Genomic DNA, 461,373 nt, shown 5'->3' on the forward strand with positions numbered 1-461,373 from the left:
ATGAAAATCCAATATTGTTCTTTGATCACGACTTTGGGACAACCGAGACCATCTCTGCTTCGTTTTCTGAATGGTTGGCTGCCTATTGCAATTTGGTGGCTCAATAGATTGTCACTAAATTCATGTCCGCTTTTGCGCCCAGAGCGGACGTTAGCGCCCAAATAATACAGCTATTTAGCGGCTATTGGTCTTCTGGTTGCTGCTGTTGGGAGCAGCGGCTCTTGGCGATGCGGGCTATAAATTGTCAGTTCTTACCCAACCTGCTTGCAATGGGCCGGGTCTTCGCGTTACCGGTTAAACCAATTAAGGCCCAATTTATCTCTGAGGATTTGAGACCGCTGCCCATGTGGCGTCGTTCAGTTTTCACAGTTATTTGGTCGTAATGAGGGTTGCGGATGCGTATATTTTGGATGGCTTTGTTTTTTTTGGGTTGCGCCGCGGTGCTGCCCCAGGGGCTTCGGGCGGCCGACGGACAATTGGGCACCAGCCGTGCTGACAAAGGCCCTTTGGAAACGATCAACATCGCGCAGCCTTTGGCTGGTGAACAACAGCAGGCCGAGCGTCCAGTCCCTCCTTCATTCCCCGCGAACGGGAAGTCAGAAACGGAAACCATACCGGATACGGACGTGCGGAACCGTGCACACTTGGTTCAGATCAACTGGGAACGCACATATGGCAATACGGCTGCCGACCACCTCCATTCTTGGACAATAATGCCCGATGGCGGACTGCTCATGGCCGGCAAAACAAACGCCGTTCCGACCGGTCCATCCAATGCATGGTTGGTATGTACGGATGCGCAGGGCCAGTTACTATGGCAGAAAAATTTTGGTAACTCGGATACAGACTATGCACGCGATTTGCTTTCATTGACCGACGGCAATTTCCTGATGCTAGGCAATCAGTTTTCTGAGAATAACGGCCGATACAATTTGTGGCTGGTCAAGCTGGATCCTGCTGGAAATATTTTGTGGCAGAAAAACTATGGCGGTGAGCGGAACGAATATGCTCGCTCGATCATGGCCACGCCGGATGGTAACTTTTTGATAAGCGGAGCGACAGAGTCCAAAGGGGCAGGTAGTTTTGATGTGTGGCTCTTGAAAATCGATGGAGAGGGCAACCTTCTTTGGGACAAAACCTTTGGCGGCACGGAATATGAACGCGCACCGATTTTGGCCATGGCGGAAGACGGGCAGTTTTATCTAGCGGGAGCAACCCAATCCAAAGGTGCAGGTCAAAGCGACGCATGGCTTTTGAAGTTCAAAGCTAATGGAAAATTGCGCTGGGAAAAAACCTATGGCGGGGCCGGCTATGAGACCATTAACGACTTTATCTTTATGCCCAATGGCGATTTTCTCTTGGCTGGCACCACGTCCACTCCGGGTATTCAGGATTCTAATGGTTGGTTTCTGCGTGGCAGTTCCGACGGAAAATTATTGTGGGAAAAAAACGTGGGTGGGGCCGGCAAAGAAGCCGCAAATGCTCTGTTGGCGTTGCCAGATGGCGGAATTCTGGCTGGCGGTATCAAACATGCGGCTGGTGATCCTGAAAGCGATGCGTGGCTGTTGCGTATGGATGCGAAGGGAAAATTCTTGTGGGAAGTCACCATGGGGCAAAAGCCAAGTTCGGAGTCCATATCACATCTAGCCTTGTTACCCGATGGACAGGTCCTCGTGTTGGCGGAGATAACGGTTGGCGGCAATTCAAATTTAGATGCCAATCTCATGAAAATTGCATTGAGCGAAGATTGAATATTGCGCCTTTAAATTCTCGATCCGAGGAAACCGCGCCGATAATCTATCTGTGGCAAGGCGTTCCAATTAATGCCATATCTTTGATCAGCACGGTCTGGAGCCCCTGATTTGATCAATGACAATATCCTCATCACACTCACCAGCTGTGTGTTTTTCATGGGCTTGGTTGCTTGGATTTCATGGCGCAACACCCGCGGCGGTGTCGATAGCAAAGACGGCTATTTCCTGGCTGGACGCGGCCTCAGTTCAACATTTATTGCCGGATCCTTATTGCTGACCAATTTGTCTGCGGAACAGCTGATCGGGCTGAACGGTTCAGCTTATGGATATAATCTCAGCAGCATGGCATGGGAGGTCACGGCGGCGGTGGCGACCATCGCAATGGCTCTCATCTTTCTGCCCCGCTATCTTGCCGGGGCTTTCACTACATTACCGGAATTTCTCAACGACCGTTTTGATGCAGATGTTCGCCGCCTGTCGGTAATTTTGTTCATGCTTGGCTATGGATTGGTCACCATACCAGCGGTTTTATATTCCGGTTCGATCGCCGTGATGCAACTTTTTGATATTCAGGCGTTATTGGGACTGGACTATTTTCCAGCCCTTGCGACAACCGTTTTTGCCATTGGTCTGATTGGTTCAATTTATGCCATTTTTGGCGGCTTAAAGGCTGTGGCCGTGTCCGACACAATTAACGGCATTGGTTTGCTGATTATCGGCATATTGGTTCCCGTGCTGGGCTTGATTGCGTTGGGCGATGGCCAATTCGGTCAAGGCCTATCCAAATTGGTGCAAGACCATCCTGACAAACTCAATGCGATTGGCAAAGCCGATGATCCCACGCCCTTTGGGACTTTGTTTACTGGCATGCTGTTCGCCAATTTATTTTATTGGTGCACCAATCAATATGTCATTCAACGCACATTAGGCGCCGCCTCGCTTGCTGAGGGGCAGAAAGGTGTGCTGTTTTCCGGCTTCTTCAAAGTCTTGGTGCCATTTATGATGATGATCCCGGGCGTGATTGCTTTCCATCTCTATGGGCCATCGCTCGGTTCCATTGACCAAGCCTATCCCCGATTAATCCGGGATGTCATGCCCGTCTATCTGGCAGGTTTTTTCCTTGCTGTCCTTTTGGGTGCAGTTTTCAGTTCGTTTAACTCGCTGTTGAACAGCGCTGCCACGCTTTTCTGCCTCGACGTCTATCAACCTTGGCGCAAAGGAAAGGCCAGCGATCGAGACTTGGTCCGCACGGCAAAAATCGCCAGTGTGATTATTGCACTTTTCTCCTTTGTGGTCGCGCCGTTGCTCTATTTCGCCGAACAAGGGCTGTGGCAAATCATCCGAATTTTCACTGGTTTTTATAATATTCCGACGGTGGTGATTGTGATTGTTGGACTATTTACTCACCGTGTTCCGGCATTGGGTGCCAAAATTGTGATTATTTTTCATGTCATCACCTATGCGCTTTTGCGCTTCGTGTTTGACGAAGTCATCACGCTGCATTTCCTGCACCAATATGCGATCTTGTTCGTTATCGAAGTGGCGATCATGCTAGCATGCGGCATTTGGAAGCCGCGAGAAACCGCTTGGAAGTTCACCCCCAATGCCAAAGTCGATTTGACACCTTGGCACTTTGCCAGGCCCTTGGCGGCAACGCTCTTTTCCTGCGTTGTTGCGCTCTACCTGTTATTTTCATCGGTCGGACTGGCATCAAGCCATGGCCTCGGCGCGCTCTTTTATTCGCTGCTCTTCTCGCTCGTCCTAGCGAACATTATCTATTGGACATGGACGGCAAAAAGCCAGCCATCCGCGCGGCCTATTTGATCAAGGATGCCAATACTTTGCGCTTGCCTTTAAACGGTCGGCGGCCATGCATAACGAGAAAATTATCCACCAGAACAACATCACCGGCTTGCCATTTCAAGTCAAAGCTTAGCGCATCCGCAAGGCTGATAGCCGATTGCATTTGGGCGCTATCAATCGCGCTGCCATCGCCAAAACAAATGGATTTTGCAGGATCATTGCGGGCATCCGCCCACCCGCGATAGGCCGCTATAAGCTGATTGAAAAAAGTCCTGCGCCCGTCGCTCAGCGTGCGTACGGCATCCAGCCGAGGCGACGTCACGCGCAAGGCATCTTGACCCAACCATTGCCAGGCATATCCCAATTCCGACAACCGAATTTCTGCTTGTGATTTTTGGTCAACGCCTAAAGTGCTCCGCCAACTGCGGCCCTGCCCTGACTGCGCATCATCCTGTGCTGGCATGCTATGCGTGTAGCGCACCCCTTTTTCAGCAAATGCCTCTACCAGCTGCGGATTTTCTTCGGTCATTTTGGTAAGCAAAATATCAGATCGGCATAAAGGTGTCGCACCCCCTTCCTCCGCCGCAATATTGCAGTAAAAGAACAGCTTCGAGGGATAAATCGGCGTTTGCGCCATTTCATGATGCAGAAAAATACTGGTGTCGGGCGGTGCTTCGTTGGCGGTGAAGACACGAGGAGTCAGATTGATCCGGACCGCGTTGGATAAGGAATCGGCATAAGGAAAATTTTCAGCGCCATAAGCCTGGACGGCGACATCGAAATCCTCGATTGTTGGAACCGCAAAACCGCGAAACAAAACCGCTCCGCTTGCAGCCAATTGCGCGTCAACGACAGACCGTTGCTGTTCCAGAAAAGCGGACAAGTCTCCGGCAGCTTCCGCCTGTGTGATGGTAGGAAATGGTTCGTTATCCCAATTTTGCTGATCCATATCCATGTCCTTAATCATATATTGGATTGAACAATCCAAAGGCGCCTTCGCAAAATTCTCCCGGATCGTTAAATCGGCGATTGGCGTTGAGCGCAGAAATATCTGCCATCTCGCTTTCGGATAGCGCAAAATCGGTCAGCGCCAAATTCTCTCGCATGCGCTGCGGGTTGCTACTTTTCGGAATGATCGCGGTGCCGCGCTGTATCGCCCAGCGCAGGACAATCTGGGCGGGCGTTTTGCCATGGGCCGCAGCGGCTTGCGAAACCACCGCTTCGGTCAACACGCTGTCGGCCTGCCCTGCCATATCCAGTTCCACATAGGACAAGGCCGCCAAAGGAGAAAAGGCAGTGACCGGGATGCCATATTGTGTGGCCAGACGGATCAGCTTTTCCTGTGTCAAATAGGGATGGGCTTCAATTTGCAGCATTGCCGGTTTGATGCGGGCATAGCTCATCAAATCGTGCACGAGGCCGCTAATATAGTTGCACACTCCAATCTGCCGAACGAGACCTTTGTCGACCAGTTTTTCCAGAGCCGCCCAAGTCTCGTGCAAAGGCACAGACGCGCGTTGCATGACGGGATTTTCGGCCTCAGGATCGACTAACCATTCAGCCGGATAGCGCGTTTCAATCGGGACATAGGCGAGCGCGATCGGAAAATGGATGAGATACAGGTCGAGATAGTCCAATCCCAGATCGGTCATCGACTTTTGACAAGCCGCCTCCACATGATCGGGATGGTGATAGCTGTTCCACAATTTGGATGTGATCCACAGATCTTCGCGCGCGACCAAACCTTGGTCAAATGCGGCTTTCAATCCATCGCCCACTTGTTGTTCATTGCCATAGTCGGCGGCGCAATCAAAATGGCGATAGCCAGCCTTGATCGCTTCGATAACCACATCCCGGCAATCCTGTGGAGACACTTTCCACAGCCCAAAACCAATATCAGGAATCTTGTTCATTTATCGTCCTTCGCTGGAACCGGTGGGTCTAAAATAATCGGCAAACCCGTTTCGATGGATTGATGGGCCGCGGCGCCAATTTCGACCGAGCGCAATCCATCCCATGTCGTTATCTCGGCCTTTTCACCAGTCAGGAGGGCCGCGTGAAATTTGGTCAGCTGAAAGAAGGTTGCGCCATGATGATCGCCCGCTTCCAAAGCGCTAGTCGGAGTCTCAACAGTGCTGACGGTCCGCCCCTTGCGATCACGCGGCGACCAAGTGATTTGCGCGGACGGAATGCCGACGGACAGCTTCCCCTGATCACCGAGAGCATAAATTTCTTCCTGCTCTTGCGACCCTTCTGCAAACATACATAAATCCAAAATTGCGCGACTGCCTTTGGCAAAATCCAGAATCACATAGGCATTGTCCAGAATATCTGGCTGCCGGCCATCATAACGTTCATCCAAATGGTTCACATCCTGTCCGCCAGAAGCATAGATGCGCACGGGCTCATCTTGCAATATATGGCGCATCAGATCGAAAAAATGACAGCATTTTTCGACCAGTGTACCGCCGGTATTTTCGCTAAACCGATTCCAATCGCCAACTTTCTCGAGAAAGGGAAAGCGATGCTCCCGGATTGACAGCATTTTAACAGGGCCGGTTATGGCGCGATGCACCTGCTCCACAAATTGCGTGACCGGCGGCATATATCGATATTCGAGTCCGATCCAAATCATATGCTGATGATCTTGCGCCGCCCGGTGAAGCGCCGCTGCATCGTCAACAGAGGTGCACATTGGTTTTTCCAACAATATCGCCACGGGATATCGCATCACCTCTTGCATAATCGCATAATGGGTATGATTGGGCGCCGCTATAATCACCGCATCGAGGGATTCTTGCGCAAACATGGCAGAGATTTCATCATATGCTTGCGGCGAAAATCCGGCCTTTTCGGCATGCGCCATGGACTGGTTGCGGGAAGCTTCATCGGGATCGGTGAAAGCCACCAGCTCGGCCCCATCAACAAGCGCAATATTGCTAATATGCTCTCGCCCCATCATACCTGCGCCGATAATAGCATAGCGTTTCATGCGGTCATTCTTCTTTCATCGGAGCGTCGATATTCTGTGTAACACGGCCTGATAGGATATTGATGAAAATTGCAACACCGATATTCTATTGGCTCCCATTCTCAAAAATGTTTATGAAAAACCACGAAATTTGTGGGAAAGAAGCAACAATGTGCGGCCGTAAATATGCCAGCGAAGAACTCACTTGGGCGGAATATCATGACATGCTCAATATTGTTCAACCGACATCGAACCTGCAGCCCAATTATAATATCGCGCCCACGCATATGATGCCGGTCGCGATATGGGAAAGCGGACAAACTGTTTTAAAGCCGATGCAATGGGGTCTGATCCCAACCTGGGCGAAAGATAGCAGCCGGTCCTATGCCATGACCAATGCGCGTGCGGAGACATTGACCGAAAAGCCTTCGTTTAAAAATCTGCTGCGATCGTGCCGTTGTGCGGTGCTGGTGTCGGGGTTTTATGAATGGCAACGCGAAGGCAAGTCCAAACAAGCCCATAAGGTCCAACGCCGGGATGGAAAACCGATGATATTGGCAGGACTTTGGGCTGATAATCCCGTGCTCGAGACAACCACCTATACCATCATCACCACCGCCGCGACGCCGGAATTTGAACCGATCCATCACCGTTTGCCGGCGATGATCGAACCCGATCAACTGTCTCGCTGGTTGCTCGGATCATGGAATGATGCCAGCGCCATGGTGCAACCATATGAAGGCGCGATTGACGCCATTCCAGTGTCCAATGATGTGGGCAATGTCCGCAACAACCATCCCGAATTGCTCTCGCCCCTCACCTAATCTGCTATTTGGGTATCACTTTCAAAATCTTGCTATTGGCGGTTTCTTGATCCTCGGTCAGCAGAAAGAGATACCCATCTGGTCCGGTTCTCACATCGCGAAAGCGGCTTCCCAATTCGGTAAACAGCTCTTGCTGTTCACCTAAGGATCCATCGGCATTCATTTTAATATGGCGTACATGGCGTAACGCTAGTGCCGACAGGAAAAGATCGCCCTCCCAATCGGGAAATTTATCGCCCGAATATTGGGCAAAACCAGATGGCGCGATGGACGGTGTAAAATGAACCAGTGACTGTTCCGTGCCATCCAACGCCTCAAATGGCGACACCCGTCCGCCCGAATAATCCAAGGCGTAAGTTACACTCGGCCATCCGTAATTCGCACCGCGCTTGATATGATTAATTTCGTCGCCGCCCGCTGGGCCATGTTCATTTTCAAGTACACGGCCGTCGGCAGCAAGAATAATGCCCTGCGGATTGCGGTGACCATAGGACCATATTTCAGGCAGGGCATCTTTTTGACCGGCAAATGGATTGTCGCCAGGCACCGAGCCATCATCGTTCAAACGCACTATTTTGCCAAAATGATTGTCGAGCGTTTGCGCTTCTTCCCGAAAATGAAAAGCATCACCGATCGGCATCAACAATGTTCCGTCCTGCATGAATATGATCCGCGCACCATAGTGATTGCCTTGGATGCGGGCCGGTGCGGCGGAAAATAGTCGCTTGGCTTGACCCAGCTGTGGTCCATTTGCGCTATCCGAATAAGTGAAACGCATCAACACGAGCGTGTTTTTATCGTCCGCTTGTTTCGCAGCATAGGAAATATAAACCCAGCCATTATTGGCAAAATCGGGATGTAGAACCACGTCAAACAAACCCGCTTGCATTCCCGGTCCAGAATGAACCGCAGCCAATCCTTGAGCCGCGTTAAAGTCGATAAGCGTCTGCTTTTTTCCATCCTCTCCAATATACAGCAATTTTCCAGTACGTTGGGTAACCAGAAAGCCGCCATCAGGAAGAAAGGCCAATGACCAGGGATAATCCAATCCATCAGCAACGGTTTCCAATCGATAGTTTATCGGCGCAGCATCGACCCGGTCCGCAAGTTGACTGGTCTTCTCACCAGATGTCGAGGCCCCTTGATTGCTACAAGAAGTCATCAAAGCACTGAAAATCAATAGAAAAGTGATTGATAAACTTTTACGCATTTTTTGCCCCTTATGGCATTTGATCGTTCTGCCAACCTGACAAAATAGCCTGCCGGCTCTGCTTGGACTTGATCGATCTGACAATCTGGATAGGATTGAAGGCAAATGGAGAGAAAAGCAATGGCGGTGACATTTCGATTTTTGCTAGGCCTGCTGGGAGGCGGTGTCGCGGCTTATATTCTGGGTACAATATTCAATTCGCAATTTGTTATGAATGCCCATCCGGTTTCCATAAGTTTCGGTGACCGATTCAATATGACCATGTTTGATATCTCTAATATGGGTGCCTATTTGGTGATCATCCTAGTGGCTTTTCTTCTCGCTTTTCTGATCGCAGCGATATTGAAGCGGTTTTTACCGAAGCTGTCGCGTGCCGCTTATCCTATTGCAGGAGCCGCGGGCATCGGCGTGGCATTGGGTTTAATGTATATCATGTTTCAAACGGTTCCGATTAGTGGGGCACGTTCTGCGCTTGGGTTCCTATCCCAGATGCTGGCTGGGGGATTTGGTGGATGGGTGTTCGCCAAAATTCTCTACCGTGGCCAACCCAAAAAATCCGACGGTTTAACCGGCTGAAACGTCCATCATATAATCGCTTACCGCTTGCTTATTTCTGACCCGACCATCGCGCGGTGCGCTTTTCCAAATAGGCAGAAATGGCTTCCTTATAATCCGGTTGCCCGACCATAGTCTGAAGCAAATCCCCAGCCTCTCGGGTTGCCGTACCAACATCGCGGTGCCAATCCAGATAGATTTGCCTTTTGGTCTGACGCAGGCTTTCCGGTGAATTTCTGGTGATTAAATCTCTGGCATATGCTTGGGCCTCATCCATTAACGCCTCCGGTTCGACCAGCCGATGGACCAAGCCCAATTGATAAGCTTCGTCGGTTAGAAATTTTCGGCTCGATAGCAGCAATTCCGTTGCACGTGCGCTGCCAATCAGACGTGGCAACAACCAAGATAACCCGCATTCTGCAGGCAAGTTAAGCGGACCGTGGGCTGTGGTTAGCTTAGCACCGGGCACGGCGAAGCGGATATCGGTATAACAGGCGAGAACAAATCCAACACCAGCCGCAGGACCCGGCATTGCCGCGATAACCGGTTTGGACAAAGCGAAATGATAAACATATTCGTGCAAGAAGGTCGGAATTTCATCTGATCCCGGCATGACAAGATCAGGACCAGTTCCCGAGCTATACTCGCCAGACTCCGTAAATTCTGACAAGATATTGGTGTCCGCACCCACACAGAAAAACTTGCCAGCACCGGTGACAATAATCGCTCCGACATCGGGATCCTGATCGGCCTGCTGCAGCAAATAACGATATTCTGTGTGCATCCTGCCGTTCCAGCTATTGGCGCGATGCGGCCGATTAAGCGTAATCGTCGCCACACGATCACGGACTTCATATAAGGTGTCTTTCAATTTCATCGCTATTCCCAATCCTTATGGACGCTGCACAAAGGACAGCCTGACATCACCATAAGCAGATTGCACGTGGTCCGTCAGAATTATTGCACAAATTGCGCTGGGATATCGGGATCGGTTGTATTGAGAAGCGGAATCATATTTTCCGGCAAGTCAGCATAAGCAGTGGTCCAGCGGGACACCCAAATCGGGTCTTGCACCTTGCTCGGGTGATAGCCGGGAACCAGCGACCGAAACATGGCTGGAGACGCTTTGATCAGAAAACGCATAACCATCTGCCAGACTTTCAAACGGCTGCCCAACTTGTTCCACAACCCATCGCGCTTGAGCATCCGAATATAGCCTTTGCGGCTCGACCATGCGACATGGAAACTGCCGCGGATCAGGCCCCAACTGCGTGGCCAATAGCTTCCGTAAAGATCCTCATAAAGGTCATAGGCCACATTCTTATGCTCGGTTTCCTCAACCATATGCCAAAGGATCAACGATGAAACCGATGGATCTGCCTTGCCAAACAAATCCCGTCTTTCTTCGATCAACCATTCCGTCATGCCCATGGTCATGGTTTCGAAACCAGCGGAATAAGCCAGCCGCCACCGCAGGCTCTTTTTCTGAAACTTCCGATAATCCTCGGCCATCTCTTCTTCAACATCGGAGAGATCGGGATAATGGCGCTTCAAAATCTCATTATATCGCCGGTGATTTTGAAAGTGATTGCCTTCCTGAGCCATGAAGCCGTGCACATCTTCTTTCAATTGCTGGTTGCTGGCATTTTTCAAAGCTTCGCGGACGGTCTTGATCAAAAATGGTTCGAGATAAGGCATGGTAAGCGAAGCGCCATTGGCCATATGACTCCATTCGGGCCGCAGCGGATGCCAGACCGGATTGATATCTTCGTCAAAAGAAAAAGGAATGGCCCGCACGACGATGCCGCCCGATTCTGGATGATCTGTTTTTGTCTGCGCAGTCATGATTCTGTCCCCAGCGACACATATTTTCTCCATGCCCCCCATGCGAACAGACCAAAGCCAATATGGACGGCGATAATGGGCGGCCAGCCAAACAGATAGATAATATTATTGATGGTCACATCGCCGGGAAAGGGTCCGCCGCCAAATTCCAGTCCCCTAGTACTGAACATAGCATTGGCTATCGCAGGCAAAGTGAACAGCCAAGCATAAACCAAAGATGACCAGAAAAGCCAGGTTTGGGCCTTGGGTCCCAATTGCACAAAAGGTGCGGCCGCCGCGAGTGCGATAAGGATTAACCCGTTTGTTATCCCTTCCAAATGGGCCATATTCCAAGCCCGCCTGTCACCGCCTATTTCAACCGGTATGTCGGTGAATAACGGCCAAAGGTCGAGCGCACCAAGCAGGAAAAAGAAATAAAGCCATCCGCTCAATGCAGCCGAAATTAGCAGCCCGACGCCGTTCAGCACCAGCAATACCCTTCGTTTTTCGCTCAGCATTATCGGTCTCCTGCTTGTTCAAATGGAACAATATTTGTCATCTTGGCCACGGCTTCAGGCGAGAGGCGTTCCAATGCCTGCGTACACCAGTCGACCCATTCCCATTCCCAACGCATACCGACTTCTAAAGCCAGTTGCTTTCCCACATCAGATAGCGATTGGCTGTTCTCGAGCAACTTATGTTTCATGACATATTCGGCATGACGGTCCTGATGCCGTTCGATCCGGCGCAATAGATTTTGACGAACGCCCTCAATATCTATCGTTTCAATTCCATATAACTGAACCAAGAAATGGTCTTTTAACTCTGGTGGTTCAGAAGGTTCCAATGACCATTGCCGCAACGCTTGGCGCCCTGCATCGGAGATAGTGAACACGATGCGATTGGGTTTGCCCAATTGCGGAACCTCTTCAGCGCTGGCCAGTCCATTGTCGCGCAGCTTGCCCATTTCTCGATAAATTTGCGAATGACGTGCTCGCCAGAAAAAGCCGATGCTTTCGTCAAATTGCTTGGCCACGTCATAGCCGGATTTCGGCCCTTCGGACAAAGAAACCAAAATAGCATATTTCAGCGCCATCGCTCTCTCCCTTATTCCACTAGTTGCATATATATGACAATAGTGGAATATGAGTCAAGCGAGCGCACGGCCAGGTTGCCAATTGGCTATGGCGGAGTAGTGGCCTTGGCCCAGCCATTAGCCCATTGATCCAAAGGCGCCAACAAAGCCGAGAGCGCGAGACCATGTTCAGTAAGAACAAAACCGCGCTCGCCATTTTCGATCAGATTGAGATTGCGGAGATCCTTTAGGCGGTTGTTCAAGGATGTCGGCGAAACATCTTCGCATCGAGCCTGAAGTTCGCGAAACGTCCCGGGGCCCTGTCGGTTCAATTCCCAGAGCAGGCGAAGCGTCCAGCGTTTCCCGAGAACATCCATGATCACCATGACCGGACGCCCGGTGGTGGATCCCCGAACCGCTTGCCCCGGTAATTTTGTCATATTGTATACTCCGCTTGACGCTACACTATTTGTAGCGCATATCATTGCTACATAATTAGTAGCATAGGAGTCTCTCTTGTCCAACCCGTTGCAACCGCTTGATCCTCCATTTGATCCAGAAATCGCCAAACTATTGACCAACTATCCGCAGCAAAATGGCTATATTCTGACCCTGTTCCGTACATTTGCGAACAGTGAACGCTTTCTCCGAAAAGCTGTCCCCAACTTGTTGGATCGAGACAGTCCGCTGTCTTTAAGAACCAGAGAAATTGTAATTTTGCGCACAACAGCCAATCGCAATTGCGAATATGAATGGGGTGTCCATGTCGCGATTTTCGCTAAAGCGGCCAAGCTCAGCGCCGACCATATTGCCGCTACTCATGCGGAAAACTCAGATATCTGGTCCGCCAAAGAACACCGCCTTGTCACGGCTATTGATCAGCTTTGTGCTGCAGGTTCGCTAGAAGAAAAACCACTATGCGATTTTCAAAATGATTGGACCAAAGCGGAGCAATTGGAAATATTGGCGCTCATCGGAACGTACAGCACGATCAGCTTTGTGGCCAATGTTGCCGGGCTGGAACCCGAACCATTTGCCGCGCGCTTTGCGGGGTTTTCCGCGTAATTTTGGCGAGGAGGAAAACAAAGCCAGGGCGCAGAGCAAGCCTTGGCTGCTCCCTTCTTATCACCCCCGTTGCGGTGGGTTGAGACGCTGCTGAGATTCCCAGTTTTCATCAATCCAGCTCGGCGCGGTTGAAGGCGGCAATAATGGCTCTCCCAAAATCATGTCCGACACCCGCTCGGCGACCATGATCGTCGGCGCATTGATATTGCCGTTGGTAACCGTTGGAAATACTGATGCATCAACCACGCGTAGTCCATCCAATCCGATGACTTTGCAGCTATTGTCGACAACGGCCTGAGGATCATCGGCCGATCCCATTTTGCAGGTCCCACAAGGATGATAGGCGCTTTCGACATTGTCCTTCACCCATTGGTCTATCGCCAGATCCGATTCAATCTCTGCGCCTGGTTGCAGCTCGTCACCCCGAAAATCATCCATCGCCGACTGGTTGATAATTTCTCTTGTGAGACGAATAGATCGGCGCCAAATCGCAACATCGTCGGGATGTTCCATATAATTATAGAGGATACTCGGCGCGGCCAACGGATCAGCAGATGTGATATGAACATGGCCCCTGCTTTTCGGTTTGTTGGGACCAACATGCACTTGAAAGCCGTGGCCTTTGAGGGATGGCGTTCCGTCATAGCGCATCGCTGCGGGGAGAAAATGATATTGGATATCCGGCGACTTGCGCCCTGCTTCTGATCGGATAAAGGCACAGGATTCAAAATGGTTGGTTGCCCCCAGACCGGTTTTGAACAGGACCCATTCTATTCCGATGCGCAGCTTGCTAAACCAGCCCAGCTTGTTGTTGAGACTGACCGGTTGCTTGCAATGAAACTGAAAATAGACTTCCAGATGGTCTTGTAAATTCTCGCCGACGCCGGGCAGATCATGTGTCTGTTTTACCCCAGCCGCGTCCAACACCTTCTTGCCGCCGATACCGGAGCGCTGCAGCAAAGCCGGTGACGCAATCGCACCAGCCGAGAGTATAATTTCCTGATTTGCAAACAGTTCAACGGTACGGCCATTGCGTTCCACCCGGATTGCTGCCGCCCGCTGATCATCCATTAGCAATCGATCAACATGGGCACCCGTCCATATTGTCAGATTCGGCCTTTTCTTGACGGGATCGAGATAAGCCCGGGAGGTCGACTCACGAAAACCGCCGCGCACGGTCATGTGCATCGCACCAAAGCCTTCCTGGCAATAGCCATTATAGTCTTTGCTATGCGGGTAACCGGCTTCAACGCCCGCATCGATAAAGGCTTGATAGAGCGGATTGCCCGTCATGTTATTGCCGCCGCCAACACCTAAAGGCCCATCACCTCCGCGATAGGCATCCGCACCATATTGCCAAGTTTCCGCTTTCTGAAAATAGGGCAGACAATGGGCATAATTCCAACCCTCGGCACCCGATTCTTCCCACTCTTCGAAATCACAACTATGCCCGCGCACATAGACCATTCCGTTAATCGAAGACGTGCCTCCCAAACCCTTGCCGCGCGGGCAACTAATCTGGCGGCCATCCAAGGCCGGTTCCGGGTCGCTAAAATAGCCCCAATTATAGGTATCCGATGCCATCGGATAAGAAAGGGCGGTCGGCATTTGAACCAATATATTCTTATCACTTCCCCCCGCCTCCAAGAGCAACACTTGATATTGCCCATTGGCAGACAAGCGATTGGCCAGCACGCAGCCGGCAGACCCGGCACCGACAATGATAAAATCCCATTGGCTTGTTTTGTTACTCGTCATGAATGGGAGATCCTGTTTGCATGAGTCCGATCAGCGCTTCCTTGCGCCGGAAAACCAGATAATAGACGCTGCCGTACAGGCCGATAACGACCATACCAATCCATTCAATTTTCAAGGGTGTGAACTGGTAGAGCAAAATCAATCCGAACAGCAAAGTCCAATGCCCAGCCACATAAAGCGGTATCCCTAGTTTTTCGACGGTTAAATTCAAGTTTTCGGAATAAAGGCGGGTGAGAGAATCGAGCGAATTCAATACAAAAACAATACCGACAGCGACCATCGAAAATTGCAGAATGCTGGACAATATAATGTCCTGGCTGTGCACATAATAAAGAACAGAAAACCACATAGCAATCGGAAGCGACGGCAATATCAAGAGCGCAATGAGCAACTGCAAAGGTTTGATGCCGCCGAGAAACCGCGCAACAAATTGGCCGATCATGATGCTCCATGCGAACCACCAGAACAGGTAAAAGGCGTGATAGTCGGATAAGGGACTCACAAACTTATCGAGATGGCCAAAATAACCGCCAAGATTTTGACCGGTTGTGATCACCTCTGCGGGACCCATATTGGTCGCAATCATCATGCCCAGAATCAAAAACAGAAACAGGGCAAAAGATCCGAAACTGAGCCATTTCACATATCGGATATCCGTGCTCGACAAAACTGCACCAAGCACCACAAAAGCCACCAAGGAATAGCGCGCAAGAGGTGAAATGTCGGCAATATAGTCCGGCAAATAGCTGAGAAAAAGAAATCCGGTAAAAGCACATGTGGCAACGATGACAAAATTGTTGATCATCGCGACCCACCCAATTTCGAACAATTTTAGTCGCGGTTCTATGGCACTGAAATAAAATGTGGTGAGAAAGTAAAAACCCCAGACCAAAAATCCCCAAAACCCAAATTCTATCGCCAATGGATTGGTAAAGTTATAAGGTGCTTCATTGGCATAAACCGGAAATTCGGTAAGCGGAAACATGATCAGTCCGACGTCTAAGCCGGAGGTAAATAGGATCGCCGTAAACGCAACCAGATTGCTGGGTTGCGCGCCGTGCAATCGTATATGCCGATAGCGAAAAACCAGAAACAGCGATGTCGCCAGTGTGATCAGGATCGCAGCGGTCAGAATAATATGGGCTAAAGGCAAAAAGGATTTCCTGATTTTGGCGCAAAGGAAAAAGCTTAATGAGTTGCTCGAACAATGTCGAACAGCAAAACCGCATGATGGTGATCCACTGTCGCTCATCAACAGCGATTTTGGACTGCTCTATCTTTTTGCGAGCGAACTGCTAAATCCTTGTGGAATATTTGAAATTTTCTAATTTGCAGCTGTAAACCGACGGACTTTCTATGGCCTTTGATTTCAACACCGCTTTGCTGATCCATTTCGGAGCGGTCTTTTACATAGTCGCTTTTCTCATCCGCGATGAAATGAAACTGCGGCTCATGGTGCTAGCGGGATCCGCATTTTATCTGCTCTATTATTACCTGTTTCCCGATATTCCCTTATGGGATGCGATTTTTACAACATTCATTCTGGTCGCGGCCAATCTTGTCATATTATTCCGTATCGCAATGGAACGCACCGTTTTTGCATTGAGCGCAGAAGACAAGAAATTGTTTGAATCCTTTGACGGATTTTCACCCGGTCAGTTTCGCCAATTGCTCAAAATAGCACGTTGGTCGACCGCGGAAACGCTTTTGCCATTGGCGTCCGAAAACCAGCCTTTGACCAACTTATATTTTTTAATCGATGGCGCCGTTGTCATTAAAAAGGGTGATAAGACTTTTCAATTGGAGCCAGATAATTTTATCGGTGAAATAGCCTTTGTATTGGATCGCGCGCCTTCGGCCGATGTCACGGCCCTGCCTGGCGCGCGCCTTGTTCATTGGGAAGCAGCGCAAGTCACAAAATTGATGAAAAAATCGCCCGCCTTTCAAAATGCGATAATGGCGCTGCTTAGCCGTGACCTCGCCGAAAAACTCGCCAAAAGCGTTCAAGTGGAACAGTTGATGGACACCGTTCCCGCCGTTTAAAAAGACCGCAAATCATGGCGGCTAATTGGGTTGATAGATATCCGCATCGATATTTTTGAAACGCGCTTTGAGTTGCAGCGCGAGATAGTGAGAATAGAAGCGAGATTGCTGCAAATTGCCGCCATGAAACCATAGGCCAGTTTGTTTTGTTGGCTTCCACATATTGCGGATTTCCCCTTCCCAAGGGCCGGAATCGCCTTCCACACCCGAACCATAGCCCCAGCAGGGCCCGATTTTCTCTGCAACATCTTTCGAAATAAGACGCTCCACCCATTGTTCCATTGAACCAAAGCCAGTTGCATAGATAATCGCATCAGCATCAAGATGACTGCCATCCGACAAGATCAAGCCTTTTGAAGTCAACCGTTCAACGGCCACACCGGATTTGATTGCGATGCGCCCATCCGCCACCATCGCCGCGCCACCAACATCGATATAATATCCAGATGCTGTACGCAGATATTTCATAAATAAGCCGGTTCCATCTACACCAAAGTCAATTTGAAATCCGGCATCGGTTAGGGATTTATAAAAATCCGCGTCCGATATCGCGATTTGATTCCAGATTTGCTTTTGGTGCTGTTCGCTCATCCGCAGCGGCACCGAAGCGTTTAAATAATCCGCCTTTTCCGTTGTCAGTCCCTGCTCAACAGCTTCTTCAGAATATAATGGTCGCGCCATTTTGCTATTCGTTGAACCGCGCAGCACTAAGGTTGATGACCGCTGAATCATCGTGGGCTTTATGCCGTGATTGACAAGATCGGAGCATATATCATGCGCGCTGTTATTGGCGCCAATAACGACCACATTTTTGCCGGTAAACTGCTCTCCACTGGTAAAGGCGCTGGAATGATATTGATCACCCGTAAAATCGGCGGCACCAGGAAAATCTGGCTGAGCCGGAAAACCCGCATTACCAACAGCCATAACAATATGGACAGGATGCAACGCTATGGTCTCTCCATTGCGCACAACCGTCACGGTCCAACGCTGCGTGTCAGCATCGAAAGAGCCACCGGTAAATTCGGTTTCATTCCAAATATTCAGATCCATAATCTGAGCATAAGCTTCTAGAAAGTCGCCGAGTTGATCTTTTGGCGTAAAGACCGGCCAATTTTCTGGAAACGGAATATAAGGCATGTGATCATACCAGACCGGATCATGTAAGGTCAGAGACTTATAGCGAGAGCGCCACTCATCTCCGGAACGCTTATGGCGATCGACGATCAGCGCCGGTACGCCATTTACCTTTAGCCGGGCACCGAGAGCAAGGCCGCCCTGCCCGCCGCCAACAACCAGCACAAATGGCTGGTCTTGATGACCCAATACTGCCTGTTCCGCCTCGCGGCGATCCAGCCATGATTGTGTTTTATCATCGTCAAAAAGCCCAGATGGACGGCGCTTTCCTATGGGTTGTTCATGGCCGTGCAAATCTTCCAGCGTGGTAAAAAAGGTCAAGGCCTTCCCTTTGTTGAGACGAATATAGCCTTTGCAAGGTCCCAAATCTGTTTCAAAGCTCAACCCGCCTTCCGTTGCGTCCGGTTCTGCATCCACAGTCCATCCGCGCGGGTTCACTTGGGCTAATCGGTCCGTGAGCAATTTCTCAATCGCACCAGGGCCTTCAAAGGTTTGAATTGTCCAAGAAAATGCAAGAATATCGCGCCAGCCGCTATTGTCGTCAAACAGAGCGGATGCCACGGCTATTTCCTTTTTTTCCAATGCATTGGTATATGCATCCATCCATTGGTGGATCGTTTTATGATCTGCTTTTTCGTCTGTCATTTTATCCCGCTATGGCACTCGCCCATTGTCTATGGGTTATCATCCCTATCCTATCGTTCAGCAGAAAACTGCCTATTTCCTGCTTCCTCTTTGAGAGGATTGCGCCGCCAAACGCATCTATCACTATTGCCAATCGACGCTGTGCTGCTGATCATGGCATTTCCTTTAGGGAGGAGAGGCATCATGAACCCCGCATATGTGGCACAGATGAAACGTCTTATGGACTGGGAAGCGGACCGCTCAGCGCCGCCACAAGGTTTCCCGCATCTGCCTGATTTGCCCGCTGGCCGCTATACTTCGCCAGAATATTATGAGCTCGAGCAACAACATATCTGGAAAAAAAGCTGGCTATTTGCTGGGCATATCGATGAAATTCCTGACCGCGGGTGTTTTATGAAATGGGAGAATACCGGTAATCCATTGATCATTGTCCACGGCATGGATGGAAAAGTTCGCGCGTTTTACAACACGTGTCGCCATCGTGGGGCCCCGGTTGTCACGGAAGAAAAGGGGCAATCCCCGCGCTTGATGTGTGGCTATCACAACTGGACCTATAAAACCGATGGCGCGTTGGTCGGTGTTCCCGAGAAGCAGGATTTTGGTGATCTCGATTTATCATGTCGCAGCCTTATCCCTGTGCAATGCGAAATGTTGGGCAATATCATCTTTGTAAATTTTGACGATGAAGCCATGCCGCTCAAACAATGGCTGGGCCCAATGGCGGATGATTGGGAAGAATTTCAATTCGACAAAGTAAAATTGGCAGCACGATATAGTTTTGACCTCAACTGCAACTGGAAAGTCGCGATGGAGGCCAATATGGAAGTTTATCACGTGCCGTTCATACATCCCGACACCGTCGCGCCCTTGGTCGACAGCAAACGCAATGTGAACACCTTATTTCCCAACGGTCATGCCCGTATGCTGGCCCCTGCTCCACAAAATACCAACCGCGAACATGTTCGCGCGGTCGAATCGCCGCCAGAATGGCAAGAAATAGATACAGTGGGAGAATTGGGACGCACCTGCACACAAAGCTATACCATGTTTCCAAATTGGGTATCTCCGCTATCCAATTATTTTGTCCCTCCGTTGGTATTTTGGCCAACCGGTTTGAACACGACGCGATTGGAACTGGTCACCATGGCATTGGACTGGGGAGACGGCCCTGCACCAGATCTTTGGACCGTCCCGGATGAAACCAAAGCCAATGGACGTGACATGAGTCCGATCATTCTAGAAGATACGCAATTTGGCGAAATGATACAGAAATCGATGGAAAGCGATGGCTTTAAAAGCGTCCCGCTAAGCTATCAAGAAGCCCGCATATATAGTTTCCATCAGACCTGCGATAAAATGATCGGGTTGGACAAGATCCCCGAGCATCTTTCAGTTGAACAAGTGATCGGCGAAGAATGGGTCTTTCCGAACGATCCTCGTATATCGCAAATGGAGCAATTGCAGTACGCCGAATGAATCCCTAGCCTTTCGAGCGCGACATCCCTAAATGCACTGGGATGCATTTCTTAGATCAAGCCAAAATATATGTCAGCTCTGGCCAGGGCGGGCCGGGTGCTGTCAGTTTTCGGCGTGAAAAATATATTCAGTTTGGCGGCCCTGATGGCGGCAATGGCGGCAAGGGTGGCGATATAATATTCAAGGCTGTCGAAGGCCTGAACACTTTGATCGATTTTCGTTACACGCAGCATATCAAAGCGCCGCGCGGAAAAGGAGGCGCAGGCCGCAACCGAACCGGTGCCGGCGGAGAAGACCGGATTATCAAAATCCCGGTGGGCACCCAGATCTTGTCGGAAGATAAGGAGCATGTCCTGCTCGACTTTACCTTTGAGGGACAAGAAGAATTGTTTCTGCAAGGCGGCGTGGGGGGACGCGGTAACGCGAGCTACAAAAGTGCTACCAACCGCGCTCCGCGGCAACACCAACCAGGAGAACCGGGAGAAGAAGCCGCGATTTGGCTCAGACTCAAGCTGATAGCCGATGCCGGATTGGTTGGTTTACCCAATGCAGGAAAATCCACATTGATCAACTTCGTGAGCAATTCCAAGGCCAAGGTCGGCGCCTATCCGTTCACGACCATTCATCCCCAATTGGGCGTCGTTCAGCATCAAGGACGAGAATTTGTACTGGCCGATATTCCCGGACTAATTGACGGTGCCGCGCAAGGTGCTGGCATTGGAGACCGGTTTCTGGGGCATATTGAGCGGTGCAAAATCTTGTTGCATCTCATCGACGCCACCGGCGATGATCCCGTTGCAGCATGGAAAACCGTGACCAAGGAACTGGAACAATATGGCGGCGGACTGGCTGAGAAACCGCAAATATTAGCGCTGAACAAAGCTGATCTGCTAGACGATGAATTGATGGATGCCATTGGCGATGATCTGCGTTCCGCAGGAGCTAGTGACATACTGCCTTTATCCGGCGCCACCGGTAAAGGCATGGATGCGGTATTAAACAGTCTTCTCGAAGCAGTCGGTGGACATAGTTCCATTGAGAAAAAGGACCAAATGGCCGGTGATGAAAACGGCGATGAGGAGGAAAAGGCGGATTGGTCTCCGCTATGATGACGATTGCTAAGGAAGTAATTGTTGTAAAAATCGGATCATCGCTCCTCGTCGGCGATGATGACAATATTCGTCGGTCTTGGCTCGAAACACTGGTCGCAGATATCGCCAAAAGGCACGCGGAAGGCGTTTCGGTCATTATTGTTTCATCCGGTTCGATTGCACTGGGCGCACGGAAACTCGGTTTGGAGAAATCCGGTCGCGCAAACTTGGCCGATGCCCAAGCCGCCGCTTCGGTTGGCCAAATTGCGTTGGCCAGCTTGTGGTCCGCTTTGCTAGCCAATCACGATGTTACCGCTGCCCAGATGCTGCTGACCTTGGATGATTTGGAAGACCGCAAGCGCTATCTCAATGCGGCAGCAACGCTCGAAAAACTATTAGAAAATCGCGCCATTCCAGTCATTAATGAGAATGATAGCGTCGCCACTGATGAAATCCGTTTTGGTGATAATGATCGGCTTGCCGCTCGCGTTGCGCAAGCAGCTTCGGCTGATCATGTTTTTCTGTTGTCCGATGTTGATGGATTGTTTGATCGCCGTCCAACTGGCACCGAAAATGATCAAATCATCCCGCTGGTTGAACATGTGGATGCTCGCATCATGGCTATGGCAGATGGATCATCTTCTTCTGGATTGGGTTCAGGCGGCATGACTTCGAAATTGGAAGCAGCGCGGATCGCCAATCTCGCCGGCATTAAATTGTCGATATTATCAGGCAAACATGATCATCCTCTGGATCGCTACCAACAAAGTGGAATTGGAACCTTGTTCCAAGCAAGCGGTTCGACCAGTGCGCGCAAAAGTTGGTTGGGTGGCCGTCTCACATCCGCTGGCACCATCTCCGTGGATGACGGTGCGGCAGAAGCTCTGCAAGATGGAAATAGTCTATTGGCCGCGGGGATTACCGGGATTACCGGCCAATTTGATCGCAGTGATGTTGTCGATATTGCTCAGGCTGATGGACAGGTAATCGCCCGCGGACTGGTCGAATATAGTGCAGCTGATTGTGCAAAAATCATTGGGCGAAGAAGTAATGAACTAGAAGCTCTGTTAAGCCACGCACCACGCAGCGCCGTGGTCCATCGCAATCAGATGGTGCTGCTATGACCGCAAAAGCTGGCAAATAATCCGATGCGGACCAAACAAACTTTGGCCATTACCGGCGCCACCGGTTTTGTCGGCGGACATTTGCTAAATCTGGCGGTCCGTGCTGGCTTTCCGGTCCGCGCGCTTACCCGGCGAACACAGGATGACCGGCCCAATGTCTCTTGGGTCCGAGGTGCTTTGGACAATCCGGCCAGCCTGAGTGTGATGTGCACCGGTGCCGATGTGGTGATCCACATTGCTGGCGTCGTCAATGCACCCACGCGTGAAGGGTTTGAAGCGGGCAATGTTGCCGGAACACTCGCCGTGGTAGAAGCGGCCAAAAAAGCAGGATGCCGGCGCTTTATCCATGTGTCATCGCTAGCTGCAACATTACCGGATTTGTCCATTTATGGAGAGACAAAGGCCAAAGCGGAGAAAATTGTGAAGTCTAGCGGTTTGGATTGGACGATCATTCGGCCGCCGGCCATATTTGGTCCCGGTGATGGTGAAATGCTGGACCTGTTCAAAATGGCCAAATTCGGGTTTGTCACTTTGCCCCCCGATGCCGATGGCCGGCTTTCAGCCATTCATGTCGATGATCTGGCCAGGGCCTTGATGACTGTTATTCCGTCACATGAAGATCTTACCGCGGGCATATTTGAAATAGACGATGGCAAAACCGGAGGGTGGACGCAAACCAGTTTTGCGAAAGCCATTGGATGGGCGATTGGCAAACGCGTTCACCCCATGTCCACGCCGAAATTTATTCTCAAATGCGGCGCCAAGATAGATCGCGTGGTTCGCCGTGAACGGGCCAAATTAACAGAAGATCGGGTCAGCTATTTTTGCCATGATGACTGGACCGTCGATCCCGCCAAAAGGCTCCCGCCGGAATTGTGGACCGCTCAAATTGAAACCCGACAAGGTCTGAAAGACACCGCCCAATGGTATCGGCAGAATGACTGGCTGTAGCGCCTCCTAAAATCACTAGCTGCGAAACTATCCGCTTCTGCGCATAACATGGGTGGGAGATGACGCTATGACTACCAATGCTGCGATCCGCGAAGATGTGCCGGTGCATGATTTCGATATTTATGCAGAACCAGCGATTAAAATCGATGTCCACGAAGCTTTTCGTGCCCTTAAAGACGATGCACCGCCGCTCTTTTGGACACCTGCCAATGGCGGGCACTGGATTGTGACAGATGGCGATATGATGATCGAACTGCTGCGCAAACCAACGGTGTTTTCCAATGCCAATTTCTCTATTCCGCATATTGAAAACATACCCAAGACCATTCCTTTGTCGCTCGATCCCCCAGAACATCGTCCCTACCGCCAGTTAATGCGTCCGTTTTTCGAGAAAAAGGCCATTGCTCCGCTGCAGCAGCGCATTCAACAATGGGCTGACCGCCTGATCGGCTCCGTCAAAGACGATGGCAGCTGCGAGTTTATTGAAGCCGTGGGATCCCGTTTCCCAGTCTCAGTTTTTATGGAAATGCTCGGACTACCGCTCGACAGGTTCGAAGAGTTTCGGGATCTGGTGAGCCAGAATTTCGATTTGGCCGGCACACCGGAAGTCGCACAGGTTCAACAAAAAATTGTCGGAATTCTAGCCGAATTTGTGAAGCAGCGCCAAGCCGACCCCCAAGATGATATGATGAGCGATATTATCAAATCGGATATTGATGGACGCGCACTTTCCTTCGAAGAATTGCTCTCCATCGCACATCTTTTGTTTTTGGCCGGCCTCGACACCGTCGTGAACGCGCTTAGCTTCTGCATGAAACATCTGGCGGCCAATCCTGCATTGCAACAACGCATAATAGAAGATCCAGCGTGCATCGCCAATGTCACCGAGGAATTGCTCCGCCGCTATAGTTTCGTCAATTTGCCACGCCAGATCAGCGAAGATACCCAATTGGGCGGCCAGACTTTACGCCAAGGAGAAAAGATAATTTGTCCGCTTGCCATGATTGGGTGGGAAGATAAGCTTAACGACGATCCAATGACCGTTTCGGTAGACCGCAAGCATTTCCGTCATGGCGCTTTTGGTTCGGGCATTCATACTTGTTTGGGCCTGCATTTGGCGCGCCTGGAACTGCATATATTTTATGAGACCTGGTTCCGTGAAATTGGTCAGTTTGAAATGGACAGTAGCAAGCCAAAAGGCGCGATGCGCGGAGGTGTGGTTTGGGCGATTGAGCAACTCTGGCTGCGCTGGGATTAAGGTCAGGTTTTTAGAGCGGTCCAGCTACCTGCTCGATCAGATAGGTGATAAAGGTAGTCGATAAACCGAGCAAAAATACCCGGTAAGCGAGACCAAGATAACGATATTTTTTACGCTCGAGGACAACGCCCATTTGATAGATATCGCGCAGCATCGTGCGATAGACTGTTTCCTGATCAACAAAATTTTCAGCCAAGAGCTGATTTTGAAACTCTTCTTCCGAAATCTTTGAAAATGCACCAAAAAACAACATATTCGGATTGCTGCCGGCCCGGATTTTCGTTGCCGGCATAACGGCAATGGCGGCCAGTCCTGCGGCGCAAAATGCCGAAATGGCCAATATAAGCAAGGGTAAGGAAAAACTGCTGGCGTGGCTCTGCCCAATAGCGAGAGTGAAGACCACAAATGTCGCACCGATGAGCATATTCGCTTTGTGATCTGCCATTAAGCTGAGTTGTACGTGATGCTGCTGGGTCGTACGCAGCAATTGGATCACTTCATCCGGCCATTTTCGTTCTTCGGTCATAGGCTGACCCTCCGCAAAGGCGCGACCCGATGCTCTCGAAGAGTGACATAATAGGGGCATTTGGGCAAGTTGTGGCCGATATGCTCACGCTTGTGCCGCGTTTCGGCCTTATTCGCTTGCCAATGGGGGGCTCATCTTGGCAAAGGTTGGTCAGAACCAAACAGACTGGCAGAGTGAGGAATGGGAACATGGCAAGTCGCGAAGAAATTAAGGCTAAAGTTGAAGGGTTGATCGGACCGTTTAATAACAAAGGCGTTGAATTGAAGGACGCCACCACATTTGCAGGCGATTTGGAGTGGGATAGTCTTACGGTGATGGATTTTGTCGCAGCGGTTGAAGATGAGTTTGATATTATCATCACCATGAACATGCAGGCTGAAATCGAAACCGTTGGTCAATTGGCCGATGCCGTTGGCAAATTGATGGAAAACTAAGCAAATAGCTCCACTTGCCTGCCCGACCTTCGGTTTGGCTGACAAAAATATGAGAGATAAATGAACGACTTACTCAGCAAGTTTGACCCGCTTATCCAAGAGCGTGAAACCTTATTGGCGACTGGTGTCAAAGACCCGTTTTCATTGGTTATGGAAGAAGTAAAATCGCCAACTGTTGCCATATGCAATGGCAAGGAAACCATTTTGTTGGGCACCTATAATTATATGGGCATGACCTTCGATGATGACGTACAACAAGCCGGTCTCACGGCCCTGAAAGATTTTGGTTCGGGAACCACCGGAAGCCGGGTTTTAAACGGCACCTATAGTCCACACCGTGATTGCGAAGAAGCATTGAAAGAATTTTACGGCATGGACCATGCCATGGTGTTTTCCACCGGGTATCAAGCCAATTTGGGCATTATTTCGACGCTGGCTGGCAAAGGCGATTATGTCATTCTTGATATTGACAGCCATGCTTCCATTTACGACGGCTGCGCGATGGGCAATGCTGAGATTGTCGCCTTCCGGCATAATGATGTGGAAGCGCTGGAAAAGCGTCTGAAACGCTTGCCAGCAGAAGCAGGAAAACTTGTCGTCCTTGAAGGCGTTTATTCCATGCTCGGTGATGTCGCACCGCTGAAAGAGATGATCCGGGTCTGCAAGGAAAATGGCGCCATGACCCTAGTCGATGAAGCCCATAGCATGGGATTTATCGGCGAAAACGGCCGTGGAGTCTGTGAAGACCAAGGCGTGATTGACGATGTCGACTTTGTAATCGGGACATTCAGTAAATCCGTTGGTACGGTCGGCGGTTTCTGCGTTTCCAATCATCCGAAATTTGAGATCATGCGGCTGGTTTGCCGCCCCTATGTATTCACTGCATCGCTGCCTCCCAGCGTGATGGCCACTGCCAGCACGTCGATCCGCAAGCTGATGCACAGCGGCAACAAACGGGCTCATTTATGGGAAAATAGCAAAAAGCTCCATAAAGGCTTGCGCGACTTGGGTTTTGAACTTGGCACGCCGGAAGCTCAAAGCGCGATTATCGCGGTTATCATGCCCGATCTCGAACGCGGCGCTATGATGTGGCAAGCGCTCCTCGCCGAAGGGCTTTATGTGAATCTTGCACGCCCGCCGGCAACCCCAGCAAATATGACCTTGCTGCGCTGCTCACTTTGCGCCGAACATACTGCAGAACAAGTTGATCAAATTCTCGATATGTTTGCAGCGGCAGGCAAGGCGGTTGGCGCAATTTGAGTATCGGTTCGGGGAGAAGAAAATGACCAATAGCCTGCTGATTGAACAACGCGGTGCGATCGAAATTCTTTCGCTCAACCGACCCGACAAACTGAACAGCATGAACGAAGATATGATCTTTGCGCTGCAGGATTATTTTCGAGCCTTGCAAGATCGCCACGATATTCGTGTGATAATTTTTCGGGCGGAAGGTCGCGCATTTTGTGCCGGACTAGATATCGGCGCCTGGAAAAATGATGGAACGCGCGGGTCAGTCCAGCATATCTGGCACACACAACGCAGCATCGCTACGGTTATGCAGCTCATGCGACAATGTCCGCAACCGATTATCGCGCTGGGTCAAGGCGCGGCCTGCGGCGGCGGTTTTTCGCTTTTGCTTGCCAGCGATGTCCGCTTTGGCGCGCCCAATCTCAAAATGAATGCCGCTTATATCAAAATTGGTTTGGGCGGCTGCGATATGGGTTCCAGCTATTTTCTGCCGCGGCTGGTCGGATCATCATTGGCGTCAGAGCTGCTTTTAACCGGTCGCTTCATTCATGCAGAGCGAGCGGAAAAATTGGGGCTGATCAGCGAAACGGTCGATGAAGATAAATTGCTGCCAACCGGATTGGCGTTGGCCGAAGAAATGCTCGATACAGCGCCTATGGGATTGCGCCTGACGAAAGATGCGCTCAACCGCAATATTGATGCACAAAGCTTCGAAGCGGCGATGGCCATCGAAGATCGCCAACAGGCTATGCTAAGCTTCACCGAAGACAGCCGAGAAGCCGCCAAAGCTTTTTTCAGCAAACGCAAGCCAGATTATAAGGATCGCTAGTTCCGAGCTTATCGGTCGCGATTTTCGGTGCCCTGCCCTGCGGTGATAAACAAGGCCGTTGCCGCCTCTTCAACATCTGCGGTGTGCCAGACGCCTGGCGGATTGATAGCATATTCGTTTTCTTGCAAAATAATCTGTTTTTCAGATCCATCCGGTAATTGTTGAATCAAAGCTATTGTTCCACTGAGGCACATCACCACTTCTGCGCCAACCGGATGCATTTCCCAGACCGTCCAGGATTCTGTAAAATGGTGGAGAGACATTAATCGTCCCTCGGCGCCATCGGCCATATGCCGTTCTGCATAGCCTTGATACCAATCAACTTCACCGGTAAATTTGGGTTCACTAAATGCTGTCGCTCCCAGGCCAAAATGTATTGGATGTTCGGATAAATTTTTTACCATTGTGCAATCCTCCCCAAAACTGTGCTGATCACCTTAGCCTATTTTATCGCTCCACCGGCAAATAATCGCGGTAACATCGTCAAAGCTCCCAAAATTGGCCATTTTCGTTGCCAAGGTTTGATCTCATAATTGGTGCCAGCATGCCGATTAATCTTCCACGCCAGATAGTCTATCCCCCCAGCATAGGTTCCCGATGCCTTAGCCAATCGGGCCAATGTCAAGAATTTTCCGTTGCGGCGCAGGTCTTTCCATCGTTTTTGCGCCGCCCCATTGGATAACATTGGAAGATTGGACCGTTTAAAATCCCCCATTGCCGCTTGCCCGAAGCGTTCATAGCGCTGGGGATCGGCATCGACGACGGAATGCGCTCGGTTTTTCCGTTCAGCTCGCAATTCCGCCTCATAAGTCAATGAAAATCCCCGTTGGAAGACCGCCAATGGCGGTTGATCCGGCTGGTCTATCATCGGTAAAGCCAGGGAAAATAAGGTTATCGGTGCACAAATAATGGCAGCGACAATTTTCTCTTTGGCGTCATCATCGACACTCCATACCAGCCGCGATGGCTGGGCAAAACGCGCCCAGACGCTGACAGCGCTGGCCTGCGGTTGATTAAGGGCATGAAAATCCGCTTCACTTAAAACGGCAATTTTGGCCACCAGTCCATCATGTTCAGCGGGAAAGACATTGGGCGGTAACAGCTTGTTTGCGCGCACCAGCCAACTTTTGCCATAGGCTTCCTCATAGCTTGACACGATCAGATAAAAATCAAGCATCTGCCCGTCCAGTTCGGTGGTCCGCAAGCAAGATCCGTAAAACAGCACCGCCCGGGATGCCGAGCCATATTGGTCAGCGATCGCCGCCGCAAAGGCAGCCACACGCGGTTCAACCGGTTCGATCAGTTCCGCTTCAACAAGAGGTTTGAGATCACTCACTCGAGGAGTAATAGCCTATGCAGCGAGGCGAAGGAATGATACCGGCTTGGTCGATTGCAAAACAATCGGTTGTCCGGCCTGTGCCCGAAACAATTCCCCGTCCATGACCACATTGCTATTTTCACCTTCAATGCGGATCATATCGCCTTGTTCTAGGTGAATACCCTTTTGTGTGGTTTTGCCCAGTCGGCCAAAAAGCACTGAAAAAATAAACCGCATCAAGGCAGCCGGCTTTTGGTCAATCGCCATGAATTGCAATCGTCCCCGTTTTTCGCGTGCACGGCTGAACCGGCGCATTAATAGTAATTTTTCTAGAGTGGTCACGATCAAAATCGCAAAATTACCCTGATATTGACCCTTTTTGATCAATGAGATGCTGATCGGTGATGGCCGATTGGGCAGAAATTTGGCCCGGATACCAAATAAAACCGACGCCAATGCCGCAAAGACTGTCAATATATGCGAAGCGGCATTGGGGAGACCCAGAGGATAGATTTTGTGCCGGCAATATAGGATAAATTCCGATAGGCCCGCGCCGCCCAAAAACATGCCCAGCACCACTTTACTGTCTTTGCCGCCATCTGACAGGGCAATAAGCTCGCGGTCGACCAGATGTTCATGCAAATCATGCTTGGCCATTTCCACTATCCGCTCCAGCGCTTTGAGCGGATTGCCTTCCGCACCCAAATCCAGAGCAATTAAGTTGGTTTTGCCATTAGGCAGAACAGCCACAGGCGGTGGATTATCACCAAAATGACCACCCTGATATAATTCAGTCAAGGCCGCCTGCACCGTTCCATCCCCACCGTTAATCACAAGAACCTTGGGTTTGACCTTGGCGATGGTTTGCAGGGCTTTGGTAATTTCGTCTACGGCATCGACTTCATAGTGAAAAACGTCACAATTTTTGACGCAATAGGAGCGCACTTCCGGCAATATTGCACGGTTCCCCGTGGAATTTGGATTAGAAAGTAGCGCTACATTGGCCATCTGTTACTCGCCTATTTCCTCACAATATCTGCCCATCACAGATATTTCATTTTGATGCTGATCGATTTGACTTCATTGCCCACCGCAAATTTGGTTTTTTTGTAGCTGGGCTTACCCAGGTTAAAAATATTGATACTTGGATTGTTGGACATGCCGCCGCCATCAGACCGGATATCGGTCTTGCCATTGCCATTCACATCATGCCGAACGGCAATTCCATAAGTGCCGCTAGCAGGCACGGGCACGCAAATGGTCATGCTGTTGCTCTGCGCTGGCACTTCGATGCGATTAATCCAGGCACCTTTTTTCAGCCATTCCGCCTTGGTACCGCGATAGCTTTGTACACGCAATTTACCGGAAGCCGCCTTGACTCCGCTAATTTTAACCAAGACAGCCGGGCCATTACCAGCGCGGCATTTGCTCAAATCATTCGTAATTTTTTGGCCTGCGGAAACCGCAGACAGAGGAATTGCCACTAAAGCGGTTGAAAGCGCAAAAGACGCTGCAAATTTCAACATGACGAAAATACTCCTAGTCGTTATACCCGCGTTCAAACTGCGGCGGATAGAGAATCAGCCCCCTGATATAATGTGGTTATGAAAATGATTTGCGGCAGAAACATGGTGAGAGGGCGACGATAAGTTGAAATTTCTAACTTCCACCGACCGTTATATTGCTCGTTTGATCGCCGTACCGCTTTTTAGCACACTGGTAATCGCAGCAATGTTGCTGGTTCTTGAAAAAATGTTGCGTCTGTTTGATTTTGTAGCCGCTGAAGGTGGGCCTGTCAGCGTGGTCTGGCGCATGCTCGCAAACTTAATCCCAGAATATCTCTCTCTTGGGATCCCGATCGGCCTGTTATTGGGCATATTGTTGGCTTTTCGTAAATTGGCGCTCAGTTCGGAATTGGACGTTTTCCGGGCTGTTGGGCAAGGCTATGGGCGCTTGTTGAAAGTACCATATATGTTCGCGGTGGGACTCATGCTCGTCAATTTGGCATTGGTTGGCTTTATTCAACCACTCTCGCGATATTATTATGAAGAATTACGCTTTGAATTGCGTTCGGGCGCTTTGGGCGCATCGATAAAAGTCGGTGAATTCACAAAATTGGGCTCAAAAATGACCATGCGGATTGAGGAAAGCCGCGACAATGGGACAAAATTAAGCGGCATGTTTGTTCGCGCAGAGAATAAATCGGGCCAAATCGTGTCTGTAACCGCCGAAGGTGGCCAATTTCTAGCTACGGATGATCCCGACACCATCATTTTGCGATTGTCTCAAGGTGTGCTGATTCATGACGCGCCAGATTATGAGAAGCCCCGGATCTTGAGCTTTAGCAGCCATGATTTACCGATTGATTTGCCCGATATCGAAGCTTTCCGATCGCGCGGGGGCGCTGATCTGGAATATACGATTCCGGAACTGGTCCGCGTTGGCTTGGACAAAGATCGATCGGTGACCGAACGCAATCAAAGCCGCGCCAATTTTCATTTTCGCATAGTCGAAGTCGTGATGATGTTACTTATGCCCTTATTGGCGCTCGCGCTGGCCATTCCCCCGAAACGATCCAATTCCGCGCTCGGCGTATTCGTATCAATCGTGATGATCGTCACCTATCATAAAATCAATCAATATGGCGAAGATCTTGGTGCCCTCGGAATAGTGGATCCGATTATCGCTTTGTGGGTGCCCTTCCTGCTTTTCGGTGGCTTAATCATCTGGATGTATCACATGGTAGCCCATGTTCCAGGCGGACAGCCTATTGGGGCACTCGAAAAAGCATTTTCCAAATTTGGCGGTGTTTTCAAAAGCATACTCAACTTTAATCGAAAGCGTGCCAATGTTCGTGAATAAGTTATACAGCCACAGCATGACATATAGGGGCGCTTAGCCATGGACTTTTTTCCATCCCGAACATTGGCCTTCTACATGGCCAAAATGTTGATGGTGCGGACAATTGCCGTACTGGCCTTGCTTGTCCTGGTCTTACAAGCGCTGGATCTGCTTGGTGAAAGCGGCCGCATATTGGCGCAAGAAACCAACGGCCAAAGCCAGTTGTGGACCTATGTGACGTGGCGAGCGCCGCAACTTATCCAAAGGTTTCTGCCATTTGCGGTGCTCTTGGGCACGATTGTGACCGCTGCGACCTTGAATCAAAATAGTGAAGTGATTTCAATGAAAGCCGGTGGATTGTCAGCGCACCAAATTCTCGCGCCGCTGATCATTACCAGCATGTTCGTTGCTCTCATCTCCTTTATGTTCAACGAAATTGTCGTGGCGCCGGCAACAGCAAAATTGTCAGCTTGGGAGAAAGTTGACTATGGCCCTGTCCCAGCAGCCAGCAATGTGCGCACCAATGTTTGGGTGCGTGATGGTGACAATTTGATAAATGCCAAGACGGTCACTGGTCGCGGACAGCAAGTTGTTCTTGAAGATATTACAATTTACGACCGCACCAATAGCGGCCTGACCAGCCTCATGCAGAGCGAAGAAGGGCGATTTAGCGGATCCTCATGGGTACTCACCGGTGTCACCCAATTTAACGTACTGACCGGTACAGAAGAACAAAAGGCCAGTGTCACCATTGGCGAAAGCCTGCGGCCGGATCAGTTTACTTTGGCCGACGTCAAAGCAGACAGTCTGTCCTTCCCGCAACTGCGCTCTGCCATTGCTGAATTGAAAGAAGCGGGGCGACCTACCATGGGCCTAGAAGCCAGCCTCTGGCATAAGATATCCGGGCCCCTGTCGGCGACGCTAATGCCTTTACTGGGCGCGGTTGCCGCCTTTGGTTTGGCCCGATCGGGGCAACTTTTTGTCCGCGCCGTTTTAGGTATGGCCTTGGGTTTCGCCTATTTTGTAGCCGATAATTTCTCGCTCGCGATGGGGACAATCGGCGCCTATCCACCCATTTTGGCGGCTTGGGCACCATTTATCCTGTTCTTTCTGATCGGAGAAACAGTTCTCATCCGAACCGAAGAATAGCGCAAATTAACGCTTGTTGATCATTCGGCTGCCGGACGGCCAGAGCTACCGCGCATTAAACCCGCAACCAATGTCCATAGGCCGAGATGATTGGCGCGATAGAAGGTTGATTCCTGCGGCAAAGCCTCGGAAATTCGGCGGTGCGCTTGGCCGAGCGCATGGTAGGGCAGGCCCGGCAAAAGATGGTGCAAAGCATGATATCGCAAGCCCACAGGTGCCCATAATGCCGGCAATAGAGCGGGCGGCGGAACATTGACGCTATCCAGATATTGTTCCGTCACACTCATCACCTCGCCGTCATTTTCCCACAAATGCGCAACCAATGTCCGCACTTGATTGAGTACGACCGATCCGGCAGCAATGGCTACGGCGATGAGAAAAGCATCTAGCGGCAAAAAGCCCGTGGCTACAGCCGTCAATAGCCCAATTGCCCAGAGGCTGGCCGCTATTTCTTGCGCATACCATTGCTTTTTCAAATCACCTTCAGGCGGACGACGGCGAAATTCAGGATTGATCACGAGACCAGAATAGCGTTCCACCACCAATGTCCGCAAAGGCGGAATGAGAACAGATAGTGGAGCCAATAGGGCATAGCGGATGAACAACCCAATCGGTGCTAAGGCCGAAACCACCACAAATAGCGGAACGGTATATGGCTTCATCAGCGCCAAAGGAAGATATTCGGGATCTTCGGCCGTGCCATATCGTGTCCGCGCATGATGGAGATTGTGAACGCCTTCATACATGAAGGAGGGCAATAACAGCGGAATTCCAACAATAAGATTCCAAGCGAAATGGAAACCGGGCAATGCGTTCCGTCGAATATGGGTTAGTTCATGGATGAAGCTGCCCGCCCGGTAAAGTGCTAGCACTGAAACCATTGCCGCCACCAAAGTCCAAGTCCATCCTGACACTAAGATTGCTGCGATCATCGCTCCATAACCTATTCCGGCAGAAATCAGCAGGTCAGACCAATAAATTGCTGGGCGTACAGCATTGAGGTCTCGCGTCACTTTCGCCGCTGTTCGGATCAACTCATTGTCATCAAAAGTTGCCGCCTGAGCAGACACAGCAGCCTGATCATCGGATGATGACACAGATTTTGCAGCCTTGGGGAGAGAATGTTTCATAAGATCCTGTCTTCGCAATTCCGTGCATACAGCAGCATAACATGGCGAGATAATGGCATTGCTATGGCTTCTCTCGCTCATCTGCGCTTACCCGTTCCACCGTGCAAGTGCTTGACATAATACCCTCAATCGAGCCACAGCATCGTTTAATCCGCAGCTTGTATACGCTCAATAAGGGTCTAAATAATATCGTGACCAAGCATATAGACATTCATCCCGTATCCACCAAGGCACAGCTGAAGAATTTTGTCGATCTGGCTTATCGACTAAATGCAAATGACCCGCATTGGGTTCCGCCTCTTAAGTCCGAAGTTTATGCCCTGCTCACGCCCGGGAAAAACCCTTTTTTCGAACATGCAACCATCCAACTTTTCCTAGCTGAGCAAGATGGTGAAATCGTAGGACGGATTAGCGCGCATTTGGACCATTTGGCCTTAGTACAACCTGTGGAACAAGGTTTTGGGCCAGGCACAGGCCATTGGGGGTTGTTGGAGGCCAAGCATGAAGCCGCGACCAGCGCCCTGATCGATGCCGCTGAAAAATGGCTGAAGGAGCAAGGCATGCACCGGATTGTTGCCCCGCTCAGCTTGTCCGTTTGGGATGAACCAGGATTGCTGACAATGGGCCACGATCACAGCCCAACCGTTATGATGGGTCATCACAATTCAGAATATCAAAATTGGATAGAAAATCTGGATTATAAGAGCGTCAAAGAATTGGTCACTTATGATCTGGACATTATCGATGGGTTTCCGCCACTTATCGATCGCATCGTGAAATCAGGTGAACGCAACAGCAAGTTAAAATTGCGCAAAGTCGATAAATCCCATTTCGACAGAGATGCAAAAATCATCATGACCATTCTCAATGACGCTTGGTCAGACAATTGGGGCTTTGTCCCGCTGACGGATCATGAAATTGATCATGTCGGCGTAAAGCTCAAGCCAATTGTTTACCAAGACCTGATCATGATCGCAGAATTGGAAGGCAAACCGGTTGCCTTTATGATGACCTTGCCCGACCTGAATGACCGGACCAAGAATATGAATGGCAGTTTGCTACCATTCAATTGGGCGAAGCTACTGTGGTGGCTGAAATTTCCGAAATCACCGACGATGCGAGTGCCTTTAATGGGCGTGATCAAAGAGCTGCAAAACAGCCGGATCGCGAGCCAAATGGCCTTTATGATGATCGAATATATTCGCCGGGAAGCCATTGCCCATTATGGTGCGACACGCGGTGAAATCGGTTGGATCCTAGAGGATAATAAGGGGATGGTTGCGATTGCCGATGCGATTCAATCCAAAATCAACCGGATTTACACGGTATATGAAAAATCCATCTGACCCACCTCTTGCTGCTGCTGGTCCTCCGGAAATTTAGATTTGGATGATTAAAGACTCAACTCGGGTCGCTGGGCACCAGACGATCCGCTTCATTACGAATTATGGCGTCAATTCCCCGCATCCACAAATCATTATGGCCGCCATTTTTTATCGCTCTGGCGGTTTTTGGTTCCCGAGCGGCATCAAATAATTTCTGCCCCATTGCAAAGGGGATGAGACCATCATTGGTCCCATGAATCCAAATCAACGGCATATTTATCTGATCAATCCGAGAGAAGGACGGATAGCGGTCTTTGGTCAACCATTTGGCCGGCAATATTGGAAATTGCCGCTGCGCCATATCATCCATTGCGGTATAGGCGGCTTCCAAAATCAGGCCGGCTGCGTCCTTTTCCGTAGCCAGCCAAGTCGCAACGCCCGTACCCAAAGATTGTCCAACAATTATGATCTGCTCGGCTTTAAAGCCTTGCGCGATTAGCCAATCATAATTGGCCCGCGCTGTCTTATATAAAGCCTGTTCGTCTGGAGACCCGGGATTACCGCCATACCCGGGATAGCCAACGGCCAAAACGCCGGCTCCATCTGCTGCCATGGCCTGATAGATTGGCAATCGCACCGCCGTGGAACCTGCATTACCATGCAAATGAAGGAAAACCGGTTTCGCCTCCTCCACAGGCTTGCGCCATAAAGACTGTAATACATGCTCGTCGGCATTAATCGAGACGGATGAGAAGTCGGCCGCAGTCAAGTCCTGTTCCGAAGGTCCATTACGATCGGGTGCATATAATAATGCGCGTTGAAATGTATAAGCCATGGCGACGATTATCAAATAGAGGCCAGCGGCAATCACCAGACTCATGATGACAGCACGCATTAAAGGTCTAGCTCAATCCAAGTGGGCGCGTGATCGCTCGCTTTTTCACGGCCTCGATGTTCTTTGTCCACGCCGCAGCGCTGCAAGTTATCGGCGGCCTGCGGACTGAGCAAAAGATGATCGATCCGAAATCCTTGATCCCGCTGCCAGCCGCCGCTGCGATAATCCCAATAGGTCCAAATCTTTCCGCCCGGATAGCTAACCCCAAATGCATCGGTCCAGCCATCGTGCAATAGTCTTTGATAGGCATCCCGGCTTTCGGGTTGCATCAGCGCGTCTTTTTCCATCGCCTTGACCGAAAACACGTCATTATCCCGGGGGATAACATTATAATCTCCGGCCAAAACTGCCGGCATTTCTTCCTGCCAAATTTCTGTTGCGCGGTCGCGCAATCGCTTCATCCAACGCAGTTTGAAATCAAATTTAGGCCCTGGCAACGGATTCCCATTGGGTAAATAAATCGTGGCTATTCTAACGGTTTCCCCAGAAGGGCTGGTGACATTGGCTTCAAGATAGCGGCTGTGCAAATCCTCAGGCTCTCCATCAAGACCCCGTTTGGTCTCTTCCGGTTGCTGATCGCGGGTTAAGATTGCAACGCCGTTGAAACTTTTTTGCCCATGCCAGATTGCGCCATAACCGATTTTTTCAAATTCCGAGGCCGGAAACCCTTCATCTTGCGATTTGATTTCCTGCAAACACGCGACATCCGGTTTTGTTTCTTCGAGCCATTCCAGCAGACGCGGCAAGCGCGCTTTAATACCATTAATGTTATAACTGGCGATTTTCATGAATGGGCAGTCACACTGAGAAACTGGAGCCGCAACCGCAGCCGGACGCAGCATTGGGGTTGCTGACCTGAAAAGCATTACCGCCCAGAGATTCGACAAAATCTACTGCGCTGCCCCGAACGAGGTCGAGACTTATCTCATCGACCACCAAAGTCACGCCAGCTTCTTCAACGGCGATATCGTCGGATTCAATAGATTCCGCGAGCCCAAAGCGATATTGGAAACCCGAACATCCGCCGCCTTCTACAGCCAAGCGCAATATTGCGGGCTTATCTTGCTTTTCAGCAATCATAGCGACCCGTTTGGCAGCATTGGGCGTCAGAATAATATCTTGCCCGGTCAATTCAGATGTTTCGGTCATAACCACCAGATAGGGATTGCACCGCAAACTGTCAAAAGGAGCTGGCAGAAATATTGTTCCGCCACATTCGTCCAAAAGAAGAGGCGGCAATAAAAAGGGTCGGCGAGCGTTTCAGCTTCACCAACCCCTTACAGCACCCTCTCCCAAAGGTGTCTCGTAAATTTTTATTCAGCCGGTCCGCCCAGATCTACGCCGGGTTTGACGGTTTGCGCCAAAAGAAAATCATTGGACTGCATAAACGGTACCGGGTTCACCGCTTCGCCAGCGATGCGGACTTCATAATGCAAATGGCTGCCAGTAGAACGGCCGGTTGATCCCATGAAACCAATCAAATCACCACTTTTCACCCGCGCATTGGCCTTCACATTCAGCCGCGACATATGTCCATAGCGGGTTTGAATTTCATTACCGTGATTAATTTCGATATAATTGCCATAACCACGCACCCATTGAGACCGGCCGACAATACCGTCCGCTGTGGCATAAATGGGCGTGCCGACAGGTCCAGCCATATCAATGCCTTTGTGACGCGCGCGGCGACCTCGGAACGGATCAGAGCGGAAACCAAAGGAACTGGTGAGCCTGTAGGAATCAACTGGCTTGCGCGAAGGGATTGTCAATTTCACTGGCGTTTTTTTACCTTGACCCGACCAGTTGTTGAACAACAACCGGAAGGCTGGATCGGCTTCGCCGAGAATATTTTCAGTGGCAGAGGGTTTGGATTTCAAGGTATCTAGAGGAACGCTGGACTCTTCCGCTTCTGCGGCTGTTGCTGCTGATGAAAAGGTCATAGCAGACCCCAGGATCGCAATCGTTGTGATGTTTTTCACAATTTTATGAAACAAACCTACTACGCTATCGGTCATAAACTGATCGAGTCCTGCTACTGCGAACCAAAGAACATCTCGGTCCAAAAATTAACTGACAGAAAATCTGCCCCCTGTGTTGTTCTAACGAGTAAGTTTATTTTGGTTAATTATACAATACCAAGATAATAATCCTGGGTTAAACCGGCTGCTTGGCGCGCTGAGTCGTTAAATGGAGGCTTTAAACCGCCTCTGAAGTGCAATTTTACAAGATTTTTCCAGTGGCTGTGAGGGGCTATTTTCTGCCTTTCACAGTGCCATTCGAACCATTTTGTGCCAAAAGAGACGTGATTTATCTCGTCATGATAGATACGGTTTAGGACTCTGGCAGTCATCGAATCTCCCTGCTCCTGGAACCGCTTCACCGTATCCAAAGTGATGTCCAAACCCCGTGCTTCCAAAACCATGGGCACAATCGCCAATCGGGCAGATGGGTCATAAGCGGTCTCTTTTGCCGCATCCCACAATCCGTCATGGGCGGGCAGATCGCCGTAAAAACTCCCCATTTCCCGTAGCCGCCGGTCTAGCAAAACAAAATGCATGGCTTCCTCAGCTCCGACGCGGAACCAGTCATCGGCAAAAGCAGGTGGAAAAGCCGCCCCAAAGCGGCCGATCATGTCATAGGCCAAGTCAATCGCGACAAATTCTATATGGGCTAACGCATGGATCAAGGCGATGCGTTTGGCGATTGAAGTGCCCTTGCCGCGCCTCGGCATTTGCCCAGGACGCAATAGTTCAGGATGTGCAGGTCGGGCCGGAACATCCGGCATGACTGCCGAAAAATCCCCGGTTAGCTGTCCTTTTCGCCATTGCCTGGTAGCTTGCCTCGCTGCCATGACCTTTGCCGCTGGATCTGGCGTAAGCAAGATATCACGGATGACAGTGCCAGCTGCAAGCGGTATTTTAGCGATCTTGTTCAACAGACGATAACCTTAAGCCGCTTGTGCGGCAGCCAGTACTTCTTCGGCATGGCCTTTGACTTTCACTTTGGGCCAAGCGTGCAAAATCGTCCCATCAGCGCCGATCAAAAATGTCGAACGAATAATACCCATATAGGTTTTTCCGTACATTTTCTTTTCGGCCCAAACGCCGATATTTTCTAGGAATTCGGTACTTTCATCAGAGGCGATATCAACCGTTAGCTCTTGTTTGTTGATGAAATTTTGTTGCCGTTTTGGACTATCTGCGGACATGCCCAAAATTGCCGTTCCTGCTTTTTCAAATTCCGGCAATAGAGCCGAGAAATCCTTTGATTCCGTGGTGCACCCGGGCGTACTCGCCTTGGGATAGAAAAAAAGGACCAGCTTTTTGCCGTGATAATCGGACAATTTCACTGTCCTGCCATCGGGAGCAGTCAAGTCCATATCTGGCATTTTCTCGCCCACGTCGATCATATAATATCTCCTAAAATTTCATCCGGGTCCGGCCGTAAATGCCGATTCCATTCCTCAATAACGCATTGCCGCGCATTGTTATACCCGTTCAAAAGGGCATCCCAGCTCTCTTGCCCCGCCGATTTTGCGATAAGTTCGCGACTTGTTTCGGGCGGATAATCACAAGTGGGCGATATCAACCGCAGCGCCACCAATAAACGGGTCATCAACTCATGCGCGGCGACCATGTTTTCATCCAATTGATTGGTTTTTGATAGCCCGCGTGCCGCGTCGTCCAATTGAGGAAACAAAGCTTCGCCGGTTTTCAATTGCAGAAAATGGACAATAAACTCCCAATCGACCAAGCCGCCTTCCATCAATTTGGTATCCAATGGTCCTTGTGGCGGCTTGTGCTCGACAATATCGAGCCGCATTTTCCGCACCGACTTGCGCAATTTTTCTGGCTCGCGAGGCTTTTGCAAAATTGCTTTAATCTGTTCTTGTAACAATCGTGAAGCGTCTTCACTGCCATAAACCGGCCGCGCCCGAGTCAGTGCCATATGCTCCCAAGTCCAGGCGCTTTCATCTTGATATTTATAGAAACTTTCAACAGTTACCGCCATGGGGCCTTGGGTTCCAGACGGCCGCAAACGGGTATCGACCTCGTATAGGGGACCGGCTGCTGTCGGCACAGACAAGGCGGCGACAATGCGCTGCGCCAAGCGATTGAAATATTGCGTACCGCCCAAAGGCCGCGGCCCGTCAGAATCCGCGCTATGATCACCGGTAAACAGAAATACCAGATCGAGATCGGATGCGTGAGTCAACGCCTCGCCGCCCAGCCGCCCCAGCGCCAGAATCAAAATTTCAGAGCCCGCAACCTTCCCATGCACCTGTTCAAACTCAGATATCGTTGCGTCTGTGAGAACCCGAATGGCCGCTTCGGCAACCCGCGCGTAGCCGCCAGCAATGGCCAGCGGATCATGACGCGATTCCACCAGCTGCGTGCCGAGGGCAAATCGTTTTTCTCCGACACGGGCACGCACCCGGTCGAGCAACATTTGATAATCATCGCCTTCTTCGCATTGTGCAAATTGCTGCGCCAATTCATCAACCGATGGCATCAAGTCTAAGGCGCTGGTATCAATTAATCCTTCGAACAATTCTGTGCGCCGGGACAATTCATCCGCCAAAACCGGCGCATGGCTCAATATGCGGCTCAACATTTCCCTTAATCCGGGCCGGGCTTCCAGCATCCGGAAAAAATTTATGGCCGTCGGCAGCTTGTCGATCAAACTGTCAAGGCGCACCAATGCCTGTTCGGGATTTGGCGATCCAGACAAGGCGTCGATCATTTCAGGCAAAACCGCTTCGAAAGAATCAATCGCTGCTTCGCTCCGCAAAGCGGTGACCTTGCCGCTGCGCCATCTTTTGATTTTTTCCGCAAAGACTGCGATTTCGGATACCCCGCGCTTTTCGAGAGCATCTTCCAATCCTTGATCAGCAGGCGGAAGTTTTGCGCTTTCATCGGATCCGATAAGTTCATCATAAATGGCGCCCACCGCTTCGACGCGTGCCTCCAGCAAGCAAAGGAGATCTATTCCGCTGTCCAATCCATGCAGCATTGCGACCTTGTCCAATGCCTCATCATCGCTAGGAAGGCTGTGGGTTTGCTGGTCGTTGATCATCTGCAATCGATGTTCGATCACCCGATATAAAGAATAGGATTCAGATAAGATATTAGCTTTGGTCGGGTCAATTCGGCCGGCTGACGCTAATGCGGTCAGAGCCTGACGCGTATCTGCGACTCGCAAATTGGGCTCACGGCCACCAAATATCAATTGATGCATTTGCGCGTAAAACTCAGCTTCTCGAATGCCGCCGCGGCCGCGTTTTAAATCATATCCCAGGCCAAATTTCTGTCCTGCGGAAAAGTGATCGCGGATCTGCACCGATACCGCGCCGATATTCTTGATCGCGCCATAGTCCAAGGATCGTCGCCAGATAAAGGGGTTGATCGTTTCAAGAAAATTCCGCCCCAAATCGGCATCGCCCGCGGCAAAGCGGGATCGAATGAAAGCCGCTTGTTCCCAAGCTAAAGCGCTCGATTCATAATAGCTTATCGCGGCATCGACCGGCAAAGCCACCGGACTGACTTCCGGCGATGGACGCAGCCGCATGTCGACACGAAAAACATACCCATCTGCATCTCTGCTGTTGAGTGCATCGACTAGCTGCTGGCCGATGCGCCGGGCGGCGTCACTGGGTTCTTCTCGGCCACGGGTCGGTATTTTCTCCGGATCATATATGAAAATCGGGTCAATATCCGAAGAATAGTTGAGTTCGCGGCTACCATGTTTGCCCAAACCGATTACGGCAAACCCGGTGTGATCAGCATCCGGGTAACGAGCGGTGTAAATATCTACCAAGGCTTCATCTAGCGCGCGATCAGCAAAATCTGATAGATGCGACACCACCTCTGTGAGGCTCAGTTGTCCAGCCAAGTCGCCAATAGCCAATGTTAAAGCCAAAGATCGCTTTTCGCGCCTCAACTTTTGACGGACATTAATTGCGCCCTTGCCTGCCTCTTCCCCAAAAGCAAAAGCAGCTGACAAATTGTCCGCTTCCAACAACGCTGTCAGGTCTGGTTGCAGTTCCAGTGCTCGGCACAGATAGGGCGCGTGCAATCTGGCGCGCGCAATTGCATCTTGCAAAGAAGTTGATTGTGGCTGTCCAATCATCATGATCGTAAATATTTGCCCCGGAAATCGCGGGCAAAGGCAGCAAATTTCCTTTGGCCAATGGCGGCGCGCATGCCAGCCATCAGAGACTGGTAAAAAGCGATATTATGTTCGGTCATCAACATGGCGCCCAATATTTCTTTCGATCGTATGAGATGATGCAAATAAGCACGGCTATATGTTTGGCACACGGAACAGCCACAATCGGGATCCAATGGGTCAAGATCTTCGGCAAATTTCGCATTGCGAATATTGAGCGGTCCTGTCGATGTAAAGGCTTGGCCATTACGGCCGGACCGGCTGGGCAAAACACAATCGAACATGTCTACGCCGCGTTCTACCGCTCCGACAAGATCATCAGGCTTGCCAACGCCCATTAAATAGCGCGGCTTATCCTCCGGCAATTGTCCCGGCGCATAGTCGAGCACATCAAACATCGCCTCCTGTCCTTCGCCGACGGCAAGACCACCAATGGCATAACCGTCAAACCCGATATCCGTGAGCGCTTGCGCAGATGCCGCACGAATTTCTTTATCCAGTGATCCTTGTTGAATACCGAAAAGCGCGGCTTTGCTTGCATGTTCAGTCCCGCTATCGAAGCCATCGCGCGAGCGCTTGGCCCATCGCATGGATCGTTCCATAGATAATATTGCCTCTTCCCACGTCGCTCCATTTTTGGTGCACTCATCAAATGCCATGACAATATCGCTACCCAGCAATCGTTGGATCTCCATCGACCGCTCCGGTGTCAGCATATGGCGGGAACCATCCAAATGACTTTGAAATTCAACACCGTCTTCGCTCATCTTTGTCAAATCGGACAGGCTCATTACTTGATAGCCGCCGCTATCCGTGAGGATCGGCCGGTGCCAATTCATGAACTTGTGCAGCCCGCCAAGCTTCGCGACCCGCTCCGCCCCTGGTCGCAGCATCAGATGATAGGTATTGCCTAATATGATATCGGCTCCGGTAGATCGGACCGTATCAGGCTTCATTGCTTTTACGGTTGCCGCTGTCCCGACCGGCATGAATGCCGGCGTCCGTATTTCACCGCGCTGCATTGTTATTTTCCCGGTGCGCGCCTTGCCATCTGTGGCGGCGATGGAAAAAGAAAAACGGTTGGCCATGAAAATCTGTTCCAATCAACGAAGTAAGGTTCGAAAAAACAAAGAATTTTGTGTTTTATATCTGATGGTGTATCGAGTGTTCATCCTCGCGCGAATCCCTCAGTAACTGTGCAGGATGACAACAGTTTTTCAAAGACCAAAATCTGGAGAATATTATGAAGAAGACGATGAAACTGGGTTCTGCAGCTACTGCATTAATCGCAGCCGCAGCTCTTTCCGCCTGTTCCGGCGGTGCTAGCGAAGCAACCGAAGGCGCAGAAGCCACGGGTGAAGAAGCAACAGAAGTGGCTGCTGCTGAGAAAGAAAAATGTTTTGGTATCTCCAAAGCGGGCGAAAATGACTGCGCTGCTGGCGAAGGCACGAGTTGTGCTGGTACGTCCGTTGTCGACTATCAAGGCAATGCTTGGAAATATACCGAAGCAGGCGAATGCGAACCACAAGGTGGTTCTTTGACCGAAGTGGCTGACAATGATCCGCCGGTTCCTGTCGCTGCTGAAGGCTAAGCCTTTACTGATTTTTTTAAAAGAGGCGGTTCCGTTGGAGCCGCCTTTTTTTTGCATCCATGGCGCACAGGCCTGGGTTCAAGGAAGCAATAAGCTGGAATCGCCATAGCTGTAAAAGCGATAATCATTTTTGATCGCATGGGCATATGCAGACTGCATATTGTCCAATCCCATTAGCGCGCTCACCAGCATGAATAATGTTGATTTGGGCAAATGAAAATTGGTCATTAATCCATCGATCGCGCGAAACTTATAGCCTGGCGTAATGAATATATCCGTATCACCGGCAAAGGGCTGAATAATCCCATCTTCTCCGGTGGCACTTTCCAACAGACGTAAACTGGTTGTGCCCACGGCAATCACCCGGCCGCCCTCTGCACGCGTCTGATTGAGCCGATCAGCCGTTTCAGCGGTAATACGTCCCCATTCGCTATGCATTTGGTGATCGTCCGTTTCGTCGGTCTTGACCGGCAAGAAAGTTCCTGCGCCAACATGCAAGGTCAATATCTCGTGGCCCACTCCCCTCGCCCGCAACGATTGGATCAGATCGTCAGTGAAATGCAGGGCCGCCGTGGGCGCCGCGACTGCGCCTTTTTCTTGCGCAAACATGGTCTGATAATCTTCCGCATCGCGGGCATCAATTGCGCGCTTGCTCGCGATATAAGGCGGTAAAGGCATGGTTCCCGCTCGGGCCAGCAAGACTTCAACCGGCTCTTCGCCGAGAAAATGGAGCTGGAAGCTGCCATCTTCAAATTTGGCTTCCGCCTCAGCAAGAACGCCCACTCCGAAATCCACAATATCTTCGATTTTCAGCCGTTTCGCATTGCGGACAAACGCTTGCCAGCGCCGCAAATCAATGCGTTTGTGCAATGTTGCACCAATTTTGGCTTCACCGCGACGACCTTCCAGCTGCGCTGGGATCACCTTTGTATCATTGAAAACCAAAACATCTTTGTCTGACAATAGATCCGGCAGATCGGTGACTATATGATCAGATGACTGGCCCTTAGCCGTTAACAAAAGCAGTTTAGCGCTGTCCCGCGGGACAGCCGGTCGAAGCGCTATATTTTCTTGCGGCAGCGCAAAATCAAAGAGATCTACGCGCATGAACGGGCCTAGGGGTTAATCGGCGCGTTCAGATCATCGACTGAAATTTCTTGCTCGAGAACCGGTGCTGTGGATCGCGGTGCAGGAGGCGCCTTGCCATCTGCCGCTATCGAAGCCTGCAAAATGCGGCTTGGATTGGAAGGCGGTACCCCCCGATTAATCGCATCAACATATTGCATGCCGCCAGAAACACGGCCGAACACAGTATATTTTTTATCCAAGGCAAAGCGGGGGTAAAAAACAATGAAAAATTGGCTATTGGCACTATCTTCGGTTTCGGCTCGCGCCATCGAAACAACGCCGCGCAAATGCGGGAAATTGTGAAATTCCGCTTTCAAATCAGGTAATTCCGATCCGCCGGTTCCGGTTCCGGTGGGGTCTCCTGTTTGAGCCATAAAGCCTTCGATAACGCGGTGAAAAATGACGCCGTCATAAAAGCCTTCCCGGGTCAGCCTTTTGACGCGCTCAACATGATTGGGGGCCATTTGCGGATAAAGCTGGATCGTCACCCGGCCACCGGTGGACAAGTCCAAAATCAGCATATTTTCTTCCGCCGGTACGGACGCTTCGGCCGGCTCCGCAGCCGCTGCTTGTTCTTGGGCCGCCACGCTCGTGCTCATCAATGCAGCAGCACAGAAAGAAACGATAAACTTACTTAGCATAATATATACTCATCTCTTATTCTTCATCATCACGGTGCAAATGCGCCCGACAATAAGGATTATTTTCGCCTCTTGAACGAGTCATGCTTTCACCGCAATGAACTGGTTCCCAATCGCTGACTTTTTACAATTTATTGCTCACCCTTTAGTCCGGTTTCGGCTACCCGGGCAACCACTTGTTCACAGACTTTGGGCGAGACAAATTTGTGAATCTCGCCGCCATAAACCGCAATTTCCTTGACCAGACGCGATGCTATGGGTTGCAAAGAAACGTCAGCCATTAGAAAGACAGTTTCGATCTGGTCATTTAGCTGCTGGTTCATTCCGGCCATTTGATATTCATATTCAAAATCGGCAACGGCTCGGAGACCGCGGACAATGACGCTTGCGCCCTGCTTTTGGGCAAATTTCATAAGCAGGGCGTTGAATGCAACCACTTCGACAGCATCACCAAGGTCGGCGGTTTCCCGTCTTACCATTTCCAACCGTTCCTCGAGTGAAAACATGGGCGATTTAGAAGGATTGGTTGTTACACCAATGACCAACTTGTCGACTAGCCGGGTACCGCGTTGGATTATATCCATATGGCCAAGGGTTACCGGATCAAAGGTTCCAGGATAAACACCAACTCTCATAAATTCCTCCCCCGGGATCGCCCGGTCTCAATCGCCTCAGCGGTTTCGCTGGATCGTAAATTCAGCAATGGTTCGCAGCAAATCCGCTTCTTCACCATAACCACTCAAATGGGATTTGGCTTGATCAACCAGCATTTGTGCCTGCTCTTTTGCCCGTTCGACACCCATTAAGCTTAGGAATGTCTGCTTTCCCGCCTGTTCATCTTTATGCAGCGCCTTGCCGGCCAGGGCTTCATCGCCTTCAACATCCAAAATGTCATCGGCAATTTGGAAAGCCAGGCCCAGATCATGCGCGTATCCCCGTAATCCAGTGCGGCCTTCAATTGGAACTCGGCCCAATATCGCCCCAATTTCGACACAGGCGGTTATCAAAGCACCGGTTTTTAATTGCTGCAATCGGGTGACGGTTGGCAAATCAAAAGTGGTTGTCTCAGCGACAAGATCCATCATCTGCCCTCCGGCCATTCCCGACGGCCCCGCCGCTTTGGCAAGACAGGCGACCATTTCAGCGCGCACAAACGGATCGGTATGGGTATTTTGATCGGCGAGTAGCTCAAAGGCCAGAGCATGCAGCGCATCGCCGGCGAGGACCGCCTGCGCTTCACCGAATAATTTATGGGCGGTTGGCTTACCGCGCCGCATGTCATCATCATCCATGCAAGGCAAATCGTCATGAACCAGCGAATAGACATGCAACGCTTCCAAAGCGGTGGCGGCGCGTATTGCGCAATTCTCATCGACATTGAATAATCGCGATGTTGCCATCACCAACAATGGCCGGAGTCTCTTGCCACCGCCGATCGCGGCATGGCGCATGGTATTAAACAATTCCGCGCGAGCATCATCGGGAACGGTCAGCAACAAATCAAATTGTTTGTCCACCGCTTCGGCAACCCGGACCATTTCCTGCTGCAGGTTCATATTATTGTTCGCAGCCACGTCTAATCGGCATCAAATGGAGCCGTGCCCTGGGCCCTGCCTTCACGATCCAGCGTGATCTTCTCAATTTTGGCTTGCGCATCTTCCAGTCGCTTTTGACATAACCCGCGCAATTTCTCACCCTGTTCGTAAAGCGCGATAGACTGATCGAGCGGCACATCTCCGCTTTCCAACTTTCGGACAATTTCTTCAAGACGCCGCAGCGCTTCCTCAAAATTCAAGTCGGCCGAGTCTTCTGACATATTCTGATCGCTTTCGTTCATCGTCATTGCAATGACGGCGGTTTGAGCTTCGGTCAAGGCCTCCAAGCGGCAATTTGGCGAGTTTATTCCTGATAGCATTCTGGCATTTTTTGCAGGGCGGCAGTAAGCTTGTTTATCATAAGGGGAAAAATATCATGTTTATCGGGCATTTTGCACCAGCCATGGTCGCCGCCACCCATCCCAAAGCCCCCGGACTTGGGCTTTTGTTTGTCGCTGGACAATTGGTCGATTTCGGGTTTTTCGGACTGGCGATCTTGGGTATCGAGAATTTTCGTATCACGCCTGGCATGACCGTCATGAACCCGCTTGATCTCTATGACATGCCCTATACCCATAGCTTGCTAGGAACCGTCGCTTGGGCTTTGGGTTTTGCAGGGTTGATCTGGCTGTTCACGCGCAACAAATCAGCCGCGTTGATCGGTGGGTTGGTTGTTCTTTCGCATTGGTTGCTTGATCTGTTGGTGCACGCGCCAGATCTGACACTGGCCGGATCACCACCCAATTTGGGCTTTGGGCTTTGGAACCATCCCGCAATCGCCATGCCGCTGGAAATTTTATTGACCTTTGGCGCCCTCGCCTTTTTCATTGCGCGCACGCGTTCGACAACTCCCAAATCAAAAATCGCCATTGCCCTTTTGGTCCTATTGCTCCTCGCTTTTCAGGTGATTAACTGGTTTGGTCCAGAACCGGAAACAGCTGATCTGGGTATGATGATTTCAGCATTGCTCGCCTTCACTCTGGCAGCTGCGGCAGCGGCTTTTGTCGGCAAAACGCGAACATTGAAACAGGCCTGATTGACGCGGGCCCAGAAGAGGATGTTCCATGACACAATTTATCATCGCTTATATTATCGCTGCCATTATCTTTGGCATTCTCGATTTCCTCTGGCTCAGTAACATGGCGAACAGCCTGTACCGGCCAGTCATTGGCGACATCATGGCCGATGAGTTTCGAAAATTGCCTGCTATGGCTTTCTATTTAATCTATTTGTTCGGCATTGTCTGGTTCGGAGTTAAACCGGCATTGGCCAATGGCCAATGGACCACAGCATTGCTCAATGGCGCACTCTTCGGTGGCATTGCATATGCGACCTATGATTTGACCAGTCAGGCCGTTTTGAAAATATGGTCCACCAAAATCACGATAGTTGATATTGCATGGGGCACATTTGCAACCGGCGTCACTGCCGCTTTGACAGCCTATCTTGTGTTGCGATTTGTGAAAGCCTGAGCGTTCCGCAAAGCAATTATTGCCGCTTGCGCTCGTTCAACAGTTTCAACCGTTGCGGCAATATCGACAAAATTTCGCGTTTTCGCTCGCCATTTGCCGAAGCCCATTCCCCAATCTCATCCAGATTGCGGCCACAGCCTTCACAATATCCAGTGGGCGGGTCAATCATACAGATATTGTTGCAGGGTGAATCCATAGCGCCTGTTCACCATAAGCGATGAACCAGAGCAAGCGTGAACTGCGATGAACCGCGACAATTGAAATTTTCGACTAGCCTGCCAGCTGTTCTTCAATTTGACCGAGACGCTCTTTGCCAAAATACATTTCGCCTTCAATATAGATGGTCGGGATACCAAAAGCGCCGCGTTCAACCATTTTCTCAACATTGTCGATAAGCTGTTGCTTGATTTCAGGATCCTGTGTTTTCGCGACGAGGTCCTGCGGATCGAAACCATTGTCAGCGAGTATTTTTCCCAACCCTTCAACATCGGTCACATCAAATTGATTTTCCCAAATTGGCGGTAATAAAGTATCAATCAAAGCAATGCGTTGGTCCGGTTCGACAGCCAAAAGCATTCGTTGCAACGTGATTGTACTAAAAGGAAAATGCGGGTTCATTTGCCATTTGGTCAATTGGTGTTTTTTAACGAAACGCTGCAATTCGAGCATCGCATAGGCGTTTTTGCCTTTGACTTCGGCATCCCTAATGAAGGGCGGCGCATTCCCGGTCAATTTGTGCATACCGCCCAGAAATACGGGGATAATCTCAATATGCGCGTCATATTTCGCCGCTAAGGCTTTGAGCGGCTGCCAGATTAAATAGGCATTGGGGCTGACAAAATCGAACACAAGTTCAATGGCTTTACTCATCTAGATAGTCCTTCTTCAAATAGCGATGCGGGCATTGGCAAACGGGATTGCCTACCATTTTTCGATCCACGGCCGCACATCCATTTCAAATGTCCAGGCACTGCGCGGCTGTTCGTGGAGCATGACATAATTTTGCGCCAAATCATCGGGATTGACCACGCCATCATTGGCCTTGCGTTCCTCATAATCAGGCAACATGCCCTTTATCCAATCCGTGTCGACCGCGGCATCGATGACGACATGGGCAACATGGATATTTTGCGGACCCATTTCCCGCGCCAGGCTTTGCACCATATTGCGCAGCGCCCCTTTGGCACTGGCAAAGGCGCCGAAACCAGCGGCGCCGCGCATACTGGCGGTGGCACCAGTAAATATGATGGAACCATGGCCGCGCTTGGTCATCACCCGGGCCGATTCCCGGCCAGCAAGAAAACCAGCAAAAGTCGCCATTTCCCAAATTTTAGAAAATTTCTGAGTGTCGGTATCCAGGATCGTAATCGGCACATTGGCGCCGACATTGAACACCACGCAGTCAAGCGGCCCGATATTAGTCTCGATATTTTCAAAAAGCGCTGCGACCTGATCTTCTTTCCTGGCATCGCACGTGAAGCGGTGCGCCTGTTTCCCAGCGCTGCGCAATTCTTCAATCAACGGGTCTAGCTTTTCGCCGCCGCGCCGCGCGCCGCATACGATGTAATCCTTATCCGCAAATGCCTTCATGATCGCGCTGCCAATGGCGTCGCCAGCGCCGATGACCAATACCACTTTATCCATGTTGAATTTCCAGTCATCTGAAAGTTTGGTTGCATTATTAAACCATATTAAAATCGCTAATGCAATGGCGTGCGCAAATTTATCAATTCCCACTAGGCGGAATCACGAGCGCTCGTTAAAGGGTTGTCATGACACAATCATCCTCGCGCACCGCCTCGGAATCATCAGGCTCGATCACGCCGGAAATTGTCGCCGAACATGGCCTCAATACCGAAGAATATCAACGCATATTAAACGCGCTTGGCCGGGAACCCAATATCACTGAACTCGGAATTTTTTCGGTCATGTGGTCAGAGCATTGTTCCTACAAAAGCTCGCGGCTGCACCTCAAAAAGCTGCCCACTACGGGCCCTCAAGTCATTTGTGGCCCCGGCGAAAATGCCGGTGTGATTGACATTGGCGACGGTCAGGCTGCGATTTTCAAGATGGAAAGCCATAACCACCCGTCTTATATCGAACCCTATCAGGGCGCGGCAACGGGTGTCGGCGGGATCTTGCGCGATGTCTTCACCATGGGTGCGCGGCCTGTTGCCAATCTGAATGCCCTGCGCTTTGGACGTCCCGAGCATCCCAAGATGAAGCATCTGGTCAAAGGCGTCGTCGCGGGCATTGGCGGCTATGGCAATTGCGTTGGCGTGCCAACCGTGGGCGGCGAAACCAATTTTCACGAAGCCTATGACGGCAATATCATCGTAAACGCGATGACCGTGGGCGTCGCAGATGCAGACAAGATTTTTTATTCCGCCGCCAGCGGTGTCGGCAACCCGATAGTCTATGTCGGGTCGAAAACCGGCCGCGATGGTATTCATGGCGCAACCATGGCGAGCGCGGAATTTGATGATGACAGCGATGAGAAGCGTCCCACAGTCCAGGTTGGCGATCCGTTTACCGAGAAACTGCTGATCGAAGCCTGTCTGGAATTGATGGCGTCTGATGCAATTGTTGCGATTCAGGATATGGGCGCCGCAGGTCTGACATCATCGTCAGTCGAAATGGCCACCAATGGCGAAGTCGGCATCATTCTCGACATGGATAAAGTGCCATGCCGCGAAACCGAGATGACCGCCTATGAAATGATGCTATCCGAAAGTCAGGAACGCATGCTTATGGTCCTGAAACCCGGCCGCGAAGAAATGGCCGAAGCGATCTTCACCAAATGGGAATTGGACTTTGCGGTTATTGGCGAAGTCACCGACACCCGCCGCATGGTTCTGACGCATAAGGGCGAAACGGTTTGCGATATCCCGCTTGGCCCATTGGCCGACGACGCGCCGCTTTATGACCGTCCGCATCTGACCCAAGAAGAATATAAGGCACACGTCGCCACCAAGCCGTTGGGCGATATTCCCGAAAGCACCGACATTGGCGCGGACCTGCTCAAGATGATGGCAAGCCCTGCCCTCGCCTCGCGCCGCTGGATCTGGGAGCAATATGATAGCCAGGTCGGTGCGGATACCGCGCAGCGCTCTGGCGGTGACGCAGCGGTTGTGCGCGTCCATGGCACCAACAAAGGCCTCGCGATCACCACTGACTGCACCCCGCGCTATTGCAAGGCTGATCCGGTGGAAGGCGGCAAGCAGGCCATTGCCGAAGCCTATCGCAATCTTTGCGCGGTCGGTGCAAAACCGCTCGCGACAACCGATTGCATGAATTTCGGTAACCCGGAAAAGCCGCATATCATGGCGCAATTTGTCGGCTGTATCGAGGGCATGGCCGAAGCCTGCGAAGCGCTGGATATGCCGATCGTGTCGGGCAATGTAAGCCTGTATAACGAGACGACGGGCGCGGATGGTGTGAGCCATGCGATTTTGCCAACGCCGGCCATTGGGGCGGTAGGATTGATTGATGATCTCGACAAGATGATGACGATTGGGTTTAAGAATGAGGGGGAAGAAATTTTTTTAGTTGGCCAGCCTAAGGTTGAACTTGGTCAATCACTTTGGATGCGTGAGTGTCATGGTCAAGAAAACGGAATTCCCCCCGCTGTAAATCTGGAAGAGGAATTAGCAACCGGTGAGTCCATCCGAGAATTGATAAAACAGGGTCTTGTTACTGCAGTGCACGATATTTCGGATGGCGGACTATTGATTGCACTGACCGAGATGGCGCTTGCTGGCGGTATCGGTTGCAATCTTTGGTGCACAGATATCGATTGTTATGCAGAAGACTGGTTCAGCGAAAGCCAGTCGACTTACCTCGTGACGACAACGTCAAAAGAAGCTCTACGCACTATGTTGGACAATAAAAAAGTAATTTGCTCAAATATCGGTCATACCGAAGGCAATTCGGTCGTCATTGAGATGGACAATGTCACAAAAATTTCAACGCTGTGCGACATCCCCCTCGCCGACCTCCGCGATGCCAGTGACAGTTTCTTCCGCGACTGGATGCAAGACTAACCGCTCAGGCGTTCAACCCAACGCTATCCAGAAACGGTGACGAAAACGCATCGCGTTCCGCTGCATCCGGTAGCAGCAATTTTCGCACTTGGTTCCACCGATCAACGCTTCCTCCATAGCCGCGCTTTACGCGGGCTTTGGTGAGATCATGCATCTTGCCCCAATGCTGGGTAAAGGGCATGCCCGCAGCCTCTAACCGCTGACCGGCCAGCGTAATCAGCTTGCGTGTCGCGGGTGTATCGATGCCGTCAATGTCAATGACACAGCTGGGATCATAGCGGTTAAACGATAAAATACCCGGTGATTTTTGTGCATAGCGACAAGTGAATACAACCGGTGCGCTCTTATGGACCAGAAAGGCCTGACGCATAATGTCGAGCGCATTGGTGACCTGCGCTATCGGCACCGCAAAACCGGAACTCGCAATGCCTTCCCGTGCGCTGGTAAAGCTATAGGTCTCACCCGGCAAACGCCATTCATGCGGACGGTCAGAGCGTACTTTCAATTCGCTTTGAATGAGCAGACTTGTTGCCGTGTCCCGTAGGTCCGGGAACATTTTTATGGCGGATGCGATAAGCCGCGGCAAATCCGTTCCCGGCTCCGCTTCAGACTTAAGATTATAATTAGCGCGATAGCCGGGCGGGCACAGTTCTTTGTAGCGCACGGTTGTATAGCCTATATCCATTTTGCGCGGATCAAGAATGACTTGGAAAAAATAAGGTTTGCGAATTTGATCCGGCAGACCCGAGCCGCGAAAATCAAGCATGTTGAGCGCACCTTGCAGCTGCCCGAACGGAATATGGTGCAAGGAAGAATTGAGCAAATAGCGCCCGGTTGCGCGCAGCATGACACTATGGACGATCCCCAAAGCCCCTAGGCTGACAATGGCGGCATCAAATTTTGCATCGTCCCGCACCAAAGTCGCGCCCAGCTTTGCTGCAAATCTCGCGGTCATCACTGGCGCGCGCGCTGGTTCAATCCACAAATTTTGCGTTGCTGTCAGCAATTGTATGCCGGCCACTTCGCTTTCCATTGCCCCGACATTAATTGCCGATCCATGGACCCCGGTTCCGATCGCGCCGGCAATAGTCTGGCCATTGCTGGCGCCTGATGTTCGCAACGCGCGCCGGCGTGATGTTGTTTCCAACCGTTCGTTTATCTTGGAAATATTCGTCCCGCATTGCACCAGATAGAGATCATCTCGGGCCGTGGCGCTGGCCAAATCAACATCGGATGCTCCGACATTAAACGTCCAATCCAGATTGGCTGTTTCCACCACCCAACCATTTTCAACAACCGGAATATCAGAAAAAGACCAGCGCGAACCACAGGCCCGAAGCTGTACACCGGCCTGCAACCCATCAGCAATTATACCCTGCAATCGTGCCGCCGTCGCGCGCATACCCGACATGGTGGCACGGGTCGGGTTTTCATTATGGACCCTGAGACGCTTAGCCACCGGGACTTTGATATTGAAGTGGTGATTGACCCAATCAATATTGTTGCTGATGTGAATCGAATTGGGGGGCATGATGATTCTCCCGTCCGGTGATGAAATTACCGACTATTCGTCTGTGCTGCCTTCGTCCGAAGGGACTTTGGCGCAGAAATATTCAATCGTGGTGGGTTGATAAATGCCCAGCGTTAAAACCGTCACTAGGGATTGTCCAAAATTGGTCTTTACTCGGACTTCATCAATCAAATTGGTTTGACATTCCGCCACAGTGCGCGGCTGTCCTTTGGGCAATAGATAGGCTTTGCTATTCACGATCGCATGTTCGCCATCAGGATTGGGGCGCTGTACCACCAACCGATGTTCGGCGCAGCTTGATAGCAGCACCGCGCTGGTCAAAATCAGTCCAAATCGCTTCCGCATGATATTGCCCTCCTGCATGTTGCACCCGGTCCTTTTGGATCTCGGCACCTCAAATTTTGGGCGACCCTGCCACTTTATCACCGAAATACGGGATATTCGCAATGGGGAGTTTCTGCCAAATCATCGCTATGGCTTCACCGATGGATGACCTGACCTGATAGTGCTGCTATATACCTGCTATGGCTATGAAGCAAAATGCTGGATATTCGGGCACCCCGCTTGCGAAAAAACTGAGTTTGAAAGATGGCATGTCGGTTTGGTTCGATGCCATGCCGGATAGCGTCCGCGCTGAAATTGCGACCTATGGTCTCACCTTTGAAGAACATGATGCTCCCTTTCAGGGACTCAACGCGGCGCATATTTTTGTCAAGGAGCGCGCCCGGCTAGAGCTGCATCTCACCGCACTGCGCACTCTGATCGATCCCGCTGGTCAGGTCTGGGTAAGCTGGCCAAAAAAGGCATCAAAAGTCAAAACCGATATTACCGAGGACACTATTCGGACTGTCTGTCTGCCGATGGGTTTTGTCGACATTAAAGTCTGTGCGGTGGACGCGATCTGGTCGGGCTTAAAATTGACTATTCGCAAGGAATTGCGGCCCCAGAAATAATCGGCGCAAAAACCAATTTTAAGAAATTTCCGATTAAGCGGGTTGGCCCAAAAGATTATAAGGATCGATACCCTGCGCTTCATAAGCAGCATGTGCTTGCTTATAATATTTTGGTTCCCCTATATTCAAAAACGCCCGCGCTTCATCAATCGGCATGGCCAGAATTTTTTCAATATCATAATAGGCCAAACGCTTCGCCGCTTTGCCCAACCGTTGGCCTTCCCGAACCGCTTTCAATACCGGTGCATTAGAAGGTGACTGCTTTTTCATTTCCAATGCACCAGCATAAGCAATGAACAAAACGCCAAGATTAGGGTTTTGGCTATAGGTAAAACCGAGCACACATTGTTCGCCCAGCGCATCCCGGCCATAGCCGGTTAAAACATGCAGCAAATCATGGGTGTCACGCATCCGATCGCCATACCATTCGGTAATGTCGTGGCGCTTTTCAAATTCCGCCCCATAGCGATCAAACTCAGCTACCAAGCCAGCGGCGGTCAATCCTTCTTTCTCCATGAAACGGACATAGGCCTGTCCCAGGCTATCCGGTGATAATTTCCGCAGAGCGTCATGATCATCCAGCATTTCGGGAAGATCGACATTGCGCTCCATTATCGCGCGCGCGTTCGGAGCTTCGAGAAAGCGTTTCGCATTGCGGATAAATGCCTTACCCGCCAGCGCCTCGATTATGTGAAAGACCTCCGCCGTGTCTTCTTTATCTGCGATTAAATTGCGAAAGTGACGAAAAGCTTTGATCGGCCGAATGGAGGGGGCTTTGTGTTTCGCATTCAGCAATGGCATTTCAAGGGGAGAAGGGGTCATGAGAGAATCGCTTTTTTGTAGATGCAAACGCTCTAACTCTTACTTACATTAATGTCAATACTATTATCTTTCCTCGCTCACTTCGCTTGGCTATAGATTTGCGATACATGTTCAGCAGCCCATATTATCAAGGACTCTCGCAATGCAGCCGCATGAAACTTTGCCTTACACTCAGCTTCCCGACTATTCCGACGATGAACGCATTGCCCGGTCGCAAGCCTTTTATGATCAGCTGAAACTGCGCCGCACATGCCGCTATTTTACCGATGATCCCATTTCCCCGACCGTGATTGAAAATGCCATTCTCGCGGCCGGCACCGCACCCAATGGGGCCAATCATCAGCCTTGGCACTTTGCCGTGATCGAATCTCCCACAAAGAAAAAAGCCTTGCGCGAAGCCGCCGAAGCGGAAGAGCGGGAATTTTACGAAAATAAGGCCAGTGACGAATGGCTGGAAGCGCTTGGGCCGCTCGGAACCGATGCTGACAAACCGTTTCTCGAAACCGCGCCTTATTTGATTGTCATTTTTGGCCAACGCAAAGGCGGGATGTTGCCCGGAGAAATGAAGCAAAATTATTATGTCAATGAAAGCGTTGGCATTGCTACGGGAATGTTGATCACCGCTTTACATGACGCCGGACTGGCCACCCTCACCCACACGCCCAATCCGATGAAATTTCTCAATGAGCTGTGCGAGCGCCCAGCCAATGAAAAACCGATGATGGTTTTGGTGGTTGGGAAACCGGCGCCCAATGCGACCATCCCGGTTCACGCCACAATTAAGAAACCGCTGGACGCGATCACCAGTTGGCTTTAGAAGCTGTATTATAAATATAATACAGTTGAGGATTTCCTATGAACGCGACCACCACTCAGGCCCGCCATATATCGCTGGATGCACTGCGCGGATTTGCGGTCATGGGCATATTGTGGATGAATATCACCACCTTTGGCTTCCCCGAAATGACTTATATTAGCCCTATTGTTGGAACGCCGGGAACCCTATCTGATCTGTCGACTTGGACCGTTTCTTTCATCTTTTTTGATGGCAAAATGCGCGCAATATTTTCCCTGCTCTTCGGCGCCAGCATGATGCTGGTGATCGAGCGTGCGGCGGCCAATGGACAATCTCCCGGGCAGGTGCATTTTTCCCGCATGTTCTGGCTCGCCATTTTCGGCCTGGCCCATTTCTATTTTCTGTGGTGGGGTGATATTCTGTTTCTATACGCGGTGTCCGGCGCGACGGTCTTTCTGTTCCGCAATTGGTCTGGCACAAAGCTCATCAAAGGCGGCGTCATCGCCTATGTCGTCAGCTCGCTCACGATTGTTCTGGGCATGGCAACCATGTTCTACCTGCAGAATGAAGCCGCACAACCTGACGCCAGTCAAAGCGCAATAGATGAATTTTCAAAAATGATGAATGAATTGGGCACCTCGCCTCAAGCGATTAACGCAGAAACGGCCCTTTATAAGAGCGGTTATGGGGCTATTCTCGTCGACAAATTTACCGATCAAGTTCTGACCCCGGTGAAGAATCTGTTTCTGGGCCCATTTGAAACCATACCGCTGATGATGATTGGCATGGGGCTCTACAAAACAGGATTCCTGCTCGGACAAGCCGATAAGAAAACATATCGGAAATATGGGCTTTGGGGAACGCTTGTTGGTGGCCTTCTGTTTGCTGGCCTCGCTTGGTTGGCGGCGGCACAGGACTATGATCTACTGGTAATGCTGAATATCACCCAGGCATGGGCGGGTATTCCCCGCCTGATCATGGCCGCAGGTTATATCAGTCTGCTCATGCTGCTCATCCAACATTTTGCTAGCCATCCCTTGATGCACCGCGTCGCTGCAGCCGGGCGTGTCGCATTTACCAACTATCTCGGCACCAGCGTGGTCATGACCTTTGTCTTCTATGGATGGGGCCTTGGTCTGTTCGGATCTGTGAGTCGATCAGAAATGATCCTGTTTGTGCTCGGTAGCTGGGCCGCAATGCTGATCTGGTCGAAACCTTGGCTCTTGCGTTTTCGCTATGGGCCACTGGAATGGCTGTGGCGTTCCCTGGCGCGCAGAGAAGTGCAACCGATGAAAAGCAGCCGGCCGGCGTAAATTTGCTTTTTTGCTATTGCGATCAATTCTCATTAGCTATATACGAGTCGCATAAGGAGCTCATATGGTTGTTTGTGTGTGCAATGCGATTAAGGAAAAAGACTTGCGAGCTGCGGTTCGCAGCGGTTCCAAGGAGCCGTGTGAGGTCTATGCACAGCTCGGACGCAAACCAAAATGTGGACAATGCCTATCGTTTGCGCGAACCATTATCGAAAATGAAGTTGCGACCGCTTAGCATTCTCTTTATCAAACCATTGAAATAATTACTTTTTTTAGGGCTCAACCCCTTTCCTACTGTGGCAAGCTCGTGTATAGCTCTGAGCAACTTATCTCCCATAGTAAAGGATTGCACCATGAAGGGTGACGCAAAAGTAATTGATTATTTGAACGAAGCGCTGAAAAACGAACTGACAGCGATCAACCAATATTTCCTCCACAGCAAGATGCTCGACAATTGGGGCGTCAGCAAATTGGCGAAATTTGAATATGAAGAATCTATCGATGAGATGAAACATGCTGACAAGCTCGCAGAACGTATATTGTTTCTCGATGGCTTGCCCAATTTTCAGCTGCTTGGTCGATTGAAAATCGGAGAATCAGTCGAAGAAATCTTAAAGGCGGATCTGGAATTGGAGCATGAAGCTTTGCCGCCTTTGAAAGATGGTATCGAACATTGTGAAAAAGTTCGCGATTATGTCACTCGCGATTTGTTTGCAGAAATTCTCGAAAGCGAAGAAGAACATGTCGACACGCTGGAAAAGCAGTTTGATATGATTGACCGCATGGGCATCGAAAATTATGTCCAACTGCAATCGGAGTCAGCTGAATAAACGGCCTTATCGGCCTGACATATGATTGCCTAATAACGTTGAACGGCGCCCAAACCCCATGGGTTGGCGCTGCACAACAGGACTGGATTCATGCTCCAAAATAGGCAAAGTTTCTTCAAATAGCGGCCGCAAGCCAACAATTTGTTCCAAAATTTCGTCCGGCGCATGGTGATGTTCGACACATTTTCGAGCCGTCATTTCGATCAGCTCGGCGAGCGCGGCCAAACGGGTGGCGCCAAATTGCAGCGATCCACCTTTTAAACGATGCGCAGGTTCAATGATTTGCGCCGCATCTTTGGCTTTCATGGCCGCTTCAATCTTCGAAACTGATTGAGTCCCATCCTCGCGAAAATAGCCCAAAATCCGTACAAAATCAGGGCCGAGGGAAGACCGTGTTTCGCTATAAACAGCCCAATCTATCAGCTCATTATCAATTTCAGTCACAGGTCGCATCCCGACAAAAACAGCTGAGAACATACTCAGATGGCCGAAGATACCGGAAAATTCGTTAAAGAGCTGTTACCTTTACTGAAACGGCCAACCGATTGGCAGCGGGATCGCGTTTCGAACTATCAATCTTTATCGTGATAGGGATTTTTCGGCGCTCTTATGATCAAACGCACGGGTACGCCGCCAAATCCTAATTCCCGGCGAATGCCATTTATCAGATATCGGCGGTAGCTTTCCGGCAAATCATCTACGCGCGTTCCGAAAATAACAAAGGAGGGCGGCCGCGTCTTTGCCTGCGTAATATATCGCAACTTTATCCGTTTACCGCCGGGTGCCGGTGGCGGGTTTTCGGAAATAGCATCTTCAAACCAACGATTGAGCAATCCCGTAGCGACCCGCTGTGACCATATCCGACGCGCATTAAACGCCGCTTTCATCAGTTGATCAATACCCTTGCCGGTAAAGGCTGACACCGCGATCAGTGGCACGTCGCGAACCTGCGCCAGACCATCATCTAGCGCCGCGCGAATTCCATTGAACAATTTGCTGGGCTGTTCTGCTACATCCCATTTATTAATGGCGATGATTAAACACCGACCTTCTTGTATCGTTTGATCGGCAATTCTCAGATCTTGGGCTTCGAGCCCTTTTGTCGCATCCAATAACAAAACCACAACTTCCGCAAAATCAATGGCCCGCTTGGCATCCGCAACGGATAATTTTTCGAGCTTGTCATTCACTTTTGCCCGTTTGCGCATACCCGCTGTATCGATCAATCGGACCTTGCGCTCCGCTTCCACACCATCCAGCTTTTCATCTTCAGTAAGATTATCGTCATGCCAAACCCATTCCACTGCGATACTATCGCGCGTAATCCCTGCTTCTGGCCCCGTGATCAAGCGGTCTTCGTCCAGCATTTTGTTGATCAATGTGGATTTTCCGGCATTGGGACGACCGACAATGGCAAGTTTGAGGGGTGCGGTTTCATCCATCGGTTCATCCGCGGCCGCCGCTTCAAACGCTTCGATATAGGGACGCACGGCCTGGAACAGATCCGCCATTCCGTCACCATGTTCTGCACTTACCGGAATAGGATCGCCAAAGCCCAGCGCATAGCTTTCCAATATTCCGGATTCTGCGGCCTTGCCTTCTGCTTTGTTGACCAACAAAAGCACCGGCGTTTTTGAACCGCGCAGCCAGCGAGCTATTTCCTCATCCAACGGGGTTAAACCAGCGCGGCCATCCATAACAAACAAAGCGAGTTCAGCACCTTCGACGGCGCGTTCTGTTTGATGCCGCATCCGACCCGGCAGGCTTTTGGCGTCTTCGTCTTCATAGCCGGCTGTATCGATTATGTTAAAGTCCAGACCGAGCAGATGGGCTGCGCCTTCCCGGCGATCGCGAGTCACGCCCGGCCGATCATCGACCAGCGCCAGCTTCTTTCCAACCAGGCGGTTGAACAACGTGGACTTGCCTACATTGGGCCGCCCGATAATTGCTATATTGGGCAGCATGTTGCCGTTCCCGTTCCTTATCTAATGACCTTATCGGAACGCAGAAATGCGGCCGCTATTGTCGAGTACATAGAGCATTTCATCCGCTACAATCGGTGCCAGCGAAACCGGTTGCTTGATATCAAACAAAGTCGTGCTGCTGCCTTCGCCGAGAGAAACTGAAACCAAATCCCCTTCGGTGCTCGCCACGATCAATCGATTGCCCGCCAAAACAGGACCAGTCCAATTGATCGGATTTTTCTTTTTCGCTTCATTCCGATAAGCGGCCAATTGGCTGATCCAGCGTACTTTGCCGGTTGGCCTTGCGATGCAGAGCAACTTGGCATCATCGGTCAAGACAAATACCCATTCGCCAGACACAACCGGTGTTGCGATACCGGCGATATTCAGTTCCCAGATACGCTGTCCAGTGACCAGCTCATAAGCGGCCATCCGACCCCCTTGACCCAATGCAAAAACCCGGCCGCGATCAATAACCGGGTCGGCATCAATATCAGACAATGTCGCCACAGATGTCGAAATACTGGTCCGCGCTAGCGCATCATTCCAAAGGTTGCGGCCATTTTCATAGCGATAGGCGGTCAATTCACCAGAAGAATAGCCCGCAATGACGGTTCCTTGTGCCGCCGCAGGAGCAGCGACGCCAAATATCCCGGCCAAACCAACCGTCCCGGCTTCATTCCACTGCACAGATCCATCCGCCTGACTCAGCGCATAAATCTGATTATCTTGAGTCATCACATAGACATTACCATTGGAAATGGTGGGCGATCCGCGTAAAGGCCCAGCGGGTCGGACTTTCCACAATTGACTGCCGTCGCTCGCGTTAAGCGCGACGACATCGCCAACACCGTTGGTCGCATATACCATTGTTCCTGCGGCACTGACGCCGCCGCCAAAGCGCGATGGCTTGCCATCACTCTTCACTTCAATTTTCATCGACCAAGCTTTGGCTCCGGTTTTGGCATCAAAAGCATGCACGACCGCTTGCGTGTCGACGACAAAGAGCCGGCCGTTCGCAACCACCGGCGCGGCTGCCAAACGTTCCCGCTTATTGGTACCACTAATGTCGGCCGTCCACACACGGGTGGAGGCAGAACCCAGAGCGATATGGCCAACGGATTTGCCCGCATTACCGCCCGATTGGGCCCAGTCGCTATTGGTTCGAGGGGCGGGAACAATCACTGAAATCTCACTTAAAGCGGGATCCACTTCCGCACCGCTTTCGCCTGTGAGAATATTTGTTCGCTTGCCTAAGGTCGGCGTATCTTTCTTATCATCATCACCGCCGCCCAACACCGCGCAGCCGGACATTAAGGAAACAGTGAGCAAACCAGCACAAAGCCTAGCGAATTGCTTTTTCTTAACCGAATTCATTACTCTGTCTCTCCCTCACTCGCCGGAGATGCGGTCCCACTGGACGCATCGGTGGCGGGATTATTATCTGTTTCGGTATCGGTTTCAACTGCATCAATGCCTTGAACCCCGGCCATTTGCAAAGCCCGTGACCGGATTGTCGGCGGAACCGTTTCATCCTTTGCCAATTGCGCAAAAAGAGGCCCGGCCAAATCCGCTTTGTCCAAATTCAGATAGGATAAGGCGACCATTTCGCCAGCGCTGCCAAACCAAGGATTGCCCGGAACGGCCAGAGGCTTAAGGCGATCAACAATTGCCTGCGGTTCAAGATCATCAAATTCGGCGGTGGTTTGACGGATCAGCGCCAAGTCCCGGAAGGGTTGCGGCAATTCCGCATCGGCAACAATCGCCTTATAGCCGGTAATGGCGGCCTTGGGATCGTTTTTTTCGAGCGCGATATTCGCCTGCATCAACTTGGCAGCGGCCCGATAGCCTTCTTGCGGCGCTTCTTCCAATGGCTTTAATGCGGTGGTCGCACCATCGAGATTATTCCGTTTCACGCTGTCAATCGCTGCGACATATTCTTCGCTGCGCACGCCGGCTTCTTCTTCCAAATTGTTATTGTAAAATATCCAACCGGCCAAAGAAGCCAAGCCGACGACAATCATCGCCCCAATCCAAATGCCGTAACGGCTGCCAAAATTCTTCAGATCCGCTTCGCGAACAGCGTCATCAACTTCCCGCATGAACACCTGTTCTTGCCGGTCTGGCTGCTCTTCTGGTGTCTCTTTGTCGTCTTTGGCCAATTCGGCCTCCTTCAATATTTTACGTGTTTCAAGGCGCGTCAATATACGTCCCGAAAAACCATCGCTAGTCCTTTAGCGATGGCGCATCAAAAGTCCAAGGATATCGTCCATTTCCCAATGCTGAACAAGTGGCAGTGAAACGGATCAATGGCTTGCTATTTTTTGGGTTGATAAAGTTGATCAGGCCCCGGAAAACTGCGATCGCGAACCTCTTTTGCATATTCGGAAACCGCCTGTTCAATATTTTCCGAAATATTATAATATCGCTTCACAAATCGAGCAGTCCGCTCAAACATTCCGAGCATGTCCTCGGTGACCAAGACCTGACCGTCGCATTGCGGCGAGGCGCCAATGCCAATAACCGGGATATCAACCGTTTTTGTCACCGATATAGCAATAGGTTCCAGCACGCCTTCCGCAACCATTGCAAACGCTCCAGCATCGGCAACAGCCTTGGCATCAGATATTATTTTCTCATGCTCTTCCTGACTGCGGCCGCGAGCCGCATAGCCCCCAAGCGCATTTACCGCCTGAGGCGTCAATCCTATGTGACCCATTACCGGGATACCGCGTTGAGACAAGAAGCTGATGGTCGATGCCATGGACTGGCCACCTTCCAACTTCACCGCCGCGCAACCGGTTTCACTCATGATACGACTGGCCGATTCAAATGCTTGTTCGGGTGATTTTTCGTAGGAACCGAAAGGCATATCGACCACAACTAAACTGTGATAGCTGCCCCGGACAACAGCGGCGCCATGGTTGCACATCATATCCAGCGTCACCGGCAATGTTGAAGGCAAGCCGTAAATAACCTGACCGAGGGAGTCCCCAACCAATAGCATATCGCAATGCGTATCGAGCAATTGTGCCGTCCGCGCCGTATAGGCGGTCAACATAACCAAAGGCTCTTCGGTTTTGCCTTCAAATTTACGGCGTTGAATGGCCGGTACTGTCAAACGCTTTAGCGGTTTGGGTGTCGGATTGGCACGGCTTGTAGACGTGTCGAGTGTATAAGTTGTGGACATGGGATCCCTAATAACGCCCGAAACCGGTTATTGCCAGACTAAGATGGATTCAGGGCGATCCACCGCAAGCGAGACATGCCCAAAACGGCGCCGCTCTAGAAAAATCCGTCAATCTTTTGCCTTAAATTCATCCACCGCCACCATGCCTTCGCGAGGATTATCGGTGAAAATCCCATCAATGCCGGTCGCAAGATAGACCGCGATCTCTGCCTTGATATCTCCGATGGAAGACGCTGTATAACCGCCTTGAAAATCCGCGGGCAAAAAGACATTCTCTATCCGAAACGTCCAGGGATGCACCACAAGACCCGCTGCGTGTGCATCGGCCACTAGGCTTGTCGGCTCGACCAACCGGTTCTCCGAATCGCGGCCGATAATGAGCGACTTAGACGGCCCAAGACCGCTAGCATATTTGGCAATGTCAGCCAGACCCGCGGGCGTGATCATATCCGCATAGCGCATATCCTCTCGATCTGGTGGCCCTCCCTCTTCGGCCACCAATTGCACAAGCCTGATTTTGGTTTTCTCAGCCAGTTTCTGCAAATTGCCAACTTCAAACGACTGAATGAATACCGGATCCTGGGCATCGGAAAATCCGTATTTTTCTAGCAATTGCAACATTGGTTCGTCATGCGGCAAACCAATTGAAGCAAAATAAGACGGATGTTTCGTTTCCGGATAAACGCCCACACGATCTCCAGTTTTGGCTTCATGCTCTTGCAAAAACTGGAGAATTTCTTCGAACGTGGGGATTTCCCATTGACCATCCCAAGCGACATTTTGCGGCCGGACTTCCGGCAAGCGTTCTTTAGCCCGCAATGTTTTTAACTCAGCCAGCGTAAAATCTTCAGTAAACCAGCCAGTATATTCACGCCCATCTATGGTCTTCGTGGTTTTGCGATCGGCAAATTCTGGTTTCTCGGCTATATTGGTTGTTCCGCTTATCTCATTTTCATGACGCGCAACCAGAATTCCATCTTTTGTCAGAACCAGATCCGGTTCGATAAAAGTGACGCGATAATCCGTGCTTCTGCGATAGGCCGCGAGTGTGTGTTCAATCTCTTGCCCGCTATCTCCGCGATGAGCGATCACGATGGGGGGCTCGCCATTTAGAGTCGCCACTTTTTTGGTTGTCATCTGACCGTCCTCCGCTTGATTGCCGCATGCGCTGACCAGAAACAGCACCAGTAGCGACAGCCAGCCGCGCTTGACCTTCATTCTGTCACCTCGACGCCGCCCCAAAAGGCAATCCGGTCCTTGGTTTCCGCTGCGGCTTCGAGCGGCTCAGAATAAGTCCAAGCCGCGTCCTTATTGGTTTTGCCATTGACGACAAGATCAAAATAAGAGGCTGTGCCCTTCCATCCGCAATAGCTGGTTTTTTCGCTGGCATTGAAAAATGCGGAACCGATCGATTCCTTTGGGAAATAATGATTGCCTTCCACCATAATCGTATCATCGCTTTGCGCGACTATTGCGCCGTTCCATTTTGCCGTAACCATCTCAATCTCCATTTTTTCAGGCCCAAAATAGCGCCGACCAACACGCTAATTGGTACCCAAATCCATATTATTTCAGACAATAAGACACGCGCGCCGCGCTGGGAAATGAAATTTGAAATGCCAAGGGGTGATACCGCAATGGGGGTGATCGGCGCGAAATATCTTTGATCATTCCAAGGCCATAATATTGCTGCGCCCAAACCGCCATTTGTCAACATGTCGAGGAGCCCGTGAGACGCCATAGCGATGAACAGATAGACGCTGGCTATAATATAATGTCGCGGACGCAAGAGCGCGACCATGAACAGGGCCGAAGCCGCAGCGAAGAGCAACGAATGGGTGGCGCCGCGATGCCCCCACGTATCGGCATAATCAACGCCCAAAGGAAAACCGATAACATCAATGTCGGGCAACATAGCGAAAACGAGCCCGATGCCGATAACCGGCAATGACAGCCGGCGACGCCCCAGCAATATCGCTCCGGCAATCGGAACAGCAGCATGAGACATTATCGTCGGCACCGATCGATACTAGCTGTTGCGAGCAGCCAGTCCAGCCGCTTCATAGTCAGCGGCTTTGAACCCCACGACCAACTCTTCTCCATGCTCCAATACCGGCCGTTTTATCATGCTTGGATTTTCCACCATCAACATGATCGCCGTATTCTCATCGATATTTTCTTTCATCATATCAGGCAATTTTTTAAATGTTGTACCGCGCTTGTTGAGCAAGGGTTCCCACCCGACCTGCATCACCCAAAGTTCGAGCATATCTTTGGTCACACCCGACTTTTTATAGTCGTGAAAGACATAATTTATGCCATTGCGCTCCATCCAGTTGCGTGCCTTTTTGATCGTATCACAATTGGAAATACCATACATTTTCGTTTCGCTAGCCATGACTTTACTCATCCCGTTTTTTTGACATTGCTCCTGAAAAAAAGGGCAACGTGATCCTGAAAAGGGATTAGTCAGAAATTGCGTATGTGCAAGACCCAATTGCGTTGAGATCAGCCAGTCGGTTTCTCTCCCACGAATGAGACATATTCAAAACCGGCATGGATCAGTCGAGGCGGCGACCAATTGTCATCACATCCTGAACCTCATAGCCCAAGGCTTTATAAAAACCGGCGGCGTTATGATTATCGCTACGCACCATTAATTGAATTTTCGGGGCCGCGCGTTGTTGCAACCAATTTTCCGCCGCAGCCATTAATGTTCGCCCAAGACCGGTTTTCTGATTTTCAGGCGCAACCCCCAGATAATAGACCCATCCGCGATGGCCATCCTCGCCAACCATCACAGATGCAATGATCAGCCCTTTATCTTCAATATATAAAATATCCGAAGAAGCACCGCTGACGGCTCGATGAAAGTCGGCCTCGCTGTCATTCCAAGGCCGGGTCAGATTGCATTGCGCCCACAAGGATGTGATCTTTTGGCAATCTGCCGGTGTTGCCGTTCTGATGGAAAAAGGGTCAGCCATGATTATGATTGCATCATTTGCGGGGAGACTATGGATTAAATATCCACGATGATCTTTCCAAAATGAGCGCCGGATTCCTGATGGCGAAAGGCATCGGCCAAATCCGCTAGTGGAAAATGCTTGTCGAGCACGGGTTTAACCCCATTGGCTTCGATGGCAGCAATCATATCCAATTGTTGCGCGCGGCTGCCAACTGTCAGTCCCTGCACACGTAGGTTCTTTGCCATGAGCAATCCAGTCTGAACTGGTCCCGCAAATCCGGTCAGCACACCAATAAGCGCAATATGCCCCCCAATACGTGTCGCCATCATCGATTGATCCAGCGTACCCGGACCGCCAATTTCAACCACGCAATCGACACCCTTGCCACCGGTAAGCTCAAGCACTTTTGGCCCCCAAGCTTCAACCTCTTTATAATTGATCAGGTGATCCGCGCCCAACGTCTTGAGCCGCTCTAGCTTTTCGTCCGATGAAGAGGTTGCGATCACCATCGCGCCTGCCGCTTTGGCAAATTGCAGGGCAAAGATCGACACACCACCCGTACCCTGTACCAGCACAATATCACCGGGTTTGACGCAGCCATCAACAAACAGAGCGCGCCAAGCGGTTAGACCTGCACAGGTCAGTGTCGCCGCCTCTGCCGCGCTATATCCTTTGGGCGCACGGGTCCAAGATGTGGCCAGACCGACCGCTTGTTCGCATGCATAGCCGTCAATCCCGTCGCCGGGAACGCGCTGGAATCCGCCTTCGGGCGGCGCGCCGTCAATCCAATCCGGGAAGAAAGTCGACACCACCGCATCGCCGACTTTAAACTCAGTAACACCCTCTCCCACTGCCGTGACATCTCCAGCACCATCCGACATGGGAATACGCTCGTCCGCCGTTGGGAGCATCCCTTTGACCACTGCATAGTCATGATAGTTAAGCGACGACGCGCGCAGCCGCACTGCGATTTCACCCGGACCAGGCGCAGTCGGATCAGGACGCTCGACCAGTTTGAGATTGTCGAGCGATGCCGGCGCTTGGACTTGGATGGCTTTCATGGGTTCTCTCCTGCTCTCTTCTTGAGTTTGTCGTTCTGTATTCGTTTCATAGCTTTTTATGGTATGATCAACCGCAACGATGCTGGAACCAGTTCAGTATGATACGCTTTAAACTCTTATTTCTATTTGATAGTTTGACAACTCATATTGGCGAGATGCAAATGATTTTAACAATTTATTCGATAGCCATAAGCTCGGCAGCGGTGATCACCGGGATGGCTATTCATGCAAACTATAAATTGCAACATGGGGAACGCCTGCCCGTTCATTGGAATGCTCGTTTTGAGCCTGACAATTTTGGTCCCAGACGCTTCGCGCTGTTTTTTATGCCAATTCTATTTGGAATGATTCTGCTTAGTACAGCGTTGGCATTGCATCTCATTCCACCCGGCCCAATCAACAAAACAAGCTCTCCCGCAGAAAGTATCGCTGTCATAACCTTTGTGGCAATGGCTCTTTTGGCCGTTAAATATTTTTATCTAAGAGCAATTTTTCGATGGGCTGAGAAACATAAATAGAAAGCCCTGCCGACGGTATTCGATCGGATCACTCCCACTCAATCGTTCCCGGTGGCTTTGATGTATAATCATAAACCACCCGGTTTATCCCCTTCACTTCATTGACTATTCGTGTCGCAACACGGGTGAGGAAGCTGGCGTCAAAGGGATAGACATCGGCGGTCATGCCATCGGTGCTGGTCACGGCGCGCAAGCCGCAGACACTGTCATAGGTTCGGTGATCGCCCATCACGCCCACTGTCTTGACGGGAAGCAATACGGCAAAGGCCTGCCAGATCGCATCATATAGACCAGCATTTCTTATTTCTTCCAGATAGATAGCATCCGCTTTGCGCAATATGTCACACCTTTCCTTGGTCACTTCACCGGGTATCCTTATGGCTAGACCCGGACCGGGGAATGGATGTCGACCAACGAAAATCTCAGGCAGACCGAGCTCGCGGCCCAATGCGCGCACTTCGTCCTTGAACAGCTCACGCAAAGGTTCGACCAGCTGCATATTCATCCGTTCGGGAAGCCCGCCAACATTGTGGTGCGACTTGATGGTCACGCTCGGGCCACCCGTAAAAGATACGCTCTCGATCACATCGGGATAAAGCGTGCCTTGTGCAAGAAAATCCGCGCCACCGACTTTTTTTGCTTCAATTTCAAAAACATCAATGAAGGTCTTGCCAATAAATTTGCGCTTTTTCTCAGGGTCGGTTTCACCCTTTAACCCATTTAGAAACAAGGTCCCGACATCCAGGTGTACAAGCGGAATATTGTAATGGCCTTTGAACAGGCTCACCACTTGATCGGCCTCGCCTTGCCGCATCAGCCCGTGATCGACAAACACACAAGTCAGCTGTTCGCCAATGGCTTCATGGATAAGCACCGCGGCGACCGCGCTGTCAACGCCGCCTGACAATCCGCAAATCACTTTCCCATCACCCACTTGTTCGCGAATTTCCTTGATCTTGGCGGCTTTGAATTCCGCCATAGTCCAGTCCCCAGCACAGCCACAGACATGGCGGACAAAATTGGCAATTAGCTTTCCGCCATCGGGCGTATGCACAACCTCAGGATGAAATTGCATGCCGTAGAAACGCTTTTCATCATCCGCGATAATCGCAAAAGGTGCGCCTTCGGTGGTGGCAACAATCCGGAAGCCCGGTGCGAACTCCGTCACTTTGTCGCCGTGGCTCATCCACACCTGGTGTTTCTCACCAACTTTCCAAAGACCGTCAAACAGCACGCAGCTTTCCGAAATTTCGATGAAAGCCCGTCCAAATTCGCCGCTCTCTCCGCCTTCAACTTGTCCGCCTAGCTGGGTGGTCATGACCTGCTGGCCATAACATATTCCCAGCACCGGCACGCCGGCATCGAGAAACGATTGCGGAATGCGGGGACTGCCATCTTCGGTTACACTGGCGGGGCCGCCAGAAAGAATAATGCCTTTGGGTTTCATCCGCGCAAAGGCTTCTTCAGCATTGTTAAACGGCGCTATTTCTGAATAGACCCCCGCTTCGCGAACCCGGCGGGCAATAAGCTGCGTGACCTGAGAGCCAAAATCGACGATCAGAATGGTTTCTTCATGAGCAATAGACATTCCAAGCGCTTAATCGGGCACGAGGAAAGAGTCTATAGATTGTGATCCAGTTTGTGAAAATTCTGGTTCGGCTTACAGCCGTGCCAATAGCTGATCAATTTGCACTTGCTGTTCCTTACCCGCAAAATCCCTTAAACCGGCAATGAGTTGCTTGGCTTCGCTAGCCCGTCCATTGGCGGCCAGAGCATTGGCCAGATGCCAACGCACTTCGAGATTTCCAGGCGCCAGAGAAGCCGCGCGTCGCAGCAATTGCAAAGCTTCTGCCTTATCCTGTCCGGACTGCAATAATGTCCAACCCAAAGTATCGATCACATTGGGATCATCCGGCGTTAAATCCGCCGCAGCACGCGCAAAGTTAACGGCCTTTTGCTTCTCCCCCAAGGCCAATTGAACCAAGGCGCTATTGTTCATGATTATTACATTGCTGGTGAGACCTGAGGCGCGCAGTTCGGCATAGATTTTATCAGCTTTTTCCCATTGCTTGGCCGCTAGCGCTTGTCCGGCCTCGGTCATTTTCAAGGCAATATCATCACGCCCCTCCGGCGCTACAGCCCGTTCGGCAAAGCGCCCTGCCTTTGGGTCTTTTTGGAGCTTTCCAAGCTTTGCCGCGAGGTTCAGCAATTGCGGTGTCGCTGTGGCCCGGTTGGCCGCTGGTTTGACCAAAGCATAAGCTTCGGCGGCATTTCCGGTTGCCAATAGCGCGTGCCCCAGAACCGTTGTGGCTTGCACATGTCCGGGCATATCGAAAAGAAACCGGCGCAAATGGTCTATCGCCTGTTCGTTATTGCCGTTGAGATACGCAATTTCTCCGCGCAACAAATTGACACCAGCAACCTCATCCAGTGCTTCACCTGACCCTTGGATCAGTTCCCGCGCGCGGTCTATTTCACCGTCATCAAAAGCAATTCTGGCCATGAGAAACAGGGCTACGGGATGTCCTGGCGCAAGTTCCAAAACCCGCTTAAGACCGGCTTTTGCTTCTTTGACATTGCCCAGGTCCGCATTGACCGCAGCGGCAGAAAATAGCGGAGTAATACTGTCGGGATATAAGTTTAAAGCACTGTCAAAAAAAACTTTGGCTCCGGTCATGTCTTGTCGCATCAGCGCAAGCTGACCAGACAATAGCAGGGCATCAAGATTGTCAGGCCCATATTTCAGCGCCAATGTCGCTGTTTGGCGCGCTGCACTGATATTACGCGTATCTATCTCATAATTGCCACGCAAAGCCAATAAAGTGGGGTCTTGCGGTGCAGCGCGTAATCCTGCTGTCAAAGCCGCGACCGCTTCGTCTTTCCGATCCAGTTGCAACAATGCCTGCGCGCGCACCCAAAATGTCAAAGCCGCATGCGTGGAATCGGGATTTTCGGTCAATGCCAGAGCCCGTTCAGGCATGGCGCGCAGCAGCAGTGCATGCGCCATCAAACTCGGCAATTCTGCAGCATATATCTCGTTTTTTTCCAGTTTTTTCAACGCAGCTTCTGCCGCTACACCATCCCCAAGATGCAATTGGGTTTTTGCAAATAAAAGATTGGCTGCCGGATCTTTGCTATTTTCTTTCAACGCGCTCAGCAGATAAATACGGGCACCGCGAAAATCATTTTCCGCATAAGCAGCTTGCGCTTCGGATAAAGGATCTCCATCCCCAATCGAGCAGGCTCCAAGAGAGAGGGATCCGGCCAGCAATGCGGCATATACAAAGGATTTCGGCTTTAGAATCATCCGAATCTTTTAGCCGCAAAAGCCTTTAGAAAAGGCTAAATCAGAAAAGTTTCTTGCGCAGAATTTAGACAAAAAGAAACCGGGCCCTGATTGGAAAGCCCGGTTTCAGTATTCTGTTTGATTTTGGGCTTAGGCCGCAAGCTTCTTGCGACGACGCCGATTGCCTGCCCATAGGCCGCCAACCGCAACCGCGAGAAGACCAAGAGCGCCCGGCTCTGGCACTTCGGAAGCAATTTTATCCAAGTTGAAGTTAATGTCCCAATGTCTAATGGCATGCCCATTTGGATTGAGAATATTCAACCATGCTGATCCGCCAAATTTCTTGTTTTTGTCATTGGCGCCATCACCAATTTGCAAGGTCGTATTGCCAGCGAAAGGATCAGAAGGATTAACAGTGTAAACAGCACCATCAATGGTGATGGTACCGGAACCGCTGGTGAAAAAGTCAATATCCGGCGTATCGGTGACAGGATTGAAGTTACCACCGCCATTTTTATAGTCAAAAGCAGTACCATCGATTGTTTCCAGAAAATTGCTGAAATTTAAATCGAGCGTGGCAACTTGGCCCGCGCCGTTAATCGCCGTTCCGGTCAAAGTCGCCGTCTGTGCATCTGTATCGTGGCTGAAGGTGGTGCCATCTTGGAACGCATAGCGACGATTACAACCACTACCCACATTACCGGTGTACAGTCCGTGCTTACAAGAACCGCCCGTATAGTTGGTTGCAGCATATTCGATGACGCCGGCTGTTGCTGGCGTGGCATAAGCGGCTGCAAGGCCGATGGCGGTTAAAGTTGCTATGGAAATCTTACGCATGATTTGGTGCCCTGTTCTTCAATGTGTTTGTTTAGCGGGTAAATTGGATTATTTTGTTAACGACCAAAAACATCCATCCCTCTTGCCAAAAACTGAAGCAGGACATGTGCCAATTAAATATTTTATAAATATTACAATAGTTTAAATGATTAACATCTTGTTAACCATGAGCGGATTGTAATGATTATCGACAATAGAGCCTTTACAAATAGGGTTAATGAGCGGCCGCAACGCTCGCTTGCTCGGCCTTGTCTCGCAATTCGGTTTTCAAAATCTTACCGATATGGCTGCGCGGCAGTTCATCGATCAGATATAATCGGGACAAGCGCTGCGTTTTGCCCAGTTCTGCATTGGTTGATGCGGTCAATTGGTCCAGATCCAAGGAAACACCAGATTCTGCAACAACAAATCCAACCGGGGTTTCACCCCATTGCTGGGAGGAAATTCCGACAACCGCAGCGTCAGCCACATCAGGATTCGCCATAAGCGCCTCTTCCAGGTCGCGCGGATAGATGTTGAAGCCTCCCGAAATAATCATATCTTTCGATCGCCCCATCAAGGTAATGAACCCATCTTCATCCACTTGGCCGATATCCCCCATACGCTGCCAACGATCACCATTTTGATCGTACCAGCTGGCTTCTTCGGTCTTCTCCGGTTGATTTTGATATCCGCTCATCATGGTTTGAGATCGGCCCACCAATTCTCCCATCGCTCCCGGTGGCAATTTGTTAAGCTCCTCGTCGACAGTGATGACTTCACTGCCGCCCCAGGCAATACCCACCGTGTGCAATTTATCTGGATGGGCATGCGCCAGCAAAATACAGACCACGCCCCCTTCCGTCATTGAATAAATCTCGATCAAACCTCCGGGCATCCGGCCAAGGACCTCGGCCTTTAACTCCGCTGAAAATGGAGCGCTGGTACAATATTTATGCGTGAAGCTGGAAAGATCATAATCGTCAAATCCATCAAAATCCATCAAGCGTTGATATTGAACCGGAACCAGCATGGTGTGGGTCGCGCGATGCGATTGAGCCAGTTCCAGCCATTTTTGACAATTAAATTTCCGCATCAAAACGGAAGTCCCGCCATAAGCGACTGTGGCAACAAAAATACCAAGCGTGGTGTTGGAATAAAGGGGCGTAGAAAAAAGCGAGACTTGTCCCGGCTGACCATATCCTGAATTCTCACCTACGGCCATTTGGTACCACCGCATCTGACGGCTATGCACGATGCCTTTGGGAGTGCCGGTGGTGCCACTGGAATAGATAATGTTAAACGGATCAGACGGGCCCACGTCAACTGCTGCAGGCTGCGCCCCGTCTTCGGCCATCCAATCCCAAAGCTGCGGCGCTTGTGTCTCCACTTTGTCGATCATGATATGCTGGAGCGGTGGCAATTCGATACCGCTGTCCAAAAGTTCTGCCCGTTTGCCGCTATCAATGAAAAGGTGCATCGCACCGCTATCGGCCATCATATTAGCAAGCTGTTTGGGCGTGGCTGACGTCGTCAATGGCGCCGCGCATCCACCAGCGACAATGGCGGCCAAATAGCAAATTGCATAACGAATAGTGGTTGTGCCAAGGATCGAAACCGCCTGCCCTTTTTGCAGGCCGTCGGCTTGTAGTTGCGCGGCAACGCGATTGACCAATATCGCTGTCTCCGACCATGTGCGCTTTTCGATTCCATCGTCCAGCGCAATCCGATCCGGCTGATTGGCAGCATGAGCATTGATCAGCGCTGCTAAATCACCAAAAGGCTGTTCAAGATATACGATCGGATTGAGGGTCATGATATTACTTTCGGACTGTTTATAAGCCATGACCATCGCATTCACATGCGGTCCCGTCTAGAAGTTTTGACGACGAATTCGGTCCGTCATTCCCGAAAGAAAAAGCCGTGGAAAAGCGTTAGCCTGCAACCAGTTTCACAAAAGTGCTTTCGACCCAACCGCTCGCACAAGGGCCATCATAATTGCGCTTAGAGCGAACCGGCGAGGATACGCCGCAATCGGCGGAAGGCTCATTACCTCCCTCTTCATTGGCGGCATCGGCTTTGTCATATACAATGCCGAGCCATTGCTGGTCATGGCTGCGCGTACAAATAAATACCGATTGACCTTCCGCTATCGCGTCCTTCTGCTTTGCACTGTCAAATGGCGAGATCCGCACATCCAATTGCCCGCCGCGCAGTCCGGTTACGCGACCGACAGCCTGACAGGCGTCAAATCGCGGTCCACCTTCACCAATCCGCACCATCCTCTCCCCAGGATTGGAGCCGAGCCGTTCCGTCCGCCCAGTTGGGTTGGCGATATTGGTCTGACTATCTTCCAAATCATCACTGACTTGCGTGGTTTCCGAACAAGCGCTGATAGCGAAACAAATCAGCAGGGCGGGTGTCAAACTTTTCATCATAACTAGGGTCTAGCCCAACTTACGGGTCTTTGAAAAGATTCGAATGATCAATTGACTCACAATATAATTTGAGTCTGGCTGACTACGGCGACCAATGTGCCATCTTCTAAGGTTATACGGGTTTGCCAAACCGATTGTCTTTTCCCAACTTTAAAAGGCGTTGCCTCGCCGTAGACAGTCTGGCCTTCCGGTGCAGCACTGAGAAAATTCGTCTTGCTTTCCGAAGTCGTGGTTCCATTGGCGCCATCGGGTAGATTAGCAAAACCGCCAAACGCGCCCAAGACATCAGCAAAAGTCATCACCGCGCCGCCATGAATGGACGGCGTGCCTCGGCCGTTGCCCGCTGTACAAAATTCTGGCCGAACCAGCATTTCACCTAAAACTTTCTCTTTGCTCATTTCGGTAATTTTTATGCCCATTGTCTTCGCGAAAGGCACCATATCGGCAGGGTTGGTCATTGCTTATTTTCCTTCTTGATTCACCTGGTTGATGCGCATTTTGCCGACGATTTGCCATTCAACCAACTGACAATAGTGAAACCGGCTCAACTATCTGTAAAATAAGAGTTATAATATACAAATTTCTCACAAAACCCTTGGGTTTCACACCATATAGGTCTAAAAGGCTGATATGAGTGAAAACACAGAAAATAATGGCCCAGACGCGGCTGAAGACATGTCTAATCCAAATGAATATGGCGCAGACTCAATCAAAGTACTGAAAGGCCTTGATGCCGTCCGCAAACGGCCTGGTATGTATATTGGTGACACTGATGATGGATCGGGCCTTCACCATATGGTGTTTGAGGTATCCGACAATGCTATTGACGAGGCGCTAGCTGGCCATTGTGACTTGATTTTGATCACCTTAAATGCGGATGGCAGTGTTTCTGTTGAAGATAATGGACGCGGTATCCCCACCGGTATGCACGCCGAAGAAGGGGTCTCAGCGGCAGAGGTCATCATGACACAGCTGCACGCAGGTGGTAAGTTTGAAAACACATCCGATGACAATGCCTATAAAGTTTCGGGTGGACTCCATGGTGTCGGCGTGTCGGTTGTAAATGCTCTATCCGAATGGCTGGAACTAAATATTTGGCGCGACGGAAAAGAACATAATATGCGCTTTGAATTTGGTGAAGCTGTGCGAAGCCTAGAAGTGATTGGCGATGCCAATGGCAAGAAAGGCACCCGGGTTACTTTTTTCCCATCTCCGGAGACTTTTAAGATAACCGAATTTGATTTTGAGAAGCTCGAACATCGCTATCGTGAACTCGCTTTCCTCAATAGCGGTGTGCATATTTTATTGCGGGATGAACGCGGAGAAGAAGCCAAAGAAATTGATCTATTTTATGAAGGCGGGATCGCTGCCTTTGTGCAATATCTTGATCGCAACAAAACCGCTTTGGTGCCGGAACCGATTGCCATTCATGGGGACCGAGATGATGTCACCATAGATGTCGCACTGGAATGGAATGACAGCTATTATGAAAATGTTCTCTGCTTCACCAATAATATTCCCCAGCGCGATGGTGGCACTCATTTGGCGGCCTTTCGTTCGGCGCTAACTCGAACGCTCAACAATTATGCTGAGAATTCCGGCGCATTGAAAAAAGAGAAAGTCAAACTTACTGGTGACGACATGCGCGAAGGCCTTACCGCCATTGTGTCCGTCAAACTGCCTGATCCAAAATTTAGTTCTCAAACCAAAGACAAGCTAGTGTCATCGGAAGTGCGTCAGCCATTGGAAAGTTTAATGGCGGACAAACTGGCTGAATGGCTGGAAGAAAACCCCCAAAATGCAGCCATGATCGTGCAAAAGGTGATCGACGCTGCGGCGGCGCGGGAGGCCGCCAAAAAGGCCCGTGAATTGACACGGCGCAAAGGAGCGATGGATATCGCTTCCCTGCCAGGAAAGCTGGCCGATTGCCAAGAGCGTGATCCCGCAAAATCTGAATTGTTCCTCGTCGAGGGTGATTCAGCTGGGGGCTCCGCGAAACAAGGCCGCGATCGGCACTACCAGGCAATATTGCCGCTCAAGGGGAAAATTCTCAATGTTGAGCGGGCAAGATTTGATCGGATGCTATCTTCAAAAGAAGTCGGAACGTTAATCCAGGCAATGGGCACCGGAATTGGGCGAGAAGATTTCAATATCGAAAAACTCCGCTATCACAAAATTGTTATCATGACGGATGCTGATGTTGACGGCGCCCACATTCGGACCCTTCTCCTGACCTTCTTCTACCGACAAATGCCGGAAATTGTTGAAAATGGTCATTTATATATTGCGCAGCCGCCGCTTTACAAAGTGGGCAAAGGCAAGAGCGAAGTCTATTTGAAAGATGACAACGCCTTGGATCAATATCTTGTCGACGCCGGTTTGCAGAACATGATTTTGCAAACACAAGAGGGCGCAAGATCGGGTGAGGACTTGCGCAGCCTTATCGAGCATGGACGCCGAATGCGTGCGCTTATGGCCTATGTTCCGAGGCGCTATGACAGCACTATTGTTGAAGGCATGGCGTTAACCGGCGCGCTTAATCCCAACCTCGGTCGTTCAGAACGGCAAGCAGCCGTAGAAGCGGCAGCCAATTGGATGGACGCTGTGGATGAAGAGGGCCGCTGGTCGGGCCAACTTTCTGAAGAAGGCGGCTATTTATTTGAACGTCTGTGGCGCGGCGTGACAGATCACCATATTATTGAAGCCAAATTTCTTGAATCGGCCGAAGCACGAAAATTGCATGGACTTGCTTCCGAACAAAGCGCAACTTACGCCAGCGGAAGTCGATTGATCAAAAGCACAGCAAGCGAAGAGAATGATGACGATGTCGCCGTTGGATCGGAAGGCACGCTGATAACTCGGCCATCCGAACTGCTCGACGCGGTTCTCGCCGCTGGGCGCAAAGGGCTGTCATTCCAACGATATAAAGGCCTCGGTGAGATGAACGCCGAACAGCTTTGGGAGACAACCCTGGACCCTGAAGTCCGGTCATTGTTGCAAGTCACGGTCGAGCAAGCCGATGTCACAGACGAAATATTCACCAAGCTAATGGGCGATGTCGTCGAACCGCGGCGTGAATTTATCGTCGATAATGCACTCAACGTGGCTAATCTCGACGTGTGATAACCCATGGCTGGCAACCATTGTCCGCATAGACGTTTTTCAGTCAGTGCTTAGAAAAATTCCGGATTCCCTGGGACGATCTTGGTTATCGTCCCAGCAGATTTGCCGTCGGCATCTAAGTAAATAAACGCACCCAAATGTTCCGCTAAGTTGTAATTGTCGTTGGAACCGTCATGCCAACACACACTACATCCAACATCTTTGATCGCCATTTTTCCAGTAACCACTTTGGAATCCATACGCTTCAAATGAACTTTTTTGTCAGACGGGAAATATACCGAGACCGGTTTACGGCCTCCCACATCCAAATAATGCGTATAACCAACCATGAATTCTGCTAATATTTCTCGTTCGAACAAGATCATGATCTTTCTCCGTTCAATATTGCAAATCGTTATTTGACCGCCGCCGATTGGGGGGATGCGTTGTGCCGTACAAACATCCAAATTATAGGAAACTTGCTGCATCAGGCGCCGGTTATGATCGGGTTATAAACGGAGGAGAGTTCCAAAAAATAGGAAAAAAAAGCAAATACCGCACTGCTTCGCACGGGATTTGTAACAATGATCAACAGGCGACGAAATTTTGCTTAAATGCTATCATCCCGCCGCTGAGACAGACAGATTGCAGGCTGCGAACGATTGATATTTGCCAGCATCTAGAAGATTAGCGATTTCTGATCGCTTTAAAACTTCCGCCAGATATTCTACTCCCTTGGGCGTGAGTGCAACGCGTACATTCTCATCACCCGAAGAAGCATGATCCAGATAGAATAGGCCATCTTGTAAGAGCATTGCTTCATAGCAAAGAGAATGAGCCGACACGCGCGACAATTCATTTTTAAAGCCAGAAATTCGAACGATATCGTTTCGCTTATAAGCCGCAAAAAGAACAAACAAGATTTCCCACGTCTCCAAATTAAGATATTTTATCACGGAAGATCTTTTGCGCGCATTGCGTAAACTTAATGCCAAATGCGCCCTGCTCAATTGTTCATAGCTTATGGTTTCATAGCTACTTATGGGACCACGAAACCGGGCTTCAATGTGCAGCGCGATCGCTGAGATATCTGAAATAATTGGTTTCATAACTATGCCCCCATATTTTCCTGTAATCATTAGCTCTGGTTCGTGGGTTAGACCGATCGTTATTTCGGCGTTTTCGTTAGTCAGCGGGGATCAGAGTGCTTCGAATCTTTGATCCCCGCCTATCCTGAGAAGCCTGCGACCCTAAGGGAATTGCATTCTCAGAAATTTCAACAATCCTTGCGGTTTCGCTGCTTAAAATTGAACCTTCAATCCGCCGCGTCCTCCAAAACCGGTATAGTCTCCACCCATGTCAGCATTGCCTTCGATAAAGCCGGTGACGCCGCCGACGGTGGCGATGCTCAGTCCCAATTCGAACCTCCCGAAAGTCCGGGACAATCGATTTTCAATCTCAATTAATGTGTCGCCACTGGTGAAGGTGATTCCATCTCCCAATTGCGATTGATGCACAGCTTGCCCGCCGGCATAATAAGTTAATTGACTACCGCGACTAATAGCGGTTTCGCCGCCCAACCGAAAGCCGGCCATGCCCCGCAAACCGTCAAAATTATCGTATGAAATATCTGCACCTAATGCGGAAAAATCATCCAACTTGGTTTGTTGATATTCAAAACTGACCAACGGTCTGACAAAGAAACTATCTGCTCCTATGCGATAACCAGCTTCTATTCGAACACCATAAGCCGCGCCGTCAAGATCCGCAGTATAGCCAGCCGTTCGCGCGCGAACATCGGCCTGAATAAAATCATATTTGGCCAGGGCATTGGCGAAAAACCGGCCGTTTCTTATTCCCGCATAGAGTCCGATATTCAAGGCATCGTAGCGGACATTATCCGCCGTCGCGCGAAACCCCAGATTGGAGTTGAGATAGCCGGCCGTCACGCCGTAAACGGCTCCATCACCGCCAGCGCCAGCACCAGCACCAAATTCATAGCCCAGCTGAAGCCCAAAATAATCCTGCTCATAATTCACCGCAATCGGTTCGTCGCCTTCAGCAATACCGAATGAAAAGCTGTCATCCTGATTGGTGATATTCCCGTAAATTTGAATCCACGCAGGCGATTCCCATTGCGGATTGGGCGTTGCGAAATGAGCGGCCCAAGCATCAGCAGAACGATACCATAGCGATTGTGCACCTTCCGCAAATTTCAATGTTTGAAATACTGGCGTTCCAATAGTGTTGACCAGATAGAAATCATTATCGGCTTCTTCATAGAGCACCGAATAGGCGAAAAATCCTATTGTTGCGCCGGGTTCATCCAATGCAAATGCATCAGCGTTGGTTCCCACGCCTGCATCCACAACCAACACGCGATTGCCAAAAACCGCACTGGTGCTCACATCGTTCACGGCAAAAAGCGTATTGCCCGTGGCAGCTCCGGAGATGATCAGCGTATCCGCCGTACCCAAATTGTCGAAACTGACATCAAATTCAAATTCACCTGTGCCGCTATAGTTGCCTGTCGTAGTCAGGCTATCGCCCACCATATCATTAGCAGTTGTTATCAATCCGTCATTGGTCAGCTGTTCCAGTCCGATCAATGATATTGCGCCTTGCACCCTGAGAGTGGCGTTATTGGTAAACAGATCAACGGCCGCGCCAAAGTCACTATCCAATGTCGCGTTAAACAGACCGTTATTGATGGCCACATCGTCAAAATCACTCAATTGAACACGGCCATTTACCGTGCCTGCGTTCGTGAGTTGGGTCCCACCTCCCGAGGCCGCCAAGGCGAAACCGACACCGCTTTCAAGTGTCCCATTATTGTCGATCATGATAACCGAACCCGTCGTAATCGCGGTGATTGCATTTCCGGTTCCACCAGCAACCACTCCATTGCTCGTTATCGCGACCGCTTCGTCGCCCGCATGAGATACGGAAATACCATCTACCGCTCCGAGTATGTCCATCACGGTGATCGCCATATTTGTGCCATTGACGGAAGATTCTGCAAAGATGGCGCTGCCCTCGGTTCCAACTGCAAGTTCGGTTGATGTGATGGTCAACGCCCCGCTGCCTTCTTGGCGCGCATAAATTGCTTGATCAGAGCCTTGAGCAACATTGCTGACAATGGACAAGTTGGACGTCCCGGCCTGATTGACGACATTAATCCCATTGCCATCATTGCCAATGACCGTACCCAACGCATTTATCGTCAATGATCCACCGAAGTTTTCTGCATCAATACCGGATGTTGCGCCAATTATCGTGCTGCCAACCTCCTGATCAATGGTCATCGAAGCGGAGATATCATTCGCGCTGTTGTAAGCCAGAATACCCGACTGACTTTGGCCCGTCACGTCGCCGCTGATGCTGATTGCCAGTCCTGCGCTGCCAAAATTTCTCGCTTCAATTCCAATAATCCCGCCAATCACATTAGCGGACAAGATAGAAACCGACGTGCCGTTGTTCGAGTTAAACGCGTAAATTCCACGATTGGTACCTCCGCTTGCTAGGCCGGTGGAAACAATGGAAAGCGCGCCGGTGCCGTTATTGATTGCATTAATGCCATGATCCTCTCCATCCGTGTCGAAAGCTGTGATGGTCAAATCCGTACCATTGACAGAATTTAACGCGTCTATTCCATCGTTCAATTCGCCGCTTACAGATCCTGTTGCCGTGATCATCAACGCACCGGAACCGGTATTGACGGCATCAATTCCATCGATATTTCCGCTGCTGTCAACCGCGCTAATGTTAAGGCTTGTTCCATTGGCAGTATTTGCAGCTACAATCCCGCTTCCGGTGATTCCGGTTGCTGAACCAGTGGAGTTTATGGTCAAGACCCCGCTCCCCTCATGGTCTGCGCTAATCCCGTGCAGCGATCCTTGAGCTATGTTGCTGGTTATCGAGAAATCGGTTGTTTCCATTCCATTGAAGCCATCTATCCCGTTTCCATTTTCGCCAATCACCGTCCCCAATGCATTGATGGTGAGAGAGCCTCCGTAATTTTGAACCATAATGCCAGAGGTTGCGCCGGTTATAGTGCTGCTAACGTCCTGCATAATCACCATTGATCCGGACACATCGTTCACACTGTTAAAAGCCGCTATACCTGCTTGGCTTTCGCCCTGGACATCACCGCCGACGCTAATCGCGACACCGGCAGAACCAAAATTAAATATATTCAATCCATATGTCCCGCCGACAACATCGGCTACATCAACAGAAAGCGATGTGCTAAAACCAGAATTAAGTGCAAAAATTCCGGCATAATTTTCACCCTCAGTTTGACCGGTTGCGGAAATTGTCAATGCACCAGTGCCAACATTGGCAGCGTAAATCCCATATTCCGCACCCGTCGTGAAAACAGAGCCAATGGTCAGATCTGTACTGTCGAAAGAGTTAAAAGCGTAAATGCCATCAAACGATGCCCCGGTCACCGTACCCGTGGATGAGATGGAGAGAGCACCGCTGCCATAATTCCGAGCGTAAATGCCATTTTCAGCCCCCGTTACAATATTGCTATCAATCGTTAAATCGGTTGCAGCGTTACCAGTCCGCGCATTAATGCCATTATAGCTCTGCCCTACAACTGTCCCTTGAACAGAAATTGTCAGCGCGCCAGCACCATAGTTGCTTGCGGTTATCCCGTTATTGGCCCCCGTTATGGTTGTGTTGGCTTGCTGATCAATATCCATCGAACCGGCCACAGCATTGGCGCTATTAATGGCATAAATGCCGTCGGCTCGTTCTCCGATCACATCTCCCGTCACGCTGATGGACAGTCCTGCGGTTCCTTCATTATTGGCGCGTATTCCCACCGTGCCGCCAATTGCATCCACCGCCGTGATCGACAAAGATGATCCTGAAATTGAGTTTTCCGCGACAATTCCGTAAGAGCTTTCGCCTTCAGCCAATCCCGTAGAAGAAACAGAAAGGGCGCCGCTTCCAAGGTTAAATGCAGCTATTCCGCTTGCCCCGCCAAATGTATCCACGGCATTCACGACAAGGTCCGTGCCATAGATATTATTCAAAGCATAAATCCCATTGGTATCCGCACCACTTGAAAAGCCGGTAGATGTCACCGTCAACGCGCCCAATCCAAGATTATTGGCAATAATGCCGTTGGTTTCGCCATTGGTAATATTGGCAAGCACCGTTAAATTTTGCGCACCTGCGCCATTCAGTGCAAAGATACCGTCTTCAGATAAACCGGTTACAACCCCGTTTGAGAAAAGAGACAGAGAATCCGCACCGCTATTTTCGATGCGTATTCCCACCGACTGCCCGTTGATTGTCGACATTGCCAGATCTTCGAATATGGTGCCGCCAATCCCATTTATGGCGATAGCCTGATCAGCCATGGTGGTAATGCCAAACTCATTTTCGGTTGTAACTGTCACAGGACCAACAACACTCAGAAACTGCGTGACATCAGCGGCGGGTTCCGCTGGACCCGAGCAAGTGAAATCCCCTGTACCCACGACGATTTCCGAGCATGTTCCGGCCGTCGCCGGACGGGCTCCCATCGCCCCTATGCCGAATAACAGCGCAGCGCCAATAGCAGCCGCGGAAACAGAGAAACGCAGTGCTGTCATCTGCGGAAACAAATCTCCCGATCCCAACGGGTTCGGATATATATGTCTGTCCGCAGGCGCACATGTCTTAGAAAAGGAGATAGGTAAAATTTTGGTTCGAGCCATAGGGGGATCCTTGTTCAGCTTTAAAATTGGGGATTTTGAGATAAATTCCGGGACATCAGGCCATTGCAAAAACGGTCAGCCAATTGCTTGTTGAGCCGGTAATTTTGCTTTTCGGTGGGTTACAAATTTGGCCATTTCCGGTGCCGTCGGTCCGATCGACATTGGACAAGCATGACCGTCCAACAGCGCGACATCATAAATTTCCGAAACCGCACCATCTATGCGGAACCAATCGACGCATGTTCTTTTGGCGAGATCGATTATTTGTATGCCGCACCAAGGCGCGCTGTCTGCTGCCGCCAGACGGTCATCTAGGGCAAGGCCTTCAAACCGTTGATAACGAGGTTTGGATAAGCCAACAAAAGCATAGCCGTTTTTGATCGCCAAACCGCGACCAAAACCCGGACAAAAGACCTGAGGGACAAATTTCCCGTTGGTGTTGGCGCTGCGTTCTACAAAACCCAATTCGCCGGTTCCCGAATTGAGCAACCAAAGTTTCCCATCATAGAGACGGGGGGAATGGGGCATGGAAAGCCCCTTGCAGATTATTTCATTTTTCCGGACATCGATAACAATACCGCCATTATGCCGGCGATCGCGCCATCCATCGATTGTATCTGATTGACTGACCGCCGTTACATAGGCTGGTTCGCCGTTTTCCATGGCCAGACCGTTTAAGTGGCAACGGTCTTCATCAACAAGCGTAGAAACAAAAGGCGGTCGCCATATTTCGCGGAAACTATGCCGCGAATCCGTGGTGGCAAGGCAATTAAACCGGGTGTTGATAAACAGCGGTCGTCCGTCTTTATCAATGCCAATATCATGCGCATCCAGCTCGCCGGTATTACGGGTTTCCCGCGCCACATAGCAGCCGTCAAAAAGATCGTTCACCCGTTCATTTGCATCCAACCCATTTTCAAAACGCATGATTTGGAAACCCGCGGACAAGGTAAAGCTGTTGCTGTTTTCAACACAGATGCCCATGGGTTTTTGCATGGCCGATTGATGCAAATGGGCGCCGCCGCCAGGCTTTCGGCCGAGCATGTAGAGTAAACCAGACTGATAGGAAGAAAATATCAGCGCGCTGTTCAGCTGTGCCAGCCGATCAACCAGTCCAGCAGACTGGGTAAAGGTGGTGGATTGCGGAGAATCGACACTGGCCTTCACTTCCGCGCTGGATGGGATACGCGCCAGCTGCGCGGTGCGAGACTTATCTGCCTGATCCGCATCTTGGCCGTTATCAGCGTGGCTGTGTGTCCTTGCCGGTTCAGGAGCAGCATCGGGTTCACTGGCCTCGATGGGCGGAGCCATAGGGGAGGCTTTCGCCGTCTGATTAGCCTTGGTTGTCGCATGGTTTTTTCTCGAAGCCTTGGTCATGAAATAGTCTTTCTGTTTATGGTCCCAAATGTCGCTCCTTCATTCATCCACGGGATTGACCTTGCCGTCTATCGACAGCGCCGCAATGCAAGCTTGCAATTTTGCAAGCGCGAGAAATTCAATATAAACGATTATTTATCAGTCATTTAATGAAATTATTTCACGCTATATGGTGCCATAGGTTGGCCGGATAAACCCGGTCCTGATGTCAGGGATGATGCAGGGTATCGCATTTGCGCGTACCCACAGGCCAAGGCCGGATTTAGGCGCCGCACCAAAATTTACGGTACCGATGCGCGTGATGATTCCTATCGGTCAGATTAGGTTTATGCCGGCGTTTTCTTGCGATATCGCAAAAGGCCCGCATCGCCGAAACAGATACCAATCATGGTCAAGGCAATTCCATCATAGGCTTTTAGCCAAGCCGCTTCGACGGCAGAATCAAATTTGGGTCCGAGAATATCCTGAAGCATCGCAATAAGCGCATCACTCACATCCTCAAAATGTTCGGGTCTCACACCATAGTCAATATGACGGCGAGCCAGATCGCCGAGCATCGGCAATAATTCGGGTAAATTTTGAATTTGTGAAACAATCATGCCTAACATATTGGCCAAGGCTGATGACTGACCTGCAATGTCGCCAACAAATAGCGCTCGTAATTCCGGCTTATTTTGGAAAAGGTGCTGATAAAATAATTCCCCGGCCCGCGCATTTTCGGCGCCGACAGTGAGATAGCTTCGCCGGATAATATCAATTTCCGCCACGGTCAGACATTTCTGAATTTTCGATTGATGGCCCATGAAACGATGATCCCTGTTTTCCAATAACCGCCGAAAATGATCATTCCATCGGGATGATATTGAAGCGGTATCTGTAAAAGTATATGTTTACATAACGTTACATTTGATGATCATCGATAGAGAATTGCCGTCCCCCACTGAACCCGAAAATCTGCAACGCTGTATTGTGAAAATCCAGCATCTTTGTTTTTGCAAATGGCCTGGATGATTTTAAGCGTGCAGAAAAATAGGATGAAATAATTGTGTCTTTTGACTGGAATAATCTCAAAATAGTGCTCGCGGCTTCCCGGGCAGGCTCTCTTGCTCGCGCTGCTCATCTGCTGGATCTCGATCAATCGACAACCGGTCGGCGGCTCACCGCTTTGGAAGCTGATATTGGAACATCTCTATTTGCGCGCACCAAAACCGGATTACTACCAACCGAAACCGGCAAATTGATCATTGAACGCGCAGAAGAAGTAGAATTGCGCATGCAAAATTTGGAGGATGAAATTGCGGATGGGGATGGCAGTGTAACGGGCTTGATTCGACTCATTTCTAGCCCGTGGATTTTGGAAGAACTCACACGGGTGGCTTTAGCGGATCTACTCAGGAAAAATCCCCGCCTGGACATTCGCTTATTGGGCTTAATTCCGACCACGCCCATTCGCGGGGAAGCGACCCTATCCTTTTGGTTTGAAAACCAGCCGCGCGCGAGCGAATTTGCGGTTAATCTGGGCGAAGTACACTATGGGCTTTACGCCAAAAAAGGACTGGACCCCACAGAGCTTGAATGGGTGTCTTTCTTCGATGAAGATGCGCCGCGAACGGCTCCGGTTCGCCTGTGGGAGAAAATGCGGGGAGAACGAGGACATCGGCCAAGACTAACGTCTACTGATGCCCGCGGTGTCATGATCGCTGTAGAAGCCGGTGTCGGCAAAGGTGTTTTACCAATTTGCCTCGCTGAAAAATCGGATTTGATTGTCCCTTTTGGCAAAAGACCCTTTGAATTGGCCCGTACACTGAAATTGCACGCGCATCCCGATACCGTACAAGCCAACCGCACCCAGGCGGTAATGGAAACGTTGCGAGAACAATTTGCCGCCACATTTTCTCGGCCCAATGGCGATTCGCGTTTTCCAATACAGGACGAATAGTCGCTAGATTTGTCTGACTTTCCGATGGGAAGGCCCGCGCCGTTCGCCTTGCCCGTCCTTATCGGTATCATCGATATAGCCTTTGACGGCCCCTAGTCGCGCTCTCCCGATCATCAACCTCTCCTGAAATCAATGCGGATTCGCAGCAAAATCTGCTGTGCCTGTGTTTTTGCACAGCTGCCCTGTGCCGCTGTCGATAGACGGCCGAAACAATCAAAGAGATGATCAGAGCGCGACAACAGGGAAATTGAAATTGAAGGTGTAATCCATGTCCAGCGCTTCGTTTACTTCGGCTACCCGCCCTTTTGAAGGCATTTCCGGTCAGATAAATTTCTATCTGCGCGCACACTATAGGTCCCGATATCAGGACGCTGAATTCGCGATAGATCAGCAAATTCCTCTGCTCCAATAGCACAAAACACCCTCCCCTATTTCGCAATTAGCCCAGAAATTTCGGCTGTCCCCCAAATTGAACAAGGAAAAACAATGTCTTCGGCTATCCAAACCTCCCAATATTATCACTACAGCGCCAATCAGAAGCACAAGATTGCGGCGCGATGCTCAAACCGTCATGAACAGATCCTCCAGCCTTTGAGTGGTTTACGCCTATCCGTATCCGCAGCAGCCATGGCTTCCGCCCTGCTCTTTGGATCTGGCCTTGCTGGAACCGCACCAGCAACTGCCGGTACATGCGCTGAATCTGCCGTCACGGCTGGCGTTTTCATTTGTTCGGATCCAGCCGCTGCCGATACCACGCAAATTCTGGATGGGCTCGCAACGACAGTTACCACCGAAGCCGATTTTGGTATCGCCACCGCCGCTGGAGATGCGTTTGACATAAACGGCATATTCGGTGCGTTTTTTGAAGATACACACGCCTCTCAAATTATCGGTGCTGACAATGGTATACGCATAACCAATAGCTTTGGTGCACCCTTATCCGTAACCGCAAACGGGACGATCGAGGGCCAGACCGGTATTGGTATTTCCGCTATCAATGGCTTGGGTGCGACCGATCTTACCATTTCCAGCAATAATGTCTCGGGATTGCAACAGGGCATATATGCCTACAATGCAGGCTATGGCGCGCTTACCATCGAATCCGTGGGAAGCAGCTATGCATTGCTCGGAAACGCTATTTCTGCCGTCAATTCAACCGCTGGTACTGATTTGACCGTGCAAGCGCACGATAGCACCGGCGGACAAATGGGCATTTATGCGGCGAATCAGGGGTCTGGTGCGTTGACGATAAATTCGACTGGAACGGTGTCGGGCGGAGGCGGATTGGGCATATTTGCCTATAATCTGACGGATGGCACCAATTTGACCGTTACGGCGCATAACAGCGGCGGCGCTGATTATGGAATCGGCGCGATTAATCGAGGCCGTGGATCGCTTACCATTACAACCACTGGCGCCATATCTGGCTCCGGTGCCAGCGGTATCTTCGCCTATAACAGCGTCAATGATCTTTCGGGCATGTTGCGGATCGACCAAATGGGAGAATCTACAATTACTGGTTCCACTACCGGTATTTATGCGCAAAACCAGTCAGGTCAAATGATCATTAATGCATTCGGAACCGTAACCGGCTTGGCTTCTCACGGTATCGATGCCCGCAATGCTATTGATACGACTAGTCTTACCGTCATTAGTAATATTGCCATCGGACAAGGCGATGGCATTCACGCACGCAATCGCGGGTCGGGCGCCTTAACCGTCACGTCTCTCGGATCAGCTAGCGGTGCCACGGATGACGGGATTTTTGCCTATAATCATGCCGATGGAACGGACCTCACTATCGCTGCGATGCATGCCAATGGCGGGGTCACAGGCATTGCGGCGACAAATATCGGTCAAGGGGCGACAACCATCACTGCCACTGGTTCTGTAAATGGCGCCACTGGATCCGGCATCATTATCTCCAATTCCGTGACCGGTACGGGCATTTCTATTAATGCCGTTGACACTTCCGGCTATTTGGATGGCATTCGCGCGAATAATCTCGGCAGCGGCGCGCTGACTATTTCGGCCACTGGCTTGACGGCAAGCGCGACGGCGAATGGGATTCAGGCTTCCAATTCCAACACCGGAACCGCGTTAACGCTCACCGCAGCGCATGTGGCTGGCAATAACAACGGAATCTGGGCAGAAAATCTGGGTTCCGGCGGGCTGACGATTACATCCACCGGAGATATAAGCGGTCAAACTCGTGATGGTATTTTTGCCGACAATATAAGCACCAGTGCGGACAGCTTTGCTACAATAGAACAACTGGCGGGAACCACAATTTATGGATCAAGCCATGGTATCTACGTCGACAACCATGGGGGATCGCTAACAATCAATGCCCAAGGAACCGTCATCGGTGAATTCGAGTCGGCCATTGAAGCCAGAAACCGAGATACCGGTGTTGACCTGACGATATCAAGCAACATTACGCATGGCGCCGATTATGGCATTTATGCCGTCAACCAAGGTTCAGGCGCGCTCACTATAAACTCTACCGGCCTGAGCAGTGGCGAATTTGCCAACGGGATCGTTGCTTTTGGCAGTGAATTCTCAACCGATGTGACGATAAATTCCATGGATAGCCTTGGTGAAGAAAGCGGAATTGTTGCGTTCACCAGAGGAACCGGATCGATCACCGTTACCGTCAATGGAACCGCGACCGGAACCACAGAATATGGCGTTTATGCCTATAATAGGATGACCGCGGATTCCATGGCCCTGACCATCGCCAATGCGATCGGCGGTACCAATGGGGTCAGAACACTTAACTATGGCTCCGGCGGGTTGACCGTTAGCATGTCAGGAAATGTCACGGGCCAATCGGCCGATGGTGTATATGCCTATAACAGCGCCAATGATCTCTCCGGAACTCTGTCGATTGAACAAAATGCCGCTTCGACAATAAGCGGTGCCGGTACCGGTATTATTGCCGAAAATCTTAGCGGGGCGCTGACGATCGCAGCTTATGGTAGCGTGAATGGCCAAAGCGGAAACGGTATTGCCGCTTATAATGCCGCGGGTACAAGCGACCTGACCATAATCAGTCATCAGGCCTCGGGCGGCACCAATGGTATTATCGCCACGCAGCAAGGAACGGGAGCACTATCGATCACTTCGACCGGTACGGTCACTTCAAATGGTGATAATGGCATTACTGCGACCAATACTGCAAATGGTACCAGTTTAACCATTAATGTTGTGGATGTAGTGGCTGCGGAACGCGGTATCCGCGTCAATAATGAAGGCAGCGGAGCTCTGAATATCTCGTCCTCCGGCACGGTTTCGGCATCAGAATTTATCGGTATTGGCGCTTATAACAGCGCGAATGGATCCGCCTTGTCGATCAATGCAACCAATGTTTCGGGCAGATATGGCGCCATTTATGCCGAAAATTTGGGCGGATCGCTTAACATCCTGGTTTCTGGTTCCGCCGAAAGCACCGATGGAGATGCGATTGATGCGAGAAACCGCGCAAGCGCAGAAGCGCTAACCATTATAAGCCAAACCACCCAAGGCGGCGGAAACGGCATATTGGCCATAAATTATGGAAGCGGATCGCTCTCGATTGAGTCGGTCGGCCCGGCATCGGGTCAGGCCTATGACGGGATAAGTGCGTTTAACGCAAGCAGCGGCGGTGATTTGACCATTGCTGCCACGGAAACCACAGGCGGATATTATGGCATTGAGGCAGATAATCTGGGCACGGGTGAATTATCCATTTCCGCCACCGGGATGACGACCGGTATTGCAGCCAATGGAATCCATGCTGAAAATTCTATTGCCGGAACCTCATTATCCATTGCCGCAGCGTCAGTTGTCGGCGGGTCCTATGGTATATATGCCCGCAATTTTGGGGCTGCCGGCCTAACGATCAGCGCCAGCGGAGATGTTACCGGTCAAAGCCAATCGGCAATTTTTGCATATAATAGCGCCAATGATGTTTCCGCATCCATGGTCATAGACCTTGAAGCCAATACCATTACAAGCGGCGCAACCCATGGTGTGGAAGCGGAAAATCTGGGCGGCTCCCTAACGATCAATGCGCTGGGCACAACTATCGGAGAAACGCAGAATGCGATTTGGGCAGTCAATCGCGCAGACACTACGCATCTCACCATCACCAGCCACATTAGTGAGGGCGCGACCAATGGGATCTACGCCTATAATGAAGGGACGGGTTCATTGACGATCAACTCAACCAACTTCGCCGCTGGGGCAAATTTAAGTGGCATCGAAACCTGGAGCTCCACCAATAGCAGTGCGCTTTCAATCGCCGCTACACACGTCCGAGGCGGGACCTATGGGATAAGAGCTCAAAATTATGGCGACGGTGCACTGACCATTAGTGTGAGCGGAGATGTCACTGGCGAAGGGACCGATGGTATCCGCGCTTATAACAGCGCCAACGCCAATAATGCCGCCTTAACTCTTACCCAATCTCAAGAGTCTGTGATTAGCGGCGCACTGGATGGGATTTATACTGAAAATTTCGGTGGCTCGCTTTCCATCGAAAGTCTTGGCACCATAATTGGTGTAGCGGGTGACGCGATCAATGCTCGCAATGGGGTGGGAACAGATAACCTCATGATTACCAGCAATATAGCCACCGGCGCCGACAACGGCATTCGCGCCATTCATCAAGGCGATGGGGCGCTTGCGATCATCTCCTTAGCTTATGCCAGCGGGACCGATGCTAACGGTATCTATGCCCAAAATGCCTCGGGAACCGACCTCAGCATAAGCGCGCAGGATACAAATGGTGAAACCCACGCCATCCGCGCGACCAATTTTGGCAGCGGTGCGCTGCAAATCCTTTCCAATGGATCGGCAAGCGCGACAATGATGGATGGCATATATGCCGAAAACGCGGCCGCAGGGACGGAGCTCTCGATTGTTGCCGCTCATGTGCGTGGGGGACAACACGGCATTTACGCGTCTCAGCAAGGGATAGGCGATTTGAACCTCACAACCACCGGTAATATCGCCGGTGGGACGGGCAATGCCGTAACCGCCGTGACCACCGGATCAACAATCCAAATCGAAAATAGCGGCCACTGGGAAAGCGGCACAGAATTTGCCCTGAGCGCGAGCGGCGGTGCCACGCTGTTGACAAATAGCGGACATATAACCGGCCGGATCAGTACCGGAATTTTTGATGATAATATCCACAATCTTGGAATATTCGAAGCCATATTGGACAGTGATTTTGGTGATGGAAACGATCTGTTTCTCAATGAGAGTACAATCATTATCAATGGCGGATTGGCGTGGCTGGGCCTCGAACAATTGACCAATAATGGGCTTGTAGATATGGCCAATGAAACGGTTGGGAACAGTCTGAATTTACCTGGCGGCTATACCGGCAACGGGCTATTGGGTCTGGATGTCAGCTTTGATGATGCAGGGTCCGCCGACAGATTGACGGTCGCAGGACTGACCACCGGAAGCACCGGCCTTATTCTCAACGATATTAGCCTCAGTCCGAATATTGATGTCAGCGTCCTGGTCGTCGATGCCCAGCCGGGTACTGCGGAGGAAGCATTTGCGCTGAACGATGCCGCACAGACTATTGGCTTTGCGGCCTATCGTCTGTCTTATGATGCGCCTAATGGTGATTTTTATCTGACCAACGCCATTGGCGCGCCATTGGTGCAAACACTCAAATTTACGGAAGGTGCACAATCTCTTTGGTACCGGTCGGCCGACGCCTGGGCTGCGCATATGGCAACTCGGCGGGACGCTCCCGGTGCGCCGCTCTGGATGCAAATATATGGCAGCCTAAGCGATCAAGAGGAAAGTTTCGAATTCACATCATCCGGCTTTTCACAAGTTACTAATCTGGATTATGATCAGGATTATTTCGGCTTTCAAATGGGTTATGATTTCGCGACCCAATTGGGAGATGACATGATCATCTTTGGAGTGACAACAGGGTATCTCGATTCAGATCTGAGATTTGATCAAATGGCGGATAATATCAGCTATGGTGCCTTCAATATTGGTGCCTATGCCGGCATTGACACGGGTGGCTTCTTCGCCAATGCGCTTGTGAAGTATGATTTTATAAATGCCGACATAGAAGCGCGAACGGCTGGCTATAGCGCTGATTTAAACGGACATGGCTTCGGGATGCGGCTGGAAACCGGATATCGTTTTGGAGATGAGAAATTTTTCATCCAGCCATTGTCCAGTTTCGAATGGCAACAATCCAGTCTCGGGGATCTCGCTACTCTGGGTGCTCAAATTAATTTTGATACTTATGATGGATTGCGCGCCATGGCCGGCTTGCGGCTCGGCGGCGAAACAAAGGTCAAGGGTGATAATCAGCTTCGCTATTATTTCGGCGGGCATGCTGTTCATCAATCGCAATCAAAAGACGGATTTATGTTTACCAGCGGTGCATCATCCCTTGCCTTGGACAACCGACTTTCCAACAGCTTTGGTCGGTTCGAAGCCGGATTGAACATCACCTCCCCCAATGGCGTCACTGGATTTTTTGAGGCCAATGCCGATCTGGGTGGCGGATATCGCAGCTTTGGTGGGCGAACCGGGATTAAAATCGCCTTTTAGCCGCCGATGAAATACCCTCCTTTCGACCCATCATCCGCGGTAATTTAAAGATTGAATATCCGGCGCGCATTGCCTGACAAAAAGGCCTCTGTTTGCGCGTCGGTCAAATTCAACATGTCGATTTTTTCCAAACATTTAGAAGGAGACAACATGGGCCAATTGGTCCCAAACAGGACGCGATCCTGACCCAGGCCTTTCATGAAACGGACAAAGTCTGCTGGCAATCGATGCGCCGCATAGGCCGACGTATCAATATAGAAATTCGGAAATTTTATGGTCAAGGAAATGAGCTCGTCCACCCACGGAAATCCGACATGCCCGCCGACCACAACCAGTTCAGGGAAATCAAGCAAGACATCTTCTAAATAGGGTATCGGACGGCCCGTTTCGGACCGTAACAAAGGGCCCGTATGACCTATTTGCGTACAAAAGGGCACGCCCAGTTCGATACATGCGGTATAGATGGGATAATAGCGCCGGTCATTGGGTGGAAGATCCCAGAGCCAAGGCACGACCCGAACGCCGACAAATTTCTTGCCATCAACCCATTTGCGAATTTCTCGCACAGCCTGCATTGGATTGGTCAAATCCACCGTCGCCAAGCCCCGCAACCGATCCGGCGCAGCCTCAATTTGAGCGCTGACTTCTTCATTGCTGATCAGGGATCCGGACGGGCCATGCCAAGCAGATAGCAAGCTGATTTCGACATCGGCTGCATCCATAGCGGCAAGTGTCGAATTGACAGTTGGCAAAACCGCATTCTCCGATTGATCGGTCCAGCGCAATAGCGGCGCCAACCATGGCGCACGGGCCATCCGTTCGGTTGTGATTTGTGCCCAGACATCAATCGCGCCCATGATTTCGCTCCTTTATCTATTTACTTCATATATGTAGTAATTATTTAATGGACGTAATGTCAATGCTCAAAGTGCGATAGGTCAGCTTATTGATCTGGGTGGATCCGCAAAATTGGTGATAGCGGATCAATTCTGGCGGTGAAATTCCTGGAACAGATAGCCATCGTCATAATATTTCGTTTCCACGCAGCGAAGGGCGGGGCCAGGATCGGCATCGGCAAAAAGCGGAGTACCGCCGCCCAACAAGATCGGTGCTCTTTTCAGCCGAATAATATCAATCATACCAGCGGCCCATAAAGAGCCTGCAAACTGGCCGCCGCCGCACAAATAAATCGGTCCGCGGGCTTCATTTCTGATCTGCTGCAGCTTGTCAGGATCCGATCCGCTTACTATTTCCACTGCACGCTTTTCGGGAAGCATTATGGTTTCGGAAAAGACATATGTGGCCAAATGAGGATAAGGATTGCTGCCCGCTTCCATTCCAAAGCGATAGCCAAATTCATAGGTCTGTTTCCCCATGATCGCGCAGGCATAGTTTTGGAGCCGCTGGTTATAATCGTCCACCACCGGTCCCTCATGAGCAAATTGCGTCACATCGCCGTCAGGACCGGCGATAAAACCATCTATTGATAAGGCGACATCATAGATAATTGGTTGCATGAATAGTCCCTTCGTAAATTGGATAAATATCTGTAACGGTCGATTTTGCCAAAGACATTGACTGGCCGCGTCCTTGCTCTGGCGGCTTATAATAAAGTAAGCTGTTCCTATACAAAGCCGAGACCGACCAATTGTGCATAAAATGGTTGCTAATGAATATGGGCTTATCCCAGATGTCCGAACATCAATATGATCAAGAGAAGATATAGAATGAGAAGCATGGTGAAAAGACGTTGGTTGCGCGATTTGCGTTTGTGAAAGTCCAGATGCGGCAGGTTTTGCGCGTCTGCCCCATCAACAAAATCCCGATTCTCCGTGTCGGCATTATCGAAACCAAAAGCCCCCTGCGAGAGATGATCGTCCTCAACTATAATCGGCCGTTTTACCGGGTCATATGATGCGCTACCTGTCTGATCAGGCTTATTGGGGTCGATTGAAATACACAGTTGGTTCATGCCCGTTATCCTTGCCTTTGTCATATAGGGCAGGTGTAGCGTTCGGGGTTTCAGCTCAGAACCGGTATCACCGCAATCCGGCCCTGCATTTCTGCAATGCTGTGGTGCAACTGTTGGCTCTTTTTACGAATTTAGGCTTTCGGAGCGCCCTTCAACCCCCGATCAATATCGCAGCAGCTGAGCTTGCAGGGCGTGATTGCAGGAATACGGGTTCAAACAGAAAGGATATTGCAGCAAGCCATTTTCCTATCGGATCGCGGAACAAATACTCTTCTGCACTTTTGTCTACCACGCTTCGTGGCAGTTCTCTTGATCCGAAATCACACATTGTTGGAGAGAGAATTCATGGAAAGACCAACCAATAAGAAAAATTTTCTCACGGTGGGCGAAGTCGATATCGTCCGCAGAAGCTTTCTCAATCTGGGCAATGAAAACGCCCATGCCGGAGAGGTTTTTTACCGACAACTATTCGCATTGCAGCCGGAATTGCGGGGATTATTTGTTGGAGATATGGATAATCAATCGGAAAAAATGACCAATATGCTGGGCATGATCGTATCGCAAATTCACAATATGCCGGAGTTATTGCCCATGCTGAGTGATTTGGCCAAGCGTCATTTGGTTTATGGCGTGCGCGTGGAACATTATCAGCATGTGGGCCATGCGCTGCTGTCGATGATGAAAGAAATTATGGGACATCAATTCAACACCGAAGTCGCTGAAGCCTGGACTAAGGCTTATGACGGCATCGCCATCACGATGATTTACAATAGCTTTGGTCAAGAGGGTGCGGCGCAATATCGATCCTCGGCATAGGAATAATCGTCAGCTTCGCGAGAGCAATTGAGCATTAAAAAGTGCCAATTGGGATCAAATGCATCAGATCATATGCCGCTACTCACCCTGCCAGATCACCAACATGGATATTACGCACCGCGTTTAACCTCCCGACACCCGCCACAGGAGATATAGGCGGATATCGGGAAGTCTCGTGACGGTTCCGGCGGCGATGCATATTTCTATCGCTACGCCATCAGTGCCCCCGGAATTTCAGTCTATAATGTCAATGGATATGCTTCAGAACCGGAAAACCTGCATGCCGTCCATGCAGAACTGTCTCTTCGCATCAAATATCTTCCCGACTAAAATTTACCGACTCTGGCCGTAATAAGCCGGTCCACACCGGGCCGACAGGGCCTTTCCCATAGATTAGCAAGCAGGTCGGAAGATATGATTTCACTCAACCCCAGCAAGTTACATCAATGCAGCCGTTTATCCGCTCGCCGTGATGTTCGAATGATCATCTCGATATTGGTTATCCTGATGAACCTGGTCTTTCTCAGCCCGGCTGCCGGCGCAGAAAAAGATCGCAATAGTTGTCTGACTGCCCCCGATCTCGACTGTGTTGAAACGCTCAATCAACAGCTCGATAGACTTGAAAATCGCATGCAAGATTCTCAGGATCTCAATTTGGCCAAATTGCGCCGCATCACGTTGCTCGCCTCGCGGAACCAGCCCGATCGGGCGCATGCTGTTTTAGACACCATGCGTCCCACTACGAAAAATCAATCGATCAAGGACTCCGCGCTTCTGGCGATGGTCACTCATCTGAACCAATATTCTCCAGAATATAGCAAGAAACTGCTCTACCAAATCAAATCGCCGGGATTTTTCGAAATGGCGAGAGACTCTTATATTTCCTATCTGGTTCAGTCCTCCGGACCGGATGCAGCTTTAAAGCAATTGAAAGAAACCAATCGGACCGCCCATAAAATGAAATATGTGGCCGTCCGGCCGATCTCTCACGCCTTAGCAAATAACGGACAAGTTGAAGAGGCCATTGCCTTTATTGGCGCGGCATCTGGATCTAACCCACTGCAAAAGAGCAAATTTTTCGAAATGCTTGTGACCCGCCTGTTGGATCAAGACAAACTCAACGACGCTGCATCGCTTTTGAGCCAAATAGAGGATCCATTGTTGCGCGTGACCGCAAAAATGGCGGTCGCCGCAGTCTTGCATAAGAATAGGCAAAAGGATGAGGCGCAAATCTTATTTGATCAATCTCGCCGAGAAATGGCTAGCATGAATAGCGCGCAACAGCGCCGACAGGCTTTTGATGCTTTGGCCCGATCCGCAATTGAATGTGGCCGGACAGACTGGATCAACCAGTCCCTAAAAGATCTCAGCGCCTATCCAAAAGATCAAATAGATGCTTTGATCGTCTCGCTCAGCATTGGCGTTCATCGGCTGAGCCGGATCGAACGCGAATTCTTTGTTGATCAGGCCATTGCGCTTATCGATCGACCGGTTGCCAATTCCAGCGCGTCCTCTCCCGATCGAAACCAAGCGTGGAGTGACCTGGCGATCACTCTGGCCCATAGCGGCGATGCCGCCTTGGCTGTTCAATTGGTAAACCGAATAACCAATCGAGAATGGCGTGAGCGAGACCATGATCATATCGTTTTGATCATCAGTCACAATGCTCAGTTCCAGCAAGCCTTTGATATTTTGTCTCGTCAGGCCGCGGGGGACAAGCCCGCCTTCGGCTATATCCGACTGGCTGAAATTGCCCATCATTCGGGACAAGAAAAATGGGCCAATAAATCCATTTCAGCTGCCCGGGCGCTTATTGAAGGGCCGGATGCAATTTTACTGAAGGACCGGACATCAGTGATGCTGGCTGCTTATGAATCGCGCCGGGGACACTATGAGCTCGCCGAAATGCGGTTGCGGCATGTCAATGACAAACAAGAACAAGCGCGGGGCCACATCGTCAATTTGGGCTTTGTGGCGGAAGAAGGTTCCTCCGCAGACTATCAAAAATTTCTAACCATTGCCGAGAAAGCGATATTGGCGCTGGAGCCGCCGAACATCAGACATCAGCTTCTCGAACAATTGGCCTTTCAATTGATCATGCGCGGCAAATCGGATCCAGCCATAGCGCTTATGCAAGCGGTGGAAAAAGACTGTGCACGCGACCGCTATCTTGCCAAAATCGCCGGAATGATGCGCAGCCATTCTCAGTTGATTCCGGCTCAACACGCCATTGCGGCCATCGCCAGTCCAGCGATACAGATCGCGGAAGAACATCAAATCCTGCTGACGGCTTTGCGCATTGCGCTAGACCAACAGGTGAACCCCGCTGCCTTTAAACCGATAAACCGCTTGTAGCGATACTGGCAGCGAATATACTACACATATAGAATGAAACCGATAAAGTGAAACCGGCAGGGATTCAGACCACGTGAACGCATCACAGCTCAAAATATATTTTCTGATCCAACGCACCGCTCATGTTTTAAAGAAAAGAGCCGATGCCGATTTGGTCGAGTCTGGAGGTATGTCCACTGCACAGGCCGCGGTCATGGCCATTGTCGCCAGTGAAAATGGCGTGTCACAGCGCCATTTGGCGGACAAGCTTAAACAGCGGGAAAGTGCCATCACAACAATGGCCAACCGTCTTCTTAAAGCCGGTTATATCAGTAGAACGCGCTCTGACACCGATGGCCGTGCGTGGATATTAAAATCCACTAACAAGGGGCAGTCAGCATTGGAGAAGGTGAGCAAGTCTTTTGCTGAAGTGAACGCGATTATTGATGACGCCTTTCCATCTGATCAGTTCGAACCCCTCGCCGCTGGCCTCCATACCATTCTGGAAAAGCTGGGCGAACGCGATAATGACAATGATAGTGCGCTTCCTTAGCAGGCTGGCTAAGCCAGACACACAGCCTGAATTAAAACCAGTATCAAAAGACTTTATAGGTTGGGACCGCCAAGCCACATGATTTTGGGCTATGGCGCCAAATTCAGACCAACAGCATCCGCCATGAAACCATATATATCGGAATATTCCTCGATCAGCTTGTCGGTTGGTTTACCGCTGCCATGGCCAGCTCGCGTTTCGATCCGGATCAAATGAGGTTTGTCACCGGTGTTCAGCGCCTGCAAACGAGCGATATATTTGAAGCTATGCCCTGGTACCACGCGGTCATCGGTATCCGCCGTTGATACCATCAATGCAGGATAATCAACACCATCCACAAGATTATGATAGGGGGAATAGCTCAGCAATTTTTTGAAATCGGCCTCTTTATTGGGATAGCCATAATCGTCCACCCAATAGCGGCCTGCTGTGAAGCGATCAAAGCGCAGCATATCCATGACACCAACGGCGGCATGGCCGGTGGTGAACAAATCTGGCCGTTGATTCATAACCGCGCCGACCAACAAGCCGCCATTGGATCGCCCTTCAATAGCCAATCCATCTTTCGGAGTAATCCCTTCTGCGATTAAATATTCACCGGCTGCGATAAAGTCATCAAACACATTTTGTTTGTTCTGCAAACGGCCGCCATCATGCCATTCTTTGCCATATTCGCCGCCGCCCCGCAGATTGGCCGAAGCATAGACACCGCCCGCCTCAATCCACGCCATTTTCGGAGCGCTATATCCGGGTAAAACAGAAATATTGAAACCGCCATAGCCATAGAGCAATGTCGGCGCCCCTTTGGAAAGATCGAGATCTTTTTTATGCACAAGGAATAGCGGAATTTTTGTCCCGTCCTTACTTTGATAAAAACGCTGACTGACCGCTATCCCGTCCGGGTCAAAGGGCAATACAGGTTTGGCCCAAATATCGGGCGTTCCGATATCCTGAAAGCTGTATATGGCATCGGGTTGATTGAAGCTGCCAAAAGCAAAATAGCCTTTGGACGATCGCGCTGATCCCGAAAGATTGCTGACCGTGCCAAGCCCGGGCAGATCAACCACCCCTTTAGGGGTTCCCTCAAGATTGAACAATTCCAATCGGCTTTTTGCATCATCGATAAAATCTACCGCCAGCATATCGCCAACCAGCACAGCGCCATCAATTGTGGCGCTATGTTCGGGAACAATCTCTTCAAAAACAAACGGGGGTTGAACACAATCTGCTGAAGCCGAGCCTGTTTCTTCACAGGGATCCGCGCCGCCTTTTGGTCCGGATACGTCAGTCTTAACCACGCGCAATCGCTTGGCATTTTTGTTGGTGATAAAATATAAAGTGTCGCCAACACCGTCTATAAGAGACCAGTTATGATCAAAGCCTTCAACCAATTTGCGTGTTTCCAGCTTTGGTGCATCCACTTTGACCAAGGTGAGTTCATAGCGATCGTCAGTGCCCGACGACGATGTGATCACAACCCATTCCTTGTCCGAGGTCAGCTCGGCCGTATGACCCAATTCGGGCCGGTCGGGCGTAGCGTAAACCTTTATGTCTCGGCTCTGTTCTCGCCCCAGAATGTGTAGATATAGGCTATGGTTTTTGTTGAGCGATTGAAAGGCCGCGCCTTCTTCCGGTTCGGGAAACCGGGAATAGAGAAACCCACTATTTTGAGGCATCCAAGCGAGATTAGAGAATTTGACCCACTCTACTGTATCAGGTTTTACAATGCCGGTAGCTACATCAATAACCTTTAATGTGCGCCAATCAGAGCCGCCATCTTGAATGGCATAGACCAATAAACTGCCATCTTCGGACGGTTTCCATTCCGCCAATGCTGTCGCGCCATCTTCTGACCAGCCAGCAGGATCGATCAATATGCGTTCTTCCCCATCAACGCCATCTCGCACATATAAGATGCCCTGATTTTGGCCGCCGCTTTTCCGCTCGTAAAAATATTTACCGCCCGCTTCGACCGGAACATCCAATGCGTCAAAATCAAAAAGTGCGGTCATCGATTTGGAAAGAGCCGACCGCCCCTCCACTGTCGCAAGATGACTGTCGGTCAGCGCATTTTGCGCTTCTACCCAAGCGGCAACCTCAACATCTTCTCGCACATCATTTTCAAGCCAACGATAAGGGTCGGCAATCTGCTCGCCAAATTGTTCGTCGACAATGTCTACAATTTTGGTCTCGGGATAGGTCAACGCCTTAACTTTCTCGATGTCTTTCTCAGTCGATGGGGTTTGCGCCCATGCTGGAATGGCCGTGATGGTCGCAATGCCCATAAGAGCAAGAGCTAGAAAACTGGTGGTGGTACGCATGAAACTCCCCGAAAACTGTTTACGGCAAAGAAAAGAGGCCGCAAGCTTATCGCTCACGGCCTCTGAATTCAATTGAAACTATCTTTCGATTGGACGGTTTACGCCTCTTCGAAATCTTCTTCGGCATTTTGATCGGGACCACTGTCCTGACCTTTGGCATCTTCGTCGCGATCGACCAGCTCGATAACGGCCATCGCTGCTGCATCGGAATCCCGATAACCAGCTTTGATAATCCGTGTATAGCCGCCACTGCGATCGGCATAACGTTCAGCCAATTCACCGAATAGCTTCTTTTCCTGAACATCGTCCATCAATCGCGCATGGGCGAGACGCCGGTTAGACAGTCCACCTTTTTTCGCCAATGTGATCAATTTTTCGACATAAGGCCGCATTTCTTTGGCTTTAGGCAGGGTTGTCATGATTTGCTCATGCTTGATCAATGCCGCTGACAGGTTTTTCAACAAAGCCTGACGGTGGGCACCGGTCCGCTGCATACGGCGGCCCTTCATTCTATGACGCATATTCTATACTCCTGTTTGTACAGGGGCCGTACCAGGTACCCCAATCCAGGCGGTGAAATTCAGGCCACCGCCAAAAACCCGTTTAGCCCAAAAGCTCTTGCTCAAGCTTTTTGGCCATTTCTTCGATATTCTCAGGCGGCCATCCAGGGATGTCCATACCAAGACGCAGACCCATGCTGGAGAGCACTTCTTTGATTTCGTTCAAAGATTTGCGACCAAAATTTGGTGTCCGCAGCATTTCGGCTTCGGTTTTTTGCACCAGATCGCCAATATAAATAATATTGTCGTTCTTGAGGCAGTTTGCCGAACGGACCGAAAGTTCCAATTCGTCGACCTTTTTGAGAAGGTAGCGATTGAGCTGATTGGCGTCGCTTTCCTGCTGGCTTTGCGCCGCTGCCATGCCGATGGGCGATGACACGCTTTCCAAAGCTTCTTCAAAGTGAACGAACAGTTGCAACTGATCTTGAAGAATGCGCGCTGCATAAGCAATGGCATCTTCTGGAGTCACGGTGCCGTCCGTATCAATGGTCAAGTTGAGCTTATCAAAGTCAAGTTCTTGACCTACGCGGGCATTGTCAACTTTGTAAGAAACCTGACGGATTGGCGAATAAAGCGAATCCACCGGGATCAAACCGATTGGTGCATCAGCCGGACGGTTAGCAACCGCGGGAACATAGCCTTTGCCGACGTTAACGGTCAGCTCCATGTTGAAGGACGCGCCTTCATCGAGATGACAGATAACCAGATCTGGGTTCATCACTTCAATATCGCCGGACACTGCGATGTCGCCTGCTGTTACTTCTGCAGGACCGGTCGCAGAAAGTTGCAGACGTTTGGCGTCTTCACCTTCCATTTTCAAAGCGATCTGTTTGACGTTCAAGACAATATCAGTGACATCTTCCCGAACACCTGGAAGCGACGAAAATTCATGCAATGCGTTTTCAATCTTGATTGAAGTAACCGCAGCACCTTGCAACGATGACAGCAAAACACGGCGCAGCGCGTTACCAATGGTCAAGCCAAAGCCGCGCTCAAGAGGTTCCGCTACAAAAGTAGCTTTACGCTTGGGATCACCACCGGATTTTATATCGAGAACGTTGGGCTTCTTCAGTTCTTGCCAGTTCTTCATATTGACAGTCATGGACTTCCCCTAGTGAGTTCAAAGAGTGGGTTGGACCGTTACCACTCTGAATTACCAAAAAATTGGAAACTACCGGCCGGATAGTTCCCGTAAACTTGAACGCCTTAAACGCGACGGCGTTTAGACGGACGAACACCATTATGTGGGATCGGCGTAACATCGCGGATCGAAGTAATGGTAAAACCGACCGCCTGCAGCGCGCGAAGAGCAGATTCCCGACCTGAGCCCGGTCCCTTCACTTCCACTTCCAAAGTGCGAACACCGTGGTCAGCTGCTTTCTTGCCAGCGTCTTCCGCTGCAACCTGTGCCGCATAGGGCGTAGATTTACGAGAGCCTTTAAAACCCATCATGCCCGCAGAGGACCAGCTAATCGCATTGCCCTGTGCATCAGTGATGGTGACCATCGTGTTGTTAAATGTGGCGTTGACGTGCGCGACGCCTGCCGAAATATTTTTGCGCGCGCTTTTCTTTATGCGCTGCGGTTCGCGTGCCATGTGATCAATTCCTACCTAATATCCAGAAGAGACAAATCCCGATCGGGGATTGTCTTATTTTTTCTTACCAGCAATCGCCTTTGGCTTACCTTTTCGGGTCCGCGCATTGGTATGCGTACGTTGTCCACGAACCGGCAGTCCTTTACGATGGCGAAGGCCGCGATAGCAGGCCAAATCCATCAGACGCTTGATGTTCATTGCGTTTTCACGACGCAAGTCGCCTTCAACAGTCAAATCCGCATCAATAGTCTCGCGAATCTGCAAAACTTCTTGATCGGATAGGTCCTGCACCCGACGGGCTGGGTCAATTTTCAATTTTTCAACAATTTCAGCCGCTTTCGTGCGTCCGATACCGTGAATATAGGTAAGCGAGATAATTACGCGCTTGTTAGTTGGGATATTTACCCCGGCAATACGTGCCAATATTTTTCTCCTGCTCCACAGAGATCGATTCGCCGACCTCTATCTCATCGCTAAGCTGTTAAAATCACACCCAAAACGCACAAAACCAGCGGACGCCACGAAAGCGTTGCCGGTCAAGTTGAATTTCGAATAAAGTCCAATTAGGGAGAGTCGCTTGCCGTGTCAATAGCAGCTTACGCCTGACGTGCAGCGCGATTGGCTTAGAATCGATTTAGATGAATTTACAATAACCGACCAAAATTCAAAAAAACATTAACGCAATGCTGATATTAAGGGGGGATGTGGGAAACAAAGTCGACCAATGCGTGGCCAGCGCAAATGGTATCGATGCTCGTTGCATTCGGTATGCTGCTTGCTTTGTCTGCGCCCGCTTTTGCCGGTCGCATCGAAGCTGGTAGCTTTACCGCCCATGATACGTTCGTAAATGGCAATACGGTTCGAGTGAATTTCCAGCAAACATTTGATACCATCCCGGTTGTGGTCGCGTTGGCCGACCAAAATGGTAACAATTCAGCCTCTATTCGCATCACCAATATATCGACAACCGGCTTCGATGAATTGATATTGGAACCGGATAATTGGGACGGGCGCCATATCGTCCAAAATGTCCACTATATCGCGGTAGAACCGGGGCGACACGTCCTTCCCGATGGACGGATAATTGAAGCGGGGCGACTTAATACAGCGGCTACACAATTTGGATCTGGCTTTACCGGAGGCACTGCGAGCTGGACGACAGTGAGCTTTTCATCCCCATTGCCTGTAACGCCCAGCGTGATCAGCCAGATTCAAACCGCAAATAGCGAAACACGCACCGTCGCCACGCAATCCTCGCGTCCGCACATCACAGCGATCACACAAGGTTTAGGCCTCTCTGGCTTTCAAGTGGCATTGGAGCGCAGCCAAGCAAATAGCGGCCCCTTTCCATCATCAGAGACAGTGGGTTGGATCGCCTTTCCCGGGAACTTAAACGGAAGCTTTCCTGATATTGCGAACAGCAATGTCACCTGGAGTACAGTTAACACAGCAGCCAATATCAGAGGATGGGACAATGGATGTTTCACCAATAGCTTCGGTCAAAATAGCGGCAGTCGCATTGTCGTAGCCAAGAAGACAAGCCGAAATAATGCCGATGGAGGATGGCTGCGCCGATGCAGTCTATCCAGCACGACAATTGGGCTCCGTGTGGATGAAGATCGCGATCAGGACAATGAACGCAGTGTTGCAGCAGGTGATTCAGAAACAGCGTCCATTATCGCCTTCTCGCGCAATTTCCATGCTAATCTGGAGCCCGATATTTCCGTATCCAAAACCAGTGTTTCTTTTGCGGACACATTGGGTAGCGGCTTTGCTTTGCCGGGCGCCACAGTTGAATATCTGATCACTGTCCAAAATAATGGCAATGCGCCGCCCAATTACGACAGTATCGTGATCACCGAACTATTGCCGCCCGAACTCGATTTTATTGTTGCCGATTTTGGCGCGCCTGGAAGCGGCCCCTTTGCTTTCCAGGACGGATCCCCGGCGTCGGGCCTGAGCTGTCCTTTTATCAGTTTGGGGAGCATGACCGATTGCTATTCATTCTCAATCGACGGAGCAAATTTTGATTATGTGCCGAGTGATAGCGGAGATGGGACTGACGAAATGGTTACCCATATCCGCATCACACCGACAAGCTTTATGGCTCCCAATACCGGGAGCGGCGCAACTTCGTTCGCGCTCCGTTTTAAAGGAAGGATCGACTAAACAGTCCGATCAAACCACACCATATGCGAGCATGGCATCAGCCACTTTTTTGAAGCCCGCAATATTCGCGCCTTTGACATAATCGACATAGCCATCGCCTTGATCGCCATATTCGACGCATTGGCTATGAATGCCTTCCATCAGCTCGGTGAGCATCGTTCCTAAACGTTCATGGTTCCAACTGATGCGTTCTGCATTTTGACTCATTTCCAATCCGGAAACAGCAACGCCACCAGCATTAGCCGCTTTGCCCGGTCCATACATAATTTTGGCGTCGTGGAATATGTGCACGCCCTCCAATGTAGTCGGCATATTCGCGCCTTCCGAGACCGCTTGCACGCCGTTGGAGACCAGCATTTTCGCTTCCTCTTCATTCAGTTCATTTTGCGTTGCACATGGCAGAGCCAGATCGCATGCGACGCTCCAAGGACGTTGTCCTTCGTGGAAACTCGCCCCCTTAAACTCTTCAACATATTCGGACATACGGCCGCGGCGATGAGTCTTATGATCTTTAACCCAATCAATTTTCTCTTGGGTAAATCCATCAGGATCATGCACAAAACCGCCACTGTCTGATAATGTCAGAACCTTGCCGCCTTGCAGGGTGATTTGTTCAGCCGCGTGGGTTGCCACATTTCCAGATCCAGAAATTACTGCTGTTTTGCCTTCGATAGAATCTTTCTTATGAGCCAGCATATTTTGCATGAAGTAGACCGCGCCATAGCCGGTTGCTTCGGGCCGCATTTCACTGCCACCATATTCCCGGCCTTTGCCGGTAAGGACACCCTCCCAACGATTGGTAATGCGCTTATATTGGCCGAACATATAGCCGATTTCGCGGCCACCCACGCCAATATCACCGGCAGGAACATCCGTATCCGGACCAATATGGCGATAGAGCTCGGTCATGAATGATTGGCAAAAGCGCATCACTTCGGCGTCTGATTTGCCTTTCGGATTAAAATTGGCACCGCCTTTGCCGCCTCCCATAGGAAGGCCAGTCAGTGAATTTTTGAATGTTTGTTCAAAAGCGAGGAACTTCAACACGCTTTCGGTCACGCTTGGGTGAAATCGGATGCCGCCTTTATAGGGTCCAATTGCATTGTTGTTTTGCACCCGCCAACCGCGTTGCACACGGATATTGTGATTATCATCTTCCCAACAGACGCGAAACGATACCACCCGATCCGGTTCGGCAATACGCCGCAAGATTTGAGCCGCGTGATATTCTTCTTTGTCATCAATGAAACCGTAAATATCCTGGGCGACTTCCTGTACCGCCTGAATAAATTCAGTTTGTCCGGGATTGCGTTTTTTTACGCCCTCCATGAATGTTGGAAAATCTACATGATCTGAAACGGCCATCGTCTTACTCCCCCTAAAGGTAATTATCTGCGCGCCCGTTTATCAACCGCAATGCCCTCGAATCGCAATTGTTTATAGAACCATATTAAGAGCAATTTATCCGTGAGGTAAAGCGTTGTTATTCTGACCTATTCATTCTGCATCATCGGATTGATCATCATCACTTTCCGGTTCAGTTTCCGGTTCCGGTGGCGGTGCAAAAAGAGCCGACAAACGGGTCAATTGCTCGCCAATCACATTATCAACCGCCGGTGCAATTTGTTCAATCGGAAGCTCCATATAGCCACCAACCTTATATACGAATGATACGGCGGTCTTGTCGCCATCAGGCTGTAAACCAATTGTCAGCGTTCCGATCACCGCCTCGCCTTGCAGCGGTCCCAAAGCACCTGATAGGCGCAACGCTTTATTATTCTCTGCAAATATCACCCGCATATGTTGGACACTGCCTTGCGCGGACTTGATATTTTCTTCATCGGTCGTCCGGAGCAATTCACAAAAACAGCCGCCGGCTTGCGGAACCAGGTAGAAATTATCAGCATTGCCAGAAAAGCTATGATCCCCGTTCCACCAACGGGCTGGCGCGATCAGTGTTTTCCAGACCTCCTCAGACGATCCGTTGACCAATTCGATATGTTTGACAGTAAAACCATTGTCGGCGGTATTGCTGACTTCGGCTTGTGCAGGATAGGCACCTAAAATAGCGGCCATAGTGATAATGAATCGGAACAATGAAAGTCTCCCCTGTTGGGAAGGGAGACTAATGCTCGCTCTGGATGCTGGCAATGGTTATCCGCGCCGGCCTTGGTAATTTAATCGAGAGCCAGAACAGCCTCTATTGCTGCGCTCACTGCCTCCATACTGCCCATCCCATCTACTTTGGTTACGACACCGCGTTGTTCATAGATAGGCAAGATCGGTTGCGTTTTTGCGCGATATTCGCCCATACGGGTCCGAACCGTTTCTTCCGTATCATCCGGGCGCCGCTTAAATTCTGTGCTGCCGCATATGTCGCAGACGCCTTCTTTGGCAGGCTGTTTAAAGCTATCATGATAGCCTTCGCCGCAATTGCCGCAGGTAAAGCGTCCGGTTATCCGTTCGACAAGCGCTTCTACATCAACTTCCAATTCGATCACGTGATGCAATTTGCGACCACGGGCAGTCAGAATATCATCGAGAGAATGAACCTGCGCTTCAGTGCGCGGATAGCCATCGAAAATGACACTTTGATCGGGACCCAATTCATCCAATTTGTCGCCAATGATTCCAGACACCACTTCATCGGGAACCAATTCACCGGCATCCATCAGCGATTTTGCCTTCAGGCCCACTTCTGTCCCCGCTTTTACGGCAGCGCGGAGCATGTCACCGGTGGAAAGTTGGACCATATCATGTGCGTCTTCAAGCAGACCGGCTTGCGTTCCTTTACCGGCGCCCGGTGGTCCCAACAGGATGATGTCCATAAGTTACTGTCCCCTATAACCTTTAAGTCCCGAAGCGAAGAAACTAGCGCTTGCGCCGTCCGCCCTTCAGTTTCGCTTTCTTCAACAAGTCCCCATATTGCAAAGCCATAAGATGACTTTGAATTTGAGTCACCGTATCAATCGTCACATTGACGATAATCAGCAAACTCGTTCCCCCAAGGAAGAAGAGCGGTAGGTTTGTTTGTGCCATGACATATTCCGGCAACACACAGACAAACGCCAAATAAGCGGCACCCACTACGGTGATCCGGGTCAACACATAGTCGAGATAGTCCGACGTGTTTTTACCGGGCCGGATACCGGGGACAAAGCCGCCATTTTTCTTCAAGTTATCGGCGGTTTCTTCCGGGTTGAAAACAACCGCTGTGTAGAAAAAACAAAAGAATATAATCCCTGCCGCATAAAGCGCCATATAGAGTGGCTGACCATGAGCAAGATATTGGTTCAACGTGATGATGAAATCACTGCCTGCGCTTTCGCCTGCCGTCGCATTGCCGGCAAATTGACTGACCGTCAGCGGCATCAACAATAGCGAGGATGCAAAAATCGGAGGAATAACGCCGGCTGTATTCACTTTCAAAGGCAAGTGACTGCGATCAGCTTGCATCACCCCATTTTGCGTGGCGCGCTTGGGATATTGGATCAGCACACGTCTTTGCGCGCGTTCCATGAAGCTAATGAACAAGACCAATCCCACGACCATCGCAATCAGTCCGACTATGGTCAGAGCGCCTACGGATCCGGTGCGACTGCCTTCCATCAGGTTGCTGACAAAAGTTGGCATTTGGGCAACAATACCCGCCATAATGATCAAAGAAATACCATTGCCGATACCGCGGCTGGTGATTTGCTCACCAAGCCACATCAGGAATAATGTGCCTCCGACCAGACTGATCACAGCCCCGACGCGGAAACCCATCCCCGGGTTCACAACAGCTTGGAGACCAGATTGCGACGCAAAACTTTCCAAGCCGACGGCAATGAAATAGCCCTGAATAGCGGTCAAACCTACAGTACCATAGCGTGTATATTGGTTCAGTTTTTTCCGCCCGGCCTCGCCGTCTTTCTTGATTGCGGCCAATGTTGGCGACAAGGCGGCTGCCAACTGCACGACAATCGATGCGGTAATATAGGGCATGACGCCAAGCGCAATCAGGCTCATGCGCTCGAGCGAGCCACCAGAAAATGTATTGAAAATATCCAGAACACCACCGCGTGTTTGATCATAAAGATCAGCGAGGACGACAGGGTCAACACCTGGAAGAGGGACGAAGCTCAGCAACCGGAATACCACCAAGGCACCCAGGGTAAACCAGATGCGCTTACGCAGTTCCGTTGCTTCTCCAAATTTTGCCAGGCTCAAATTTGCTGCGACCTGATCGGCTTTTGATGCCATGCTACTAGTTCCTTGCCCGCCATTCATGAAGGGAATTTGCCTTCAAATCAATGCATCGATCCCATATCGGATGTTGCTGCCCGAAAAACAAGGCTCTTGGACATTAAGCTGATACCGATAGGTGTAAAAAAGAAAAACCCCGCGTAAACTCATGAGCTTAGCGGGGTTTTAGATAGACTAAAATCAATCTTTCTTTTTGGCTCTATTCGCCGCTTTTTTCTCTTTAGCCGGCTTGGAAGCAACCGCTTTCTTTTCGCCTTTCGGACGATGCGCTGCTGGACCTGCCAAGATTTCTACTTTTCCGCCTGCTTTTTCAACAGCTTCAATCGCCGCTTTGGATGCGCCGGCAACCGCTATCGTGATTTTGGCTTTGAGTTCGCCTTTTGCAAGCAAACGAACGCCGTCTTTTCCGCCACGGGTAAGACCCACAGCATCGAGCGCCGCTTGATCCAAAGTGCCTTTATTCGCAAGCTTTTTGGAATCAATATATTTTTGGATCATGCCAATATTGACTTCAGCATAATCATTGCCAAACGGATTGTTGAAACCCCGTTTCGGGATCCGCATGTGAAGGGGCATTTGACCGCCTTCAAATCCATTGATCGACACACCGGAGCGTGACTTTTGGCCTTTTTGGCCGCGTCCACCGGTTTTGCCTTTGCCGGAACCAATCCCGCGGCCAACACGGGTACGCAATTTGCGCGCGCCGTCATTATCTCTAATTTCATTCAGTTTCATGTCGTGTACTCGCTTTCGCTTTGTTCGCACGGTAATTTTCGGAATTAACCGTCAACAACCTCTACAAGATGGTGCACCTTGCGGATCATACCGCGTACTTCTGGCGTATCTTCCAATTCAGATACGCGATGCATTTTGTTCAGGCCCAGACCAATCAACGTTTTCCGCTGGTCTTCTGGGCGACGGATTGGCGAACCAACCTGTTTGATTTTCACTTTAGCCATTATGCCTTACTCCGTAACCGCTGCCGCTTCGGCCTCAGCCTCCGCTTCAGAAGCGCCGCCGCGACCAAGCAAATCAGCCACTTTCTTACCGCGTCGTTGAGACACTGCTTTCGGGCTGGTTTGATCAGCAAGCGCAACAAAGGTGGCGCGGATCATGTTATAGGGGTTGGATGTTCCGTTGGACTTGGTCACCACATCGGCAACACCAAGACTTTCAAACACGGCACGCATTGGACCACCGGCGATGATACCGGTACCTGGAGGCGCCGAACGCAAGGTCACATTTCCCGCCCCAAATTGGCCTTTGCCGTCATGGTGCAAGGTCCGTCCTTCACGCAATGGAACGCGAACCATTTTCTTTTTCGCAGCAGCCGTTGCTTTGGTAATAGCTTCAGGCACTTCGCGCGCCTTGCCTTTACCGAAACCGGCGCGGCCTTTGCCATCGCCAACCACGACCAAGGCAGCAAAACCAAAGCGTTTACCGCCCTTCACTGTTTTCGAAACCCGGTTAATGTGAACCAGTTTCTCGATCAGCTCTTCACCGCCATCATTATTTCCACGTCCGCCGCGTCCACGACCACGACCACCATCACGTCCGCCGCGATTGCCGCCGTCGCGTCCGCCACGGTTACCGCCACGTCCTTGACGTTCGGGTTTCTTTTCTTCTCCTGCAGGCGCCGCTTCAGCTGGTGCTGCTGTGGGTGCGTCTTCGGATTTTTTTTCTTCTTCGGCCATGCTTAAAACTCCAATCCGCCTTCACGCGCTGCTTCAGCCAGAGCTTTCACACGTCCGTGATACAGGAAACCGCCGCGGTCAAAAATTACTTCGGTAACACCAGCTTTTTTGGCTGCTGCTGCAACCCGCTTGCCAACATCGGCAGCGGCCGCACTATCAGCGCCGGATTTTACCTTGGATGCTTTGTCAATTGTGGAAGCAGAAGCCACAGTCTTGCCTTCTGCATCGTCAATAATCTGCGCATAGATATGCCGGCCAGTACGGTGCACTGACAAACGAGGCTTTGTGAGCCCGCGCTTCCGCAGCTTGGTGCGAACGCGTTGCTGACGCCGTTTGAATAGAGAAATATTAGCCATGGCTTATTTCTTCTTCCCTTCTTTGCGATAAACATATTCACCGCGATATTTAATGCCTTTGCCTTTATAAGGCTCTGGCTTCCGCCAGCGCCGAATTTCTGCGGCAACCTGACCCACTTGTTGCTTGTCAATTCCCGAGATTTCGACCGTGGTCTGATCTGGAGTTTTGATCGTAATGCCTTCCGGGATTTCGAAATCCACATCATGACTGAAACCCAGCTGCAGATTCAAAGTCTTTCCTTTGACTGCAGCACGGTAACCAACGCCGTTTATTTCGAGTACCTTCGTGAAACCTTCGGTCACACCGTCGATAAGGTTTTGAACCAAGGTCCGCTGCATACCCCAATAGGCACGGGCGCGGCTGGTCTTATTTGCCGGCGTAACCAACAAACCACCATCGCTTAGCTCATAGGCCAAATCATCAACCATCGGGGTTGAAAGTTCGCCCTTGGGCCCTTTGACCTTGACCAAACCATCTTCCATGCTGGCGGTAACGCCGTCAGGAATGGCAACTGCTTTTTTTCCGATACGAGACATGATCAGAACACCTCTGCGAGTACTTCACCGCCAACATTTTGGCTGCGCGCTTCCGCGTCAGACAAAACACCTTTTGGCGTTGAAACGATTGTGATGCCCAGCCCGTTTCGTACCGTCGGCAATTCGCTAGAACCACTATAGATACGACGACCTGGTTTTGAAACGCGGGCCACGTGGCGAATAGCCGGCTCACCTTCAAAATATTTCAGTTCAATACGAAGACCCGGGTGCTTGCCCAATTCTTCTTCGCTATAACCGCGAATATAACCTTCGCGTTGCAGAACTTCGAGAACAGCGCCGCGCAATTTCGAAGCAGGTGAAACCACACTGTCTTTACGCGCTTGCTGTCCGTTACGGATACGGGTGAGCATATCACCCAAGGGATCGGTAAAAGCCATATTATCTTCCCTTTACCAGCTTGATTTCGTTACGCCGGGGATAAGGCCTTTATTGGCCATATCACGCAGCTCGATGCGGCAGAGACGGAACTTGCGGTAATAGCCGCGAGGACGCCCTGTTGTTTCGCAGCGGTTACGCACGCGGGTTGGATTACCATTGCGTGGAATTTCCGCCATTTTCAGACGCGCCATCAAACGCTCAGTCTCGTCAAGAGACTGATCATTGGCCATCGCCTTCAACTTCGCATAACGACCGGCATATTTCTTCACCAGCTTCTTGCGACGTTCGTTTTTATTAATGGAACTCAGTTTCGCCATGACTTAAGTTCTCTTCCTTTCTTGCGTATCCCGGCAACACGCCGCGATATAATGAATTCAAAATCAGCCTTATGCTGCTGCTTGCTCTTCTTCCTGCGGGAACGGGAACCCGAACAATTTCAAAAGCTCACGAGCTTCATCGTCCGTTTTCGCGCTTGTTGTCACGATAATGTCCATGCCGCGCACCACATCGATGTCGTCATAGGCAATTTCAGGAAAAATAATCTGTTCTTTAACGCCCATGGCAAAATTACCGCGGCCATCAAAGCTTTTCGGGTTCAATCCACGAAAGTCACGAATACGAGGCATAGCCACAGTAATCAGACGATCGAGAAATTCATACATCCGCTCTCGGCGCAATGTCACCTTACAACCAATCGGCATGCCTTCACGCAGCTTAAACGTTGCGATCGACGTTTTGGCACGGGTAATGACAGGTTTCTGACCAGCAATAAGCTCCATTTCAGCGGCAGCGATTGTGGTTTTCTTCTTGTCCTGACTACCTTCGCCAACACCCATGTTGATCACGATCTTGAGGATACGTGGTACTTCCATGTGATTGGAGTAGTTAAACTTTTCCTGCATGGCTTTGACGATTTCACCGTCATATTTTGTGCGCATGCGTGGCAAAACTTTATCAGCCATCGACTTTCTCCCCGGATTTCACAGCCACACGGACCATTTTACCGTCTTTCTCTTCAAAGCGTACCCGCGTTGGCTTGCCATCTTTCGGATCAGCCAAAGCGACTTTGCTGATGTGCATTGGCGCTTCACGCCGCTCCAAGCCACCTTGTGGATTTGCCTGGGTTGGCTTGCGATGACGCACAGCGATATTGGCACCGGCAACGATCAACTGACCGTCTTTCGGCATGACCTTTGTCACTTCACCGGATTTGCCTTTGTCTTTGCCGGACAGGACAACAACCGTGTCACCTTTTTTAATCTTTGCATTGGCCATGATTATAGCACCTCCGGCGCAAGGCTGATGATTTTCATATGCTTTTTGGCGCGCAATTCGCGAACCACAGGGCCAAAAATACGGGTGCCGATAGGCTCCTTGGCATTATTGACCAACACAGCAGCATTGGTGTCAAAGCGGATAACCGAACCGTCTTTGCGGCGGATATCTTTACGGGTACGAACAATAACAGCCCGGTGAACATCACCTTTTTTGACTTTACCGCGCGGCGCAGCTTCTTTGATCGACACAACAATAATGTCGCCAACGCCAGCGAACCGGCGCTTGGAACCGCCCAGCACCTTGATACACTGCACGCGTTTGGCTCCGCTATTATCAGCGACCTCCAAGTTCGATTGCATCTGGATCATGGATCCATTTCCTTCTTCATTCCGCTCTAAATCATCAGAGCACAGTTAAACTTCGATAGCTTCAGCTTTCGGCTTTGACTTCGCCTTCATCTTCAGCAGTAATTTCCGCTACCTTAGGTGTTGCAGGAGCCGCTGCTGCGCCTACCCGTTCCAACACTTTCCAAGTTTTCAACTTGGAAATCGGCTTGGTTTCTTCAATGCGCACCGTTTCACCCGTGCTCATTTCATTCTTTTCATCATGCGCATGATATTTTTTAGAACGCCGCATAATTTTTCCGTAAAGCGGATGCTTCACTTTGCGTTCCACATTGACGACAACAGTCTTGTCGCCTTTGTCTGACACTACCGTGCCGGTGAGAATACGTTTTGGCATATCGGTTCCTTACGCCTTTTCTGCAACAGCGGCTTTTGCCCGCTCGTTTTGCAGGGTTTTAATCTTCGCTATCGTGCGGCGCACTTCGCGCATCCGACTTGGCTTTTCTAGCTGATTGGTTGCAGCCTGAAACCGCAAGTTAAACGCCTCGCGCTTCAAATCACCCAGATCACTTTCAAGCTGATCGTCGGTTTTGGTCCGCAAATCTTCTGTCTTGCTCATGTCCTTAACCTTCCAAATGTGACGTATCGCCTAAGCGAGCCACAACTTTTGTCTTGATCGGAAGCTTCATCGCCGCGCGCTCGAAAGCCACCGCAGCAATTGGCCCGGGAACGCCATCCAGTTCGAACATGATCCGACCCGGCTTAACCCGGCAGGCCCAATATTCAACAGAACCCTTACCTTTACCCTGACGCACTTCTGCAGGCTTCTTCGAAACCGGCACATCGGGGAAAATTCGGATCCACAAACGACCTTGCCGTTTGATATGACGTGTGATCGCACGGCGAGCCGCTTCGATTTGGCGCGCGGTAATCCGCTCTGGCTCCATGGCTTTCAGACCGTAAGAACCGAAGTTCAGCGTCGTGCCGCCTGGCGCCTTTCCTTTAATCCGGCCCTTATGAGCCTTCCGGAATTTTGTTTTCTTTGGTTGCAGCATGATGCTTTACCTATTCCCTAAAAATCAACGAGAGGGGCGAACGCCGGAAGTTTGTGCTTCCACCATCAACCGATCTTGAGCCATCGGGTCGTGACCCAATATCTCGCCTTTGAAAATCCAGACCTTGATACCGATAATGCCATAAGCGGTCAGCGCTTCATATTCAGCATAGTCGATATTGGCGCGCAGCGTATGCAGCGGCACGCGGCCTTCACGGTACCATTCAACGCGCGCAATTTCTGCACCGCCCAAACGGCCACCACAAACAATTTTAATACCTTCAGCACCAAGACGCAGAGCAGATTGCACAGCGCGTTTCATCGCCCGGCGGAAAGCAACACGGCGGATCAACTGATCACCAATGCCTTGCGCCACCAATTGCGCGTCAACTTCTGGCTTGCGAATTTCAACAATGTTCAAAGACACATCGCTGGAAGACATTTCGCTCAGCTTGCGCCGCAATTTTTCGATATCCGCGCCCTTTTTACCGATGATCACACCGGGGCGTGCAGCATAGATAGAAACGCGGCATGTTTTGGCCGGACGCTCAATAACAACTTTAGAAATGGCCGCCTGTGGCACGGTTTCCAAGATAAATTTGCGCATCTTGATGTCTTCCATCAAGAGGTCGCCATAATCGGAACCTTCCGCATACCAGCGGCTATCCCAAGTCCGGTTAATCTGCAGGCGAAGCCCGATAGGATTACTCTTTTGACCCATGGTTTACGCCTCTTCTTCTTCGTGCTCGCGAACAACGATGCGCACGCGGCTAAATGGCTTGATAATCTTGGCTGAACGACCACGTGCGCGGGCTTTCCAACGCTTCATGGTGAGGCCCTTGCCAACACTAGCTTCCTGAACGATCAATGCATCGACGTCCAAGTTATGGTTATTCTCTGCATTAGCGATGGCAGAAGCCAATACTTTGCTGACATCCTTGGCCATGCTCTTTTTTGAGAAGGACAGGATGTTCAAAGCGTCTTCTGCTTTCTTGCCACGGATCAATTGGGCAACAAGATTTAGCTTTTGAGCAGAACCACGAATGGAATTGCCAACAGCCAAAGCTTCATTGTCGCCAACGCGGCGGGGTGATGATGCCTTACCCATTATTTCTTGCCTTTTTTGTCAGCGCCATGGCCATAATAGTTACGCGTAGGAGCGAACTCGCCAAGCTTGTGGCCAACCATGTCTTCATTCACGGAAACCGGAATGAATTTTTGACCGTTATAAACATTGAAAGTCAGCCCAACAAAATCAGGGAGAACTGTCGAACGACGCGACCAGGTCTTGATCGGCGAGCGTTTGGAAGCTTCCTGAGCGTCTTGCGCTTTTTTCAGCAGATGGAGGTCAACAAATGGACCTTTTTTGATGGAACGAGCCATGCTTACCTCTTCTTCTTAGCGTGACGCGACCGGATGATCATCTTGTCGGTCGTTTTATTCTTACGAGTACGAGCCCCTTTGGTAGGCTTGCCCCAAGGCGTCACAGGATGACGACCACCGGAGGTCCGACCTTCACCACCACCATGCGGGTGATCCACTGGGTTTTTCGCAACACCGCGTGTCAAAGGACGACGGCCCTTCCAGCGCGTGCGGCCTGCTTTACCAAAATTCTGGTTCGAGTTATCGGGGTTAGACACAGCGCCAACCGTGCCCATGCAATCGCTGCGAATATAGCGTTGCTCGCCTGAGTTCAAACGAACAATGACCATACCGCGATCGCGGCCAACAATCTGGACATATGTACCAGCGGAGCGGGCAATCTGACCACCCTTGCCTGGCTTCATTTCCACATTGTGGATAATCGTACCAATTGGCATTTGCGACAATTTCATCGCATTACCGGGTTTAACGTCCACTTTTTCACCAGCGATGACCGTGTCACCAACGGCCATGCGTTGTGGCGCCAAAATATAGCTGAGCTCGCCGTCATCATATTTGATCAAAGCGATAAAAGCCGTCCGGTTGGGATCATATTCGATCCGCTCGACCGTTGCCGAAACATCAAACTTGCGACGCTTAAAGTCCACCAGACGATATTTCTGCTTGTGACCACCAGCGATACCACGCGACGTCACATGACCTTTATTGTTACGGCCGCCCGTTTTGCGCTTGCCTTCGACAAGCTTCTTGACGGGCTTGCCCTTCCAAAGGCCGCTCTTGTCGACCAGTATAAGACCACGCCGTGCGGGACTTGTCGGTTTATAGGATTTTAAAGCCATCTTAAATTCCCGTGGTGATGTCGATGGTTTGACCTTCAGCCAAAGTCACGACAGCTTTTTTAACATCATTGCGTGTATAGGGCCGACCCTTCCAACGCTTGGTTTTACCCTTTTGCACCATCGTGTTGACGCCTTTGACTTTCACATCAAACAGCGCTTCGATAGCAGCCTTAATCTGTGGCTTGGTCGCGGAGTTTGCAACTTTGAATACCACAGCATTATGCTCACTGAGCAAAGTCGACTTTTCGGTAATATGCGGGCCGACAATTACGTCAAAATGACGAATGTCCAATGCTTCTTTTTTAGCCATTGAAGCGCGCCTCCAACTTTTCGACCGCGGCGCGTGTCAGCACCAAAGTCTCATGGTTCAAAATGTCATAAACATTGGCACCAGCGGCTGGCATCACGTTCAGACGCGGAATATTTGAAGATGCTTTTGTGAAAACATCGTTCACAGCATCACCATCCATGATCAAAGCAGATTTGCCAAAGCCCAGCTTCTCGATATTCGCGATCAGCAATTTGGTCTTGGCTTCTTTGATGTCCAGATTTTCAAGAATCACCAGATTGTCGTTCTTGGCCTTATCCGACAACGCCATCTTCAAGCCCAGCGCACGAACTTTCTTGTTCAGCGAAGGATTGAAGTCACGCTTGCGTGGACCATGGGCTTTACCACCGCCAACAAAAATTGGCGCCCGGCGTGAACCATGACGAGCGGTACCGCCGCCTTTTTGATTGCCAAACTTTTTACCGGTACGGGCAACATCGCCACGCTCGCGCACTGCCCGAGCCGTGCCACGCGCATTTTCGCGCTGCCAATTTACTACGCGGTGCAAAATATCTGCGCGCGCTTCCAGGCCAAAGACATCATCATTGAGATCAATGTCGCCTTTTGCTTTTGCGTCGAGGGTTTTCACTTTTAATTTCATGGCTTAGCCCTCCTTCCCTGCATCATCTTTGGCTTCTGATTTCTCTTCAGCCGGTGTTTCTGCAGGTGCTTCTGCTGCTGCTGCAACTTCAGCATCGCTTGGCTCAGCAGCTGCTTCAACAACTGCATCCGCTTCGATCATGCCAGCAGGCGCATCTTCCGTCGCCGTTTCATCGGCGTTGCGGCGCATGGCACCGGGGAAAGGAACGCCCTCCGGAAGAGCCACTTTCACGGCATCTTTAACCAGCAACCAACCGCCTTTTGAACCTGGAACACTGCCGCGCACAAAGATCAAACCGCGAGCGGCGTCGGTACGAACAATTTCCAAATTTTGTTGTGTACGATTACGAGCACCCATGTGACCCGCCATCTTCTTACCTTTGAAGACTTTGCCGGGATCCTGGTTTTGACCCGTTGAACCGTGAGCACGGTGAGATATCGAAACACCATGGGTTGCGCGCATACCGCCGAAACCCCAACGCTTCATCGCACCGGCAAAACCCTTACCTTGGGTCACACCTTGAATATCGACCATCTGACCAGCAATAAAGTGGTCTGCCGTGATAGTGGCGCCGACAGGAAGCAAGCCTTCTTCGCTCTCAACCCGGAATTCAGCGACACGAGCCTTTGGCTCTACTTCTGCTTTTGCAAAAGCTTCACGTTGTGGTTTGTTTACATTTTTCGCTTTACGGGCGCCTGCACCAAGTTGAACGGCAAAATAGCCATCCTGTTCTTGATTGCGGGCTCCAACAACCTGACATTCTTCCAGAGAAAGAACGGTTACCGGCACATGCCGACCATCTTCCTGGAACAAGCGGGTCATCCCCATTTTTTTCGCGATCACGCCAGTACGCACGATCATTTCTCCTTACAGAGGCCCACGTGCGGAATTGCCAGCGGGCGTGCTACAAAAACTCAGCCCAAATTTCTCGAATATCGCCCCGTCCGGGCTAAACTGTTCAATTGATCCGAGGACCAACTTAACAAGACGGGGGACACATGACCCAGCTATTGCTGGCGGTTTCCCATGTCACCACTACCCCAAAGGGGCAGCGCCTAACTCACCTTAAGCGAGTTTAATCTCCACATTCACACCAGCAGCAAGATCGAGCTTCATAAGAGCATCGACGGTTTGCGGTGTAGGCTGAACAATATCGAGCAACCTTTTAAACGTACGGACCTCAAATTGTTCACGTGATTTTTTATCAACGTGCGGGCCGCGGTTTACGGTGAATTTCTCGATATGTGTTGGCAATGGTATTGGCCCCCGGATAAGCGCGCCAGTGCGGCGAGCCGTATCAGCGATATCGCCAGTGGCCTGATCCAGAACCCGATGATCGAATGCTTTCAAGCGTATGCGAATATTCTGCGTTTCCATAAGAACCTATACCAATGTCAAAGAGCCCTCCTCCGCTTTTTGCTTCGGCAGACCAATCCACCAAAGAAACAACGAAGGAATACTATGTTAAAACCTTCACTCAATCCGCCCATGCTCAAAAAGCGAAGACGGAAAAAATAAACCGCCCCGATTTTCTCTCATTAAGAAGAAGCCGGAGCGGCAAAAAACTGGCCGCCCGAATCAGTCACCCGGGCGGCGAAGCAGTCCTATATTACTTTGTTACGTTGCTGACAACCCCAGAACCGACTGTCCGTCCACCTTCGCGAATAGCGAAGCGAAGACCTGAGTCCATTGCGATTGGAGCGATCAATTTAACCGCGATCGTGACGTTATCACCAGGCATTACCATCTCGGTACCTTCTGGCAGGATAACTTCACCGGTTACGTCCGTTGTACGGAAGTAAAATTGTGGGCGATAGTTTGCGAAAAATGGTGTGTGACGACCACCTTCGTCTTTCGACAACACATAAACTTCAGCGTCAAACTCGGTGTGCGGTGTAATTGAACCAGGCTTACAAAGAACCTGACCACGCTCAACTTCTTCGCGAGCAACACCACGGATCAACGCACCGATATTGTCGCCAGCTTCACCGCTGTCGAGCAACTTACGGAACATTTCAACACCGGTAACGGTTGTTTTCGAGGTATCTTTGATACCAACGATTTCAACTTCGTCGCCCACATTGACAACACCAGTTTCAACACGGCCGGTAACAACCGTACCACGACCAGAAATTGAGAACACGTCTTCAATTGGCATCAAGAAATCTTGATCAACTGGACGCTCTGGCTGAGGAATAGCTTCATCAACGGCTTTCATCAGTTCAAGAATTTTCTCTTTACCGATATTATCGTCACGGCCTTCCAATGCTGCCAAAGCAGAACCCGCAACGATAGGAATATCGTCACCTGGGAAGTCATAAGAAGAAAGCAATTCGCGAACTTCCATTTCAACCAGCTCGAGCAGCTCTTCGTCATCAACCTGATCAACTTTGTTCATGAAAACAACAAGAGCAGGAACACCAACTTGGCGAGCAAGCAAGATGTGCTCACGGGTTTGTGGCATTGGACCGTCCGCTGCGTTCACAACCAAAATAGCACCATCCATTTGCGCTGCACCGGTGATCATGTTTTTCACATAGTCAGCATGGCCTGGGCAATCGACGTGCGCATAGTGGCGTGCGTCGGTTTCATATTCAACGTGTGCCGTTGAAATGGTGATGCCGCGCTCACGCTCTTCAGGAGCTTTGTCAATGTTCGCGAAGTCTACGGCTTCACCGCCGCCTGCTTCTGCGAGCACTTTGGTGATCGCTGCAGTCAGGGTTGTTTTACCGTGGTCAACGTGACCGATGGTGCCGATATTGCAATGCGGCTTGTTGCGTTCAAACTTTGCTTTTGCCATTTTCTATTACCTCTAATTTCTATCGTCTTGATAGTCTGTGCCGCGCTTTGGCGAGACTATCCAAATCTGTCAACACCCTTTTCGCGTCTAGGCTTTTTTCTTCTGCCCGAACAAAAAGGTAAGCGCGGTTACTCGTAAAAAGAGAAGCGGCGATTAAGCCATCTTCTCCTTCAATTCATCCGCAACATTCCGTGGCACTTCTTCATAGTGAGAAAATTGCATGGAATATTGTGCGCGACCTTGAGTGAAAGACCGCAATTCATTCACGTAACCAAACATATTTGCCAATGGCACCATTGCGTCCACTGCCTGAGCAATACCGCGCGTGTCGGTCCCTTGGATCTGGCCCCGACGAGAGTTTAAGTCGCCGATTACGTCACCGAGATAATCTTCCGGTGTGATCACTTCAACCTTCATAATCGGCTCAAGCAATTTAATGCCAGATTTCTGCGCCGCTTCCCGCATTGCAGCCCGCGCTGCAATTTCAAAAGCCAATGCTGAAGAGTCGACATCATGGTATGCACCATCATAGACGCGGATGTTAAAGTCGATAATCGGGAATCCGATCAAAGAACCAGTTTCAGCGGTTTCGCGCATACCTTTTTCGACGGACGGGATATATTCCTTCGGAATGTTACCACCCTTAATTTCGTCTTCAAAAGTAATGCCCGCGCCGCGTTCACCTGGCGTGACTTCAAATTTGATCCGCGCAAACTGACCCGAACCACCGGACTGTTTCTTATGGGTATAGTCGGTATCAACCGCTTTACCGAGCGATTCACGGTAAGCCACTTGCGGCGCGCCAACATTGGCTTCCACTTTAAACTCACGCTTCATCCGGTCGACAAGAATATCAAGGTGAAGTTCACCCATGCCCTTGATGATTGTTTGGCCGGATTCATGATCGGTGGTGACACGGAAACTTGGATCTTCCGCCGCCAAACGATTCAGAGCCACGCCCATTTTCTCTTGGTCGGCCTTGGTTTTAGGCTCCACCGAAAGCTCGATAACAGGATCCGGGAATTCCATCCGCTCCAAAATAATCGGATGCTCTGCAGCACATAGCGTATCACCAGTGGTGGTGGTTTTCATTCCAGCCAAAGCTACAATGTCGCCAGCAAATGCCTCATCAATGTCCTTCCGGTCATTGGAGTGCATTTCCAATATCCGGCCGACTTTTTCTTTCTTGTCCTTGACCGAATTTAACAATGTGCCTTTTTCCAGTTTACCGGAATAGATGCGGCAAAATGTCAATGAACCCACAAATGGATCGTTCATCACTTTAAAGGCGAGTGCTGCGAACGGCTCGTCATCGCTGGATGGACGCTCATCTTCCGTTTCGCCATCCATCGCAACGCCTTTAATCGCGTCCACATCGAGCGGGCTTGGCATATAGTCTACAACGGCATCGAGCAATGGCTGCACGCCTTTGTTTTTAAACGCCGACCCACAAAGAACAGGAACGAAACTCTGGTTCAACGTGCCTTTGCGGATGAGCGCCTTCAAGGTCGCAGCATCGGGCTCATTGCCTTCCAAATATTGCTCCATCACGTCATCGTCTTGCTCTACGGCAAGCTCGATAAGCTTCTCGCGATATTCAGCGGCTTCGTCGGCCATATCTTCTGGAATCTCACCATATGTATATTCTGCGCCGAGATCTTCGTTTTTCCACGTGATCGAACGTTGATTGACCAAGTCAACCAAACCGACCAAGCTGGCTTCGATTCCGATGGGCAGATACAAAACAGCAGGGGTTGCGCCCAGACGCTCAATGATCGAATCAACGCAGAATTTGAAATTTGCGCCGGTCCGGTCCAGCTTGTTGATGAAACACATCCGCGGAACCTTATATTTGTCCGCTTGACGCCAAACCGTTTCAGATTGTGGTTCAACACCAGCAACACCGTCAAAACAAGCCACTGCGCCATCAAGAACCCGCAAGGAACGCTCGACTTCAATGGTGAAGTCAACGTGGCCCGGGGTGTCAATAATATTGATCCGATGCTCAGGACCTTCACGATCGTCAGCATTCCAGAAACAGGTGGTCGCAGCAGAGGTAATGGTAATCCCGCGCTCTTGCTCTTGCTCCATCCAATCCATCGTCGCAGCGCCATCATGCACTTCGCCGATTTTATAGGACTTGCCTGTATAATAGAGGATACGTTCTGTGGTGGTCGTTTTACCAGCATCAATATGGGCCATAATGCCAATATTGCGATATCGTTCGAGCGGATGGCTGCGTGCCATAATCTTTACTCCAGAATTAAGGGGCCCAATTAGCGCCGCCCATATAGTGAAAGGGGCCAGCGTTGACCAGCCCTGATTAGTTACAAATACAACAATGTGAAAAGCGCAGGGCCAAGCAGAGTAGCTGTCAGCCCTGCGCTTTAAATAACTTTACCAACGATAATGTGCAAACGCGCGGTTGGCTTCAGCCATTTTGTGCGAGTCTTCACGTTTTTTCACGGCATTGCCGCGATTGTTGGAGGCATCCAAAATTTCACCGGACAGACGTGCGGCCATTGTGGTTTCGCTCCGTGCGCGAGCAGCGCTGATCATCCAACGGATGGCCAATGCTTGTGCCCGCTCTGGACGAACCTCAACCGGCACCTGATAGGTGGCACCACCGACACGGCGGCTGCGCACTTCAATGCCAGGCTTGATGTTGTTCAATGCATCATGGAAAAGCTGCAGCGGATCTTTTTTCGCTTTGGCTTCGACGCTATCAAACGCGCCATATACGATACGCTCTGCAGTAGATTTTTTACCGTCTACCATCAGATTGTTCATGAATTTGGACAGAACCAGATCTTTAAATTTTGGATCAGGAAGAATTACCCGTTTCTCGGGGCGACGACGACGTGCCATATTATATAACTCCTACTAAACCGATTATTTAGGACGCTTAGCGCCATATTTGGAACGGGATTGCTTCCGATCCTTAACGCCTTGCGTATCAAGAACACCGCGCAGCACATGGTAACGCACACCGGGAAGGTCACGCACACGGCCACCGCGAATGAGGACAACACTATGTTCCTGAAGGTTGTGGCCTTCACCGGGAATATAGCTAATCACCTCACGCTGGTTGGTCAGGCGAACCTTTGCAACCTTACGCAGAGCGGAGTTTGGTTTCTTTGGAGTCGTTGTGTAGACCCGGGTACAAACGCCGCGTTTTTGCGGGTTGGCTTCCATGGCCGGCACTTTAGACTTCGTCTTTTGTGGCACCCGCCCTTTACGGACGAGCTGGTTAATCGTTGGCATAAAGTCTTCACCTTATTGGATCTAGATAAACTAGGGTTACTCTCACGACCTAAAACGCCGAAAGTGTTTTGCCTATGTGGTTTCTGAACGCCCGGTTTGCTCTCCGGTTGATCAGAAGGGCGGCCCTTAGCGAGGATTCGTAACCGCGTCAACAGTTGGAACCTTCTCAGCCTCGGTCGCCCTAGCTGCATTGCTATCGTAGAAATGAAAAGCCCCGCTGACTTGAGGAGTCAAACGGGGCGTTGAAACGGTGGGTCGCAGTACCGCTTCGAAAAAAAGAGATAGCGCAACCCGGTCGCTCTGCATTGTATAAAACGGACTCCCCGCATTCCTTTTTTAAAAAGGGCGATGCAATCGCCGCTTTTTAGCCGCTCACCACCTGATCCCAGGGGCCTGTAATGGCAAATGTGGTCGTCGGAGAATAGAGATTGACGAACATTGTCGATCCATCCGGCGAGAAACACGCGCCGGCAAATTCGGTTTGGATACGAGTCCGGCCGAACATATAGGTTTTTCCATCAGGCGTGACGCAGCGGAGGTGATTATTGGTTATATCCGTATACTGGTCTTCGGAAACCATCAAATGGCCATTGGGCATGACGCAAATATTGTCGCCGAGATTGTACACCGCGGCATCCTGGCTTTCGAGAAACAGCTCCAACTTACCTTGCTTGCCTCTGCTCCCTTCTTTTTTGCTCGGCTTGTAGCGGAATATCTGGCCATATTTTTTTGCGCCGCCACTGGTCGATGTGAAAAACAGTTGTTGCTCTTTCTCATCCCAGAAAATGCCTTCGCCCCGCGCAAATAAGGTTGCGCCCATTTTTGCGCCTCGTTCGCGCAATTCCCCAGCGCTTCTTTCGGGATCATCTAAGGTTACCCATTTCGCTCTGTGACTTTCGCCCAGTCCGATTTTCTCACCATCCCAGTTCCGTGTGTCATCAATATCTTTCAGCACCAATGCCTGCAGCGTTCCTCCTTCAGATAGCTTGCCTTTCACCTTCGGAATGAAACGGTAAAACAGGCTATCGCCGCGATCTTCGGTCATATAGGCAATGCCGGTGCGAGGATCGATACACACTGCTTCGTGCACAAAACAGCCCATTGCATTGAGCGGCACCGGATCGACAAGACCTTTATGATTGGCTGGCACTTCAAAAATATAACCATGATTTTTACCAACGCCTTCGCCAGCTTCCAGTGCAGTTTCTTCGCAGGTTAACCAGCTTCCCCAAGGGGTGATCCCACCAGAACAGTTGCGCACGGTACCGGCAAGGCTCAAATATTCTTCGACAACCTTTCCGGTTGCCATATCGTAGACCAGCGTGGTTGTTCCGCCTGGGATAGGCATTTTGGTTTCGTTGCTGAGCCGGTCATAGGCTTTAAAGTCAGCATCTACGCGGCTGCGAAAAGGCCCTTCCCGCAATTGCCGGTGATCCAATTCGTGATTGCGGATCAAGGCCAGTTTGCCTTCGCCAAGATCAATGCAGCCCATGCCATCGGCGGCATTGGGAACGACCATGCCATCATCCATCAAATTCCCCATGCGAGAAATTACTTTATAGCTAAATCCTTCTGGCAAATCGAGCAATCGCCCCGGATCCGAAACCAGTTCGCCATAGCCGGTGACTTCATTTTTTCCGGTAAAGGGTAAATTTGCATAGGCACGTGTAGCTAGACCGACAAAGGCGGCACCCAGCATGGTTGCTCCGAACTGGCGACGGGTAAAGATCATATCAAAAACACTCCTGGGCCGAATTTCTCGTTTCTAAATGGTAATAAAATTACGTGTCAAAACCAACAAAGACAGCCGCTTCCTCAATCGACTTGCGGGTTGAGATGACACTATTAGCCGGAAAATTGTCATCCGGCCAACCAAGCGCGATACTTTTCATAATCACTTGATCCTCGGCAATGCCGGCATGTTCGCGCACCACCGGTGATTGCATAATTCCCTGGCTATTGATCACTGTCCCCAAACCTCTCGACCAGGCTGCATTGACCAATGCCGTTGCAACCGCGCCGCAATCAAATGGGGTATCGTCGCTGCCATTAAGAACGCGATCATAGGTGATAATGACACAAACGGGAGCGTCGAATTGGCGAAATCCTCGCATCACCCAATCTTGCCGGGCTTCTTTGTCATCCCGTTCGATTTTCATCGCCGAGAATAATTGCTTGGCCACGCCAATTTGCCGGTCACGATGGTGTCCGGCAAAAGCCTCACCGGTTCGAAATTCGCGGGATTGCGGGACGCCAGCCAACATCCGTTCGGTATTGCCATTGCGGATATTTTGCAGAGGCTCTCCGGTGATCACATAAAAATTCCACGGCTGTGTGTTCATCGATGAAGGCGCGCGCATAGCGAGACCAATTATCTCTTCGATCAGCGCTTTTGGGACCGGGTCTGGCTTATAACCCCTTATACTACGCCGCCCCAAAACAACGTCATCAAACTGCATATACGGCTCCATTTCAAACTATCGACGATGGCTAGCGGAATAATGTGTCGAAGAGAAGTCTGTTGCCTACTATCTTTTTCTATACCGGTAATCGAAAAATTGGCGTTGCTCTTTTCAAGACAATGAACTTTGATCGCGCTTGCTGAGAACCTGATTTTCAACATTGATGCGATGACGCAGAAGAATGGCGTTTAATAGGGAGAATAGCAAAGCGACCCAGGGCAACCCCATAAGCAAAGGGACAATGGCAATTTCAAGAACCACAACAAGATAATTGGGATGACTGATATATTTATAGGGTCCGCGTTGCACGCGATCAAAATGCGGTGCGGAAATAATTCGTGTTGTCCACCACCGCCCAATGGAAGCCAATGTCCAAACGCGCATAATCTGTGTGAAGACGAACAATGTCAGCAAAATCGGGTTTAATGGCCGCAGCGGATCAACCAACAAAAAAATCACTGCCAGCCAAGCGCTGTGCAAGAATATGAACCAATGATAATGGTCGGCCCCAAATTCTTCACCGCCTTCAGACAAAAGCCGCAGGGTGTTGCGGTTGGCGTAAACGAGTTCACTCAGCCGCTGTACGACAATGTAAATCAGAATCCAGCTTATTGCTGTCGGAGCCTGGGTAAAAACAGCGCCTAAATCATCCATCACTTGGCTCCCGAAGGGTGTAAAAGCCCCAGCACAGAGGTAAATCCCGGACCCAGTGCCGTCATCAATATTGGCTTTTGCATCGCTTGCTGCAATAGTTTTTCCAGCACAAATAATATCGTCGGAGAAGACATATTGCCATGATGGTTTAAAATCGCGCGCGTGGTTGCAATATCCTTGATCTCGGGTGCAAAATATTCTTCCAGCGCTTCGATCACGCGGCCACCCCCGGGGTGACAAGCCGGTTCATGGAGCCCATTTTTCTCAATCCCCTGTTCGCTGAGAAAACCATCGCAAAACGGCGCAAAATCGCGCGCGACAAATGTTGGAATATCCCGCGCCAGAACCAGGTCAAAGCCGGTTTCACCGATGTCCCAACCCATCATATCCCGGGTGTCGGGCCATGTTTTTTGCTCAAATGCCCCAAAAGCCGGGAGCTCTTCATATCCGCTTTTTCCGCTTAGCAGCGCGGCCGCGCAACCATCCGCAAATAATGCTGTTGCGATCATATTTTTCTTATCAAATTGGCTATAATCGTAAGAAAGAGAACAAAGTTCTAAGGACAGGAGCAAAATATTCTGTCCGCCCTGCGCATCAGCCAAATCATTGGCCAATCTTAATCCCAATAGACCGCCAGCACAGCCATAACCAAATACCGGCACGGTCTGAACCGATTGCCGGAATCCCATCGTTTCAATCAATCGGCTCGGAATTGACGGGGTCATTGTTCCGGTTGTTGATATCATCACGATGGCATCGACATCGGAGGGGTTCCACCCCGCTTTAGCGAGCACCGATTCGGCGGTATTTTTCGCTAAAGTCCGCCCAACTTGATCATATATCGCAGCCCGCTCCGGCCAACTGCGCTGCTCCAAATAATAGTCCGGGTCGCAAGCGAGATAGCGATGGTTGATCCCGCTATTGCCCAATATCTGCTTCAACCGGCAAGGCAAGTCTGCGCCGCGGGCCTTGGCGAGAATAGCAAGAACATCTTCCTGGCTAATCCGGTGATCCGGGACAGCAGTGGCGATTGAGATTAAATGGGACATGAAGAATGTTCGTTGCGCATGGCCTCGCTGTTACACTTAGCTGTTTCACAAATGAAAGAATAATCGCAGACCACCTGCAAATCCCGCAGCAATGACAGCAGCAATGACATAAGCGTTGCCAACCGCCACAGATGGGTTAGCATGGTTGCAAACAGGGAAGAACATGTGAACGCCGCACTCGATTTGGCACTTATCGATACCGCGATCAGGTTACTCACCATCGGTGGGCAGCTGATGATCATCGCTGTTCTTCTGGTGAGTCGGACCCGGCGCGACTTAAAATTTTCGCTGCTTGGCGTGCTGATCAGTGCGATGGCTTATTTGATCAATTCCTCCAGCATATTGGCGCCGCCGCTGCCGTGGCGTTATCCGATAGATTTTCTATCCGTTTCAACCACGGTCTGGGCTTGGATATTTGCGCATCAACTTTTTGAACGGCGCATTGCCAAACCCCTATTCGTCGCCATACCCGCCTTGCTTATATTATTATGGGTCATCGCTTTTTCATCGAGCAATTGGCATTGGCTGACATTTTACGCGATCCGCTTCCTGTCCCTTGGACTAGTCATTCATTTGATCATTATCGCCCTGACTGGCCGCGCCGATGACTTGATTGAAAAGCGCCGCCGGATCAGAACCTTTTTGCCCATATTTGTGGGACTGCAAGTCGGTGCCGTCTTATCCTATGAACTTTTTTTCGGGGCGACCGACAATGATCCTGGTATTTCGGCGATAAATGCGATGCTCATTCTTCTGCTGGTTATCGGCGCGGGCATGGCAGTCCTTACCGCTGAGGAAGATCTTTTTTCAAAACCGGCTGCGGATCCACAACAAGCGCGCCCTCTGTTGAATCTGTCACCATCGGAAACTGTTTTGCATGATAAGCTGATCGCGGCCATGGATGAAGGCAGCTTTCGAACCCCTTCCCTTACCATAGCAATTTTGGCAGCCCAGTTGGATACGCCAGAACACCGTTTGCGAGCGCTGATCAACAAACAATTGGGTCACCGGAATTTTTCATCCTTTCTAAATGGCTATCGAATCACCGAAGCCAAAGAAAAATTGGCTGATCGGACCATGGTTGACCTACCGATTCTCACAATTGCGATGGATTTAGGCTATGGATCCTTAGCACCATTCAATCGCGCTTTTCGGTCTGAAACCGGTCAAACACCTAGTGATTTTCGAAAATCGGCGATTGATCAAAACTAAAATAGTCTGATCATTTTCAAAATCGCACAGCATTTTTCAGCATTGCAGCGATACCCGTCATCCTTTCTGTCACTTTGCCTTCATCAAACATAAATCGCCTTTGATGGAGACACACATGCCAGAACTATTTCAAGCTATAATGAACCATATGATCGGGGCCTTCACATTCGATCTCGGTCGCTATCTCATTGCCGCGGGCTTATTGTCATTTCTGCTTTGGATATTTGGACAGTGGAGTGCGGCTCGACGGATCCAGACCCGCAAGGCAAAATTTGCCGATTATAAGCGCGAGTTTTTATCATCTATGCGCACGGTCATTGTTTTCGGGCTAACCACCATCAGCACAGTTCTGTTGGAAGCCGCGGGATGGATTAATGTGCTGCAAGGCGAGACGATCTTGCCGCTATTCATTGCACAGCTTCTGGCGATGATTATTGCCCATGATGCCTATTTCTATTGGATGCATCGTTGGTTGCACACGAAAACCATGTTCCGTTTCTCACACTTGCATCATCATAAATCTCGGACGCCGACGCCTTGGGCCGCCTATAGCTTCTCCTCCTTTGAAGCTATGGCCGAAGCCGCCTTTGTTCCGCTTTATCTATTTGCCTTTTCGGTCTTCTTTGGCGGAATGTATCCTTTTGCTATCTTCTTGTTCCTTGCCCATATGATCGTTCGCAACGTGATGGGGCATGCGGGTGTTGAGCTTTTCCCGGCTGGATGGACACAGAATAAATTTGTCGGCTGGATCACCACAACCACTCATCATGATTTGCACCACAGCCAAGGCAACAGCAATTTCGGCCTGTACTTCACTTGGTGGGATCGGATGATGGGCACCGAGCACCCTCAATATGAAGCGCGCTTCAATGCGGTTGCAAAACCCATCCACCTTTCAGTTGGAGCCACAGCCAATATTTGCATCGCCGCATTCTCACTGCTGGCGGTCGCAACGACGGCCCAGCTGATCTAACCCTTGAGGGGGATGTACGGACCTAATCCGATCCATCTCGTACATCCCCTTCGTCCTATTGCGACGAGCAGGTGCCTATTTGCCGGATCATTCTTCGATCGCATGGCCTATATTGCAGAGCAGCAGGATTATCTAAAAGGCGCGATTGGAGAATGTTGCGATCCAATGTTGAGAATATCTTCCCCCAAAAGTGACTTATATATCTGATATTAATGTCATATTTTAGGCGCGAGCCAATTTTTGTGCACTGCAACATTTTTTCTTGACTTTATCTGATTTCCTCCCTAATTGTGCACTGCAACAAAAGATAGGAAGCAATGATGGCTGACACAAACACGACTGACAATCAGGCTGTTCCGGCTCCAAAAAAGCCCGCCAGCCTCTCCGCTGAAGCAGCCTATGCTGCTGCGGCATCTGCTGAACCGGTAAAGGCTGAAAAAGCCGCTGTTAAACCGGCATCTCCAAAGCCTGCAGTAACCGCGGTTAAGAAACCGGCCACTGCAGCCTCCACTTCTTCGGCTTCAAAACCCGCTGCAAAGAAGCCTGCAGCAACCAAAGCGGCTCCAAAAAAGACTGTTACGAAGCGCAAAGCCGCTCCGAAGCGCGCCGCAACCACAACCAAAAAGACAGTTAAAAAAGGAACGACCAAAATGACAACCGCAAAGAAAACCACCGCGAAGAAAACCACCGCGAAGAAAACTGTAAAGAAAGCCGCTCCAAAGGCGACTGCAACCAACAAAAAAGCCCTGCAAGACATGGCTGCTAAATTGCAAGCTCAACTGGAAAAATTGACAACAACTGCACAAGAGCGTGCTAAAGAAGTTGCCGATCGCGCTGTTGAAGTTTCCAAAGATGCGGTTGAATTTAATCGCGAAAATATCGAAACCCTGATCGAAAGCGGCAAAATCACCGCAAAAGGCGCTCAGGAAATTGGCAAAACCAACGTCAAATATACCCGCGAAAATTTTGTCGAAGCTAGCCGCGCTTTCCAAAGCGTATTCAGCGTTGCGACACCCAAAGACTTTTTGGACAAGCAAACCGATTATCTGCGTAGCGGTATGGATCGGGTTATGGACCAAACTTCAAACAATGTTGAAGCGGTGACCAAGCTTGCTGGCCAAGCCTATCAGCCAATTGCTGATCGGGTGAGCGAAGTTCGTAAGGACATGAAAAAAGCCGCTTAAGCTGCTTTATCGCGACACAAAGAGGCCGTTCCGTAAGGAGCGGCCTTTTTCATTTCATGCTTATCCGGTGATTTATCGTAAATTCATCGCGCGTTGGGCAATCCGCCACTTGCCCTCAAGCACAAAAATACCATATCCTAGCGCATATGACCAAAGTAGAGATTCTCTCCGAGACATATTATTTGAGCGACGGCAGGTTTTTTGCAGATCTTGCTGCGCCTCATTCGCATGGCAGTGCCGCCGATAACGGCCCAATCCAAAATGCCGGCGATGACGATGGGGACGATGGAGACGATGGGGATACAGGCAGTTCGGACAGTGATGATACCGATTTGGGTATTGCCACAAAAACGCGCGCCAAAACCAAAAAGCCCAATCCCTATAAAGTGCTGTTGCTGAACGATGACTATACGCCGATGGAATTTGTGGTTTTGGTCCTCAAGCGGTTTTTTCAAATGGATATAGATGAAGCCACCCGCGTGATGCTCCATGTCCACCAAAAAGGTGTCGGTATCTGCGGCACATTTAGCTATGAAGTGGCAGAAACAAAAGTGACGCAAGTGATGGATTTTGCGCGCAAAAATCAACATCCATTGCAATGCACACTGGAAAAAGCCTAAATTAACGCCCGCTAAATCAAGGAATATATTATGTCAGAGAACCCGGTCATAACGGTAGATATTGTCTCTGATGTGGTCTGCCCCTGGTGCATTATCGGTTATAAAAAACTGGAAAAGGCGATGCATCGGTTTGAAGGCAAAGCGGAATTTGCATTGGCCTGGCATGCCTTTGAATTAAACCCGAACATGCCCGCAGAAGGTCAGGATATTAACGAACATATGGCGCAGAAATATGGCGCCACGGCCGAACAAAGCAAAGCCAATCGCGAACGCCTGCGTAACGCTGGCAGCGATCTCGATTTCGAGTTTAGCTATCATGAAAACATGCGGATGGTGAACACATTTGATGCCCATCGACTGCTCCATTGGGCCGGCGAAACAGGCAAGCAGACCGCCCTCAAACTGGCGCTGTTTAAAGCACATTTCACCGACGGCCAGGATGTCAGTGATCATGACATTCTGACCCGTGTGGCATTGTCAGTTGGTCTCGATGAGAACCGCACGCGAGATTTACTGGGCAGTGATATGTTCGCCGCAGAAGTGCGTGCCGTCGAAGCGCAGTGGCAAGACCGTTTTATTTCGGGAGTGCCCGCCTTTATCTTCAACAAAAAGTTCATGGTGCCCGGCGCTCAGGATAGCGATGTCTTTGCGCAGATAATTGAAAATAAGGTTCTGGCTGCGGCTTGACTTAAATCTTGGGAGGCATCGGGAAAAATCCAGATGTTTTCTCAATATAATCCACGTAGTCGGGCCGGTTTTTGCGCAATGCATATTCAAGCATCGGTGCACCGCTCCATTTGGTCAGCGTGAAACTCAAAAACACCGGACCGATAATGGCAATCCAAGCCGGCCAACCCACTTGTGTGGCCACCAACCAAATGCCCCACCATGCGCAAAAATCTCCAAAATAATTGGGATGACGGGTGTAGCGCCACAGACCGCTGTTGAGCACCTTCCCTTTATTGGATGGATCCGCTTTAAAGGCCTTTAACTGCGCATCGCCCACCGTCTCGAATATAATGCCGATAGTTGCGAGCAGCAATCCGGCAATGCCAATAGCGTTTAACGCCTGATCACCGGCCAGCAATATGCCGATTTGAGCCGGTAAGCAGACCATGAACAACAGAGGCATCTGCAAAATCCAAGCCTTGATCAGCGCGGTTTTGGCAAAACTCCACCCCTTTTTCTTCATCGCCGTTCCGATGATCTTGGTATAACGCGGATCTTCGCCCTCGTGACGCCATCGCAAAAGCAAATGAGTGCCCAGACGCGCGCCCCAAGTCATTGTTAATCCGAATATTGTCCAGCCCAGCCATCCCAGATTTTCGGTCTGCAACAGAGAAGCGCCCGCCAGCATGGCCATGCCCCATGCCCAGAAAGAATCAATGAAAGAAACATCGCGGATCCGCACTGATATCAGCCATAAAATAATCATCGCTCCGATTAAAATCACGAAATTCTGACCAAGTGCGAGCGCCAAGTTCACTTGCTGTCCTTGGTTTTCGTACCGGCATCGGGCTGTAATGCTGCGGTATGCACAATATCATCCATAGCTTTTTCAGGATATTTGGGCGTGACGCTATGATAGAAAGAGCTGACTTTTTTCATATCAGCTTCATAATCGCCGGTGAGTTCAATTTGTGGCCCCAGCCCCCCAGATTTCTTGGCATAGTCCATCATCCCGATGATCAAGGGGACCTTTGCTTTCAATGCGATATAATAAAAGCCGGTTCGCCACTGTCTGACATTGCCTCGGGTGCCTTCCGGTGGGATCGTAAGAATAAAGTCATCGCGGGAATTAAATTCCGCCACCATCGCGTCGACCATATTGTTCGATTTTGATCGGTCCACGGGAATGCCACCCATCCGCCGCATCATGTCGCCAAACGGCCACTTAAACAACGTATCCTTACCGATCCAATAGGATTGGATTTTCAATCTATTGGTCAATCCGAAAAAATAGATAAAATCCCAATTGCTAGTGTGCGGAGCAGCGATAATGACGCATTTGCGGGGCGCTGGATTCTCCTGCTCCGCTTTCCAACCGTTAATCGTGAATACGAAAACGGAAAAACGTCGGACAATCTCCGATAGCCAATTGGGTTTTATCTTATTCGACACACGCCCCCCGTTTGCGATCTTGCTCGGTCATGTGAAGCGATCATAGGATCATTTCATACAAGCGCAACGCCCGATATCACGCGTCCATGGCGTCCAGTTCAGCTTTTGGCAATCTGAAAAGTTTAGATTTGCCATCAATGCAATTGAGAGGGATAATATTGATGAAAAGGGCAGTACTTAGCCTATCGGCTATTTTCCTATTGCCGCTGTCCAATCCGGCAATCGCCGCGGAATCGGTCCAAGTCGAAAACAGCGCTGCAAATCCCCAGATTGATTATGCTGGCTTTACGCAACTGACTGAAAAACTAGCCGGCTATCGTCAGTCGCGTCTGGTGCAAATGGATAGCTTTATCGCCAAGGCCAAGCAAGAAAATGCCATTATATTAGATACACGGTCCGCCGCCGCTTATAAAAATGGCCATATTGACGGCGCAATTAATCTTCCCTTTTCTGACTTTACTGAAGCGAAGTTAGAGCAAATTATCGGCGACAAATCCCGCCCTGTGTTGATCTATTGCAACAATAATTTTCGCGACAATATCCCGCCCATTGTTCTTAAGCTGGCGCCACTGGCTTTGAATATACCCACCTTCATCAATCTCTATGGTTATGGATATGAGAATATCTACGAACTGGCCGGCGTGACCCATATTGCTGATCCCCGAGTGAAATGGACCGGAGCAATTGCTCCGCCCTTAGGATTGCGCGCCTTTCCTTCGGTTAATGCAGCTAGCGCGGGTGAGCAGCCCGCCAGTTAGACGGTTTTTCAAACTTGCCTTGCCAAATTCCGCGTTTTGCTTTTTCCGCGCGGACTTCTTCTGCTCCATATACGGGATCAGCATAACTTGATGCTGATATGGCATGGCCTTGGGCAACCATATAGGCGCCTAGATCTTGTTCATTCCCAGCGCATGTAACGATTATGCGCCCATATTGATCGCGCGCATAGACATCGCATTCATAGGAACCTTTCCGCAAAATTTGTTCCAATGCGCGGCGTGCAGATTTCCCGCAAGGCCAGTCATTGCCTTTAGCATCTTTACAAACCTGACGATATTCAGGCGCGTCAATGCCATAGATCCGATATTCATCATCCTGATCTTTGAAACTATCGCCATCGATGACTTGAACCATTTTGCCATTGATCACGATTATCTCGTCATTGCTCCACCATGAAGAAATGACCCATGACCCCCCTATGATCAGAGCAAAGATCAATATTGATCTGAATTTACTGGAGAATTTTTTGGCCATGAGCCCGACAGTCTAATCAATCTGTCATGGCAGGCAATGGAATTTCGCCTATGCTCAGGCGTTGGCCATTTTCAATGTGGGATATTTGGAAACGATATGATCGAACACAGCCGGGTGCAAGGATTGCACAAACTCGCAACCAAAAACATCGCCTTCCACCCAGCATATTTTGCTTTCGATGGACGCAAAAGACGGCAAAGCCATGAAGATGTTTTTCTCTCCGGTGAGCCTGGTCATGCATCGCATACGAAAACCAGAAAGCGACAAATCAAGGATCATCGCTTCAACCCGGCCCAGACCCGGTTCGCGCACTTCGGCCCGTATCTCAACGCCAGCACGCGTTGATATCCGATGGTCTCCACGCTTAAACGCTTTTGCTAGATCCCGTTGGTTTGCTTTGCCGCTCATCGCTAAACTGTCCTGGTTGCACCACTAAGAAACTATGTTTCATCTGCAGCCCCGCTGACCCCCACGGCCATCGTTTGCTCCTTTTTTATAGCAGCGGATGTTTATACAAAAGTTAACGGCATTTCTTTTTTCTATGGTTAACAGAGAAAAAGTTACGGCCGAAAAAACCGGATTTCCAGCGGAATTTAGTGAATTGTTTCACTCTCGATCATCCTTTTCGTTTCCCGCGTGAGACTAAAGAAATCATCAAGAACTGGAACAAACCGGCTTGCGATCAAGGCAATGACATTATGAAGAATGACAATCGGTCTGACATAGATCAGCTTCTTCATCTTCCAGCTCGATTTGGATGGTCACATGATGAATAGCGAAACGCTCTTGCATAGCGGTTTGAATATTGGCCAGAAAACCTTTTCCAGGATGGCCCCCGGGCATAACCAGATGGGCGGTCATTGCCGTTTCACTGGTACTCATCGGCCAGATGTGCAGATCATGAACCGTTTCAACGCCTGGCAGATCAGACAAGTCCGCCAATACCTTTTCAATGTCGATATCTCGCGGCACACCGGCCAAAGACATCCGGACAGCTTCCGACAATAATCCCCAAGTGCTCCACAGGATAAGCGCGACGATAAGCAAGCTGATCAGCGGATCAATCCAGTTATATCCAGTGAATAATATGAAAATTCCACCCAAGACGACCCCGGCTGAAACCGCGGCATCGGCCATCATGTGAAGAAAAGCCCCGCGGATATTTAAATCTTCTTTCTGACCGCGCATGAACAACAACGCGGTTCCAAAATTTATCAAGATACCGATAGAAGCGACTATGATAACTGTCTTGGAAGCTACAGGGCTTGGCGCGCTGAATCGTTCAATAGCTTCCCAAGCAATACCCCCGCAAGCAACCATGAGAAACAGCGCGTTGAGCAAGGCTGCCAATATAGACGACCCGCCCAAACCATAAGTAAATTGTTTGCTTGGCGGCTTTTTCGACAGTTCCGCCCCCGCCCAGGCAACAGCCAAACCGAGCACATCAGAAAGATTGTGCCCCGCATCTGCGAGCAATGCCATAGAGCCCGACAAGAGGCCATAAACCACTTCGACAATGATATATAAAATATTGAGTGCGATACCGATGGCAAAAGCCCGACTAAAATTAGTGGGCATGTGCCCATGCGGGCCATGGCGGTCATGATGGCTGTGGTGAATATGTCCGTGATGATGGTGATGGCCGGACATCCGCGCTCCGATAAATTGATCGACGACTATATAGGCGTTGAATACACGGATTTATCAGAGCGGTCTACGATTATTATTCAATGTTATTAATATGTTATATCATATACATACCAGAGTGATTAGCTTAGTCGACAATCAACCCGATTGCGAGATAGATGATCACTGCAGATCCAAAGCCAAAAATTGTCGCAAGTACGAAGATGATCCGTAGGACATTCGCGTCCATACCGCTCCAATTGGCGAGGCCAGAACATACGCCCATCATTTTACCATTGGCTTTGTCGAGACGAAGTTTGTTTTTCATAGGGCTTTTATCCTTTTTTGAAGAAATGGGTTCTGGCCAACTGGTTGGCGTGCTGCTGGGTTTGTTTTTGTCAGCCATCAGATCACCAATGCGCTGGTATTGTTCATCGCGGGGCCGATGCTGGCGCTAACAAGAATAGCGGCGGAAAAGAGAGCTGCAAATCCAGCTAGCATTTTATTTTTCAGTTCGTAGGTCATAATATTTCCTTTTAGAATAAGTGGTTGAATTAGATTACAAGAGAACCGGCATTGTTGATCGCTGGTCCGACACTAGCGCCAATCAAAACGCTGGCAGAAACGATGGCGGCGAAAGCGGCGGCAATGTTATTAGAGACATTCGAGAACATTTTGATTTCCTTTCAAACTTTAAAAACTGGGCTTCGCGTTTATCGTTGCGAAGATGTCTCTTACTTTGCACAGGCCGTGCCAGTTTTGCATTATCCCTTAATTACATATAGTTAAGTGAATTTATCCTTTGAAGTCAAATTGTGCAAAACCTATAATTAGTATTTTACACCAACATTTAGGAATATATGAATGGGAAATGAACGAAATTTGGATCCTCGCGAATTTTCTTCTCATCATATCCCCGCAAGGCTAGAGATATTTGTCTGTCATGACGATTTCTCGGCTCACTTTACAAAATTTCCGAAACTACCCACAATTGCGCCTGGATGCTTCTCCTGGTTTCAATGTGTTGAGCGGTGATAATGGCGCCGGAAAAACCAATATATTGGAAGCCGTTTCGCTGTTATCGCCAGGCCGAGGGCTGAGACGCGCTGCGCTCAAAGATATGGCTTACGAACATAGCGGCGGCGATTTTGCCGTAGCGGCAGCACTGGATGATGTTCAATTGGGCACGGGCACCACCACTGATCATCCCGAACGGCGCAAAACAAGAGTGAACGGCGCAGCGGTGCCGACCAATGATCTGGCGCAATGGTTGTCGATTTTATGGCTGACTCCAGCAATGGATCGTCTTTTCATGGAAGGCGCGACCGGTCGACGAAATTTTCTCGACCGATTGGTCACTGCATTGGAACCGGACCATGCTCGCAATTGCAGCCGCTATGATGCCGCTCGCCGCGAACGCAATCGTTTATTGGCTGATGATCATCTCCCCAATCCGAAATGGCTAGACGCGCTCGATGATCAATTGGCCAGTTTTGGCGCAATGGCTGCGCAAGCACGCCGGCGGATCGTCGAAACGTTAAATCAAGCGCTAACCCTGACTGACAAGGGATTATTTGCCGCAGCGCAATTGCATTTGGAGGATGATGGTCTCCATGATCGGGCCAAATTGTTCGAAATATTGCAAAGCAATCAACAGGCCGATCGGGCTGCCGGGCGCACCCGCCACGGACCCCACCGAGCCGATCTTACAGTTTTTCATAGCGCGAAACAGCAAGCAGCGGAAAAATGTTCTACCGGAGAACAAAAGGCACTGCTTTTCTCGATCATCCTGGCGCATGCTGATCTTATTGCGGGACAACGCGGCCAGCGACCAATATTGTTAATCGACGAAGTGGCTGCTCATCTCGACCCGGGGCGGCGCACCGCCTTGTTTGAAACACTGGCCAAAAAGGGCGGCCAAGTCTGGCTCACTGGAACCGAAGCAGAATTGTTCGAAGCCATCCCGGCGGATGCTTTCCATTTCAAGGTTCATGAAGGAACCGCAACCCAATATTAACCATAAAAATTAGCAACGAATTTTCGCCTGTTCGCTACACCCATATGATGCAAACCCGCGCCATCATATTCTGTCCAGGCGACCTGCGAACTATTTTAAAGATGATAGGCGCAGGAATTATTCCCCTATTACTTGCTTTGCAGGCGATATTTTTCCCTGCTGCAGCCCGCGCGGAGTCCGGTACCACATCTTCCTATTTGCAATGCGTTCCCTTTGCCCGCCAACAAAGCGGGATCAATATATATGGGGATGCACATACTTGGTGGCGCCAGGCCCGGTTTGCCTATCAACGCGGTAATCAGCCCCGTATTGGTGCGGTAATGTCCTTAAAAAGCCACGGCAAAATGCGATTGGGCCATGTTGCGGTTGTCAGCGCTATTATTGATGAACGCAATATTTTGCTCAATCATGCCAATTGGTCGCCGATTAACGGCCGCCGCGGGCAAATTGAACGCAATGTCGCGGCTCGGGATGTATCGGCCCAAGGCGACTGGAGCGCGGTCAAAATCTGGTATGCTCCCATTAGCAGCTTGGGAAAAACCGCCTTTCCGGTCAACGGGTTTATCTATCCCAACCATATTCCGTCCGAGCCTAAGGAGGCAGAGGGTAAATATTGGGCAGTATCGACGGCCAAGCCGCAGCCCCGGCCTCGCCAAAAACCGCTATTCAATCGAGCGATGCAGGCAGAGCTGGCGCAATATGCGCAGCGCGAGCAATTGGCCGATGCCAGCAACGACCGCTCGCAACCAGCCGATCTAATTGGAGAATTGCTGGACAGAGAGCGCCACTAAAGACAAAAGGTACTGTGCAATTTTGCGCAGGAGCGATGGCCATGAATGATAATCCGCCAACCTGTTTTGTCCTGTTGGCAGGCGGCGAATCCCGGCGCATGGGTCGGGAAAAAGCCACGCTGGAATTACACGGCCAACGCCTGATCGATTTGGCTATCTCAAAATATAAGCCCCAGAGCGACCACATGTGGCTATCCGCAGCGAGCGATTTCAATACCGGCCTGGATATAATTTCGGATGATCCCGATACGCCTGGAGGTCCCGTGGGAGCATTGTTCACTATTGCCGCGCAACTGCCGATTTTGTGCCCCGGTGCCCTTGGATTTATAACCGCCCCTGTCGACGCACCATTTTCTCCCGACAATCTGATTACGCGATTAAGCGCTGTTCCGGGCTGCTCTGTCGCACAAGGACCAGATCGCTTGCATCCTGTTTTTGGCTATTGGCGCTGCGATATTGTCAACAGTATCCGCACCACCCATGATCTGGATGCACGGGCGCCATCCTTGCATTGGTTGGTTCGCCAATGTGACTCACAGATTATCACTTGGCCGGACGAAGATTCCTTTCGGAATATCAACACACCTGAAGATCTCGTTGCTGCCGAAGCCCAATATAAAAAGGCTGGTGCATGAGGGTGTGCACCAGCCTTTTCGATCGCTTATCGCGAAATATTTTATAAAGTTACTTCAACCGACGCAGTTCTTTTTTGGTCAAAGAGGTTGTCAACTTGCCGTCTGTTTTCGACAAAGTCTCGGCTTGTACGCGGCGCAGCTTTCCTTTGTAAATTACCAGGACGTCACCATCAGCAGCGACACGGTTTACTTTGGCCACACTAGAACCAGCGGCGTCATAAAGGCGATCATTGCGCTCTGCGTCTGCAGCAAAGGCAGCCGGTGCAGTCAACGATAAAGCAGCGGCGGTGAGAAGGACTGAAGACAGTTTTTTCATGGTAAGACTCCTTGGGGACAGTGGTTACTCTGCATAGGTAAGAGCCAATACTAATAAGTTGCAATGTGAAATGTTGCACCTGCGAGTTGCTTTTTTGCAATTGACCCCGATTCAGCCTATTTTTCAGATTGATCTAATAGTCTTGCGCAAAAGGCTAATCCTATGCCATCCCTTGCAAACGGCTACTATGGGGACATTCATGAAACATATTTCCTATTTATTGGCATTTGCAGCCCTGCCTGCCGCCGCGCAGGCGCAAGATGGTCAAGAAACCAAAATCCTTAGCGAAATGGATAGCCGCTATGGTGAGACTGTCCGCATGGCGCGCCAAATCTGGGAATGGGCGGAAGTTGGCTATCAAGAAGAAAAAGCCAGTGACTTACTCCAGCAAACGCTCCGCGCGCAGGGATTTAAAATCGATAAAGGCGTCGCGGACATTCCCACTGCCTTTGTTGCAGAATATGGCAACGGTGGACCCGTTATTGCCATACTCGCAGAATTTGATGCCCTGCCTGGCATCAACCAAGATGCGGTAGCTATTCGTTCTCCGATCCCCGGCAAAAATGCATCTCACGCCTGTGGCCATAACCTGTTCGGCGCTGGCTCCGTTGAAGCCGCCATTGCGGTCAAAAAATGGCTGGATGAAAGCGGCAGTCCTGGTACGGTCCGTTTGTATGGAACACCGGCAGAGGAAGGCGGTAGCGGCAAAGTCTATATGGTTCGTGCCGGGCTGTTTGACGATGTCGATTTTGCTTTGCATTGGCATGCTGCCAGTGAAAACTCTGCTGCAGCCCGAACCACGCTCGCCAATCGATCGGCCAAATTTCGTTTCCGAGGACGATCAGCCCATGCCGCAGGAGCGCCGGAAAAAGCACGGTCGGCTTTGGATGGCGTGGAAGCGTTTAACCTGATGGTCAATATGATGCGCGAGCATGTGCCGCAGGATTCCCGCATTCACTATGTTATCACAGAAGGCGGCACGGCTCCCAATGTCGTGCCGGATTTTGCGGAAGTATTTTACTATGTCCGTCATCCTGACCCGGATGGGGTGGATGCAATATGGAGCCGACTGGAAGATGCTGCCCGCGGCGCCGCATTGGGTACCGGTACGACCGTGGACTGGGAGGTGATTCACGGCAATAATCCCCTACTCGTCAACGAACCACTGGCCAAAATGATGGATGCCAAGCTTCGCCAAGTGGGCGGCATTAGCTACACGGCAGAAGAACAGGAATTTGCAGAAAAAATTTATGCCAGTCTCGACAAACCGAAATTGCAGTTGGGCAGCCAATCGGAGATTCAGCCTTATGATGTTACGTTGGGCTATGGCTCAACCGATGTCGGCGATGTTTCCTATGCCGCCCCAACCGTTGGTTTAAGGACCGCGACTTGGGTACCCGGCACGTCGGCCCATAGTTGGCAGTCTTCAGCGGCAAGCGGTATGTCGATCGGCTTTAAAGGCACGCACAGCGCCGCTAAAACACTGACCTTGGCGGCAATAGAATTATATACCAATCCCGCCCTTCGCGAAGAAGCCAAAGCGGCATTCGACGAAGCGCGGGGACCCGACTATGAGTATAAATCGCTTTTGGGAGACCGCCAACCACCCTTGGATTATCGTAAGTAACCCCAATCGAAACACTGGCGATAAGCTGGCAATAAGGTCAACAAAAGAAACCGCCAGGTGCCGATCTTATTTCAACATCTGGATCACCCCCGTCATTCCCACCAATAGGCCAACCGTTGGCGCGTTCCCGACACCAGCTCGTTCATGGTCACCGGATCATATATTCGGCCATTGACCATGACTCGATGAATTTTATCGCTATTGCGTATATCGACGCTTGGATCAGCATCCAGAACAACCAAGTCTGCCAACTTACCCACTTCCAGTGAACCAATTTCATCCGCCATACCCAATGATTTCGCCGAATCTATCGTGCCGGATCGCAGCGCTTGCATGGGCGACATCCCCCCACGCACAAAGGACCATAGCTCCCAATGGGTAGCAATTCCGGCCTGTTGGCCGTGCGCGCCAATGGCAACCAGAACCCCTTTGTCGGCCAGTTTCTTGGCTTCGCGAGCATTATCATCATCGACGAAATCTTCCTCCGGCGCTTTGGTTCTGCGCACATTGGCTGCGGCCAATTGTTTCGGCGGCGTGTGACTCAGCAATGGATGATCAAATACATTTGTGGCTTGCCGCCAATAAGGATCACCCGCCAAGCCGCCATAGCTGACGACCAATGTGGGCGTATAGTTGGTTTGCGACTGTGCAAACATCTGGACGACATCATCATAGAAAATGTCGAGCGGAATATTATGCTCCAATGTCGAATTGCCATCGGCCACGAGGGCCATATCCATACCGAAAAGCGATCCGCCTTCGGCGACAACCAGCATGTTTTCCAATCGGGCCGCCTCAACCACTTGCTGACGCTGTTCGCGACGAGGCTGGTTATAGTTTTTCACACTATAGCCGCCTTGCGCCTTTAGCCGGCGCACATGATCGCGCGCATCATCAAGACTGTTGATTTCCGCATAGATATTCGCGGCTTTTGCACCATAAACGATTTCACCGGTTGAGAAGATGCGCGGCCCGACCAACTGTCCAGCGCGCTGCATTTCAGCTGCGACAAAAATCTCACTCGCACGACTGGACGGATCGTGAATGGTGGTTGTGCCCAGCGCGAGATTTTGAATCAGCGACCAATTTTGTTGCGGCACCAGTTCATCTGTTCCCTGCGAGCCGTGCGCATGGGCATCAATATAGCCAGGAAGGATGGTCTTGCCGGTCACATCCACAATATTCGCATTGGTGGGGATCGCAATCGCGCCGCGCGGACCAACAGCAGCAATCTTGTTATCGGTGATCACAATAGTCCCGTCTTCAACAATACCGCCCGCTTCATTTTCCATGGTAATCAACCGCGCTCCGACCAAGGCAATTGTTCCGCGCGGCTTGTCCGCTGCAATGGTCCGTTCCAAGGACATACCCGTTGTTGGCGGGGTAAATTTGGCATCTTCTTTGCCCGCTGGGCCATTGCCGAATAACTGGCTGGTGCGTGCAGTGAACAATTGCGGGCCGATGCTCCAGTGCAATTGTGCGCCATCTTGTGACCAATGAATGTAATCCGCACCGCCTTTGCTCACGCGCGTGACCGGCAAGGATTTGCTGTCGGGCTTGACCGCTACGGCTTGTGTGCCGGGCAATAAGGGCATTACAAAGGCTTCGTAATTTTGGCGAAAGGCAACATATTGGCCATCCGGCGACACAATATAGTCATTGGCGAGTTCACCGGTCGCATGGGTGCGCTTAGCTTGACCGTTTAGATCGCTGCTCATCAAGACACGCTTGTTTTTCTCTTGTGCCATCATGAACAGGCGGCCGCTATCCGCACCATATTGCGGTCCGGATGCTCCTTTCGCTACCCGTTCGGGAGTGCCACCAGATGCAGGGACGCGATAAACACCGTCTTCGACCGAATAATCTGCGGAGGTCAGATAACCACCGCCTTGCATTTCAAAAACAATGGTTTTGCCATCGGGTGAGAAATGCGGCCGCGCATAATGGCCCGGTCGGTTGGTAACGATTTTAGGAGAACCACCGGATGCGTTCACAGTTTTAATCCGTCCCAAATCACGATCGGTCCAGGCCACAAAAACAATCGATCGGCCATCGCGTGACCAAGAAGGAAAGAGTTCGCGCTCACCATTGCTGCGTGTCAATTTTTTCGCTGCACCGCCGCCAATCGGCTTGATATAAAGCTGCCCAAGGCTCTCGAACACCACTTGCCGGCCATTGGGCGAAACTTCGGCAAAGCGGGGCATTTTTGCTGTAAATCTGTCCAAAGAAACCGGTATTTTGGGGTGCGGAGCGTCGGCGACACCGCGGGTATCATCAATTGCAAATGCGATAACCGACGAGGCTGAACCATTTGCTGCAACTCTGCGTATCTTGCCCCCCGACCAAAAGATCACATGCTGACTGTCAGGTGTCCAATCCATATTCGGATACACACCAGTGACCGCCCAGGTTTCTTGGACATCTTGATCGAGATTATCGTAAATTTTGCGTTCTATGCCGCTTGCTAAATCTTTGACATAAAGCTTGGAAATAGCGCGTTCACGGCGGACAAAAGCAATGCTCTTGCCATCGGGCGATGGTGTGGGCCGCACAGAGCCCCCCAATCCAGAAACAGCGGTCGTAATTTCACCGCTTTCCAGATTATATTGTTCGATGTTGAACAGATCTTTGTTGGAATCCTGCGCATAGATGAAACGCCCGCCCGGCGTGATATTGCGAGTATAATAAAGCGATTTACCATCGGGCGCATAGATCGGTTCGCCCAATTCTTTTTGATGCTGCTCGTTGGGCTTCTTGACCAAAACGACACCGGCACCACCAGAGACATGATAAATCCAAACTTCGCCCGTGCCCAGGGATCGGCCCGTGGTAAAATGCTTCTTGGCGATAATATAGCGGCCATCAGGGCTCCAGCTCGGCTGATTGAGCAAACGAAATTTCTCTTTGGTTACTTGGCGTTTGTCGCTGCCATCCCGATTCATGATCCAGATATTGTCGCCGCCACCGCGATCTGAGGTAAAAGCAATACGTTTTCCATCCGGTGAAAAGCGCGGTTGCACTTCCCACGCCAATCCTTCGGCGATGCGCGTAGGCGTGCCACCGGTCATCGGCATCGTATAGATATCGCCCAGCAACGCAAAAGCGATACTGTTGCCATCCGGACTGACATCCACATCAATCCAGCTCCCTTCATCGGTCTGGATGGGCACTTGCTTGATCGGTGCGCCTGCAGGGGCGTTCACATCCCATTTTTCTTCCTTGAGTTTATCCGGCGCAGATTGAGCAAAGGCTTGGCCAGACAATGCAACGGCAGCTAGCGCCGTGATCAAGTGATATTTCATGAGGACTCCCAATTGGCTATGCGTTGCGCTTTATTTTATGTCGTGAATAGACAATATAATTAGGCCGATGAACAGGGAAATTTGCATATAAATCAGCAATTAGCTGCGGCTATTTTCATCCGCCATTGCAAGCATCGAACGGGCATGCCTTTTTGCGACACCCAGATGGTCTGTTCCATAGCCGCCGCCCAATGCACTCGCGACAGGAATCCGTTGCGCGCGGGCTTGCTGAATGACAAAGCGGTCCCGTTCTATCAATCCTTGATCGGTTAACGCCAAGCGCCCTAGCCGGTCATCAACATGGGGATCCACACCGGCTTGGTAGAGAATTAGATTGGGTGCAAAATCATTGATGATCGTGGGCAGATTATCCGACAAAATATTTAGATAAGCCGTATCATCCGTTCCGTCATCCAATCCAATATCCAAGCTCGATCGGGCTTTGCGCACTGGAAAATTTTTTTCGGCATGCACTGAAACCGTCATGATATCGCTGCGTCCTGCCAATAAAGAGGCTGTGCCATCGCCTTGGTGGACATCGAGATCCAAGACCAAGATGCGCTCCGCATCCCGTTCGGCAATGAGCCGATGGGCAGCGATGGCGAGATCGTTAAACACACAATATCCTGCTCCGGTTTCAGACCGCGCATGATGGCTGCCCCCCGCGCTATTTGCGGCATAGCCATGCTGCAGCGCCAATTTTGCGGCCAGCCATGTCCCGCCAGAACTAAATTGCACGCGCTGGGCGATGGCGGCGGTTACGGGAAAACCAATGCGCCGTTCTTTAGCTGGCGGCACTTGGGCCGAAAGCACTTGTTCGACATAGTCCGGATCATGCACGGATTCGATCCAATGGCGCTCCATCGGTTGCGGGGCATATTGCCGATAGGTCGAAGATAATTCACGGACCACATCGATCACCAACCGATATTTGTCGAACGCGAAACTGCCTTTGGTTGGCGGCGGAGCGATGTAATCGCTGTGGTGGACAACGTGCAACATATCCCATGTTTAGAACAGCGTGTTCACAATTGACACTGTCCGTATCCGCCGAACAAGGCTATGTCCGGGTGCACATAGTCCAACAGCCCGCAATCAAAGAGATTCCAACATCGCTACGCGAGACAATTCCAACAACAAAGGCCACGCGGTTCCCAGTGGCCGTTTGTCCCGCTTCACCCGCTTTGGCACCATGGCAACTGCGATTGGCGGCAATATGTTGCTGGAAGGCGCTCGCCGACTGGCAGAAGGAGAGCGTCCGAAAATCAGTGATATGTTGCTGACTCCGAAAAATGCGATCAAACTGACCAATCAACTGGCTAATCTTCGCGGCGCGGCAATGAAAATGGGACAAATGCTGTCCATGGATGCCAGTGATGTCCTACCGCCCGAATTGGCTGATATTCTAGCAAAGCTTCGCGCCGATGCGCAATTTATGCCGCGTAAGCAATTGTTGAAAGTGCTTTCCAAAGAATATGGGCCGGATTGGAATGAACGGTTTTCGCAATTTGATCAGCACCCGATAGCCGCCGCTTCCATTGGACAGGTTCACCGTGCCATCGCAAAAAATGGTCGGGAACTGGCCATTAAGATCCAATATCCGGGCGTTCGAGAAAGCATTGATAGCGATGTCGACAATGTTGCAACATTGATCAAACTATCGGGAATCGTCCCCAAATCTCTCAACATTGCTCCGATGCTAGCCGAAGCAAAAATACAGCTTCATCAAGAGGCCGATTATCAACAGGAAGCCGCTTATCTCAAACGTTTTGGTAAGCTTCTTAAAGACGATGCAGAATTTCAAGTGCCCAAATTTCACAAAGATTTGAGCACAGATCGCATTCTCGCCATGACCTATATAGACAGCATTCCGATTGAATCATTGATCACGGCACCGCAAAAAGTCCGCGATAAGATCATCACGCTCTTGTTCACGCTGCTTCTGCGAGAACTGTTTGAATTTGGGCTGATGCAAACCGATCCCAATTTCGCCAATTATCGCTATAATGAAAAGACCAAACAACTGGTTTTACTGGATTTCGGGGCCGCGCGCGCCATTCCCAAGCGCGTTGCTAATCAATATCGTAAACTGATGATTGCCGGCGTCGCCGGTGATCGTAAAGCCGCACAAAAGGCCGCCATCAAAATTGGCCTTTTTGATGGCAACGCCCAATCGCATCATCAAGACGCCATTATGGATATGTTCGAAATGGCCATGGCGCCGCTTCGGAAAAAAGGACCGATAGATTTTGCGGATAACGGGATCGCCCAAGAATTGCGCGATGAAGGCATGCGCTTTGCGGCGGAGCGGGATTTTTGGCACATTCCCCCGGTTGACACCGTTTTCATCCATCGTAAATTTGGCGGTGTCTACATGCTGGCCAATCGGCTCAAAGCCAAAGTGGATATTGTAGCACTGCTAAAACAATATATGTGATTGTAATCGGTTAGACAGCGGTCAGGCGATAAATTGGATAGGTGCCATAGCCCTTGGCAAATTCCACATTTCCGACATAGCGACATTTGAATTGATCCGGCGCTTCCAAAACCAAAATGGCTGCAAAAGGTTCGGTCACAAATACGGCTCCCGGCGGGGTTACCGGTTCGATGCGCGCTGCGCGGGATACTTCGGTCCCATAAAACGTGGTCTTGCCAGTGATGAGATCTTGCGTCTGATAGGCCGGGCCATAATGCACCCCAATGCGCATGCCCGTCCCTTCGGACAGGCCAAGCAATTCATAGTCGAAATCTTCCAACGATTCCTGCAAGGCCAAGGCAATATCAGCGGCCACCGGCGCATCCAAGGTTATCGCCAATACCGCATCGCCCCAGCTATTCTTGGCCAAAATCTGGTCGGGATATTGCTCCAAAACGCTAGCCATCCGCCCCATAACACCTTTCCAAAAGGCAGGAAGATTAGCCTCAGCTAATTTCGAGAATCCAGGAAAATCTGTGAACAGATAAGCCGCCAGACCGCGTTCCAGATTGTCCGTATCCGGTTGAACCGGCCACGCCAAATCACGATTGATAACGCCGGCTTTTATTACCGTCGTTGCGCCCCCGAAATCTGCCCAGACTTTGACATCCGCACCGGTACCAGCTGGTCCGTCTACGGGCAGTTCGTCCCAAATAGCCAATTGCTGGGGCGGTGTGCCAAGATATTCGGACCGCAATTTCGCCATACCCATGGCAACCTTGCTGGCATATCCAAATTGAGCGGCGTCTCCGACATAATTCATTTCTGTAGCAAAATGGACGCTTTTGGCCGCAGCGAGACATTTTTCAAACCGTGCTATCCACCCTTGGCCCGCAGGCAATACCGATTGCGCGATAAAATCGTCTTTCACAAAGGGTAGTGTTACATGCAATTCTCCGCCGCGAGCGATTATCGCTTCAGCGATTAAAATATCGGACCCTGCCGCCAAAGAGCCATAAGCAAAATCGGCATTATTCTGGTCCAGAAATCCGTTTATTTCGGACCGCAATTGCGCTTCAACCTCCGCGTCTTCCAGAAACATATGGCCCGCAAAATGGATCACAGTTGGCGGCGAGATAGGCGCCAACATATCGTTTTCCCGGCTTTCATCCAGCCGCAATATTTTCGCGAGCAAGGCGAGTTGCCGGATGGTGCTCGACTTGGCTCCGCTATTGGCGTCAGCCATTTGACTAGCCATAAACAAAGCCGCAGCAGCCTCATCGACACGTTCGTTGATCAGCAACGCTTCAGCCAAGGTTGCTGCGTCATAATAGGATTTGGGATGGGCTATTTCCGAGCGATCGATAATGGCCGAAGCCAATTCTTGCGCTTGCGACTTTTGACCGCTCAACAATGCCAGGCTGGCCGCATTTATCGCTGGATAGGCATCCCCGCTTGCCTCATAAATATCAGCATAGGCCCGGTAAGCAGAAGTCAGCGCCATATGGCGATTATTACCTTCGGGTAATGCCAGCGCTGCATCTTTCAATATACGCGCGGCAATGGAGCGATGATGAGCGTTTGATGAGCGATCGAGCCCATATTCATGGTAGAGCGCCATGGCTTGTGACCCGTCGCCCATGCGCGCCAAGGTGAGCACAAGCAGATGGCGCAATTCTTCAGAGTCATCGCCATTGTCAATCGCGACACGCGCCAGATCATAAGCCAGCAACAAATTGCCCTTATCAATGGCTGACTTGGTTTGATCGACATTTTGCCCCATAGCGTCACTGTAGATAGATTTTACAATTGCCGCAAATTATGGCTTTAGTCATGTTCATCAAGCTATAGCCGGGCTCGTGATGACGATCACAAAAGGGATATTGGGGGACATATGGGGAAGCAATCAGCCACGCAGCTGTTTATCAGCCACCATTCCAGCAAGTTACCGATTGCGCTGGAGCTCGAAAAATCATTGGCCAAATATGGCGTGACATGCTGGCTCGCTCCGCGTGATGTGGAACCCAGCGAAGCCTTCGATATGGCGATTAAAAGAGCGATAGACGAAAGTTGCGCCACTTTACTGCTCTTCTGCAGCAAATCCGACAAAAGCCCCCATGTGAAACGGGAATTAATATTGGCGGATTCCTCCCGTAAAGCGATAATTCCAGTACGTTTGGAAGAACTCGCCCCTGATGAGCTTGCCTATCATTTGGCCAGCTCACAATGGATCGATTGGCTCGAAAAACGAGAAAGCACGATTGAACGCGTCGCGGCCAAAGCCCATCAACTAGCGGGCACGGTTCAGAAAACCATGACCGTTGATGACCTGATTGAACATAGCGGCAATGGCGAAAGCGAAAGCCAAGCCTCGCCTGCCAATGCTGATAGCACAGAGAATCATGATCAAGACCGTGCAGAATCGACTACGGATTCTGCAGCGATTAAACCGGCCGCTTTAGAAGCAGAGCCAGAGGAACAATTGCTCGCAGCCTCAGATCCGGAACCGGAAACTGAAGCCGAAACTTTTCATGATGACGAAGATGAGTGGGAGACTGAACAACCTAAAGCCAATGTCGCCTTGTTTGTCACCTTAGCAGCGCTGTTTGTCGCGGGCGTGGCGGGATTTTTGATCTGGAGCACGATGAGCAATGAAGAGCCCATGGCCGTCGCCAACCCGGTTGATCCGATCGAGAATATGGGAACAGAACCGGGAGCGGTAGAGCCAGAAGATCCCCCTGTTGACGCTCCGGTAGAACCGGTTGCACCGCCGCCCGATGCTCCGAGTTTCGATTGCGCCAAGGCCACCCAACGCGTTGAATATTTGATTTGTGATACACCCCAATTGGCGAAGCTGGACCGCACATTGTCCACCGTTTACAAAAAAGCCATGGCTGCCGCAGGACCCAATGCTCCGCGATTGCAAAAGCAACAAAGAGCATGGCGGACTGATATTCGCGATGCCTGTGCGGACACACAATGTGTTGCAACATCCGTACGCGAACGATTGGCCATATTGCGCGCAATTGCCGCAGGGAATTTGGATGTACCGCGCAATCCGCCGGCGCCTGGATTCAGCGCCCAGTTTAACAATAGTTTCAGTCAAGACCCACCGCCGCCAACACCGAGTGATGAACGCGCGGCTGACACAATCAATCCTAATTAAACAAAGGGTATCACTTGCGGCTTTCCCATGTCACACACGCTTATGACAGCCGCACCCGATAGCGCTGAAAGCCCAGTATCGACCGAGAGTCGGTTCCCCAAATATGTGCTCGCCGTGCTGTTTGTCGTCACCATGCTCAATTTTCTCGATCGCCAGATTATTTCAATATTGGCGGAACCTATTAAACAGGATCTCGATTTAAGTGACACCCAAATCGGGTTCATGACCGGGCTATCCTTTGCCCTGTTTTATACAACCTTAGCCATTCCGGTGGCGGCCTTAGCGGACAAATGGAACCGCAGCCGGATCATTGCGATCGCCATAGCCATCTGGTCTGCCATGACCATCGCTTGCGGCTTGGCGAATAATTTCATCCAGATATTTCTAGCACGTGTTGGCGTGGGTATCGGAGAAGCAGGATCTTCTCCGGCGTCTCATTCTCTTATCGCAGATTTATTCCCCCCCGAAAAACGCGCGGGCGCTTTGGGCATATTGGGAATGTCTGTCCCGATAGGAGCGTTTATCGCTTATGCTGGCGGGGGTTGGATCGCAGAAAATTTCAGTTGGCGAGCCGCCTTTTTATTGGCAGGGGTACCTGGCATTCTCATCGCCTTAGTCATCTGGTTCACCGTGGCTGACCCACGTGGGAATATTTCACTCAAGACCGCCTTCCAAAGAGATCCCAGCAAAATGACGTTCGGCCAAGCTTTGTCTGTCCTGTCATCCAAACCGGCCTATTGGCATTTGGTCGCAGCAGGCGTGCTAGTCCAATTTGTATCTTATGGTTTAGCCAGTTTTTATGGTGGTTTATTTGTCCGTGTTCATGCCATTGGCTACGGCGAATTGGGTTGGAAACTCGGCGTCATGGTTGGATTATCCGGCGGATTTGGCGCTTGGCTGGGTGGTCAAGCTGGCGACTATTTTGGAAAATTGCGCCCAACTCTGCCGCTGCTGGTGGCAGCCATCGTCTTGGTTGTTTCGACACCCGGTATGATATGGGCCGTATATGGTACCAACGCCAATATGGCGGTCCTGCTTCTGGCCATTCCCACATTTGCTGCAACATTTTATTTTGGTCCCAATTTTGCGGCGATTCAAAAGCTTGCGAGCGATCAGACGCGGGCCATGGCGGTGGCCATTTATCTGCTGATTGCAGGGATAATCGGTCTCGGCATCGGGCCGGTTTTTGTCGGCATATTGTCTGACTTTTTTGCGAGCACTCTGAGCGAAGCGGCGGCATTGCAACAGGCCTTGGCGATATTGGCATTGTTTAATATCTGGGCCGGCTTTCATTTCTGGCGCGCCGCACGCTTAATGACGGAATGATGATCAGATAAATTCGGCAAATTTGACTTTAACGGTTTACTCAGTCGCTCCGCTGGGTAGGACGGAAAGATGACCGATCATCTTTTGCCTCTGTTGAAATCCACCTTCGGTTTTAACAATTTTCGCGGCGTTCAGGACCAAGTTTTGACGCGCGTCATGGATGGTCAGAACAGCTTGGCCGTTATGCCGACCGGTGCGGGTAAATCGCTATGCTATCAATTGCCGGCCATTGCCAATGAAGGCACGGTGATCGTCATTTCACCGTTGATCGCGTTGATGCATGATCAGCTCAGAAGCGCCGAAGCCGTCGGCATTCGGGCGGCCACCCTGACCTCGGCGGACGACAATCGCGCCGAGACAATCGCGCGGCTTAAGGCCGGGCAGTTGGACTTGCTCTACGCCGCACCAGAACGGGCATCAGGAGACCATTTCCGAAATTTGCTGGAACAGGCCAATATATCACTCATCGCCATTGATGAGGCCCATTGTGTTTCCGAATGGGGGCATGATTTTCGGCCCGATTATCGATTGCTCAGGCCCTTGCTCGATCATTTCAAAGCCGTCCCACGTTTGGCTTTAACCGCGACTGCCGATGCACATACTCGAGACGACATATTGGTGCAGCTGGGAATCGAACAAGATGGCTTGATCATTGCCGGATTTGATCGCCCCAATATCCGCTATACGATTTCACCGCGCAAAGGTTTGACTCGCCAGATTGTCGAGCTTGTTGATCGAACTGCTGGCTGCGGGATCATCTATGCGCCCACGCGCAACGCGACCGAGAAAATTGCTGACCAGATTGCCAGAACCGGTCGCAGTGCCCGCGCCTATCATGCAGGATTGCCGCCAGAGTTGCGCCAGAAAAACCAGGCCGAATTTGTCGCTTCCGAAGATATGGTGATGGTTGCGACTATTGCCTTTGGTATGGGAATCGACAAGCCCGACGTGCGGTTTGTCGCCCATGCCGGACTGCCCAAGTCTATTGAAGCCTATTATCAAGAAACCGGGCGCGCCGGTCGCGATGGAGATCCCGCAGAAGCCCATATGTTCTGGGGCTCCGAGGATTTCGCTCGCGCCCGGCAACGCCTGTCGGAAGTAGATGAAACCCGGCTCAATAATGAACGTATCCGCTTGGCTGCGCTGGGCGGCTTGGTCGAAGCCGCGGGCTGCCGACGGGCTATTTTGTTGCAGCATTTTGGTGAACAACCGCCGGAAACCTGCGGCAATTGTGACAATTGCCTGCACGCTCCCACCACGAGAAACGTCACCGAACTGGCGCGCAAATTCCTCTCCGCCGTCTATCGCACCGGGCAAAATTTCGGGGTCGGTCATCTTGAAGCCGTGTTGACGGGAAAGCCGGAAGACAAAGTGGTTTCACGCGGCCATGATCAATTATCGGTCTTTGATATTGTCGATCAAGACGACGCCCCTTTGATCAAACCGGTGTCCCGCTCTTTGCTGCTGCGCGATGCTTTGCGTAACACCGAACATGGCGGCCTGATGTTCGGTCCGGAAGCCCGCGCCATATTGAAGGGTGAAAAAGAGGTCGCGATTGTTGAACCGCCCAAACGCGAACGGAAAAAACGGCGCAGCGGCACTTCTCCCAACCCTGTCGGCGATCCGTTATTTGACGCGTTGCGCGCCAAAAGAATGCTTTTGGCTAAAGAACAAGGCGTACCGCCTTATGTCATTTTCCACGACAGTGTGCTTCGCGATATGACCGGCTTCAAACCGCGCAACTTGGCAGGCTTAGCCGAACTTCCCGGTATCGGCGCGGCCAAGCTTGAAAAATACGGAGAAGCATTTCTCCATGTCATTCAAGAAGTTACGGAAGCCCAAGAGGAAAGTGTGTGAAATTGGCGCTCACATTATTGTTCGCTTGTGGCATTGGGATAAGCGGCCTGATGCTGATCTACACGAACCAATATCCGGCACAAAATTCCTCTATACCAATAGAAAAGGCTGAAACCATGTTCCGAAAAATAAACGATGAAATCAGTGTAGCCCCGCAAATCGCACTGGATGATATTGCCATCGCCAAATCCGAAGGGGTGACGTTGATCATCAATAATCGCCCTGATGGCGAGGATCCTGACGCCCCGCAAAGCGCCGCTATAGAAGCAGCAGCCCAAGCCGCTGGTCTCAGTTATATCAGCATACCGATTACCCATAGTGGCTTTTCCGCCCCCCAAGTAGATGCAATGATTGCCGCCTTGGATGGCGCAGATGGCAAAGCGCTGGCTTATTGTCGATCCGGGACACGCTCCACGTTGCTCTGGTCACTTGCGCAGGCCAAAAAAGGTATGGCACCGGATGAGATTTCTCGGCTCGCCGGAAATGCAGGCTATGATATCAGCCCGGTGCGAGCGCTGGTTGAAGCGCTATCCAACGGTGCGCAATAATTTGCATAGCAACCCGCACAAGACTGTCCCTAGACAGTCGCTAACATTCATGTAAATAGTCGGCTATGGAGAGCTTCCCTTCCCCAACCCTATGGGCCATTCCCTTTTTCGTGGTGACCTTCACAGCGGAATGGTGGTGGAGCCGACGCAATGATCGCATTCGCTACGAAACCAAAGATGCGATCACATCGCTGTCCTTGGGAAGTGGGAGCGTGGTTGCCGGTCTGCTCACTGGCGGCCTTGTTTTTGCCCTGGCAATGTGGGTCTATGGCCAGCGCTTATTTGATTTCCAGCTCAGTTGGGCCAATGCTCTTTGGGTGCTGCCCATGGCATTTATTTTGGATGATTTCGCTTATTACTGGTTTCATCGGACAGCCCATCGGGTGCGCTGGTTCTGGGCTGCTCATGTTATCCATCATAGCAGCCAGCACTATAATCTCACCACAGCATTGCGCCAGACTTGGACTGGCTTTTTCGCGCTCAGTTTCCTCTTTCGGATGCCGCTATTTTTCTTAGGATTTCCTCCGGCGTTGATCTTCTTTCTGGCCGGGATCAATTTGGTTTATCAATATTGGATCCACACGGAAGCGATTGACCGCATGCCGCGCTGGTTTGAAGCGGTGATGAATACGCCTTCTCATCATCGGGTCCACCACGCCACCAATCCGCGCTATCTTGATCGCAATTATGCCGGTGTCTTCATTGTCTGGGACAAAATATTCGGTACATTTGAACCGGAAACAGAGGCAGAGACAATTGAATATGGGATCATCAAAAACTTAAACAGCTATAATGTCCTCTGGGCCGCCTTTCACGAATGGATCGGAATATTTAAAGATCTTTGGTCGGCGCCGTGGCGTTACAAGATAAACTATTTGATAAAACCGCCAGGCTGGAGCCACGATGGCTCTCGCGAAAGCAGTGAAACTATAAAAAAACGCTGGGCGAAACAGGAGAAAAAATCATGGCAGAATATGACTTCATCGTCATCGGCGGCGGGTCCGCAGGCAGCGCAGTCGCCGGACGGCTGAGTGAAGATGGAAAAAAATCCGTTTGCCTGATTGAGGCAGGAGGAAATAACAACAACTTCCTGGTCAAGACACCCGGAATGATGCCTTTTCTTCTGAAAAACGCCAATTGGCAATTTGATACCGTTCCACAAAAGGGATTAAATGGCCGCATTGGGTACCAACCTCGCGGTCGCGGTCTTGGCGGATCCAGTGCTATTAATGCCATGGTCTATATTCGCGGTAACAAGTGGGATTATGACAACTGGGCTGATATGGGCTGTGCTGGATGGAGCTATGATGACGTCCTACCTTATTTCAAAAAATCAGAAAGCAACGAACGCGGCGGTGATGCCTATCATGGCGATACCGGCCCGTTATCAGTTTCTGATCAGAAATATTTAAACCCAGGCAGTATCGCTTTTGTTGAAGCCGCCCGGAACCTTCAAATTCCCATCCTTGATGACTTTAATGGCGCCAATCAAGAAGGCATGGGCATTTATCAAGTGACCCAAAAAGGCGGCGAACGATGGTCTGCCGCCCGGGCCTATGTTGAGCCGGGTCGCAATCGCCAAAATCTCGATATCAAAACAAAATCCTTGGTTGAAAAATTGCTCGTCGACAACGGCCGGGTCACCGGCGTTCAGATCAAACGTGGCCACAACCAAGAAAAAATCTCGGCCAAGGGCGCCGTCATATTATCTGCTGGCGCCTTTGGTTCGCCGCATATTTTGCAATTATCCGGGATAGGACCCGGCCAACATCTTCAGGACAAGAATATTCCGGTTGTGGCCGACAAAGCGGAAGTCGGTGCCAATCTCAAAGATCATATTGATTTTGTATCCGGCTATAAAACCGAATCCAAAGAACTGATCGGCGATTCTTTGGAAGGCACCGTGCGAATGGGTAAGGCGATTATCGAGCACCGCCTCAAACGCACAGGAATTATGACAAGTCCCTATGCCGAAGCAGGTGGTTTTTGGAGTTCAAATCCAGATGTACCGGCCCCAGACATTCAATATCATTTCGTCCCAGCGATGCTTGAAGATCATGGTCGCGAAAAGGTCAAAGGCCATGGCTTTAGCTGTCACGCCTGCGTGTTGCGCCCGCATAGCAAAGGCACCGTCCGGTTGCACAATGCCGATCCCACCGCACCGCCTTCTATTGATCCGAATTTTCTGGATGATGATCGCGATATTGCCACGTTACGCGCCGGTGTCCGTTATATGCAGCGGATCATGGAAGCGCCGCCGTTGACGGATTTTAAGCCGACCAACCGCCACCCTATCGATATGAGCGATGACGATGCATTGGATGCGCTGATCCGGGATCGGGCCGACACGGTTTACCACCCTGTGGGTAGCTGCCGTATGGGCCAAGATGATGATGCTGTGGTCGACAACAGGCTGAAGTTCAAAGGGTTAGATGGTCTTTATATTGCCGATGCGTCCATTATGCCGGAAATTATCAGCGGCAACACCAATGCGCCGAGCATGATGATCGGAGAACGGGCCGCAGATTTTATCAAGGAAGATTTTGCCTAAACCTCTATACTTAGGCCAGAATTGAATAACCTTCATCACCTTGACCGCGGCACATTTGTTTCGATATTCGCGTTTCAACACCATCTATGATCGCCACGTCAGTAATATTCAAACATTTGCGGCCATTGGGCTCTGTGTTCAGTGCGGTAACAGTGGATGATCCTGACACACCGGCTCGAGATGGGCTGGTCCATGCAGCGGTTGCGCCGACTTCTTCCTTTTCGGTCACTTTAACCGTTGCCGCAGCCGCCTCTTTCTGTTCGTCCTCGGTTAGCTGACAAGCAATTTCGCCAACCAGCACCGCTCCCGCTGCGCTCGAAATAATCGTTCCAATTTTACCAAGACCAGCAGCATTGCCGGCAACACCGCCAAGCAAACCGCCAAAAACACCGCCCCGTTTCTTAGCCTTTTTGCATTTTTGCGGCCCCTTGGACTTTCGCGCCGTTTTCGATTTTTTGGGCTTTTTGCCTTTTTCCGTTTCCTCTTCAACCGCAACATATTCCGGAACCGAATAGCCACCACAACCGGTGTTAAAGCAAAACCGGTCTTGGAGATAAGCGCGGTCTTGTTGATAGCGTGCTTCCAAGGTGCGATAGCTTGCCAGATTCGCTCCGTCTGGATCAGACGCACTATGCTCTGCGCGCATATTTTTGTAAAAATCATCTCTGCTCTGTGCGGAGTAAATCATCTTACCGGCAACCCTCTCGGTATATAGGGCCGAAATTTCATTTTGATGATCAATCATCCGCTGACGAAAAGGCGTTAGCACTTCAGCATAATATCGATCGAGCAAAATGGTGCAGCGATTTGTATCCTCTGCCTTGTCAAAGGGAGCGGCAATTTTTTGGAAATCCTCGCGGCAATCGGGATAGCCTTCATCGGTCAATAGCGGCGTTGTCGGCAAAATTGGTAAATCGGGTTCATCAACCACCGGCGCAACATAGGCGCGATCGGCTTCGGATAATGGCGGATCGTCCGACGATGACTCCGCAGAAACGGCCGAGCTGTCTTGATCTTGAGACAATGCCGGAACGCCCGCGATCGCGGAAAAGGTAAGAATGACTAGCGCAGAAAATATGCGTGAAATTTGAGTAGCCATCTGTTCTCCCTCCCGAATTTGGTAGCTTCAATCGATCTGCGCTGCAACCTTCACTATTCTCGGGTGTTAGTCGCAAGCGATGAAAAATCTGTTTATCGCGCCAATTCCAGCTTGTCTGTGAAATATCGCACTTCTTGTGAGAATATTAATGTTAGCCTATAATCATGCGTAGAGAGTAGAAAGAGTAGCTATGAAGCGTTTTTGTAAATCAATCCTCATGCTGGGCGCCATGTTCGCGGTGCAAGGCAATAGCGAAGCCGATAACCGGCTGGTCATGGACAAAGATAATCCGACTTGTCCAGCGGAACCCAATTGGACGAACAATACAAAAATGGTCCTCACACCGATTGAAAAAAATGAAACGAAGGTTTTGCTCGCGGAAGGCGTTGTCGACGTTGGATTGCCCGAGCGCCTGAAAAAAGCGTTGAAGGATAATCCCGATATTTCCGAAATTTGGTTGCGTTCGCCGGGCGGTCATGCGCGTGCAGGCAACGAAGCGGGCCGTATCATCCGGGAATTGGGCGGATTGATGATCACGCGTATTCCCGCCGGCTGGAGCTGTTTTAGCGCTTGCAACTTTGTCTTCATGGGCGGGCGAGCGCGCATCATTGAAGCGGATGGCGGCTTCATGGTGCATATGTTCACGATGACAGGCGATCGTAATGCGATTAACTACAGCATTGAAATGGGAACTGATTCCACGGTTGAATTGATCGGAGAAGTGGAACAGGAAAGTGCGTTGCTCGCTACAGAAGATAATGACTTTCTTATTCGCATGGGTGTTTCTCGTAAACTGCTGACAGACATAATGTACAAGCAAAAAGCGATCAAAACCGATGGCAAAGATCAATCCACCCGCCGTTGCCTGACCAAGGCGGAAGCGATTAAATATAATGTTGCGAATGTGGAATAATATCTAGGATTTTTCGATCGAGACAGGCACAGAATACACATTGGTGTAATTTTATTGGTGCATTGCTCGAACATGATCAAAAAAATCCTCTTTGTCGTTCTTTTCTGTGCATCCAGTCCGGCATGGGCCTGGGGATCTTACGCCCATCGCACCATTGGCGAAATTGCCGAGGCCAATATTGATCCCGTCACCAAGTCTCGCATGGACCAATTATTTCAAGCGGCCGCCTTATTGGGAACACCGCAATGCGATCTCAAAAATATCAGCGATGCCAGCGTCTGGCCGGATTGCATCCGCCGGGATCGGTTGCGCTGGGGCTATACCAGCCCGTGGCACTACCAAAATGTCGACATTTGCAAAGCCTTTGACCTTAAAAGCGCCTGCCGCAATGGCAATTGCGTTTCCGCGCAAATTGATCGCAATGCAGCGCTGCTCAAAGACAAGTCGCTGCCCCCACATATTCGGCTCGAAGCGTTAACCTTCTTGGTCCATTTTGTCGGCGACATGCACATGCCGCTCCACAGCGGCGACCGGAGCGACCGCGGCGGCAATGATGTCCGTGCCGCTTATGGAGCGATTAAGGGTCGGATGAATCTGCATTGGTTATGGGACGGTCCGCTCGCTGAACGCGCCATTTCCGACGGACCCAACATGGTGCGCCGCTATAGCGCTGAAGAAAAAGCAGATAAATCATTCGGAACAACCGAGTTTTGGGCGAAACAGGCATGGGAAATAGCCCGTGATTTCAGCTATCCAACCGCTGAGGACAAACCATCTTGCGGCCCCAAAATCACAGGGCGGGGGCAAATTGACAATGATGAAATCCGCGCCCTCATCCCGACCGTGCGACTCCAGATTGAAAGATCCGGTTTACGACTCGCGCGATTATTGGAAGAATCCTTGAAATAGGAAATTTTAACCAATTTTTAAGGACGTCTGTCAATATTTGACAAGTTTTAACAACTAAATTTTCCGTTATTTTCGGCTGTGATTCAACGGCTTGGGGATAGTTGTGCGATATGTCACGATAAAATGGCGGAAAAATACTATCTACATTCCTGTGAACCTCTATCTTTTCATCGCCGGAAAAAACCGGTTCACCGTCAATTCAGTAACCAATCTTAGTTTGCATGAGAATATTTTGGCAACCCAGAGAAGGAAGAACGATGTATTTATCCCCAAGATCATTCGTCAACCGTCCTCAAGACGTATTGGCCGAACCCAATAATCAGCAACACAGCGCAATTTTACAGCGCGGCTATCAACCCATGTATCATCTCGACATAGTCAATCGCTGCCCCGGTTGCGGCAAATCCCATTGGCATGTTGGCCGATTCAGCGCGGAATGTGCACATTGTGAAACGGCTTTGCCCTTAGCGATTGTGTCCAGCCAACCTATGGAACCCCGCTTCACCGAGAGCTTTAGCAAGACTGCGATGGCAGCCTAAGCTAACGGCCTCCGAAGGATTCCAACGCGGCCTTGGCAATGGGTTCTCCCCATTCCTGAACAAAATGGCCGCCACCTTCAATCATCATCGGTTCGGGGCAGCCGTTGATGAGTTGCCGCAATTTTAGCATGGCGGGCGGTCCGAGTACCGGATCGGCGTCGCCAATTGCCATGAAACTGTCGCCTTGCCATTCATCTTTCCAGAATAGCGCTGCTTTGGTGCTCACCTCTACGCCATCCATATCGGGTGATACGGGGACAAGAGCGGGAAATTTGCGTGCGCCCGCTTGGTAGCTGGGGTCTGGAAAGGGTGCGTCATAGGCCGCAATTTCCTGTTCGGTCAGATGCGGTGTGCCACTAGCAATTATCTGACCAGTTTTAAATTCCGGCGTGTTCAAAGCAAATTCTTTCCACGCGTTAAACCCATCTCCCGGCGTGCGGCCGAGTCCGAGGCCGGTGTTCATAACAATAAGCCGTGACAAGCGCTGTTTAAAGCCAGCATCGACGGGCAAAGTCAGGCCAATCAGCCCTCCCCAATCCTGCACCACCAAAGTGATATTTTGAAGATCGAGCCGTGCCACGAGAGCGAGAATATGATCCCGGTGAAAATCGAACGTATAGTCATCCAATTCTGTCGGCTTGTCCGAACGCCCGAAACCGAAAAAATCGGGCGCGACAACCCGCGCGCCGCTTTTGAGAAAGACCGGTATCATGCGCCGATAGAGAAAAGACCAACTGGGTTCGCCGTGCAAGCAGAGGAACACGCGATCAGCGTCGCGCGGGCCTTCGTCTATCCATGCTGCCCGAAGCCCGTCATATCCTGGTAAATCTTCAGCATAATGAACCGGATAGTCAAAGTCGGGGATGTCAGCAAAGCGTTCGTCAGGGGTACGGACGGCATTGATGGTCATAGCATTTCCTCTCAATAGTTTCGATTCGAAACCTGTCATTCTCCCAAACCGGGGTCAAGGCCAGATTATCGCAACAGCCGAAAAGAAAAACACACCCGTGTCGCCCGCCAGCAACTGGCTTTGGCGCGCCGACCAACGCCTTGTCGGAAACAAAAAAGGCGGCCCGCAGACCGCCTTTTTCGAAATTCTTAATGCAGCTTAGTCATTGCTGTTGCTTTTACCGCCACCGGCAGCTTCAGCGGTTTCTCCTGGCACTGGAAAGCCGCGCTTCTTGAGGATATATTTAACCTCTGGATCGCGCCCGCGGAATTGCCGATAGGCTTCCTTGCGATCGGTCTCATTCGCCGTTGACAATATGATCTTGCGGAACCGCTCGGCTGTGTCCTTGTCCCAGACATCGCCCGCTTCTTCAAAAGCCGCCCATGTATCGGCATCCATGGTTTCAGACCATAAATAGCTGTAATAGCCGGCGGAATAGGCATCGGATGAGAACAGGTGATTAAATTGGGGCAAACGATGCCGCATAACGATCGTATCGGGCATGCCAATTTCCGCTAATGTCTCCCGTTCAAATGCATCCGGGTCGGTGACCGGGTCTGTCCGATTGTGCAATTTCATATCAACAATCGCGGAAGACAGATATTCTACCGTCGAAAAGCCTTCGTTGAAGGTTTTCGACTTGTTGATTTTGTCCACCAATGACTGCGGCATCGGCTCACCGGTTTCGGCATGCTTTGCATAATTGTCGAGCACATAGCGCGTCAGCAACCAGTTTTCATTCACCTGACTCGGATATTCAACAAAATCCCGCGGCGTTCCGCCAAGACCGGGATATTTAATATCATAGTTGAGATAATGCAGCGCATGACCAAATTCATGGAACAAGGTTGATGCATCATCCAGGCTGATCAACGTCGGTGACCCCTCACCGCCTTTGACGAAATTGTTATTGTTGGACGCCAAGACGTAGCGGTTATTGCCACCCAATTCATATTGGCTGCGATAGGTAGTCATCCAGGCGCCAGAGCGTTTGCCGGCCCGGGCAAAATTATCGAGATAGAAAAGCCCAACCAATTTGTCACCGCGCCGCACTTCAAACGTCCGCACGTCAGGCTGGAATACCGGAACCGAACCGGTATTTTCGGTGAAGTCCATTCCATATAGTTTTTTCGCGGCATCCAACATGGCCTCAACCATATTATCCAGTTTGAAATAAGGTTTGATTTCCGCTTCATCGAGATCATATTTTGCTTTGCGCACCTTCTCCGCATAGAAGCGATAATCCCAAGGTTTGATCGTGATACCCGCGCTTTCCGCATCGGCAATTTCTTGCATATCGGCGACTTCTTCTTTCACGCGGGCCACAGCGGCAGGCCAGACTTGCATCATCAAGTCCATCGCAGTTTCCGGCTCTTTCGCCATTGTATCGGCCATCCGATAATGTGCATGGGTTTTGAAACCCAGCAAGGCCGCGCGGTCTGCGCGTATTTTCAGGATCTTGGCAATAGTGGCATTGGTATCATTGGCATCGCCATTATCGCCGCGATTAATATAAGCATTATATACTTTTTCTCGCAGATCCCGGCGTGTTGAATTTTGGAGAAACGGTTGCATAACCGATCGGGTGTTTTTCAATGCCCAACCTTCATTGCCTTGCTCTTTCGCCGCTTCGGCAATGGAAGCAATGAAGCTCGCTGGCAATCCAGCAAGTTCGGCTTCATCGGTAAGATAGATAAAGGTTTCTTCATCCGCCAAAACCTTGTTCGAAAACTCGTTAAAGGCTTTTGACAAATCCGTGCTGAGCGCAATCAACTTTTCCTTGTCTGCGCCTTCGAGCAAGGCCCCATTTCGTACCAAACCTTCATAGTCTCGTTCGACCAGACGCATTTGCTGGGCATCGAGACCGGCCGCTTCCCGCCCGTCATAAACCGCTTTATAGCGCGCAAAAATCTTAGGATCGAGCGTCAGTTGATTAAAGAAAGCGGAAATTTTCGGAAGCCATTCGCCTTGTATTTTACGCACTTCACTGTTGGACAAATTGCTGCTGTGCACGCCCCAGATCGCGAAAAGCTCATTCGCTTTATTGCCAGCCAATTCCAGCGGTACGGTCGTATTTTCAAAAGTTGCGGGCTCGGGATTATCGCGCACGGCAACAAATTCGGCCTTAATATCTTTCATGGTTTGTTCAAAAGCGCCTGGAAAATCGGATACCTTCACTTCATCCCAAGGCGGCACTCCATCATAAGGGCCGGTCCATTCCTGTAGAATTGTATTTTCTGATGAATCAGAGGTTTTCTTCATACCGCTATTCCCGTTCGCGCTCAATTTATTGAGCTCGGCTGTGGTCAACTTTTTTGCATGATCATCGGCGATTGCAGGACTGCTGCTGAAACCCAGCAACGCAGCGGTTGATACGCCCATGAAAAATTTGCGGCTTGAAACTGATAAACGCATAAATGTCTCTCCAATAGATAGGATTACGGCCCCTGTTCAGGACAAAAATCTCTGCACGCGCCCGTGCTCATGTCCCCGATACAATAACCGTGCATCAAAGGCAAAAAGGTTGCGGTTGAAATTATCTTTTAGACAAACAGCGCTTAGCCATCGATGAACGACCAGCCTCGAGATAATCGCCTCTATTTTTTGGTGAATGCGTTAATCCGGTCGTGCATATCCGGTCCAGTGCCTTCATTTTCCATGACTTCCCAAATTAAACCCGCATCCAATGGATCCGCATCAGTTGCCTCGAGCAACCGCTTGTTCGCGGCATGCGAAAAGGCAGAATTGGCCATTATTTGCCGGGCCAGAGTTTCTGTTCCTGTTTGAAAATCCGCGATGGGCAAAACCATCTCGGCCAATCCGATGCGCAATGCTTCCTCTGCCTTAACCGTTTCACAGGTAAACATAAGTTTTTTCGCCGTCGCGATTCCGACGCGGCGCGGCAAACGCTGACTCATACCCCAAATCGGCGTCAACGCCCATTTCGCATGGGTGTCACCAAATTTGGTATTATCCGCCGCCACGATAAAATCTGCCGCTAATGCCACTTCCAACGCGCCGGTGTAGCAATGGCTATGTACCGCGGCGATAACCGGCTTGGGCAGTTTTTCCATCATCCGCAATGTTTCGGAATGCCAGCCGCGCGAGGGCACCTCTTCGCCTTCGGAAATGTCATTGAGATCATGGCCTGCGGAAAAGCATTTCCCAGCACCGCGCAGGATAACGCATTGGACAGAATCGTCTTTGCGAATAGCCGAAATATGTTGGCGCAATTGTTGGAACAATCCAACGGTGAGTGAATTGAGCTTATCCGGCCGATTTAACGTCAAGATTGCCAGCCCGTCCTTATCTTCACGCAGCACCAACTCTGTCACATCCATTCTCCATCATCATGAGTTTTATGAATCCGACTATGTGCCAACATGCGCACAGATGCCAATCAAAAAGCCCCGCCAGATCGCTCTGACAGGGCTTTGTATATTCTGAATTTCGAAGGCTTAAGCGTAGCTGACTTTCACATTTGCCTTACGCTGACGACGCATGGCGCCTCCAATGGCACCAAAGCCAAAGATCATAAACGCCCATGTGGCTGGCTCAGGTACGGCTGCAGCAAGATTAAATGCTAAATCTTCAATGAGTATACCGTCTGATCCATCGAAATTTGGTTGATAAATTGCGAAACTCTTGATGCCAGGAGAAGCAAAGGTCAGGTCAAAAAAATCGCCTATTCCAAAATCACTTCCGGATACCGAGGTTGATCCGAGAAGAACATTGGATGCATCAAAAGCATCAATCTGCAAACCCGCTGAGCCGACATCAATACCGCGAAACGACACACTATCTGCCAAACCAGAAAATGTGCCGACAATAGCATCAGCCACCCCGAACTGGAATGTGCCGGTTGCTCGTATTCCTAAAGGACCGGAAGACCCTGCCAAACCAAAATTATCGGTAAACTGTGTATTGGAAAATGTGATGCCAAGACCGCTGTAGAAAGCGTCAACGCTCGCTCCGTCCGTGCCATCATCAAAATCGATCATCGTCAGCGCTTGTGCCGGTGATGCAAAAGCCACTGGAGCAGCAAGACATGCTGCCATATATGCTATTTTTTTCATAGTTGCCCCATATTATTGCAAATGAAGCCCTGACCGCGCTCCAAGATTAGTTCAAACCTAACAAATTGTTAACAGATTGTACGTGATTAAGCAATGAGTTTTGTGCACTGCACTATATTGTATCAAACCGACACATTACCATCAAAAACCAGCCGACTATTTGGGTCGCTCCGCCAACAAAGCCCGAACCAGAGGCTGCAAATTTTCGTCATAACGGGCGAGCATCACATGTTCCTCGGCTGTCTCGAAATGACTGACCAGCTGCTTACCATTCCACCAGTGAAGCGCGATGGCTGGCGGATCCGCGACAATCATGTTGCGACCGTCAGGATTTTCGGGGTCTATCGGTTCCAGATCAAAAGCAACTTGCGGTGCCGTCGAGGCGCAAATTGAAAGACTAGTGCCTTCAAAAGACGTTGAAATATTCCGATGCAAATGGCCAGTGATCATACCCTTGACTTGATCATGTCCGGCAATTGTGTCCGCTAAAGTCGATACCCAGGGTTCGCGCGGGTCAGTATTCATCCAAGCAATGCCGGATTCGACGGGTGGGTGATGCATAATCAGCAATGTCGGCTTGTTCTCGTCCTCCGACAGCCGATCGGCCAGCCATTTAGCGCGAACGTCACAAAAGGCACCGCCATGGCGTCCTTCCTCCAGCGTATCCAGAAACAACAAGCGCAGCGGCCCTGCATCAACTTCATATTGAACATAACCATCAACCATCGGCACATCGGGGAATTGGGTATGAAACGGACCTCGCAAGTCATGATTGCCGAGACACATATGCACCGGAAAAGGAAGATCAGCAAACGCCTCTTCCAACCGCATATAGCTATCCTGATCACCGCGATCGACCAGATCACCGGTTGCAAGAAGCATGTCAGGTCGCGGCGTCATATCGCACAAGACTTTCAACGCCTGATCCAGGCGTTTTCGGTTAAACTCCGACGGATTGTCGGGATCAAAACCCAGATGGATATCGGTTACCTGCGCCAAAAGCATGGGCGCTCCTTCTCTGCTATGCCATATATAGCGGTTATCATATATACGCTCTAACGGCTGGCAATTTTTTGTTTCCTAATTTTGACTTTCAATTTGTCAGATGGCTTTAGCGCATCATTGTCATGAACCAAATTGTCAGATTTTTTCCGTTTGTCCTTTTGTTGTTCTTTGATCAACCAAGGGGCGCCATCATCGGCATGATAGTCGTGACACATGGCGCAAGTCGACGGCACATCGGAGGATTTCTGGAATTCACCCCCATGACATTCCCGACAGGTTTTAATGCCCGGTAATAAGAGATCCTGCGCGTCGCTAGACGTGGTCGCTGCATGACAGCTGGTGCAATCTTCATCATTATGCGCTTCATGGCTAAACCAGCCTTTGTGCATATAGCGGTCAGTCTGGGTGACCGGCTTAATGCCATAATCGACCCGCCCGCGCGCGGTTGGTGGCGTAACACCATGGCAGTCGAAACAAGCGCCGCCGCGAGAGAAAACTTGCTGTATTGCTAGATTGGCGCGGCTTGGTCGAAATTGCACGGCGCGCGCATAGTCACTGGCAACGCGATTGTCATTTTGTGCGCCCGGGCGCCGCCGTTTCATGCCACCGAGATTGATCGGCCGCGAGGGGCCTGTCGAGCGATAATAAGCCCGCAGATCTGCGCGCACCATATCAGGTTCACCATGCCGCAGGGTACGCACCGTATTGCCAATTTCTTCAAAGGCGAGACTGTGGCACATGCTGCAATCTTCTTTCATGTCTACCGGCTCGAACCGCACACCATTGGAATCGGGCGTGTGACAATCAGCGCAAGCCAATGAATCGCCAAAATCATATTTGACGGCCAGGCGCCGGCCCATTTGTGCTACCCCGCCCGTTTTTGACATATGCAGATCATGCGGGAATTTCAGGCCATTATATTCCGTCGGCTTGTCATCCAGCGACACTCTTTTGCGCGGCGGATTTTTGCCACCCGGCTCGACCAGCAATGCCGGACGGAATTGCGGATGCGAAATTCCGAAATCTGATGCATTTTCCAGAGTCGTATCAGTCAATCGCCCGTCCATTCCCTCATGACAATCTGCACAGAATTTTTGTGCGGTAGGTTGCATAGCACCTTCGCCTTCATGTTCGGTGTGACATTCGACACACCTGCCGGGCGGCTTGTTAAATGCCGAGGCAAAAGCCGCGCCGACTTTCGCAAACCCTTCCGGTTCGCCCATGGCCGTCAACAAGCGATCTTTTTTCGCATGGTCATGCGCATCATCTTCGTGACAATTCATACAGGTCGTGTCCTGCACGGTGACAAAGGCATCAACGTGACAGGCCTGACAATCGCCTTCCAGACTGTGATGCGCTTCGCTAAGCGCCCCTGAGGTCCACATAGTATCGGCATGAAAACCTTCGGGCCGTTCTTCGATACCGCGATAGGTTGCCCAGGTGTAGATCGGCCAAATCAGAAAGGCCGCCAGCAGCAACCCCACAAAAGCCCAAGCGCTCATCCTTTTCCCGGGGAGCAAGCCTTTCAGCGTATAGAGCGCACCTTCCTCGCGATCTTCTGCGGAATCGGAGAGGGCTTCCACCCGTTTGACGGTCAGGACCACATCGGCATCGTCTTGGCTGACCGTTACGATATGGCCACCAAAACCCAGTTCCGCGCCCGCACCGGGATCAATCGTCGCCGCCATTTTATCGCGGCCATCTATCGAGAATTTCTGACCAGAAATGCTTTCTACGCTGATCGTGCCATCTTCGCTTTGCTGGATGATCGCATGGTCCGGATTGACCGCGAGATCGGGCAAGTGGATCGCATTTTCCGCGCTGCGACCGACGCCAATTTGTGGCTCGGAAAATGGATTGGATCGAATGATTTCGCGGCCATCGGCGGTGACGGCAATTTGGCGAACGATAAAGGTCATGCGTCTATCTCCCGCCTACCAATAAAAGAAAACACTGATGATATGCGCCGTCAGCGACGCGATCAGAGCGAAGGTCATTGGGACATGTACAAAAAGCCAGACTTGCAACATTGCCTTAAGCCGCAAGTGGCGGCGAACACGGGCCAATGTCGCTTCTTTTTTCTCGAGCAAAGCATCCACTTTGTCGAGCGGATCATCCCCGCCCATTCGGGGTTGATAGGCCCGCTCTCGCCGCAGATCAGCTTGCGCAGCACGGGTTGCACAATTGGGATATTTTCCGGAAACACGCTTGAGAAAACCGCCGCCAAACGGATCCTGCTCTAAGGACTGCAGCACCAAGGCTGCATGGTCCGCCGATAACGGCTGGGCTGCCTCGTGCAATTGCCGATCGAGCGAACGCAGGTTTTCCAGCATTTGTGTCTCGGTCATTTCATCGCGATTATTCGACAGGGCCTGGGGGATGGTGGCGTAGAAATAAATGCCGACAATGCCAGACAAAATCACCAGCATCATAAAGGCATAAGCAGCCGTATGAATATTCCAGCCAAATTGGAAACCGGTGTGCAACGTTGCTATGATGATGAGACTAAGGCCCAGATAAATATGCGCCGAAGTCCACGCTTTAAGCGACCATTTACCTGGCGTCATCGCGCGTTTGCGAACCCCCAACATGGTCAGCCACAAAATCAATCCGGCGCCAATTGTCCCCAAAGTATAGCCATACCAACTGCCGCCATTATGGCGCGGTGACACGTCGATAAAGAGATAGCTAACGATGGTCACCAACATGATAAACGCCGCGATTTTCAGCCAGCGATATCCGGCATGTTTCAAAAAGCCATCATGCATGGCGACTTTCTTTTTAGCGCCGCCAGGTACCGGAACAGAAGCCATTATGCGTCCTCCTGCTCAAGTTTGGCAACGGTGAGAAACTCTTCCGGAGCCACACGAATAGCTGCGCCCGTCGGACAAGCCCTGACACAGGCTGGCCCGCCATTAATGCCAGCGCACATATCGCATTTAATCGCCTTTTTCGGCTTTTCGACAGCGGGATCGCTTTTCTCCGCGACCCATTTTTTATCAGGCTCACCAGGGCCCGGACCAAAACCGAATAACAGCCAATTAAGGATACCGGGTTTCTTGGGCGGTACCTTGTCCATGCGGATCACTCCATAAGGGCAATAGCGCTGACAATTCCCGCATCCGATACAGGTATCGTCTATAAAGACTTCTCCGTCCGGTCCCCGATGGATCGCATCCGGAGGACAATCCGACATGCAATGCGGATGCTCGCAATGGCGGCAACTTGTCGGCACATGCAAATGGGCATAAGTCCGCCCCGCTTCTCGGTCTAGGCGCGACAATCCTTCATGACTATCCGCGCAGGCTTTTTCGCAATTGTCGCAGCCAACGCATAGATTTTCATCAATCAGCAAAACGTCCGTGGCCTCGCCAATACCATTGTCGACGAGGAAATTTGCGACCCCAGAATACATGTCGACCACGCCTGAAAAACTGTCCTTCTTGGCTTCGACAAACGCATTAATATCTTGGCGAGCGGCCATGTCTTTCTTGGCTCGGCGCAAAAGATCGGGATGGGCGTCGAGCACTTTTTTAAAGGCATCGCCCTGAATCTTGATCACTTCGGACTTAATCGCCGCTTTCACCGTTGCCGTGCGCATCCCGCCCGCTATGAGCGTCATTTCCCCAACATAGGAACCGGCGGGCAAATAAGAGAGAAACACCGGTTTCCCGCCAATTTCTTTCTCAACAACCATGGATCCAACGCGGATCACATAAATATCATTCCCATCATCACCTTCGTTGATAATGGCCTCGCCAGCGCGAACATTCATAATCTCGCTGGTCTCGACAGCCTCTGCAATATCCTCTTTGGTCAATCCGGATCCGAACATTTGTAGCAATTGCCGTTCGGTTGATATCCGCGTAATGGCGCGCTTTGCAGCCGGCACGGAAGCCTGCAATTTCAATGCCGCCGTGCGCGACACTTCAATGGCAATCACATCTTCAGCCGCCTTAATAGTCGCGCCGCGGCGACGACCGGAAATCAGCCCGACTTCGCCGAAAATAGAGCCTTCCTCAATCGCAATAACCTTGGAGCTATCCTGTGGATCAATTTCTACTGCAACCGACCCCTGGGCAATAGTGAACAGAGAGGAGCCTGGCGCGTTGCGTTCGAAAATCGTTTCTCCGCGGCGATAGGCTATAGGCTCGCTATCGAGCATGAATTCGCGCATTTGCAGCGAAGATAGATCGTTTAAAATGGTCACTTTATCGCGGAAAAACTCCAACCATTCTTCTACCGATTTTGTACCGGGCAAGCCGGCAAATTTCTTTTCCAAAATCGGTTCGTCAGCAGGTTTGAGATCTGTATTGCCATTGATAAACTCGATGACGTCATAGCCTTGATTCATGCAATGCTTGATCAAAGGATAGCCCGCGAGCGCGCCGATCACATAAATGCCTTTTTTGGTACTTTCAAAAGCTGGCGTCAATTTCGGATAAGCTTCACGATCTTCGCTGGTAAATTCAATACCGCATTCTTCGACAAATTTTCTCGGAGGCGCAGACCCCATCCGCGCAATGATCCGATCACAGGCAATTGTTTCTTGACCATCTCTTGTCTCTAAAACAAGTTCGCCATCTTTCACCTCCGCGGGAGTGGTCTCATTGCGGATCATGACCTTGCCCTGCTCACCCGCTTCCATCAGCAGTTTCACATTGGCCTTTTTCGCGCGCGCGAATTCTGCGGAGCGATTAAGAATCGTGACGATATTATTTTGCGCCGCATCGGCTGCTAGACCCAGCGCATTCTCGATCCCGGCATCACCCGATCCGATAACAGTGATATGCTCATCATAATATTCGCCAGGATCATCGAGCTGATACTGAACCAACTTGTTGTCACCGCCCGGGCACCGCATCAAATTGGGATTGCCCTGGGTACCAATGGCCATCACTATTGTCTCAGCTAAGATTGTCTCCCCGTTTTTGAGCGTGATGGTAAAATTACCTTCTTCCCCTTCAATCTTCACCGGTTCGGCATTAAACTGGACATTCACCTCGCAGGCCGCGGTTTGTTCATCCCACGTGCCTAAAATCGCTTCGCGCTTGCCCGCATCAAAATCCATATCCGAACGCAGCACGAGCTGGCTCGGCGTCGCCATCACATGCTTGCCTTTTTGATATTTGTAGATGGTGTCAGAAAGATGATCGGTTTTTTCCAGCAGCACATGCTTGAGTTTTAGCTGCGCCGCGCGGCCAGCGGCACTCATGCCAGCTGGACCTGATCCCACGATCACTACTCGAAACTTGTCCGCCACGCGCTCTTCCCCCTTACGCTCTATTCATCCGACGCTCCCTCATGCGTTTTCACGGACATATACAGCAATCTTTTTTGGCTTAAGCGCGACCCAAAAGACTTAACTTACCAGCACCTTACCAAAAAGCTTTTGAGATGCCAGTGGAAAATATCACAGCTTGCTCTGCAAGAGTGGATAACATCCCCGAGCAATAAAATACTTGTCAAACCCATTTCGTTTAAGACAATGCAAGGCTAACAACTGGGTCGCACCTGTTGGGGAATGATTTTTAGATATGAACGAGCCACAAGAGACCAAGACGGTGCCTGAAAAATCTGGGACAAACATAAGCCGCATCGCATTGATATTTGCTGCAATTCTGGCACTTGGCGCGGTCGGCGTTCAAATCTATCGCAGCATGAATGCCGATGGGTCGCAAGATGGTTCCACCCCACAAGCGGCGGCAGAACAAGGCGCACCGCCGCCTAGTGTTGATGAAGTTATAGCCGGGCTAGAGAAAAAACTTCAGGACGATCCCAAAGATGCGGAAAGTTGGCGGATGCTTGGCTGGAGTTATTTTGAGACGCAAAAATTTGCAGAATCCGCAACCGCTATGAAACGCGCAACAACTTTAGATCCGAAAAACCCTGAATATTGGTCCATGTTAGGAGAAGCTCTGGTGATGTCCAGCGATGGACAACAAGTGCCCGACGATGCTGCAGAGGCATTTAGAAAAGCTTTGGCGTTGGACAAATCGGATCCGCGGGCGCGATATTTTCTTGCCGTCCAAAAAGATATTGCAGGCGATCATCAAGGCGCGATTAATGATTGGTTTGCGTTGCTCGAAGACACGCCGGCTGATGCGCCTTATGCAGAAGATATTCGCCGGGTCATTGGTCAGGTCGGTGAGAAAGAAAATATCGCAGTCGCCGATCGGCTCGCGAAAATTGCGCCTTCCGCGCCCACCGGTGGTATCACCACAAATGGTCCAGACGTCGCCACAGCCGGCATCCCCGGACCCAGTCGCCAGCAAATGCAAGAGGCCGCCGCTCTGCCGGCTGGTCAACAAGAGGCGATGATCGCCAATATGGTCGATGGTCTAGACAAGCGCCTACAAAGCAATCCCAATGATGCCAATGGCTGGATCATGCTCATGCGCAGCCGACAACAATTGGGTCAAACCGGAAGAGCGCAAAAAGCCTTGGCCGATGGATTAGAAGCTTTTAAAAATAATGGAGCCGAAGCGAAACGCATACGCGAAGCAGCAGCCGCTTTGGGTATTGCTGGTTAGGATCCAAAGAAACGCTGTTTCGGGGCGTTGCGGCTAAGCGGCCAAACCATCGAGGAAAGCGTGGATAATCGGTTCTATTTCCGCAAATTCAAATCCGGCTTCAACCTTCAAGGCCGCCCCGTCCAGCATCGAGCTGACCAATTCCACTAGCGGCTGCAAGGCCAGTGGTCTAATTGCGCCATGTTTGAGGGCCGCTTCCAGCCCCTGACGCAAAGACAAGCGTGTAAAACGGTCTTCAATTTCGAGCAATTCTTTTTGCCCCAGAACCGATGGCCCTTCTATCAATATTGTCCTTGCACGGCCCTGTGTTGTAATCGCTTTGACAAAGGCACTAGATCCCAATTTAAGCATATCGATAATGCTGTCAGCCTCCTGCGATTGACGGTTAATTTCTAAACCCACAGCCTCGCAATCCTGTTCCACCACAGTCCGGAACAAATCCTGTTTATCGGTAAAATGATGATAGAGTGCTCCGCGAGTCACCCCAGCTGTTTTGACAATTTCAGGGGTTGAAGTGGCCGCAAAACCCTTTTCAACGAACAATTTTTTTCCAGCCTTAATCAACAACTTGCGTGTCTTTTCGGTCCGTTTTTGATTGGAAATCGTCTTTTTCTCTTGCATACATACAGCCTGTTTGTTACCTACATTTAAACATACAGCCTGTATGTATTAGAAAAGGAAAGGCAAAGCAAATGAAAACGACGAGCTATTATCCGGTTATCCAAGTGAAGGATGTGCAAGACTGTGCAAACTTCTATATTGAACATTTGCGCTTCAAGCCGTTGTTCGACAGCAATTGGTATGTGCATCTGCAATCTATAGATGACCCGATGGTCAATCTGGCAATCTTGCAATTTGATCACGAGACGATTCCGCCAGCCCACCGCCACGAAACGCAAGGCTTGATCTTGAATTTTGAGGTCGAAGATCCCGATGCTTGGTTTGAACGTGCACAAAAAGCCAATTTGAATATTCTCAAGCCCCTGCAGGATGAAGAATTTGGTCAACGCCATTTCATCACGCAGGATAATTCGGGTATTTTGATCGACATTATCAAACCGATTGAACCATCGGCTGAACATGCCGCGGACTTCACCGACCCTGCCGCTATTGGCGCCTAGTCAAACAATATTTTATTCGAAGGGAAAACCCATGACCTATCAAAATCAAATGTACGCCGCCATTTATGCGCTGGTGGCAAGCGTTTCACTCTTGACCATCATCCCTCAGATAATGACGACATCATTCATCTAAAAAGGGGCACTATTCTCGCGCGGCTGCTTCGATATCTCCCGACCTTTTTGGTCGGGAAATATCAATATTTTCAGTAATATTCTGCACCGTTCACCAAGAAACTCCGTGGCGCCAAAATACATGAACCAGTACAATTTTATCGGAAGAGCGGTTCGCCAAAACTTCGTAATTTTCGGCTGTGCAATGTACCGGCGTCAGCTTCTTGGGCTAGTAAATCGATCGTCCGTAAACCAATAGCCAAATGCTGCCCGACCCGTTCTTGATAAAATGCATCCGCCATGCCTGGTAGTTTGATTTCACCATGCAACGGTTTGTCTGATGCGCAAAGCAATGTTCCATAGGGAACACGGTAGCGATACCCATTGGCAGCAACGGTTGCCGACTCCATATCAATGGCAATGGCGCGGGATTGATTCAATCGCTTGGCAATTTGCTCAAATCGCAATTCCCAATTGCGATCACCCGTGGTGACCACCGTTCCGGTACGCAAATGCTGTTTAAGCTGCGACTGGTCGATACCGGTTTCTTCCTGCACCGCTTTGGTCAATGCCAATTGGACTTCTGCAATTGTCGGCAATGGTATGCTCGGCGGCAACACATCATCCAGCACATTATCATCGCGCAAATAAGCATGCGCCAAAACATAGTCGCCCAATCTTTGCGTACGCCGCAAGGCCCCGCAGTGGCCGATCATCAGCCATACATGAGGCCGCAGCACAGCCAAGTGGTCTGTAATGGTTTTCGCGTTGGACGGGCCAACTCCCATATTCACTAAAGTAACACCCGGTCGTCCGTCTTTGCGAACAAGATGATAGGCGGGCATTTGCGGCGGCTTGGCTATGGGTGCACAAGAAGGTTTCCCATCAGCCCCGGTTATCCGATTGCCTGGTTCTACTAAAATTTCAGCATTGCCAGACTTTACTTCTTCCAACCCAAATTCAATAAATTCATCAACATAGCGTTGATAGTTGGTGAACAGGATAAACGGTTGAAAATATTCTGGATCAGTGGCGCAATAATGGCGAATACGGTGGAGAGAATAATCGACACGCTCGGCCGTGAATAGCGACAAGGCGCTGTCGACATGGTCTTGAAAAATCTGACCGCCGTCGACAATTTCGTCATTGGTCTGCATCAAGTTCGGGGTGTGGAAATGATTGGGCAGTGCATCCTTGCGATCCCGATCAAGACCACCGGCTGCATTTTCTATCGCAAAGGCCAGCGGAATCGGTGTTTCCGACAAGCCGACGTGAATTTTTGCGGTAAAGATGCGGTTGATTCGCTGCAGTTGGTCGAGCAGATAGCGCCGATATAGCTTAGGCTGGCTGATCGTCGTGCTGTAGCAGTTAATATCTGAAATCCGGCCCGAGGCAAGATTGCTGGTTTCAGTGGCTTGGTCAGCAGGAATTTCTACCGAAATCATGGGATAAACGCCCTGTTCACGGTCGCCAGCGGCCAAATCACTTTCAGCATAGCGCGCAAATCGCGCCGTAATCAGATCAATTTGTTCTTGGTAGAGAGTCTCGAGAAGATCAACGGCCGCTTCGGGGCTGTCGCAAAGCGCCAGGGATTGGCGTGGGGAAGAAGTTGTCATGTAGTCTCCGTTTACAGTTAAAGGCCTGTAGCGGAAAATCAGTGAAAAGGGAAAATTTAACTGCGCGCCAATGTCAAAAAATGCACAGCAGCTGCAAATTCTGCTTGTTTGCGCGCGCGTGTCTCTACTGCCAGATCATCGCGGCCCCATTGCTCTTCTTGCCACAATTCTTCCAGATTCATCACCGGCCAGAGTGTTTCGACATCAAAAACCTGCTCAACCAATCCCAATATTGCAACCAGGGAACCGGCCAATCCAACCAGAGACAGCATCGCCGCGATGGTAAAATCATCTTGGGCCTCCACCGCTTCGGTCAACCGGGCTATCGTTTGCGGCGCCTGCGATTGGTGCATGATGCCATAGGTTAATTGGAAGCTGATATCATAGCGCGCTCGCGCCCAATCGAGCAGCGGATCCCATTTTTCCGCCTGATGCGCAACCAATGCTGCCTGATTTTCATCGCCGCGATAATAAAGCATATCGCTGTCAGCAAAGGCGGCAATTCGGCTAATAATCCGGCTGCGTTCCTGTGCGACTTGATCCAGAGCGCCTTGCGCCAATGCGGTCAAAGGCATGGTTGTCGGATCTATGTCTTCCGCTTGAGCGGCCCATTCCCGGGCAATCGCATCAGCTAATTTTTCCGTGGGCAGCTGTAATGGGTTTCGGGCGGGCGTCTTGATTGCACGGCCATCCAATTGCACAGCATAGCTACTGCCAGCCGCAACCCATGCGGCTTGCGCATAGAACCGCTTCATCGCGAATCGCCGCGATCGGGATCAATGCTTTGGGATTGCGCCGCTTGCTCGGTTTGCTCGGCCACTTGGCGCTTCACAAAGGACCGCACCATGGTGATCGGCAAAATCCACGCCTGCGCGAGACCCAAGATAATCAATATATAGCCAATAAAGGCGGGAATATTTCCGATCCGCCCCAGTGCAATAGCTATGCCCAACATCAAAATGGCAATGCCCAGCAATCGGATGATGCTGACCATGAAATGCAGCGCCTTGGCCTGCTTCTCTTTTTCGGGATCCGCGATATAAATCGGATCGTCTGAGTTCTCAGTTGGCTGGTTCATTGGCGCAAAGCCTCGTATAATTCATCCATGGTTTCCGTGACATAGTGCGCACCGGCTTGGCGCAATTCATCGCTGTCATGATAGCCCCAATCGACACCAATGGGCCGGACGCCCGCGTTGATCGCCATTTCCATATCAAATGTCGTATCGCCAATCATCGCGGTGGTTTCTGCGGCGGCGCCGGCTTCTGATATCGCCAGCTCGACCATTGCAGGATGGGGCTTGGACGGGTGCCGGTCGGCGGTTTGCAAGGTGATGAACCGGCTGGTTAATCCGTGGGTATCGAGCACATGATTGAGGCCCCGGTCCGATTTGCCAGTTGCCACGCCGAGCATCCAGCCATCGCTTTCCAACCGATCAATCAAACCCAATAGCCCGTCATAAAGCGGTTCATGCACAACGCCTTGCTGCCGCATTTCGAAAAAACCGTCACGGTAAGACTGTGTCACCGCAGCGACTAATTGCTCTTCGGTTTGATCGGGCAGCAATTGACGCACCGCTTCTTGGAGGCTGAGACCCACAATCCGGCGGGTTTTGTGATGGCCTGGCGGCGTCAGCCCATGCGCAACAAACGCCTGATCCATGGACGCGCAAATATTGGCTTGGCTGTCAACCATCGTGCCGTCGCAATCAAACAGAGCCAGCTTGTTCATGGGGAACCAAATTCCCGGATCATGTGCGCGACCGCCCGCCGGCCTAAATTATCGAGCGCATCGGCAGCGTTTTCGCGTGCCTCAGCATCCTTATTCTGGCTAAATTTGGCGGTTGGCCGCCAGGCTCTAATTTCCATCTCAAACCCAACAATAGCGCCAATCATCTTGTCGAATTTCTCATCGTCGAGCTTGTCGCGATGCCAGGGTATTTTGGGGGTAAGCTTCGCTTCATTTTGCGCTGTCAAATCATCGATGAGCGCCACCAACCCTTCCCGCTCCATGGCCCGAACCGGTCCTTCCAGTTCCAGTGCAAGATAGTTCCACGTTGGCACCTGATCCTCCGAACCATACCAGTCTGGGCTGATATAGGCGTCCGGGCCGTTAACAACGCATAATGCTGTCATCCCGGACAGATGCCGCGTCAGCGCATTGCCGCGCGCCAGATGAAATTGTAGCGCGCCGTCGCCCGTCGAGAAAACTGGCACATGGGCCACACGCGGTCCATCTGGTGTCGTTGCGAAAATCATCCCAAAACCAATTTGGGCAATCAGGCCTTCGAGCGCAGCGCGCTCGTCAGCATCGGCATGGTCATTGGCAGATTTGGGCCATCGAAACGCAGGATTGGGATGCATTAGCGGCCTTTTTGCTTGATTTTGGCTTTGTGAGGCATGTTTTTCTTATGTGTGGCTTTTCCAGCATTGGGGCGATCTCTTTTCGTCGGCTTTCCCGCTTTTGTCGGTTTGCCGTCATTATCGCCGCGCCCACGCCGCTCGCCTCTTTTGTCTTTACGGATCTGTTTCGCATGCGCGCGGCCTTGCTGCTTGCGCACTCTTTTGCCGCCGGGTTTCTTTTCATCCAGCGGCAAGTCTCCCAAACTGAGATCAAGACCCAGGCCGTCGATCGTCTCCGCAAAATGCGGCGGCAATTCCGCTTTCACATCCAGCTTGTGGCCATCGGGATGTTCGATCCGCAATCGGCGCGCATGCAAATGCATCTTGCGGCTAATGGAACCGGTTAAAAAAGCATCTTTCCCGCCATATTTTCCATCACCAATAATCGGATGCCCAATGGCCGCCATATGGACACGAAGCTGATGGGTCCGACCGGTAAAAGGTTGTAATTCCACCCAGCAAGCGCGATTGCCAGCCCGTTCGATAATCCGATAGCGTGATTTTGCCGCCTGCCCATTTTCTTCATCGACATGCATTTTTTCACCGCCCGATCCCGGTTGCTTGGACAGCGGCAGATCAATCATGCCATCAGCAATTTCCGGCACCCCCATGACCAACGCCCAATAGATTTTGCGGGCGGTGCGTCCGGAAAAGCGTTTTGAGAAAAAGGAGGCCGCGCCCGGGGATCGCGCGAGCAATATTGCGCCGCTCGTATCCTTGTCCAAACGGTGCACAAGCTTGGGTCGGCCTTTGGCATCATAGGTCAAACCGTCGAGTAATCCATCAAGATGGGTGGTTGTTTTGCTGCCGCCTTGCGTGGCCAAGCCGGGAGGCTTGTTGACGACAATCGCTGATTTATCTTTGTGAATGACGAGCTCTTGCACAAAATCAATCTGATCCGTTGATAGCTCGGTTCGCGGCTTGGCAATCCGACCGGGTCGTTCAATTTCCGCAGGTGGAACGCGAATGACCTGGCCCTCGTTAATCCGATCACCGGGACTGACCCGTTTGCCGTCGAGGCGCAATTGTCCTGTCCGTGACCAGCGCGACACGACATTAAACGGAACATCTCCCATATGCCGTTTAAACCAACGATCCAGACGAATATCATCATCATCGGCCGACACGGTAAATTGCCGGACATCAAGGACTTTCAAGGCTTGCTTTTGTTCTTTGAGCTTGCCTTGGCCTTGCGGTTTTTCTTCCGCTGAGCCGCTATCTGCCGTGGGATCAAAGCCGCTCATGTCAACGCCCTTACTGCCATCAAGCCCATAAACAAAGCCAGCACCGATCCGATAACGGATACCAATGCATAGCCAAGAGCAATGCCCCAATTTCCGCGTTCGATCATATTCAAAACTTCCAAACTAAAGGCTGAAAAGGTTGTGAATCCACCCAGCAAACCGACACCAAGCAACAAGCGCCATGGTTCAGCAACAAAATCACTGCGCGCCAGCATGGCCGCCAGCACCCCCATGAAAAAGCCTCCCAGAATATTGGCCAGCAAAGTTGCATAAGGGAGACCGGTTGCGCCCCAGTAAAAAAGCAACCGACCCAGATTATACCGCGCTGCTGCTCCCACGGCACCGCCAGCCATAACAAGAAGGGTTGCGTTCATGCAGCCTGCCTTAGTCGGCTTGAACGAAATTTCCAAGCAGATCATGGGCCAACCACAGGCGAATAGCTGTGGCCAGTCCCGGCGGCGCCTCGCTATCAAGACGTTGCACATCAATTTGTGCGACCAAAGCATTGATCGGCACCCCTCTTTGATCAGCGGCATCGAGCAGCAATTGCCAAAATAAAGGCTCTAAAGTGATCGAAGTTTGATGCCCGGCAATCGTGATGCTGCGCTTAACCGGAGGATGGAAAATGTCATCAGCCTCTAGATCCATCCGGCCAATTCCCGGCGAACCAATGTGTCGAGCAAGGCGATCCCTTCATCACTGTCATTAAGGCAAGGAATATAAACAAATTTCTCACCACCAGCTGCTTCAAAATCCTCGCGACCGCGGATCGCCAGCTCTTCACATGTTTCAAGACAATCGCTCGAGAAACCAGGGGCAAATATCGCTACGTTTTTCTTACCCGCTTTGGCCAATTCTTCCAACGTCATGTCTGTCGCAGGCTCAAGCCACTTGGCAGGTCCAAAGCGAGACTGGAAAGCAATCGTCAAATCTCGGCCCATTGCTTCCGACAAAAGCCTTGCCGTTTTTTGGCAGTGGCAATGATAAGGATCACCCAGTTCCAACGTGCGCTTTGGCATGCCATGAAAACTCGCGATCACCGCATCGGGTTGAAAATCAAGCGCGTCCAGCCCGGTTTCGACACTCGCTTTCAATGCCGCAATATAAGCCGGATCATCATGATAGGGTGGTAATAATCTTATCGCCGGCTGCCAACGCATCGCCTTGACCGCATCAAAAACCGCATCATGCACGCTCGCTGTTGTTGCGCCGCTATATTGAGGATAAAGTGGCGCGACCAATATACGGGTACAGCCTGCGTCTTTCATGGCTTGCAAGCGGCCGGCGATGCTTGGGTTGCCATAGCGCATGGCCCAATCGACATGGACATTCTCACCATGGATTTTGGCCAATGCCTCGGCCTGTCGGCGGGTATAGACCGCCAAAGGCGACCCGTCTTCCGTCCACACCAATCCATATGCATGGGCAGATTTTTTCGGCCGCGTGTTCAATATGATGCCGCGCAAAATAGGTTGCCACAAGAGATCGGGTATTTCGACCACCCGTTTATCAGACAGAAATTCCTTCAAATAGCGTTTCACTGCCTTTTTGTCTGGTGCATCTGGAGTTCCCAGATTGACCAGCAATAAGCCAATTTTTCCCGTTGCAACGGGGGGATGGCTATCAGGAAAATGATCAGATTTGAGCATTTTCAACTTGTCTCGGCAAATAGCGGCAGGCGGCGGAAGCGGATTCCTGTGGCCGAGTATAAGGCATTGGCAATGGCTGGCGCTACGGCTGGCACGCCGATTTCCTCAGCGCCAACCGCATCTTCTTCGCTTCGTATAAATTCTATTTGCATCTCGGGAATCTCTGTCAGGCGCGGCAGAGCCAGATCGCTTAACCGCCGCGCGGTCGCAATACCGCGATTAAAACGGGTTGACGAGCCCAAAGCCATAGCCAAGCCAAAGATCATACCCCCTTCAATTTGCTGGCGGGCAATTTCCGGATGAATGATCCGGCCAATATCGACGGTGGCCGATATCCGGCGGACCTGAAGCCCGGTCTTGCCGCGATTGGCACTCACTATAACCGCAATATGCCCCCCGCGCATCGCATGGCAAGCCAAGCCCATGCCACTACCATCCAAGCCTCCGTCCCATCCGGCCATAGCGGCCACACCGGTTAAACACCGCGCAAGCCGGGGCCGCCCGGTCATCATTTGCATACGATAGGACAAGGGCTCAATCTTAGCTTTGGCAGCCAGTTCATCGAGAAAAGATTCGACGAAAAAAGCATTATAGCTGTGGGCATTGCTTCGCCAGTTTCCGGTCGGCGCGCCAATATAGGCGGGATGGTGATCAAGGGAAAAGTTCGCGATATTATACGCGACATCGGCCCCTTCTACGGCCTTGGCATCCGCTTCATTAATCGATGCGCGCATTGCGGAAATATCATCCATATCGCGGATGACCCGTTTGCTTTGCTCTCTCGCGGCCGCGGGTGCAGCCACTTTAATCTGCAAGGCTTGAATACGCCCGGCCTTATCGGTCGCAGCATCCAGTCTGGCATAAGCCGGCGCACGATAATGATCATGCATCATTTCCTCTGCGCGGGACCACATCAACTGTACCGGACGTTCTAATTTTTTTGCAATTACAGAAACTTGTGCCGCAATCTTGCTATCCAGGTTGCGGCCAAACGACCCTCCTGCCAACATCGGATATAGCGTGACATTGGCGTGCGAAATACCAATGGCATCAGCCGCCGCCCGAACTGCGGATGCCGGTGCCTGAGTCGCTAGCCATAGTTCCAGTCGGCCGTCTTTGAAATTGGCCGCCGCTGTCCGCGTTTCTATCGGCGCGTGGACAGCAGGTTCGGCCTGATAACGCGATTGGACAAGACTATGCTCTTCAAATGCTGACTTGGTGTCACCACGATTGGCAAATCTTGTACCTGGGCCGTCTTCAAGCGCTTTCTCGAGGGCGGTGTCCATTTTGTCGCTATCGGGTAAAAGGCCAGTCGTTTCAAACATCGGACTCATTTTGTCGAGAGCCAGATTGGCGGCCCACCAATTGGTCGCAACCGCAGCGAGCCAACGGTCATGCTCCACCACATCCACCAGTCCGATTATTTTTTTCGCTCCATCCCGATTAAAGGATTTCAGTCTGGTTTCCCCAATTGGTCCCTGCCGAATCGATGCATAGACCATATCTGGCAGGCGAATATCGCCGGCAAAATTCGCAGATCCATCGAGTTTGGCCGGCAAGTCCAAGCGAGGCAAATCCTGTCCGACCAAATTATTCGCCGGTTCCGAACGCAAAGGCACCGGGTCAGGCAATTGTTGATTCACGGCTTCGGCAATTAGTTCCCCGAAGCGGATCTTATTTTCACCGCTTGAGATAAAACCGTTTTCAGCCGTGCATGATTCCCATTCAACTTCCCATTTTTGCGCCGCTGCCTTGCTCAATAAAACACGAGCTGCCGCCCCGGCATTACGAAAACTGTCAGCATAAGCCGGAAGGGATGATGAATCCGCAGTTACAATAAAGTCATTACGGGCCGCGATATTATTCGTCGCCCAGCGCGATGCCTCTTCTTCTGCTAAGGGTCCAACGCCGGGCGGCAATAATGTGTCTGCCCATTGCTGAGCGAGCACTTGATTGGCGTAAAGCGGATTTATCGGCGCAGGCTCCACGGCAATTGTGCGCCAGTCGGCACCCAGTTCATCCGCCAAGATCTGCGGCAATAAGGTGTAGACACCCTGTCCCATTTCGCTTTGCGGGACGACCACGGTAATTTGACCATCGATTGAAATTTTCAAATAGGCTCCGAAAATTTCTTCCTTGTCAGTCGCGCTGATATTGGGTTCGTAAATACGCGGCCAGATTGCCCAGGCCAGCACCAGACCGGCCGCAGCGCTGCCGCCCACCAAAAAATTGCGGCGGGAAAACAAACCCGCTGCTGGATTGTCTTTCTGATCTTCTAGTTCGTCTGGTGCTTCAGATGTCATTGCCAGTCTTCACTAGATCCAGACGTGGTATTTCAATTTTGGGGCAGCGGTCCATGACCACTTTCAGACCCGCTTGTTCAGCACGCTCAGCAGCAGGACGGTTGATAATGTTCAACTGCATCCAGACAGATTTTGCTCCAATGGCAATGGCTTCGTCGACAACGCCGCCAGCATCTGCCGAGTTACGAAAAATATCCACCATATCAACCGGGCCGTCTATCGCTTCCAGCGACGCGGCCACCCGAACACCGTGCAGGTCTTGACCGGCCAGCCCGGGATTTACGGGAACCACATCATAACCTTGTTCAATCAGATAGTGCAGAACCCGGTTGCTGGCGCGCTCTGGTTTGGCGGAGGCCCCGACAAGGGCAATCCGCTTTGTTTCGGTCAGCAGTTGGGCGATGTCCTGATCGGTTTCCAAAGCCATGTCCGGTCTTTCCTTCCCCTGTGCGCCTATTGGCTATCCAACCATGTCACAAGCTGTTTGGCAATATCATGAAATGCCTTTCCTTGCAGACTATCGGAATAAGCGGGCGGTGATCCGCCGTCGCTCGACTTGCGGATTTCGATATCCAGCGGCACCCGGCCGAGAAAGGCCATGTCCATGGTTTTAGCAGCCGCTTCGGCGCCGCCGGCCCCAAATGGGTCGCTGACTTCGCCGCAATGCGGACAAATATAACCGGCCATATTTTCAACCATTCCGATGATCGGAATTTTGGCTTGCTCAAACAGGTCGACAGCGCGAACCGCATCCATGAGCGCAAGATCTTGCGGAGTGGAAACAATCACCGCGCCAACCGGTTTGTGATTTTGCATCATTGACAATTGCACATCCCCTGTTCCCGGCGGCATATCGACAATCAGCAATTCCGTTTCGCCCCAATGGGCGTCGATCAGCTGTTCCAGCGCTTTACCGGCCATCGGGCCGCGCCAGGCAATTGCCTGACCGGGCTTGGCGAGATGGCCCATGGATAAGACCGGAATATCATATTCATTGGGCACCGGAATGAGCTGCTTGCCTTCGGCTTCGGGACGGCGGCCTTCGCAGTTCAGCAAGCGCGGCTGCGATGGACCATAAATATCAGCATCAACCATACCGACTTTGTAGCCTAGCGCTTTCAGTGCGATCGCGAGATTGGTGGACAGGGTCGACTTGCCAACCCCGCCCTTACCGCTGCCCACTGCGATCAAGCGGCGTTGCACTTTTTCCGCAGTCATCACCACGTCCACTTTCTCCACCCCGTCCAGTGCAAGCAGCGCACCTTTTACGGCAATTTCAATTTGACCGCGATCACGCACATCGAGTCCGCTGACATTCAGAACCAGCGATACGCGCCCTTCATCCTGGCGAACGGCGCTGAAACGGCCTTTAGCGACAGGATCAAGAGCCGCTTCAATCAAAGAAATATCAGTCATTTGCTTCGCATAGTTACACTTTTATCGGATTGACACTGTTTTTCTGCGACCACGCTACCTATAAAGACATAATGGACAAAAAAATTGATGGGCAAACGACCCGAAAAACGTTCTTCGGTGGAAAAACCCTTTTGGGATCAATCTTTAACATGAGCAGCCCATGGGGCAATGGCGGTGGCGACGATGGCGCTGGCGGCAATGGCGGCGGCCCGCGCAATCCGTGGGGCAACCCTTCGGGCGGATCATCGGGTGGCGGCCGCAAAGGCGGCGCAACCTCACTGGAAGAATTGTTCAAGAAAGGCACAGGCGGCGGCTTTAAGGGCGGTATTCCCAAGCGTCCTGGCGGTCGGTCCTGGTGGCCCATTTTCCTTATCGGCTTCATCATTTTATGGGCAGCGCTAACCTCCATTCACCGAGTCAGTCCGCAAGAACGCGGCGTTGTGACCTTTTTCGGATCCTATTCTCGCACCATGCAACCGGGCTTGCATTTCTCCTGGCCAGCCCCGCTGGAACAGGTCATGAAATTGGATGTCGAAGAAATTCGAACCATCGACATCCCCACCGGCGAATCTGAGAAACTCATCTTGACCGGCGATCAAAATATCGTCGATCTCGCTTATTCGGTGCGTTGGAATATCAAATCACCGGAACTATTCCTGTTCCAAATTGCCGAGCAGGAAGAAACCATCAAAGAAGTTGCCGAAGCTGCCATGCGGGCTGCCGTCGCCAATTTCACGCTTGATGATACAATCGGTTCGGAACGGACAGAAATTGAACAGCAGGTCGAACAAAATATGCAGACCTTGCTTGACGGCTATGGCGCTGGTGTCGTGATCCGCGGTATCGCAATTAAAAAGGCCGATCCACCCGCCGCTGTTAACGACGCCTTTAAAGAAGTATCGGCAGCGCAGCAGACCGCGCAGACTTATTTGAACGAAGCCCGCGCCTATGCTCAGCAGCTCACCGCGCAAGCGCAAGGTGAATCCGCTGCCTTTGATAAGGTTTACGAAGAATATCGCTTGGCGCCTCGCGTGACCAAAAGGCGGATGTATTACGAAACAATGGAGCGTGTTTTATCGCAAGTGGATAAAACGATTATCGAAGCAGACGGAGTCACACCTTATCTCCCACTGCCGGAAATAAAGAAACGCGCGCAAGCCCCTGCGCCTCAAGTTGTGGAGGCGAAATAATGGGTAATCTTATGAAAAATCCCGTCGCCCTGGCCGTTATCGGCTTTGGTCTTTTGCTGGTCCTCGTTAATACGTTGATCATCGTACCGGAAACCCGGCAAGGCGTTGTTGTACGTTTTGGTGAACCGGTACGGATCATCAATCGCTATCAAGACAATACCCCCTTTGGCCAGACCGGAGCAGGCTTGCTTCCCAAATTTCCATTTATCGAACAGGTAGAATGGATCGATAAACGCATTCTTGATGTGGAAATGGAACAACAACAAGTGCTCTCGACCGATCAGCTGCGCTTGCAGGTTGATGCCTTTGCCCGCTTCCGGATCACGGATCCTTTGCGGATGTTCATTGCCGCCGGGAACGAAGCCCGGGTTGCCGACGAGCTGCGCCCCATATTGGGTTCCGCTTTACGGAACGAATTGGGTAAGCGGCCCTTTGCTGCCTTGCTCAGTCCGGAACGCGGTCAGGTCATGGACAATATCCGTACCGGTCTGAACCGGGTTGCCCGTCAATATGGCGCGGAAATTGTGGATGTGCGGATCAAACGGGCCGATTTGCCTGATGGCACACCGTTGGAAAGCGCCTATCAACGGATGCGGACTGCGCGTGAACAAGAAGCCCGGACGATCAAAGCCCAAGGCGCAAAACAAGCGCAAATTATTCGCGCGGAAGCAGATGCCAGCGCTGCTCGCACCTATGCGGAAGCCTTTGGCAAGGACGCGGACTTTTATGATTTCTATCGGGCTATGAAAAGCTACGAAACCACATTCCGCAAAGGTCAAGAAGGCGATCCGACATCGTCCTTTGTCTTGTCTCCTGACAATGAATATTTGCGCCAGTTTCAGGGGCGCTAATTACTCTTGATGTCCAATCGCGACCTTGTGAACGCCTATTATGAGGCATTGGCGCGATTGGACGTAGGCGGTTTTGAGGCGCTTCACCATCCTGATGTCGTCTATCATGTATCCGGAAACACGATAATTTCCGGCCGTTATGATAGCTTTGCAGCTCTCAAGACGGTTTTACCGCTGATCTTTGACGCTTTGGACTTTGATCAATTTCAATTTGCCCAAAACTGGAAGATTATGAACGAGGGCCCTGAAGGCATAACCGCGATCATGGAAGCCAAAGGTGTGGCCAAAAATGGCAAACGTTACGATCAGCGCTATGCCCATATATTCACGTTTCGCGATGGCAAAATTGCATCCGTGCATGAATTTTTCGATACCCAATTGGCCAATGAAGCTCTGGATTTTACGGGCAAGCCTGCCTGCCAAACCGACGGTCCATTTGAACTTTAGAGAAGTTTTGTCGAAAATTTCACGGATCAAATGGTGCTTACGACTACAAATGTCGTTTTTTCTGCAGACAGGTGATTTTTTTCGACAAATCAGCACTTTTTGGGTTGCAGATGCCATTTGTCACACCCAGATGTTGATAACGGAGATTAAAAAGACCCATCTTATAGCTGATCTTAACGATTGACTGTGGTAACATTCAAATTCGGTTCATAAATTCTGCGCCAATGATTTATGTAACTTGAAGGATTTTGGTGTCGAATAGAGACTGTCGATACCGGCAAATTGAGAGGAATATATTGTGCGTTACGCTTACGGAATTTCAGCAGCTTTGCTTTTGGCAGGAGGTGCTGCAACATTGTCCGGCATAGGCTCTGCTGGAGCGCAGGTTGCTGCCAATGACAGCCAAGTAATGAGAGCGGCCGCTCCGCGCGCGGGTGCGCCCATGAGCTTTGCCGATTTGACCGAGCAATTGCAGCCAGCCGTTGTCAATATTTCGACAACCCAGCGTGTCCGCGTTCGCAACAACCCGTTTGCCGGCACACCATTTGATGGACTGTTCGGCAATCGCCGTGGCGGTAATAATAATGGCGGTCAAACGCGTCAGGCACAATCGCTCGGATCCGGATTTATCATTTCGGCCGATGGCTATGTCGTGACCAATAACCACGTAGTTGCTCCCGGCAATCGCAACGCAACCATCGAAACGATAACGGTCATCATGCCGGATCGAACCGAATATGAAGCCACATTGGTAGGACGGGATCCTGCTTCCGATATCGCGGTTCTCAAGATCAATGCCAAAAAAGATCTTCCATTTGTGAAATTTGGCGACAGCGAAAGCGCCCGCGTCGGTGATTGGGTCATTGCAATCGGAAATCCATTTGGCCTCGGTGGCACGGTCACCACAGGTATCGTTTCCGCGATCCACCGAAACACAGGACAAGGCGGTGCTTATGACCGTTTCTTGCAAACTGATGCGTCCATCAACCGCGGCAATAGTGGCGGTCCGATGTTCGATCTGAACGGCAATGTCATAGGCATTAACAACGCGATTATTTCACCCACAGGCGGCAATGTCGGCATTGGCTTTGCGATCCCTGCAGAAGTTGCCGTGCCCATCGTTAACACGCTGCGCAAAGGCGAAAAGGTTGAACGCGGCTATCTCGGTGTACAAATCAGTCCGTTGACAGAAGATTTGGCAGATTCACTCGGCCTCAAGAAAAATAGCGGCGAATTTATTCAAAGCGTTGTTCCGGGCGAAGGCGCGGCCAAAGCTGGCATTCAGGCCGGCGATGTAATTGTCAAAGTCAATGGCCGGGCTGTAACACCCGATCAGACCTTGTCTTATCTCGTTGCCAATCTGCCCGTCGGAACGAAAGTGCCGATCGAACTGTTGCGCGAAGGCAAGATCAAGAAAGTCACCGCGACCTTGGGTCAACGGCCTTCTGAAGAAGAATTGGCTTCCAATTTTGATCCGGACGCGGAAGATTCTATGGGTACCGACGAAGATGGCTCCAGCGCCGAAGCAACAGCAAAGGCCTTGGGACTTTCTGTGGTTGATCTCACCCCGACGATTGCGCGTCAAATTCGGGTGCCTTCTTCGCAGAAAGGCGTCGTGGTTTCCACCGTTGACCCTAATAGTGATGCAGCCCGCAAAGGCATAAGACGGACGACGGTGATTATCAGCGTTAACCGCCGCCCGATCAATACGTCTTCTGATTTGGACAGCGCGATTAACGCCGCCAAACGATCGAACCGGGAAGCGGTATTGCTACAGGTCAAACAAGGCGGTCGTGATGCCCGCTTTGTAGCGGTTCGTCTAAACGACGAATAACTGCTCGAAAAAATTGTAACATTAGCAAAAGGCCAGTGTATCGCACTGGCCTTTTTGTTTGGTCAGAGATAGTCTTCTTGGCAGGCATATAAGGGGATTCGGATATGGGTGATGCAAAAGAGATTTTTCTGGGATTAGGCGGCGAGGAACGCCAAAGCCTCAACCTCAAGCGTGCCAATCGCCACGGATTAATTGCCGGGGCTACGGGCACCGGTAAAACCGTCACCTTACAAGGGCTCGCCGAAAGCTTCTCCGCCAATGGCGTTCCGGTTTTTGTCGCCGATGTCAAAGGTGATTTGGCGGGCATTTCCATGGCCGGTTCATCGACATTCAAACATGCTGATAAACTCGAAGAACGGGCCAAAGAATTGGGTATGGAAGACTATGCCTATTCCGATAATCCAGCAATTTTCTGGGACTTATATGGCAAGCAAGGCCACCCCATCCGCACCACCATCACCGAAATGGGTCCGCTTTTGCTGGCGCGTTTGATGGATCTCAACAACACGCAGGAAGGCGTGCTCAATATTGTCTTCCGCTTTGCTGATGAAGAAGGCTTGTTGCTACTCAATCTCGAAGATCTCCAATCCATGCTCGCTTATACGGCCGAAAATGCAAAAGAATTGTCGGCAAAATATGGCAATGTCAGCAAGGCCAGCGTCGGTGCTATCCAGCGCCAATTACTGCAACTGGATAGCCAGGGTGCCGGTCAGTTTTTCGGCGAACCTGCATTGGAGATTGATGATTTTCTGAAATGTGATGATCAAGGCCGCGGTTATATAAATGTGCTCGCGGCAGATCAATTGATGCGCAGTCCCAAACTTTACGCGACATTTTTGTTGTGGCTGCTGGCAGAATTATTCGAAACATTGCCCGAAGTTGGCGACCCGGAAAAACCGAAACTGGTCTTCTTTTTTGACGAAGCCCATTTGCTTTTCGAAGATGCACCCAAAGCGCTGGAAGACAAGATTGAGCAAGTGGTGCGATTAATCCGGTCCAAAGGTGTCGGTGTCTATTTTGTCACCCAAAATCCCGTCGATATTCCCGAAGATGTGGCCGGCCAGCTAGGCAACCGGGTTCAGCATGCTTTGCGTGCCTTCACGCCGCGCGACAAGAAAGCCATTAAGGCGGCTGCGGATACATTCCGGATCAACCCCGAACTTGATGTCGAAGAAGCGATTACCGAATTGCGTGTGGGTGAAGCTTTGGTCTCGACATTATTGGAGGACGGCGCGCCATCGATTGTCCAGCGCACATTGATCAAACCACCCCGTTCACGCCTTGGTCCAGTAACCGCAAAAGAACGCGCGATTATCCAGTCCATATCGCCTTATGACGGCAAATATGACGAAGAAATTGATCGCGCGAGCGCAGAAGAAGTGTTGGCGCAAAAAGTCATAGATGCCACGGAAACCGCAAAAGAGGTCCAAGAAAAAGGCGAAGAGGAAGTCCGCAAAAAACCGCGCAAGACCAAAAGCATGTGGGAAAAAGCCCTGAGCCGTGGATCAAAAGTGGCGATGGGGTCAGCCGCAAGCATTGCCGCATCCACCATGTTGGGCAAGAAATCCCGAGCCAATCCCGTCCGTTCTGGCGTCACTTCTGTAGTCGGGTCCATTGCGACAGATCTTGCCGGGCCAGTGGCCGGGCGATTTGTTCGCAACCTTATTGGCGGGTTAATGCGATAAAGACAAAAGCCTGCGGCTCAGCTTACAAACAGCGGCAGACTAGTCTTTGGGGCCAAAGAAATTGGCGGCAATATCTTTGGCGATTCGCATGGGCCGTAACGTATCGGCATCGACGCAGCACCAGCTGGATTGGACTTCCGCCAAGACATCCTCGCCCCGGCGAATGATCGTGCTGTAAAAGGCGCGGGCGCCATGTACTTTTTCGAGCAGCACTTCAGCAATCACATCATCGTCCAAAAAGGCCGGCTTCCGGTACGTTATCTCATGTTTGAGAGCGACCCACAAATGCGTGGCCACAGCCTCGGATGGCGCAATTTTTTCCCAATGAGCGACCACGGCATCCTGCACCCATTTCAAATAATTGGCATTATTTACATGGCCCATGAAATCAATATCATCTGGGGCAATAGCAATGACATGGTGATGGGGGATGCTGCTCATGTTGCTAACAATAATGTTAGTGAAAGCAGATTGATAGAGGAAAAGTAAAAAAGCGACAGGCCGTTGCGATAAGCAATCAGATGGATTCGCAAAAATGCGATATACAATCTCAAATCAGGCCAGCAGGGAGAGAAAAATGACAATCCGATATTTCCAATTTCAATCGGGATTTGGTGTGCCAAACCCTAGTCCTTTTTGCATGAAGGGCGAAATATTACTCAATATGGCGGGATTGGATTATCAGACGGAAATTATCGAAGACCCTCGCAAAGCTCCGCGCGGCAAATTGCCATATCTTGTCGACGGGGAAACAACCATTACCGATACCGCCCTGATCCGACGCTATCTCGAAGAGAAGCATGACATTGATTTTGATGGGGGTCTGACGCCTCAGCAACGGGCAACGGGGCACGCCATGGCGCGAATGATTGAAGAGCGGCTCTATTGGGTAACCGTTTATAGTCGCTGGATTGATAGCCGCAACTGGCCGACTATAAAGGATTTCTGGTTTGGAACCTTGCCACCGGTCATCCGCACCCTCATCCCCATGCTGGCCCAAAAGCAAGTCAAAGCGGGGCTTCAGGCCCAGGGCCTAGGACGCCATGATCCCCCTGACATCTACGCCTTTGGGGCCGCTGATCTGGCTGCGCTCTCCAACCATCTCGGCGATCATGAATTTATGTTTGGCGATAAGCCCAGCAGTCTTGACGCCATTGCTTATCCGATCATCGTCAATAGCCTGATTACGGCGTTGCCCAGCCCTTTATTGGATGCAGCGCAGTCAAAGGGCAATTTTGCAGGCTATGTCGAACGATGCACGGCGCTTTGGTTTCCCGATCACGCCTGACTTGAGCAGAACGAGATGATCGCACGATCTGCTCAATGCTGGCGCGTAAAATTATTGGATCATGTTTGAGGAACAGACCCTGCCGGCTGCCGCTATTCCAGTAACAGTTTGAACTGCTTAAACGCCAATCTCCGCTCTTGGCGAAAATGTTGGAAATCCACCGCGCCGTCAACCGAAGCCAAGAATTGATCCACGGAAACTTTGTCAACTTCAGACAATTTTTGATAATGATCCAAAGCCCGTTGCAGCATCCACAAACTGAATGGCGGCGCGATGCGTTGCCCGCTCACGCCTTCCATGTTGAAGTCTGTCATGCCCAATGCGCGCGGTATATCTGCGCCTTCATTCGCAGCCGCCCAAGCGCTGAGCATATCTGCAGTTTTCTGCAAAAAGGGCATTTGTTCTTTCATCATGCGCTCCAAAACCGGAATCAAAGTTTCCGGAACCTCATCATCGGCAAGAAATTCGCCGGATAATGGTGCGGTGACATTGACCATACGCTCAACCCATGCCGCAACCTGGGGCGCAAGGCGCTTCATGATTTCACCGGATGCGGGATCTCGATACAGATGCGCATAAAGCGGTCCGATTAAACCATAGTCTCCGATGGACGGCCGAGAACCGAGAAGATAGTCATGCGCCGAAAAATGCTGATCCAAGTCAGCTAATAGGGTTTCATAACTGGCCTCAATCGCTGGTATCGTATCCGCATTAATTCCCAAGATCGGGCAAAAGCCTTTAAAATTTGCACCGCGCTCGCGGCCAATAGCTAACTGTTCTTCTTTACTCGCATCGGGCGCTGCCGTGGCGCCAAATTCGCCATAAACCCATTGCTCATTATAGTTCCAACGATAGTGCATCGCCGGAATAACGAGCCATTCATCACCGAATATTTCCAGCAACAAAGCGACCAATCTCTGTTTTGGACCATCAGGATAAACTGATGGACCAGCCATTGTTTCTTCAAAATGATCAATGATCAACGTCGTGTCCTGAATCGTCTGCCCATCGATTGTATCGAGCACCGGAATAACCGGACGTCCGACTTTCGGAACAATTATATTCTTATAGACCTCGCCGGAAGATAAGACTTCTTCATAATCAATGCCTTTCCAATCCAGATAGGCGCGCGCTTTGCCTGAATAGAGCGACAGCGGCGCTGCGTATAATTTATGCGTCATATCAGCCTCTCCCGCGGTAAGATGGAACATCTTGATCAGGCAACCACAGGCCTTTGGGTGGTTCACCAGTTTGCCAAAATACATCGATCGGAATGCCGCCGCGTGGGTACCAATAACCACCAATGCGCAGCCATTGCGGCTTCATTTCAGTCGCAAGCCGTTGTCCTATGCCCACCGTGCAATCTTCATGAAAGGCCGCATGATTGCGAAAAGAGCCGAGAAACAGCTTTAGTGATTTTGATTCAACGATGGTTTTATCGGGTGCATAATCAATCACCAAATGCGCAAAATCAGGCTGGCCGGTAACAGGACAAAGCGACGTAAATTCTGGAATGGCGAAGCGCGTCAGATAAAGCTCTCCCGTTCGCGGATTGGGTACATAATCCAAAATGGCTTCTTCCGGTGATGCCGGCATGGCGCTGTCCTGTCCCAGAAAGAGCGGCGCAGTTTTTGCTGTGGGATTTTCTGTCATGCAGGTCATCTAATGCACGGGGCAGCTCATGTCATCCCTGCGTTGATATTCATTCATGGTTCAGCGAACCAAGCGACAAACAACCGAGCAGGGTTGCAAAGGGCGATGACAAGATACTGGTTGAGAAAATGGAAGCGCCAATGCGCGCTGGCGACAATAAGCGCGGGGTTCATGGCCTATGCTTCGGCAATGGTCCCTGCCGCTCTGGCGCAAGATATACCGCGGCAACTGCCTCCAAATCCTCCACCGGCATTGCCATCTGTCAGCGAATATTCCTTGCCGCCAGGAGAATCGCAAGAGGCTGCAGAAAATACCGCTGAAGGCCCGGTCGACGAAAACGCCATCCCTCCACAAGCGGTTCCGTCCGTCGCCAAACCATCCGAACTGCGCCCCTTGCCGGTTCCTGATACTCCGGTTCAAACAACGCGGCAGCCAGACATCGCATCGGTTCCGCCATCCAATTCAAGAGAACCAAGGGCCGTCTCTACTGCCGCCACCGCGCCACCAAGCATCACGCAAACAGACAGCAGCAGCTCCGACAATCAAAAGGGTGCCGACGCAGCACCGGAGCAACCAACGCCCGGCTTTTCGACCAATTTTCCGGCTTCCAATACCGATACCCGTGCTGACATGGCTAATGACGAGGCGATTGTTACTTCATCGACCCAAGAGGCAAGAACCGATACAAATACTATTCTTATCGTAGCCGTTTTTGCTATCTTCCTGGTGAGTATGTTGGCAATCTATTTATGGCGCCGCAAAACAATCACAAAACCTCTCATTTTTGAAGAGGACAATCCGGCCCCATCAGGCCCACCCGCATCGACCTCTGATCGAAAGAAAACACGGCCCAAAATCTATTCGCCGCCCGTTCAGGTCACGGATAAAAAATCCGCTCAGGACAAGCCGGGATATGTCACGTCTAAAATTCCAGCCAAACCGGCTCTCAATCCCTCACCAGCTTCTTCTGTTGTCGTACCAAAGGCCGATGTTCAATCGGCAGAGAAAGAGAGTCGCACACCGCTAAAAATGGCCTTTCTCGCTCAAAGCGCATCGTCGACATTGCTCAACGCGGTTCTGGGTTATGAAATCAAGCTGACCAATGAATCCGGGGCTGCCTTAACCAATATTCGTCTGTTTGGGGCGATGATGCAGGCCAATAGCCCCGCTGCCAAAAACGCAGATGAGAGCCTCGAGACATTGCTGCACGAAATCGCAAGTTTGGAAAGCGGAGAGACGCTCGCATTTACCGGTGATATGCGTTTACCGCTCAACGCCATTCGGCCAATTTCGTTTAAATCTCAGGCTTTATTGATACCCTTGACCCGCTTTCGCACCGCTTACTGCATGAGTAATGAAGAACGGCATGAACAGACGTCAGCTTTCATCATCGGTCAGGAATATGAACCGCGCCGGCCGAAAATGGCCCCTTTCCGTTTGGATTTGGGGCCGCGAATATTTGATTCCGTGGGCTATCGCCGTTTGACCGTGTGAATAACCCATTTTGAAAATGTACCAAAGCACATCCTGACAACGGTTAGAAAAATCAGCAGAAGCATCCCATGGGAAAGAAACTGCTTATTCCGATTCTGGGCGATCAACTTTCTTTGGATCTGTCTTCCTTAGAGGGCCAAGATCCGAGCAGCGCGGTTTTGCTGATGATGGAAGTGGCTGCAGAAACCGAATATGTAAAACATCACAAGGCAAAAATAGCATATATTTTTTCGGCCATGCGGCACCACGCCAAAGCGCTGGAAAATAAGGGTTGGAACGTCGATTATGTAGCGCTAGATGATCCGGAGAATCGCGGTAGTTTCAATGGCGAAATTGCGCGTGCCTGTGAGCGACACGATATTGCTTCCATCCGCGTTACCGAGGCCGGTGAGTGGCGTGTCATGGCGATGATCGAGAACTGGCAAGAACAATTTGAGCGACCGGTGACGATTTGCCCCGATAATCGGTTTTTGGCAAGCCATCGGGAATTTGAACGCTGGGCCGCTGACAAGAAGCAGTTGCGGATGGAATTTTTCTATCGAGAGATGCGTAAAAAAACTGGCTTTCTGATGGATAAACAAAGCAAGCCGGCAGGCGGAAAATGGAATTATGATAGCGAAAACAGGAAACCCGCCAAGCGGGATTTAATGGTTCCGCGGCCATTGCGTTTTGCGGCCGACAAAATCACCCAAGAGGTGCTGCAATTGGTCGCACACAAATTCCAAGACCATCCCGGATCTTTGAATAATTTTCACTTTGCCGTGACCAGAGATCAAGCGCTGCAACAAAGAGCGGTTTTTCTCGATCATGCCCTGGCGGAATTTGGCGATTATCAAGACGCCATGCTCACCGATGAACCATTTCTTTGGCATTCGGTTTTGTCGCCCTATTTAAACAGCGGTTTGCTTGATCCTCATGAACTTTGCGCGGAAGTTGCCGCCCTGTATGACAATGGTAAAATACCGCTAAATGCCGCTGAAGGTTTTATCCGACAGATAATCGGTTGGCGAGAATATGTGCGAGGTATCTATTGGCGCGAAGGCCCCAACTATGCCCAACAAAATTTCTTGGACGCCAAACGTCCATTACCTGATTTTTACTATAATGCGGAAACGGACTTGCATTGCCTTTCACAGGCCATTGGTCAAACACTGGACCTCGCTTATGCCCACCATATCCAACGGCTGATGATAACTGGGAATTTCGCGCTAATTGCCGGGATTGATCCCCACGCTGTTCATCTATGGTACCTTGAGGTGTACGCCGATGCTTATGAATGGGTGGAATTGCCAAATACTGTAGGCATGAGTCAGTATGGCGATGGCGGTATTATTGCGTCAAAGCCTTATGCTTCTTCTGGCAACTACATCAACAAAATGTCCGATTATTGCAAGAATTGCCGCTATGATGTGAAGCAACGCACCGGCGAGAAGGCATGCCCATTTAACGCGCTGTATTGGGATTTCTTGGCGCGCAATGAGAATAAACTCAAAGACAATCACCGCCTCGCCATGCCTTATCGAAGCTGGCACAAAATGGGTCGAGAAGTTCAGGATCAACTCCGAGCAGATGCCCAAGCCTTTCTGGACACGCTCTAACTTAATCATTTTTGCAAAAGGCACATAAGCTGTGGATTCCTTCAGCAATGCGTTATAGCCTCAATCTTTGAAACACGAATCGATGTTAATCGCAGATTGAGCTGGAGCTTTTCTCTCCTTCAGCTTGTATAAGGAGCATATAATGGAACTGCTGGTAACCACGGACTGGCTTGCAAACGAACTGGGCGCATCTGATTTGCGCATAGTTGATGCCACCAAATTCATGCCCGATGCCGGGCGCGATCCAGCCGCCGAATATGAAGCCGGCCATATTCCCGGAGCCGTGTTTATGGATCTAAGCGAGCTGACAGATAGCGGAAATCCGGTTGAGAATATGCTTCCCCCGCCAGAAAAATTTGCCAGCAGAATGCAATCTCTTGGCTTGGGCGATGGCAGCCGTATCGTCTTATATGACGACAGCCCTTTAAAGAGCGCGGCCCGTGCGTGGTGGATGCTGACCATTTTTGGTGCCCATGAAGTCGCCATTTTGGATGGTGGCATTGCGAAATGGAAAGCCGAAGGGCGCCCGCTTGAAACTGGCAAAGAAGCCCTTCGTCACCGTCACTTTACCGTGTGGAAAGATGACAAAGATGTACGCGCCAAAGCAGATATGCTGGCCAATCTTCACAGCAAGGAAGAGCAAGTTGTCGACGCGCGCCCCGCTGGCCGCTTTTCGGGTGCTGAGGCAGACCCTCGGCCGGGCATTGCCTCTGGCCATATTCCAGGATCAACCAACATTCCGCATAGTGACTTTTTCAATGCTGATGGTACCTGGAAAAATGCCGATGAAATCAAGGCGTTGTTTGACAATGCTGGGATTGATTTGAACAAACCCGTTGTCACCACTTGTGGATCCGGAATGACCGCAGCCGTGGTCTCCTTCGCCGCTACGGTCGCAGGTGGCGATAAGATATCCTTATATGACGGCAGTTGGTCAGAATGGGGAGCGGACGCGGATACACCTAAAGCAACAGCCTGATGGTTCGACCCGCTATTGGAATGACCTTTGACCGATAGCCCTTCAAAATTCAACAAACCGGCGACCCAGGCTGTTGCCAGCGGGCGTCGAAAAGCGTGGACAGGCGCAGTGGTCAATCCGCCAGTCTGGCGGGCGAGCACCCATTTATACGATAATGTTGCGGCGTTGAAATCCGGGACCCAATCCAACGCGGATGGTAGTTTCTTCTACGGTCGCCGAGGATCTCCAACCCAATGGTCGCTCGCCGATGCAATGACCGAGATGGAACCGGGCGCTGTGGGAACAATGCTCTATCCCTCTGGTGTTGCCGCCATCGGATGCGCCTTGTTGGCGGTACTCAAGCCCGGTGATGAAGTGCTGTTGACCGATAGCAGCTACGATCCCAGCCGCAGCTATGCCGATGCATTTCTCAAGCGCATGGGCATAACGGCGCGATATTATGACCCCTTAATCGGATCGGATATTGCAACGCAATTTTCCGAGAAAACCAAAGCTATATTATTGGAAAGTCCCGGTAGCCTGACCTTTGAGGTGCAAGATGTTCCAGCGATCTGCAAGGCCGCAAAAGCAGAAAATATTGTCAGTTTGCTGGACAACACATGGGCCACCTCTCGTTTTTTCCCGGCCCTAGAGGCTGGGGTTGATATTTCTATTGTTGCCGCCACCAAATATATTGTTGGGCATAGCGACGTTATGATGGGCGCCGCAACGACCCATGATCGATATTGGACTCGGTTGCGGCGGACGGCCCAACAACTTGGTCAGGTGGTTTCTCCCGACGACGCCTATCTTGCCGCGCGCGGTCTACGAACCTTAGAAGTTCGCCTGCAACAACATCAAGCAGCAGCCCTAGTCATTGCCAAATGGCTGCAACAGCGCGAAGAAGTGGGACAGGTCTTTTATCCAGCCCTGCCCAAATCTCCCGGCCATGCCTTGTGGAAAAGAGATTTTAAAGGATCGTCCGGCTTGTTTTCCTTTCAATTGCTTCACGGTGATGAAAATTCTCGAGCCGCCTTCATTGATGCGCTGACGCTTTTCGGCATTGGCTATAGCTGGGGCGGCTTTGAAAGCTTGGCACTGCCTGTCGATCCGGAAAAATATCGTACAGCGACAAAATGGCATATGGAGGGCGCGCTGGTTCGCCTGCATATCGGACTTGAAGATCCTGATGATTTAATCGCGGATCTTGCCAAAGCCTTTGAACACTATAACAACGCTTTATGATGGACAATCTTCTCAACTATCTTGAGTCTCTGGCTCCAGATACACCGCGTAATCTGCAATATATCGAAAGTGGTATCGCGGTTGGACTAGTGACACTGGCCTTGGTTGCTGGTTGGTTCTTGAGCAAATATATTGGCCCCAAGTTACGCCATGTCTGGGAAACTCGGGCAGGATATGAAAGCGAGTTAGCTGGTCGACGCATCCGCGATATGACCAGAAGGGCGGTCACATTTATCCTTTGTGGGTTTTTCCTGTCCATTTGGGAATGGCAGCTGATTCCTCAGGTTATATTTGCCTTGACCATCGCCATTACCATGGGTCTTTTCACCAATGATCTGATCCGCGGTGTGCGGATGCCCGATATGCTCGGCACCGCCATGGGTTTAACCGTTTTCATATCAGCGGCGCTTGGTCTGGTCGGGAATATCGACCGCATCACAATCGCGCTTGAACGGGTCGGCATAGATGTTGGCACCAATCGGATATCTTTGTTGGCGGTTGTCACCACCATTATGACCGCGGTTATCCTACTGGCGGTTGCTCGGGTTTTAATGAAGCTGGTCAGTCACGTCATCAGCAATAGTCAACTGGATGGGGCTCAGAAAGTTCTCGGGCAAAAGCTGGCGACCGTCGCTATTTTGGGTGCAGCATTTGTGCTCGGCCTGGATGTATTGGGTATCGATCTTACAGCTTTGGCCGTCTTTTCCGGTGCCTTTGGTCTGGCGATTGGTTTCGGAATGCAAAAAACAATCGGCAATCTCATTGCCGGTATAATTTTGTTGATGGACCGCTCGATCAAGCCCGGTGATGTGATTGCCGTTGGAGACAGTTTTGGTTGGGTCAATAAAATTGGTGTGAGAGCCGTTTCGGTCCTAACTCGGGAGGGCAAAGAGCACCTCATTCCCAATGAAGATTTGATGACCCGTGAGGTGGAGAACTGGTCTTATTCCAACAAAAATGTCCGGATAAGTATTCCTGTGGGCGTTTCATATAATAGCGACATGGATCAGGTCATTGAGTTAATGAAGCAAGCGTGTGTGGATGTCCCCCGTGTGCTCAACCACCCCAAACCGGTCGTTTGGATGCTGGAATTTGGCGATAATAGTGTGAACTTTGAAATTCGCTGCTGGATCAACGACCCCCAATCGGGCGTCGGCAATTTCAAAGCCGCGGTGCTCAAACGGGTTTGGGACTTGTTCAAAGAAAATGATATCGAAATCCCCTTTCCTCAGCGCGATGTGCACATTCGGTCTTTACCAGAAAAGGGATCCGTTCAAGTTGGGACCAGTTGAAGCGGTTATTTTTGCAACAATCTCAATGTTTGCTGCCCGGACATCTGAATTTCTCTCATCAACCGTTGCGCCGCAATATCAATCTGACTGCGTCCTGCAGAATTGAGATGCAATAAAGCTTTGGCACCCGATTGAGCCATAATCGCCAAATCATCACATCCACGATCAAACCGTTTTCTCGTCATCGGAAAGCTGGAACGATAGGCCGTTTCGATGGCAGCCACATCTTTGAGTGCAAATCCAGTTGAGCCTTTTGTCCCCGCCATATCTGCGACCAAGCCAACCACCGACTCGACGGCCTGCAAGCGCGCAAAGCTCTCCGCAAAGGGATCTGAATGATCTTTTGGTTGTTCGACAGAAGCTAGGTTTGACATTATTCGGCAATAGCCATTCATAGTTAATAAGCCCTAAACGGGCGAAAATCTGCCGGACACACCTCCTGTGGCTGGATTACAACACTATCAAAATATGTCATCCTTACTGTCTTTTTTTGTTGTGCGGCGCAGCAATATATTGCAGATTTTTCGTGCATGTTTTGAGATTGTCTGTCGTTGGCGCTGCTGACGCAATAAAAAGACAACCGGGACAAATTCCAGGAGGGGCGATACGCATCAACCAGAAAGGGAATTTCATGCGCACGTCCACAAAAGCCACACTAGGCAAAAAATTCACACTTGGCTCTAGCACCAAATCCGGTCTTATGGGTCTTTCAGCTATTTTGCTAGCCTCAACGGCAGCACCAGCTCTCGCTCAAGAAGTAGAAGGCAGCGGCATTACCATCTCCGGTAACGCAGCGCTGACATCTGACTATCGCTTTCGCGGTCTCTCCTTTTCTGACGGCGACATCGCTGTTCAGGGCGGCATTGATGTTGCGCATGAAAGCGGTTTTTACATCGGAACCTGGGCATCCTCCATCGAAGACAGCGCCACATTCGGGCATACCGAGCTTGACCTTTACGGCGGCTGGTCTGGTGAAGTTACTTCTGGCTTAAGCCTTGATGTTGGCCTGCTTTACTATGCCTATCCCAATGGTGAAGGCGGCGCAGCTGGCCCAAGCGACTATTTTGAGCCTTATGCTTCGGTCTCTACAACAGTGGGTCCTGTCGAACTGACAACCGGTATCGCTTATGCTTGGTCGCAGGCCAGCTTGGGAGATGCGGACAATGTCTATATTTATACCGGTGTATCCGGCGGCATTCCTAACACGCCAATCTCATTAAATGCCAATATCGGTATTAATGATGGTTCGCTTGGCAATCCCGTCGGTGTTGTTGGTGACAATAATTATATTGATTGGACGCTCGGCGCCGATTGGGCAATTACCGAAAATCTGACCGCTAGCTTGGCCTATACCGATACGGATGCGCCATCGGTTAACAATTTCACAGATAGTGCCGTAGTTTTTACCCTGGGCGTATCTTTCTAAACCCATCTGGGTCTGAATTCACAATTTAATACGTTCAAAAAAGGTCATTCTTCTCGGAGAATGGCCTTTTTTTTGGCACCATCAATACGCAGCAAATAATTTTTGAGTGGCCTTTTCTTGCGGATCTCTGAGAATGGCGGTCATTTCGCCGCTTTCGATAATCTCACCATTATCCATCACAACCAAGCTATGGCACAGACGCTTGGCCGATGCGATATCATGCGTTATGAAAATTATGCTGAGTTTTTTGGTTCGTTGTAACTCGGTCAGAAGGTCCAAAATTGCTGAACCAACAAGAGGATCCAAAGCAGAAGTTGCCTCATCAAGCAACAGCATTTCCGGATTGGATATGATCGCCCGAGCAATTGCAATCCGTTGCGCCTGACCACCCGACAAGCTCGTTGGTATCCGGTCCAGATAATCAGAGTCTAGGCCAACATCGACCAATGCTTGTGCTACCATTTTATCGCGTGCATTGGCGCGGATATCAGGTTTGAGGCTCTTAATCGGTTCCGCAACAATATCACGTACTTTCCATTGGGGATCGAGGCTAGCGACCGGGTCTTGAAAAACTGGTTGCATGCGCCCGCGCATCGCTAGGCTGCGATGGCGGCGCCCGGGTAATATCTCGTTTCGCCAGGAGATTTGTCCCGATGTCAACGGACCCAAGCCCGCAATGGCACGGCCCAAAGTGGACTTCCCGGATCCTGACCCACCGACAATAGCCAGCGCTTCGCCTTCTCGAACCCGCAAATCGGCCCCCTGCACCGCCTTGATTTTGCCGCGACGCCATCCCGGTTTTGGAAATATGACCGTCGTGTCCCGCACATCCAAAAGACCCTCACCGACAGCTGGCAACTGGGGTGCAGGATCACTCAACCGCGGTGTAGCCGCGATAAGTTGTCGGGTATAATCTTCCTGCGGCCGCGCAAGAATATCAGCCGTCAATCCGCATTCCACGACTTTACCAGCATCCATCACGATCAACTGATCGGCATGATTTTCTACCGAAGCGAGATCGTGGCTGACCAGCAGCATTCCTAACCCATATTCATCCCGCAGGTCATCCAGCAAGGCCATGATGTCGGCCCGCAAGCTTGCATCCAAAGCGCTTGTCGGCTCATCCGCGACAAGAAATTTCGGCTTATGCGCAATAGCCGCGGCAATCATCACGCGCTGTCGCTCACCTCCGGACAAACGGTGAGGAAACTGATCCAACCTTTCATCAGCGCGGGACAAGCCCACGCGATCTAGTTTGCGCGCCAATTCCCGGCGGGATACTTTCGCCGCACCCGCCTGGCGGGAAGCTTCCTGTAGTTGCGAGCCAATAGACAGATGCGGTGTCAGTGCGGTCAAGGGCTGTTGAAAGATAAATCCGGTCAATTGGCTGCGCGCTTCGCGTTTTTGATCCGCCGTTGCGTCCAGTAAATCTATGCCGTCAAGATGTGCTGAACCCGCAGCAACGCCCGCGGTCAATCCGAAAGGCGTGAGGCAGGACAGGCTTTTGCCTGATCCCGATGCACCAATAATAGCTGTGCATTGCCCTGGCGCGACATCGAGATTTAACCCATCAACAAGCCGCTGATTTCCAATATCGATAGACATGTCGCGGATCCGATAGAGACTCATGAATATTTGTCCCGCAGCCGCTCGCCTTCGATGGTCAAACAAACCAGAATGATCACCAATAGCCCGCCAGGTAGCAACAATCCCAACGGGGCCATATCCATATCATCAGCGCCTTCTTTGACCAAGATGCCCAACGAAGTCAGCGGTTCTTGGACGCCCAGTCCCAAGAATGACAAAAAGCTCTCTACCATGACCACTTGCGGAACGGTGAGCATCAGATACGCCAATGCCACACCCGCAATATTAGGCAAAATATGCCTCACAATGATCCGGAATGGTGATGTTCCTGCCGCTTCCGCAGCGAGAATGAAGGGACGGTCCTTCAACGCCATGACTTGACCGCGGACCACCCGGGCCATGGTCAACCACTCGACCAGACCAATGCCGATAAAGACCAGCAAGATTGACCGGCCGAATATAACCATCAGCAAAATTACGATGAACATGAATGGCAAAGCATAGAGACCATCGACAAAGCGCATCATAGCTTCATCAACTTTGCCGCCGATCCACCCGGCTGTTGCGCCCCAAGCCACACCGACAACCAGCGACACGATGGCCGCAGCGATAGCGACCATCAAGGTCACTTGTGTTCCCGCCGCCAATCGCGCCAATCGATCACGGCCAATTGCATCGGTACCGAATATATGAGATCCGCTAAAGGCCGGTGCGCGCACAGCATCCCAATCAATATCCTCGTAACTCCATGGAAGAAACAGGGGCAAAATAAAGGCCAATGCGATTAATCCGCACACGCACCACAATGGCCAATGGTTATGCTGTGAGCTGCTTTTCATAAATCTCTCATCCGAGGATCGAGCCAACCATAGATAAGATCAGCGAAGAGATTGAACAGAATGATCAATGCCGCATATAAAGTGACAACGCCGAGTACCAATGGATAATCCCGATTCAGCGCCCCTTGTACAAAATATCGCCCCAATCCCGGCAATCCAAAGACGGTTTCGACCACAACAGCCCCGGTTAATAATCCAGCGGCAGCCGGTCCCAAATAACTTGCCACTGGCACCAGTGCAGGACGCAATCCATGCTTGAAAAGAATTTTAGTTTCGGGCAGTCCGCGCGCTCTTGCCGTGCGAATATGATCTTGTTTGAGTATCGTCGCCAAGCCAGCTCGGGTTAGTTTCGCAATGGCCCCCGACACCGGAAGTGCCAAGGCAACCACAGGCATCAGCAGCCACGACCACCCGGTCCCCGAACCGGAAACCGGCAATAGTCCAAGCCATAGACCGAGAAACAAGGCCAATGCTGGCCCGGTAACGAAAGTGGGCAATGCGGTTGCGATCGTTGCCATCATCATGATTGCTTTATCCGCTGTTTGACCGGCCCGGGTCGCGGCAAACAAGCCGGCTGAAACACCGACGATCAAGGCCAAAACAATTGCCAAGCCACCGAGGGTTAGAGATATTGGTAAACCCTGCGCCACAAGCTGTGAAACGGTGAAATCTCGATAGACTAATGATGGACCAAAATCGCCCTGCAGAAGACGGGATATATAGAGCCAAGCCTGCTCCCAAAGCGGTTTGTCTAAGCCATAGGCCGCCTGCAAAGCCGCTTGCGTCTCTGGAGGCAATGGACGTTCACCATCAAATGGCCCACCCGGAGCCAGGCGCATTAAAAAGAAAGAAGCCAGAATTATTGCCAGCAAAGTCGGAATCGCCGTTAACAATCGTCTTACGACTAAGGCCAGCATCGATGCTAAAGCTCCATATTGCCAAAACAACGGCGCACTTCACCGAGGAAAAGTTCCGGCACTTCCATAGCGGCAAAATGACCGCCTTTGCTCGATTCACCCCAATATTGAAGATTTTTAAAACGATGCTCGGCCCATCGCCGTGAGGGCGCCATAATCTCATTAGGAAAAATGCTGCAGCCTGTCGGCATTTGCACAGGATCTACATTGGGATTGGCAAAGCTTTCAAGATATAGCCGAGCAGAAGATGCTCCGGCATTGTTCAACCAATAGAGCATGATATTGTCGAGAAGGCGATCGCGGTCGAAGCTATCATCAGGCGTGTTGTCGCTATCTGACCAGCCTTGGAATTTTTCCAATATCCAAGCCATTTGTCCGACCGGGGAATCGGCCAAGCCATACCCCAAAGTTTGGGGTTTGGTACGCTGTATCTCGGCATAGCCACCGCCTTGCGTTTGATATTCCATAAAGCGCGCCAAAGAGGCTTGCTCTTCAGGTGTCGGGTTTTGCATTATATATTCCGGCGGAGATCCAACCACGACCAGATTGATATGGATTCCGGCGCAAGCGCCGAGATTTTGAACACCAATGACAGATGTAACCAGAGCCCCCCAATCGCCACCTTGCGCAAAATAACGATCATAGCCGAGGCGGTTCATCAACACATCCCAGGCTTGGGCGATTTTTTCAATATTCCAGCCAGTCTCCTTGGGTTTACCGGAAAAGCCATATCCAGGTAATGAGGGTATCACCAAATGGTAGGCATCTTTGGCATCTCCGCCATGCGACACGGGGTCGGTCAATGGTCCAATCACATCCATAAATTCTATGATCGAACCGGGCCAGCCATGAGTCATAATCAGCGGCCGCGCTGATGTTTCGGGGGACCGGATATGCATAAAATGAATATCGACGTCGTCAATGACTGTTAAATGATGAGCATATGCGTTCAACGTGCTTTCGCATCGCCGCCAATCATATTCGTCCCGCCAATATTCCGCGACCTCTTGCACATAGCGGAGCGGTATCCCCTGCGACCAGTCTTCCACGGGTTCAGGATCAGGCCAGCGCGTCATCCCCAAGCGTGATTGCAGGTCATCCAGTGTAGATTGCGGAATATCTATGTGAAAGTCTCTGATATTCACGCTCATCGCCCCATCTCCTTATTTTTTCTTTCCATGCTCTGGAAAGTCGTCACCATATTAAAATGTAGGTGTTGGTGTTTCTCCAGAATAGTCATAAAAACCTTTTCCGGTTTTCCGACCCAGCCAACCCGCTTCGACATATTTCAACAGGATGGGGGCAGGCCGATATTTGGGATCACCAAAGTCATTTTGCAGAACCCGCAAAATTTCTAGTAGCGTATCCAAGCCGATCATGTCGGCAAGCGTTATCGGCCCCATGGGATGGCCCAACCCGAGTTGCACACCGCGGTCAATATCTTCCATAGATGCCGTTCCTTCACCCAGTGCAAAAAAGGCTTCGTTTAACATGGGCAATAAAATTCTGTTCACGACAAAACAGGGGGAATCTTTGGCAAGCACGGATTGCTTTCCGAGCGCTTTGACGTAATCACTGGCAATAGCGACACTTTGGTCGCTGGTTGCCAGACCGCGAATGACTTCTACCAATCCCATAAGCGGCACAGGATTGAAAAAATGCACACCGATAAACCGGGATGGATCTTTAACTGACTGGGCTAATCTGGTGATGGAAATCGATGAAGTATTGGTCGCCAATACCGCCTGATGCCCCAATATTTCCGAGGCTGCACCGAATATTTGCCGCTTGATATCTTCGCGTTCCGTCGCCGCTTCGATAATCATATCCGCACTTGCCATAGGGTCCAACGCGCCAATGGCTTGAATCCGATCCAAGGCCGTTTGCGCCGCTTGTTGTTCGATTTTCTCTTTTTCGACCAGGCGGGATAGTTGTTTAGCAATTCCTGCCTTGCCTTTTTCGGCAATATCCTGGTTCATGTCTGACAAATAAACATGATAACCAGCCTGCGCGGAAACCTGAGCTATCCCTACGCCCATTTGTCCGGCTCCGATGATACCAATAGATTTCATGAGTGGCCCCTTTTCCTTATCATGACCATGTTGTTAATCGCGATGCAACAAGGCACTAGCGATTGTGGATCAAACTGGCTAGATTACAAATATGCCCCCTATTATTACTACTATTGGTCTTCTCACATTTGCCGCTGCAGGGTCGGCGGATATCGCCACGCCTATTCCGAACCCCGGTGAACTGAAAGTTTTTAGAGATTGGTCCGCTGGTTGCGACAATGGAGGGCGTTGCCAAGCCATTTCCTTGGTTAATGATGCCAGCGGCGGCTACTCCGAATGGGGAGGCCCAGTTTCCATTATTCGCTCGGCTGATCGTGAAGATAAGCTGAAAATCCGAGTGCTGGTGCAAGTGGCTGAAATCGGTTCTTATGCCGTCGTAGTCGATCGCAAAACCATTGCCAGCGGGACCATGGTCGAAGGCGATTATCCTATTGAGGTGACGGGCCAAGATGCCAAAAAATTAGCGACGGCCATTGCCCGGGGACGGAAGCTTCAAGTAACCGGAGCCAATGATAAGATTCTCACCAGTATCTCCTTATATGGCTCAACCGCAGCACTGCGCTATATGGACCAAAAACAAAACAGAGCCCGAACACCAACCGCTCTGATTGCTAAAGGGCGCCGCAAATATCGCGGCGATGCTGTTCCGCTCCCCGTCGTGACAACCCAACAATGGCAACCAGCAAAACGGATTCCAGCGACAACGGAAATTGTTGATCTGGTTGAAAATTCTCCTTGCAAAGACGATCGGTTTGGGGTGGTCGAAGATCAGATTTTCCCACTCGGCCAGGAAGATGATCGGTATCGCGCCTTGATTTTAATATCCTGCGGCTCAGGGGCGTATAATTTCTCCAGCGCCGCCTATATTGGTGAAATTAAAGGGACTGAGAAAAAGGGTGCCAGCTGGGCTTTCCGGCCCGCCACATATGACTTGCAGCCGTCTTGGGGCGGAGAGGGTCGCCCCCCCCTGCTGGTCAATGCCCATTGGGAAGAAAATCGCCAAATTCTGAGCAGCTTTGCCAAAGGAAGGGGTATTGGCGACTGCGGAAATTCAGAGAGTTTTATTTGGGATGGCGAACAATTTCGCCTGATCGAAGCCCAAGGCATGCAAGAATGCCGCGGTGCCTATGAATGGATCACCACTTGGCGCGCGAAATATCAAAAAGCTGAGGAATTAGCCCAAAATGATTCGGGATCTCCGGAAACATCGGAATGACTAAGGCGCGTCTTTGAACGGTCGCGCGTCTGCGAGTATCAAAGAAAAATAATCTTGGGTATCACTCCAATCTTGCACCGGTGTCCATCCGCCTGCGCGCAACATTAAACGGGCATCACGCAGTCCGTATTTATGGCTATTCTCAATATGAATCTTGTCGCCTTTGCTCATTTGTACGGGCTTATCATTCACCTCGAACCGAACGTCCGCAACACATTCAAGATAGATTTCAATACGGGCATATAGATCACTCCAAACGGCCACATGCCGGAACTGTTCGACTGGAATATCACCACCCAATTCACGATTTATCCGAAGCAGCAAATTCAACGAAAACTGCGCTGTCACACCGGCACTATCATCATAAGCAGCTACCAGCACATCGGGATCCTTGATACGATCAAATCCGATCAGCAGCTGGGCGCCCTCACCCAATGTCTCCCGCATAGAACGCAACAGATCAACCGAAGTCCGCGCCACCATATTGCCAATTGTCGATCCGGGGAAAAACCCAATTTTCGGATGATCGGCAACCTCATCTGGTAGGCGCAATGGCCGCATAAAATCTGCTTCGAGTGGATAAATCGGTAAATCCGGAAACTCGGTCTGTAGCTGCGCCGCGCTTGCCGTGAGAAATTCACCGGAAATATCAATGGGTACATAAGCCGAGGGCTGAACCGCTCTCAATAAATGGGGTGTTTTGGTTGAACTGCCTGAACCAAATTCGATGACGGCGCGACCAATTCCACTGAAATTTGCCACGTCTTCACTATAATTTTCCAACAGAGTCGTTTCTGTCCTGGTCGGATAATATTCCGGCAATTCCGTGATTTGTTCGAACAATTCTGATCCTTGGCGATCATATAGCCACCGCGCCGGAATCGCATAGCTTTGATGATCGAAGCAGCGCAAAATGTCAGACTTAAATGCCGGATCAACCGGGTGCGTAATCATATCCATGCGAAAGCCATCCCTAAAAGGAAAATTGTGGACTAAAGGTCTTTAGCCAGTCGAACGCCGGTAAATTGCCAGCGTTGATGGGGGTAGAAGAAATTACGATAACTGGAGCGAATATGGCCGGGGGGTGTAGCAACACTGCCGCCTCTCAGGACAAACTGGCCGGACATGAACTTTCCATTATATTCACCAACCGCTCCTTCTGCAGATCGAAAGCCGGGATAGGGACGATAGGCACTGCCGGTCCATTCCCAGACATGACCGGTGGCCGGCAAGCCAAGGTTTGTGGCAACTTCCCATTCCGCTTCAGTCGGCAAGCGAGCACCGGCCCAGCTGGCATAAGCATCAGCTTCATACAGGCTGATATGACGCACCGGCGCACAAAGCACCGCTTCCCGCCAACCCTGCAGGGAAAATTCTTTTAACTTACCTTGTTTTTCACGCCAATAAAGCGGCGCCTCAATGCCTTGGTCTTGCAACCAGGCCCAGCCATCGGATAGCCAATGTTCCGGATTGCGATAACCACCATCTGCGACAAATAATTGCCATTCTTCATTGGTCACGGGCCGATCAGCAATCGCGTGCGGATGGAGCAAAACTTCATGCTGCGGGCCTTCGCAATCAAAGGCAAATCTTTCGCCTGTGGTTCCGATCTCTTGAACGCCCGTTGTTCCCGCTATCCAGCCAATCGGTGTTTTGATAATCGCCGGTCGCGGCTTGGGTTCCCATAATGCCGGAGCCAAGGGATTGCGTGAAAAGAGATGCAATATGTCAGTCAGCAACAATTCCTGATGTTGCTGTTCATGATGCAAACCCAATTCAACCAAATCCAATAGATCATCCGAAAATGCGTCAATTGCAGATAACAGTGTGGAGTCGATGTGAGCCCGATAGTCCAGAATTTCTGTGAGAGATGGCCGCGTCAGCAAGCCGCGATCGGGCCGTGCATGCCGCGCTCCTTCTGCTTCATAATAGCTATTAAACAAATAGGCATAAGCGGGATCAAACACACGATAGTTACGGACATTATCGCGCAAAAGAAACGTCTCAAAAAACCATGTCGTGTGCGCCAAATGCCATTTCGCCGGTGAGGCATCTGGCATCGATTGACCGGTTGCATCGGCATCGCTCAATCCCGCCACGAGAGATTGGCTATATGACCGCACTTTACCAAATTGTGCGGCCAGATCTTGCGACCGATCTGAACCCGGCGCCGCTCCAGACACTGACTCTTGGACTTTTGCTCGACCGGCGATCGCTTCTCTCCACTTAACGAACTAACGCACTAGAACATAGAGCGAACGGCCTTAGGGTCAACTGCTTATATTTACGCCAGGAAGTTGCATGGTTGAATCATTAGACCATCCCGATCAATAACAAAGCGGCTCAGCGAGAAGCTCCTGGTACCCACAAAATATCAACCTTACCGTCATTATTGAGATGGCGGCCAAGAACAAAAAGATAATCGGAAAGCCGATTAACATAGGCCAGTGCTTTTGGATTAATTGCCATTGACTGTGCTGCAGCTACGGCAGAGCGTTCGGCGCGGCGCGCGACGGCGCGGGCCAGATGTATAGCCGCCGCTGATGGATCACCGCCGGGCAAAATGAAGCTGGTTAGCGGTTCCAGTCGTTCATTAATCTCATCAATTTCTGCTTCAAGCCGTTCCACTTGACTGGGCGTAACTCGCAACACCATGTCCGAAGGTGCGAAATCGTCATTTTCTTGTGCTGGTGTAGCCAAGTCTGCTCCAAGATCGAACAGATCGTTTTGTATCACCCGCAAAGCCTGGACGAGGCGATCGTCGCTAATGGTACAAATCGCAACGCCCAATGCGCTATTCAGTTCATCAACTTCACCAATGGCGGTCATGCGCGAATCATTTTTCTGAAGTCGCGAACCGTCTACCAGCCCGGTCGAGCCGTCATCTCCCGTCTTGGTGTAAATTTTGTTGAGTTTGACCATCAAATAGCGGTCTTAGCTTTGGCCGCCAGCCAAAAGCAGCAGCAAGGCGACGAGTATAATTGCAAGCGCCTGATATTTAACCCGCGCAAACATCATTTCATTTTGCTTCTTATGGGAAGCTGTAATGCCGTCGGCATCCACATCATCTGGTTCCATATTGGCAAAAGCGATCAGTCCACGGACCAATGCAAAAATAACCGCGCCTGCGGCCAGAAGGATCAAAATTATCAATATATAGCTCATAATCGGTCAATAGCCCTTCGATAGCGTGATTCCAACTGGGAATCGGTGGTTGCGTAAATCAGTTGCTAGCACAGAACCATCACGGCCAGATTCGCGCAATACGGCTAAAGATGCAGAATCCCGACTTTTGGCTAATTTTGCTCCGGTTTCATCCAATAATATGGGGTGATGGCAATATTGCGGAACCGGCAGTTCCAACAAGGCTTGCAACAGCCGATGAATATGAGTTGATGCAAAAAGATCTGCGCCCCTCACGATATGGGTTATCCCATCGCGGGCATCATCGAGCGTGACCGCCAAATGATAGCTAACTGGCATATCTTTCGGAATCAAAACCACATCGCCCAAAGCTTGCGGATCAGCCAGTTGCTCGCCTTGATGTTCGTCCTTCCATCGCAAATCGGGCCAAAGGCGATGGGCTTTTTTCACGTCAAGGCGCCAGCTATGCGCTTCGGTTCGAACCCGTTCGGCAGCGATTGCGGGATCGATACCGCGGCATGTACCCGGATAAATTGGACCGTCCGGACCCTCGGGTTTCGCCGCTTCCTCCTGTACTTTCCGCATCGCGCTGCGAGAACAAAAACAGGGATACAGCAATCCCGCCGCTTTCAGCTTCTCGGCGGCAATCCGATAGGAATCCAGTCGCGCCGATTGATAAATTACCGGCCCGTCCCAATCCAATTCCAGCCATTTTAGGTCGGCGAGAATGGCATCGACAAATTCCGGCTTGCTCCGTCCAGCGTCAATATCCTCGATCCTGAGCAGCATGCTACCGTCATATTTTCGTGCATAGTCAAAAGCATAACAGGCCGCATAAGCATGGCCCATGTGCAACAAGCCATTGGGGCTAGGCGCAAAGCGTACCACTATATCTTGGCCGAGATACCCTCTTGACGTCATGGATCAGATAATGTTCTTTGCGGGTGCGTTGTAATGACCATGTCATGTTCTTGCGGATAAAGAGCAGTCAGTCAAAGGCTAAGGGAGTAGTCAGACTATGTATCACCCCGACCTGTTGCGGCATCCCGAAAGTTGTCCGTCATTGGTGCTCAACGCTGACTATACACCGCTTTCCTACTATCCCTTGAGCTTATGGCCTTGGCAAACCGCGATAAAGGCGGTTTTCCTCGATCGCGTGAATATCGTCTCGAGCTATGAACGAGAGGTCCATAGCCCCAATCTCGATATGAAAATTCCGTCGGTAATCGCGCTGAAAAATTACGTCAAACCGTCCGAATATCCCGCCTTCACGCGATTTAACCTGTTTTTGCGAGACAAATTTACTTGCCAATATTGTGGCAGCTTGGAGAATTTGACCTTCGATCACGTGGTTCCACGGCGCCAAAAAGGCCGCACGACATGGGAAAATGTAACTACGGCTTGCTTGCCGTGCAACCTGAAAAAAGGCGGCCGCACGCCCAAAGAAGCCCATATGCAATTGTCCGGTCAGCCGATCAAACCGACCAATTGGCAGCTGCAAGAACATGGCCGTGCTTTCCCTCCCAATTTCCTACACGAGACGTGGCATGACTGGCTTTACTGGGACATTGAACTGGAGGGATAGTGTTAAGTTTGGGTATCGGTACTCGCCAAAGCCCGGGAAAAACAACCTTCTAACAGGGTCAGCTTGTATCTTTACAGCCCCTTGACTTCGGTAGGCGCGCAATTGCATCTTTCAAATAGGGCTTCGGGTCAATTCTTTCATAATCAGGCGCAGTGCTTGAAAAATGGTCTAACCAATATTTATGGCCCGCACCAACCAGAACGAAGATACGTTCACCAGGCTTCGCAATTAACCCGATCTTCGCAAACATTTTCGCATTTCGCATATACCAATAAGCGTTGAGATCTGCTCCAGCTTGATTGTTGCGATCCCCAAAAGAAAGCAGCCCATAGTAGAGTTGCTTGTGCCAAAAGCGGATTTCAGCGGGGTTGTTTTCTTCGAGCAGCAGCTCCGGGATCGACGCGCATTGTTGCTTCCGTTCAAACCGTTTTGCCTTTTTCTGGGCAGCAGAAAAAAGCTTAGCAAAGTTAGCTTCCAGACCGCTTGCATCAGCAAACATCTTCACTTTTCCCAATGGAAAATAGTCCGGTTCGCCTACTCCGGGTTGTTCATCAAAGCCATAGATATTTTCGTGCTTCAATAAATGACCAAGCCTGTAGCCTATCTGTACATTTTCATTATGCTTCGTTTGCAAGAGCGAAGGTCTATATCGCTTATATTCTGGCACCGTCAAAGATGGATTATCGATCTGGCGTTCAATGAAAACCCGATCAGGTTTGAATCGTGCAATCGCAGCGACCAGAGCTTTAACTTCCTGCTGCCGACTGGGTTGCGTAACATCATCGGCCTCGATGTTCACCGCATCTTTTCCGGGATTGGCAAAATGGTAAGTGCCCAGGGTCATCATTTTGATTGGTTCGACAGAAACTGCAGCCGGAGCTGCGATAGATTGATTCGAAAGAAGCAAAGACAAGGCAACAAAGGAAAAGCGATTCATGGTAAAGGTTCTCCAACTAGTGTGTTATTTGGACAATACACTAGTTGGAGAACCTGTTAAAGCCTGATTTTTCCCCTGCAATCTTACCGATTGTCGCTCTCAAATGACTCAGATCGTTTCAATTTTTACGATCATCAGGAAAATCTTGACCCCGCCTGCGCTGCAGTGCAGCTAAGCACGATGACTGACACCTTCCCCAATGAATCGTCGGCAACGCCATCGCTGGTTGTGCGCCAAAATCCTGACATTAAATATCTCGGCAAACTGCTCGGTGATGTAATCCGAAGCTATGGCGGCGAAGAGCTGTATCGCCGCACGGAATATATCCGTTCCACTAGCGTGGATCGACACCGCGGTCTTGCTGATGCCGATGCTATTGATCCCGGCCTTGATGCCCTTTCGCTCGATGAAACGACCGCTTTTGTTCGCGGGTTCATGCTTTTTTCTTTACTCGCTAATCTCGCCGAAGATCGCCAAGGCGTGGCAGCGGAAGCCGGCGCTACCGTCGTTGAGGCGGTTGCCAAATTGGCTAGCGAAGGCGTGGATGAAAAAGCTATATTGGCCTTACTCGATGATGCGCTTATCGCTCCGGTTTTAACTGCCCACCCCACAGAAGTGCGGCGCAAAAGCATGATCGATCACAAAGCCCGGATAGCCGAGCTTTTGCTGATGAAAGACGAAGGCGCAGACAATACCCCAGAAGGCGATGCGCTGGACGAAGCAATCATGCGTCAAATTGCATTGCTTTGGCAAACACGGCCGCTGCGCCGGGAACGTCTGTTTGTCACGGATGAAGTGCAAATATCGCAAAGCTATATGCGTGATGTCTTCTTGCCGGTTTTGCCAAAACTCTATGGCAAATGGGAAAAAGTCCTGGGTGCACGCTTGCCGAATTTTCTCAAACTAGGCAGTTGGATTGGTGGTGATCGAGACGGCAATCCATTTGTCGATGCGGATGCTATGCGCGAGGCGCTATCGCGTGCCGCCGAAACCGTCATTGGCTATTATCTCGCGCGCATTCATGCGATGGGCGCTGAACTCAGCATTTCAACCGAGCTTGCCGATGTGCCTGATGCGGTTATTGCGCTGGCAGAAACTAGCGGAGATGACGCGCCAAGCCGCAAGGACGAACCCTATCGTCGAGCTTTGTCTGGTATTTATGCACGGCTATCAGCGACACATTTGAAGCTTTGCGGTCATGTTCCGGGCCGACCGTCGCCCATTGAGGCCGAAGCCTATGAAAATCCGCAGCAATTGCGGGAAGATCTGGTCACGCTTGCTCATGGTCTGCGCGCCGGTGGCAAAGGCGTATTCGCTACCTCTGGCGCATTGGGACGATTGATCCGAACGGTCGAATTGTTCGGTTTTCACCTCGCAACATTGGACATGCGCCAGAATAGCCGAATTCACGAACAGGTGATTGCTGAATTGCTGGCTGAAGCCGGTGTTGAGGACGACTATCTGTCGTGCGACGAGGGGAAACGGGTCGCCATTTTGCGCCAGGAATTGGCCAATAACCGCCCGCTCGTCAGTCCATGGATTGATTATAGCGAAGAAACCGCGAAAGAATTATCGATATTGCGGGCCGCCGCCGAAGCGCATGATCAATATGGTCCAGAGGTTATTGTCAATTATAATATCAGCAACGGCGAAACCGTGTCGGATATTCTGGAAGTCTATGTGCTGCTAATGGAAGCCGGGCTGTATCAGGCTCCTAAAGATGATGCCGCTGCCCCCACCTGTCCGATCATGTCGGTCCCGTTATTCGAAACAGTGGCCGATCTCGAAAACGCGCCGCAAGTCATGAGTGATTTCTTCGCGCTGCCTGAAATGCATGCTCTGGCTCTTTCACGCGGTGCGCAGGAAGTGATGATCGGTTACTCTGATAGCAACAAGGATGGCGGTTATCTGACCTCGACATGGAGCTTGTTCAAAGCCAGTCAGGCGCTCACTCCGGTGTTTGAAAAAGCCGGTGTCAAAATGCAGCTTTTTCATGGTCGAGGCGGTGCGGTTGGGCGCGGCGGCGGGTCTGCTTTTGGCGCGATCAAAGCGCAACCCAAAGGCACTGTCGACGGCCGCATTCGTATTACTGAACAAGGAGAAGTGATCGCCGCGAAATATGGCACAATGGCAGTCGCAGAAGCCAATCTAGAAGCGATGACCTCTGCTGTACTGCTGCGATCTCTCGAACCGGATCCCACCGATCAGCAAGTGCAAGCCAGTTTCGCCAGTGCGCTCGACATAATTTCGAAGACGGCTTTCACCGAATATCGCGACTTGGTCTATGGTGACGACAGTTTCCGGACATTTTTTCGCCAAATGACTCCTTTGACCGAAATTGCCAAATTGAAAATTGGATCGCGACCAGCCAGTCGCACCAAAAGCGATAAAATCGAAGATTTACGCGCGATTCCGTGGGTGTTCAGTTGGGCACAGGCCCGGGTAATGCTGCCGGGCTGGTACGGCGTAGGGCAAGCCTTGACTGCGTTTGATGACACGCAAAAACTGAAAGATATGGCACAGGCTTGGCCATTTTTTCAGGCCACCCTATCCAATATGGAAATGGTTTTGGCCAAGTCTGACATGGGGATTGCAGCGCGCTATGCTGAGCTTGTCGAAGACAAAGCCATGGGTGAAAAATTCTTTGGGCGGATTAAATCGAGCTGGGAACAAACCCGTGACATATTGCTCGAAATCACCGATCAGCCGCATCTGCTGGCGAAAAATCCATCGCTGTTCAACAGTATCGAACTGCGATTGCCCTATATTGAGCCGCTCAATCATCTTCAGATCGAACTGATGAAACGCTTGCGCGCTGGAGAAGAAGATCCGCGAATTGGAGAAGGGATCCAATTGTCGCTAAACGCCATCGCAACCGCATTGAGAAACAGTGGCTAAGAGATTGGGAGCTGCCGCTTGTCCTGCGGCAGCTCCTCAACCGACAACCATCCAGAAACTATCAGTCTCCGACGGTGACGCGGCCCACGCGATAACCGCGCTCGCGCATTTCTTTTTTATAGTCTTTATTCGCATCGGCAATTTCGTTGCGATATTCTTCCACCGCATCAGCGCGATCTTCATCATCTGTCGCACGCGCCAGGTCCTTTTTTAGTTCGTGCTCGGCTTCTTGAATATCCGATAGATAATCGAACCAAAAATTATTCTCCACATTGGCAATGGGTTGCGTCAGGATTTTCTCATGCGACCCGATGTTTGAGGCATGGGCGGCCAAGCTGGTAACCGGCAAAACAACCATCGCAACTCCGGTGGTCGACATAATCAATTGGCGAATCTTCATGCTTTTTCTCCTTATCGAAATTTCGATGCAGATAGAACGGCGGAACGACGCTTTCGCATTGGTGAACAGGCGAAAATGCCGGGTGAGCCGCGCCAGTGATGCGACAAGAGCACAGCTGCGACAGTGTTATTGTCCTGATTTTCCACGAATCTTTGACTATTCCCAAAATTTCCACCATTTCGGCGCAGTTTAATAGTTAAGATATTTGTAACCTTTGCCAAAAACCGCTAGTTTCCTTATGTAGAGAAGCAAGTGGGGCAGAAAATATGGCGACAGCCTTTCGTGATATCCAACCGGAACAATATGAACCGGCCGAGACCCATCCGCAATATGGCGTGATTATCGGCGGCCCCGCGGCGCGCGCCAAACGCATTGAATATGGTATTCTTCTATCCTCTATGGTGATTGGATCCATGGGTGCGCTCTATTGGACATTAACCCAAGCCACTGGCTGGGTGGAATGGTCTGCATTTCTTTTCGGCTATGTCTTGATCAACATGGGCGTCGGCATTGGCTATCATCGCTTTTATACCCATCGGGCCTTTGAAGCTGGCCCCAAAATGCGCCTCGCCATCGGCATTATGGCACAAATGGCCTGCCAAGCCTCTGTGCTGAAATGGGCTGCTGATCACCGCCGCCATCATGCTTTCGCAGATCGGGTGGGAGACTTGCACAGCCCCTATATCGACGGTCACGGTAAAAAAATGTCGAAATGGAAAGGCCTATGCATCGCACATTTTGGTTGGTTGTTCGACAATACAACCTCAGATATGAATGTCTATGGCAAGGGCTTGATCGACGATCCACAAGTGCTTTGGTGCCACCGGCATCGCTGGTCAATCGCCTTTTTCTCTAGCGTCATATTGCCAGCCCTCTGGGCATTGGCTTTTGGAGGACCGGAACATATTATTGGAACCATCCTCATCGGTGGATTTCTTCGCAATTTCTTCTTTCTCAACTTTGTTATGGGCGTCAACAGCGTCGGCCATGTCTTTGGCTCGCAGCGGTTTGAAACCAAAGATGGTTCGCGCAACAACTGGTTCATGGCTTGGATGACCTTTGGTGACGGTTGGCACAATAACCATCACCAACATCCTCGCTCCGCTTATGCCGGCATGATGTGGTGGGAAATTGACGTGAACGGTTATATTATTTCCGCGTGGGAAAAAATGGGCTTGGTCTGGAATGTCCAACGAGCGCCTAAATATGTCCGAGACGCCGAAGGCAATTGGATCCAACAGAAAAGGCTCGCAATGGCGGCTCAACCTGCTGAAATAATCAGCCCTGAAGCAATGTCTGCCAATGACGGCGGCGTAATGTTTGCTGATGGTGACAAGGCCAGCAACGACAAAGCGACCGCCCATATTTTCTAGGCGGTTATTTGGCCTGAACTGACCGCAACAAAATCGTTGCAGAAACCGTTTTGTTGGAGCCCGGATTTACCGCCAACTCTTCAACTGCAATGCCGCGCGTTTCCAGTTTAGTGAGCCAACTGAACAATGCCGTTGGTTTCGCAGCGTCAATGGTCAGTCGCACCGAACCATCAGTTTGGGCATCCAGCTTACCAACTGCAAAACCTGCCTCTCCGGCATTTTGACTGATAAACACGTCAAGTGACCCGGTATGCGGTTTGACAGAATCTTCCGTGTTATCCTGAAGAGTGGCAACCTTCCCTTCAATCCTCGCCCGCGCCTCCACCACCTCAGCATGGCGCGTTTGCGCTTCGCTATAGGCGCCGGAAAACGGCTTGATAATGGCATAATATCCAATGACCAACGCGGCCAATAAGCCCGCACAACCCACCATGATCTTTTCCCGTTGGCTCAGCGCCCGAAACCAATTGTGCAAACTTTCTCTCATGGCGCGCGCACCGTAATATCGGCTTTCGAAGCGCCTGTTGCATCTGTTCGCGGCGTGGCCGTGATAATGAAACCAGCATTTTGCAGCGCCACCAATGCGGGATTCATATCTTCATTTCTTACCGCCGTCAGTCCGGCAAATACCGTTCCATCTTTGCGATAACTAATCCGGTCAATTGATACGCCCTGGGTTTGCTGGATGGCGGAGAACAAAGCCGAAGCCGGAACGGATAATGTTATATTTCCTCGGTTTTCTCGGATGAGCATTTCGTTCAATAGCCGGTCCGCTTCAGCGACCGTGTCCACTGATCCGACAATTGGTTCGGCAGTGGCCAATGCTGCTTCATAGGTTTCAGCTGTCGCCCAATGCAATTTGACCAATTGCACAACCGGAATGAGGATGGACAAAACGAGCGCCGCCAAGGCAAGCCACGCCAATGTCTGGCGTTGTCGTGTAGACAGTTTCCGATTTACCTTTTTGGCGAAAGCCCCACTCCGCAGATTGAGCATCGGAATATGGCCTGCCGCGGCCATGTTTTGCGCCATAAGGTCATCCGACAATGTGACTATGTCTGCACCGTCCAACAAATATTCGCGTAAAGCGGGCTCATCGGGAGAAATAATTTGCTCCCCCCGCAGCAGTTTCTCAAAACCGAAATCTGCCGCCATCACGGAATCTGGTTGCGGTGAAACAATCCAACCGGCGGGAACAATAAAATCCGGGTCGAGACCGATCCCATTCAATGCCGACAACCCCTCACCAATCGCCGATCTACTGGCTGCTGCGGTTGCGACTTGACCATTACCATCGGCTAATGCAGCAATATGCAAATTGTCCAAGTCCAAACTCGCTTCTTGGACAGCCAAACGAGCGGCGGCGAGACTTTGTAATTCAGTCAATTCTTGTGGCGGCGCATGCCAACGGACCACAGCCGTTGCTGAAGGCACCAATGCAATATGTGTCCAGTCCTCGGTCTGCGATGCCGGTAGTTTCAGTCCCGAAGCCAATAACGGATCCTTGTCGCAGCCTTTGGAATCCAAATGGCCATCAATCACCAACCACCAATGCAAGGGTTGATCCTCAGCAAGTGGGAAAGTGGTGATCAGGAGCTGAGATTGCGACATCAACCGAGATGGGCCTTGTTCAAGAGCAATATGCACAATGGGGGTATGAAATTTATTCTCAAAATGACCTCCCCGACTCGGCTAAACCTGTTATGAAGCTGATAGCCGTTAGCTAGTCAATTTTGAATGCCCTGTCACCTTTCGCTAGCTGACTTATTCCGCGTAGATATCGGCATCATCTTCTTCTCCGCCGGGCGCGCCGTCCGCACCCAAGGAGTAAAGATCAAATCCAGGACCGTTTCGTCCGGGATTATCATATTGATAAGGCCGTCCCCATGGGTCTTCCGGCAGCTTTTTAATATAACCGCCCTGTCGATAACGAGCCGAGGGAGACAAAGACGCAGGGGCCGATGACAGCACCGCGAGACCATCTGCAGATGTCGGGTAACTGAGATTATCAAGCCGATACATTTCCAAGGCTTGCCCCAATGTCGCAATATCTGCCCGCGCTTTTTCAACCATTGCTCGGTCCTGGCTAGGCAGAACATTGATCACAACAACCGTTGTCAATAATCCCAGAATGAAGATAACCACCATCAACTCAACCAAAGTAAACCCATTGGACTTACGCGCGTTGCTTTTTTGAGAATCTTTCAACTGTCGCGTTTCGGTAGAGATATTTTTCAGAATTTGGGGCATATTTTTCCTAACGGTCCAAACTTACAATCCGGCAAGATTTTGCAGCTGCAAAATTGGCAATAATATCGCCAATATCACAATGGCAACCACGCCGCCCAAAAAGACTATGATCAACGGTTCGAGCAAAGATAAGGCGGTAGATGTGAAATTGTCAAACTCGCGTTCAAGATAATCAGCGGCCCGTGCGAGCATATCGTCCAATTGCCCCGAGGCTTCGCCGCTGGCTGTGAGATAGACCAACATCGGCGGGAAAACACCGGTATTTTTTAGGGCTTTGGACAAACTACCGCCGCCTCTAATAGCTTCGACCATATCTTCACAGGCTTGGCGCAATACCGCATTGCCGATCGTGTTGGTTGTCAATCGCAATCCTTCCAAAATGGGAAGCCGACTAGCAACCATTGTCGACAGCGTTCGGGCCAAACGAGCTGCGTTTAAGTCCCGCAACAACCGGCCAAAAAAAGGCAATCGCAACAGCAAGCTATCAAAACGATATTTGATTTTAGGCTCTTTCAAGGCGCGCCAAAGGGCGATCGTCAAAAGGAAAACCAAGGCCAAAATTGCTCCCCACCAATTGGCCAAAAAGTCGGATATTCCAATAACCAATCGGGTAACAAAGGGCAGTTGCTGATTAACATCGTCAAATTGTTCCACCACTTTGGGGACGACGGCGATCATCAGCAAAGCCACCACGATGATGGCGACTAGAGCAAGAATGATTGGATAGGCCAAAGCACTGATCAATTTTCCTCGCATTTCAGCCTGCCGTTCTAACAAGCCAGCAAGTCTTTCAGTAATATCCGGCAAGGTTCCCGAACTTTCCCCTGCTGATATCATGGCGCGATAAAGCGCAGGAAAGCTGCTTGGCTCACGCCGCATGGCTTCGGCAAGCCGCTGGCCTTCCAACACGCCGGCGTGCACCGAACCAATGCGTTCTCGCACATGCTCCTTTTCATTCTGACCGCCAATGATCCGCAAGGCTTCTTCTAAAGGACTGACCTGGACCAGCGAGGACAATTGACGGGTAAACAGCGTCAATTCTTTGGCTTTCAGTTTTTTGGGCCCCAGAAAATTATTGACCTGCATGGCTTTGGAGTCTTGTAAGGCGGCGCCCTGAGCAGCTTCCACTTTGACAATGTATAAGTTGCGGCTTTCCAACCGCGCCCAGGCAGCATCGTCATTTTCGGCGGATATGCGACCGGTTTTTTCGCGACCTTTGGGATCAATGGCCGTATAAGAAAATTCAGACATTAATTTGCGCGCCCAAATCTTCGCGGCGAGAAATGCGGATGCCTTCTTCGGCTGTGGTCAAACCTTCCCGGACCAAGGCTCGCGCAGCGGAACCCAAATTTGGTTTTTTCAAAAAGGCGTGCGCTGCAATACGGGCTTCATCGCCCCCATCGTTGATCAACTTGCGGACGGTTTCATCCACCCGGATTGCTTCAAAAACACCAATCCGCCCCTGAAACCCTGTGTGGTTACATTCATCACAACCAACCTCACGGTAGACCACCGTGCCGTTGTCGAAACCCAATAAGGAAGCCAGACTGCCATCTGCTTGAATGGGCGTGCGGCAATGCGGACATAATTTGCGGACAAGACGTTGTGCGACAACCGCCCGCAGGGTTGATGCCAGCAAAAACGGCTCTACCTTCATGTCACGCATTCTGGTGATCGCCCCGACTGCGTCGTTGGTGTGCACCGTGGATAACACCAAATGGCCAGTCAAAGAGGCCTGAACAGCGATTTCTGCGGTTTCTCGGTCCCGAATTTCACCAACCATAACCACATCGGGATCTTGCCGTAAAATGGCTCTTAATCCGGCAGCAAAAGTTAGCCCAACTTTTGAATTCACTTGAGTCTGCCCGATACCTTCAATCGCATATTCGACCGGATCTTCGACCGTCAAAATGTTCTGGCTGCCATCATTTAATTGTTTGAGACCCGCATAAAGTGAAGTGGTTTTACCGGAGCCCGTTGGACCAGTAACCAGAATGATGCCATTGGGTTCCGCCAATGCTTCGGTCAAAATTGCATGGGTGGATTCAGACATGCCCAACAAGTCTAGTGAAATGCCGGCACTTTCCTTGTCCAATATCCGCATCACGACGCGCTCATTGGCGCGGTTAGGCAATGTCGAGACCCGGACATCAAGCAGTTTTCCACCCAAGGTTAAACTTATCCGGCCGTCTTGCGGGATCCGCCGTTCCGCGATATCCAGCCGCGCCATCACCTTGATCCGGTTGACAATCACCGATGCCACATGGGCTGGCATGCGCAATTTTTCTTGCAATACACCGTCTACCCGCATGCGGACGACCAAACCGGTTTCATAAGGTTCAATATGAATATCGGAAGCACCCTGTCGCGCGGCCTCGGCAATGATTCCATTGATCAATCGGATCGTCGGCGCATCATCGGCGCTATCCAACAAATCTTCCGCACTGGGAATATCGCCAGCAATGTCGTCCAGGGCTTCATTGCTCAAGCTCATGTCTCCAGCCATAGCGGCTGCGCTTCCGTCCATGGCATAGTGATCGGACAACAGGGATTCGAAAATATCGGGCGGAACCAAATCAACATCAAAAGGCAAGGCCAGATAACGCCGCAATTCCAGCAAGGCTTGAGGGTCCGCGCCTTCGCGCATTGCAACGGCTAGCCTTTCTCCATCCGACCGCAATAAGAGGACGCCATGATCGCGGGCGAATGCATAAGGAATATCAACCAGAGGGCGGGCATCGCTTTGCTCCCCTTCTGCCGATTTTTCCTTATCACCGGAAACGTCTTTCTGTGTTCCCTTCGCAATCTTCATCAGTTGCTTTTCTCCGTCGGCAATGCACTGGGTGCAACCTGAACCGGTTCCACTCGATCATTATTTTGGGATCCACGCTGCGCACCGGGCGCGTAGATAATTTGATCCCCAGCTCTCGGCTCGGCTGCAGGAGGGACGGCGCCCATATAATCCCGCACCAAGATATCTATTGAGGGCTCCAGGTCAGGATCTCGGCGCAGTTGGCGTCCGCGAATATAATCGTAGCGGCGGGCTGAAAAAGCTCTCGCATCGGCGCGGTCGCGCAAAATTTTCGGCCGAATGAAAACCATCAAATTTGTTTTCACACGGGATTTTCCGCGCGATTTAAACAATTCTCCGAGCAATGGAATGTCACCAAGAAAAGGGATTTTTTCGATCGTGCGGCGTTCATTATCATCGAGCAAACCGCCCAATGCGATAATTTCACCATCGCCGACCGTCACTGTGGTCTTAATCTCGCGTTTGTTGATAATGAGCTCATTAAAATCGTCAGAAACCGGGCCAGCAATTGAGCTGACTTCCTGTCGCAATTCCAGCCGCACTTCATCGCCTGCATTAATTTGTGGGGTTACCTCCAGTTCAATCCCGACATTTTGCCGTTGGATTGTACGAAAGGCATTGTCAAAATTGTCCGAGAGCGCTTCGCCGGTGGAAATAGGAATTTCCTGACCGAACAGGATGCTGCCTTTCAAATTATTATTGACCGTCAAAGACGGGGTCGACAGCAAATTGGAATCGGAATCTCTTTGCACCGCATTGATGATGGCGCCCAATATGGTGTTACCGCCCAAAGTTGTGGCAAAACCTGAAAAAGAACCTCGGGCCCCGAGTATCGAGCTCGCCGCATTTTCCAAAAGCCGGTCGCCAACCGCGCTATTGGTCGTTGTCGTCGTTGCGGTATCCGTGGTGGTGGTTGTCGTGGTATCAAATTCATCCGCCAAAAGGCCGCCGGCCAAATCCACAATATTGGGCGAAGCATTGGAGAAATTGGTCACCGCAAAAGGCGTGTTCTCACCACCGATTAAAAATTGCACACCCAATTCACGCGCGAGCGAGTCCGATATCTCGACAATAATTGCTTCGACGGACACTTGCTCTTGCCGGGTATCAAGCTGACGGATAAGTTCACCAACCATCCGCTGCACATCTGGATTGGCCGCGACGATAATCGCATTGGTCCCCTCATAGCGTGTCACCACGGCGGGACCGTGTCTGGCAATACCACTGGTCGTGCTGCTCGCCGGCTGCGGGGATGGTGAAGATGCAGCGCCATTGCTGGAAGATGACGGTGCTACAGACGTTGGCGTGCTGCTATTGCCTTGCCCCATCAGCTGCTCAATTACCGGTAAGAGTTGCTCGGCATTGGCATAGTCGAGCTGATGGACCCGGATTTCCGTTCCGGCCTCGGCACGCTGATCCAATTCCCGCGCCATCTGGGTAAACTTGGCCACTGCCCCCGGATCTCCGCGCAAAGCAATGCTGTTGCTGCTGTCAATTGCAACAATGTTGACCGGCGATACCGACCCTTCGCCGCCTTGCTGCGCCAAAGCTTGCAAGGAGGTGGCGATTTCACGCGCACCGGCGTTTTTGAGATGGACAATAGTGGAAGCTGCACTGTCCCGATCAATTTGCCGTACCAGCGCCCGCACACGGCGAATATTGTCAGCATAATCAACAATCACCAGGCTATTTGCATTGCGATTGGCCGTGATAGCACCTTGCTTGCTGATCAACGGCCGCAAGGTTTCCAAAGCGGCAGTGGCTTCAATGGACTTTAGCCGGACCACCTCGGTCACAAATTGATTGGCCGGCGATTGTTTTGTACCGATGCGCGTCGGCTGAGTGGCTGCCCCATCCGCAGGTTGAATGCGATAGGAACCATTTGTTGTCGGAATCGCTACCAAATTATTGGCGCGCAGCGTCGACAGGAATATCTCGAAATATTCGGAACGAGACAAAGGCCTGTCGGTAACCACTGACACTTTTCCCTGCACACGGCTATCAACAATGAATGTCCGGCCGGTCACGCGTGCGGCGTCCTGAACAAAGGCGCGAATATCAGCATCGCGGACATTAAGGCTGTGTTGAGCAAATGCAGAGGGGACAGAAACCGGGGCTAAAACTGCTAAAGTTAAAGCGCATTTTGCAGTGAATTTCGTTAGCTTACTGGTCATTACTGTCCCCCCAAATTGACGGCAATCGGAACAGTATTCGCACCGCGCTCGACTTCGACGGAAAGACGTTTACCCGGTGCAATCTGACGTTTCAATGTCGCAATATCCGTTGTCGACGTAACAGGTTGACCATTTACCGAAACAATAATGTCACCATCTTTAAATCCAGCCGACTGAAACAGAGCGCCATCGCCGCGAGGCGTGACGACTATTCCTGTCACGCGCCCCTCTTCATTGCGAGGAGACAAATCCACAACATTGTCCAATGCGCCGGCAATAGCGCTGTTGGCACCGTCCGCTCCGTTGTCTGCTGATCCGTTCACGCTATCGTCGGCTCCGACGGTTTCGGCAGGAATTGATTGATCAAGATAGAGACTTTCTTTCGTACCGCCGCGGTCAATAACAACATGATCAAATTCAACGGCATCCAAGGTAACACCCGACATGATTTCATCGCCGACGGCAAAACTATCCTGCACACCATCCGGTCCAGCCAGAATAGCAGAACCCAAACCAGATCCTTCATTCATTCTTGTCCCGAATAGCGTCAGCTGTAATGATGTGACCACATTTGCCGTTGCCGCTGGTCCGGCGCGGTAAAAGGGATCAAAATTGCTAAACAATGCTAATCGCGATTGCCACGACAGAACTTGCACTTCCCGCGCTTGCCAGTCCCCTACAGGGCCCACTGGCGTCATAATGACCCACAGGAATCGCACCGCTTGAACCACCAGCAAAACAGCCAGGATAGCAAGAAAAATCGAATAAATACTAGACGATGATAGCGCCCGGCCTTTGTTCAATAAATGATCAGAAGATTGAATAGCCACGAATCCCCACGCTCTATATTAAACCAAGAGCTATAACGGTTTGGTGACTAACCTGCGACTCATTGATGACAGAAAAATTACAATTCCCGTTCAACCCAACCTCAAAGCAAAACCTGCAATTAGAAGTTAATCCCGATACTCATGGAAAAACGGGTACCAACGTCAAAGCCGTTATTGATGATCCGGCTGTTATTGAGCGTTTGAGATTCCGAATAATCCGTACCAAGGAGATTACGCGCTTCAAACTTCAATTCTATCTCTTGCCCGGCAATTTCAAGCTGTTCTCGCATGACAAAATCAAGCTGAACACCGGTTCTTTCAATGAGATCCGGTTGGTCTTGTGGGCCACGCGCGGTGACCCGAGGACTGTTATAGGTCAGCAATATTGTTTGCTGGGACAAACCTTCCTCGGCTTCCATACCAAATTGCAGATTCGCAACATGTGTGGACTGCCCGGTCAACCGATCGCCATTGTTGAACAGGTTGGATGCCGCAGTAGGCTGTAACGTCACCGGGTTTATCGCGACATCATCAGCCGAAACCGTGATTTCTGACTTGGTATAAGTATAGTTTGCCGCCAGAAGCAACCGACGGTTTTCGAAGAAATTTCCGCCAAAAACATCATAGAGCGGGAAATATTTCACCAATTCTATTTCAGCGCCATAAAGCATTGCGCTGGGGGCATTGGAAAAGCCGGTAAACAGTGTTCCTCCGCCCTGAACAAACGCGACATTTTCAATCGGATTATCAATATCCTTGTAGAAACCGGCCAGCGTGATTCTCTCGCCACGGCCAATATAATATTCGAAACGGCCTTCGAGATTGATTAACTCACTGTCCTGCAAAAGTGGGTTACCGATAAAGGTTCTATCCGTATCCAGATCGAGAAATTGCTGAGGCGCCAATTCCCGAAATTGCGGCCGCGCAACTGTTTTTGAAGCTGCAAAACGAATTTGCATATCATCAGCAAAATTCCAGGTGAGCGTTCCGGCCGGCAACCAATAATCATTGGCCAGCTGGGTCTCTACGGCGGCTTGGCCGCCCGTCAGCGTGATCGGCAACACTTGTTGCTGGGCATCTTCGTAGCGCACACCAACGTTCAAGCGTAATCCGTCAGCCAATTCAGCATCAAACTGACCATAGCCGCCATGAATTTCCAATTCCGCAGTATAACCAGGCACAGAGGTTTGCGCCGCCACTTCTCGCAATTCTATTTCTTGCGTAAAGACGTTGAATTCAGACAAGAGAAAATCGATCCGTTGCTGATCGAAGGGGCTACCCAATCCATTGGCTGGAACGAAACGAAAATCGCGCCGTTGCGCTTCCCGATCATTCAGATAATAGCTGTAGCCTACGGTGAAGTTGATCGGCACACCGATATCGGTTTCATATCCGAAATCAAAACCAGCCCCATATACGTCATCATTCAAATCGCTAAACCGGATGCGAGCAGACTCGCCCGGAGATGTAAGGTCATTGACAAAGTCATTCGCAAATTGGTCATCAAACGCATAGCTTGACGTCCTTTGATAAGGCGCATCTCTTTTCGAATTTGCATAGCTGCCGCGTATATCAACTGAGATCTCATCAAATTTCAATTCGCCAACAAATTGTGTGGTAAATAATTGCCGTTCGAACCAGCTGGTGCGGCTTTGATTCAACAGCGTTTCTTCGTCGACATTAATCGCATCTATGCCTTGTTTGATCGAGGCATCTTTGACCGTGTCGTGAATATAAAGATTCGTAAAGCGAAACTTATGCTCATCCACTTCGGCTGATAAGGCTAACAACCCATTGACAATTATACGATTCTCAGTCGTCAGAAAGTTAAAATTCTGATCTGGAAGCAAACCTGCGGTTCCGTCAATATTGACGATACCTTGCGACGTTTGTTGCACGCCGCCGCGCGTTCGCCAGCTATTTTCAAAACCGGCAGTCGCAATGATGCCAACTAACGCATCGCCAACATCAATGGACGTCCCGCCGGTAATTTCCGCGGAAAAATTGGCAGGGATATCGCGATTGCGCTGGATCAATGCGGTTTCCGCATTGGTCAGGCTGGCGGCAAAATTTTGCAGATCAAGACTGCTGAAATTTACACCCGCCGAGATCGGAATATTTTGTGCAATGGCCTGACCCAAGCCGTCAGGAATCGAGCGCGTGCCATCATCATAGCCGATAATATCCGTATCGGAGCCATCATAAGTATAGCCGAGCTCTCCGGTTGTTTCACTGTCACCGCTGACACCAAAGCTCAGTTTCAAAAAGGGTTCATCCGGCGTGGACTTGGTCGTCAAGTTGATCACCCCGCCACCAAATTCTCCGGGATAGTTGACCGAATAGCTCTTCTGGACAACCGTTGAAGCGATCACGCTGGTCGGAAACAGATCCAAAGGGACCACCCGTCGCAATGGTTCGGGTGATGGCAAGGGCAAACCGTTGAGTAAGGCGAGAGAATACCGTTCCCCGAGACCCCGGACGAAGACGAACCGACCGCCTACAACGCTGAGACCGGTGACCCGCTGCAACGAGCCGGCAATATCACCGTCCGCCGCGCGCGCGATTTCTTCTTCACCCAGAACTGAAACCACTTCAGATGTCGCGCGGATCGGATTGGGAATAAATTTACCGCGTACAATGATTTCGCCGCTAAAATCTCCACCGGGAGCGGACACATCAACTTCATCATCTGGTGCTTCATCTGCCGGGCTGGATTGCGCAGCATTATCCGCAGAATTTGTTTGCGCCAATGCAGATGGCGTACAAAAAGCCGTGCTAAACAATAGACTTGTGACCAAAGATGCCCGCTTCGTCATCGGAGATTTTCCTTTTTCATAATATAGAAAATGGGATGACGGCTTCTTCAACCGCCATCCCATCAAACGTTGCTAGCTCAACCAATGGTTGGAGCGGTGGCGCAATCATTTGCGTAGAGACCGCAAGTCCATCCCTGGAACCGCATGTCATTCGCATCTTGGACCGCACCGATATAGCTGACATCTTCAAAGAAGCTGTCGACCGCGCTGACCGCAAAGGGGGTGATCGCGGTTTCATTCGCGCCGTTCACAAAAGCAAAAGATGCAGCGACATTGGCCAATGTCGATGTGCCCGCTTCGGTATTGTTCGTACCGGCATTGAATATGGTTTGGATTTGTGCCGCCGTCACATTGCCATCATCGACAAATGCTGTCGCACAGCTGAGGAACAGCGATTCAAAGACCGGCGGTCCATTTTCATCAGCTGCGGCTCCAGCGGCCTGGATGGTTGTTTGGCCATCAATATCAATACATGCAGCAGAGCTGTTAAACACACTATTATAAAAAGCGTAATCGCCGCCGCCACGGAGAAGGATGACGTGATCCCCACCATTGGATACAAAAGTAACATTAGCCAATTTGTGATCCTGACGCGGTTCTGCATCTTCATCACCATTGGAGTCCGCTTCCATCACATGGTCACCACCATTGGCGCGCTGCACCGCCAGAACAAACTGGTTATTGCCTTTAAAGCCGGAGTCGGAATCAACCGAATCATCATCAATACCGGTCATCACAAGGTTTTTGCCGTTTACTCGGCCACCAAACCATTCGACGCCATCGTCAGAACTGTTATGCACTTGGATGTTCTGGAAGAAAGTGCCGCTGCCGACGCCAGCCAAGGTAATGCCATTCAGCTCATTGCCGGGTGACACCTCAAAACCGGGATAGCGGACTTGCACATAGGATAAGCGGCCACTGGAATCGGCTGGTAACGTGCCGCCATAAACCGCATTGGTTGGTCCTTCTACAATCGCTTCGCAATCCGTTCGCGTACCGCCCGGATTGGAGGCACCACCGGTTGAACAATCAGAAATCGGCGCCCGGCCCAATATGACCACGCCGCCCCATTGACCGATGCTATCCACACCAGTTGTACCCAATATATTTTGACGCGAAGTCATAATGATTGGTGAAGAGGCATTGCCTTCGGCAAAAAGTTGCGAACCGCGGTTAACCAGAAGAAAATCGCCGCCTGATGAACCGAAAATCACAACGCCGGGTTCAATCGTCAAGATACCGGTCGACCCGCCATCTACGCCGACTTCCACCGCTCCGGAGAAAGAGTAAATAGTGCCGTCCCGATTGGGAACGGTCAGATTGCCAGAAATCACACCGGAAATTTGACAGTTACGCAATTCCTGACTGTTACCGGTTGTAATCGTTCCGACATTAGCGGTTCCGGTTGGGCAATCCGCTGCTGGGCCTCCAGTTGGTGTCGGAGTTGGTGTCGGTGTCGGGGTTGGTGTTGGCGTCGGAGTAGGCGCCGGCAATACTATCGTGCCTTCCCCTGGAGAGGCCACATCATCGGCGCCACAAGCAGTAACCGCAATTGCTGCTACACCGGCGAAAAGTACAGAACGAATTTGCTTATTCAACATGGATAAAGTCTCCGCAATATTACTGATTTTCAAAACTTCAGATCAGATGATGTGGAAACGAATCATTTGCCCCCATCGCCTTCGTTGAAGGGCATTAGGGTCAACAAATGACCTCTCGGTGCGGTTTATGTGACTCTTCAGAGACAGTAATATTTCGAGATTGTTGCAATGACTTTGAGGGGCGCACAAAAGTGACCTTTCATGGTGCAATGCAAAAAATCAGCAAATATATTATTTACAAACAAAAAGGGCGGCCGCTTTCACGTCCGCCCTCAAAGATCAGAAAAATTGAATTTAGCGTGAAGCTAGACGTCCATTCAAATTGGACAGCGCAGTTTCTGCTGCCTTACGCGAATCTAATATGGTTCCGTCCGAAAGCACCACATCAAAGCTGCGGTTACTATTCATGGCCGCCATGAACATTTTTGCAGCATCACCCGTGCGTCCTGTTCTGACATAAGCTTGGCCAAGATTGATCATCACGGCAGGATCTTTCAGTGATCCGCGTTCCAACTTCGCGACAGCTGCCTCATTCTCTCCTGCCATCAAGGCATCATAAGCCAACGCACCCTTGGCATAGCCAATTTCACCTTCTGGCGATTGGGCTAATCCAGGCGAAGCGATGACGGCCAGACCCATGGTTAGAGCAATAATCCTTGTGTTTTTCATAGTTACTCTCCTAACTCTCTGAGACTTTATTACAGATTTGTGACACTGACTGCAATATAAATGTAATATTTATGTCATTATAGAGTCACTAAAAAATGGCGGAAATACGACATTCTTAACGAGAATATCGCTATTTCAGTCTGTTACTGAGCGTGAAAAATGGTTTTGGAGGCGCGAAATTGCCCGCTAATTAAATGGCATTTCCAGCAAATCATGCAGATCTTTGAGCGCTTGATGCTCGCCGGTAACCTTGATCGCTGCCATGCCGAGCTGGGCTGCCGGCTTGCAATTAATACCTAGGTCATCAAGATAAATACACTGCTCCGGCCGGACATCCAACGCTTCGCACATCATTTCATAAATACGCGGATCAGGCTTCCTAATACCCGCCTTGCTGCTTTCAATAATATGATCAAACCGCGCCATGATCGCGGCGATGGCGGTCGCCTTCTCATCGTCCAACGCCATGCCTGAACCCTTTCCGGACGGCACATTGTTGGTAATGCAGCCGATGGTAAAGCTCTTGGCCTTGAGAATATCCAACATCTCAACCATTGCTGGGCGGATATCACCAGCCAGGCAAGCCAGTACTTCCTCTCCATTTAGTCCAATACCCAGAGCATTCGCTTCTTCAGCAAAGAGGCGATCAAAACCCGCCGCATCAATTTCCGACCGTTCAAATTTCGCCCAGGCATTATCATGCGGATTGGTGCTATTGATCGTTCGAACACTGTGAATGGGTACGCCCCGCTCAGCCTCAAGCCGGTTAAACGCATCAAAAGGCGAGGACGTAATGACTCCGCCGAAGTCGAAAATCACGGTGTCGTAGTTCACTTATTCAAATACTCCAATTTCAGTCCCGGTCGCTTCCAGCGCGTTTTGACCAGACGGCCTGATGCCGACAGACAGAGCCAGGCATCCATCATATCGTCACCGCCGAAACATATATTGGTGGTGAAAATATCATCTGTAGCAACAAACTCGACCAATTCGCCGGCCGGCGAAATCACGCTAATCCCGCATTCGCCAATGGTCGCGACACAGATATTTCCGCTTTCCTCCATCGCCAGGCTATCGAAAAATTTATAGCCTGCGGGACGATAAACGGGGATACCCGGGCCGCCGGGGCCTGCATCCGGCGCGACTTTACCCGGCGCAGTAATGTTAAATTTCATCAGGCGGCAGGTATAGGTTTCCGCAGCATAAAGTGTCTTGCCATCGGGGGACAAGCCAACACCATTGGGGTTTTGCGAAGGAAAAATAACTTCCTCCAAATGGCTGCCATCGGCTTTCGCGTAGAATATCCCTACAATATCATGGCTGCGCTTGGCATAATCGATTTTGCCGTGATCGGTGAACCAGAAGCCGCCCTGATCATCAAAGACAATATCGTTTGGGCCGCGCAATACGCAGTCAAAATCACCGCTCTTGTAAAGCAGTTCTACTGCACCGGTTTGCGGATCAATCCGTTCAATCCGTCCGCCGGAATAATCATTGGCAATGCCATGTGGGGTCAGAAAGCCATTTGCTTCCTGATATTCAAAACCGCCATTATTGCAGACATAGATTTTGCCATCCGGTCCGAGCGCCGCGCCATTGGGACCGCCACCCGGTTTCGCAATCACATCCTTGCTTCCATCAGCAGCCACCCGGGTTAGCTGTCCTGCCGCGATCTCAACCAAAATCACACTGCCGTCGGGCATTGCTATAGGGCCTTCAGGAAAGCGCAATCCGTCTGTGACTAGTTCCATATTTTTCCTCTCATATCCTTGTTACAATCATTGCGGGAAAGCGCCGACAAGTCTAGTGCTGTCTCAACCGGTTACAGGAGCAACTATGTCCCATAATTATCCCCCTTCCCTGCAACTCCATATTGATGGTGAGTGGATCGATGTCGCCGATCGAGACGTTCTTCATGTCGTCAATCCATCAACCGGCAAGACGATTTCAGACTTGCCCAAAGCAAGCCATGCGGATCTTGATCGCGCTTTGGATGCTGCGAACCGTGCCTTTCCAATTTGGCGCGATACCCCAGTCAATGAACGCGCCACCGTCCTTAGAAAGGCAGCCCAATTGCTGCGCGAACGGGCACCGGAAATTGGACGGCTGATAACCGCAGAACAAGGAAAGCCGGTTGCTCAAGCGACGGGCGAAGTCAGCGGCTCAGCCAATTTGTTCGAAACGATGGCGGAAGAAGCCAAGCGCTGTTACGGGCGCCTTTTGGTTCGGCCCACCGGCCAGCAGAGCTTTGTCAAATATCAACCGGTCGGCCCAGTCGCGGCTTTCAGCCCCTGGAACTTTCCGGTGTTCACGCCCGCTCGCAAATTGGCTGCCGCGCTCGCCGCGGGCTGCTCGATCATATTGAAACCAGCCGAAGAAACGCCTGCCAGTGCCATTGAAATGGTTCGCTGTCTGGTAGATGCTGGCTTGCCATCGGGAGTGGTACAAATTGTCTTTGGCGACCCAGCACAGATTTCGAGTCATTTGATCGCTTCAGATATCATTCGTAAAGTCAGCTTCACCGGTTCTGTTCCGGTTGGCAAACATTTGATGAAACTGGCGACGGAAAATATGCAACGAACCACTATGGAATTGGGTGGTCATGCCCCCGTACTTATTTTCGACGACTGTGATATGGACAAAGCGCTTAACCTTCTAGCGATGCAAAAATATCGCAACGCCGGACAAGTATGTGTCTCGCCTACCCGCTTCTATGTCCAGTCTGGCATCTATGAACAATTTGCGACAGAATTCACCAAGCGCGCCGAAAAAGTTCAAGTTGGTGACGGCTTTGGCGACAATATTGATATGGGACCGTTGGCGAATCCACGCCGTCCCGAAACGATGGAACAATTGATTAGCGACGCCAAAACAAAAGGCGCAACCGTACGCCTGGGCGGGGAAGCTATGGACAGCGACGGCTATTTTTACCAACCTACCGTCCTCACCGATGTCCCGCTGCAAGCTGATATTATGTGCAACGAACCCTTTGGTCCGGTTGCCGCTATGCGCCCTTTTGATACATTGGAAGAAGCGATTGAACAGGCCAACCGCTTACCACTCGGCCTTGCAGCCTATGCTTTCACCGAAAGCCTTCGCACCGCCAATATAATTGGGGACAAGATTGAAGCCGGAATGGTCGGGATAAACAATCTCACTATCAGCCCAGGAGACGCGCCCTTTGGCGGCGTAAAACAGTCCGGTCACGGGTCCGAAGATGGGCCCGACGGTTTGAAAGCCTATATGGTGACCAAAGCCATTCACCAGAGTTGAGGATCAGCACCATGACAAATATCCGCACAGGCGCGCAAGTTTTGGTAGATCAGCTCGTCATCCAAGGCACTGATCGCATTTTTACGGTTCCCGGCGAAAGCTTCCTTTCTGTTCTCGATGCATTGCACGACTGCGCTGGAATCGAAACGATTTCTACGCGTCAGGATGGCAGTGCCGCATTCATGGCCGAGGCCGATGGGAAGCTCACCGGCCGCCCTGGAATCGCATTTGTAACCCGAGGCCCCGGAGCAACTAATGCGAGCATCGGCGTTCACACGGCCATGCAAGACAGCACCCCAATGATCCTGTTCATTGGTGACGTGGCCCGCGATGACCGGGATCGGGAAGGCTTTCAAGAAGTCGACTTTAACGCGATGTTCTCTCCGCTGGCCAAATGGGCTGCGCGGATCGACAATGCCGCACGTATCCCCGAATATATTGCCCGCGCGTTTGACACGGCCAGTTCGGGAAGGCCCGGGCCGGTGGTACTGAGCTTGCCCGAAGACATGCTTCGCGATGCAGTAGAGACACTGGACCGGCCCAAGGTCATCGCTCCCGTGCAACCTATGTGCCCCAATGCGATGACCACGCTCACCGATCTGCTTCGCGACGCAACCGACCCCATTGCCATTATTGGCGGCGCTGGATGGTGCGCCAGCGCCCGAGACAATTTCGCTGCCTATGCAGAGCGGATTGGTCTGCCAGTTGCTTGCGCTTTTCGCCGTCAGGATAATTTTCCCAATGACAGTCCGGTCTATGCCGGCAATCTCGGCTACGGCCCTAATCCGAAATTAGTTGAACGGGTAAAAGCCGCCGATCTGGTTATTGCCGTCGGTGCACGGCTTGGGGAGGCAACCACCGATGGTTACTCGCTGATTACACCCGATCATCCTGATCAGACCTTAGTCCATATTCATCCCGATCCCGATGAACTCAACCATGTGTATCGGGTCGATTTGCCGATATGCGCCGAGATGCATGAATTTGCCGAACAAGCGGCTTTGTGGGAAGATGATCTGCTAAGCTTTGACGCGGGCAAGAATGCCCATGCCGACTATCAGCAATGGACAACGGTGAAACTCACGGATGCGATATTGGATCTCGGCCCCTGCGTGGCAGCGATGCAAGACATGCTGCCCGCTGATGCGATAATCTGCAATGGCGCGGGTAATTTTTCTGGCTGGTGGCATCGCTATTGGACCTATGGCTCTTTTCCAAGCCAACTTGCTCCGACATCCGGCGCAATGGGGTATGGCGTGCCGGCTTCGATCGCGGCGGCCCTGCGTTTCCCGGAACGTGTCTCCGCAGTGATAGCCGGCGATGGCGATTTTCTGATGAACGGACAGGAATTGGCAACAGCGGTACAATATGGCGCCAACCTTCTCGTGCTAGTCATTGACAATGGAAGCTTTGGTACGATCCGTCTGCATCAGGAGCGCGAATATCCGGCACGCCTGTCGGCCACTTCCTTGCAAAACCCGGATTTCGCGATGCTTGCTAAAGCCTATGGCGGGTGGAGTGCGACAGTCGAAAGTACCGATCAATTTGCGCCTGCGCTGGAAAAAGCAATGCAGCGCACAGGCCTGCGTTTGTTGCATCTAAAGACCGAAGTCGAGTTTCTAACCGCCGCCGGTGCTACTGTTAGTGGACTGCGATCCAAATAGAATATCATTGTAACAATGCGGGCTGCGAAAGCGAATATGGTCTGTTAGCGTCATGATATTCGATCAAAGGAACTCGTAAAATGAAACCTCTTTCGCTGCTCCTGACTACAAGCATTTTGCTGGCATCGCCCGTTGCGGCTCAGACTAAAACTACCGCGCAGGAAGAGACTGCGACACTCGAGCTCAACCATATCGGTTTTGCAGTCAGTAAACTCGATGATACAGCGTCTTTCTTTGTCGACACACTGGGTTGGAAACGCGCTGGCGGCCGACCGGAATATCCAGCAAAATTCGTGACCAATGGAAAAATGTTTGTCACCCTGTGGCAAGTCAACGATCCGGCCAAAGCGGTTTCCTTTGACCGCAAGAACAATGTCGGCTTGCATCATATGGCGATTACTGTGCGCGATTTGCCAGCGCTGCACGATCTGCACCGTAAATTTGTTGCGCATACGGGCGTGGTCGTTGAATTTGCACCGGAATTTCTGGGCAATGGCCCTGCCACACATATGATGATCCGAGAGCCATCGGGATTGCGGTTGGAATTTATTGTGCCCGCAAGCCGAATTGAAACAAAAAATTAAGCCGCTGAAAACATTCTAATATCAGCTTGCCATAGCCAATATCGCCCCCCATTGGGCCTCAGTCACGGGGGCGACAGACAATCGTGTCTGGCGAATAATGGCGAGATCGGAGAGCGCCGGATTTTGCTTCATATCCTTTAACGGTACCGCGTTATCCAGTTTGCGCACTGGTTTCACTTTAACCGCTATCCAGCGCCCCGTATCATCAAACGGATCAGGAAATTGCTCTTCGCTCACTTCCATGATCCCAACAATTTCCAATCCCTGCCGAGAATGATAGAAAAAGACCTGGTCACCCTTCTGCATTTTTTTCATATTATTGCTGGCCTGAGCATTTTTTACTCCATCCCAAACCCCTTCATTTTCAGCTATCAGATCATCCCAGCCATATTCATCGGGTTCTGACTTCATCAACCAATATTGCGCCACTATCAATTCCTTCTCACAGTTTCGTTTTTAGATAGCGGTTCTAGAGCCAACAAAAAAGGCCCCACCCTTAGGGCGAGGCCTTTTGTTCAGGATCAGAGATATCAGCCTGGCATTACGACCGTATCAATCGCATGGATGACGCCATTTGTTGCTTCCACATCGGTTGTTGTCACAATTGATTTTCCGCCAGCAGCATCTTCCAACACCACCTTTTCACCTTCCAATGACGCCTTAAGTGCGCCGCCTTGAACGGTTTTCAACGTAGTCGATCCGCCACCATCGCTAATTGCTTGGACAACATCCGCCGCTGTCAATTTGCCGGCGACAACATGATAGTTGAGCAAAGCGGACAAATCGTCTTTCTTTTCAGGGCTAAGAAGATCGCTAAGCGCTGTTGCATCGACTTTTCCAAAGGCATCATTTGTGGGCGCAAAAACTGTGAATGGGCCTTCGCCAGATAGGGTTTCACCCAATTCTGCAACCGTGACCGCGGTCAACAAAGTTGAAAAATCGGCATTGTCTTGTGCCACGCCAACGATAGTCGTTGGTTCTGCGGGGACAGCCTCTGCAATATCTTCACCACCTGTCGCATCGCTTGGGGTGGTTTCAGAACAAGCGGCCAATGCAATTGTTGCAACGCTGGCCAAGAGGACTTTCGAATAGATTCGCATTATTTTCCTTTCAGATTGATCAATATTGGGTGGGAGAATTACCCAAAGATTGATCGCTCGAAATGGAACGAAACCGCGCGTTAACAAGCATGTTGTCGATGAACCGAGGTGATAATTGCGACCTACCGTTGTGCGAGGAACATAAAATCACGATCATAGCTTTTCATATGTGCGCCGCCGTCGACAAATAGCGTCTGACCGGTCACATTTTTTGCCTCTGCCAGATATTGAACTGCCGCTGCAATATCATCGGGAGAAGATAAGGTGCCGAGCGGCATTAGCTGTTTTAGGCGTTCCATTTGATCGTCCTGATAGGCGTCAGTTGGAATAGTCAGTCCCGGCGCCACACCGTTTACACGGATCGTGTCAGCGCATGCCAAAGCCAAAGTTCGAATCGATTCTGCCAAAGCCTGTTTGGACAATGTATAACTCAGTTGATCGCCAACGGGATTTCGGACACGTTGATCCACAATGTTGATCACAGCGCCCTTTTGACCATCTGCCATTCGTTTGGCCATTAAAGTGGTCAGCAAGGTGGGAAGCATCATATTGATGCGCAAATGGCTTTCGAGCGCGGCGGCTTGCAATGTCTCCTTGTTGTCATAATGGAACAGAGACGCATTATTGACAAGCAAGTCCGGTGCTCGTCCAAAATGAGCGATCACCATATCCAATAATCTTTCGCCGCTGCCTTCAACGTTAAAATCAGCGACGACACCCAACCAGTCGCTATTATTATCTTTCAAAATTTGCGCCAATCCAGCTTCGGGAACATCGTCGCTATGGCCATGAAGCGCCAATGCATATCCATTTTCAGCCAGGTGACCCGCAATATGGGCGCCAAGTCGTCTCAGTCCTCCGGTGACCAATGCCAGTTTCGATGGCTTTTCGGTCATTTACGCGCCCGCGACATGGTGATGCCAATAGCTTCACCTTTTTCAGAAATAAGCAGTTTCACGATTTTCACCGTGACACTCAAAACGCTTTGGTCCTGCAGGAACAAGGTTTCGATTATGTGATCAGCCACAGCCTCAATGAGCTTAAAATGCACGCCTTCCGGCAAGGCTTTGGTTGCGGCATCTTTTAGATCCATATAGTTTTTTGAACTGTCCAGCGGTGTATCGGGTTCATAACGCTCTTGAATCTTGAGCTCAGCGGCTATCGATATCCGCAATGGCTGCGGCAGATGGGTTTCTTCGGAATAGATGCCTGTAAGAACATCGACTTCCAAATCGTTCACCTCTAAAATAAGTGTATCTGTCATATTCTGATTTCACCATGTTGTGGCAGGATTAGCAAGCGCAGCCGGACTATATTCACTGCCAATGCTATTTGGACCAACGAGCATAAATAGCTGTGGGCAAAAGTAGTCCGCGCGACTCTTCCCGTACAGCCAATTCTCCTACTTCGATTGATCCTCCAAGATGCGCCAGTTTTTCTTGCAGCAAAGATCCCAATGCCAATGCGGACATGCGCACTGCGTAAACGGTCAGGAAGAGACACCTGCTCTCATCATCAAGCAGTTTTCCGCAATTCTCAATAAGCGGCGCAAGATCTTCTTCCAGTCGCCAAATTTGTCCATCTGGACCGCGGCCATATTTTGGCGGATCAAGTAAAATCGCATCATAGCGACGTTCGCGACGAACCTCGCGCGCCGCGAATTTAGCCGCATCGTCAATAATCCAGCGGATCGGACGTTCTGCCATGCCTGACAAAGCGGCATTGTCTCGCGCTGCAGAAACCGACTTTTTCGAAGCATCAACATGCACTAGCTTGGCGCCAGCAGCGGACATAGCCAAAGTGCCGACACCGGTATATCCGAACAAGTTAAGAGCCTGCGCCTCATCAACATCTGCAATATGACCACGAATCCATCGCCATATCGGATCCATATCCGGGAAATAAGCCAAGTGGCGAAACGGCGTACATTGCGCCGTGAACGTCACTTCTTCCCAAGAAAGCGGCCAACCTTCTTCGGGTACAGGTCGAAGAAAATGCCAACGTCCGCCACCATCATCATCGGATGCTGGGATGAATTCTCCATCCGCCTGCCAATCCTCCAGAGCAGGAGCCCACATGGCCTGTGGTTCAGGGCGAATAAAGTGATAGGCACCATAGCGCTCCAGCTTACGCCCGTGGCCGCAATCAATTAGCGCATAATCCTCGCGCGGATCACTGATCATAACAGCCGGTTTTGAGGCGGACTCAGCCATGGGCGGGAGTTGCTTTTGACGTTACGAAAGATTTGACCGCATCATAATCGCCTGGCAATTTATCATAGGCTTCTTCGCGATCGAAAAGATCACCAATCCGTCGAGGTAAGCTCGGCCTCACACCCGTTGCCCGTTCGACTGCATCCCGGAATTTGGCGGGATGCGCCGTTGCCAAGGTCACGATCGGAGTGGATGGATCCAATTCTGCCGCCTGTGCAGCGGCCAAGCCAATAGCTGTGTGCGGGTCAATAACTTGTCCGGCTTCCCCTTGTGCCTGACCCATAGCCAGTGTCATTTGGTTGGAATCCACGCGCGCACTGGCAAATATTTTCGCCGCTTTCATGCGCATATTTTCTTCAATTTGCATGTCACGACTGGCTTCAAATGCATGCATACGTGCCGCCGTTTTCGCGCCATCTCGGCCCTCCAAATCAAACAGCAGCCGTTCAAAATTGCTACTCACTTGAATATCCATTGAAGGCGCAGCGGTCGGAGTAACGGTGCCGGCGGAATAGTCCCCATCCTGCAATGCCCGATGCAATATGTCATTCACATTGGTTGCTACAATCAGACGCGCAACGGGCAAACCCATTTGCGATGCCACATATCCGGCGAACACATCGCCGAAATTTCCGGTTGGAACCGAAAATGCAATCTTGCGATGGGGCGCGCCTAGCTGCGACGCCGCATAGAAATAATAGACGATTTGCGCCATTAGCCGCGCCCAGTTAATCGAGTTAACCGCAGAAATTGCGAAACTATTGGTCACTTCTTTGTCCGCGAACATCCGTTTGACCATGGCCTGAGCATCGTCAAAACTCCCGTCAATGGCGATATTGTGGACATTGGGTGCCAAGACTGTAGTCATCTGCCGCCGTTGCACGTCCGAAATCCGGCCATCCGGATGCAGCATGAAAATATCGACCTTGTCCCGGCCAGCCAGCGCATCAATAGCCGCTGATCCTGTATCCCCGGACGTTGCCCCGACAACCGTCAGATGCTTGTCCTGGCGCGCTAAGAAGGTTTCAAACAGCAAGCCAAGCAATTGCAGAGCCACATCTTTGAACGCCAATGTTGGACCGTGAAACAATTCCAAAAGCCAATGCTGTTCATCCAATTGCACCAATGGCGTCACCGCCTTATGCGCAAATCGGCCATAGGCTTGTTCGCATAGGCTGCGCAGCTCCACTTCCGAAAGGACATCTCCAACAAAAGGTTTCATTACGCGAACAGCAATTTCAGCGTAAGGCAATCCCGCCATATCTGCTATTTCTGTCTCAGAAAAACGGGGCCAATGAGTGGGGACATAAAGACCACCATCCCCAGCCAATCCGGCCAGCGTGACTTGTTCAAAATTCAGGGGCTCGGCGCCACCGCGTGTTGAGATATATTCCATAATGGGCTGCGGGTTAGCCGCCTCCATCATCAAGGGCAAGGTTTAAGCTTTAATTGTGCCCTTGCTTCGTCCTCGCAGCGCCAGAAAATAGATGATGAGCGCAATAGCAGCAAAAAGAAACCACTGGACGGCATAAGCCATATGATTGTTCGGAACATCATCAGTCGAGGGCGGTTGGCTTTTCTCCAGCCCGGCAATTGGTGAGCTGGCAACCAGACGCACCATATGCTGGCTATCAGGTGCAATGACCCCGTCAACCTCTCCGCCTGTCCATTGTGGATTGTCCGGTGATTTTGACCATCCACCAACAATATGCGCACCCGGCCCTTCTCCGCCCAATGTCTTGCAATGGGCAATATGCGCCCAGCCGGATTGACCGCGAGCATTGCGGCCGCTTACCGCCCGCCAACTGAGAACCTCGAGGCAATGGACCGATGATCGACGGAAATAAGCGGGATCATTTTCCACTGGCACTGCAGGATAACTGATTGGTGGCTCGTTGCTGGCGGCTTCATAAGTAGCGAGCAATCCGTTCTTCCATTCTGCGCGCTGCAATTGCCAGATGCCCAATCCGATCATAATCGCAACAGCTATTGCAACCACCACGGTTCCTATAATAGGAATGGACTTCATCGCGCATCACTTTCGTCGATACTGCCTTCTCTTGCCTGATTGCGGTGCTCGAGAATTAACAACACGGCTTTCATCAATCGAAGAGATCCGATCACTGCAGCAATAGTCAGCGGAAACCACAAAAGTGCATGCACCCACATTGGAGGATAGAAATTCAATTCGACAATTAGCGCCAATGCCAGGATCACGCCGCCGACAATAAGCGTTAGAAAAGCCGCTGGGCCATCACCCACGTTATATTTATCATAATCGAGACCACAGGCGCGGCAGGACGGCGCAAATGCGGTGATGGACTGGAAAAGGGTTTTTTGCCCGCAATGAGGACAAAGGCCAAAAAGGGCAGCAGGAAGAAGATCCGGCTGCCCTTTTGAATTTTCGATATCGGTCAATGCACGGTCCTAATGAACAGGTGCACCCCAGCCGCCCCAAACATAAACAGCGATGAAGAGGAACAGCCACACGACATCAACAAAATGCCAATACCAAGCCGCCGCTTCAAAACCAAAATGCTGCTTGGGGGTAAAATGACCTTTATAGGCACGTGCAAGACATACGATCAGGAAGATTGTGCCTACAAGAACATGGAACCCGTGAAACCCAGTCGCCATGTAAAAGGCGCTGCTATAGTTCACGCCAGCAAAGGGAAAGGGTGCAATGCTATATTCATAAGCCTGAATGAAGCTAAACACAGCGCCCAAAATAATCGTCAGCCACAGGCCGGTGATCAGTCCCTTGCGATTATCGTGAATCAGAGAATGGTGCGCCCAAGTAACGGTGGTGCCCGAGCAAAGCAAAATCAACGTATTGAGCAAAGGTAACTCAAAAGCATTTAAGACCTCTATGCCTTTGGGAGGCCATTGTACCAGCGCTTCTGCGCCTTCCTGACCGATCATGTTCGTGGCTATGCCATCGGCAAAGTCAATCGGTTGTGGAAAGAGCGAATAGTCGAACCAGGCCCAGAACCAGCCGACAAAAAACATCACTTCCGACGCGATGAACAGTATCATGCCGTAGCGGAGATGCAATTGCACCACAGGTGTGTGGTCACCGGCATGCGCTTCTTTGATGACATTGGACCACCAAGTAAAAAAGGTTAGGCCCACCAAACCAACACCAATGGCAAATACCAGCGAACCAAAAGTTCCGAAGACATCCGGATGCATCCACATGATACCGCCAAAGGCCATAACCATCGCCGACATAGAACCAATAAACGGCCAAATGTCTGGTGGCAAAATATGATAATCGTGGTTCTTGGCTCCGGCCATGATGTTATTCCCCAAAATTTGTCTTCGTTTAACTCTTAGCTATCGCTTTTCGCGGGGTCTACCGCAATGCCGTCTTTCGACCGATAAAATGTATAGCTTAATGTGATTTCTTCTATGTCGCGCGTCTCTGGGTCCTCCAAAATAGCAGGATCGACATAATAGAGGACCGGCATGCGCATCGTTTGCCCCGGTTCAAGCAATTGTTCTGTGAAACAAAAACACTGCACTTTGTGAAAATATTTTCCGGCCTGGACTGGGGTTACGTTAAACGTCGCCGTGCCGACAACAGGACGCTCCGATTTGTTGGTCGCGACATAAATAGCCATGTCGCGGGCGCCAACGCTCACGCGGTCAACCGTATTTTCCGGCTTGAACGACCAAGGCAAAGCCGAATTGACATTGGAATCAAAGCGCACTGACATGACTTTAGACGTGGCTTTAATCGTCGCGGCCTGGGCAACACCAACGCGCTGCGTTGTCCCGCCATAACCGGTTACCCGGCAAAAAATTTCATATAAAGGCACGGCCGCATAGCCCATTCCGAGCATCGCAACACCCATGGCTCCAGCCAATGCGGCAATCCGCAAATTTTTAGTCGTCAGATCTCGGGTTCGGGCATTGCTCATGATATCGAACTGCTAATCTTCACAAAAGTTATCAGATAAAATAGCACCACCAGGAAAAAGAGCAAACCTGCCATGATCAAGGCGCGTTGCTTTTGCTTCGCTTGATAGGCTTTTTGTTCCTCGGGCGTCATGGCGAGATCTTTATTGTCCATCTGGCTCACGCGAATATCATCCGGTCCGCTACCAAGGCTGCAAACAATACAAACAGATAGAGGATTGAAAATTTGAACAATTGCTTTTCCGCCACCATCTCCGCCGCAACATCGGTACGACTGGCTCGAACTCGAAAAGACAGCACGGCAAAAGCCAAGCTCAACATTATTGCCGCGACACCGTAAACCAAACCAGTGGCGCCAATAGCAAAGGGCGCAATTGCGCAGAGAGCAAGGACGACACTGTAAACAGCGATTTGGTTGCGCGTTGACTGACGACCGGCAACCACTGGCATCATTGGAACACCAGCCTTGGAATAATCACTATTCATGAATAACGCGAGGGCCCAAAAATGGGGCGGCGTCCAGAAAAATATGATGGCGAATAACAAGATCGGCATCAGTGTCACTTCACCGGTAACCGCAACCCAGCCAATAACTGGAGGAAAGGCGCCCGCAGCGCCGCCAATTACAATATTCTGAGGCGTGCTACGTTTAAGCCAAATCGTATAAACCACGGCATAGAAAAAGATGGAAAAAGCCAAAATTATTGCGCTCAACCAATTGACCGCCACGCCCATTAACAAGGTCGAAAATACCGAAAGGCCGATGCCGAAATGCAGCGCCGTGTCTCTGTCCATCCGCCCAGCAGGCAAAGGCCGATCCGCCGTCCGTTTCATCACTGCGTCAATGTCATATTCATACCATTGATTCAGTGCCGCCGAAGCGCCGGCCCCAAGGCTGGTGGCCAAAATCGCGGTAAAGCCTATGACCGGATGAATCGCGCCGGGCGCGGCCAGCAACCCACAAATTGCGGTAAAAATAACCAATGTCATCACACGCGGCTTGGTCAGCGCGAACAAATCTTTCGCGCTTGCCAATTTATACGGTGTTGTTGATGCGATGGTCATAATATTATCGAATTTCTCAACTGATAGTCTTATTTTTGGCAAACGCTCCGGCAACCCGAAGGCCGCCAGAGCGATTGTCCATCAAAACCTCGATTACTTAATCTGAGGTAACGTTTCAAACTGGTGAAATGGCGGCGGGCTGGACAATGTCCATTCCAATGTTGTCGCGCCTTCACCCCAATAATTGGCTTCCGCTTTGCGTCCAGCGACCAAAGACCAGGCAATATTGACGAAGAAAATCAACACACCGACAGCCATTACGACATAGCCAATCGATGCGATTTCGTTCCAATAAGCAAATTGCTCCGGATAGTCGGGATAGCGGCGTGGCATGCTCTGATTACCCAAGAAATGCATGGGGAAGAACAAGATGTTCACACCGATGAAGAAGATCCAAAAATGCAATTGGCCAAGCAATTCGCTATAGTGGCGCCCGGACATTTTCGGGAACCAATAATAGAAGCCTGCAAAAATCGAGAAAACCGCACCAAGTGACAACACATAGTGGAAATGGGCCACCACATAATAGGTGTCGTGCAAATTATCATCAATTCCGCCATTTGCGAGAACAACGCCAGTAACGCCGCCAACCGTGAACATGAAGATGAAGCCCAACGCCCATACCATGGGTGTTTTAAACGTCATCGATCCTCCCCACATGGTCGCAATCCAGGAGAAAATTTTAATACCCGTTGGCACGGCAATAACCATAGTTGCAGCGGTAAAGTACATTTTCACATTTACTGACATACCGGTTGTAAACATATGGTGGGCCCAAACCACAAAGCCAACCACACCAATAGCTACCATCGCGTAAGCCATTCCCAGATAGCCGAAAATCGGTTTACGGGAGAAGGTCGAGATAATGTGGCTGATCATGCCAAAGCCTGGCAGGATCATGATGTAGACTTCAGGATGGCCAAAGAACCAGAAAAGATGCTGATACAGCACAGGATCACCGCCGCCTGCAGCATCAAAAAATGTCGTTCCGAAATTCCGGTCTGTTAACAGCATGGTAATAGCCGCTGCCAAAACAGGAAGGGCTAGAAGCAACAAGAAAGCGGTAACTAAAACCGACCAAACAAATAGCGGCATTTTGTGCAAGGTCATACCCGGCGCACGCATATTGAAAATGGTGGTAATGAAGTTCACTGCACCCAAAATCGAACTTGCGCCCGCCAAGTGAAGGGATAAGATCGCCATATCAACGGCAGGGCCAACCGAACCGGTGGTCGACAAGGGCGCATAGACGGTCCAACCCGTGCCAGCACCCAGACCGGTACCGCCAGGCACGAAAGTCGATCCTAAAAGCAGCAAAAAGGCCGGAATAAGCAACCAGAAACTAACGTTGTTCATCCGCGGGAACGCCATATCAGGCGCGCCAATCATCAAGGGAACAAACCAGTTGCCAAAACCGCCAATCATTGCTGGCATAACCATGAAAAAGACCATGATCAGACCGTGAGCGGTGATCAGCACATTCCATAGATGCAGCGCTTCGTCCATTGATGCGCCAGCACCGACCCAGCTGGATAAATATTGAATTCCCGGCTCTGCCAATTCCATCCGCATCATGCCTGAAATCGCACCGCCGATAATCCCCGCAACAATAGCGAAAATCAGATAAAGCGTACCGATATCTTTGTGATTGGTTGACATGAACCAACGTTGGAAAAAAGCGGGCTTGTGATCCGCGTCATGCGCGTGATCGTCCAAAATCTCGCCATCAGCTGCAATTGTTGTCATCGCTTGCGTACCCCTTAGTTCGCAGCGGCGGCTGCATCTGCAGGCGCGCCTTCTGTTGTCGTCTCTTCAGCTGCTGTTTCTTCAGCGGACTCTTCGCCCTCTGCGTCAACCTCTGCATCTGCGGCTTCATCGCCTTTTACAGTGCCGCCATTGGCGCGCACCCAATCGTTAAACTTGTCTTCTGGCAGCACTTCCACCGCGATCGGCATAAAACCATGGCGCGCGCCGCACAGCTCTGAACATTGGCCGTAATAAACGCCAACTTCATCTATCTGCATTACTTTTTCATTGATCCGGCCAGGCACCGCATCCAGCTTGAACCAAGCTGCTGGGACCGCAAAGCTGTGAATGACATCCGCGCCTGTAATCAACATTTTCACTGGCTTACCGACGGGAATGACCATCCGATTGTCAACAGCCAGCTGAAACGGTTCACCGCGCGCGTCGGCTTCTTCTTGCGGCAACATGTTCGAAATAATCTCGAAATCACCATTGTCGGGATAGCTATACCCCCAATACCATTGGTAACCTGTGACTTTAATCGTCAGAGCATCTTCTGGTGCAGGCTCAAACTGCTTGGCTAGCAAACTGATCGACGGCACCGCGATAACGAGCAAGATCAGGACTGGTACAACCGTCCAAACCACCTCGATAAATGTATTATGCGTCGTTTTGGAAGGCTCCGGATTAGCACCGCGACGAAATTTGATCACGACGTAAAATAACAATCCCAATACGAACAAGCAGATCACAGTCATGATCGGCAGCAAAATGACATTATTGATCCATTTGGCCTGCTTGCCGGTCTCACTTACTTGAGGTTGAAAATCCAACCCCTTGTCGACCGGCATGCCAACGCCTTCGGTCGGCTTCATTGGCGTGTACAAAGCTGGATCCAGTCCGGATGTTAGCGCTGCTTCTTTAGCAGGTGTTTCTGCATCAGAGCTGGCTTCCGCCGGTGCGGCTTCCGCTCCTGGCGCTGCAGGCAATGCATCTTGCGCCGAAGCAGCTGCAGGCGTGAGAATCAGGCCCAATGCCAGAATCCATGCTTTCACATAATGAGTCATTCGTTGCTCAACCTTATTTTAACCCCAATTTTCGGGCGTTTTCAGCTCCTACGCTGACAAGAAGCTCTGGTAAATATGTCCGTTTGGACATCAGCCCCATTAGCCTGAAACATCCCATTTGTCGCGGCTTATAAGCAGGGTTGTCGCAAGCCTCAAGCTACTCTACGCATATTTTTTAACTTTTTGATCTTTCATTAGAACCAAGTTGAACCCATTTTAAAAAAACACAACCAATCAAAGCAGGAAGAACGCGTGACAGAAACAGAGATATTGGCCGAATTTCATGCGAGCAACGCCCTTTTGGAAGGCCATTTCATTCTGTCTTCTGGACGCCATAGCGCGCAATATTTGCAATGTGCTCGAGTCTTGATGGATCCAGCGCGCGGGGCGCGTCTAGCCAATGCGCTAGTCGCTAAGTTACCAGCAGAGATTCGCGCAGCCATTGATATTGTTGTTTCTCCGGCCATGGGCGGCGTAATTGTTGGCCATGAAATGGGCCGCGCACTCGGCACCGAAGCGATTTTCTTGGAACGGCCGGAAGGCACTTTTGAATTGCGCCGCGGCTTCGGCCTGGAACCGGGCCAAAGGGTGTTGATGATGGAAGATGTGGTCACCACCGGCCTTTCTTCCCGCGAAGCGATCAAAGCCATCGGAGAGGCCGGGGGCGAGGTTATTGCAGCCGGCGCCTTGGTCGACAGATCCAATGGCAGCGCGCAATTTGATGTGCCCTTTTTCCCGCTCCTAGCATTGGCCGTGCCCTCTTATGCCGATAACGAGCTACCCGCCGAGTTGGCCGCTATTCCAACCAGCAAACCAGGTAGCCGAAAAACATGAGCGATTCTTCCTACTTGCGATTGGGCGTCAATATTGACCATGTTGCCACAATCCGTAATGCCCGCGGCGGCGATCACCCCGAACCGGTTCGCGCGGCCACCATCGCTGCGGAGTCCGGTGCGGATGGAATTACCGCACATTTGCGCGAAGATCGCAGACATATTCGGGACGATGACTTGCTCGAATTGATGGAAACATTGGCAATTCCGCTAAATCTGGAAATGGCTGCCACTGATGAAATGCTCGATATTGCTTTGCGCCATAAACCTCATGCAGCCTGTATCGTTCCAGAGAAGCGAGAAGAAAGAACCACCGAAGGCGGGCTAGATGCCGCAGGACAGCATAATCGATTGGCAGATTTTGTCGGACAACTTCGCGAAGCCAATATTCGAGTCAGCCTTTTCATTGAACCCGATCCACGACAAATTGAAGCGGCTATTCATCTGGGCGCACCGGTCGTGGAAATTCATACCGGTCACTATGCGCACAGCTCAGGAGCGGAGCGCGAGCAAGAATTACAACGGATTAGCGACGCGGCAGCTTTGGCAGCAAAAAATGGCATTGAACCTCATGCTGGACACGGTCTCACTTTTGACAATGTCATCCCGATTGCCGCCATTCCGCAACTGGTGGAACTGAATATCGGTCACTTTCTTGTCGGAGAAGCTATTTTTGGCGGGCTTGCCGGGAGCATAAGGCAAATGCGGCAATTGATGGATGATGCACGGTGACGGGCCTGTTATGATAATCGGCCTTGGCTCTGACCTCTGCAATATCGAGCGCATTCAAAACTCGCTCAACCGTTTTGGCGCGCGTTTTGAAAAACGAGTGTTTACTGAATTGGAACGCGCCAAGGCGGCGCGGCGCCCTTACACCAAAGCAGGAACTTACGCCAAACGCTTCGCCGCAAAAGAAGCCTATTCCAAGGCGGTCGGCACCGGATTTCGAGCAGGTGTGTTTATGAAAGACATCGGCGTTGTAAATGCCAAAAGCGGTGCGCCGACTTTGGCTTTGACCGGCGGTGCGAAAAAACGGCTCGACGCGATAACCCCGGCGGGATATGATGCAGTCGTTCACCTTACACTCACTGACGATCATCCATGGGCGCAAGCATTCGTCATCATTGAGGCATTTCCTACAAAATAGACCGGCTAATGGGTGGAATTGATCGGGACGATAAGAGAAGAAGAATATAGAATATGGCTCTAGAAAAGGTGGACGAGATCGCGGCTAAGGCCGAGACCACGGAAAAAGAGAAAACGGATTGGATTGGTGAAGCCAAAAGCATTGGGCTGCTATTATTGGCGGTTCTTGCCTTTCACAGTTTGGTAGCCAAGCCTTTTTACATTCCTTCCGTATCAATGATGCCAGGTTTATTGGTTGGTGATCGTCTAATTGTCAGCAAATATGCCTATGGCTGGTCTTGGGTTTCACCAACCTTCCATGTGTTGCCGCGCATGCAAGGACGATTGTGGGGATCTATTCCCGAAAGAGGGGATATTGTTATCCTCACGCCAAAAGACCAAAGCAGCGACTATATTAAAAGGGTCATCGGATTGCCGGGTGACACATTGGAATTGCGCGGCGGCCAGATTTTCCTTAACGGCGATCCCGTTAAACAAGAAGTGCAACCGGATCTCAATTTACCCATAGATGCCAACTCCCCCTGCGGAAGCGCAGAATTTCCTGGATTGCGGGACACAGACGCGAGTGGGAATAATGTCTGTACACTCCCCATTGTAAGGGAAACGCTTCCCAATGGAGTGAGCTACGATATTATCGACCTCGGACCGCAGCCCACAGATGACATTGCACCGATAATTATCCCTGAGGGTCATTTTTATCTTATGGGTGATAATCGGGATTTAAGCGCAGATAGCCGAGTGGCCAGCCCATTGGGACTAGATGGAACCATTCCATGGGAAAATATCGGAGGCCGCGCGGAATTTATTACATTTTCACTCGACGGTTCAACCAGCTTAAATCCTGTCAGCTGGTTCACATCTTTTCGCAGCGGGCGCGCGGGCACCAGTTTGCGACCGGACAAAGTGGAAAATGCAACCGACTAAGCCGGTTCTATTTAGAGACGCAGTCCCAATGTCTCATCCAATCCGGCCATGATGTTCAAATTTTGAACGGCAGCGCCGGCAGCGCCCTTACCTAAATTATCAAGCTTGGCTACCAAACGAACATGGTCTCCTTGCCGATCAGTACATATAACCAAATCCAGACGATCCGTCGCTGGATCGTTTTCATTCAACAAGAGTTCAACGGTCTCATTGCCATTTTGAACAGTGACGATCGCAGAGTCTTGATAATGATCGGTCAGGGTTGAGAGTATATCTTGCGCCTTCGCGCCACTTCCCAATGCCAAGAGATTTAATGGAATTTCGACCAGCATGCCCCGATAGGCGCGCACCACAGCCGGGGCAAAAATAACATCACGGGTCAATCCGGCATGATATTTCATTTCCGGCATATGCTTATGTTCCAAGGCCAAACCATAGCTGCGAAAACCGATATCCTGTTCGCTTTGAAACCGTTCAATCAATGCTTTGCCACCGCCTGAATATCCCGATACAGCATTAATCGCATAGGGCCAGTCCGCCGGTAATATGCCGCGCGCAATTAACGGCGCAATGAGCGCCAGAAATCCAGTAGGATAACAACCCGGATTGGATACGAACCGAGCGTTGGCAATCTGATCACGCTGATTTTCTTGAAATTCAGCAAAGCCATAAGTCCATTGGACGGCGATCCGATGGGCTGAAGATGCATCAATAATCCGCGTGCGTTCGTTGGCAACCAGTGACACCGCTTGTCTTGCGGCCTCATCAGGCAAACACAAGATGACAAAATCACTGTCATTAATTGCTTCGCGGCGCGCCTGCTCGTCTTTGCGCAGCGCTTCGGGAAGTTTTACCAGGTTAAATTCGGTTCGCGATGCCAAACGTTCGGCAATTTCCAAACCGGTGGTACCGACGGCGCCATCGATAAACACGCTTTGTGTCATGATACTTATCCCAAACGCTTGCGTGCCAGCACGGGCTGTTCAACATCGCTGCCAAACCGCGCAATGACATCGCTCAAAGGTTCGACCACAACTTGCATCCAATGCGTGTTCGCGTGAATAAGCTGCTCGCCATCCACCATGATCCCGACATGGTCTGGGAAAAATATAATATCGCCGCTGGTTAGCGCCGCGTCGGCTGGCAAATTTTCACCGATAGCATGGAGTTGCTGATCAGCATCACGCGGGGCATTGATCCCGGACAAGGCCAGCACCATTTGAATAAGCCCAGAACAATCCAGTCCATCTCCGCTGCGACCGCCCCAAAGATACGGCGCTCCGATCAATTGCCGGGCAAATGCAACCATCGTTTCGGTACGATTGCTTGGCGCCGCGTCACCAATGGCTTGCACATGGCGTTGATGGACATAGCCTTTGCCGGTCTTCAAAAATTTGCCGCATTCACTAGCTTCGCTGCAGGCCAACTTGGCGCCCATGGGCAAACGCTTGATCACGCCAGCTTTGACATCCGGCTCGACAAAAATCAGCGCTGCGCGTGCGGAAATCAGATGCGTTGGCATGGCGGTTTTGCGCTGATGTTGCAAGGCGTGAACCGGCAAATATCCAACATAGCCATCATGATCACAAAAGCCCCAGGCCCAATCTCCAACCACATCGAGCAAATGAAAATCTTCACCATGCAGCAGCTCCGAGACCGCCTCGTGATTTTTGCCGCCCATTTTCCGGATCATCGCCTTGGGCGCTGCACAACGCATCGGCAGCGCTTCGGCGTAATGCGGCGCAAATAATTTTCCGGCCAGGGCAATATCAGCCAGATCGCCGCGATGAGCCGTGATGCGCGGATCAAAATCTTCTTCGGGGCCATGCAGTGAAAATTTTTCACGCACAGTCTGGTCCGCGGATTCAATGTCCCTGACAATATTCATTGGCTCTTATCTACCCCATTTGCAGCCCCTGTCATATCGCGCAATATCGCGTATTGTTACAGAGCTGTTACACCAGCCGCCCTTAACCGAGAACCTACCTGTTGATCAAGCGACGACTGCAGCTATTGGGACGGATAGCGGGATTTCAAATAGCGCCAACTCGCCCGCAGCCCCAAAGCTTCACCACCTTTGGGGCGCCCTGCCTTGCTCGCTGGCCGCCAGGCGTAAGTATCAAAATGCGCCCATGGGGTTTTTTTGGGGACAAATTTCTTGAGGAACAAGGCGGCTGTAATGCAGCCTGCAAAAGCGCCAACCGCCACATTATTGGTATCCGCAATCGGACTTTTGAGCCGATATTCGTAACGCGACCATAACGGCATCCGCCACAGGGGATCATCTTCCAAATCACCGGCATCGATAAGCCCGGCAGCCATGTCATCATCATTGCAAAACAGCGCCGGTAGATCGGGACCCAGCGCCACCCGCGCTGCGCCGGTCAAAGTTGCGAAATCCAATATCAGTTCCGGCTCTTCTTCTCCGGCCAAGGTCAAGGCATCCCCTAAAACCAAACGGCCTTCTGCATCCGTATTGCCAATTTCAACCGTTAGGCCCTTGCGGCTGTTGAGGACATCACCAGGGCGTAAGGCATGGCCATCTACGGAATTTTCAACTGCGGGCACGAGCAAGTGGAGTCGCACCGGCAGCTTGGCTTCCATAATCAATTTGGCTAAGGCAATAGCATGGGCAGCGCCGCCCATATCCTTCTTCATGATCAGCATTCCGGCTGGTGACTTCATCGACAAACCACCACTGTCAAAGGTCACACCTTTGCCGACAATCGCTATTTTGGGCGCATCTTGCTTGCCCCATTTCAATTCAATCAGACGCGGAGCATGATCGCGCATGGCAGCCTTGCCAACGCCGTGGATCATGGGGAAATTTTCTGCCAACGTATCGCCGCGCGTCACTTTACACTCGGCATTATTGGCATCCGCCAATTTTTCGACAATGTCTTCTATTTTATTGGGACCCATATCGGCTGCGGGCGTATTGACCATATCGCGAACCAAGGCCGTTGCTGCAGCCTGCCGCACCGCTTCGTCCACTTGACCGATTTCATCTTTGACCAAAAGAATACTAGGACCCTGCTGATCCGGCAGATCCTTATATTGGGTAAATTCATGCTGCGGGATCAGCCAGCCAAAAAGCGCATCTTTTGCGCTCGCGCCCGCCAGTCGATATTTGCCTTCGGGCAATCGGCCAGCCAGTTTCGCCAAGGCCCAGGGGTCAAGCTTTTTGTGGTTCTTAACGCCAGCAACAACCGCGAAATCATCCTGCAAAGACTTATCATCTTTGTCTTTCTTGCCGGTCGTGGGCAATATCAAATAGGATTCGGGATTGGCTGAGAACTTATAGGCCTTCACTATGCTGCGAACAGCGTCGGATTGGTCTTTCAACCAATCTTCAAAAACATGCACATCCAATATGTGTATCGTGCGAGCTGCTTGGCCTTTGTCGGCCTCTATCAATGTGTTAAAGTCAATCATCGCTTTTCTATAGCTGGTGATTTATCGGAACGCGAGTGTGGAATCAGGCGGCGACCGTTTCGTTATTATTGGCATCGTCCATTGACACATTGTCAGCAGGCAATGCAGGTGCACCTGCCTTGGCAAATTTCATAACCCCGTCATCAACGGTTATATGCCGCAGATTGACAATATCCTTGGCGTAATTCTGGTTGAGGCGCCAAGGTTTTTTCTGCCCTTGCTTGGGCAAATCAGCAGCAGCGCGTTCAATATAGCCGGACGAGAAATCGACAATGGTTTCCGCCACCAAATCATCGGGATCGGTCGGATGCGGATAAGCGATTTGCACGTTTTTCCGGTCCATCACATTGATCAATCGGCAGATATATTCGCTCGTCAAGTCGGCCTTTAACGTCCAGCTTGCATTGGTATATCCAAATGTCATCGCCAAATTGGGGACATCGGAAAACATCACGCCTTTATAGTTGAATCGTGATCCGAAATGAACCGGTTCACCATCTATTTCAAAAGAGGCATGGCCGCCGGACACCAGATTTAATCCGGTAGCGGTGACAATGATATCAGCGTCCAGTTTTTCGCCAGATTTCAACAATATTCCATCCGCAACAAAGCGTTCGATATGATCCGTAACAATTGATGCTTTCCCGGTTTTCAGCGATGCGAACAAATCGCTGTCAGGAACGAGACACAAGCGCTGATCCCAGGGATTATAGCTAGGCGTAAAATGCTTCATATCGACATCGTCACCGATTTCGTCGCGAACCATTTCCAGCAGCTTTTTCTTAAACCCGGCCGGTTGTTTGCGCGCGAGATTAAATGTGAACAATTGATAGAGAACATTGCGCCAGCGGGTTACGCCATAAGCCAATTTATTCGGCAATATTTTTCGCAAAGCCAACGCAAATTTGTCGACCGCCGGACGCGATACAATATAGGTTGGGGAGCGCTGCAACATCGTGACATGACCAGCAGTTTCAGCCATGGAAGGCACCAAGGTCACGGCTGTTGCACCGCTGCCGATGACGATGATTTTCTTGTCGGTATAGTCGAGATCTTCCGGCCATTGCTGGGGATGGATTACCGGGCCATGAAAATCGTCCTGACCCTTAAATTCCGGTTTATACCCGCTTTCATAGCTATAATAGCCAGAACACATGAACAGGAAATTGCATTGGATTTGCCGGGTCGTCCCGTCGCTGAGGGCGAGTGTCACGGTCCATGTCGCTGATGCGCTCGACCAGCTGGCATGCGTCACTTTTTGTTCAAATCGTATATGTTTGGCGAGATCATATTCCGCCACTGTTTCATGCAGATAATCCAAAATGGTCGGCGCATCCGCAATTGCCTTGCGCGCAGTCCAGGGTTTGAAATTATAGCCCAATGTGTACATGTCGCTATCTGAACGGATACCCGGATAGCGGAACAAATCCCAAGTCCCTCCCAGTCGCTCTCGCCCCTCAACAATGGCAAAGCTTTTGCCTGGGCAACGTTTGGAGAGATGAACAGCTGCGCCAATACCGGAAATACCCGCGCCAACAATCAAAACATCAAGATTTTCATTTTCCATATACGCTACCTACTGACATTGATGTTAATTGCAAGCCAGTCTGCATCAAAAACCGCAATGACCACCCGATCTATTCGCACACTCCAGAAAAGGAGCGACTAGCCATGCTGTTACTCAGCCGCTTCCAACTGAGGCTCTGATCCCGATTCTGTAGCGCTATTGGGTCCATAAAATTGCAACACATCATCGTCGAGAGGTCCATCGAGCAGAACTTTTTTATCAAACAGATAGTCCTGATTGAGCTTCCATGGCATTTTCGTGCTGTTACGGGGGAGCTCATGGATAGAACGCTTAATATAACCGGAGGAAAAGTCGAAAAGCTCCTCCTCTTCGATTGTTTCTGTCAATTTGGGATTGGCAATTCGTGTGCTGGTCGCGTCCATATGATTGAGCAGACGGCAGGTATATTCCGAAACAATATCGGCCTTGAGCGTCCAGGACGCGTTCAAATAACCAAAGACGATGGCCATATTGGGAATGTCAGAGAACATGCAGCCTTTATAATAATAGTGATCGTGGAAAGAGATTGGCTTGCCATCAACCTCAAACGCCACCTTGCCAGCCACAGCCAGCTTTAAGCCGGTTGCTGTTACGATGATGTCCGCATCCAGTTTCTCACCCGATTTCAATTGAATACCATCGGCGGTTACCGATTCAATATGCCCGGTTTTCACATCCGCAGCGCCCGAACTAATTGCTTTGAACATATCGCTATCAGGAACCAAGCAGAGTCGCTGCTCCCATGGCCCGTAAGGTGGGGTATAATCTTCCTTATTATATTTTTCGCCCAATTCCTTCTTGAGCGGTTTTTCCAATTTCTTGATAATCTTCTCTGGCTTGTTTCGAGCCATATTGAAGGTGATGTCCTGCATCTTGACGTTTTTCCATCGGATGAACTTATAAGCCCATGTGTCCGGCATGATCTTGCGCAGAAAATTGGCCAGATGGTCTCGGGCGTCGCGCGCAAAATACCAAGTTGGTGTTCGTTGGAGCATCGTCACATGCTTGGCTTTTTCAGCCATAACTGGAACAATAGTCACCGCTGTGGCGCCGCTCCCGATGATGACGACTTTCTTGTCACTATAGTCCAGTTCTTTCGGCCAGAATTGAGGATGGACCACTTCTCCAGAAAAATTCTCTATCCCTGATATTTGAGCATCATATCCTTGATCATAATCATAATAACCGGAGCCCATATAAAGAAAATTGGCATGCATGACCGCGTGGCTGCCGTCTGATTTTTCTGCCGTTACGGTCCAACGCGCGTCTTCGCTAGACCAGCTGGCGGACAGCACTTTGTGGCCGAAACGTATATGCTTTTCGAGATTATTTTTGGCTTTTATCCGGTGGAGATAATTCATGATCGATGGACCATCGGCAATGGCCTTTTGTTCTGTCCAGGGTTCAAAATTAAACCCTAATGTATGCATATCGCTGTCCGACCGAATGCCGGGATATTGGAACAGATTCCAAGTGCCCCCGATTTCGTCACGGCGTTCGACCAAAGCGAAACTTTTATCCGGGCATTTTTCCTGCAAATGCACGGCCATGCCGATACCGGAAATTCCAGCGCCAACGATTAGAACATCCACCGAATTTACCGGTTCTACATCACCATTACCGCGCTGCATTTGTGTTTGCGTAGCCATTTGCCGTCTCTCCCAGCTTTGGCCGCACTATGCCATCGTGTCGACAAGGTTGCAAATGACAATTTAATCAAACGATTAAGCGCAGAAAATCGCATTGGTTTTTCAGTATATCAACAATATTTCAATATCTTATGGAAAGTGTTTTACAATGCTCAAGAGACCTGCGCGAGCCGCTGGTACCAGATCGGCGGGACTACAGCCCAGTTAGGTATCAGAATCATTCGGAATAAGACAGCGTTTGACTTCTTTCACTAAGCCCGTGCGTACCAGGCCGTTCCATCTCGTACTTCGTGGGTGGCTCTTCCGGTATTTTCCAAATGCCGGAATGTCGCCATGGCTTCACCGGTAGCCATGCCAATCACATCACTTCCAATCGGCCGCGAAAAAAGCAGCGGAAAACTGTCGATAACGCGCATCGGTTTTTCCGCCAACGCAGCGACAACATCATCCAACGCTTCATTGTGCCGAAGCGCGAGCGTATCCAATCGCTGATGCGCTCCTTTAAACGGCCGGCCGTGAGCCGGGAGCACCAGCAGATCTGGATCAATCTCTGCCCGAAACCGGTCAATGCTAGCCAACCACTCCCCAAGCGGGTCGGCAGTGGGCTCACTTAACATGACCGAAATATTCGACGTGATACGCGGTAATATTTGATCACCAGAGATCATCACCTGATTGGCGTCATCAATCAGACAGGCATGTTCCGGTGTATGACCGCGGCCGATCATGATCCGCCAATCACTTTGCCCAATGGCCAAAAGATCCCCTTCATCCATTCTGATATGACCGACGGGCAGCCGTGAAACAGCGCGGGCAAAGCGCCCCCATCCGCCTTCGCATTTTTCCTGAATTAAGCTCTCATCCCAGCCTGCAAATCTCCATTCATCAATGGCCTCCTGTGGAACTTCAGCACTGACATCAGCTGTTAGCATTCGCGCCAAAAGCCATTCCGTTCGGTTCATATGTACAGGGGCCTTAAACCGATTGGCCAGCCATCCAGCACATCCGACATGATCGGGATGAAAATGGGTGACCACTATTTTCGTCGCGGTCTTGCTGTTCAATCCCTTTTCAAACAAGGATTTCCATGACTCGATAACAGTGGGCATGAACAGGCCCGTGTCCACAATCGCAAAACCGGGCGTCCCGTCGGGATGCACATCATCCAATATCCAATTGTTGATATGCCCCAAGGGCCCGGGCACCGGCGTCCGCGTCCAACCAATACCCGGCATCAGTTCAAAATATTCACCATATTGCGGTTCATAATCGCCGAGCGGGTAAACTAAACCCTCCGCTTCAATCGGATCAAAGCCGTGATCGGCGAGGGTTGCATCATAAGCGGGAGAAGAGGTGGCAGCATCCATGGGTCGACCATAGACACAGCCATGGAAAAGACGCAACTGGATTTAATTGGTCAATTAATGCCAGCACAAAAGCCAAACCAAAGACGCGCTAGGCTTTGCCGCCCTGCTAGCTATCTTTGAAAAGAGTCTCAGCGGTCAAATCTTCCGTAGCAATTTCTTCGCCTGATTCCGCTGCCAGCGCCGCCTCAGCATCGCGTTCGGCTTGTGCACGCTCTTCGTGCAACTCTGCAATCAATGCTTCCTTGTCTCCGCCCAATTTCTTGTCTTCCGGAACCTCGGGTTCGATACCGGCTTTTTTGGCGGCCTTGGCAACTACTGCATCCAGTTCGCGTTGCGAACATAGGCCGAGCGTAACCGGATCTTTCGGAACAATATTGGCAATATTCCAATGTTCACGGTCCCGAATCGCATTAATTGTTGTACGGGTTGTCCCGATGAGCTTGCCCACTTGTGCATCCGAAATTTCAGGATGATTACGAAGCAACCAGGCAATCCCATCCGGCTTGTCCTGCCGCTTCGATACCGGCGTGTAGCGCGGACCTTTGGTACGGCGGACTTGATCCGGACCTTTTTGCAATTGCATCCGATATTCCGGATCAGCTTCCGCTTTTGCAATTTCATCGTTGGTCAGTTCATGCGCCTGTACGGGATCCCGGCCGGTATATTTGGATCCAGCCAGATCATCCGCCATCGCATTGACTTCGAGAATATGAATGCCACAAAATTCGGCAATTTGTTCAAAACTCAATCCAGTATTGTCAACCAGCCAGCTAGCGGTTGCATGCGGCATAAGCGGTGTTGGATTTTCTTGGGCCACGGCGGCGTCCTTTTTAAAAAATAAGGGCCGCCCCTTGCGGGAGCGACCTGTTCGGGTTGCTATGTAGGCCATATCAGAAGAGTCGGCAAGATATTTGCTTCACCCATCCCCTTTTTGCTGCTTTTTTGCCTGCAATGGCTAACCGTTGGCAAAAATCGCTTTGGCAAGAAATCGCCGTGACATATGTGCTTTTCTTTCCGTTTCCATCGGCACCAACCCATCCAGAAATTGCCTTGCACTGGCTGGCCAACTAAATTGTGCCGCATGTCGGATACAATCCCCGCTGCTCAAACCCTGTGCCTGGGCAATGGCCGCGTTCAAATCCTCGGCCATCACGCCAGATTTCTCAGTCAAAATATCGATCGGACCGGTTACCGGGAAAGCCGCTACAGGGGTTCCGCAAGCGAGTGCTTCAATGAGGACTAGTCCAAAAGTATCTGTTTTACTTGGAAAAACAAAAACGTCCGCTCCGGCATAGCACCCGGCAAGAGCTTCGCCAGATTGGTGACCTAAAAAGTGGATATCGGGATATTGCATGCGCAATTGATCAAGGGCAGGACCGTCTCCAACAACCACCTTGCAGCCGCGTTGGTCGGTATCCAAAAAGGCTTGAATATTTTTTTCTACCGCAATCCGACCGACATAAAGCTGGATCGGACGTGGCAATGCGGCGAATAGTTCCGGCGGCGCAGCCTCAGGCGAAAAATGCCTCAAATCGACACCGCGACTCCAATCATGCACTTGCGACAACCGTTTCTCAACCAGCTGTCGCCGCACCGTATGAGTTGCGACCATGATGGCGCGGGATCGGCCATGAAACCAGCGAATATAGGGCCAGAAAAACCGCGCAGACAAATGCGTTCGCTTTGCTAGATAATCCGGGAAATTCGTATGATAAGCCGTTGTAAAAGCGTATTTTTTACGCTTACACCAACGCCGTGCTGAAACACATAATGGCCCTTCTGTTGCCAAATGAATCGCATCGGGCTGGAAGTCAGATATTTTTTTGCCGACATTACGCGCACGGGTCATCGCCAGACGAATTTCAGGATAGCTTGGTGCTGCAACCGATCGAAACTGATCCGGCGAAACAACCAGCACTTCGTGCCCCCATTGGCGTAAAATCTCGATAACCGTGTCCAAAGTCCGAACAACACCATTTACTTGCGGGTGCCAAGCGTCAGTGATCAAAGCAATCTTCATGCCGCCTGCTCCAGATTGTCTTTCGCGGTTTTTAGGGTCATGGGCTGGACGCGCCTTGCCTTGCGCGCCGCAATCTCATCCGCCCAATGGAGAATTTCCATGGTTCCATCGTCACATTCTACCAAGGCGGTGCATCCCTCGACCCAGTCCCCGTCATTATAATATTCAATTCCCTCAATTTGGCGCATCTCGGCCGTATGAATATGGCCGCAGACCACGCCATCAACACCGCGGTTCTGAGCGGCCTTGGCAACCAATTCTTCAAAGTGCCCAATAAACTCGATCGCATTTTTGACCTTATGTTTTGCCACTTTGGACAAGGACCAATAGGGCAGATCCATACGTCGCCGGAACGCGTTGACGAGCCAGTTAATCCGCATCAACGTCGTATATGCCGCGTCGCCGACAAAGGCGATCCAGCGGTGCGCTAGCATCACCGTATCAAATTCATCGCCATGCATGACGAGCAGACGGCGGCCATCGGCTGTTTCATGAATAGCATGCCGCCGAATTTCCACACCGCCGAAATTCAGTCCCGTAAATTGCCGGAACATTTCGTCATGATTGCCAGGAATATAAACGATACGCGTTTCCCGCTTGGCCCGCTTCAATATCCGCCAGATGATATCATTGTGCCCATCAGGCCAATAAAATTTCTTCTTTAAGCGCCAGCCATCAATAATATCGCCGACCAAGTAGAGCGTATCGCTGTCAACATGGTCAAGAAAGTCGATCAACAGATCAGCGTTGCAGCCGCGCGTGCCAAGGTGGATATCAGATATCCAAATCGTGCGATATCGCGTCCGATCTGCCGGGTCCACCCTTGGCTGGCGAACCAGCCGGGTTTCATAATGATCCGCCTCCAGCAGAGGAATGTCAGATGCTGAAATTGGGGGAAATTGCTTGGCCATCATATCGCTCCCACGGAAACTGCCCACGGGAATTCTATAGCTTGGCATTATGACAGGATGATTCCGGTTTTGTGAAAGTTTATTTACAAAATCCGCTGAGATATTGACTGGTATTTTCCCCAGACCAACAAAATAGTTGGTTGAAAATTAGGATATTTTGAGAATGATTTTGCCAATATGGTCGCCTGCTTCCATATGTGCGTGCGCCTTGGCTGCATCGGCCAATGCAAAAGCTTCATCCATTACCGGTTTCAGCTTGCCTGCTTCGATATCAGGCCAGACATAGCGATAGAGCTCATCGGCCAATAGCGCTTTTCTATCGGCCGACTGTGGCCGCAGCGTCGAACCGGTTAAGGTGAGACGTTTCATCATTATCTGCGCCATATTCAAATTGGCCATGACCCCGCCTTGCACCGCGATGGTGACGTGCCGCCCGTCTTCCTTCAAGCAGTTTAAATTGCGCGCCACATAATCACCTGCGACCATGTCGAGCACCAGTTCGACACCTTGGCCATCCGTAATTTTCTTAATTTCTTCAACAAAATCCTGTGTCTTATAGTTGATTGCATGGTCGGCGCCGATTGTCTTGGCCGCTGTACATTTTTGATCCGATCCGCAAGTCACAATAACTTTCAGGCCGAATAATTTGCCCAGCATAATCGCCATCGTGCCAATGCCGCTAGTTCCGCCGTGCACCAACACCGTTTCTTCTTCTCTCGCAAATCCCCGATTAAACAAATTGCTCCAAACCGTGAACAAGGTTTCCGGCAAAGCGGCGGCCTCTTCCATCGACAAATTTTCCGGAACGGGGAGGCATTGCCCGATAGGCGCCACACAAAATTCTGCATAGCCTCCGCCATTGGTCAAAGCGCAGATTTTCCGGCCCATCCATTCAGGTTCCACACCGCTGCCCAAAGCGACAACGATACCCGATACCTCTAGCCCCGGGAGCGGAGAGGCTCCGGGAGGCGCGGGGTATAAGCCCATCCGCTGGACGACATCGGGACGGTTCACCCCTGCCGCGACAACTTGAATGAGCACCTCGCCAGCGGCTGGTTCGGGTACCGCCATTTTCTCGGGTTTGAGGACTTCTGGACCACCAGGTTCACTAATCGCGACAGCCGTCATTTCGGACTGCAAAACTTCTGATATTGTCATGATTGCCCCAATCTCCCAAAAACACGCAAAAAGCTGCCCCGTTTTTTGTTATCACCTTATTGACAGCAAAGACGCAGCGGTCAACATTGTCGATATAAATGGCCTGAATTGAAGGGATAATTTTACATGCATGAAGATGATGATCTGCCCCGCAACAGCAATGATCCACTCAGCCTTCTGGTCAAACAGGATATCGATCCCCTCTCGGTCGATGAGTTGGACAAGAGAATTTCAGCTTTGAAAAATGAAATAAGTCGCTGTGAAGCCAAAAAAAGCTTCGCGGTTTCTCATCGTGCAACCGCCGATAGCTTGTTTAAAAAGACGTAAATTCTGTACTCTTGGTAAGAATTTGTTAACCCTCTATCTTAATATTCCAATTTAAGTTGATCCGCGTTGAACCGTTCAGGAAAGAAGAGACAAAAATAAGCTAAACCGTAGTATATAGCATGCCGTTCTTCGGATAGCCCCTTGATGTTTTTTGGGTTGCGCATAGATTGAAGAAGACGCTGAAAAGTTAAGGTTAGAGCCATACCGGCCCACATAGGCTTTTCATTACCGGGACAATCCATTGTCCCACCAAGGAGTAAATACATGCCTTCATTCGCTGAATCATTGGAAAAGACCCTTCATCAGGCGCTCAAAAATGCGGCGGATCGGTCTCATGAATATGCGACGTTGGAACATTTGCTGCTTGCGTTGATCGACGATGGAGACGCGTCGCAAGTCATGAATGCATGCGGTGTCGACTTAGGCGAACTGGAAGATGCCGTTGTCTTATATCTCGACAGCGAGCTCGACTCCCTAAAGGTTGAAAAATCCATTGATCCCTCCCCGACATCTGGTTTCCAACGGGTTGTCCAAAGGGCCATTTTGCATGTCCAGTCATCCGGAAAAGACGAAGTAACCGGCGCCAATGTTCTGGTTGCTCTTTTTTCCGAGCGCGAAAGCTATGCCGTCTATTTTCTGCAACAACAGGATATGAGCCGATTGGATGCGGTCAGTTTCATCAGCCACGGTGTTGGCAAAGGCGGTCAGTCGGTTGATCCTGCTGAATTATCAAATGGCGAGGAATCCGACGAGAAAAAAGACGCCAAGGGCAAAAAAGAAACCGCGCTTGATCAATTTACCGTCAACTTGAATGAAAAAGCAAAGGACGGGCGGATTGATCCTCTCATTGGCCGTCAAGCCGAAGTGGACCGGACTGTTCAGATCCTGTGCCGCCGCTCCAAAAATAATCCCCTTTATGTCGGTGAACCTGGCGTCGGGAAAACAGCCATTGCCGAAGGCTTGGCTCTGCGCATTGTCGAAGAAAATGTGCCGGACGTACTTAAATCCGCCGTCATTTATTCCTTGGACATGGGATCATTGCTCGCCGGAACGCGCTATCGCGGTGATTTTGAAGAACGGTTGAAGCAAGTTGTTTCTGAACTGGAAAAAATGCCGGACGCGATTTTGTTTATCGATGAAATCCATACGGTTATCGGCGCGGGTGCAACCAGCGGCGGTGCAATGGATGCATCCAATCTGCTTAAACCTGCGCTTTCCGGCGGTATCATCCGTTGCGTGGGTTCAACCACTTATAAAGAATTCCGCAATCATTTTGAAAAAGACCGGGCACTTTTGCGGCGGTTCCAGAAAATTGATGTCAACGAACCCAGCGTTGAAGATACCATCAAGATATTGGCGGGTCTTCGCGGCGCTTTTGAAGAGCATCACAAGGTGCGCTATGCGCCCGATGCTCTAAAATCTGCGGTCGAATTGTCCACCCGTTATATTAACGATCGGAAGCTGCCGGACAAAGCCATTGATGTGATCGATGAAGTCGGCGCTATGCAAATGCTGCTACCGCCATCGCGCCGAAAGAAAATGATTACGACGCGTGATATTGAAGCGGTTATCGCAACCATGGCACGCATCCCGCCTAAATCCGTGTCGAAAGATGACAAGAAGACGCTCGAAAATCTCGACAAGGATCTCAAACGGGTTGTCTTTGGGCAAAACGCGGCAATTGAAAAACTGTCCAGCGCCATCAAACTTTCCCGCGCCGGACTGCGAGAGCCGAACAAACCGATTGGCAACTACCTGTTTTCCGGACCAACGGGTGTTGGTAAAACAGAAGTCGCACGCCAGCTATCGTCCATCATGGGCATTCCGCTGCAACGGTTTGATATGTCCGAATATATGGAACGCCACAGCGTTTCCCGGCTTATCGGTGCACCTCCCGGCTATGTCGGCTATGATCAGGGCGGCTTGCTAACCGACGCCGTCGATCAAAACCCGCATTGCGTATTGCTGCTCGACGAAATTGAAAAAGCGCATCCCGATCTGTTCAACATTCTTCTGCAAGTAATGGATAACGGGAAACTGACAGACCACCATGGAAAAACCGTCGATTTCCGCAATGTCATTTTGATCATGACCACCAATGCGGGCGCTTCCGACATGGCGAAAGAAGGCATTGGCTTTGGCAATATATCCAAAGAGGATGCCAGCGATGAAGCCGTGAAGAAAATGTTCACACCTGAATTCCGTAACCGGTTGGATGCGATTGTGCCATTTTCCTATCTTCCACCAGAAGTCGTGGCGCGTGTTGTCGAGAAGTTTATCTTGGAACTGGAGCTGCAACTGGCAGATCAGAATGTCCACATTACCTTGGATGACGATGCTTCGAAATGGCTCACCGAACGCGGCTATGACAAGCTCTATGGCGCGCGCCCAATGGGCCGCCTAATCCAGGAGAAAATCAAGCAACCATTGGCCGAGGAACTGTTATTCGGCAAATTGGTCAATGGCGGCGAAGTGAAAGTCCATCTCAAAGATAATGAGCTGTCTTTCGAGGTGACACCTTCGGCGCCGTCAGCGAAGAAAAAGAAGAAAACCCCTCCGAAGAAAAAGGCTCCTACAAAGAGTAAGTAACTTCGCGAAAAAGCCGGGCCTCGGCCCTACCCTCATGAAAGCGGCGTGACTGGTCTCACGCCGCCTTTTTGATTTATAGCGATGCCCAATGGTAGCCACAAATTTTTAAACCCTACTGACAATATGCTGTCAGTAGGGCTATGGCATAGCAAACTTGTCCCCAACAACGAAGAGGAGCAAGTTAGTGAACAAAGCGAAGAATAACCGTCTGGTATGGACCGAAATTCCGGTTACCAACCTGGAACGGGCTACCAGCTTTTATGAAACGTTATTGGAAGCCACGCTGACAAAAAATGAAGCGGGCCCGCAACCGATTATGATGTTGCCCTATGAAGGACAAAATGCCTCATCTGGCCATCTGTATGAAGGAAAGCCGGCAACCCAGGGCGATGGAATCACGGCGCATCTTGCGGTTGATGGCTATCTTGATGATGCCATGGAGCGCGTTAAGAAAGGCGGTGGAGAAGTGGTATCGGATGTCATTCTAATTCCCGCAGGTTCCTTTTTCTATGCCAAAGATACCGAGGGCAATTCACTCGGTATTTTCAAAAATTAGATATGCGCAGAGCCGATCGCCTTTTTCAGATTGTGCAATTTCTGCGGGGAAGTCGGCTCTTGACCGCATCCAATTTGGCTGAGCGTTTAGAAGTATCCGAGCGCACTATTTATCGGGACATTGCGGACCTTCAATCCACCGGTGTCCCGATAGATGGTGAACCCGGGATAGGGTATATCATGCGCAGCGGTTTTGATCTGCCGCCGCTGATGTTCACCCGAGATGAGATTGTCGCCCTGGTCACCGGGGCGCGTATGGTCAAGGCCTGGGGTGGTTCCAAGATGATCGAAGCCGCCGAAGAAGCGCTTGTGAAAATCGAAACCATCTTGCCGGAAAAGGATCGGAGCCGCGTCGGCAGTGCAAAAATTTTCGCGCCGGAAATGGGTTTGCAAGCGGAAACCAGAAAGACAATTGATCGCTGCGAGGCGGCCATTGATGCCCGCGATATCCTGTCTTTTGCCTATGAGGATCAGACCGGTTCGGCAACGCAACGACAAGTCCAGCCGCTGGGCTTATGGTTCTGGGGCAAAACCTGGACATTGGTAGCCTGGTGCGAACTGAGGGAGGATTTTCGAATGTTTCGATTGGACCGGATTTTTGGACTAGCCAAAACCGGGCTGAAATATACCCCCGCACCGGAGCGATCACTAGCTGAGATATTGCGAAAAATTGAAACGAAATATGGCAAGCAGTGAAAGCTTGATCTGGAATATGGCCGGTAATTGATCCTCGCCCATCGATCTGTTTGTGATAAGCTAACCCACTCCAACGACTAAGGAACAGCCCATGACTTCCACACCATCGACGCTATTGTTCTACACCAACCCGATGTCCCGCGGTCAAATTGCGCGCTGGGCTCTGCACGAGGCCGGCGCAGATTATGATCAAAAAATTGTGGAATATGATCCCGATATGAAGTCAGCCGAATATCTGGCGATTAATCCCATGGGGAAAGTACCCGCGATCGTTCACAACGATAAGGTGGTAACCGAATGCGCAGCGATATGCGTCTATTTGGCGGACATTTTCCCGGACGCAGGTCTGCAACCCAGCGCCAGGGAGCGGGCCGATTATTATCGCTGGCTATTTTTTGCCGCGGGGCCGCTGGAGCAAGCGGTATTTGATCGCAATTTGGGCCTGACCCCGACGGCCGACCAACAACGGTCTGCCGGTTATGGCAGTTATGAGCAATCCATGGACGTTCTCGATCAGCATCTGCAATCGCGGGACTATGTTTGCGGCAATCGTTTCACCATGGCTGATGTGTATGTCGGGTCGCAGGTCGACTGGGGTCTGCAATTTGGAACTTTTCCCGAACGAGACAGTTTTGCAGCCTATGCTGAACGGTTACGCAAACGCGCACATTACAAAGCTTCCAAGGCTATCGACAACGCCTTGATGCCAACCGGCTGAAGAAAAAATCATACCGGTGTAACCTTATCGCCAATGGATGCGAAACCTTCTGTGAGAGCGGCAATCAATCGGTTGCCGCAACACAGGAAGGAAGACGTCATGAAAAATGCAATTATCGTCACTGCCGCTGCCCTTATCAGCATCACTGCCACCCCCGCATTGGCTGACTCTGCCGTGGATACAGACTCCATGGTAGAAGCTGCTTCCCCCCAAAAGCACCAAGCTGTTGACCTTCCTGTGACCAATTTCGATCTGGCCGCTGTTGCCCAGCCATCAAATCACAGCTTCATGGCAACAATGGTCACTGATTTTGAACCAGGATATCGCGTAAATAGCGAACTCTCACCGGTTGCGGTTGAACCAGATGCTGGCTTGGCCGGTCTGTTTGTGCCGCGGGAATTTGCGTTTCGCTCCACCGCTCAAGACAGCGGCGTAGATGCGATTAATCCGGGTCGTTTCATTTCCAGTTCCATCCGGTCTGACTTTTTGTCGGATGCTGGTCCTGCGGCTGCCGACAAAAGTTCGGTCGGCGTTCGGTTCGGCTTTTAACCTATCCCTCCTTCTTTCAGCGCGCTCTCCTCATCCCCTCGATTGCTGAAAGTCAAAGGCCAGATGGAGCAATCCATCTGGCCTTCTTTTTGTTCTGATTCCTAGCAGAAACAAACCGCGCTAACCGCCTTTGGTAAGCCCGGTTGTGTTAATCGTCTCATCCGCGGCATCACGAGCCTGTTCAGGCGCATATTGGCGGCGCCACTCATCGAGATCGCGCTCATACTCCTCATAAGCGAGGTAAAAATCGTTAAATGGCTTTTCCAATTCGGCCAGAGCTTGTGCTCCAAAGGCTTCCATATCCTCCGACTTTGTAATAATGGCGCGCTGGCTGACTTGCACAGCCTGATCACAAAATGGACGCCGGAGCGGTGAAAAGGACCAATAATTGTACAAACGGGTTTGATGGCGGTCATGAGCCCGTTGGTAACCATTGCCGATTTCTCGACGAAATTTGCTCAAGATTGCTGTATTCGCGTTACGCAGAAACCTTTTATTGTTTCCGATGAACGCATTATAATCGCTAACAAGGCGCTCATATTGCGAGCCTGTGCAACTCAGCGCTGCGACATTTAATGCTGCCCGAACATGCCACACAGTCTGCAATGGTCCGATGTCACGATTGATTGTTTGACGCAATCCATCCGCACGCAAGGGAGGAACAATAGTGTTCGCACTCGCTCCAAATGGGGTTGTCGGAGCGCGCGGTGTATATTGTGGCGTCGCAACCGGTGCCGATGGCGGTGGTGGTGGCGCCGTTTGGCAGGCTGCCAGAACAGACACGGTGGCGGCAGCAATGGCCAATCGAATTTTCTTTGTACCCACGAACACTTTTATCTCCCCATATTCTTCAAAAAATTCTTATGCCGCCCCCCTCACCTTGTCCAGCATTAGCGTCGGAAAAGCGATCAATTGGCAAAAGAAAAAGCCCAGCAGTTGCCTGCCGGGCTTTGTCATAGCCAAAGGTTATGAATATAGGCTTAGTCTTGGCTTCCCATGAAGCTCAGCAGGAACTGGAACATGTTGATGAAATCCAGATACAGGTTAAGCGCGCTCATGATGATAACTTTGCCAACCATATCCGTGCCAGCAACATAAGCATACATGCTCTTGATCCGCTGGGTGTCATAGGCGGTGAGGCCCGCAAAAATTAAAACGCCAATCGCGCTAATCACAAAATGCATCATTGTTGATTGCAGGAAAATGTTGATCACCATTGCAACCAGCAATCCGATTACGCCCATGATCAAAAAGCTTCCCCAGCCGGAAAGATCTTTTTTAGTTGTATATCCAAAAAGGCTGAGCCCCAAAAAGGCGGCCGAAGTTGCAAAGAAGGTCTGCGCAATGGATGCGCCGGTATAGACTAGGAAAATAGTCGACATGGACAAGCCCATCAGGGTCGCAAAACCCCAGAACATCGCCTGAAGCGTGAATGTCGAGAATTTATTCTGTCCAAAGCTCATCGCAAAGATAATCGCCAGAGGAGAGAGAATAATTACCCATTTCAATGGCCCGCCGCCGAACATAATCTCTGCGGCCATCCCAGAACTGGCAAACAACATGGCAACAATACCGGTCAGCAAAACGCCACTTGCCATGTAGTTATAGACTTTAAGCATATAGGAGCGGAGGCCCGCGTCATATTCTGCTGTGGTTTGTGTCGATGTACCGACGGGATTTCCCGCCATAGTCGCGCGTGGGTCAGGCCAAGCCATGATAGTCAAACTCCTCAATTATGCAGCCGCCAAATCAAAAAAGCGGCGCTATAGATCTAATATCGGTTGATTATGTGAATTTTTCAAGAAAAACCGCATCATCATTGGATAAAAATAGCCCGCAAATTGATAGATATTTTCTATCGATTAGCCGGGATTAGAGTTAATTTATAGAATCGGGAACCGAAAATGCCGCAAATCACCCTCTATGAATATGCGCCATCGCGCTCAGCGCGCTGCCGCTGGGCTTTGTTGGAAACCGGGTTGGAATTTAACTCGGTTCAGGATGGACCTGATTTGGTGGGCAGCGATCGCCTTTTGCCTTTTCACCCGCTGAAGAAAGTCCCGGCCGCCGAAATTGACGGCCACCCACTTTTTGAATCCGCGGCAATTTGTACTGCGATTGGCGATCTTGTCCCTGAACAAAATCTAGTTGGCCCATCCGGCAGCCGATCCCGCGCCTTACACGACCAATGGGTTAGCTTTGCCCTGTCGGAAATGGGGTGCTGGCTTTGGAATACCGATATGAATAGCCGCGTTCTACCGCCGGAAAAGCGGATAAGCGGCCATTTGCGACAAAATGGCGCTTTGTTCAGACGCGGCGCACGGGTTATCGATCAGCTTTTGGACGAACAGCAATTTCTTATCGAAAACCGCTTCACCATGGCGGATATCATTGTCAGCTTCACAATCAAATGGGGACAGAGCCAAGGATTGATCGATGATTTTTCAAATTTGCTAGCCTATCTTCAAAGATTGGGTCACCGGGAGCATTCGACGCTTTCCAGCATTGGCCGCGTATAACGGCATATTATAATCATCCAAGACGAGCGGCCAATGCTTTGGCACCGGCTGCCACGTCCGCCCAAGTCGTATCAAAGGCATCATCCGTTTCATAATAAGGATCCGCAACATCCTCTCCAGTTCGTCCATCCAAATGATTTAGAAAAAGCGACAAGACCGCAGTCCCATCTGATGGCTCCATAGATTTCAAATGGGAGAGATTGTCATTATCCAGGGCGATAATATGATCAAAGTCTCGAAAATCGGATGTGCGAACGGCACGCGCACGCAAATGGTCTATCGGCGCACCATTGCGCAATGCCACAGCTTGAGCACGATCATCAGCAGGCTGGCCGTTGTGCCAATCATGGGTTGCGGCCGAATCTACGATCACGTTTTTGCCAATGCGCCCGCATTCTTGGCGCAGCGCTGCTTCGGCCAGCGGTGATCGGCAAATATTGCCCATGCATACAAAAAGAACTGAAATAGCCATACGACCCCCCGATAGCCAATTTTAATATAGGACATTCTACGGTTATAATGTGACACAAGTCACTTGTTGATTAACGTGTCGGTTGAAATTTCTGCAGCTCAAAAACACCGCAGGCAATCCGTCCCCCGCTTTCTCCTGAAGGATCTGTTTTCAGATCATCAGGACCGGCATGGACCACAAAAGCGGCGCCATCGGCGTCGATGAGCGCTGCCGGACCATCTTTTAAGCTGGCGCCTTCAATCTTGGCTTCTACCGATCCAGTCCTATCTTCTCCGATGTCCAAATTGAATAAGTCACCCAAATGCGCGCCATTGGGATTATCAAAACCATGTTCTTTTGCAGTGGGATTCCAATGTCCACCCGATGATTTAAAATCCGGTACTTCACATTTGCCAATGGCGTGGATATGGACGCCCCGTGGTCCAGGCGTCAGTCCTTTTGCGGTAATCTGAACCAGCAAGCCGCCATCGCCTTCTCCGACAATGACTTCGCCATATTCCTGATTATCTGCTCCCACCAATGTGGCGCGCGCGATGCTTTCCGCAGGCTCCAACTCGGATTCGGGTTCCCCACCGGCACAAGCAGTCAGACAAAGGGGTAAAGCAGAGCCGAGCAGCGACGCTCTGGCAATGGCTGCAAATTTCATATTCATAATCAATTCCCGCATTTCCCGTGTAATTCGAATATGCTAGCAGCGCTTTGCGGGTCTTGGAACCGCTAGTTTATAACCATCAACCGTGACGAATGGAATTTGATCCTGCCGGCAACTTGCTACCTGATCGCACTGGGATCCAATCAGCGCCATAATATCTTTGGTCGCCCAGAGCACATAATTTCGGCCGCACGGGCCGCATTGGAACAGCAAGGGTTACATATCTTAAAGCAATCCAAGACGGTCTCCTCGCGGCCAATAGGACCGTCTCATCGGCGTTATGCCAACAGCGCCGCGATAATCGAAACCGCATTGAGTCCAGTGCCCTTGCTAAACTTGCTGAAACGGATCGAATCGCGTTTCGGCACTCGTAAAGGGCAAGCCTGGTCCCGCAGAGTGCTTGATTTGGACATAATTTTGTGGAGTGAGGGCGCATTTTCGGCAAGCTATCCGCCGCTGACCATTCCCCACCCGATGATGCGCGAACGCCCCTTCGTTCTGCAACCAGCAGCCGAAATTGCAGCAAAATGGCGTGATCCGATTAGCGGGCTAACAATAGCACAAATTGCTGCCCGCCATTCTCGGCCATAAAATCCGGTCCAAACTGCGCAAAGCCGCTTGACCCAAGCGCCAAGCACCACTAGGGAGGCGCTTCTCACGAACATTGATGCAGTGCATTGTATGTCTGGGGGCCCTTAGCTCAGTCGGTAGAGCAACTGACTTTTAATCAGTAGGTCGCTGGTTCGAACCCAGCAGGGCTCACCATATTCCATGGTCCAAATTGCCATTCCACCGGAGCGTACTTTGGCTCGCATGCTCTTGACCAGCACGTTTTGTCCGTAGAATTTCTTTGTGACCGCCCACAATAAATTCATAGATTTTTTGGCCTGCCCGCCTTAACTCGAAACTGATCATCAATTGTTGCGGCACCAGCTATGAAATTATCCCATCTCCAGCGCCTTGAATCCGAGGCCATTCAAATCATGCGCGAAGTAGCGGCAGAAGCCGAAAAGCCGGTCATGCTTTATTCTGTTGGCAAAGACAGCGCTGTGATGCTGCATTTAGCGAAAAAGGCGTTTTTCCCATCCCCTCCCCCTTTTCCGCTGCTTCATGTGGATACCACATGGAAATTTCAGGATATGTACAAATTGCGCGAAAAATCCGCGAAAGATGCCGGCATGGAGCTTTTAATCCACCAAAATCCGGAAGCCAAAGAACGCGGCATTAATCCCTTCGACCATGGCGCGCTGCATACCGATATGTGGAAGACCCAAGGCCTGAAACAAGCACTGGACGAATATGGCTTTGATGCCGCTTTTGGAGGCGCCCGCCGGGATGAAGAAAAAAGCCGTGCGAAAGAAAGGATATTTTCCTTTCGCTCCGCTAATCATCGCTGGGATCCGAAAAACCAGCGCCCAGAACTCTGGAAATTATATAATACCCGCAAGAGCAAAGGCGAGAGCATTCGCGTTTTCCCGCTATCCAATTGGACAGAACTAGATATCTGGCAATATATTCATTTGGAGAATATCGAGATTGTTCCACTATATTTTTCTGCACCCCGTCCGACTGTTGAGCGCGATGGAATGTTGCTGATGGTCGATGATGAGCGATTTCAGTTTGAAGACGGGGAAACACCCGTGGAAAAGTCCATTCGGTTTCGAACCTTGGGCTGCTATCCATTGACCGGTGCGGTCGAAAGCGAGGCGACTACGCTTCCGCAGATCATCCAAGAAATGCTGCTGACCACCACTTCGGAACGCGAGGGCCGCGCGATCGATCATGATCAAGCCGCTTCGATGGAGAAAAAGAAGCAAGAGGGTTACTTCTGATGCATGACCCCGAAATAATATATGAAACCGACAGCCTGATCGCCGAGGATATTGATGCTTATCTCGACAAGCATCAACATAAGACCATGTTGCGGTTCATCACGTGCGGTTCGGTAGATGACGGCAAATCGACATTGATTGGCCGCCTATTATATGATTCCAAGATGATTTTTGAGGATCAACTGGCCTCTTTGGAAGTGGATAGCAAAAAGCTCGGCACACAGGGTCAAAATATCGATTTCGCTTTGTTGGTTGATGGGCTCGCAGCCGAGCGCGAACAAGGCATTACCATCGATGTTGCCTATCGCTTCTTTGCAACCGAAAAACGTAAATTCATTGTCGCCGATACACCGGGCCATGAGCAATATACCCGCAACATGGTCACAGGTGCTTCGACGGCCGACCTAGCCATCATTTTGATTGATGCACGCCAAGGTATTTTGACGCAAACTCGGCGGCACAGCTATTTGGCGCATCTAATTGGGATAAAGCATCTGGTTGTCGCGGTGAATAAGATGGACTTGGTGGGTTATGATCAAGCTGCTTATGACCAGATCATAACCGACTATAGCGAGTTTGCTGATGAAATCGGGATTGATTCATTCACCGCCATACCTATTTCGGGACTGGAAGGTGACAATATCACCAGTCGGTCCGGAAATATGCCCTGGTATCAAGGTCCGGATCTGGTTGAACATCTCGAGAATGTAGAGGTGAGCGTCACCGCCAATCAAGCCAAACCGCTTCGCATGCCGGTACAATGGGTCAATCGCCCCAATCTCGATTTTCGGGGCTTTAGCGGGCAGATTGCTAGCGGAACCGTTGGGGTGGGAGACAAGGTCAGTATCTTACCGTCAGGGAAGAAATCATCCATTGCCCGGATCGTTACCATGGACGGCGACCTTGATCGCGCGGTTGCCGGGCAATCCGTCACCTTGACATTGGCCGATGAGGTTGATTGTTCCCGCGGCGATGTGATCGTGGCTGTCGATGCCCAGCCGCAAGTCGCCGATCAGTTTGAGTCGACAATTGTCTGGATGGATGAAGCGGAATTACTCCCCGGACGAAGCTATTGGCTGAAGATTGGCACACAAATGGTCAGCGTCACAGTGCAATCGCCAAAATATCAGATTAATGTCAATAATCTGGAGCAGCTTGCATCGAAGACTCTGGATCTAAACGCGATTGGTGTCGCCGAAATAGCAACAGATCAACCTATTGTTTTTGAACCATATACTGAGAACAGAGATTTGGGTGGCTTCATATTGATCGACAAGATCAGCAACGCCACGGTCGCCGCTGGTATGCTCCATTTCTGTCTGCGGCGCTCCCAAAATGTGCATTGGCAAGATGTCGATATTGATCGCACAGCCCATGCTCTACAAAAACGGCAAGAGCCTCGGGTTGTCTGGTTTACGGGTCTTTCCGGTTCCGGCAAGTCGACCATTGCCAATATGGTTGAAAAACGCTTGCACGCTCTCGGCAAGCATAGTTTCCTTTTGGATGGCGATAATGTCCGTCACGGCCTCAATAAAGATCTCGGCTTTACCGACGCGGATCGAGTGGAGAATATCCGCCGTATTGGAGAAGTGGCAAAATTGATGGCCGATGCCGGACTCATTGTTCTCACCGCCTTTATTTCTCCCTTCAGAGCAGAACGGCAACTGGTACGTTCAATGCTGCCCGATAGTGAATTTATCGAGATTTTTGTCGATACGCCTCTCGCCGTTGCGGAAGAACGGGATGTCAAAGGCCTCTACAAAAAGGCGCGGGCTGGAGAATTAAAGAATTTCACCGGCATAGACAGCGACTATGAAGAGCCGAAAAACCCCGAATTGCGGATTGATACCACAAAATTAAGCCCCGAAGACGCTGCTGAAATTATCGTAGACAAAATTGTCGGCAGTTGGTCATACACCATATGACGGATGCAGAATTAGCAGCTACTCTGGCCCATGATGCGGGGCAATTGCTTCTCGACCTGCGCAGCAAGTCCACGCTAGCCGGAAAGGAACTCGGTAATGCGGGAGACAAAGCGGCCAATAATTTGCTTATATCAGCGATACATAAATATCGTCCAGATGACGGACTCTTGTCCGAAGAAAGCAAAGACACCAACGCGCGGCTAAAGAAAGATCGCGTTTGGATCATCGATCCCGTGGACGGCACCCGGGAATATGGCGAAGGTCGATCGGATTGGGCCGTGCATGTTGCGCTCGCAATTCATAACAAAGCCCAATTGGGTGCCGTGTCGCTGCCTGGTCTTGACATGATTCTGCGCAGTGATTCACCGATTGATAGACCTCAGCGCGCTGAGAAACTGAGATTGGTCGTGAGCCGGTCAAGGCCTGCCAAAGAAGCCGTGGCCGTGGCGGATATATTAGATGCCGAACTCATTCCGATGGGGTCTGCGGGCGCCAAAGCAATGGCCATTGTCCGCGGAGAAGCGGATGTTTATCTGCATTCGGGCGGACAATATGAATGGGATAATTGCGCGCCGGTAGCTGTTGCCCAAGCACATGGACTGCATTGCTCACGGATTGACGGCAAGCCGTTGGAATATAACCAGCCAAATACATATCTACCCGATTTGCTGATCTGTCATCCGCAAGATGCCAAGAAAATTTTGGACTTGGTCGGCAGTCTGTAAACTTTGATGCTAAGATTAGTGCAGTCCGCTCGTTACGACGCTTTTTCAGCGCCCTGATTATCGCGTTCATGCTCGAATTCAGGCACCAGGCGCCGCAACAAGCTGACGGCTTGTTCCGAGTTACGGCATTTTCGAATTTCAGATAAATGCACATCAAGGTCCGATTGTTTCAAATGTCCCTCTCGTGCCATCATGATCCTGTTGTGCACCGTCTGCTGCGGGTCGTTCCCAATAATCAGTTCTTCATATAATTTTTCGCCGGGCCGCAATCCGACTTCTTCAATCTCAATATCTCCATCCGGATTATTTTCATCCCGGATTGTCAAACCAGACAATTGAATCATGGTTTTAGCCAAATCAATAATCCGCACGGATTTACCCATGTCGAGAACAAATACTTCCCCGCCTTTAGCCATACCGCCCGCTTGAATGACCAGCTGGGCGGCCTCTGGAATGGTCATAAAATAGCGTGTGACATCGCGGTGAGTGAGCGTAATCGGACCACCAACTTCTATTTGTTGACGAAATAGCGGCACCACCGATCCACTTGATCCAAGCACATTGCCAAAACGTACCATTGAAAAACGGGTTTCACTATTCTCAGCAAAAAGTTGCACAATCTGTTCCGCCGCCCGTTTCGTAGCGCCCATGACATTGGTCGGCCGCACAGCTTTGTCGGTGCTGATTAAAATGAAATCGCTCACGCCGGACACATCGGCAGCCTTGGCCACCTCAAAAGTTCCCAGAATATTATTTCTGATCCCCTCCACAGGATTAGCCTCTACCAACGGAACATGCTTGTAAGCTGCGGCATGGAAGACAGTCTCCGGTTGCCAAAAGGAAAATATTTCCTTCAGCCGCACATTGTCGGCCACCGAACCGAGAACCGGCACTATCTCCATGTTATCCAGATTTTCGGAACCGGTTTTCACTCTCAGTTCTTTTTCGATAGCGTAGAGCGAATATTCCGACTGCTCATATAAAATCAATTGGCGGGCACCGGACTTAGCAATCTGACGACACAGCTCGCTGCCAATCGATCCTCCAGCGCCAGTAACCATAACTTTTTTGCCCACTATCGTGCGTCCTAGGAGCAATTCATTAGGCGGAACCGGTTCGCGCCCGAGCAGATCCTCAATATCCAATTCCCGAATGTCACTAAACGACACCTGTCCGTCCATTATTTCCTTCATATTAGGCAATGTTTGCACGTGGACTTTAAATTGTTGAATTTGATCAACAATCATTCTGCGTTTTTTGCGCGATATATTGGGTAAGGCGAGCAAAATATCTGTGACGCCCTGTTTTTCTATGACATCGGGCAGATTGCCGCTCCAATAGACCTTGTCACCGTCCAGCTTTTGGCCGTCTAAGCGGCGATCATCGTCAATATAGCCTCTGAGCCGAGTAGCAGGTTCAGAACGCATAGAAGCAGCCAGTTGTTGGCCCGCATTACCCGCACCATAGACTAAAATCGTCTTGACTTGCCCACCAAAACGGGTCCGACCCAATATATCGACCATCAGATACCGAGCTATCACTCTAGAGAAACCGACAAGGATAAAGAATAAAATAGGTTGGATAACCCCAATTGTCCTGGGGACCCCAGCCAATCCGATGACCGAGAAAATAACTACCATTGGCACCGTATAAATCATGAAAGCCCGCACCAGCGTCTTCATCATTCCCGAACCGGCATATCGGAAAATAGCCTTATAAACACCGACAAAGTAAAAGACTGGTGCCATGATCAACAAAGAGGCTAATGCCACTTTTTGGATAGCCAAATCCCAATAGATCCAAACGCCTATTCTTAACGAATAAGCGATCCAAATCGACTGTATGCACAAAATCATATCGAGAATAAGCACAATTGCTTGTTTTTGCCGGCGGGGGAAATTGGCGATTTTCTCGATAAGAGCGATGACTAGAGCAATGGCGCTTTCGATTGTTTAATCCCTCAAAATATAAACGCTGCAATATCGCAAGTTTGGGCAGACCTTATATGATTTGATCGCGTTTTCCAAATTTTTCGAGCCCGAGCAGGGTCGCTTGTCCCTCAGAATTGGGTGATGACATGTAAAAAACATTAAATCTTTACCAGAACGCGCTAAAAAGAGCCTAAGCGCGACATACCCAAGCTAGAATAAGTTAGGATGCTTGACCAGAATTCTCGATCAGGCCACAGAGGCGGCCATAGTTTCATAAGAAATAACAGCACATTCTCAAAGGACGAATATGAAAATTGCAATGATCGGTTCCGGCTATGTAGGGCTAGTCTCAGGCGCATGTTTTGCAGATTTTGGACATGAAGTCATCTGCGTCGATAAAGACCCCAAAAAAATCGAAAAGTTGGAACAGAATATCATGCCGATATTCGAACCAGGCCTCGCTAGTTTGGTGGAACGTAATGTCGATGCTGGGCGGCTATCTTTCTCGGGCAGTCTCAAAGATTCAGTAAGCGATTGCGATGCCGTTTTTATTGCCGTTGGCACGCCTTCACGGCGCGGCGATGGACATGCCGATTTGAGCTATGTTTACGCAGCCAGCGAAGAAATAGCAGATGCCATCACCAAACCCACAGTTGTGGTTACCAAATCAACCGTTCCGGTTGGAACCGGCGATGAAGTCGAACATATTTTGTCGAAGAAACTCGATGCCAAACAATATGCTGTCGTTTCCAATCCAGAGTTTCTGCGGGAAGGTGCGGCAATAGACGATTTCAAACGCCCCGACAGGATCGTCATCGGCGCTGAAATAAATTGGGCAAAAGATGTCATGAGCGAGATTTATCGCCCATTATTTTTAAATGAATCGCCCATTTTATTTACCGGTCGCCGGACGGCAGAATTGATCAAATATGCCGCAAACGCATTTCTCGCAACCAAGATTACATTTATCAATGAAATTGCCGATCTGTGTGAGAAAGTCGGCGCCGATGTTCAAGAGGTTTCTCGCGGTATTGGTTTAGATAATCGAATCGGATCGAAATTTTTACATGCCGGCCCCGGCTACGGCGGAAGCTGTTTTCCCAAGGATACATTAGCTTTGCTGAAAACCGCGCAGGATAATGAGAGTCCGGTTCGGATTGTCGAAGCCGTCGTCAACGTAAATGACCAACGCAAGCGCGCTATGGGCCGCAAAGTCATTCAGGCTCTCGGCGGTGAAGCGCGGAACAAAAAAGTCGCCCTTTTAGGATTGACGTTCAAACCCAATACCGATGACATGCGCGATGCGCCTGCCATTGCCATTGCACAAACACTAATTGATGCTGGTGCCTGTATTTCCGCCTTTGATCCAGAAGGTATGGAAATAGCCTCCGAAATAATGCCGAATGTTACGATGACCGGAAGCAGTTATGAAGCGGCAAAGGACGCTGATGCTGTAGTCATCGTAACCGAATGGGATGCATTTCGCGCCCTTGATCTCGACAAATTGTCCAGCGCAATGGCAGGCCGGGCAATGGTCGACTTGCGCAACATATATCATCCAGCGGACGTGGCCAAAAGTGGGCTTGAATATACAAGTATTGGCCGAGGCTAACGGATCAGCGAGCAGGGCATGAAACTGAGGCAAAAAAAAGTTCCAAAGCCATGGGGGCAATTAAATCTGCCCCCAATTTTTGGTGGAAATCAAAAAGAAAAAATTGGTGAAATCTGGTTTGCCCCGCCCAAAACTATTGTCCCGGCGCTGTTGACCAAATATTTGTTCACCAGTGAAAAACTCTCCATCCAGGTACATCCCAATGACCGCCAAGCTCGACGCAATGGAATGCCCAATGGCAAAGAAGAATGCTGGTATATTCTAGATGCAGATCCCGACGCTGTGCTGGGATTAGGATTAACCAAGGAAGTTAGCGCAACCAAGTTACACGCGGCGATAGTTTGCGGACAGATAGAACAGTTAATGGATTGGAAGCCTGTTAAATCAGGCGATTTATTCTATGTGCCTGCAGGCACCATACATGCCATTGGTCCCGGTATAAAGTTGATAGAAGTTCAGCAAAATGCAGATATTACGTACCGACTCTATGACTATGGACGTCCACGGGAACTGCATTTGGATGATGCTATTTCTGTAGCGACTCTCAAACCTTATGATCTGAAACACTATAGCCAGGCACCAAAAAATGAGTCGGCGCTATTGGTAGACGGGCCACATTTTAAACTGTTCCAGATTTTCGGAGATGATCATAACTTGTTGCGCGGAACAATCGCGGGAGAATGGCAAATCATTCCGCTGGAGGGAACCGTGACAGCTCGAGACAAGGTAATCAAAGCAGGCGAATGTGGCCTTTGCACAAAATCGTCCGAAATCGATCTTTCAAAAAACCGCAAAACACTCATTGCGTGTACGATGAAATGAGTAATATCTTGATGACAGATTTGATTACTCCCGTAATTTTGTCAGGGGGATCGGGAACCCGTCTTTGGCCTGTTTCGACCGATGAACGCCCGAAGCAATTTTTGAACTTGAACGGACCGCTCAGCATGTTCCAGCTAACTTTGGAACGATGCTTAGAACCGAAATTGTTCAATCCACCGATCATTGTGGGCAGCACTAAGCATGCTGCTTTGGCCGAAAAACAATTGGAAGAAACAGGAATCACTGCCGCCGCCCATATTTTAGAGCCTTGTGCGAGAAACACCGCCCCGGCCATAGCATTAGCGGCCTTGGCTTGCGAAAATCCACAGGATTTGATGTTGGTTATGCCCAGCGACCATATTATCAAAAATGTTTCTGCCTTTCAAAAAGCTGTCCGGCAATCCTTGCCGCTGGCCAAAGCCCGTTGGTTGGTCACTTTTGGTATCACGCCAAACAAACCGGAAACCGGTTACGGCTATATCCAGCAGGGCGACAATATCGTTGGCAGTGTTGATAGTTTTGCCGCCAAACGTTTCGTTGAAAAGCCCAATATGGAAAATGCTGAAAAAATGCTGGCTGAAGGCGGCCATTATTGGAATGCCGGTATTTTCCTGTTTAGAGCGGATACATTTTTATCTGTTTTGGGCGAACAAGCGCCAGAAATGCTGGAAGCGGCACAAAAAGCGATGGATGGAGCCCATCGGGATGGAACCCAAGTCAAACCCGATGAACCCAGCTTTGCGTCTGCGCCATCAGATTCCATCGACTATGCTGTGATGGAAAAAGCCGAAAAAGTTGCCGTCACGCCGGTCGATCCGGGTTGGTCCGACGTTGGCAGTTGGGACTCATTATATGAGATTAGCTCCGCCGATGATCAATCCAATGTCGTAACCGGCACTGTCACTATGATCGAATCCAGTAACAATCTGGTGCATGCTGATGGTATGGAAATATCGACATATGGGATTGAAAACCTGATCATAGTCGCCAGTCAAAATAAAGTGATGGTCATGCCCCGCAGCGAGTCGCAAAATGTTCGCAAAATCGTCATGGAAAAGAATAAGGACAATTAGGCCAGTTGATTTTCCGACTGCGCATTGTTTTGCGTTTCGTCCGATTTTTTCGCCTTCCCGACCATCCAGTTCGGCCAATAACGGGCAATGATCATTAATGCGGTTGGAATGACCATCGTATTCCACATATCGCGCAGCCCTTCAGCTTGAAACAAAGCGATGGATGCTTCCGTTTCACCGACGCGCTGATAGTCCAGATATTCATTCGCTATTGCCGCGAGTAAAACAGCGAACCACGGCCAAATACTGCCGATCGAGCGCCGAAAAAACGCAGCTAATAGAAATTGAATGAACAAAGCTCCATAAATATGAAGCGCATCGCGGTCCAAGCCCGTTTCACTTTCGAGCCAAATTTTCACATCAAGCCATTCCATATGGGTCGCTTGGAGAATTGATTTATAACCGTCAATGAACAACTGACTGTTTTTTGAGGTTATGAAAATTTTAGGCAAACCCGGTTAAGAGGTGAGTATGGAAAAACCTGTTTCAACCAAACCCAAGGTGCTCACAATCTTCGGAACAAGACCGGAAGCGATTAAGCTTTTTCCGGTCGTTCAAGCATTGTCGCGGCAGGATGAAATTGAAGCCATTAGCTGCGTCACCGCGCAGCACAGAGAAATGCTCGATCAAGTCCTTGAAATTGCCAACATTCATCCAGATCATGATCTGGATGTCATGAAAGCGGATCAAAGCCTGGATGAATTAACCAGTCGCTTATTGACCGGCATTGGCGAGATACTTGATCAGGTCCAACCAAAACGTGTGGTTGTTCAAGGCGATACTGCAACGGCCATGAGTGGCGCGCTAGCCGCTTACTATCGAAAAATCCCAGTCAGCCACGTCGAAGCTGGATTGCGGAGCTACAATATATATCATCCTTGGCCGGAAGAAGTGAACCGCAAGATAATCGGCACAATCGCCGACCAACACTTTGCGCCCACCGAGACTTCTGCCGCCGCTTTGAGACTTGAAAATATTGACGACGAAACCATCGACATCACCGGTAATACGGTCATCGACGCGCTTCTCGCTACCGTGGAAAACAAAGATCATCAAAAATTGGTCAATCCGAATCTGCGTGAGATATTCACCCGATTTACAGCCAAAAAAATAATTGGTGTCACGAGCCACCGCAGAGAGAATTTTGGCGATGGATTAACCAATATTGCCGCAGCACTTCGGACAATAGCGGAAAGAGAGGATGTCGCACTAATTTTCCCCGTTCACCTCAACCCCAATGTTCGCTCCATCATGCAAGATGCTTTGGGTCATCTTGAAAATGTCGCAATGATCGAGCCGCTTGACTATCCAAGTTTTGTAGCATTGCTCAAAAATTCGGAATTTATGCTGACTGATAGCGGCGGTGTGCAAGAGGAAGCGCCGGCACTGGGGAAACCCGTCCTGGTCATGCGGGACACGACAGAGCGCCCAGAAGGTATCGAAGCCGGTACGGCGAGGCTTGTTGGAACCAATCAAAATCTTATTGTCGATCAAGCATTTCGATTACTCGATGATCGCGAATTCTACTATTCAATGGCAAAAGCGCACAATCCCTTTGGGGATGGTAAAGCCAGCCAACGCATCGCCAAGATTATAGTGGATAGTTTAGATCGCTAAATTTCCGACGTTGCGCACAATTCATGCGGTTATTTCCGAAATATTTACGATGTTGGCTTATCCCTATCGACGATTATCAGCGTCAAAATTGACGCGCCTAGGAGATTTTGCGCGATGTTATCCGACGACAAGCCTTCGGTATGTGTATTGGGATTGGGATATATTGGCCTTCCTACCGCTGCGGTTATCGCACGCTCAGGAAGCAATGTCCTTGGCGTAGACGTAAACGCCCCTGTAGTTGATACCATCAACAGCGGCAAAATTCACATCGAGGAAGTTGATCTTGATGGCTTGGTCCAGGGTGTGGTGGCCAGGGGCACTTTGCGCGCTTCGTTACAAGTGGAAACGGCCGACGTTTTTGTTATTGCAGTGCCGACGCCTTTTGGTGACGATCATGTGCCGGATACAAGCTATGTCATGGAAGCCGCAACTAATGTTGCCGCCGCGCTCAAAGCCGGCGACACTATTATTTTAGAATCCACCTCTCCGGTTGGTACGACTGAGAAAATGAGAGATTTAGTCGCGAAACTGCGTCCAGACCTAAAAATACCCGGACTGACGGATGATATTCCCGATATTGCAATTGCCTATTGTCCAGAACGGGTGCTGCCGGGGAAAATACTGGAGGAGTTGACCAATAACGACCGTTGTATCGGCGGCATTACTCCTCGTTGCGCTCGAAAAGCGCTCGGCTTTTACCGACGATTTGTTCGCGGCGAATGTGTTACAACAACCGCGCGGGCAGCAGAAATGACCAAATTGGTAGAAAATAGCTACCGCGATGTAAATATCGCCTTTGCTAACGAGTTATCCATAGTATCCGATGAAATTGATCTAGACGTCTGGGAAGTCATTCGTTTGGCCAACCGTCATCCGCGGGTGAACATATTGCAACCTGGCCCGGGAGTTGGTGGTCATTGTATTGCGGTAGATCCTTGGTTTATCATTCACGGCGCGCCAGAGCATACGCCCCTCATCCGCGTTGCAAGGGAAGTTAATGAGGGGAAAACCGGTCATGTGCTCGAACAAGCTTCGCTCATGATAGACGGGCTACCGGGTGCGACAATTGCCTGTTTCGGCCTGGCTTTCAAAGCCAATATCGACGATTTTCGTGAAAGCCCTGCCTTGAAAATTGCGGCAAAACTGGCCCGTCGCTATGGTAGCCGGGTCAAGATTGTAGAGCCCTATGCCGATATTTTACCGGCCGCATTTGAAGGGACTGGCGCTGAATTGATCGATATCGATCAAGCATTGGAAAGCTGCCATGTCATGATAACTCTTACCGATCACGATATGTTCAAGTCGATCCCGCTCGATGAACGAGCCGGCAAAGTGGTTTATGACACACGCGGTATTTGGCCCGATCAACCTGATAATTTAAAGGCTGCAAGCGATATCCGCCTCGTCAGCTAGAAAATGGTCATGGTCCGCTCAAATTCGAATGGTGCCTAAAATGCGGAAGCCCGTTTCACTTTTGAGCCAAGTACTCACATCAAGCCATTCCATATGGGTCGCTTGGAGAATTGGTCTATAACCGTCAATGAACAACTGACTGTTTTTTGAGACCAAACCTATCAGAGATATTCTAATGCGGGTCAGCGCGGGGATAGAAATAAGCAAGATAGCATAGTCGTAGTTCGTTCATGATTTGTCGGCTTGCCAAACGCGATCTATTTGGTTCCAAATTCAGTGCCAATTGTTAACGGATAGGGAGTTGCAGAGAAAGCCAAGTGTTTATGGCCCTTGGCAATTTGTATCCGGCAGCGTATCTCGCGCAAACACCATGCCTTCTTTGTGAGCCAAATTATGATGAATGACGGAAAGACGCCGTTGCCACAGCAAAGCGAAGGAAAAATAGAGACATTTGGATCGCCAACTCAACTGCAGGTTTTTGCTGCAGTTGCGATATTCACCTTTATTGGGACCTTGCTCTTTTACGGATTCATCTATTCCCTGCACCAAGATCTGGCTGGAGGAACCTTGTCAGGACGATTGGCTGTCACGCTTGGCGAGGCTTTTAGCGACTACAGCGTATATTTCCCGGCTGTCGAGAAATTCTGGTTCTCTACAGCCGCGCATCTGAGCAAATTATCGGGGTTACGACTTGATCTCACCGTGGTTGTAATGACGAATTTGATGGCATTATTTGGTGTGGGTCTCGCTTGTTATGTCCGGCGCATAACAGTCGGTTGCTCAACGTTGTTCCTTATTACATCAGCGTCTATTTTGATCATCTTGCCCATCATCTTCAAAAATGTCTTCGGACTACGCGAACATTTGGTTGTGCTCGGGCTCTGGCCTTATCTAGTCCTTCGTTTTTCTGACCCCGAAATGACAATCGTCAGCCCGCGGTTACGAATAATTATTGGTCTGTGGATGGGCATGACATTGTTGTTCAAATATCTCTACAGCATCGTGGTAATCTTGGTTGAATGTACAGATGCTCTGATCCAGCGCAAACTTCTCTTGCTGTTTCGCGCTGAAAATATCCTGGCTGGTCTGATTGTTTTTCTATACTTGTTCATCTGGCTTGGTCTGGACCCCGCCCAGCGCGAAGTGATCGGTATAATGTTAAACTCGATTGATGCCAATCTGGCTAGCCCCACCAAGAATTTGTTTAAGCTGGTCGAACACATAATTCCTGCTGTCTTTCTGTTCGTGGCTTCATTTTATTGTCGCGTTCCAAAACGGTTGTTCGCACTCGCCGTTGCAGTAGCGGCCGCAACGCTGTTTGCCGCTTGGTCACAAGAGCGATGGTATTCCCACCATTTGTTCCCCATCACGATGGCTTATATTATGTGGTGGTGGATCTCGGCCAAGCAATTCCGATGGTATATCAACTTGGTTTTAGCGCTGATCATAGTGATGCCCATTGGCAATCAATTGCTAAAAACGCGGAAATATCAAAAGCAAAATGCCGAGTTAGTGCGGGTACTTGATGAGAAAGAACTGTCTGTAGCCGGTAAACGCGTGGCTATCCTGACCATGCATCCTTCACCCTATAATCAATATCTTGCTTCCCATGACGCGCTGCGCTGGAACCCGATGATGAACAATGCTTATGTGAGCTCTGAGTTGAAGCCATTTGATAAAAAGGGAGTCACTGGAACACCGCCGCCGATCGTTCTTGATAGCTCAGGAAGCAAGATGTTGCATGATCAGATGCTGCGATTGTGGGAAGATATGCCGCCAGACGTGCTGATTCTGGATCATTCCGACAGTTGGCCTTTGGACCATATCGAGGTAGATTGGCTGCACATATTCTCAAAAGACAATCGCTTTCAGGCATTTATTAGCAATTACCGCCCGATATTGACGCATGAAGGACCTCATATCACGTTTACCTATTATGTTCGCGCCCATTAAAATCGCTATTCGCGCCGATAGCGGTCCTGCGATCGGGACGGGCCATTTTGCACGTGTTGCAGCCGTTGCGGATATATTATTGTCCCGCGATGACTTAGAGATTGCGCTGGTGACGCAAGAGGAAGGTATTGAGCTTGCAGCAGAATATTTTCCGGATGATACACGCATCATTTCAATAGATCCGGATGATCTGGGCCCTGATGGCGCAATGCGAGCGTTGGCCGCTCAAGAATGGACACCGGATGTGATCATCTTGGACCAATATGGCTGGTTAGCAGAGTGGGAGTTATTGGCCGCAGGTAGGAACATACCGCTGCTCATATTTGATGATTTTGATTTGGCGAGGCGGGCGGATATTATGGTTCGTCCGCACGGTGGCCCCAAATCCCAAGGAAAAGCCATCAGTCTTCGTGGCCCAGCCTATTTACCGCTTTCGCGTTTCGTTGCGGCGTTGGCAAAAAAAGAAGCCCCGGACGCGCAAGAGCGCCTCAAACTGAACATATGCTTTGGTGGCAGTGATCCAACCGGCGAAACAGCAAAAGCGCTGCAAGCGGCTGCCGGCTTAGAGGAATTGGATGTCGATGTTGTGATCGGTCCAAGCGCGCGGATCGATCCTACGTTGATTGATGCAGCCGAACAAATGCGACATGTCACATTGCACTCGGCCCCCAATCAGGAAGAGCTGGCCGAACTGATATTTGAGGCAGATCTGGCTCTTGGCGCAGGAGGGGTGATGTTATGGGAGCGGCTTTGCCTCCGCGTCCCTTCGCTGGTGATTGCAATCGCCGAGAACCAACAGGCGCAAATCGATATGATGGTTGCCCGAGGCGCGATCCGTTTTCTCGGAAACCATGAACAAGTAACACCGGAAAAAATCACCCAAGCCATCAAGCAACTGGCTTCTGACGAAACCCGTCGCCAGGCGATGGTAAAAATCGGTCAAGAACTGGTTGATGGCCGCGGCGCGATGCGCCTCGCTTCATGGACATATGCCGCGACTCTTAGCAATCGCGACATTACATCGAACGATGCCGTCAACTTGTTCAATTGGCGCACCGATGATCGGAACTGGGAGCATAATTTTGAATCGACCGAAAAACCAGAATTAGAAGATCACCTGGCTTGGGTCAGCAGAAAATTAGCAGATCCTAATTGTGTTTTTCAATTGGTCATGCGCGGAAGCGAACCATTGGGCGTTGTGCGTTTCGACATCGATGTCCGAGCTGCTTCAGCGTATCTTTCCATCTATCTTGTGCCCAAGTGGCATGGACGGAAAATGGGTTTGCCGGTATATCTCGCCGCCGAACGCGCGCTCCGCCTCTCGCATCCAGATATCAAAAAGATTATCAGCAGAGTCCATAACACGAACAAGGCCTCGGAACGATTGCACCGCGATGCGGGTTTCAAAATTTCTGTTTCACAAGACCAAAGAGACTGGCTTGATACTTCGAAGCACTTGGATTGAGTCTTAGATCCGTTCAGGACTAGCTCGAGGCCTGCTCACCAAAATAGTCTGCTGTTATTCCGATAACATCTGTATTCGGATCAGTTAGTTCGGGATGCGCGCCAATCAGCGTGATCAATCGGTCATAGTCTTCAGCAGTGTCCAACGTGATCCGTAAATGCGCCAAGGGACGATCGCAACGATGACCGGCAAGCCGAAAGCGATCCGGATTCCGATAGAAATGCGCAGTTACATGCTCGCGATCATAAGGATCTGTCGCATTTTCAGCGATATCCAGCAAACTATCGGCGCGCATGACCTCACAATCCAATCCAACGGGAAACGACCGATCGGGCCAGTTGGTCGACATATAATCCACAATTGACGGATCAAATGCTGCCAGCATTTCATCCAGGATGCGCGGAGAGAATAACGGGCAATCGCTGGTCACTCTGATGATAATCTCAGCGTCTGAGGCGCGGGTGGCCATGGCGTAGCGCGACAAAACATCGGTCTCGGACCCTCGAACGCACATCCAACCACGCGCTGCGCTGTGATCCGCGATCGTGTTGTCCGCTGGCAAATCTGAGGTCGCAACAATCACATCATCCACTCGGCTCGCCGCCTTGACCCGGGTGACCACATGGTCGAGCACGGGTTGCCCGGCAAGTGTCTTGAGAACTTTGCCCGGTAGGCGTGACGAACCCATGCGCGCCTGTACAATAGCGACGCTACGCAAGTGCAAGCCCGTCGGTGATCACAGCAGCCACGAAATCCTGGTCTGCATCGGTCAGCAAAGGATAAAGCGGCAAGCTTAGACAGCTATCATAATATGCCTCAGCTTGCGGGAAATCGCCGGATGAGAATCCCAAATTGCGATAATAAGGCTGCGTATGAATAGGGATATAATGGACATGTGCCTCAATCCCGCGCTCGCGTAGCTTGTCAAATAGCGCCTTGCGGGAAACATTGGTATAACGGCGATCAAGACGAACGACATAAAGATGCCAGGACGACTTGTCCGTTTCTAACGGCAAATGCAGTGGCAGGTCTGATAGCAATTCACCATAACGCCGGGCACGATCCCGCCGCGCTGCCATAAGCGTATTGATCTTCCTCAATTGACTGAGGCCGAGCGCTGCCTGAAAATCGGAAATGCGGTAATTAAATCCAAGCTCATGCTGCTCATAATACCAACCGCCATCATCCGACCGGGCGTCGGAGATAAAAGCGGGGTCTTTTGTAACACCATGGCTTCGCAGCATCGCCAGCTTACGGGCCAATTCCTCGGAATCGGTCGTGATCATACCGCCCTCTCCCGTTGTAATCGACTTGAGAGGGTGAAAACTGAACGTGGCCGCAGCACTCTGGGGATGGCTGCCCACCATCCGGCCGGGTTGATCCTCATAAGCGGCGCCAAACGCATGAGCGGCATCTTCAACCAATGCGACACCATGTTCTTCGCATAGCGCTGCGATACGGTCAAAACCGTGAGTATGCCCGGCAAAATGAACGGCAATCAGAATATCGGGTTTACGTCCAGCGACCGATGCTTCGTTCAATTTTTCCGCGAGCGCGTCGGGATCGATTGCACCAGTCTGCGGATCAATGTCTACAAAGCCTATATCTGCACCCAGATATCGTCCGGCATTTGCTGATGCAACGAAGCTATTGGGCGAGGTCCAAAGAAGGTCGCCAGCACCCAGTCCAAGGGCTATGCAAACGAGGTGCAAAGCTGCTGTGCCATTCGACACGGCGACAGCATGCTCAGCGCCAACACAGGCCGACGCAGCGTCCTCAAAAGCACGCGTCTGTGGACCTTGTGTCAAAAAATCAGATCGCAGGCATTCGGCGACCGCCGCGATGTCATCTTCATCGATTGTCTGGCAACTATAGGGGATGCGGCTTCGCATGCGTCCTCCAAATATAAAATCAGGCAAACAGGATAGATCAGGCGTTAAACGGCATTGCACCTTCAATCATTTCACGCAACTCGGCTGCCGAGAGATAATGATCATTATGGAAGGAATCATAACTGAAATCACCTTCGACCAATTTACCCTTTTCTCCGTTGGCCGCCGTTAAATAATCAACATCAATGCGGTTGAATTTGAAGGAAGGCTTAATGACATAATGCTTGTCATATTCCACCGTTTGCCAAGCTGTGTCTGGAAGGCACAAAACTTCATGCAATTTTTCACCGGGACGGATACCCACCACCTTTTGCGGCATATCGGGCGCAATCGCCTCTGCCATAGTACCGATAGTGGCAGAAGGAATTCGCGGTATAAACGTTTCCCCGCCCCACATGCGAGCAGCGCAATCGACAACAAATTCAACGCTTTGCTGCAACGTTAGCAAGAAACGGGTCATTGCGAGATCGGTAATGGGAAATTCCGTCGCGCCTTCGGCCAACAGTTTTTGGAATAACGGTATCACCGAGCCACGAGACCCAATAACATTACCGTAACGCACAACAGACAGTCGCGTATCTCTGCTGCCGGCGGTGTTATTGGCTGAAATCGCTATTTTTTCAGCTGTCAATTTTGTCGCGCCATAAAGATTTACGGGGGCAGCGGCTTTATCAGTGGAAAGCGCAATCACTTTCTCAACATTGTGAGCCAAGGCCGCTTCGACCACGTTTTCGGTGCCAAGGATATTGGTCTTAATAGCTTCGGCGGGGTTATATTCGAGGGCAGGAACCTGTTTTAAAGCGGCCGCATGCACAACGATATCCACGCCTTCCATCGCTTGCATCATGCGATTGCGGTCACGGATATCACCAAGGAAATAACGCAGCGCAGGATCATCATAATTCTCCTGCATCACCGATTGTTTAAACTCGTCGCGAGAAAAAACAATGACACGGCGCGCATTATATCGCTCAAGGATCGTCTCAATAAAACGGCGCCCGAACGATCCGGTTCCTCCAGTGACGAGAATACTTTTATTATCAAACAACAGATTTAACTCCCTCTTGAGGTTTAATGTGACGCACAATTACGATCATTCCGCTTATCAGGAAAACCGCGCCAAAAGAAACTACTGTGCCGAGCATAATGCCCCGGATACCCATGGTCGGTGCCCATAGAATACTTAACCAAATATTCAAAGCGATAGTCAACATGCTGCAGAGCGACATGACCCTGATATCTTTGTCGAAATGCAGAAACTTCATATTGTGCATAAAGAAACCCTGAAGCACGATAGCGATCATAATATATTGTAAAAGCGGGATCGCACTATGGAATGCCTCGCCCAATAAGATGGGCGCGACAAATAATGAGATAAGATAGAAACATAAGGCTGCGAGTGATGCCAAAAGAAAATACAGCATGGAAACAGACAAGACTTCGCGCAAACCATCAGACGGCGCCGCTTTGAGTTTCCGGAAAAGCCAGGGAGTCCAAGCCAGCACAAAGCTGTGGTTGATGACCCAAAAAGCCGATGCGAATAGCGCGGCCACGCCATACATAGCGCTAGCAGAAACACCAAGATAATGGGCTGCGACCACTTTGTCGGTCATGGCAACAGCCATAATCACCATTCCCGATGGCCAATATACTACACCAAATTTGGCTATGTCGCGGTAAAATGAGCGCCGTGGCATACGAAAGAAAAAGGCAGGCCCATAGTTCAACGCTCGGAGAGAAATAAGAATCGCAGCGGTCATTCCCAAAATTCTGCCGAGGATAACGCCGCGCCAATCCCAACCTCCAAGCAGAAATGCCGAAATCAAAGCAATGCTTAGCACCGCCTGCACGACTTGCGTTGTAAGAAACGCCTTACGACGATTATGAAATTGATGCAGTGCAAGAGCCGTATAGAACACCTCGAAAAGCAATGCTGCAATGACGACAGTGACAAGCCAATTTGCGGGAAATTTCGCCAAGGCGGCCAGAGTATCTCGGAAAATAAAGGTCAATCCGGACACTGCAACCGCCATCATGATCATGACAAAAAGGGCTGTATGCGTGAACTGATCGAGTTGTTTTTGGTCAAAGTCATAGAAACGCATCCGAATGGCGTCCTGCGTGGTCAGACCGACGATCGGGCGCAGGAAGGTCGCATAGGTAATGAATAGGACCCAAATCCCATATTCTGAAGGAGCCAATATGCGCGTAAGAATAGGAGCGAGCAGCAGCGGGACCAAAGCTTCTATGCTATTCGCGATCGCGTAGAAGAGCGATTGCAGTGCCAGAAAGCTTTTTCCGCTCAATTCCGACAATCTTTGTTTGATCTGCTTCATCCCGCTAGTTCGCTCATTTTTGTTGGCCAGGTCCATGGTTAACAGCCCCTAAACGCAATTTGTTAACAATTACCTGCAATATGTCCTTCAGTCCGTAAAACTAAGAATGCGGCGAGACCAACGAAGGAATCTCAGGGGACATTATGGAACGACCGGATATATTTGGTTTGGCGCCGTATGAGACAGCATTTGATGCCGAGATCGAATCAGATGTTACTGATGCGGTTCAGGCGGTAGTGGAGGCCGATTTTGAAGGTGATCCTGAGAAAAAATTCACGGCACCTCGTGATAATTACAACCTCTCCATCGCTCTTGGCATTATCCGCCGGATGGAGACGTCTGCGGCCCGCGGCGCCGTCTTTGCCGAAATAAAGAATAAGAACCCGATCTATCGATTGGTGGATACTCTGTACACTTTAGCGGGTTCACGTTTGGTGCAGCCACTCGTCCTATTCGCTTATATGCTCAAATGCGTGCTCTCAATTGGATCATTCGATTATGAAGATCAAGATTCTGTTGCGATCTCAAATTTTCATAATGAAACGAATGCCATCGCGCGACTAATATCATTGTTACCCGACGCGCATATCATGCAATTATCCTTGAAACGCAGTCATTTATTCCGGCGCGGTCAATTCCGCACCGCGCTGACCATGTTTGGCAGTTTGAGGCGAATATTTCCGTTCTTGTCGCAGCTCGCACGGTCATATGGTTTTATGCCCTCGGCTCGCATCGCCAGCGGACTGGCATTTTACATGCGCTTTTCTCAGTTATTTGCTCAGCATCCAAAGCTGGGAGCGGCCATTGTCGCCAGCAACTATAGCCCAGAAGCATTAGGCATGGCCGCAGCCGCACATGCGATGGATCGCAAGCTGATCTACGTCAATCATGCCCCCGTGCCCGCAAATGGTGCGACAGTGCCACCGGTGCTTGCTGACTGCGCCGTATTTTATGGAGAAGCCATCCAGAAAACCTACAAGAATGCGAGCCGCTGCAACGCGGATGTCGCTTTGATCGGTCAGCCGGGAACCACGCGCCCAATGAAGTGGTGCGACAAAATCAGCAAAGTCGGTATATTTCTGACGGCATTGACCTCTGCCGATGCTGTGGAAAAGCTTGTCGCCGCAATCAACAATAGCAACCTCGATGTAGAGATTTTGATCCGCAATCACCCGGTCGCGCTCTTAAAATCCGACTTTTCAGATCTCTCAGCAAAATATCAAAATGTTGAGATTACGATCGGCACGTCCCTAGACAGCGAGATCGAAGCCTGTGACTTGATTTTCTGCGGCAATAGCGGCGTCGCAATGAATGTACTGCGTGGTGGTCGACCCGTCGCTTATATCGATGCATTAGACCAGCTGAACCACGATTATTGCGGTTTCATCCAGGATGGCCTCGTCTGTGAAGTGAAGAACTGGAGCACCGATCTTTATCCCATGCTGAAGGCCTTCTACACCGGCCCGGCATGGCGCAATGTGATGCAAAGCTATGACGCATCATATAATCGCGATGCCACAGTGCTCAAACAACAGGCCGCCAGGAAAATCGAGCGTTACCTCAGCCCGCGACTAGCGCAAGGCTGAGCGGCGTTCCCCGTTCGATTGTCTTCGCGGCAGTTTTTCCAAGAACTGAAGAAAAATGTTCGGTTTCCAATCCCAATCCGGGCCGGATGCATTTGATGTTATCTCGGGTAAAAGCTTCCCCTTCACCAATATCCGCTACGACATATATTGACCGCCGAAATTGCAAAGACTGGGCTTCGCTATCACTCGCTGCGCCAAATTTTGCTTCGCCAAGAGCGGCCCAAGCATCATTGATCGCATCGACATAGTCTCTTAACCCCTCTGGAGTGACCGAAAATGCGGCGTCGACTGAGGTATCGTCACCTGACAACTTAAAGTGCTTTTCAAAGACGCAAGCCCCCAAAGCCACTGCGGCAATCGCGGCGGTGCTACCAATGGTGTGGTCTGACAAACCTATTTGACAACCAGGGAAAGCCTCTTTCAACGCAGGAATACGACGCAAATTGCTATCTGCAACCGAGGCTGGATAACTGCTGGTGCAGGCGAGCAAACATAGCGGACCGGATTGAGCATTGGTCAAGGTTTGGACGGATTTTTGAATCTCGTCCATTGACGCCAATCCGCATGACACAATTACTGGTTTTTTTGTCTGTGCCACTTTTTCGAGCAACGGAATGAACGTATGCTCAAATGACGCTACTTTGTAACAAGGCGGGTCCAATGTTTCCAGAAAATCTATCGCGGTCTCATCAAAGCCGCTTGAGAAAGCATGAATACCCAACCGCTTGGCTTCTTCAAACAAGGGCTCATGCCAGTCCCACGGCGTATGCGCTTCATCGTACAGATCGTAAAGTGTGCGCCCGTTCCACAAGCTTTCAGCATTTTCGATCCGAAATTCAGGACGGTCGCATTCAATTGTCATGGTGTCGGCAGTATAGGTCTGAAACTTAACGGCGCTCGCACCGGCGTCGGCAGCAGCGGCCACCAAATCCATTGCCTGGCTCAACTTACCACCGTGGTTCGCAGATACTTCTGCAATGATATAAGGCTTTTCGACGGGCGAGATTATGGAATCTGATATTTTCATGGATGGCTTGCCGTCATTGGAAGAAGATTAGGATGTGTTTAAACTAGAAACCCTGCAATTCAATGAAGAAATCGCCCCGCATTTTGGCGGAAAAAAGAGAAGCCGATTAACACTGGTCAACTGAACGCCCCCTAAAACTCGTCTATTTTGATTGTTTCAATGTTTCAAATAATCGGACGATGGCCAATCGCGTGAGCATATTGGATTAGATACTTTTCTGTGGTCCTGCGAGATGATAGGGCTCGGCCTATGACCAATCAAAGCTTCCGTCCGCGCCGCTCGTGTCTTTACATGCCTGCTTCTAATGCGCGGGCTTTAGAAAAGGCAAAAACTTTGCCAGCTGATACGATCATTCTTGATCTGGAAGATGCGGTTGCACCAGATGCCAAAGACGATGCTCGGAAAGCGGCTTACGAAGCGCTTTGTGGCGGCGGCTATGGTCGGCGAGAAATGATAGTTCGGGTTAATGCCAAGGATACACAGTGGTTCCGTTCAGATTTGGAGCAATTGGCGACCAGCGCGGCAGATGCGATATTAGTACCCAAAATCCAAACCGCTGCTGACATTGTCGAAATATCAGATCTGATGGATCAACTGGAGACACCAAAGCATTTGAAATTATGGGCGATGATCGAAATGCCGATCGCGGTACTGAATATTGGCGATATCGCTCGCGTGGCACCGTCTACTCGTCTGGCAACCTTTGTTATGGGCTTTAACGATCTCGCCAAAGAAATGCGGGCGGAACAGGATCGAGCGCTGTTCACCCCGGCTATGGCGCAAACCATTATGGCCGGTAGAGCCTTTGGCGTGAACATACTCGACAGTGTTTATAATGATTTTAAGGACCCGGTCGGTTTTGAACAGGAATGCGAGCAAGCCAAGATTTTTGGCTTTGATGGCAAGACCCTGATCCATCCTGCCCAAATCGATATTGCAAACCGCATATTTGCTCCCAGCGAAGATCAAATTCGGCAGGCCAAGGCCATTATTGACGCGTTTAACGATCCCGCCAATGCCGGACAAGGCGTGATTACCGTCAACGGTAAAATGACGGAAAGACTGCATTTGCAGCAGGCCGAACAGACAATGTCTATGGCTGAGGCCATTGCCGCCGCGGCCTCCTAAACGGTTGCATCTCGACAAACAGCAAAATTATAGTTTAAGTGGTTAATTGAAACCAACTGAAAAGGGCGCGGTTAAGCGTTTGGCAGGAGAAGAATAATGGAAGCATTGGAAGCGGCAGCTGGCGAAGTCAGCAAAGAAGAAATCATGGCTGCGTTTCAGGCGCAACGCGACGCCTTTCATGCCGAACTGCCGGTTAGCTATGAAAGCCGCATGGATCGGATAAATCGAACTGCCCAATTGGTCATCGAAAATAAAGATGCATTATGCGAAGCAGTGTCCAATGATTTTGGTCATCGCAGCAGCGTTCAAACGGTAATGACCGACCTTATGTCTGTTGTTGGCCATGCCAAGGATCACAAGAAAAACCTGCGCAAGTGGATGCGGCCTGAAAAACGCAAAATGGACTTTCCATTGGGATTGTTGGGCGCAAGCGGCGCCGTGGAATATCAACCCAAAGGCGTCGTAGGCGTGATTTCACCTTGGAATTTTCCGATCAACTTAGCTTTTGATCCTGCGATTGGTGCCTTTGGAGCCGGCAATCGAGTCATCATTAAATTTTCTGAATTTTGCCCTGAAACTGGCGAATTGGTCAAAAAATTAGTTGCTCAATATTTTGCTCCGGAAGAAATGACCGTCATTACTGGCGGACCGGAAACCGGAAAAGCCTTTTCCGAAATTCCTTGGGATCACCTCATCTTCACTGGCGGCGGCGGCATTGCAAAACATGTCATGGCCGCTGCGGCGCAAAACCTGACGCCTGTCACACTGGAACTGGGCGGCAAATCACCCACTATCATTGGCCCCGATGCCGATGTTGAAAAAACCACTCAGCGCATTGCAATGGGCAAGATGATGAATGCAGGTCAAATTTGTCTCGCTCCGGACTATCTGATGGTTCCGGCGGACAAGGAAGAAACCGTCGTCAATGGCATCGCATCCAGTGTTGCCGAGCAATATCCAACAATGATCGCCAATGATGATTACACGTCAGTAATCAATGGTAGGCATAAAGAACGGTTGCAGGGTCTGATTGATGACGCGGTTGCAAAAGGTGCAAAACAAACTGTCGTCAATCCGGGTGAGGAAGATTTCTCTAATACCAACAGCAACAAAATGCCGCTGACTGTCCTACAAAATGTGAATGAAGATATGCGGGTCATGCAGGAAGAAATTTTCGGTCCCGTATTGCCGGTTAAGACCTATCAGAACCTCGACGAGGTTGTTGAATATGTGAATGATCATGACCGTCCGCTCGGATTATATTATTTTGGTGAGACGGAATCTGATAAACGCAAAGTGCTCGATCGCACAATTTCAGGCGGTGTTACCGTCAATGACGTTATTTTCCATATTGCCCAGCATGACTTGCCCTTTGGTGGCGTCGGACCTTCGGGCATGGGAGCGTATACTGGACCAGATGGCTTCAAAGAGTTTAGCCACGCCAAGGCCGTATATCGGCAACCGAAGGTGAATATCGCAAAAATTGCTGGATTTCTTCCACCTTATGGCGCGTCCACTGAGAAAACTATGAAGCAGCAGATGAAACTATAGAGCCGAGAAATATGGCCGGCTTTCCCTTAGAAGGGCTTAAAGTCCTCGATTTTTCGCGCGTCGTGGCTGGGCCCTATGCCACACGCATGCTGTCTGACCTCGGTGCAGAAGTTTTAAAGGTCGAACCACCTGAAGGCGATGTCACCCGCAAACTGGCCAAGCGCAAAAGCGGCGTGAGCGGCAATTATTTGCAGCTCAATATCGGTAAACAGAATATCTGTCTGGATCTCAAAGCCGAGGGTGCGCCATCCCTGGTTCGAAAACTGGCGGCAGAAGCGGATATTGTCGTGGAAAATTTTCGTCCCGGCATCATGGATAAATTCGGAATTGGCTGGAACGATCTTTCACAGGTTAACCCGCGTCTTATCATGCTTTCCATATCGGGCTATGGCCAGAATGGTCCGGAAAGAGAAAAAGCAGCCTATGCGCCCGTGCTCCACGCCGAAATGGGGCTTATTGCTCGGCAAGCGCAAATGAGCGGCGGCCATCCAACCGATATCCAATTCGCCATGGCAGACAGCTATAGCTCTCTCCATGGCATAATTGCGATCCTGTCCGCTTTGCGAAATTTGGATCAAACCGGAGAAGGCCAACATATTGATTTGGCTATGCTCAATGTTTTGCATTCCGCCGATGACTATGCCCATTTTGCATTGGATGATATTTGGCCAAAACCGCCAGAAACATTGGTTTGGGAAGCACCAGAACAGCGACAAATATTGATCACAGGTGATATGAAATGGCTGTGGTTGATGTTCTCCTCCAAAGATAATTTGCAAGACCCAACACCGCCTGACGCCGATATCGCCACCAAGATCACGTTACGGCGCGAGGCAATGGAACAGCATATCTTGTCGCACGATAGCTTTGATGCGCTCACGGCGACATTGGACCGGTTAAATCTGGCTTGGGGAGAAGTGCATCCCTTCGGTCCGGATGTATATGATCAACCTAGCATCGAAGCCTTGGGTACAATTGTCGAGGTCACTGATGATGAAGGCAATGCCCGGCGTACCGTCCAATCGCCCTATCGATTTTCTAAATCCAAAAGCGGCATAGACAGCAGCGCCAAAACGGCGAAGCGCGGTGAGCATAATGTCACCGCGCTACAAAATTGGCTCAACCTATCGGATGACGAAATTCATCAGCTCACACAATCGAAAGCGCTGCGTGACGATTAAGCGTCGCTTTTGCGAGCCTGACGCCGTTTGAACGATTTGGCGCTGTTGTTCCAATGCTTGGGCCCACCGCTCTTGCCTTTTGAACCGGGACCGCCGCGACCACCGCCGGGTCTACCTTTTCGCGCACTATGCTTATTTTTTGATGGCCCGCCGCGCGTCGGTTTTGCGCCATATTTCTTTGGTTTTTGGCCGTAAATCCGCGGTGCAACTTCTTCACGAGGTGGCTCATCATAGCCTTCAGGCAAAGCTATAACCTGCGGCTTCACACCGGTTAACTTCACAACGTCGCGCAGAAATTGCCGTTCATCCGGCGCGACCAGTGAATAAGAAATTCCGGACGCTCCGGCTCTTGCGGTTCGACCAATACGGTGCACATATTGTTCGGGCACATTGGGCATATCGAAATTAATCACATGGGTGACGCCATCAACATCAATACCGCGTGCGGCAATATCGGTGGCTACCAATATATTAATCTTGCCTTTGCGAAAATCACCCAAGGCGCGTTCCCGCTGTGGTTGGCTTTTATTCCCGTGAATGGCGGCGCTATGAATACCAACGGCCATCAGGTTTTTCACAACCTTGTCAGCCCCATGTTTCGTCTGCGTAAAGACGAGCATATGATCCGGATTTTCTTGGTTCACAAAATCTTTGAGTAAGCGCTGCTTGTCTTCTTGATTGATATAGGTGACCCGTTGATCGACCCGTTCCGCAGTGGTTGATTGAGGTGCAACGGACACTTGAACCGGATTGGTCAGAAACTGATCGGCCAATTGTGAGATTGTTTTGGGCATGGTGGCCGAGAAAAACAGACTTTGGCGCTGCTTGGGCAGCAACGGCACAATTTTCTTCAAGGGGACAATGAAGCCAAGATCGAGCATCTGATCCGCTTCATCGAGAACCAATATTTCAACCTTGCTCAGGTTCAAGTAGCGCTGATCGACAAGATCCAGCAGTCGCCCGGGGGTTGCAACCAGTATATCGACGCCGCGTTCCAAAATCCGCCGCTGCCGATTAATCGGAACGCCGCCAAAGGCCGATGTTACATACATGCCCAAACCTTTGGAATAACCCACCATACTGTCAGCAATTTGGCGCGCCAGCTCACGGGTCGGAGCGAGCACCAACATCCGGCATTCGAAACGACCCGGTTTGCGCTTGTTACCCAGCAAATGGTGAATGGAAGGCAAGGAAAAGGCTGCGGTCTTGCCGGTACCGGTCTGGGCGATCCCGAGAATATCTTTCTTTTCCAGCGCCGGGGGAATGGCTTGCTGCTGAATCGGAGATGGTGTTGTATAGCCGCCTTCTGTGACGCGCGTTAAAATTGGTTTCGCTAGAGCGAAATCAGAAAATTTAGTCAAAAATAATACCTTAAAATAGGGCAGCGTGTGATACCACACAGCTTCAAAGCCATGCGCGTGTCCGCCGTCGGTTAAGACGACCCGCGTGATCAGGCTGCCGAGAATTGAGAAGCAATAAGGCGATGATTCGAGATGATCATGCCATCTCTCACGCAGAATATTCGCCAGACAAGTTTCTGTCTTTGCTGCATTGCAACATAGTTAGTAATGATATTAAGTCAAGTCTGTTCACCCCATCAGCACCCGCTTCTATTCGTTATAATTGATGACAGATAGACTTGATGCAGAAAACAGACTGGCTAGAGTGCAATTTCTTATTTGCTGCTTCAAGCCTGTGCAGCCCCAGCTATCGAGGTCGTTCCATGTTCAAAACTTTATTTCCCGCCGCCTGTGCTCTGATGCTCACCGCTGTTCCTGTTTCTGCACAACCGCAAGAAGCGGGGGCCACAAAACCGGTTCTCGATATCGGTGGCGGTGGTCGTCCGGTTGGCGAAGCTTGGTCTCGCAGCCCAATATATGCCGCTAATGGCATGGCAGCCACAGCCCATCCGCTGGCCAGTCAAATAGCGATAGATACGTTGAAAAAGGGCGGCTCTGCCGTCGATGCCGCTATTGCCGCCAACGCGGCTTTAGGACTGATGGAACCAACGGGAAATGGCATCGGCGGGGATATATTTGCGATTATCTGGGATCCGAAAACCAAAAAACTATACGGTTTAAATGGCTCCGGCAAAAGCCCTATGGGCACATCTTATAAGAAGTTTAAAAAGCAGCTAGACGGGCGCAGCTCGATACCGCCCTTTGGTCCGATGCCGGTGACCGTTCCTGGAACCGTCGACGGTTGGTTTGAATTGCATGGCCGCTTTGGCAAATTGAGCATGGCCGATATTCTCGCTCCCACGATAGCCTATGCGCGAGATGGCCATCCCATCGCACCGGTAATCGGCTATTATTTCGGGCGTAATCTTGTCCGGTTCGAAGAAAATCTCGAAATGATTGGCGAGTTTGACAATGCCCGCGCCACATTTTTTGCTAATGGTGCTCCGAAAGAAGGAGAGATTTTCAAAAACCCTGATTTGGCCGATACGCTCAACAAAATTGCCATGGGTGGAAGAGATGCTTTTTACAAAGGCGAAATCGCGCGGACCATGGATCAATATTTCAAACGGATCGGCGGCAATTTGCGCTATGCCGATTTCGCGGCCCATAGCAGCAAATGGGTCCAACCAGGCTGCGTTGCCTATCGCAAAGGTTTTGAACTATGTGAGCTCCCGCCCAATAGCCAAGGCTATGCTGCACTACAAATGACGAATATTCTCAAGAATATCGACTTAGCGCAATATCCTCGGGGCAGTGCCGAAGTCCTGCATTATATCACCGAAGCCAAAAGACTGGCTTTTGAAGATGTCGCGCGATTTTACGCTGATCCCGATATGTCGCCGGCACCGCTAAAATGGTTGCTCTCAGACGCTTACGGGAAACAGCGTTTTGCATTGATTGATCCCACAAAAGCATCGCCGGAATTTGGTCCGGGAGAGCCCAAGCTCGAGGGTGAAGGCGATACAACTTATCTCACCGTCACCGACAAAGACGGAATGATGGTTTCGCTCATCCAATCCAATTATCGCGGCATGGGCAGCGGGCTGGTTGCCGATGGTCTGGGTTTCATGTTCCAAGATCGCGGCGAACTCTTTTCACTGGATCCCAAACACCCCAATGTCTATGCACCTGGAAAACGGCCTTTCCAGACCATCATCCCTGCCTTTATGACAAAAGATGGCCAGCCGTTTATGTCTTTCGGGTTGATGGGCGGAGGCATGCAACCGCAAGGGCATGTTCAAATCATGATCAACATGGTCGACTATGGTATGAATTTGCAGGAAGCCGGCGATGCGGCTCGTCTCAATCATGATGGTGGACGGCAACCCACGAATGATCTGGCTGGAACGGGCGCTGATTTGCTCGGCACGCTTCATGTCGAACCGGGCATTTCGCAAACGACCATTGATCGCCTGACCGCCATGGGTCACAAAGTCAAAGTCGTCAGCAACGGAGCTATGTTCGGCGGCTATCAGGCGATTGTCCGAGATCCCGAAACCGGTGTGTATCATGGCGCCACAGAAATGCGCAAAGACGGCCAAGCGCTAGGCTATTAAATTCGCTCAGCCCAATCTGGTCACGCCATAAACGCCCGCCAAGGCAACCGCGATGCCGATCGCCAGTTCCCAGACATGCACAACAATGGTCGTCGGTGCCTGGATATCCGAGCGCATACCGGTCACCATGGGCCGAATGAGGTCGTTTTTGAACAACCAGCGATATACGGCGATAGCCGAAATATGAAGGGCAATGAAAATCACAAGAAGATCGAAATTGAGTTCGTGAATATCGGCGAGCTCTCGCCCTGTTTTAAAGGCAACCAATGTCGCCAATGGCCCCGATTCCAAGCCATCGACATCAACCGAAAACAGCCCGGTTGTCACTTGAACCGACAATAGTCCCAGCAATGCAATGACACTTAAAGTCCCAAGCGGACTGTGACCAAAAGACGGTTCGTGATTGCCGGCGACAAGATTTTTCAAATATGATGGCAAGGATAATAGCTGCCGGAGCATGGGAAGGAATCGCGCAGTCCATGTACCGACCACGCCCCACGTCAGGCGAAAGAGAAGCAGAGCAAACATCGTCAATCCGAGACGCTTGTGCCAGTCCATTAACCCTTGATCGGCGGTCCACCATAGCGCTGGAACGATCAGCACAATCAACCAATGAAACAAACGAACAGTCCAGTCCCAAATTCTCGTTTGTGCCTGGCCGTCGTTCATAGCCTGTCCGCTAACAATAATTTAAAAGCGCTGATTAGTCGTCGAGACGATAATCGTCATGACAGGCTTTGCAGGTTCCGCCTGTGGCTTTAAAGGCTTCGCCAACAGCCACCACATCACCGCTTTGAGCCGCGACATTTAATTGGGCTGCTGCGTCTTTCATATTCCCAACCTTCTCTTGGAAGTCGGCCATATTTTCCCAGATAGAGGGTAGAGCATCCGTTTCGACTCCGGATTCCGGACCACTGCCTTCCGGCCACCAATCCGCCATGTCTTGGGTCGCTTCTGGAACCGCTGCTGCCGCTTCCTGAATGATTGCTATATCCGGGCTATCCGCTTTGAGCTGATCGCTAATCGCTTTGAACGCTTCGCCGACTTTTTCCAGCTGGCCTTGACGGGCTTCAATCTGTTGCTGAACGGTCATTCCATTGGGCAAAGGTGCACTAGCCGCTTCGCTGGTGGCGTCCGACGTTGCATCCGATCCGCCGGTTTCGCCGCATGCGCTGAGCATGAGGACGGTCGCAATAGCTGGAACGGCAATGTTTACCCGTGGAAATTTCATCAAGGCCTCCTAGTTTAAGTTTCATCCCAATCCGATGTGGGAGCAAAGATAATTATAGCAAAACCAATCGATTATCCAGCGCCAATCGGGACAAGGTCAGTAAGAGCGCGGCAATTTCAAAACATGTTCTGCCAGATAGGACAGGATCAAGTTGGTCGATATCGGCGCTATTTGATAGAGCCTGGTCTCTCGCCATTTCCGTTCAATGTCATAGTCTTCGGCAAAAGCGAAACCGCCATGGACTTGCATACAGGATTCTCCCGCCGCCCAAGACGCCTCAGATGCCAGCATTTTTGCCATATTGGCTTCGGCAGCCATATTTTCACCGGCATCAAATAGTCCAGCGGCTTTTCGGACCATTAAATCGGCGGCCTCGGTCTGGGCATAGCTGCGAGCAATGGGAAATTGCACGCCTTGATTTTGACCGATAGGCCGGTCGAAAACCTCGCGTTCGCTGGCATATTGAGACGCTTTGGCGGTGAACCATCGAGCATCCCCGATACATTCCGCGGCGATTAGCACGCGTTCCGCATTCATGCCGTTGAGAATATAGCGCAGCCCCTTGCCCTCTTCACCGATAATATTTTCGGCCGGAACGCGCAATTCATCAAAATATACTTCGGTCGTGCTGTGATTTATCATGGTCCGGATGGGTTTAATCGTCAGACCATTGCCAACAGCTGTGCGCATATCGACGAGAAAAACGGAAAGGCCATCGGTCCGCTTCTTCACCTGATCCAAGGGCGTAGTTCGCGCAAGCAATACCATAAGATCGCTATATTCTGCGCGGCTCGTCCAAACTTTCTGGCCATTAATGACATAATTGTCACCATCACGAACAGCGGTTGTTTTCAATCCCAACGTGTTGGTTCCACTGCCTGGCTCGGTGACACCAAAAGCCTGTAGCCGCAATTCCCCGGTTGCAATTTTGGGGAGATATTGTTGCTTTTGGGAATTACTCCCATCGCGCAAAATTGTACCCATGATATACATTTGGGCATGGCAGGCACTGGCGTTGCATCCGCTGCTATGAATTTCTTCCAAAATTGCCGCAGCCGCCGAAAGCCCCAACCCGCTACCGCCATATTCTTCCGGAATTAACGCGGCGAGAAAACCGGCTTTGGTCAAGGCCTCGACAAATTCCTTCGGATAAGCACGATCGCGATCTTTTTGCCGCCAATAGCTGCCAGAAAAATCGCCACATAATGTTCGCACGGATTCTCGGATTTGTGCGATTTCGGCCGTGTCATGCCACATTAAAGCCGCTCCGCATGCCAGCGCAAATGGTCATCCATGAAGGTTGAAATGGTAAAATAGCTATGGTCATATCCTTCTCGCATATTGAGCGTCAGAGGAATAGCGGCCCGTTTGCAAGCGGCCACTAGCAAATCTGGTTTCAGCTGTTCTTCTAGAAACTGATCCGCCCCGCCTTGATCAATCAAAATATCCCGGACACGCGCGCCATCGTCGATCAGCGCGCAGCTGTCATAGTTTCGCCAGGTGGCCCGATCAGGACCCAAATAGCCACCCAGCGCCTTATGTCCCCACGGACATTCGCTGGGCGCAACAATAGGGGCAAAAGCCGACACGCTTTTAAAGCGGTCGGGATTTCTGAGCGCCATGGTGAGCGCCCCGTGCCCGCCCATGCTGTGACCAAAAATAGCCTGGCGCGTCATATCAACGGGGAAATGCTGTTCTATAAGAGCCGGTAATTCGGTTTCTACATAAGCTCGCATTCGAAAATGTTTCGCCCATGGTTGCTCAGTGGCATCAACATAAAAGCCTGCGCCCTGCCCCATGTCATAGCTGTCATCATCTGCAACTTGCGCACCGCGCGGGCTGGTATCGGGACAGACAATCATCAGACCCAAGGCGTTGGCCAACCGCCTATATTCGCCTTTGTCCATGACATTGGCGTGGGTACAGGTCAGTCCAGATAGATACCACAAAACGGGCAATTTATCGCCAGGCTGATGTTCCGGCACAAAAACAGCAAACGTCATCTCGGTTTGCGTTTCGGCGGAGGCATGGGTGTAAACCCCCTGCAGTCCGCCGAAACACTTATTCTCTGATACAGTCTCCACAGCGAGCAGCGTCACTTCATCTGATGAAGCGCGCATAATTTATTGCCGGACGGATCACGAAGATAGGCGAGATACAATTTCCCGAGGCCGCCTTCACGCACTCCTGGAGGATCTTCGATTGATGTCCCCCCATTGGCCAAACCGGCAGAATGCCAAGCATCTGCTGTCTCAGGATCTTTCGCAGTAAAGCCAACCGTACTGCCATTGCCGCACGTCGCTGGCTCGCCATCTATCGGCGGAGAGATCGAAAAAATACCGGTTTCCGTGAACCAAAAAATACGCCCCTTGTCATCGGGAGTGCCCGCAGGATAACCCATGGCTCCTAAAATTGCGTCGTAAAATGTCTTCGACGCCGCGATGTCATTCGCGCCGACCATGATGTGACTGAACATTATATTCTCCCTGTCAAAATTTAAAAAACTACGACGCTGCGAATGCTTTCACCCGCATGCATCAAATCAAAACCCTTGTTAATATCTTCCAGTGGCAAACTGTGTGTGATCATCGGATCAATTTCGATTTTTCCGTTCACATACCAATCGACAATTTTTGGAACATCCGTGCGGCCTTTCGCTCCGCCAAAGGCTGTGCCTTTCCAAACGCGTCCCGTGACCAATTGAAACGGCCGTGTCGACACTTCTTTGCCGGCCTCGGCAACACCGATAATGATGCTTTCTCCCCACCCGCGATGGCACGCTTCCAGAGCCTGCCGCATGACCTCGGTATTTCCGGTACAATCAAATGTATAGTCCGCGCCGCCATCAGTTAATGCAACCAGATGTTCAACAATATCGCCTCTAGTTGTCTGCGGATTGACAAAATCCGTCATCCCAAACTTACGGCCCCAAGCCTCTTTATCTGCATTGAGATCGACGCCGATAATTTTGTCCGCTCCGACCAGTCGCGCACCTTGAATAACATTCAGCCCGATACCGCCCAGCCCGAAAACAATTACATTTGAGCCCGGTTCGACTTTCGCCGTATTGGTTACGGCACCGACACCGGTAGTAACGCCGCAGCCAATATAACAGCTCTTGTCAAACGGTGCATCGGTACGGATTTTCGCAACGGCTATCTCGGGAACCACGATGAAATTGGAGAAGGTGGAGCAACCCATATAATGATAAATCGTCTCCCCTTTGTAAGACATGCGGCTAGTGCCATCCGGCATCAAACCTTGGCCCTGGGTAGCACGGATGGCGGTGCATAAATTGGTTTTGCCGCTCAGACAGCTTTTACATTGCCGGCATTCCGGAGTGTATAGAGGAATAACATGGTCATCCGGTGCAACCGACTCTACGCCCGCACCGACTTCACGGACAATGCCAGCGCCTTCATGACCCAACACGCTGGGAAACTTGCCTTCGCTATCCAGACCATCCAGCGTGTAAGCATCGGTATGGCAAATTCCTGTTGCCATAATCTCGACCAAAACCTCACCGGCTTTCGGGCCTTCCAAATCCAGTTCCACAATTTCCAAAGGTCTTTTGGCTTCAAAGGCAACGGCCGCACGGGTTTTCATGAGGTATTTTTCCTGGCGATTGATTCTGCTGCAGACCTTATCTGATCGTCCGCTGCAATCAACCGCCTTTCGGTGTTCCTTAAGGTGGCTTGGAACATCCTTCATCTTCCGGCAGTCGGTAAAAATCAGCAAGCCGGTCCAGTGCGATTTTCAGCACCAGCTTCCCCGACCGAGCAGGCCAACCGAGATGCTTTTCCGCTACGGGCACGCCTTCACCGGCGCAGATAACCCGCCAAGCAATATCGCAAAGATCATCTCCCAAATGAACCAATGCCTCATTAAACCGCCGTTTCGCAGCTATTTGTTGCTCCGTAGGATCAAGAGATTCGGGCATTTGGCGTCTCTTGGCCTTGGGCGTCATCATATCCCAACGCATGGTTACACTCGGCGCCAAATGCGCTCGCTCCCAATCTGCGCGCAATTTTTCACCACCGTCCAATTGCCGAGTGGTCAGATGCCCGCGGCTGTAAAGCCATAATATGGGTGATTCACTTCTGTTGACGGTTACGCTGCGGACACGACGCCTTTTTGCCTTGGATGATCTTCGAGGCCGACCGTCTTGCGGCAGCGCTTGTTCTGCTAAGTCCCGTGGATCCACAAAATCTTGAGATTTGATCGATGGCATATTTTTTGCTCCTGCTGTACACGGAAACTTCTTGCCATTTTGGCGATATTGTAGGAAAGAAAAAACCATATAGGTTGGAGATATTATGATCAATCGCATCAGAGATGTTCGCAAAGCCAAAGGTCTCACCCTGGAAGATGTCGCCAATCGTTGTGTGCCAGTCACCACGGCGCAAACCATTGGTCGCTTGGAAACCGGCATGCGTACCTTGTCGCTCAACTGGCTTAATCGCATTGCCAATGCCTTGGATGTAGATAGCGCAGAACTGCTGGCCTTACCGGATCAGGATGAGTTGCCGATCGCTGCCATTTTGGATCACAAAGGGGCGCATGCGCTCAAAAAGCCGCAGAGCCTGTCACAACCCACTATCGAGACAGCTATGGTCGCCTTGCGCGTAAAGAGCAGTCTCGGCGACTATCGAGCGGGTGATGACGTATGGTTGTCGCGGCGCACTCCGGATCAGTTTAGTGCGGCGCTCAACCGCGATATTTTGGTTCCCCGTCCGGCGGGTCGATTTCTGTTTGGCCGGCTCATTGGACGCGAAGGCGATATGATACAGATTTTACCGTTGGGCAGCGGTGCCCGGCAACAGATTGTTAAAGATCCGGAATGGATTGGTGTAGCAGTGCGGCTGGTAAGGGCCCTTTAAGGGCTTATTGCTAGGATAATTTCATGGTACGCCCGCTCCACATATTGACTTTGTCGACATTATTTCCGAACGACCAATCGCCCAATTTCGGTATTTTCGTGGAACGGCAAACCGCCGAATTGGCCAGTCGTCCAGAAGCGGACGTGCGCATTATCAACCCCATCGGAATAGCCCCCGCACCACTCAAATTTCTGCCCCCCTATCCGGCATTGCGTAACTTGGCGGATTTTGAACTGTGGCACTCGCTTCCGGTTTATCGGCCGCGCTTTACCTTGATCCCCAAATTTGGCGGAGCGTCCAATCCAGCGCGCATTGCAAAAGCGATTTTACCGCTTGCGGAACGGCTGCACAAAGAGAAACCTTTCGATCTGATCGACGCCGAGTTTTTTTACCCTGATGGTCCAGCGGCAATGCATTTAGCGGCTTCGCTCAACATTCCCTTTACCATCAAAGCTCGCGGTGCAGATATCCATTATTGGGGCAGCCAGTCGCAGTGCCGGCCCCAAATATTGGCGGCTGCACAAAAAGCATCCGGCTTGCTAGCCGTCTCGCAAGCGCTCAAACAAGACATGATTGCGCTGGGCATGGATAGCCAGAAAATCACGGTCCATTATACCGGTCTTGATCGCGACAAGTTTAAGCCCGTCGATCGCCTCGTCGCCAAAAAGAAACTGAAGGTGAAAGGCCCACTTTTCATTTCAGTGGGCGCTCTGATCGAGCGCAAAAACCAAGCTCTGGTTATCCAGGCCATGACAGCCATTCCGAGCGCGACATTGATACTTGCCGGTTCGGGTGACCAAGAAAAATCCTATCGCGCGCTGGCTCAAAAATTGGGCGTTACAGACCAGGTTCGGTTTCTTGGCAATGTCCCTCATGATGCATTGCCGGAATTGGTTGCAGCAGCCGATATCGCAATTTTGCCCTCAAAATCAGAAGGCCTCGCCAATGCATGGGTGGAAGCGCTTTCCTGTGGCACGCCGATTATCATCAGCAATGCCGGTGGCGCCAAGGAGTTGATCGCTACGGGCCAAGCGGGACGCATTGTTGATCAAAATAGCAAAGCCATCATCGCAGCTATCCAAGAAATTCTCGCTAATCCGCCGCCGCAGCAAGCGGTTCGCGCATCAGTAGATCAGTTTAGTTGGCAGAATAACGGGGATATTTTGATCAATTTCTTTACCGACATCATCAAGCGCTGATCAGCGCAGCGGCAGAAATGCGCCAATAATCCAGCGCTCTTCTGCCCGCAAAACACCCCAGGCCCGGGCTGCTGCACGGCTGTCCATAACTTCTATACCCAATTGCAAGGCATCGGCAGCCCGCCGAAAAGCAGCCGGCGGCTGCTCCATTTTTGCGCCGCTGCCAAAGAGCAGAAATTCCGGCCCCGGTGATAGATTAAGAGCCGCGATAATCGCCGAAAGATCTAAAGAATCAGGTTTGGACGCTGTCCAATCTAGCGCCTGTTGCGGTGAAATAAGCAATCCATTGTCAAAACGCTGCTCGCCAATTTTAAAGCCGCCGGGGGTAAATCCAGTGACCACAGGCCCTTCAAATTTAACATCCCGTCTCAGCTCAACCATGATTGTTCAACCATTAGCCGACTTCTTCGGATCCGCCAATTTTCTCAGCCTTGGCGCCAGCTGCCTCGGGTGGAATGAAGCTGTCTGGTCCAACCTTCAACCAAATTAAGATCGGGGCTGCCATATAGACCGAAGAATAGGTTCCAATCAGAACGCCCAAGAACATGGCGGTGGCAAATCCGAAAATCACATCCGGCCCCCAAATGATCAGGGCGACCAGCGCAACCAACATGGTCAAGCTCGTCATTACTGTGCGCGCTAGCGTTTCATTGACTGACAAATCGAGCAGAGCGATAATATCCATCTTGCGATATTTTTTAAGATTTTCTCTGATCCGGTCATAGACAACGATGGTATCATTTAACGAATATCCGATAATCGTCAGCAAAGCCGCCACGATATTGAGATTAAATTCCAATTGCGTCAGCGCGAAAAAGCCGAACGTCAAGGCAACATCATGGAACAAGGCAAACAATGCCCCGACACCAAATTGCCACTCAAATCGAATCCAGATGTAGAGCGTAATCGCCACCATCGCGCCGATTAGCGACCAGACACCCTTGGAGAGCAGCTCTTCCGACACTTTACCAGAGACAGAATCAACTCCATCAATGCGGACATCGGCATAATCTGCTTTCAGCATGCCGGTAATTTCATCTGCCATTGTATTAGCCAGTTCCGGGTCTTGCCCGGAACCAGTTGGCAGTTTCATTCTTATCGACACTTCATTGGGTTCCCCGAAACGTTGGATCGTAGGATCACCATAGCCCAGCGCTCCAACCTTTTCGCGCAACTCCGTGATCGGCGCGTCTTGCGTTTCGGTAAATGTGGTGCGGATCATCTGTCCACCCACAAAGTCGACCCCGAAATTCAGTCCACGCTGCGCGACCAGCGCCATCGAACCGATGATCATCAAAATGCTGATGGCCACGGCGATATTGCGCCATTTCAAAAACCCAATGTTGGTATCGTCAGGAACAAGTTTGAGAAGTTTCATTATCATTCCCTCCTATATGACCAGCTCTTGGGGACGGGTCCGGCGCAGCCAAAGCGCAACGAGCATCCGCGTCACCACCACTGCAGTAAATACCGATGTCACGATTCCGATGATGAGAACCACGGCAAAGCCGCGAACTGGTCCGGATCCAAAGATAAACAAGAGCAATCCGGCAATCACATTGGTGATATTCGCATCGAAAATGGCGCGAGACGCTTCTTTATAGCCAACCTCGACAGCTTGGACCACGCGCCGGCCGCGCCTGCGTTCTTCGCGGATACGCTCATTAATCAGCACATTGGCATCAACCGCGGAACCGACGGTCAAGATAAACCCGGCAATACCGGGGAGCGTCAAAGTCGCATTAAACATCGCCATCACGCCCAAGATCAGAAACAGGTTCAACGTCAGCGCGAAATTCGCATAAAAACCAAATCGGCCGTAAGTAATGACCATGAAGGCCAACACTGCCGCCGTACCGATAATTGCTGCAATCATCCCCTTGCGAATGGAATCAGCGCCGAGATCCGGACCGACCGTACGTTCCTCGACAACCTGCAGTTCAACCGGCAAAGCACCAGAGCGCAAAGCAATTGACAGCTGATTGGCTTCTTCTACCGTGAAATTCCCAGAAATCTGGGCCGACCCGCCCAATATCGGTTCGTTGATATTGGGGGCAGATAGCACCACACCGTCCAATATAATGGCAAACGGGCGGCCGACATTATTTTGCGTTAAGCGCGCAAATCTTGCGCCGCCTTCCGTGTCAAAAGTGATATTGACTACTGGTGCATTGGTATCTTGATCAAAACCTTGTCCCGCATCGGTTAGCTTGTCACCCGAAATACCGCCCAATCGCTTGACCGCAATATTCGGTAAGCCAGCGGGATTGTCAGGATAGGGAAATATCTGGCTGCCAACGGCGGGGCGTCCTGCGGCAACTGCATTGGGGTCGGCTTCAAAGTCGACCAGTTTAAAGTCCAGCTTGGCGGTTTTGCCGAGCAGCTCTTTCAGCGCTTCGGGATCTTCTAGACCGGGAACCTGCACCACGATCCGTGTATCGCCTTGGCGGATGATGGTCGGCTCTCGCGTGCCCATTTCATCGATCCGGCGGCGAATAACATCAGTCGCTGTGTCCATGGCATTATCAACAGCGCTATCGAGCCCTGCAGACGTTGGTGACACCACAAACCGCGTGTCATCGCGCACTTCGATATCCCAGTCTCGTTGTCCGGTCAGGCCAGCGCCCGTGGTCAAGGGCAACAAGACTTCTCGCGCGGCATCCACTTGGGTGGAATCGCGAACCATGAACGACAATACACCATCTTTGCGGGAGATATCCCCGATATTAATGCGCGGATTGGCCCGTCGCATTTCTGCGCGGACCGATTCTTCCATAGTTTCCAAGCGCGTCTCGCCAACATCAGCAGGGTCCGCTTCCAAAAGGATATGGCTACCACCGGACAAATCCAATCCGAGATTAATGGTCTCATCGGGAAGGAAGCCCGGCCAATATTTATGGCTTTCACCGACCAGCAAGCTTGGCAGCGACATCAGCACGCCAAAAGCCAGTAGCAGTGAAATCGAAATGACTTTCCAACGCGGGAAATCTAACATCGTAAAACTATCCGTTCCCTAAACAGGTTTAATCGTTGGCCGCTTTGCCGCTACCACGTGGCGTGACGTCCGACAACGTAGCCTTAACCGCCTTCACGCGCACACCCTTGGCAATTTCGATTTCGACATATTCGTCATCCACTTTCATTGCCTTGCCGACGAGGCCGCCGCCCGTAACCACCTGGTCATTTTTCTCCACCGCACCAATTTTGGTTTGATGCTCTTTCATTTTCTTTTGCTGTGGACGGATGAGCAGAAAATAGAAAACCGCAAAAATCAAAACCAACGGCATGATAGAAACCAGAAAACCGCCCGCTCCGCCGGAAGCCGCTTGTGCCGTCATCAAAAGTGAAGTCATTTCAATATCCCCAATTAAGCAGCCCAATTTTTGGGCCGACAAACCGCCAAATCCATTCTTGCAAAAGGCCGTTTGATAATGCTGCGCGCGCCTATCATGCAGTCCCCGTGAAAGCAAATTCTTAGCAGAATAACTGCCACAAGCCGGAACGGATCGTAAAACTTATCCGATAAATGGGAGACCAAGAGGGGCAGATCAAGGGTCAAAATGGTTCGCAGTGATTGATCATCCAAAGAGCTTGCCAAGAAAGTCCGAGCGCCATATAGGCGCTGGCTCGGGTGGCATTGCCATTCCGACGGTCGGGACGTAGCGCAGCCTGGTAGCGCATCACACTGGGGGTGTGGGGGTCGGAGGTTCGAATCCTCTCGTCCCGACCAATTAAATCAAATAGTGTCATTTTCCAACGAATACCAAGTCAACTCTTTGATTTTAAGGGTTTCGTCTTTAGAAGAGTATGATGCCAACCCGTTCTTCTGTCTCGAATACTGCCATGATCAGGACATGCTCAATCTGGCGATCTTTGGAAATATTGGGTGACACACCAACATTGCTCATCTTGGAATCTATGTGGTTGGGTTCGACTCGGTTCAAACAGTTAAAAGAGCGTACAGGTTTACAAAAAGCGCTGCTTTCCAATCGGTTGCAGCGGTTGATCAAAAATGGTGTGCTGCGTAAAGGCACTGCAGAAGGCGGCTCGAAACATCTTGCCTATCGCTTGACCGAAAAAGGGGTCGACCTGTTTCCCACCGTTTTGACTCTCTATGTCTGGGAACGGAAATGGGGATCCGCTGACAGCCGGCTCAACTTGCAATTGCGCCACGACGCATGCGGCGCGCCCTTGCATCCTGTGCCGGTTTGCCAATCCTGCGGAGAGATATTTAATCTGCAGCATGTCTCCTTTGTCGAAGGACCGGGCTTGGGGTTGATGCCGGCCTCTTATAGCCGGCGGCGCAACCAAGTAACCTTTCAATCTGACCAACCTTCTTTGCTCAGGGGGTCGGTGGAGATATTGGGCGACCGTTGGTCTGCTCTAATTATGCGGGCAATTTTTACCGCCCTGCGCCGCTTTGATGAAATTCAGGACGATACCGGGGCGTCACCTGCGATTATTTCAGACCGGCTGAAAAAGTTGGTCGCCACTGGCGTGCTTAAGACCAAACCCTATCAACAGCATCCCGTTCGCAACGAATATTTTCTGACTGCAAAGGGCTTGGAATATTACGCCGTGATCATGATGCTGATGCTTTGGGGGGATAAATATTATGGCGCTACGGAAGGCCCTCCGGTTATTCTAACCCACAAAAGCTGCGGCGCCCATCTCGTGCCCAAAATAGCATGTAAAAATTGTGATGCTCCGGTCACGCCTCAAAATGTCTCGATTATCAGCGCCGGCGGCTGATCTTTCAATGCTTATGCTTCCATAAATTCGGTTGACGATTGCCGCGCTATCGGCTTTTAAGCAGTGACTTTAATAAACATACCAAAATATGGAGCCTTGCCCCTTGTCCCGATCCCCTGCTGCTATCAAGACCACGCTGTCCGCCAATGACCATCCTTATTTAAACGGTGCCTGGACGCCGAATTTTGAAGAACATGACAGCAAATCGCTGGAAGTCATCGGCGAAATTCCGACTGACATAGAGGGGATTTACGTCCGCAATACCGAAAACCCTGTACATGATTCAATTGGCCGCTATCACCCGTTTGACGGCGATGGCATGTTGCACATGATACAATTGTCCGATGGCAAAGCCGCTTACAAAAACCGATTCATTCGCACCCGCGGTTTCGAAGCGGAGCAAGAAGCTGGCCGCTCGTTATGGATTGGTTGCATGGGCAATCCCAAAAAGTCGGAACGCGCCGGTTGGGGAGCGCATGGCCATATCAAAGACAGTTCATCCACCGATGTGATTGTCCACGCTGGCAGTATTTTGTCGACCTTCTGGCAATGCGGTGAAGGCTATCGTCTCGATCCAGAAACACTGGAGACACTGGGCATAGAAGGCTGGGCACCGATTGACGGTATTTCAGCTCACCCCAAATTGGATCCAAAAACCGGCGAACTGATGTTTTTCAACTATTCGACCCACGCCCCCTATATGCATTATGGGGTTGTTGGATCCGACAATAAGCTAAAACATTATATTCCGGTCGAATTGCCCGCGCCTCGCCTGCCGCATGATATTTGCTTTTCGGCAAACTATTCCATTCTCAATGATTTTCCGATGTTCTGGCCGCAAGCCGCGATTGACAACGGCTTTTATATTCCGGTCTTTGACAAGACTAAAAAATCTCGTTTTGCGGTCGTCCCGCGCCTTGGAAATCCCGAAGACATTAAATGGTTTGAAGCTGAATCCACCTATGTACTGCATTTCATGAATGCCTTTGAAGACGGCAATGAACTGGTGATGGATGGATATTTCCAGCAAGATCCGCGTCCCGATCCGCTGCAATCTATGCCCGATGCTTATAAGGCCATGGGGTCCAATCTTGATCTGCATTCGCTGAAAACCCATTTGCATCGTTGGCGTTTCAATCTGGAAACTGGCGCGACATTGGAAGAACGTCTTTATGATGACGAGATTGTCGAGTTTGGGACGATCAATCCAGCCGTAGCCGGACAAAAACATCGTTACATTTACAGTGTGACCGGCGAAAATGGCTATTTTCTATTCACCGGCATGATTAAACATGATCTGGAAACCGGCCAGAACCAACATTATCCATTTGGGCCTGGTCGCTATGGATCAGAAGCACCATTTATTGCCCGAAAAAATGCCAAATCGGAAGATGATGGCTATTTGATTAGTTTCATTACGGACATGAATCTGAACCGCTCAGAATGCGTAATCATGGACGCAAAAAATCTCGAGGCTGGCCCAATTTGCCAGATCATATTGCCTCACCGCATTTGTAGTGGCACACATGCCGTATGGGCAGACGCCAGTGAATTGCGCTAGAGGGGGAAATATGTCTCGGAAAATCTACGTTCTTGGCGGCCATCAAACCGATTTTGCGCAAAACTGGACGCGGCAGAATCTGTCACTTTTCGATCTATTTTCAACATCCGTTCTTGCGGCTCTGGAAGAGACCCAATTGGAACCCAAAGATATAGAAGTAGGCCATGTTGGGAATTTTGTGGCCGAACTGTTTACCGGCCAAGGCATGCTTGGCGGCTTTTTCGGTCATGTGCACAAAGATTTCTCGGGAATGCCCGCTTCGCGCCACGAAGGCGCCTGCGCATCGGGCTCGCTAGCAATATTGGGTGCGATGACTGATATTGAAAGCGGGCGTTATGATCTGGCTTGTGTCGCGGGTGTTGAACTCATGCGCAACGTTTCGGGCGGACAAGCAGCAGATAATCTTGGCGCCGCCATTTATGTCGGGGAAGAAGGACAGGATGCCAAATATATATGGCCCGCCATGTTTTCCGACCTCGCCGAAGAATATGATAAGAGATATGGATTGCGCCATGAACATTTGATGGAAATCTCGAAAATCAATTTTGACAATGCCCGGCGCAATCCCAATGCACAAAGTCGAGACTGGAATTTCAGCGACAAGAGTTTTACCCAGGATGATGACCATAATCCGGTCATCGAAGGTTGGATGCGGCGTCAAGATTGCGGACAGGTATCCGACGGAGCCGCCGTGGTGATTTTGGCCTCGGAAGAGCGCGCCAAACGCTATGCCGATGCCCGAGGCATTGCGCTGGAATCGCTCCCACAGATCAAAGGCTGGGGACACAGCACCGCGCCGATGTTGATGCGCACAAAATTAGCCGACAGCGTGAATGACAATTACATATTGCCGTGGACACGCAAAGCTATTGCCGATGCCTATCACCGGGCAGGCATAGCCGGCCCCGAGCAACTGGATGCGATTGAAACGCACGATTGCTTTTCGGTGACCGAATATATGGCAATCGAACATTTCGGAATTACCGCGCCGGGCGAGGCTTGGAAGGCTATTGAAGAAGGCGTGATCGGCTTTGACGGGCGCCTGCCGATCAACCCTTCCGGCGGTTTGATTGGTATGGGGCACCCGGTCGGAGCAACCGGTGTTCGGATGATGTTGGACGCCGCCAAGCAAGTCACAGGGACAGCCGGAGACTATCAAGTAGAAGGCGCCAAAACCGTCGGCACTTTTAACGTCGGAGGTTCGGGGACAACAAACTGTTCCTTCGTCGTCGGCACGTAGCGCAATATAGGGGAATAGGGCCATGAACGGGAAGATTGTAATCGGGCTATGCATATCAGTGGCATTGGGCCTTCTTGTTGCGATCGCCGGCAGTTACGGTGGCCAATCATGGGGCGCGATGCCCATATTCTTGCTTTGCGGCATTTTAGCCTTTGCTATCAATTGGCTGGCCTTCATTCCTGCTAATATTGCGCAGACAGAGAAATTTTATGATCTCACCGGCTCCATCACTTATGTCACGGTCATGCTGGTGGCGTGCCTGCTATCGGCGCCACTGGATTTGCGGTCCACGATAGTCGCAGCCATGGTGATGATCTGGTCCTTGCGGCTCGGATCCTTTTTGTTTCTGCGAATCAAGGCCGATGGTCGCGACGAGCGGTTCGACAAAATCAAAATCTCGCCGCCCCGCTTCTTTTTAACCTGGACCTTGCAGGGTCTCTGGGTGCTGTTCACTGCCGCGAGCGCCTTGGTCATCATTACCAATGCCGTGCGCCTTCCACTCGACATATTTGCCTATATCGGATTCGCTTTATGGCTAGTTGGTTTTGCCATTGAAGCGATAGCAGACAAACAAAAACGCACCTTTCGAAAAGATCCGCAGAATAAGGGGCGGTTTATTGCAACCGGTCTTTGGGCCTGGTCACGACACCCTAATTATTTCGGTGAGATCATATTATGGGCAGGCATTACTGTGGCCTCCTTGCCGCTTTTATCAGGCTGGCAATGGGTTACCATTATATCTCCGATATTTGTCACCATCCTGCTTATGAAAATTAGCGGTGTGCCCAAATTAGAGGCCGCAGGACAGAAAAAATGGGGTCAAGATCCCGACTATATTGCTTATTGTCAGTCGGTCCCGATTTTGGTTCCCAAGCCGCCTAAATAGTTAACGACTCGAGCTGGGCTATACACCGGCAAGATGCAATTCCATTTGTTCGATGGTTGGACAAACTCTCGCTCTCCTCATGGTATCGCGCATCGGGTGAAGCTATAGAGTGGTTAAACCTATTGGGATAACCAGAATCATGACCACCAAAACCAATATCAAAACTTCCGATGAAATGGAGATGCTGGAACTGCTCGAATCCCGGTTGCGCTGGCTATCGTCATGGACAGTGCACAATGCCAATCACATTCGTGAGAAACGAGATGGTCTCAAGGTTGGCGGCCATCAAGCAAGCTGTTCATCAATGACAGCGATTATGGCGGCGCTTTATTTTCACGCCTTGCGGCCGCAAGACAAGGTCGCCGTCAAACCCCATGCCGGCCCGGTCCTGCATGCGATTCATTATTTGCTCGGCAATCAAACCCGAGAAAAGCTGGATCGGTTTCGGGGGCTGGGCGGCGTGCAAAGCTATCCATCGCGGACAAAAGACACCATCCCGGTTGACTTCTCGACGGGTTCGGTAGGCCTCGGTGTGGCAATTACGGCTTTTTCCAGCCTGATGCAGGATTATCTCATCGCGCATGGCCAGATGGAAGAAAATGAAGCCGGCCGGATGATCGCCTTAATGGGCGATGCCGAATTGGACGAAGGCAATATCTACGAATGTCTCATTGAAGCCTATAAGCATAATATCCGTAATTGTTGGTGGGTGGTTGATTATAACCGTCAATCGCTCGACAGCACCACAGCGGATAGGATGTTCAGGCGCTTTGATGATATATTTGAAACCTGTGGTTGGCGGGTCGTCACGTTAAAATATGGGAAGCGACAGCAAGCCGCTTTCAAGAAACCGGGCGGCAAGACGCTGGAACAATGGATAGACAGCTGTCCCAATGCCGATTTTGCGGCACTAACCTATCAAGGCGGCGCAGCATGGAGGGAACGTTTGCTGGCCGATATCGGCAAAAAACCCAATGTCAAAAAACTAATATCCAGCTTTGATGATGATGCACTTGCCAACCTGATGACCAATTTGGGTGGGCATTGTGTGGAGACTTTGTCTGAAGCCTTTGATCGCTGTGATGATGACCGTCCCACTTTGTTTATTGCCTATACCGTTAAGGGCTTCGGCTTGCCGCTAGCAGGCCACAAAGACAATCATTCCGGCATGATGAATCCAACGCAAATGGACGGATATCGCAAAAGCTTAGGCATTGCTGAAGGCGCAGAGTGGGATGCCTATGGCGGCTTGGGTGACAATGCCGCCGCGCAGCTCAAAGCCTTTGTTGAAAACAGCGCGATGGCCAAGAAAAATGGCGAAAGCAAAGCCGAACAAATACCGGTCCCGGCACGTTTTGCAACGCCGAGTGGCGATGCCCAATCGACACAGGCCGCCTTTGGCAAAATATTACTCGACCTCGCCAAATCGGGCGATGCCATTGGCGATCGGATCGTCACCACCGCCCCGGATGTCACCCAGACCACCAATCTCGGCGCTTTTGTTAATCAGCGCGGACTTTTTCGACGCCAAGAAGTGGCGGACGTCTTTCAGCAAGCCAAAATCCCATCTGCTCAGAAATGGTCGGCCCATGCCGCTGGACAGCATATTGAACTGGGCATTGCCGAGAATAATTTCTTTCTGATGCTGGCTTCTATGGGATTAACAGCACCGCATTTTGGTACGCGTTTATTGCCGGTTGGAACCGTCTATGATCCATTTATCGCACGCGGGCTCGATGCACTTAACTATGCTTGCTATCAAGATTCTCGATTCCTGCTGGTCGGGACGCCATCAGGTCTCACACTGGGCCCAGAAGGGGGCGCGCACCAGTCGATCAACACGCCTTTAGTTGGCATGGGACAGCCAGGTCTGGTTTATATGGAGCCGGTTTGGGCTGATGAGGTGGCCGTGATGATGCGTTGGGCATTTGACCATATGCAACAGGAAGATGGCAGCTCGGTATATTTACGGCTCAGCACCCGGTCCATCCCGCAGATTGAGCGCGACAATGACCATTGGGAGGCCGATGCGCTCAAAGGGGCCTATTGGTTACGCGAACCCGCACCCGGGGCGGCTGCAGCAATTGCTTTTACCGGCGCAATCGGTCCAGAAGTTCTGCGGGCCTATGATGCTCTTGTTGCGGATATTCCCGGTTTGGGCGTCCTCAATGTCACCTCTCCAGATTTACTCCATCGGGGATGGTCGGACCAACGCGCCGCGCGCTGGCAGGGGCAAGATCTATATCCTTGCCATGCCAAAAAAATGCTTGATCAATTGTCACCAGACGCGGGACTGATCACTATTCTCGATGGATCGCCATCAGCCCTGTCATGGCTGGGCGCGGTCAATGGCCTCACGGTTAGCCCTTTGGGCACAGATCGCTTTGGCCAAACCGGAGATCTTCCTGATTTGTATAACCAATATCGGATCGACGAGACTGCGATTATCGAAGCGGCGGCAGAACTATTTTTATCGTAGCCGATCCCGATTATAATTGCCGCTAAGCGTCCAATGCAGGTAGCCGTTCCGGACAGGGATAGCGCGCTGTGCTCACAATTTCGATATCAGTCGCGGCAGACCGCAGCAAAGCGGGCCAGTCCAAACCATGTTGTAGAGATGCAAAAGCCGGATAATGAGCCCCCACTCTCAGCAATCGGACCAGTTTTTCGTGCAGATAGGAAGGAGAAAGATTGGGCGCCACGGATCGCGCGGCCTTTGGACTTTTGTCAAACCATGGCCAGAAAAATTCATCATCCACCATCATTGCCCATGCCGAAATCAGATGCGATCCATCGGGTTTCGGCGCAATATCTATCAGGCCCGCCTCGGCAAAGGCCGCTTGCTCACTCGGAGTAAAGGCAATGGGATCGACAATTCGCAGATGATCGACTGTGATATGATCAGCCAACTTTATGCCAATGGCTGCGCCCAATCCGACACCCACAATATCCACCGGTCCGTCAGAAATGGCACGGATCACGGGCACTAAATTCTCGGTAAGCGAGGAGAGCGAAAGTGACGGTTCATCAACTGCCATCATCGTGGCACCGTGGCCTGGCAAATCAACCAATATGGCTGGACGATTGTTGGCGAACTTTTTCGCCAAATCCCGCATTTGATCGCTCGATTGCAATGCATCATGCAGAAATATAATCGGCTTACCCTGCGCAGCGGACAGAATTTGAGCATGGATTTGATGCCCACCCGATGGATAATATCGCCGTTCAAAACCCGAACCGAGCGCAGTTGTTTTCATAGGTTCAAAGGCAGTGGCATCGCCGTGATCAGCAATAGTTTGACGAAGCTTTTCCACTTGAACAGAAAATCTCTCATCGATGGTCGGCCCGGCATGCAAAACTTCCATGGATTCTGGAACACCAAGATTAATGAGCGCATCGGTGATCGCCAAGGCAATACTCGCTTCCCATCGCATAATCGTTGCTGGCACGGTCAAGCCGTCCATATGAGACCGTTTCTCGGTCTGAAAAGCAGGGCGATAGGCTTTAGCATATTGGGTTCCGGCGCGGAGGTAGCGCAGCAACATCATCTGGGTCACTTCAACGGGAGGCAAAGGAATGCCAAGGCGGTCTTCAATCCGATCGGACTGCCAGGGAAAAGCGACAAATAAATGCCGGCACATATCCCAATAGGTCAATAAATGACCGCCATCCCGGCGCGGTGTAACATCCGGAAAATACCCGTCCATTAACCGCTCTCGTTCGTCATCGGGAACATGGCCGTTGGAATCCAGCATCATCAACTTGATCCGCGAAGGATAACGTTTTCCCAGTTCAATCGCGACCTGGGAGCCGGTGGCAGCGCCATAGAGATAAAATTGGTCCATCCCCAGGGCATCAGCCGTAGCGATGACACTATCGGCATAGTCACCCATATCCGGTTGCATTTCGGGAATATCATCAGACAATCCATAGCCAGGCGTATCCAGCGCGAAACAGCTGCAAACTTGTGAAAAAGCAGTCAATGCAGGCACCATGGCTTCAGAGCATTGCGGCGAAGGATGCAGTAAAATCATCGCCGGTCCGGAGCCAGCGCGGCGATAGTGAACCTGGCGCCCATCAGGCAAATTCACATAATCACATTTCATTATTTTCTCTCACAATCTTCCGGCTCGTTTTGCGTCCTGTGATCCACTTTCGTGCCATTGGCTGCGCAACATATCTCAGACCGATTCAGCGGCGACAGCGACTATCGCCTTTCCAATATTCTCTCCGAGCATTAATTTTTCAAACAAGACAGGGGCTTGATCGAGCCCCGTCACCCGATCTTCGACAAAGTGGAGTTTGCCCTCTGCAATCCACTCACCAATTTTGGCCGTGACATCTTGTTGTTCATCTAGAAAATCATAGACAACCAAACCCATAACCTTGGCTCTTTTGACTATGAAAATGCCAGGATTTGGACCGGCTGGGCGTTCATCGGCATGATATTGGGATGCAAGGCCGCACAAGACCACCCGGCCGTAATCCGCTAGGTTGAGCAAGGCCGTATCCAGCAATTCTCCCCCAACATTGTCATGATAGACATTTATGCCTTGGGGCAAAACTGCAGCTAATTGTTCCTTCCAATCCGCATTTTTATAATTGATACAGGCATCAAAACCATATTCGTCGCGTACCAATGCGCATTTTTCATCAGACCCAGCAATACCAACAACATTGGTAGCCCCAAGAATACGTGCGATTTGACCGCAAGTCCCACCAACTGGCCCCGCTGCAGAAGAAACTAGCACATGATCGCCGGGCTGAACCGCGGCCAAATGATTCATACTGGCATAGGCGGTCAGGCCTGGCATGCCCGTGGCCCCAATTTGAGTCGACAAAGGAGCCGCGGTCGGGTCGACTTTGCGCATGGCAAGCGCCGGTACAATTGCATGGTCCCGCCAACCGGTTTCCCCGGCAACATAGTCACCAACCGCAAAACCATCCGCTTTGGACGCGATGACCTGCCCCAATCCATAACCCGGGACGACATCACCGGGTTGAGGTTGCGGCGTCATATGCCGTCCGCGCAGCGCCGACCCGACATATGGATCCAAAGAGAGATAAATAATCCGCACCAACACTTCACCATCGTTAATATCCGCAAGAGAAACGGGTTGTACCGCAAAGTCTGAGGCGACCGGTTTGGCATGTATTTCTCGACTGAGGATCACCTCATTTGCGTGTGTCATCTTATCTGGCTCCTCGTAGCAAATTGGTAAGGGAATCGTGACCCACCGTCACCTTAGATTTGTCCGGACAAATTTAAAAGCTATATGATAAAATTTATCACTCTGGCTGACGGCGCTATGCTACAATATGCGTCAATGCGGGATCGAGCCGCACATGAACCATTTGACCAACAGTTGGACTGGTTGCGGTGGCTATTCTAGCATTCCAGCACAAACCATCGGGAGCTTTGACTTGCAGTTCGGTTGTTGCGCCAAGCGCATTGCTGCCGACAATTTCAAATTGACCATCCGGTTTATCGGCATCAACAATCAATCCCTCTGGCCGCACCATTGCAGTGGCTTCTGCAATATCGGCTTCGCGTTCAGAAACAATCAATCCAAAAGCGCTGTTCATTTTTCCGTTCGATATTGGACCGCGCCAAATATTCACCGGTCCCAATAAGCGCGCCGCAGAAACAGAATTGGGCTTCAGGTATAATTGCGATGGTGCGCCAGATTGAATGATAGCCCCATCAACCATCAGTACCAACTTATCCGCCATGAACAAGGCTTCCTCGGTATCATGGGTGACCACCAATACCGCGGCACCGGATTTTTTCAGTTCAGCCACTGCCATGCCGCGCAGTTCCGAACGCAATCGCGCATCCAAACCGGAAAACGCCTCGTCGAGTAGAACTATTTCAGGTTCCGGTGCCAAAGCGCGGGCCAAGGCCACGCGCTGCTGCTCCCCGCCGGAAAGACGATGGGGATAAGCTCCAGACTTGTCATCCATCTCCACTGCAGCAAGTCGATCCATGGCAGTTTGACGACGATCAGATGGTGATCCCATGCGCAATCCGAACAAGACATTGTCCAAAGCCGTCAAATGCGGAAACAATGAAAAATCCTGAAAAACCAACCCGACATTTCGCTTTTCAGGTGGAACAAGGACATGGCCATCGGTCATTTTCTGACCCGATCCATGGACTTGCCCATCATCCACATCTTCCAGCCCTGCAATGACCCGAAGCAATGTGGATTTACCCGCGCCAGATGGTCCCAAAATCGCCGTGATACATCCGCGTTCCAGCTCAATGTTGACATTATCAAGCACTCGGCGTTTGCCGTGCGATTTTATCAACCCTTCCGCAGATACTACTATTTCTGTCATAACGCAGCGTTTTCGGTTTCACGTCGCGAGACTAACCAGCTCACCAACATCATGATTGGGAGCCCGATCACCACCAACAATAAGGATGGCAAAGCCGCCTGCGCTAACCGTTCATCCGAAGCGTAATGATGAGCGCTGACGGCTAAGGTTTCGAAATCGAGCGGGCGCAAAATCATGGTTGCCGGTAGTTCTTTCATAACTTCCACAAACACCAACAAAGCGGCTGTGGCAATACCGCTAAAGGCAAGAGGAAAATGAATACGCCCGATTACTGCCCACGGACTGGCCCCCAAGGAGCGAGCCGCTTGATCCATAGACGGCGTGATCCGCACCAACGCACTTTCGCATGGGCCAATGGCAGCCGCTGCAAAACGCGCCTGATAGGCAAATAGCAAAGCAACTAACCCGCCGCCGGCGACCATTGGAGCGGCTGCTCCCGAAAGCATATCCAAAAAATTCTGAGACGCCGCCAATAACGCAATCACGCCTAACGCTGCTACGGCGCCTGGGACAGCATATCCGGTATGGGCCGCGCGAACCGCAGCATTAGCAAACCATCCCCCAGTGCGGGCAGCATAAGCGGCCCCCAATCCCAAGAGAGCGGCGATCAAAGCGGAAAGAGAAGCAACGGTCATGGTTCCCCAAAAAGCCGCGGCGGGTGATCTGACGGGCTGGGTTTCCAACGCGAGGGTCAACAAATGGGTGCCGGGCACAATTAGTCCGAAGACAACGGGAATCGAGCAGATCAAAATGGTTATCCCGGCCCAACGCCCTGACAGGGGCACCCGGTGTTGCGGTTTGTTGCGGCCACCTGATTCTGCAACTTGAGCGCCGCGCCTGGCCAAACGTTCTCCTCCGAAAATCACCAATGTGACCAACAATAATATCAATGCCAAACGCGCGGCAGCTTGTGGATCACCAAAAGAAATCCAGGACCGTAAAATCCCGACAGTGAAAGTTGGCGTTCCCAGAAAATCAACCGTGCCATAATCAGCCAGCGTTTCCATAGCGACCAAGGCGGTTCCAGCCATAATCGCCGGCCGTGCCAGAGGCAAAGACACAGTGAAAAAGGCCGTAACCGGACTAGCGCCCAGGGTTCGTGCTGCTTCAAAGCTGTTGGTTCCGCTATATTCGAACGCTTGCCGCGCGAGCAGGTAAATATAGGGATAGAAAGAAATGGCAAAAATAAATCCCGCCCCGAAAAGCCCGCTAGTCGTAGGGAAATATCCAGCGGTGAGACTATAGACTGGTCCCCCCGCGGCCGTCATCGACATCCAGGCATAGCCTGACACATAGCTTGGCATGGCCAAGGATAATGGCAATGCGACCACCAATAAGCGCCGGCCCGGAAACGCATAGCGCGATGTTAGCCAGGCCGTGGGCACGCCGAGCAGCAAAGTGCCCAGGGTCGTAATGATCAGCAGGCCTGCTGAATTGCGAACATAGGTTCCCAGCTGGGTATCCCATAAATGCCCCATATGCGCGCCGCCGCCCGACACGCCGAGCGGAATCAGCGCCAAAACCGGCAAAGTACAGATCAGGGCTGCCGCGACGCCAAAAGGTGTGGGGCTAATCCCGCGCCTGGCCCTATCTATAACTTGCCCCATAACACCGATAATCTATAATCAGGGCCAACCCGCGCGATCAAAAAGCTGTTGCGCCTCTGCTTGATTTTCGCCCAATTTGGCTAATGAAATGGGGTCTTCTGTGAATTCGCCCAAAGTTTCCAGAGCTGCATTTTTGTAGGCCACAGACTCGACCACGGGATATTCATTGGTCAGTTCGGCAAAAAATCGCTGCGGCTGCTCGGTCATCGCAAACTCGATAAATTGCCGCGCCAATTCGGGATTAGGTGCATGTTTGGCAACACCAGCGCCAGAAACATTCACATGAACACCGGCATCGGCATTGGGCCAAAATACTTCCAAATCAGCAACGAGGTTTTTGTTTTTCTCGTCGTTCATCAGCCGCGCAAAATAATAGTGATTGACCAAAGCCACGTCACATTCTCCAGCTGCAACCGCTTTGATTTGATCAGTATCGCCGCCTAAAGGGTCACGTGCAAAATTGCCTGCAACGTCAGTTGCCCATTTTTGCGCCTTCTCCGCACCCCAACGATCGATCAAGGCCGCTACAAGCGAGATATTGTAAATATTGCCAGAAGATCGGACACATACCTTTCCTTTAAAAGCAGGATCGGCGAGGGATTCATATCCGGTCAGTTTTGAGGCATCTATACGATCCGGTGCATAGACCAAAACGCGCGCGCGCTTGGCCAAACCATACCACAAACCATCAGGATGACGCATACCGGCTGGAACGGCAGCATCCAGTTCGTCTGTCACCAGAGGCGCAAACAATTCTTCTTGCTCTGCCCGCCAGAGCCGTCCGGCATCCACCGTGACAATGACGTCCGCAGGACTGCGCGCGCCATCAGCTTTCAAGCGCTCTACAAGCAAATCACCATCTGCTTCAATCGTCCGCACCTCCACTCCGGTTGCTTCCTCAAAAGCATCATAAAGTGCATAGTCGGAATCATAATGGCGGGACGAAAAGACCACCAACATGTCTCCTTCAGATGCTCCCGTGCCGCTTGACGAGCCGCTGCCACAAGCGGCTAAACTCAACGTCGCAACGAAAAGACCGATAATACCAAAACGCATGTATTGCTCCTTGCAAAAAAGGGATGGTGTGATCAGCGCAACCCCATCAAAGATTGTAAGCCGATGCCATCCAAACTGTCATTAACAGAGTATAGGTTAGTTGCTACGCAAAAAATGATCAGAACAATATTATTCTTTCTGTTTCCTGCGCGGACAACCCACCTGTTCAGATTCCTTTACTTTTGATTCAAAGCCGTTTGCACAGCACCGGACTTGGTCGCATCTGCGATAAGTGTCTGGGCTTTCTGCACGGCCGGGCCCGATTTCATTTCGCCCTTGGCTATTTTTGTACCCATGCTCAGCAATTCGCCGCTAATGACAGTGCCAGTCTGCGCCTCTTCTTCAATCGACACACCCCGGTTCGATGCAAATGCCTTGTCCCAAGACGCACGCACTGCGGCCCAATAATCCTTGGTTCTAGACCAGTAGTCATCGGCCGCCTGAACGTTATAATCCTCAAATTTCGTATAGCTGTTGAGCACATATTCCTGAACGATGGGAACAAGCTTGCCGTCAATCATTCCCATTTTGGTGTTGTCTTGAAAATGAATCCAGCCATCAGGCGCAGGCGAATGCCGGTTTATTGCGTAATAGCGATCATAAACCGGATCCCGAACCGCATCGCGCCTTGCCAGCGGGCGCCATGTCCAGTTCGAACTCCAGCGTCGGACGCCGGCTACGGATTCCCAGCGGCCAACTCCAGCATATCGCGGACTGTCATCGACTTGATAAACGGTTTGCGACCATTTTCCTTTTCGGTGCTCCTCTGGCACGGCTTTTAAGGTCCAACGATGACGGTCAGAATAGACGAGCAGATGCGCGGGTTCATATTCCCAATCCTGACGCCAATGCTTGACGATAAAATCTTTGCCATCGCCCATATCGACAACCAGCAAATGCTGCAGGATTATCTTCTTGCCGGTATCTTCGATCACACGCACCACTTCATTGCCACCTGAAATTTTGCGATCTCGGGCTTCATAGCCTTCCTGCCAAACAGTGGATTCCTGCATATCAAAGCGGACCTTATAATTTCCCGCCATCGCCAGAATGTCTGCACGATCTTCATCAAAGGATGATTGCTGCGCCGCTTCCATTTCTGGAGCCGCCGCGCCGTTGGCCCAGGCAGGCGCTGGAACCATCGCAATAGCCAAAAAACCAACATAATATTTGAGTTTCATCGTAACATCTCCTTATAAATTTTTAAAAGCTAGCGCTGATAGAAAGGCTCACATTGCGCCCGGGCTGCGTGAAAGCATCGGTAATGTCGGAAGACGCATTGAGACCGCGTACATTGCTCCACAGTGCGTATTTTTTGTCCGTAACATTGAACAGGCCCGCGCGGATCGTGAAATTCTCAGAAACCCGATAAAAAGCGGTCGCATCAATTATGGCTGATTCACTCGGCCGGAAACAGGCTTCGCTACATGTCCCAATGGTTTCATTGGCTTCTTTGCGAGCGTTATAGGATAGAATTAATTCCCCCCCAAAACGGTCTTCAGGGTCACGATAGCCGAGACCCAAAATGGCGTTTAGTGGGTCAATTGTCGACAAGGATAAATCCGTTGTGTCGGGGGCTTCAACCGTGCCGTCCGCAAAGGCAATTGCGAAACGGGCTCTGAAGCCATTGTCGGCTTTATAGGATGCCCGCGCCTCGACGCCCTTCACATCAACATTGTTCAGGTTCACAAATTGGAAAACGGCAGGATCACCCGGCCTGAAGGATCCTGACACAATTTCCTGACTGATAAAATCATCATATTGAGCGGAAAATGCCGTCAGCCCGAGGGTTATTCCATCGGCCTGATAGCGAATTCCCGCTTCCAAAGACTCACTGGTCTCCGGGTCCAGGTTTGGGTTGGGCAGCGAAGTATAGCCAAATACCAGATTTTCGAAAAAATTATTGACTTGGCTAGGAGTTGGCGCGCGAAAACCCTGTGCATAATTGCCGAATAGTCGGACATCGCCCAATTTCCAGACCGCGCCAATTTTAGGCGATATGCGGGATCCATCCTGGCCGGTGGGAACAAAGCCTGGCAATAGCGGATCATCCGTCGGGTCCAGATCATAAAAATCAAAACGCAGGGCTGGATAAAGAGTGAAGGCTCCGTCCGCAAATTCCATGGCATTGCCAATAAACAATCCGCCCAGAGAAAAATCGGTTACCGGAAAGGCGCGAGACGGAAAAGTCTCTGCAAAGGGTGGTTCTACTCCATCGCGCAAACCGTCTTGGCGAGTAACGCTATAATCGCCGCCATAAGTTATGACATGCTTGATCGGGCCGGTCGTAAAACTGGAACGAAAATCAGCCGCGACACCATAGACACGATTGTTGAAGCTATTGAGCCGTTCGCGATCTGGCCGCGGCGTCGCCCCGGTTGGAGAACGATCTTCATCGGCAAACTGAACATCTTTACCATCCTGCCAATAAGCTGCCACATGGGCATAGTCGAAAAAGCCCGAGCCGTCCGCATCCGCATTATATGTCCAATCAACCGAAGCCCGAACGCGTTCCGTGCTATCTTCTGCGGTCAAACTATCAACAATCCAGCTTGGTGGACCCGGAAAGAGAAAGACCGGTCCCAAGCCCGAAAGAATGTTGGATGAGATTTCCCGTTCAAGATATTCTCCAGTTATCCGCACCCGGTGATTGCCATTATTCCAGACTAGCTTGCCCAATAATGCATTGGATTGGCCATCCTGCGGATTAGGCGTCGTTCGAGCGGCCCCTTCCACATCATTGTCGCCTTTGTTGTCCAACTCCTCAAAATCTCGCCGAGAATAAGCCAACATCGCAGAAAAATTCCCGGTCTGCCCGGCAAGAGCAACGGTTTCCGAGAATTCATTATCCGCCGAACTAAATTGGGCGCGCGCAAATCCACCAATCGCATTACCGTCTTTGATAAAGTCAACCGGGTCCGAGGTTGTAAAACTGACGACACCGGATAATCCGTCACTGCCATATAGCGCAGATGCCGGCCCTCTCAATATTTCGACCGATTTGATTAAACCAACATCAGTGGCATTGCCGCGACCAACATCTTGAGCGCCGAAGCTAAACCCTTGGGGAGAGCGGATACCATCCACCTGGATAAGCACCCGGTTGCCACCAATTCCGCGAATGTTAAAATCTTCATTGCCGGCCCGGCCCGTCGTGCCCAAAGCGGCGCCAAAGCGAGCGGGGGCACGCCGTACCGTAATACCTGGCTCAAACCGAACAATATCACGCACATCTGTAGCCAATTCATCGGCAATCCGCTGCCCGTCAATCACCGTCACGGTGGCTGGCGCATCGACGATAGCCACCGGAGCCCGTGTGGCCGTGACGGTTATGCCCTTTTCGTCATCAAAACCGTCATCAGCAGTCTCGGCTGCAAATGCAGCCTGTGAAAAACATAGTGCCAGTAAGCTGGATGCCAGAGCGAATTGCCGCTGGCGCAAAGAAGATTTCATAGAGAGTTTCCTCGACTCGTAATGATAATGAGAATGATTCTCATTCCTATTAGTGGTGCAGTTGGAATTCTGTCAATCGGAAACTGCTCGCTATCGCTCGCTAAATTTCCACCGAGCGCAAAAGTGGGAAATCAAATCTTATTCAAATGCAGTATGGTGATCTGCTGACGGCGGGTTAGACAGTGCCTGTTGGATGTAAGGGACAGGGACAGGAATAGAATGGATCCCAATATTTATGTGGCCATCGTCAGCGCTGTGTCATCGCTGAGCTATTATTTCGCTCTGTTCATGGCGGGACTGGCGCGCGGCCGGTTCAAGATTGCGGTTCCATCACATAGCGTCAGAAAAACGCCTGCCCTGGCTCTATGCGAGCATGCCGCCCATTTATATTGTTCTAGGCTCCTTAATCGGCGGTCTGTTCCAAGCGTGAGAGAAAAATTATGAACGGCAAACATGATCTGGTCATTCGCAATGGAACAATTGCAGATGGCAGCGGGGAAGCCTTAATTTTCGGCGATATAGCGATCAGTAATGGTAAAATTGAAGCAATCGGAGAGGTTTCTGGGCGCGGTCAGGAAGAAATTGATGCCACCGACCGGATCGTAACCCCCGGCTTTGTCGATGTGCACACCCACTATGATGGGCAATGCATCTGGGCCGAGGAGCTCAGCCCCTCATCCTCGCACGGCGTGACCACGGCTATTATGGGCAATTGCGGCGTCGGCTTTGCACCTTGCCGAGCCGAAGATCATGATATGCTGATCAATGTCATGGAAGGTGTCGAAGATATCCCTGGCGTTGTGATGACGGATGGATTGCCGTGGAATTGGGAAACATTTCCCGAATATCTCGATATTGTCGCCCAAGGAAAGCGCGATATTGATGTCGCCGCTTATCTCCCTCATTCTCCTCTGCGGGTATTTGCGATGGGAAAGCGCGGCGCGAACAGAGAGCCGGCAAATGCAGAAGACTTAGCGCTGATGCGCAAATTATCAAAAGAGGCGATTGAAGCCGGCGCGCTCGGCTTTGCCACATCTCGCCTGTCGATCCATAAAACCGCTGAAGGCGGAAGCATTCCGACATTTGAAGCCGATATTGCTGAATTGGAGGCTATTTGCGGCGGTTTGGCTGATGCGGGCAGCGGCACATTTCAAATTGTACTCGATGCATTTGTGGGTTGGGACAAAGAATATCAGGTCATCGAGAAAGTTGTTGAATCGAGCGGCCGCCCGGCCACATTTACGTTGGCTTCTGGCAATGATGGACCACCACGATGGCGATCAGTCCTCGATATGATTAATCAAACCAATGCCAATGGCGGAAAGGCCACGGCGCAAATCATGCCGCGTCCAATCGGCCTCATCGCCGGTCTGGAGCTCACGGTACACCCGTTCATATTATGCCCGAGCTGGTCAAAAATTGCCGATCTTTCATTAGCAGAACAGGTTAAGGCCATGCATGATCCGCAATTGCGCGCGGATTTGATCACTGAAGATTTCGAGCATGGCCATCCGTTCAATGCGTTAGCCCGTGATTGGAACTGGCTATTCCCGCTTGATGATCCGCCCGACTACGCTCCGCCCAAAGAAAAAAGCATGGCCGGTCAAGCCGCGGCCAAAGGCTGCACGCCCCAAGAAATAGCCTATGATCGTCTGCTAGAAACCAATGGCAAGGGCTTGTTCCTTGCCGCGCTGGGCAATTATGAAAATGCCACGTTGGAAAGTGCCCATGAAATGCTAAGTCATCCCCATTGCATCCCCGGCCTTGGCGATGGCGGCGCCCATTATGGCGCAATATGTGATGCAAGCTATTCTACTTATCTGCTTACGCAATTTGTTCAAAAACCAGGGGAATTGCAATTTGATCTGCCGCAAGCCGTCCATATGCTGTCGCACAAAGCGGCAAAGGCAGTGGGACTGGCAGATCGAGGTCTCCTCAAACCGGGCGCCAAGGCCGATATTAATGTAATTAATCTCAAGGAGATGAAACTGCATTTGCCGGAAATCGTCCAAGACCTGCCCGCCGGCGGAAAACGTCTTCATCAGCGGGCCACGGGCTATGACGCCACCATAGTATCCGGTGAAGTAATTCGGCGCTACGATCAATCCACCGGAGCCAGGCCAGGGCAATTGATCAGAAATGCAGCCGCATAGTTCTATAAGCAATATGTTGCCCAGGAAATGATCAAGAAAGGATAAACACGGTGAGGTTGGTGAAAATGGCCTTTATCAGACCTGCGCAAAAACCAACTTATTCGCCGCGAAATTTGTCCACAACGGATTGCATATCATCGAGATTCAATGGGCCATTCCTTGACGATTTCTTTCGGCGGGCAAACCATTTCACATTATCCACCGCAACCGATTGCGGCATTGGAGCTTGTGGTCCATCGACTTTTTCTGTGCCCTTATAGCGATATTCTCCGGACAACAGCCCATTGCTCAATTCCCCACTATAGGTGAAAATATGTCGCGGCCCAAATGTCTGGCCGCGAATGTAAAGTTGTACGCGGCGTTCAAAGTTTATCCGATTGCCATCCCATTGGACTGTCACGAGTTTTCCATCCATGCGGGTCGCAAGACTATCCTCATATTTGAAAATTTTGAATGTTTCGGTCCCATTCCTTTTGAACCCAGAATCATGGCTCAGGTGCCAGCTCCCTAAAATAGGGGCGTCGGCCGGCTCTTCCCCCTGATTCTTGGGCACCTTAACTGGACCGGCATTCGGTTTAGGGCGATCAACTTGAGACAAGAGCATTTCTTGTCGCTCATCGAATATCTGGTGAGCCGCCTTGATCCGGAACGAACCCGATCCAGCACAAGCCAATTTTAGATCAAAGCCCGTCTTAAACGGATTGGCGAGAATATAACCAAAATCGCCCAATTGAATCACCAGTTCTTGGTTCGGCCTGGCCCAGATTTTATAGGTGAGCCGCTCATCATGTTCCAAAAAATCGGGAGAAGAAATCTCGCTGACAACGCCGCCAATCTTGGTCGACAAAGCCAGGGTCGTCTTTCCGTTGGCCGGACCAGCGGTCATTGTTAGCGTTAGCGATCGATTGCGATCCGGATCAAACAGAATGACACTGGCTTTTGCAGGAAAATCGTCGTCAGAACGATGTGCCCGAAGGAGCAATTGTCCGTCTATAACCACTTCTTCCGGTACAATTTCCAATTCAACATGCGAGCTCATATCTCCCGCCGCGTTGCAGTTAAAAGTTGTTCCTGCGGCCTGTACAGACGTTCCTATCAAACAAGCAGAAAGCCCTAATGCTGCGAGAAATATGTATTTTATCATGATTGGTGCGACCCAGTTGGTTGTTCTTTTGCGAAAACGTTAGTCAAATCTGGATTGCTTAGCAATTGGTGGCTTTGTCATTAAGCGCTCTCGCCAGGCCAACCGATCTCACAATATCCTAGCGATCACAAATCACGCTTGTCTTGCGCTGTGATTTCACAAAGCGCTTCCCAATCCGTCATATCTGCTGCTAGCAGCGATAAGATAAGCAATAAAAGCAGGACAAGGCTTTGGCATCAGAACCAGCCGACGGAGTGAGCGAACAACAGCCTACGCCCGAGGAATCACAATCGCGCCGGAAATTTTACGGTTGGAACAATGCTGCTCTGTTTTTTCTGATCCAATTTACCGCTTCTGGCTTTGTCTATTTTGCCTATGCTGCGATTTTCCCTGCCATGGTCGAAGCGATGAATTGGAATCGCGGTGAAGCATCAATTGCCCATAGTCTGAGTTTTTTGACCTTGGGCCTTAGCTATCCACTAACGGCATGGCTCATTGGAAAGAAAGGCGTGCGGTTCACGCTGACCATTGGACTTTTGCTCATGGCCAGTAGCCTTGCGCTTACTATAATTGTCGTCAGTGAAATCTGGCATTGGACCGTCATTTGGGGTTTGCTGATGGGCATGGCCAATGCCTTGGCTGGCCCTCTGTGCGGACAAACTGTGATCATCAATTGGTTCAATGCCAAAAGAGCCACGGTTTTGGGTATCATATTGACCGGCAGTGCCGCTGGCGGGTTCTTCGCACAACCGGTAATGATTCAAGTGATGGAAATATTTGGTAGCTGGCAATCGGGATGGTTGGTCAGTTTGGCCGCCGTTATCCTAGCTCTTATATTGACTCAGCTGGTGGTAAACCGACCGCAAGATATCGGACAATATGCGGACAATATCAATCCCAACGCCGTTCAGGATAGCGCTCAAAAAAAAGCCGCTGCTCCGCGCACCTATCGCAGCGAATATAGCTGGACGATCCGGCAGGTGTTTCGCACCAGAGCGGTATTTCTCATTATGATGATCAATATTAGCTACTTGGGCATTGGAACATTTTTGCTAACCCATGGTGCCCTATATCTGTCGGATATCGGCATTTCCAAAATTGAAACAGCTTCCATTGTCAGCATTTTCATTATCGGCAGCGGACTAGGCCGCGTTCCGGCAGGTTGGTTAGGCGACAGGATCGAACTGCGTTGGCTGATGGCAGCCATGATGGTTGTTATGTTGGCGAGTTTCATCATGTTGTGGCAGATCCACACGATAGCAGGACTGGGCAGCGCCGCCTTTATACTTGGCCTATGCTATGGCGGCTTTTTTGCACTCGCCCCTGCTCTCACCAGCAATTTTTTCGGCCCGGAAAGCTTCGCGAAAATTAACTCCGTATTTGCGCCGTTACTTTTGCCATTTGTAGCAACCGCTCCTGCCGGAGCTGGCTATATTTTCGATATATATGGCAGCTACGATCGCGCCTTTCTCATTGGCACTATTTTACTGGGCCTATCAGTAATTGCTGCGATTTTCCTGGCCCCACCCAAACATGTTGCGGAACTAAACCCCGCAAATATCTAAATGCTAGGTTCGGCCATCACTGGACAATAGTGCGGCTATCGGCTTGGTGCCCTTCCGTCCCGCCAGAACGATCATCAAAATCGTCGTGAATGGAACCGCCAAAATAGCCCCCGGTATACCCCAAAGGCTGCTCCATACGGACAGAGCAATCAATACGATCATCGGACTGAGATTAACCGATTTGCTGAGCATACGCGGTTCCACAATATTGCCGATAATCACCTGTGCCGCGGTCATTAGCCCAGTGGCGATTAAAGGTATGGTGAGCGTTCCAAACTGAGCAACCGCGAACATCGCCGGAAAGGCAACGCCAACTATCGATCCAATATAGGGAATATAATTGAGCAGTCCGATAATAATCGCCCAAAGCGCAGCATATTCGATCCCTAGGGCCACCATGATTATCCAGCAAATTACAGCAAGGATGATGTTAATCAGGGTCTTGGTCGCAAGATAACTCCCGATATCATGGTTGATCCGAGCGATCATGTTTAACGTGTCTTTGGACTCATTGGCGCTGCCAAAGGCCCGACGGACTTTGGTCGGAAATCCGGTAATTTCACTCAACATGAATGAAGCATAAAGTATCGTGATAAAAATGAAGCCGCCAAAACTGGTGAGCGAAGACAAAACCGATTGCGCGAGCGCTGCAATATCAAATTCAGACAATAATTTGGTCGCAAACTCGCTTACCGCCTTCACCACCGCCTCGCTGCCACGATCGAACATCAGGCTTGGTGAAGCCATCATATCGGCCATATCTGCTTCAGCCGCTGCAGATTCTTGTGGATCGGGAAACCAGGCCACGAACAGATTTTCCAAATTGCTTTGGTAAGTTGGCAAGGACGGGACCAATGTTTGCAAACTTGCAATAAGCATGCGCGTCATAGCAAATAAAAGCAACACCACTCCAACCAAGGCCAATGTTGCGCGCATCCACATGGGCGAGCGGCCGAGACCGGGAATGCGCGCGACAGCTGCGCTGGCTGCATAAAGGATCTGCAACAGGATAATGGCGGTGACAATCGGCAGAATAATATCTTTTCCGACATAGAATAACCAACCAATCATGATCGTTATTCCAACCGAGAAAAATATCGTACTTACGCGGCCTTGCATCATAATTTTGGTCCGATTCTTCTTGGGCCGCGAATGGCCGTTACTGCCGCTAGATAACCATAATTTCCCCAGCTGTCATCCGGTCTGTTGGTTGATCTCATTTGTAACATCAGCCGGTTATCACGACTAGCATCTTGACGACGCGCATCCTTCTCGGCCAATAGCCGCTATGGCCGACGATATTTCTTCTCTTCCACATGATGAATTAAGCCGACGCGGGCTTTTGTTCGTCCTTTCTTCACCTTCCGGCGCTGGCAAATCTACGCTTGCGCGCATGCTGCTCGCAGCGGACGATCAGATCGCTATGTCAGTCTCCGTCACAACCCGCCCACAACGCCCCGGTGAAGAAGATGGCAAAGACTATCATTTCGTCAATGGAGAGCAATTTGAGGAAATGGTCGCTGACCAGGCGTTTCTTGAATATGCGACCGTTTTTGGAAACCGCTACGCGACGCCCGCTGCTCCGGTTCAAAAAAATCTCGAAGATGGCCAGGATGTTTTGTTTGATATTGACTGGCAAGGCACGCAGCAGCTCTATCAACGGGCGGGCGAAGATGTCGTGCGCATTTTTATCCTACCGCCTTCACTCGCCATTTTACGCAGTCGGTTGGAAAGTCGCGCAACTGATAGCAATGAGATTATCGATAGTCGTATGCAGCGTGCGACCAGCGAAATCAGTCATTGGGACGGCTATGACTATGTCTTGATCAACGATGATCTTGATGCATGTTTTGCCAAAGTTCAAAATATTTTGGCGACCGAACGGATGCGGCGATCCCGGCAAACCGGGCTGATTGGATTTGTCCGCGATCTGGTAGCGCAAGAGCGCGGCTGACTCCCAATTTGCTTCGAAGACAAGCAGAAAACCATCGTCTATTCTAACCCACAGAGCGAAACGACCGACCAATTTTCTGTTCGATATCGCGGGTTGATAAACACCGCTGCCTTTAAAAAATCGAATAGGGATGATGCCAGTAACGCCGCAATTAAAGCGCACCTTAGGGGTAGAGCGCTCTGGGCAATATGCCAGGAAAAGGAGCTTACCCATGCGGAGGGCAAAATTCCCAGCATATCAAATTACGAACCACGTTCATCATGTGGCACCATCCCCGTTGTGAAGCTGCGGCGCCATCCCTTCGCGTAACCAATCAGGATTACCGCAGGCCTCGGCATCACAATATTCGCGCAATCCCAAGTGGCTCAGCGGCTTTCGACCAAACGAAGACCAGTTTCGATAATCAGCCGCCAAAAGCGAAATTTCCGGCAAAACCTTGGATGAAACGGGATAAAGCCATTCAGTCATGGTTTCTTAAAGGCTTTCTGTCATGTTAAAGAACTGATTTACCAGCTTTCTATGTGAGAAGCCGCGCGTGACAAACAGCCCTTCCAACAGCGAAGACCGCCGCCACAGTTTGATCCGGATTATGGCCGGATTGCTGCTGTTTGCCGGCAGCTACGCGTTGCTCAATCAATGGTTGTTGGTCCACATGATCCTCTACCGAGCAGCGGCTTTTGACTATAGCAGCGCCATTTGGGCATTCGCCGCATTTGCTGTTCAAGCGCTGGTATTGCTCGCCGCAACGATATTGTTACCGCGCAAAGCCTTTATCATCCTCATTGCCCTGATCAGTCTTTCCGCCGGTGTTAATGGCATTTATGGCCAGGTCATCGGTGATACGCTCGATTTACCCAAGACCGGTTGGCTCTTCATGGAGGCGCGCCAAGCAGGGGAAGCCGCCAGCGAATTTACCGCTCCGTTGATCCTTGCCTTGGCTAAGCTAATCTTGGCGGTAACACTACTGGTCGCGACGCGCATCGTGATCCGGCCGACCATAGTCAGTTGGCGCCCAGGAGCCATTGACAGCAAAGCCAATGGGACAATCGCCACGGCATTGCTGGTTGCTCCGTCCGTGCTTTGGCCAGCATTTGGTTTTTATCCGCTGGCGGCTGAACGCAATTTATATCATTTCACGGCAACCATTCTCACCGCCGCCCCGCCACCGGAACGCGCCGTGGTCACGGCCATTCCCAAATCCGAAAATACGATAAAGAAAATCATCTGGCTGGTTGACGAAAGCATTTCCTATCGAGGATTTCTCGATGTTATCGCATCCAATATCGCAGACCTCGACTTTGTCGATTTTGGTGAAACTGCGGCCATGGGACATTGTAGTACCCCGGCCAATGTCGCATTGCGCTCCGGTGTCAATGTCCGCAAAATCAAGCCAACCACTGACTTGCGCAAAACCCCTTCTATTTGGGGCTATGCTCTCAAGGCCGGCTATCGCACGCATATGATTGACGGGCAGGTATCCGGTCCGCCTCAAAATCTATTGCTGCCGCCAGAGCGGGCGCTGATCAATAAATATGAAAATGCAGCAGCGGGAATTGAAACCGATATTGCAATGGCGCGGACCTTAAACAGCGCATTGAAAACGCAGGACAAACAATTTGTCTATGCCTTATTGCGCGGTGTACATTTCCAATATCGCGACCATTATCCTGAAGGCGCCCTCCCCGCCAACAGCAGCACCCAAGCGCAATATGAAAAAGCCATATCTTATTCCAAGAAAGATTTTTTCAAAACGCTGCTCAATGGTGTCGATCGCTCTGAAGTTGCGATTTTCTATACCTCAGACCATGGCCAATATATCAAGGATGGCGTCACGCCGCATTGCAGTGGCCGTCCGGTTACAGAAGAATATGCAGTCCCGCTTATCGCTTTCTTGCCCGAGTCTGAGCAAAGCCGTTTCATCAGCAATGGGCAAGGTGGGCATAGCCATAGCCAACTCTTTCCAACAACTTTGAATCTGATGGGTTTTGATCCGGCTTATACCGCGGGAAATTACGACAACAGCCTGCCTGATCCCGCAGCACGCTATATCTGGTTTGGCCGCGCGATTGTCCCGATTGAAAAAGGCGGAACGATCGATGTTCAATATAGCAAACGCTTTCCGCATCGCTAATTGAATTTGTAACATTCTATCCATCTGATCACCAGTTTGATCATCACTATTTCAAAGACTCTTTTTCCTGCTCCATTGGCGACAGGTGCTCTGCAATAGCCGGTGCCACCAGATGCGCGTGTCGGAAGCATAGAAAAAGCGGCATCTGGACGAACGGGCGTGATGAAGATGCTCAATAGCAAGGACAAAATCGTAAGCAGCAAAGCCCGTTACAACGGCGTGAAACAGAATAGCCGGAACCACCGCTATTGCCCACAATGGATCAGGAAACAAAAGCGACGCTAACATGTTACGGCGCAACAGGGATTGTTACATCTACAGCGCCGTGAATTTAATCTTGCCAAAAGAACATAGGTAGAACATAATATGCGCTCATGACCCGCTGGACTCTCTCCGGCATCTTAGGCAAAGCACGCATATGAGTCTTACCCACATTAAAGTCAAAGGCGCGAGAGAGCATAATCTCAAGGGCTTTGATATCGACCTTCCGCGCGACAAGTTGATCGTCATTACCGGCCTTTCCGGTAGTGGTAAGTCTAGTCTCGCCTTTGATACCATTTACGCTGAAGGGCAACGGCGTTACGTGGAATCGCTATCCGCTTATGCACGTCAATTTCTCGAGATGATGCAGAAACCGGACGTCGAGCATATTGAAGGCTTGTCACCGGCCATTTCGATCGAACAGAAAACGACATCGCGCAACCCGCGTTCCACTGTTGCTACGGTCACGGAAATTTATGACTATATGCGCTTGCTTTGGGCGCGCGCGGGTATTCCTTATTCGCCGACGACTGGGGAACCGATTACCGCCCAAACTGTAAGCCAGATGGTTGATCGGGTCATGACCTTGCCTGAAAAAACCCGATTCTATTTGCTTGCGCCTGTCGTTCGCGGCCGCAAAGGTGAATATCGCAAGGAATTGCTCGAATGGCAAAAAGCCGGATTCACACGGGTTCGGGTCGACGGTGAATTTTACGATATTGAAGAAACACCCAAGCTCGATAAGAAACTGAAACATGATATTGAAGTTGTCGTGGATCGGCTCGTCGTGCGCGCGGGCACTGACAGTAAAGAAGGCATGGAAACGAGGCTTGCCGACAGCTTCGAAACCGCCTTGCGTTTAGCCGATGGTCTGGCTTTTGTGGACCTGGCTGATGGCATTGTTCCGGGCCGCGACGAAGCCGCCGTAGGAACAAAAATGAAAGGCACAGGCTTACCGGATAATCGCATCGTATTCTCGGAGCGATTTGCTTGCCCGGTCAGTGGCTTTACGATTGAAGAAATTGCGCCGCGCCTATTTTCGTTTAACGCCCCGCAAGGGGCCTGCCCGGCCTGTGATGGATTGGGTGAAAAACTGCATTTTGACACCCAATTGGTCGTCCCCAATCCGGAGCTTTCGATCAAAAAAGGTGCTGTTGTACCATGGGCAAAATCCAACCCGCCAAGTCCCTACTATATGCAGGTCCTCGGGAGCTTGGCCAAACATTTTGAATTTTCACTCGATACCCCATGGCAGGATTTGTCGGAACATCATCGCGATATAATTCTTAACGGGACGCAAGGTCTGCCGGTCACCTTACGCTTTCAAGATGGCCGAAAGAGCTATGAGGTCAAGAAACCCTTTGAAGGCGTGGTCGGCAATCTGACACGCCGGATGCTGCAAACCGAAAGCGCATGGATGCGCGAAGAACTGGCTAAATTTCAAGCCGCTGCGCCATGTGAGGTTTGTCATGGTGCAAGATTGAAGCCCGAAGCTTTGGCCGTGAAAATTGCCGGTGAAGACATCAGCATTCCTACGCGCCGCAGTGTGGGGGATGCACTGGCTTTTTTCAATGGATTGGCGGATCAGCTCAACAAGACCCAGAAACAAATTGCCGAGCCGATTTTAAAGGAAATTATCGAACGATTGGGCTTTCTCAATAATGTGGGATTGGATTATCTCAATCTCGACCGGACCAGTGGCACTTTATCGGGTGGTGAAAGTCAGCGCATCCGTCTAGCGAGCCAAATAGGTTCAGGATTAAGTGGTGTTCTCTACGTTCTGGACGAACCCAGTATCGGCTTGCATCAACGCGACAATGATCGATTATTGACCACTTTGAAACGCCTTCGGGATCTCGGAAATACGGTAATTGTCGTAGAGCATGATGAAGATGCAATAAAAACAGCGGATTATGTTGTGGATATGGGGCCCGGTGCCGGCGTCCATGGCGGCGAAGTGGTTACGGCCGGTACGCTTAATCAAATTTTGAAATCGAAAAAGTCGCTAACATCAGCGTACCTAAATGGTTCACGGGAAATAGAAGTACCTGCACATCGCCGAAGCGGCAATGGCAAGAAACTGACAGTCCATGGTGCAATGGCCAATAATCTTCAAAATGTTACCGCTTCCATCCCTTTGGGCACATTTACTTGTGTAACCGGGCTTTCCGGTTCCGGTAAATCTTCACTGACTATCGATACGCTTTATGCTGCAGCAGCGCGGACGCTCAATGGCGCCCGTATGATTGCCGGCAAGCATGACAAAGTGTCAGGACTGCAATATTGTGACAAGGTTATCGATATTGATCAGTCCCCAATTGGCCGCACTCCACGATCAAATCCAGCCACATATACCGGGGCATTCACCAATATTCGGGATTGGTTTGCAGGGCTCCCCGAAGCCCAAGCACGGGGCTATAAACCGGGTCGTTTTAGCTTTAATGTCAAAGGCGGACGGTGTGAAGTGTGTCGCGGCGATGGGCTGATCAAAATAGAAATGCATTTTCTCCCCGATGTCTATGTGACCTGCGAAGAATGCGGCGGCAAACGCTATAATCGCGAAACACTTGAAGTGAAATTCAAAGGGAAATCCATTGCCGATATATTGGATATGACGGTTGAGGATGCGGTCAGCTTCTTTAAGGCCGTGCCGCCAATCCGCGACAAAATGGCAATGCTTTACGAAGTGGGTTTGGGTTATATCAAAGTGGGCCAGCAAGCCACGACCTTGTCCGGAGGCGAAGCCCAGCGTGTGAAACTGGCCAAAGAGCTTTCCAAGCGATCAACCGGGCAAACTTTATATATTCTCGACGAACCGACCACAGGTTTGCATTTTGAAGATGTGCGCAAATTGCTGCAAGTGCTTCACCAGCTAGTAGAGCAAGGCAATAGCGTTGTGGTCATTGAACATAATCTCGACGTTATCAAAACAGCCGATCATATTCTCGATCTTGGCCCTGAAGGCGGCGTGCGCGGCGGCAAGATTGTTGCAGAAGGCACACCAGAAGAAGTCTCAAAGGTAAAAGGCAGCTTTACCGGCGGCTATTTGAAAGACATGCTGGCGAAATAAAAAGAAGCAATGCATCTAATTGGATCTCATCTGCGTATCTCCTAGGAGCGCCAATCAAGGCGCTTTGAGGAGATTGTCATGATGAACAAATTTGTAGGCGCCGCTATATTATCAGTGAGTTTGGTGGCGCATGTTGCCCATGCCGGAACCAGTCAAAATTCCACCATAGCGCAAGGAAATGCTATATTACTGGGTGGGACGCAGCCGAGTGCGATTTATTTTGACGGTCAAAATCGGGGTGCTGTTCCGATCGAAATTTTGATCGAAAATGGAAACACACGCATGATCGTAAAATCAGTGGAACCGGGTCAAAGGTTCAATCAGCGGATACCAAAAAATCAATCTATGGTCTTGCGGAACACCTCCAAGACGGAGCGCGCCAGAGTGTATTGGCATGTCAGCGGCTATTCCAGTCGTGTGAATCTCCGCCGAGACTTAGCGGAGGAAACCTCTCGGGATTGAGAAACGCGATAGGACATCGCATAAGGGGGTGCGCAACCAGAAGGATCGGTTTATGAAGCTCAGCCCCCATTTTCATCTAAGCGAGTTTACCCAATCACAGACCGCAACCCGACTGATGCTCGACAATAATCCCGAGCCGGCCACTATTGCTGCATTGCGCTTGCTTTGTGAAAAAGTGCTTGAACCGGTCCGCGAAAATTACGGGCGTCCAGTTTTGATATCATCCGGCTATCGATCTCCCGAAGTTAACCGGGCGCTGCGCGGTTCGCGGAGCAGTCAGCACGTTAAAGGTGAAGCCGCAGATTTTGAAATCGCCGGCATCTCGAATTTACGCCTTTGCCAGTGGATGGAGAGACGGCTTAATTATGACCAACTGATCCTCGAATTTTACGAAACCGATATTCCCGATAGCGGCTGGGTCCATGTTTCCTATCGTGAGCCTTATCGCAATCAGGAATTGACCGCTCGGCGGGTGGTTCGCAATGGCCGCCGAACCACGGAATATCGCAATGGTATTATCGGTTAGCGATACCGCTGCAGCGCCGCATCACTATCAGGACTGAGCTTCAAGCAGCTTGGCTTGCCAAAACAGCAGGATCGGTGCGCCCAATTCCAAAATCATTCCGCCTATTTGCCACAAGGGTGGCTGTCCAACGCTGAGATAGGATATAACCCGCGCTATGCCTCCGATAAATATGGCCAGCACCGCCATCTGAAATAACGGAGCCCGCCCGACTATATCGCCGGCGCTATAAAAGAGCATGGCAGAAATACCGATGTAGATTCCAGATAAATAACGATATTGATTGTCCAGCGCGGTAATGTCGGGAAGACTGTAAAGCTCCGGTTCGGGTACGAGTCCGGCAGCGCCAGCCACGATACCCACAACGCCGAAATACAACGGAATAAGTCCAAAAATAATTGTCACAATCCGAAATACGGTCATCGCAAATATCCTCCTTTTGGCCATAAGCGCTCGCTGTTCAAAAGGCTCGGCGCAGCTCTTCTTAACAAGCCCAAAAAACAATGCTAGCCCCGCGCTATCGAAACTCTGTTACTCTGGATAGGACTGGCCGTAACCGGCACAGGATTGGCGCTAACGATACGTCAGGATTTACCTTTTCTGCGCAATCCCGTAAGGCGCGCCACTGCCAAAATTGTCCGCCATGACCGGCGCTCTGAAAAAGGGGCGACTTTGTACAAGCCCGTTTTCCTTTTTGCCGACGATAGCGGCACGTTACAGGAAGTTCGCGACAAGCTTTATACCCCCTTCCCGACACCGGTAATTGGCGAACGAGTGACGGTGATCTATCCACAAGGCCATCCCGCCACCGCCCGTATTCCATATCCGGTCTTTCGAGCTTTGCTTTATGGGGGCTTAGCCCTCGCCTTTTTCAGTATTGGCGTGGAACTTATCAGTTAAAAATTGGGAGTAACGGGGCATGAAAGCCTCGAGATAGTCTCCGAACAGCTTATTCCATGCCATGAGCAAGGGCGAGAGATTTTGTGTCAATTTCGAAGGACCTGGATCGACTGGAGACAAAAGAAGCCCGGCGACCGGGTCGCATGTGCCGCCGGACTTCCCCTATGTTTACGGCACCAAAGCTCAAAGCTTAATCAGCCGCAGCAATGTTCTTAGCCGGAATTGATGAAAATAATGTGATTGCGCTCACACAGAGCCTGGAAATTATACCAAATTTGGCTGATTTTCGATCCTTCCAAGAAGCCCAGTGGATGGGTCGCTTAATCCACCGGGCTTCCCGAGGATTACCCGTGGAGGGCTCCCAAAGGGAAGAACCACCTTCTCGAATAGAGAGAAGATGGTGCGATACCGCTGCCCCCCACAACCATGTGTGAATTAGCGGCATCACCTGATTGTGGTAGCAATGAATAAAAGGCCATGTTGTGATACGGATCACTGGCAGGAAAACCGGGCTTCAACCGAAAGGAACTGGGAAATGGCCCACTTTCGAGGACGACCGCGTTTTGAATGGGGCGAGGATGGCCGCATCATGACGTTGCTCAACCGCTTCGCTTTTGTTGATGATGCGGAAATTATTTGGGCAGTGCCTGCTCAAACACGGGTCAACGGAGCATCCATTCCCAAATTTGCCTGGCCCCTGATCGGTAGCCCGTTTGTCGGTCGTTACCGCAAGGCATCGGTGATTCATGATTGGTATTGCGATATTCGCACCCGCCATTGGAAAACCACGCACCGCATGTTTTATGAAGCCATGCGTTGTTCCAAAGTCAGTGCAGCGAAGGCGCGGATCATGTATGCAGCGGTCTATTATGCGGGGCCGCGATGGAACGATAGCCCCCGCTTTAACAGCGAATTGGCTATGCCTGTTTCAAAAGACCAATTTCATGTCGAGCAATTTACATCGGACACACAACCATCTGATGGTGATGACCTGGTGGTTTGGGAAAGGCGCGACAAAGACCCGATCGCCTTTACCGCTATGTGCGATAGATTTGCAGAAAATTGCTCTACACCGGCCGAAGTCGAAGCCATGATTGATGCGCAAATGGGGGCCACTGAATAACTAGGCAAAAAAATGGGAGCCGATCTCCGAACAAGTTCGGATTTCGGCTCCCACTGCGCCTGATCTGGGCTATTGTCCTCTTGCGATTTCAACATCCGCTTTTCTGGCGTCCGGTTTCCGGGCCAATATCGTTAGTGGCTGTCGGTTTTCCACATTTTCGCTTGCGCGATCCTGTTTCGGTTTCCAACCCGATATTGATCCAGTCACCCGATGATTGTTGTCCATCTGTTCAATTTCCGCTTGCGCTTCAACGTCACAGGTTTTTTCCAATCATCCATCAAAAGATCATTTTATCTTTCTTGCGAAAAACACGATGGTCGTTTCGATCATCTTTCAACTTTTATTCGTTCCTGCGGGTCATTGCTGACTGGTCGCTGGCACCGACTAAATGTCGTCCGATAAATTTATATGACATGGGTTTTCGAGTCGCTCCAAATGACTTGAGCATAGTTATCCACAGATTTTGATCTTTCTTGTGGAAAAGCAGTTATCGAATTGTGGACAAGCCCAAAAGCCATGTGCGGATCTGAAAAATGCGATTGGTCCGGCCTTTCTCATCGGAGGGGATATGGGGAAAGGGCCGGACCGTCGCGCCAGTCCCGTTGCCTTTCGGGAGGAAGAGCGGCAACGCGGACTGAAAGAGTTTTTCGTATCAAACCTGAACCGTCGACATCAGAATAATGCTGCTGACGGTCAGAGAAGCTACGATATTGAAAAGCGTTTTCATGGATTTTCTCCTGTTAACAAAAACGCCGATCAAACATCACTTTTCCTGTCTAACTGATGGTCACGAGATGAGCCTCAATCAGGTAAGTTTCAATTGAAAACGGAGATTGATCTATTGCATTATTTGCAACTGGGGCTGCTTAGAAAATGCCTTTAAGCAGTTTCTTCCCTTTTTTCAGTGGATTCTTGCGGAAGTTGGATTCTTCTGCACCAATATAGGAGAAAATCCCATCCATGGCTTGTTCGGTTACACTGTCAGTCAATCCATCGCGGGAAAGGTCCAGACCGCCAACACGGCTCAATGCAGAGAGCGATCCGAGCTGTTCCACCTGCTTATAAGCCCCCACTTCGATCAGTGCTTTTTCAACCAGGGGGCGGATTTTTATCGCCAATTCCTCACCAGATGTCTTGCGCAAATATTCGGTTCCGCCTGTGCCGCCGCCGGTGACAATGCCAACGCCATCGGTCAAGGTGAGATTATCAATTGCAGACCGGAATATTGGCTTGGCTTCAAGCGCCGCCAGCCCTGCTGCTTTATTGAGATCTTTGGTAATATCCTTGGTTAGACCAGCTTTGCTGGTGAAACGCAAAATTTTGGTCGCATTTTTCAATGGACCCGGGAGCAACACACGAACCGCTTTATCTGCATAGAAGGCGCCCGGCTGGGATAGTTTATCCAGCGCTCCATCGGAAGCATTGCCAAGCAGGCTCTTCACTCCTGTACTTTGGGCATAAGCGGGAGCCGAGAATATCGGGGCTGCCGACATGGGCGCGGCCAAAATAATTGCCGCGGCGCTTAACTTCAATTTCTTGCTGATATTTTTCATGATCCCACTCCTGTCTATTGTCCCTCAACAATAGCATATCAGATTGGCATCAAGCTGAACAGAATGACAAAGCCGTGTAAAAATTTGTCACCGTCATGCAGCAACGAAGCGCTTATTTTGGTTCAGAAAATTGCAATTTCCCAACTGTTTCGTCCGCCGATTTTTCGGTGAGCTCGAGAATGAACGGATCGCCATCATCGGTTTTACCCGACAGAATATTGCCATCTTTCTCAAAGATAAAATTCTGATCGGACATTTTCTCTTCATACCAACTGACCAAGGTGTCGAAACTGGTTGGCGCTTTGAAGCTCAAGCTGACTTTACCACCGTTGCCGTCATTATCTTCGACATTCAAGCCCGTCACTTTCGAACCAGGATAAAGCGACACATTATTCAAATCGAAATCATCACTGTCGAAGGACATTTTTGGCAAATCAATATCCATCGAGAATCCATCTGTTTTCAAGGAAAACTTACTGTCTTCTCCATCGCCGCTAATTTCAATATCTGCGGATTCTCCATCGGATTCTCCGTCGCTATTAAAGGAAATTGCGAACCCATCATCTTCGCTGGAATTGTCAGACCCAGAACAAGCCGATACCGCCATTGATGCCGCGGCCAGTCCGATAAGATATTTTTTCATCGCAAGAATCTCCATACTGTATTGCATCGATAATACAGTATGGAGCGATCAGGTCAAGGGGGCTTAGGGTTCGATAGTTGCGCCTGGATTGGCCGCATTGACCACACCGCCATCAACAATCAAAGTGGTGCCGACAACATAGTCCCCCGCGCTGCTCGACAAATAAATGGCAGCGGCGGCCATATCCTCAGGGCGACCAATACGTTTTGCAGGAATGCCTTTTTCGACGGCTTGTTCATGATCACGCGCGGCCTTGTTCATATTCGAAGCGAAGGCGCCGGGAGCGATACCTGACATGATAATATCATCGGCAATAAGTTTGGACGCCATTTTGCGAGTCAAATGGACCACCGCTGCTTTAGAAGCCTGATAGCTATACGTTTCCCATGGATTGACCTTGAATCCGTCAATGGAAGCAATGTTGACGACTTTGGCAGGACGCTCAAAGCGAGCCGCAGCTTTGAGCTGCGGATGCAAGGCTTGTGTCAGGAAAAACAACCCTTTCACATTCGTGTCCATCACTTTGTCCCAGCCGGATTCCGGGAAGCTGAGATATTCCTCTCCCCAGGCCACTCCGGCATTGTTGATCAGGATGTCGAGCTGCTCTTCCCGTGCAGCCAATTCCGCCGCCAGAGCCTGACAGCCGTCAACCGTGCTGACATCGCCGGGAATAGCGATACAATTTTCGCCCATTTCCGCCGCTGCTGCTGCACAGGCTTCGGCTTTGCGGCCGGAAATATAGACTTTTGCGCCTTGAGCCAAAAAGCCTTCCGAGATCATCCGTCCAATACCGCGATGGCCGCCAGTGACGAGTGCAATCCGGCCTTCGAGCGAGAATAACTTGTTAAAATCCATGATAGCGTTCCTTAATAACCGTGCATTTCGGCGACAAGATTGGTGTGATAATTGGTGTCACCCATAAACTCGGCCAAGGCCCGATCACGTTTCATGTATAGCCCAATATCATATTCATCAGTCATCCCGACACCGCCATGCATCTGAATACCTTCTTTGACGGACAATGTTGTTGCCTTGCCGGCTTTTGCTTTCGCAACTGAGACCATCATCGCCGCCTTATCGGACCCATCATCAAGCATTTGCTGTGCCTTCAGAACGGTGGCGCGGGCAATTTCCATTTCGCTGTACAAATGGGCAGCGCGATGCTGAAGCGCCTGAAAAGTCCCGATAATGGTATCAAACTGCTTGCGCTCCTTGATATAGTCGACGGTGATATCCATCGCCCCTGCCCCGACGCCGAGTGTCTCGGCCGCTGCACCGGCGCGACCGGCATTGAGCATCCGCTGTAAAACCGCTCCGCCTTCATCAACTTCACCGATTACAGCATCGGCATCGACGACCACACCGTCAAATTCGACATGGGCCGCCACAGCGCTGTCGACCAGGCGCACATTGTCTCGGGACAGACCGCTGGTTTCAGTATCAACCGCAAACAAGGTCAATCCTTTGTCATCCCTGGCGCTTCCACTGGTCCGCGCGGCGACGATTAAAGTATCAGCAGATCCGCCTTGCACAACAAATTGCTTCTTGCCATCGAGCTTGAAGCCATTGCCTTCTCGGCTGGCAGCCATGGCGATTTGATCGGGTCGGTGCTTTGCCCCTTCGTCAATAGCCAGCGCCAAAACACTGTCGCCCGACAAAATGCCTGGGAAATATTTCTCTCGCAACGCCTTGCCCCCCGCGTTGAGCGCCTCAACACCGGCTACCGCGGTGGCCAAAAAGGGAGATGGGGTCAAATTGCGACCAATTTCTTCCAGAACAACTCCCGCTTCGGTGTGTCCGAGGCCTAAACCGCCTTCCTCTTCGGAAACTAAAATGCCGGTAAAGCCCATTTCCGCAAATTGCTTCCATAGCGCATGGGAAAATCCATCTTTGCAATTTTTATCGCGAAATTCACGGAAATGGTCGACATTGCCTTCGCCTTTCATAAAATCGGCGGCGCTGTCCTGCAGCATTTTTTGGTCGTCATTCAAGTAAAGCGGCATCGCTTTTATCCTTCTAATATAGTTGTTTAACTGTCTAAGCGCTTAGGAGCTTGGCAATTGCAATATCTGTTTAGAAACGACGTTCAGCATCACTTCGCTGGTTCCGCCTTCAATACTATTCGCTTTGGTGCGCAGCCAGCCTCGAGCGGTCAGCCCTCCATTGGAAGCATCGCTCTCCCATTCGAGAACTTCGCTGCCACCAGCAGACATAATCAGTTCATGACGGCGCTTGTTGATCTCTGTGCCGGCATATTTCATCATATTTGGCTGTGCGGGATGGCAAAGATTGGCCTTGAAAGTATCGCCAAAACGCTCCGCCATTGCGCGGAAAGCCAAGACATCAATATCCATATCCGCCATTTGCGCCCGGAGCATCGGATCATCTAGGCGGCCCATTTCGTCGCGGCCATATTGATCAGCAAATTTTGATCCCAGTGAGGTTGCCCCCGATGACCCATCACCGGAAATCATGCTGCGTTCGTGACCCAGCAGATATTTGGCAACATCCCAGCCGCGATTCACTTCGCCAACGACGGACGAAATGCCATCACCATAAGATTTCGGCACTTCAACATCGGCGAAAAACGTCTCGCAAAATGCTGATTGACCCGAAATCAAAACGATCGGCTTGGTCTCAACACCTTTTGTTGTCATATCAAATAGCATAAAGCTGATCCCTTTATGCTTGGTCGTTTTGTCTGTCCGCGTCAGGCAAAATATCCAATCAGCTTTGTCCGCATAGCTGGTCCAGATTTTTTGACCATTGATCAAATAATGATCGCCTTTGTCCTCTGCAGAGGTTTGCAACGATGCCAGGTCTGAACCCGATCCGGGTTCAGAATAGCCTTGGCACCAACGCACTTCTCCGCGTGCAATCGGCGGCAAGAAATGCAGCTTTTGCTCTTCGGTTCCGAAATGCAACAGAGCAGGCCCCAACATCCAAATACCGAAGCTGGACAAGGGTGAACGAATTTTCATTCGTCCCATTTCTTGCAATAGTATTTTTGTTTCAGCCCGAGAGAGGCCGCCGCCGCCATATTCTTTCGGCCAATCAGGAACAGTCCAACCTTTGGCGGCCATTTTGTCCATCCATTCCTTTTGCCCGGGCTTGAATGTAGGATTTTTCCCACCCCAGCAAATGTCGCTTTCGTCAACCATTGGTTGCCGCATTTCCGGCGGACAATTGGCTTCCAACCACGCAGCTGTTTCTGCGCGAAAACTTTCAAGATCGGACATGATGAGGATTCCTTTAATTGCTCAGTTAACGCCTGACTATCATAGGAATGCCCCACGGTTCAATGACCCGAGCGCCCAAAGGAACAAAAAAAAATGACCGGCAGACACATTACGCGGATTCCGTAGGGGCATTTGGTAACCACGCGAGAATCGATTGACGGTCAATTCGCGCAGCGCCTATGCTCCAAAGAAAAACAACCCCGAATACAGGAGCCCAAGCAATGCGATTTGAAGGCAAAACCGTTGTCATAACGGGCGGATCATCCGGGATAGGCAGAGGAACGGTGGATTTGTTTCTGCGCGAAGGTGCTGCTGTTGTCATGGGTGATATCGATTCTGCAGAAGGCACATCCATGATGGCATCGCTCGGGGATGCTTTTCATTTCAAACAAACCGATGTGACCCAGGAAAATGAAATCACCGCATTGATGGATTTTGCGGCTGAGCAAACAGGCGGCATTGATATCGTGTTCAACAATGCAGGCGCTGGCGGACCGCGTGATGCAATAGATGAGATTAGCGGAGATGACTGGGATTTCGCGATGGCATTGCTACTCAAATCTGTCGCGATGGGAATTCGTCACGCCGCGCCCCATATGAAGAAGCGCGGCGGGGGTGCGATTATCAACACCGCCTCAGTTTGCGCCTTTCAAGCAGGATTTGGTCCGGTTGCCTATTCGACGGCAAAAGCTGGCGTATTGCATCTCACCAAATTGGCAGCGGCTGAACTTGCGCAATATAAAATTCGCGTAAACGCCATTTGCCCAGGCTTCATTCAGACAAATATTTTTGCGACCACATTGGGAGCCAATGACGCGGAGAAAAATCAGATTAACACGGCTCTGGGACAAGTTGCCGCGGGTGTTCAACCGGTAGCGCGCCCTGGTGTCCCCAATGACATTGCCGAAACAGTTGCCTATTTCGCTTCGGAAGCGGCTGGTTTTGTAACCGGCACCCATTTGCTGGTCGATGGCGGCTTGCTGGTTGGCAGCCAAGCCAGTTGGGATCCGGAAATGCCCGGAATGCTCGATGCGCTCCTGCCAGAGTCTATGAAATGAGCGGTGTTGCCGAGGCGCTGCCCACGCGAATCAAACTGCTTTATGGCTCGGGATCCATTGCCTATGGGATTAAAGATAATGGCTTCGCAACCTTTCTGCTATTTTACTATGAACAAGTCGTCGGTCTCAGCGCAGATCTGGTGGGCTTGGCGATAGCATTAGCCCTTATCGCAGATGCCTTTATTGACCCTGCCGTTGGCCAATTAAGCGACAGAACACGCACAAAAATTGGCCGTAGACATCCCTGGCTATATGGCGCTGCGCTGCCCATTGTTATCGCTTGGATCTTTTTGTGGCATCCGCCGGATGCGAGTCCCACGGTAATTTTCTTCTATCTATTTGGTGTCGCAATGGCAGTGCGAATGGCGTTCTCCGCCTTTGAAGTCCCGGCTTTGGCATTGCTTCCAGAATTGAGCCGAGACTATCATGACCGCACCAGTATCATGCGGTTCCGTTTCCTGTTTGGCTGGGCTAGCGGCCTGTCTATCATGTTCTTGGCTTATGCGATTTTCTTGGTGCCTAGCGACACTTATCCGGTGGGATTATTGAACAAGGATGGCTACCAAAATTATGCCATTTTGGGCGCGGTCATTATGTTAGCGGCTGTCCTGCTCTCCGCCATTGGAACGCACAAACGGGTGGTTGGTGACTATAAGAAACGCAAAGACCATCCGCCCACGGCAGAGACAATGGGCCAAATAATGGAAACATTCCGCTATCGCCCGTTTTTGCTGCTCATGCTTGCCGGCGTCTTTGCTTTCACAAACCAATGGTTGGTTTTTGCTTTGTCGCCTTATTTGTTCACCCATGTCTGGGAATTTCGTCAACCCGATTTCACCGCCTATTCGCTCACTCTTTTTGTCGCAGCAGTGACGGCGTTTCTGGTGGTCACGCCCATTTCGGTCCGTCTCGGCAAAGCCAAAGCGGCATCCTATCTGACGCTTGCCGCCCTGTTTATTGGGACCGCTCCTTATTGGTTACGCATGATCGATATCTTCCCGGCTCCCGGCGACCCCAAAATGCTACCGATCCTCTTTACACTGCTCGTTATTGCGACAGCGTCGAGCATATCTGCGATGATATTGACCATGTCGATGATTGCCGATGTTACCGATCAGCATGAATTTGATACTGGTCAGAAAAGCGAAGGCTTGTTCTCATCCGGCATGTTTTTCATGCAAAAGGTCGTCAATGGCATTGGTATTTTGCTGGCCAGCCAGATCATATCGATTATCCAAATGCCAAAAAACGCAACGCCCGGTTCGGTAGACCCAACGATCGTCGATAATTTGGCGCTGATTTATGTGTTGCTCGCCACGGTAATCGCCTTGATTGGTGCATGGGCTTACACCAAATTTCCGCTCGGCGAAAAAGATCACCAAAACCGGCTGGCAAAAGCACAACCCATTGGCTCCTCTTCAGAATAGTCTGCCGAAAAAATCTGTAGAACCAATTACGTTTCCCTGTGGCAAAGCCGTGACGGCTCTGATAAGTTAATCGCATAGTTAAATTGAACCACTTTCAAAAAGGACAGAAGCATGGATTTCGATCTCACCGAAAAGCAGGAATATTGGCGCAATCAGGTCCGCGAGCATATTGAGAATCACGTCCGTCCGCGCGTGGCAGACTATGCCGCTGAAGACGCGTCCGGTGATCGGTGGAAAGTTCTTCAAGTGGTGGAAGAAGAAAAAGCCAAGGCGAAGGAAAAAGGAATCTGGAACCTGTTCATGCCACCTGCCAATCCTAATCTGACGCATATTGATGATGTTTTCGAATTTGAAGGTCCGGGCCTGACAAATTTGGAATATGCTCTTTGTGCCGAAGAAATGGGCCGTGTGGGCTTTTCGTCCGAAGTCTTTAACTGTTCCGCGCCTGATACGGGCAATATGGAAGTGTTCCATCGCTATGGCACGCTGGAACAAAAAGAGCAGTATTTGCGGCCTTTGATGAATGGTGAAATTCGGTCTGCATTTTTGATGACCGAACCCGCTGTGGCCTCTTCCGATGCGACCAATATTGAAACCGCTATTGTTCGCGATGGCGATGAATATGTAATCAATGGCCGGAAATGGTGGTCGTCCGGTTTGGGTGATCCACGGTGTAAGATCGCGATCGTCATGGGCAAGACCACCTTTGAAGGCAGCCGCTATACACAGCAATCACAAATTCTGATGCCGACAGATGCACCGGGCGTGAATATTGTTCGGCATTTGCCGGTCTTTGGATATGACGATGCCCCGCACGGCCATATGGAAGTGGAAATGAAAGATGTCCGCGTTCCGGCATCGAACATCATTCTGGGCGAAGGTCGCGGCTTTGAAATTGCACAGGGTCGTTTGGGGCCTGGCCGCATTCATCACTGCATGCGGACCATCGGTGTCGCGGAGGAAGCGTTGGAAAAAATGGTCAAACGCCTGCAATCCCGTATCGCCTTTGGCAAACGTATTGCTGAGCATAGCGTTTGGGACGAACGTGTTGCGCGTGCGCGGATCGACATTGATATGAGCCGGTTGCTGTGTCTGAAAGCGGCCGATATGATGGACAAAGTCGGGAACAAATATGCCAAAGCCGAAATCGCTATGATCAAGGTTCAAGCACCGACAATGGCGCTGAAAATTATTGACGATGCCATTCAAGCCCATGGCGGCGGCGGAGTCAGCAATGACTTTGGATTGGCCAGTGCCTATGCCCATCAACGGACGTTGCGTCTGGCCGATGGCCCCGATGAAGTCCACAATCGTACCATCGCCAAAATGGAATATGGCAAATATGCCGAAACCGCAGATGGCAGCAAGATGAAGGATCAAATCTCATCCGGCGATCTCGGCGCGACGCGCTAAAGAAAGGACCGGATCATGAAGGCAGCAGTTCTGGTTGAAGCGGGCCAACCGCTCCAAATCGAAGATGTCATAATCTCCAATCCAGGACCGCATGAAGTGCTGATCCGAACGGCCGCCTGCGGGCTTTGCCACTCGGATCTGCATTTCATTGATGGCAGCTACCCACATCCCCTGCCCGCCATACCCGGGCATGAGGCTGCTGGTATTGTTGAAGCCGTGGGCAGCGAAGTGCGTACGGTTGCCGTTGGTGATGCTGTTATTTCGTGCTTGTCCGCCTTTTGCGGCCATTGTGAATTTTGTGTCTCGGGCCGCATGTCTTTATGTCTTGGTGCTGATACCCGGCGCGGCGAAGGACAGGATCCGCGTATCACGCGCCCGGATGGGTCCACCGTGGCGCAAATGCTCAATTTGTCGGCCTTTGCTGAGCAAATGCTGATCCATGAGCATGCCTGTGTGAAAATCGATCCCGAAATGCCCTTGGACCGGGCCGCCGTAATTGGCTGTGCGGTTACGACAGGGGCAGGCACAATATTCAACGCGTGCAATGTGACACCTGGTGAAACGGTTGCCGTCGTGGGTTGCGGCGGCGTCGGTTTGGCAACAATTAATGCCGCGAAAATTGCGGGAGCCGGGCGTATAATCGCCGCTGACCCGGTACCCGAAAAACGCGAATTGGCGATGAAGCTTGGCGCGACGGATACGGTTGATGCCATGGCCGAAGACGCAGCGGGTCAAATTGTCGAAATTACGAAAGGCGGAGTGGACCATGCCATTGAGGCAGTTGGTCGTCCGGCGTCTGGTGATCTTGCCGTCGGCTCTCTCAAACGTGGAGGAACAGCCACAATATTAGGCATGATGCCGCTCGACCACAAAGTCGGACTTGGCGCCATGGATTTGCTGTCCGGTAAGAAGCTTCAAGGCGTCTTAATGGGCGCAACCCGATTCACAGTTGATATTCCCCGCCTCGTCGATTTCTATCTTCGTGGTCTTTTGGATCTCGATAGTATCGTGGCTGAAACCATTGCGCTTGAAGATATTAACGACGGTTTTGAAAAAATGAAAAAAGGTGATGCCGCGCGCTCGGTCATCACTTTCGCTTAGTTGACAATAGAATAGGAAGAAGGACCTTCCATGAATCCACAAGAAGACATGACCGGCACCATGGCAGTGCCCGACAAAGATAAATTAGACGAAGAGAGCCTGGCGGCTTGGATGGAAGCCAATGTCGAAGGCTTCACCGGGCCGATGAACATATCAAAATTCAAAGGTGGTCAATCCAATCCCACCTATAAAATTGAAACGACCGGAACAGACTATGTTCTGCGCAAAAAGCCGTTTGGCAAATTGCTCCCTTCGGCCCATGCGGTCGATCGCGAGTTTCGAGTCATTGCAGGGCTTCATCCCACCGGTTTCCCTGTCGCGAAACCTTATGGCCTGTGCGATGATGACGATGTTATCGGTACCATGTTCTATGTCATGGGCATGGCGGATGGTAGAACCCTTTGGGACGGGACATTGCCGGGGCTAGAGCCAGAAGAGCGGCGCGCGATTTATCACGAAATGATCGATACGCTCGCGTCTCTGCACAGTTTTGATCCGGCAAAATTGGGTCTAGAAAAACATGGCAAACCCGGCAATTATTGTGAGCGCCAGATTTCGCGCTGGACCCAGCAATATAAGTTGTCAGAAATTGATGTGATCCCGGAAATGGATCAATTGATTGAATGGCTCAACAAAACCATTCCCGAGCAGAAAAGCTTTGGCATCGTCCATGGCGACTATCGCCTGGATAACATGATTTTTGCTCATGATGCGCCTAAGGTCATTGCGGTTTTGGATTGGGAATTGTCCACTTTGGGTGATCCAATTGCTGATTTTGCTTATTGGCTCATGGCTTATGAAATGGAACCGGAAGGCCGCAGTGGGCTTAAGGGAGTAGACCTCGAACCTTTGGGCATTCCTTCGCGTGAAGAAGCCATTGCCCGCTATTGTGAAAAAGCTGGCATTGAAGATCTTCCCCCCATGGACTGGTATCTGGCTTATAATCTGTTTCGGATCGCTGCTATTTTGCAGGGTATCCAAAAGCGTGTAGTGGATGGGACAGCCAATAGCGCAGCAGCAGCGGAAATGTCGGACCGCGTAACCCCATTGGCACAAGCCGGTTGGGAAGCTGCAAAACGCGCAGGCGCATAAACCATAGCGACAGGAGCAAGACCATGGCCGATCTGAAAGACAAAGTAGCGATTGTCACCGGAGCCGGAAGCGGCATAGGGCGCGCTTCTGCCCTATTATTTGCCGAACATGGCGCCAAGGTGATTGTCAGTGATGTCACGGACGCGGTTGAAGACACTGCGAAAGGTTCCAACGGAGACATAATTGCGATCAAGGCGGATGCGGGATCTGAAGGCGATATTGAAATGCTGGTGGACGCAGCCGAGCAGAAATTTGGCGATCTCCATGTGTTTTTCGCCAATGCCGGAATTGGTGGCGGATTTGAGGGCATTTTTGATAGCAGTGTTGCTGAATGGCAAGAAGTCTTGCGGGTCAATCTGATTGGGCCTTTTCTCGCCGCCAAATATGCTGGAAAAGTCATTGCTGAAAGTGGACATGGCGGTTCGATCATTTGCACAGCCAGCGTCGCCGGTATCCGCTCCGGTGCCGGAGGACCCGCTTATTCGGCATCAAAAGCCGGTGTTATAAATCTGGTTAAAGTTGCGGCCCAGCAATTTGCTACCGCTAATGTCCGATGCAACGCAATTTGCCCAGGCATTACTGAAACTGGCATGACGCAATTTATTTATGATAAGGCCCGCGAAAAGGGGAAAGAGGACCGTCTAGGTTATCTCAATCCATTGCGCCGCGGCGCTAATCCCATCGAAATGGCTGAAGTGGCGCTATTCTTGGCGTCAGATCGATCGTCTTATGTGAATGGCCAAGCCATTGCAGTGGACGGAGGGCTAAGCGCTTCCCATCCCGTCACACGACAAGAATTTGGTCGAACGGCGGTCTAACGGCTAATTGGCCAAAGCAAGATTGCCAGTCCCCAATTGCACAAAATCAACGCGGCCGTCAGTGGCTCCGCACAAGAAATTGCTTTGTTTGCTGCCGGTCAAGCCGCCTTCGACCCGCCAACCATTGCCGTCTCGTGCGACGGATTGAATTTCAGATACTCGTGCGTCATTGCCAGCTTGGCGTTCGGCTGCGTTCGAACAGGCATTAATCGCCACGTCCATGGCGCCCGTGCCTCGATCGCTACGACTGTCAGAACGCCGATCATCATAGCGGCTATTATTTTGCCGATTGTCATAACGCCGGTCGTTGCGGTAGTCCCGATCATCGGCTCTCCGGTTGCGATTATTTTTCGAGGCCGCACTAGCAATGGCAGCGATACCGCCAATGATAAGCACGCCCGCCAAGACATCTCCAGCATCAACTCGGTTGCGATGGCGGCGATAGCCGCGCCCATAACCATAGCCGCGATACCCACGATAACCGCGATGACTCCGCCATCCTTCGGCTTTGTCGCTTTCGCTCGTCCAACCAAGACTGTCTATATCAATGGTCGCTGCCGCGGCCGGTGCTGATTGAATCGGCGCAGCCATAGCCGGTGTAAATCCGCTGAAGACCAAAGCCGTCGAAGCGACAATTGCTGAAAATTTCTTTTGAAAACGCATAGCTATACCCCTGTTACTCGCAGATTCTGTGCCCCAAAACCTGACTATCCCCTATATATAGATGGTCCAGCCTGTCACCAGGCTGAACCAATTTATGTTATAATTTTACCGTCGGTTACCCAAATTCTTCAAGCGAACTTGCGACACCCGGCGCCCATCGACATAGCAAGTAAACTTGCCGCGATCATATCCGCCGCGATAGCCACGATAACCGTCGTTCACGACCAACCGGCCTTTGATCTTATAGCCGTAGCGGGTTCGCTCGACATCACGGATCTGGGTGACATCTGCACGGCCATAATAGCTGGCTTTGCGTTCCGTCGCCCGAACACATTTTTTTACAGCCCGGCGGGAATTAATCCGCTTGCCATAGCGGCGATTATTATAGCGATTATCATTGTCCCGATAACTGCGGTCATTGCGATAGCCATTGCTATAAGCATAGCGGTCTTTTTTGCCCGAACTTGCAATTGCTGCAATAGCGCCGATCACGGCTGCTCCGGCAATCACTTCGCCTGCACTAATGCCATCCCGATCATAGTTTTTCGCCATGGCAGGCGTTGCTGAAACGGCCATCGCAGTTGCGGCAGCGGTTCCGATCATTGCTGTTTTAAGAGTGTTCATCTCCACTTTCCTTTCACAAACTACTCGAGAACCATTTTCCGAGCTTGTGACACTCTTATAGCGGCTAGCATTTGAGCAGAGACTGAACCCTGTTGTCAGCAGTTGTTAATATTAAACGCTATTATTATGAATAGTATAATCGTTATTTATCAGGTTTTTAACCCGTATAGGTCATATTTTTTGTGATTTTGACGGAAATTATATCTCTATCTGGTGCCGCAATTTCGCTAGTCCACTGGGCGATGGCTGGGCATCCAACCAATATAAAAGTCAGCGCAGTCAGGGTTCGTACGTTTTAAACAAAAAAAGGGCCGGGGTGTAATCACACCACCGGCCATAAAGTTGTTGTTCTCAGGAGGAACAAATTGAGGTGCCGACCTCAGAATTATGGGAGGAGAAAGGCCGGCACCAAACGGGTTATCCTTTGGCAAATTCTGGATAGGCTTCGACACCGACTTCAGCGATATCCATACCCAGTCGCTCATCTTCTTCAGATGGGCGGACACCAATGGTATATTTCAAAATGAGCCACACTATCGCGCTAAGGACGAAGGTGAAGGCGCCGATGGCAACCACACCCAAAGCCTGCACGCCCAATTGTTGGCCGACGCTCAGTGCGACACCGTCAACTTCTGATTGCGTGTTCCAAGCAACGATCAACGTACCCCAAATCCCGGCAAATAGATGGACTGGGATAGCGCCGACAACATCATCAATTTTAAACTTGTCGAGCAGCGGCACTGCAAACACTACAATCAGGCCGCCAACACTACCGATGAAGATTGACGCGGGGACTGAAGGAGTCAGCGGTTCTGCTGTAATTGACACCAGACCAGCCAGTGCACCGTTCAGCGCCATGGTCACATCGATCTTCTTATAGAGGATCTGCGTCAAAATAATGGCTGTCACCACACCGCCGGCTGCAGCCATGTTAGTGTTGACGAAGATTTTGGATACGTCACTGACATCGCCAATCGTACCCATAGCCAATTGCGACGCGCCGTTAAATCCGAACCAACCCAACCACAGGATAAACGTACCCAATGTTGCGAGAGGGATGTTCGAACCAGGCATTACAGTCAGCTTGCCATTGACATAACGTCCCAGCCGAGGGCCGATAATCAAAGCACCGGCCAATGCTGCCCAGCCGCCTACAGAGTGAACCAGGGTCGAACCGGCAAAATCACTAAAGCCGCGTTGGTCGAGCCAACCTGTGCCCCATTCCCAGCTACCCGTGATGGGATAGAGAAAACCGGTCAAAATGGCGACAAAGATCATGAAAGGCCAAAATTTAACGCGCTCGGCGATCGTACCCGACACGATTGATGCGGTCGTGGCACAAAATACCATTTGGAAAAACCAGTCAGATGCCACGCTATAGCCGGTTTCAACATCAGCCTCGCCTACGGCTTGCATGCCATAAGGACCAAATGTACCAATCCAGCTCGCCACATCTGTATACATGAGATTGTAGCCCGTGACCCAAAACATGATTCCGGCGAGAGAATATAAACTAATATTCTTCAAACATTGCATCGAAACATTTTTGGAGCGAACCAGTCCGGCTTCAAGCATAGCAAAGCCAGCCGCCATCCACATGACCAAAAAACCGCCGATCAAGAACAATAAGGTGTTAAATATATACGCAACATTGGCGCTCGGATCAGCAACTTCAGCTGCTTCCTGCGCCAGAGCAGGCGAAGCCATTCCCATGGCCACCAATCCTGCTGAAATTATCAGTGTTTTCTTCATTATAAAATTCCCCGTTAAATCGCGGTATCGCCGGTTTCACCGGTCCGAATACGAACAGCTTCCTCAAGACCCATGACAAAGATTTTGCCATCGCCAATCGATTCTGTGCCCGCTGTGTTTTGAATGGCTTCAACGGCCTGAGCCGCCAATTCGGCACTACACGCGATTTCCAATTTCACCTTTGGAACCATGTTGGTGGTATATTCAGCGCCACGATAGACTTCCGTCTGGCCCTTTTGCCGCCCGAAGCCCTTGACTTCGGTAACGGTCATTCCCGCGACACCGATTTCCATCAGTGCATCGCGCACATCATCCAATTTGAACGGCTTAATTATGGCTATGATAAATTTCATTATGCCCCCTTTTCTATTCGGAGCATACTTCGCAAAGGGCGTGCCAGATTCTTAAGCCTCTGGATTCAAAGGATAATAGCCTCTGCTATTTGTAAAGAAAGTGTAAATTTTGGGCAGTCATCAACAAATGCCTAAATTTTAGGCAGAGTCTTTTTCCATTTTTTCCAAAATGTCTGGAATTATGGCAGCGGTCTCTTTGTGACCGATTTCGATCAATTCATCCGCCTTGGTGAAATTTTGCATATCGATATGGCCAACCGGTGGAGACAGCGCGAAATCCGGGGGATCAAGGGCCAAAGAATAGCGCCCCAAATTGCGCAAGGATAAGCCAACAGAGGCTTTCACAATGGCAATACTATTGGGATATTTCCCATCCTGACGACTAATCCCGGCCATTTCGACACGATTGATGAAATCATCCTGCAGGTTAACCGACAAACACAGCGCGTCCGGCGCCATTTCTCGAGCTGGAGAGACTGGCACCGGCAAGGCCGCACCGCCATCTACGAGCAGCCGGCCGTCATATTCAACGGGTTTAAAAATACCGGGCAAGGACATGGATGCGCGGATCGCAGGCACAAGTTTTCCGCTGTTCATGATGATAGTGTCGCCGGTTCTCAAATCCGCAGCAACCGCTGCGACCGGGATTGAAAGATCAGCAAAATTCATATTGCCAAGCTGCTCTTCCAATTCTTTTTCAATTGTCCGGGCGCCCATCACGGCACCGCGCTTAAAATGCGGATCCATAAACCGGATTAAGGTTCGCAAATTGGCGGTACGGGCGGTTTCTTCGAGATAATCCAGCTTGCCGGCGGCAAAGCTTGCGCCGGCTATGGCGCCAATAGACGTACCAGAAATGGCAGCTATCTCGATCGGAGATTCTTCCAATGCCCGCAAGACCCCAATATGAGTCCAGCCCAAACCTGCGCCCCCGCCCAGTGCCAGAGACAGCTTCACCACGCTTTCCTCATAACGACACATCTTCCGCCATAATCGCTTTGGCTTCATCAAAATCTTCAGCCAATACCATCACGCGCGCTGGCAATGCGATGCCTGCCCCTTCAACAATATTCACGCCGCTGTCAAAACAGACCGCACCAACGCCAGCGCTTTCCAGGCGCCCTCGAACAATTTCAGCTTCATAGCCGTGCATGTGGCGGGAGAGTTCAACCAAGCTCATCAGTCGTTTTCACCGCCGCTCATATATCGATCAGTGACCCGGGTTGGCAGACCATCAATACTCTGTGATCGACCGGCAGTTTTCTCCATCCATTGTTCTGGATCGGCTTGCCGGTGATATTTCTTTAAAGTTTCCCGTTCAGATTTCAGTTCCATTTGCGGAACGCCCCAACCGCAGCTTGTCTGCACATTGTCCACAGCAATATCAAAAATCTGGCGCGTGCCTGGCAATATCTCGAAATGAGCAGCCAGCTCGTCCCAACCATTATCCTGCGGTAATACCGGTTTACCGGTGCCATATAATCGCATGATCAGCGCCGGACTGGCAAAATTGTTGAACATGATCGTTAATCGTCCATCGGCGATTAAGTGGGCGTGCGTTTCGTTGCCGGAGCCGGCAAGGTCAAGATAGGCCACTCGCTTGGGGCCCAGCACCCGAAAGACATCATAGCCTTTCGGCGACAGATTAATCCGTGCATCAGGAGCCGCAGTTGCTACGAAAAATACCGGCTGCTTTGCGATAAACGCCGTGTGATCATCGTTCAGTGCATCGAAAAATTCAGCCATGGTGCGATTTCCTATTCAATAGAAAGGTCCTCCTAACAGAGATTTCCACATCAGAACAGCAAACCAATGTATCAAAATCACGGGCCATAGTGATCGGGAAACGATGCGAATGTGCGACAATATGATTCCCATAATCAACGTCGCGATCCAGAATGTCGGGTTCAGAAACATTTCGGCCCAGGGCGGCCCAATGGTTAGCGCCTGCAACGGATGCCAGGCGACAAACAGCAATGTCGACAGCCACGCCCCCCAGCGCGGAGTTAGCCGTGTAAGCCACGACAATAGCAAGCCGCGGAACAGTAATTCTTCAAGCAACGCAGGAACGAAAAACAGGAATGCGGCAATCACCAACAGGGTCGTGATGTCAGTGACAGGGCTCCACTCGAGCCAACCCGCCAGTAACCCCAAGGCGGCAACCATTGCCAAAGCAGGGATGGTCAAACGGAGGGCCGCCATCCACTGTTTTGTATCGGGCCATGTTTTCAAGGCGTTGAAGGTTTGTTGAAAAACTATCTTCACAGAGAAACTCTACCAACCAAAACCTTGGTCGATCGCGATTTGCTCCTCGGGACGAGTTTCCCGGCCGAGCACAGCATTGCGATGCGGAAAACGGCCATATTGGGCGATGACATCGCGATGCGCCTTTGCATATTTGATGTTATCCTCGACACCGAGCGCAGTAAACAATCCAAGCGAGCGCGTCTGATCCTCCAGATCCTCGCTATGCATGAATGGCATATAGATGAACATGCGCTGCTCTTCGGTCAATTTCTGATCCAGTTCTCGGTCAACCGCTTTCTTGGCGATCTGCAATGCCAAATGATCGGTTGAGAAAGCTTCTGCAGAGCCCCGGAACATGTTCCGTGGAAACTGATCGAATAGAATGATCGCTGCCAACGCTTGGTCCCGAGAAGTCAAAAAATCGTCTGCAACTTTCGTTTTTTGCTCTTCCCAAACTTCTTGAAAGCGCTCGATGATCTGCTCGTCTATATCAGCTTTCGAGCCGAACCAATCTTGGGGGCTGATTGTATCGAACCAAAATCTGAGGATTTCTTTGACCCAGGTCATGATGATGTCACCGGTTTAGGGCCATCATGTGGGAATTGAACCATCATCCAAAATTGCAATAGTTTGCTAAACCGTTCCGCGCCCTGATTCAAATTCAAGGAGACGAGCGCCCCCTTTGTCAAGCAGCCGTGCCTCCGACGGTCAGGCCATCCACCAGCAACGTGGGCTGACCGACACCGGCTGGCACGGACTGCCCGCCTTTGCCGCACACGCCGATGCCTTCGTCTAGCGCCATATCATTTCCGATACCGGTCACCTTGGTCAACGCGGTCGGACCATCACCGATCAGCGTAGCGCCCTTAATCGGAGCGCCCAGCTTGCCGTTTTCAATCTTGTAAGCCTCGGTGCAGGAGAAGACGAACTTGCCGGAGACAATATCCACCTGCCCGCCGCCAAAGCTTTTCGCATAGATACCGTTTTTAACGCGGCTCATCAGTTCGTCGGGATCATCCTTGCCGCCGCGCATGAAAGTATTGGTCATTCTGGGCATTGGTGCATGCGCATAGCTTTCGCGGCGACCATTGCCGGTTGCGGGAACGCCCATTAGCCGGGCGTTTAGCCGGTCCTGCATGTAGCATTTCAATATGCCATCCTCGATCAAGACATTTTCCTGAGTCGGCGTGCCTTCATCGTCAATGCTCAGAGAACCGCGCCGTTCGTTGATCGAACCGTCGTCAACCACGGTCACACCCGGCGCGGCAACCCGTTCTCCAATCCGTCCGGAAAAAGCGCTCGTGCCTTTGCGATTAAAATCCCCTTCCAAGCCATGACCAATGGCTTCGTGCAAGATAATACCTGGCCAACCTGGGCCCAAAAGAACAGTCTGCTCTCCAGCCGGCGCATCGACGCTTTCCAAATTAATCAAAGCCTGATTCAGAGCTTCATCAATCGCTCGATTCCAGCGTTTTTCTTCAAAAAGCTGGTCGTATAAATATCGACCACCCATACCAAAACTGCCGGTTTCTCGTCCTCCGTTATGTTCCGCTACAATCGAGACATTAAGACGGACCAGGGGCCGCACATCGGTGGCAACAAACCCGTCAGGTCGAACAATTTCGACAACGCTCCAGCTTCCCGATAGCCCGACCGAAACCTGCGCAACTCTAGGATCGCGCGCCCTTGCGGCCGAATCAATTTCCTGACAAAGCGCGACTTTTTTCGAAAATGGGATGGTTTCCAGCGGATTGGCATCACCATAAAGATGTTGATTGGATCCGCGCGGTGGAGGGGCGGCCTCTCCTTTTGCCGGGTCAAGCAGTTGCAGCGTTTGTGCCGCCCGCTTGATCGCCGCTTCGCTAATCTCATTGCTGTGCGAAAAACCGGTCATTTCGCCCGACACACCGCGCAAGCCAAAGCCGCTATCGGTGCTGTAGTCGGCAGTTTTCAAGCGACCATCATCAAAGCCAAAGCTTTCGACTGCGCTATACTGCAAATAAAGTTCGCCATCATCACAAGCCGATAGACTGCCTGAAACAAGAGATTTTGCTCGTTCAGGGTCTAGTCCATCGGGACGATAAAGAAAGGAGCGAGCATCGATATTTTTCATCATATCTATCATATAGAAACGAAATCGGAGCTGCGCACCCCCTAAGTCAGATTATTCGGTGCTGCCGCGGATGCTATGCTGAAGAGATTGGGTCGGCGGCAACATCAGCCGGGCCTCCGGCGAGGATGAAACGGCGATCGCAATAGCCGCAATCCACATATCCTTTTTCATCAATTTCGAGCCAAACACGCGGATGGCCGAGGGCTGCGCCGCCCGGAATATCGGACGCACCGTCACAAGCGTTGCGTCTTTTCGATGTTCTTACAATTTCTCGTGTATCGCTCATGCCGGGGAATTAGCAATAGTGCTGGTCCAGCGCAATATCTTCCGCACCATTATTCTGTTTGATTTTGTACGATATTACTCGGCCGTCTCGTTACAGATAGTCAACCGTCATTGTGAACGTACCGTCATATACGCCGGGCTCCTGATCCGCGCTGACATTCAAACGACCACCAACGGTCAATTGATAAATACCAAGCGTACCCAAAAAGCCGCGAACAAAGGTGCTGAAATTCCGATTGCCATTGCCAATTGCCATCTGGTCTACCGACATATTGTCAGATCCATTGGAGTGCGTGACAGTCATCGTGCCGGGAATAGAGATTTCTACAATTTGGTTCGGGCCACCATAGATAATAAACGCGCCGCGTCCGGAAGCGCCGCCGGCCAAGGTCACACCGCCTGTGCTGGTGCGATTGCCGTTGCGTGTATCAATGAATACAGAACCGGGAACGGGCGAAGGAATTGCCTTGCCGAAATCAAAATCGGCGATGTTCACCACCGATAGCGGCCCAATGGTCACCGCTCTGGCTTCGGCGTCCGCTGTTTGAGCCATCGCTGCCGGTGCACTCGTCATACCCACGAGTATCATCAACAAACAGCCGATCATTCGAGAAATAAATTGGTCTTTGGTCATTTTTTTTACTCACTACCCACGATTTACATTGCTAACGGCAAAATCTAAACATTCGCCTATGCGACATGATTAATCCCCATTAACCTTGCCTTGCAGCATTTCCTTATTGATACTCCACGGTCACATCAAACGTCCCGCGATAGACGCCGGCCGCCTGATTGGCGCCGATTCTTATCTGACCGCCGACGAGGTAAGTCGCCTCACCGGCAGCGTTTAGTCTTTTGCGCCGTCCGTTAAATCGGAAGCGGTTTATGCGCATGGTTTCACTGCCTCCATCCCGAGAGATGAAAATCCGGTTTTGGCCCCTGGTGATGATAACCCTCAATAACGGTGTACCGGTCACGGTGAACGAGGCCGCCTGGTGCCCGCTTCCGATTGCCGTGGCATCACCATTGCGTTGATTGAGATTGCCATTGCGGGGATTTAACCGAAATAAACTCCGGGTCGTTCCAGCAACAAAATCACCAAAATCGAGATCGGCATTTTTGGTTATTTCAATGGCCCGATTCACGACGGCATTGACATCACCAGTGGAAGATTGCGCTCGCGCAGGTTGCGCCAGCCCAGCACCGATCATCACGCAAAGCAAGAAAATTGCACGCGCAATAAAGGGCTTAACAGCCTGTTTCTGGTCCTTAAACTGTTCCACATTGCCGAAATTAGCGAACAGAGACCAAAGAACCGTTTAATATTGTCCCTAAATTTTTCTTAAGCCCTGTCACATTCCGTATCGTCTGGCGCGCAAAGCCTTTGATTGTGGGGGATAAGATGGTTATGCGTTTGCCATGACCCAAGCAGCAATTTCTATCGATCAGCTCTCCAAAACCTATGCCGGGGGGAAAAAGGCGCTCGACAATGTGTCCTTTGACGTAAAGCGGGGCGAAATATTCGGCCTGCTGGGCCCCAATGGCGCCGGTAAATCAACGCTGATCAATATTTTGTCGGGTATGGTCAGCAAGTCTGGCGGCACGGCCAATATCTGGGGGTTTGATATTGATGCCGACCATCGCAATGCCAAAGCATCTATTGGTATTGTCCCGCAGGAAATTATGTTTGATCCATTTTTCACTCCTGCGGAATCATTGGAAGTCGTAGCCGGACTTTATGGCATTAAAAAATCGGAACGCCGAACAATGGAATTGCTTCGAGCGGTCCATCTCGAAGACAAAGCCGATGCTTATTCCAGGACGCTTTCCGGCGGCATGAAACGGCGGTTGCTCGTCGCCAAAGCAATGGTCCATTCCCCGCCGATTTTGGTTCTTGATGAACCTACCGCCGGGGTGGATATCGAATTGCGCCAGCAATTGTGGGAATATGTTGAACAGCTCAACAAATCCGGCGTCACAATCGTTTTGACGACTCACTATCTCGAAGAAGCTGAAAATCTTTGTGACCGAATTGCCATTATCAATCATGGCAAACTGATCGCATTGAAAACAACACCTGAACTCGTCGATATGGCACGAGAAAAATTGGTAGAACTGACATTGGACCGCGATATTTCTCAAGAGTCCGATGCTGTCACCTTTGCCGACGATCAGTTTTTGAAAGCAGAGATTATTGGCCCGCGCACCGTTGCTGTCACTTATAATAAGGATCGCACCAATGCAGGCGGCGTAATGGAAGCGGTTCAGAAACGCGGCTATCAAATTGTCGATGTGACAACCCGGGAAGCAGATCTGGAAGATGTCTTCCTCAATCTAACGCGCAAAGCCGCATGAAGCAGTTTGATGTCATTATTGTCGGTTCCGGAGCCGCAGGACTGAGCGCGGCTATAACTTTAGCCAGAACCCACAAAGTGTTGGTTTTAGCCAAAGGCGAATTGGCCAGCGGCTCTACCGCTTGGGCGCAAGGCGGCATCGCTGCTGTATTGGATGCCGGTGATACTTTTGAAAATCACATTAACGACACAATGGTCGCTGGCGCTGGCCTCAACCGCCGAGAAACGGTGGAATTTGTTGTAGAAAATGCTCCGGCGGCCATTGAGCGACTGGTGGAAATGGGCGTGCCTTTTAACAAAGAGGAAGAAGCCCTTCATCTCACTCGAGAGGGCGGCCATAGCCATAGACGCATTGTTCATGTCGATGATGCTACCGGCTGGGCTGTGCAAGACGCGCTTCAAAAAACCGCCGCGGCGCATCCCAATATTAGCTTGCAACCGCATATGGTTGCTATTGATCTGATTGCCGATCGTCATGCCGAAAAACCCGATGGTTCGGAAAATATCTGGGGCGTCTATGCGCTGAATAACAAATCCGGTCATGTTGAAACACTCACGGCCCGCGCCACTATTATGGCCAGCGGCGGAGCTGGGCGGACCTATTTATTTTCTACCGCTCCGCGCGGCGCCACTGGCGATGGTATCGCTATGGCCTGGCGTGCAGGCGCGCGTGTTTCAAACATGGAAATGATGCAGTTTCATCCAACATGTCTGTACAATCTGGACGTCAAAAACTTCCTGATCACCGAGGCTGTGCGCGGAGAAGGCGGTCATTTGAAACTACCCCCTGGGGTGCAGGATGGCGGTGAACGCTATATGCATCGGTTTGATCCGAAAAGAATGGAACTGGCCCCGCGCGATATTGTCGCACGCGCCAATGACCATGAGATAAAACGGCTTGGTCTCGATTATGTCCATCTCGATATTTCCCATCATGAACCGGAATTTGTGAAACATCATTTCCCCAATATTTATGACAAGCTGATCGGACTAGGCATTGATATGACGCGGGAGCCAATCCCGGTTGTTCCGGCCCAACATTATACCTGCGGCGGGATCTTGATTGATTTGCATGGGCGGACCGATAAGCCGGGCCTCTATGCTGCTGGCGAAGCAAGCGAAAGTGGGTTGCATGGAGCCAATCGGCTAGCATCAAACAGTTTGCTGGAATGCTTTGTTTTTGGCGACGCGGCGGCCCGAGATATTGCCAAACATTGGGACACCATGCCTGAACCACCAACCATTCGACCCTGGGATGAAAGTCGCGTCACCGACAGTGACGAAGAGGTTGTGATCAAGCAGACTTGGACCGAAATTCGGCGCTTCATGTGGAATTATGTCGGTATTGTCCGAACCACAAAGCGTCTTGAACGGGCACGCAATCGCATTGATTTGCTTCGCGAAGAAGTCGAAGAATATTACGGCCATTTCCGCGTCACGCAGGACTTAATCGAATTGCGCAACTTGATTGAAGTGGCGGACCTGATCGTAAAATCGGCATTGGCGCGCAAAGAAAGTCGGGGACTACACTATATTACCGATTTTCCGGAGCTACTTGACGAGGCGGTCGATACCGTTTTGGAACCATAATAACTAAAACAAGCTTACAAAAACGAGCAAAAAAAATCCTGCCGAAACCAATCGGCAGGACTTTGAATTTGACCGTAGCGACAGGAGTTAAGCGTAGCTCACTGTCACTTTTGTTTTTCTCCGCCGCATAGCGCCGCCGACAAGGCCGAATCCGAAAATCATCATAGCCCAAGTGGTCGGTTCAGGAACCGCACCGACATTCCCGAGAAGACTGACATAGTCAACGCTGAAACCGTCTCCACCAGAACTTGCAATAGTCACGGTATTATCAGCCAAAAGTGATCCATCGGCGATAGCAAATGTATAGGTCAATACTTCTTGAAACCCGTTGGCGTTGTTATTTTGTGGAAGCATCCCAATAGAAATACCGTTGACCAGTATATCGTAGCCGCTGCCAACATCGGCAATACCAGCAATCCGAAATTCCAGACTCAGTCCGGTTCCGCCAGCAAATGCTAGCGAATAGGTCGGATTGTTAAAAGCATCCCATTCATCTGTGAACATGGGATCACCAGCGGTTGCGTTGCTGGTGAAGAAAGTACCGCCCAAATCATCCCGCCAAAGCGAACCATCCGCACAGCTCATACTCAATCCGAAACAGTCATCATCGCCCGCCATCGCCAAAACCGCAGCCTGTGACGGTGTCGCCATACTTAAAGCTGAAACAGCAGTAGCAGACGCCAGCAGAAATTTTTTCATCTTAGAATTCCTATTCATCAATAATTGCACCGAACTCCCGGCGGAGTCCCGACAATATGTAATCTTAAAAATTGCTGACCCTGGTTCAGACCGCTGCAGTCGCAGCGTTCAAAACGTAAACTTTTCGTAAAGCATATCTTCACAGATTGCAAGATAACCGCAAAGCCGACCAGCGCGGGCTATTTCTAGGCATTGTCTCCGATATCAAGCTATCGGTTCATTAAGGGTTTACGGCCGTGCCCACGACCTTCTCACTCGCTTTGTTTTTTTCAAGTTCAACCGGGTCAAACAGAACCGGCTTCAACTTCTTGTCGACAAAAAGCTGCATTTGATCTGTATAATGCGGGCTTTCTGGGCGTGTCGTAGCAGCCCCAAAAGGTTGGATCGATCGCGACGTTACCACCCCTGCTTTGTCCCATTCGACAAACATTACGAAACTATCGCCATGACGGACCGACAGACGGCCATCATCTTCAACATCCCATAAAGTCGATGCCCGGATCGTATCATTGCCACCATCAATCGGAAGGTCGACATTTCCTTGGCGCAACCGCAAGACTTCAAGCATGGGCGGATCAACTCTACCAAAATATTGATTTAAGTGGTCCACCGTTTCGGTCAATATTTCCAGTGGATCAGGCTTTTCTCCTCGCCGGTAATGCGATTTATTGGCCGGACGCAAAACCATCAGAGCCAAAGCGTCGGCCGGCCCTTCTCCATCCAGATCCCAATCCCATTGTCCCAATAAGTTTTGCGCCGTTTCATAGTCGCTCCCCGCCGGCACATCCAAAGCAGCAATCTGGTCCAACCAAGCCTTGGCATATCCGCGCTTCACATAGGCCGTATCATATTTGAGTTTCCGAATTTCCGCTTCGCCAATTTTGTCGAAACTCTCCAATATGTCGATCGACCGCATGGACCGATTGGTCTCGTCATCTTCGATGCCCATAAGCGGTGAAAACGTCTCGCGGTTCAGTTCATCTCTTGGACCAGCGGCAACATATGGCGTGTTGTTGGCGTTCATCACATAACCAGAGGCCGGATTGATCAGGGCAGGAACGCGTGTAAATGGTAGCGTTTTCTGCCATACAGCGTTGCTATTGTCCCCCGGCAATACCGTGCGCCAATCAAAACCCGGCGCGCGATCTGGAAACATGGCGTTATAAAACAGACCGATATTGCCCTTGGCGTCGGCATAAATAAAATTGGTTGCCGGAACGCCCTGACCCGCCATTGCCGCCTGCCACGCATCAAAATCCTGTGCTTTGTTAATCCTATAATATTGCGTCAGCATATCAAGCTGATCCATACCCGCATAACGTAAGGCATAACCGCCCTGATCATTGATGATCACCGGCCCATGAATGGATCGATAAACCATTTGCGGATAGGGAATGACAAAGGGTCCATATTTGATTTTCAACCAAATGCGCTTTTTTTCAAGCGGCAGCCACTCATCATCATATTTATAGGCGTTGCGTTTTTCGTTTAGGGTAAGCTTGTAAATGTCGATCAAATCCGGGCGGTTGACGGTATTGGTCCAACCCAGATTCTTATTGTGACCAAGGAATGGAAAAGGCGAACCCGGGAAATTGGCACCAGCAAAATCCCAACCTTCTTCGCTATGCACAACCAGTTCATACCAAGCGACATTGCCCCGCAGCGGCTGGTGAGAATTTGAAATTAGGCGTGTTTTATCATCACTCGACCGAGCAGGGGCAACCGCGTAGGCATTGGATCCATTTTCATCCGGATCGGAGCCAACCGGCGTCATGATCTTGTCGTCACTCAGCGGATGAACGGTCCGGTTTTCGATTGGAACAGATAAGCTCGGCCCGCCTTCACGCCGCAACGGTTTCCCTTCAGTCAGCGCCTGGATCGGACCATTTAACCCAAAGAAAAATGGGGATCGCAAAGCAAAACCAGCCGCTATGTCCCGTCCGTTCACCGGAAATAGTTTCGCCAAACTAATCTCACCCGGATGCTCCTCAGCATAAGCATTTAAACCAGAGGCATATCCATCGAGAACCGCTCTTACATCCGCTGGTAACTCGTCATATTTTCGTTTCACTGTGCCTTCGACATCCAGCAAAGCCGCGACATAATCGATAGGGGCACCTTCAGCACCATTTAAAGTGGCCATCCGACCCCTGGTCATCGCGGTGACTTCTTGCAAGGTTTGGAAGTCATCCTCCGCATGGGCATAAGCAACACCATAAGCGACATCTGCATCGGTTTTCCCAAAAATATGGGGCACGCCGAAATTGTCCCTTACAATCCGCGCCTCATAAGTTTTTTCTGGCGGTGGGGTGACAGTTGATACGCTCATCGGCTCCCAAATAGCCAGGCCGATCGTTCCCAATATAACGAGGATCAGCAAGCCTATTCCGAAACGTTTGAGCAGTTTCATTTCATTTCCCTTTTCTATGGCAATCAGCCTTGCCCTTTGCATTGCTCTTGCGCAAAGTTGCAACCATGGTCAACCGGGTAGCCACCCAATCACGACATGCACAAAGGATAGAATACGCCCCAAAGCAGACAACCAATTTGAACTTTCTAACAATTATTTATCCCCTTCCCTTGTGTGATAAAATTATCACGCCATATCGGATGGGAACGAGGAATGAGGAAACGGGACTATGAATCTCGAAAAATTTACGGATCGCGCTAAAGGTTTTTTGCAATCTGCGCAAACAGTTGCGATCCGGATGAACCACCAACAGATCACCGCAGCACATTTGCTTAAGGCGTTGTTAGAAGACGATCAAGGCATGGCGACTGGTCTGATCACTAAAGCCAGCGGCGATGCTAAAAAGGCCCATGCCGATGTGGATGCAGCGCTGGATAAAATCCCTGCGGTTTCTGGCAGCGGAGCGCAACAAACGCCGGGCCTCAACAATGACGCCGTCCGGGTACTGGATCAAGCAGAGCAAGTGGCAGAAAAGGCCGGCGACAGCTTCGTGACAGTAGAACGGCTATTGCTGGCGTTGACACTCTCCAAAGATACCGCCGCCGGCAAAGCGCTGACCAATGCCGGTGTAACTCCCGATGCTTTAAACAGCGCGATCAACGACTTGCGTGGCGGACGGACTGCCGATACTTCCTCGGCTGAAGATCGCTATGATGCGATGAAGAAATTCGCGCGCGACCTCACCGAAGCGGCACGCGACGGTAAAATGGACCCCGTCATTGGGCGCGATGAGGAAATTCGGCGTACCATCCAGATACTGGCTCGCCGCACCAAGAATAATCCCGTCTTGATTGGAGAACCCGGCGTCGGGAAAACAGCGATAGCAGAAGGCTTAGCGCTCCGCATTGCCAATGGCGATGTACCCGATAGCTTAAAGGATCGCCGTCTCATGTCCCTTGATATGGGAGCCCTGATAGCGGGCGCAAAATATCGCGGTGAATTTGAAGAGCGGTTAAAAGGCGTGCTCGATGAAGTGCGCGGTGCTGACGGAGAGATTATTTTATTCATCGACGAAATGCACACGCTCATTGGTGCTGGCGCTTCGGAAGGCGCTATGGATGCAAGCAATTTACTCAAGCCGGCACTTGCGCGTGGGGAATTGCATTGTATCGGCGCCACGACCCTCGATGAATATCAAAAACATGTCGAAAAAGACCCCGCTTTGCAGCGCCGCTTCCAACCTGTGGTAATCGGCGAACCGACCGTTGAAGATACAATATCGATTTTGCGCGGATTGAAAGAAAAATATGAACTCCACCACGGCGTCCGAATAACCGATGGCGCCTTGGTCAGTGCGGCGACTTTGTCTCATCGCTATATTTCCGACCGGTTTTTGCCCGATAAGGCCATTGATTTGATGGATGAGGCGGCGTCGCGCATCCGTATGGAAGTCGAATCAAAACCAGAAGAAATCGAGACGCTAGATCGCCGGATTATTCAGCTCAAGATCGAGCGCGAAGCCTTGTCCAAAGAAAGCGACGATGCGTCAAAAAGCCGCCTTGAAACGCTGGAAAAAGAGCTGGCTGAACTAGAGCAAGAATCCACGGAATTGACGACGCGTTGGCAAGGCGAGAAAGATAAAATTCATGCTGAAGCCCATGTCAAAGAGGAGCTCGATGCAGCGAGGCTCGAACTCGAACAAGCCGAACGAGCCGGCGATCTCGCCAAAGCCGGAGAGTTGAGCTACGGTAAAATTCCTGATCTTGAAAAGAAACTCGAGCAAGCGGGAGACGCCACTGAAGGCGCCATGCTGCGTGAGGAAGTGGTCAGTGAAGATATTGCATCCGTCGTATCCCGATGGACCGGCATTCCCGTGGACAAGATGCTCGAAGGAGAACGGGAAAAGCTGCTTGCGATGGAAGAAATTATCGGCAAGCGTGTGATTGGCCAAAAAGACGCAATTGAAGCCGTGTCGTCGGCTGTCCGCCGGTCGCGGGCGGGATTACAGGATCCCAACAGGCCATTGGGAAGCTTTCTGTTCCTTGGGCCCACAGGAGTAGGTAAAACAGAGCTTACCAAAGCTTTGGCCGGATTTCTATTTGACGATGACCAAGCGATGGTCCGCATTGATATGTCGGAATTTATGGAGAAACATAGCGTTGCTCGTCTCATTGGCGCGCCTCCCGGCTATGTCGGTTATGAAGAAGGTGGTGTGCTAACCGAAGCCGTCCGCCGACGCCCTTATCAGGTCATCCTCTTTGACGAGGTGGAAAAAGCACATGGCGACGTATTTAACGTTTTGCTGCAAGTGCTTGATGACGGACATTTGACCGACGGCCAAGGACGCAAAGTCGATTTTTCCAATACGTTGATCATTCTGACTTCCAATTTAGGCAGCCAATATATGGCCAATTTGAAGGATAACGAGAAAGTAAAGGATGTCGAACCACAGGTGATGGAAGTTGTCCGTGGCCATTTTCGTCCAGAATTCCTCAATCGGTTGGATGAGATCATATTATTTCATCGCTTGGCCGAAGAACATATGGCACCCATAGTCGAAATTCAGGTGGCTCGTGTCCAAAAACTACTCAAAGACCGCAAGATTATCCTCGATTTGACCGATGCCGCCAAAAGATGGCTCGGCCGCGTGGGCTATGATCCGGTTTATGGCGCAAGGCCGTTAAAACGGGCGATTCAGAAATATTTGCAAGATCCTTTGGCCGACAAGATATTACGCGGTCAGGTTCCGGATAACAGCACTGTGGATATTGATGAGGGAGACGGCGCGTTAAAAATGGCGACGACAGCGTCTCAGGCCGAAGGTTGATCTTGCACCCGTTGTCGATCTTGGGCAGATAACGCTTATGATCGAAACGGTGCAACAAAATGATATTTTGGCCGATGCCAGCTATTTGGCTCATCGCTACGACGAAATAAATGATGCGATAAGATTTCTGTCGGTTCCGCGCGAAGTACATCGGCAATGCACATTCATCACCGATGAACATTTGCCCAATATTGATCGATTCAAAACAATAAAACGATCCGAGCTTGCTGGAGCCACATTCGACACCAAACCGGCCCATTTTATCTTTCACTCTGCTTATTGCTGCTCAACAATGCTCGCCCGCGCATTTGACATTGAACGAATATCCATGGGGCTGAAGGAGCCAGTGTTCCTCAACGATATGATCGGTTGGCGCCGACGAGGAGCTAATCCGAGCACCCAGCGAAAGGTGCTCAATCAAGGATTGGATTTATTGTCACGCCCGTTTGGTGACGATCAATCGATCATCATCAAACCATCCAATATTTGCAATCCGCTGGCGATTGATATGTTGCAAATGCGCCCGGATTCGAAAGCTTTACTGCTCTACGCCCCGATTGAGGGCTTTTTAAAATCTATTGCCAAAAAGGAAATGTGGGGCCGTATCTGGGTTCGCAATGTATTGCTTGGGACTTTAAAAGATGGCTATGCCATTGGCGACTTCAATCAGGACGAGTGGTTACAGCTCACGGACTTGCAAGTGGCTGCGATCATATGGCTGTCGCAACATGCGCTCTTTTCGAAAATTATAGAAACAATCGGCGCAGACCGCGTCAAAACGCTAGATAGCGACACATTCCTTGCGCAATCGCCGGAAACAATTGCGGCTCTATCAGATCTCTATGGATTGGGATTGAGTCCAGAACAATTGGATGCTGTCTTGCAAGGTCCGGCCTTTACTAGCCATTCTAAAATGGATCAGGACAAACCAGGGCAGATATTTGATGCAAAAGCGCGTGATCAAGAACAGCAAAAAGTAGCTGAGCTACACGGCGCTGAAATTAATATGGTCGCCACTTGGGCTAAGGCCGTGGCCGACAATTGTGGAATAAAAATGGCTATCGGATCCAATTTAATCTGATAGCCATTTGAGCAAGTTAGTTGCTTGCGTTTTGTCCCACTTGCATATCTTCTACAAATTCCCGGGACCGTCTGCCGCCTTCACGATTGTGAGCAGCCCATTCTTTGTTCTTCATGCAAATTCTCTTTTTACGCGCCAAAGATCCAATAATTGGTTCAGAGCGGCACCGCACATAATCAGGATGACTGCGATCTGTAATTTTTTTGGGCTTCTCTTTTTTTACTTTGGAGTCTTCAGCAAAAGTCGTCGTCTCAGCCATGGCTGCGGGCGCTAACATCACGGAAGCCGCGAGCGCTGCGGCGATTGAGAGTGAATTTTTCATTGTCATTCCTTTTTAAACTAGAAGGGAGGATGGAGGATATCGGTTAAGCTGTTGTTACCACACTGTAATAAAAGCCGCTCTACGTCTGAATAATTTGAAGAAATAGTCCGTTCTATCGACGGTTTATTCTCAGTGAATCCCTCTCCATTGCCTCAACTGACGCAATTGTATCAAATGTACATATATGTGCAACGAAAAAGGGCGAGCCTTGCGGCCCGCCCTCTTCGCTTCAAATCTAATCGTTGAGATTAGAAGCTGAATTTCACACTTGCACCATAACGACGACCCAATGTGTCATACGTTGATGGGTAAACGTTACCACTGTTAAATGCGGTGGTTCCGATGTTGGAACCAACAACAGTAGGTTGGTTATCAAACAAGTTCTGAACTGTCACAGTAAGCAGAACATTTTCGCTGATATCCCATTGGCCAGTCAGATCGAAATAGCTTTCAGAAGGAATCTGCTGAAAATCTACATCGCCGAACAATGCGGTATTACCCTGGAATGCTGGGTTGTTACCACCGTTAGGACCGTTGAAAATATCAAGCGGTTCTTGCTCGGTGCTGCTCAGGTAGCGCCAGCGAAGTGACAAGCTGAACTCTTCTTCGAACGTTACGGTCGTGCGCTGCGTGAAGGTGAATTCTGGCTGGATAGAGCCACAGTTCACACTGTAGAAGCCAACACAATCGCGGTTAAGACCACCAGGGAAAGCCTGGAAAGTGTTCTTGTTGGTCCAAGTACCGTCAAAGGCGAAGTTCACTCCAATGCTGTCGGTAATGTCTGTTCCATAACGAACACTCAGGTCGATACCGTCTGTTGCGATACGTCCAAGGTTACTTTGGTTCAACAACAGTCCGCGAAGCTCGTTTGGAGCACCACTCAAACCACCAGTTGTCGGGCTACGCTCGATCAACTGACAGAATATATTGGTGTTGAAATCCAACGTGCCTGAATAACAACCATTGTTAATATCACCCACGGTCGGAGCTGACACAGCTTCGTTCACTTTAATGTTGAAGTAATCAACAGAGACCGAAAGGCCTGGAACCGCTGCAGGCTGAGCGATAAAACCAATCGTCCAGGTGTCTGCAGTTTCCGTTCCCAGATCAGGGTTACCACCAGTGGTGATGTTGATCTGTCCAGCAATTGGCTGTGGAATAGAACCAATGGTTGCCGCAGGAGCGCCCTGAGCTACACAAACAGCTGTCAATGCCGCGTTGCCAACAGGAGCAGCGCCCGCACATGGGTCAGTAGCCAAGTTTGACAAACCGGTGACAACAGGAGCGAACAGCTCACCAATATTTGGTGCGCGTGATGAACGCTGATAGTTACCACGGATAGTCAGGCCAATTACTGGCTCCCAGCTACCGCCAGCTTTCCAGGTAAACTCTGTACCAGCTGTTGAGTAGTCAGAATAACGAGCACCCAAATCGATGGTCAGGCTTTCAGCGAATGTTACGCCTTCCAACAGTGGAATAGCCAATTCACCAAACGCATCATAAACGTCATATTCACCGTTAATGTCTGGAGCAGCACCGCCACCACCAACAACTGCGCCCGGGGTTTGAGAAGCCTCATCCGACAGACGGGTTGCAGTGAAACGACGATATTCGCCACCAACAGCAAAGCTAATTGGTGTTTCTGCGATTGCGAAACCAAGATCACCAGTCAAGTTGGCGTTTACCGTAGCGATTGATGTCGTTGTGATCACTTGCTGTGTCAAACCGAAAACATAATCGATACCGTCCTGATTCAATGAACCAAGAGCACCAAAAATGTTCAATGGAGCACAAAGACCATCATTGGTTGTCGTTCCAGTTGAACCGGTTCCACAAACCGCGCCACCAGCGCCATCAGGGATTGCAATCAAAGAGTTTTGCAGACGTTCGAAACGCGCAAAACCGCTTTGACGTTGGATCCGCTCTGATTCACCGTAGGTAGCAGAGACATCCCAATTGATCGTATCTGTTACTGCACCGCGCGCACCAACAACAATGTTGAACAGCGTTGAAGTAAATGCAGAGTTCCGTGTACCGGCTTCGACCGAACGACGAGGAACCAAACCAGTTGCTTCACGATAGTCAGGGTTAACTGATCCGTCAGCAAGCGTAGCGCCAAATGGTGTAGCGATCGCCGCTGTACACTCAGCAGCTGTCAAAGCGAGCGTGCCGCAAAGACCGTTAGCAACACCAGCATTTACGAACGGGTTGTTCAAGTTAATCGCATAGTTGTTGAAGAAAGAACCGCCTGGGGCAATAATTGTTTCAACGGTCTGCTTAGAAAATGCAGCCTGCGAATAAACTTCAACAGCATCGCTAACTTCATAACGTGCGGAGCTGAAGATATTAAACCGTTCAAACGGTGTTTGGAAAATGTTGAACGGGTTAAAGTTAAATGGTCCAGCGCCACCGTTAAATCCAGGTGCAAACGTGTTATTAGCTGGATCGATTTGACCGATCAAAGCCGTACCAGTTGGTGCGCCTGCAGCGTCCAATGGGCCTTGGGCACCAAAGAACAAGTTGGCAGGAACGGAGTTACCGGAACCACCAGCGTTACCGGTGATCGAGTTTACGTTAAATACGGAAAAGTCCCGATCGCCCTGGAATACCGCGTCTTGATCTTGATAACCAACACTCAGAACAACGTTACCGCGTCCATCATCAAAATTGGCACCAATTGTAAGGTCACCACGGAAAATGTTTCCGTCGCCTTGTTCAGTGATTTGCTGCGAGAAGTTCGCTTCGATACCAGCAAAATCACGCTTGGTAACAAAGTTAACAACACCAGAAATCGCATCCGCACCATATGTGGTAGTAGCACCACCGGTCAGAATGTCGGTACGTTCAATAACCGCCAATGGGATGGAGTTAAGATCGACACGACCTGTTGTATCAGCAGGTACGAAACGACGTCCGTCCAACAATACGAGGTTACGAACAGAACCAACGCCGCGAAGGTTGACGAAGGATGAACCACCGTTACCGTTGTTCACAGCAGAACCAATGCTTGGAACAGCACTTGGCAGCTCGCGCAAGAATTGCTCAGCAGTATTGGTCTGACGCAGTTCCAACTCTTCAGAGGTCACAACGCCAACTGGGCTGGAAAGCTCAAGGTTAGGGTTACTAATACGAGAACCCGTAACAACGATGACTTCTTCGTCAGCCGCGTCCGCGTCTTGTACGTCTTGGTCCTGCGCGTGCGCAGGTGCTGAAATCATAGCGAGGCCGAGCACTACAGGTGCTGTTCCGCTCATCAGCTTCGTAAATTTTTTCATGTTATTCCAGTCCCTTATTCTGGAGGAGCAGGGCCCCCAATGGCCCGCTTCTTTGGTTGCCCGATCGAATCACACACGTTTTGGACACGCGCTAAATCCCATCGGAATGGCTGGCAGATGCCGTAAATGTACAATACTGTAAAGCTCATGTTCAGCTTTCTGGGGCGGTTTTGTATATAATGTAACTATTTTGTCACAGTCACATCTGGCCCAAATCCAGTTCATTGGGTGTCTTTTTCGCAGATAAAAAGATCAAATTGAAATCGAAACATAGTCCTCAGACCATATATGTTGCTTCCAGTCGTTGCGCCTCACACATGATATGCTAGATATCGGAAAAGCGTGGATCTCAGGATTCACGCTCTTTTATGACCATAATCCAACGGCGGATGGAGCCAATATGAAACACCGATCAACGCAATATCGCACATATTGTTCTGCACTAATCTGTGCATCTTTTCTCTATGTGCCCCCCGCCATGGCGGCCGATAAAGATGAAGCCGTTTCCAAGCCACCGGCAATTTTTACCGATTTAGTGGCGTGCAAAAACATCACTGATGCCGATCAACGATTGGCATGTTTTGACGAAAAAGTCGCCGCGCTGGAAACCGCACAATCCAGCAATCAAGTGGTTATCGCAGATCGGGAGCAGGTTCGCGAAGCCCGGCGCGGACTTTTTGGGCTTTCTCTCCCCCGCATTCGCCTGTTTGGCGGCGATGGAGACGAAGGCGATAAAATTGATCAAGTTGAAAGCAAAATCGTCTCCGCCCGCGCATCACGGCGCGGCAAATGGATATTGAAACTCGAAGATGGTGCAGTCTGGCAACAAACCGATGCACCGCGCAGCTCTTCCCGGCGACCCAGAGCAGGCGACACTATTGCGATTAAACGAGGATCACTCGGCAGTTTCGTCGCCAAGGTGAATGACGGACGGGCGTTTAAGGTCAAACGGATTATAAACTAGACCGAATATCTGAACAGATTAGTCCATCGGCCCTGTCAGCAAGATCGGATCGATACGCGCCTTGTTCCATTTCATCGACCAATGAAGATGGGGCCCGGTTGCCCGGCCGGTCGCGCCGATTCGGCCAATCGTCTGCCCGCGTTTGACCTTATCTCCTTTTTTCACAAGGATTGAAGAGGCGTGAAGAAAAGCGCTATTCAACCCCATGCCATGATCGATCATCAGCAAATTGCCTTCTAAGGAAAAAGGTCTGCTCGTGGCCAAAGTCACGACGCCATCTGCGGGAGCGACGAAATAAGTCCCGGCACCACCCGCAATATCAATCCCGCTATGATAGCTTCCAGGCTCGCCTTTATAAACCCGTTGAGAACCGAACATACCGGATATCCGCCCTTTGGCCGGCCAGATAAACGTCTGGCGCCAACCCTTGCTGTCGCTTCTAACCTGTCTGGCGGCATTAATTTGCGCCAGCTCAGGTCGCCGGCGCGCCATGAATGCAGAACTAGGGCCGCCGCGCCGTTTCGCTATATTCACATGTTCGATTTTCCAACTACGTGGCGCTACATTGAAAAATTTCTTTATAGATTGGCCATTTTCCAATGTGGCCACCATTTGCGCGGATTGGCCGGCATCGCGGTTAAATGCGATGATAAATTTCCCATCATCATCAATCGGCACAGCTTGTCCATCAAAGGTGAGACTCTTGGTTCCCGCTGGCGCGTCACCGATCATGACGCCGCCCTGAATCTCTTGGCCGGAAAAACCAAATTTTACCGCTTGTCGAAAGGCCGATTCTTCTGCGTCTGATTCTGCTTTCTCAGCCAAGCTGGACGAGAGAGGTAAAGCGATCCCGCCGAGCACGGCCATAGCGGCCAATCCCAAAAGTGCGTTTTTCCGAAGCCGCATTATTTTTCCTCTTCTGGCAAATGCGCCTGAGCAGAAATTTGTGCGGTCGCGTAAGCTTCCTGCTTTTCCACGCTCCAATAGCGCAAATCATCTAACGGAATTTGTTCGCTGGTCACGGCACACAGCACATGATCACCAGATGACAGCGGACGAAAGCCATTTGGCATATAATAGAGCTTCGCGACCTTGTTCCGATTGGACATTAACATAGGAAAAACCTTACTCTCATGATCATTTACCCACAATTTACGGCGAGTTTCTTTTGATATTTATAACAAAAAATCGCCTAGAACAAATCCTGCTGCCTGTCATCTGCCGGTTTTGGTGTGCGGCGTGCTTTGGCTTTGGGTTGGCGCTCGATCGATTTGGCGCCCGATTGGGCTTTCCCTCCGGATGTGGGTTGCGGAGCTGCGAGCGGTTGTTCGGTAATCTGGGCACCGATTGTTCCATCGTGAAAATGCAGATGAACAGCACCCGCTATCGCCGCTGCTTCTCGTCCTCCCACCAGATCACCATCGCACGTCGAGATTCTCGCATATCCTCTCTTCAAAGGTCCGTCAGGCGATATTTGCTGCGCAAGACGCCACAGACTATCTAAACGTTGCCGGGCATCATCCAATGGCCGTTTTATCAAATGGCTATGCAACCCGACCCGGTCCAACCGACTGGTTGCCGCTTCCAATTGTTGCCGCAAAATCGCGGGACGCATGGCGCCTTCCGAAGCAGAAAAACGGGATCGTGCTTGCGCAACATTTTGCCCCATGGCGTATTTCATCCCATCGGACAGCTCATCAACTCGCTGTTGATGCGGGCGCAATAGGTCAGCAAGCGCGGGCATCAGGCGTCGCTGTGCTTCCAACCGCTCTTGTGCTGTCCCCAGACCGCGCTGAACAGATCGTGCCATTCTGGCTTTGCTCTCACTTAAGGATGCAAGCCACTCCGCGCGCACAGGAACGGCCATTTCAGCGGCGGCCGTCGGGGTTGGTGCTCTTAGATCAGCAGCAAAATCGCACAATGTCGTGTCAGTTTCATGCCCGACTGCGGAAATTACGGGTATCTTAGAATTAGCGACGGCCCGCACAACCTCTTCTTCATTAAAGCTCCACAAATCCTCAATCGAACCGCCACCGCGTGCCACAATGACGAGATCCGGTCGGCTATGCCCGTCACCCTCCCCGATTGCAGAAAAACCGTTGATGGCAGACGCAATTTGACGCGCTGCTCCCTCTCCTTGAACCAGAACCGGCCAAACCAAAACATGGCTAGGACAGCGATCGGCCAGCCGATGCAATATATCTCGAATTACCGACCCGGTTGGCGATGTGACCACGCCAATTGTCTTGGGTAAAAAAGGAATGGTTCGTTTTCGTTCTTGATCGAACAGACCTTCACCCTGCAATTTGGCTTTCAGCTTTTCAAAAAGCTGCATCAACGCGCCTTCACCGGCCAATTCCATTTTATCAATCACAACTTGATATTTGGACCGTCCCGGATATGTGGTCAGCTTGCCTGAGACTACAACTTCGACACCATCTTCGGGCTGAAAGGGCAAGCGACCAGCATTGCCTTTCCACATCACTCCATCCAGCACGGCTTTATCGTCTTTCAAAGCCAGATAAACATGACCGGAGGCCGCCCGCTTATATCCAGAAATTTCGCCTCGGATGCGCACATAACCAAAGCGATCTTCAACAACACGCTTCAAGGATCCAGATATTTCTGAGACGGATAGCGGAGCAGCATTGTCGCCAGCGCCGCTCTCCGCTAACAGCTTCGCGTCTAAAGAGAGGGAATCGTTCATGAATATCCTGTTGCTCGGGTCTGGTGGCCGTGAACATGCCTTGGCATGGAAGCTCGCGCAATCCCCGTCACTACAGAAATTTTTCGCCAGTCCTGGCAATCCCGGTATTGCTCAGCACGCGCAATGTGTGAAATTGGATCCATTGGACCATGGTAGCATAATCCAGTTTTGCACGCGCAATCATATCGATCTGGCGGTAGTCGGCCCCGAAGCACCGCTTGTTGATGGCTTGGCCGATAGTCTCAAAGCAGCAGGAATTAGGGTTTTTGGTCCCGAAAAAATGCCAGCGCAACTGGAAGGCTCCAAGGGTTTTACAAAAGACTTATGTGCCCGAGCCAATATCCCCACTGCCGGTTATGTCCGCACAACCAATCAGGAGGAGGCCCTGGCAGCGCTGGAAAAATTTTCCATTCCAGTGGTCATCAAAGCGGATGGGCTCGCAGCTGGCAAAGGTGTGATTATTGCTGAAACACAAGCGCAAGCCGAAGATGCTATCGCGATGATGTTTGATGGCGAATTTGGAGCAGCGGGAGCAGAAGTCGTAATAGAAGAATTTTTGGAAGGGGAAGAAGCCAGTTTCTTCGCCATTACCGACGGGAAAAATGTAATTCCCTTTGGAACCGCGCAGGACCATAAGCGCGTTGGAGAAGGTGATGTTGGTCCTAACACCGGGGGCATGGGCGCTTATAGCCCTGCTCCGGTCTTAACCGCCGCGCTGCAACAGCAGGTCATGGAAGAGATCATACAGCCCACTGTAGATCGTCTGGCCGAGGAAGAAATGCCTTATAGCGGTGTTTTATTCGCAGGCTTGATGCTCACGGACACGGGTCCGCAATTGATTGAATATAATGCCCGGTTCGGCGACCCTGAATGCCAGGTTTTAATGATGCGGCTCCAATCGGATTTGGCAGCGATCATGATGGCGACGGCCAAAGGGGAACTTGGCCAAAGCAGCGTTCCGGAATTTAGCCCACAAACGGCTCTAACCGTGGTGATGGCCGCAACCGGCTATCCCGGCACACCTCAAAAAGGGGGCAAGATCCAAAACCTGGCCCGTGCCGAACGTGCTGGTACCAAAATTTTCCACGCCGGCACAGCCGAAAAAGACGGCAAACTAGTTGCTAATGGCGGCCGGGTGCTCAATGTAACGGCCTTGGGCAACAATACCACGCAGGCGCAAAGCAAGGCCTATGATTCCGTAGATCAGATCGATTTTGAAAGCGGTTTTTGCCGCCGTGATATTGGTTGGCGGGAAGTCGCGCGCGAAGCTTAACTTCTGGTCAACGCAGTCAAATAGGCCTCCACCTCAGACAAATTTTTCAGGTCAGCATATTTTTGTTCCAAATCAAACAGATTTGCGGACTGGACTTGTGGATCGCGATCACCGCAAGCGTCGGTCACAACAATTGGCCTAAAACCATATTGCAAGGCATCGAGAGTGGACGCTCGAACGCATCCTGAAGTCGAAAAACCAGCAAGCAAACAGCTATCCACGCGCATGGCATTTAGTGTTGATGCCAGGCTGGTGCCGAAAAAAGCGCTGGGATATTGTTTGGTAACAATAATCTCATTCTCGAGCGGCTGCAGACGATCATCAAAATCAGCCAAGGGCTGCCCGGTTTGGAACAGCGACAATGCCTGCACCTTTTGATAAAATAGCCCGCCATCGGCGCCGCCAGGCATAAATTCCACGCGCGTAAAAATAACCGGAACATTATTGTCTCGCGCGGTTTTGGCCAAAGCTATCATCGCTTGAAAGGCATCTTCGGATCCAACATATAATGGCGCGTCTGGTTCAATATAAGCTTTCGCAGCATCAATCAGTATAACCGCAGGGCGATCGCCAAATCCAATCTCGCCGCCGAAGCCAGCCGCGCTATAGTCTTCGTGTAGATCGGACATATGCATCTCCATTTTTGCCTGTCTTATCGATAGGGCATCGCGCCGACAACTGCTTCAATCGCCAGCTAGTCTGATGAGAAGTGATGAGGGGTTGTCTATTCAATCGATAGCCGCGTATCGGACAAACGAGATGTTAATCCTCAATTTCACGCCGTTCTTCAAACCATCGGCGGATAAAGGCCGATTGACAACCCGTAAAACCGTTGGAACCGTTGACAGAACAGCCGTTTGGTCGATCCGCACGGTTTATCTGATCATGCAAAGCGACGGTAGATGTCCAACTGTGCGAGACAACTGCATCTTTTTCCGCTTCACGTAACTCTTTGGGAATGCGGTATCTTTCGGTTTCCGGTCGCTGGGCACAAACAACAATTTCATCATCACTTGTGGCCTCAGGACATGCATCTTCACCATAGGTGATCAGCACAGAAAATCTTTCCGGTGTATCCTTAATATCTTCCGCTGCTTCCAGGGGGCTGGAGAAGAAGATCGGTAGGAGAAAAACGGCTACTAAAACGGCCGCCTTCTTGGATAGAAACATCTCATTACCTTTCCCACGAAGCCCGGCGCCGAACAGCACCCGATCTACTAGTCGCCGCACCTACCATCGTGATTATGTCCCCGGTCTGAATGATTTGATTTTGGTCAATGATTTTTAAGAAGCTGCGCCCGAACCCATTATGGCCACAAATATGAAAATTACTCCGCAGTCACATCGAAACCATAGACCCAATCCAACCGATCATCGGCAATATCTGGTTTGAACTTATCCGCTAACCACATCGGTCCAAAAGTTGTGAGCTTTCCGGCACTGGAACGTTGATGAAATATGGACATGTTTGCGCGCGCGGCCGCTTGAATTTTCGCGGTTCGTTTCTGACGCAATGCAAAATAGCGATCTAAGGCATTTTTATGATCGTTTTGTTCTGCCAAATTTCGCGCCAGAACATAGCCGTCTTCAATTGCCTGTGCCGCGCCTTGCGCCATGAACGGGAGCATCGGATGACAGGCATCGCCAAGAAGCACTGCCCGGCCCTCGGCCCACTGATCAAGCGGTGCGCGGTCAAACAAAGCCCAGCGATAATGCTCGTCAGCCTGTTCGAGCAATGTCGTAACCACTGGATGCCAGCCCGCAAAATCCGCTAGCGCATCCGCTTTATCGCCACGTTCGGTCCAGCGTTCGTTTTTCCAATCATCACGCTCGACAACACCGACAAAATTGGCCAGCTGACCACCGCGCAACAAATATGTGACAGCATGTTTGCCTTCACCCAGCCAAATGCTCGACACAGGCAAAGGGCAGTTCCGCCCCAATTTGCTAACCGGAACAACCGCGCGCCACGCCGTATTGCCGGTAAAATCTGGCTTGTCCTGTCCGATCATTTGCGCGCGGATCGTCGATCGGATTCCATCTGCTCCGACAATAATATCGCCATTGCACTTTAAACCATTATCTAGCGTCAACCAGGCTTCACGATCATTTTGGCCGTATCCCGTGACGGCGACTCCGGTTTTAATCGCTTGCGGCAATCGATCAAGAACCACATCTTTCAAAACAGAAATAAGATCAGGTCGATAGATATGCAGATAAGGAGCGCCAAAGCGCGCCTCATAGGCTTGGGTTGATGCGGTGACAATCGGTCGCCCCGATTTTCCCATGCGCAACTGCGAAGCACGAGGACGAAAGCCAATAGCTTCTATTTGCTGGTCCAACTCCAATGCCCGCAAGACTTGCATGCCATTGGGACTAATTTGAATGCCGGCTCCAATTTCACGGATCTCGGCGGCTTGTTCACACAATTCAACATCCCAGCCAAATTTGTGGAAACACAGAGCGGCGGTTAGTCCACCAATTCCGCCACCTGCAATTACCGCTTTCATATCGCGCCTGTCATCGCTTCGCCCGCTTCCGCTATCAAATAGCACCGTTAAATGGCGCCGACTCCCCTAGGCCTAGCGGCCTGCTCTGGCTTTGCAATGGTTCAATTGCCGTGTGAAGCTGAAAAGAATTTGCGAAGAGACTAGACTTCCGCGGCCATATAGCTGGCTTGATTAATCGCAGCTTTGGCATCCAATTCCATCGCTTCATAAGCCCCGCCAACCAACTCAGCGGACACCTGCTGCGCTATCAATTCATCATAAAGGTCCCGCAACGGATCCTGTCCCGCGCAAATGATGATCGTATCGGCTTCAATCAGCTGGGGTTGATCATTTTGCAAAATATGCAGTCCATCATCGTCAATTTTTACATATTCTACGCCATTCATCATGCCGACACCGCGGCGAGCCAGGGTCAATCGATGAGTCCAACCCGTGGTTTTCCCTAACCCTTTGCCAACACGCGAGTCTTTGCGCTGCATCAACATGATATCGCGATCAGATTTGGCTACTTTCGGTTCTACTCCGGTGACGCCCCCGCGGGGATGATTTTCAAAATCCACGCCCCATTCGGCTGCAAAGACATCCCGATCCACGGCTCCGGACGGACCGGAATGACTGATCAGTTCGCACACGTCAAAACCAATCCCGCCAGCCCCAATAATCGCCACTTTCTGCCCAACAGGCTTTTTGCCCGTTATCACGTCAATATAGCTGACCACTTTGTCATGCCCAATACCGTCAATATCGGGCGTGCGGGGTTTAATACCGGTAGAAACAATCACATGGTCAAAGCCTTGGGCTTTGAGCATCGCGGCATCGGCTCTCTCATTCAAACGCAGATCAATCCCGTGCACTTCTATCATCCGATTATAATAGCGGATTGTTTCGTAAAATTCCTCTTTGCCGGGAATGGTTTTGGCCAAGTTAAACTGACCACCAATTTCACCCGATGCCTCGAACAGGGTGACACGATGGCCGCGTTCTGCCGCAACGGTTGCATAAGCCAGGCCGGCAGGCCCTGCACCAACAACAGCTATTTCCTTAACAGTTTCAGTGGGTTCATAGTTTAAGATCGTCTCATGACAAGCGCGCGGATTGACCAAACACGTTGTGAGCTTGCCGGAAAAAGTATGGTCCAAACAGGCTTGGTTGCAAGCAATGCAGGTGTTGATTTCATCTTCTCGCCCTTCCACCGTTTTGCGCATGAACGCACTGTCAGCCAATAGCGGACGGGCCATCGAAACCAGATCCGCATCGCCGCGAGAAAGAACCTCTTCAGCGACATCGGGCATGTTGATGCGGTTCGATGTAATCACCGGCACATTCACTTCTTTGCGCAATCTTCCAGTGACCGAAGTGAACGCTGCTCTTGGCACCATGGTTGCAATGGTCGGAACCGCGCTTTCATGCCAAGTAAAATGGGTGGAAATAATCGTTACACCGGCTTTTTCCAGTGCTTTACCGAGAGAGATAATCTCTTCCCAGCTCATGCCGCCTTCGAGCATATCCATAGCGGCGATTCGGAAAATAAGAATGAAATCTTCGCCAACCGCGGCCCGTGTTTGCTCAACAATTTCCAATGCGAACCGCATCCGATTTTCATAGGAACCGCCATATTCATCTTCACGCAAATTTGTCTTTTCCACCAAAAAAGTGGAAATAAGATAGCCGGCCGAACCAATAATCTCGGCACCATCATAACCAGCTTTCTGCGCCATGACCGCGCATTTCACATGGTCGTCAATTTGCTTTTGAATGCCTTGCTTGTCGAGTTCCTTAGGAACAAAAGGTGCAATTCTGGATTTGACTGCCGATGGAGCAACCGCATCTTTGCTATAGGCCAAGGGTCCGGGATGGAGAATCTGCATGCAGATTTTCACATCTGGATCGGCACCATGGACAGCATCGGTGACCAATTTATGTTTGGCCGCCTCCTCGTCACTCGACATCATTGCACCGCCACTGGAGGATTCTTCGTTTGGCGCGATCCCACCGGTAATGATCATTCCGATATTGTTGGCGGCCCGTTCGGCAAAATAGGCGGCCATGCGTTCGAAACCGCCATCCATTTCCTCCAAACCCGTATGCATGGAGCCCATGATTGAGCGATTTTTAATAGTGGTGAAGCCCAGATCGAGCGGTTCTAATAGTAGTGGATAGTTCATATCTTGCCTTTTAACGCGAGTGGGCGGCCTTGCCATTATCCTATCTGTTAGCGCATCTGTCTATCAAACCGATACCGCTGTTAAGCCGTATCCGCATCCCCCTATGCTGATAATAAAAGAATGGCGCCATATTCGGCCATATTTCAATTCAGAATACAGTCGCCAATACAGATATTTTCAGCAATAACGCCCGCATGTGTATCGTTTCATTTGCATGGCAAGCGCATCCGCAATGGGCATTGATTGCTATCGGCAACCGCGATGAAATGCATGCGCGGCCAGCAGAAGCGCTTTCGCGCTGGGATCAACCTTCGCATCTTTTGGCAGGCCGCGACAGCCAAGCCGGCGGAACATGGCTTGGCGTTTCAGAGCAAGGCCGATTGGCAGTCGTCACCAACCTCAGCAGCGGCGAGGCGCCTGATCCTCATCGCGCTTCGCGGGGGGATTTGCTTAAGGATTTTTTGTCCGGAGAAGGCCGCTATTCAGACCTAGACACGGTTGATTTTTCTACGTTTAATCCGTTCAATCTGATTTCTGTTTCCGCTGGAGAAGCGACAATTCACTCCAATCAACCGGGTGTGGGAAGCAAGCCATTGGCACCGGGAATCCACGGTCTTTCAAATGGCCCACTCGACAATCCTTGGCCAAAAACCTGGCATTTAAACAGCGTTTTGGCCGACTGGATCCAGCATGATGCTAAAGACCCGTCGGCCTTGCTCATGCCCTTGCGAGACGAAACAAGTTTTGCTCCGTCAAGCCTATTTGAATCCCAGGATCCATCCGAGCAAGAACCACAAAATTCCGGTATTTTTATTCGCAGCTCCATCTATGGCACGCGGTGCAGCACGGTGGTTGCGATTGACAATGAGGGTCGAGGTCGTGCGGTGGAAAGACGCTTTGATCCAACCGGACACCCTACGGGAGAGACCGTTTTGGACTTTACTTGGCCAGTTTAAAGCCTGTGCGCAGCCGCTTCATCGCGATGCTTTTTGAGATATTTCATAAACGGCGTGCCGCCCGTACCGACATCCGATGTGTTTCCGGCTCCGCCTTTCGATTGCTTGTTAATATAGCTCGCCGCATATTCCAGGTGCCGGGTTCGAAACCGCGTTAAATTGTCAATGCAATCATTGTAAAGCGCATTCAGGTGGCGATTTTCTGCCTTTTGCAAAAAGGTCCGCAAGATGCTGTTCGCGCGAATATCATCAATAAATTTCCGATGCTCCGGTGGGCGATAAATATGGAGCTGATCGAGATAGGCCCGCAACGGATCGCCGGCATGGTCAACGCCCAAAAACGCATCCATTGCCGGCACGATAGACGATTGCGACCCGGTCTGCCCGCGAAAGGATTGTGGCTTTCCTTCAGTCTCCTCAACCCCTTCATAGACAATTCCCCCAGCCAGGGCAGGATTATCCTTCCAACCGTGAATCCACGGCCGAACCCGGTGAAAATAAATATGGGGATCGCAACGTTCCGGCATGCGGCCGAATATCTCATTCATATCATCCCAAACCGCAGTCATCGCCGCCAAGCCAGTTTCTAAGGTTGCGACATCTTCATTGCTACAAGCTTCCACCAGTTCCGGGATGGAGGCCAGCATTTCTCCCGCGCGCGCTTCAATGGCCACATGGATCAAAACAAACCAGGCTTCATCCTGACCGCCCAAAAACGGTTGAATCATATAGCTATTGGCCAAATCTATCGAACCCGATTCATCAATCCGCCCCCAATTATCGAGGACATAGCTTGAATAGGTGAGTAAAGGAGGTTGGCCGATCGAGGCACCTAATTGCCAAATCGGTTTGGCTAAGCTTTCGGGAAGAGACTGCGGTGCATCAACCTCTCCCCAAACATAAGATTGCACGAGAAAAGAGTAATGAACCATCGCTATCCGCCGTTCCGCTAGGCTAGCCGAAGTACAAAAATCAGTGAGATCAAAACTGGCCATTGACTGCAATGGTTTACGGACATTTCCGGAGACCAATATTTGAGGCAAAGCCATGGCCATTTCGCGCACCGGCTGTAGTGCGGAGGGCAACGGTGTTCGATCTGGGTCAAATGATGACAAAAACCCGCGCTCGGCTGAAACATCATAATCTTCAATGTCAAAGGCTGCCATATTCTTGCTCCATCGTGATAATAGAACACAATATTAAGCGAATATGGTCGCAATGTGCTTGCTTAATTACTCATTTATAACCTAGTTACACAATTTATGACGAATATGGATATGATTAATCGCAATATATTGCACGCATTGGAAAATGACGGTCGAATCAGCAATATTGATCTTGCCAAAACCGTAGGGCTATCGGCATCAGCCTGCTTGCGCCGCGTCCAAGAACTCGAACGGTCCGGGCTAATTTCGGGATATCGTGCGGTGATCAATCCCAGCGCGCGCGGCGCAGCAATAATCATATTTGTCATGGTCGGCTTATCGGAGCATTTGAAAAAAGATGCGCAAGCTTTTGAACGCGCCATAGCAAATGCGCCCGAAGTCAGAGAATGCCACAATATTACCGGATCAGTGGAATATCTCCTGCGCGTCGAAGTGGCCGATCTTGAGGCCTATAAAGCCTTTCATGCCGATGTGCTTGGCACGTTACCGCAAGTTGGAAGCATCACGTCTCACATATGTTTGGGTTCACCAACCGACAAGCGCGCTTAACCGGCTGCGCGCAAAATTCGGTATGTTTCATCAATCAAGCTTTGTCCGCGATCATTGAGCAACAAGCCCATGCCCATCTGATTCATCGTATAGCTAAAGGCGAGACCATGATCGGGATCTGCGAAGCCAATCGATCCGCCAGCGCCGACATGACCAAATGCGGCAGGACCAAGCACCGCTGACATTTGATCCCCGCCCGGATAGGCGCGATTATCCATGGATTTCATGAATCCAGAAGCAAATCGCGTGGGTGCAAGCAATGTGGCGTCAACTTGGGTGGCAGTGGACACTTGCGCCATCGCAGCCAATCGTTCCGGGGAGACCAATTGGACACCATTATGCGAGCCCCCAAGAGCCAATGGCTCATACATGGCCACTTGACCACGGGCATTGGAGAGACCACCTGCCCCCCCTATTTCTGCCTTATGAGCCTGCGGATCATTTTGATTCCAGCCGCCATTATTTAAAAAAGACAAGGCTTGAATAGAATTCGGATCGGTGAGCAGCTTCTTTGTAAACGGGCTTAACTCTGCTTGGGGATCGGGTGTTGCCACTATGATCGGCGCAATTGGATGGGTTATGTTTTCCGGCAATCCGATCCAGAAATCCGCATTTAGCGGCACAGCGACTTCATCTTGAAAAAACTGGCCGAGGGATTTGCCGGAAACGCGCCGCACCAATTCGCCAACGGTCCAACCAAAATTGACCATATGATAGCCATTGCGTGTTCCAGGCTCCCAGAACGCCTCTTCGTCTTCAAGGCGCTTGATCATATAGTCCCAGTCCAAAAACCCTCCCGGTTTAACCGGTTCACGCAGGGCCGGAACAGCGCTTTCGTGATTGAGCATCATTTGTACGGTGGTATTTTCTTTGCCGTTTTTCGCAAATTCTGGCCAATATTCAGAAACCGGCGCGTGGAGCTCAAGCAATCCCCGGTCAATCAATATGTGAGCGCATAAAGCGGTTGCCGCCTTTGTACAGGAAAAGACAATGGAAATAGTATCTTCTTCCCAGGGGCTGTTCGTGGCAGGATCAGCAATACCACCCCAGAGATCGACCACTTTTTCTCCGTTAACGCTGATACAAACCGACGCACCCACTTCTCCCCGTTCGGCAAAATTTCGGGCGAATTCATCCTTGACGCTTTCAAACTGAGTGGAGGTCATACCATCAATATTTGCTGTCATTTCCGTTATTCTCCTAAAAATCTCGATCGGTTAAACTGGCTTGATCATCCAGTGAAATTTGTAACGGCCCGGACCGACCCGATAGGCTGGCAAGGCATCGGGACCACAGGCGCCGGTTCCAACGCCGCGCATCGCGGCATCGATATGAACCTCGATTTCATTTCGCCGTTTTACATCGGCAATGGTTGTGGCTTTGCTGATGTCAGCATCATGATGATGGCGCGCAGAGAAGCTCAAACCAGGCATGTGAATTTCAAACCCTTGTCCGGATTCATTTTGGAGCCGAAAAAAGCGCGTTTGCTCATGTGCGCCATGTTCTTGTGGTAACACATAAGGATGATATTGATCCGTCACCGTTGACGACCATTGCCGGACAATCTGGGCGCCGGTGCGGTCTGGATAGGATTCATCTGGCCCCAAGCCGAACCAGCTTAATTGCTCCCATTGGGAGGGCGCGACAAAGCAAATCCCAATTCTGGGAAGATCAGTCCAAGCCTCTGGAATAGAGATTTCCTCATGAACTTCGGCCTTTTCCGCGTTCAAAATCCACCAACTTTTGTGGACAGCTTGTTCTTGGTTGGTACCGATTAAATGCCGTTCAAAATAGAGCGAAACTTGGTCATTTTCTACGGAGACTTGCGCAGGATTGGAATCTACCGTCAATCGGTCCAGGCCATGATTGACCCATTCCATACGTTTGCTGGGCCGCTCTTCTCGCCAGCCAATTTTTCCTCCGTCATTATCCATCGGCGCGCGCCATAATGTGGCGGTAATATCGCCTTCGACAATCCGGCTGCCATGGACGTCCAGTGATTGAATCTGGCCCGCTTCATCAAATGTCACAGCAAATGGGCCGATTGAGACCTCATCCGTAACCTGTTGTCCGCACTGCCTTTCCGCCGGGACGGGAACAGATGCTGCTGGCACGTTCAAGGGAAATTGATCCCATCCCACCGCATATCCGGCGTCGGCCCAGGGCAAGGCTTTTTTCAACACCCAGCGCGTCAACAAATGCCATTCACTAGCCTCGTCAATTTCACTTTGGAAATCGATGGTAAGCACAACAGAATCGCCGGCTGCAATATGTGGAAACAGGGTTCCATTCTCAACATCTTCGCCGTTTTTTTGCAGCATCCATTGAAGCTCCAAATCGTTGCTCGGTTTGAAGGCTCGGCGATTTTCAAACCGTACCTGCCTTTTGCCGAGCCATTCTCCCTTGATCGGCCGCGCAGCCCATTGATATTCGCGCAATCCCGGGTGCGGCAACAAATCTGGTCCAACCATGCCATCACAACAAAAATTCACATCATTTGGGCTGTCATCGAAATGCCCGCCATAGGCCCAGTAGAACCGGCCTTGGTCATCCGTTTCCGCAAAACCGTGATCGCGCCATTCCCAAACAAACCCGCCGCCCAAGGCTGGTTCAGCGAAAAATGCATCGACATAGTCAACAAGAGACCCATTGGAATTTCCCATGGCATGCGAAAATTCGCACAAAATCATTGGCCGGTCATCCAGTTGAGATTCCTCGGCCCAGCGCGCCCAACCGACAATGAAATCTATCGATGGGTACATGGGACAAATGAGATCTGTCGTCATGCGCTCCCGCATGTCCGGGGCTCTACGCGACGTTTCGGTTGGATCCCCCATGAGCGTTTGAAAGCGATGAAATATCGCGCCTTCATAATGTAAGATACGACTGTCATCGATCCGGCGAACAAGCGCCGCGGCTGCGTCGTGGGCTGGTCCAAGCCCCGCTTCATTGCCTAACGACCACCCAATCACACTGCTATGGTTCCTATCGCGGAAAACCATGCGCATCACCCGTTCGATAATCGCCTTTTGATAGCGCGGATCGTTGGATACAGCTTGCCAGCGGGCATGGCATTCGACATTCGCCTCGTCGATAACATAGAGGCCCAATTCGTCACAGAGATCCAGCAGGCGATGATCATTGGGATAGTGAGCTGTCCGAATTGCGTTGATATTATACCGGCGCATTAACAACAATTCTTCGCGCATTTCTTCAATGGTCGAGGTCTTACCCGTTTCAGGATGGTGATCATGGCGATTCACCCCGATGATTACGATCGGTTTGTCGTTAATCAGCAACTGTCTGTTTTTGATTTCAATTCTGCGAAAACCGACACGATTTTTGGTGACTTCAACGATTTTGCCTTGGTCATCGACCAATTCTGTCACCAACTGATAAAGCACGGGGTCTTCTGAAGACCATGGCTGACAATCGGCAATGTTTGTTGCCAAAACCGATCGATTGTCGACGAAACTATAGGCCGCCGTAAATTGATCAAACACGCTGCCATCGGGAAATTGTGCGATCGGCATATCGGCTAGATCAGCCGCGACTTGACCATCGGGCGCCAGCAGTTGAGCCCGCGCTGTCCAGCCCTTGGATGCACCATTTACCATGACACATTGCTGCAAGTGGCCTGTGCCATTTGACGCATCAAAGTCCGCAACAATTTGCATATCAGCAATATGAGTGCGGCCGCGAGACTCGACATATACAGACCGGTGTAAACCGCCATGATACCAATGATCCTGATCTTCAATCCAAGTGGCATCCGACCATTTTATAACCATGACCGCGAGGTTGTTCACGTTTCCGGTCAAATAGGGAGTGAGATTAAATTCGCTGGGCAAGCGAGAGTCCTTCCCCATTCCTACAAATTTACCATTGCACCAAACCAGAGCAACGCTTTCAAAACCACCTAAGTGGAGAATAGTTTCACGGTCTTCCCAGCCGGGCGGGCAAGTAAACGTCGTGCGATATAGTCCGGTGGGATTTTCTTCCGGGACTTGAGGTGCTTCCCGGCAGGCAAAGGGCATTTGCACATTTGTATATTGCGGACGGTCTCCGCTATTTTGTCGGGTCCAGCTTCCTGGTACCACAATCGACCGCCATTCATCATCCTTGAAAGCGGATTCCGCCCAATCGGACGGCGCATCGGACGGACTATCGATCAATTGAAATTGCCATTTTCCGTCTAATGAAAGACGCCAGCTTGGTTGCGCTTCATCGGTCAATGCCGCATCAGTTGAGGCAAAAGATGAGAAGGATGCGCGCGCCGGCAACCGATTGAGCTCGGTCAGTTCAGGCTGCAATATATCTTTGAAGTCCAAGAGCATGCCCTATTGCCTACAGCAGTATAGGGGCAAACAACAATTCGGAATTTCACAAAAAGGAACGAGATCCCATTTTGCAAAACTGGGACTTCTGACCAAACCGGGTCAGTCTTCCTGTTCAGCGCCGCCTATTTGAGCAAAAGCGCTGCCATTGGTTTTGTCATCAAAACCAGACTTCACGTTCAACAAGCCTTCCATGACTGCACAAGCCACCATATGGGTGCGGTTTTTGGCCCTTAATTTTAAGCGCACATTTTCAACATGGCGATCCACTGTCCGTGGCGCGATGTCTATATGTTGGGCAACTTCCTTGGTCGACAAGCCCTGGGCAATAAATTCCAAGATCTCATGCTCTCTCAGCGTGAGCACTGGACCACTGGTCAAACTCTTCTGCTGTAACATCACGGGGCTTACCTTTTTCAATATTCAACAAACCAACAAGTTTGCCGAAAAACAAATGCCCCCATTTGTATCGGTCACAGGGTCACAGGCAATAAAGCACTGAACATCAGCATTGCATGCGCCATTGGCGGTCAAACAAGATCGCCCGACAAAAGTGTTGGTGGTTCCCTCCCCAACAAATCATCGCAAAATCGACATTGCGGAAACTTTAGTGCCCCGCAATCATCTTTCTTTTACTCTCATAACACAAAAACCCGATAGGATAAAAACGTACATCCCAACCGTTTGAATTTACAGTAATTTACAAAGAGAGCGGATTCTACCGGTAAAATTACCTAGTAAAATGCAGCAAGCAGAATCGCTTGCCATTCGAAACAGGAGATTCATCGGATAGACGGTTTGGCTCGCGATAGCCTAAATAATCCCCACAAAACAACAAAAGGTCGCATCTGAGGCCGTGCATAAATTCTGGGATTTGATGCACGGAAAGAAACAAAAAGGGTCGTGCTGAGGTCTTAGAGGAGACAGCACGGATGCAATCGCTAATCACCGCACCTGCCATGATGCAGGAGCTTCACACAAACCTGCGCTCAACCACATTACACTTCCGCGCGGGACAATTAATTTTCGACGAAGGCCAAAAGGCCAGCCGCTGGTATGAAGTTGTCCAGGGCACCGTGCGGACCTGCCGCTTTCATATGGATGGCAATCGGCACCTGACCGGCTTTTTCTTTAGCGGCGATATTTTTGGCGCGGATTATGGAACATATGGAACCGCCGCCGAAGCGGTAACCGATGTGACTGTACGATGCTTTCGCGTCGGCGATATCACGCAAGATTCCACGCCGAAACCGCAATTGGATGAAGCCGTGTCAATCTTATTCCGGGCCATGTCGACGGCCCAGCGCTATTTATTCATCATGGGTCACCGGACCGCGGCCGAGAAACTCGCAGCATTTCTGCTCTGCTTAAAACAACAAGCCAATGATGACCCCGATATCTGCGTGCCGATGACGCGCAGCGATATTGCCGATTTTCTTGGCTTGACGGTCCACACTGTCAGCCGAACATTTACGGAATTGGCTCGCCGCGGGCTCATTACAATTAACGGACGAGATTCCGTTATCATCCGGGATAATGCCGGATTGTGCCGTCTTGCCGGCGAATATCAGGAAAGCCTAACGGCCCAACCAGGAGCCGATATCCAGCCGCCCGCGGAGCTTTGTCTTGGCGAGCTTTCCGCCGCCTAAATTCACATGCACGAGCATGTCGGGAGAATTTTATGACCACCTCTATTTTTCACAGTGTTGCCGTTCTTGCGGCGATCCCCCTCACCATCCTCACGAGTAAGACGGCTTGGTCGGCAACCACTGAACCTTCAGAAAAAGATGCAACCCGCTCGGCTGAACCCATGACCGCAGAAGATGCAGAAGCCGAGACGGCGCGGATCATTGCGCGATTACGGGTCGTTCAATCACCGGTCGTGCGGGCCGCAACACCAGAGCATAGGGAAAGCCAAAATTCGGCAAAACTGTCGCCCGAACCCGTCCAGTCACCGCCAGTGCCATCACCCCAAACTCCTGTAATCGCCGTGCAAGAGACGGGCAAAATCAGCGTGGCCTTGCAAGCTATTCAAGCCGAACTCTCCGAGCAGAAGCAGCTTATTGCCAATCAAAATGCGCTCATCCAGTCGCAAAATGACAAGATCAAGCAACTCGAACTGCATAATCAATTGGTCCGCGCGGCGGCTCCGATAGAAACAGCCTCGATGTTAGCCCAGTTGCGCGGTACGGGCATCCAGCGCAGTCAGATCGAAACCGCCGCGACACAAGTCGGCAGCACCGCTGATGACGAACTCACTTTGCCGGAAGGTCCGGTGGGAGAAGCACCGCCTGCGGCCAATAATATCGAACAGAAGGTTGAAGCCGTGCCGGAAGGTCAAGGCGTCCTGACCCCACAAGGTCAGTTTGTGCTGGATCCATCTATTGAATATACCCGTTCGTCCACCAATCGCCTGGTTTTTAGAGGCATTGAATTGATCCCGGGCATTCAAGTGGGTGCTATTGAAGCCAGTGACGCGGATCGCGACACCGTGATCGGGACTTTTGCGATGCGCTACGGCTTGACCAACAGACTGGAAATTGAAGGCCGCGTTCCGTTGCTATTTCGAAAAGACCGCATTCAAGTTGTCCAACAGCGAGACGAACAGATCACACGGGAAATTGGGTTGGAAGAAACCGGGATAGGCGACGCTGAGATCTCATTGCGCTATCAGCTGAACCGGCCCAAGCCGCAAAATCCAATTTGGGTGGCAGGTCTGCGCGTCAAGACCGATACCGGCACTAGTCCTTTCGAAATCCCGTTTGACGAATTTGGCGTTGCTACCGGGCTTGCCACCGGATCCGGATTTTGGGGCGTGCAACCCAGTATCAGTTTCCTCCTGCCTTCCGATCCAGTAGTTATCTATGGCGGAACGGGATATTTATGGAATATCGAACGCAATATCGACCGTGTCATTGGCGATGTATTTGTCGGAAAAGTTGATCCGGGCGATGCCATTAACGCTAGCGTTGGTTTTGGATTTGCCCTGAACCCGCGCTTTTCTTTTTCGCTCGGCTATCGCCATAATTACATATTCTCAACCAAAACCCAGCTCGGTGACACGTTGCAAGAAAGCAATGATATTCAGGTTGGGTCACTCAATTTTGGAATGTCTTACCGTCTTAGCCAAAAACAATCGCTTAATCTCGGTTTCCAATTTGGGGTGACGGAAGATGCCCCAGATGTGAGCATTGTGGCTCGCATACCCTTGCGATTTTAATCTTGATCCCGGCCCGATAAAAACGGCGAGATAAGCCCATTTTGATGCGCGGCGCGGCGGCAAATTTTTTCCGGATATGGCAAAATTTTGCCGCTGTTCGTCCATCATCGGCCTTTAAACAAAGAAAAAAAGCCAAAAATTGCCCTCTTTGATCAAACAAGCCCGAATTGAGGGAACTGGCACGCGCCTTGCTCTTTCTGTCCATAAACAACGCAACCGCACGCGTGCTTCGTCGGGAAACGGGCTGGCTATGCGCAAGCTAGCGTTGCCAGAAATAAGGATTGAGACGCATGAAAACCAAGGTTGCCGCATGGGAAATCGACACATTGTTCGAGACGATGGATGATAATGTCGAAATATTGTCTCTCGACTGCTTCGACACTTTAATCTGGCGCAACGTCAACCGGCCAACCGATGTGTTTCACGATCTCGACATTGCCAATTGCGGAATGGAAATGCGGGTTCTTGCCGAGAAACGCGCGCGCAAGGCATTGATCCTCGATCCCAAACGCAGCGACGTTACCATTACCGAAATATATCAGAAAATGTTTCGCCAATCTCAAGAGAGTGCAATCGTACATTGCGTCGAACAAGAAATGGCCGCGGAAGCCCGCCATTGTTTCGCCTTTCAACCCGTCGTCACATTAATCGAAAAAGCGAAAGAGCGGGGATTACGCGTTATCATCGTCTCGGATACTTATTTGCCCGAACCCTTGCTGCGAAGTTTAATCAGCAGTGCCGCAGGTGCTTCTATTGCTGATAAAATCGACCAGATATTTTGTTCCTGCGAATATGGCATGGGCAAAGCCGCTGGCCTCTTTGCCCCCGTGCTTAAAGATCTCGATATTGCTCCAGAGAAAATACTGCATCTCGGAGACAATCTAGAAGCCGATTTTAAAGCCCCCCAAAAACTTGGAATCCAAGGCATTCATTTCGAACAATTTGACGATGAAACAGAAGAGCGCCTGCGGCTGGAGGCAATTGCAGCCACGATTATTGAAAAAGATACCCGCAAAAAATCCCCTTCTTTACAACCCCATCGCGCGCAAATTTCCCTGCGCCAAAATGATGATGCAACATTTCAATTTGGCCATGATGTTCTCGGACCCATCTTCCAAGGTTTCTCTCGCTGGATTGCCGACGAAGCCCAAAAAATCGAAACAGCCGCAATGCGCAAACCCAAATTACTCTTCTTGCTGCGCGATGGTTTTTTACCGGCCAAGGCCTTTGTCAAAGCCTATCCCGAATGGAGTGATCACGTAAGCATGGTAGAATTGAGCCGCTTTACCGCCAATGCGGCCAGCTTTGTCGACAAAGAATCGGTCACGGCATTTCTCACTGCCGAAGCGACAGCCAATAAGAAAGATGCTTATTCGAGCCAGCGTCAGGCTGCCTATTGTCGGCAATTGCTCTTCTTCAAAAATGAAATTCCCAAACTGGCCGGAATAAAAAAACCTGAAACATTTATCCGCGAAATATTGAAGCATAAAAATCTGTCCAAAATCATTGCGCGCTCACAAAAATTCAGATCCTCTCTTATCGCCCATCTCAAAGCCAATGGCGTCGAACAGGGGGACAATGTAGTCTTTGTCGATCTGGGATATAATGGCTCGGTTCAAAATGTAATCGAACCAGTGCTCAACGCTGAGATGGATTTGCAGATATCCGGCCGCTATCTCTTGCTCCGCGAATTGATGATTACCGGTCTCGATAAAAAGGGTCTGATTGATAGCAGCCATTATGACACCAGCGCACTCAACGCCTTATGTGAATCAATTGCGGTACTCGAACAGCTGTGCACCCAATCCAATGGATCGGTTTTGGGCTACAGTGAAACCGGCGAGCCCAAACGCGATACAGCCGATATCAAAGGAAAACAAAGCGAAGAGCGCGACCATGCGCAATCTGCTTGTCTCTCTTATATCGATCAAATGGGCTGCGGCTGGGCCACCATTCCCGCCTCTTGGGACAAGGATTGCGCCCGTCAAATGGCTGCAGCGAGTTTGTCGCGACTATTGTTCCTACCGGTTGACCGCGAAATTGGAATTTTTGAGAATTTCCATCATGATGTGAATCTCGGCACCAAAGATATGCTGAAATTTATCGACAACGAAACCGCCGGACAAAATATGCGGCGGCGCGGTTTGTTTTACATCAAAAATGTAAGCCGAATCTACTTACCAGGAGAAATGAAACAGCGCGGTATGGAGGCATTATTGCCGCTTTTCACCGGCAATCGGTTCGCCTTGGATTTGCGGCAAAAGGACTTCCAAAGCGGATCCATCACCATTCCGGTCATGCTCGCTGATCAATCCGAAAATGTGCAAGTTGGGATCCAAGCGCACCCCACGAGCGACGGATATTACCAAGCCCTCATTCCTGCAGGGACTGGGCAGTTTAACATCGCCATTATGCTGGGCCAGATTTGTGAATGGTTGCAAGTGGAAGAAGTGAATTTTCTGGATGTAGAAAACTCGATGCGTAAGAAAATCGATGATGATAGCATCGCGGCGCATCCGATATTTGAAGGCATGACCGAAAATGCCCCCGGCCTCTATCGTTGTGCCCGCGAAGATGCGTTTATGTTCGTTCCACCGCCCTCCATCACCACGGCAAAACCCCTGATGCTGAGTCTCGTGTTTCGGCCCACAATCCTGAGTGAAGCCCATCACGCCAAATTGAAGAAAGTCGCCTAATCATGGATCTGTTGATACACTCGATGTCCGAATTCTCGGACATAATTACCAATGCGATGGATATCGCCAATGTGTCCAATATTGCTGAAATCGGCGCAGAATATGGCGGAATGACGACTATTCTTGCCAAACATGCCGCGTCTCACAATGGGCGTTTATTCAGTATCGATCCCAATCCCAAACCGGAATTTCTCGCATGGCTGGACACTCAGAATACTGTCTCGCACATTGCCAAACCCAGTCTGGAAGCCTTTACCAGCCTTAGCAATATCGATCTTTGGATGGTCGATGGCGATCATAACTGGTTCACCGTTTATCATGAACTAAAGGCCATTTCAGCGGCCTGCCAGCGAGATGAAAAGCCGCTTTTTGCGATTTTGCACGATGTCTGTTGGCCGGCCGGACGACGCGATATGTATTATGCGCCAGAAGCTATTCCCGAAGAATTTCGCCACGACTATTGTATGAAGAGTGGCGCGAAGCCTGGGCAATCGGGTCTGTTCCGCCAACAAGGAATGCGAGGCATGGGACATTTTGGTTGGGCCCTTCATGAAGGCGGTGAACGTAATGGAGTGAAGAGCGCTGTTGAAGATTTTATCAACGAAGCAGAGGCCCATGGACAGCCCTTGGCCTATGCTGAAATTCCAGCGGTTTTTGGGCTAGGAATAATATTTGATGCCGCTGCACCATGGGCCGAAGATTTGAGTAACTTGCTCCTGCCTTTCCACGACAACCCGCTCATTGCAAAATTAGAAAAGAATCGCCTGGCCAATTATCTAACCGTTCTGGATTGGCAAGACGGCGTTCTTGGCCATTAAGCAAAAGAGGCGGACTCGTTTTGCTAATTTTGTCACGTAGTTTCGGGACTATACATGGCGACGAAAAGAGCCAATTATCATCGGGCAAGAACAGCGGTCGCAAGTTGCTGTGGAGGGCAAGATGAATGTTAGCAAAGACGCGGAAACTGATTCAAATCAAAACGAGGGCCAAGATCTAGAGCAAGTTATTTTAAGTCTGGCAAACCACATTGCTAAACAGAATAAGCTGCGTTCAACTTATTTTAGCGGCATAAGTTTTGGGGATCCCATTTGGGACATTTTGCTTGATATTTACGGGTCTGAGACATTGGATCGTGCAACAACCATTACAGCAATATCGGACCGCCAAAACCAACCACCAGCAATCTCCAAGAGATGTATTTCTTATCTTCTGGAAACCGGCGCGATATTCGAAAATCGCAACCGTTATACTTTACAAAAATTCCAGTTTTTGGCGACGGACAAGACCAAACAAGAAGTGACGGCCTGGCTCAAAAACTGTATAGCGACCACTCCACAATTTTGATCCGCCTTCCACGGTGCGTTAGGTCCGCACCAGATCCATACTAATGGCTTTGACCGATGCTGATGTGCGATCATGCACATCCAATTTAACAAATGCCCGGCGCATATAGCTATCGATCGAACTTTCCGAGAGTCCTAAAATAGTTCCAATTTCGGCGTTTGACTTTCCTTTGGCAGCCCAGCCAACAATTTGCATTTCACGCTTTGACAGCGATTTTTCAATTCCATAGAGATCCGGAGTCAACTGGCAGAGCCGCAAATGTGCCATTTGCGCAAAAACTCGAAATTGTGCGCCAATCGCATCGGTCATTAATGCTGGATGCCGTGGTCGACCATAAGAAGCCAATCCATTGCGCGATTGAGGTCCAAACAAAGGAAAGATCCAACCTTCATCAATATGAGCGCTGTTGGCATCTTTCTTGAGATTTTCAAAGGCTTGGGCGCGCTTGGTCAAATCACCAATTTCGGTCCATCGAAACGCATCGGCATTTAACAATGTGTTTTGCGTCGTTATATGGCCCTGCTTGACGAGACCTTCGATGGCGAATTTTTGAAAGTCCGTATCCGATATACCGTTATATCGAATCACAGTCTTCGGATGGGTTGGCCGCTTATGAGGCGGAGGGCACACATATATTGAGGTACGAAAGCCGTATTTACGAGCAACTGTCAGAATATATTTCCATAGCGCACTCGGGCTATGGCAATGATTTATCTTGATAATTTCATCTAAAGTCAAATTTTCAACTCTCCAACTCTAGGTCTCAATATATCTTTTGATATTGAACCAGCATGCCACGTAACCGCGTTGCACTAAGGGAACATTAGCGCTGACCGAATGCAATTTATAGGAAATTTCTTTACCGTTAGACACTTCGTCGCATGTTACAAAGGCTGGTCAACTTGATTTTTACCAATTCTTGCCTGCAAGTTTATTTGTCGGAAATTGAAAGATCGGCCAAAAACAAAGAAACATCGCGAGCTTTCCCTCAAACCTCGCGATGTTCCAAGTATTGAACCGATGGGATTGGCCGTCGGTCCTTATTCAGCCAGTAAGCCTAGTCGCCCAATGCTCCGATGGCACCTAGACTTGCCACATCATCCAAAGCCATGCCTATGCGATCGGCCATCAGATCGGAACTAAATTGACCATATCCGGACAAGGTCAATGTAGCATCGACTTGCTGCACAGCTTCCAAGCCATTAGCCGTATTGATCAGCATATTTTGCACGCCATTGCGCGTTTCGTGGACCAAAGCGGTTTCACCGTTATTGATCAAATATACCGGCGATTCACCCACTCTCATCCGAATATTACCCGTCGATACCATGCCATTTTCCAGGCTGGAGATATCCACAGGGCTCAATCCGGCGGCGGCCGTTTGTACCGTTTCCGCTCCTTCGCCGCTCCAATTTAACACGGTTTGGAGCAACAGCTCGCCATTCACATATGTTCGGATATCGGCGCCAAAATTCACGCCCAATCCTTCGACAACAAAGCCGCCGCGCAACTTGTCCAGATCTTCGTCTGGAACAAGTGCGGGCAGACCAACCGCCGCCACGGGGTCAGCTTTGGCGGTTTGGGGGACAAGCATCATACTCGAAAACATAATGCACGCGACCGTTACGGAAATAGTTTTTCGATAAATCATGGTTCATCTTTCATCTGACCGTACCTACTCTGACGTCGAGCAAAAATTCGGGCGACAGTTGGTACAAGGGGGGAAGGTGATTGGTTAAGTTGCCAATAGCGTCGGTTGCAGAAACCTGGTCCGTGGGGGCGCTTGACCATCGGTTCCAGTCTCCAGCAAGATTATATTTTGGTCGGCTTTTTATCGGACCATCAACAATGGCCAACGCGATTCCATTCCAATATTTCGCAAATTCTTCGGTCGGATATTTTTTAAGGCCGAGCACGGAATCGCCCACGAGCACCTGATCTTTTGACTGCCCTTTAACGACCACAAAATGTTTGAAACCATCAAGGTCCAACAAGACAATGACCGGACGTTTGACTTGCGCCAGTTGATCTGGTGTGAGCTTGAAACCTTCGGCGCGATAGCCGATTGCACTGAGATAATTGCGCATATCAAGCATCGAAAAGCCCACTTTTTTTATCGCTTTTTTGTCACCCAAATCCCACATTGCTTTAAACGGCATGCGCTCATTGGTGGGGCGGTCATAATGATAGGTGAGCAATGTGGCGATCGCGGCGGAACCACAGCTAAAATCGAAACGTTGGCGGATGACGGATCGAAAAGGAATATCCCACCAGGTCATTACCCCGACATAATAATCACCCCCAATAGATTCGCGCGCGATACGGACTTCTGCATCGGCTGCGACGGGCACAAAAGCGGTAAGACAAGTCAAGCCGAGCAATCCGCCCTTCAGGATGGCATTCAAGCGTGTCCTGAAGGGCGAAAAAGCCGAGCATCGGTCATGCGGGTCAGGGGGAATGTGGGTCATGACCTATGCCTCACTTAATCGATCACATTGATCGTTACGCCCAGGCCAGCCTGGAGCGCCGATTGTGCGCCGGTATTGATGACAATATTTCCCAAACCGTTGAAACTGGAAAGAGAATTGTCGGAAAGCGTAACATCTCCAGCCGTATAATCGCCGTCGATTATATTGCCGCTATTGGCCGCGTTAAATGTCTGTTCGTTGATAGCGACTTGCGCACCGCCACGCAGCTGTTTGAGCTCATCGAGCGACAGCAGCGGGGATGCGGATTGTTGCGGTGTTGCTGCGGGTGTCTTGGGTGCGGCACTAGGGTCTGAAGCCTGCGCATACGTCTGCGATGCGATCAAAGCCAGTGGTGCAATCAAGAAAAGTCTGCAATGGTTTTTCATCATTTTTCTCCCGGTTGTAGTGCGGGCATTTGGGGGCGGAGGGGCCGGTTTCATCGGCTGAAATCGGCCCGCCCTTATCGAGCAAATGGTGAGCGATTAATCGCCGCCGCCACCAGCGCCATCAGCTGCTGCCGCTGCACCGTCGCCGAAATTGATCGTGCCCTGTGCTGCAATATTGGTTGCAGATTGAGCATTGGAGTTGATACCGGTGTTCCAAGACTGGTTCAGGATACCAGCAAAGGCTGCGAAAGCATTGCCGCGAACATAGTTGTCGCCGCTATTATAGCCCACTGGAGCCGGTTCGCCGTCTTCACCATCTAGATCGACAAGTTCGTCCATCAAGGAGTTGGTGTTGGTTGCCGTCAGTGTTTGTGTCGCAATAACAAGGTCATTATTGTTATTGTTGTCGCTGTTAATGTCATCGAGCGTATTTGTCGTGCTCGCATCAGCTGCCAAATATACATCCAGCAGGTCATTAACCACCACGGCACCGTTATCGGTGTCGGTCACGTCGTTATTTTGATTTTGCTGAGCGATGGCGGGAGCGCCAACAGCCAAAGCAACCACCGCAGCAGACGCCGCCATTACTTTTGTCATTTTCATCGTATTTCTCCTTAGGGTCTAAGGCATCTTCTCTTTCCCTGCAAAACAAGGAAGGGGGTTAAGAGGCCCTGTTATTGCCGCTTCATGCGACAACCCTTTATTAGGTCGATTCGATTTTTCACTTTTTGCGATTTGGCAATTGCGTGAATAATTTTCGAAAATTTGCAAAAACCCGGTTTTCTACGGATGATAAAAATTCCCTGCTAATGCCGGCGCTTTACGTGTCGACCGGTGCGAATAAGATTGACAAAAAGGCTATTATAGACTGTTCGCGCTGCAGATTAGCGCCTATCATCCATGGCCATGATTTCTCTTCGCAATGATGACATAGCGGTTGATATTGATCCAGCCCGCGGTGGCGGCATCCTGCGGTTTGATTGGCGGAATACCGCTATTTTTCTACCTGCAAGAGCGGATGACCTCAGCCCTTTTGGGTTGGCCAATTTTGTCATGATCCCATTTTCCAATCGCATTGCCAACGGCCGGTTTTTCTTTGAGAAAAAGCTGATTGTCATGGCACCGAACAATCCCAGCGCATCAACCCATCACGCCATTCATGGACATGGCTATTTGACCGGTTGGGATGTGGCCTCACAAAATTCTGAACGAGCGCAGTTATCATATAGTCATAAGGCAGATTCCTGGCCTTGGGACTATCGCTGTGATCAGGATATTCGGTTGTTAAGCCAAGGCTATGTCCACAAACTTACCATCACCAATTTAAGTGATAGCAATATGCCAGCCGGCTGCGGTTTTCATCCCTATTTCCCAAAAGAAAATGCCCGCTTGTTAAACAATTTTGATGGATATTGGGATGGTTCGCCAGATGGTTTACCAACCCGCTGGATTGCCAGAAATGGCCCTTTTCCTTTGGCTGAGCAAAGCCCGGTTGATACTATTTTCACGGGCCGCAATTGCGCCTTGACGATAGACTGGCCGACGCATGAACTTTGTATAGAAACTGATGCTGACCTGCCGCTCACCCATATTTTTACGCCGCCAGAAACCGATTTTTTCTGTATAGAACCGGTCAGTCATTTGACCGATGCAGTAAACCGCGGTGGTTTAAAAACTCTCGAACCGGGGGAAAGTTGGACCACGGAAATTGCATGTTCTGTGGTTGAGAAATAGGCAATTCATCGAGGATTTCTATCCGATCCTGCAGTTACAAATCATGTTCCTGCAAAAAGGCCGAAGCCGCACCAAAAAGGCCGGGCTGCGGGTGGCTGAGTAGTTTAACTGGGATATTTTGCATCACCGTTTCAAACCGTCCCTTGGCAATAAACCGCTGACAAAAGCCCGATTGCGGTAAGAAGTCTGCGATCCGCGCGCCCAGCCCGCCGCCAATCACCACAGCCTTCGCGCCTTGTGCCAAGGCCAAATCTCCCGCAACCGCACCCAAACTCAGGCAAAAGCGATCAAGCGCAGCACTGGCTAAACTGTCTTGGCCTTCAAGAGCCAGATCCCAAAGGGTGCGATCATCAACCGGCGCAGCAGCGCGGCCTTCAAGGTCGGACAGAATTTCGTGAATGGCCACAAGACCGGGACCGGAGACAATCCGCTCGACGGAAACGCGCCGATATTTTTTTCGCAACGACTGCAAAATTTTGTCTTCAATACTGTCCAAAGGCGCAAAATCTGTATGTCCACCTTCTGTTTCAATGACATGATATGTGTCAGCGGTGCGCAACAATTGCACGGCACCAAGCCCCGTACCGGGACCAAATATTGAAATGGGTCCTGTTTGGGGCAATGGCTTGTCCGGGCCGCAGCAATGGACAAGATTTTCGCCGTTCAATTGCGCAACAGCATGAGCAACCGCTCCAAAATCGTTGATCAAAGTGAAGCGATCCAGACCGAGTTTGGACGGAATGGCATGCGGCCGAACAATCCAAGGATTATTGGTAAAGCGCAAAAGCTCCCCGCCCACTGGACCCGCGACAGCAATCGCGCCATTTTTAGGCAATATCCGCCCAATTTGATCTGCATAAAATTCCCATGCGGTCTGCAGGCTAGCATGATCAGCGCTTTTCATTACCACTTGGTCCGTCAACTGCGCGACGTGATTGCCATCCACTTGGGCAATGGCAAAGCGGGCATGGGTGCCGCCAATATCAGCTGTCACGATTTCCTGAGTCAATTTTACAACCCCGCCTGATTGAGCATAGCAGAAGCACCCGCTTCCGCATTGTCGGACAAATTGCGCATGAGCGCGAACAGCTCCCTGCCGGTTCCTGCATTTTCCTGGGGAACTTCAGCGAGTGGGCGATCCTGCCATTCTGCTTCGTCAATCAGCACTGTTAACTTTCCGGTCTTTGCGCAAATCCGGACCAGGTCACCGTCACGCAGTTTTGCTAACGGACCGCCATCTTTTGCTTCAGGCCAACAATGAATGGCCGCAGGAACTTTGCCGCTGGCTCCCGACATGCGGCCATCGGTCAGCAATGCTACGGCATATCCGCGATCCTGGAGGACACCCATAGATGGTGTTAACTTGTGTAGCTCTGGCATGCCATTGGCCCGCGGACCTTGGAACCGAACAACGATAATCACATCGCGATCCAATTCTCCGGCATCAAAAGCGATTTTGACATCATTTTGATCGGAAAACACGCGAACAGGCGCCTCGACAGTCAGTCGGGACGGATCGACGGCGCTGGTTTTAATGGCCGCTCGGCCCAGATTTCCGGTTAATAGCCGCATGCCTCCATCCAGCGAGAAGGGATCTGCAACAGGCCGTAATATATCCGTATTACGGCTTTCGCTTGGCGCCGCCGTCCAGTTGATTTTATCTCCTTCAAGGGCCGGTTCCCGCGCATAGTCATCCATATTATTTCCAGCTACCGTCATAATATCACGGTGTAAAAGACCAGCATCGAGAAGCTCTCGAATAACAAAGGCCAATCCTCCGGCGGCATGGAAATGGTTCACATCAGCAGATCCATTAGGATAGATTCGCGTGACCAACGGTGTCACGGCAGACAAGGCATCGAAATCTTCCCACCCAATTATAATTCCAGCCGCGCGAGCAATGGCAGGCAAATGAATCAGATGATTGGTTGAACCCCCGGTCGCCAATAATCCGATCGCAGCATTCACAATTGCTTTTTCATCAATACAATGACCCAGAGGACGATAGTCATTTCCCGCTTTGCCAATTGCGCTGAGCTGATGAACGGCAGCTCTGGTCAATTCTTGGCGCAATTTCGTGCCCGGGTTGATAAAGGCCGATCCGGGCACATGCAGGCCCATAATTTCCATCATCATCTGATTGGAATTGGCCGTACCATAAAACGTACACGTCCCCGCGCCATGATAGCTTGCAGCTTCCGCCTCGAGCAATTCATCTTTCGTCGCTTTGCCTTCTGCAAAAAGCTGGCGAACGCGCTGTTTCTCTTTGTTCGCTAGACCGGATGGCATCGGACCTGCGGGAACCAAAATCGCAGGCAAATGACCAAAACGCAGGGCTCCGATCAGCAAGCCGGGAACAATCTTGTCGCAAATTCCCAGCAACAGCGAGCCTTCGAACATGCCATGACTGAGTCCAATGGTTGTTCCCATTGCGATATTGTCACGGCTGAACAGGCTCAATTCCATGCCCAATTGCCCTTGGGTAACACCGTCACACATGGCCGGAACACCGCCAGCAACTTGGGCCGTCGCGCCAACTTCGCGGGCAAATATTTTTATTTGTTCGGGATAGCGGGCATAAGGCTGATGCGCCGACAACATGTCATTATAGGCGGTCACGATCGCCATGTTCATTGCAGCGCCGGATCGAATAGCTGGTTTGTCGTCGCCGCTGGCAGCAAATCCATGCGCCAGATTCCCACAGGACAAATTAGGGCGATGCACGCCCTTGTCCCCTTCTCGCGCAACTAATGCGAGATAGTTCGCCCGCGTCTCTTTGCTGCGGTCGATAATCCGTTCCGTGACGGCGTTCAAGATGGGGTGCAGACTTATGACTCGCTCCAGAATATTGTTATCGGACAGGATGCGGCTGCGATCAGCTTTGCGATCGGCAAATCATGCGCGCCCTTCACCGCTTCTTCCAATATGGTTTTTTTATCACTGCCGCGGGCCACGATCATGATCGCGTCCGTATTGATCAGCGCGGTTTGATTGAAACTCAACCGCGCAAAGGGTGCTTCTGGCGGCAAAGGATCTGGCTGTGTCGAAACAATTTTTGGGCTGTTTTCATCAATATGCTCACCCTCTTTCATCCGCGGAAATAGCGACGCAATATGGCCATCCGCACCCATGCCAATCCACACAATATCGGATTTTGGCACATCCATGTGGTCAACCAGTCTCGTGATCTTAACCGGTTTGTTGGCAAACGCCTGAGACAATTTTCCAAAATTGCTGGCCGGATGATCGGTAGAAACCTGTCGATCATCTGTGAGCATTAATGACATCTCATCCCACGGAAGATCCATGCCCGACAAAATATCGAATATAGCCAAAGGGGTATTACCGCCCGGTACCACCAGATTACGAGCGCCCTTCGCGGTGACAGCATCGGCTATAAAACGGGCAACAGCAGCCGCATCAGCATGCTCTGCCCAACCCACGGCGGGCGATGAGAAATGATCATTCATGCCATGTCACTCCGTCCCGTTCTGTCAGAGCGATAGCGGATGATGGTCCCCAGCTTCCTGCGCCATAGCTTTTGGGTGCGACCGCATGATCCTGCCAAATCTGTCTTATCGCATCAATCCAGGACCATTGCGCTTCCACTTCATCTCGGCGCACAAATAAGGTTTGGTCGCCTTCAATAAGATCAAGCAACAATCGTTCATAAGCAATGCGGCGGCGCGCGCTGGCAAAGGCCTGCGTTAAGGAGAGGTCGAGCGGCACTTCCCGCAGGATAATGCCATCACGATCCAATCCGGGCTCTTTGGCCATGACTTGTAGGCGGACATATTCTTCTGGTTGCAACCGAATAACCAATCGGTTGGCAATCGGTTTGCTCGACCGGTCTCCGAAAATACTATGAGGGACGTCCTTAAATTGAATAACCACTTCGCTGCGCCGTTCAGCTAACCGTTTTCCAGTGCGCAAATAAAAGGGCACGCCTTGCCAACGCCAATTGTCTACATGGGCTTTTAATGCGACAAAGGTTTCAGTGGTCGAATTGTCGCCCAGATCCTGCGCATAGCTAGGAACGGCTTCGCCTTTAACAGCGCCGGCGTCATATTGACCGGTGACCACTTCACTCGGATCCAAAGTCCGTAAAGATCGCAAGACCTTCACTTTCTCATCGCGGATCGCCGTAGCATCATAACTGGCTGGGGGTTCCATCGCTGTGATCGCCAAGAGCTGCAGCATATGATTTTGCACCATATCGCGCAAAGCGCCCGTATCGTCATAAAATCCGTGCCGCCCTTCAAGGCCGACAGTTTCGGAAACAGTGATTTGCACGTGATCGATGCCGCCGGCATTCCAAAGCGGCTCAAACATCATATTGGCAAAGCGCAACGCCAAAATATTTTGAACCGTTTCCTTGCCGAGATAATGATCGATACGAAAGATGCGATCTTCAGGAAAAGCAGCAGCGACCGCTTTGTTGATTTCGGTCGAAGAGGCAAAGTCATTGCCCAACGGCTTTTCGAGACCAATGCGGACATTATCTCCGGCCAATCCGGCCGATTGCAATCCTTTGATTGTTGGTTCGAACAGAAAGGGAGCGGTCGACAGAAAAATCGAAAGGCCAGCTGAAATATCGCCCAACTTCGCCGCCAAATCAGCAAAGCCTGCGATGGTAGATGCATCCAGCGATTGATAATATAGCCGCTTGAGAAACTGCTCAATAGCCGCTGGATCTTTGCGTTCTTCCGGTAGAAATTCGGCTAAGGCCTCTCCGATCATCTGACGATATTCGTCGTCACTCAATCCGCTGCGCGCCGTTCCGAATATGCGCAAATCTTCGGCAATCAAGCCATCGACATGCAAGGCGTATAGCGACGGCAACAGCATACGCCGGGCCAGATCTCCGGTTGCACCGAACAAGAGCAATGTATTGGATGAGAAGGCGTTCATGTCTGCTCCGTCATCCGTTGGGGTAAAAAATAGCGCATAATGATTAGATATTCACTCCAAAAGCGACCGTCTTACGCAACACACACTAGCCATTCTTTTACTCCGCAACAATATGGTGTCAACGTTGTCTGATGATCCACGAAACGGGATAGAAATAGCGGTCCGCCGATGGGGCTGTGATCGACTATACGGCCACAGCCCGCCCGATCAATCTGTTCAGCCTTCCATTTCTTCCAGTTCCTTGCCGCGGGTTTCCTTGACCATCTTGTAAACAAAAAGGACGGAGACGGCGGCACAAATGGCGTAGAAGCCATAGGCGCCAGCCAAACCAATGCTAACCAGCATGATCGGGAAAGCCATGGTAATTGCGAAATTGGACAGCCATTGCGCCAATCCGCTGACCGCTAGACCGGATCCGCGTATCTGATTGGGGAACATCTCGCCCAGCATCACCCACATGACCGGGCCCCAGCTAAAGTTAAACAAAGCCGCATAGGCATTAGCGCTTATCAAAGCGATCGTGCCCGCATTGTCGGATAATTCTAATTGACCATCCACAATCGACCCGCTGGAAAAGGCGATCGCCATAATCCCGAGCGTGACTGCCATACCGGCAGAACCAATGATCAATAGCGGCTTGCGGCCAATTTTATCGATTAATGCAATTGCAGCAAGACAGGCAATAATCGATAAAGACCCGCTTAAAATATTAATCAATAATGCATCATTTTCGCTGAAACCTACGGCCTGCCAAAGCACCGCGCCATAGTAGAAGACGATATTGATCCCAACCAATTGTTGAAATGTTGCAAGCCCGATCCCGACCCACACGATCGTGCGAATCTTGCCGCTGGTCTTGTCAACCAGATCGGCAAATTTTGGTGCATGATCCTCGGTCAATGACTCCCGGATTTCCTTCACCTTTATCGCAGCAGCATCGCCACCGAACAAACGCGTCAGCACATTTTCTGCCTGGCTATCACGCCCCTTTACCACCAGAAATCGAGGGCTTTCGGGAATAGCCAGAAGCGCCAGCAGGAAAATTGTTGCAGGAATAATTTCAATCCAGAACATCCAACGCCATGCTTCATATCCCCACCAAAACACATTGGTCGATGCCCCTGCCGACGCCGCCAATAGGTAATTGGACAAGAAAGCCGCCGTCAGCCCGATGATGATCATGATTTGCTGTATACTCGACAAACGTCCGCGCATGGAAGCGGGTGTCACTTCGCTGACATAAGCAGGCGCGGTTACGCTTGCGGCCCCAACCGCAAGACCGCCAAGAATACGATATATCACAAATTCCATGGAGCTTCCGGCAATGCCCGAACCAAAGGCACTGATGATGAAGAAAAGCGCGGCCACCAAAAGGAGATTACGGCGGCCAAACATATCCGACAATTTCCCGGCGGCAAAAGCACCCGCGGCGCAGCCGAGCAACATCGAAGCGACGTTAAATCCGGTACCGACGCTGTCCGAATTAAACGCTGCCTTGAGACCATCAACCGTCCCGTTAATCACCCCGCTGTCATAGCCAAATAAAAATCCGCCAATTGTGGCAATCGATACAATCAGTGTGATGAAGCTGAGATTGGTTTGCTCCACATTGGCTGGTTCATTTTCATGCATTGGCATGGATAATCCTCCCCTTCTCGGTCAAAGACAACGTTGACTTCAGTCTTTATATGTTGCCAGTTATTTTTCTAACAGTGTGTATTCAAGCAGATATTTTGGCGTTGGTAGGCCCGGCGGACTCTCGCTTCACGAGATGGTGATCAAGAAATATCGGTTGCGACCGATCTCCGGATTGAAATGTTTGATCGGTTAGCAATCCCACCGCCTCGGATACCAGATCAGCAATCGGTTGATTCACCGTGGTCAGTTGCGGACTGATAACGGCGGCGACTTGCGTATTATCAAATCCCACAACGGACAGATCATTGGGAACATGGATGTTCCGCCGGTAAGCCGCTGCAATCACAGCCGCGGCCATGTCGTCATTGCTGGCGAAAACCGCACTGGGCGGATTAGGCAAGTCCAGCAGATTTTCTGCACAGGCCAATCCCGAAGCCCAAGAAAATTCTCCTTGCTGGACAAGTTCAGGATCAATCGAAATATCGGCAGCGGCCATAGCCTTGGCATAGCCTGAATAGCGCTTGGCCGACACGCTATGGTCGGGATGGCCTTTGATAAATCCAATCCGTTTATGGCCAAGCGACAGGAGATGCTCGGTCATTTCCTGTGCGGCGCTATCGTCATTAATATTAATCGAGGCTTGCGCTGCACTGGGCTCGCGCGGAGCGATCAAAACATAGCGGATTTTTTTCCTGTCGAGCATTTTAATAAGCTCGGGATCATCACATAGTGGCGGCGTCACCACGACACCCACGGGCGACGTATTGTCTATCATAGCTTCGATTTCAGCTAACCCATCTTCACATTCTTCCATGATCAGATGCATGCCGGTCTTGTGACAGCGTTGAAGAGCGCCAAGGTGGACGCTTTCAATATAACTGCGGCTCGGGTTTTGTACCAGCAGGGCGATAATCTGTGGACCGCCAACCCGTAAGCTTCGCGCGGCAACGTTTAAGGTATAGTTCAACCGCTCAGCGGCATTCATCACCAGCTGACGCGTTTCGGCGCGGACATTGCTCTCGCCATTGAGCACGCGTGATACGGTTTTGAAAGAAACGCCTGCATCCTTCGCAACATCGATCATCGTCGCGCGCTGCGGCGGCCCCTCGCTCGTCCTATTATCCAAACCTCATCCCTTTCGGCGAACGCCGTTCATCCTTTGTCTCTTGCTTAGAATCAAATTGGCACAAGAACAAGGTTTTGACAAGGTTGTCATTATTCAATTCCCGTCTTAAAAGGCAGAAAGAAATAAAAACATCAATATAGGCGAGTCTGAACGTGGCAAGAGATTGGAATATATGGCACCGGCACCAGCGGTTTAAAGGCTTACCAATCCGGTTGAAAAGCTTGGATATTCAGGGATTTCGGTCTCTATGACACGGCCCTCTTATCTGGGTATCGACCTTGGCACGTCTGGTGTCAAAGCGCTGATTATGGATCAGGCCGATAATGTTTTGGCCACTGCGCATGCTGACCTGACCGTCCAACGCCCCCTTCCTTTGCATAGCGAACAGAATCCGGAAGATTGGATGGCAGCAGTAGATTCGGCTGTGACCCAACTTCCCGCTGACCTGCGCAACGATGTTTCAGCCATGGGATTAGCCGGACAAATGCATGGAGCGGTTCTGCTCGATGCGCAAAATCAGCTGTTGCGTCCAGCGATATTGTGGAATGACGGTCGAAGCTTTTCGCAATGCAAGACATTAGAAAATACAGTTCCTACATTAGCACGCCTGACTGGCAATCGCGCCATGCCGGGATTTACTGCGCCAAAAATCCAATGGGTGCGTGAAAAAGAACCTGCAATTTTTGATCGCATTGCCAAGATATTGCTCCCGAAAGACTGGCTGCGGTTCAAGCTTTCAGGCGCTATGGTTTCCGATATGTCTGACGCTGCTGGGACATTGTGGCTGGACACGGAGCAACGGCAATGGTCGCTAGATATGCTCGAGGCAACAGGTTTGACTCTATCGCACATGCCGGCTTTGGCGGAAGGACCCGATAATAGCGGCCATTTATCCGCTGCGTTCGCTGCGCGCTGGAACATGGCGCAAGTGCCTATTGCCGCAGGCGGTGGAGACAATGCAGCCGGAGCCGTCGGATCTGGTGTAGCGCGCCCAGGCGACACCATGCTTTCCATCGGCACATCCGGCGTCATTTTCCATGTTGATGATCAATATCGCCCCAATCCGGCGGGCGGGGTCCACACTTTTTGCCATGCCTTGCCGGGATTGTGGCATCAAATGTCCGTGATGCTTAGCGCGGCCAGCGCCGTGGATTGGGTCGCTGCAACCACCGGCTTTGCTGACACGCCATCGCTTTTTACCGCGGTGGAAAAGCGCGGCCAATTGACACAAAGCGAAATTTTCCTGCCCTATTTATCGGGCGAGCGCACACCGCATAACGACCCGCATGCAACCGGCATATTTTTCGGGCTGACGCACGAAACGGATCCGACCGCCCTTGGGCAAGCCGCATTGGAAGGCGTGGCCTTGGCTTATGCCGATGGCGCAGATGCGATTGCCGCCTGCGGCAACGAGATAAAGCAACTCAATGTTATTGGAGGCGGCGCGCGATCGCATTATTGGGGGCGATTATTAGCCGCCGCTATCAACAAGCCTTTAGTTTACCGTGAAGGTGCGGATCGGGGCGCGGCCTTTGGTGCTGCGCGATTGGCTCGGATCATGATGGAAGGTGAAAATACGGCCTTAATATTGGCCGCGCCGGAGATTGTTGAAACCATTGTACCGGACCCCCAACTGGTCAAACCGCTTTCAGAAAAGCGTAAAATTTTCAAAGATTTATATAATAATACCCGTCAGGGATAAGGAGTAATTTCAATGGCCGATCATCTCGCTGCATCAAGCGCCTATTTCCAATCATTGCCACAGGCTCGCTATGAAGGTCCAGACAGCGATAATGATTTCGCCTATCGCTATTATGACAAAAATCAGATGGTCATGGGCAAGACCATGGAGGAACAGCTCCGGCTGTCGGTATGTTTTTGGCATACCTTTTGTTGGGATGGTTCGGATGTTTTCGGCGCTGGTGGATTTAACCGACCCTGGCATCAAATTGATGATCCTCGCACCGCAGCAGTGGCCAAGCGTGAAGCGGCCTTTGATTTGTTCCAACGGCTCGATTTGCCCTTCTACAGTTTTCACGATGTCGACGTCATGGCACCCGCAGAAACAGCGCAAGACCATATCGGCCATATGCACGAAGCCGTCGATCATCTCGAAACACTCATGGCGAATTCGGGACGGAAATTACTGTGGGGCACCGCGAATAATTTTTCTCACCCTCGCTATATGGCTGGGGCATCAACCAATCCAGATCCAGAAATAGCCGCTTTTGCGGGATTGCAAGTTCGCGAAGCCTTAAATGCCACCCACCGGCTTGGCGGTTCCAACTATGTTTTATGGGGCGGCCGCGAAGGCTATGACACAATTCTTAACACCAATATCGGTCAAGAGCTCGATCAACTCGGCAAATTTCTGACATTGGTGGTCGAACATAAGCATAAGATCGGATTTACCGGGGATATACTGATTGAACCGAAACCGCATGAACCGACCAAGCATCAATATGACAGCACGGTGCAAACCGTCCATGCATTTTTACAACGCTATGGTCTTGAAAAAGAAGTGCGGGTCAATATCGAAGCCAATCACGCCACATTAGCTGGGTTAAGTTTTGAACATGAAGTCGATATGGCCTTTGCGCTCGATATATTTGGATCGCTCGATCTCAATCGCGGGGATCCTCAAAATGGCTGGGATACAGACCAATTTCCCAATGACTTGAGAGAAATTACCCTGATGATGAAATCGATCCTGGCCGCGGGCGGGATGAAAAATGGCGGATTGAATTTTGATGCCAAGGTCCGCCGCCAAAGCATCAGTGCGGAAGATATTGCTCAATCTCATATTGGTGCAGTCGATTTGATCGCCCGGGCTCTGCTAAATGCCGAAGCCATGATCAATGATGGTCGGATCGACCAATTTAAGCGGCAGCGCTATGCCGGATGGGACAAGGGCATCGGTGCCAAAATGCTCAATGGACAAGTCAATCTGGATGAAATCGCGGATTTCGCTGTCGCCAAGAATCAGGCCCCTGCTCCTGTATCGGGGCGTCAAGAATGGCTGGAAAATGTGGTGACCCAATTGGTCAAATAGATCGCGCTCATCGCACAGCATTGAAATTTCGGGATCGGTTTATTGACTTTCGATGATATCGACGGTGAAATTGTCCACCCAGGCCAAACCCTGACCACGCATGATTTCGGTGCCGAGCTCCACGTCCGCAATATAACCATTTTCGATTTCTAGCGTTGATAGCAGATCATCTCTCAACATAGCCGCAATATCGAAACGACTGGACAAGGATGAACGCTCCGCTTGAAAGGTGATGTAAATCCAGTGATTGTCATTTTGGCCCGAGGCATCGGTCCAATTCTCATCAAGCCATACTGACCATCGCTGTTGGGCATGCCAGATTGTTCCGATTTTTTTGCCCGCCGGGTCTATATGACCATCCGTTGCATAGGTCCAAACCATGACTTCGGCAGCGATGATCGTCGGATCGGGTTTGGTTCCAATGGCAGGCGTTCGCGTCAGCCATAGACTGGTGGCGACATTATGCTGTCCGCGTGCGGCAATGGTCAGGTCATGAGCGATGGTCATCGATTTCAATCGCGCTATTGGAATCGGAAACTGGTCGTCTATTTTTGGGATCGGATCCCAAGGAGACGAGCCTCTCTTGATTTGGGGATAGCCAAAAATCTGCCGACCCTTGTCGGGCCAGTGCCAGGACCAGCCCAAAGTAACTGTGTCGGTTCCTGGTTTTTGCTCTAGACATTGCCGCCACGGATAAGACCCGGCCGCATCCTTGTTCCAAACATTATTATATAAAATCCCCTGATCCCGTACCACCGATTGATAGTCAGCGCAGCCCAAGGTTATGGATTCCGGCTTTTTCCATTCTTCCATCGGCGCTTGGCAGGATGACAGCAGAAAAGCTGACATCCAAAGGAGAAAGCGGCCTACATATTTTGCGTCACTAGAGTGAACAGCTCGCGTCACCGCTATTTTCCACAATTGTGATTTTGGACAGGGAGATTGAGAAGGCACCGGCGCTGCGCAATGTAAATGGGGATGTAATTCGACTCATATCCGCGCCTGCTTCACTCATGCAGCTCAACTTAATTTTTCCGGTTTGCCAACCTCGGCCCGCCGCGGCTTTCATTGCGTCCGTGACATTGATCAGACCATCACACGGCTCATCGGACTTGCAACCACCGCCCAACAATACCGCAGTTTGAGGCGCCTGTTCGACACGATAGTCAAATTGAACGGCCATATCGCCATTAGCTTGCCGCGAAATATCAACCGGGTTGGTCGAGAGCAGAAAATCGGCCGCGCCCGACCAAGTCAAGCGCCGCACATCTTCCTGGGCAGCGCGATCGGTTGCGACAATATTCAATGTTTCCGCCAAAGATTTGCCGCGACTATCTCCTAAGGCGCGATAGCCACGGGAATCTGTCACGCCCATGACCCAGGGCGATTGGGCGACACCGGCCATCAAAATGGAAGTGATATCCGATTTGGTCGCGCCGGCAAGATCTTCCGCTTCGCTTAACGAACCGACAGTTCCAGGCTGAGCATAGCTGAGGCCATAGCCATAAGCGAAAAGCGGGTCATAGTCTGGATCGCCTTTGTTGACACCGGTTTGATAAGAAGATCGCGGCCAAGAAAAGCTCAGTTTTCCGGAAAAATCATAAGCGGGTTTGCCATCGGATCTTGCCACCAATATATCTGCGACCCCGCGGCCGGCCGATCCTGGAAGCCAGGCAGCGACAAAGGCATCTGACGCGTTAAGTTCGGGATTGACCCACATCGGTCGGCCCGACAAAAATATCGCCACGGTAGGAATATTCTCGGCTTGATATTTTTTCAGCTGCGTGAGCGGGCCGGTTGGTTCAAAATCAACATGTGGGCGATCCCCTTGAAACTCAGCATAGGGATCTTCACCGAACACGATGATCGCGACATCAGGGCGGCTGGCATACGAACCATCAGCGCTCAAAGTCGCTTTTCCCCCGGTTGCTTCGACGGCTTTTTCCAGCCCCGCAAAAATCGATTGGCCTTTGGGGAAATGGCTATTGTCATTGCCCGTCCCTTGCCAGCTGAGCGTCCATCCACCCGATTGCTTGCCAATATCGTCGGCACCATCGCCCGTCACCAGCACATTGGCTCCGGCTTTAATGGGTAGGACACTGCCTTCATTCTTGAGCAATACCAAGGATTCTCTCACCGCTTGTTGAGCCACGTTCATATTGGCTTTCGACCCGAGTTGGTCCCATTTTCCAGCCAGCACGCGTGTCGATGGTCGCCCAGCCTCAAACAGGCCAGAGCGCAATTTGACCCTGAGAATGCGAGCAACCGCTTCATCCAAACGAGCCATACTAATCGTGCCGTCTTTGACCTGCGCCAAAGTATTTTCGTATAATTTTTTCCAGCTATCGGGAGCCATGAACATATCCAGTCCGGCATTAAACGACGCCGCGCAGCTAGTCGGTGTACAGCCTGCAACTTGGCCATGACCATTCCAATCGCCAACGACAAAGCCGTCAAAACCCATGCGCCCACGCAAGACATCGGTCAGCATGGGCTTAAACCCATGCATTTTTTCACCATGCCAGCTATTATAGGATGCCATCACAACCTGAACCCCGGCTTCTATCGCAGGGACGTAACCAGAGGCTTGCAGATCGCGCAGATCCGCCTCGCTCATAATATTATCCCCTTGATCCTTGCCCGCAACAGTGCCGCCATCACCAACAAAATGTTTGACCGTTGCAACCAGATTTCCACCGGTTAGAAAATCATTGTCGCTGGGCCGGCCTTGAATTCCAGAAACCAGCCGGGAGGCAAAGCGAGCGACAATTTCAGGGTCTTCGGAATAGCTTTCATAGGTCCGTCCCCAGCGGTCATCACGCACCACCGCAATGGTCGGCGCGAAGGTCCAATCTTGTCCTGTGATGCGAATTTCTTCTGCCGTCACTCGGCCAATTTCTTCCATAAGATCGGGATTATTGGCAGCGCCCAACCCGATATTATGCGGGAAGATTGTCGCCCCGATGATATTATTATGGCCATGAACCGCATCGGTTCCCCACAACACTGGGATAGCCAACCCGCCATCAGAATTATCGGTCGATGCTTCCCAAAACGCATCGGCCAGTTCCAACCAAGCTTGCGGCGTGGTCCGATTGTCACCCCCTGGGGCACTGTTCCCCCCATTGAGCACAGAGCCCAGCTTATATTTTTTGACATCCGCCGGCGTCACAGAGCCAATATCCGCCTGAATAATTTGACCAACTTTTTCTTCCAGCGACATTTTCGAGAGCAATGCGGTGATGCGCTGTTCAATCACCGGATTAACCGCAATTGGCGATTGGCTTTTGGGCCAGTTTTCGGGATTAATCGTCGACTTGGAGACTGCGCTGGTTGCCGGTGTTGCTGGCGCGGTAGTTTCCGCATTGACGGCGCAACCCATTAAGGCTGTCGCCGTTATAGCCAATATCGAACCGGTCAGAACGGTTGGCTTTTGGCTCCGATCCTTAGGCTTAGAGGATAGAGTATCAGCCATAATTGCTCCTTTGGTCGGATGAGTCGCTAGTCTTAATGCCATATGGTGACCAGCGCGAACGCAAGGTCCGTTCGGGAGTAGAGCGGAGCCTTACGTTTCGCGCGGGTTTGTGGCCCGTTCTAAAAAGAGAACCGGGCGATAAAAGTAAAGCGGCGATCATTGGAGAAATAAGAGCGCGGCGTTAAGACGCGATCCCCAAAGCCAGACCCGGCCGGTGCATCAACCTGCGCCCGGGTTACCGTGGTTTCGTTCAACAAGTTCACCGTTTGAACACCGATTTTCACATTTTCGTTAATTGTGTAGAAAATCGAAGCATCTAATTGCCCGGTTGAATCATGCCAAATGGGCGAGAATGGGAAAATCACATCACGTGTCGTCAGCAAGTAACGCGATCGCCAACTATAGGCGACCCGCGCCGAAATCCCATATTTGTCATAAAGCAATGCGGCATTGAAATTATGCTTGGACAATCCCTGCAGCGGCAGATTGTTGATCGTTGGCGCTGGTTGCACCCCATTTACCGCCGTTGGATTCAAGTTTGAATTGGGGATATTTGAGGAGTCGATAAAGGTATAATTTCCTTGGAACCCAAGGCCAGACAAAGGCCCGGGAAGGAAGTCGTAAAATTGGTTATAGGCAAATTCAAAACCTTTAACCGTTCCGCTACCATTGTTGAACGGACCAGATATCAGAACATCGGTCGTGATATTTGAACTGTTGGTTGCAGAAACAATTTCGCTGCTCGAAGTGATCACATTTTTCAGATCCTTGAGGAACAAGGATGCCGTGACCGAACCTGTGTCATTGAAATAATATTCTGCTGATAAATCCCAGTTGACGGCCTCGACCGGGCGCAAATTGGGGTTGCCGACATCGGCCTTGAATAGCGGACCATTAACAAGATCACCGCCGCCGACCACCAAATTGGTGATATTTTGCTGAGCAACAAAGAAATTGCGGGTCAGACCCAATTCTGGTCGGCTAATGCCTTTGGAGACGCCGAAACGGAAAATCAGTTCATCGGTCACACCCAATTTCAAATTCAAGCTGGGCAGCCAGTTGGTAAAGGAACTTTTTTGCGTATCCGGAATGGCAATACCATCCGCAAAAGCCAAAGCCAACGCTTGGCGATCCGGTGACAAGAGACAGAAATCATCTGGATTGGGCACAGGGATTGAGCAGTCACCGCTAAACACTTGGGTCGCGGTCGGCGTTTCGAACGAACCGCGAGTCTGGAACTGTGTATTGACGTAGCGCAGCCCAATGTTACCGTTTAAACGCATACCGCCAAATATCTCATCCGAGCCGAAATCAAGCCGCAAATAGGATGCAAACGTGTCTTCGCGGGTATCGTTAATCTCACCTTGGGTAAATGGCCCGCCATCAACCACATTGCTGCGTTGCGCCAATGGCCGCCAACCGGGATTGGTCCATTGACTGTTGATCGCAATCAAGTCGGTAATGGTTGAGCCGTCTCGATAGCCCTGGATGATATCACCGCCATAATAGAGCGCTGCGCTCGGTTGGCTCACATCACCACGCTGAAAGTTCGGAAAGGCGAAATTGTCAACCGGACTGCCGGTCACATCACTGAAGAATACCGGTCCAGTTGAACCGTTCCAAATTTCACTCAGCACGCCCCAATTGTACACCGAAAAACGGGTTGTTTGTTCGCGGGTTGAGAATCGCCCACCAGCGCTGATTTTACGGAGGAAGCTGTCATCATCAAATTCATATTCCACATCACCGCGAAATGCGAATTCGTCGCCCTCACTATCTTCGAGATGGTCCATTGCCGCACGGTAATAGCTGTGCGTTGGATCCGAGAAATAATCTGCAATATCCGATCCATCTGGCGTTGGCGCGCTAAATTGAACGTCGGGAATACCGCCGGCATTAATATCAATTGTTGCATTGGCAAATGTACTACCAAAAATCGAGAAATCGAGATTTTCAGTTGTAGACTTCACATATTGCGCATCAAAATTAAATGACAACCGGTCCGTGGGATAAAATTCCAGATTTAGGGAAATATCCTGTGTGGTAGTCTCCTGCTCTACAGACCGCCGCGCGGCTGTGTGCTGGAAACCATTGAGCGGAACGCAATTGTCAAATTGGCCTGCTGGACAGTTGGCCGCCGAACGCCAACCTGCCGTGTCGGTAAGAAAGCCATCGGTAAACTGACCAGTTTCATCAAAACCAAAGCTGGTTCCCGGTACAGGCCGAGTGGTAAAGGATTGGTCAGCCGCCGTTTCAAACGTCCGCTCGGTCCATGCCTGCTTCGCTTCGACACGCAAAAATTCAAATGTTGCCTTGGCGTCACCGGCATTGCTTTCCCATTGCAGGGCGCCTCCATAGGATTGCCGTTCGCGATCAAAGTCCTGGGAACGCACACCTGCACCCCGCGGCACCAACAAGGTGCGCGTTGGATCCAGATCATCTCGGAACGTATAATCTGTAATCTGGGTACCATTGTTGCGCGAAAAGAGTTCCGAGCGGGAATAGTTTAACATCAACCCGATATCGCCAATGCCGCTGCTCCAGACATTGCTCGCGAATATCGAATAAGTGGGTGACCATTTTTTCCGTAAGTCACCATAATTGCCCTCAATCGATCCGGATAGAACCAGTTCGCGCTTGTCAAATGGCTTGCGCGTTCTGAGATCCACCGACCCAGCAAGACCACCTTCGATCATATCGGCCGTTTGCTGCTTGAAGACATTTACAGCCCCCAGCAATTCGGGAGAAACATCATTAAAGCCAAGCGCACGGCCGTTATTGGCAGAAAAAGTATCGCGGCCGTTTAGTTCGGAGCGGACAAAAGTCAGACCGCGGACAACAACGCCAGCCCCTTCAACCGAAAAATGGTCAGGATCGTCTGCTGCGGCGAACCGGCTAATTGAGATGCCGGGAATACGCTGCAATGTTTCGGTGACCGATCGATCGGGAAGCTGGCCGATATCTTCTGCCGTAATAGAATCGACAAACGTATCCGCAGTACGCTTTATTTCCTGAGAGGATTTAATGCTCTGCCGAATACCAGTGACGATGATTTCATCACCTTGATCATCGGCTTGCTCGGCATCTGCATCTTGAGCAAATGCGGGCTGTGTTGACACACAACATAGGGCAATGGCTGAGACTGATGACAGGATAGAACCTGGTCGCAATTCGCTTTTTTTCGCCTCAACGGCATGAAAACTCTTCAAAATACCCTCCCCATTTCAATCCCAGATCGGCCTTTTTGGCATTAAATCCGGTGATCTTGGCATAAACATCGCTATGCTCGAATCTTTATGACAAGCTTGTCATTCGCTGTCTTCCCTCGAAATGACAAGCTTGTCAATGGCGGAATGTCAAGATATTCATAAAATTGTAATGGATCAGATCAATCGTTGCCATTTGGCAACATTTGCGATTATGCTGATTGCCTTACACAAATAGCGGTTAACGCCTGTCTTTCTAGTGGCTGTTCAAGCGAAAGAAATTAAAATGCGACCAGAGACGAGACAGGCCATTAAAGAAATCATTATTGTCGGCGGCGGCACAGCCGGTTGGATGACCGCTGCGGCGCTGGCACATAAATTGTCCGGTACGGACACAACCATCACCTTGATCGAATCGGAAGAAATCGGAACCGTTGGCGTTGGAGAAGCCACTTTACCGCATATCCGATTCTTCAATCAGACACTGGGCATTGACGAAGCGACATTAATGGCGCGCACTAGTGCCACTTTTAAATTGGGTATAGAATTTTGTGACTGGGGGAAAATTGGTGATCGCTATATTCATCCATTTGGAGATTATGGCGAGTCGATTGGTCCTGCTGCCTTTCATCATTACTGGGCGCGCATGCAAGCCAGCGGAGACGCCGATAGCTTAGACGATTACAGCTATCCAGTTCGCGCAGCCGAAGCCAATCGCTTCATGCTACCGGACCCGGATCCCCGTTCGATATTCTCCACCTTTTCCTACGCCTTTCAATTTGATGCGAGCCAATATGCCGCCTTTTTGTCCAAGTTTGCGCAACAAAAAGGCGTGCGCAGAATTGAAGGCAAAATCGTCAATGCCCGTAGTGACAGCCTTACCGGCAATATTCTGTCTGTTTCCTTAGAAAATGGACAAGATATTGAAGGTGATTTTTTTGTGGATTGTTCAGGTTTCCGCGGACTGCTGATCGAACAACAATTGCAAACCGGATATGATGATTGGAGTCATTATCTGCCTTGTAATCGGGCCATTGCTGTCCCGTGCGAAGCCTCTGATCCGATTGGCCCTTATACCCGCGCCACGGCGCGCACCGCCGGCTGGCAGTGGCGCATTCCCCTGCAACATCGTATCGGCAATGGACATGTCTATTGCAGCGACTACATCAGCGACGATGAGGCGGCGGCTCAGTTGATGGATAATTTAGAAGGCCCGCCACTGAGCGACCCGCGACAACTATATTTCAAGACCGGTAAACGGCGGCAATTGTGGAACAAAAATTGTGTTGCGATTGGCCTATCTGGTGGATTTTTGGAGCCGCTGGAATCAACGAGCATTCACTTGATCCAAAGCGGTATTACCTATTTGATTGAACTGTTCCCGGACCAAAAATGCGCTCCATTGGATGTCCAGGAATATAACCGGGTTATGGATCTCGAATTTGATCGTATCCGGGATTTTTTGGTGCTGCACTATGTTGCCAATCAACGCGATGATGCGCCGATGTGGCGCGATCTGCGAGAAATGGCCTGGCCCGATAGTCTGCGAGAAAAAATTGAGGCGTTTCGCGGCCGAGGAATCATCCCCCAATATGCCCATGGCCTTTTCCTGCCGGCGAGCTGGCTCGCTGTTTTTGCCGGACAGAATATTGTGCCAGAGCGCTATGACCCCCGGGTCGACAAAATGACAAGCGAAGAAATAGCCGCACGATTCAGTTTGTTGCGCGAAAAAATTTCAAACGCCGTAGAAAATACAGGCAGTCATTTGGACTTTATTCAATCTTATGGCGCGGCAGTCGGCCCTGATATCGGGACGTGGGCATCGTGATCAATAAAAATAGTCTTTCGCATATTGTTATTGCCGGAAATGGGATTGGCATCTGGGCAATGGCAGCTGCTTTGGCAGAGCAACTCCCGGAACATACGCATATAACTATAATCGAAGATTCTTCGGCACCAAATACACACGAATTTCCGCCAGCAATCACAATCGACTGCGATAGTCCATTCCACCAGCTATTGGGTTGGAGTGATGCACAATTGATCATGGAAGCCGGCGGACAATTGTCTCTCGGGACAAATTTTGTCGGGTGGCAGGGTGAAGCCAGTCATTACATGTCTGCGCCATCGGGCAAGCTGCCCGGCATTAACGGTGTGGCCTTTCATCATATTGTTCTGCGCGCCGCAATGGCCCGCGGTGAACCGGAAAAACTGCCTGAAATATTTGCCGCTTTTCGCTTTCCTGCTCGCGTTGCCATGGCAGGCAAACTGGCGCACGGGTCCAGCGATCCGCAGTCTCCTCGCACTTTGCTGCGACCATCGATCACACTCGACACGTCACAATATATGACGATGCTCCAGCACCAGGCCCGCGCCTCGTCATCGATCAGCCATCATCAGACGAAAATTGACCGCCTAGTGAAAGATGAAAATGCACCGACGATAAAATCTGTCATTTTAGAGGATGGTCAGGAATTTGCTGCGGATTTGTTTATCGATCTAACAGGGTTGTTATCCGCACCTTCCCCATCGGAAACGGATGATTTCCCGCTGCCATTCGACCGAATCATCAGCAGTCAGTACGCCTCAGACGAGGAAAGCGGCCCGACTGTTCCGGTCATGCGCGCTTTCGATCAAGCCATTATGATGGAGGCCAGCTTAGCCCATAGCAATTGCAAGACCATCATTTATCCATCCGCCCACTTAAGCGATGACCACGCGCGCGGTTTATTGGATTCCCAGCCCATTTCGGCCGAGCCTGGTCATTTGAGATCCTTTTGCAATCCTTCTCCGTGGATTGCCAATCTTGTTCGCGCTGGACAAGCAGCCGGCCAGATGGGTCCTTATTTGTCTGCTGATATGCGTTTGCTTCATCAGCAAATCATCAATCTGTGCAATCTATTGCCCGCTTCCCGTCATATGGATGTAGAAGCAAATGAATATAACCGGCTGAATATTATGCAGTTTAATCAATTGCGCGATTTTTACCTATTGCCTTTTGTCCGCAATGGACGGTCTGAAAAGTTCTGGGAAAACTTGCGGCGCACCGCTCTCCCCGAAAGTCTTCAAATTCGATTGGACCAGTTTCTTAGTCGCGGGCGGCTGGTCACTTTCGACGACGAAATTTTCGAAGAACAGCATTGGATTGACTTGATGATCGGCTTTGGCGTGATACCGCAACGCTTTGATCCCATGGCGCAAACAATAGACTTGGCGCAAGTGGGGCCATCTTTGGGCAAGATGGTCGACGCTTTTAAACAAACGATCGATGCCATGCCCGTTCACCAGATTTATATGGATCAACTTGCCGCAGCAGCCAGCAGACAGATGCAAACCGGAAATCAGAAATTATGAGCAACAAGCGCATCCGCAAAATTGTCATTGTCGGTGGTGGTACCGCCGGCTGGATGGCCGCCTCTGCTATCGCTCATGTGCTGAAAAATAACTATGCGGACATCACTTTGATCGAATCGCAAGCCATTGGAACGGTTGGTGTCGGCGAAGCAACCATCCCGCAAATTGTCAATTTCCAAACGATGCTGGGATTGGATGAGAATGAATTTGTCGCGCGCACCAACGCAACATTCAAATTGGGAATTGAATTTGTTAACTGGTCGAGCCAGGGCAGTCGCTACATCCATCCCTTTGGGAGCTATGGTATCGAAATGGAAGGCATTGCCTTCCACCATTTCTGGCTGAAACAGCGAAATCTTCAACGCGCAAAAGGCGCCCGGGTTACGCCGCTTTCAGACTATTGCCTGCAAGCGGTCGCCGCGAAACGCAATCTGTTCATGCGGCCCGTTCAAGCACCCAATTCCCCGCTCGAGAAAATTGCTTATGCGTTTCAATTTGATGCGCTGCTCTATGCCCAATATTTGCGCGAAATAGCCGAATCCAAAGGGGTTAAACGGATCGAAGGCCGGGTTGTCGATACCCATTTAAACAGTGAAAATGGCTATATTGAAAAATTGACATTGGACAATGGTCAAGAAATTGATGGCGATCTGTTTGTCGATTGTTCCGGATTTCGCGGATTGCTGATCGAAGAAGCGCTAGAAACCGGTTATGAAGAATGGACCCATTGGCTGCCCTGCGATCGCGCCGTGGCCGTTCCCTGTGAAAGCGTGGGCGACCCGGAGCCCTATACCCGATCCACAGCCCATCAAGCCGGGTGGCAGTGGCGCATTCCCTTGCAACATCGAATTGGCAACGGCCATGTCTTCTCTTCTCCCTATATGTCGGACGAAGAGGCGACAAAGATATTGATGCAAAATATCGATGGAAAACCACTGGCGGACCCGAGAATATTAAAATTTGTCACGGGCCGACGAAGAAAATTCTGGAACAAAAATTGTGTCGCGATCGGTTTGGCTGCTGGCTTTATGGAGCCTTTGGAATCGACCAGTATCCACCTTGCGCAATCGGCCATTGCCAAATTACTCGCGTTTTTCCCGCAAGAGGAAATCAAACCCGTAGACGTCGATATGTTCAACGCCATGACGGTTACCGAATATGAACAAATTCGCGACTTTTTGATTTTGCACTATCATCAAACCCAGCGCACCGATTCCGATTTTTGGAATGATGTGCGCACCATGGAAATACCGAATAATTTGACACAAAGAATGGAATTATACCGAGAAACCGGCCGAATATTTCGGCAAAATGATGAACTGTTTACCGATACAAGCTGGCTTGCGGTTATGGATGGTCAGGAATTGGACACCAGCGCCTATCATCCGGTTGTCGACGCGATGGGCGAAGATGAACTTTTGGCCCGGCTTAACAATATCAGAGACGTGGTGATGAATTCAGCCGATGTCATGCCCACGCACCGAAAATTTATCGATGACAATTGCAAGGCGAGTCAACATGCCAGCTAATTCCATAGACCGGATCGTCATCGTTGGCGGCGGCACTGCTGGCTGGATGACCGCTGCGGCCCTGTCTAATATATTTCGCGGTTCCAACATGCAGATTGATCTGATTGAATCGGAGGAAATCGGAACCGTGGGGGTTGGCGAGGCCACGATCCCGGAAATTATGAAGTTTAATGGCCTTTTGGGTATTGACGAAAATGAATTTATGCGGGCCACGCAGGCAACGTTTAAATTGGGTATTGAATTTCACGATTGGCACAAGCCCGGACAACGCTATTTCCATCCTTTTGGGGTCTATGGCCTCGATATGGAAGGGATTAGCTTCCACCATTTTTGGCTGCGTGCCCGAGCCGCCGGTGACACGTCCGCACTCGAAGATTATTGTCTCGCTTGGCAAGCGGCTAAAAATGGTCGTTTTTCGAAACCTTCCGGCCCGCCAAATTCACCGCTTTCAGGCATTCGATACGCCTATCATTTTGACGCTCTGTTATATGCCCGGTTCTTAAGGCAATATGCTGAAAAATTGGGCGTGCGCAGAACCGAAGGCAAAGTTGTTTCGGTACAGCAACGCAGCGACGATGGCTTTATTGAATCAGTCCAATTGGAAAATGGCGATAAAAAGGAAGCGCAGCTATTCATTGACTGCACCGGCTTTTTCGGTCTGCTCATCGAAAAAACGCTGGAGAGTGGTTATGAAGACTGGTCCCATTGGCTGCCCTGTGACAGCGCTATCGCCGCCCCTTGCGAGCGGACAGGCAATCTCACGCCCTATACCCGATCCACCGCGCGCAAAGCCGGCTGGCAATGGCGGATTCCGCTGCAACATCGGGTTGGCAATGGCTATGTCTATGCCAGCCAATATACCAGTGATGAGGAAGCGCGGCAGACATTGGTCGACAATCTCGAAGGACCGGTCTTGGCAGAACCGCGACAATTGCGTTTCACAACCGGCAAACGGCGCGAAATTTGGAAGAAAAACTGTATCGCAATCGGCCTTTCTAGCGGTTTTCTGGAGCCTTTGGAATCGACCAGCATTCACTTGATTCAAAGTGCGATTTCCAAGTTGATATCGCTTTTTCCAACAGGCAATTTCAATCCGGTAGATCGTCAGAAATTCAATCAATTAATTGACCAGGAATTTGAAACTGTTCGCGACTTTCTGATCCTTCATTATAAAGCGACAGAGCGCTCCGATTCTGAATTTTGGAACTATGTCCGCGCGATGGAAATTCCAGAGTTTCTCAGTCAGAAGCTAAAGCTATTCGAAGAAGCGGGCCGCATTTTTCGGGATGAAAATGAAATATTTGCCGAACCCAGCTGGCTTGCCGTGTTAACCGGTCAGGGGGTTTTCCCGGCTCAATATCATCCGATTGCCGATGTCATCAGCCCCGAAGAAACCATGCAAAGACTACATGCGATAAAGGATGTTATTGGGAGAGCATCGGCCAGCTTGCCGATGCATGAGGACTTTATTGCCGAAAATTGCAAGGCGCAATCCGATCCGAAAAATCAATCTTCAATACGAACAGAACCGGCTGCTGATGCGGATCCGTTCAAGCTATAGCGCGCCCATATCGAGCACATATACTTGACCGATTTCTATGGTCTGTTTGGCCCCGGCCAATTGAAAACCGACCACGGCCTGGCCTGCATCCAGAGCCATAGTCGCCCGCATTTTGGCTTCGTATAACTTCCATTGGGTACCAATTTTGAGATCTTGATCACCAAACCCCGCATAGGGCGCCTGATTTTCATTGATCCGCAATCCGACAATGCCATTGCCGTCTCCCGTATCGGCCTTGGTGGATTTCGCCCAGAAAGCAATGGTGATCATATGACCCGATAATATGGCATCGCGGATCGGAATATTGACGCCCATATCATATTTGGCCGCCCCTTTTTTGATCACTTTCAATTGCATTGCATATTGGCCGGGCGTTTCCGGAGCACTAACTTGTTTCGGTTTGCGGCTATTGCCGTAAACGGTCCAGTCAACGACCGTCGGGTCATTGATCAATCTACCCGGCAAAGCATCATCAATCGCCTGTAAAACAGCATTAGGCTGCTTTGCCGTCGCCGGGCTGACTGAAAACGATAGGACCGAAAAACCGATGATAATATGACGAATGATCATGAACATGCTCCCCTGACATGACTGGTTTTCAATTTTTGGTGAAATTCACTGAGCCATTGACATGCGCGCCAGCGGCCAATTTTCCGGGCTGTCCTGATCCAATACTATATTCCACCACACCTTGATAAGGCTTCCGCACGCCATCACTATCGACAAAGCTCAGTTTGTCAGACGCGATCGTATAGGCCAGATCCTGAGATTGTCCGGCTGGAACATGGACTCGGTCAAATTGGACCAAAGTGCGTATAGGGGTACCCGCCTTGCCATCTTGCCGCGAGGCATAAATTTGCACCACTTCATCGGAATCCATTTTTCCGATATTGGAAAGACTGACCCGCAATTTCAATGGTTGGGAGGGATTATGGGTTTTCGGCACCACCAACTTGGAATATCCAAATTGCGTGTAGCTTAACCCGTGGCCGAATGGATAAACGGGAGTCCCAGTATAATATTTGTAGGTCCTATTTTGCATGGAATAGTCATTGAGCGGCCGCATCCCATTCAGATTTTTGTAGAATGTGACCGGCAACCGGCCTGCTGGACTATAATCGCCCAACAGCAGTTCACTGATCGCCAATCCTGTGGCTTCGCCCGGATAAAAACCTTGCACCACAGCCGGAAGATTTTCATCCGCCCAAGATAAATTTATCGCGCTGCCTGAAAAATTAATCAACACAATGGGCTTGCCGGTCGCCTGCAATTTTTCAAGCAAGCGTAATTGTTCGGCGGGCAAGTCCAATGAAGTGCGATCTCCGCCGACAAATCCTGGAACGTCGACTGACATTTCCTCGCCTTCCAGCTTTGCTGACAGGCCTGAGAAAAATAGGATCACCTCAGACTGCTCCGCAGCTGCAAGAGCCTCTGCCGTCAGATCCCGGTTAAGATCAATCCATTGCAGAGCGGCCATGGGTTCGATCACATTATTATGCCAAACTGGGGCTTTTGATAAGCTCACTTTAATCGCATGGCGCTTGCCCTTTTCGAGCGCAACACCGTTAGCATCGACCGGCTTGCCGTCAATTTCTACGGTCAATTCTGGACCAAAACGATAGCGACTAGTGGCGGGTGGGCTGATATAGCCTTCCCAGACCGCGGTAAAGGCTTCGTCAATCGCATCGGTTGCAGGCGAACCCTTCCATTCGAAGTCGATATTTTTTTCGATCAACTCACGCTGCGGTTCACCGGTTGCTTCTTCGCCAAGATAATAGGAAGCCCTTACTCCAGGAACATATTCGTCACCTTTGCGATGCGACAAGGAAGATGCAGGCACCGTCTTATAATGCGTGTACATGGTGCCCCCGAGCGCGCTGCCGGGCGCATAGGCAATATTCTTCTTGCCAAATCGCGCCTGCAATCCTTCCAATGCGGTCACCGGCCGAACCGGCTTGCCATTATAATTTCCAATCAACACATCAAAATTATCGGCATTCGGGCCAATGACAGCTATTTTTTGAGAGGATTTTAGCGGCAAAATGCCTTGATTTTTGAGAAGCACAAAGGATTTGCGGGCCGCTTCTTTAGTAAGCGCCAAATGCTCTTGCGAGCCCACGACATCCATCGGAATAGACGCATATTTCACTGCGTTGGGATTGTCGAACATTCCCAATTTAAACCGCGCCGTAAAAATACGTTTGAGGGCTAGATCGATCGTCGCTTCTTCAATCAAGCCTTTTTCGACGGCTTCCGGTAAGGCCGCATAGACGCTGCCCTCTCCGTCTCCACATACCAGTTCCGTCCCGGCCTTAACTGACAGAGCAGCGGCCTCTGCCTTGGTTTTCACATAGTCATGATGTTGTGGTCGATGGATATTACCGATGGCTCCACAATCAGAAACAACAAAACCGGTAAAACCCAACTGCTCACGAAGAATATCTTGCATGAGAAACTCACTGGCGCATCCGGGTATGCCGCGCACAGCATTATAAACACACATGGCAGAAGCCGGGTTGGCTTCCGCAATCGCGGTTGCAAAAGCGGGGAGATAGGTCTCATTCAGATCCTTATCAGTGACATCATAATCGTCCGTATGGCGGGTGGTTTCCGGACCGCTGTGCACGGCATAATGTTTCACAGTGGCAACTGTTTTCAAATAATCCGGATCATCGCCTTGCAACCCATTGACGAAATTTACCGCCATGCGGCCCGTCAAATAGGGATCTTCGCCATAAGTTTCTTGCCCCCGGCCCCATCGCGGATCTCTGAAAATATTGATATTGGGCGACCAGAACGTCAGTCCCGTGTAGATGGAGGCATTGCCACGATTGAGAAAATCATGATGTTTAGCGCGCCCTTCATCCGAAATCGTGGTCGCAATTCGCAAAATCAGTTTTTCATCAAATGTCGCTGCCATTCCAATAGCCTGAGGAAATACGGTTGCTTCCCCTGCGCGCGCGACGCCGTGCAAGGCTTCGTTCCAATAGACATAGGCCGGGACACCCAATCGTTCGATCGCTGGCGCCTTGTCATACATTTGTGCGGCTTTTTCCTCGAGGGTCATACGAGAGATAAGATCTTCAACCCGCTCTTCTATGGGTAAAGACTGATCCTGAAATGGAAATTCGATCGCTGTCGTGACATCAGAAGATGCCGCCAACTGACATCCTGCCACAGACAGACCCAGCACTATACTACCTAGAAATTTTTTCATCATCCCATCCCAATCTCGAATTTTTACCATTATGTCATCGTTGTCATTAGAGAGTCAAAGATTATTTTTTCGGTCGATTAGCCCCGGTTATCTGGGGCTAATCGCGATTCAATCCGGCAAGAAGGAAAGAAATGATACGCTGATTGCGTTCCGGACTGGTTTTTCCCAAAACGCCATGTGCATGATCCGGTAAATAGCCAATCGAGTCACTAGCCTCCTCGGAAAATACATAATGTTGGAACAGCGCCAACCATGCCTTTTTCTCTTGAGCCGGCCGGTCGCGCAGACTTAACAGCCCATGGGCAAGCGCCTCCAATCCGGATCCATTTTCTCCCCCGCCCCACCAATAGTTAACGAGCACATTGAAGGCGCCAAATGATTGAACATGATGCCACCACAAGGCAGGTAAATAAATCGCATCCCCGGGCTCTAAATCGGCGACCAGCGCGTAGTTCATAGCCTCACGAAAATTCGGAAATTTATTTAAGTCGGGGGCGACAGGATCGACCATGCTGGCGGGCTGTCCGGCCATCGTAAAATCCAGCGGGCCGATATAAAGATTAGAGACCTGATCTGGAGGAAAAATCGTGAATCGCCGCTCACCATTGACAGCTACTGCGATATTTTCGGACGTATCAAAATGAGGGGCAATGCGAGCGGCATTTCCAATCCAGATTAACGGTGGGACATTCTCATCCAAAAGCGCCATTTTATTCGCGCTACCAAATCCAGGAAACAAATCCGCAGACGATCCTGCCCCGGCATAAATTCCCATAGGATCACCATCTGACGCAATCTCCAATAGCTTCTCGATAATTTTGGCGATCGCAATATTTCGCCGCTCGAAATTAAAGCCGCGCATGTCGCCGCGATAGAAGTAACGCCCCGCCACCTCCGGTTTCGCAAGAAAAGTTTGCGCTTCTTTTCCGGCGTCAAACTGCATCAGATAGGATGCGAGATCACGAGAGGACTGCTGTGCTGCTGAGACGGCTGGCCAAGAATGCGCAAGACCACGAAGCACCACGGGATGACCCAAAGGGCGAATCTCTTGCTCGAAAATCGCCTGACTTACGCCAGTGCGTTCAGCCAGTGGTTTCGGTTTCGCAAGATCGGCAATATTTTTCATATGATCATCAAATTCATTTGGTCAGAGGTCCCATCCAACTCTGGTAGGATGGCAGGCAAGCAAGGCCATAAAAACTGCCAGATCGGCGCAAAATTGAAAACCTATTTTCATTGGTCGTACTTTCTATCCCGATCGCTGAAGCGAAAAGACAACGTTGACATAACGATAGTTTCTCATATTATCAATGGCACCATAGTGTTCTCAATGGTGCGCGCAGGCCCGTATGAGTTCACCGGTACTGGGAAAATCTTAGCGCAGGAAAGGACTGGAATGCTCAGATCAGAGCCTGCAATTGCAAACAAATACAAGCCCCGTTTTCGGTTTTGTGCCTTGCTTCTGCTGAGCAGCTTGCTGATCCAATGTAGTCCAATCCCAACGGTTGAGCGATCGCGTGATCTGTTTGTCGATGAACCATTGGTAATCGGCGCACAGCTTTATACCGTCCGCGATGCAATGACCAATAATATAGACGGAACATTGACCAAAATCTCCAACATGGGATATCAAACCGTTGAATTTGCAGGGCTATTTGGCGAGGATCCAAAACGGGTCGGTCAGCTTGTTCGCTCGCTCGATATGCAAGTCATCGGATCGCATATCGACGCGCACGATCTGCGCCTTCGTCCTGAAAAGGTGATTGCGGAAACCAAAGCCTTAGGTGCCCGCTATATGGTTTTGGCATGGATACCGGCGGAAGAGCGCCAAAATTTGGAGCAATGGGAAGATTGGATAAAGATCATCAATCATGTGGCTGAAAAAGCGCATGCCCAAGGCATTGGTTTTGCTTACCACAATCATGAATTTGAATTTACACCCATTAGTGACTCCAGTCGATCCATCGAACCATTTGAACTGCTATTCGCGAAGCTGAACCCGCGCTATGTCGATTTTGAACTCGACATCTATTGGACGCGCTTTGCTGGAAAACAACCCGAAGCCTATTTTGAGCGTTTTCCCGGCAGATTCTCCATGGTTCACATCAAAGATATGAGCCGAACCAATAAAGATATCGTGGATGTCGGCAATGGCCGGATCAAGATTCCAGAAATCGTAGCGCAGGCACAAAAAGCGGGCGTCCGGCACTTTGTCATCGAGCATGACAATCCGAAAAACCCTTTTGAAACCCTGCAGCGTAGCCTGACCTATTTGCAATCTATCAACCCCAGATCGTCCCAAAGAGGACGGCAAAGGCACGGAGAGACCTAATTATGAACACCCGGCATTTGATATCCGCCCTCGCCCTATTGGTTTCATCTAATCTGGCTTACGCCCAAACCGACAGCCTGCCGGTCGGTCGCTGCGTTAACATGGGCAATCATCTAGAACCCCCGCGGGAAGGAGATTGGGGACGGAAAATCGCTGATGATGATTTCACAATTATCGCGCGAGCAGGTTTTGATACCATAAGATTGCCGGTGCGCTGGTCAGCCCATGCCGCTGATAAACCGCCTTACACGATCAAGAAATCATTCATGAAGCGGGTAAAACATCTGGTCAAACTGGCGCGCGATGCAGAGCTTAATGTTATTCTCGATGACCATCATTATGAAGAATTATATGCGCAACCGGAAAAACATGCGCCGCGTCTCGCCGGTCTTTGGAAACAGATAGCGGCGGCGTTTGCCGATCAACCCAATGATCATCTTTGGTTTGAAATTGAAAATGAACCGCACGATAAACTCAATCATGACAATTTGCTGGCAACGCTTCGTCCCGCGCTGCGCGAAATTCGTACTACTAATCCGGATCGTCCCGTCATTATCGGCGGAGAACTGTGGAGCGGAATCAATTCGCTCGCTAGCTTACCACTACCTAACGACCCTCATATTGTCCCAACCTTTCACTATTATGATCCCTTTCCATTCACCCATCAGGGCGCAAGCTGGGTAGATAATCCGCCACCCATAGGCCGTAAACTCGGCGGAAAAATGGATCAAGAAGCCTTAAAAGCAGATGTAGAAAAGATACGAGCCTATATTGCGCGCACCGGTAAAACGCCGTTCATGGGTGAATTTGGAGCGATTGATTCCATCCCGGTCGATGAAAGGGTTCACTATCAAAAAACAGTCCGAGAGGCCTTTGATGCCGTTGGCATAGGCATGTGTGCTTGGGGCTATACAAATACCTTTCCTCTTTATGATAGCCGGGCAAAAAAATGGTTGCCTGGGATGCTCGAGGCAATGGGCGTGAAAGGCAAATAAGGACAAGCAGCAATCTCAGAAAGTGCGGCATCGACGACGATGATGTAACCGTTTATGGCCTTAATACGAACAACGGAAAATCACTTCGTTCAAAGGCTGAGGAAAACGCTGCATGTTAAAGAAATTATTGGTATTGGCTGTCTTTGCGGCGGCACTATTCGCCTTTTTCCACTATGATCTCGGGTCGCAGCTCACCCTAGAAAATCTCAAGGCGCAGCAAGACGCGATTGATTCCCGGTATCGCGCTAATCCGCTCGTCATTATTGGTATATTCTTTTTCGTTTATGTCGCCGTGACCGCTCTTTCCATCCCGGGTGCGGCCGTTATGACACTCGCGGCGGGAGCTCTATTCGGCGTAGTTGTTGGTACCGTCGTGGTCTCGTTCGCATCCACAATCGGCGCAACCATCGCCTTTCTCACATCGCGCTATTTGCTGGGCGATTGGGTAGAAAGCAAATTTGGGCAACGGCTGAAAAATATCAATGAAGGCATAAAACGCGACGGCGCCTTTTATCTGATATCGATCCGATTGGTGCCGGCTTTCCCATTTTTTGTGGTCAATATGTTGATGGGATTGACCAAGATTCGCGTCGGAACCTATTTTATTGCCAGTCAGATCGGCATGCTCGCCGGCACGATTGTTTTCGTCAATGCAGGAACCCAGCTTTCACAGGTTAACTCGGTTGGAGAGGTGTTCTCGTTACCGGTTATCGGTTCGTTTGTTTTACTGGCGATATTCCCTTGGATTGCCAAAGCGATTATTGGACTGGTGAAAAACCGCAAAATTTACCAAGGCTGGACCAAACCCAAAAAATTCGATCGCAACTTAATTGTAATTGGTGCCGGATCCGGTGGTCTTGTATCTTCTCTGATTGCCGCCACGATCAACGCCAAAGTGACTTTGATCGAGGCCGGAAAAATGGGCGGCGATTGTCTCAACTATGGCTGTGTCCCATCAAAAGCGCTGATTAAAAGTGCAAAAATAGCAGAACAAATGCAGCATGCCGACCGCTATGGATTGACTGCCACCACACCCAATTTTGATTTCAAAAATGTGATAAACCGCGTGGAGAATATCATTAAGACGATCGAACCACATGACAGCGTAGAACGATATGAAGGGCTTGGGGTTGATGTTGTTCAAGGCTACGCCAAACTCATCGATCCATGGACGGTTGAAATCGCCCGCAACGATGGTGAAACGCAAGTCCTAACCGGTAAAGCCATTGTGCTGGCAACCGGTGCCCGTCCGTTTGTCCCGCCTCTGCCTGGTTTAGAAAATACCGGCTATCTCACCAGCGATACTTTGTGGGAAGAAATGGCAAAACGCGATGCTGTGCCCAAGAAAATGGTTGTGCTTGGTGGCGGCCCAATTGGTTGCGAATTGTCTCAATCTTTTGCGCGACTGGGTAGCGAAGTGACGCTTGTGGAAATGGCAGATCGAGTCATGGGCATAGAAGATCAAGACGTATCGGATATTGCCGCGCAATCGCTGACCAATTCCGGCGTAAATCTGCTTTGTGGACACAAGGCTATACGCACCGAAATGGATGGCACGCGCAAAATGATCATCGTCGAGAATGATGATGGCGAACACTCTTTACCATTTGATGAGTTGCTCATCGCTGTTGGTCGGGCGGCCCGTCTAGAAGGCTTTGGCTTGGAAAAACTTGGCATTGAAACAGATCGCACATTGGTCACCAATGAACATCTGCAAACAACATTCCCGCACATCTATGCGGCTGGAGATGTTGCCGGGCCGTATCAACTGACACACAACGCATCGCATCAAGCCTGGTTTGCTACGGTTAACGCTCTGTTTGGGCGGTTCAAGAAGTTTAAACCCAGTTATGAATTCTTGCCATGGACGACATTTCTGGATCCCGAAATCGCACATGCTGGTCTCAACGAGCAACAAGCTGAGAAAGAAGGGATTGAGTTTGAAGTGACCAAATATGGGCTTGATGATCTGGACCGCGCCATTGCCGAAAGCGCAACCGAAGGCTTCGTCAAAGTGCTAACCCCTCCCGGCAAAGACCGGATATTAGGAGTAACCATTGTAGGGCAAAATGCAGGTGAGTTGCTAACCGAATATGTCCTAGCAATGAAACATGGATTGGGTTTGGGCAAGATCATGGGAACTATTCACACATACCCGACCATGGCCGAAGCCAATAAATTCGCGGCCGGGGAATGGCGCAAAAAGCACAAACCGGAATGGGCCCTGCAATGGTTGAAACGCTATTTTAACTGGGCGCGCAGTTGATCGGCTGGATGGTTCTTAAACTCGATTTTTAAGCCCGGCCACTGGCTCCGGGCAGATCCTGCTAGGTGCGAAAAATTCGGGCGGCTAAAAACGTTCTTTGGACAACGGTTAGGCCGCATAGCCCGGCAAAAATATAGGCAATCGTGGAAAAGTGGTCGGGCCACATGCACATGACAAGGAAGAATATGATGGTCTCGGTGCCTTCAGCGATACCTGTGCTGTAAAAGAAGCTCTTTTCACCATGCGCAGCCGTTGCAATTCCCTTTTCCGCCGCGGTCACGGCAAAGGCGAGAAAGCTGATACCAGTGATGGTAAAAGCCGCAACCAATATCAGCGCAGACGTTAAATTTGCGGGCACGGCTATCCCAAAGGCCAAAGGAATGGACGCGTAAAAAATAAAATCACAGACAATATCAAGATAGCCGCCAAAGGCTGTCTTTTGCGTCGCGCGCGCAACGGCCCCATCGAGGCCATCGAGAATCCGGCTTAGTGCAATGAACAATAGGGCCCATCCAAACTGATTGAGGGTGATTAAATAGGCCGCTATCAAACCTGTCAAAAGACCCAGAATAGTGACAGCATTGGCGCTTAATCCGACACGCGCCAGCCCGCGGCCAACCGCATTGAGCGGCGGATCAATCAAGGGTCGGATTTTTGCGTCAAACATCTTTTTCCTGACTGTGGGGTAAAAGCCCTATAACCAAGTAACAATCCCGATCACAGCGCCCGTCATCGCGGTGGCACAATTTCCGGCAAACCAGCTTTTCATACCCAATCCAGCCACTTCCGCTCGCCGTTCAGGACATAGGGTTCCAATGGTTGAAATGATCAGGCCCACACTTGCAAGATTGGCAACACCGCAAAGAGCATAAGTGACAATCAATTGACCTTTCACACTTAAAGTATGCGCTGGCAAGGCCGCCAATTCCAGATAGGCAACATATTCATTCAAAATGGCTTTTGTACCCATTAGCGAGCCTGCAGCACCTGCTTCTTCCCAGGGCACACCGATCATCCACATTAGCGGTGCAAATATCCATCCAAATATTCGTTTAAGGGTGAGCGCCTCACCGGACAGCATGGGCAAGAGCGCCAATATTTGATCGATCAATGCAACCAACGCGAAAATCACAATGATGATTGCGACAACGGCCAGAAAGAGCTGAACGCCATCCATCGTCCCTTTCACAAGGGCATCAAAGCTATTGTCATATTTCAGACCCGGGTCTTCCCGTTTGACGTTGGTATCAGCATGTCCCGGCACCATCAGTTTTGCCAGTAAAATGGCCGCCGGCAGCGAGATTAAAGATGCCGAAATCATGTGGCCAACGGCATTGGGCACCGTCTTTTCCAACGTGGTGGCATAAAGGACCAATATTGCGCCAGATATGGTCGACATCGCCAATACCATAATTGCGAATAATTCCGCCCGGCGCATTTTCTCAAAATAAGCGCGCACAACCAATGGAGATTCAACAACGCCCAAAAAAATATTCGCGCCGCCACTCAATCCCACCACACCGCTGACACCAAGCGTTTTTCGCAACGCCCAAGACAAAGCTTTCACGATCAACTGTAATATTCGCCAATGCCAGAACAGCGCAGCCAAAGCCGAAAAAACAATGACCAATGGCAATATCTGGAAAGCAATGATGAGGGGCGGTGCAGCACCATCTTTCAAGACAAAGGGAGAATCCGCTCCCCCAATAAATCCAAACATATAGCTAGAGCCCGCCAGTGTTGCTTGCTCAACCGCTTGCACGCCTTGATTGGCTAGGCCGATAAAATCCCAGACAAAGGGAATCCGCACGATTGAAATCGCGAGCAAAAATTGGATCGCTATTGCACCGGCAATCCATTTCCAACTGGGGCGATCTTTGCGGTTTTCTGATAATGCCCAAGCGATGGTCAGAATGAAGACAATACCAATCAGGCCTTGAAACTGGCTCAACAAATCAAGCAATGATATTTTCCTCTTAGCAGCGCGACGAGCGGCCACCATGGCGGAAAATTACACTATCGCCAACCGGGATTATCGATCAAGAATTGGCGGCGGCAACAGCACCCATCATCAATTCCTGATCCTTACGTGTCGGATTACCACGCAGACATAGACCGCCATTAACCTGAAGATTTTCGCCTGTCATGAAACATTCGTCACTGGCCAAAAACACGGTAGCGGCGGCAATATCTTCACTGGTCCCAATCCGGCCCAGCGGATAGCGCGCTTCAAACGATTCTACCAATCCAGGCACCTGATCAACACCGGCCGTCATCGGCGTCCGAGTTAAACCGGGTGAAACGCTATTGGCGCGAATACCCCGGTCACCAAATTCATGGGCGATACAGCGAATGATATGGTCTGTAGCCGCTTTGGTTCCCATGTAAGCAGCATGGTCATTGAGCATGATTTTTGCCGTCGCGGAACTGATCTGGATCAAAGAACCGCCATGTTCCATAGCTTTGATCATCGCTTGATAAAATTGAAAGGGTCCGACAAGCTGGAGCGCGGACATCATTTCCAATTCTTCTTTGGTGTTTTCCAAAAAAGGTTTGAGAAAACCAAGCCCAGTTGCATTTACCGCGATATCAACACCACCCATTTTGCTTTTCGCGGTGTCAGCCAAAGCAATGACATCTGCTTCATTGGTCAAATCACAAAGTGCATAATGCCCACCCAATTCTTCGGCAAACCGCTTCAGTTCCTCTTCCTTTCGGCCAGACACAAGAATATCTGCGCCCTCGTCGCGCAATCGTTTGGCTATGACTTGCCCCATATTACCGGCACCAGCTGCTCCTAAGACTATGGCCCTTTTGCCCTCAAGACGTCCCATATTCTGCTCCTCTATTCTTGTGATTGTTCAACTCATTATTGTAGCTGCTCGCAGCGACCTCGCTACTCTCATTATGGCTATAGTCTGCGATCCTTGCCCAAAAAAAAGGCCGAGAACAGTCCCCGCTGTTCCCGGCCTTTTTGATCAACGGGAGAGTTGATCAGAACTTGAAGCTGGCTTCCACGAAAACCTGACGTCCACGGTTTTGTGTGACCACAAGGTCATCGCCAACACCGGGCTCGAGGAACGGGCGACCGCCACTCGTGTTGGTCCAGATTTCATCGGTTAGATTCACCCCAACCAGCGCTAATTTCCAAGCACCGTCCGGATCACTAACGGAAATGGAACCGTCAATGGAAACATAGCTATCTTGTCTCAGGTCCGTCAGCGAATCTTCATTGGTGAAGTAAGAATCGCTATATTGCAGGTTGCCGTTTAGCCCGAACTGGATCGCATCACTCATTGGAATAGACCAGTCAAAGGCAACGTTCCCGGCAAATTTTGGAGCCCGAGCAGCGGTTCGACCGTTAATATCTTCGCCCGATGTAGTCACAAACGGAGCCGTAAACTCAGCATCGGTGTAAGCAAAAGCACCTGAGAAGCTCAATCCGTCAACTGGCGTAATCCAAGCCCATTCGACATCAATACCCTGGCTGGTCAGCTGACTGGCATTGAAGGTTTGAAATTGGATGGTCGTTGCATCGAAGTTTTGCACCTGCAGATCATCAAATACATAGTAGAAAAGCGAGGTATTGATCGTCACCGAACGATCAGCAAATTGTGCTTTCACACCAACTTCGCCGCCCAGACCGGTTTCCGATTGATAAATTAGCGCATCAGCTGTTGCTTGCCGGACCGCAGGATCAGGATCATCGAAACCCAAGAGGCTTGATGATGGCAACGCACTATTGTCAATGCCACCCGATTTAAATCCGGTTTTAAACGCCGCATAGATATTTATATCATCAGCAGCCTGATATCTCAGTGTTACTTCTGGCGAGAAATTGCTGTCACTGAAGCGAATCGGTCCGGAGAAAAAGCCGCTGTCAATAAAGGCCGGACCAGCAGACAGGAATGCATGCACATATGGAACAGTGATGGTGTTCACTTTTTTCTCATCCGTCCAACGCAGACCACCGGAAAGTTCCAATTGATCGGTCAGATCGAGCGTGACGCTGCCGAAGAAGGAAACCGCTTCTGTTTCGGTATTATGTTGCTTGAACCAGTCAAAAGTGCTGCCAGTTATCGGGTCAGGAGCAACCAGACCGATATTCACACCTTGTTGGGAAGTATCAAAATCAATTTCCCGGCTTTCATAAAACGCACCCACCATGAAATTGAACATGCCGTCAAAGTCACTCGAGACCCGCAATTCTTGCGTAAATTGTTCAATCCGGTTGCGCGGATCACTACAACCTGCCCCAAAGGGGGTGCTGCCAAATTGGCCGACATAGGCAAAACAGTCTGAGTCGACCGCATCCATGCTCAAATAGCCCGATACGGAAGACAAAGTGAGATAGTCGCTGAGATCCAGATCCCATTTCAACCGGCCAAAGAAAATATCGGTTTCACCAAAAGCGATTCCGTTTTCGTAGCGGCCTTCTCCAGCGGAACCGGCAGGAACGCCGGAAACTAGAGCTTGAGCACCATCTACATGATGGTACAGCCCATCACTGTCGTTACAATCGGCATTTGATGGAATGACTACGCCGCCGCTGAGAAGGAAGACCGAGTCCGCGACACCATTGGGACCACAGTTAATATCACTATGCGCAATGGCACCGTCATTTTCATTGCGGATATAGTTGAGCTTCAAATTGGCGTTGAAATTATCAAACGGGTCCCATTGAAAGGTGACCCGGCTGACAAAGTTCTTAAGCCCGCGGCTGGTCCGAAACGATCCGTTGGGATTAAAAGCAGCGGTGCCGGGAGCCAGATCAACATAATCTTCGATATTATTGTATTGCGCTGCAATCCGAATGCCCAAAGCATCAGAAAGAGGGCCAGATATATAACCGCTGACCGTTGTTCCGTTTTCTTCGAATTCCTGTGATGCCTTTACGCCCACTTCCCAATCCGGCGTGGGATTGGCGGAACGGACGGCGAAAACACCAGCCGATGCACTTTTCCCGAAGAAGAGCGACTGCGGCCCTTTCAAGACATCGATTTGCTCAACGTCAAAAAAGCCAGCCTGGACCAGACGCATTGTGCTAATTTGCACCCCGTCAAAATCAAAAGCGACAGCGGAGTCGAATGAAGCGGAAATATTCGATGAGCCAACACCGCGCAGACTAATTTGTCCCCCAGAACCCGAACCACCGACTTGAACGTTCAAGGCCGGAACCCGGCTCACTACATCAGCGATTTCATTGACTTGGAAATTTTCTAATGTTTCCCCGCCGATAGCGGTCACGGTTACTGGAACTTCCTGCAGCGTTTCCGTCTGCTTCCGAGCGATGACGGTGATAACATTGCTATCATCATCTTCAGCTGCATCCTGAGCGTAGGCGGGCGCTGCCACGCCTGCAAAAGCCAGCGTTGCCGCAGAACCGAGCAACAATCCGCGAACAGACTTGCCCAAAAAGATACTATTGTGGCGTTTTGATTGTTTAGTCATCACTCTCTCCCAAAAGCCCCGGTCGATGACCCGGGTTCCATCCAAAAAAACTGGCGGTTTTTCCGCCTTATTTATGGGATCATCTTAAGCAGGAGTTTGCGAGGTCTCTGCTAGCCAATTTGATAGCAAATATGCAAAACTGTGATATTCGCGCAACAATATACTAGGTCAGATTGAGGAAACCGTTACGGAAACTAACGATAATGGGAATTGCTATGCTGCATAGTCTTCACCCCTATGATCTAGAAAAACCAACAAGCAGGAGAATGCCCGATGGATCGGTTAAACGGTAAGATTGCTATTGTAACGGGCGCAGGCTCAGGTCTTGGCAAAGCCATTGGCGAAACCTTTGCTTCGGAAGGAGCCAAAGTGATGGTGACGGACGTCAATTCTGAGTCCGCGAAAATGGTCGCCGACAATATTGGCGCCAATGCTATGGCGATGCATCAAGATGTCGTCGACCCGGATGGTTGGCAGGACGTTTTTGAAGTCACGGCAAAGGCGTTGGGTGCACCGCATATATTGGTCAACAATGCCGGGCTGGTTATTCCGGCCACGATCGAAGATTGTACGCTTGAACAGTTTCGCCTCACCCATAATGTGATGCTGGAGGGCGTTTTTCTCGGCTGTCAAACCGCGGTTCGCGCGATGAAAACAAATGACCAGCCCAGCGCGATAATCAATATGAGTTCTATGGCTGCTCTTCAGGGCTATTCCCCCTTTCTCGCCTATGCGGCTGCAAAAGGTGGCGTTCGTTCGCTCACCAAGTCGGTCGCCTTACATTGTAAAGAGCAAAACTATCCCATTCGGTGCAACAGCTTACACCCCGCCGGCATTGATACACCAATGGTTCGCCAAGCAGCGGTTGGCGCAGATGGTGAACCGACACCTGCAACCGGAATGATCCCGCTGGGCGGTTTGGGGCATCCTAATGACGTAGCAGAATTATGCGTTTATCTTGCCAGTGACGCATCGCGATTCATGACCGCGGGAGAATATCCAGTTGAAAACGGGACCTTATATCAGCCAAGCTGATAGCTTAACCGTTAACCCCGCCCATGACGCGCGCCATTTCACTTTGGAACTGGCCAAGATCGAAATAATCACGCCATTTGGCAATCTTGCCATTTTCAATTTCGAACGTGCCCATCACCCGAATTGCGATCCACTGGCCGTTAATGCGGAACTTGTCGGTCCGCTCGGTTAGCACGACATTATCCCGCGCCGCGATATGATGCGTAATCCATTCCGCGCCATCCGATCCCATGCCGGAGCCTTCGAAAAAGGCGCGCACTGCCTCTATCCCGTCGCATGGCTCCATTGGGATATTATGATAGAAAATGTCATCCGCCATCGCTGCATAGATGGAATCATAATCCATCCGGTTCCAGCTTTCGATAAAATCGAGAACAATTTGTTCCGCAGCATTTGACATCATAAATCTCCTTATTCCTTAGGCGATACGTCCAATATTAGCTTGCCATGATTGCCGCCCGAGAACAGCTTCATGAAGGCATCATAGCTGTTTTCGATGCCTGTCACGATATCCTCATCATGCTTGATCTTGCCTTCAGCCAGCCATTGCCCCATTTGCGCAATGCCTTCCGGAAAGCGCGGTGGATAATCGCGAACCAAAAAGCCCTTGATCGTTGCTTGGCGAGAGATGAGATACCAAAGATTTCGTGTGCCGACAGGTTCCGGGCTGTTATATTCACTGATCAAACCACATAATACCATCCGGCCATATTCATTGATCGAAGCAATGCCAGCATCCATGATGATGCCACCGACATTTTCCCAAATAATATCGACACCGTCAGGCGCGGCATCTGCAATTTCTGCTTCCAGCTGCGCCTGGTCTTTACCGCGATAATCAATCGCTGTGTCAAAGCCGTACGCATCGACAAGCTTAGCGCATTTGTCTGCACCACCGGCAATTCCGACAACACGGCATCCCTTAATCTTACCGATCTGCCCAACCAGCGAACCGACTGCACCGGCCGCGCCTGTGACCAAAAGCGTATCCCCTTCCTTGGGCTGGCCGTCGTCGATCATGCCGAAATAGGCCGTCATGCCCACAGCCCCAAGGACCGACAGAAAATTGGTTGGTGACTGGACTAAAGACGCATCTACTGGCGCGGTAAAACCACCGGCCTCAACTACCGAATATTCTTCCATCGCTGCCAGCCCAACGACCCATTGGCCTTCCGGGAAATCGGGGTTTTTGGAGGCATGGACCCGGCCGACCGCGCTCGCCCGCACCGCTTCGCCCAATGGGATAGGCGGCATGTAGCTTTCAGCATCGCTCATCCAGCCTCTTTGCGCCGGGTCGAGCGAAATAAAATGATTGCGAACCAAGAAGGATCCGTCCTGCAATTCTGGCAAATCTTCTTCGACCAATTGGAAATCTCTTTCCCTGGGTTCGCCGTCGGGACGGCTGACAAGTGTGAATTTGCGATTCTTGGGCATGTTGTTCCTTCTGCTTAAACCGTGTGAGATTTCTTGATCTTTTTTGCCAACGACCATTTGTGAACTTCGGTCGGTCCATCATAGACGCGAAACGCACGGACTTCGCGAAAGACCTGTTCGACCACAGTGTCCTTGCTAAGACCGGTACCGCCCATGATCTGGACACATTTGTCGGCAATACGAAACAGCGCTTCGGACACGGCAACCTTAGCCATCGAACTTTCGGTCGTGCCGATATCGCCGGTATCCAACACCCCAGCGCACCAATCGATCATCAATTCCGCCTGTTTCAGATCAATCTGGTTTTCCGCCAGCATGAAACCAACCCCTTCATGATCGACCAGTGGCTTGCCAAACGCCATCCGCCGGCAGGCATAATCGGTGGCGATTTCCTGCGCCCGGTCACAGCAACCCAGCCAGCGCATGCAATGGGTTAAACGCGCCGGGGCAAGCCGGACTTGCGCATATTTAAAACCTTCTCCGCTTTCTCCAAGCATCTGGTCCGCCGGTACGCGCAAATTTTCAATATTCACCACCGAATGGCTGCCCGGCATCGAGCTGTCCAAAGTATCAAGAACCCGCTCGATCGTAATAGCGGGATCCGGTAAATCGACGAGGAACATGCAAGCACCGTCATCAGACTTCGCCATAACAATTCCAACTGTTGCCCCTTTTGCACCGGTTATAAAAGTCTTGCGGCCGTTAATCACCCAATGATTGCCATCTGGCTTAGCAGTGGTTTGCATCATCATCGGATCAGAACCAGCACCATTTTCACTGGCCGGTTCAGTCATAAAAAAAGCGGATCGCGTCACGCCCTCGACCAACGGCTTGAGAAAATGTTCTTTCTGCTCTGGTGAGGCGCATTTGCCGAGCAAATACATATTGCCTTCATCCGGTGCGAAAGTGTTCACCGCGAGTGGTCCAAGCGGCGATAGGCCGGATTTTCGCAAAACAAGCGCGGTTTCAAGGTGCGTTAAATGGCTACCGTCTTCGCGAATATGCGGCGTCAGGACGCCCGCTTCTCTTGCCAAGACCCGCATTTCCTGCACCAGTTCATCAGTTGGTCCGTGATCTTCACAGCGCGGGTCTTTTTCATAAGCAAAGATTTTTTCGCGAACGAAGGTTTCCACATTTTCGGCGATAGTCCGGGCTTCGGCACTGATTTCGTGGTTCAATGGTTTTCCTTAAATATTCTAGCAACGTGCTCCGCACTTGATGCGGAGCCTAGGGTGGCTGTCACGCCTGTCTAACCTGGGCTCCGCATCAAATGCGGAGCACGACCTCTCCAGCAAATAGAGCAAAAATTCAACGCTGCAATATTGTCACAGCGGACACACCCGGCGCGCCGTAAACTTGCGTGTAGGCAGTCTTCGGATCATCCGGCACCTGTCGTTCGCCAGCGGTTCCGCGCAATTGTACGACATTTTCATAAACTTGCCGGAGTCCAGACGCTCCGATCGGTTCTCCACAAGCCAAACAGCCGCCATCGGTATTGACAGGCAGAGCTCCGTTTATCTCGGTTCGCCCTTCAATCAGCCATTTCTCCTGATCTCCATGCGGGCAAAAGCCATTTTCCGCCATATGCATAATCTCTGCACCGGATTCGGTGTCCTGCAGCTGTGCGACATCAATATCTTCCGGCCCCATACCGGCCTGTTCAAACGCCGCTTTGGCTGCAAGTTCAGTCGCGGTCCCGCCGCGTTCATTGTCGATCGACGCCGCGAAAACCTCAAACGATCCTGGAGGACGGGTGCGCATTACTGACGTTTTCAGACGGATCATTGGTCCGCCCAATTCTTTCGCCTTTTTCTCGCTGGCGAGGATAAGCGCCACCGCGCCCTCTGCCGGAGAACAAAACATATATTTGTTAAGCGGGTCACTTATCATGGGCGCGTTCATGATTGTTTCCAGATCAACTTCGCTGCGCCGCCAAGCATGGTCAGTTTTCGCACCATTACGAAAAGCTTTTTCAGACACTCTTCCCAACGTTTCAGTGCTGAGATTATTTTCATGCAAATAGCGCATGATTTTCGCCCCGAAAAATTGGGTGGTCAGCATATAACCTGCTTCGCCATACCAATTTGGTAATCCATAAGCAGCAGGATCCGCGTTAAATGCCCCGCGGGGATGTTTGTCAAAACCAACCGCCATGCCCATTTCATATTCGCCGGACTTGATCGCGCTGGCTGCGGCATTCAACGCAGAACCGCCTGTTGCACAACCGTTGGAAACATTGATAAATTGAATCCCTGTCAGTCCAAGCTGCGATACCATGGTATCTGCTGCCCCGGATGCACTTGAACCGCCAAAGGCAAATTCAACATCTTCCCACGCAATGCCGGTGTCCGCCAGTGCCTGCCTAACCGCATAGATGCCTTGATCCATACCGTCGCGGCCTTCGGTCCGACCAAAGGGATGAATTCCTGCTCCTACAATACATACGTCACTCATCTCTATTTCTCCTCAAATCGGTTGAAACGCGTGGATCATGACTTGGTCCTCCGCCGGTGCGTCCGGATCGAGAGGAATGGCTGTCAACTCAACCTGCATTCCGATTTCTACATCTTCTGGTTCCAATCCGGTCAATCGCGATTCCACCATGGTCTGTCCCGGAAGAGAAACATAAGCCACGATATAAGGTTTGAAATTCACCGGATCCGCTGGTCCGGCATATGGCGTTTTGGGCGGAAAGCGTTGCACCGTATAGGTCCATACCGTGCCCGTTGTCGCTAAGGCGATCGGCTCGATATTGTCATTGGGAGTCAACGGCAGCGGGAAAAATATCTGTCCTGTCTGCTTGTTCCGCGCGCCTACCAAGGCGGACATATTATCATCCGTGAACAGATTATCGGCAATTGGCTGTGCGCCCATTCACTCTCTCCTTTGATTGCCTCCGCAATAGGGGAAAGCTACGCAGCCAATAACTGCCAAAACGGCTAGGTTGTGATTAATAGCCAGGATGGACAGCAAGCATTCCGCCATCAACCAGCAAATCACTACCGGTCACAAAACCCGCATCATCACTGGCAAGATAAACAGCCGCGCTCGCCATGTCCGCGCCCTGTCCCATTCTATTCATCGGTGACATAGCGGCTACCCGGTCATAAATATCCGGTACGACTTGCTGCGCCGCATCGATAATCGCCGTATGGGTTCCGCCCGGTACAATATTATTGCATCGGATATTTAAAGCCTGTTGTGCGCAATGAACGGCAATGGATCGCGTTAGCATTCGCACGCCGCTTTTCGATGCCGTATAAGCAACATCCCCTGGCAATGCGGCAAAAGCCGAAGTCGAAGCAATATTGATTATCGAACCCGATGACCCACCCGGATTATCGCGCATCGCTTTGATTGCCTTCTGGCATCCAAGCATGACCCCCGTCAGATTTATTCCCAACAAATGATGCCAGCTCTCCAAGTCGATTTCCTCAATCGATTTAGCGGCCACTATTCCTGCATTATTGACCAATATATCCAAACGCCCATATTCCTTGTTCACTCGGCCAAGCACCGCATCCCAGTCATCGGCGGCGGAAACATCCTGCTGCACGAACAGGGCGCCAGCTTCGTCGGCAATTTTTTGCCCTAATTCCGTCTGCACATCGGTCGAGACAACCTGCGCGCCTTCCGCAGCAAACCGTTGAACCATCGCCGCTCCGATACCACTCGCACCGCCGGTAATAATCGCAGCCTTTCCGTTCAACCGTTCCGTCATTTTGGTTTCCTCATTTCCCTATCAAATTAGGGAGACGCCGCTCCACGCGTTGCGCCTCTATTATGCCGTGAACCATGCGAAAGGACTTGCGATGCCCACACCCGAACACATGACTGAAATTGTTCATCGCTATTTGGCAGCGATTAATGATGGTGATATGCAAACGGTAATGGACCTTTATGCGGTCAATGCCGCCGTAGAAGATCCTGCTGGCACAGAACCCAAAACCGGTTCGGAAATTTTGAGCTTTTACAAAAATGCTTTTTCCGGCGGCGCCAGCGTAGAACTCACCGACACGATCCGGCTCAGCGCAAATACCGCGGCCTTTCCGTTTCGCGCGGCCATCGGACAAGCGGATGGCAAAATATTGACGGTTGAGGTTATCGATATTTTCGAATTTGACTCCGCCGGCAAGGTTCAGAAAATGACCGCTCATTTTGGCCCCACTAATATCACCATGAGCGACGGATAAGCATCTGAGCAGTTAATAGCCGGAACGCTTGGCCAGACGGTCTGCATGAAATCCAGCGTCGCCAAACATTTGCTGCGCAATGTGAACCCGCTTGAAATACAACCCGACATCATATTCATCGGTGACACCGATCCCACCGTGCATCTGAATGGCCTCCTGCGTAGACAGTTGAGCCGTCATGCCAGATTTGGCTTTGGCCATTGAACAGGTGGCGGAAGCGCTTTCAAAGTCATCATCGAGCAATTGCAAGGATTTCAAAACCGCTGATTTGGTCATTTCAATTTCTGTTGCCAGATGCGCGGCCCGATGCTGCAAGCCTTGGAACGAACCGATTTTCTGGCCAAATTGCTCTCGCTCTTTCAAATAGTCTGTCGTAATTTCAAAAGCCTGTTGTGAAGAGCCAGACATTTCTGCCCCCAATACCGCGCGTCCAGCCGACAAAATGCCTTCCAATGCCGCATAGCCACCGTCCACTTCACCGAGAATATCGGCCCCGGTCACTTCCAAGCCGTCCACCTCAATATTGGCAGCATTGCGGCTGTCGATCATCGGTGTGTGGGTTCGTGTTATGGCGGCAGCAGATGCATCGACCAAGAACAGGGTAATACCCGAAGTATCGTTCGTTTCACCAGATGTTCGCGCCGCAATGATCAACTTGTCGGCAATATGCCCATCAACGACAAATGTTTTAGAACCGGACAAAATATAGCCATTACCGTGCGGCTTGGCGGAAAATTCAATATGGTCCGGCCGATGGCGAGGTCCTTCGTCAACCGCCAATGCAAAAAGCGATGAACCCTCACAAATTGCCGCGAGGTGATCTTCCTTTTGTTGAGCCGTACCGAAACGCTGGACGGCAGTCGCGCCCAAAACCGAAGTCGCGAAAAAAGGAGAAGCGGTCAAATTGCGTCCCATTTGTTCCGCCAATACGCCGGCTCCAACATAACCAAATTCACTGCCACCATATTGCTCGTCGACAATGATGCCGGCCCAACCCATAGCGGCCATTTCCGTCCACAAATCGCGGGAAAATCCATCCGGATTCTTGCTATCTCTAATCTCTCGAAAAGCAGCTACTGGGGCATTCTCAGCCAAAAAGCCATTTGCTGAATCTTGCAGCATTTCCTGTTCTTCTGTGAGGATAAGAGACATATCAGTTTCGCCTGTCTATGCGCTGGGTAGTTCCAAGACTCGCTTGGAAATAATGTTAAGTTGCACTTCTGTGGTCCCGCCGAGAATGGAATAGGCGCGGTTGTAAAGCCACGTATTTGCTAGACTGCCATATTCAATGCCATCGGGCCCGATTCCCGCGGCGTCGGTACCCCCTATATCCATCCGCAACTGGCTACCTTTTTTGGTCAACTCGGAAGCGACATATTTCAGCATGGATGATTTTGCGCCCAAGCCATTGCCGGCATTGGCTTCATCATTCATCCGTTCCACGGTCAGATTATAGGCCCAATCATCAATTTCGGCCTGGGCGATTTTCTGCCGCAAAGCCGGATCGTCCAGTCTTCCGGTCTCGTCCACGCCAATGGCTTCCGCAGCATAGCCTCCGAGATTTTCCGGGCCCGTGGCACCGCGCAAGGGTGACATGGTTCCCAACATACCGCGTTCATGGACAAGCAGGTTTTTGGCAACATCCCAGCCCCGATTGACTTCACCAACAACGGACAAATTGCCTTCCCCGTATGATTTAGGAACTTGGACGTCGTCGAAAAAAGTTTCGCAAAACGGGGAATGGCCCGAGATTAAGATGATGGGTTTCACACTAATCCCAGGACTAGCCATATCGATTAGGATAAACGTAATACCCTTATGTTTGGGTGCATCAAAATCCGTGCGAACCAGACAAAAAATCCAGTCAGAAATATCGGCATTAGATGTCCATATTTTCTGACCGTTGATCAACCAATGATCGCCCTTGTCTTCGCATTTTGATTTTAACGATGCCAGATCAGAACCCGCGCCCGGCTCTGAATAACCTTGGCACCATCGGATCTCTCCGCGGGCTATGGCGCCCAGATGCATCAATTTCTGTTCGTGCGTACCAAAAGCCAATAAAGCGGGGCCCAGCATCGATATACCAAAATTGCTCAGTGGCTTCCGCGCGTTAATCCGATCTCTTTCTTCGGTGAGAATTTTGGCTTCATCTGCGGACAATCCAGCGCCGCCATATTCTTTTGGCCAAGTTGGAACGGTATAGCCTTTTGCCAAGGCTGCCTCAAACCAGCGTTTTTGGGCTTCGGACTGGAACTCCCACTGGCGACCACCCCAGCATTGATTCTCCGCTGTAATGTCTCCATCACGCATTTCTTGCGGGCAGTTTTCTGCCAGCCATGCTCGTGTTTCTGCGCGAAATTGTTCCAAATCGCTCATAAATTTCCTCTCACCATTGGCCTGTCATATTGCAGACAGCGTCCGGCTGGCACTGCGCAAATAGTTAGCGCGCTGCTCACGTCACCCGGATTTTCTGTCAATCCAGTCGCAACATTTGCTTTCCGAAGTTCTGGCCTGCAAAAAGTCGTTTCAAAGTGTCTGGAATATTGTCAAAACCTTCTTGAATATCTTCCTTGAAGGTTATTTTGCCCTCCTTAATCCACTGGCGCATCCGTTTTTGCGCCTCAGGATATTCGCTCATATAATCAAGGACGATAAAGCCGGACATCGTGCCGCGCTTAAATATCAGATTAAAATAATTTTCTGGACCAGCAGGCATGTCGCCCTGCTCATAGCGCGAAATTCCGCCACAAATGACCACCCGGGCATGCATCGCAATATGCGCTAGCGCGCCGTTGAGGATCTTTCCGCCGACATTGTCGTAAAAGACATTGATTGATTGGTTGCACAATTCTTTCAACCTGGCTCGCACGTCTTCATTTTTATAGTCGATGGCGTGATCATATCCGACATCACCGGTCAACCAATCGCATTTTTCTTTTCCGCCCGCTATGCCGATGGTCCGGCATCCCGCAATTCTACCGATTTGGCCAACCATGGAACCGGTTGCGCCCGCCGCTCCGGATACCACCAAAGTGTCTCCAGGCTGGGGCCGTCCATGTTTCAAGAGACCAAAATAGGCCGTCATACCGGTTGTCCCCAACGCTCCGAGATTCGCACCAAGCAATTCATCATCCGGCACTTTGTTCAGTTCATTGCCGGCCATTAGCGCATAGTCCTGCCAACGTAGCATCCCCATAACCTTGTCGCCGACAGCAAATTTAGGATCCCGGGAATCGATAACCGTTCCAATCCCGCTCCCGCGCATGACTTCGCCAATTTCCGTCGGTGCGACATAGCCCCCAATATTTTCCATCCAGCCCTTTTGCGCCGGATCAAAGCCCAGAATTTCATTTTTGACGAGCACTTGCCCTTCGCCCACTTGTGGTACCGGAGTGACAACTTTCTTGAAATCATCATCCACCAGACCGCGGCCCTTGGGACGGCCATTAATTAGCCATTGTCTGTTGTCAGTCATTTTGCTCTCCATCAAATTTTGTTCGTCATAGATCACAGATTGATCAAGAGATAACTGCCAGCTTTGATAGCAGGGCGGGGTTAGAAAAATTCCAGACTTGTGGCATAGCGTTGGAATGAAAAAGTTTTTACTCGTGATTTTGTCGGTAATCTTTCTCGGGATCGGCCTCCTTTTCGGCGCGCGTTTGTTTCTGGGGTGGAATGATGGCATGCGCCACCCACGCTCTGAAATTCACACAGCCAGCCTAGATCAAAAACTCTATATTGCCGGCGGCATAGGCCTTTTTAAAGTGCTGGACAGTTGCGAGACATTTGATCTGTCCACCCAGAACTGGTCCGATTGCGGAATTCTGCCGCGCGCTTTGCATCATGTCGCCATGGCTGCAGATGGACAGCATGTCTATGCTTCAGGTGGATATGTTTCCCTGCCCTTTCAAGCCGACCTCAAAGCCGGCTTGTTTCGTTATGATTTGCCATCGAAATCATGGTCCGAAATTAGCAAGCTCCCGCATCCCATTGGCCAACATGCAATGGTGCATTTTGACGGTGACCTCTATCTAATTGGTGGTCAGAATAATGGCGCCGATCTCGATAGCCTTTGGCATTATGACATCGCAAAAGACCATTGGTCTGCTTTGCCGCCAATGCCAGTGGCCCGCCATTCCCATGCCATAGCGCGAGACGGCCCCTATCT

434 protein-coding genes, 2 tRNA genes and 1 pseudogene (1 of these 437 only partly in view) are annotated in these 461,373 nt (G+C 50.7%); 155 read left to right on the top strand and 282 right to left on the bottom strand.

Annotated elements, in window-relative coordinates; translation table 11 throughout:
* Positions 1-395 precede the first annotated feature (395 nt).
* Both ABJU74_RS09800 and ABJU74_RS09805 read left to right on the top strand, forming a co-directional pair.
* Positions 396-1,751 carry a hypothetical protein gene (locus ABJU74_RS09800; protein ID WP_348384036.1) on the top strand — a complete coding sequence of 452 codons (1,356 nt, stop codon included), beginning with the start codon at positions 396-398 and terminating at the stop codon, positions 1,749-1,751.
* Between the two features lie 111 nt (positions 1,752-1,862).
* Positions 1,863-3,578, top strand: a complete 1,716-nt coding sequence (locus ABJU74_RS09805) for a solute:sodium symporter family transporter (protein ID WP_348384037.1) — start codon at positions 1,863-1,865, stop codon at positions 3,576-3,578.
* Here the strand turns inward: ABJU74_RS09805 and ABJU74_RS09810 are convergent.
* From ABJU74_RS09810 to ABJU74_RS09820, 3 genes are read right to left on the bottom strand one after another with little or no spacing between them, the layout of a single operon-like run.
* The gene (locus ABJU74_RS09810; protein ID WP_348384038.1) at positions 3,571-4,506 is read right to left on the bottom strand and encodes a TauD/TfdA family dioxygenase; all 936 of its coding nucleotides are present in this window, start codon (positions 4,504-4,506) and stop codon (positions 3,571-3,573) included. The genes ABJU74_RS09805 and ABJU74_RS09810 overlap by 8 nt on opposite strands.
* Positions 4,507-4,516: 10 nt before the next feature.
* Entirely contained in the window at positions 4,517-5,470 is a 954-nt protein-coding gene (locus ABJU74_RS09815; RefSeq protein ID WP_348384039.1) for an aldo/keto reductase, read from the bottom strand.
* Positions 5,467-6,549, bottom strand: a complete 1,083-nt coding sequence (locus tag ABJU74_RS09820) for a Gfo/Idh/MocA family oxidoreductase (RefSeq protein WP_348384040.1) — start codon at positions 6,547-6,549, stop codon at positions 5,467-5,469. Before ABJU74_RS09820 ends, ABJU74_RS09815 begins: the two co-directional genes overlap by 4 nt.
* Before the next feature lie 62 nt (positions 6,550-6,611).
* On the opposite strand from ABJU74_RS09820, the gene ABJU74_RS09825 reads away from it, so the two are divergent.
* Positions 6,612-7,352, top strand: a complete 741-nt coding sequence (locus ABJU74_RS09825) for an SOS response-associated peptidase (RefSeq protein WP_348384041.1) — start codon at positions 6,612-6,614, stop codon at positions 7,350-7,352.
* A gap of 4 nt (positions 7,353-7,356) precedes the next feature.
* On the opposite strand, the gene ABJU74_RS09830 is transcribed toward ABJU74_RS09825, so the two are convergent.
* Positions 7,357-8,562, bottom strand: a complete 1,206-nt coding sequence (locus ABJU74_RS09830) for a PQQ-dependent sugar dehydrogenase (protein WP_348384042.1) — start codon at positions 8,560-8,562, stop codon at positions 7,357-7,359.
* Between the two features lie 105 nt (positions 8,563-8,667).
* On the opposite strand from ABJU74_RS09830, the gene ABJU74_RS09835 reads away from it, so the two are divergent.
* Positions 8,668-9,138: a hypothetical protein gene (locus tag ABJU74_RS09835; RefSeq protein ID WP_348422565.1), complete on the top strand. Its 471-nt coding sequence runs from the start codon at positions 8,668-8,670 to the stop codon at positions 9,136-9,138.
* A gap of 31 nt (positions 9,139-9,169) precedes the next feature.
* Here the strand turns inward: ABJU74_RS09835 and ABJU74_RS09840 are convergent, their stop codons facing one another.
* The 5 genes from ABJU74_RS09840 to ABJU74_RS09860 form a co-directional block, all read right to left on the bottom strand.
* The gene (locus ABJU74_RS09840) at positions 9,170-9,994 is read right to left on the bottom strand and encodes an enoyl-CoA hydratase-related protein (RefSeq protein ID WP_348384044.1); all 825 of its coding nucleotides are present in this window, start codon (positions 9,992-9,994) and stop codon (positions 9,170-9,172) included.
* Positions 9,995-10,074: 80 nt separating this feature from the next.
* Positions 10,075-10,962: a metal-dependent hydrolase gene (locus tag ABJU74_RS09845; RefSeq protein WP_348384045.1), complete on the bottom strand. Its 888-nt coding sequence runs from the start codon at positions 10,960-10,962 to the stop codon at positions 10,075-10,077.
* Complete coding sequence (locus ABJU74_RS09850) at positions 10,959-11,459, bottom strand: hypothetical protein (protein ID WP_348384046.1); 501 nt, start codon at positions 11,457-11,459, stop codon at positions 10,959-10,961. Before ABJU74_RS09850 ends, ABJU74_RS09845 begins: the two co-directional genes overlap by 4 nt.
* A complete protein-coding gene (locus ABJU74_RS09855; protein WP_348384047.1) occupies positions 11,459-12,037 on the bottom strand; it encodes a PadR family transcriptional regulator in 579 nt (192 codons plus the stop codon). Before ABJU74_RS09855 ends, ABJU74_RS09850 begins: the two co-directional genes overlap by 1 nt.
* Positions 12,038-12,123: 86 nt before the next feature.
* Positions 12,124-12,456 carry a winged helix-turn-helix transcriptional regulator gene (locus tag ABJU74_RS09860; RefSeq protein WP_348384048.1) on the bottom strand — a complete coding sequence of 111 codons (333 nt, stop codon included), beginning with the start codon at positions 12,454-12,456 and terminating at the stop codon, positions 12,124-12,126.
* Positions 12,457-12,532: 76 nt separating this feature from the next.
* Between ABJU74_RS09860 and ABJU74_RS09865 the strand changes: the two genes are divergently transcribed.
* Complete coding sequence (locus ABJU74_RS09865; protein WP_348384049.1) at positions 12,533-13,081, top strand: carboxymuconolactone decarboxylase family protein; 549 nt, start codon at positions 12,533-12,535, stop codon at positions 13,079-13,081.
* A 60-nt stretch (positions 13,082-13,141) separates the two neighbouring features.
* On the opposite strand, the gene betA is transcribed toward ABJU74_RS09865, so the two are convergent.
* Positions 13,142-14,839 carry a choline dehydrogenase gene (gene betA, locus ABJU74_RS09870; RefSeq protein WP_348384050.1) on the bottom strand — a complete coding sequence of 566 codons (1,698 nt, stop codon included), beginning with the start codon at positions 14,837-14,839 and terminating at the stop codon, positions 13,142-13,144.
* The gene (locus tag ABJU74_RS09875; RefSeq protein WP_348384051.1) at positions 14,829-15,992 is read right to left on the bottom strand and encodes a hypothetical protein; all 1,164 of its coding nucleotides are present in this window, start codon (positions 15,990-15,992) and stop codon (positions 14,829-14,831) included. Before ABJU74_RS09875 ends, betA begins: the two co-directional genes overlap by 11 nt.
* Before the next feature lie 16 nt (positions 15,993-16,008).
* Here ABJU74_RS09875 and ABJU74_RS09880 point away from each other — a divergent pair, with 16 nt between their 5' ends.
* Positions 16,009-16,167, top strand: coding sequence for a hypothetical protein (locus ABJU74_RS09880; RefSeq protein ID WP_348422566.1), 159 nt, complete (start codon positions 16,009-16,011; stop codon positions 16,165-16,167).
* 28 nt (positions 16,168-16,195) lie between these two features.
* On the top strand, positions 16,196-16,882 hold the full coding sequence (locus tag ABJU74_RS09885) for a cyclic nucleotide-binding domain-containing protein (RefSeq protein WP_348384052.1): 687 nt from the start codon (positions 16,196-16,198) through the stop codon (positions 16,880-16,882).
* Between the two features lie 21 nt (positions 16,883-16,903).
* Here ABJU74_RS09885 and ABJU74_RS09890 read toward each other — a convergent pair whose 3' ends face one another.
* On the bottom strand, positions 16,904-18,664 hold the full coding sequence (locus ABJU74_RS09890) for an NAD(P)/FAD-dependent oxidoreductase (RefSeq protein WP_348384053.1): 1,761 nt from the start codon (positions 18,662-18,664) through the stop codon (positions 16,904-16,906).
* 183 nt (positions 18,665-18,847) lie between these two features.
* On the opposite strand from ABJU74_RS09890, the gene ABJU74_RS09895 reads away from it, so the two are divergent.
* The 5 genes from ABJU74_RS09895 (at position 18,848) to ABJU74_RS09915 (ending at position 24,564) form a co-directional block, all read left to right on the top strand.
* A complete protein-coding gene (locus tag ABJU74_RS09895; RefSeq protein WP_348384054.1) occupies positions 18,848-20,140 on the top strand; it encodes an SRPBCC family protein in 1,293 nt (430 codons plus the stop codon).
* A gap of 41 nt (positions 20,141-20,181) precedes the next feature.
* Positions 20,182-21,249, top strand: coding sequence for a GTPase ObgE (gene obgE / locus ABJU74_RS09900; protein ID WP_348384055.1), 1,068 nt, complete (start codon positions 20,182-20,184; stop codon positions 21,247-21,249).
* Positions 21,246-22,355, top strand: a complete 1,110-nt coding sequence (proB, locus tag ABJU74_RS09905; RefSeq protein ID WP_348384056.1) for a glutamate 5-kinase — start codon at positions 21,246-21,248, stop codon at positions 22,353-22,355. The genes obgE and proB overlap by 4 nt, the downstream gene beginning before the upstream one ends.
* 24 nt (positions 22,356-22,379) lie before the next feature.
* Complete coding sequence (locus ABJU74_RS09910; RefSeq protein ID WP_348384057.1) at positions 22,380-23,306, top strand: NAD-dependent epimerase/dehydratase family protein; 927 nt, start codon at positions 22,380-22,382, stop codon at positions 23,304-23,306.
* A 67-nt stretch (positions 23,307-23,373) separates the two neighbouring features.
* Positions 23,374-24,564, top strand: coding sequence for a cytochrome P450 (locus ABJU74_RS09915; protein ID WP_348384058.1), 1,191 nt, complete (start codon positions 23,374-23,376; stop codon positions 24,562-24,564).
* Positions 24,565-24,574: 10 nt separating this feature from the next.
* On the opposite strand, the gene ABJU74_RS09920 is transcribed toward ABJU74_RS09915, so the two are convergent.
* Positions 24,575-25,090 carry a Pycsar system effector family protein gene (locus tag ABJU74_RS09920; RefSeq protein WP_348384059.1) on the bottom strand — a complete coding sequence of 172 codons (516 nt, stop codon included), beginning with the start codon at positions 25,088-25,090 and terminating at the stop codon, positions 24,575-24,577.
* A 188-nt stretch (positions 25,091-25,278) separates the two neighbouring features.
* Between ABJU74_RS09920 and ABJU74_RS09925 the strand changes: the two genes are divergently transcribed.
* Genes ABJU74_RS09925 through ABJU74_RS09935 form a run of 3 tightly spaced genes read left to right on the top strand, consistent with a single transcriptional unit; the run spans position 25,279 to position 27,601 of the window.
* A complete protein-coding gene (locus tag ABJU74_RS09925) occupies positions 25,279-25,524 on the top strand; it encodes an acyl carrier protein (protein WP_348384060.1) in 246 nt (81 codons plus the stop codon).
* Between the two features lie 60 nt (positions 25,525-25,584).
* Complete coding sequence (locus tag ABJU74_RS09930; RefSeq protein ID WP_348384061.1) at positions 25,585-26,784, top strand: aminotransferase class I/II-fold pyridoxal phosphate-dependent enzyme; 1,200 nt, start codon at positions 25,585-25,587, stop codon at positions 26,782-26,784.
* A gap of 22 nt (positions 26,785-26,806) precedes the next feature.
* Complete coding sequence (locus ABJU74_RS09935) at positions 26,807-27,601, top strand: enoyl-CoA hydratase/isomerase family protein (RefSeq protein WP_348384062.1); 795 nt, start codon at positions 26,807-26,809, stop codon at positions 27,599-27,601.
* A gap of 8 nt (positions 27,602-27,609) precedes the next feature.
* Here the strand turns inward: ABJU74_RS09935 and ABJU74_RS09940 are convergent, their stop codons facing one another.
* From ABJU74_RS09940 to ABJU74_RS09955, 4 genes are read right to left on the bottom strand one after another with little or no spacing between them, the layout of a single operon-like run.
* On the bottom strand, positions 27,610-28,005 hold the full coding sequence (locus ABJU74_RS09940) for a cupin (protein ID WP_348384063.1): 396 nt from the start codon (positions 28,003-28,005) through the stop codon (positions 27,610-27,612).
* A 38-nt stretch (positions 28,006-28,043) separates the two neighbouring features.
* Positions 28,044-28,937, bottom strand: a complete 894-nt coding sequence (locus tag ABJU74_RS09945; RefSeq protein ID WP_348384064.1) for a hypothetical protein — start codon at positions 28,935-28,937, stop codon at positions 28,044-28,046.
* Positions 28,938-28,952: 15 nt separating this feature from the next.
* Positions 28,953-29,927, bottom strand: a complete 975-nt coding sequence (locus tag ABJU74_RS09950) for a diacylglycerol kinase family protein (protein WP_348384065.1) — start codon at positions 29,925-29,927, stop codon at positions 28,953-28,955.
* Between the two features lie 35 nt (positions 29,928-29,962).
* Positions 29,963-30,445 carry a DUF2141 domain-containing protein gene (locus ABJU74_RS09955; protein ID WP_348384066.1) on the bottom strand — a complete coding sequence of 161 codons (483 nt, stop codon included), beginning with the start codon at positions 30,443-30,445 and terminating at the stop codon, positions 29,963-29,965.
* A gap of 124 nt (positions 30,446-30,569) precedes the next feature.
* On the opposite strand from ABJU74_RS09955, the gene lptF reads away from it, so the two are divergent.
* Together lptF and lptG are read left to right on the top strand one after the other, a co-directional pair.
* Positions 30,570-31,781, top strand: coding sequence for an LPS export ABC transporter permease LptF (gene lptF, locus ABJU74_RS09960; protein WP_348384067.1), 1,212 nt, complete (start codon positions 30,570-30,572; stop codon positions 31,779-31,781).
* Between the two features lie 39 nt (positions 31,782-31,820).
* Positions 31,821-32,909, top strand: a complete 1,089-nt coding sequence (gene lptG, locus ABJU74_RS09965; RefSeq protein WP_348384068.1) for an LPS export ABC transporter permease LptG — start codon at positions 31,821-31,823, stop codon at positions 32,907-32,909.
* A gap of 20 nt (positions 32,910-32,929) precedes the next feature.
* Here the strand turns inward: lptG and ABJU74_RS09970 are convergent, their stop codons facing one another.
* The gene (locus tag ABJU74_RS09970) at positions 32,930-34,039 is read right to left on the bottom strand and encodes a fatty acid desaturase (RefSeq protein ID WP_348384069.1); all 1,110 of its coding nucleotides are present in this window, start codon (positions 34,037-34,039) and stop codon (positions 32,930-32,932) included.
* A 188-nt stretch (positions 34,040-34,227) separates the two neighbouring features.
* On the opposite strand from ABJU74_RS09970, the gene ABJU74_RS09975 reads away from it, so the two are divergent.
* Positions 34,228-35,385 carry a GNAT family N-acetyltransferase gene (locus ABJU74_RS09975; protein ID WP_348384553.1) on the top strand — a complete coding sequence of 386 codons (1,158 nt, stop codon included), beginning with the start codon at positions 34,228-34,230 and terminating at the stop codon, positions 35,383-35,385.
* 55 nt (positions 35,386-35,440) lie between these two features.
* Here ABJU74_RS09975 and ABJU74_RS09980 read toward each other — a convergent pair whose 3' ends face one another.
* From ABJU74_RS09980 to tgt, 8 genes are all read right to left on the bottom strand, one after another.
* A complete protein-coding gene (locus ABJU74_RS09980) occupies positions 35,441-36,259 on the bottom strand; it encodes an alpha/beta hydrolase (protein ID WP_348384070.1) in 819 nt (272 codons plus the stop codon).
* The gene (xth, locus tag ABJU74_RS09985; protein ID WP_348384071.1) at positions 36,259-37,047 is read right to left on the bottom strand and encodes an exodeoxyribonuclease III; all 789 of its coding nucleotides are present in this window, start codon (positions 37,045-37,047) and stop codon (positions 36,259-36,261) included. Before xth ends, ABJU74_RS09980 begins: the two co-directional genes overlap by 1 nt.
* Positions 37,048-37,057: 10 nt before the next feature.
* On the bottom strand, positions 37,058-37,408 hold the full coding sequence (gene erpA, locus ABJU74_RS09990) for an iron-sulfur cluster insertion protein ErpA (protein WP_348384072.1): 351 nt from the start codon (positions 37,406-37,408) through the stop codon (positions 37,058-37,060).
* Between the two features lie 164 nt (positions 37,409-37,572).
* Positions 37,573-38,199: a M23 family metallopeptidase gene (locus tag ABJU74_RS09995; RefSeq protein ID WP_348384073.1), complete on the bottom strand. Its 627-nt coding sequence runs from the start codon at positions 38,197-38,199 to the stop codon at positions 37,573-37,575.
* 185 nt (positions 38,200-38,384) lie between these two features.
* Positions 38,385-39,194: a ferritin-like domain-containing protein gene (locus tag ABJU74_RS10000; RefSeq protein ID WP_348384074.1), complete on the bottom strand. Its 810-nt coding sequence runs from the start codon at positions 39,192-39,194 to the stop codon at positions 38,385-38,387.
* Positions 39,195-39,206: 12 nt separating this feature from the next.
* Positions 39,207-39,668 (bottom strand): peroxiredoxin, encoded by a 462-nt coding sequence (locus tag ABJU74_RS10005; protein WP_348384075.1) that lies wholly within the window; start codon positions 39,666-39,668, stop codon positions 39,207-39,209.
* Positions 39,665-42,391 (bottom strand): bifunctional [glutamine synthetase] adenylyltransferase/[glutamine synthetase]-adenylyl-L-tyrosine phosphorylase, encoded by a 2,727-nt coding sequence (locus ABJU74_RS10010; protein ID WP_348384076.1) that lies wholly within the window; start codon positions 42,389-42,391, stop codon positions 39,665-39,667. Before ABJU74_RS10010 ends, ABJU74_RS10005 begins: the two co-directional genes overlap by 4 nt.
* Positions 42,388-43,515 carry a tRNA guanosine(34) transglycosylase Tgt gene (tgt, locus tag ABJU74_RS10015; RefSeq protein ID WP_348384077.1) on the bottom strand — a complete coding sequence of 376 codons (1,128 nt, stop codon included), beginning with the start codon at positions 43,513-43,515 and terminating at the stop codon, positions 42,388-42,390. Before tgt ends, ABJU74_RS10010 begins: the two co-directional genes overlap by 4 nt.
* Before the next feature lie 155 nt (positions 43,516-43,670).
* Here tgt and ABJU74_RS10020 point away from each other — a divergent pair, with 155 nt between their 5' ends.
* Positions 43,671-44,018, top strand: coding sequence for a DUF2282 domain-containing protein (locus ABJU74_RS10020; protein ID WP_348384078.1), 348 nt, complete (start codon positions 43,671-43,673; stop codon positions 44,016-44,018).
* Between the two features lie 78 nt (positions 44,019-44,096).
* Here ABJU74_RS10020 and queA read toward each other — a convergent pair whose 3' ends face one another.
* From queA to ABJU74_RS10045, 5 genes are all read right to left on the bottom strand, one after another.
* Positions 44,097-45,125, bottom strand: a complete 1,029-nt coding sequence (gene queA / locus ABJU74_RS10025) for a tRNA preQ1(34) S-adenosylmethionine ribosyltransferase-isomerase QueA (RefSeq protein ID WP_348384079.1) — start codon at positions 45,123-45,125, stop codon at positions 44,097-44,099.
* 8 nt (positions 45,126-45,133) lie between these two features.
* Positions 45,134-45,787, bottom strand: a complete 654-nt coding sequence (locus ABJU74_RS10030) for a peptidylprolyl isomerase (RefSeq protein ID WP_348384080.1) — start codon at positions 45,785-45,787, stop codon at positions 45,134-45,136.
* Positions 45,788-45,918: 131 nt separating this feature from the next.
* Entirely contained in the window at positions 45,919-46,422 is a 504-nt protein-coding gene (gene coaD / locus ABJU74_RS10035) for a pantetheine-phosphate adenylyltransferase (protein ID WP_348384081.1), read from the bottom strand.
* A gap of 36 nt (positions 46,423-46,458) precedes the next feature.
* Positions 46,459-47,343: a polyprenyl synthetase family protein gene (locus ABJU74_RS10040; protein WP_348384554.1), complete on the bottom strand. Its 885-nt coding sequence runs from the start codon at positions 47,341-47,343 to the stop codon at positions 46,459-46,461.
* 20 nt (positions 47,344-47,363) lie between these two features.
* Complete coding sequence (locus ABJU74_RS10045) at positions 47,364-47,603, bottom strand: exodeoxyribonuclease VII small subunit (RefSeq protein ID WP_348384555.1); 240 nt, start codon at positions 47,601-47,603, stop codon at positions 47,364-47,366.
* A 155-nt stretch (positions 47,604-47,758) separates the two neighbouring features.
* Between ABJU74_RS10045 and ABJU74_RS10050 the strand changes: the two genes are divergently transcribed.
* Together ABJU74_RS10050 and ABJU74_RS10055 are read left to right on the top strand one after the other, a co-directional pair.
* Positions 47,759-48,418, top strand: a complete 660-nt coding sequence (locus ABJU74_RS10050; protein WP_348384082.1) for a hypothetical protein — start codon at positions 47,759-47,761, stop codon at positions 48,416-48,418.
* A 28-nt stretch (positions 48,419-48,446) separates the two neighbouring features.
* Complete coding sequence (locus tag ABJU74_RS10055; RefSeq protein WP_348384083.1) at positions 48,447-48,854, top strand: DUF2177 family protein; 408 nt, start codon at positions 48,447-48,449, stop codon at positions 48,852-48,854.
* Between the two features lie 16 nt (positions 48,855-48,870).
* Here ABJU74_RS10055 and ABJU74_RS10060 read toward each other — a convergent pair whose 3' ends face one another.
* The 3 genes from ABJU74_RS10060 to ABJU74_RS10070 form a co-directional block, all read right to left on the bottom strand.
* On the bottom strand, positions 48,871-49,050 hold the full coding sequence (locus ABJU74_RS10060; RefSeq protein ID WP_348384084.1) for a DUF1289 domain-containing protein: 180 nt from the start codon (positions 49,048-49,050) through the stop codon (positions 48,871-48,873).
* Between the two features lie 74 nt (positions 49,051-49,124).
* Entirely contained in the window at positions 49,125-49,724 is a 600-nt protein-coding gene (locus tag ABJU74_RS10065; RefSeq protein ID WP_348384085.1) for a 2-hydroxychromene-2-carboxylate isomerase, read from the bottom strand.
* Positions 49,725-49,775: 51 nt separating this feature from the next.
* Positions 49,776-50,498, bottom strand: coding sequence for an SDR family NAD(P)-dependent oxidoreductase (locus ABJU74_RS10070; protein ID WP_348384086.1), 723 nt, complete (start codon positions 50,496-50,498; stop codon positions 49,776-49,778).
* 128 nt (positions 50,499-50,626) lie between these two features.
* Here ABJU74_RS10070 and purL point away from each other — a divergent pair, with 128 nt between their 5' ends.
* Positions 50,627-52,897: a phosphoribosylformylglycinamidine synthase subunit PurL gene (gene purL, locus ABJU74_RS10075; protein ID WP_348384087.1), complete on the top strand. Its 2,271-nt coding sequence runs from the start codon at positions 50,627-50,629 to the stop codon at positions 52,895-52,897.
* A gap of 4 nt (positions 52,898-52,901) precedes the next feature.
* On the opposite strand, the gene ABJU74_RS10080 is transcribed toward purL, so the two are convergent.
* Entirely contained in the window at positions 52,902-54,428 is a 1,527-nt protein-coding gene (locus ABJU74_RS10080; RefSeq protein WP_348384088.1) for a hypothetical protein, read from the bottom strand.
* 33 nt (positions 54,429-54,461) lie between these two features.
* Positions 54,462-54,773, bottom strand: a complete 312-nt coding sequence (locus ABJU74_RS10085; protein ID WP_348384089.1) for a hypothetical protein — start codon at positions 54,771-54,773, stop codon at positions 54,462-54,464.
* 185 nt (positions 54,774-54,958) lie between these two features.
* Here ABJU74_RS10085 and ABJU74_RS10090 point away from each other — a divergent pair, with 185 nt between their 5' ends.
* Entirely contained in the window at positions 54,959-55,381 is a 423-nt protein-coding gene (locus ABJU74_RS10090; protein ID WP_348384090.1) for a hypothetical protein, read from the top strand.
* 33 nt (positions 55,382-55,414) lie between these two features.
* On the opposite strand, the gene ABJU74_RS10095 is transcribed toward ABJU74_RS10090, so the two are convergent.
* The gene (locus tag ABJU74_RS10095) at positions 55,415-56,203 is read right to left on the bottom strand and encodes a Coq4 family protein (protein WP_348384091.1); all 789 of its coding nucleotides are present in this window, start codon (positions 56,201-56,203) and stop codon (positions 55,415-55,417) included.
* A gap of 142 nt (positions 56,204-56,345) precedes the next feature.
* Here ABJU74_RS10095 and ABJU74_RS10100 point away from each other — a divergent pair, with 142 nt between their 5' ends.
* From ABJU74_RS10100 to bfr, 4 genes are all read left to right on the top strand, one after another.
* Positions 56,346-57,020, top strand: coding sequence for a nitroreductase family protein (locus ABJU74_RS10100; RefSeq protein WP_348384092.1), 675 nt, complete (start codon positions 56,346-56,348; stop codon positions 57,018-57,020).
* A 38-nt stretch (positions 57,021-57,058) separates the two neighbouring features.
* Positions 57,059-58,312 (top strand): DUF418 domain-containing protein, encoded by a 1,254-nt coding sequence (locus ABJU74_RS10105; protein WP_348384093.1) that lies wholly within the window; start codon positions 57,059-57,061, stop codon positions 58,310-58,312.
* A gap of 64 nt (positions 58,313-58,376) precedes the next feature.
* Positions 58,377-58,547 (top strand): (2Fe-2S)-binding protein, encoded by a 171-nt coding sequence (locus ABJU74_RS10110; RefSeq protein WP_348384094.1) that lies wholly within the window; start codon positions 58,377-58,379, stop codon positions 58,545-58,547.
* 118 nt (positions 58,548-58,665) lie between these two features.
* Positions 58,666-59,142: a bacterioferritin gene (gene bfr / locus ABJU74_RS10115; RefSeq protein WP_348384095.1), complete on the top strand. Its 477-nt coding sequence runs from the start codon at positions 58,666-58,668 to the stop codon at positions 59,140-59,142.
* Between the two features lie 6 nt (positions 59,143-59,148).
* On the opposite strand, the gene ABJU74_RS10120 is transcribed toward bfr, so the two are convergent.
* The 11 genes from ABJU74_RS10120 to ABJU74_RS10170 all read right to left on the bottom strand — a co-directional run bounded on the left by ABJU74_RS10120 (position 59,149) and on the right by ABJU74_RS10170 (position 68,323).
* Positions 59,149-59,586, bottom strand: a complete 438-nt coding sequence (locus ABJU74_RS10120) for an Hpt domain-containing protein (RefSeq protein WP_348384096.1) — start codon at positions 59,584-59,586, stop codon at positions 59,149-59,151.
* Positions 59,587-59,714: 128 nt separating this feature from the next.
* Complete coding sequence (gene der / locus ABJU74_RS10125) at positions 59,715-61,106, bottom strand: ribosome biogenesis GTPase Der (protein WP_348384097.1); 1,392 nt, start codon at positions 61,104-61,106, stop codon at positions 59,715-59,717.
* Positions 61,107-61,136: 30 nt separating this feature from the next.
* On the bottom strand, positions 61,137-62,483 hold the full coding sequence (locus ABJU74_RS10130; protein WP_348384098.1) for a PQQ-binding-like beta-propeller repeat protein: 1,347 nt from the start codon (positions 62,481-62,483) through the stop codon (positions 61,137-61,139).
* Positions 62,483-63,310: a tetratricopeptide repeat protein gene (locus ABJU74_RS10135; RefSeq protein ID WP_348384099.1), complete on the bottom strand. Its 828-nt coding sequence runs from the start codon at positions 63,308-63,310 to the stop codon at positions 62,483-62,485. The genes ABJU74_RS10130 and ABJU74_RS10135 overlap by 1 nt, the downstream gene beginning before the upstream one ends.
* 113 nt (positions 63,311-63,423) lie before the next feature.
* A complete protein-coding gene (gene panB / locus ABJU74_RS10140) occupies positions 63,424-64,296 on the bottom strand; it encodes a 3-methyl-2-oxobutanoate hydroxymethyltransferase (RefSeq protein WP_348384100.1) in 873 nt (290 codons plus the stop codon).
* Positions 64,297-64,404: 108 nt separating this feature from the next.
* A complete protein-coding gene (locus ABJU74_RS10145; protein WP_348384101.1) occupies positions 64,405-65,514 on the bottom strand; it encodes a glycerophosphodiester phosphodiesterase in 1,110 nt (369 codons plus the stop codon).
* Positions 65,511-65,795 carry a DUF427 domain-containing protein gene (locus tag ABJU74_RS10150; protein WP_348384102.1) on the bottom strand — a complete coding sequence of 95 codons (285 nt, stop codon included), beginning with the start codon at positions 65,793-65,795 and terminating at the stop codon, positions 65,511-65,513. Before ABJU74_RS10150 ends, ABJU74_RS10145 begins: the two co-directional genes overlap by 4 nt.
* Positions 65,765-66,304, bottom strand: a complete 540-nt coding sequence (locus ABJU74_RS10155) for a metal-dependent hydrolase (RefSeq protein WP_348384103.1) — start codon at positions 66,302-66,304, stop codon at positions 65,765-65,767. The genes ABJU74_RS10150 and ABJU74_RS10155 overlap by 31 nt, the downstream gene beginning before the upstream one ends.
* Positions 66,305-66,325: 21 nt before the next feature.
* A complete protein-coding gene (locus tag ABJU74_RS10160) occupies positions 66,326-66,694 on the bottom strand; it encodes an ArsC family reductase (protein WP_348384104.1) in 369 nt (122 codons plus the stop codon).
* A 163-nt stretch (positions 66,695-66,857) separates the two neighbouring features.
* On the bottom strand, positions 66,858-67,280 hold the full coding sequence (locus ABJU74_RS10165) for a GNAT family acetyltransferase (RefSeq protein ID WP_348384105.1): 423 nt from the start codon (positions 67,278-67,280) through the stop codon (positions 66,858-66,860).
* 35 nt (positions 67,281-67,315) lie between these two features.
* Complete coding sequence (locus tag ABJU74_RS10170) at positions 67,316-68,323, bottom strand: NAD(P)-dependent alcohol dehydrogenase (RefSeq protein WP_348384106.1); 1,008 nt, start codon at positions 68,321-68,323, stop codon at positions 67,316-67,318.
* 98 nt (positions 68,324-68,421) lie between these two features.
* Between ABJU74_RS10170 and ABJU74_RS10175 the strand changes: the two genes are divergently transcribed.
* The gene (locus ABJU74_RS10175; protein WP_348384107.1) at positions 68,422-68,841 is read left to right on the top strand and encodes a DUF1648 domain-containing protein; all 420 of its coding nucleotides are present in this window, start codon (positions 68,422-68,424) and stop codon (positions 68,839-68,841) included.
* A gap of 28 nt (positions 68,842-68,869) precedes the next feature.
* Here ABJU74_RS10175 and guaA read toward each other — a convergent pair whose 3' ends face one another.
* From guaA to ABJU74_RS10205, 6 genes are all read right to left on the bottom strand, one after another.
* Positions 68,870-70,429, bottom strand: a complete 1,560-nt coding sequence (gene guaA / locus ABJU74_RS10180) for a glutamine-hydrolyzing GMP synthase (RefSeq protein ID WP_348384108.1) — start codon at positions 70,427-70,429, stop codon at positions 68,870-68,872.
* Between the two features lie 72 nt (positions 70,430-70,501).
* A complete protein-coding gene (locus ABJU74_RS10185) occupies positions 70,502-72,148 on the bottom strand; it encodes a tetratricopeptide repeat protein (RefSeq protein WP_348384109.1) in 1,647 nt (548 codons plus the stop codon).
* A 129-nt stretch (positions 72,149-72,277) separates the two neighbouring features.
* Positions 72,278-72,964 carry a PEP-CTERM sorting domain-containing protein gene (locus tag ABJU74_RS10190; protein ID WP_348384110.1) on the bottom strand — a complete coding sequence of 229 codons (687 nt, stop codon included), beginning with the start codon at positions 72,962-72,964 and terminating at the stop codon, positions 72,278-72,280.
* 214 nt (positions 72,965-73,178) lie between these two features.
* Complete coding sequence (locus ABJU74_RS10195; protein WP_348384111.1) at positions 73,179-74,789, bottom strand: class I adenylate-forming enzyme family protein; 1,611 nt, start codon at positions 74,787-74,789, stop codon at positions 73,179-73,181.
* 88 nt (positions 74,790-74,877) lie between these two features.
* Positions 74,878-75,381: a hypothetical protein gene (locus tag ABJU74_RS10200; protein WP_348384112.1), complete on the bottom strand. Its 504-nt coding sequence runs from the start codon at positions 75,379-75,381 to the stop codon at positions 74,878-74,880.
* Positions 75,382-75,437: 56 nt separating this feature from the next.
* Entirely contained in the window at positions 75,438-75,839 is a 402-nt protein-coding gene (locus tag ABJU74_RS10205; protein ID WP_348384113.1) for a PaaI family thioesterase, read from the bottom strand.
* Between the two features lie 172 nt (positions 75,840-76,011).
* Here ABJU74_RS10205 and gyrB point away from each other — a divergent pair, with 172 nt between their 5' ends.
* Entirely contained in the window at positions 76,012-78,504 is a 2,493-nt protein-coding gene (gene gyrB, locus ABJU74_RS10210) for a DNA topoisomerase (ATP-hydrolyzing) subunit B (protein WP_348384114.1), read from the top strand.
* Between the two features lie 50 nt (positions 78,505-78,554).
* On the opposite strand, the gene ABJU74_RS10215 is transcribed toward gyrB, so the two are convergent.
* From ABJU74_RS10215 to ABJU74_RS10235, 5 genes are all read right to left on the bottom strand, one after another.
* Entirely contained in the window at positions 78,555-78,869 is a 315-nt protein-coding gene (locus ABJU74_RS10215; RefSeq protein WP_348384115.1) for a hypothetical protein, read from the bottom strand.
* Positions 78,870-79,103: 234 nt separating this feature from the next.
* The gene (locus ABJU74_RS10220; RefSeq protein WP_348384116.1) at positions 79,104-79,592 is read right to left on the bottom strand and encodes a hypothetical protein; all 489 of its coding nucleotides are present in this window, start codon (positions 79,590-79,592) and stop codon (positions 79,104-79,106) included.
* A 192-nt stretch (positions 79,593-79,784) separates the two neighbouring features.
* Positions 79,785-84,092: an autotransporter outer membrane beta-barrel domain-containing protein gene (locus tag ABJU74_RS10225; protein ID WP_348384117.1), complete on the bottom strand. Its 4,308-nt coding sequence runs from the start codon at positions 84,090-84,092 to the stop codon at positions 79,785-79,787.
* Between the two features lie 180 nt (positions 84,093-84,272).
* Positions 84,273-85,574 (bottom strand): TIGR03032 family protein, encoded by a 1,302-nt coding sequence (locus ABJU74_RS10230; protein WP_348384118.1) that lies wholly within the window; start codon positions 85,572-85,574, stop codon positions 84,273-84,275.
* 326 nt (positions 85,575-85,900) lie between these two features.
* Positions 85,901-86,377, bottom strand: coding sequence for a globin domain-containing protein (locus ABJU74_RS10235; protein ID WP_348384119.1), 477 nt, complete (start codon positions 86,375-86,377; stop codon positions 85,901-85,903).
* 242 nt (positions 86,378-86,619) lie between these two features.
* Here ABJU74_RS10235 and ABJU74_RS10240 point away from each other — a divergent pair, with 242 nt between their 5' ends.
* Both ABJU74_RS10240 and ABJU74_RS10245 read left to right on the top strand, forming a co-directional pair.
* A complete protein-coding gene (locus tag ABJU74_RS10240; protein ID WP_348384120.1) occupies positions 86,620-87,513 on the top strand; it encodes a LysR family transcriptional regulator in 894 nt (297 codons plus the stop codon).
* 486 nt (positions 87,514-87,999) lie between these two features.
* Positions 88,000-94,095 (top strand): autotransporter outer membrane beta-barrel domain-containing protein, encoded by a 6,096-nt coding sequence (locus ABJU74_RS10245; RefSeq protein ID WP_348384121.1) that lies wholly within the window; start codon positions 88,000-88,002, stop codon positions 94,093-94,095.
* A gap of 44 nt (positions 94,096-94,139) precedes the next feature.
* On the opposite strand, the gene ABJU74_RS10250 is transcribed toward ABJU74_RS10245, so the two are convergent.
* The 3 genes from ABJU74_RS10250 to ABJU74_RS10260 form a co-directional block, all read right to left on the bottom strand.
* Positions 94,140-94,952 (bottom strand): amidohydrolase family protein, encoded by an 813-nt coding sequence (locus tag ABJU74_RS10250; protein ID WP_348384122.1) that lies wholly within the window; start codon positions 94,950-94,952, stop codon positions 94,140-94,142.
* A gap of 126 nt (positions 94,953-95,078) precedes the next feature.
* Positions 95,079-95,612: a dihydrofolate reductase family protein gene (locus tag ABJU74_RS10255; RefSeq protein WP_348384123.1), complete on the bottom strand. Its 534-nt coding sequence runs from the start codon at positions 95,610-95,612 to the stop codon at positions 95,079-95,081.
* A gap of 164 nt (positions 95,613-95,776) precedes the next feature.
* Entirely contained in the window at positions 95,777-96,067 is a 291-nt protein-coding gene (locus ABJU74_RS10260; protein ID WP_348384124.1) for a hypothetical protein, read from the bottom strand.
* A gap of 345 nt (positions 96,068-96,412) precedes the next feature.
* On the opposite strand from ABJU74_RS10260, the gene ABJU74_RS10265 reads away from it, so the two are divergent.
* The 3 genes from ABJU74_RS10265 to ABJU74_RS10275 all read left to right on the top strand — a co-directional run bounded on the left by ABJU74_RS10265 (position 96,413) and on the right by ABJU74_RS10275 (position 99,770).
* A complete protein-coding gene (locus ABJU74_RS10265) occupies positions 96,413-96,883 on the top strand; it encodes a globin domain-containing protein (RefSeq protein WP_348384125.1) in 471 nt (156 codons plus the stop codon).
* Positions 96,884-97,297: 414 nt separating this feature from the next.
* Positions 97,298-99,238 carry a hypothetical protein gene (locus ABJU74_RS10270; RefSeq protein ID WP_348384126.1) on the top strand — a complete coding sequence of 647 codons (1,941 nt, stop codon included), beginning with the start codon at positions 97,298-97,300 and terminating at the stop codon, positions 99,236-99,238.
* Between the two features lie 73 nt (positions 99,239-99,311).
* The gene (locus ABJU74_RS10275) at positions 99,312-99,770 is read left to right on the top strand and encodes a MarR family winged helix-turn-helix transcriptional regulator (RefSeq protein WP_348384127.1); all 459 of its coding nucleotides are present in this window, start codon (positions 99,312-99,314) and stop codon (positions 99,768-99,770) included.
* A gap of 89 nt (positions 99,771-99,859) precedes the next feature.
* Here ABJU74_RS10275 and ABJU74_RS10280 read toward each other — a convergent pair whose 3' ends face one another.
* The 5 genes from ABJU74_RS10280 to rpsM all read right to left on the bottom strand — a co-directional run bounded on the left by ABJU74_RS10280 (position 99,860) and on the right by rpsM (position 104,670).
* Positions 99,860-102,091, bottom strand: coding sequence for a prolyl oligopeptidase family serine peptidase (locus ABJU74_RS10280; protein WP_348384128.1), 2,232 nt, complete (start codon positions 102,089-102,091; stop codon positions 99,860-99,862).
* Between the two features lie 98 nt (positions 102,092-102,189).
* Complete coding sequence (gene rplQ, locus ABJU74_RS10285) at positions 102,190-102,612, bottom strand: 50S ribosomal protein L17 (RefSeq protein ID WP_348384129.1); 423 nt, start codon at positions 102,610-102,612, stop codon at positions 102,190-102,192.
* 82 nt (positions 102,613-102,694) lie between these two features.
* Entirely contained in the window at positions 102,695-103,753 is a 1,059-nt protein-coding gene (locus ABJU74_RS10290) for a DNA-directed RNA polymerase subunit alpha (RefSeq protein WP_108810491.1), read from the bottom strand.
* A gap of 104 nt (positions 103,754-103,857) precedes the next feature.
* Entirely contained in the window at positions 103,858-104,247 is a 390-nt protein-coding gene (gene rpsK / locus ABJU74_RS10295) for a 30S ribosomal protein S11 (RefSeq protein WP_067198370.1), read from the bottom strand.
* A 54-nt stretch (positions 104,248-104,301) separates the two neighbouring features.
* The gene (rpsM, locus tag ABJU74_RS10300) at positions 104,302-104,670 is read right to left on the bottom strand and encodes a 30S ribosomal protein S13 (RefSeq protein ID WP_348384130.1); all 369 of its coding nucleotides are present in this window, start codon (positions 104,668-104,670) and stop codon (positions 104,302-104,304) included.
* Positions 104,671-104,949: 279 nt separating this feature from the next.
* Here rpsM and ABJU74_RS10305 point away from each other — a divergent pair, with 279 nt between their 5' ends.
* Positions 104,950-106,416: an H-type lectin domain-containing protein gene (locus ABJU74_RS10305; protein ID WP_348384131.1), complete on the top strand. Its 1,467-nt coding sequence runs from the start codon at positions 104,950-104,952 to the stop codon at positions 106,414-106,416.
* A gap of 9 nt (positions 106,417-106,425) precedes the next feature.
* On the opposite strand, the gene gdhA is transcribed toward ABJU74_RS10305, so the two are convergent.
* From gdhA to ABJU74_RS10475, 34 genes and pseudogenes are all read right to left on the bottom strand, one after another.
* The gene (gdhA, locus tag ABJU74_RS10310) at positions 106,426-107,781 is read right to left on the bottom strand and encodes an NADP-specific glutamate dehydrogenase (protein ID WP_348384132.1); all 1,356 of its coding nucleotides are present in this window, start codon (positions 107,779-107,781) and stop codon (positions 106,426-106,428) included.
* A gap of 132 nt (positions 107,782-107,913) precedes the next feature.
* Positions 107,914-108,513 carry an SRPBCC family protein gene (locus tag ABJU74_RS10315; RefSeq protein WP_348384133.1) on the bottom strand — a complete coding sequence of 200 codons (600 nt, stop codon included), beginning with the start codon at positions 108,511-108,513 and terminating at the stop codon, positions 107,914-107,916.
* Between the two features lie 80 nt (positions 108,514-108,593).
* Positions 108,594-109,244: an adenylate kinase gene (locus ABJU74_RS10320; RefSeq protein WP_348384134.1), complete on the bottom strand. Its 651-nt coding sequence runs from the start codon at positions 109,242-109,244 to the stop codon at positions 108,594-108,596.
* A 43-nt stretch (positions 109,245-109,287) separates the two neighbouring features.
* On the bottom strand, positions 109,288-110,661 hold the full coding sequence (gene secY / locus ABJU74_RS10325) for a preprotein translocase subunit SecY (RefSeq protein ID WP_348384135.1): 1,374 nt from the start codon (positions 110,659-110,661) through the stop codon (positions 109,288-109,290).
* A gap of 183 nt (positions 110,662-110,844) precedes the next feature.
* Positions 110,845-111,399 carry a 50S ribosomal protein L15 gene (gene rplO, locus ABJU74_RS10330; protein ID WP_348384136.1) on the bottom strand — a complete coding sequence of 185 codons (555 nt, stop codon included), beginning with the start codon at positions 111,397-111,399 and terminating at the stop codon, positions 110,845-110,847.
* Positions 111,400-111,443: 44 nt separating this feature from the next.
* Positions 111,444-111,623: a 50S ribosomal protein L30 gene (gene rpmD / locus ABJU74_RS10335; RefSeq protein WP_348384137.1), complete on the bottom strand. Its 180-nt coding sequence runs from the start codon at positions 111,621-111,623 to the stop codon at positions 111,444-111,446.
* 6 nt (positions 111,624-111,629) lie between these two features.
* A complete protein-coding gene (gene rpsE, locus ABJU74_RS10340) occupies positions 111,630-112,358 on the bottom strand; it encodes a 30S ribosomal protein S5 (RefSeq protein WP_348384138.1) in 729 nt (242 codons plus the stop codon).
* 2 nt (positions 112,359-112,360) lie between these two features.
* Entirely contained in the window at positions 112,361-112,714 is a 354-nt protein-coding gene (rplR, locus tag ABJU74_RS10345; RefSeq protein ID WP_348384139.1) for a 50S ribosomal protein L18, read from the bottom strand.
* 3 nt (positions 112,715-112,717) lie between these two features.
* On the bottom strand, positions 112,718-113,251 hold the full coding sequence (rplF, locus tag ABJU74_RS10350) for a 50S ribosomal protein L6 (RefSeq protein WP_348384140.1): 534 nt from the start codon (positions 113,249-113,251) through the stop codon (positions 112,718-112,720).
* 2 nt (positions 113,252-113,253) lie between these two features.
* The gene (gene rpsH, locus ABJU74_RS10355; protein WP_348384141.1) at positions 113,254-113,649 is read right to left on the bottom strand and encodes a 30S ribosomal protein S8; all 396 of its coding nucleotides are present in this window, start codon (positions 113,647-113,649) and stop codon (positions 113,254-113,256) included.
* Positions 113,650-113,661: 12 nt separating this feature from the next.
* Positions 113,662-113,967: a 30S ribosomal protein S14 gene (gene rpsN / locus ABJU74_RS10360; RefSeq protein WP_108810506.1), complete on the bottom strand. Its 306-nt coding sequence runs from the start codon at positions 113,965-113,967 to the stop codon at positions 113,662-113,664.
* Positions 113,968-114,036: 69 nt separating this feature from the next.
* Positions 114,037-114,612 carry a 50S ribosomal protein L5 gene (gene rplE / locus ABJU74_RS10365; protein ID WP_348384142.1) on the bottom strand — a complete coding sequence of 192 codons (576 nt, stop codon included), beginning with the start codon at positions 114,610-114,612 and terminating at the stop codon, positions 114,037-114,039.
* Complete coding sequence (gene rplX, locus ABJU74_RS10370) at positions 114,605-114,925, bottom strand: 50S ribosomal protein L24 (protein ID WP_348384143.1); 321 nt, start codon at positions 114,923-114,925, stop codon at positions 114,605-114,607. The genes rplE and rplX overlap by 8 nt, the downstream gene beginning before the upstream one ends.
* A gap of 2 nt (positions 114,926-114,927) precedes the next feature.
* Positions 114,928-115,296 (bottom strand): 50S ribosomal protein L14, encoded by a 369-nt coding sequence (gene rplN / locus ABJU74_RS10375; RefSeq protein WP_207987484.1) that lies wholly within the window; start codon positions 115,294-115,296, stop codon positions 114,928-114,930.
* Between the two features lie 61 nt (positions 115,297-115,357).
* Complete coding sequence (gene rpsQ, locus ABJU74_RS10380) at positions 115,358-115,669, bottom strand: 30S ribosomal protein S17 (protein WP_348384144.1); 312 nt, start codon at positions 115,667-115,669, stop codon at positions 115,358-115,360.
* A gap of 9 nt (positions 115,670-115,678) precedes the next feature.
* Positions 115,679-115,891, bottom strand: coding sequence for a 50S ribosomal protein L29 (gene rpmC, locus ABJU74_RS10385; protein WP_348384145.1), 213 nt, complete (start codon positions 115,889-115,891; stop codon positions 115,679-115,681).
* Positions 115,892-115,895: 4 nt separating this feature from the next.
* A complete protein-coding gene (rplP, locus tag ABJU74_RS10390; RefSeq protein WP_207987482.1) occupies positions 115,896-116,327 on the bottom strand; it encodes a 50S ribosomal protein L16 in 432 nt (143 codons plus the stop codon).
* Positions 116,328-116,351: 24 nt separating this feature from the next.
* Entirely contained in the window at positions 116,352-117,047 is a 696-nt protein-coding gene (gene rpsC, locus ABJU74_RS10395; protein ID WP_348384146.1) for a 30S ribosomal protein S3, read from the bottom strand.
* A 3-nt stretch (positions 117,048-117,050) separates the two neighbouring features.
* Positions 117,051-117,434 (bottom strand): 50S ribosomal protein L22, encoded by a 384-nt coding sequence (rplV, locus tag ABJU74_RS10400; RefSeq protein WP_335659276.1) that lies wholly within the window; start codon positions 117,432-117,434, stop codon positions 117,051-117,053.
* Complete coding sequence (rpsS, locus tag ABJU74_RS10405) at positions 117,434-117,709, bottom strand: 30S ribosomal protein S19 (protein WP_108810515.1); 276 nt, start codon at positions 117,707-117,709, stop codon at positions 117,434-117,436. The genes rplV and rpsS overlap by 1 nt, the downstream gene beginning before the upstream one ends.
* A gap of 2 nt (positions 117,710-117,711) precedes the next feature.
* Entirely contained in the window at positions 117,712-118,548 is an 837-nt protein-coding gene (gene rplB, locus ABJU74_RS10410; RefSeq protein WP_229953890.1) for a 50S ribosomal protein L2, read from the bottom strand.
* A gap of 1 nt (position 118,549) precedes the next feature.
* On the bottom strand, positions 118,550-118,858 hold the full coding sequence (locus ABJU74_RS10415; RefSeq protein ID WP_348384147.1) for a 50S ribosomal protein L23: 309 nt from the start codon (positions 118,856-118,858) through the stop codon (positions 118,550-118,552).
* Positions 118,851-119,477: a 50S ribosomal protein L4 gene (rplD, locus tag ABJU74_RS10420; protein WP_348384148.1), complete on the bottom strand. Its 627-nt coding sequence runs from the start codon at positions 119,475-119,477 to the stop codon at positions 118,851-118,853. Before rplD ends, ABJU74_RS10415 begins: the two co-directional genes overlap by 8 nt.
* Positions 119,478-119,480: 3 nt before the next feature.
* Positions 119,481-120,332 (bottom strand): 50S ribosomal protein L3, encoded by an 852-nt coding sequence (gene rplC / locus ABJU74_RS10425; RefSeq protein ID WP_348384556.1) that lies wholly within the window; start codon positions 120,330-120,332, stop codon positions 119,481-119,483.
* A 210-nt stretch (positions 120,333-120,542) separates the two neighbouring features.
* Positions 120,543-120,854 (bottom strand): 30S ribosomal protein S10, encoded by a 312-nt coding sequence (rpsJ, locus tag ABJU74_RS10430; RefSeq protein ID WP_348384149.1) that lies wholly within the window; start codon positions 120,852-120,854, stop codon positions 120,543-120,545.
* Positions 120,855-121,086: 232 nt separating this feature from the next.
* Positions 121,087-122,277, bottom strand: a complete 1,191-nt coding sequence (gene tuf, locus ABJU74_RS10435; protein WP_348384150.1) for an elongation factor Tu — start codon at positions 122,275-122,277, stop codon at positions 121,087-121,089.
* Between the two features lie 153 nt (positions 122,278-122,430).
* Positions 122,431-124,524, bottom strand: a complete 2,094-nt coding sequence (fusA, locus tag ABJU74_RS10440; protein WP_348384151.1) for an elongation factor G — start codon at positions 124,522-124,524, stop codon at positions 122,431-122,433.
* A gap of 150 nt (positions 124,525-124,674) precedes the next feature.
* On the bottom strand, positions 124,675-125,145 hold the full coding sequence (gene rpsG, locus ABJU74_RS10445; protein ID WP_348384152.1) for a 30S ribosomal protein S7: 471 nt from the start codon (positions 125,143-125,145) through the stop codon (positions 124,675-124,677).
* 24 nt (positions 125,146-125,169) lie between these two features.
* A complete protein-coding gene (gene rpsL / locus ABJU74_RS10450; RefSeq protein WP_067198316.1) occupies positions 125,170-125,541 on the bottom strand; it encodes a 30S ribosomal protein S12 in 372 nt (123 codons plus the stop codon).
* A gap of 364 nt (positions 125,542-125,905) precedes the next feature.
* Positions 125,906-127,273, bottom strand: a complete 1,368-nt coding sequence (locus ABJU74_RS10455) for an alkaline phosphatase PhoX (RefSeq protein WP_348384153.1) — start codon at positions 127,271-127,273, stop codon at positions 125,906-125,908.
* 49 nt (positions 127,274-127,322) lie between these two features.
* Positions 127,323-128,000, bottom strand: coding sequence for a nitroreductase (locus tag ABJU74_RS10460; protein WP_348384154.1), 678 nt, complete (start codon positions 127,998-128,000; stop codon positions 127,323-127,325).
* A gap of 114 nt (positions 128,001-128,114) precedes the next feature.
* Complete coding sequence (locus ABJU74_RS10465; protein WP_348384155.1) at positions 128,115-128,657, bottom strand: isoprenylcysteine carboxylmethyltransferase family protein; 543 nt, start codon at positions 128,655-128,657, stop codon at positions 128,115-128,117.
* Positions 128,657-129,124, bottom strand: a complete 468-nt coding sequence (locus ABJU74_RS10470) for a hypothetical protein (protein WP_348384557.1) — start codon at positions 129,122-129,124, stop codon at positions 128,657-128,659. The genes ABJU74_RS10465 and ABJU74_RS10470 overlap by 1 nt, the downstream gene beginning before the upstream one ends.
* A pseudogene (locus tag ABJU74_RS10475) lies at positions 129,119-129,712 on the bottom strand (type III polyketide synthase); the annotation flags it as partial. The pseudogene ABJU74_RS10475 and the gene ABJU74_RS10470, both read right to left, overlap by 6 nt.
* Before the next feature lie 159 nt (positions 129,713-129,871).
* Here ABJU74_RS10475 and ABJU74_RS10480 point away from each other — a divergent pair.
* The 5 genes from ABJU74_RS10480 to ABJU74_RS10500 all read left to right on the top strand — a co-directional run bounded on the left by ABJU74_RS10480 (position 129,872) and on the right by ABJU74_RS10500 (position 134,382).
* The gene (locus ABJU74_RS10480) at positions 129,872-130,918 is read left to right on the top strand and encodes a helix-turn-helix domain-containing protein (RefSeq protein ID WP_348384156.1); all 1,047 of its coding nucleotides are present in this window, start codon (positions 129,872-129,874) and stop codon (positions 130,916-130,918) included.
* A gap of 115 nt (positions 130,919-131,033) precedes the next feature.
* Positions 131,034-131,891: a sterol desaturase family protein gene (locus ABJU74_RS10485; protein ID WP_348384157.1), complete on the top strand. Its 858-nt coding sequence runs from the start codon at positions 131,034-131,036 to the stop codon at positions 131,889-131,891.
* A gap of 320 nt (positions 131,892-132,211) precedes the next feature.
* Positions 132,212-133,075 carry a phasin family protein gene (locus ABJU74_RS10490; protein WP_348384158.1) on the top strand — a complete coding sequence of 288 codons (864 nt, stop codon included), beginning with the start codon at positions 132,212-132,214 and terminating at the stop codon, positions 133,073-133,075.
* Between the two features lie 332 nt (positions 133,076-133,407).
* Complete coding sequence (gene clpS / locus ABJU74_RS10495) at positions 133,408-133,695, top strand: ATP-dependent Clp protease adapter ClpS (RefSeq protein ID WP_348384558.1); 288 nt, start codon at positions 133,408-133,410, stop codon at positions 133,693-133,695.
* Between the two features lie 30 nt (positions 133,696-133,725).
* Entirely contained in the window at positions 133,726-134,382 is a 657-nt protein-coding gene (locus tag ABJU74_RS10500; RefSeq protein WP_348384159.1) for a DsbA family oxidoreductase, read from the top strand.
* 1 nt (position 134,383) lies between these two features.
* Here the strand turns inward: ABJU74_RS10500 and ABJU74_RS10505 are convergent, their stop codons facing one another.
* Positions 134,384-135,181, bottom strand: a complete 798-nt coding sequence (locus ABJU74_RS10505) for a DUF1295 domain-containing protein (RefSeq protein WP_348384160.1) — start codon at positions 135,179-135,181, stop codon at positions 134,384-134,386.
* The gene (locus ABJU74_RS10510; protein WP_348384161.1) at positions 135,178-135,816 is read right to left on the bottom strand and encodes a lysophospholipid acyltransferase family protein; all 639 of its coding nucleotides are present in this window, start codon (positions 135,814-135,816) and stop codon (positions 135,178-135,180) included. The genes ABJU74_RS10505 and ABJU74_RS10510 overlap by 4 nt, the downstream gene beginning before the upstream one ends.
* Before the next feature lie 161 nt (positions 135,817-135,977).
* Here ABJU74_RS10510 and ABJU74_RS10515 point away from each other — a divergent pair, with 161 nt between their 5' ends.
* Complete coding sequence (locus ABJU74_RS10515) at positions 135,978-136,574, top strand: rhodanese-like domain-containing protein (protein ID WP_348384162.1); 597 nt, start codon at positions 135,978-135,980, stop codon at positions 136,572-136,574.
* On the opposite strand, the gene ABJU74_RS10520 is transcribed toward ABJU74_RS10515, so the two are convergent.
* The 4 genes from ABJU74_RS10520 to ABJU74_RS10535 all read right to left on the bottom strand — a co-directional run bounded on the left by ABJU74_RS10520 (position 136,546) and on the right by ABJU74_RS10535 (position 139,024).
* Positions 136,546-136,965: a thermonuclease family protein gene (locus tag ABJU74_RS10520; RefSeq protein WP_348384163.1), complete on the bottom strand. Its 420-nt coding sequence runs from the start codon at positions 136,963-136,965 to the stop codon at positions 136,546-136,548. The genes ABJU74_RS10515 and ABJU74_RS10520 overlap by 29 nt on opposite strands.
* 159 nt (positions 136,966-137,124) lie before the next feature.
* The gene (locus ABJU74_RS10525) at positions 137,125-137,478 is read right to left on the bottom strand and encodes a PilZ domain-containing protein (protein ID WP_348384164.1); all 354 of its coding nucleotides are present in this window, start codon (positions 137,476-137,478) and stop codon (positions 137,125-137,127) included.
* Positions 137,479-137,766: 288 nt separating this feature from the next.
* A complete protein-coding gene (locus ABJU74_RS10530; RefSeq protein ID WP_348384165.1) occupies positions 137,767-138,720 on the bottom strand; it encodes a cation diffusion facilitator family transporter in 954 nt (317 codons plus the stop codon).
* A gap of 124 nt (positions 138,721-138,844) precedes the next feature.
* Entirely contained in the window at positions 138,845-139,024 is a 180-nt protein-coding gene (locus tag ABJU74_RS10535) for a PspC domain-containing protein (protein WP_348384166.1), read from the bottom strand.
* Positions 139,025-139,639: 615 nt separating this feature from the next.
* Here ABJU74_RS10535 and recF point away from each other — a divergent pair.
* The 3 genes from recF to ABJU74_RS10550 all read left to right on the top strand — a co-directional run bounded on the left by recF (position 139,640) and on the right by ABJU74_RS10550 (position 142,139).
* Positions 139,640-140,713, top strand: a complete 1,074-nt coding sequence (gene recF / locus ABJU74_RS10540; protein ID WP_348384167.1) for a DNA replication/repair protein RecF — start codon at positions 139,640-139,642, stop codon at positions 140,711-140,713.
* A gap of 101 nt (positions 140,714-140,814) precedes the next feature.
* Positions 140,815-141,504, top strand: coding sequence for a CHAP domain-containing protein (locus tag ABJU74_RS10545; RefSeq protein ID WP_348384168.1), 690 nt, complete (start codon positions 140,815-140,817; stop codon positions 141,502-141,504).
* Between the two features lie 41 nt (positions 141,505-141,545).
* Positions 141,546-142,139 (top strand): molybdenum cofactor guanylyltransferase, encoded by a 594-nt coding sequence (locus ABJU74_RS10550; RefSeq protein WP_348384169.1) that lies wholly within the window; start codon positions 141,546-141,548, stop codon positions 142,137-142,139.
* Positions 142,140-142,188: 49 nt separating this feature from the next.
* Here the strand turns inward: ABJU74_RS10550 and ABJU74_RS10555 are convergent, their stop codons facing one another.
* Entirely contained in the window at positions 142,189-142,455 is a 267-nt protein-coding gene (locus tag ABJU74_RS10555) for a hypothetical protein (RefSeq protein WP_348384170.1), read from the bottom strand.
* Positions 142,456-142,654: 199 nt separating this feature from the next.
* Between ABJU74_RS10555 and ABJU74_RS10560 the strand changes: the two genes are divergently transcribed.
* Positions 142,655-144,082 carry an amidohydrolase gene (locus ABJU74_RS10560; protein ID WP_348384171.1) on the top strand — a complete coding sequence of 476 codons (1,428 nt, stop codon included), beginning with the start codon at positions 142,655-142,657 and terminating at the stop codon, positions 144,080-144,082.
* A gap of 92 nt (positions 144,083-144,174) precedes the next feature.
* Here the strand turns inward: ABJU74_RS10560 and ABJU74_RS10565 are convergent, their stop codons facing one another.
* Positions 144,175-147,384 carry an amidohydrolase family protein gene (locus ABJU74_RS10565; RefSeq protein ID WP_348384172.1) on the bottom strand — a complete coding sequence of 1,070 codons (3,210 nt, stop codon included), beginning with the start codon at positions 147,382-147,384 and terminating at the stop codon, positions 144,175-144,177.
* A 99-nt stretch (positions 147,385-147,483) separates the two neighbouring features.
* Entirely contained in the window at positions 147,484-148,386 is a 903-nt protein-coding gene (locus ABJU74_RS10570; protein ID WP_348384173.1) for a histone deacetylase, read from the bottom strand.
* Positions 148,387-148,405: 19 nt separating this feature from the next.
* On the opposite strand from ABJU74_RS10570, the gene ABJU74_RS10575 reads away from it, so the two are divergent.
* Entirely contained in the window at positions 148,406-149,821 is a 1,416-nt protein-coding gene (locus ABJU74_RS10575) for an AarF/ABC1/UbiB kinase family protein (protein WP_348384174.1), read from the top strand.
* A 10-nt stretch (positions 149,822-149,831) separates the two neighbouring features.
* Here the strand turns inward: ABJU74_RS10575 and ABJU74_RS10580 are convergent, their stop codons facing one another.
* Entirely contained in the window at positions 149,832-151,583 is a 1,752-nt protein-coding gene (locus ABJU74_RS10580) for an adenylate/guanylate cyclase domain-containing protein (protein WP_348384175.1), read from the bottom strand.
* Between the two features lie 111 nt (positions 151,584-151,694).
* On the opposite strand from ABJU74_RS10580, the gene ABJU74_RS10585 reads away from it, so the two are divergent.
* From ABJU74_RS10585 to ABJU74_RS10610, 6 genes are all read left to right on the top strand, one after another.
* On the top strand, positions 151,695-152,966 hold the full coding sequence (locus tag ABJU74_RS10585; RefSeq protein ID WP_348384176.1) for a TIR domain-containing protein: 1,272 nt from the start codon (positions 151,695-151,697) through the stop codon (positions 152,964-152,966).
* Positions 152,967-152,993: 27 nt separating this feature from the next.
* Entirely contained in the window at positions 152,994-154,292 is a 1,299-nt protein-coding gene (locus ABJU74_RS10590; RefSeq protein WP_348384178.1) for an MFS transporter, read from the top strand.
* A 69-nt stretch (positions 154,293-154,361) separates the two neighbouring features.
* Entirely contained in the window at positions 154,362-156,149 is a 1,788-nt protein-coding gene (gene recQ / locus ABJU74_RS10595) for a DNA helicase RecQ (RefSeq protein WP_348384179.1), read from the top strand.
* The gene (locus ABJU74_RS10600) at positions 156,146-156,697 is read left to right on the top strand and encodes a TIGR01244 family sulfur transferase (RefSeq protein WP_348384180.1); all 552 of its coding nucleotides are present in this window, start codon (positions 156,146-156,148) and stop codon (positions 156,695-156,697) included. The genes recQ and ABJU74_RS10600 overlap by 4 nt, the downstream gene beginning before the upstream one ends.
* A gap of 65 nt (positions 156,698-156,762) precedes the next feature.
* Entirely contained in the window at positions 156,763-157,728 is a 966-nt protein-coding gene (locus ABJU74_RS10605) for a sterol desaturase family protein (RefSeq protein ID WP_348384181.1), read from the top strand.
* Positions 157,662-159,248, top strand: coding sequence for a GMC family oxidoreductase N-terminal domain-containing protein (locus tag ABJU74_RS10610; RefSeq protein ID WP_348384182.1), 1,587 nt, complete (start codon positions 157,662-157,664; stop codon positions 159,246-159,248). Before ABJU74_RS10605 ends, ABJU74_RS10610 begins: the two co-directional genes overlap by 67 nt.
* Before the next feature lie 10 nt (positions 159,249-159,258).
* On the opposite strand, the gene ABJU74_RS10615 is transcribed toward ABJU74_RS10610, so the two are convergent.
* The gene (locus tag ABJU74_RS10615; protein ID WP_348384183.1) at positions 159,259-160,347 is read right to left on the bottom strand and encodes a hypothetical protein; all 1,089 of its coding nucleotides are present in this window, start codon (positions 160,345-160,347) and stop codon (positions 159,259-159,261) included.
* Between the two features lie 190 nt (positions 160,348-160,537).
* Here ABJU74_RS10615 and ABJU74_RS10620 point away from each other — a divergent pair, with 190 nt between their 5' ends.
* From ABJU74_RS10620 to ABJU74_RS10630, 3 genes are all read left to right on the top strand, one after another.
* Positions 160,538-161,260: a hypothetical protein gene (locus ABJU74_RS10620; RefSeq protein WP_348384184.1), complete on the top strand. Its 723-nt coding sequence runs from the start codon at positions 160,538-160,540 to the stop codon at positions 161,258-161,260.
* 72 nt (positions 161,261-161,332) lie between these two features.
* Positions 161,333-162,169 (top strand): S1/P1 nuclease, encoded by an 837-nt coding sequence (locus tag ABJU74_RS10625; RefSeq protein ID WP_348384185.1) that lies wholly within the window; start codon positions 161,333-161,335, stop codon positions 162,167-162,169.
* A 257-nt stretch (positions 162,170-162,426) separates the two neighbouring features.
* Complete coding sequence (locus ABJU74_RS10630) at positions 162,427-162,708, top strand: hypothetical protein (protein ID WP_348384186.1); 282 nt, start codon at positions 162,427-162,429, stop codon at positions 162,706-162,708.
* Position 162,709: 1 nt separating this feature from the next.
* Here ABJU74_RS10630 and ABJU74_RS10635 read toward each other — a convergent pair whose 3' ends face one another.
* The 8 genes from ABJU74_RS10635 to ABJU74_RS10670 form a co-directional block, all read right to left on the bottom strand.
* On the bottom strand, positions 162,710-163,618 hold the full coding sequence (locus ABJU74_RS10635) for a haloalkane dehalogenase (RefSeq protein WP_348384187.1): 909 nt from the start codon (positions 163,616-163,618) through the stop codon (positions 162,710-162,712).
* Positions 163,619-163,816: 198 nt separating this feature from the next.
* The gene (locus ABJU74_RS10640) at positions 163,817-166,072 is read right to left on the bottom strand and encodes a M3 family metallopeptidase (protein WP_348384188.1); all 2,256 of its coding nucleotides are present in this window, start codon (positions 166,070-166,072) and stop codon (positions 163,817-163,819) included.
* Between the two features lie 182 nt (positions 166,073-166,254).
* Entirely contained in the window at positions 166,255-166,992 is a 738-nt protein-coding gene (locus tag ABJU74_RS10645; protein WP_348384189.1) for an enoyl-CoA hydratase/isomerase family protein, read from the bottom strand.
* Between the two features lie 123 nt (positions 166,993-167,115).
* Positions 167,116-167,733, bottom strand: coding sequence for a PEPxxWA-CTERM sorting domain-containing protein (locus ABJU74_RS10650; protein WP_348384190.1), 618 nt, complete (start codon positions 167,731-167,733; stop codon positions 167,116-167,118).
* Between the two features lie 156 nt (positions 167,734-167,889).
* Entirely contained in the window at positions 167,890-168,738 is an 849-nt protein-coding gene (locus ABJU74_RS10655) for a phosphodiesterase (protein WP_348384191.1), read from the bottom strand.
* Positions 168,739-168,788: 50 nt separating this feature from the next.
* Positions 168,789-170,657, bottom strand: coding sequence for a cytochrome c3 family protein (locus ABJU74_RS10660; protein ID WP_348384192.1), 1,869 nt, complete (start codon positions 170,655-170,657; stop codon positions 168,789-168,791).
* Positions 170,658-170,672: 15 nt separating this feature from the next.
* Positions 170,673-171,551 (bottom strand): hypothetical protein, encoded by an 879-nt coding sequence (locus ABJU74_RS10665; RefSeq protein WP_348384193.1) that lies wholly within the window; start codon positions 171,549-171,551, stop codon positions 170,673-170,675.
* Positions 171,551-174,001, bottom strand: coding sequence for a cyclic nucleotide-binding domain-containing protein (locus ABJU74_RS10670; RefSeq protein ID WP_348384194.1), 2,451 nt, complete (start codon positions 173,999-174,001; stop codon positions 171,551-171,553). The genes ABJU74_RS10665 and ABJU74_RS10670 overlap by 1 nt, the downstream gene beginning before the upstream one ends.
* A 274-nt stretch (positions 174,002-174,275) precedes the next feature.
* On the opposite strand from ABJU74_RS10670, the gene ABJU74_RS10675 reads away from it, so the two are divergent.
* On the top strand, positions 174,276-175,271 hold the full coding sequence (locus tag ABJU74_RS10675) for a tetratricopeptide repeat protein (protein WP_348384195.1): 996 nt from the start codon (positions 174,276-174,278) through the stop codon (positions 175,269-175,271).
* 33 nt (positions 175,272-175,304) lie between these two features.
* Here ABJU74_RS10675 and ABJU74_RS10680 read toward each other — a convergent pair whose 3' ends face one another.
* Positions 175,305-175,892: a TetR/AcrR family transcriptional regulator gene (locus ABJU74_RS10680; RefSeq protein WP_348384196.1), complete on the bottom strand. Its 588-nt coding sequence runs from the start codon at positions 175,890-175,892 to the stop codon at positions 175,305-175,307.
* 71 nt (positions 175,893-175,963) lie between these two features.
* Here ABJU74_RS10680 and ABJU74_RS10685 point away from each other — a divergent pair, with 71 nt between their 5' ends.
* The gene (locus tag ABJU74_RS10685) at positions 175,964-176,392 is read left to right on the top strand and encodes a VOC family protein (protein ID WP_348384197.1); all 429 of its coding nucleotides are present in this window, start codon (positions 175,964-175,966) and stop codon (positions 176,390-176,392) included.
* Between the two features lie 269 nt (positions 176,393-176,661).
* Here ABJU74_RS10685 and ABJU74_RS10690 read toward each other — a convergent pair whose 3' ends face one another.
* The 12 genes from ABJU74_RS10690 to ABJU74_RS10745 are packed head-to-tail and all read right to left on the bottom strand — an operon-like array spanning position 176,662 to position 187,133.
* Entirely contained in the window at positions 176,662-178,119 is a 1,458-nt protein-coding gene (locus ABJU74_RS10690) for an AMP nucleosidase (RefSeq protein ID WP_348384198.1), read from the bottom strand.
* A 56-nt stretch (positions 178,120-178,175) separates the two neighbouring features.
* Complete coding sequence (locus ABJU74_RS10695; RefSeq protein WP_348384199.1) at positions 178,176-178,874, bottom strand: ATP12 family protein; 699 nt, start codon at positions 178,872-178,874, stop codon at positions 178,176-178,178.
* A complete protein-coding gene (locus ABJU74_RS10700; RefSeq protein WP_348384200.1) occupies positions 178,871-179,197 on the bottom strand; it encodes a hypothetical protein in 327 nt (108 codons plus the stop codon). The genes ABJU74_RS10695 and ABJU74_RS10700 overlap by 4 nt, the downstream gene beginning before the upstream one ends.
* Complete coding sequence (locus ABJU74_RS10705; protein ID WP_348384201.1) at positions 179,194-179,850, bottom strand: HAD-IA family hydrolase; 657 nt, start codon at positions 179,848-179,850, stop codon at positions 179,194-179,196. Before ABJU74_RS10705 ends, ABJU74_RS10700 begins: the two co-directional genes overlap by 4 nt.
* Positions 179,847-180,482, bottom strand: a complete 636-nt coding sequence (locus ABJU74_RS10710; protein ID WP_348384202.1) for an FMN-binding negative transcriptional regulator — start codon at positions 180,480-180,482, stop codon at positions 179,847-179,849. Before ABJU74_RS10710 ends, ABJU74_RS10705 begins: the two co-directional genes overlap by 4 nt.
* On the bottom strand, positions 180,482-181,765 hold the full coding sequence (locus ABJU74_RS10715) for an RluA family pseudouridine synthase (protein WP_348384203.1): 1,284 nt from the start codon (positions 181,763-181,765) through the stop codon (positions 180,482-180,484). Before ABJU74_RS10715 ends, ABJU74_RS10710 begins: the two co-directional genes overlap by 1 nt.
* Positions 181,762-182,139 carry a fluoride efflux transporter CrcB gene (crcB, locus tag ABJU74_RS10720; RefSeq protein ID WP_348384204.1) on the bottom strand — a complete coding sequence of 126 codons (378 nt, stop codon included), beginning with the start codon at positions 182,137-182,139 and terminating at the stop codon, positions 181,762-181,764. Before crcB ends, ABJU74_RS10715 begins: the two co-directional genes overlap by 4 nt.
* 10 nt (positions 182,140-182,149) lie before the next feature.
* Positions 182,150-182,413 (bottom strand): ribbon-helix-helix domain-containing protein, encoded by a 264-nt coding sequence (locus tag ABJU74_RS10725; RefSeq protein ID WP_348384205.1) that lies wholly within the window; start codon positions 182,411-182,413, stop codon positions 182,150-182,152.
* Positions 182,404-183,414 carry a ferrochelatase gene (hemH, locus tag ABJU74_RS10730; RefSeq protein WP_348384206.1) on the bottom strand — a complete coding sequence of 337 codons (1,011 nt, stop codon included), beginning with the start codon at positions 183,412-183,414 and terminating at the stop codon, positions 182,404-182,406. The genes ABJU74_RS10725 and hemH overlap by 10 nt, the downstream gene beginning before the upstream one ends.
* Positions 183,415-183,416: 2 nt before the next feature.
* On the bottom strand, positions 183,417-185,717 hold the full coding sequence (locus ABJU74_RS10735) for a molybdopterin cofactor-binding domain-containing protein (RefSeq protein ID WP_348384207.1): 2,301 nt from the start codon (positions 185,715-185,717) through the stop codon (positions 183,417-183,419).
* Positions 185,707-186,144: a CoA-binding protein gene (locus ABJU74_RS10740; RefSeq protein ID WP_348384208.1), complete on the bottom strand. Its 438-nt coding sequence runs from the start codon at positions 186,142-186,144 to the stop codon at positions 185,707-185,709. The genes ABJU74_RS10735 and ABJU74_RS10740 overlap by 11 nt, the downstream gene beginning before the upstream one ends.
* 26 nt (positions 186,145-186,170) lie before the next feature.
* The gene (locus ABJU74_RS10745) at positions 186,171-187,133 is read right to left on the bottom strand and encodes an Mrp/NBP35 family ATP-binding protein (RefSeq protein ID WP_348384209.1); all 963 of its coding nucleotides are present in this window, start codon (positions 187,131-187,133) and stop codon (positions 186,171-186,173) included.
* A 149-nt stretch (positions 187,134-187,282) separates the two neighbouring features.
* On the opposite strand from ABJU74_RS10745, the gene ABJU74_RS10750 reads away from it, so the two are divergent.
* The 5 genes from ABJU74_RS10750 to ABJU74_RS10770 all read left to right on the top strand — a co-directional run bounded on the left by ABJU74_RS10750 (position 187,283) and on the right by ABJU74_RS10770 (position 193,140).
* Complete coding sequence (locus ABJU74_RS10750) at positions 187,283-188,323, top strand: protease modulator HflK (RefSeq protein WP_348384210.1); 1,041 nt, start codon at positions 187,283-187,285, stop codon at positions 188,321-188,323.
* Complete coding sequence (locus ABJU74_RS10755) at positions 188,323-189,174, top strand: protease modulator HflC (protein ID WP_348384211.1); 852 nt, start codon at positions 188,323-188,325, stop codon at positions 189,172-189,174. The genes ABJU74_RS10750 and ABJU74_RS10755 overlap by 1 nt, the downstream gene beginning before the upstream one ends.
* A gap of 9 nt (positions 189,175-189,183) precedes the next feature.
* Entirely contained in the window at positions 189,184-189,621 is a 438-nt protein-coding gene (locus ABJU74_RS10760) for a nuclear transport factor 2 family protein (protein ID WP_348384212.1), read from the top strand.
* A 298-nt stretch (positions 189,622-189,919) separates the two neighbouring features.
* Positions 189,920-191,455 (top strand): DegQ family serine endoprotease, encoded by a 1,536-nt coding sequence (locus ABJU74_RS10765; RefSeq protein WP_348384213.1) that lies wholly within the window; start codon positions 189,920-189,922, stop codon positions 191,453-191,455.
* Positions 191,456-191,559: 104 nt separating this feature from the next.
* Entirely contained in the window at positions 191,560-193,140 is a 1,581-nt protein-coding gene (locus tag ABJU74_RS10770) for a helicase HerA-like domain-containing protein (RefSeq protein ID WP_348384214.1), read from the top strand.
* 39 nt (positions 193,141-193,179) lie between these two features.
* Here ABJU74_RS10770 and ABJU74_RS10775 read toward each other — a convergent pair whose 3' ends face one another.
* Positions 193,180-193,581, bottom strand: coding sequence for a thioesterase family protein (locus ABJU74_RS10775; RefSeq protein ID WP_348384215.1), 402 nt, complete (start codon positions 193,579-193,581; stop codon positions 193,180-193,182).
* Positions 193,582-193,717: 136 nt separating this feature from the next.
* Between ABJU74_RS10775 and ABJU74_RS10780 the strand changes: the two genes are divergently transcribed.
* Entirely contained in the window at positions 193,718-194,428 is a 711-nt protein-coding gene (locus tag ABJU74_RS10780) for a glutathione S-transferase family protein (RefSeq protein WP_348384216.1), read from the top strand.
* 92 nt (positions 194,429-194,520) lie between these two features.
* On the opposite strand, the gene ABJU74_RS10785 is transcribed toward ABJU74_RS10780, so the two are convergent.
* Complete coding sequence (locus ABJU74_RS10785; RefSeq protein ID WP_348384217.1) at positions 194,521-195,609, bottom strand: glutathione S-transferase; 1,089 nt, start codon at positions 195,607-195,609, stop codon at positions 194,521-194,523.
* 1 nt (position 195,610) lies between these two features.
* A complete protein-coding gene (queF, locus tag ABJU74_RS10790; protein WP_348384218.1) occupies positions 195,611-196,081 on the bottom strand; it encodes a preQ(1) synthase in 471 nt (156 codons plus the stop codon).
* 105 nt (positions 196,082-196,186) lie between these two features.
* Here queF and ABJU74_RS10795 point away from each other — a divergent pair, with 105 nt between their 5' ends.
* The 5 genes from ABJU74_RS10795 (at position 196,187) to ABJU74_RS10815 (ending at position 202,668) form a co-directional block, all read left to right on the top strand.
* Positions 196,187-197,575 carry a hypothetical protein gene (locus ABJU74_RS10795; RefSeq protein ID WP_348384219.1) on the top strand — a complete coding sequence of 463 codons (1,389 nt, stop codon included), beginning with the start codon at positions 196,187-196,189 and terminating at the stop codon, positions 197,573-197,575.
* A 68-nt stretch (positions 197,576-197,643) separates the two neighbouring features.
* Positions 197,644-199,173, top strand: a complete 1,530-nt coding sequence (locus ABJU74_RS10800; RefSeq protein WP_348384220.1) for a cryptochrome/photolyase family protein — start codon at positions 197,644-197,646, stop codon at positions 199,171-199,173.
* Positions 199,174-199,315: 142 nt separating this feature from the next.
* The gene (sseA, locus tag ABJU74_RS10805; protein WP_348384221.1) at positions 199,316-200,152 is read left to right on the top strand and encodes a 3-mercaptopyruvate sulfurtransferase; all 837 of its coding nucleotides are present in this window, start codon (positions 199,316-199,318) and stop codon (positions 200,150-200,152) included.
* A 27-nt stretch (positions 200,153-200,179) separates the two neighbouring features.
* On the top strand, positions 200,180-201,376 hold the full coding sequence (metC, locus tag ABJU74_RS10810; RefSeq protein WP_348384222.1) for a cystathionine beta-lyase: 1,197 nt from the start codon (positions 200,180-200,182) through the stop codon (positions 201,374-201,376).
* Positions 201,373-202,668 (top strand): mechanosensitive ion channel domain-containing protein, encoded by a 1,296-nt coding sequence (locus ABJU74_RS10815; RefSeq protein WP_348384223.1) that lies wholly within the window; start codon positions 201,373-201,375, stop codon positions 202,666-202,668. Before metC ends, ABJU74_RS10815 begins: the two co-directional genes overlap by 4 nt.
* Positions 202,669-202,673: 5 nt before the next feature.
* Here ABJU74_RS10815 and ABJU74_RS10820 read toward each other — a convergent pair whose 3' ends face one another.
* Positions 202,674-203,042, bottom strand: coding sequence for a hypothetical protein (locus tag ABJU74_RS10820; protein ID WP_348384224.1), 369 nt, complete (start codon positions 203,040-203,042; stop codon positions 202,674-202,676).
* A 257-nt stretch (positions 203,043-203,299) separates the two neighbouring features.
* Here ABJU74_RS10820 and ABJU74_RS10825 point away from each other — a divergent pair, with 257 nt between their 5' ends.
* Entirely contained in the window at positions 203,300-204,094 is a 795-nt protein-coding gene (locus ABJU74_RS10825; protein ID WP_348384225.1) for a TorF family putative porin, read from the top strand.
* Between the two features lie 81 nt (positions 204,095-204,175).
* Here ABJU74_RS10825 and ABJU74_RS10830 read toward each other — a convergent pair whose 3' ends face one another.
* Genes ABJU74_RS10830 through ABJU74_RS10850 form a run of 5 tightly spaced genes read right to left on the bottom strand, consistent with a single transcriptional unit; the run spans position 204,176 to position 209,509 of the window.
* Complete coding sequence (locus ABJU74_RS10830) at positions 204,176-205,699, bottom strand: ABC transporter ATP-binding protein (protein ID WP_348422569.1); 1,524 nt, start codon at positions 205,697-205,699, stop codon at positions 204,176-204,178.
* Between the two features lie 20 nt (positions 205,700-205,719).
* Positions 205,720-206,520, bottom strand: a complete 801-nt coding sequence (locus ABJU74_RS10835; protein ID WP_348384227.1) for an ABC transporter permease subunit — start codon at positions 206,518-206,520, stop codon at positions 205,720-205,722.
* Positions 206,517-207,437, bottom strand: a complete 921-nt coding sequence (locus tag ABJU74_RS10840) for an ABC transporter permease subunit (RefSeq protein WP_348384228.1) — start codon at positions 207,435-207,437, stop codon at positions 206,517-206,519. Before ABJU74_RS10840 ends, ABJU74_RS10835 begins: the two co-directional genes overlap by 4 nt.
* Before the next feature lie 5 nt (positions 207,438-207,442).
* Complete coding sequence (locus ABJU74_RS10845; protein WP_348384229.1) at positions 207,443-208,588, bottom strand: epoxide hydrolase family protein; 1,146 nt, start codon at positions 208,586-208,588, stop codon at positions 207,443-207,445.
* Between the two features lie 51 nt (positions 208,589-208,639).
* On the bottom strand, positions 208,640-209,509 hold the full coding sequence (locus ABJU74_RS10850; protein ID WP_348384230.1) for a 3-hydroxyacyl-CoA dehydrogenase NAD-binding domain-containing protein: 870 nt from the start codon (positions 209,507-209,509) through the stop codon (positions 208,640-208,642).
* Between the two features lie 91 nt (positions 209,510-209,600).
* On the opposite strand from ABJU74_RS10850, the gene ABJU74_RS10855 reads away from it, so the two are divergent.
* A complete protein-coding gene (locus tag ABJU74_RS10855; RefSeq protein WP_348384231.1) occupies positions 209,601-210,725 on the top strand; it encodes a DUF1176 domain-containing protein in 1,125 nt (374 codons plus the stop codon).
* Here the strand turns inward: ABJU74_RS10855 and egtD are convergent, their stop codons facing one another.
* From egtD to gluQRS, 5 genes are all read right to left on the bottom strand, one after another.
* On the bottom strand, positions 210,726-211,685 hold the full coding sequence (gene egtD / locus ABJU74_RS10860; protein WP_348384232.1) for an L-histidine N(alpha)-methyltransferase: 960 nt from the start codon (positions 211,683-211,685) through the stop codon (positions 210,726-210,728).
* Positions 211,686-211,717: 32 nt separating this feature from the next.
* Positions 211,718-212,908 carry an ergothioneine biosynthesis protein EgtB gene (gene egtB / locus ABJU74_RS10865; protein WP_348384233.1) on the bottom strand — a complete coding sequence of 397 codons (1,191 nt, stop codon included), beginning with the start codon at positions 212,906-212,908 and terminating at the stop codon, positions 211,718-211,720.
* A gap of 160 nt (positions 212,909-213,068) precedes the next feature.
* A complete protein-coding gene (locus ABJU74_RS10870; protein WP_348384234.1) occupies positions 213,069-213,647 on the bottom strand; it encodes a cob(I)yrinic acid a,c-diamide adenosyltransferase in 579 nt (192 codons plus the stop codon).
* A 12-nt stretch (positions 213,648-213,659) separates the two neighbouring features.
* Positions 213,660-213,890 (bottom strand): hypothetical protein, encoded by a 231-nt coding sequence (locus ABJU74_RS10875; RefSeq protein WP_348384235.1) that lies wholly within the window; start codon positions 213,888-213,890, stop codon positions 213,660-213,662.
* A gap of 6 nt (positions 213,891-213,896) precedes the next feature.
* Positions 213,897-214,790 (bottom strand): tRNA glutamyl-Q(34) synthetase GluQRS, encoded by an 894-nt coding sequence (gene gluQRS / locus ABJU74_RS10880; protein ID WP_348384236.1) that lies wholly within the window; start codon positions 214,788-214,790, stop codon positions 213,897-213,899.
* A gap of 97 nt (positions 214,791-214,887) precedes the next feature.
* Here gluQRS and ABJU74_RS10885 point away from each other — a divergent pair, with 97 nt between their 5' ends.
* On the top strand, positions 214,888-215,454 hold the full coding sequence (locus ABJU74_RS10885) for an HNH endonuclease (RefSeq protein ID WP_348384237.1): 567 nt from the start codon (positions 214,888-214,890) through the stop codon (positions 215,452-215,454).
* Positions 215,455-215,512: 58 nt separating this feature from the next.
* On the opposite strand, the gene ABJU74_RS10890 is transcribed toward ABJU74_RS10885, so the two are convergent.
* Positions 215,513-216,391, bottom strand: a complete 879-nt coding sequence (locus tag ABJU74_RS10890; protein ID WP_348384238.1) for a DUF5694 domain-containing protein — start codon at positions 216,389-216,391, stop codon at positions 215,513-215,515.
* A gap of 180 nt (positions 216,392-216,571) precedes the next feature.
* On the opposite strand from ABJU74_RS10890, the gene ppc reads away from it, so the two are divergent.
* Complete coding sequence (gene ppc, locus ABJU74_RS10895; RefSeq protein WP_348384239.1) at positions 216,572-219,289, top strand: phosphoenolpyruvate carboxylase; 2,718 nt, start codon at positions 216,572-216,574, stop codon at positions 219,287-219,289.
* Positions 219,290-219,350: 61 nt separating this feature from the next.
* Here the strand turns inward: ppc and ABJU74_RS10900 are convergent, their stop codons facing one another.
* Complete coding sequence (locus ABJU74_RS10900) at positions 219,351-219,689, bottom strand: hypothetical protein (protein WP_348384240.1); 339 nt, start codon at positions 219,687-219,689, stop codon at positions 219,351-219,353.
* Positions 219,690-219,955: 266 nt separating this feature from the next.
* Between ABJU74_RS10900 and ABJU74_RS10905 the strand changes: the two genes are divergently transcribed.
* Positions 219,956-221,062, top strand: a complete 1,107-nt coding sequence (locus ABJU74_RS10905; protein ID WP_348384241.1) for an acyl-CoA desaturase — start codon at positions 219,956-219,958, stop codon at positions 221,060-221,062.
* 4 nt (positions 221,063-221,066) lie between these two features.
* Here ABJU74_RS10905 and gspM read toward each other — a convergent pair whose 3' ends face one another.
* From gspM to ABJU74_RS10965, 12 genes are all read right to left on the bottom strand, one after another.
* Positions 221,067-221,549, bottom strand: coding sequence for a type II secretion system protein GspM (gspM, locus tag ABJU74_RS10910; protein ID WP_348384242.1), 483 nt, complete (start codon positions 221,547-221,549; stop codon positions 221,067-221,069).
* A complete protein-coding gene (locus tag ABJU74_RS10915) occupies positions 221,546-222,673 on the bottom strand; it encodes a hypothetical protein (RefSeq protein ID WP_348384243.1) in 1,128 nt (375 codons plus the stop codon). Before ABJU74_RS10915 ends, gspM begins: the two co-directional genes overlap by 4 nt.
* A gap of 153 nt (positions 222,674-222,826) precedes the next feature.
* Positions 222,827-223,312: a type II secretion system major pseudopilin GspG gene (gene gspG, locus ABJU74_RS10920; RefSeq protein ID WP_348384244.1), complete on the bottom strand. Its 486-nt coding sequence runs from the start codon at positions 223,310-223,312 to the stop codon at positions 222,827-222,829.
* A gap of 21 nt (positions 223,313-223,333) precedes the next feature.
* Positions 223,334-224,563: a type II secretion system inner membrane protein GspF gene (gspF, locus tag ABJU74_RS10925; RefSeq protein ID WP_348384245.1), complete on the bottom strand. Its 1,230-nt coding sequence runs from the start codon at positions 224,561-224,563 to the stop codon at positions 223,334-223,336.
* Positions 224,556-226,124, bottom strand: coding sequence for a type II secretion system ATPase GspE (gene gspE / locus ABJU74_RS10930; RefSeq protein ID WP_348384246.1), 1,569 nt, complete (start codon positions 226,122-226,124; stop codon positions 224,556-224,558). The genes gspF and gspE overlap by 8 nt, the downstream gene beginning before the upstream one ends.
* The gene (gene gspD, locus ABJU74_RS10935; protein ID WP_348384247.1) at positions 226,124-228,298 is read right to left on the bottom strand and encodes a type II secretion system secretin GspD; all 2,175 of its coding nucleotides are present in this window, start codon (positions 228,296-228,298) and stop codon (positions 226,124-226,126) included. Before gspD ends, gspE begins: the two co-directional genes overlap by 1 nt.
* Positions 228,298-229,128 carry a type II secretion system protein N gene (locus tag ABJU74_RS10940; RefSeq protein WP_348384248.1) on the bottom strand — a complete coding sequence of 277 codons (831 nt, stop codon included), beginning with the start codon at positions 229,126-229,128 and terminating at the stop codon, positions 228,298-228,300. The genes gspD and ABJU74_RS10940 overlap by 1 nt, the downstream gene beginning before the upstream one ends.
* Before the next feature lie 119 nt (positions 229,129-229,247).
* Positions 229,248-231,944: a TonB-dependent receptor gene (locus ABJU74_RS10945; RefSeq protein WP_348384249.1), complete on the bottom strand. Its 2,697-nt coding sequence runs from the start codon at positions 231,942-231,944 to the stop codon at positions 229,248-229,250.
* Between the two features lie 77 nt (positions 231,945-232,021).
* On the bottom strand, positions 232,022-233,545 hold the full coding sequence (locus ABJU74_RS10950) for a hypothetical protein (protein ID WP_348384250.1): 1,524 nt from the start codon (positions 233,543-233,545) through the stop codon (positions 232,022-232,024).
* Positions 233,546-233,839: 294 nt separating this feature from the next.
* Positions 233,840-234,214, bottom strand: a complete 375-nt coding sequence (locus ABJU74_RS10955) for a hypothetical protein (protein WP_348384251.1) — start codon at positions 234,212-234,214, stop codon at positions 233,840-233,842.
* A 186-nt stretch (positions 234,215-234,400) separates the two neighbouring features.
* The gene (locus ABJU74_RS10960; RefSeq protein WP_348384252.1) at positions 234,401-235,048 is read right to left on the bottom strand and encodes an HAD-IA family hydrolase; all 648 of its coding nucleotides are present in this window, start codon (positions 235,046-235,048) and stop codon (positions 234,401-234,403) included.
* Positions 235,045-235,965: an SMP-30/gluconolactonase/LRE family protein gene (locus ABJU74_RS10965; protein ID WP_348384253.1), complete on the bottom strand. Its 921-nt coding sequence runs from the start codon at positions 235,963-235,965 to the stop codon at positions 235,045-235,047. The genes ABJU74_RS10960 and ABJU74_RS10965 overlap by 4 nt, the downstream gene beginning before the upstream one ends.
* Positions 235,966-236,050: 85 nt before the next feature.
* On the opposite strand from ABJU74_RS10965, the gene ABJU74_RS10970 reads away from it, so the two are divergent.
* The 3 genes from ABJU74_RS10970 (at position 236,051) to ABJU74_RS10980 (ending at position 239,735) form a co-directional block, all read left to right on the top strand.
* Entirely contained in the window at positions 236,051-237,487 is a 1,437-nt protein-coding gene (locus ABJU74_RS10970) for an NAD-dependent succinate-semialdehyde dehydrogenase (RefSeq protein WP_348384254.1), read from the top strand.
* Between the two features lie 11 nt (positions 237,488-237,498).
* Positions 237,499-239,151, top strand: coding sequence for a thiamine pyrophosphate-binding protein (locus ABJU74_RS10975; protein WP_348384256.1), 1,653 nt, complete (start codon positions 237,499-237,501; stop codon positions 239,149-239,151).
* Positions 239,152-239,231: 80 nt separating this feature from the next.
* Positions 239,232-239,735 (top strand): VOC family protein, encoded by a 504-nt coding sequence (locus ABJU74_RS10980; RefSeq protein ID WP_348384257.1) that lies wholly within the window; start codon positions 239,232-239,234, stop codon positions 239,733-239,735.
* Between the two features lie 21 nt (positions 239,736-239,756).
* Here the strand turns inward: ABJU74_RS10980 and ABJU74_RS10985 are convergent, their stop codons facing one another.
* The 14 genes from ABJU74_RS10985 to coxB all read right to left on the bottom strand — a co-directional run bounded on the left by ABJU74_RS10985 (position 239,757) and on the right by coxB (position 250,847).
* Positions 239,757-240,164: an EVE domain-containing protein gene (locus ABJU74_RS10985; RefSeq protein ID WP_348384258.1), complete on the bottom strand. Its 408-nt coding sequence runs from the start codon at positions 240,162-240,164 to the stop codon at positions 239,757-239,759.
* A gap of 101 nt (positions 240,165-240,265) precedes the next feature.
* Positions 240,266-240,835, bottom strand: coding sequence for a fasciclin domain-containing protein (locus ABJU74_RS10990; protein WP_348384259.1), 570 nt, complete (start codon positions 240,833-240,835; stop codon positions 240,266-240,268).
* 122 nt (positions 240,836-240,957) lie between these two features.
* A complete protein-coding gene (locus ABJU74_RS10995; RefSeq protein WP_348384260.1) occupies positions 240,958-241,731 on the bottom strand; it encodes an SDR family oxidoreductase in 774 nt (257 codons plus the stop codon).
* Positions 241,728-242,099 carry a dihydroneopterin aldolase gene (locus ABJU74_RS11000; protein WP_348384261.1) on the bottom strand — a complete coding sequence of 124 codons (372 nt, stop codon included), beginning with the start codon at positions 242,097-242,099 and terminating at the stop codon, positions 241,728-241,730. The genes ABJU74_RS10995 and ABJU74_RS11000 overlap by 4 nt, the downstream gene beginning before the upstream one ends.
* A gap of 64 nt (positions 242,100-242,163) precedes the next feature.
* Entirely contained in the window at positions 242,164-243,048 is an 885-nt protein-coding gene (locus ABJU74_RS11005; protein WP_348384262.1) for a class I SAM-dependent methyltransferase, read from the bottom strand.
* On the bottom strand, positions 243,041-244,444 hold the full coding sequence (gene thrC / locus ABJU74_RS11010; protein WP_348384263.1) for a threonine synthase: 1,404 nt from the start codon (positions 244,442-244,444) through the stop codon (positions 243,041-243,043). Before thrC ends, ABJU74_RS11005 begins: the two co-directional genes overlap by 8 nt.
* A gap of 42 nt (positions 244,445-244,486) precedes the next feature.
* Positions 244,487-245,077, bottom strand: a complete 591-nt coding sequence (locus tag ABJU74_RS11015; protein WP_348384264.1) for an SURF1 family protein — start codon at positions 245,075-245,077, stop codon at positions 244,487-244,489.
* Complete coding sequence (locus ABJU74_RS11020) at positions 245,074-245,466, bottom strand: DUF983 domain-containing protein (protein WP_348384265.1); 393 nt, start codon at positions 245,464-245,466, stop codon at positions 245,074-245,076. The genes ABJU74_RS11015 and ABJU74_RS11020 overlap by 4 nt, the downstream gene beginning before the upstream one ends.
* A gap of 9 nt (positions 245,467-245,475) precedes the next feature.
* Positions 245,476-246,345 carry a cytochrome c oxidase subunit 3 gene (locus tag ABJU74_RS11025; RefSeq protein WP_348384266.1) on the bottom strand — a complete coding sequence of 290 codons (870 nt, stop codon included), beginning with the start codon at positions 246,343-246,345 and terminating at the stop codon, positions 245,476-245,478.
* A gap of 35 nt (positions 246,346-246,380) precedes the next feature.
* The gene (locus tag ABJU74_RS11030; protein ID WP_348384267.1) at positions 246,381-246,971 is read right to left on the bottom strand and encodes a cytochrome c oxidase assembly protein; all 591 of its coding nucleotides are present in this window, start codon (positions 246,969-246,971) and stop codon (positions 246,381-246,383) included.
* A complete protein-coding gene (locus ABJU74_RS11035) occupies positions 246,968-247,132 on the bottom strand; it encodes a hypothetical protein (RefSeq protein ID WP_348384567.1) in 165 nt (54 codons plus the stop codon). The genes ABJU74_RS11030 and ABJU74_RS11035 overlap by 4 nt, the downstream gene beginning before the upstream one ends.
* Entirely contained in the window at positions 247,129-248,034 is a 906-nt protein-coding gene (locus ABJU74_RS11040) for a heme o synthase (RefSeq protein ID WP_348384268.1), read from the bottom strand. Before ABJU74_RS11040 ends, ABJU74_RS11035 begins: the two co-directional genes overlap by 4 nt.
* 93 nt (positions 248,035-248,127) lie before the next feature.
* A complete protein-coding gene (gene ctaD, locus ABJU74_RS11045; protein WP_348384269.1) occupies positions 248,128-249,780 on the bottom strand; it encodes a cytochrome c oxidase subunit I in 1,653 nt (550 codons plus the stop codon).
* 14 nt (positions 249,781-249,794) lie between these two features.
* Positions 249,795-250,847 (bottom strand): cytochrome c oxidase subunit II, encoded by a 1,053-nt coding sequence (gene coxB, locus ABJU74_RS11050; protein ID WP_348384270.1) that lies wholly within the window; start codon positions 250,845-250,847, stop codon positions 249,795-249,797.
* A 252-nt stretch (positions 250,848-251,099) separates the two neighbouring features.
* On the opposite strand from coxB, the gene pyrE reads away from it, so the two are divergent.
* From pyrE to lepB, 4 genes are read left to right on the top strand one after another with little or no spacing between them, the layout of a single operon-like run.
* Entirely contained in the window at positions 251,100-251,681 is a 582-nt protein-coding gene (gene pyrE, locus ABJU74_RS11055) for an orotate phosphoribosyltransferase (protein ID WP_348384271.1), read from the top strand.
* Positions 251,678-252,412, top strand: coding sequence for a pyridoxine 5'-phosphate synthase (locus tag ABJU74_RS11060; RefSeq protein WP_348384272.1), 735 nt, complete (start codon positions 251,678-251,680; stop codon positions 252,410-252,412). Before pyrE ends, ABJU74_RS11060 begins: the two co-directional genes overlap by 4 nt.
* Before the next feature lie 10 nt (positions 252,413-252,422).
* Positions 252,423-252,827 (top strand): holo-ACP synthase, encoded by a 405-nt coding sequence (gene acpS / locus ABJU74_RS11065; RefSeq protein WP_348384559.1) that lies wholly within the window; start codon positions 252,423-252,425, stop codon positions 252,825-252,827.
* Positions 252,828-252,880: 53 nt separating this feature from the next.
* Complete coding sequence (gene lepB, locus ABJU74_RS11070) at positions 252,881-253,750, top strand: signal peptidase I (protein ID WP_348384273.1); 870 nt, start codon at positions 252,881-252,883, stop codon at positions 253,748-253,750.
* A gap of 11 nt (positions 253,751-253,761) precedes the next feature.
* Here lepB and argC read toward each other — a convergent pair whose 3' ends face one another.
* The 10 genes from argC to ABJU74_RS11120 all read right to left on the bottom strand — a co-directional run bounded on the left by argC (position 253,762) and on the right by ABJU74_RS11120 (position 265,857).
* Positions 253,762-254,694 (bottom strand): N-acetyl-gamma-glutamyl-phosphate reductase, encoded by a 933-nt coding sequence (argC, locus tag ABJU74_RS11075; protein WP_348384274.1) that lies wholly within the window; start codon positions 254,692-254,694, stop codon positions 253,762-253,764.
* Positions 254,695-254,699: 5 nt separating this feature from the next.
* Positions 254,700-255,599 carry a C40 family peptidase gene (locus ABJU74_RS11080; protein ID WP_348384275.1) on the bottom strand — a complete coding sequence of 300 codons (900 nt, stop codon included), beginning with the start codon at positions 255,597-255,599 and terminating at the stop codon, positions 254,700-254,702.
* Between the two features lie 161 nt (positions 255,600-255,760).
* Positions 255,761-257,185: a leucyl aminopeptidase family protein gene (locus ABJU74_RS11085; RefSeq protein WP_348384276.1), complete on the bottom strand. Its 1,425-nt coding sequence runs from the start codon at positions 257,183-257,185 to the stop codon at positions 255,761-255,763.
* Positions 257,186-257,228: 43 nt separating this feature from the next.
* The gene (locus ABJU74_RS11090; RefSeq protein ID WP_348384277.1) at positions 257,229-258,752 is read right to left on the bottom strand and encodes an NAD(P)/FAD-dependent oxidoreductase; all 1,524 of its coding nucleotides are present in this window, start codon (positions 258,750-258,752) and stop codon (positions 257,229-257,231) included.
* A 110-nt stretch (positions 258,753-258,862) separates the two neighbouring features.
* Entirely contained in the window at positions 258,863-260,401 is a 1,539-nt protein-coding gene (locus tag ABJU74_RS11095) for an NAD(P)/FAD-dependent oxidoreductase (protein WP_348384278.1), read from the bottom strand.
* Between the two features lie 251 nt (positions 260,402-260,652).
* On the bottom strand, positions 260,653-261,768 hold the full coding sequence (locus ABJU74_RS11100; RefSeq protein ID WP_348384279.1) for an MBL fold metallo-hydrolase: 1,116 nt from the start codon (positions 261,766-261,768) through the stop codon (positions 260,653-260,655).
* A 106-nt stretch (positions 261,769-261,874) separates the two neighbouring features.
* Entirely contained in the window at positions 261,875-262,558 is a 684-nt protein-coding gene (locus ABJU74_RS11105; RefSeq protein ID WP_348384560.1) for a DUF1013 domain-containing protein, read from the bottom strand.
* A gap of 165 nt (positions 262,559-262,723) precedes the next feature.
* Positions 262,724-263,788, bottom strand: coding sequence for a glycosyltransferase family 1 protein (locus ABJU74_RS11110; RefSeq protein WP_348384280.1), 1,065 nt, complete (start codon positions 263,786-263,788; stop codon positions 262,724-262,726).
* Positions 263,785-264,702, bottom strand: coding sequence for a UDP-2,3-diacylglucosamine diphosphatase (locus ABJU74_RS11115; protein ID WP_348422570.1), 918 nt, complete (start codon positions 264,700-264,702; stop codon positions 263,785-263,787). Before ABJU74_RS11115 ends, ABJU74_RS11110 begins: the two co-directional genes overlap by 4 nt.
* Positions 264,703-264,846: 144 nt before the next feature.
* On the bottom strand, positions 264,847-265,857 hold the full coding sequence (locus ABJU74_RS11120) for an NAD(P)H-quinone oxidoreductase (protein WP_348384282.1): 1,011 nt from the start codon (positions 265,855-265,857) through the stop codon (positions 264,847-264,849).
* A gap of 126 nt (positions 265,858-265,983) precedes the next feature.
* Between ABJU74_RS11120 and ABJU74_RS11125 the strand changes: the two genes are divergently transcribed.
* The 6 genes from ABJU74_RS11125 to ABJU74_RS11150 all read left to right on the top strand — a co-directional run bounded on the left by ABJU74_RS11125 (position 265,984) and on the right by ABJU74_RS11150 (position 271,291).
* A complete protein-coding gene (locus ABJU74_RS11125; RefSeq protein WP_348384283.1) occupies positions 265,984-266,184 on the top strand; it encodes a DUF1192 domain-containing protein in 201 nt (66 codons plus the stop codon).
* 264 nt (positions 266,185-266,448) lie between these two features.
* Entirely contained in the window at positions 266,449-268,773 is a 2,325-nt protein-coding gene (clpA, locus tag ABJU74_RS11130; RefSeq protein ID WP_348384284.1) for an ATP-dependent Clp protease ATP-binding subunit ClpA, read from the top strand.
* A 184-nt stretch (positions 268,774-268,957) separates the two neighbouring features.
* Entirely contained in the window at positions 268,958-269,329 is a 372-nt protein-coding gene (locus tag ABJU74_RS11135) for a VOC family protein (RefSeq protein WP_348384285.1), read from the top strand.
* Between the two features lie 2 nt (positions 269,330-269,331).
* Positions 269,332-270,024, top strand: coding sequence for a YafY family protein (locus ABJU74_RS11140; RefSeq protein WP_348384286.1), 693 nt, complete (start codon positions 269,332-269,334; stop codon positions 270,022-270,024).
* A 91-nt stretch (positions 270,025-270,115) separates the two neighbouring features.
* Entirely contained in the window at positions 270,116-270,742 is a 627-nt protein-coding gene (locus ABJU74_RS11145; protein WP_348384287.1) for a glutathione S-transferase family protein, read from the top strand.
* 99 nt (positions 270,743-270,841) lie between these two features.
* A complete protein-coding gene (locus ABJU74_RS11150) occupies positions 270,842-271,291 on the top strand; it encodes a hypothetical protein (RefSeq protein WP_348384288.1) in 450 nt (149 codons plus the stop codon).
* Positions 271,292-271,411: 120 nt separating this feature from the next.
* Here ABJU74_RS11150 and ABJU74_RS11155 read toward each other — a convergent pair whose 3' ends face one another.
* Positions 271,412-272,122 (bottom strand): hypothetical protein, encoded by a 711-nt coding sequence (locus ABJU74_RS11155; protein WP_348384289.1) that lies wholly within the window; start codon positions 272,120-272,122, stop codon positions 271,412-271,414.
* Positions 272,123-272,271: 149 nt separating this feature from the next.
* Positions 272,272-273,009 (bottom strand): Bax inhibitor-1/YccA family protein, encoded by a 738-nt coding sequence (locus ABJU74_RS11160; protein ID WP_348384561.1) that lies wholly within the window; start codon positions 273,007-273,009, stop codon positions 272,272-272,274.
* Between the two features lie 186 nt (positions 273,010-273,195).
* Here ABJU74_RS11160 and ABJU74_RS11165 point away from each other — a divergent pair, with 186 nt between their 5' ends.
* On the top strand, positions 273,196-273,810 hold the full coding sequence (locus ABJU74_RS11165) for a glutathione S-transferase family protein (protein WP_348384290.1): 615 nt from the start codon (positions 273,196-273,198) through the stop codon (positions 273,808-273,810).
* Between the two features lie 13 nt (positions 273,811-273,823).
* Here the strand turns inward: ABJU74_RS11165 and ABJU74_RS11170 are convergent, their stop codons facing one another.
* Complete coding sequence (locus ABJU74_RS11170; protein ID WP_348384291.1) at positions 273,824-274,282, bottom strand: low molecular weight protein-tyrosine-phosphatase; 459 nt, start codon at positions 274,280-274,282, stop codon at positions 273,824-273,826.
* Positions 274,283-274,352: 70 nt separating this feature from the next.
* Positions 274,353-274,934, bottom strand: coding sequence for a superoxide dismutase family protein (locus ABJU74_RS11175; protein ID WP_348384292.1), 582 nt, complete (start codon positions 274,932-274,934; stop codon positions 274,353-274,355).
* Between the two features lie 99 nt (positions 274,935-275,033).
* Between ABJU74_RS11175 and folK the strand changes: the two genes are divergently transcribed.
* The 5 genes from folK (at position 275,034) to ABJU74_RS11200 (ending at position 279,416) form a co-directional block, all read left to right on the top strand.
* Positions 275,034-275,525 carry a 2-amino-4-hydroxy-6-hydroxymethyldihydropteridine diphosphokinase gene (gene folK, locus ABJU74_RS11180; RefSeq protein WP_348384293.1) on the top strand — a complete coding sequence of 164 codons (492 nt, stop codon included), beginning with the start codon at positions 275,034-275,036 and terminating at the stop codon, positions 275,523-275,525.
* A gap of 98 nt (positions 275,526-275,623) precedes the next feature.
* Positions 275,624-275,699: transfer RNA gene (locus tag ABJU74_RS11185), tRNA-Lys, on the top strand.
* A 170-nt stretch (positions 275,700-275,869) separates the two neighbouring features.
* Positions 275,870-276,766 carry a sulfate adenylyltransferase subunit CysD gene (cysD, locus tag ABJU74_RS11190; RefSeq protein WP_348384294.1) on the top strand — a complete coding sequence of 299 codons (897 nt, stop codon included), beginning with the start codon at positions 275,870-275,872 and terminating at the stop codon, positions 276,764-276,766.
* Positions 276,766-278,691 carry a sulfate adenylyltransferase subunit CysN gene (gene cysN / locus ABJU74_RS11195; protein ID WP_348384295.1) on the top strand — a complete coding sequence of 642 codons (1,926 nt, stop codon included), beginning with the start codon at positions 276,766-276,768 and terminating at the stop codon, positions 278,689-278,691. The genes cysD and cysN overlap by 1 nt, the downstream gene beginning before the upstream one ends.
* The gene (locus ABJU74_RS11200) at positions 278,688-279,416 is read left to right on the top strand and encodes a 3'(2'),5'-bisphosphate nucleotidase CysQ (RefSeq protein ID WP_348384296.1); all 729 of its coding nucleotides are present in this window, start codon (positions 278,688-278,690) and stop codon (positions 279,414-279,416) included. Before cysN ends, ABJU74_RS11200 begins: the two co-directional genes overlap by 4 nt.
* A 32-nt stretch (positions 279,417-279,448) precedes the next feature.
* Here the strand turns inward: ABJU74_RS11200 and ABJU74_RS11205 are convergent, their stop codons facing one another.
* Positions 279,449-281,203 (bottom strand): nucleoside-diphosphate sugar epimerase/dehydratase, encoded by a 1,755-nt coding sequence (locus ABJU74_RS11205; RefSeq protein ID WP_348384297.1) that lies wholly within the window; start codon positions 281,201-281,203, stop codon positions 279,449-279,451.
* 451 nt (positions 281,204-281,654) lie between these two features.
* On the opposite strand from ABJU74_RS11205, the gene ABJU74_RS11210 reads away from it, so the two are divergent.
* From ABJU74_RS11210 to ABJU74_RS11220, 3 genes are read left to right on the top strand one after another with little or no spacing between them, the layout of a single operon-like run.
* Positions 281,655-282,959, top strand: coding sequence for a UDP-glucose/GDP-mannose dehydrogenase family protein (locus ABJU74_RS11210; RefSeq protein WP_348384298.1), 1,305 nt, complete (start codon positions 281,655-281,657; stop codon positions 282,957-282,959).
* Between the two features lie 18 nt (positions 282,960-282,977).
* Positions 282,978-283,781, top strand: a complete 804-nt coding sequence (locus tag ABJU74_RS11215; RefSeq protein WP_348384299.1) for a class I mannose-6-phosphate isomerase — start codon at positions 282,978-282,980, stop codon at positions 283,779-283,781.
* Positions 283,782-283,792: 11 nt separating this feature from the next.
* Complete coding sequence (locus tag ABJU74_RS11220) at positions 283,793-284,854, top strand: mannose-1-phosphate guanylyltransferase/mannose-6-phosphate isomerase (protein WP_348384300.1); 1,062 nt, start codon at positions 283,793-283,795, stop codon at positions 284,852-284,854.
* On the opposite strand, the gene ABJU74_RS11225 is transcribed toward ABJU74_RS11220, so the two are convergent.
* Positions 284,851-285,228, bottom strand: coding sequence for a hypothetical protein (locus ABJU74_RS11225; protein WP_348384301.1), 378 nt, complete (start codon positions 285,226-285,228; stop codon positions 284,851-284,853). The genes ABJU74_RS11220 and ABJU74_RS11225 overlap by 4 nt on opposite strands.
* Positions 285,229-285,325: 97 nt before the next feature.
* On the opposite strand from ABJU74_RS11225, the gene wecB reads away from it, so the two are divergent.
* From wecB to ABJU74_RS11245, 4 genes are all read left to right on the top strand, one after another.
* The gene (gene wecB, locus ABJU74_RS11230) at positions 285,326-286,471 is read left to right on the top strand and encodes a UDP-N-acetylglucosamine 2-epimerase (non-hydrolyzing) (RefSeq protein WP_348384302.1); all 1,146 of its coding nucleotides are present in this window, start codon (positions 285,326-285,328) and stop codon (positions 286,469-286,471) included.
* A gap of 114 nt (positions 286,472-286,585) precedes the next feature.
* Positions 286,586-287,884 carry a UDP-N-acetyl-D-mannosamine dehydrogenase gene (wecC, locus tag ABJU74_RS11235; protein WP_348384303.1) on the top strand — a complete coding sequence of 433 codons (1,299 nt, stop codon included), beginning with the start codon at positions 286,586-286,588 and terminating at the stop codon, positions 287,882-287,884.
* A gap of 393 nt (positions 287,885-288,277) precedes the next feature.
* The gene (locus ABJU74_RS11240; RefSeq protein WP_348384304.1) at positions 288,278-289,837 is read left to right on the top strand and encodes a hypothetical protein; all 1,560 of its coding nucleotides are present in this window, start codon (positions 288,278-288,280) and stop codon (positions 289,835-289,837) included.
* Positions 289,821-291,302 carry a bifunctional UDP-2,4-diacetamido-2,4,6-trideoxy-beta-L-altropyranose hydrolase/GNAT family N-acetyltransferase gene (locus ABJU74_RS11245; protein WP_348384305.1) on the top strand — a complete coding sequence of 494 codons (1,482 nt, stop codon included), beginning with the start codon at positions 289,821-289,823 and terminating at the stop codon, positions 291,300-291,302. The genes ABJU74_RS11240 and ABJU74_RS11245 overlap by 17 nt, the downstream gene beginning before the upstream one ends.
* Before the next feature lie 19 nt (positions 291,303-291,321).
* On the opposite strand, the gene ABJU74_RS11250 is transcribed toward ABJU74_RS11245, so the two are convergent.
* From ABJU74_RS11250 to ABJU74_RS11265, 4 genes are read right to left on the bottom strand one after another with little or no spacing between them, the layout of a single operon-like run.
* Positions 291,322-292,020 carry a glycosyltransferase family protein gene (locus ABJU74_RS11250; protein ID WP_348422571.1) on the bottom strand — a complete coding sequence of 233 codons (699 nt, stop codon included), beginning with the start codon at positions 292,018-292,020 and terminating at the stop codon, positions 291,322-291,324.
* Positions 292,013-293,194, bottom strand: coding sequence for a UDP-4-amino-4,6-dideoxy-N-acetyl-beta-L-altrosamine transaminase (pseC, locus tag ABJU74_RS11255; RefSeq protein ID WP_348384307.1), 1,182 nt, complete (start codon positions 293,192-293,194; stop codon positions 292,013-292,015). Before pseC ends, ABJU74_RS11250 begins: the two co-directional genes overlap by 8 nt.
* 37 nt (positions 293,195-293,231) lie before the next feature.
* Positions 293,232-294,242, bottom strand: coding sequence for a UDP-N-acetylglucosamine 4,6-dehydratase (inverting) (gene pseB / locus ABJU74_RS11260; protein WP_348384308.1), 1,011 nt, complete (start codon positions 294,240-294,242; stop codon positions 293,232-293,234).
* Positions 294,235-295,530: an oligosaccharide flippase family protein gene (locus ABJU74_RS11265; RefSeq protein ID WP_348384309.1), complete on the bottom strand. Its 1,296-nt coding sequence runs from the start codon at positions 295,528-295,530 to the stop codon at positions 294,235-294,237. Before ABJU74_RS11265 ends, pseB begins: the two co-directional genes overlap by 8 nt.
* A 143-nt stretch (positions 295,531-295,673) precedes the next feature.
* Here ABJU74_RS11265 and ABJU74_RS11270 point away from each other — a divergent pair, with 143 nt between their 5' ends.
* Positions 295,674-297,116, top strand: coding sequence for a hypothetical protein (locus ABJU74_RS11270; RefSeq protein ID WP_348384310.1), 1,443 nt, complete (start codon positions 295,674-295,676; stop codon positions 297,114-297,116).
* Here ABJU74_RS11270 and pseI read toward each other — a convergent pair.
* Positions 297,091-298,143, bottom strand: coding sequence for a pseudaminic acid synthase (gene pseI, locus ABJU74_RS11275; RefSeq protein WP_348384311.1), 1,053 nt, complete (start codon positions 298,141-298,143; stop codon positions 297,091-297,093). The genes ABJU74_RS11270 and pseI overlap by 26 nt on opposite strands.
* A gap of 249 nt (positions 298,144-298,392) precedes the next feature.
* On the opposite strand from pseI, the gene ABJU74_RS11280 reads away from it, so the two are divergent.
* The 3 genes from ABJU74_RS11280 (at position 298,393) to ABJU74_RS11290 (ending at position 302,003) form a co-directional block, all read left to right on the top strand.
* Positions 298,393-299,271: a CoA ester lyase gene (locus tag ABJU74_RS11280; RefSeq protein WP_348384312.1), complete on the top strand. Its 879-nt coding sequence runs from the start codon at positions 298,393-298,395 to the stop codon at positions 299,269-299,271.
* Between the two features lie 96 nt (positions 299,272-299,367).
* Entirely contained in the window at positions 299,368-300,822 is a 1,455-nt protein-coding gene (locus tag ABJU74_RS11285; RefSeq protein ID WP_348384313.1) for a coniferyl aldehyde dehydrogenase, read from the top strand.
* A gap of 11 nt (positions 300,823-300,833) precedes the next feature.
* On the top strand, positions 300,834-302,003 hold the full coding sequence (locus ABJU74_RS11290; RefSeq protein WP_348384314.1) for a CaiB/BaiF CoA-transferase family protein: 1,170 nt from the start codon (positions 300,834-300,836) through the stop codon (positions 302,001-302,003).
* Here the strand turns inward: ABJU74_RS11290 and ABJU74_RS11295 are convergent.
* Entirely contained in the window at positions 302,000-303,364 is a 1,365-nt protein-coding gene (locus ABJU74_RS11295) for a DEAD/DEAH box helicase (protein WP_348384315.1), read from the bottom strand. The genes ABJU74_RS11290 and ABJU74_RS11295 overlap by 4 nt on opposite strands.
* Before the next feature lie 362 nt (positions 303,365-303,726).
* Here ABJU74_RS11295 and ggt point away from each other — a divergent pair, with 362 nt between their 5' ends.
* Positions 303,727-305,520, top strand: a complete 1,794-nt coding sequence (gene ggt / locus ABJU74_RS11300) for a gamma-glutamyltransferase (RefSeq protein ID WP_348384316.1) — start codon at positions 303,727-303,729, stop codon at positions 305,518-305,520.
* A 6-nt stretch (positions 305,521-305,526) separates the two neighbouring features.
* Here the strand turns inward: ggt and ABJU74_RS11305 are convergent, their stop codons facing one another.
* From ABJU74_RS11305 to ABJU74_RS11335, 7 genes are all read right to left on the bottom strand, one after another.
* Positions 305,527-306,189 (bottom strand): cytochrome b/b6 domain-containing protein, encoded by a 663-nt coding sequence (locus ABJU74_RS11305; RefSeq protein WP_348384317.1) that lies wholly within the window; start codon positions 306,187-306,189, stop codon positions 305,527-305,529.
* A gap of 34 nt (positions 306,190-306,223) precedes the next feature.
* Positions 306,224-306,751, bottom strand: a complete 528-nt coding sequence (locus tag ABJU74_RS11310) for a cytochrome c (protein WP_348384318.1) — start codon at positions 306,749-306,751, stop codon at positions 306,224-306,226.
* Between the two features lie 96 nt (positions 306,752-306,847).
* Positions 306,848-308,008, bottom strand: a complete 1,161-nt coding sequence (locus tag ABJU74_RS11315) for an acyl-CoA dehydrogenase family protein (RefSeq protein ID WP_348384319.1) — start codon at positions 308,006-308,008, stop codon at positions 306,848-306,850.
* Positions 308,008-308,871: an S-formylglutathione hydrolase gene (fghA, locus tag ABJU74_RS11320; RefSeq protein WP_348384320.1), complete on the bottom strand. Its 864-nt coding sequence runs from the start codon at positions 308,869-308,871 to the stop codon at positions 308,008-308,010. Before fghA ends, ABJU74_RS11315 begins: the two co-directional genes overlap by 1 nt.
* A complete protein-coding gene (locus tag ABJU74_RS11325; protein ID WP_348384321.1) occupies positions 308,847-309,227 on the bottom strand; it encodes a VOC family protein in 381 nt (126 codons plus the stop codon). The genes fghA and ABJU74_RS11325 overlap by 25 nt, the downstream gene beginning before the upstream one ends.
* A gap of 20 nt (positions 309,228-309,247) precedes the next feature.
* A complete protein-coding gene (locus tag ABJU74_RS11330; RefSeq protein ID WP_348384322.1) occupies positions 309,248-310,357 on the bottom strand; it encodes an S-(hydroxymethyl)glutathione dehydrogenase/class III alcohol dehydrogenase in 1,110 nt (369 codons plus the stop codon).
* 79 nt (positions 310,358-310,436) lie between these two features.
* Positions 310,437-310,982, bottom strand: a complete 546-nt coding sequence (locus ABJU74_RS11335; protein ID WP_348384323.1) for a DUF6456 domain-containing protein — start codon at positions 310,980-310,982, stop codon at positions 310,437-310,439.
* An 85-nt stretch (positions 310,983-311,067) separates the two neighbouring features.
* Here ABJU74_RS11335 and ABJU74_RS11340 point away from each other — a divergent pair, with 85 nt between their 5' ends.
* Both ABJU74_RS11340 and ABJU74_RS11345 read left to right on the top strand, forming a co-directional pair.
* The gene (locus ABJU74_RS11340; RefSeq protein WP_348384324.1) at positions 311,068-311,631 is read left to right on the top strand and encodes a helix-turn-helix transcriptional regulator; all 564 of its coding nucleotides are present in this window, start codon (positions 311,068-311,070) and stop codon (positions 311,629-311,631) included.
* 23 nt (positions 311,632-311,654) lie between these two features.
* On the top strand, positions 311,655-312,830 hold the full coding sequence (locus tag ABJU74_RS11345) for a glycosyltransferase (protein ID WP_348384325.1): 1,176 nt from the start codon (positions 311,655-311,657) through the stop codon (positions 312,828-312,830).
* Here the strand turns inward: ABJU74_RS11345 and ABJU74_RS11350 are convergent, their stop codons facing one another.
* The 4 genes from ABJU74_RS11350 to yajC are packed head-to-tail and all read right to left on the bottom strand — an operon-like array spanning position 312,831 to position 316,183.
* Positions 312,831-313,211: an Mth938-like domain-containing protein gene (locus ABJU74_RS11350; RefSeq protein ID WP_348384326.1), complete on the bottom strand. Its 381-nt coding sequence runs from the start codon at positions 313,209-313,211 to the stop codon at positions 312,831-312,833.
* Positions 313,212-313,224: 13 nt separating this feature from the next.
* Positions 313,225-314,208 (bottom strand): protein translocase subunit SecF, encoded by a 984-nt coding sequence (gene secF, locus ABJU74_RS11355; protein ID WP_348384327.1) that lies wholly within the window; start codon positions 314,206-314,208, stop codon positions 313,225-313,227.
* Positions 314,209-314,220: 12 nt separating this feature from the next.
* On the bottom strand, positions 314,221-315,825 hold the full coding sequence (gene secD / locus ABJU74_RS11360) for a protein translocase subunit SecD (protein WP_348384328.1): 1,605 nt from the start codon (positions 315,823-315,825) through the stop codon (positions 314,221-314,223).
* A gap of 28 nt (positions 315,826-315,853) precedes the next feature.
* On the bottom strand, positions 315,854-316,183 hold the full coding sequence (gene yajC, locus ABJU74_RS11365; RefSeq protein ID WP_348384329.1) for a preprotein translocase subunit YajC: 330 nt from the start codon (positions 316,181-316,183) through the stop codon (positions 315,854-315,856).
* A gap of 300 nt (positions 316,184-316,483) precedes the next feature.
* Between yajC and ABJU74_RS11370 the strand changes: the two genes are divergently transcribed.
* The 6 genes from ABJU74_RS11370 (at position 316,484) to ABJU74_RS11395 (ending at position 323,748) form a co-directional block, all read left to right on the top strand.
* A tRNA-Pro gene (locus ABJU74_RS11370) sits at positions 316,484-316,560 on the top strand.
* Between the two features lie 152 nt (positions 316,561-316,712).
* Positions 316,713-317,582 carry a helix-turn-helix domain-containing protein gene (locus ABJU74_RS11375; RefSeq protein ID WP_348384330.1) on the top strand — a complete coding sequence of 290 codons (870 nt, stop codon included), beginning with the start codon at positions 316,713-316,715 and terminating at the stop codon, positions 317,580-317,582.
* 103 nt (positions 317,583-317,685) lie between these two features.
* A complete protein-coding gene (locus tag ABJU74_RS11380; protein ID WP_348384331.1) occupies positions 317,686-319,143 on the top strand; it encodes a carotenoid oxygenase family protein in 1,458 nt (485 codons plus the stop codon).
* Between the two features lie 10 nt (positions 319,144-319,153).
* Positions 319,154-320,383, top strand: a complete 1,230-nt coding sequence (locus ABJU74_RS11385) for an acetyl-CoA acetyltransferase (RefSeq protein ID WP_348384332.1) — start codon at positions 319,154-319,156, stop codon at positions 320,381-320,383.
* Positions 320,384-320,405: 22 nt separating this feature from the next.
* The gene (locus ABJU74_RS11390; protein ID WP_348384333.1) at positions 320,406-321,269 is read left to right on the top strand and encodes a DUF1295 domain-containing protein; all 864 of its coding nucleotides are present in this window, start codon (positions 320,406-320,408) and stop codon (positions 321,267-321,269) included.
* A gap of 139 nt (positions 321,270-321,408) precedes the next feature.
* Positions 321,409-323,748, top strand: coding sequence for a transketolase (locus tag ABJU74_RS11395; RefSeq protein WP_348384334.1), 2,340 nt, complete (start codon positions 321,409-321,411; stop codon positions 323,746-323,748).
* Positions 323,749-323,770: 22 nt separating this feature from the next.
* Here ABJU74_RS11395 and ABJU74_RS11400 read toward each other — a convergent pair whose 3' ends face one another.
* The 7 genes from ABJU74_RS11400 to ABJU74_RS11430 all read right to left on the bottom strand — a co-directional run bounded on the left by ABJU74_RS11400 (position 323,771) and on the right by ABJU74_RS11430 (position 333,727).
* Positions 323,771-325,375, bottom strand: coding sequence for an alpha/beta fold hydrolase (locus ABJU74_RS11400; RefSeq protein WP_348384335.1), 1,605 nt, complete (start codon positions 325,373-325,375; stop codon positions 323,771-323,773).
* Between the two features lie 75 nt (positions 325,376-325,450).
* Positions 325,451-326,461 (bottom strand): NADP-dependent oxidoreductase, encoded by a 1,011-nt coding sequence (locus ABJU74_RS11405; protein WP_348384336.1) that lies wholly within the window; start codon positions 326,459-326,461, stop codon positions 325,451-325,453.
* 115 nt (positions 326,462-326,576) lie between these two features.
* Positions 326,577-327,611: an ABC transporter ATP-binding protein gene (locus ABJU74_RS11410; RefSeq protein WP_348384337.1), complete on the bottom strand. Its 1,035-nt coding sequence runs from the start codon at positions 327,609-327,611 to the stop codon at positions 326,577-326,579.
* A complete protein-coding gene (locus ABJU74_RS11415) occupies positions 327,608-329,218 on the bottom strand; it encodes an iron ABC transporter permease (protein WP_348384338.1) in 1,611 nt (536 codons plus the stop codon). The genes ABJU74_RS11410 and ABJU74_RS11415 overlap by 4 nt, the downstream gene beginning before the upstream one ends.
* Positions 329,219-329,236: 18 nt before the next feature.
* A complete protein-coding gene (locus tag ABJU74_RS11420; protein WP_348384339.1) occupies positions 329,237-330,274 on the bottom strand; it encodes an extracellular solute-binding protein in 1,038 nt (345 codons plus the stop codon).
* 176 nt (positions 330,275-330,450) lie between these two features.
* Positions 330,451-331,455 carry a DUF6607 family protein gene (locus ABJU74_RS11425; RefSeq protein WP_348384340.1) on the bottom strand — a complete coding sequence of 335 codons (1,005 nt, stop codon included), beginning with the start codon at positions 331,453-331,455 and terminating at the stop codon, positions 330,451-330,453.
* Positions 331,456-331,477: 22 nt separating this feature from the next.
* Entirely contained in the window at positions 331,478-333,727 is a 2,250-nt protein-coding gene (locus ABJU74_RS11430; protein ID WP_348384341.1) for a TonB-dependent hemoglobin/transferrin/lactoferrin family receptor, read from the bottom strand.
* A 219-nt stretch (positions 333,728-333,946) separates the two neighbouring features.
* Here ABJU74_RS11430 and ABJU74_RS11435 point away from each other — a divergent pair, with 219 nt between their 5' ends.
* Both ABJU74_RS11435 and ABJU74_RS11440 read left to right on the top strand, forming a co-directional pair.
* Entirely contained in the window at positions 333,947-334,171 is a 225-nt protein-coding gene (locus tag ABJU74_RS11435; protein WP_348384342.1) for a hypothetical protein, read from the top strand.
* The gene (locus tag ABJU74_RS11440) at positions 334,168-335,880 is read left to right on the top strand and encodes an amidohydrolase family protein (protein ID WP_348384343.1); all 1,713 of its coding nucleotides are present in this window, start codon (positions 334,168-334,170) and stop codon (positions 335,878-335,880) included. The genes ABJU74_RS11435 and ABJU74_RS11440 overlap by 4 nt, the downstream gene beginning before the upstream one ends.
* A gap of 97 nt (positions 335,881-335,977) precedes the next feature.
* On the opposite strand, the gene ABJU74_RS11445 is transcribed toward ABJU74_RS11440, so the two are convergent.
* On the bottom strand, positions 335,978-336,919 hold the full coding sequence (locus ABJU74_RS11445) for a hypothetical protein (RefSeq protein WP_348384344.1): 942 nt from the start codon (positions 336,917-336,919) through the stop codon (positions 335,978-335,980).
* A gap of 335 nt (positions 336,920-337,254) precedes the next feature.
* On the opposite strand from ABJU74_RS11445, the gene ABJU74_RS11450 reads away from it, so the two are divergent.
* Positions 337,255-338,589 carry an MFS transporter gene (locus tag ABJU74_RS11450; protein ID WP_348384345.1) on the top strand — a complete coding sequence of 445 codons (1,335 nt, stop codon included), beginning with the start codon at positions 337,255-337,257 and terminating at the stop codon, positions 338,587-338,589.
* A 3-nt stretch (positions 338,590-338,592) separates the two neighbouring features.
* Here ABJU74_RS11450 and ABJU74_RS11455 read toward each other — a convergent pair whose 3' ends face one another.
* On the bottom strand, positions 338,593-339,711 hold the full coding sequence (locus tag ABJU74_RS11455) for an AI-2E family transporter (RefSeq protein ID WP_348384346.1): 1,119 nt from the start codon (positions 339,709-339,711) through the stop codon (positions 338,593-338,595).
* 166 nt (positions 339,712-339,877) lie between these two features.
* Here ABJU74_RS11455 and gmk point away from each other — a divergent pair, with 166 nt between their 5' ends.
* Positions 339,878-340,543, top strand: a complete 666-nt coding sequence (gene gmk, locus ABJU74_RS11460) for a guanylate kinase (RefSeq protein ID WP_348384347.1) — start codon at positions 339,878-339,880, stop codon at positions 340,541-340,543.
* A gap of 258 nt (positions 340,544-340,801) precedes the next feature.
* On the opposite strand, the gene ABJU74_RS11465 is transcribed toward gmk, so the two are convergent.
* Positions 340,802-341,011, bottom strand: a complete 210-nt coding sequence (locus tag ABJU74_RS11465; RefSeq protein WP_348384348.1) for a hypothetical protein — start codon at positions 341,009-341,011, stop codon at positions 340,802-340,804.
* Between the two features lie 67 nt (positions 341,012-341,078).
* On the opposite strand from ABJU74_RS11465, the gene ABJU74_RS11470 reads away from it, so the two are divergent.
* The 4 genes from ABJU74_RS11470 (at position 341,079) to ABJU74_RS11485 (ending at position 346,993) form a co-directional block, all read left to right on the top strand.
* On the top strand, positions 341,079-342,674 hold the full coding sequence (locus ABJU74_RS11470; protein WP_348384349.1) for a sulfatase-like hydrolase/transferase: 1,596 nt from the start codon (positions 341,079-341,081) through the stop codon (positions 342,672-342,674).
* 418 nt (positions 342,675-343,092) lie between these two features.
* The gene (uvrA, locus tag ABJU74_RS11475) at positions 343,093-346,005 is read left to right on the top strand and encodes an excinuclease ABC subunit UvrA (RefSeq protein WP_348384350.1); all 2,913 of its coding nucleotides are present in this window, start codon (positions 343,093-343,095) and stop codon (positions 346,003-346,005) included.
* Positions 346,006-346,083: 78 nt separating this feature from the next.
* On the top strand, positions 346,084-346,467 hold the full coding sequence (locus ABJU74_RS11480) for a hypothetical protein (protein WP_348384351.1): 384 nt from the start codon (positions 346,084-346,086) through the stop codon (positions 346,465-346,467).
* Between the two features lie 52 nt (positions 346,468-346,519).
* On the top strand, positions 346,520-346,993 hold the full coding sequence (locus ABJU74_RS11485) for a D-Ala-D-Ala carboxypeptidase family metallohydrolase (RefSeq protein ID WP_348384352.1): 474 nt from the start codon (positions 346,520-346,522) through the stop codon (positions 346,991-346,993).
* Positions 346,994-347,020: 27 nt separating this feature from the next.
* On the opposite strand, the gene ABJU74_RS11490 is transcribed toward ABJU74_RS11485, so the two are convergent.
* A complete protein-coding gene (locus tag ABJU74_RS11490; protein ID WP_348384353.1) occupies positions 347,021-347,413 on the bottom strand; it encodes a DUF4345 domain-containing protein in 393 nt (130 codons plus the stop codon).
* Between the two features lie 117 nt (positions 347,414-347,530).
* On the opposite strand from ABJU74_RS11490, the gene ABJU74_RS11495 reads away from it, so the two are divergent.
* The 3 genes from ABJU74_RS11495 (at position 347,531) to ABJU74_RS11505 (ending at position 349,797) form a co-directional block, all read left to right on the top strand.
* Positions 347,531-347,890 (top strand): DUF3592 domain-containing protein, encoded by a 360-nt coding sequence (locus ABJU74_RS11495; RefSeq protein ID WP_348384562.1) that lies wholly within the window; start codon positions 347,531-347,533, stop codon positions 347,888-347,890.
* A gap of 535 nt (positions 347,891-348,425) precedes the next feature.
* Entirely contained in the window at positions 348,426-349,013 is a 588-nt protein-coding gene (locus ABJU74_RS11500) for a DUF1353 domain-containing protein (protein WP_348384354.1), read from the top strand.
* Positions 349,014-349,581: 568 nt separating this feature from the next.
* Complete coding sequence (locus ABJU74_RS11505; protein WP_348422572.1) at positions 349,582-349,797, top strand: hypothetical protein; 216 nt, start codon at positions 349,582-349,584, stop codon at positions 349,795-349,797.
* Positions 349,798-349,879: 82 nt separating this feature from the next.
* Here the strand turns inward: ABJU74_RS11505 and ABJU74_RS11510 are convergent, their stop codons facing one another.
* The 5 genes from ABJU74_RS11510 to ABJU74_RS11530 form a co-directional block, all read right to left on the bottom strand.
* Positions 349,880-350,566, bottom strand: a complete 687-nt coding sequence (locus tag ABJU74_RS11510; RefSeq protein WP_348384356.1) for a DUF4197 domain-containing protein — start codon at positions 350,564-350,566, stop codon at positions 349,880-349,882.
* A 112-nt stretch (positions 350,567-350,678) separates the two neighbouring features.
* Positions 350,679-351,209 (bottom strand): hypothetical protein, encoded by a 531-nt coding sequence (locus ABJU74_RS11515; RefSeq protein WP_348384357.1) that lies wholly within the window; start codon positions 351,207-351,209, stop codon positions 350,679-350,681.
* Between the two features lie 63 nt (positions 351,210-351,272).
* Positions 351,273-352,064 (bottom strand): SDR family oxidoreductase, encoded by a 792-nt coding sequence (locus ABJU74_RS11520; RefSeq protein ID WP_348384358.1) that lies wholly within the window; start codon positions 352,062-352,064, stop codon positions 351,273-351,275.
* A gap of 11 nt (positions 352,065-352,075) precedes the next feature.
* On the bottom strand, positions 352,076-353,212 hold the full coding sequence (locus tag ABJU74_RS11525) for an acyl-CoA dehydrogenase family protein (RefSeq protein WP_348384359.1): 1,137 nt from the start codon (positions 353,210-353,212) through the stop codon (positions 352,076-352,078).
* Positions 353,213-353,254: 42 nt separating this feature from the next.
* Positions 353,255-354,448, bottom strand: coding sequence for an acyl-CoA dehydrogenase family protein (locus tag ABJU74_RS11530; protein ID WP_348384360.1), 1,194 nt, complete (start codon positions 354,446-354,448; stop codon positions 353,255-353,257).
* Positions 354,449-354,669: 221 nt separating this feature from the next.
* On the opposite strand from ABJU74_RS11530, the gene ABJU74_RS11535 reads away from it, so the two are divergent.
* From ABJU74_RS11535 to ABJU74_RS11560, 6 genes are all read left to right on the top strand, one after another.
* Positions 354,670-355,506, top strand: a complete 837-nt coding sequence (locus ABJU74_RS11535; RefSeq protein ID WP_348384361.1) for an SDR family NAD(P)-dependent oxidoreductase — start codon at positions 354,670-354,672, stop codon at positions 355,504-355,506.
* Positions 355,503-356,933 carry an MFS transporter gene (locus tag ABJU74_RS11540; protein WP_348384362.1) on the top strand — a complete coding sequence of 477 codons (1,431 nt, stop codon included), beginning with the start codon at positions 355,503-355,505 and terminating at the stop codon, positions 356,931-356,933. Before ABJU74_RS11535 ends, ABJU74_RS11540 begins: the two co-directional genes overlap by 4 nt.
* A gap of 111 nt (positions 356,934-357,044) precedes the next feature.
* On the top strand, positions 357,045-358,346 hold the full coding sequence (locus ABJU74_RS11545) for an acyl-CoA dehydrogenase family protein (protein ID WP_348384363.1): 1,302 nt from the start codon (positions 357,045-357,047) through the stop codon (positions 358,344-358,346).
* Between the two features lie 12 nt (positions 358,347-358,358).
* The gene (locus ABJU74_RS11550) at positions 358,359-359,447 is read left to right on the top strand and encodes a Zn-dependent alcohol dehydrogenase (RefSeq protein ID WP_348384563.1); all 1,089 of its coding nucleotides are present in this window, start codon (positions 358,359-358,361) and stop codon (positions 359,445-359,447) included.
* 30 nt (positions 359,448-359,477) lie between these two features.
* Positions 359,478-360,539: a phosphotransferase family protein gene (locus tag ABJU74_RS11555; RefSeq protein WP_348384364.1), complete on the top strand. Its 1,062-nt coding sequence runs from the start codon at positions 359,478-359,480 to the stop codon at positions 360,537-360,539.
* 23 nt (positions 360,540-360,562) lie between these two features.
* Positions 360,563-361,357, top strand: coding sequence for an SDR family oxidoreductase (locus tag ABJU74_RS11560; protein WP_348384365.1), 795 nt, complete (start codon positions 360,563-360,565; stop codon positions 361,355-361,357).
* Positions 361,358-361,360: 3 nt separating this feature from the next.
* On the opposite strand, the gene ABJU74_RS11565 is transcribed toward ABJU74_RS11560, so the two are convergent.
* The 13 genes from ABJU74_RS11565 to ABJU74_RS11625 all read right to left on the bottom strand — a co-directional run bounded on the left by ABJU74_RS11565 (position 361,361) and on the right by ABJU74_RS11625 (position 370,677).
* On the bottom strand, positions 361,361-362,020 hold the full coding sequence (locus tag ABJU74_RS11565; RefSeq protein WP_348384366.1) for a hypothetical protein: 660 nt from the start codon (positions 362,018-362,020) through the stop codon (positions 361,361-361,363).
* Between the two features lie 105 nt (positions 362,021-362,125).
* On the bottom strand, positions 362,126-362,644 hold the full coding sequence (locus tag ABJU74_RS11570; protein WP_348384367.1) for a hypothetical protein: 519 nt from the start codon (positions 362,642-362,644) through the stop codon (positions 362,126-362,128).
* Between the two features lie 417 nt (positions 362,645-363,061).
* Entirely contained in the window at positions 363,062-364,396 is a 1,335-nt protein-coding gene (amt, locus tag ABJU74_RS11575; protein WP_348384368.1) for an ammonium transporter, read from the bottom strand.
* 14 nt (positions 364,397-364,410) lie between these two features.
* A complete protein-coding gene (locus tag ABJU74_RS11580; protein ID WP_348384369.1) occupies positions 364,411-364,749 on the bottom strand; it encodes a P-II family nitrogen regulator in 339 nt (112 codons plus the stop codon).
* A 138-nt stretch (positions 364,750-364,887) separates the two neighbouring features.
* Positions 364,888-365,706, bottom strand: coding sequence for a patatin-like phospholipase family protein (locus tag ABJU74_RS11585; RefSeq protein WP_348384370.1), 819 nt, complete (start codon positions 365,704-365,706; stop codon positions 364,888-364,890).
* A 10-nt stretch (positions 365,707-365,716) separates the two neighbouring features.
* A complete protein-coding gene (locus ABJU74_RS11590) occupies positions 365,717-365,929 on the bottom strand; it encodes a DUF2007 domain-containing protein (RefSeq protein ID WP_348384371.1) in 213 nt (70 codons plus the stop codon).
* Positions 365,929-366,495 (bottom strand): pyridoxamine 5'-phosphate oxidase family protein, encoded by a 567-nt coding sequence (locus tag ABJU74_RS11595; protein ID WP_348384372.1) that lies wholly within the window; start codon positions 366,493-366,495, stop codon positions 365,929-365,931. The genes ABJU74_RS11590 and ABJU74_RS11595 overlap by 1 nt, the downstream gene beginning before the upstream one ends.
* 15 nt (positions 366,496-366,510) lie before the next feature.
* A complete protein-coding gene (locus ABJU74_RS11600; protein WP_348384373.1) occupies positions 366,511-367,014 on the bottom strand; it encodes a CPBP family glutamic-type intramembrane protease in 504 nt (167 codons plus the stop codon).
* 9 nt (positions 367,015-367,023) lie between these two features.
* Positions 367,024-367,563, bottom strand: coding sequence for a DUF924 family protein (locus tag ABJU74_RS11605; protein WP_348384374.1), 540 nt, complete (start codon positions 367,561-367,563; stop codon positions 367,024-367,026).
* Positions 367,564-367,681: 118 nt separating this feature from the next.
* Entirely contained in the window at positions 367,682-369,112 is a 1,431-nt protein-coding gene (tldD, locus tag ABJU74_RS11610) for a metalloprotease TldD (RefSeq protein ID WP_348384375.1), read from the bottom strand.
* 70 nt (positions 369,113-369,182) lie between these two features.
* On the bottom strand, positions 369,183-369,395 hold the full coding sequence (locus ABJU74_RS11615) for a zinc-finger domain-containing protein (protein WP_348384376.1): 213 nt from the start codon (positions 369,393-369,395) through the stop codon (positions 369,183-369,185).
* Positions 369,396-369,485: 90 nt separating this feature from the next.
* Entirely contained in the window at positions 369,486-370,028 is a 543-nt protein-coding gene (locus ABJU74_RS11620) for a DUF4402 domain-containing protein (protein WP_348384377.1), read from the bottom strand.
* 103 nt (positions 370,029-370,131) lie between these two features.
* Complete coding sequence (locus ABJU74_RS11625) at positions 370,132-370,677, bottom strand: DUF4402 domain-containing protein (RefSeq protein WP_348384378.1); 546 nt, start codon at positions 370,675-370,677, stop codon at positions 370,132-370,134.
* Positions 370,678-370,813: 136 nt separating this feature from the next.
* On the opposite strand from ABJU74_RS11625, the gene ABJU74_RS11630 reads away from it, so the two are divergent.
* Together ABJU74_RS11630 and nadB are read left to right on the top strand one after the other, a co-directional pair.
* Positions 370,814-371,749, top strand: a complete 936-nt coding sequence (locus ABJU74_RS11630; RefSeq protein ID WP_348384379.1) for an ABC transporter ATP-binding protein — start codon at positions 370,814-370,816, stop codon at positions 371,747-371,749.
* Positions 371,746-373,338 (top strand): L-aspartate oxidase, encoded by a 1,593-nt coding sequence (gene nadB, locus ABJU74_RS11635; RefSeq protein WP_348384380.1) that lies wholly within the window; start codon positions 371,746-371,748, stop codon positions 373,336-373,338. The genes ABJU74_RS11630 and nadB overlap by 4 nt, the downstream gene beginning before the upstream one ends.
* Before the next feature lie 87 nt (positions 373,339-373,425).
* Here nadB and ABJU74_RS11640 read toward each other — a convergent pair whose 3' ends face one another.
* Both ABJU74_RS11640 and ABJU74_RS11645 read right to left on the bottom strand, forming a co-directional pair.
* A complete protein-coding gene (locus tag ABJU74_RS11640) occupies positions 373,426-374,037 on the bottom strand; it encodes a PEPxxWA-CTERM sorting domain-containing protein (protein ID WP_348384381.1) in 612 nt (203 codons plus the stop codon).
* Between the two features lie 220 nt (positions 374,038-374,257).
* Complete coding sequence (locus tag ABJU74_RS11645) at positions 374,258-376,447, bottom strand: acylase (protein WP_348384382.1); 2,190 nt, start codon at positions 376,445-376,447, stop codon at positions 374,258-374,260.
* A 229-nt stretch (positions 376,448-376,676) separates the two neighbouring features.
* Here ABJU74_RS11645 and clpB point away from each other — a divergent pair, with 229 nt between their 5' ends.
* Positions 376,677-379,274, top strand: coding sequence for an ATP-dependent chaperone ClpB (gene clpB / locus ABJU74_RS11650; protein WP_348384383.1), 2,598 nt, complete (start codon positions 376,677-376,679; stop codon positions 379,272-379,274).
* A 37-nt stretch (positions 379,275-379,311) separates the two neighbouring features.
* Positions 379,312-380,355 carry a hypothetical protein gene (locus ABJU74_RS11655; RefSeq protein ID WP_348384384.1) on the top strand — a complete coding sequence of 348 codons (1,044 nt, stop codon included), beginning with the start codon at positions 379,312-379,314 and terminating at the stop codon, positions 380,353-380,355.
* 16 nt (positions 380,356-380,371) lie between these two features.
* Here the strand turns inward: ABJU74_RS11655 and ABJU74_RS11660 are convergent, their stop codons facing one another.
* Both ABJU74_RS11660 and ABJU74_RS11665 read right to left on the bottom strand, forming a co-directional pair.
* A complete protein-coding gene (locus ABJU74_RS11660; RefSeq protein ID WP_348384385.1) occupies positions 380,372-380,677 on the bottom strand; it encodes a hypothetical protein in 306 nt (101 codons plus the stop codon).
* A gap of 248 nt (positions 380,678-380,925) precedes the next feature.
* Positions 380,926-383,952: a TonB-dependent receptor gene (locus ABJU74_RS11665; RefSeq protein WP_348384386.1), complete on the bottom strand. Its 3,027-nt coding sequence runs from the start codon at positions 383,950-383,952 to the stop codon at positions 380,926-380,928.
* Positions 383,953-384,352: 400 nt separating this feature from the next.
* Here ABJU74_RS11665 and ABJU74_RS11670 point away from each other — a divergent pair, with 400 nt between their 5' ends.
* Entirely contained in the window at positions 384,353-384,916 is a 564-nt protein-coding gene (locus ABJU74_RS11670; RefSeq protein ID WP_348384387.1) for a hypothetical protein, read from the top strand.
* 18 nt (positions 384,917-384,934) lie between these two features.
* Here ABJU74_RS11670 and ABJU74_RS11675 read toward each other — a convergent pair whose 3' ends face one another.
* The 3 genes from ABJU74_RS11675 to xseA all read right to left on the bottom strand — a co-directional run bounded on the left by ABJU74_RS11675 (position 384,935) and on the right by xseA (position 387,623).
* Positions 384,935-385,822, bottom strand: a complete 888-nt coding sequence (locus ABJU74_RS11675; RefSeq protein WP_348384388.1) for a M23 family metallopeptidase — start codon at positions 385,820-385,822, stop codon at positions 384,935-384,937.
* On the bottom strand, positions 385,822-386,031 hold the full coding sequence (locus ABJU74_RS11680; RefSeq protein ID WP_348384389.1) for a DUF2093 domain-containing protein: 210 nt from the start codon (positions 386,029-386,031) through the stop codon (positions 385,822-385,824). The genes ABJU74_RS11675 and ABJU74_RS11680 overlap by 1 nt, the downstream gene beginning before the upstream one ends.
* A gap of 77 nt (positions 386,032-386,108) precedes the next feature.
* Positions 386,109-387,623, bottom strand: coding sequence for an exodeoxyribonuclease VII large subunit (gene xseA, locus ABJU74_RS11685; RefSeq protein WP_348384390.1), 1,515 nt, complete (start codon positions 387,621-387,623; stop codon positions 386,109-386,111).
* On the opposite strand from xseA, the gene purD reads away from it, so the two are divergent.
* The gene (gene purD / locus ABJU74_RS11690) at positions 387,622-388,896 is read left to right on the top strand and encodes a phosphoribosylamine--glycine ligase (protein WP_348384391.1); all 1,275 of its coding nucleotides are present in this window, start codon (positions 387,622-387,624) and stop codon (positions 388,894-388,896) included. The genes xseA and purD overlap by 2 nt on opposite strands.
* Here purD and ABJU74_RS11695 read toward each other — a convergent pair.
* From ABJU74_RS11695 to ABJU74_RS11710, 4 genes are all read right to left on the bottom strand, one after another.
* Positions 388,893-389,525, bottom strand: coding sequence for an isochorismatase family protein (locus tag ABJU74_RS11695; protein WP_348384392.1), 633 nt, complete (start codon positions 389,523-389,525; stop codon positions 388,893-388,895). The genes purD and ABJU74_RS11695 overlap by 4 nt on opposite strands.
* 133 nt (positions 389,526-389,658) lie before the next feature.
* Positions 389,659-390,066, bottom strand: coding sequence for a hypothetical protein (locus tag ABJU74_RS11700; RefSeq protein ID WP_348384393.1), 408 nt, complete (start codon positions 390,064-390,066; stop codon positions 389,659-389,661).
* A 158-nt stretch (positions 390,067-390,224) separates the two neighbouring features.
* Positions 390,225-391,406 carry an FAD-dependent monooxygenase gene (locus tag ABJU74_RS11705; protein ID WP_348384395.1) on the bottom strand — a complete coding sequence of 394 codons (1,182 nt, stop codon included), beginning with the start codon at positions 391,404-391,406 and terminating at the stop codon, positions 390,225-390,227.
* 140 nt (positions 391,407-391,546) lie between these two features.
* Positions 391,547-393,571 carry an NADPH-dependent 2,4-dienoyl-CoA reductase gene (locus tag ABJU74_RS11710; protein ID WP_348384396.1) on the bottom strand — a complete coding sequence of 675 codons (2,025 nt, stop codon included), beginning with the start codon at positions 393,569-393,571 and terminating at the stop codon, positions 391,547-391,549.
* Positions 393,572-393,765: 194 nt separating this feature from the next.
* On the opposite strand from ABJU74_RS11710, the gene ABJU74_RS11715 reads away from it, so the two are divergent.
* The gene (locus ABJU74_RS11715; RefSeq protein ID WP_348384397.1) at positions 393,766-394,527 is read left to right on the top strand and encodes an NRDE family protein; all 762 of its coding nucleotides are present in this window, start codon (positions 393,766-393,768) and stop codon (positions 394,525-394,527) included.
* Here the strand turns inward: ABJU74_RS11715 and ABJU74_RS11720 are convergent.
* A complete protein-coding gene (locus ABJU74_RS11720; RefSeq protein ID WP_348384398.1) occupies positions 394,524-395,693 on the bottom strand; it encodes an indoleamine 2,3-dioxygenase in 1,170 nt (389 codons plus the stop codon). The two genes, ABJU74_RS11715 and ABJU74_RS11720, sit on opposite strands and share 4 nt — an antisense overlap.
* A 111-nt stretch (positions 395,694-395,804) precedes the next feature.
* Between ABJU74_RS11720 and ABJU74_RS11725 the strand changes: the two genes are divergently transcribed.
* The gene (locus ABJU74_RS11725; RefSeq protein ID WP_348422573.1) at positions 395,805-396,242 is read left to right on the top strand and encodes an Lrp/AsnC family transcriptional regulator; all 438 of its coding nucleotides are present in this window, start codon (positions 395,805-395,807) and stop codon (positions 396,240-396,242) included.
* Here the strand turns inward: ABJU74_RS11725 and ABJU74_RS11730 are convergent.
* The 3 genes from ABJU74_RS11730 to ABJU74_RS11740 all read right to left on the bottom strand — a co-directional run bounded on the left by ABJU74_RS11730 (position 396,239) and on the right by ABJU74_RS11740 (position 400,978).
* The gene (locus ABJU74_RS11730) at positions 396,239-397,429 is read right to left on the bottom strand and encodes a serine hydrolase domain-containing protein (RefSeq protein ID WP_348384400.1); all 1,191 of its coding nucleotides are present in this window, start codon (positions 397,427-397,429) and stop codon (positions 396,239-396,241) included. The genes ABJU74_RS11725 and ABJU74_RS11730 overlap by 4 nt on opposite strands.
* A gap of 30 nt (positions 397,430-397,459) precedes the next feature.
* Positions 397,460-400,579, bottom strand: coding sequence for a glycoside hydrolase family 2 TIM barrel-domain containing protein (locus ABJU74_RS11735; RefSeq protein WP_348384401.1), 3,120 nt, complete (start codon positions 400,577-400,579; stop codon positions 397,460-397,462).
* A 102-nt stretch (positions 400,580-400,681) separates the two neighbouring features.
* Positions 400,682-400,978: a helix-turn-helix transcriptional regulator gene (locus ABJU74_RS11740; RefSeq protein WP_348384402.1), complete on the bottom strand. Its 297-nt coding sequence runs from the start codon at positions 400,976-400,978 to the stop codon at positions 400,682-400,684.
* A gap of 533 nt (positions 400,979-401,511) precedes the next feature.
* Here ABJU74_RS11740 and ABJU74_RS11745 point away from each other — a divergent pair.
* From ABJU74_RS11745 to ABJU74_RS11765, 5 genes are all read left to right on the top strand, one after another.
* Positions 401,512-402,228, top strand: coding sequence for a helix-turn-helix domain-containing protein (locus ABJU74_RS11745; protein ID WP_348384403.1), 717 nt, complete (start codon positions 401,512-401,514; stop codon positions 402,226-402,228).
* 32 nt (positions 402,229-402,260) lie between these two features.
* Complete coding sequence (locus ABJU74_RS11750) at positions 402,261-403,799, top strand: transporter (protein WP_348384404.1); 1,539 nt, start codon at positions 402,261-402,263, stop codon at positions 403,797-403,799.
* A gap of 290 nt (positions 403,800-404,089) precedes the next feature.
* Positions 404,090-406,495 (top strand): HAD family hydrolase, encoded by a 2,406-nt coding sequence (locus ABJU74_RS11755; RefSeq protein ID WP_348384405.1) that lies wholly within the window; start codon positions 404,090-404,092, stop codon positions 406,493-406,495.
* Positions 406,496-406,518: 23 nt separating this feature from the next.
* Positions 406,519-407,313, top strand: coding sequence for a class I SAM-dependent methyltransferase (locus tag ABJU74_RS11760; RefSeq protein ID WP_348384406.1), 795 nt, complete (start codon positions 406,519-406,521; stop codon positions 407,311-407,313).
* Positions 407,314-407,434: 121 nt separating this feature from the next.
* A complete protein-coding gene (locus ABJU74_RS11765; protein WP_348384407.1) occupies positions 407,435-407,839 on the top strand; it encodes a hypothetical protein in 405 nt (134 codons plus the stop codon).
* Positions 407,840-407,857: 18 nt separating this feature from the next.
* Here the strand turns inward: ABJU74_RS11765 and ABJU74_RS11770 are convergent, their stop codons facing one another.
* From ABJU74_RS11770 to ABJU74_RS11790, 5 genes are all read right to left on the bottom strand, one after another.
* The gene (locus ABJU74_RS11770; protein WP_348384408.1) at positions 407,858-408,577 is read right to left on the bottom strand and encodes a LuxR C-terminal-related transcriptional regulator; all 720 of its coding nucleotides are present in this window, start codon (positions 408,575-408,577) and stop codon (positions 407,858-407,860) included.
* 319 nt (positions 408,578-408,896) lie between these two features.
* A complete protein-coding gene (locus ABJU74_RS11775; RefSeq protein ID WP_348384409.1) occupies positions 408,897-409,490 on the bottom strand; it encodes a hypothetical protein in 594 nt (197 codons plus the stop codon).
* A gap of 10 nt (positions 409,491-409,500) precedes the next feature.
* On the bottom strand, positions 409,501-410,307 hold the full coding sequence (locus tag ABJU74_RS11780; protein ID WP_348384410.1) for a C39 family peptidase: 807 nt from the start codon (positions 410,305-410,307) through the stop codon (positions 409,501-409,503).
* 14 nt (positions 410,308-410,321) lie between these two features.
* Complete coding sequence (locus ABJU74_RS11785) at positions 410,322-410,696, bottom strand: hypothetical protein (RefSeq protein ID WP_348384411.1); 375 nt, start codon at positions 410,694-410,696, stop codon at positions 410,322-410,324.
* A 93-nt stretch (positions 410,697-410,789) separates the two neighbouring features.
* Positions 410,790-411,296 (bottom strand): hypothetical protein, encoded by a 507-nt coding sequence (locus ABJU74_RS11790; RefSeq protein ID WP_348384412.1) that lies wholly within the window; start codon positions 411,294-411,296, stop codon positions 410,790-410,792.
* Between the two features lie 297 nt (positions 411,297-411,593).
* On the opposite strand from ABJU74_RS11790, the gene ABJU74_RS11795 reads away from it, so the two are divergent.
* A complete protein-coding gene (locus ABJU74_RS11795) occupies positions 411,594-412,427 on the top strand; it encodes an aldose 1-epimerase (RefSeq protein WP_348384413.1) in 834 nt (277 codons plus the stop codon).
* Between the two features lie 34 nt (positions 412,428-412,461).
* Here ABJU74_RS11795 and glk read toward each other — a convergent pair whose 3' ends face one another.
* From glk to ABJU74_RS11825, 6 genes are all read right to left on the bottom strand, one after another.
* Positions 412,462-413,436: a glucokinase gene (gene glk / locus ABJU74_RS11800; RefSeq protein WP_348384414.1), complete on the bottom strand. Its 975-nt coding sequence runs from the start codon at positions 413,434-413,436 to the stop codon at positions 412,462-412,464.
* Between the two features lie 2 nt (positions 413,437-413,438).
* Positions 413,439-415,259 (bottom strand): phosphogluconate dehydratase, encoded by a 1,821-nt coding sequence (gene edd, locus ABJU74_RS11805; protein ID WP_348384564.1) that lies wholly within the window; start codon positions 415,257-415,259, stop codon positions 413,439-413,441.
* Positions 415,256-415,897, bottom strand: a complete 642-nt coding sequence (locus ABJU74_RS11810) for a 6-phosphogluconolactonase (RefSeq protein ID WP_348384415.1) — start codon at positions 415,895-415,897, stop codon at positions 415,256-415,258. The genes edd and ABJU74_RS11810 overlap by 4 nt, the downstream gene beginning before the upstream one ends.
* The gene (gene zwf, locus ABJU74_RS11815) at positions 415,890-417,338 is read right to left on the bottom strand and encodes a glucose-6-phosphate dehydrogenase (protein ID WP_348384416.1); all 1,449 of its coding nucleotides are present in this window, start codon (positions 417,336-417,338) and stop codon (positions 415,890-415,892) included. The genes ABJU74_RS11810 and zwf overlap by 8 nt, the downstream gene beginning before the upstream one ends.
* 216 nt (positions 417,339-417,554) lie before the next feature.
* Entirely contained in the window at positions 417,555-418,970 is a 1,416-nt protein-coding gene (locus tag ABJU74_RS11820; protein WP_348384565.1) for a sugar porter family MFS transporter, read from the bottom strand.
* An 88-nt stretch (positions 418,971-419,058) separates the two neighbouring features.
* The gene (locus ABJU74_RS11825; RefSeq protein WP_348384417.1) at positions 419,059-420,102 is read right to left on the bottom strand and encodes a LacI family DNA-binding transcriptional regulator; all 1,044 of its coding nucleotides are present in this window, start codon (positions 420,100-420,102) and stop codon (positions 419,059-419,061) included.
* Positions 420,103-420,349: 247 nt separating this feature from the next.
* Between ABJU74_RS11825 and xylB the strand changes: the two genes are divergently transcribed.
* Together xylB and xylA are read left to right on the top strand one after the other, a co-directional pair.
* The gene (xylB, locus tag ABJU74_RS11830; protein WP_348384418.1) at positions 420,350-421,804 is read left to right on the top strand and encodes a xylulokinase; all 1,455 of its coding nucleotides are present in this window, start codon (positions 420,350-420,352) and stop codon (positions 421,802-421,804) included.
* 12 nt (positions 421,805-421,816) lie between these two features.
* Entirely contained in the window at positions 421,817-423,154 is a 1,338-nt protein-coding gene (gene xylA, locus ABJU74_RS11835; protein ID WP_348384419.1) for a xylose isomerase, read from the top strand.
* Positions 423,155-423,193: 39 nt separating this feature from the next.
* On the opposite strand, the gene ABJU74_RS11840 is transcribed toward xylA, so the two are convergent.
* The 3 genes from ABJU74_RS11840 to ABJU74_RS11850 form a co-directional block, all read right to left on the bottom strand.
* Entirely contained in the window at positions 423,194-424,003 is an 810-nt protein-coding gene (locus ABJU74_RS11840; RefSeq protein ID WP_348384420.1) for a hypothetical protein, read from the bottom strand.
* 34 nt (positions 424,004-424,037) lie between these two features.
* Positions 424,038-426,629, bottom strand: a complete 2,592-nt coding sequence (locus ABJU74_RS11845) for an exo 1,3/1,4-beta-D-glucan glucohydrolase (protein ID WP_348384421.1) — start codon at positions 426,627-426,629, stop codon at positions 424,038-424,040.
* A gap of 119 nt (positions 426,630-426,748) precedes the next feature.
* Positions 426,749-429,838: a TonB-dependent receptor gene (locus ABJU74_RS11850; protein WP_348384422.1), complete on the bottom strand. Its 3,090-nt coding sequence runs from the start codon at positions 429,836-429,838 to the stop codon at positions 426,749-426,751.
* Positions 429,839-430,121: 283 nt separating this feature from the next.
* Here ABJU74_RS11850 and ABJU74_RS11855 point away from each other — a divergent pair, with 283 nt between their 5' ends.
* The 4 genes from ABJU74_RS11855 to ABJU74_RS11870 are packed head-to-tail and all read left to right on the top strand — an operon-like array spanning position 430,122 to position 436,279.
* Complete coding sequence (locus ABJU74_RS11855; RefSeq protein WP_348384423.1) at positions 430,122-431,663, top strand: tryptophan halogenase family protein; 1,542 nt, start codon at positions 430,122-430,124, stop codon at positions 431,661-431,663.
* Positions 431,660-433,189 carry a tryptophan 7-halogenase gene (locus ABJU74_RS11860; RefSeq protein WP_348384424.1) on the top strand — a complete coding sequence of 510 codons (1,530 nt, stop codon included), beginning with the start codon at positions 431,660-431,662 and terminating at the stop codon, positions 433,187-433,189. Before ABJU74_RS11855 ends, ABJU74_RS11860 begins: the two co-directional genes overlap by 4 nt.
* Entirely contained in the window at positions 433,186-434,718 is a 1,533-nt protein-coding gene (locus ABJU74_RS11865) for a tryptophan halogenase family protein (protein ID WP_348384425.1), read from the top strand. The genes ABJU74_RS11860 and ABJU74_RS11865 overlap by 4 nt, the downstream gene beginning before the upstream one ends.
* Positions 434,708-436,279, top strand: coding sequence for a tryptophan halogenase family protein (locus ABJU74_RS11870; protein WP_348384426.1), 1,572 nt, complete (start codon positions 434,708-434,710; stop codon positions 436,277-436,279). Before ABJU74_RS11865 ends, ABJU74_RS11870 begins: the two co-directional genes overlap by 11 nt.
* Here ABJU74_RS11870 and ABJU74_RS11875 read toward each other — a convergent pair.
* From ABJU74_RS11875 to ABJU74_RS11885, 3 genes are all read right to left on the bottom strand, one after another.
* Positions 436,274-436,849: a hypothetical protein gene (locus tag ABJU74_RS11875; protein WP_348384427.1), complete on the bottom strand. Its 576-nt coding sequence runs from the start codon at positions 436,847-436,849 to the stop codon at positions 436,274-436,276. The two genes, ABJU74_RS11870 and ABJU74_RS11875, sit on opposite strands and share 6 nt — an antisense overlap.
* 28 nt (positions 436,850-436,877) lie before the next feature.
* Entirely contained in the window at positions 436,878-439,526 is a 2,649-nt protein-coding gene (locus tag ABJU74_RS11880; protein WP_348422574.1) for a glycoside hydrolase family 3 C-terminal domain-containing protein, read from the bottom strand.
* 67 nt (positions 439,527-439,593) lie between these two features.
* Complete coding sequence (locus ABJU74_RS11885) at positions 439,594-440,622, bottom strand: cupin-like domain-containing protein (RefSeq protein WP_348384429.1); 1,029 nt, start codon at positions 440,620-440,622, stop codon at positions 439,594-439,596.
* A 270-nt stretch (positions 440,623-440,892) separates the two neighbouring features.
* Here ABJU74_RS11885 and ABJU74_RS11890 point away from each other — a divergent pair, with 270 nt between their 5' ends.
* From ABJU74_RS11890 to ABJU74_RS11900, 3 genes are all read left to right on the top strand, one after another.
* A complete protein-coding gene (locus ABJU74_RS11890; protein WP_348384430.1) occupies positions 440,893-441,828 on the top strand; it encodes a sugar phosphate isomerase/epimerase in 936 nt (311 codons plus the stop codon).
* Positions 441,829-441,830: 2 nt separating this feature from the next.
* Entirely contained in the window at positions 441,831-442,823 is a 993-nt protein-coding gene (locus ABJU74_RS11895; RefSeq protein ID WP_348384431.1) for a glycoside hydrolase family 5 protein, read from the top strand.
* A 112-nt stretch (positions 442,824-442,935) separates the two neighbouring features.
* On the top strand, positions 442,936-445,089 hold the full coding sequence (locus ABJU74_RS11900; RefSeq protein ID WP_348384432.1) for an FAD-dependent oxidoreductase: 2,154 nt from the start codon (positions 442,936-442,938) through the stop codon (positions 445,087-445,089).
* A gap of 61 nt (positions 445,090-445,150) precedes the next feature.
* Here ABJU74_RS11900 and ABJU74_RS11905 read toward each other — a convergent pair whose 3' ends face one another.
* The 4 genes from ABJU74_RS11905 to ABJU74_RS11920 all read right to left on the bottom strand — a co-directional run bounded on the left by ABJU74_RS11905 (position 445,151) and on the right by ABJU74_RS11920 (position 450,540).
* Positions 445,151-445,756: a CDP-alcohol phosphatidyltransferase family protein gene (locus ABJU74_RS11905; protein WP_348384433.1), complete on the bottom strand. Its 606-nt coding sequence runs from the start codon at positions 445,754-445,756 to the stop codon at positions 445,151-445,153.
* Between the two features lie 27 nt (positions 445,757-445,783).
* Complete coding sequence (locus tag ABJU74_RS11910; RefSeq protein ID WP_348384434.1) at positions 445,784-447,052, bottom strand: nucleoside transporter C-terminal domain-containing protein; 1,269 nt, start codon at positions 447,050-447,052, stop codon at positions 445,784-445,786.
* 76 nt (positions 447,053-447,128) lie between these two features.
* A complete protein-coding gene (locus ABJU74_RS11915; protein ID WP_348384435.1) occupies positions 447,129-447,923 on the bottom strand; it encodes an SDR family oxidoreductase in 795 nt (264 codons plus the stop codon).
* Between the two features lie 160 nt (positions 447,924-448,083).
* The gene (locus ABJU74_RS11920; protein ID WP_348384436.1) at positions 448,084-450,540 is read right to left on the bottom strand and encodes a TonB-dependent receptor; all 2,457 of its coding nucleotides are present in this window, start codon (positions 450,538-450,540) and stop codon (positions 448,084-448,086) included.
* A 273-nt stretch (positions 450,541-450,813) separates the two neighbouring features.
* Here ABJU74_RS11920 and ABJU74_RS11925 point away from each other — a divergent pair, with 273 nt between their 5' ends.
* Entirely contained in the window at positions 450,814-451,575 is a 762-nt protein-coding gene (locus ABJU74_RS11925) for an SDR family oxidoreductase (RefSeq protein WP_348384437.1), read from the top strand.
* 4 nt (positions 451,576-451,579) lie between these two features.
* Here ABJU74_RS11925 and ABJU74_RS11930 read toward each other — a convergent pair whose 3' ends face one another.
* The 6 genes from ABJU74_RS11930 to ABJU74_RS11955 form a co-directional block, all read right to left on the bottom strand.
* Positions 451,580-451,978 (bottom strand): limonene-1,2-epoxide hydrolase family protein, encoded by a 399-nt coding sequence (locus ABJU74_RS11930; RefSeq protein WP_348384438.1) that lies wholly within the window; start codon positions 451,976-451,978, stop codon positions 451,580-451,582.
* An 8-nt stretch (positions 451,979-451,986) separates the two neighbouring features.
* A complete protein-coding gene (locus ABJU74_RS11935) occupies positions 451,987-453,009 on the bottom strand; it encodes an NADP-dependent oxidoreductase (RefSeq protein ID WP_348384439.1) in 1,023 nt (340 codons plus the stop codon).
* A gap of 14 nt (positions 453,010-453,023) precedes the next feature.
* On the bottom strand, positions 453,024-454,187 hold the full coding sequence (locus ABJU74_RS11940) for an acyl-CoA dehydrogenase (protein WP_348384440.1): 1,164 nt from the start codon (positions 454,185-454,187) through the stop codon (positions 453,024-453,026).
* 130 nt (positions 454,188-454,317) lie between these two features.
* Complete coding sequence (locus tag ABJU74_RS11945) at positions 454,318-455,463, bottom strand: thiolase family protein (protein ID WP_348384441.1); 1,146 nt, start codon at positions 455,461-455,463, stop codon at positions 454,318-454,320.
* Positions 455,464-455,475: 12 nt separating this feature from the next.
* Positions 455,476-455,883, bottom strand: a complete 408-nt coding sequence (locus ABJU74_RS11950) for an OB-fold domain-containing protein (protein WP_348384442.1) — start codon at positions 455,881-455,883, stop codon at positions 455,476-455,478.
* A 76-nt stretch (positions 455,884-455,959) separates the two neighbouring features.
* On the bottom strand, positions 455,960-456,730 hold the full coding sequence (locus ABJU74_RS11955) for a glucose 1-dehydrogenase (RefSeq protein ID WP_348384443.1): 771 nt from the start codon (positions 456,728-456,730) through the stop codon (positions 455,960-455,962).
* A 91-nt stretch (positions 456,731-456,821) separates the two neighbouring features.
* Here ABJU74_RS11955 and ABJU74_RS11960 point away from each other — a divergent pair, with 91 nt between their 5' ends.
* The gene (locus ABJU74_RS11960; protein WP_348384444.1) at positions 456,822-457,202 is read left to right on the top strand and encodes a nuclear transport factor 2 family protein; all 381 of its coding nucleotides are present in this window, start codon (positions 456,822-456,824) and stop codon (positions 457,200-457,202) included.
* A 12-nt stretch (positions 457,203-457,214) separates the two neighbouring features.
* Here ABJU74_RS11960 and ABJU74_RS11965 read toward each other — a convergent pair whose 3' ends face one another.
* From ABJU74_RS11965 to ABJU74_RS11975, 3 genes are all read right to left on the bottom strand, one after another.
* Positions 457,215-458,354 (bottom strand): acyl-CoA dehydrogenase, encoded by a 1,140-nt coding sequence (locus ABJU74_RS11965; RefSeq protein WP_348384445.1) that lies wholly within the window; start codon positions 458,352-458,354, stop codon positions 457,215-457,217.
* A 15-nt stretch (positions 458,355-458,369) separates the two neighbouring features.
* The gene (locus ABJU74_RS11970) at positions 458,370-459,581 is read right to left on the bottom strand and encodes an acyl-CoA dehydrogenase family protein (RefSeq protein ID WP_348384446.1); all 1,212 of its coding nucleotides are present in this window, start codon (positions 459,579-459,581) and stop codon (positions 458,370-458,372) included.
* 97 nt (positions 459,582-459,678) lie between these two features.
* The gene (locus tag ABJU74_RS11975; protein ID WP_348384447.1) at positions 459,679-460,680 is read right to left on the bottom strand and encodes an NADP-dependent oxidoreductase; all 1,002 of its coding nucleotides are present in this window, start codon (positions 460,678-460,680) and stop codon (positions 459,679-459,681) included.
* 115 nt (positions 460,681-460,795) lie between these two features.
* On the opposite strand from ABJU74_RS11975, the gene ABJU74_RS11980 reads away from it, so the two are divergent.
* Positions 460,796-461,373, top strand: the 5' portion of a protein-coding gene (locus ABJU74_RS11980; RefSeq protein ID WP_348384448.1) for a kelch repeat-containing protein. The gene runs 421 nt beyond the window's last position; the window shows 578 of its 999 coding nt (coding positions 1-578); the start codon lies at positions 460,796-460,798; the stop codon falls past the right edge of the window.

Source organism: Parasphingorhabdus sp. (assembly GCF_039982415.1).
Lineage (GTDB): Bacteria > Pseudomonadota > Alphaproteobacteria > Sphingomonadales > Sphingomonadaceae > Parasphingorhabdus.

Coding starts and splice junctions, on each gene's coding strand:
- ABJU74_RS09885 (WP_348384052.1), top strand. CDS start 16,196: ATGGCCTTTGATTTCAACACCGCTTTGCTGATCCATTTCGGAGCGGTC.
- ABJU74_RS10915 (WP_348384243.1), bottom strand. CDS start 222,673: ATGTCGCAATCTCAGCTCCTGATCACCACTTTCCCACTTGCTGAGGAT.
- ABJU74_RS10755 (WP_348384211.1), top strand. CDS start 188,323: ATGGGTAATCTTATGAAAAATCCCGTCGCCCTGGCCGTTATCGGCTTT.
- ABJU74_RS11115 (WP_348422570.1), bottom strand. CDS start 264,702: ATGATGGCCAAGCAATTTCCCCCAATTTCAGCATCTGACATTCCTCTG.
- ABJU74_RS11270 (WP_348384310.1), top strand. CDS start 295,674: ATGGAACGACCGGATATATTTGGTTTGGCGCCGTATGAGACAGCATTT.
- ABJU74_RS10090 (WP_348384090.1), top strand. CDS start 54,959: ATGAAGCAAAATGCTGGATATTCGGGCACCCCGCTTGCGAAAAAACTG.
- gdhA (WP_348384132.1), bottom strand. CDS start 107,781: ATGGCCGTTTCAGATCATGTAGATTTTCCAACATTCATGGAGGGCGTA.
- sseA (WP_348384221.1), top strand. CDS start 199,316: ATGGAACTGCTGGTAACCACGGACTGGCTTGCAAACGAACTGGGCGCA.
- tuf (WP_348384150.1), bottom strand. CDS start 122,277: ATGGCAAAAGCAAAGTTTGAACGCAACAAGCCGCATTGCAATATCGGC.
- ABJU74_RS10265 (WP_348384125.1), top strand. CDS start 96,413: ATGGAAAGACCAACCAATAAGAAAAATTTTCTCACGGTGGGCGAAGTC.
- gyrB (WP_348384114.1), top strand. CDS start 76,012: ATGAGTGAAAACACAGAAAATAATGGCCCAGACGCGGCTGAAGACATG.
- nadB (WP_348384380.1), top strand. CDS start 371,746: ATGAAGCAGTTTGATGTCATTATTGTCGGTTCCGGAGCCGCAGGACTG.
- lptG (WP_348384068.1), top strand. CDS start 31,821: ATGGACTTTTTTCCATCCCGAACATTGGCCTTCTACATGGCCAAAATG.
- ABJU74_RS11330 (WP_348384322.1), bottom strand. CDS start 310,357: ATGAAAACCCGTGCGGCCGTTGCCTTTGAAGCCAAAAGACCTTTGGAA.
- ABJU74_RS10290 (WP_108810491.1), bottom strand. CDS start 103,753: ATGACTGTCAATATGAAGAACTGGCAAGAACTGAAGAAGCCCAACGTT.
- crcB (WP_348384204.1), bottom strand. CDS start 182,139: ATGAACGCAACCCTTCTTGTTATGGCTGGCGGTGCCGTGGGAGCAGCA.
- ABJU74_RS09810 (WP_348384038.1), bottom strand. CDS start 4,506: ATGGATCAGCAAAATTGGGATAACGAACCATTTCCTACCATCACACAG.
- ABJU74_RS10815 (WP_348384223.1), top strand. CDS start 201,373: ATGATGGACAATCTTCTCAACTATCTTGAGTCTCTGGCTCCAGATACA.
- ABJU74_RS09855 (WP_348384047.1), bottom strand. CDS start 12,037: ATGGCGCTGAAATATGCTATTTTGGTTTCTTTGTCCGAAGGGCCGAAA.
- ABJU74_RS10625 (WP_348384185.1), top strand. CDS start 161,333: ATGATCAAAAAAATCCTCTTTGTCGTTCTTTTCTGTGCATCCAGTCCG.
- ABJU74_RS10040 (WP_348384554.1), bottom strand. CDS start 47,343: ATGAACCTGCAGCAGGAAATGGTCCGGGTTGCCGAAGCGGTGGACAAA.
- ABJU74_RS11490 (WP_348384353.1), bottom strand. CDS start 347,413: ATGACCGTATTTCGGATTGTGACAATTATTTTTGGACTTATTCCGTTG.
- rpsJ (WP_348384149.1), bottom strand. CDS start 120,854: ATGGAAACGCAGAATATTCGCATACGCTTGAAAGCATTCGATCATCGG.
- ABJU74_RS11390 (WP_348384333.1), top strand. CDS start 320,406: ATGAACGGGAAGATTGTAATCGGGCTATGCATATCAGTGGCATTGGGC.
- ABJU74_RS10605 (WP_348384181.1), top strand. CDS start 156,763: ATGGAGAGCTTCCCTTCCCCAACCCTATGGGCCATTCCCTTTTTCGTG.
- ABJU74_RS11110 (WP_348384280.1), bottom strand. CDS start 263,788: ATGAAGATTGCTTTGATCACTGACGCTTGGCACCCGCAAGTAAATGGT.
- ABJU74_RS11170 (WP_348384291.1), bottom strand. CDS start 274,282: ATGGCTATTTCAGTTCTTTTTGTATGCATGGGCAATATTTGCCGATCA.
- erpA (WP_348384072.1), bottom strand. CDS start 37,408: ATGACCGAAACATCTGAATTGACCGGGCAAGATATTATTCTGACGCCC.
- ABJU74_RS11680 (WP_348384389.1), bottom strand. CDS start 386,031: ATGTTAATGTCCAATCGGAACAAGGTCGCGAAGCTCTATTATATGCCA.
- ABJU74_RS10850 (WP_348384230.1), bottom strand. CDS start 209,509: ATGAAATCTATTGGTATCATCGGAGCCGGACAAATGGGCGTAGGGATA.
- ABJU74_RS10620 (WP_348384184.1), top strand. CDS start 160,538: ATGAAGCGTTTTTGTAAATCAATCCTCATGCTGGGCGCCATGTTCGCG.
- rplF (WP_348384140.1), bottom strand. CDS start 113,251: ATGTCTCGTATCGGAAAAAAAGCAGTTGCCATTCCTGACGGCGTTACC.
- ABJU74_RS10580 (WP_348384175.1), bottom strand. CDS start 151,583: ATGGGGCAAAATGTCGATCAAACCAAGTCAGCCATTGATAAGGGCAAT.
- ABJU74_RS11700 (WP_348384393.1), bottom strand. CDS start 390,066: ATGTTTCTATCCAAGAAGGCGGCCGTTTTAGTAGCCGTTTTTCTCCTA.
- ABJU74_RS10205 (WP_348384113.1), bottom strand. CDS start 75,839: ATGACCAACCCTGCCGATATGGTGCCTTTCGCGAAGACAATGGGCATA.
- rplP (WP_207987482.1), bottom strand. CDS start 116,327: ATGCTGCAACCAAAGAAAACAAAATTCCGGAAGGCTCATAAGGGCCGG.
- ABJU74_RS10110 (WP_348384094.1), top strand. CDS start 58,377: ATGGTTGTTTGTGTGTGCAATGCGATTAAGGAAAAAGACTTGCGAGCT.
- ABJU74_RS10080 (WP_348384088.1), bottom strand. CDS start 54,428: ATGCCCCCCAATTCGATTCACATCAGCAACAATATTGATTGGGTCAAT.
- ABJU74_RS11930 (WP_348384438.1), bottom strand. CDS start 451,978: ATGATGTCAAATGCTGCGGAACAAATTGTTCTCGATTTTATCGAAAGC.
- ABJU74_RS10845 (WP_348384229.1), bottom strand. CDS start 208,588: ATGAGCGTGAATATCAGAGACTTTCACATAGATATTCCGCAATCTACA.
- ABJU74_RS10725 (WP_348384205.1), bottom strand. CDS start 182,413: ATGGATCTAGAGGCTGATGACATTTTCCATCCTCCGGTTAAGCGCAGC.
- ABJU74_RS11920 (WP_348384436.1), bottom strand. CDS start 450,540: ATGACTAAACAATCAAAACGCCACAATAGTATCTTTTTGGGCAAGTCT.
- ABJU74_RS10515 (WP_348384162.1), top strand. CDS start 135,978: ATGAAAAGGGCAGTACTTAGCCTATCGGCTATTTTCCTATTGCCGCTG.
- ABJU74_RS11025 (WP_348384266.1), bottom strand. CDS start 246,345: ATGGCCGGAGCCAAGAACCACGATTATCATATTTTGCCACCAGACATT.
- ABJU74_RS10750 (WP_348384210.1), top strand. CDS start 187,283: ATGAGCAGCCCATGGGGCAATGGCGGTGGCGACGATGGCGCTGGCGGC.
- ABJU74_RS11645 (WP_348384382.1), bottom strand. CDS start 376,447: ATGAAACTGCTCAAACGTTTCGGAATAGGCTTGCTGATCCTCGTTATA.
- ABJU74_RS11200 (WP_348384296.1), top strand. CDS start 278,688: ATGACGGATGCAGAATTAGCAGCTACTCTGGCCCATGATGCGGGGCAA.
- ABJU74_RS09950 (WP_348384065.1), bottom strand. CDS start 29,927: ATGGCCAATGTAGCGCTACTTTCTAATCCAAATTCCACGGGGAACCGT.
- panB (WP_348384100.1), bottom strand. CDS start 64,296: ATGTCCACAACTTATACACTCGACACGTCTACAAGCCGTGCCAATCCG.
- ABJU74_RS10530 (WP_348384165.1), bottom strand. CDS start 138,720: ATGTCCGGCCATCACCATCATCACGGACATATTCACCACAGCCATCAT.
- ABJU74_RS11935 (WP_348384439.1), bottom strand. CDS start 453,009: ATGCCCAAGAATCGCAAATTCACACTTGTCAGCCGTCCCGACGGCGAA.
- gspE (WP_348384246.1), bottom strand. CDS start 226,124: ATGAAGATTGCGAAGGGAACACAGAAAGACGTTTCCGGTGATAAGGAA.
- ABJU74_RS10675 (WP_348384195.1), top strand. CDS start 174,276: ATGAACGAGCCACAAGAGACCAAGACGGTGCCTGAAAAATCTGGGACA.
- ABJU74_RS11725 (WP_348422573.1), top strand. CDS start 395,805: ATGATTAATCGCAATATATTGCACGCATTGGAAAATGACGGTCGAATC.
- ABJU74_RS11420 (WP_348384339.1), bottom strand. CDS start 330,274: ATGCGTTTTGGTATTATCGGTCTTTTCGTTGCGACGTTGAGTTTAGCC.
- ABJU74_RS11975 (WP_348384447.1), bottom strand. CDS start 460,680: ATGACTGACAACAGACAATGGCTAATTAATGGCCGTCCCAAGGGCCGC.
- ABJU74_RS10150 (WP_348384102.1), bottom strand. CDS start 65,795: ATGGTTACGGCAAAATGGAACGGCGCAATAGTCGCGCAAAGCGATGAT.
- acpS (WP_348384559.1), top strand. CDS start 252,423: ATGATAATCGGCCTTGGCTCTGACCTCTGCAATATCGAGCGCATTCAA.
- ABJU74_RS10230 (WP_348384118.1), bottom strand. CDS start 85,574: ATGACCAAGGCTTCGAGAAAAAACCATGCGACAACCAAGGCTAATCAG.
- ABJU74_RS11880 (WP_348422574.1), bottom strand. CDS start 439,526: ATGGTAAAAATTCGAGATTGGGATGGGATGATGAAAAAATTTCTAGGT.
- ABJU74_RS10700 (WP_348384200.1), bottom strand. CDS start 179,197: ATGAACCAGCCAACTGAGAACTCAGACGATCCGATTTATATCGCGGAT.
- ABJU74_RS11335 (WP_348384323.1), bottom strand. CDS start 310,982: ATGCCATCGATCAAATCTCAAGATTTTGTGGATCCACGGGACTTAGCA.
- xylA (WP_348384419.1), top strand. CDS start 421,817: ATGGCCGATCATCTCGCTGCATCAAGCGCCTATTTCCAATCATTGCCA.
- ABJU74_RS11955 (WP_348384443.1), bottom strand. CDS start 456,730: ATGACGGAACGGTTGAACGGAAAGGCTGCGATTATTACCGGCGGTGCG.
- ABJU74_RS10545 (WP_348384168.1), top strand. CDS start 140,815: ATGATAGGCGCAGGAATTATTCCCCTATTACTTGCTTTGCAGGCGATA.
- rpsH (WP_348384141.1), bottom strand. CDS start 113,649: ATGGCTTTTACCGATCCCTTGGGTGATATGCTCACCCGTATCCGTAAC.
- ABJU74_RS10710 (WP_348384202.1), bottom strand. CDS start 180,482: ATGCATCCCAATCCTGCGTTTCGATGGCCCAAATCTGCCAATGACCAT.
- coaD (WP_348384081.1), bottom strand. CDS start 46,422: ATGAGAGTTGGTGTTTATCCTGGAACCTTTGATCCGGTAACCCTTGGC.
- ABJU74_RS09935 (WP_348384062.1), top strand. CDS start 26,807: ATGACCAATAGCCTGCTGATTGAACAACGCGGTGCGATCGAAATTCTT.
- ABJU74_RS09930 (WP_348384061.1), top strand. CDS start 25,585: ATGAACGACTTACTCAGCAAGTTTGACCCGCTTATCCAAGAGCGTGAA.
- ABJU74_RS10455 (WP_348384153.1), bottom strand. CDS start 127,273: ATGATCTTTACCCGTCGCCAGTTCGGAGCAACCATGCTGGGTGCCGCC.
- ABJU74_RS10840 (WP_348384228.1), bottom strand. CDS start 207,437: ATGCTGGCCTTAGTCGTAAGACGATTGTTAACGGCGATTCCGACTTTG.
- ABJU74_RS10585 (WP_348384176.1), top strand. CDS start 151,695: ATGGGGAAGCAATCAGCCACGCAGCTGTTTATCAGCCACCATTCCAGC.
- ABJU74_RS10010 (WP_348384076.1), bottom strand. CDS start 42,391: ATGATGATTGGACAGCCACAATCAACTTCTTTGCAAGATGCAATTGCG.
- ABJU74_RS11290 (WP_348384314.1), top strand. CDS start 300,834: ATGGCCGGCTTTCCCTTAGAAGGGCTTAAAGTCCTCGATTTTTCGCGC.
- ABJU74_RS10800 (WP_348384220.1), top strand. CDS start 197,644: ATGGGAAAGAAACTGCTTATTCCGATTCTGGGCGATCAACTTTCTTTG.
- ABJU74_RS11875 (WP_348384427.1), bottom strand. CDS start 436,849: ATGATCATTCGTCATATTATCATCGGTTTTTCGGTCCTATCGTTTTCA.
- wecB (WP_348384302.1), top strand. CDS start 285,326: ATGGAAAAACCTGTTTCAACCAAACCCAAGGTGCTCACAATCTTCGGA.
- ABJU74_RS11345 (WP_348384325.1), top strand. CDS start 311,655: ATGGTACGCCCGCTCCACATATTGACTTTGTCGACATTATTTCCGAAC.
- ABJU74_RS11090 (WP_348384277.1), bottom strand. CDS start 258,752: ATGGAAAATGAAAATCTTGATGTTTTGATTGTTGGCGCGGGTATTTCC.
- ABJU74_RS10045 (WP_348384555.1), bottom strand. CDS start 47,603: ATGTCAGAAGACTCGGCCGACTTGAATTTTGAGGAAGCGCTGCGGCGT.
- ABJU74_RS10975 (WP_348384256.1), top strand. CDS start 237,499: ATGACAAATATCCGCACAGGCGCGCAAGTTTTGGTAGATCAGCTCGTC.
- ABJU74_RS10980 (WP_348384257.1), top strand. CDS start 239,232: ATGAAACCTCTTTCGCTGCTCCTGACTACAAGCATTTTGCTGGCATCG.
- ABJU74_RS11895 (WP_348384431.1), top strand. CDS start 441,831: ATGAACACCCGGCATTTGATATCCGCCCTCGCCCTATTGGTTTCATCT.
- ABJU74_RS10465 (WP_348384155.1), bottom strand. CDS start 128,657: ATGGATGATTTAGGCGCTGTTTTTACCCAGGCTCCGACAGCAATAAGC.
- rpsG (WP_348384152.1), bottom strand. CDS start 125,145: ATGGCACGTCGTCGTCGCCCCGAGAAACGGGTAATTCTTCCTGATCCA.
- secD (WP_348384328.1), bottom strand. CDS start 315,825: ATGTTAGATTTCCCGCGTTGGAAAGTCATTTCGATTTCACTGCTACTG.
- ABJU74_RS10020 (WP_348384078.1), top strand. CDS start 43,671: ATGAAGAAGACGATGAAACTGGGTTCTGCAGCTACTGCATTAATCGCA.
- ABJU74_RS11870 (WP_348384426.1), top strand. CDS start 434,708: ATGCCAGCTAATTCCATAGACCGGATCGTCATCGTTGGCGGCGGCACT.
- ABJU74_RS11730 (WP_348384400.1), bottom strand. CDS start 397,429: ATGACAGCAAATATTGATGGTATGACCTCCACTCAGTTTGAAAGCGTC.
- ABJU74_RS11430 (WP_348384341.1), bottom strand. CDS start 333,727: ATGAAATCTTCTTTGCGCCAGCGGCAATTCGCTCTGGCATCCAGCTTA.
- ABJU74_RS11765 (WP_348384407.1), top strand. CDS start 407,435: ATGAATGTTAGCAAAGACGCGGAAACTGATTCAAATCAAAACGAGGGC.
- ABJU74_RS11970 (WP_348384446.1), bottom strand. CDS start 459,581: ATGAGCGATTTGGAACAATTTCGCGCAGAAACACGAGCATGGCTGGCA.
- ABJU74_RS11555 (WP_348384364.1), top strand. CDS start 359,478: ATGAATCCACAAGAAGACATGACCGGCACCATGGCAGTGCCCGACAAA.
- ggt (WP_348384316.1), top strand. CDS start 303,727: ATGTTCAAAACTTTATTTCCCGCCGCCTGTGCTCTGATGCTCACCGCT.
- uvrA (WP_348384350.1), top strand. CDS start 343,093: ATGAGTCTTACCCACATTAAAGTCAAAGGCGCGAGAGAGCATAATCTC.
- ABJU74_RS10235 (WP_348384119.1), bottom strand. CDS start 86,377: ATGGGCCATCAATCGAAAATTCAGAAATGTCTGACCGTGGCGGAAATT.
- rplO (WP_348384136.1), bottom strand. CDS start 111,399: ATGAAACTGAATGAAATTAGAGATAATGACGGCGCGCGCAAATTGCGT.
- ABJU74_RS09820 (WP_348384040.1), bottom strand. CDS start 6,549: ATGAAACGCTATGCTATTATCGGCGCAGGTATGATGGGGCGAGAGCAT.
- rpsS (WP_108810515.1), bottom strand. CDS start 117,709: ATGGCTCGTTCCATCAAAAAAGGTCCATTTGTTGACCTCCATCTGCTG.
- gspD (WP_348384247.1), bottom strand. CDS start 228,298: ATGACCAGTAAGCTAACGAAATTCACTGCAAAATGCGCTTTAACTTTA.
- ABJU74_RS11105 (WP_348384560.1), bottom strand. CDS start 262,558: ATGCCGCATGCAACCGCTAGCTGGCTGGTTGACAATACTGGATTGAGT.
- ABJU74_RS10820 (WP_348384224.1), bottom strand. CDS start 203,042: ATGTCAAACCTAGCTTCTGTCGAACAACCAAAAGATCATTCAGATCCC.
- ABJU74_RS11040 (WP_348384268.1), bottom strand. CDS start 248,034: ATGACCATCGCATCAACAACACCGTATAAATTGGCAAGCGCGAAAGAT.
- ABJU74_RS09980 (WP_348384070.1), bottom strand. CDS start 36,259: ATGCGTGCTGTCATCATGAGTCTGGTGATTGCCGCTGGCCTCTATTTG.
- queF (WP_348384218.1), bottom strand. CDS start 196,081: ATGACAGAAAATCCCACAGCAAAAACTGCGCCGCTCTTTCTGGGACAG.
- ABJU74_RS11760 (WP_348384406.1), top strand. CDS start 406,519: ATGTCCGAATTCTCGGACATAATTACCAATGCGATGGATATCGCCAAT.
- argC (WP_348384274.1), bottom strand. CDS start 254,694: ATGACACAAAGCGTGTTTATCGATGGCGCCGTCGGTACCACCGGTTTG.
- ABJU74_RS11210 (WP_348384298.1), top strand. CDS start 281,655: ATGAAAATTGCAATGATCGGTTCCGGCTATGTAGGGCTAGTCTCAGGC.
- ABJU74_RS10830 (WP_348422569.1), bottom strand. CDS start 205,699: ATGTCTATCGATATTGGAAATCAGCGGCTTGTTGATGGGTTAAATCTC.
- ABJU74_RS09955 (WP_348384066.1), bottom strand. CDS start 30,445: ATGTTGAAATTTGCAGCGTCTTTTGCGCTTTCAACCGCTTTAGTGGCA.
- ABJU74_RS11695 (WP_348384392.1), bottom strand. CDS start 389,525: ATGTCCGATCTACACGAAGACTATAGCGCGGCTGGCTTCGGCGGCGAG.
- obgE (WP_348384055.1), top strand. CDS start 20,182: ATGCATTTCTTAGATCAAGCCAAAATATATGTCAGCTCTGGCCAGGGC.
- ABJU74_RS11780 (WP_348384410.1), bottom strand. CDS start 410,307: ATGACCCACATTCCCCCTGACCCGCATGACCGATGCTCGGCTTTTTCG.
- pseI (WP_348384311.1), bottom strand. CDS start 298,143: ATGAAAATATCAGATTCCATAATCTCGCCCGTCGAAAAGCCTTATATC.
- rplQ (WP_348384129.1), bottom strand. CDS start 102,612: ATGCGTCATAGAATGAAGGGCCGCCGTATGCAGCGGACCGGTGCCCAC.
- ABJU74_RS10695 (WP_348384199.1), bottom strand. CDS start 178,874: ATGAAGCGGTTCTATGCGCAAGCCGCATGGGTTGCGGCTGGCAGTAGC.
- gmk (WP_348384347.1), top strand. CDS start 339,878: ATGGCCGACGATATTTCTTCTCTTCCACATGATGAATTAAGCCGACGC.
- ABJU74_RS09825 (WP_348384041.1), top strand. CDS start 6,612: ATGAAAATTGCAACACCGATATTCTATTGGCTCCCATTCTCAAAAATG.
- rplR (WP_348384139.1), bottom strand. CDS start 112,714: ATGGCTAATATTTCTCTATTCAAACGGCGTCAGCAACGCGTTCGCACC.
- ABJU74_RS11465 (WP_348384348.1), bottom strand. CDS start 341,011: ATGACTGAATGGCTTTATCCCGTTTCATCCAAGGTTTTGCCGGAAATT.
- ABJU74_RS11580 (WP_348384369.1), bottom strand. CDS start 364,749: ATGAAATTTATCATAGCCATAATTAAGCCGTTCAAATTGGATGATGTG.
- ABJU74_RS11740 (WP_348384402.1), bottom strand. CDS start 400,978: ATGTTACAGCAGAAGAGTTTGACCAGTGGTCCAGTGCTCACGCTGAGA.
- ABJU74_RS09910 (WP_348384057.1), top strand. CDS start 22,380: ATGCGGACCAAACAAACTTTGGCCATTACCGGCGCCACCGGTTTTGTC.
- ABJU74_RS11615 (WP_348384376.1), bottom strand. CDS start 369,395: ATGAGCGATACACGAGAAATTGTAAGAACATCGAAAAGACGCAACGCT.
- ABJU74_RS11595 (WP_348384372.1), bottom strand. CDS start 366,495: ATGGCTGAATTTTTCGATGCACTGAACGATGATCACACGGCGTTTATC.
- ABJU74_RS10890 (WP_348384238.1), bottom strand. CDS start 216,391: ATGAATCGCTTTTCCTTTGTTGCCTTGTCTTTGCTTCTTTCGAATCAA.
- ABJU74_RS10270 (WP_348384126.1), top strand. CDS start 97,298: ATGATTTCACTCAACCCCAGCAAGTTACATCAATGCAGCCGTTTATCC.
- ABJU74_RS11150 (WP_348384288.1), top strand. CDS start 270,842: ATGAAAAATGCAATTATCGTCACTGCCGCTGCCCTTATCAGCATCACT.
- ABJU74_RS11885 (WP_348384429.1), bottom strand. CDS start 440,622: ATGAAAAATATTGCCGATCTTGCGAAACCGAAACCACTGGCTGAACGC.
- ABJU74_RS11000 (WP_348384261.1), bottom strand. CDS start 242,099: ATGACAGATACACTTATTTTAGAGGTGAACGATTTGGAAGTCGATGTT.
- ABJU74_RS11790 (WP_348384412.1), bottom strand. CDS start 411,296: ATGAAAATGACAAAAGTAATGGCGGCGTCTGCTGCGGTGGTTGCTTTG.
- rpmD (WP_348384137.1), bottom strand. CDS start 111,623: ATGGCTAAAGTGAAAATCAAACAGGTTGGTTCGCCAATCCGTCGCCCA.
- ABJU74_RS11500 (WP_348384354.1), top strand. CDS start 348,426: ATGGCCCACTTTCGAGGACGACCGCGTTTTGAATGGGGCGAGGATGGC.
- ABJU74_RS11900 (WP_348384432.1), top strand. CDS start 442,936: ATGTTAAAGAAATTATTGGTATTGGCTGTCTTTGCGGCGGCACTATTC.
- ABJU74_RS10500 (WP_348384159.1), top strand. CDS start 133,726: ATGTCAGAGAACCCGGTCATAACGGTAGATATTGTCTCTGATGTGGTC.
- ABJU74_RS09925 (WP_348384060.1), top strand. CDS start 25,279: ATGGCAAGTCGCGAAGAAATTAAGGCTAAAGTTGAAGGGTTGATCGGA.
- ABJU74_RS10835 (WP_348384227.1), bottom strand. CDS start 206,520: ATGAAAAGCAGCTCACAGCATAACCATTGGCCATTGTGGTGCGTGTGC.
- ABJU74_RS10655 (WP_348384191.1), bottom strand. CDS start 168,738: ATGCTTTTGGCGCAGGTAACCGATATCCATCTGGGTTTTGATCCCGAC.
- fusA (WP_348384151.1), bottom strand. CDS start 124,524: ATGGCACGCAGCCATCCGCTCGAACGATATCGCAATATTGGCATTATG.
- ABJU74_RS11795 (WP_348384413.1), top strand. CDS start 411,594: ATGGCCATGATTTCTCTTCGCAATGATGACATAGCGGTTGATATTGAT.
- ABJU74_RS11590 (WP_348384371.1), bottom strand. CDS start 365,929: ATGAGCTTGGTTGAACTCTCCCGCCACATGCACGGCTATGAAGCTGAA.
- ABJU74_RS10905 (WP_348384241.1), top strand. CDS start 219,956: ATGGCGACAGCCTTTCGTGATATCCAACCGGAACAATATGAACCGGCC.
- ABJU74_RS10990 (WP_348384259.1), bottom strand. CDS start 240,835: ATGCGAATCTATTCGAAAGTCCTCTTGGCCAGCGTTGCAACAATTGCA.
- clpB (WP_348384383.1), top strand. CDS start 376,677: ATGAATCTCGAAAAATTTACGGATCGCGCTAAAGGTTTTTTGCAATCT.
- ABJU74_RS11310 (WP_348384318.1), bottom strand. CDS start 306,751: ATGAAATTTCCACGGGTAAACATTGCCGTTCCAGCTATTGCGACCGTC.
- purD (WP_348384391.1), top strand. CDS start 387,622: ATGAATATCCTGTTGCTCGGGTCTGGTGGCCGTGAACATGCCTTGGCA.
- ABJU74_RS11415 (WP_348384338.1), bottom strand. CDS start 329,218: ATGGGGCAAGTTATAGATAGGGCCAGGCGCGGGATTAGCCCCACACCT.
- ABJU74_RS11120 (WP_348384282.1), bottom strand. CDS start 265,857: ATGACAATATCAGAAGTTTTGCAGTCCGAAATGACGGCTGTCGCGATT.
- xseA (WP_348384390.1), bottom strand. CDS start 387,623: ATGAACGATTCCCTCTCTTTAGACGCGAAGCTGTTAGCGGAGAGCGGC.
- ABJU74_RS11715 (WP_348384397.1), top strand. CDS start 393,766: ATGTGTATCGTTTCATTTGCATGGCAAGCGCATCCGCAATGGGCATTG.
- ABJU74_RS11890 (WP_348384430.1), top strand. CDS start 440,893: ATGCTCAGATCAGAGCCTGCAATTGCAAACAAATACAAGCCCCGTTTT.
- ABJU74_RS11220 (WP_348384300.1), top strand. CDS start 283,793: ATGACAGATTTGATTACTCCCGTAATTTTGTCAGGGGGATCGGGAACC.
- ABJU74_RS10320 (WP_348384134.1), bottom strand. CDS start 109,244: ATGGACATCATCCTGTTGGGACCACCGGGCGCCGGTAAAGGAACGCAA.
- ABJU74_RS11720 (WP_348384398.1), bottom strand. CDS start 395,693: ATGGCAGCCTTTGACATTGAAGATTATGATGTTTCAGCCGAGCGCGGG.
- ABJU74_RS10550 (WP_348384169.1), top strand. CDS start 141,546: ATGAATGATAATCCGCCAACCTGTTTTGTCCTGTTGGCAGGCGGCGAA.
- rplB (WP_229953890.1), bottom strand. CDS start 118,548: ATGGCTTTAAAATCCTATAAACCGACAAGTCCCGCACGGCGTGGTCTT.
- ABJU74_RS09920 (WP_348384059.1), bottom strand. CDS start 25,090: ATGACCGAAGAACGAAAATGGCCGGATGAAGTGATCCAATTGCTGCGT.
- ABJU74_RS11245 (WP_348384305.1), top strand. CDS start 289,821: ATGTTCGCGCCCATTAAAATCGCTATTCGCGCCGATAGCGGTCCTGCG.
- ABJU74_RS10535 (WP_348384166.1), bottom strand. CDS start 139,024: ATGAAAAACAAACTTCGTCTCGACAAAGCCAATGGTAAAATGATGGGC.
- ABJU74_RS10065 (WP_348384085.1), bottom strand. CDS start 49,724: ATGAGTAAAGCCATTGAACTTGTGTTCGATTTTGTCAGCCCCAATGCC.
- ABJU74_RS10570 (WP_348384173.1), bottom strand. CDS start 148,386: ATGTTGCACGTTGTCCACCACAGCGATTACATCGCTCCGCCGCCAACC.
- ABJU74_RS10130 (WP_348384098.1), bottom strand. CDS start 62,483: ATGAATTCGGTTAAGAAAAAGCAATTCGCTAGGCTTTGTGCTGGTTTG.
- ABJU74_RS09895 (WP_348384054.1), top strand. CDS start 18,848: ATGAACCCCGCATATGTGGCACAGATGAAACGTCTTATGGACTGGGAA.
- ABJU74_RS10490 (WP_348384158.1), top strand. CDS start 132,212: ATGGCTGACACAAACACGACTGACAATCAGGCTGTTCCGGCTCCAAAA.
- ABJU74_RS10780 (WP_348384216.1), top strand. CDS start 193,718: ATGACAATCCGATATTTCCAATTTCAATCGGGATTTGGTGTGCCAAAC.
- purL (WP_348384087.1), top strand. CDS start 50,627: ATGACACAATCATCCTCGCGCACCGCCTCGGAATCATCAGGCTCGATC.
- ABJU74_RS11435 (WP_348384342.1), top strand. CDS start 333,947: ATGGATCCCAATATTTATGTGGCCATCGTCAGCGCTGTGTCATCGCTG.
- cysN (WP_348384295.1), top strand. CDS start 276,766: ATGCATGACCCCGAAATAATATATGAAACCGACAGCCTGATCGCCGAG.
- ABJU74_RS09815 (WP_348384039.1), bottom strand. CDS start 5,470: ATGAACAAGATTCCTGATATTGGTTTTGGGCTGTGGAAAGTGTCTCCA.
- ABJU74_RS11565 (WP_348384366.1), bottom strand. CDS start 362,020: ATGCGTTTTCAAAAGAAATTTTCAGCAATTGTCGCTTCGACGGCTTTG.
- ABJU74_RS10875 (WP_348384235.1), bottom strand. CDS start 213,890: ATGAGCTATATATTGATAATTTTGATCCTTCTGGCCGCAGGCGCGGTT.
- ABJU74_RS11280 (WP_348384312.1), top strand. CDS start 298,393: ATGACCAATCAAAGCTTCCGTCCGCGCCGCTCGTGTCTTTACATGCCT.
- ABJU74_RS10160 (WP_348384104.1), bottom strand. CDS start 66,694: ATGGCTAGCGAAACGAAAATGTATGGTATTTCCAATTGTGATACGATC.
- ABJU74_RS11030 (WP_348384267.1), bottom strand. CDS start 246,971: ATGAGCAATGCCCGAACCCGAGATCTGACGACTAAAAATTTGCGGATT.
- ABJU74_RS11540 (WP_348384362.1), top strand. CDS start 355,503: ATGAGCGGTGTTGCCGAGGCGCTGCCCACGCGAATCAAACTGCTTTAT.
- ABJU74_RS10650 (WP_348384190.1), bottom strand. CDS start 167,733: ATGAAAAAAATAGCATATATGGCAGCATGTCTTGCTGCTCCAGTGGCT.
- ABJU74_RS10640 (WP_348384188.1), bottom strand. CDS start 166,072: ATGCGTTTATCAGTTTCAAGCCGCAAATTTTTCATGGGCGTATCAACC.
- ABJU74_RS10485 (WP_348384157.1), top strand. CDS start 131,034: ATGCCAGAACTATTTCAAGCTATAATGAACCATATGATCGGGGCCTTC.
- ABJU74_RS11455 (WP_348384346.1), bottom strand. CDS start 339,711: ATGATGCAAGGCCGCGTAAGTACGATATTTTTCTCGGTTGGAATAACG.
- ABJU74_RS10900 (WP_348384240.1), bottom strand. CDS start 219,689: ATGAAGATTCGCCAATTGATTATGTCGACCACCGGAGTTGCGATGGTT.
- ABJU74_RS10760 (WP_348384212.1), top strand. CDS start 189,184: ATGTCCAATCGCGACCTTGTGAACGCCTATTATGAGGCATTGGCGCGA.
- ABJU74_RS11015 (WP_348384264.1), bottom strand. CDS start 245,077: ATGAAGTCCATTCCTATTATAGGAACCGTGGTGGTTGCAATAGCTGTT.
- ABJU74_RS11385 (WP_348384332.1), top strand. CDS start 319,154: ATGTCTCGGAAAATCTACGTTCTTGGCGGCCATCAAACCGATTTTGCG.
- ABJU74_RS11710 (WP_348384396.1), bottom strand. CDS start 393,571: ATGAACTATCCACTACTATTAGAACCGCTCGATCTGGGCTTCACCACT.
- ABJU74_RS11950 (WP_348384442.1), bottom strand. CDS start 455,883: ATGGGCGCACAGCCAATTGCCGATAATCTGTTCACGGATGATAATATG.
- lepB (WP_348384273.1), top strand. CDS start 252,881: ATGGCTCTAGAAAAGGTGGACGAGATCGCGGCTAAGGCCGAGACCACG.
- ABJU74_RS10250 (WP_348384122.1), bottom strand. CDS start 94,952: ATGGGCGCGATTGATGTCTGGGCACAAATCACAACCGAACGGATGGCC.
- ABJU74_RS10005 (WP_348384075.1), bottom strand. CDS start 39,668: ATGATCGACGTGGGCGAGAAAATGCCAGATATGGACTTGACTGCTCCC.
- ABJU74_RS11735 (WP_348384401.1), bottom strand. CDS start 400,579: ATGCTCTTGGACTTCAAAGATATATTGCAGCCTGAACTGACCGAGCTC.
- ABJU74_RS11480 (WP_348384351.1), top strand. CDS start 346,084: ATGATGAACAAATTTGTAGGCGCCGCTATATTATCAGTGAGTTTGGTG.
- ABJU74_RS10715 (WP_348384203.1), bottom strand. CDS start 181,765: ATGAGCGGCTTTGATCCCACGGCAGATAGCGGCTCAGCGGAAGAAAAA.
- ABJU74_RS10660 (WP_348384192.1), bottom strand. CDS start 170,657: ATGACCTTTATCGTTCGCCAAATTGCCGTCACCGCCGATGGCCGCGAA.
- ABJU74_RS10175 (WP_348384107.1), top strand. CDS start 68,422: ATGATACGCTTTAAACTCTTATTTCTATTTGATAGTTTGACAACTCAT.
- ABJU74_RS10225 (WP_348384117.1), bottom strand. CDS start 84,092: ATGACAGCACTGCGTTTCTCTGTTTCCGCGGCTGCTATTGGCGCTGCG.
- ABJU74_RS10635 (WP_348384187.1), bottom strand. CDS start 163,618: ATGACCATCAATGCCGTCCGTACCCCTGACGAACGCTTTGCTGACATC.
- ABJU74_RS11505 (WP_348422572.1), top strand. CDS start 349,582: ATGGGGAAAGGGCCGGACCGTCGCGCCAGTCCCGTTGCCTTTCGGGAG.
- yajC (WP_348384329.1), bottom strand. CDS start 316,183: ATGACTTCACTTTTGATGACGGCACAAGCGGCTTCCGGCGGAGCGGGC.
- ABJU74_RS10775 (WP_348384215.1), bottom strand. CDS start 193,581: ATGAGCAGCATCCCCCATCACCATGTCATTGCTATTGCCCCAGATGAT.
- ABJU74_RS10060 (WP_348384084.1), bottom strand. CDS start 49,050: ATGGATTCACCCTGCAACAATATCTGTATGATTGACCCGCCCACTGGA.
- ABJU74_RS11100 (WP_348384279.1), bottom strand. CDS start 261,768: ATGGATGCTGCCACCTCTTCTCCCGCTTATGATGCAACCCTCGCCGAT.
- ABJU74_RS11810 (WP_348384415.1), bottom strand. CDS start 415,897: ATGAATGATCATTTCTCATCGCCCGCCGTGGGTTGGGCAGAGCATGCT.
- ABJU74_RS10100 (WP_348384092.1), top strand. CDS start 56,346: ATGCAGCCGCATGAAACTTTGCCTTACACTCAGCTTCCCGACTATTCC.
- ABJU74_RS11425 (WP_348384340.1), bottom strand. CDS start 331,455: ATGAAACTCAAATATTATGTTGGTTTTTTGGCTATTGCGATGGTTCCA.
- ABJU74_RS10255 (WP_348384123.1), bottom strand. CDS start 95,612: ATGCAACCAATTATCTATGATGTCGCCTTATCAATAGATGGTTTTATC.
- ABJU74_RS10950 (WP_348384250.1), bottom strand. CDS start 233,545: ATGTTGAATAAGCAAATTCGTTCTGTACTTTTCGCCGGTGTAGCAGCA.
- ABJU74_RS11060 (WP_348384272.1), top strand. CDS start 251,678: ATGAGCGATTCTTCCTACTTGCGATTGGGCGTCAATATTGACCATGTT.
- ppc (WP_348384239.1), top strand. CDS start 216,572: ATGACTGACACCTTCCCCAATGAATCGTCGGCAACGCCATCGCTGGTT.
- recQ (WP_348384179.1), top strand. CDS start 154,362: ATGACCGATCATCTTTTGCCTCTGTTGAAATCCACCTTCGGTTTTAAC.
- ABJU74_RS10055 (WP_348384083.1), top strand. CDS start 48,447: ATGACACAATTTATCATCGCTTATATTATCGCTGCCATTATCTTTGGC.
- ABJU74_RS10690 (WP_348384198.1), bottom strand. CDS start 178,119: ATGACAACTTCTTCCCCACGCCAATCCCTGGCGCTTTGCGACAGCCCC.
- ABJU74_RS10200 (WP_348384112.1), bottom strand. CDS start 75,381: ATGATGAAAAGTTTGACACCCGCCCTGCTGATTTGTTTCGCTATCAGC.
- ABJU74_RS11855 (WP_348384423.1), top strand. CDS start 430,122: ATGCGACCAGAGACGAGACAGGCCATTAAAGAAATCATTATTGTCGGC.
- gluQRS (WP_348384236.1), bottom strand. CDS start 214,790: ATGACGTCAAGAGGGTATCTCGGCCAAGATATAGTGGTACGCTTTGCG.
- ABJU74_RS11165 (WP_348384290.1), top strand. CDS start 273,196: ATGCCGCAAATCACCCTCTATGAATATGCGCCATCGCGCTCAGCGCGC.
- ABJU74_RS11140 (WP_348384286.1), top strand. CDS start 269,332: ATGCGCAGAGCCGATCGCCTTTTTCAGATTGTGCAATTTCTGCGGGGA.
- ABJU74_RS10030 (WP_348384080.1), bottom strand. CDS start 45,787: ATGCTAAGTAAGTTTATCGTTTCTTTCTGTGCTGCTGCATTGATGAGC.
- secF (WP_348384327.1), bottom strand. CDS start 314,208: ATGAAACTTCTCAAACTTGTTCCTGACGATACCAACATTGGGTTTTTG.
- ABJU74_RS10685 (WP_348384197.1), top strand. CDS start 175,964: ATGAAAACGACGAGCTATTATCCGGTTATCCAAGTGAAGGATGTGCAA.
- ABJU74_RS10825 (WP_348384225.1), top strand. CDS start 203,300: ATGCGCACGTCCACAAAAGCCACACTAGGCAAAAAATTCACACTTGGC.
- ABJU74_RS10855 (WP_348384231.1), top strand. CDS start 209,601: ATGCCCCCTATTATTACTACTATTGGTCTTCTCACATTTGCCGCTGCA.
- ABJU74_RS09860 (WP_348384048.1), bottom strand. CDS start 12,456: ATGACAAAATTACCGGGGCAAGCGGTTCGGGGATCCACCACCGGGCGT.
- ABJU74_RS10565 (WP_348384172.1), bottom strand. CDS start 147,384: ATGAAATATCACTTGATCACGGCGCTAGCTGCCGTTGCATTGTCTGGC.
- rplD (WP_348384148.1), bottom strand. CDS start 119,477: ATGAAATTAAAAGTGAAAACCCTCGACGCAAAAGCAAAAGGCGACATT.
- tgt (WP_348384077.1), bottom strand. CDS start 43,515: ATGGCCAACCGTTTTTCTTTTTCCATCGCCGCCACAGATGGCAAGGCG.
- ABJU74_RS11440 (WP_348384343.1), top strand. CDS start 334,168: ATGAACGGCAAACATGATCTGGTCATTCGCAATGGAACAATTGCAGAT.
- ABJU74_RS10785 (WP_348384217.1), bottom strand. CDS start 195,609: ATGACGCATAAATTATACGCAGCGCCGCTGTCGCTCTATTCAGGCAAA.
- ABJU74_RS10245 (WP_348384121.1), top strand. CDS start 88,000: ATGTCTTCGGCTATCCAAACCTCCCAATATTATCACTACAGCGCCAAT.
- xylB (WP_348384418.1), top strand. CDS start 420,350: ATGACACGGCCCTCTTATCTGGGTATCGACCTTGGCACGTCTGGTGTC.
- ABJU74_RS11675 (WP_348384388.1), bottom strand. CDS start 385,822: ATGCGGCTTCGGAAAAACGCACTTTTGGGATTGGCCGCTATGGCCGTG.
- ABJU74_RS11535 (WP_348384361.1), top strand. CDS start 354,670: ATGCGATTTGAAGGCAAAACCGTTGTCATAACGGGCGGATCATCCGGG.
- ABJU74_RS11865 (WP_348384425.1), top strand. CDS start 433,186: ATGAGCAACAAGCGCATCCGCAAAATTGTCATTGTCGGTGGTGGTACC.
- ABJU74_RS10770 (WP_348384214.1), top strand. CDS start 191,560: ATGGGTGATGCAAAAGAGATTTTTCTGGGATTAGGCGGCGAGGAACGC.
- ABJU74_RS11965 (WP_348384445.1), bottom strand. CDS start 458,354: ATGTCTCTTATCCTCACAGAAGAACAGGAAATGCTGCAAGATTCAGCA.
- ABJU74_RS11325 (WP_348384321.1), bottom strand. CDS start 309,227: ATGTTCAGTCACATCATGGTCGGCGCGAATGACATCGCGGCGTCGAAG.
- rpsC (WP_348384146.1), bottom strand. CDS start 117,047: ATGGGTCAAAAGAGTAATCCTATCGGGCTTCGCCTGCAGATTAACCGG.
- egtD (WP_348384232.1), bottom strand. CDS start 211,685: ATGGATATGATTACGCACCCGGTTGATCCGGCATTTAAGTCTGACATT.
- ABJU74_RS10995 (WP_348384260.1), bottom strand. CDS start 241,731: ATGACCGAAAAGCCATCGAAACTGGCATTGGTCACCGGAGGACTGAGA.
- ABJU74_RS11545 (WP_348384363.1), top strand. CDS start 357,045: ATGGATTTCGATCTCACCGAAAAGCAGGAATATTGGCGCAATCAGGTC.
- ABJU74_RS09835 (WP_348422565.1), top strand. CDS start 8,668: ATGGAGAGAAAAGCAATGGCGGTGACATTTCGATTTTTGCTAGGCCTG.
- rplE (WP_348384142.1), bottom strand. CDS start 114,612: ATGGCTGATAAAGTTTTGCCACGCATGCGCACAAAATATGACGGTGAA.
- ABJU74_RS11845 (WP_348384421.1), bottom strand. CDS start 426,629: ATGGCTGATACTCTATCCTCTAAGCCTAAGGATCGGAGCCAAAAGCCA.
- ABJU74_RS11620 (WP_348384377.1), bottom strand. CDS start 370,028: ATGACCAAAGACCAATTTATTTCTCGAATGATCGGCTGTTTGTTGATG.
- ABJU74_RS09995 (WP_348384073.1), bottom strand. CDS start 38,199: ATGACCTTTTCATCAGCAGCAACAGCCGCAGAAGCGGAAGAGTCCAGC.
- ABJU74_RS11125 (WP_348384283.1), top strand. CDS start 265,984: ATGCATGAAGATGATGATCTGCCCCGCAACAGCAATGATCCACTCAGC.
- rpsN (WP_108810506.1), bottom strand. CDS start 113,967: ATGGCGAAACTGAGTTCCATTAATAAAAACGAACGTCGCAAGAAGCTG.
- ABJU74_RS11005 (WP_348384262.1), bottom strand. CDS start 243,048: ATGGCTGAGTCCGCCTCAAAACCGGCTGTTATGATCAGTGATCCGCGC.
- ctaD (WP_348384269.1), bottom strand. CDS start 249,780: ATGACAACAATTGCAGCTGATGGCGAGATTTTGGACGATCACGCGCAT.
- hemH (WP_348384206.1), bottom strand. CDS start 183,414: ATGCTCAAATCTGATCATTTTCCTGATAGCCATCCCCCCGTTGCAACG.
- ABJU74_RS10185 (WP_348384109.1), bottom strand. CDS start 72,148: ATGATTCTAAAGCCGAAATCCTTTGTATATGCCGCATTGCTGGCCGGA.
- ABJU74_RS09915 (WP_348384058.1), top strand. CDS start 23,374: ATGACTACCAATGCTGCGATCCGCGAAGATGTGCCGGTGCATGATTTC.
- pseC (WP_348384307.1), bottom strand. CDS start 293,194: ATGCGAAGCCGCATCCCCTATAGTTGCCAGACAATCGATGAAGATGAC.
- ABJU74_RS11750 (WP_348384404.1), top strand. CDS start 402,261: ATGACCACCTCTATTTTTCACAGTGTTGCCGTTCTTGCGGCGATCCCC.
- ABJU74_RS11530 (WP_348384360.1), bottom strand. CDS start 354,448: ATGTCCGATCTTGAAAGTTTTCGCGCAGAAACAGCTGCGTGGTTGGAA.
- ABJU74_RS11655 (WP_348384384.1), top strand. CDS start 379,312: ATGATCGAAACGGTGCAACAAAATGATATTTTGGCCGATGCCAGCTAT.
- ABJU74_RS10560 (WP_348384171.1), top strand. CDS start 142,655: ATGAAACATATTTCCTATTTATTGGCATTTGCAGCCCTGCCTGCCGCC.
- ABJU74_RS11265 (WP_348384309.1), bottom strand. CDS start 295,530: ATGAAGCAGATCAAACAAAGATTGTCGGAATTGAGCGGAAAAAGCTTT.
- ABJU74_RS11820 (WP_348384565.1), bottom strand. CDS start 418,970: ATGCATGAAAATGAACCAGCCAATGTGGAGCAAACCAATCTCAGCTTC.
- bfr (WP_348384095.1), top strand. CDS start 58,666: ATGAAGGGTGACGCAAAAGTAATTGATTATTTGAACGAAGCGCTGAAA.
- ABJU74_RS10415 (WP_348384147.1), bottom strand. CDS start 118,858: ATGGCTAAAAAAGAAGCATTGGACATTCGTCATTTTGACGTAATTGTC.
- gspF (WP_348384245.1), bottom strand. CDS start 224,563: ATGTCTGAATTTTCTTATACGGCCATTGATCCCAAAGGTCGCGAAAAA.
- ABJU74_RS10280 (WP_348384128.1), bottom strand. CDS start 102,091: ATGCGTACCACCACCAGTTTTCTAGCTCTTGCTCTTATGGGCATTGCG.
- gspM (WP_348384242.1), bottom strand. CDS start 221,549: ATGAGAGAAAGTTTGCACAATTGGTTTCGGGCGCTGAGCCAACGGGAA.
- ABJU74_RS10965 (WP_348384253.1), bottom strand. CDS start 235,965: ATGGAACTAGTCACAGACGGATTGCGCTTTCCTGAAGGCCCTATAGCA.
- ABJU74_RS10795 (WP_348384219.1), top strand. CDS start 196,187: ATGACAAGATACTGGTTGAGAAAATGGAAGCGCCAATGCGCGCTGGCG.
- ABJU74_RS11560 (WP_348384365.1), top strand. CDS start 360,563: ATGGCCGATCTGAAAGACAAAGTAGCGATTGTCACCGGAGCCGGAAGC.
- ABJU74_RS10680 (WP_348384196.1), bottom strand. CDS start 175,892: ATGCAAGAGAAAAAGACGATTTCCAATCAAAAACGGACCGAAAAGACA.
- ABJU74_RS09970 (WP_348384069.1), bottom strand. CDS start 34,039: ATGAAACATTCTCTCCCCAAGGCTGCAAAATCTGTGTCATCATCCGAT.
- secY (WP_348384135.1), bottom strand. CDS start 110,661: ATGGCATCAAAAGCCGATCAGGTCGCAGCAAATTTGAGCCTGGCAAAA.
- ABJU74_RS10970 (WP_348384254.1), top strand. CDS start 236,051: ATGTCCCATAATTATCCCCCTTCCCTGCAACTCCATATTGATGGTGAG.
- rplN (WP_207987484.1), bottom strand. CDS start 115,296: ATGATCCAGATGCAATCGAACTTGGAGGTCGCTGATAATAGCGGAGCC.
- ABJU74_RS11745 (WP_348384403.1), top strand. CDS start 401,512: ATGCAATCGCTAATCACCGCACCTGCCATGATGCAGGAGCTTCACACA.
- coxB (WP_348384270.1), bottom strand. CDS start 250,847: ATGACTCATTATGTGAAAGCATGGATTCTGGCATTGGGCCTGATTCTC.
- ABJU74_RS11350 (WP_348384326.1), bottom strand. CDS start 313,211: ATGGTTGAGCTGAGACGGGATGTTAAATTTGAAGGGCCTGTGGTCACT.
- ABJU74_RS11445 (WP_348384344.1), bottom strand. CDS start 336,919: ATGAGCTCGCATGTTGAATTGGAAATTGTACCGGAAGAAGTGGTTATA.
- ABJU74_RS11485 (WP_348384352.1), top strand. CDS start 346,520: ATGAAGCTCAGCCCCCATTTTCATCTAAGCGAGTTTACCCAATCACAG.
- rplV (WP_335659276.1), bottom strand. CDS start 117,434: ATGGGTAAGGCATCATCACCCCGCCGCGTTGGCGACAATGAAGCTTTG.
- xth (WP_348384071.1), bottom strand. CDS start 37,047: ATGAAAATCGCCAGTTATAACATTAATGGTATTAAAGCGCGCTTGCCG.
- ABJU74_RS11285 (WP_348384313.1), top strand. CDS start 299,368: ATGGAAGCATTGGAAGCGGCAGCTGGCGAAGTCAGCAAAGAAGAAATC.
- recF (WP_348384167.1), top strand. CDS start 139,640: ATGACGATTTCTCGGCTCACTTTACAAAATTTCCGAAACTACCCACAA.
- ABJU74_RS10870 (WP_348384234.1), bottom strand. CDS start 213,647: ATGGTCAAACTCAACAAAATTTACACCAAGACGGGAGATGACGGCTCG.
- ABJU74_RS11705 (WP_348384395.1), bottom strand. CDS start 391,406: ATGAAAGCGGTAATTGCAGGTGGCGGAATTGGTGGACTAACCGCCGCT.
- ABJU74_RS10460 (WP_348384154.1), bottom strand. CDS start 128,000: ATGCAGTTTGATGACGTTGTTTTGGGGCGGCGTAGTATAAGGGGTTAT.
- ABJU74_RS11410 (WP_348384337.1), bottom strand. CDS start 327,611: ATGACAGAAATAGTAGTATCTGCGGAAGGGTTGATAAAATCGCACGGC.
- ABJU74_RS10190 (WP_348384110.1), bottom strand. CDS start 72,964: ATGCGTAAGATTTCCATAGCAACTTTAACCGCCATCGGCCTTGCAGCC.
- ABJU74_RS09890 (WP_348384053.1), bottom strand. CDS start 18,664: ATGACAGACGAAAAAGCAGATCATAAAACGATCCACCAATGGATGGAT.
- ABJU74_RS11305 (WP_348384317.1), bottom strand. CDS start 306,189: ATGAACGACGGCCAGGCACAAACGAGAATTTGGGACTGGACTGTTCGT.
- ABJU74_RS10630 (WP_348384186.1), top strand. CDS start 162,427: ATGTATTTATCCCCAAGATCATTCGTCAACCGTCCTCAAGACGTATTG.
- ABJU74_RS10610 (WP_348384182.1), top strand. CDS start 157,662: ATGGCAGAATATGACTTCATCGTCATCGGCGGCGGGTCCGCAGGCAGC.
- ABJU74_RS11520 (WP_348384358.1), bottom strand. CDS start 352,064: ATGGATTTTAACAAGTTATTCTCGCTCGAAGGCCGGATTGCACTCGTC.
- ABJU74_RS10885 (WP_348384237.1), top strand. CDS start 214,888: ATGTATCACCCCGACCTGTTGCGGCATCCCGAAAGTTGTCCGTCATTG.
- ABJU74_RS10170 (WP_348384106.1), bottom strand. CDS start 68,323: ATGAAAGCCATCCAAGTCCAAGCGCCGGCATCGCTCGACAATCTCAAA.
- ABJU74_RS11395 (WP_348384334.1), top strand. CDS start 321,409: ATGACCACCAAAACCAATATCAAAACTTCCGATGAAATGGAGATGCTG.
- rpsE (WP_348384138.1), bottom strand. CDS start 112,358: ATGGCCGAAGAAGAAAAAAAATCCGAAGACGCACCCACAGCAGCACCA.
- ABJU74_RS11175 (WP_348384292.1), bottom strand. CDS start 274,934: ATGAATATGAAATTTGCAGCCATTGCCAGAGCGTCGCTGCTCGGCTCT.
- thrC (WP_348384263.1), bottom strand. CDS start 244,444: ATGGAATATATCTCAACACGCGGTGGCGCCGAGCCCCTGAATTTTGAA.
- ABJU74_RS10220 (WP_348384116.1), bottom strand. CDS start 79,592: ATGAAACCAATTATTTCAGATATCTCAGCGATCGCGCTGCACATTGAA.
- ABJU74_RS10155 (WP_348384103.1), bottom strand. CDS start 66,304: ATGTCTCATGCTGCTGTTCCGATTGCCGGAGCGATATTGCTGGGGCGT.
- rpsQ (WP_348384144.1), bottom strand. CDS start 115,669: ATGCCAAAACGTATTCTCACCGGCACGGTAGTGTCAGACAAAGGCGAC.
- ABJU74_RS10165 (WP_348384105.1), bottom strand. CDS start 67,280: ATGGCTGACCCTTTTTCCATCAGAACGGCAACACCGGCAGATTGCCAA.
- ABJU74_RS10215 (WP_348384115.1), bottom strand. CDS start 78,869: ATGATCTTGTTCGAACGAGAAATATTAGCAGAATTCATGGTTGGTTAT.
- wecC (WP_348384303.1), top strand. CDS start 286,586: ATGTTATCCGACGACAAGCCTTCGGTATGTGTATTGGGATTGGGATAT.
- ABJU74_RS11400 (WP_348384335.1), bottom strand. CDS start 325,375: ATGAAATGTGATTATGTGAATTTGCCTGATGGGCGCCAGGTTCACTAT.
- ABJU74_RS11905 (WP_348384433.1), bottom strand. CDS start 445,756: ATGTTTGACGCAAAAATCCGACCCTTGATTGATCCGCCGCTCAATGCG.
- ABJU74_RS11525 (WP_348384359.1), bottom strand. CDS start 353,212: ATGCCGCTTTACTTGAATGACGACCAAAAAATGCTGCAGGACAGCGCC.
- der (WP_348384097.1), bottom strand. CDS start 61,106: ATGCTGCCCAATATAGCAATTATCGGGCGGCCCAATGTAGGCAAGTCC.
- ABJU74_RS11775 (WP_348384409.1), bottom strand. CDS start 409,490: ATGATTTATCGAAAAACTATTTCCGTAACGGTCGCGTGCATTATGTTT.
- ABJU74_RS11225 (WP_348384301.1), bottom strand. CDS start 285,228: ATGGAATGGCTTGATGTGAAAATTTGGCTCGAAAGTGAAACGGGCTTG.
- ABJU74_RS09845 (WP_348384045.1), bottom strand. CDS start 10,962: ATGACTGCGCAGACAAAAACAGATCATCCAGAATCGGGCGGCATCGTC.
- ABJU74_RS11630 (WP_348384379.1), top strand. CDS start 370,814: ATGACCCAAGCAGCAATTTCTATCGATCAGCTCTCCAAAACCTATGCC.
- ABJU74_RS10095 (WP_348384091.1), bottom strand. CDS start 56,203: ATGACCCCTTCTCCCCTTGAAATGCCATTGCTGAATGCGAAACACAAA.
- ABJU74_RS10145 (WP_348384101.1), bottom strand. CDS start 65,514: ATGAAGGTCAAGCGCGGCTGGCTGTCGCTACTGGTGCTGTTTCTGGTC.
- ABJU74_RS11840 (WP_348384420.1), bottom strand. CDS start 424,003: ATGTCAGCTTTTCTGCTGTCATCCTGCCAAGCGCCGATGGAAGAATGG.
- ABJU74_RS11515 (WP_348384357.1), bottom strand. CDS start 351,209: ATGAAAAAATATCTTATCGGACTGGCCGCGGCATCAATGGCGGTATCG.
- ABJU74_RS11670 (WP_348384387.1), top strand. CDS start 384,353: ATGAAACACCGATCAACGCAATATCGCACATATTGTTCTGCACTAATC.
- ABJU74_RS10705 (WP_348384201.1), bottom strand. CDS start 179,850: ATGAACAAGCTGGCTCTGTTTGATTGCGACGGCACGATGGTTGACAGC.
- ABJU74_RS09840 (WP_348384044.1), bottom strand. CDS start 9,994: ATGAAATTGAAAGACACCTTATATGAAGTCCGTGATCGTGTGGCGACG.
- ABJU74_RS10590 (WP_348384178.1), top strand. CDS start 152,994: ATGTCACACACGCTTATGACAGCCGCACCCGATAGCGCTGAAAGCCCA.
- ABJU74_RS10740 (WP_348384208.1), bottom strand. CDS start 186,144: ATGGCTTTGGAAACCGATCAGGACATCGCCCAACTGCTGACCGAAACA.
- ABJU74_RS11570 (WP_348384367.1), bottom strand. CDS start 362,644: ATGAACACTCTTAAAACAGCAATGATCGGAACCGCTGCCGCAACTGCG.
- ABJU74_RS11085 (WP_348384276.1), bottom strand. CDS start 257,185: ATGATTGACTTTAACACATTGATAGAGGCCGACAAAGGCCAAGCAGCT.
- ABJU74_RS10945 (WP_348384249.1), bottom strand. CDS start 231,944: ATGACGAAGCGGGCATCTTTGGTCACAAGTCTATTGTTTAGCACGGCT.
- ABJU74_RS11785 (WP_348384411.1), bottom strand. CDS start 410,696: ATGATGAAAAACCATTGCAGACTTTTCTTGATTGCACCACTGGCTTTG.
- ABJU74_RS11660 (WP_348384385.1), bottom strand. CDS start 380,677: ATGAAAAATTCACTCTCAATCGCCGCAGCGCTCGCGGCTTCCGTGATG.
- ABJU74_RS09850 (WP_348384046.1), bottom strand. CDS start 11,459: ATGCTGAGCGAAAAACGAAGGGTATTGCTGGTGCTGAACGGCGTCGGG.
- ABJU74_RS10070 (WP_348384086.1), bottom strand. CDS start 50,498: ATGGATAAAGTGGTATTGGTCATCGGCGCTGGCGACGCCATTGGCAGC.
- ABJU74_RS10085 (WP_348384089.1), bottom strand. CDS start 54,773: ATGCGGAAGCGATTTGGACTGATTTTGACCAGCGCGGTGCTGCTATCA.
- gspG (WP_348384244.1), bottom strand. CDS start 223,312: ATGCCCCAAATTCTGAAAAATATCTCTACCGAAACGCGACAGTTGAAA.
- ABJU74_RS10955 (WP_348384251.1), bottom strand. CDS start 234,214: ATGAAAAACACAAGGATTATTGCTCTAACCATGGGTCTGGCCGTCATC.
- ABJU74_RS11640 (WP_348384381.1), bottom strand. CDS start 374,037: ATGAAAAAATTTCTGCTGGCGTCTGCTACTGCTGTTTCAGCTTTAAGT.
- ABJU74_RS11095 (WP_348384278.1), bottom strand. CDS start 260,401: ATGGCTACGCAAACACAAATGCAGCGCGGTAATGGTGATGTAGAACCG.
- ABJU74_RS11240 (WP_348384304.1), top strand. CDS start 288,278: ATGATGAATGACGGAAAGACGCCGTTGCCACAGCAAAGCGAAGGAAAA.
- ABJU74_RS09830 (WP_348384042.1), bottom strand. CDS start 8,562: ATGCGTAAAAGTTTATCAATCACTTTTCTATTGATTTTCAGTGCTTTG.
- rpmC (WP_348384145.1), bottom strand. CDS start 115,891: ATGAGCAAGACAGAAGATTTGCGGACCAAAACCGACGATCAGCTTGAA.
- ABJU74_RS11315 (WP_348384319.1), bottom strand. CDS start 308,008: ATGTGGCATGACACGGCCGAAATCGCACAAATCCGAGAATCCGTGCGA.
- tldD (WP_348384375.1), bottom strand. CDS start 369,112: ATGATGAAAAATATCGATGCTCGCTCCTTTCTTTATCGTCCCGATGGA.
- ABJU74_RS11755 (WP_348384405.1), top strand. CDS start 404,090: ATGAAAACCAAGGTTGCCGCATGGGAAATCGACACATTGTTCGAGACG.
- ABJU74_RS10665 (WP_348384193.1), bottom strand. CDS start 171,551: ATGGCTTCTGTTCCGGTACCTGGCGGCGCTAAAAAGAAAGTCGCCATG.
- ABJU74_RS11925 (WP_348384437.1), top strand. CDS start 450,814: ATGGATCGGTTAAACGGTAAGATTGCTATTGTAACGGGCGCAGGCTCA.
- guaA (WP_348384108.1), bottom strand. CDS start 70,429: ATGTCTATTGCTCATGAAGAAACCATTCTGATCGTCGATTTTGGCTCT.
- rpsL (WP_067198316.1), bottom strand. CDS start 125,541: ATGCCAACGATTAACCAGCTCGTCCGTAAAGGGCGGGTGCCACAAAAG.
- ABJU74_RS10525 (WP_348384164.1), bottom strand. CDS start 137,478: ATGAGCGGCAAAGCAAACCAACGGGATCTAGCAAAAGCGTTTAAGCGT.
- ABJU74_RS11960 (WP_348384444.1), top strand. CDS start 456,822: ATGCCCACACCCGAACACATGACTGAAATTGTTCATCGCTATTTGGCA.
- ABJU74_RS10555 (WP_348384170.1), bottom strand. CDS start 142,455: ATGAAAAAACTGTCTTCAGTCCTTCTCACCGCCGCTGCTTTATCGTTG.
- ABJU74_RS11510 (WP_348384356.1), bottom strand. CDS start 350,566: ATGAAAAATATCAGCAAGAAATTGAAGTTAAGCGCCGCGGCAATTATT.
- ABJU74_RS10305 (WP_348384131.1), top strand. CDS start 104,950: ATGTGGGAAACAAAGTCGACCAATGCGTGGCCAGCGCAAATGGTATCG.
- rplX (WP_348384143.1), bottom strand. CDS start 114,925: ATGGCCAATGCAAAGATTAAAAAAGGTGACACGGTTGTTGTCCTGTCC.
- betA (WP_348384050.1), bottom strand. CDS start 14,839: ATGACGAGTAACAAAACAAGCCAATGGGATTTTATCATTGTCGGTGCC.
- ABJU74_RS11340 (WP_348384324.1), top strand. CDS start 311,068: ATGATCAATCGCATCAGAGATGTTCGCAAAGCCAAAGGTCTCACCCTG.
- cysD (WP_348384294.1), top strand. CDS start 275,870: ATGAAATTATCCCATCTCCAGCGCCTTGAATCCGAGGCCATTCAAATC.
- ABJU74_RS11945 (WP_348384441.1), bottom strand. CDS start 455,463: ATGAGTGACGTATGTATTGTAGGAGCAGGAATTCATCCCTTTGGTCGG.
- ABJU74_RS09940 (WP_348384063.1), bottom strand. CDS start 28,005: ATGGTAAAAAATTTATCCGAACATCCAATACATTTTGGCCTGGGAGCG.
- queA (WP_348384079.1), bottom strand. CDS start 45,125: ATGCGCGTAGATCTCTTTGATTTTGCGCTGCCGCAAGAAAATATAGCG.
- ABJU74_RS10105 (WP_348384093.1), top strand. CDS start 57,059: ATGAACGCGACCACCACTCAGGCCCGCCATATATCGCTGGATGCACTG.
- ABJU74_RS11145 (WP_348384287.1), top strand. CDS start 270,116: ATGACTTCCACACCATCGACGCTATTGTTCTACACCAACCCGATGTCC.
- ABJU74_RS10260 (WP_348384124.1), bottom strand. CDS start 96,067: ATGAACCAACTGTGTATTTCAATCGACCCCAATAAGCCTGATCAGACA.
- rpsK (WP_067198370.1), bottom strand. CDS start 104,247: ATGGCACGCGAACCGCAGCGCATAAAGAAAAGCGCGCGCAAAAATATT.
- ABJU74_RS10050 (WP_348384082.1), top strand. CDS start 47,759: ATGTTTATCGGGCATTTTGCACCAGCCATGGTCGCCGCCACCCATCCC.
- ABJU74_RS09800 (WP_348384036.1), top strand. CDS start 396: ATGCGTATATTTTGGATGGCTTTGTTTTTTTTGGGTTGCGCCGCGGTG.
- proB (WP_348384056.1), top strand. CDS start 21,246: ATGATGACGATTGCTAAGGAAGTAATTGTTGTAAAAATCGGATCATCG.
- zwf (WP_348384416.1), bottom strand. CDS start 417,338: ATGAACGCCTTCTCATCCAATACATTGCTCTTGTTCGGTGCAACCGGA.
- fghA (WP_348384320.1), bottom strand. CDS start 308,871: ATGCGCGCTTCATCAGATGAAGTGACGCTGCTCGCTGTGGAGACTGTA.
- amt (WP_348384368.1), bottom strand. CDS start 364,396: ATGAAGAAAACACTGATAATTTCAGCAGGATTGGTGGCCATGGGAATG.
- ABJU74_RS11665 (WP_348384386.1), bottom strand. CDS start 383,952: ATGAAAAAATTTACGAAGCTGATGAGCGGAACAGCACCTGTAGTGCTC.
- ABJU74_RS10745 (WP_348384209.1), bottom strand. CDS start 187,133: ATGACTGATATTTCTTTGATTGAAGCGGCTCTTGATCCTGTCGCTAAA.
- ABJU74_RS11405 (WP_348384336.1), bottom strand. CDS start 326,461: ATGACACACGCAAATGAGGTGATCCTCAGTCGAGAAATACATGCCAAA.
- ABJU74_RS10195 (WP_348384111.1), bottom strand. CDS start 74,789: ATGGCTTATAAACAGTCCGAAAGTAATATCATGACCCTCAATCCGATC.
- ABJU74_RS11605 (WP_348384374.1), bottom strand. CDS start 367,563: ATGACCTGGGTCAAAGAAATCCTCAGATTTTGGTTCGATACAATCAGC.
- clpA (WP_348384284.1), top strand. CDS start 266,449: ATGCCTTCATTCGCTGAATCATTGGAAAAGACCCTTCATCAGGCGCTC.
- ABJU74_RS11915 (WP_348384435.1), bottom strand. CDS start 447,923: ATGGGACGTCTTGAGGGCAAAAGGGCCATAGTCTTAGGAGCAGCTGGT.
- ABJU74_RS11215 (WP_348384299.1), top strand. CDS start 282,978: ATGAAACTGAGGCAAAAAAAAGTTCCAAAGCCATGGGGGCAATTAAAT.
- ABJU74_RS10735 (WP_348384207.1), bottom strand. CDS start 185,717: ATGACATCTGAAGCACCAGACGAACTAGAAGATCAGAAAGACAATCCA.
- ABJU74_RS10615 (WP_348384183.1), bottom strand. CDS start 160,347: ATGGCTACTCAAATTTCACGCATATTTTCTGCGCTAGTCATTCTTACC.